The organism is Pelagibius sp. (assembly GCF_965249265.1).
Classification (GTDB): Bacteria; Pseudomonadota; Alphaproteobacteria; order Kiloniellales; family Kiloniellaceae; genus Pelagibius.
The window spans coordinates 4,077,211-4,512,500 of record NZ_OZ252224.1; the positions used below are offsets into that span (position 1 = coordinate 4,077,211).

Annotated in this window: 360 protein-coding genes, 9 pseudogenes and 1 riboswitch (2 of these 370 only partly in view); of the genes and pseudogenes, 157 read left to right on the forward strand and 212 right to left on the reverse strand. The window is 61.5% G+C overall.

All coding sequences use genetic code 11. The features are described from left to right. From ACP146_RS19230 to ACP146_RS19265, 8 genes are all read left to right on the forward strand, one after another. A protein-coding gene (locus ACP146_RS19230; protein ID WP_422368373.1) for a PAS domain S-box protein crosses the window boundary here: on the forward strand, positions 1–2,101 show its 3' portion. Its footprint begins 1,454 nt before the window's first position; 2,101 of the gene's 3,555 nt are visible here — the last part of the coding sequence; the start codon falls outside the window, past its left edge; it ends in the stop codon at positions 2,099–2,101. 71 nt (positions 2,102–2,172) lie between these two features. Beyond that, complete coding sequence (locus ACP146_RS19235; RefSeq protein ID WP_422368374.1) at positions 2,173–2,895, forward strand: response regulator; 723 nt, start codon at positions 2,173–2,175, stop codon at positions 2,893–2,895. A gap of 399 nt (positions 2,896–3,294) precedes the next feature. Then, complete coding sequence (gene phnC, locus ACP146_RS19240; protein ID WP_422368375.1) at positions 3,295–4,158, forward strand: phosphonate ABC transporter ATP-binding protein; 864 nt, start codon at positions 3,295–3,297, stop codon at positions 4,156–4,158. A gap of 65 nt (positions 4,159–4,223) precedes the next feature. Next, complete coding sequence (gene phnD / locus ACP146_RS19245) at positions 4,224–5,153, forward strand: phosphonate ABC transporter substrate-binding protein (RefSeq protein WP_422368376.1); 930 nt, start codon at positions 4,224–4,226, stop codon at positions 5,151–5,153. A gap of 85 nt (positions 5,154–5,238) precedes the next feature. Then, positions 5,239–6,120 carry a phosphonate ABC transporter, permease protein PhnE gene (gene phnE / locus ACP146_RS19250; protein ID WP_422368377.1) on the forward strand — a complete coding sequence of 294 codons (882 nt, stop codon included), beginning with the start codon at positions 5,239–5,241 and terminating at the stop codon, positions 6,118–6,120. Between the two features lie 12 nt (positions 6,121–6,132). After that, positions 6,133–7,002, forward strand: a complete 870-nt coding sequence (gene phnE / locus ACP146_RS19255) for a phosphonate ABC transporter, permease protein PhnE (RefSeq protein ID WP_422368378.1) — start codon at positions 6,133–6,135, stop codon at positions 7,000–7,002. A gap of 14 nt (positions 7,003–7,016) precedes the next feature. Continuing rightward, positions 7,017–7,673, forward strand: a complete 657-nt coding sequence (locus tag ACP146_RS19260; RefSeq protein ID WP_422368379.1) for a chloramphenicol acetyltransferase — start codon at positions 7,017–7,019, stop codon at positions 7,671–7,673. 126 nt (positions 7,674–7,799) lie between these two features. After that, positions 7,800–8,189: a Crp/Fnr family transcriptional regulator gene (locus ACP146_RS19265; protein WP_422368380.1), complete on the forward strand. Its 390-nt coding sequence runs from the start codon at positions 7,800–7,802 to the stop codon at positions 8,187–8,189. Here the strand turns inward: ACP146_RS19265 and ACP146_RS19270 are convergent. Next, positions 8,186–8,665 carry a GNAT family N-acetyltransferase gene (locus tag ACP146_RS19270; protein ID WP_422368381.1) on the reverse strand — a complete coding sequence of 160 codons (480 nt, stop codon included), beginning with the start codon at positions 8,663–8,665 and terminating at the stop codon, positions 8,186–8,188. The two genes, ACP146_RS19265 and ACP146_RS19270, sit on opposite strands and share 4 nt — an antisense overlap. Before the next feature lie 164 nt (positions 8,666–8,829). Between ACP146_RS19270 and ACP146_RS19275 the strand changes: the two genes are divergently transcribed. Further along, positions 8,830–9,528, forward strand: a complete 699-nt coding sequence (locus tag ACP146_RS19275) for a GNAT family N-acetyltransferase (RefSeq protein WP_422368382.1) — start codon at positions 8,830–8,832, stop codon at positions 9,526–9,528. Here ACP146_RS19275 and ACP146_RS19280 read toward each other — a convergent pair. The 8 genes from ACP146_RS19280 to phnG are packed head-to-tail and all read right to left on the reverse strand — an operon-like array spanning position 9,525 to position 16,582. Beyond that, positions 9,525–10,718 carry an alpha-D-ribose 1-methylphosphonate 5-triphosphate diphosphatase gene (locus tag ACP146_RS19280; protein WP_422368383.1) on the reverse strand — a complete coding sequence of 398 codons (1,194 nt, stop codon included), beginning with the start codon at positions 10,716–10,718 and terminating at the stop codon, positions 9,525–9,527. The genes ACP146_RS19275 and ACP146_RS19280 overlap by 4 nt on opposite strands. Further along, on the reverse strand, positions 10,718–11,863 hold the full coding sequence (locus ACP146_RS19285) for an alpha-D-ribose 1-methylphosphonate 5-triphosphate diphosphatase (protein ID WP_422368384.1): 1,146 nt from the start codon (positions 11,861–11,863) through the stop codon (positions 10,718–10,720). Before ACP146_RS19285 ends, ACP146_RS19280 begins: the two co-directional genes overlap by 1 nt. Before the next feature lie 26 nt (positions 11,864–11,889). After that, positions 11,890–12,606, reverse strand: coding sequence for a phosphonate C-P lyase system protein PhnL (gene phnL, locus ACP146_RS19290; protein WP_422368385.1), 717 nt, complete (start codon positions 12,604–12,606; stop codon positions 11,890–11,892). Between the two features lies 1 nt (position 12,607). Further along, positions 12,608–13,387, reverse strand: coding sequence for a phosphonate C-P lyase system protein PhnK (phnK, locus tag ACP146_RS19295; RefSeq protein ID WP_422368386.1), 780 nt, complete (start codon positions 13,385–13,387; stop codon positions 12,608–12,610). Next, the gene (locus ACP146_RS19300; RefSeq protein WP_422368387.1) at positions 13,384–14,346 is read right to left on the reverse strand and encodes an alpha-D-ribose 1-methylphosphonate 5-phosphate C-P-lyase PhnJ; all 963 of its coding nucleotides are present in this window, start codon (positions 14,344–14,346) and stop codon (positions 13,384–13,386) included. Before ACP146_RS19300 ends, phnK begins: the two co-directional genes overlap by 4 nt. Continuing rightward, positions 14,346–15,443 (reverse strand): carbon-phosphorus lyase complex subunit PhnI, encoded by a 1,098-nt coding sequence (locus ACP146_RS19305; RefSeq protein WP_422368388.1) that lies wholly within the window; start codon positions 15,441–15,443, stop codon positions 14,346–14,348. The genes ACP146_RS19300 and ACP146_RS19305 overlap by 1 nt, the downstream gene beginning before the upstream one ends. A gap of 3 nt (positions 15,444–15,446) precedes the next feature. Next, positions 15,447–16,097 carry a phosphonate C-P lyase system protein PhnH gene (gene phnH, locus ACP146_RS19310; protein WP_422368389.1) on the reverse strand — a complete coding sequence of 217 codons (651 nt, stop codon included), beginning with the start codon at positions 16,095–16,097 and terminating at the stop codon, positions 15,447–15,449. Next, entirely contained in the window at positions 16,097–16,582 is a 486-nt protein-coding gene (gene phnG / locus ACP146_RS19315; RefSeq protein WP_422368390.1) for a phosphonate C-P lyase system protein PhnG, read from the reverse strand. Before phnG ends, phnH begins: the two co-directional genes overlap by 1 nt. Positions 16,583–16,688: 106 nt before the next feature. Between phnG and phnF the strand changes: the two genes are divergently transcribed. From phnF to ACP146_RS19340, 5 genes are all read left to right on the forward strand, one after another. Next, on the forward strand, positions 16,689–17,411 hold the full coding sequence (gene phnF, locus ACP146_RS19320; RefSeq protein WP_422369676.1) for a phosphonate metabolism transcriptional regulator PhnF: 723 nt from the start codon (positions 16,689–16,691) through the stop codon (positions 17,409–17,411). Between the two features lie 216 nt (positions 17,412–17,627). After that, positions 17,628–18,512, forward strand: coding sequence for a phosphate/phosphite/phosphonate ABC transporter substrate-binding protein (locus ACP146_RS19325; RefSeq protein WP_422368391.1), 885 nt, complete (start codon positions 17,628–17,630; stop codon positions 18,510–18,512). Continuing rightward, positions 18,512–19,318 (forward strand): phosphonate ABC transporter ATP-binding protein, encoded by an 807-nt coding sequence (locus ACP146_RS19330; RefSeq protein WP_422368392.1) that lies wholly within the window; start codon positions 18,512–18,514, stop codon positions 19,316–19,318. The genes ACP146_RS19325 and ACP146_RS19330 overlap by 1 nt, the downstream gene beginning before the upstream one ends. Before the next feature lie 37 nt (positions 19,319–19,355). Then, entirely contained in the window at positions 19,356–20,183 is an 828-nt protein-coding gene (phnE, locus tag ACP146_RS19335) for a phosphonate ABC transporter, permease protein PhnE (protein WP_422368393.1), read from the forward strand. Positions 20,184–20,235: 52 nt separating this feature from the next. Beyond that, positions 20,236–20,913, forward strand: coding sequence for a class I SAM-dependent methyltransferase (locus tag ACP146_RS19340; RefSeq protein WP_422368394.1), 678 nt, complete (start codon positions 20,236–20,238; stop codon positions 20,911–20,913). Here the strand turns inward: ACP146_RS19340 and ACP146_RS19345 are convergent. Together ACP146_RS19345 and ACP146_RS19350 are read right to left on the reverse strand one after the other, a co-directional pair. Then, the gene (locus ACP146_RS19345; protein ID WP_422368395.1) at positions 20,910–21,887 is read right to left on the reverse strand and encodes a pseudouridine-5'-phosphate glycosidase; all 978 of its coding nucleotides are present in this window, start codon (positions 21,885–21,887) and stop codon (positions 20,910–20,912) included. The genes ACP146_RS19340 and ACP146_RS19345 overlap by 4 nt on opposite strands. Further along, positions 21,884–23,053 (reverse strand): PfkB family carbohydrate kinase, encoded by a 1,170-nt coding sequence (locus tag ACP146_RS19350; RefSeq protein ID WP_422368396.1) that lies wholly within the window; start codon positions 23,051–23,053, stop codon positions 21,884–21,886. The genes ACP146_RS19345 and ACP146_RS19350 overlap by 4 nt, the downstream gene beginning before the upstream one ends. On the opposite strand from ACP146_RS19350, the gene ACP146_RS19355 reads away from it, so the two are divergent. From ACP146_RS19355 to ACP146_RS19380, 6 genes are read left to right on the forward strand one after another with little or no spacing between them, the layout of a single operon-like run. Continuing rightward, the gene (locus tag ACP146_RS19355) at positions 23,041–23,793 is read left to right on the forward strand and encodes a hypothetical protein (RefSeq protein WP_422368397.1); all 753 of its coding nucleotides are present in this window, start codon (positions 23,041–23,043) and stop codon (positions 23,791–23,793) included. The genes ACP146_RS19350 and ACP146_RS19355 overlap by 13 nt on opposite strands. Continuing rightward, positions 23,790–25,163 (forward strand): DUF4350 domain-containing protein, encoded by a 1,374-nt coding sequence (locus ACP146_RS19360; protein WP_422368398.1) that lies wholly within the window; start codon positions 23,790–23,792, stop codon positions 25,161–25,163. The genes ACP146_RS19355 and ACP146_RS19360 overlap by 4 nt, the downstream gene beginning before the upstream one ends. Beyond that, a complete protein-coding gene (locus tag ACP146_RS19365) occupies positions 25,138–26,034 on the forward strand; it encodes an AAA family ATPase (protein ID WP_422368399.1) in 897 nt (298 codons plus the stop codon). The genes ACP146_RS19360 and ACP146_RS19365 overlap by 26 nt, the downstream gene beginning before the upstream one ends. Continuing rightward, on the forward strand, positions 26,031–27,341 hold the full coding sequence (locus ACP146_RS19370) for a DUF58 domain-containing protein (RefSeq protein ID WP_422368400.1): 1,311 nt from the start codon (positions 26,031–26,033) through the stop codon (positions 27,339–27,341). Before ACP146_RS19365 ends, ACP146_RS19370 begins: the two co-directional genes overlap by 4 nt. Beyond that, positions 27,341–28,345 (forward strand): stage II sporulation protein M, encoded by a 1,005-nt coding sequence (locus ACP146_RS19375; protein WP_422368401.1) that lies wholly within the window; start codon positions 27,341–27,343, stop codon positions 28,343–28,345. The genes ACP146_RS19370 and ACP146_RS19375 overlap by 1 nt, the downstream gene beginning before the upstream one ends. Continuing rightward, positions 28,332–29,297 carry an RDD family protein gene (locus tag ACP146_RS19380; protein WP_422368402.1) on the forward strand — a complete coding sequence of 322 codons (966 nt, stop codon included), beginning with the start codon at positions 28,332–28,334 and terminating at the stop codon, positions 29,295–29,297. Before ACP146_RS19375 ends, ACP146_RS19380 begins: the two co-directional genes overlap by 14 nt. On the opposite strand, the gene ACP146_RS19385 is transcribed toward ACP146_RS19380, so the two are convergent. The 6 genes from ACP146_RS19385 to ACP146_RS19410 all read right to left on the reverse strand — a co-directional run bounded on the left by ACP146_RS19385 (position 29,294) and on the right by ACP146_RS19410 (position 36,615). Further along, positions 29,294–30,067 carry a hypothetical protein gene (locus ACP146_RS19385; RefSeq protein WP_422368403.1) on the reverse strand — a complete coding sequence of 258 codons (774 nt, stop codon included), beginning with the start codon at positions 30,065–30,067 and terminating at the stop codon, positions 29,294–29,296. The two genes, ACP146_RS19380 and ACP146_RS19385, sit on opposite strands and share 4 nt — an antisense overlap. A gap of 296 nt (positions 30,068–30,363) precedes the next feature. Next, positions 30,364–31,710, reverse strand: coding sequence for an oxygen-independent coproporphyrinogen III oxidase (gene hemN / locus ACP146_RS19390; protein WP_422368404.1), 1,347 nt, complete (start codon positions 31,708–31,710; stop codon positions 30,364–30,366). 64 nt (positions 31,711–31,774) lie between these two features. After that, the gene (locus ACP146_RS19395; RefSeq protein WP_422368405.1) at positions 31,775–33,406 is read right to left on the reverse strand and encodes a GMC family oxidoreductase; all 1,632 of its coding nucleotides are present in this window, start codon (positions 33,404–33,406) and stop codon (positions 31,775–31,777) included. A gap of 80 nt (positions 33,407–33,486) precedes the next feature. Further along, entirely contained in the window at positions 33,487–35,025 is a 1,539-nt protein-coding gene (locus ACP146_RS19400) for a tripartite tricarboxylate transporter permease (protein WP_422368406.1), read from the reverse strand. Positions 35,026–35,028: 3 nt separating this feature from the next. Next, entirely contained in the window at positions 35,029–35,484 is a 456-nt protein-coding gene (locus tag ACP146_RS19405) for a tripartite tricarboxylate transporter TctB family protein (protein WP_422368407.1), read from the reverse strand. Between the two features lie 138 nt (positions 35,485–35,622). Continuing rightward, positions 35,623–36,615: a tripartite tricarboxylate transporter substrate binding protein gene (locus tag ACP146_RS19410; RefSeq protein ID WP_422368408.1), complete on the reverse strand. Its 993-nt coding sequence runs from the start codon at positions 36,613–36,615 to the stop codon at positions 35,623–35,625. 143 nt (positions 36,616–36,758) lie between these two features. Between ACP146_RS19410 and ACP146_RS19415 the strand changes: the two genes are divergently transcribed. Genes ACP146_RS19415 through ACP146_RS19425 form a run of 3 tightly spaced genes read left to right on the forward strand, consistent with a single transcriptional unit; the run spans position 36,759 to position 39,942 of the window. Then, positions 36,759–37,451 (forward strand): response regulator transcription factor, encoded by a 693-nt coding sequence (locus tag ACP146_RS19415; RefSeq protein ID WP_422368409.1) that lies wholly within the window; start codon positions 36,759–36,761, stop codon positions 37,449–37,451. Next, entirely contained in the window at positions 37,448–38,887 is a 1,440-nt protein-coding gene (locus ACP146_RS19420; protein WP_422368410.1) for a sensor histidine kinase N-terminal domain-containing protein, read from the forward strand. Before ACP146_RS19415 ends, ACP146_RS19420 begins: the two co-directional genes overlap by 4 nt. After that, positions 38,884–39,942: an ABC transporter substrate-binding protein gene (locus ACP146_RS19425; protein WP_422368411.1), complete on the forward strand. Its 1,059-nt coding sequence runs from the start codon at positions 38,884–38,886 to the stop codon at positions 39,940–39,942. Before ACP146_RS19420 ends, ACP146_RS19425 begins: the two co-directional genes overlap by 4 nt. On the opposite strand, the gene ACP146_RS19430 is transcribed toward ACP146_RS19425, so the two are convergent. Continuing rightward, positions 39,939–40,682, reverse strand: coding sequence for a flavodoxin family protein (locus ACP146_RS19430; RefSeq protein ID WP_422368412.1), 744 nt, complete (start codon positions 40,680–40,682; stop codon positions 39,939–39,941). The two genes, ACP146_RS19425 and ACP146_RS19430, sit on opposite strands and share 4 nt — an antisense overlap. 509 nt (positions 40,683–41,191) lie before the next feature. Between ACP146_RS19430 and ACP146_RS19435 the strand changes: the two genes are divergently transcribed. The 3 genes from ACP146_RS19435 to ACP146_RS19445 are packed head-to-tail and all read left to right on the forward strand — an operon-like array spanning position 41,192 to position 43,798. Then, positions 41,192–41,935 (forward strand): acetoacetate decarboxylase, encoded by a 744-nt coding sequence (locus ACP146_RS19435; protein ID WP_422368413.1) that lies wholly within the window; start codon positions 41,192–41,194, stop codon positions 41,933–41,935. Positions 41,936–41,963: 28 nt separating this feature from the next. Further along, a complete protein-coding gene (locus ACP146_RS19440; RefSeq protein ID WP_422368414.1) occupies positions 41,964–42,746 on the forward strand; it encodes a 3-hydroxybutyrate dehydrogenase in 783 nt (260 codons plus the stop codon). Beyond that, positions 42,743–43,798: a patatin-like phospholipase family protein gene (locus tag ACP146_RS19445; RefSeq protein WP_422368415.1), complete on the forward strand. Its 1,056-nt coding sequence runs from the start codon at positions 42,743–42,745 to the stop codon at positions 43,796–43,798. Before ACP146_RS19440 ends, ACP146_RS19445 begins: the two co-directional genes overlap by 4 nt. Positions 43,799–43,899: 101 nt before the next feature. Here ACP146_RS19445 and ACP146_RS19450 read toward each other — a convergent pair whose 3' ends face one another. After that, a complete protein-coding gene (locus ACP146_RS19450) occupies positions 43,900–44,418 on the reverse strand; it encodes an EF-hand domain-containing protein (RefSeq protein ID WP_422368416.1) in 519 nt (172 codons plus the stop codon). Positions 44,419–44,629: 211 nt separating this feature from the next. Between ACP146_RS19450 and ACP146_RS19455 the strand changes: the two genes are divergently transcribed. Both ACP146_RS19455 and ACP146_RS19460 read left to right on the forward strand, forming a co-directional pair. Then, positions 44,630–45,352 carry a response regulator gene (locus tag ACP146_RS19455; protein WP_422368417.1) on the forward strand — a complete coding sequence of 241 codons (723 nt, stop codon included), beginning with the start codon at positions 44,630–44,632 and terminating at the stop codon, positions 45,350–45,352. Continuing rightward, the gene (locus ACP146_RS19460; protein ID WP_422368418.1) at positions 45,352–46,782 is read left to right on the forward strand and encodes an ATP-binding protein; all 1,431 of its coding nucleotides are present in this window, start codon (positions 45,352–45,354) and stop codon (positions 46,780–46,782) included. The genes ACP146_RS19455 and ACP146_RS19460 overlap by 1 nt, the downstream gene beginning before the upstream one ends. Positions 46,783–46,813: 31 nt before the next feature. Here ACP146_RS19460 and ACP146_RS19465 read toward each other — a convergent pair whose 3' ends face one another. The 14 genes from ACP146_RS19465 to ACP146_RS19530 form a co-directional block, all read right to left on the reverse strand. After that, a complete protein-coding gene (locus ACP146_RS19465) occupies positions 46,814–47,416 on the reverse strand; it encodes a carbonic anhydrase (RefSeq protein ID WP_422368419.1) in 603 nt (200 codons plus the stop codon). A 67-nt stretch (positions 47,417–47,483) separates the two neighbouring features. After that, positions 47,484–47,957, reverse strand: coding sequence for a MarR family winged helix-turn-helix transcriptional regulator (locus tag ACP146_RS19470; protein ID WP_422368420.1), 474 nt, complete (start codon positions 47,955–47,957; stop codon positions 47,484–47,486). After that, the gene (locus ACP146_RS19475) at positions 47,957–49,135 is read right to left on the reverse strand and encodes an amidohydrolase family protein (RefSeq protein ID WP_422368421.1); all 1,179 of its coding nucleotides are present in this window, start codon (positions 49,133–49,135) and stop codon (positions 47,957–47,959) included. Before ACP146_RS19475 ends, ACP146_RS19470 begins: the two co-directional genes overlap by 1 nt. Before the next feature lie 36 nt (positions 49,136–49,171). After that, a complete protein-coding gene (locus ACP146_RS19480; protein WP_422368422.1) occupies positions 49,172–49,873 on the reverse strand; it encodes an ABC transporter ATP-binding protein in 702 nt (233 codons plus the stop codon). A gap of 3 nt (positions 49,874–49,876) precedes the next feature. Next, positions 49,877–50,674, reverse strand: coding sequence for an ABC transporter ATP-binding protein (locus tag ACP146_RS19485; RefSeq protein ID WP_422368423.1), 798 nt, complete (start codon positions 50,672–50,674; stop codon positions 49,877–49,879). Then, on the reverse strand, positions 50,671–52,563 hold the full coding sequence (locus tag ACP146_RS19490) for an ABC transporter permease (RefSeq protein WP_422368424.1): 1,893 nt from the start codon (positions 52,561–52,563) through the stop codon (positions 50,671–50,673). Before ACP146_RS19490 ends, ACP146_RS19485 begins: the two co-directional genes overlap by 4 nt. A gap of 78 nt (positions 52,564–52,641) precedes the next feature. Further along, positions 52,642–53,865 (reverse strand): ABC transporter substrate-binding protein, encoded by a 1,224-nt coding sequence (locus ACP146_RS19495; protein ID WP_422368425.1) that lies wholly within the window; start codon positions 53,863–53,865, stop codon positions 52,642–52,644. 58 nt (positions 53,866–53,923) lie between these two features. Further along, positions 53,924–55,012, reverse strand: a complete 1,089-nt coding sequence (locus ACP146_RS19500; protein WP_422368426.1) for a Rieske 2Fe-2S domain-containing protein — start codon at positions 55,010–55,012, stop codon at positions 53,924–53,926. 46 nt (positions 55,013–55,058) lie between these two features. Next, complete coding sequence (locus ACP146_RS19505; RefSeq protein WP_422368427.1) at positions 55,059–55,643, reverse strand: amino acid synthesis family protein; 585 nt, start codon at positions 55,641–55,643, stop codon at positions 55,059–55,061. Next, on the reverse strand, positions 55,640–56,221 hold the full coding sequence (locus ACP146_RS19510; RefSeq protein WP_422368428.1) for an amino acid synthesis family protein: 582 nt from the start codon (positions 56,219–56,221) through the stop codon (positions 55,640–55,642). The genes ACP146_RS19505 and ACP146_RS19510 overlap by 4 nt, the downstream gene beginning before the upstream one ends. Before the next feature lie 15 nt (positions 56,222–56,236). After that, on the reverse strand, positions 56,237–57,112 hold the full coding sequence (locus ACP146_RS19515; protein WP_422368429.1) for a UPF0280 family protein: 876 nt from the start codon (positions 57,110–57,112) through the stop codon (positions 56,237–56,239). Next, positions 57,112–58,650, reverse strand: a complete 1,539-nt coding sequence (locus ACP146_RS19520; RefSeq protein WP_422368430.1) for a 6-hydroxynicotinate reductase — start codon at positions 58,648–58,650, stop codon at positions 57,112–57,114. The genes ACP146_RS19515 and ACP146_RS19520 overlap by 1 nt, the downstream gene beginning before the upstream one ends. A 10-nt stretch (positions 58,651–58,660) precedes the next feature. Continuing rightward, positions 58,661–61,408, reverse strand: a complete 2,748-nt coding sequence (locus ACP146_RS19525; RefSeq protein WP_422368431.1) for a molybdopterin-dependent oxidoreductase — start codon at positions 61,406–61,408, stop codon at positions 58,661–58,663. Continuing rightward, a complete protein-coding gene (locus ACP146_RS19530; RefSeq protein WP_422368432.1) occupies positions 61,405–62,262 on the reverse strand; it encodes an FAD binding domain-containing protein in 858 nt (285 codons plus the stop codon). The genes ACP146_RS19525 and ACP146_RS19530 overlap by 4 nt, the downstream gene beginning before the upstream one ends. Positions 62,263–62,606: 344 nt before the next feature. On the opposite strand from ACP146_RS19530, the gene ACP146_RS19535 reads away from it, so the two are divergent. Continuing rightward, positions 62,607–66,032 (forward strand): acyl-[ACP]--phospholipid O-acyltransferase, encoded by a 3,426-nt coding sequence (locus ACP146_RS19535; protein WP_422368433.1) that lies wholly within the window; start codon positions 62,607–62,609, stop codon positions 66,030–66,032. Here ACP146_RS19535 and ACP146_RS19540 read toward each other — a convergent pair. Beyond that, complete coding sequence (locus ACP146_RS19540) at positions 66,029–66,703, reverse strand: IclR family transcriptional regulator (protein ID WP_422368434.1); 675 nt, start codon at positions 66,701–66,703, stop codon at positions 66,029–66,031. The two genes, ACP146_RS19535 and ACP146_RS19540, sit on opposite strands and share 4 nt — an antisense overlap. 116 nt (positions 66,704–66,819) lie before the next feature. On the opposite strand from ACP146_RS19540, the gene ACP146_RS19545 reads away from it, so the two are divergent. After that, positions 66,820–68,025: a CaiB/BaiF CoA transferase family protein gene (locus tag ACP146_RS19545; RefSeq protein ID WP_422368435.1), complete on the forward strand. Its 1,206-nt coding sequence runs from the start codon at positions 66,820–66,822 to the stop codon at positions 68,023–68,025. Further along, positions 68,022–68,843 (forward strand): citryl-CoA lyase, encoded by an 822-nt coding sequence (locus ACP146_RS19550; protein ID WP_422368436.1) that lies wholly within the window; start codon positions 68,022–68,024, stop codon positions 68,841–68,843. Before ACP146_RS19545 ends, ACP146_RS19550 begins: the two co-directional genes overlap by 4 nt. Here the strand turns inward: ACP146_RS19550 and ACP146_RS19555 are convergent. Further along, entirely contained in the window at positions 68,840–69,724 is an 885-nt protein-coding gene (locus ACP146_RS19555; protein WP_422368437.1) for a dienelactone hydrolase family protein, read from the reverse strand. The genes ACP146_RS19550 and ACP146_RS19555 overlap by 4 nt on opposite strands. A 466-nt stretch (positions 69,725–70,190) precedes the next feature. Between ACP146_RS19555 and ACP146_RS19560 the strand changes: the two genes are divergently transcribed. Continuing rightward, a complete protein-coding gene (locus tag ACP146_RS19560) occupies positions 70,191–71,585 on the forward strand; it encodes a DUF3179 domain-containing protein (RefSeq protein ID WP_422368438.1) in 1,395 nt (464 codons plus the stop codon). A 20-nt stretch (positions 71,586–71,605) separates the two neighbouring features. Here the strand turns inward: ACP146_RS19560 and ACP146_RS19565 are convergent, their stop codons facing one another. The 5 genes from ACP146_RS19565 to znuC all read right to left on the reverse strand — a co-directional run bounded on the left by ACP146_RS19565 (position 71,606) and on the right by znuC (position 75,144). After that, positions 71,606–72,496 carry a WD40 repeat domain-containing protein gene (locus ACP146_RS19565; RefSeq protein ID WP_422368439.1) on the reverse strand — a complete coding sequence of 297 codons (891 nt, stop codon included), beginning with the start codon at positions 72,494–72,496 and terminating at the stop codon, positions 71,606–71,608. Positions 72,497–72,619: 123 nt separating this feature from the next. Beyond that, the gene (locus tag ACP146_RS19570; RefSeq protein ID WP_422368440.1) at positions 72,620–72,916 is read right to left on the reverse strand and encodes a hypothetical protein; all 297 of its coding nucleotides are present in this window, start codon (positions 72,914–72,916) and stop codon (positions 72,620–72,622) included. A 170-nt stretch (positions 72,917–73,086) separates the two neighbouring features. Further along, entirely contained in the window at positions 73,087–73,476 is a 390-nt protein-coding gene (locus ACP146_RS19575; RefSeq protein ID WP_422368441.1) for a Fur family transcriptional regulator, read from the reverse strand. After that, positions 73,473–74,291, reverse strand: coding sequence for a metal ABC transporter permease (locus ACP146_RS19580; RefSeq protein ID WP_422368442.1), 819 nt, complete (start codon positions 74,289–74,291; stop codon positions 73,473–73,475). The genes ACP146_RS19575 and ACP146_RS19580 overlap by 4 nt, the downstream gene beginning before the upstream one ends. After that, entirely contained in the window at positions 74,281–75,144 is an 864-nt protein-coding gene (gene znuC, locus ACP146_RS19585) for a zinc ABC transporter ATP-binding protein ZnuC (protein ID WP_422368443.1), read from the reverse strand. The genes ACP146_RS19580 and znuC overlap by 11 nt, the downstream gene beginning before the upstream one ends. Before the next feature lie 97 nt (positions 75,145–75,241). On the opposite strand from znuC, the gene ACP146_RS19590 reads away from it, so the two are divergent. Together ACP146_RS19590 and ACP146_RS19595 are read left to right on the forward strand one after the other, a co-directional pair. Continuing rightward, positions 75,242–76,324: a zinc ABC transporter substrate-binding protein gene (locus ACP146_RS19590; RefSeq protein ID WP_422368444.1), complete on the forward strand. Its 1,083-nt coding sequence runs from the start codon at positions 75,242–75,244 to the stop codon at positions 76,322–76,324. Between the two features lie 111 nt (positions 76,325–76,435). Continuing rightward, positions 76,436–77,170 (forward strand): DUF1826 domain-containing protein, encoded by a 735-nt coding sequence (locus ACP146_RS19595; protein WP_422368445.1) that lies wholly within the window; start codon positions 76,436–76,438, stop codon positions 77,168–77,170. Between the two features lie 19 nt (positions 77,171–77,189). Here the strand turns inward: ACP146_RS19595 and ACP146_RS19600 are convergent, their stop codons facing one another. Continuing rightward, a complete protein-coding gene (locus ACP146_RS19600; protein ID WP_422368446.1) occupies positions 77,190–78,371 on the reverse strand; it encodes a trans-sulfuration enzyme family protein in 1,182 nt (393 codons plus the stop codon). Between the two features lie 178 nt (positions 78,372–78,549). Between ACP146_RS19600 and pcaD the strand changes: the two genes are divergently transcribed. From pcaD to ACP146_RS19640, 8 genes are all read left to right on the forward strand, one after another. Next, positions 78,550–79,344 (forward strand): 3-oxoadipate enol-lactonase, encoded by a 795-nt coding sequence (pcaD, locus tag ACP146_RS19605; RefSeq protein ID WP_422368447.1) that lies wholly within the window; start codon positions 78,550–78,552, stop codon positions 79,342–79,344. Continuing rightward, on the forward strand, positions 79,337–79,726 hold the full coding sequence (gene pcaC / locus ACP146_RS19610; RefSeq protein ID WP_422368448.1) for a 4-carboxymuconolactone decarboxylase: 390 nt from the start codon (positions 79,337–79,339) through the stop codon (positions 79,724–79,726). The genes pcaD and pcaC overlap by 8 nt, the downstream gene beginning before the upstream one ends. Continuing rightward, the gene (gene pcaH, locus ACP146_RS19615) at positions 79,723–80,436 is read left to right on the forward strand and encodes a protocatechuate 3,4-dioxygenase subunit beta (RefSeq protein ID WP_422368449.1); all 714 of its coding nucleotides are present in this window, start codon (positions 79,723–79,725) and stop codon (positions 80,434–80,436) included. The genes pcaC and pcaH overlap by 4 nt, the downstream gene beginning before the upstream one ends. Continuing rightward, the gene (pcaG, locus tag ACP146_RS19620; RefSeq protein ID WP_422368450.1) at positions 80,433–81,008 is read left to right on the forward strand and encodes a protocatechuate 3,4-dioxygenase subunit alpha; all 576 of its coding nucleotides are present in this window, start codon (positions 80,433–80,435) and stop codon (positions 81,006–81,008) included. The genes pcaH and pcaG overlap by 4 nt, the downstream gene beginning before the upstream one ends. Continuing rightward, entirely contained in the window at positions 81,001–81,855 is an 855-nt protein-coding gene (locus tag ACP146_RS19625) for a 3-keto-5-aminohexanoate cleavage protein (protein WP_422368451.1), read from the forward strand. The genes pcaG and ACP146_RS19625 overlap by 8 nt, the downstream gene beginning before the upstream one ends. Before the next feature lie 18 nt (positions 81,856–81,873). Beyond that, positions 81,874–83,211 (forward strand): 3-carboxy-cis,cis-muconate cycloisomerase, encoded by a 1,338-nt coding sequence (gene pcaB, locus ACP146_RS19630; RefSeq protein WP_422368452.1) that lies wholly within the window; start codon positions 81,874–81,876, stop codon positions 83,209–83,211. Positions 83,212–83,357: 146 nt separating this feature from the next. Next, positions 83,358–84,128 (forward strand): fumarylacetoacetate hydrolase family protein, encoded by a 771-nt coding sequence (locus tag ACP146_RS19635; RefSeq protein ID WP_422368453.1) that lies wholly within the window; start codon positions 83,358–83,360, stop codon positions 84,126–84,128. Positions 84,129–84,150: 22 nt separating this feature from the next. Then, positions 84,151–85,158: a ketopantoate reductase family protein gene (locus ACP146_RS19640; RefSeq protein WP_422368454.1), complete on the forward strand. Its 1,008-nt coding sequence runs from the start codon at positions 84,151–84,153 to the stop codon at positions 85,156–85,158. Between the two features lie 150 nt (positions 85,159–85,308). Here ACP146_RS19640 and ACP146_RS19645 read toward each other — a convergent pair whose 3' ends face one another. The 3 genes from ACP146_RS19645 to hisD are packed head-to-tail and all read right to left on the reverse strand — an operon-like array spanning position 85,309 to position 88,417. Beyond that, positions 85,309–86,295: an alcohol dehydrogenase catalytic domain-containing protein gene (locus ACP146_RS19645; protein ID WP_422368455.1), complete on the reverse strand. Its 987-nt coding sequence runs from the start codon at positions 86,293–86,295 to the stop codon at positions 85,309–85,311. A 53-nt stretch (positions 86,296–86,348) separates the two neighbouring features. After that, positions 86,349–87,113, reverse strand: a complete 765-nt coding sequence (locus ACP146_RS19650; RefSeq protein ID WP_422368456.1) for an SDR family NAD(P)-dependent oxidoreductase — start codon at positions 87,111–87,113, stop codon at positions 86,349–86,351. Then, entirely contained in the window at positions 87,110–88,417 is a 1,308-nt protein-coding gene (gene hisD / locus ACP146_RS19655) for a histidinol dehydrogenase (protein WP_422368457.1), read from the reverse strand. Before hisD ends, ACP146_RS19650 begins: the two co-directional genes overlap by 4 nt. 195 nt (positions 88,418–88,612) lie before the next feature. Here hisD and ACP146_RS19660 point away from each other — a divergent pair, with 195 nt between their 5' ends. Then, entirely contained in the window at positions 88,613–89,641 is a 1,029-nt protein-coding gene (locus ACP146_RS19660; RefSeq protein ID WP_422368458.1) for a LacI family DNA-binding transcriptional regulator, read from the forward strand. A gap of 28 nt (positions 89,642–89,669) precedes the next feature. Here the strand turns inward: ACP146_RS19660 and ACP146_RS19665 are convergent, their stop codons facing one another. Together ACP146_RS19665 and ACP146_RS19670 are read right to left on the reverse strand one after the other, a co-directional pair. Beyond that, on the reverse strand, positions 89,670–90,308 hold the full coding sequence (locus ACP146_RS19665) for a pyridoxamine 5'-phosphate oxidase family protein (protein WP_422368459.1): 639 nt from the start codon (positions 90,306–90,308) through the stop codon (positions 89,670–89,672). Then, positions 90,308–91,279: a bifunctional methionine sulfoxide reductase B/A protein gene (locus ACP146_RS19670; protein WP_422368460.1), complete on the reverse strand. Its 972-nt coding sequence runs from the start codon at positions 91,277–91,279 to the stop codon at positions 90,308–90,310. Before ACP146_RS19670 ends, ACP146_RS19665 begins: the two co-directional genes overlap by 1 nt. Before the next feature lie 132 nt (positions 91,280–91,411). On the opposite strand from ACP146_RS19670, the gene ACP146_RS19675 reads away from it, so the two are divergent. Beyond that, positions 91,412–92,155 carry an SDR family NAD(P)-dependent oxidoreductase gene (locus ACP146_RS19675; protein ID WP_422368461.1) on the forward strand — a complete coding sequence of 248 codons (744 nt, stop codon included), beginning with the start codon at positions 91,412–91,414 and terminating at the stop codon, positions 92,153–92,155. A gap of 14 nt (positions 92,156–92,169) precedes the next feature. On the opposite strand, the gene ACP146_RS19680 is transcribed toward ACP146_RS19675, so the two are convergent. Then, positions 92,170–92,763 (reverse strand): hypothetical protein, encoded by a 594-nt coding sequence (locus ACP146_RS19680; RefSeq protein WP_422368462.1) that lies wholly within the window; start codon positions 92,761–92,763, stop codon positions 92,170–92,172. Positions 92,764–92,804: 41 nt separating this feature from the next. After that, entirely contained in the window at positions 92,805–93,836 is a 1,032-nt protein-coding gene (locus tag ACP146_RS19685; RefSeq protein WP_422368463.1) for an L-idonate 5-dehydrogenase, read from the reverse strand. A 229-nt stretch (positions 93,837–94,065) separates the two neighbouring features. Between ACP146_RS19685 and ACP146_RS19690 the strand changes: the two genes are divergently transcribed. Together ACP146_RS19690 and ACP146_RS19695 are read left to right on the forward strand one after the other, a co-directional pair. Next, entirely contained in the window at positions 94,066–94,836 is a 771-nt protein-coding gene (locus ACP146_RS19690; protein WP_422368464.1) for an SDR family oxidoreductase, read from the forward strand. 51 nt (positions 94,837–94,887) lie between these two features. Beyond that, complete coding sequence (locus ACP146_RS19695) at positions 94,888–95,907, forward strand: LacI family DNA-binding transcriptional regulator (protein ID WP_422368465.1); 1,020 nt, start codon at positions 94,888–94,890, stop codon at positions 95,905–95,907. Positions 95,908–96,040: 133 nt separating this feature from the next. On the opposite strand, the gene ACP146_RS19700 is transcribed toward ACP146_RS19695, so the two are convergent. Further along, entirely contained in the window at positions 96,041–97,006 is a 966-nt protein-coding gene (locus ACP146_RS19700) for a GlxA family transcriptional regulator (RefSeq protein ID WP_422368466.1), read from the reverse strand. A gap of 113 nt (positions 97,007–97,119) precedes the next feature. Between ACP146_RS19700 and ACP146_RS19705 the strand changes: the two genes are divergently transcribed. The 7 genes from ACP146_RS19705 (at position 97,120) to ACP146_RS19735 (ending at position 107,007) form a co-directional block, all read left to right on the forward strand. Next, complete coding sequence (locus ACP146_RS19705) at positions 97,120–98,280, forward strand: acyl-CoA dehydrogenase family protein (RefSeq protein ID WP_422368467.1); 1,161 nt, start codon at positions 97,120–97,122, stop codon at positions 98,278–98,280. Positions 98,281–98,283: 3 nt separating this feature from the next. Continuing rightward, positions 98,284–100,362 carry an acetate--CoA ligase family protein gene (locus tag ACP146_RS19710; RefSeq protein WP_422368468.1) on the forward strand — a complete coding sequence of 693 codons (2,079 nt, stop codon included), beginning with the start codon at positions 98,284–98,286 and terminating at the stop codon, positions 100,360–100,362. Beyond that, on the forward strand, positions 100,343–101,137 hold the full coding sequence (locus tag ACP146_RS19715; RefSeq protein ID WP_422368469.1) for a carnitinyl-CoA dehydratase: 795 nt from the start codon (positions 100,343–100,345) through the stop codon (positions 101,135–101,137). The genes ACP146_RS19710 and ACP146_RS19715 overlap by 20 nt, the downstream gene beginning before the upstream one ends. Positions 101,138–101,267: 130 nt before the next feature. Beyond that, on the forward strand, positions 101,268–102,482 hold the full coding sequence (locus tag ACP146_RS19720; protein WP_422368470.1) for a CaiB/BaiF CoA transferase family protein: 1,215 nt from the start codon (positions 101,268–101,270) through the stop codon (positions 102,480–102,482). Beyond that, positions 102,479–103,180 carry a glutathione S-transferase family protein gene (locus ACP146_RS19725; RefSeq protein ID WP_422368471.1) on the forward strand — a complete coding sequence of 234 codons (702 nt, stop codon included), beginning with the start codon at positions 102,479–102,481 and terminating at the stop codon, positions 103,178–103,180. The genes ACP146_RS19720 and ACP146_RS19725 overlap by 4 nt, the downstream gene beginning before the upstream one ends. A gap of 90 nt (positions 103,181–103,270) precedes the next feature. Continuing rightward, on the forward strand, positions 103,271–105,496 hold the full coding sequence (locus ACP146_RS19730; protein WP_422368472.1) for an esterase-like activity of phytase family protein: 2,226 nt from the start codon (positions 103,271–103,273) through the stop codon (positions 105,494–105,496). Between the two features lie 245 nt (positions 105,497–105,741). Next, positions 105,742–107,007: a S8 family serine peptidase gene (locus ACP146_RS19735; RefSeq protein ID WP_422368473.1), complete on the forward strand. Its 1,266-nt coding sequence runs from the start codon at positions 105,742–105,744 to the stop codon at positions 107,005–107,007. A gap of 15 nt (positions 107,008–107,022) precedes the next feature. Here ACP146_RS19735 and ACP146_RS19740 read toward each other — a convergent pair whose 3' ends face one another. The 4 genes from ACP146_RS19740 to ACP146_RS19755 form a co-directional block, all read right to left on the reverse strand. Next, positions 107,023–108,183 carry a trypsin-like peptidase domain-containing protein gene (locus ACP146_RS19740; protein WP_422368474.1) on the reverse strand — a complete coding sequence of 387 codons (1,161 nt, stop codon included), beginning with the start codon at positions 108,181–108,183 and terminating at the stop codon, positions 107,023–107,025. 5 nt (positions 108,184–108,188) lie between these two features. Next, entirely contained in the window at positions 108,189–108,629 is a 441-nt protein-coding gene (gene gloA / locus ACP146_RS19745; RefSeq protein WP_422368475.1) for a lactoylglutathione lyase, read from the reverse strand. Between the two features lie 158 nt (positions 108,630–108,787). Next, a complete protein-coding gene (locus ACP146_RS19750) occupies positions 108,788–110,935 on the reverse strand; it encodes a DUF294 nucleotidyltransferase-like domain-containing protein (protein WP_422368476.1) in 2,148 nt (715 codons plus the stop codon). Between the two features lie 86 nt (positions 110,936–111,021). Continuing rightward, entirely contained in the window at positions 111,022–111,693 is a 672-nt protein-coding gene (locus tag ACP146_RS19755; protein ID WP_422368477.1) for a hypothetical protein, read from the reverse strand. 229 nt (positions 111,694–111,922) lie between these two features. Between ACP146_RS19755 and ACP146_RS19760 the strand changes: the two genes are divergently transcribed. From ACP146_RS19760 to ACP146_RS19770, 3 genes are all read left to right on the forward strand, one after another. Then, positions 111,923–112,186 (forward strand): DUF4212 domain-containing protein, encoded by a 264-nt coding sequence (locus ACP146_RS19760; RefSeq protein WP_422368478.1) that lies wholly within the window; start codon positions 111,923–111,925, stop codon positions 112,184–112,186. Positions 112,187–112,202: 16 nt separating this feature from the next. Beyond that, positions 112,203–114,020 carry a sodium:solute symporter family protein gene (locus ACP146_RS19765; RefSeq protein ID WP_422368479.1) on the forward strand — a complete coding sequence of 606 codons (1,818 nt, stop codon included), beginning with the start codon at positions 112,203–112,205 and terminating at the stop codon, positions 114,018–114,020. A gap of 115 nt (positions 114,021–114,135) precedes the next feature. Then, positions 114,136–114,489 (forward strand): hypothetical protein, encoded by a 354-nt coding sequence (locus tag ACP146_RS19770; RefSeq protein ID WP_422368480.1) that lies wholly within the window; start codon positions 114,136–114,138, stop codon positions 114,487–114,489. Positions 114,490–114,568: 79 nt separating this feature from the next. Here the strand turns inward: ACP146_RS19770 and ACP146_RS19775 are convergent, their stop codons facing one another. From ACP146_RS19775 to ACP146_RS19800, 6 genes are all read right to left on the reverse strand, one after another. Beyond that, positions 114,569–115,303, reverse strand: a complete 735-nt coding sequence (locus ACP146_RS19775) for a hypothetical protein (RefSeq protein WP_425032963.1) — start codon at positions 115,301–115,303, stop codon at positions 114,569–114,571. A gap of 110 nt (positions 115,304–115,413) precedes the next feature. Continuing rightward, a complete protein-coding gene (locus ACP146_RS19780; RefSeq protein WP_422368482.1) occupies positions 115,414–116,895 on the reverse strand; it encodes a cytochrome-c peroxidase in 1,482 nt (493 codons plus the stop codon). Positions 116,896–117,046: 151 nt separating this feature from the next. Next, a complete protein-coding gene (locus ACP146_RS19785) occupies positions 117,047–117,979 on the reverse strand; it encodes a carbohydrate kinase family protein (RefSeq protein WP_422368483.1) in 933 nt (310 codons plus the stop codon). A gap of 114 nt (positions 117,980–118,093) precedes the next feature. Continuing rightward, a complete protein-coding gene (locus tag ACP146_RS19790) occupies positions 118,094–118,894 on the reverse strand; it encodes an ATP-binding cassette domain-containing protein (RefSeq protein ID WP_422368484.1) in 801 nt (266 codons plus the stop codon). Continuing rightward, a complete protein-coding gene (locus ACP146_RS19795) occupies positions 118,891–120,114 on the reverse strand; it encodes an ABC transporter permease (protein WP_422368485.1) in 1,224 nt (407 codons plus the stop codon). Before ACP146_RS19795 ends, ACP146_RS19790 begins: the two co-directional genes overlap by 4 nt. Positions 120,115–120,212: 98 nt before the next feature. Further along, positions 120,213–121,250, reverse strand: a complete 1,038-nt coding sequence (locus ACP146_RS19800; protein WP_422368486.1) for a sugar ABC transporter substrate-binding protein — start codon at positions 121,248–121,250, stop codon at positions 120,213–120,215. Between the two features lie 281 nt (positions 121,251–121,531). Between ACP146_RS19800 and glgC the strand changes: the two genes are divergently transcribed. The 9 genes from glgC (at position 121,532) to ACP146_RS19845 (ending at position 137,616) form a co-directional block, all read left to right on the forward strand. After that, the gene (glgC, locus tag ACP146_RS19805; RefSeq protein WP_422368487.1) at positions 121,532–122,800 is read left to right on the forward strand and encodes a glucose-1-phosphate adenylyltransferase; all 1,269 of its coding nucleotides are present in this window, start codon (positions 121,532–121,534) and stop codon (positions 122,798–122,800) included. A gap of 81 nt (positions 122,801–122,881) precedes the next feature. Next, positions 122,882–124,327 (forward strand): glycogen synthase GlgA, encoded by a 1,446-nt coding sequence (glgA, locus tag ACP146_RS19810; RefSeq protein WP_422368488.1) that lies wholly within the window; start codon positions 122,882–122,884, stop codon positions 124,325–124,327. Positions 124,328–124,340: 13 nt separating this feature from the next. Next, on the forward strand, positions 124,341–126,440 hold the full coding sequence (glgX, locus tag ACP146_RS19815) for a glycogen debranching protein GlgX (RefSeq protein WP_422368489.1): 2,100 nt from the start codon (positions 124,341–124,343) through the stop codon (positions 126,438–126,440). Then, positions 126,437–128,521, forward strand: coding sequence for a 4-alpha-glucanotransferase (malQ, locus tag ACP146_RS19820; RefSeq protein WP_422368490.1), 2,085 nt, complete (start codon positions 126,437–126,439; stop codon positions 128,519–128,521). The genes glgX and malQ overlap by 4 nt, the downstream gene beginning before the upstream one ends. After that, positions 128,512–130,143 (forward strand): alpha-D-glucose phosphate-specific phosphoglucomutase, encoded by a 1,632-nt coding sequence (locus ACP146_RS19825; protein ID WP_422368491.1) that lies wholly within the window; start codon positions 128,512–128,514, stop codon positions 130,141–130,143. Before malQ ends, ACP146_RS19825 begins: the two co-directional genes overlap by 10 nt. A 57-nt stretch (positions 130,144–130,200) precedes the next feature. Next, positions 130,201–131,472 carry an ROK family transcriptional regulator gene (locus tag ACP146_RS19830; RefSeq protein WP_422368492.1) on the forward strand — a complete coding sequence of 424 codons (1,272 nt, stop codon included), beginning with the start codon at positions 130,201–130,203 and terminating at the stop codon, positions 131,470–131,472. Positions 131,473–131,546: 74 nt separating this feature from the next. Then, a complete protein-coding gene (locus ACP146_RS19835; RefSeq protein WP_422368493.1) occupies positions 131,547–133,961 on the forward strand; it encodes a glycogen/starch/alpha-glucan phosphorylase in 2,415 nt (804 codons plus the stop codon). A gap of 6 nt (positions 133,962–133,967) precedes the next feature. Beyond that, positions 133,968–136,160 carry a 1,4-alpha-glucan branching protein GlgB gene (glgB, locus tag ACP146_RS19840; RefSeq protein WP_422368494.1) on the forward strand — a complete coding sequence of 731 codons (2,193 nt, stop codon included), beginning with the start codon at positions 133,968–133,970 and terminating at the stop codon, positions 136,158–136,160. A gap of 181 nt (positions 136,161–136,341) precedes the next feature. After that, a complete protein-coding gene (locus tag ACP146_RS19845) occupies positions 136,342–137,616 on the forward strand; it encodes a cation:proton antiporter (RefSeq protein WP_422368495.1) in 1,275 nt (424 codons plus the stop codon). Positions 137,617–137,631: 15 nt separating this feature from the next. Here the strand turns inward: ACP146_RS19845 and ACP146_RS19850 are convergent, their stop codons facing one another. From ACP146_RS19850 to ACP146_RS19920, 15 genes are all read right to left on the reverse strand, one after another. After that, positions 137,632–139,038 (reverse strand): FAD-dependent oxidoreductase, encoded by a 1,407-nt coding sequence (locus ACP146_RS19850; protein ID WP_422368496.1) that lies wholly within the window; start codon positions 139,036–139,038, stop codon positions 137,632–137,634. A 6-nt stretch (positions 139,039–139,044) separates the two neighbouring features. Beyond that, entirely contained in the window at positions 139,045–139,659 is a 615-nt protein-coding gene (locus ACP146_RS19855; RefSeq protein ID WP_422368497.1) for a cysteine hydrolase, read from the reverse strand. Between the two features lie 2 nt (positions 139,660–139,661). Then, positions 139,662–141,716 (reverse strand): hydantoinase/oxoprolinase family protein, encoded by a 2,055-nt coding sequence (locus ACP146_RS19860; protein ID WP_422368498.1) that lies wholly within the window; start codon positions 141,714–141,716, stop codon positions 139,662–139,664. Further along, entirely contained in the window at positions 141,713–143,449 is a 1,737-nt protein-coding gene (locus ACP146_RS19865; protein ID WP_422368499.1) for a hydantoinase B/oxoprolinase family protein, read from the reverse strand. The genes ACP146_RS19860 and ACP146_RS19865 overlap by 4 nt, the downstream gene beginning before the upstream one ends. After that, positions 143,449–144,315 (reverse strand): isocitrate lyase/PEP mutase family protein, encoded by an 867-nt coding sequence (locus tag ACP146_RS19870; protein WP_422368500.1) that lies wholly within the window; start codon positions 144,313–144,315, stop codon positions 143,449–143,451. Before ACP146_RS19870 ends, ACP146_RS19865 begins: the two co-directional genes overlap by 1 nt. Then, positions 144,312–144,818 (reverse strand): 3-isopropylmalate dehydratase, encoded by a 507-nt coding sequence (locus tag ACP146_RS19875; RefSeq protein WP_422368501.1) that lies wholly within the window; start codon positions 144,816–144,818, stop codon positions 144,312–144,314. Before ACP146_RS19875 ends, ACP146_RS19870 begins: the two co-directional genes overlap by 4 nt. Continuing rightward, on the reverse strand, positions 144,815–146,095 hold the full coding sequence (locus ACP146_RS19880) for a 3-isopropylmalate dehydratase large subunit (protein ID WP_422368502.1): 1,281 nt from the start codon (positions 146,093–146,095) through the stop codon (positions 144,815–144,817). Before ACP146_RS19880 ends, ACP146_RS19875 begins: the two co-directional genes overlap by 4 nt. Beyond that, complete coding sequence (locus ACP146_RS19885) at positions 146,095–146,799, reverse strand: ABC transporter ATP-binding protein (protein ID WP_422368503.1); 705 nt, start codon at positions 146,797–146,799, stop codon at positions 146,095–146,097. Before ACP146_RS19885 ends, ACP146_RS19880 begins: the two co-directional genes overlap by 1 nt. Continuing rightward, complete coding sequence (locus tag ACP146_RS19890) at positions 146,792–147,532, reverse strand: ABC transporter ATP-binding protein (RefSeq protein ID WP_422368504.1); 741 nt, start codon at positions 147,530–147,532, stop codon at positions 146,792–146,794. The genes ACP146_RS19885 and ACP146_RS19890 overlap by 8 nt, the downstream gene beginning before the upstream one ends. Beyond that, positions 147,532–148,494, reverse strand: coding sequence for a branched-chain amino acid ABC transporter permease (locus ACP146_RS19895; protein WP_422368505.1), 963 nt, complete (start codon positions 148,492–148,494; stop codon positions 147,532–147,534). The genes ACP146_RS19890 and ACP146_RS19895 overlap by 1 nt, the downstream gene beginning before the upstream one ends. Continuing rightward, entirely contained in the window at positions 148,494–149,366 is an 873-nt protein-coding gene (locus ACP146_RS19900; RefSeq protein ID WP_422368506.1) for a branched-chain amino acid ABC transporter permease, read from the reverse strand. The genes ACP146_RS19895 and ACP146_RS19900 overlap by 1 nt, the downstream gene beginning before the upstream one ends. A 66-nt stretch (positions 149,367–149,432) precedes the next feature. After that, positions 149,433–150,683, reverse strand: a complete 1,251-nt coding sequence (locus tag ACP146_RS19905; protein WP_422368507.1) for an ABC transporter substrate-binding protein — start codon at positions 150,681–150,683, stop codon at positions 149,433–149,435. A 26-nt stretch (positions 150,684–150,709) separates the two neighbouring features. After that, entirely contained in the window at positions 150,710–152,134 is a 1,425-nt protein-coding gene (locus ACP146_RS19910; protein ID WP_422368508.1) for an MmgE/PrpD family protein, read from the reverse strand. Continuing rightward, positions 152,127–153,038, reverse strand: coding sequence for a GntR family transcriptional regulator (locus ACP146_RS19915; RefSeq protein ID WP_422368509.1), 912 nt, complete (start codon positions 153,036–153,038; stop codon positions 152,127–152,129). The genes ACP146_RS19910 and ACP146_RS19915 overlap by 8 nt, the downstream gene beginning before the upstream one ends. A 123-nt stretch (positions 153,039–153,161) precedes the next feature. Then, a complete protein-coding gene (locus ACP146_RS19920) occupies positions 153,162–153,950 on the reverse strand; it encodes an SDR family oxidoreductase (protein WP_422368510.1) in 789 nt (262 codons plus the stop codon). 242 nt (positions 153,951–154,192) lie between these two features. Here ACP146_RS19920 and ACP146_RS19925 point away from each other — a divergent pair, with 242 nt between their 5' ends. Genes ACP146_RS19925 through ACP146_RS19940 form a run of 4 tightly spaced genes read left to right on the forward strand, consistent with a single transcriptional unit; the run spans position 154,193 to position 158,485 of the window. After that, positions 154,193–155,026 carry a transketolase gene (locus tag ACP146_RS19925; RefSeq protein WP_422368511.1) on the forward strand — a complete coding sequence of 278 codons (834 nt, stop codon included), beginning with the start codon at positions 154,193–154,195 and terminating at the stop codon, positions 155,024–155,026. Beyond that, the gene (locus ACP146_RS19930; RefSeq protein ID WP_422368512.1) at positions 155,026–155,976 is read left to right on the forward strand and encodes a transketolase family protein; all 951 of its coding nucleotides are present in this window, start codon (positions 155,026–155,028) and stop codon (positions 155,974–155,976) included. Before ACP146_RS19925 ends, ACP146_RS19930 begins: the two co-directional genes overlap by 1 nt. A gap of 5 nt (positions 155,977–155,981) precedes the next feature. Continuing rightward, the gene (locus tag ACP146_RS19935; RefSeq protein WP_422368513.1) at positions 155,982–157,478 is read left to right on the forward strand and encodes an FGGY family carbohydrate kinase; all 1,497 of its coding nucleotides are present in this window, start codon (positions 155,982–155,984) and stop codon (positions 157,476–157,478) included. A 20-nt stretch (positions 157,479–157,498) separates the two neighbouring features. Further along, positions 157,499–158,485 carry a sugar-binding transcriptional regulator gene (locus tag ACP146_RS19940; protein ID WP_422368514.1) on the forward strand — a complete coding sequence of 329 codons (987 nt, stop codon included), beginning with the start codon at positions 157,499–157,501 and terminating at the stop codon, positions 158,483–158,485. 32 nt (positions 158,486–158,517) lie between these two features. Here the strand turns inward: ACP146_RS19940 and ACP146_RS19945 are convergent, their stop codons facing one another. From ACP146_RS19945 to ACP146_RS20005, 13 genes are read right to left on the reverse strand one after another with little or no spacing between them, the layout of a single operon-like run. Further along, the gene (locus ACP146_RS19945) at positions 158,518–159,855 is read right to left on the reverse strand and encodes an amidohydrolase family protein (RefSeq protein ID WP_422368515.1); all 1,338 of its coding nucleotides are present in this window, start codon (positions 159,853–159,855) and stop codon (positions 158,518–158,520) included. 27 nt (positions 159,856–159,882) lie between these two features. Next, positions 159,883–160,671, reverse strand: a complete 789-nt coding sequence (locus ACP146_RS19950; protein ID WP_422368516.1) for an alpha/beta fold hydrolase — start codon at positions 160,669–160,671, stop codon at positions 159,883–159,885. A gap of 3 nt (positions 160,672–160,674) precedes the next feature. After that, positions 160,675–161,541, reverse strand: coding sequence for a fumarylacetoacetate hydrolase family protein (locus ACP146_RS19955; protein WP_422368517.1), 867 nt, complete (start codon positions 161,539–161,541; stop codon positions 160,675–160,677). Further along, positions 161,541–163,025 (reverse strand): SRPBCC family protein, encoded by a 1,485-nt coding sequence (locus ACP146_RS19960; RefSeq protein ID WP_422368518.1) that lies wholly within the window; start codon positions 163,023–163,025, stop codon positions 161,541–161,543. Before ACP146_RS19960 ends, ACP146_RS19955 begins: the two co-directional genes overlap by 1 nt. Before the next feature lie 40 nt (positions 163,026–163,065). Continuing rightward, on the reverse strand, positions 163,066–163,533 hold the full coding sequence (locus tag ACP146_RS19965; RefSeq protein ID WP_422368519.1) for a nuclear transport factor 2 family protein: 468 nt from the start codon (positions 163,531–163,533) through the stop codon (positions 163,066–163,068). Between the two features lie 41 nt (positions 163,534–163,574). Further along, positions 163,575–164,015, reverse strand: coding sequence for an SRPBCC family protein (locus ACP146_RS19970; RefSeq protein WP_422368520.1), 441 nt, complete (start codon positions 164,013–164,015; stop codon positions 163,575–163,577). A gap of 2 nt (positions 164,016–164,017) precedes the next feature. Beyond that, positions 164,018–166,075 (reverse strand): flotillin domain-containing protein, encoded by a 2,058-nt coding sequence (locus tag ACP146_RS19975; RefSeq protein WP_422368521.1) that lies wholly within the window; start codon positions 166,073–166,075, stop codon positions 164,018–164,020. Between the two features lie 4 nt (positions 166,076–166,079). Continuing rightward, positions 166,080–166,925, reverse strand: coding sequence for a phosphoenolpyruvate hydrolase family protein (locus ACP146_RS19980; RefSeq protein ID WP_422368522.1), 846 nt, complete (start codon positions 166,923–166,925; stop codon positions 166,080–166,082). Continuing rightward, positions 166,912–169,206: an ABC transporter permease gene (locus ACP146_RS19985; RefSeq protein WP_422368523.1), complete on the reverse strand. Its 2,295-nt coding sequence runs from the start codon at positions 169,204–169,206 to the stop codon at positions 166,912–166,914. The genes ACP146_RS19980 and ACP146_RS19985 overlap by 14 nt, the downstream gene beginning before the upstream one ends. Beyond that, complete coding sequence (locus ACP146_RS19990) at positions 169,199–170,044, reverse strand: ABC transporter ATP-binding protein (RefSeq protein ID WP_422368524.1); 846 nt, start codon at positions 170,042–170,044, stop codon at positions 169,199–169,201. Before ACP146_RS19990 ends, ACP146_RS19985 begins: the two co-directional genes overlap by 8 nt. 26 nt (positions 170,045–170,070) lie before the next feature. After that, on the reverse strand, positions 170,071–171,318 hold the full coding sequence (locus tag ACP146_RS19995; protein ID WP_422368525.1) for an ABC transporter substrate-binding protein: 1,248 nt from the start codon (positions 171,316–171,318) through the stop codon (positions 170,071–170,073). 44 nt (positions 171,319–171,362) lie between these two features. Further along, positions 171,363–172,433, reverse strand: a complete 1,071-nt coding sequence (locus ACP146_RS20000; protein WP_422368526.1) for a branched-chain amino acid ABC transporter permease — start codon at positions 172,431–172,433, stop codon at positions 171,363–171,365. Between the two features lie 3 nt (positions 172,434–172,436). Next, positions 172,437–173,447 carry a branched-chain amino acid ABC transporter permease gene (locus ACP146_RS20005; protein WP_422368527.1) on the reverse strand — a complete coding sequence of 337 codons (1,011 nt, stop codon included), beginning with the start codon at positions 173,445–173,447 and terminating at the stop codon, positions 172,437–172,439. Positions 173,448–173,798: 351 nt separating this feature from the next. Here ACP146_RS20005 and ACP146_RS20010 point away from each other — a divergent pair, with 351 nt between their 5' ends. Both ACP146_RS20010 and ACP146_RS20015 read left to right on the forward strand, forming a co-directional pair. Beyond that, the gene (locus tag ACP146_RS20010; protein ID WP_422368528.1) at positions 173,799–174,482 is read left to right on the forward strand and encodes a hypothetical protein; all 684 of its coding nucleotides are present in this window, start codon (positions 173,799–173,801) and stop codon (positions 174,480–174,482) included. Positions 174,483–174,562: 80 nt separating this feature from the next. Then, on the forward strand, positions 174,563–175,387 hold the full coding sequence (locus ACP146_RS20015; protein WP_422368529.1) for a FadR/GntR family transcriptional regulator: 825 nt from the start codon (positions 174,563–174,565) through the stop codon (positions 175,385–175,387). 23 nt (positions 175,388–175,410) lie between these two features. On the opposite strand, the gene ACP146_RS20020 is transcribed toward ACP146_RS20015, so the two are convergent. The 5 genes and pseudogenes from ACP146_RS20020 to ACP146_RS20040 form a co-directional block, all read right to left on the reverse strand. Further along, a complete protein-coding gene (locus ACP146_RS20020) occupies positions 175,411–177,207 on the reverse strand; it encodes a phosphoenolpyruvate hydrolase family protein (RefSeq protein ID WP_422368530.1) in 1,797 nt (598 codons plus the stop codon). Positions 177,208–177,349: 142 nt separating this feature from the next. Then, positions 177,350–177,721: a response regulator gene (locus ACP146_RS20025; RefSeq protein ID WP_422368531.1), complete on the reverse strand. Its 372-nt coding sequence runs from the start codon at positions 177,719–177,721 to the stop codon at positions 177,350–177,352. Between the two features lie 18 nt (positions 177,722–177,739). Then, positions 177,740–179,770: a PAS domain-containing protein gene (locus ACP146_RS20030; protein ID WP_422369677.1), complete on the reverse strand. Its 2,031-nt coding sequence runs from the start codon at positions 179,768–179,770 to the stop codon at positions 177,740–177,742. 81 nt (positions 179,771–179,851) lie between these two features. Further along, positions 179,852–180,253: pseudogene (locus tag ACP146_RS20035) on the reverse strand (GAF domain-containing protein); the annotation flags it as partial. A 268-nt stretch (positions 180,254–180,521) separates the two neighbouring features. Next, complete coding sequence (locus tag ACP146_RS20040; RefSeq protein WP_422368532.1) at positions 180,522–182,810, reverse strand: two-component system response regulator; 2,289 nt, start codon at positions 182,808–182,810, stop codon at positions 180,522–180,524. Between the two features lie 549 nt (positions 182,811–183,359). Here ACP146_RS20040 and ACP146_RS20045 point away from each other — a divergent pair. Beyond that, positions 183,360–183,764, forward strand: coding sequence for a MarR family winged helix-turn-helix transcriptional regulator (locus ACP146_RS20045; RefSeq protein WP_425032964.1), 405 nt, complete (start codon positions 183,360–183,362; stop codon positions 183,762–183,764). A 123-nt stretch (positions 183,765–183,887) separates the two neighbouring features. Here the strand turns inward: ACP146_RS20045 and ACP146_RS20050 are convergent, their stop codons facing one another. Further along, positions 183,888–186,155, reverse strand: a complete 2,268-nt coding sequence (locus ACP146_RS20050; protein ID WP_422368534.1) for an SLC26A/SulP transporter family protein — start codon at positions 186,153–186,155, stop codon at positions 183,888–183,890. 42 nt (positions 186,156–186,197) lie between these two features. Further along, complete coding sequence (locus tag ACP146_RS20055; RefSeq protein ID WP_422368535.1) at positions 186,198–200,546, reverse strand: hypothetical protein; 14,349 nt, start codon at positions 200,544–200,546, stop codon at positions 186,198–186,200. Positions 200,547–200,960: 414 nt separating this feature from the next. On the opposite strand from ACP146_RS20055, the gene ACP146_RS20060 reads away from it, so the two are divergent. Next, positions 200,961–202,688, forward strand: a complete 1,728-nt coding sequence (locus tag ACP146_RS20060; protein ID WP_422368536.1) for a helix-turn-helix domain-containing protein — start codon at positions 200,961–200,963, stop codon at positions 202,686–202,688. A gap of 138 nt (positions 202,689–202,826) precedes the next feature. On the opposite strand, the gene arcC is transcribed toward ACP146_RS20060, so the two are convergent. From arcC to ACP146_RS20080, 4 genes are read right to left on the reverse strand one after another with little or no spacing between them, the layout of a single operon-like run. Next, entirely contained in the window at positions 202,827–203,783 is a 957-nt protein-coding gene (gene arcC, locus ACP146_RS20065) for a carbamate kinase (protein WP_422368537.1), read from the reverse strand. A gap of 3 nt (positions 203,784–203,786) precedes the next feature. After that, the gene (argF, locus tag ACP146_RS20070; protein ID WP_422368538.1) at positions 203,787–204,788 is read right to left on the reverse strand and encodes an ornithine carbamoyltransferase; all 1,002 of its coding nucleotides are present in this window, start codon (positions 204,786–204,788) and stop codon (positions 203,787–203,789) included. Between the two features lie 60 nt (positions 204,789–204,848). Further along, positions 204,849–206,108, reverse strand: coding sequence for an arginine deiminase (gene arcA / locus ACP146_RS20075; RefSeq protein WP_422368539.1), 1,260 nt, complete (start codon positions 206,106–206,108; stop codon positions 204,849–204,851). After that, positions 206,105–207,538 carry a YfcC family protein gene (locus ACP146_RS20080; RefSeq protein WP_422368540.1) on the reverse strand — a complete coding sequence of 478 codons (1,434 nt, stop codon included), beginning with the start codon at positions 207,536–207,538 and terminating at the stop codon, positions 206,105–206,107. Before ACP146_RS20080 ends, arcA begins: the two co-directional genes overlap by 4 nt. A 477-nt stretch (positions 207,539–208,015) precedes the next feature. Between ACP146_RS20080 and ACP146_RS20085 the strand changes: the two genes are divergently transcribed. From ACP146_RS20085 to ACP146_RS20095, 3 genes are read left to right on the forward strand one after another with little or no spacing between them, the layout of a single operon-like run. Beyond that, complete coding sequence (locus ACP146_RS20085) at positions 208,016–208,675, forward strand: peroxiredoxin (RefSeq protein ID WP_422368541.1); 660 nt, start codon at positions 208,016–208,018, stop codon at positions 208,673–208,675. Continuing rightward, a complete protein-coding gene (locus tag ACP146_RS20090) occupies positions 208,672–209,310 on the forward strand; it encodes a sulfurtransferase (protein ID WP_422368542.1) in 639 nt (212 codons plus the stop codon). Before ACP146_RS20085 ends, ACP146_RS20090 begins: the two co-directional genes overlap by 4 nt. A 33-nt stretch (positions 209,311–209,343) precedes the next feature. Then, positions 209,344–209,778: a hypothetical protein gene (locus ACP146_RS20095; protein ID WP_422368543.1), complete on the forward strand. Its 435-nt coding sequence runs from the start codon at positions 209,344–209,346 to the stop codon at positions 209,776–209,778. 247 nt (positions 209,779–210,025) lie between these two features. On the opposite strand, the gene ACP146_RS20100 is transcribed toward ACP146_RS20095, so the two are convergent. Next, positions 210,026–211,138, reverse strand: a complete 1,113-nt coding sequence (locus tag ACP146_RS20100) for a YeeE/YedE family protein (RefSeq protein WP_422368544.1) — start codon at positions 211,136–211,138, stop codon at positions 210,026–210,028. Positions 211,139–211,163: 25 nt separating this feature from the next. Next, a complete protein-coding gene (locus tag ACP146_RS20105) occupies positions 211,164–211,781 on the reverse strand; it encodes a thioredoxin family protein (protein ID WP_422368545.1) in 618 nt (205 codons plus the stop codon). A 215-nt stretch (positions 211,782–211,996) separates the two neighbouring features. On the opposite strand from ACP146_RS20105, the gene ACP146_RS20110 reads away from it, so the two are divergent. Next, positions 211,997–212,512 carry a GlcG/HbpS family heme-binding protein gene (locus ACP146_RS20110; protein WP_422368546.1) on the forward strand — a complete coding sequence of 172 codons (516 nt, stop codon included), beginning with the start codon at positions 211,997–211,999 and terminating at the stop codon, positions 212,510–212,512. 38 nt (positions 212,513–212,550) lie between these two features. After that, the gene (locus tag ACP146_RS20115) at positions 212,551–213,501 is read left to right on the forward strand and encodes an MBL fold metallo-hydrolase (RefSeq protein ID WP_422368547.1); all 951 of its coding nucleotides are present in this window, start codon (positions 212,551–212,553) and stop codon (positions 213,499–213,501) included. Between the two features lie 64 nt (positions 213,502–213,565). Here the strand turns inward: ACP146_RS20115 and ACP146_RS20120 are convergent, their stop codons facing one another. From ACP146_RS20120 to ACP146_RS20165, 10 genes are all read right to left on the reverse strand, one after another. Beyond that, positions 213,566–214,831, reverse strand: a complete 1,266-nt coding sequence (locus ACP146_RS20120; protein ID WP_422368548.1) for an FCSD flavin-binding domain-containing protein — start codon at positions 214,829–214,831, stop codon at positions 213,566–213,568. Positions 214,832–214,857: 26 nt separating this feature from the next. Continuing rightward, positions 214,858–215,556, reverse strand: coding sequence for a c-type cytochrome (locus ACP146_RS20125; protein ID WP_422368549.1), 699 nt, complete (start codon positions 215,554–215,556; stop codon positions 214,858–214,860). Positions 215,557–215,559: 3 nt separating this feature from the next. Further along, on the reverse strand, positions 215,560–216,609 hold the full coding sequence (locus tag ACP146_RS20130) for a c-type cytochrome (protein ID WP_422368550.1): 1,050 nt from the start codon (positions 216,607–216,609) through the stop codon (positions 215,560–215,562). Continuing rightward, positions 216,593–217,873: a sulfite dehydrogenase gene (gene soxC, locus ACP146_RS20135; protein WP_422368551.1), complete on the reverse strand. Its 1,281-nt coding sequence runs from the start codon at positions 217,871–217,873 to the stop codon at positions 216,593–216,595. The genes ACP146_RS20130 and soxC overlap by 17 nt, the downstream gene beginning before the upstream one ends. A gap of 69 nt (positions 217,874–217,942) precedes the next feature. Continuing rightward, entirely contained in the window at positions 217,943–219,631 is a 1,689-nt protein-coding gene (gene soxB / locus ACP146_RS20140; protein ID WP_422368552.1) for a thiosulfohydrolase SoxB, read from the reverse strand. 132 nt (positions 219,632–219,763) lie between these two features. Then, entirely contained in the window at positions 219,764–220,594 is an 831-nt protein-coding gene (gene soxA, locus ACP146_RS20145; protein WP_422368553.1) for a sulfur oxidation c-type cytochrome SoxA, read from the reverse strand. Between the two features lie 87 nt (positions 220,595–220,681). Continuing rightward, complete coding sequence (gene soxZ, locus ACP146_RS20150; protein ID WP_422368554.1) at positions 220,682–221,008, reverse strand: thiosulfate oxidation carrier complex protein SoxZ; 327 nt, start codon at positions 221,006–221,008, stop codon at positions 220,682–220,684. 24 nt (positions 221,009–221,032) lie between these two features. Further along, positions 221,033–221,482 (reverse strand): thiosulfate oxidation carrier protein SoxY, encoded by a 450-nt coding sequence (soxY, locus tag ACP146_RS20155; protein WP_422368555.1) that lies wholly within the window; start codon positions 221,480–221,482, stop codon positions 221,033–221,035. Between the two features lie 37 nt (positions 221,483–221,519). Then, positions 221,520–221,990 (reverse strand): sulfur oxidation c-type cytochrome SoxX, encoded by a 471-nt coding sequence (gene soxX, locus ACP146_RS20160; RefSeq protein ID WP_422368556.1) that lies wholly within the window; start codon positions 221,988–221,990, stop codon positions 221,520–221,522. 153 nt (positions 221,991–222,143) lie between these two features. Next, complete coding sequence (locus ACP146_RS20165) at positions 222,144–222,878, reverse strand: cytochrome c biogenesis CcdA family protein (protein WP_422368557.1); 735 nt, start codon at positions 222,876–222,878, stop codon at positions 222,144–222,146. A 51-nt stretch (positions 222,879–222,929) separates the two neighbouring features. Between ACP146_RS20165 and ACP146_RS20170 the strand changes: the two genes are divergently transcribed. After that, positions 222,930–223,343, forward strand: a complete 414-nt coding sequence (locus ACP146_RS20170) for a hypothetical protein (RefSeq protein WP_422368558.1) — start codon at positions 222,930–222,932, stop codon at positions 223,341–223,343. A 60-nt stretch (positions 223,344–223,403) separates the two neighbouring features. Further along, positions 223,404–223,739 (forward strand): ArsR/SmtB family transcription factor, encoded by a 336-nt coding sequence (locus ACP146_RS20175; protein WP_422368559.1) that lies wholly within the window; start codon positions 223,404–223,406, stop codon positions 223,737–223,739. Positions 223,740–223,967: 228 nt separating this feature from the next. Here ACP146_RS20175 and ACP146_RS20180 read toward each other — a convergent pair. Then, positions 223,968–224,090 (reverse strand): annotated as a pseudogene (locus ACP146_RS20180) (zincin-like metallopeptidase domain-containing protein); the annotation flags it as partial. A gap of 265 nt (positions 224,091–224,355) precedes the next feature. On the opposite strand from ACP146_RS20180, the gene ACP146_RS20185 reads away from it, so the two are divergent. Beyond that, positions 224,356–225,336, forward strand: a complete 981-nt coding sequence (locus tag ACP146_RS20185; protein WP_422368560.1) for a LysR substrate-binding domain-containing protein — start codon at positions 224,356–224,358, stop codon at positions 225,334–225,336. Here the strand turns inward: ACP146_RS20185 and ACP146_RS20190 are convergent. The 7 genes from ACP146_RS20190 to ACP146_RS20220 form a co-directional block, all read right to left on the reverse strand. After that, on the reverse strand, positions 225,330–226,586 hold the full coding sequence (locus ACP146_RS20190) for a TRAP transporter large permease (RefSeq protein ID WP_422368561.1): 1,257 nt from the start codon (positions 226,584–226,586) through the stop codon (positions 225,330–225,332). The two genes, ACP146_RS20185 and ACP146_RS20190, sit on opposite strands and share 7 nt — an antisense overlap. Positions 226,587–226,590: 4 nt before the next feature. Further along, positions 226,591–227,139, reverse strand: coding sequence for a TRAP transporter small permease (locus ACP146_RS20195; protein WP_422368562.1), 549 nt, complete (start codon positions 227,137–227,139; stop codon positions 226,591–226,593). After that, entirely contained in the window at positions 227,136–228,092 is a 957-nt protein-coding gene (locus ACP146_RS20200) for a TRAP transporter substrate-binding protein (RefSeq protein ID WP_422368563.1), read from the reverse strand. The genes ACP146_RS20195 and ACP146_RS20200 overlap by 4 nt, the downstream gene beginning before the upstream one ends. A 63-nt stretch (positions 228,093–228,155) precedes the next feature. Beyond that, positions 228,156–229,112, reverse strand: a complete 957-nt coding sequence (locus tag ACP146_RS20205; protein WP_422368564.1) for a D-2-hydroxyacid dehydrogenase — start codon at positions 229,110–229,112, stop codon at positions 228,156–228,158. A gap of 7 nt (positions 229,113–229,119) precedes the next feature. Further along, a complete protein-coding gene (locus ACP146_RS20210; protein WP_422368565.1) occupies positions 229,120–229,875 on the reverse strand; it encodes an SDR family NAD(P)-dependent oxidoreductase in 756 nt (251 codons plus the stop codon). A gap of 17 nt (positions 229,876–229,892) precedes the next feature. Beyond that, positions 229,893–230,921 (reverse strand): transketolase family protein, encoded by a 1,029-nt coding sequence (locus ACP146_RS20215; protein WP_422368566.1) that lies wholly within the window; start codon positions 230,919–230,921, stop codon positions 229,893–229,895. Continuing rightward, entirely contained in the window at positions 230,918–231,772 is an 855-nt protein-coding gene (locus ACP146_RS20220; protein ID WP_422368567.1) for a transketolase, read from the reverse strand. Before ACP146_RS20220 ends, ACP146_RS20215 begins: the two co-directional genes overlap by 4 nt. Positions 231,773–231,922: 150 nt before the next feature. On the opposite strand from ACP146_RS20220, the gene ACP146_RS20225 reads away from it, so the two are divergent. Together ACP146_RS20225 and ACP146_RS20230 are read left to right on the forward strand one after the other, a co-directional pair. Beyond that, positions 231,923–233,878 (forward strand): transketolase family protein, encoded by a 1,956-nt coding sequence (locus ACP146_RS20225; RefSeq protein WP_422368568.1) that lies wholly within the window; start codon positions 231,923–231,925, stop codon positions 233,876–233,878. Between the two features lie 374 nt (positions 233,879–234,252). Next, positions 234,253–235,086 carry a class I SAM-dependent methyltransferase gene (locus tag ACP146_RS20230; RefSeq protein WP_422368569.1) on the forward strand — a complete coding sequence of 278 codons (834 nt, stop codon included), beginning with the start codon at positions 234,253–234,255 and terminating at the stop codon, positions 235,084–235,086. A gap of 569 nt (positions 235,087–235,655) precedes the next feature. Here ACP146_RS20230 and ACP146_RS20235 read toward each other — a convergent pair. The 5 genes from ACP146_RS20235 to ACP146_RS20255 form a co-directional block, all read right to left on the reverse strand. Then, positions 235,656–237,341, reverse strand: a complete 1,686-nt coding sequence (locus tag ACP146_RS20235) for a PepSY-associated TM helix domain-containing protein (RefSeq protein ID WP_422368570.1) — start codon at positions 237,339–237,341, stop codon at positions 235,656–235,658. Between the two features lie 167 nt (positions 237,342–237,508). After that, entirely contained in the window at positions 237,509–239,950 is a 2,442-nt protein-coding gene (locus ACP146_RS20240; RefSeq protein WP_425032965.1) for a TonB-dependent receptor domain-containing protein, read from the reverse strand. Positions 239,951–240,023: 73 nt separating this feature from the next. Next, a complete protein-coding gene (locus tag ACP146_RS20245; RefSeq protein ID WP_422368572.1) occupies positions 240,024–240,908 on the reverse strand; it encodes a FecR family protein in 885 nt (294 codons plus the stop codon). Between the two features lie 59 nt (positions 240,909–240,967). Next, the gene (locus ACP146_RS20250; RefSeq protein WP_422368573.1) at positions 240,968–241,519 is read right to left on the reverse strand and encodes an RNA polymerase sigma factor; all 552 of its coding nucleotides are present in this window, start codon (positions 241,517–241,519) and stop codon (positions 240,968–240,970) included. 206 nt (positions 241,520–241,725) lie between these two features. Then, positions 241,726–242,163, reverse strand: coding sequence for an Rrf2 family transcriptional regulator (locus tag ACP146_RS20255; RefSeq protein WP_422368574.1), 438 nt, complete (start codon positions 242,161–242,163; stop codon positions 241,726–241,728). 85 nt (positions 242,164–242,248) lie between these two features. On the opposite strand from ACP146_RS20255, the gene ACP146_RS20260 reads away from it, so the two are divergent. Then, positions 242,249–242,656, forward strand: coding sequence for a YbaN family protein (locus ACP146_RS20260; protein WP_422368575.1), 408 nt, complete (start codon positions 242,249–242,251; stop codon positions 242,654–242,656). Between the two features lie 64 nt (positions 242,657–242,720). Then, entirely contained in the window at positions 242,721–243,152 is a 432-nt protein-coding gene (locus ACP146_RS20265; RefSeq protein ID WP_422368576.1) for a cupin domain-containing protein, read from the forward strand. Positions 243,153–243,211: 59 nt separating this feature from the next. Here ACP146_RS20265 and ACP146_RS20270 read toward each other — a convergent pair whose 3' ends face one another. The 7 genes from ACP146_RS20270 to ACP146_RS20300 all read right to left on the reverse strand — a co-directional run bounded on the left by ACP146_RS20270 (position 243,212) and on the right by ACP146_RS20300 (position 250,634). After that, entirely contained in the window at positions 243,212–243,544 is a 333-nt protein-coding gene (locus ACP146_RS20270) for a DUF3325 domain-containing protein (protein ID WP_422368577.1), read from the reverse strand. Next, positions 243,541–245,127, reverse strand: coding sequence for a PepSY-associated TM helix domain-containing protein (locus tag ACP146_RS20275; protein ID WP_425032966.1), 1,587 nt, complete (start codon positions 245,125–245,127; stop codon positions 243,541–243,543). The genes ACP146_RS20270 and ACP146_RS20275 overlap by 4 nt, the downstream gene beginning before the upstream one ends. After that, positions 245,124–245,411: a DUF3649 domain-containing protein gene (locus tag ACP146_RS20280; RefSeq protein ID WP_425032967.1), complete on the reverse strand. Its 288-nt coding sequence runs from the start codon at positions 245,409–245,411 to the stop codon at positions 245,124–245,126. The genes ACP146_RS20275 and ACP146_RS20280 overlap by 4 nt, the downstream gene beginning before the upstream one ends. Before the next feature lie 22 nt (positions 245,412–245,433). Continuing rightward, entirely contained in the window at positions 245,434–247,956 is a 2,523-nt protein-coding gene (locus ACP146_RS20285) for a TonB-dependent siderophore receptor (RefSeq protein WP_422368579.1), read from the reverse strand. A gap of 155 nt (positions 247,957–248,111) precedes the next feature. Beyond that, positions 248,112–249,119, reverse strand: coding sequence for a FecR family protein (locus tag ACP146_RS20290; RefSeq protein WP_422368580.1), 1,008 nt, complete (start codon positions 249,117–249,119; stop codon positions 248,112–248,114). Positions 249,120–249,250: 131 nt separating this feature from the next. Then, entirely contained in the window at positions 249,251–249,778 is a 528-nt protein-coding gene (locus ACP146_RS20295) for an RNA polymerase sigma factor (protein WP_422368581.1), read from the reverse strand. A gap of 385 nt (positions 249,779–250,163) precedes the next feature. After that, positions 250,164–250,634 carry a hypothetical protein gene (locus ACP146_RS20300; RefSeq protein ID WP_422368582.1) on the reverse strand — a complete coding sequence of 157 codons (471 nt, stop codon included), beginning with the start codon at positions 250,632–250,634 and terminating at the stop codon, positions 250,164–250,166. Positions 250,635–250,940: 306 nt separating this feature from the next. Here ACP146_RS20300 and bfr point away from each other — a divergent pair, with 306 nt between their 5' ends. Continuing rightward, positions 250,941–251,411, forward strand: coding sequence for a bacterioferritin (gene bfr / locus ACP146_RS20305; protein ID WP_422368583.1), 471 nt, complete (start codon positions 250,941–250,943; stop codon positions 251,409–251,411). 56 nt (positions 251,412–251,467) lie between these two features. Here the strand turns inward: bfr and ACP146_RS20310 are convergent, their stop codons facing one another. The 6 genes from ACP146_RS20310 to ACP146_RS20335 form a co-directional block, all read right to left on the reverse strand. Beyond that, entirely contained in the window at positions 251,468–252,337 is an 870-nt protein-coding gene (locus tag ACP146_RS20310; RefSeq protein ID WP_425032968.1) for a class I SAM-dependent methyltransferase, read from the reverse strand. 7 nt (positions 252,338–252,344) lie between these two features. Then, a complete protein-coding gene (locus tag ACP146_RS20315) occupies positions 252,345–254,108 on the reverse strand; it encodes an ABC transporter ATP-binding protein (RefSeq protein WP_422368585.1) in 1,764 nt (587 codons plus the stop codon). After that, on the reverse strand, positions 254,105–255,907 hold the full coding sequence (locus tag ACP146_RS20320; protein ID WP_422368586.1) for an ABC transporter ATP-binding protein: 1,803 nt from the start codon (positions 255,905–255,907) through the stop codon (positions 254,105–254,107). The genes ACP146_RS20315 and ACP146_RS20320 overlap by 4 nt, the downstream gene beginning before the upstream one ends. Beyond that, a complete protein-coding gene (locus ACP146_RS20325; protein ID WP_422368587.1) occupies positions 255,904–257,097 on the reverse strand; it encodes an MFS transporter in 1,194 nt (397 codons plus the stop codon). Before ACP146_RS20325 ends, ACP146_RS20320 begins: the two co-directional genes overlap by 4 nt. Before the next feature lie 2 nt (positions 257,098–257,099). Continuing rightward, complete coding sequence (locus ACP146_RS20330; RefSeq protein ID WP_422368588.1) at positions 257,100–259,274, reverse strand: TonB-dependent receptor; 2,175 nt, start codon at positions 259,272–259,274, stop codon at positions 257,100–257,102. Between the two features lie 218 nt (positions 259,275–259,492). Continuing rightward, a complete protein-coding gene (locus ACP146_RS20335) occupies positions 259,493–260,452 on the reverse strand; it encodes a helix-turn-helix transcriptional regulator (RefSeq protein WP_422368589.1) in 960 nt (319 codons plus the stop codon). Between the two features lie 86 nt (positions 260,453–260,538). On the opposite strand from ACP146_RS20335, the pseudogene ACP146_RS20340 reads away from it, so the two are divergent. From ACP146_RS20340 to ACP146_RS20350, 3 genes and pseudogenes are all read left to right on the forward strand, one after another. Further along, positions 260,539–261,308, forward strand: a pseudogene (locus ACP146_RS20340) (IS5 family transposase). Between the two features lie 627 nt (positions 261,309–261,935). Then, the gene (locus ACP146_RS20345; protein WP_422368590.1) at positions 261,936–262,511 is read left to right on the forward strand and encodes a CC0125/CC1285 family lipoprotein; all 576 of its coding nucleotides are present in this window, start codon (positions 261,936–261,938) and stop codon (positions 262,509–262,511) included. A 77-nt stretch (positions 262,512–262,588) separates the two neighbouring features. Continuing rightward, positions 262,589–262,771: riboswitch (yybP-ykoY riboswitch) on the forward strand. Positions 262,772–262,790: 19 nt separating this feature from the next. Continuing rightward, the gene (locus tag ACP146_RS20350) at positions 262,791–262,871 is read left to right on the forward strand and encodes a TMEM165/GDT1 family protein (RefSeq protein ID WP_422369678.1); all 81 of its coding nucleotides are present in this window, start codon (positions 262,791–262,793) and stop codon (positions 262,869–262,871) included. 173 nt (positions 262,872–263,044) lie between these two features. Here the strand turns inward: ACP146_RS20350 and ACP146_RS20355 are convergent, their stop codons facing one another. The 12 genes from ACP146_RS20355 to ACP146_RS20410 form a co-directional block, all read right to left on the reverse strand. Further along, positions 263,045–263,380, reverse strand: a complete 336-nt coding sequence (locus ACP146_RS20355; RefSeq protein WP_422368591.1) for a S24/S26 family peptidase — start codon at positions 263,378–263,380, stop codon at positions 263,045–263,047. 11 nt (positions 263,381–263,391) lie between these two features. After that, on the reverse strand, positions 263,392–263,892 hold the full coding sequence (gene sodN, locus ACP146_RS20360) for a superoxide dismutase, Ni (protein WP_422368592.1): 501 nt from the start codon (positions 263,890–263,892) through the stop codon (positions 263,392–263,394). An 11-nt stretch (positions 263,893–263,903) separates the two neighbouring features. Further along, positions 263,904–264,344 carry a hypothetical protein gene (locus ACP146_RS20365; protein ID WP_422368593.1) on the reverse strand — a complete coding sequence of 147 codons (441 nt, stop codon included), beginning with the start codon at positions 264,342–264,344 and terminating at the stop codon, positions 263,904–263,906. 77 nt (positions 264,345–264,421) lie between these two features. Then, on the reverse strand, positions 264,422–264,802 hold the full coding sequence (locus ACP146_RS20370) for a hypothetical protein (RefSeq protein WP_422368594.1): 381 nt from the start codon (positions 264,800–264,802) through the stop codon (positions 264,422–264,424). Between the two features lie 640 nt (positions 264,803–265,442). Then, the gene (locus tag ACP146_RS20375; protein WP_422368595.1) at positions 265,443–265,973 is read right to left on the reverse strand and encodes an AAA family ATPase; all 531 of its coding nucleotides are present in this window, start codon (positions 265,971–265,973) and stop codon (positions 265,443–265,445) included. Between the two features lie 46 nt (positions 265,974–266,019). Beyond that, positions 266,020–281,346, reverse strand: a complete 15,327-nt coding sequence (locus ACP146_RS20380; protein WP_422368596.1) for an Ig-like domain-containing protein — start codon at positions 281,344–281,346, stop codon at positions 266,020–266,022. 290 nt (positions 281,347–281,636) lie between these two features. Further along, positions 281,637–282,434 carry a DUF2927 domain-containing protein gene (locus ACP146_RS20385; RefSeq protein ID WP_422368597.1) on the reverse strand — a complete coding sequence of 266 codons (798 nt, stop codon included), beginning with the start codon at positions 282,432–282,434 and terminating at the stop codon, positions 281,637–281,639. Between the two features lie 40 nt (positions 282,435–282,474). Continuing rightward, positions 282,475–283,914 carry an HlyD family type I secretion periplasmic adaptor subunit gene (locus ACP146_RS20390; RefSeq protein ID WP_422368598.1) on the reverse strand — a complete coding sequence of 480 codons (1,440 nt, stop codon included), beginning with the start codon at positions 283,912–283,914 and terminating at the stop codon, positions 282,475–282,477. A gap of 1 nt (position 283,915) precedes the next feature. Next, positions 283,916–286,099 (reverse strand): type I secretion system permease/ATPase, encoded by a 2,184-nt coding sequence (locus tag ACP146_RS20395; RefSeq protein ID WP_422368599.1) that lies wholly within the window; start codon positions 286,097–286,099, stop codon positions 283,916–283,918. A gap of 347 nt (positions 286,100–286,446) precedes the next feature. Next, the gene (locus ACP146_RS20400) at positions 286,447–287,163 is read right to left on the reverse strand and encodes a M48 family metallopeptidase (RefSeq protein ID WP_422368600.1); all 717 of its coding nucleotides are present in this window, start codon (positions 287,161–287,163) and stop codon (positions 286,447–286,449) included. A gap of 19 nt (positions 287,164–287,182) precedes the next feature. After that, a protein-coding gene (locus ACP146_RS20405) for an IS630 family transposase (protein WP_422366280.1) occupies positions 287,183–288,131 on the reverse strand; the annotation gives its coding sequence in 2 pieces (ribosomal slippage) (positions 287,183–287,794 and positions 287,796–288,131; 948 coding nt in all). Positions 288,132–288,144: 13 nt separating this feature from the next. Continuing rightward, positions 288,145–290,301 carry a type I restriction endonuclease subunit R gene (locus ACP146_RS20410; RefSeq protein WP_422368601.1) on the reverse strand — a complete coding sequence of 719 codons (2,157 nt, stop codon included), beginning with the start codon at positions 290,299–290,301 and terminating at the stop codon, positions 288,145–288,147. A gap of 140 nt (positions 290,302–290,441) precedes the next feature. Between ACP146_RS20410 and ACP146_RS20415 the strand changes: the two genes are divergently transcribed. From ACP146_RS20415 to ACP146_RS20450, 8 genes are all read left to right on the forward strand, one after another. After that, the gene (locus ACP146_RS20415; protein WP_422368602.1) at positions 290,442–291,506 is read left to right on the forward strand and encodes a hypothetical protein; all 1,065 of its coding nucleotides are present in this window, start codon (positions 290,442–290,444) and stop codon (positions 291,504–291,506) included. Between the two features lie 4 nt (positions 291,507–291,510). After that, entirely contained in the window at positions 291,511–293,223 is a 1,713-nt protein-coding gene (locus tag ACP146_RS20420; protein WP_422368603.1) for a recombinase family protein, read from the forward strand. A 386-nt stretch (positions 293,224–293,609) separates the two neighbouring features. Next, a complete protein-coding gene (locus ACP146_RS20425; protein ID WP_422368604.1) occupies positions 293,610–294,416 on the forward strand; it encodes an IclR family transcriptional regulator in 807 nt (268 codons plus the stop codon). Then, a complete protein-coding gene (locus tag ACP146_RS20430; protein WP_422368605.1) occupies positions 294,406–295,593 on the forward strand; it encodes a M24 family metallopeptidase in 1,188 nt (395 codons plus the stop codon). Before ACP146_RS20425 ends, ACP146_RS20430 begins: the two co-directional genes overlap by 11 nt. After that, on the forward strand, positions 295,590–296,414 hold the full coding sequence (locus ACP146_RS20435; RefSeq protein WP_422368606.1) for a putative hydro-lyase: 825 nt from the start codon (positions 295,590–295,592) through the stop codon (positions 296,412–296,414). Before ACP146_RS20430 ends, ACP146_RS20435 begins: the two co-directional genes overlap by 4 nt. Before the next feature lie 21 nt (positions 296,415–296,435). Beyond that, positions 296,436–297,575 carry a TAXI family TRAP transporter solute-binding subunit gene (locus ACP146_RS20440; RefSeq protein ID WP_422368607.1) on the forward strand — a complete coding sequence of 380 codons (1,140 nt, stop codon included), beginning with the start codon at positions 296,436–296,438 and terminating at the stop codon, positions 297,573–297,575. 51 nt (positions 297,576–297,626) lie between these two features. Next, the gene (locus ACP146_RS20445; protein WP_422368608.1) at positions 297,627–299,597 is read left to right on the forward strand and encodes a TRAP transporter permease; all 1,971 of its coding nucleotides are present in this window, start codon (positions 297,627–297,629) and stop codon (positions 299,595–299,597) included. Further along, positions 299,594–300,754 carry a trans-sulfuration enzyme family protein gene (locus ACP146_RS20450; RefSeq protein ID WP_422368609.1) on the forward strand — a complete coding sequence of 387 codons (1,161 nt, stop codon included), beginning with the start codon at positions 299,594–299,596 and terminating at the stop codon, positions 300,752–300,754. The genes ACP146_RS20445 and ACP146_RS20450 overlap by 4 nt, the downstream gene beginning before the upstream one ends. Before the next feature lie 395 nt (positions 300,755–301,149). Here the strand turns inward: ACP146_RS20450 and ACP146_RS20455 are convergent, their stop codons facing one another. The 6 genes from ACP146_RS20455 to ACP146_RS20480 all read right to left on the reverse strand — a co-directional run bounded on the left by ACP146_RS20455 (position 301,150) and on the right by ACP146_RS20480 (position 308,141). Then, positions 301,150–301,416, reverse strand: coding sequence for a hypothetical protein (locus tag ACP146_RS20455; RefSeq protein ID WP_422368610.1), 267 nt, complete (start codon positions 301,414–301,416; stop codon positions 301,150–301,152). Beyond that, on the reverse strand, positions 301,413–302,738 hold the full coding sequence (locus tag ACP146_RS20460) for an enolase C-terminal domain-like protein (protein ID WP_422368611.1): 1,326 nt from the start codon (positions 302,736–302,738) through the stop codon (positions 301,413–301,415). The genes ACP146_RS20455 and ACP146_RS20460 overlap by 4 nt, the downstream gene beginning before the upstream one ends. Beyond that, positions 302,735–304,447, reverse strand: coding sequence for a phytoene desaturase family protein (locus ACP146_RS20465; protein ID WP_422368612.1), 1,713 nt, complete (start codon positions 304,445–304,447; stop codon positions 302,735–302,737). Before ACP146_RS20465 ends, ACP146_RS20460 begins: the two co-directional genes overlap by 4 nt. Before the next feature lie 94 nt (positions 304,448–304,541). Next, positions 304,542–306,230 (reverse strand): FAD-dependent oxidoreductase, encoded by a 1,689-nt coding sequence (locus ACP146_RS20470; protein WP_422368613.1) that lies wholly within the window; start codon positions 306,228–306,230, stop codon positions 304,542–304,544. Between the two features lie 63 nt (positions 306,231–306,293). Beyond that, positions 306,294–307,235: a dihydrodipicolinate synthase family protein gene (locus ACP146_RS20475; protein ID WP_422368614.1), complete on the reverse strand. Its 942-nt coding sequence runs from the start codon at positions 307,233–307,235 to the stop codon at positions 306,294–306,296. Between the two features lie 78 nt (positions 307,236–307,313). Then, entirely contained in the window at positions 307,314–308,141 is an 828-nt protein-coding gene (locus ACP146_RS20480; protein ID WP_422368615.1) for an IclR family transcriptional regulator, read from the reverse strand. 258 nt (positions 308,142–308,399) lie between these two features. Between ACP146_RS20480 and ACP146_RS20485 the strand changes: the two genes are divergently transcribed. The 8 genes from ACP146_RS20485 to ACP146_RS20520 all read left to right on the forward strand — a co-directional run bounded on the left by ACP146_RS20485 (position 308,400) and on the right by ACP146_RS20520 (position 318,341). Further along, the gene (locus tag ACP146_RS20485) at positions 308,400–309,224 is read left to right on the forward strand and encodes a sugar phosphate isomerase/epimerase family protein (RefSeq protein WP_422368616.1); all 825 of its coding nucleotides are present in this window, start codon (positions 308,400–308,402) and stop codon (positions 309,222–309,224) included. A 57-nt stretch (positions 309,225–309,281) separates the two neighbouring features. Beyond that, positions 309,282–310,367 carry an ABC transporter substrate-binding protein gene (locus ACP146_RS20490; RefSeq protein ID WP_422368617.1) on the forward strand — a complete coding sequence of 362 codons (1,086 nt, stop codon included), beginning with the start codon at positions 309,282–309,284 and terminating at the stop codon, positions 310,365–310,367. Between the two features lie 47 nt (positions 310,368–310,414). After that, positions 310,415–311,293, forward strand: a complete 879-nt coding sequence (locus ACP146_RS20495; RefSeq protein ID WP_422368618.1) for an ABC transporter permease — start codon at positions 310,415–310,417, stop codon at positions 311,291–311,293. A 10-nt stretch (positions 311,294–311,303) separates the two neighbouring features. Further along, complete coding sequence (locus ACP146_RS20500; protein ID WP_422368619.1) at positions 311,304–312,119, forward strand: ABC transporter permease; 816 nt, start codon at positions 311,304–311,306, stop codon at positions 312,117–312,119. Between the two features lie 28 nt (positions 312,120–312,147). Beyond that, positions 312,148–313,284 (forward strand): ABC transporter ATP-binding protein, encoded by a 1,137-nt coding sequence (locus tag ACP146_RS20505; RefSeq protein WP_422368620.1) that lies wholly within the window; start codon positions 312,148–312,150, stop codon positions 313,282–313,284. Positions 313,285–313,297: 13 nt separating this feature from the next. After that, complete coding sequence (locus ACP146_RS20510; protein ID WP_422368621.1) at positions 313,298–314,644, forward strand: aspartate aminotransferase family protein; 1,347 nt, start codon at positions 313,298–313,300, stop codon at positions 314,642–314,644. Positions 314,645–316,327: 1,683 nt separating this feature from the next. After that, entirely contained in the window at positions 316,328–317,173 is an 846-nt protein-coding gene (locus ACP146_RS20515) for an EamA family transporter (protein WP_422368622.1), read from the forward strand. Positions 317,174–317,681: 508 nt separating this feature from the next. Next, positions 317,682–318,341: a LysE family translocator gene (locus ACP146_RS20520; protein ID WP_422368623.1), complete on the forward strand. Its 660-nt coding sequence runs from the start codon at positions 317,682–317,684 to the stop codon at positions 318,339–318,341. A 238-nt stretch (positions 318,342–318,579) separates the two neighbouring features. Here ACP146_RS20520 and ACP146_RS20525 read toward each other — a convergent pair. Continuing rightward, positions 318,580–319,342: pseudogene (locus tag ACP146_RS20525) on the reverse strand (IS5 family transposase). A gap of 389 nt (positions 319,343–319,731) precedes the next feature. On the opposite strand from ACP146_RS20525, the gene ACP146_RS20530 reads away from it, so the two are divergent. The 4 genes from ACP146_RS20530 to ACP146_RS20545 all read left to right on the forward strand — a co-directional run bounded on the left by ACP146_RS20530 (position 319,732) and on the right by ACP146_RS20545 (position 321,942). Beyond that, positions 319,732–320,268, forward strand: a complete 537-nt coding sequence (locus ACP146_RS20530) for a hypothetical protein (RefSeq protein WP_422368624.1) — start codon at positions 319,732–319,734, stop codon at positions 320,266–320,268. Positions 320,269–320,438: 170 nt separating this feature from the next. Next, positions 320,439–320,759 carry a hypothetical protein gene (locus ACP146_RS20535; protein ID WP_422368625.1) on the forward strand — a complete coding sequence of 107 codons (321 nt, stop codon included), beginning with the start codon at positions 320,439–320,441 and terminating at the stop codon, positions 320,757–320,759. A gap of 177 nt (positions 320,760–320,936) precedes the next feature. Then, entirely contained in the window at positions 320,937–321,296 is a 360-nt protein-coding gene (locus tag ACP146_RS20540; RefSeq protein ID WP_422368626.1) for a DUF4440 domain-containing protein, read from the forward strand. A 136-nt stretch (positions 321,297–321,432) separates the two neighbouring features. After that, the gene (locus ACP146_RS20545) at positions 321,433–321,942 is read left to right on the forward strand and encodes a GrpB family protein (RefSeq protein ID WP_422368627.1); all 510 of its coding nucleotides are present in this window, start codon (positions 321,433–321,435) and stop codon (positions 321,940–321,942) included. Between the two features lie 21 nt (positions 321,943–321,963). Here ACP146_RS20545 and ACP146_RS20550 read toward each other — a convergent pair whose 3' ends face one another. The 3 genes from ACP146_RS20550 to ACP146_RS20560 form a co-directional block, all read right to left on the reverse strand. After that, entirely contained in the window at positions 321,964–322,344 is a 381-nt protein-coding gene (locus tag ACP146_RS20550; protein ID WP_422368628.1) for a VOC family protein, read from the reverse strand. A gap of 283 nt (positions 322,345–322,627) precedes the next feature. Next, positions 322,628–323,284, reverse strand: a complete 657-nt coding sequence (locus ACP146_RS20555; protein WP_422368629.1) for a DUF523 domain-containing protein — start codon at positions 323,282–323,284, stop codon at positions 322,628–322,630. Positions 323,285–323,507: 223 nt separating this feature from the next. Continuing rightward, entirely contained in the window at positions 323,508–323,828 is a 321-nt protein-coding gene (locus ACP146_RS20560; RefSeq protein ID WP_422369701.1) for a hypothetical protein, read from the reverse strand. On the opposite strand from ACP146_RS20560, the pseudogene ACP146_RS20565 reads away from it, so the two are divergent. Further along, positions 323,754–323,953, forward strand: a pseudogene (locus tag ACP146_RS20565) (transposase); the annotation flags it as partial. The gene ACP146_RS20560 and the pseudogene ACP146_RS20565 sit on opposite strands and share 75 nt — an antisense overlap. Positions 323,954–323,984: 31 nt before the next feature. On the opposite strand, the pseudogene ACP146_RS20570 reads toward ACP146_RS20565, so the two are convergent. Beyond that, a pseudogene (locus ACP146_RS20570) lies at positions 323,985–324,155 on the reverse strand (prolyl aminopeptidase); the annotation flags it as partial. Between the two features lie 119 nt (positions 324,156–324,274). Further along, positions 324,275–324,718 (reverse strand): Lrp/AsnC family transcriptional regulator, encoded by a 444-nt coding sequence (locus ACP146_RS20575; RefSeq protein WP_422368630.1) that lies wholly within the window; start codon positions 324,716–324,718, stop codon positions 324,275–324,277. A gap of 200 nt (positions 324,719–324,918) precedes the next feature. On the opposite strand from ACP146_RS20575, the gene ACP146_RS20580 reads away from it, so the two are divergent. From ACP146_RS20580 to ACP146_RS20665, 18 genes and pseudogenes are all read left to right on the forward strand, one after another. Continuing rightward, positions 324,919–326,496, forward strand: coding sequence for an ABC transporter substrate-binding protein (locus tag ACP146_RS20580; RefSeq protein WP_422368631.1), 1,578 nt, complete (start codon positions 324,919–324,921; stop codon positions 326,494–326,496). A gap of 38 nt (positions 326,497–326,534) precedes the next feature. Beyond that, a complete protein-coding gene (locus ACP146_RS20585; protein WP_422368632.1) occupies positions 326,535–327,473 on the forward strand; it encodes an ABC transporter permease in 939 nt (312 codons plus the stop codon). Between the two features lie 2 nt (positions 327,474–327,475). Beyond that, a complete protein-coding gene (locus tag ACP146_RS20590; protein ID WP_422368633.1) occupies positions 327,476–328,345 on the forward strand; it encodes an ABC transporter permease in 870 nt (289 codons plus the stop codon). Beyond that, positions 328,342–329,349, forward strand: a complete 1,008-nt coding sequence (locus tag ACP146_RS20595) for an ABC transporter ATP-binding protein (protein ID WP_422368634.1) — start codon at positions 328,342–328,344, stop codon at positions 329,347–329,349. Before ACP146_RS20590 ends, ACP146_RS20595 begins: the two co-directional genes overlap by 4 nt. Further along, positions 329,346–330,344, forward strand: a complete 999-nt coding sequence (locus tag ACP146_RS20600) for an ABC transporter ATP-binding protein (RefSeq protein ID WP_422368635.1) — start codon at positions 329,346–329,348, stop codon at positions 330,342–330,344. The genes ACP146_RS20595 and ACP146_RS20600 overlap by 4 nt, the downstream gene beginning before the upstream one ends. Next, a complete protein-coding gene (locus ACP146_RS20605) occupies positions 330,319–331,416 on the forward strand; it encodes an alpha/beta hydrolase family protein (RefSeq protein WP_422368636.1) in 1,098 nt (365 codons plus the stop codon). The genes ACP146_RS20600 and ACP146_RS20605 overlap by 26 nt, the downstream gene beginning before the upstream one ends. Further along, positions 331,407–332,195, forward strand: coding sequence for a creatininase family protein (locus ACP146_RS20610; RefSeq protein ID WP_422368637.1), 789 nt, complete (start codon positions 331,407–331,409; stop codon positions 332,193–332,195). The genes ACP146_RS20605 and ACP146_RS20610 overlap by 10 nt, the downstream gene beginning before the upstream one ends. 2 nt (positions 332,196–332,197) lie before the next feature. After that, positions 332,198–333,700: an FAD-dependent oxidoreductase gene (locus tag ACP146_RS20615; protein ID WP_422368638.1), complete on the forward strand. Its 1,503-nt coding sequence runs from the start codon at positions 332,198–332,200 to the stop codon at positions 333,698–333,700. Next, positions 333,697–334,740: a threonine aldolase family protein gene (locus ACP146_RS20620; protein WP_422368639.1), complete on the forward strand. Its 1,044-nt coding sequence runs from the start codon at positions 333,697–333,699 to the stop codon at positions 334,738–334,740. The genes ACP146_RS20615 and ACP146_RS20620 overlap by 4 nt, the downstream gene beginning before the upstream one ends. Continuing rightward, complete coding sequence (locus ACP146_RS20625) at positions 334,737–335,378, forward strand: VOC family protein (RefSeq protein ID WP_422368640.1); 642 nt, start codon at positions 334,737–334,739, stop codon at positions 335,376–335,378. The genes ACP146_RS20620 and ACP146_RS20625 overlap by 4 nt, the downstream gene beginning before the upstream one ends. After that, positions 335,375–335,788, forward strand: coding sequence for a PaaI family thioesterase (locus ACP146_RS20630; RefSeq protein WP_422368641.1), 414 nt, complete (start codon positions 335,375–335,377; stop codon positions 335,786–335,788). Before ACP146_RS20625 ends, ACP146_RS20630 begins: the two co-directional genes overlap by 4 nt. A 21-nt stretch (positions 335,789–335,809) precedes the next feature. Then, the gene (locus ACP146_RS20635; protein WP_422368642.1) at positions 335,810–336,838 is read left to right on the forward strand and encodes a quinone oxidoreductase family protein; all 1,029 of its coding nucleotides are present in this window, start codon (positions 335,810–335,812) and stop codon (positions 336,836–336,838) included. Further along, positions 336,835–338,328, forward strand: coding sequence for a class I adenylate-forming enzyme family protein (locus tag ACP146_RS20640; RefSeq protein ID WP_422368643.1), 1,494 nt, complete (start codon positions 336,835–336,837; stop codon positions 338,326–338,328). Before ACP146_RS20635 ends, ACP146_RS20640 begins: the two co-directional genes overlap by 4 nt. 387 nt (positions 338,329–338,715) lie before the next feature. Beyond that, a pseudogene (locus tag ACP146_RS20645) lies at positions 338,716–339,843 on the forward strand (IS3 family transposase). A 231-nt stretch (positions 339,844–340,074) separates the two neighbouring features. Next, positions 340,075–340,596: a 3-isopropylmalate dehydratase gene (locus tag ACP146_RS20650; RefSeq protein WP_422368644.1), complete on the forward strand. Its 522-nt coding sequence runs from the start codon at positions 340,075–340,077 to the stop codon at positions 340,594–340,596. A 17-nt stretch (positions 340,597–340,613) separates the two neighbouring features. After that, a complete protein-coding gene (locus ACP146_RS20655) occupies positions 340,614–341,729 on the forward strand; it encodes a pyridoxal-phosphate-dependent aminotransferase family protein (RefSeq protein ID WP_422368645.1) in 1,116 nt (371 codons plus the stop codon). A gap of 29 nt (positions 341,730–341,758) precedes the next feature. Further along, positions 341,759–342,283, forward strand: coding sequence for a phosphonopyruvate decarboxylase (locus tag ACP146_RS20660; protein WP_422368646.1), 525 nt, complete (start codon positions 341,759–341,761; stop codon positions 342,281–342,283). Next, positions 342,283–342,879 carry a thiamine pyrophosphate-dependent enzyme gene (locus tag ACP146_RS20665; protein ID WP_422368647.1) on the forward strand — a complete coding sequence of 199 codons (597 nt, stop codon included), beginning with the start codon at positions 342,283–342,285 and terminating at the stop codon, positions 342,877–342,879. The genes ACP146_RS20660 and ACP146_RS20665 overlap by 1 nt, the downstream gene beginning before the upstream one ends. 655 nt (positions 342,880–343,534) lie before the next feature. Here ACP146_RS20665 and ACP146_RS20670 read toward each other — a convergent pair. Beyond that, positions 343,535–344,371, reverse strand: a complete 837-nt coding sequence (locus ACP146_RS20670; protein WP_422368648.1) for a class II aldolase/adducin family protein — start codon at positions 344,369–344,371, stop codon at positions 343,535–343,537. Positions 344,372–344,503: 132 nt separating this feature from the next. Here ACP146_RS20670 and ACP146_RS20675 point away from each other — a divergent pair, with 132 nt between their 5' ends. After that, entirely contained in the window at positions 344,504–345,073 is a 570-nt protein-coding gene (locus ACP146_RS20675; protein WP_422368649.1) for a helix-turn-helix domain-containing protein, read from the forward strand. Positions 345,074–345,629: 556 nt separating this feature from the next. Beyond that, on the forward strand, positions 345,630–346,304 hold the full coding sequence (locus tag ACP146_RS20680; RefSeq protein ID WP_422368650.1) for a glutathione S-transferase: 675 nt from the start codon (positions 345,630–345,632) through the stop codon (positions 346,302–346,304). Positions 346,305–347,172: 868 nt separating this feature from the next. On the opposite strand, the gene ACP146_RS20685 is transcribed toward ACP146_RS20680, so the two are convergent. From ACP146_RS20685 to ACP146_RS20755, 15 genes are all read right to left on the reverse strand, one after another. Continuing rightward, on the reverse strand, positions 347,173–349,461 hold the full coding sequence (locus tag ACP146_RS20685; protein WP_422368651.1) for a nitric oxide reductase activation protein NorD: 2,289 nt from the start codon (positions 349,459–349,461) through the stop codon (positions 347,173–347,175). 28 nt (positions 349,462–349,489) lie between these two features. Beyond that, the gene (locus tag ACP146_RS20690; RefSeq protein WP_422368652.1) at positions 349,490–350,287 is read right to left on the reverse strand and encodes a CbbQ/NirQ/NorQ/GpvN family protein; all 798 of its coding nucleotides are present in this window, start codon (positions 350,285–350,287) and stop codon (positions 349,490–349,492) included. Between the two features lie 94 nt (positions 350,288–350,381). Next, entirely contained in the window at positions 350,382–351,422 is a 1,041-nt protein-coding gene (locus ACP146_RS20695) for an aliphatic amidase (RefSeq protein WP_422368653.1), read from the reverse strand. Between the two features lie 59 nt (positions 351,423–351,481). Beyond that, positions 351,482–352,177, reverse strand: coding sequence for an urea ABC transporter ATP-binding subunit UrtE (gene urtE / locus ACP146_RS20700; RefSeq protein ID WP_422368654.1), 696 nt, complete (start codon positions 352,175–352,177; stop codon positions 351,482–351,484). Next, complete coding sequence (urtD, locus tag ACP146_RS20705) at positions 352,170–352,934, reverse strand: urea ABC transporter ATP-binding protein UrtD (protein WP_422368655.1); 765 nt, start codon at positions 352,932–352,934, stop codon at positions 352,170–352,172. Before urtD ends, urtE begins: the two co-directional genes overlap by 8 nt. Continuing rightward, the gene (gene urtC / locus ACP146_RS20710; RefSeq protein ID WP_422368656.1) at positions 352,931–354,010 is read right to left on the reverse strand and encodes an urea ABC transporter permease subunit UrtC; all 1,080 of its coding nucleotides are present in this window, start codon (positions 354,008–354,010) and stop codon (positions 352,931–352,933) included. Before urtC ends, urtD begins: the two co-directional genes overlap by 4 nt. Before the next feature lie 46 nt (positions 354,011–354,056). Further along, the gene (urtB, locus tag ACP146_RS20715; protein ID WP_422368657.1) at positions 354,057–354,926 is read right to left on the reverse strand and encodes an urea ABC transporter permease subunit UrtB; all 870 of its coding nucleotides are present in this window, start codon (positions 354,924–354,926) and stop codon (positions 354,057–354,059) included. Between the two features lie 86 nt (positions 354,927–355,012). Further along, positions 355,013–356,260 carry a transporter substrate-binding domain-containing protein gene (locus ACP146_RS20720; protein WP_422368658.1) on the reverse strand — a complete coding sequence of 416 codons (1,248 nt, stop codon included), beginning with the start codon at positions 356,258–356,260 and terminating at the stop codon, positions 355,013–355,015. Positions 356,261–356,517: 257 nt separating this feature from the next. Then, complete coding sequence (locus tag ACP146_RS20725) at positions 356,518–357,174, reverse strand: ANTAR domain-containing response regulator (protein WP_422368659.1); 657 nt, start codon at positions 357,172–357,174, stop codon at positions 356,518–356,520. Between the two features lie 3 nt (positions 357,175–357,177). Continuing rightward, positions 357,178–358,320, reverse strand: a complete 1,143-nt coding sequence (locus ACP146_RS20730) for a transporter substrate-binding domain-containing protein (protein WP_422368660.1) — start codon at positions 358,318–358,320, stop codon at positions 357,178–357,180. A gap of 1,344 nt (positions 358,321–359,664) precedes the next feature. Then, on the reverse strand, positions 359,665–360,765 hold the full coding sequence (locus ACP146_RS20735; RefSeq protein ID WP_422368661.1) for a mandelate racemase/muconate lactonizing enzyme family protein: 1,101 nt from the start codon (positions 360,763–360,765) through the stop codon (positions 359,665–359,667). Continuing rightward, a complete protein-coding gene (locus tag ACP146_RS20740; RefSeq protein WP_422368662.1) occupies positions 360,765–362,255 on the reverse strand; it encodes a tripartite tricarboxylate transporter permease in 1,491 nt (496 codons plus the stop codon). The genes ACP146_RS20735 and ACP146_RS20740 overlap by 1 nt, the downstream gene beginning before the upstream one ends. A gap of 49 nt (positions 362,256–362,304) precedes the next feature. Beyond that, complete coding sequence (locus ACP146_RS20745; protein ID WP_425032969.1) at positions 362,305–362,811, reverse strand: tripartite tricarboxylate transporter TctB family protein; 507 nt, start codon at positions 362,809–362,811, stop codon at positions 362,305–362,307. Beyond that, a complete protein-coding gene (locus ACP146_RS20750; protein ID WP_422368664.1) occupies positions 362,811–363,806 on the reverse strand; it encodes a Bug family tripartite tricarboxylate transporter substrate binding protein in 996 nt (331 codons plus the stop codon). The genes ACP146_RS20745 and ACP146_RS20750 overlap by 1 nt, the downstream gene beginning before the upstream one ends. A gap of 87 nt (positions 363,807–363,893) precedes the next feature. Continuing rightward, positions 363,894–364,574: a GntR family transcriptional regulator gene (locus ACP146_RS20755; protein WP_422368665.1), complete on the reverse strand. Its 681-nt coding sequence runs from the start codon at positions 364,572–364,574 to the stop codon at positions 363,894–363,896. Positions 364,575–364,741: 167 nt separating this feature from the next. Between ACP146_RS20755 and ACP146_RS20760 the strand changes: the two genes are divergently transcribed. The 5 genes from ACP146_RS20760 to ACP146_RS20780 are packed head-to-tail and all read left to right on the forward strand — an operon-like array spanning position 364,742 to position 368,901. Beyond that, positions 364,742–365,992: a CaiB/BaiF CoA transferase family protein gene (locus tag ACP146_RS20760; protein WP_422368666.1), complete on the forward strand. Its 1,251-nt coding sequence runs from the start codon at positions 364,742–364,744 to the stop codon at positions 365,990–365,992. A 15-nt stretch (positions 365,993–366,007) separates the two neighbouring features. Then, complete coding sequence (locus tag ACP146_RS20765) at positions 366,008–366,793, forward strand: enoyl-CoA hydratase (protein ID WP_422368667.1); 786 nt, start codon at positions 366,008–366,010, stop codon at positions 366,791–366,793. Beyond that, the gene (locus ACP146_RS20770) at positions 366,793–367,254 is read left to right on the forward strand and encodes a PaaI family thioesterase (RefSeq protein ID WP_422368668.1); all 462 of its coding nucleotides are present in this window, start codon (positions 366,793–366,795) and stop codon (positions 367,252–367,254) included. The genes ACP146_RS20765 and ACP146_RS20770 overlap by 1 nt, the downstream gene beginning before the upstream one ends. Next, a complete protein-coding gene (locus tag ACP146_RS20775) occupies positions 367,251–368,555 on the forward strand; it encodes an aminotransferase class V-fold PLP-dependent enzyme (RefSeq protein WP_422368669.1) in 1,305 nt (434 codons plus the stop codon). Before ACP146_RS20770 ends, ACP146_RS20775 begins: the two co-directional genes overlap by 4 nt. 16 nt (positions 368,556–368,571) lie before the next feature. Further along, positions 368,572–368,901: a transposase gene (locus tag ACP146_RS20780; RefSeq protein ID WP_422368670.1), complete on the forward strand. Its 330-nt coding sequence runs from the start codon at positions 368,572–368,574 to the stop codon at positions 368,899–368,901. A gap of 203 nt (positions 368,902–369,104) precedes the next feature. Here the strand turns inward: ACP146_RS20780 and ACP146_RS20785 are convergent, their stop codons facing one another. Beyond that, positions 369,105–371,084: a methyl-accepting chemotaxis protein gene (locus ACP146_RS20785; protein ID WP_422368671.1), complete on the reverse strand. Its 1,980-nt coding sequence runs from the start codon at positions 371,082–371,084 to the stop codon at positions 369,105–369,107. 738 nt (positions 371,085–371,822) lie between these two features. Between ACP146_RS20785 and ACP146_RS20790 the strand changes: the two genes are divergently transcribed. After that, the gene (locus ACP146_RS20790; protein ID WP_422368672.1) at positions 371,823–372,440 is read left to right on the forward strand and encodes a DUF3363 domain-containing protein; all 618 of its coding nucleotides are present in this window, start codon (positions 371,823–371,825) and stop codon (positions 372,438–372,440) included. On the opposite strand, the gene ACP146_RS20795 is transcribed toward ACP146_RS20790, so the two are convergent. The 3 genes from ACP146_RS20795 to ACP146_RS20805 form a co-directional block, all read right to left on the reverse strand. Next, complete coding sequence (locus tag ACP146_RS20795; RefSeq protein WP_422368673.1) at positions 372,355–373,587, reverse strand: MFS transporter; 1,233 nt, start codon at positions 373,585–373,587, stop codon at positions 372,355–372,357. The genes ACP146_RS20790 and ACP146_RS20795 overlap by 86 nt on opposite strands. A 189-nt stretch (positions 373,588–373,776) precedes the next feature. Beyond that, on the reverse strand, positions 373,777–375,186 hold the full coding sequence (locus tag ACP146_RS20800; protein ID WP_422368674.1) for an NAD(P)/FAD-dependent oxidoreductase: 1,410 nt from the start codon (positions 375,184–375,186) through the stop codon (positions 373,777–373,779). Then, positions 375,183–375,488, reverse strand: a complete 306-nt coding sequence (locus tag ACP146_RS20805; RefSeq protein ID WP_422368675.1) for a (2Fe-2S)-binding protein — start codon at positions 375,486–375,488, stop codon at positions 375,183–375,185. Before ACP146_RS20805 ends, ACP146_RS20800 begins: the two co-directional genes overlap by 4 nt. Before the next feature lie 86 nt (positions 375,489–375,574). Here ACP146_RS20805 and ACP146_RS20810 point away from each other — a divergent pair, with 86 nt between their 5' ends. Both ACP146_RS20810 and dapA read left to right on the forward strand, forming a co-directional pair. After that, the gene (locus ACP146_RS20810) at positions 375,575–376,795 is read left to right on the forward strand and encodes an NAD(P)/FAD-dependent oxidoreductase (protein ID WP_422368676.1); all 1,221 of its coding nucleotides are present in this window, start codon (positions 375,575–375,577) and stop codon (positions 376,793–376,795) included. Between the two features lie 89 nt (positions 376,796–376,884). Then, the gene (gene dapA, locus ACP146_RS20815; RefSeq protein WP_422368677.1) at positions 376,885–377,802 is read left to right on the forward strand and encodes a 4-hydroxy-tetrahydrodipicolinate synthase; all 918 of its coding nucleotides are present in this window, start codon (positions 376,885–376,887) and stop codon (positions 377,800–377,802) included. 12 nt (positions 377,803–377,814) lie between these two features. On the opposite strand, the gene ACP146_RS20820 is transcribed toward dapA, so the two are convergent. The 6 genes from ACP146_RS20820 to ACP146_RS20845 form a co-directional block, all read right to left on the reverse strand. Next, positions 377,815–378,735, reverse strand: coding sequence for an NAD(P)-dependent oxidoreductase (locus ACP146_RS20820; RefSeq protein WP_422368678.1), 921 nt, complete (start codon positions 378,733–378,735; stop codon positions 377,815–377,817). Between the two features lie 20 nt (positions 378,736–378,755). Then, positions 378,756–380,684, reverse strand: a complete 1,929-nt coding sequence (locus ACP146_RS20825) for a TRAP transporter permease (RefSeq protein ID WP_422368679.1) — start codon at positions 380,682–380,684, stop codon at positions 378,756–378,758. A gap of 159 nt (positions 380,685–380,843) precedes the next feature. Further along, the gene (locus tag ACP146_RS20830) at positions 380,844–381,833 is read right to left on the reverse strand and encodes a TAXI family TRAP transporter solute-binding subunit (RefSeq protein WP_422368680.1); all 990 of its coding nucleotides are present in this window, start codon (positions 381,831–381,833) and stop codon (positions 380,844–380,846) included. Between the two features lie 150 nt (positions 381,834–381,983). Beyond that, positions 381,984–383,111, reverse strand: a complete 1,128-nt coding sequence (locus ACP146_RS20835) for an NAD(P)/FAD-dependent oxidoreductase (protein WP_422368681.1) — start codon at positions 383,109–383,111, stop codon at positions 381,984–381,986. Then, the gene (locus ACP146_RS20840) at positions 383,104–384,585 is read right to left on the reverse strand and encodes an NAD(P)/FAD-dependent oxidoreductase (protein WP_422368682.1); all 1,482 of its coding nucleotides are present in this window, start codon (positions 384,583–384,585) and stop codon (positions 383,104–383,106) included. Before ACP146_RS20840 ends, ACP146_RS20835 begins: the two co-directional genes overlap by 8 nt. After that, positions 384,575–384,865: a 2Fe-2S iron-sulfur cluster-binding protein gene (locus ACP146_RS20845; protein ID WP_422368683.1), complete on the reverse strand. Its 291-nt coding sequence runs from the start codon at positions 384,863–384,865 to the stop codon at positions 384,575–384,577. The genes ACP146_RS20840 and ACP146_RS20845 overlap by 11 nt, the downstream gene beginning before the upstream one ends. 126 nt (positions 384,866–384,991) lie before the next feature. Here ACP146_RS20845 and ACP146_RS20850 point away from each other — a divergent pair, with 126 nt between their 5' ends. The 3 genes from ACP146_RS20850 to ACP146_RS20860 are packed head-to-tail and all read left to right on the forward strand — an operon-like array spanning position 384,992 to position 387,557. After that, complete coding sequence (locus ACP146_RS20850) at positions 384,992–385,945, forward strand: dihydrodipicolinate synthase family protein (protein ID WP_425032970.1); 954 nt, start codon at positions 384,992–384,994, stop codon at positions 385,943–385,945. A gap of 16 nt (positions 385,946–385,961) precedes the next feature. Then, positions 385,962–387,083: a DSD1 family PLP-dependent enzyme gene (locus ACP146_RS20855; protein ID WP_422368685.1), complete on the forward strand. Its 1,122-nt coding sequence runs from the start codon at positions 385,962–385,964 to the stop codon at positions 387,081–387,083. Between the two features lie 3 nt (positions 387,084–387,086). Beyond that, positions 387,087–387,557: a DUF6917 domain-containing protein gene (locus ACP146_RS20860; protein WP_422368686.1), complete on the forward strand. Its 471-nt coding sequence runs from the start codon at positions 387,087–387,089 to the stop codon at positions 387,555–387,557. Here the strand turns inward: ACP146_RS20860 and ACP146_RS20865 are convergent. Beyond that, entirely contained in the window at positions 387,554–388,549 is a 996-nt protein-coding gene (locus ACP146_RS20865; protein WP_422368687.1) for a TrmB family transcriptional regulator, read from the reverse strand. The genes ACP146_RS20860 and ACP146_RS20865 overlap by 4 nt on opposite strands. A gap of 354 nt (positions 388,550–388,903) precedes the next feature. Beyond that, a pseudogene (locus ACP146_RS20870) lies at positions 388,904–389,248 on the reverse strand (DDE-type integrase/transposase/recombinase); the annotation flags it as partial. Between the two features lie 157 nt (positions 389,249–389,405). Between ACP146_RS20870 and ACP146_RS20875 the strand changes: the two are divergent. Further along, positions 389,406–390,389, forward strand: coding sequence for a deacylase (locus tag ACP146_RS20875; RefSeq protein ID WP_422368688.1), 984 nt, complete (start codon positions 389,406–389,408; stop codon positions 390,387–390,389). 384 nt (positions 390,390–390,773) lie between these two features. On the opposite strand, the gene ACP146_RS20880 is transcribed toward ACP146_RS20875, so the two are convergent. The 5 genes from ACP146_RS20880 to ehuB are packed head-to-tail and all read right to left on the reverse strand — an operon-like array spanning position 390,774 to position 394,946. After that, positions 390,774–391,919: a trans-sulfuration enzyme family protein gene (locus tag ACP146_RS20880; RefSeq protein WP_422368689.1), complete on the reverse strand. Its 1,146-nt coding sequence runs from the start codon at positions 391,917–391,919 to the stop codon at positions 390,774–390,776. Between the two features lie 6 nt (positions 391,920–391,925). Continuing rightward, positions 391,926–392,678, reverse strand: a complete 753-nt coding sequence (locus ACP146_RS20885; RefSeq protein ID WP_422368690.1) for an amino acid ABC transporter ATP-binding protein — start codon at positions 392,676–392,678, stop codon at positions 391,926–391,928. 22 nt (positions 392,679–392,700) lie between these two features. Continuing rightward, positions 392,701–393,360 (reverse strand): ectoine/hydroxyectoine ABC transporter permease subunit EhuD, encoded by a 660-nt coding sequence (ehuD, locus tag ACP146_RS20890; RefSeq protein WP_422368691.1) that lies wholly within the window; start codon positions 393,358–393,360, stop codon positions 392,701–392,703. Between the two features lies 1 nt (position 393,361). Further along, positions 393,362–394,009, reverse strand: coding sequence for an amino acid ABC transporter permease (locus ACP146_RS20895; RefSeq protein ID WP_422368692.1), 648 nt, complete (start codon positions 394,007–394,009; stop codon positions 393,362–393,364). Between the two features lie 40 nt (positions 394,010–394,049). Then, on the reverse strand, positions 394,050–394,946 hold the full coding sequence (ehuB, locus tag ACP146_RS20900; RefSeq protein WP_422368693.1) for an ectoine/hydroxyectoine ABC transporter substrate-binding protein EhuB: 897 nt from the start codon (positions 394,944–394,946) through the stop codon (positions 394,050–394,052). Positions 394,947–395,101: 155 nt separating this feature from the next. On the opposite strand from ehuB, the gene ACP146_RS20905 reads away from it, so the two are divergent. Genes ACP146_RS20905 through ACP146_RS20920 form a run of 4 tightly spaced genes read left to right on the forward strand, consistent with a single transcriptional unit; the run spans position 395,102 to position 399,418 of the window. Next, positions 395,102–395,845, forward strand: a complete 744-nt coding sequence (locus tag ACP146_RS20905; RefSeq protein WP_422368694.1) for a GntR family transcriptional regulator — start codon at positions 395,102–395,104, stop codon at positions 395,843–395,845. Between the two features lie 2 nt (positions 395,846–395,847). Then, positions 395,848–397,023 carry a M24 family metallopeptidase gene (locus ACP146_RS20910; protein ID WP_422368695.1) on the forward strand — a complete coding sequence of 392 codons (1,176 nt, stop codon included), beginning with the start codon at positions 395,848–395,850 and terminating at the stop codon, positions 397,021–397,023. 20 nt (positions 397,024–397,043) lie between these two features. Continuing rightward, entirely contained in the window at positions 397,044–398,405 is a 1,362-nt protein-coding gene (locus ACP146_RS20915; RefSeq protein WP_422368696.1) for an MmgE/PrpD family protein, read from the forward strand. After that, positions 398,402–399,418, forward strand: coding sequence for a succinylglutamate desuccinylase/aspartoacylase family protein (locus tag ACP146_RS20920; protein WP_422368697.1), 1,017 nt, complete (start codon positions 398,402–398,404; stop codon positions 399,416–399,418). The genes ACP146_RS20915 and ACP146_RS20920 overlap by 4 nt, the downstream gene beginning before the upstream one ends. Before the next feature lie 543 nt (positions 399,419–399,961). Here ACP146_RS20920 and ACP146_RS20925 read toward each other — a convergent pair. The 14 genes from ACP146_RS20925 to ACP146_RS20990 all read right to left on the reverse strand — a co-directional run bounded on the left by ACP146_RS20925 (position 399,962) and on the right by ACP146_RS20990 (position 417,417). Next, on the reverse strand, positions 399,962–401,359 hold the full coding sequence (locus tag ACP146_RS20925) for an amidohydrolase family protein (protein WP_422368698.1): 1,398 nt from the start codon (positions 401,357–401,359) through the stop codon (positions 399,962–399,964). 6 nt (positions 401,360–401,365) lie between these two features. Next, positions 401,366–404,227 carry an aminotransferase class III-fold pyridoxal phosphate-dependent enzyme gene (locus ACP146_RS20930; protein WP_422368699.1) on the reverse strand — a complete coding sequence of 954 codons (2,862 nt, stop codon included), beginning with the start codon at positions 404,225–404,227 and terminating at the stop codon, positions 401,366–401,368. Beyond that, positions 404,224–404,991 carry an SDR family NAD(P)-dependent oxidoreductase gene (locus ACP146_RS20935; RefSeq protein ID WP_422368700.1) on the reverse strand — a complete coding sequence of 256 codons (768 nt, stop codon included), beginning with the start codon at positions 404,989–404,991 and terminating at the stop codon, positions 404,224–404,226. The genes ACP146_RS20930 and ACP146_RS20935 overlap by 4 nt, the downstream gene beginning before the upstream one ends. Positions 404,992–405,057: 66 nt before the next feature. Then, a complete protein-coding gene (locus ACP146_RS20940; protein WP_422368701.1) occupies positions 405,058–406,014 on the reverse strand; it encodes a Bug family tripartite tricarboxylate transporter substrate binding protein in 957 nt (318 codons plus the stop codon). Positions 406,015–406,084: 70 nt separating this feature from the next. Continuing rightward, positions 406,085–406,546 carry a tripartite tricarboxylate transporter TctB family protein gene (locus tag ACP146_RS20945; protein ID WP_422368702.1) on the reverse strand — a complete coding sequence of 154 codons (462 nt, stop codon included), beginning with the start codon at positions 406,544–406,546 and terminating at the stop codon, positions 406,085–406,087. 16 nt (positions 406,547–406,562) lie between these two features. Beyond that, positions 406,563–408,059, reverse strand: a complete 1,497-nt coding sequence (locus ACP146_RS20950; protein WP_422369679.1) for a tripartite tricarboxylate transporter permease — start codon at positions 408,057–408,059, stop codon at positions 406,563–406,565. Between the two features lie 2 nt (positions 408,060–408,061). Further along, positions 408,062–409,756 (reverse strand): acetolactate synthase catalytic subunit, encoded by a 1,695-nt coding sequence (locus ACP146_RS20955; RefSeq protein WP_422368703.1) that lies wholly within the window; start codon positions 409,754–409,756, stop codon positions 408,062–408,064. 72 nt (positions 409,757–409,828) lie between these two features. Further along, the gene (locus ACP146_RS20960; RefSeq protein ID WP_422368704.1) at positions 409,829–410,512 is read right to left on the reverse strand and encodes a GntR family transcriptional regulator; all 684 of its coding nucleotides are present in this window, start codon (positions 410,510–410,512) and stop codon (positions 409,829–409,831) included. 645 nt (positions 410,513–411,157) lie between these two features. Continuing rightward, on the reverse strand, positions 411,158–412,621 hold the full coding sequence (locus ACP146_RS20965) for an amidase (protein ID WP_422368705.1): 1,464 nt from the start codon (positions 412,619–412,621) through the stop codon (positions 411,158–411,160). Positions 412,622–412,632: 11 nt separating this feature from the next. Then, positions 412,633–413,358 carry a GntR family transcriptional regulator gene (locus tag ACP146_RS20970; RefSeq protein WP_422368706.1) on the reverse strand — a complete coding sequence of 242 codons (726 nt, stop codon included), beginning with the start codon at positions 413,356–413,358 and terminating at the stop codon, positions 412,633–412,635. Between the two features lie 32 nt (positions 413,359–413,390). Continuing rightward, positions 413,391–414,446 (reverse strand): ABC transporter substrate-binding protein, encoded by a 1,056-nt coding sequence (locus ACP146_RS20975; RefSeq protein ID WP_422368707.1) that lies wholly within the window; start codon positions 414,444–414,446, stop codon positions 413,391–413,393. Positions 414,447–414,473: 27 nt separating this feature from the next. Beyond that, positions 414,474–415,325 (reverse strand): ABC transporter permease, encoded by an 852-nt coding sequence (locus ACP146_RS20980; protein WP_422368708.1) that lies wholly within the window; start codon positions 415,323–415,325, stop codon positions 414,474–414,476. After that, positions 415,322–416,224, reverse strand: a complete 903-nt coding sequence (locus ACP146_RS20985) for an ABC transporter permease (RefSeq protein WP_422368709.1) — start codon at positions 416,222–416,224, stop codon at positions 415,322–415,324. Before ACP146_RS20985 ends, ACP146_RS20980 begins: the two co-directional genes overlap by 4 nt. Further along, on the reverse strand, positions 416,221–417,417 hold the full coding sequence (locus tag ACP146_RS20990) for an ABC transporter ATP-binding protein (RefSeq protein WP_422368710.1): 1,197 nt from the start codon (positions 417,415–417,417) through the stop codon (positions 416,221–416,223). The genes ACP146_RS20985 and ACP146_RS20990 overlap by 4 nt, the downstream gene beginning before the upstream one ends. A 355-nt stretch (positions 417,418–417,772) precedes the next feature. Here ACP146_RS20990 and ACP146_RS20995 point away from each other — a divergent pair, with 355 nt between their 5' ends. Together ACP146_RS20995 and ACP146_RS21000 are read left to right on the forward strand one after the other, a co-directional pair. Beyond that, positions 417,773–419,044, forward strand: a complete 1,272-nt coding sequence (locus tag ACP146_RS20995) for a pyridoxal phosphate-dependent decarboxylase family protein (RefSeq protein ID WP_422368711.1) — start codon at positions 417,773–417,775, stop codon at positions 419,042–419,044. Between the two features lie 44 nt (positions 419,045–419,088). Beyond that, the gene (locus ACP146_RS21000) at positions 419,089–420,036 is read left to right on the forward strand and encodes an SMP-30/gluconolactonase/LRE family protein (protein ID WP_422368712.1); all 948 of its coding nucleotides are present in this window, start codon (positions 419,089–419,091) and stop codon (positions 420,034–420,036) included. A 391-nt stretch (positions 420,037–420,427) separates the two neighbouring features. On the opposite strand, the gene ACP146_RS21005 is transcribed toward ACP146_RS21000, so the two are convergent. Further along, the gene (locus ACP146_RS21005; RefSeq protein ID WP_422368713.1) at positions 420,428–421,072 is read right to left on the reverse strand and encodes a glutathione S-transferase family protein; all 645 of its coding nucleotides are present in this window, start codon (positions 421,070–421,072) and stop codon (positions 420,428–420,430) included. Between the two features lie 93 nt (positions 421,073–421,165). After that, positions 421,166–422,242: an NAD(P)H-dependent flavin oxidoreductase gene (locus ACP146_RS21010; RefSeq protein WP_422368714.1), complete on the reverse strand. Its 1,077-nt coding sequence runs from the start codon at positions 422,240–422,242 to the stop codon at positions 421,166–421,168. 146 nt (positions 422,243–422,388) lie between these two features. Here ACP146_RS21010 and ACP146_RS21015 point away from each other — a divergent pair, with 146 nt between their 5' ends. Then, complete coding sequence (locus ACP146_RS21015) at positions 422,389–423,255, forward strand: LysR substrate-binding domain-containing protein (protein WP_422368715.1); 867 nt, start codon at positions 422,389–422,391, stop codon at positions 423,253–423,255. Positions 423,256–424,080: 825 nt separating this feature from the next. Here ACP146_RS21015 and ACP146_RS21020 read toward each other — a convergent pair. The 3 genes from ACP146_RS21020 to ACP146_RS21030 all read right to left on the reverse strand — a co-directional run bounded on the left by ACP146_RS21020 (position 424,081) and on the right by ACP146_RS21030 (position 428,958). Then, positions 424,081–425,010 carry a LysR substrate-binding domain-containing protein gene (locus ACP146_RS21020; RefSeq protein ID WP_422368716.1) on the reverse strand — a complete coding sequence of 310 codons (930 nt, stop codon included), beginning with the start codon at positions 425,008–425,010 and terminating at the stop codon, positions 424,081–424,083. A gap of 211 nt (positions 425,011–425,221) precedes the next feature. After that, complete coding sequence (locus tag ACP146_RS21025) at positions 425,222–426,859, reverse strand: hydantoinase B/oxoprolinase family protein (protein ID WP_422368717.1); 1,638 nt, start codon at positions 426,857–426,859, stop codon at positions 425,222–425,224. Further along, positions 426,856–428,958, reverse strand: coding sequence for a hydantoinase/oxoprolinase family protein (locus tag ACP146_RS21030; RefSeq protein WP_422368718.1), 2,103 nt, complete (start codon positions 428,956–428,958; stop codon positions 426,856–426,858). Before ACP146_RS21030 ends, ACP146_RS21025 begins: the two co-directional genes overlap by 4 nt. A gap of 290 nt (positions 428,959–429,248) precedes the next feature. Between ACP146_RS21030 and ACP146_RS21035 the strand changes: the two genes are divergently transcribed. The 8 genes and pseudogenes from ACP146_RS21035 to ACP146_RS21070 form a co-directional block, all read left to right on the forward strand. Further along, positions 429,249–430,436 carry an aminotransferase class V-fold PLP-dependent enzyme gene (locus tag ACP146_RS21035; protein ID WP_422368719.1) on the forward strand — a complete coding sequence of 396 codons (1,188 nt, stop codon included), beginning with the start codon at positions 429,249–429,251 and terminating at the stop codon, positions 430,434–430,436. A 218-nt stretch (positions 430,437–430,654) separates the two neighbouring features. After that, positions 430,655–431,728 (forward strand): TRAP transporter substrate-binding protein, encoded by a 1,074-nt coding sequence (locus ACP146_RS21040; RefSeq protein ID WP_422368720.1) that lies wholly within the window; start codon positions 430,655–430,657, stop codon positions 431,726–431,728. An 82-nt stretch (positions 431,729–431,810) separates the two neighbouring features. Beyond that, on the forward strand, positions 431,811–432,440 hold the full coding sequence (locus ACP146_RS21045) for a TRAP transporter small permease subunit (RefSeq protein WP_422368721.1): 630 nt from the start codon (positions 431,811–431,813) through the stop codon (positions 432,438–432,440). Between the two features lie 10 nt (positions 432,441–432,450). After that, entirely contained in the window at positions 432,451–433,740 is a 1,290-nt protein-coding gene (locus ACP146_RS21050; protein ID WP_422368722.1) for a TRAP transporter large permease, read from the forward strand. A gap of 48 nt (positions 433,741–433,788) precedes the next feature. Next, positions 433,789–434,562, forward strand: a complete 774-nt coding sequence (locus ACP146_RS21055) for a maleate cis-trans isomerase family protein (RefSeq protein WP_422368723.1) — start codon at positions 433,789–433,791, stop codon at positions 434,560–434,562. After that, positions 434,555–434,722, forward strand: coding sequence for a hypothetical protein (locus ACP146_RS21060; protein ID WP_422368724.1), 168 nt, complete (start codon positions 434,555–434,557; stop codon positions 434,720–434,722). The genes ACP146_RS21055 and ACP146_RS21060 overlap by 8 nt, the downstream gene beginning before the upstream one ends. Before the next feature lie 42 nt (positions 434,723–434,764). Then, complete coding sequence (locus ACP146_RS21065; protein ID WP_422369680.1) at positions 434,765–435,100, forward strand: nuclear transport factor 2 family protein; 336 nt, start codon at positions 434,765–434,767, stop codon at positions 435,098–435,100. 188 nt (positions 435,101–435,288) lie between these two features. Next, positions 435,289–435,290 (forward strand): annotated as a pseudogene (locus tag ACP146_RS21070) (IS5 family transposase) (it continues 768 nt past the right edge of the window).

Sequence of the window (435,290 nt, forward strand, 5' to 3'; positions counted from 1 at the left end):
TGAACTGCTTGCGGCAGGCAGGCTGGACGGGCGGGAAACCCTGTTCCGCAAGGCCGACGGCACGGTCTTCTGGGGCGCCGTCTTTTCGCGGCTCTGCGAACATGACGGCAAGACCATCGCCATCGGCGGCGTGGTCGACCTGACCGAACAACGCGACAAGGAAGCGCAGATACGCCAGGCGCAGGAAACCCTGCAGGATGCCGTCGAGTCACTGTCCGAAGGCTTCGCCCTCTACGATGCCGAAGACCGTCTCGTTACATGCAACCAGCGCTACCGCGACTTCAACAAGCTCAGCAACGACGTGCTGAAACCCGGTGTCGCCTGGACGGATTTCATCCGCACCGGCGCCGAACGCGGCCAATATGTCGGGGCGGAAGGTCGGGTGGACGCCTGGCTGGAAGAACGCAAGGCGCTACGGCTGCAGTTCGGTACCGAGATGGAATTCCAGCAGGCCGACGGACGCTGGTTCCAGTTTGCCAACCAACCGACGCGCCAGGGCGGCATTGTGGTTACCCGCAGCGACATCACCAACCGCAAGGAAATGGAAAGAGCCCTGCGGGAGAGCGAGAACCTTGTACGCAGCATCCTGGAGGCCTCACCGGTACCTGTCGCCATGACCCGCGTCAGCGACGGCCTGATCATTTACGAGAGCCCGGCCTCGCGGGCGTTGTTCGGACAGATGCAGCAGTCGGGGGAGCCTTCATACATCACCGACCTCTATGTCGACCCCCGGGACCGGCAACGCTACCTGAAACTGCTGCGCGAGAGACGGACCCTGCAGGGATTCGAAGTCGAGCTGCGCAAAGCCGACGGCGAACATGTCTGGGCGTCTCTCACCGCCAGCCTGATCGAATACCAGGGCGAGGAAATGATCGTCGCCAGCGCCTATGACCTGACCGAACGGCGCGCGGTCGAAGCTGAAATGGCCCGTCACCGGGAAGCGCTCTATCAAAGCGAAAAACTGAGCGCCCTCGGCTCGCTCCTCGCCGGCGTCGCCCATGAACTGAACAATCCGCTCTCCGTCGTCGTCGGCCATGCTCAGTTGATGAAGGAAACCGCCGTCGACGTGCGCACAATCGAGCGGGCGACGAAAATCGGCAATGCCGCCGACCGTTGCTCGCGGATCGTGAAATCCTTCCTTGCCATGGCGCGGCAGCGCCCGCCGGAACGCCGGGCCGTCGAGCTTCGCGATATCATCCAGGCGACTTTAGACGTTACCGGCTACTCGCTGCGTACCGCCAACGTCGAGGTGACACTCGATATCGACCCCAAGGTCCCTCCGGTCTGGGCCGATCCCGATCAGATGAACCAGGTGGTGACCAACCTGACCGTTAATGCCCAACAGGCCATGATGGAGGTTCAATCTCCCCGCAAGCTGGACATCACCGCGAGCTACGACGATCATCGTGAAGAAGTCGTTCTTGAGATGACGGATACGGGGCCCGGCATTCCCGAAGACATCCGCAACCGGATATTCGAACCCTTCTTCACCACCAAGGATATCGGCGAGGGCACGGGTATCGGCCTGGCGGTCAGTCACCGGATCGTCGAGGCCCACGACGGACGCATCCGCGCTGAAAGCAGGGTCGGCCAAGGCTCGACCTTTATCGTCAATCTGCCGGCCAGCCGCGAAGAAACACAGCAGGCCACCAAAACGAAGCGAAACGCCCGAGACCGTTCCGGCAAAAGCGCGACGATTCTGATTATCGACGACGAGCCCGAGGTTGCACAGATGCTCGGAGACATCCTGGCTGTCCAGGGGCACAGGGTGGAGACTGCGGATTCAGGCGAAAAAGCGCTGCTCATGCTGGACCGCGACGACTTCGATGTGATCCTGAGCGACGTGCGCATGCCCCGCCTGGACGGGCCCAGCCTCTACGCGGCACTGGAGCGGCGCGACCCCGAACTTCTGAAACGGACGGCTTTCGTTTCCGGCGACACGCTGAGTCCTTCGGCCCGCCTGTTCCTGCAGCGCGTCCATCGGCCGTTTATCGAAAAACCTTTTGCACTTGAGGAAGTTCACGATCTTGTCGATCAGATCCTCGGGCGCAATCAGGAAAGCCGCAAGGGTGAGGAAACAGCCGCAACCGAGGCCGATTAGGCCCCGCAAGGCGGAGAACGGAATGAATGCCGGTTAGACCTGTTGAGAGAGCAGTTGAGGGAGCCTTTGAGATGCAGGGGCGAAAGCACATCGTCGTTGTCGACGACGAACCGGGAATCCGGGAAACCATTGAGGAATACCTGGAACTCCACGACTTTCAGGTCACTGCCGTCGGGGGCGGTGAGGGCCTACGCGAGGTCATCGACGACAAGGATGTGGATCTCGTCCTGCTGGATATCCGCATGCCGGGAGAAGACGGCCTCTCCCTGGCGCGCTACCTGCGCGAGAACACGCAGGTCGGCATCATCATGCTGACCGCGGCCGGCGAGGTGGTCGACCGCATTGTCGGCCTGGAAATGGGCGCCGACGACTACTTGGCAAAACCGGTCGATCTGCGCGAGCTGCTGGCACGCATAAAGTCTGTGCTGCGCCGCGCCTCCCAGAAAGAAGAAGCCGCCGCCGGCGGTACGGACAGCGCTGCGCGTGTGGTGCCCTTCGGCGAGTTCACCCTGAACCTGGAATCCCACAAGCTTTTCGAAGCCTCGGGGCTTGAAGTGCCGCTGACCAGCATGGAATTCGACCTGCTGAAAGCCTTTGCGGACAATCCAAACCGTGTGCTTACCCGCGATCAATTGCTAAACCTCGCGCACAACCGTGATTGGGAACCCTTCGACCGCTCGATCGATATCCGTATCGCCCGCATAAGGCGCAAGATCGAAAGCGACCCCGCGAAGCCCCAGGTCATCAAAACAGTGCGCGGCGCCGGCTACATCTTCTCCACCGCCAAGGGCTAGAGAGCTCGTACCTGCGTTTTGCTTTCCCGTCAGGCAAAACCCGCCAAGTAGATGTATTGACTTAAAGGCCTAGGGAATGACGCCGAAGCGTGACTTCGGCGTCACATAGGTGTCATCAGCATCTTGTTAGGCTCTCCCTGTTGATCAAAGAAGATGTCTTTGCGCGAAAGGGCGCCCTGCGGAGAAAACCGCAGCGCCTGCTCAAGGCGGCATAGAAGGTCGCGATCCTAGAGGCATTGCGTGCACACATCTGTCCGGGCGAACTCGGCGATGATATGCACAACAGCCATTAGAATCATCTAGACGACTGGATGTAATTGCCAAGAGCCTTTTTGCCCGCCGCGCGAAAGAGAGGGGCGCCGAGGCGCCAGTTACCTTAGGCGTCACTTGGGGGTTAGGATGCTGGAAATCTCCGCACTTGGTAAGAACTTCGGTAGCGTTGCGGCAGTAGCCGATGTTTCCCTGAAGATACCGGAAGGCCAGATGGTCGGGATCATCGGCCGCTCCGGAGCCGGGAAGTCGACCTTGCTGCGTTTACTCAATCGCCTGCTGGAGCCTTCCGGTGGCGGGATACATTTCAGCGGCACCGATGTCACAAAGCTGAAAGGGCGTGACCTGCTTGCCTGGCGTGCAGACTGCGCGATGATCTTTCAACAGTTCAACCTGGTCAACCGGCTGGACGTCCTGACCAATGTGCTGATCGGCAGGATCAACAGCCACGGCACCCTATCGTCGCTTGTAAAGCGCTTCACCGAAGAAGAGCGCACTCTGGCCATCACAGCGCTCGACCGCCTCGACCTTGCCGACCAGGCCCTGCAGCGCGCCGACACGCTCTCCGGCGGTCAACAGCAGCGCGTCGCCATCGCCCGCGCCATGTTGCAGCAACCGAAGATCATCCTTGCCGATGAACCGATTGCCTCTTTGGATCCCCGCAACGCAACACGCGTCATGGAAGCTTTGCGAAGGATCAACCGGGACAGCGGCATCACGGTCGTCTGCAACCTCCATACACTCGACACTGCCCGTAGCTACTGCCACCGCATTGTCGGGATGAAGGCCGGCCGTGTGGTTTTCGACGGCGCGGCGGAGCAGTTGACCCAGACCGTGGTGCGCAAGATTTATGGTGCTGCCGGCGAAGATGACTCGATTTCGGAGACCATCACCTCCACCGCCTTGCCGAATCTGCCGCTTGATGGAATGCAGCCCGGGAGGCCCGGGACACAGCCTGACACAAATGGCAGGCAGGTCGCGCTCTCGGCGTGAACCGCCGTCGGTCTGTTTTCCGCAGATCCATCTCTTCAACTCACCCGCCGAAGGAGACTTGATCCATGTTTCGCAGCCTTTTTCTGGGCAGTGCCGCCCTCGCCGCCACGCTCGTTGCCAGCGCTTCCATTCAAAATGCCGTTGCTGGCGAATGGAAATCGGACTTCAAGGAACTTCGCTTCGGAATCCTCTCCGGCGAGAATGAAAAGGACCGCATTCAGCGCTATACCAAGTTCAAGCAGTATCTGGAGAAAGAAACCGGCCTGCCGGTGAAGATCTACACTGCGTCTTCCTACGATGGCGTCATTCAGGCCATCGCCGCCGACCAGATCGAATTCGCCTTCTTTGGTTCGTCGTCTTATGCCGCGGCCTACAAGGAAACCGAAGGCGGTGTCGAACCACTGGTATCGCGCAAGCAGGCCGACGGCAGCACCGGCTACTACTCCATCGTCACGGTGCGCTGCGACAGCGGCTATGAGAAGATTGAGGACCTGAAGGGCAAGACCCTGGCCTTCGCCGATCCGGACTCCACCTCAGGTTATGCGGTGCCCTATTACAACCTGCTGAAACAGGGTTACGACCCGGAAACCTACTTCGCTGCAACGCCCTTTGCTGGTGCTCACGAAACCGGCGTTTTGGGTGTGACCAACGGCCAGTTCGATGCGGTCGCGACCTACATGACCAACGAAGAATCGGGCATTCCACAGCGGATGGTGAACAAAGGGATGATCGAGGCTGGTGTCGTCTGCCCGATCTGGAAGTCGCCGGAGATTACCTCCGGCCCCTTCACCGCCCGCAAGAACCTGCCCGGCGAGATGAAAGAGCAGATCGCCACAATGTTGATGGAGATTCCGGAGAAAGATCCGGAGGCCTTCGCCGCCATGACGGCCAACCCCAAACAAGTTGGTTGGATCCGCGTCGATCATGAGCGCTACGAGTGGATCGTCGAAATGCGCGACGAGATTCGCAAGATCCGCCGCAACCGCGGCAGCTGAACCATAGGTGAATGGCCGCCGCCTCTGACGGGTGCCGACGGCCATTCACCTCAAGTTTTGCTCCTTAGACAGCAGCCTCCAAGCCTTGACCGAGCTCACACTCTCCCCCGACAGCGACGCGGTGTCGCGCTTTCGCCGAAGCTACGCAGCAGCACGGCGGCGTAAACGCCGGATGGACCTGATCTACCTCGTCGTGTTCACAATTTGCCTGGGCATCGCCGTGGTCATCGGCGAGTTCGACCCGGTGAGGATCTGGAACGGCCTGCCGCGACTGCATGAATTCATCGTCAAGATCCTGCCGGTCTTGCGCTGGGAGAGCCTCGCCGCGGATCTGGCGGAATGGTTCCTGCCATTCCGGCTGTGGTTCAAGCTCCTGATCGAAACCGTCCTGATCGCCTTCCTGGCGACGGTTTTCGGTGTCTTCGGCGCCTTTCTGTTGAGCTTCCCCGCCTCGCGCAACCTGATGCCGAACCGCGGCATTCTCTTCTTCTGCCGCCGCCTGCTGGAAATCGCCCGCACGGTACCGGAACTGGTTTACGCCCTGATCTTTGTCTTCTGTTTCGGTATCGGCCCCATGGCCGGCGTGCTGGCCATCGCGGTGCACACCATGGGTGCGCTGGGCAAGCTCTATTCGGAAGTGAACGAGAACATCGACATGAAGGCGCCGGAGGGTCTGCGGGCCGCCGGGGCCAACTGGGTGCAGATGGTCCGCTTTGCCGTGGTCCCGCAGGTCCTGCCGAATCATGTCAGCTACACGCTCCTGCGTTTTGAGATCAACGTACGCTCCTCCTCCATCATCGGCTTCGTCGGCGCCGGCGGTTTGGGCCAGGAGATCCGCACCGCGATCTCTTTTCAGTACTACACCGACATCTCCGCGCTCTTTCTCATCATCCTGGTGACGGTCGCCAGCATCGATTTGATCTGTGAGCGTATCCGCCACCGCTTCATCGGCCGCGAGGGGCTTTAGGAAAATCGCAGCATGCGAGACATTCTCGAGATCAGTGCAGAAGAAATCGCGGCCGCCAAGACGCGCCTGCCACGGGCTTTCAGCGAGACGCCACGCCAAAGGCTGACGAAGCTGATCGGCTGGAGCCTCTTTATCGGACTGGTTGCCTACACCCTCATTGCCTTCAATTTCTCGCCAGAGCGCATCTGGACCGGGCTCGGTAAACTGGGATTCGTGCTCTCCTTCATGCTGCCGCCCTATGTCTGGCCCAGCTGGGAGCTGTTCATGGAGCCGGTGACCGCCATTGGCGAGACACTTGCCATGGCCTTCCTCGGCACCCTGCTGGCGGGCATCGTGGCGCTGCCGCTGGGTTTCCTCGGCGCCAAGAACATCCTCAAGGTCGAATGGATGCGCTTTGGCGTCCGCCGCGGCTTCGATACCCTGCGGGCCTTTGAGCAACTGGTCCTGGCGCTGATCTTCATTCGGGCCTTCGGTCTCGGTCCCCTGGCCGGCATTTTCGCCATCATGGTCTCCGATATCGGCTCCCTCTCGAAACTCTTCGCCGAAGCCATCGAGAACGTAGAGAACAAGCAGATCGAAGGCGTCAAGGCAACCGGCGCCGGACCGTTGCAGACTCTGCGTTTAGCGGTTCTGCCCCAGGTGTTGCCGGTCATGCTGTCCAACCTGCTCTACTACCTGGAATCCAATACCCGTAGCGCCACCATCCTGGGCGTGGTGGGCGCGGGTGGCGTCGGCTTTTTACTCTACGACCGGATCAGCGCCAATAACTGGGACGAGGTGATGTCCATCGTCATCCTCATCCTCATTACCGTCTATGCCATCGACAGCCTCTCCGGCTGGCTACGCGGAAAGATCATCGGCAAGAACGAATACAGGCCTTAGGGGAGTTCTGCAAAGTGAGCGAAGCTGCCACACCCTTTGACGTTGCACAGCCGCCGAAGAAGGTACTCGGCGCAACGCCGTATATTCACGAGTCCGCGAAGGTCGTCGGCTGCACCCTGGGCAGATACACCGAAGTCGGCGCCCGCACAGCGATGATCGATACCGTCTTCGGCGACTACAGCTACATCACTTCCGATGGTCATATTGCAGGCAGCACCATCGGTAAGTTCTGCTCCATCGCCAACCAGACGAGGATCAATCCCGGCAATCATCCGGTCTGGCGGGCCAGCCAGCACCATTTCACCTACCGCAGCAGACAGTACGATCTGGCCGAGGACGATGACGCCGAGGTTTTCGCCTGGCGTGAATCTCACGCGGTCACTTTGGGCCATGATATCTGGATCGGCCACGGCGCCACCGTCCTGGCCGGCGTTACGATAGGAAACGGTGCAGTGGTCGGCGCGGGTGCGGTGGTCAGCAAGGATGTTGCACCTTATTGCATCGTCGCCGGCGTTCCCGCCAAGCCCATCCGGCGGCGCTTCGAAGCGGAGATTACCGACCGCCTTCAGGCGCTCGCCTGGTGGGACTGGCCGCACGAGCGGCTGCGCGATGCCCTGCCCGACTTCCGAACACTGAGGATCGAAGCATTTCTGGAGAGGTACGAGGCCTAGGAGAAATCATAAGTGCGCTTTTTCCGCTGTGCTGAGACCGGGTTTCGACGGAAACCACTCTTTGTCATAAAATCGTCATATGAATAATGATCTTGCCGCCAGCAATTCGGGAGAGGGCGAGCAGACATGGACATTGCCGAGAAGCGCGAGATGGACTTCGGTATTCTCACGAATATCGGCCTGGAGCCGGAGAGTTTCGAGGCAAGCCAGACCATCATTGAACAGGATTCAACCGGCCACGAGATGTACCTGGTGCGCAAGGGAAGGGTCGCCATCATCGTCAACGGCGCCCAGGTTGAAGAGGTCGGCGCCGGCGGCGTTTTCGGCGAGATGGGCCTGATCGACGGCTCACCGCGCAGCGCTTCGGTGATGGCCCTGGAAGCCAGCGAAGTAATTCCGGTGACAGAGAAGAGTTTCCTCTACCTCATCCACGAGACGCCGTATTTCGCCCTTGATGTCATGCGCACCTTGGCGGCGCGGGTGCGGCGGATGAATGACAAAGTGCTGACCCTCTAGAGCGGATCCCTATCGCAGCTTTCAAGCTCCAGTGTCATATAAACGCTGAAGGGGTCGAACACGTAGTCGGCAAAGGGCCCGCAGGCTTGGAATCCGAAAGCCTGGTAGAGCGCCCGCGCCGGCGCGAAGGATTCGGGGCTACCGGTTTCCAGGCTGAGATGCCGATAACCGCGGCTCTTGGCTTCTGCGATAATATGCTGCAGCAAACGCCGAGCCACACCTCTGCCGCGGGCGGCGGCGGCGGTGTGCATGGACTTGATCTCTCCGTGACGGCCATCGATCTCCCTCAGAGCACCGCAGCCGAGCAGTTGCCCGTCGTCGTACAGTGTCCAAAAGGTAATCTCCGGCGCCCTGAGGGAGTCGAGATCCAAGGCGTGGACCGATTCCGGCGGCGATGTTGCGCGCATGAGTTCCAGATGCGCACCCAGAAGCGCGGCGATCTCCGGTCCGCGCAGGTCGTCTTCGGCAATGATCATTGAAACACCAACAATCGAAGTAAATTGAAGAGCTTGAAGCGAAATCTGCCCCAGGCGCAGGGGCTTCCGCAAGGCAGTTTGTATGGCAGGCCTAGAGCAGATCCGGGTTGGATGGAATCGCTTTAGCGATCCATCCAACCCGGTGAATCTGCTCTAAGTCTTTGATGGCGATCGAATTCACATGTTTTGGCGCAACCACGAAGTGGTTCCGTCAAAAAATGATCCGATCTAGTGAATCGCCCACTCAGTCGATGGCGAAGGATGACTTGCTCTGCGTATCGTTCCCGCGCCACAATCCTGGCCATGTCCCAATCCTCGATCATGTCCGGGGACCTTTTACCCCGCAGCGCCGACGCATCGTTCTGCGCCGCCTTTCGGTCGATGACCTCACCGATTTCCAGGCCTATCGCTGCGATCCGGATGTCGCCCGCTACCAGGGTTGGGAAGCCACGTCGGACTCCGAAGCGCGAGCTTTCTTGGACGCAACCGGTAAGGGCAGGCTGCTGCAAGCGGGCGAGTGGTGCCAAATCGGCATCGCCGTGCGCCCCGATGCGGCATTGATCGGCGATATCGGTATCTGCCTGTCAAAAGACGAGACGGAGGCTGAAATCGGGTTCTCGTTGAACCGGCAGCACCAGGGAAAAGGTTTGGCTGGCGATGCCGTTCGCGCGGCAATTCAGATGGTTTTCGACGAGACGCCGGCGCACCGGGTCATCGGCATCACCGATACCAGAAACCTGCCTTCCATCCGTCTGCTGGAGCGCCTGGGCTTCCGCAAAATCGACACCCTGCAATCCATCTTTCAGGGTGAGGCCTGCACAGAGTACGTCTTCGCCCTCACCCGTCGGCAAACGGCACCTTAAGCCACCCTTTTTCCTGCTGCATAAACCGTGCGCACCACGGGATGGTCATCCACCATGCGCACACGCAGCAGATCGGCGCGCTTGCCGACAGCGATCTCGCCGCGGTCGGTCAGGCTCGCCGCCTGGGCTGGCGCTAGGCTCGACATCTTCACCGCCCGGGACAATGAGAGACCCACATCATCCTGAGTCAGGCGCAGGGTGGCGGCAAGCATGGCGATCGGCACGTAGTCGGAAGCCAGAATGTCCAGCAGTCCGGCTCGGGCCAGTTCTATCGCGGAGACGTTGCCGGTCTGGGAACCGCCCTTCACCACGTTGGGCGCACCCATGATGGTGACCATGCCGCATTCACGCGCTGCCTCGGCGGCAACAAGCGTGGTGGGAAACTCCGAGATCGCCATTCCCAGGTGGGCGGCTTCCTCGACGTGTTCCAAAGTCTCGTCGTCATGCGCCGCAACGGATATACCCTTTTCATGCGCCATGCGGCAGATCGCCGCCCGATAGGTCGGCGCAAAGGTGCGCGAGGCCTCGGCATCCCGGCGGAAGCGCTCATCGACTTGGTCTTCCGGCACGTGAAACAGCTTCACCAGCACTTCCCGGTACTTTTCAGCGTCGGGAAACTGACGCTGGCCCACCGTGTGCTCCATGATCGACACCAGCCGCAGCAGCGGGTGATCCATATGGGGGCCGACCTGATCCAGCAGCGTCGGGTCCGTCACTTCGCAGCGCAGATGCAGGAAGTGCTGGCTGCGGAACAGGCCCAGCGCCTCGCCCTTCTCCACCGCCGCCATGATCAGGCCCAGCAGGTCCCGGCGCGTCTGGTCCGCGTCGCGCAGGCCGACCACCAGGGAATCGAAAACCGTAGTGATGCCGGCCGAAGCCACCTGGGCGTCGTGGGCGATTGCCGCCTGCAGCGGGTCCCACTGGACGCCGGGCCGCGGCACGGCGTGGCGCTCGCAGTGGTCGGTGTGGAGGTCGACCAGGCCGGGCAGAACCATCTCGCCCCGGCAGTCGACGGCCCCGGTGGGAACCTCACCCCCCTCGCTCACCTCGGCGATGCTGCCGCCGATCACGGTGACGCAGCCGCGGAAATCCGCCTCTGCCGTCACCACCCGGGCATTGGCCAACACCAGGGGTTCCGCCTCGGCAGGCGTTTGAGACGCCTGCTCTTCCACTACCTCTTGCTGCAACATCACATTACCCGCTTTCCATCACGCCACACTGTCAGAAGATGAGGCTTGTCCTCCACCATGGCAACCCGCAGCAGGTCGGCTTTGAGACCGGCCGCGAGGCGGCCGCGGTCGTCAAGGCCCGCCGCACGCGCCGGATTAGCGGTTACCTTGGCCAGGGCCCGCGGCAGAGCCACATCGTGCGGACCCTGGGTCAGCCGAAAGGCGGCCTGCAGCATGGCCGCCGGGATGTAGTCGGAGGCAAGATTGTCGAGCAACCCTTCCTCCGCCAGCTCCGCCGCCGAGACATTGCCGGAGTGGGAGCCGCCGCGGATCAGGTTGGGCGCCCCCATGACGACATGCATGCCGTGCGCCCGTGCCTTGCGCGCCGCCGCAAGGGTCGTCGGGAACTCGGAGACCGTAATCCCCATGGCGGCGGCTTCTTCCACATGGGCCTCGGTCTCGTCGTCATGGCTGGCGATCGCCAACCCCCGCTGCCGACCGCGTTCGGCCAAGACGGCACGGTTTTTCGGTGCCACCTGGTCCAGCGCGCCGGTCAGGCGATCGATGTGGGCATCCGCCTCAGCCTCGCTGAGGCTGAGATTCTTCATGGTGCGCTCGCGGAAGCTTTCGACATCCGGGTATTGCCGGTGGCCCGGCGCGTGATCCATCAGCGACATCATGCCGACCGCGGCGTGGTCGGCAACGGAGTCGAAGAGGTCGACGACCTCTTCGTCGGTCACCTCGCAGCGCAGATGCACGATGTGATCAGCACGCAGCATGTCTTTCGCGCGCGCTTCCCTGACCGCGTCGATCATCGGGCGGAATATCTGCTTACGCTCCGGGTGTTTGATGCTGACCCCGACACAAACGCAATCGTAAGCCGTCGTGACACCACCTGCGGTCATCTGGGCGTCATGCGCCATGACCGCGGCAACCGGACTCCACTGCGTGCCGGGCCGCGGCAGGACGTGTTTCTCGAAGTGATCGGTGTGCAGGTCGATGAGCCCGGGCAGGATATAGTCTCCGGCCATGTCTTCTGCAGCCGGAACGGCGGTGCCACCGGCCGCGACCTCGGTGATCCGACCGTCTCTGATGACCAGGCTGCCCTGCACGACCTCTTCCTCCAAGACCAGTCGGGCGTTGCTGAGAATCCGTTCTGCTGTCATGCCACCCCTACTCATGCTGCCCAAACTCATGCGGCCAGAGCTCCTGCCTCGACATCGAAGATCCTGTCGGCGACGGCCTCGCGCACCTCGTCGTCATGGAAGATTCCGACCAGGGCCGCCCCCCTGGCCTTAGCCTCGCGGATCAGTTCGACCACCACAGCACGGTTACCGGCATCCAAAGAGGCTGTCGGCTCGTCGAGCAGGAGGATCGGATAGTCGACCGCAAAACCCCGGGCGATATTCACGCGCTGCTGCTCGCCGCCGGAGAAAGTGGCCGGCGCCAGATCCCACATCGCCTCGGGGATGTTGAGCCGCTCCAGCAGGACCTCTGCCTTGGCTCGGGCCGCTTCCAGGTCGCGGCCGAGAGCGTGCAGCGGCTCGGCGACGATGTCGCGGGCTGAAACCCGCGGAATGACCCGCAAAAACTGACTCACATAGCCCATGGTCTCCCGGCGCACTTCCAGCACCCGGTGCGGGGCGGCCGTGGCCATGTCCACCCAATCGTCGCCATGACGCACCCAGACGTGACCGCCGCCGGGTTTGTAGTTGGCATAGAGCGAGCGCAGCAGGGTCGACTTCCCGGTGCCCGAGGGCCCGTAGAGCGCCACACATTCGCCAGTCGCCACCTCCAGACTGAGATCGGCAAAGACGGGAATGCGCGCATCGCCCTGGACATGAAGTGTGAAGGTCTTGCTGAGGTTTTCGACCCGGATGAGGAGCTGCTGGTTCTGGTTTTCCGTCATGTCACACCTGCAATACCGAGGAGACCAGAAGCTGCGTATAGGGATGATGGGGATCATCCAGCACCTGATCGGTAAGACCGGTTTCCACCACCTTGCCATCCTTCATCACCATCAGGCGGTCGGCCAGCAGGCGGGCAACCGCCAAGTCGTGGGTAACAATAATCGCAGAGAGTTTCAGTTCGCGGACAAGACCGCGCAAAAGATCGAGCAGACGGGCCTGCACCGAAACGTCGAGACCGCCGGTCGGCTCATCCATGAAAATCAGCCGCGGCTTGGTCACCAGATTGCGGGCAATCTGAAGACGTTGCTGCATACCGCCCGAGAAATGCTTGGGTGCGTCGTCGATGCGGCCAAGATCCATTTCGACCTTTGACAGCCAGCTCTCCGCCTCGCCGCGGATTTCGCCATAGTGCCGCGCCCCTACGGCCATCAGGCGCTCGCCGACGTTGCCGCCGGCGGAAACGCCCATGCGCAGACCGTCGCGCGGGTTCTGCATCACCACACCCCAGTCGGTGCGCAGGAGAAAGCGCCGCTCCGGCTCGGACAGGGCATAGATGTCGGTCAGACCGCGATCGCGCAGATCGTATTCAACAATGCCGTTGGTCGGCATCAGTCGCGCCGAGAGGCAATTCAACAGGGTTGTCTTGCCAGAACCGGATTCGCCGACGACCCCCAGGACTTCGCCGCTGTGCAGTTCGAAGGAAATGTCCGAGCAGGCCAGCAGGTTGCCAAAGGCATGGGAGAGGTTGTTCACCCGCAGCAGGGGAGACGCGCCGTTCATTGCTCACGCTCTCCCCTAACCGCTTGCTCCTGGGCGCCGACAGCCGCGGCGTAGGCAGCGGCCGCCGAGTCTGGCAGGCTGCCACTATGCCCTTCCTCCCGCCGCCGCGCGCAGAAATGAGAGTCGGAACAGACATACATCTTGCCCCCACGGTCATCCAGGATCACCTCGTCCAGGAAGGTATCCTCAGCCCCGCAGAGGGCGCAATTCTGCTCCCACTGCTGGATCTGAAAAGGGTGATCGTCGAAGTCGAGGCTTTTCACCTTCGTGTAAGGCGGGATCGCGTAGATGCGCTTCTCCCGCCCGGCGCCGAAGAGCTGCAAGGCCGGAAAACCGTCCATCTTCGGGTTATCGAACTTGGGGATCGGCGTCGGAGACATGAGATAGCGGTCGTTGACCATCACCGGATAGGAGTAAGACGTCGCGATTTCACCGAAGCGTGCAATGTCTTCATAAAGAGACACCTGCATCAGGCCGTATTCCTTATAGGCATGCATCTTACGGCACTCGATCTCCCGCGGCTCCAGGCTGCGTAGCGGCTCCGGCTGAGGCACCTGGTAGACCAGAATCTGGTCTTCGGTCATGGGATCTTCCGGCACCCGGTGCCGGGTCTGAACGATGCTGGCCTCGTCTGTCACTTCGGTCGTGTCAACCGCGGCGGTGCGGGCAAAGAAACGGCGGATGTTCACCGCGTTTGTGGTGTCGTCGGCGCCCTGGTCGATCACCTTCAGGGTGTCGTCCAGGCCGATGATGCTGGCTGTCACTTGCATGCCGCCCGTGCCCCAGCCGTAAGGCAGCGGCATCTCGCGTCCACCGAAAGGCACCTGGTAGCCCGGCACGGCCACCGCTTTCAGGATGCAGCGGCGGATCATGCGCTTGGTCTGTTCGTCCAGGTAGGCGAAGTTGTAGCCCTCATCCATCTCTGGGGCTGCCGGTATCTGGTTTTCAGACTTTTGCATTACTCTGCAGCCTCCAGGTGATCCTCGTCATGGCGCCGGCGCAGGCTGCGGATCAATTGCAGTTCCGACTGAAAGTCGACGTAGTGCGGCAGCTTCAAGTGCTGGACGAAGCCGGAGGCCTCGACGTTGTCGGAGTGATAGAGCACGAACTCCTCATCCTGGGCGGGATATTCGATCGACTCATCCAGCTCCCGCGCGCGCAGCGCCCGGTCCACCAGGGCCATGGCCATGGTCTTGCGCTCGCAATGGCCGAAGGCGAGCCCGTAGCCGCGGGTGAACTGGGGCGGGCGCTCAGCCGAGCCGGCAAACTGATTGATCATCTGGCATTCGGTGACGGTTACTTCGCCGATCTCAATGGCGAAACCCAGTTCCTCCGGCACAAACTCCACCGCCACCTCGCCGAGGCGGATCTCACCGGCGAAGGGATGATTGCGCCCGTAGCCGCGCTGAGTGGAGTAGCCGAGGGCGAGCAGAAAGCCCTCGTCACCCCGCGCCAAGTTCTGCAGTCGCATATCTCTGTCAGCCGGAAACTCCATCGGATCACGGGTCAGATCGGCGACCGGCCCGTCGTCGTCGCAGGCGATCTCCTCCTCGATCAGGCCTTCGTGGTTCAGAATGTCAGTAACCCGGGGCATGTCTTCATCCACCGTCTGCTCGGCCAGCTCTGCCTGAGGCGCGCCAACCCCTTCTTCAGCCGCCAAGGCAAAATCCAGCAGACGATGGGTGTAGTCGTAGCTCGGCCCCAGAACCTGGCCACCGGGCAGGTCCTTGTAAGCCGCGGAAATGCGCCGCCGCACCGCCATCTTGGCGGTGTCGATGGGTTGGGTTTCCCCGAAGCGGGCGAGCGTGGTGCGGTAGGCCCTGAGAAGAAAAATCGCTTCTACAAGATCGCCTTGAGCCTGCTTGATAGCCAGGGCCGCCAAGTCGCGATCATAAAGCGACCCCTCGGTCATTACCCGATCGACGGCCAGTTGCATCTGCTCTTTGATCTGATCCAGCGACAGTTCAGGCAGCACCGTGTCGCCGCGCCGTTCTTCGGCGATCAGCTTGTGCGCGTTGAGGATCGCTTCCTCGCCACCCTTTACAGCGACATACATAGCTTAAGTCTCCACAACCACGGTTCGCGGCAATCCGACGATCGAACGGCCGGCGGTGAGAAAGAGGTCCACACCCAAAGGAAACTGCGCTGCGTTGAGCCGCCAATCGTTCCAGAACCATTCCGGCAAACCGGCAGCACGCAACGACACCTTTTCGGGAATACCGGGACCGCTCAGCATCACCTGAGGGCCTTCGTTCAGGCTTTCGGTTTGAATCACCAAGGTCGCGGAACGATCGGGGTATTGATCCAGGCCCTGAGCGAAAAGCGCGAAACGCGGCATGCTCGAAGGATCGCTGACCAGGGCGAAGGCAGCATCCTGGCTCCGCTCGACCAAAGGGACACCGCAGTGAAAGGCGAAATACGCCCGCAACGGCGGCGTATCGGCGATCCAGTCGAGCCACAAAGGGGTGTCCTGGTCGCAGAGTGTCAGCAAGGCAGCGGCTGAAGCGACATCCAGAGGCGCCGGCACGTCGAGATCGTGCTCAAGATCGATCACCTTGCCCGGCCGCGCCATGATCTCCAGAAGACTACGGAAAATGCGCTGCGAATCATGAACCGAGTCACCCAGACCGGGTTTAAGGTCCGCGATATCGATGCCAACCGATGTTGTGCCCGTCCTCGTTGTAGCGGTCGTCGCTGCTTGCTCGGCCATCAGTCGTTCTCCCCGCGCACCAGGGTGAAGAAGTTCACTTTTGTCGCGTTGGCTTTCCTGCTGGCCTCCTCACGACGCCCTTTCTGCCGGGCCAGCAGAGGCGCGATCACCTTGGCTTCAAGCTCAACGGTTTTTGCTTCATCCTGAAGAAGCGCATCGAAGATCGCCGCAAGTTCGGCGTGACGCTTTGAGCGGCCTTGTACGTAGCCCAGGCCGGCGTTGCCGTTCTCCAGACGCAGGGCGCAGCGGGTAACGGTCATCTGGCCGAGATTGAACTGGGAGCCGGTCCCGCCGCTGCGGGCGCGTAACATGACCATCCCACTCTGCGGCGCGCGCAGCCAGGCGAAGTCGGGCTTCTCCGGCATCTCGTCCCAGGCGCTTTCCAGTTCCGCAAGACGGGCTTTGGCCAGAACGGACATCCAGCGCCGACGCGCGGCCTGATCCGGGTCCAGCGCCTTTGAACCCTCGCTTGAAGCGGCATCCATTATACAAATTCCATATTTGTCTAGACGTCCATACCTCTTTAAAGTAAGAGAATGGACCAAGAGGTGTAAAGCATAACTTCATGAATTTTGCATGACGGGACGCACCATGACACTGCATCGGCAAGCGGGCGTCGCACTCTGGCGACAGATTGCAGAAACACTGCAAAACGACATAAAGGACCGCGTGTTCAAGCCTGGAGAAAAGATGCCGACCGAGGCAGAGTTGGCAGAGCGCTTCTCGGTCAACCGCCATACTGTACGCCGGGGCATCGCCCATCTGGAGCAGGAAGGGATCCTCCGCGTCGAACAGGGCCGTGGCACCTTCGTGCAGGAGCGGGTTGTCGATTACAAGCTCGGCAAGCGGACGCGATTTTCAGAGAACATCGAAAAACAATCGCGCATTCCCTCCGGCGAGTTGGTCAGAGCCATGGTGATCTCAGCGGATGCCTACATCGCGAAACAACTACACCTTCGCAAAGGCGCACCGGTGGCCCTGATCGAAAGCATCGGCATGGTCGACGGCCGGGCAATTTCGGTCTCCGCTCACCACTTTCCAGCGCGCCGTTTTCCCGACTTCATCGAAACTTACAAGCGGGGAAACTCTGTCACGAAGGCCCTGAGCCATTACGGTATCGACGATTACACCCGCAAAGAAACCCGCATAACCGCGCGGCTTCCAACGACAAGCGAGACCCGGCTGTTGGCCCTGCCGCGCAGTCAGCCGGTGTTGGTGACAGAGTCCATCAACGTCGATGCGGAAGGCCGCGTCATTGAGTACGGCTGGGGCCGCATGGCCGCCGACCGTGCACAGTTGGTGGTGCAGCCCTGAGTCGCGGCTCTGCGGTGGAATTCCGGCAAAGGTTCGGACAGCTGGACAAATAGACCGCCTCATCCAGCTTTTGTCACTTCAGTATAACTTTCACATCATCCACGCGTCATCGCTCTGTCCTTGGATGGCAGAGAGATAGCAAAGATCCTGGGCAGCTCTTCTTTTGCCTGCCCCTTGTTTGCTATCCGGCTTTCACCAACAAAGGGGCGCGCGAACATGTTGAAAAGAATTATCGGGGCCGCCGGTCTGGCAGCAGCCCTTACTGTAACAGCTGCCACCGCTCACGCAGCCGACGTCATACGCTTTGCCGTGACCGATGTGGAGGGCCTGGAAACGCTGCAGCGCGAGTACGGTCCCTTTGCTGACATTCTAAAGGATGCCAGCGGAATGGATGTCGAACTCTTTCCAGTGACCAGCCGCACGGCGGCTGCCGAAGCGCTGCGCGCGGAGAAAATCGACTTCGTGCTCACCGGCCCAGCGGAATACGTTGTCATGCGGAAGCTGACAAAGGCTTACCCGGTTATTGGCTTCAGCCGGCCGGACTATTTCTCGGCAATCGTCGTCATGGCGGACAGCGGCATCAACGGGCCAGCCGACCTCAAGGGCGAGACCGTTGCATTCAGCGACATCGGTTCCACCTCCGGGCATCTCGGACCAATGCAACTCCTGGCGGACTACGGCCTCGATCCACGCAACGACGTGAAGTCCCTGCACGTTCACCGCAACGTTGGCCATGAAGCACTGAAGCGCGGCGACGTCGCCGGGCTGGGCGTCAATTACCGCAGTTGGACCGACAAAGTACGCGCCAAGGATACGGAGTTCGAGCCTGGCGCCTTCAAGGTGATAGCCCGCGGACCGGACCTGCCGAACGATGTGCTCCTCGCCGGCCCGCACGTCGACTCGGCAGTGGTCGAAAAAGTGCGCGACATCTTCGCGGAAAGGTCAGACGAGCTGGTCACCGCTATTCTGAAAGGCGAGGAGAATCAGAAGTACAAAGGGATGAAGTTCCTGCCCGGTGTCGAGGACAGGGACTATCAGTACATCCGCGATGCCTACGCAACGATCGGCTACCCCCAGTATTCCGACTTTGTGGGGAACTGATGGCGGTCGCGTCCCTCGACGCAACCCTTGAAGCGGTCCCGGCGCGCCCCAAAACGGCAGCCGGGGCCTTTCCAGATCTGGCTCTGCGCGGGCTCCGCAAGAGCTTTGGCGGCGTCGAGATTCTCTGTGGCGTGGATCTGGAAATAGCCAAGGGGCGTTCGGTCGCTCTGATAGGCGCCAATGGTTCGGGAAAATCAACGCTGATGCGCTGCTGCCTGCGTTTGCTGGACCCCGACGGGGGCACAATACGCCTGCTTGGCAGCGACATTACAAAACTCAATGGCCGGGCCCTGCGTCGCCTCAGAGCGAGAGTTGGTTTTGTTTTCCAGAAACACAATCTTGTGCCCCGCCTCTCCGTCCTCAGCAACGTGCTCCACGGAGCGCAGGCGCGGCGCGGTGGACCAAGCACATGGTTCCAGGGGCTTGCCAGAACCGAAGACCGGGAAGAGGCCATGCACTGCCTTGACTTGGTCGGCCTGGCCGATCAGGCGGCAAAGCGGGCGGACACACTCTCCGGCGGTCAATCGCAGCGCGTCGCCATCGCCAGGGCGCTGATGCAGCGGCCACATATGGTCTTTGCAGACGAACCCGTCGCCAGCCTCGATCCCGCCGCCGGCGAGGACGTCATGGCCCTCTTCGCCAACTTGATGCAGGACCAGAACGTAACACTCTTCTTCACCTCCCATCATCTGAACCACGCCCTCGACTTCGCTGATCATCTGATCGCGCTGCAGAGCGGACGCAAGGTATTGGACGGCGTTAGCGCGGGTCAGAACTTGGCGACCTTGAAGTCGATCTACCAATGAAGCCGCTTTTGCCCGAAACCTGCTCAGGATCAAGCCTATGGTCAATCAACCTCCTGACCAGGCGTTAGGGCAAAGCCCAAACAAGCCCGCCCTGCCGGCGCGTCTCGAGCGTCCCGGCATTCCCGTCTTCCTGGTCTACCTTCTGGCGTTGGGGTTCTTTATTCTCGCGCTGGAAGGTTCGAAAATCTCGATATCCGGGTTTGTTGAGGGGCTGCCCCAGATGGCCGACCTCTTTGCGCGTATGGTGCCGCCGGACATCAGCCGCATCGTGCCGATCGGCAAGGCGCTCCTTGAAACCTTTCAGATGGCTTTGGTCGGCACCACCTTGGGCGTCGCCTTCAGCCTGCCGCTGGCGGTCTTGGCAACCCGTCGCCTGTCACCGCACCCGGCCATTTACTATCTGTCTAGAGGCCTGATCTCCTGGTTTCGCACTGTCCCCGACCTTGTCTGGGCTCTGTTCTTCGTCGTTACCGTCGGGCTCGGACCCTTTGCCGGCACCTTGGCGTTGATGGTCGATACCATGGGTTTCTGCGGAAAGTTCTTCGCCGAGGCTATGGAAGAAACCGAGCCCGGCCCTCAAGAGGCGCTGACCGCTCTCGGCGCCAGCCCCAGCGGTGTCATCTGCAGCGCCGTCATTCCGGCCGCGATGCCATCCTTTATAAACACCGGGCTGTTCAGTCTCGAGAAGGCGACGCGCTCCTCCGTTGTCCTTGGGCTCGTCGGCGCCGGCGGCATCGGTATTGAGCTGAAAGTGGCCATGGACCTCTTCGAGTACCCGACAGCCGCGACGATCATCGTCTGCATCTTCGTTCTCGTCCTGCTGGTCGAGCGTCTGAGCAGCCGGCTGCGGCACCGCATCATGTGAGCAGGCCGGCGAGAGCGAGCCTTCGCGAAAACCAACCCACGGAGAAGCAGCCATGCAGGAAAACGCCCTCACCAACCAATCGGCCACCGCTCACGAAGCTTGGGAAAACCGCTGGCAGAGCGAGAGCGGTCGGGCGGATTGGCTCAATCCTGATCCCGACGTCGCCGCAATCGTACCTCTGTTGCATTCAAGAAATTGCCACAGCATTCTTGATCTTGGCTGCGGCGTCGGGCGGCACGCCTGTTACCTCGCCAGCGAGGGTTTTGACGTTCACGCGATGGACGCCAGTCCTTCCGGCCTCGAGTTCGCGGCCAATCAGGCAACAGAGCATGGTCTTGAGATCACTTGCCGACAAGGCTTGATGACGGCCCTACCCTACGACGACGCCAGTTTCGACTATGTACTGTCCTTCAATGTCATCTATCACGGCGACGGCGAGGTGGTGGCACGCAGCATTGCGGAGATCCACCGCGTCCTGAAGCCCGGCGGCCTTTTCCAGGGGACCATGCTCTCGAAACGCAATGCCAACTATGGCATCGGTGTAGAAGTCGCGCCGAACACCTTCGTGGTCAGCGATGCGGGCGACGGTGACAAGAACCATCCGCACTATTATTGCAAGGCGGGCGAACTAGTGAATCTGTTCGAAGACTTCGAGCTGCTGTCGCTCGTCGACTGCGAACACGAGCGCCCCGGTTCCTATCACTGGCACCTTGTGGCGGAGCGGCTTTAAGAACCCTCGGCACTGTAAGCACCGGCGATCGCTGCTGCCAGGCGCGCGTTGTTGCGTACCAGAGCGATGTTGGCGGTCAGGCTCGCGCCTTCGGTCAGGGCTTCCAGGCGTCCAAGCAGGAACGGCGTCACGTCCTTCCCTTGAATGCCCTGCGCCGAAGCTTCTTGCAGCGCAGTCTGGATGTTCGCTTCCATCGCCGCGGCCGGAATTTCATCCTCAACCGGGATCGGATTGGCGATCACCAGACCACCGCCCAGACCATTACTGGGACCATCCGTGGGACCATCAGCAGGACCGAGCCCCCACTTGACCGCCATGACCGAAGCCACCTGTTCCGCGCTGTCGCAACGCAGTGGCGCGGCAAGGCCGCTCTCGCGGCTGTAGAAGGCCGGAAAGGCATCGCTGCCGAAGCCGATGACCGGCACCCCCAGGGTCTCCAGCACTTCCAAAGTCTTGGGCAGGTCGAGGATCGCCTTGGCGCCGGCGCAGACCACGGCGACCGGGCTGCGCGACAGTTCCTGAAGGTCGGCGGAAATGTCGAAGCTGAACTCGGCGCCGCGGTGAACACCGCCGATGCCGCCGGTCGCAAAGATACGGATCCCGGCAAGAGCCGCGCAGATCATGGTGGCGGCAACCGTGGTCGAACCCGCCTGACCCGCGGCCAATACCGCCGGAAGGTCGGCACGGCTGACCTTTGCCACCGCCTTCATGTCGGCGAGGCGGCGCAGTTCCGTTTCCTCCAGGCCCACCCGGATGCGGCCGTCGAGGATCGCAATGGTCGCCGGTACCGCGCCGCCTGCGCGGATGTCGCTCTCCACCGCCAGCGCGGTTTCCAGATTGCGGGGAAACGGCATGCCGTGCGTGATGATGGTCGATTCCAGCGCCACGACCGCCCGCCCTTCCGCCAGCGCCTCGCTGACCTCGGGATGAACTGCCAGGCGCTCTGAATCTATTGTCGTGATGGTCCGGCTCATGCGGTCATGCGCTCCAGTTTTTCCAATGACAGGTCAGGGCAAACGCTCTCGGCGCAATCGACGGTCAACCGCGCAGCGGCGAGGGCTCGCGCCGCAGCCGCCTCCGGCGCGAGGTCCCGCAAACGCGCCTCCAGATAGGCCGCGGCCAGGGCATCACCAGCGCCGGTAACATCCCGCAAGGGCCCGGGAAGACTCTCCAGTCGCTGGCAGGTCTGCGCGCCGGCGACCAAGAGACCTTCTGCACCCAGGGTAATCACGACCTCGTCGACTCCGAGTGCCCGCAGGGCAGCGGCAGCGGCCTCCGGCGTGGCGTCGCCTCCGCTCTCCCCGACCAGCGTCATGGCTTCTTGCAGGTTCACAAAGAGAAAGGCCGTCTCGGAAAGCACTGCTTTGCACCGCAGCACCTTGGCCGGCGAAACACCGTTCACGGCCAGCGGGCAGCCTTCACCCGCCTTGGCGGCGATGTAGGCCAGGCTCTCCGGCGGCAGGTTGCAATCGGCGAAGATCGCCTCGGCAGACCAGAGATCATCCGGAAGCTGCTGCAACACAATCGGTTCGATCTCATCATAGATACGCATGTCCGCCACCGCGACCAGCATCTCGCCTTCCGGCTCCAGGGCAATCAAATGGAAAGCCGTCGGCGATGTGGCCGACCGGCTGAGGTGGCCGTGGTCGATGGGCAGGTTGTCCAGGCTCTCAAGGACGGCCAGGCCCTCGGCATCTTCGCCGATGCGGCTGACAAGCACGGCCTGCACACCCAGGCGGCCCAGATTCTCAGCGACGTTGCGGGCGACGCCGCCAAAACAACTCTCAATCGCCACCGGATTGGATGCCGCGGTCACGAAAGGCCGCGCGGCCTGTGCCTTACGGTCAAGATGGCAGGCCCCAAAGCAAACCACCTTCAAAGGCGGCGGTCCGGACGACGAGGAGTGATTAGATACCATAGTATGCAAAACGACTCTGTCTCTTACGACAAAAGAAAGCGCGACTGTTCCCTTACTGGAAGCAGCCCGACGGCGCCAGAGCGGAGCGGAAACGGCGGCGGCAAAACTTCGCGATAGATTGCCCCTTCCCGGCAGGCTATACCCGAGAGGGGATGAACTTTCAGTTGAACGGACATAGCCCCTCCGAATGGAAGGGGCCGGCCCAGGGTATGCCCAAGGCATCGAAGCAGCAGTGCGGCGTCGCTTGGCAGCGGACCAAGGCCGTGCTGCGCCGCTTCTGCCTCTGCGGCATCATGATCGCGGTAGCGGTCTGCGGCGGACTGATGGCACCCGGCACCGGTCAGGCCCAGAGTTTGAGCGATCCGGCGCAGATCCGCGAAAGCCGCGACAGGGTGCTGGATTCTGGCAACTACCAGACCGAAAGACCGGCGCCGCCCGAGGTTGAAGAGCGTGGCGAACCCCTGCGATTGCCGCCCTGGGTGATAGAAGCCTTCCTCTGGACCATCGCCGCGATTCTCGTCGTGATGGTGGCGGTCTTTCTGTTCAATGCCCTGCAGAACCGCACCGGCTTCAAACTGAAACGCAAATCGAAACAGCAGCCCTCCGCGACTCTCGTTGAAACCCCGCTTTTCGATATGCAGAGAGCGGTTGTCGACCGCAGCCTGGAAGAAGCCGACGCTCTGGCTGCCCAGGGCCGTTTCGCGGAAGCCATCCACCTTCTGCTTCTGGTTGCCATGGATCGCTTGAGACGAGAACTGGGCGCGCGAATCGCACCGGCCCTTACCGGCCGCGAGGTGCTGCAACTGGCGCCGGTGCCGCCGGCCGTGGTCGAACCTTTGTCCCGCATGGTCTCGCTTTCGGAAATCAAACACTTCGGCGGACGCGATGCGGCCGGCCCGGACTACGATCAATGCCGGCAGGACTTTCTGCAATTCAGCGGACAAGGTGAAGCGGCGCGATGAGCCAGATTCCCGCAAGCAGCGGCGGTCGGCCCGAAGCACCCGGTGAGACAGGGCCGGGTGGTATTGGACCGGGTGGCTCGGGGCCGGGTGGGGGCGTCTTCTCCTTTCAGGCCGTCGCCATTCTTGTGGTGGTCGGCATTCTCTGCTTTGCAACGGCAACATTGCTTGCCGTTTTTTCCGATCCCCAGAGCGAGCGGACCTTCGGCACCAATGCCTATTCCGATTCGGCCATCGGTCACCGTGCCTGGACCGAAATCCTGAAAGATCTCGAGATTCCCCTTCTCGTCAGCCGCAACGCTTCGGCGGAGAAAGCCGGGGAGTACGGGCTGCTGGTAACCGCACAGCCCCACATCACCAGCGACGCCGTGCAGGCTCTTGAGACCATGCGGGAAGCCTGGACCGTTTTGATCGTCCTGCCGAAGTGGGCCGGACGCCCGGACTTCCCGAACCAGCGCTGGCTTGCGGAGATGCGTCTGCTGAACGATTCAACGCCTGAACAGGTTCTGTCCATGGTCGTGGATGATGCAGAGATCATCCGCAGCGAAACGCTGCAGACCTGGCGCGGCGCCGACTGGGATATCGAACCGAGTATCAGCAAAGCCCAGTTGATGCGGTCCGACGACATCGCCCCAATCGTGGAAGGCGATGAGGGCATTCTGCTCGGTGAAGTGCGCGACCGAGGCACAACCTACTGGATTTTGTCCGACCCCGATGTGATCTCAAACAGCGGCATCGACGAGGGCGACAATGCCCTCTTTGCGGTCGCGCTGATTGAGGCGCTGCTACCGGCCGGCGGCACGGTCGTCTTCGATGAAGCCGTGCACGGCTTCACCACTTCGCCGGATCTATGGCGCAATCTTCTCAGCTTTCCGCTGAACCTCGCCGCCCTGCAGATGCTGGCCGCGGTCGGCATCCTGGTTTGGGCGGCGGCGGGCCGCTTCGGCGCCCCCTTGCCGACCCCGCCACGGCTGGAAGCCGGCAAGCGTGGATTGATCGACAACACCGCCAGCCTCTTCGAATATGCCGGCAACCTGCCGGACATCCTGCGCCGCTATCACGATGCCTGCCTGCGCGATCTCGGACGCCATATGAACATTCCGCGCGATCTGGATGAACACGATCTCACACGCTGGCTTGACCGGGTCGGCGAGGCGCGCGGCACCAGCCTGCGCTACAGCGAGGTCAGCAGCCGCGCCGCGGCAGCAACCCAACAGCTGAACCCGCCTCTGCAACACTACCTGCGCGCCGCGCGGCGCCTTTACCGATGGAAACAGGAGATGATTCATGGACATAGAGCCGATCCAAACGGTTTGCGCTCGGATACGCGAGCAGGTTCGCAAAACCGTGGTCGGACAGGACGCCGCGCTTGACCTGATGATCGTCGCCCTTCTGTCTGAAGGGCATGTTCTGCTGGAGGGTGTTCCGGGCACCGCCAAGACGCTGCTCGCCCAATCCTTTGCCGCGTCGGTTTCCCTGCAGTTCGGACGGATCCAGTTCACCCCGGACCTGATGCCCGGCGACGTTCTGGGCACCAACATCTTCAATTTCCAGACCAGCGGTTTCGTACTCACCAAGGGACCGATCTTCAGCCAGATCCTCCTGGCGGACGAGATCAACCGGACTCCGCCGAAAACCCAGGCAGCGCTGCTCCAGGCCATGCACGAGCGGGCGGTGACCATCGACGGATCGACACATTCCCTGGGTGAGAATTTCATGGTGATCGCCACCCAGAACCCGATCGAACAGCAGGGAACCTATCCCCTGCCCGAAGCGCAACTCGACCGTTTTCTCTTCAAGCATATCCTGGACTATCCCGCACGCGACGAGGAACGCGCCATCGTCGCCCGCCACGGCCACCGCAGCGTCATGCCGGAGGTATCCGACTTCGGCCTGGAGCAGGTCGCCGATCCGGCGGCCCTGGGGGCCATGCGGGGCGCTATCTCAGAGCTGCGGCTTTCAGACGACATCGTCGACTATATCGTCGATGTGGTGCGTGCGACCCGCGAACACGAGTCGCTGGAATTCGGCGCCTCACCCCGCTCGGCAAACATGATCGCGACCGCCGCCCGCGCTTACGCTGCCATAAACGGACGCGACTACGTCATTCCCGATGACGTGAAGTTCATTGCCCTGCCGGCTCTGCGCCACCGCATTGTCCTGGCGCCGGGTGCCGAGATCGAGGGCTTGCAGCCCGACATTCTGATCCGTCAGGTCCTCGACCAGGTGCCCGCCCCACGATGATCCGCCCGACCTTCCGCGCTGTCACCCTCTTTGCCGCCGGTGTTCCGCTGGCCTTTGGTGTGCTGTTGGCGGAAGAATCGTACTGGCCCTTTGTTGTCGCCTTGCTGTTCCTGTCGGGCTTCGCGCTGCTGACCGACAGCGTTTTGATGCTCTCCCCGGGTCGCCTGGATATCGATCTGAAGATCCCGAAAGTTCTCTTCATCGGAGAGACCGAGACCTTGGGGGTACGCCTGCAGGCGATGACGCAACGCCGGGCGACCATCGAAGCGGTCTGCGATGTGAACGGTCTGATCGAACGCCCCTTGCCCCTGCTGGCACCCCTGAACGCCCAGGGAACCGCCATACTGCCCTTCCCCTTGCAACCCAAACAGCGAGGCACGGCGGTGATCGAGCGGCTCTGGCTGCGCTGGTCCGGCCCTCTCGGGCTGGTGCGCGCCGTTCACGTGGTGCCGATCGACGCAGAACTCTCGGTCACCCCGAACATCCGCGGTGTCCGGCAAACCGCCATCCAATTCTCCGATCCCAACGCTTTTTTCGGCATCAAGGCGCAGCGCCAGCAGGGCGAAGGCTCGGAGTTCGAAGCCCTGCGCGACTATGTTCCCGGTCTCGACCAGCGCTCCATCGACTGGAAGCACTCGGCCCGCCACCGCAGCCTGGTCTGCAAGGAGTTCCGAACCGAGCGCAACCATCAGATCGTGCTGGCTTTCGATACCGGTCATCTGATGAGCGAGCCGCTGCAAGGCATCAGCAAGCTGGACCACGCCGTCAATGCCAGCCTGCAGCTTGGCTATGTCTCGCTGCGCGCCGGCGACCGTATCGGCGTCTTCGGTTTCGATTCCCGCGTGCGCCTGTTCAGCCAGCCGACGGGCGGGGTCGGAACCTTCTGGCGTCTGCAGAAAGCCGCGTCCGAGCTGAGCTACAGCCCCGACGAGACCAACTTCACCCTTGGCCTTTCGGCCCTGGCCGGGCGTCTCAACCGGCGATCTCTCGTTATCCTCCAGACCGAGTTCGTGGACACCATCACCGCCGAGTTGATGGTGGAGAACATAGAGCGCCTGGCCGCCCGGCACCTCGTGCTCTTCGTCTGCCTGCAGGACTCCACCCTGGATGAAACCGTGGACGGAGACCCCACAAATGTGAATGCCATGTCCAAGTCGGTCATCGCAGACGAATTCCTGCGGGAACGGCGCATCGTGATGGAGCGCCTGAGGCGCATGGGCGTGCATTGCCTGGACGTAAAGGCCGAACAGATCGGCCCGGAGATCATCAATCGCTACCTTGAAATCAAGCGTCTGGAGTTGATCTGATGAACGCGCCCCTGAAGAGCTTCGAGTTTCGGCGCGAACGTGAGGCAAGCTGGCGGGAGCTGGAGAACCTGATCGGCATTGCCGAGAAAAAAGGCCTGAAATCGCTGCCTGCCGAACAATTGCTCCGGCTGCCGAGCCTTTACCGCGCCGCCCTGTCGTCACTCTCCGTGGCGCGCAGCATCTCCCTCGACCAGAACGTCGTCGGCTACCTGGAAAGTCTTTGCGCCCGCGCCTACTTCCAGGTCTACGGCGCGCGCTCGAACTTCTTCGAGAGCGTCGGCCAGTTCTTCGCCGTGAGTTTCCCGGCGGCTGTCCGCAGCGCTTTCTGGCCCATCATCATCGCCGGGTTCTGGATGACTCTGGGCCTGACCATCGGCTTCCTTCTGGTTCAAGCCTCGCCGGACTGGTATTACAGCTTTGTGCCCGCCGATCTCGCCGGCGACCGCACCCCCGCAAGCTCGACCGAGAGTCTGCGGCGCACACTCTTTGACGGTGCCGACACGGCGGAGCGCCTCTACGTCTTCGCTACCTTTCTCTTCACTCACAACTCCAAGGTTGCCTTGATGGCCTTTGCCCTGGGCTTTGCCCTGGGAGTCCCGACGATTCTGCTGATGTTCTACAACGGCCTGATTCTCGGCGCCTTCCTGGCGCTCTTCGACGGCCACGGACTGCTAGGCGATCTCGGCGGCTGGCTGTCGGTCCACGGCACGACCGAGATACTGGCCATCATTCTCTGTGGCGGCGGCGGTCTGGTGCTGGCACGCGCGATCATCTTTCCCGATCAGAACAGCCGTCTGGACAGCCTGGCGCGACGCGGCCGTGCCGCCGGCACCCTGGCCGTCGGCGCCGTGATGATGCTGCTCGTCGCCGGACTCTTAGAGGGTTTCGTGCGCCAATTGGTCACAGACACCGCCGTCCGCTATACCATCGGCGGTCTGATGCTGGCCTTCTGGCTGACCTACTTCACGTTTTCCGGGCGGGGCCGTAGCGATGGCGACGACTAGTACGCGGGTCACGCCCAATCAACCGGCACCGGCCGCCAGGTCAAAGGGCGAGCGCCGGATCGTAACCCCGGAAGGGGTGCCGCTGACCTTTCAATTGGCCGAGCGGGGAGAGCGGGCCGCCGCGGTCCTCATCGATCTCGTGATCATGCTGGTTGCCCTGGGTGCCGTGGTGCTTTCGTTCGTATTCGTCTCCTGGCAACTCGGGTTCTCCGAGATCATCATCGGCGTCACCCTGCTGCTGTTTTTCCTGATCCGCACCTTCTATTTCGTCTACTTCGAACTGCGCTGGCAGGGTGCAACCCCGGGAAAGCGGGCCCTCGGCCTGCGGGTTATCGACCGCAAGGGCGGCTACCTGCGCCCGGATGCGGTTTTTGCCCGGAACATCCTTCGCGAGGTGGAGCTGTTTTTGCCTCTGACCCTGCTCCTGGCCGGACCCGAGCAGGGCAGCAGCGCCTGGGTAAACCTGCTGACCCTCGGTTGGCTATCGGTCTTCATCCTGCTGCCCTTCTTCAACAAGGACCGTCTACGCGCCGGCGACGTAATCGCCGGTACCTGGGTCGTGTCCGCACCGAAGACCCTGCTGCTCTCCGACGTAGCCGCCGGCGCGAAGGCAAAGCAAGGCCCGAACCAAACGGCCGCCCCGGAGTTCCCCTTTAGCCGCAGTCAGTTGGAGATTTACGGCATCTACGAGCTGCAGACCCTGGAGGATGTGCTACGCCAGAAGGGACCGCAGACCCAGGAAACCCTGCGCGAGGTGACACTGCGCGTACAGCGTAAGATCGGTTGGACCGGTGAGGAGAAAGTCGATTACCGCCGTTTCCTTGAGGCCTTCTACGCCGCCTTGCGGGCCCATCTGGAGTCCCGCCTCCTGTTCGGTGAGCGCCGCGAGAACAAGCACGACCGCAAGGGGCCGCCGGGCTCCGCCGACGGCCCTGGTGCGACCGGAAGTTAGTCGAAAACAGCCGCAATCTGCTCGGTATCGACGCCTTCCTTGGCGATGCGCAGGTCGTGGTAGAGCACGGAGACCGCAACGGCCAGCAGAGCGCTCGAGATGGCCGACACGACATAGTTGACGATCATGATCAGGCTGAGGCCAAAGCCCGTGAAGACGGCGACGCCGGCAACAAGGCCGAAAACCGACCCCAGAATCAGCAAAACCACAAAGAGAATCACCAGCACGCCGAGAACCTGCCAGCGATTGCCCTTAGTCAACTCCATGCTGCGTTTGAAGCTGCCGATGATGCCGGGCTTTTCGACGACATAGGCGGGCACAGTGACGGCAAAGATGACAATCGCGAAAACGCCGGGAACGATGAGCAGAACAAGCCCAACGCCCATGATCAGCGACGCCAGGATGGCGATGATCAAAACGGGGAAGAATGCCGCCAGACCACTCGAAATCAATTGGCCGATGCCCGCCGGTCGTCCGCGCATATAGGCGACGGTGCCGTAGACCAAGGCAGCCATCAGCACATAGGACAGAACGATCGACACCAGCAGAATCACGGTCCCGCCAAGGTCGAAGTCAGGTTCTGCACCAACCATCAGATCGTCGACAGTGGTCAGGTTGTAGAGCAAAGCGGGAATCTGGAGCACCAAAGCCAAGATGCTAAAGGGCACGAGGTTGGCGAGAAAGACGCTGAAGGTGCGCTTGATGACGGCGCCTACAGAAATCGCCGCCGAAGCGGCCGGGCCGCCGCTCATGCTTGTCGAATCGCTCATCAATGAATCTCCGAATGCATTCAATTAAGGAATTGGGAATGGCAATAGAATATGGCGGAAACCAACCTATGGCTCCGCCTTCGGACCGCTTCCGTCCGCGTTGAACGTCATATGCCTTGCACCCCCTGCACGGCAGCGCGGCGCGGCTCCTGCAAAAAAACAGATCCCCACCGCGCATTCGTCTCACTGAGAGTCGACTATACCTTGATCGTCATCCCGGGGCCATGCCCAGCCAGAATATAGCTGTATTGCTTAGATTGTAGTGAGAGGGCTTATCAAAGCCCAAGATGACTGCTCTAAACCGCCTGGCTGTACCGCGTGCTTTCGCCGAGATAAGCGTCGAAACAGGCGGCGATGAGGCGCAAGGCCTGTTTGCCTGCCGGGGTCACCTGCAGGCGCAGGCCGCTGCGCTGGACCAACCCATCCTCGATAAAAGGGTCCAAGCGCGCCAGATCTTCGGAGAAATCGAAGCCCGGCAAACCCTGATCCTTGGCGATGGCAGCCAGATCGACGGCGAAATCGCACATCAGCCGTTCGATGACCTTTCGCCGCAGCCGATCCTCCGCCGTGACCGCGATGCCGCGGCAGACCGGAAGCCGGCCCTCTCGCAGGGCCTTGCTGTAAGCCAGCAGGTCCTTTTCATTCTGGGCATAGCCCTGCGGCAGACTGCCGATGGAAGAAACGCCGAGGCCGAGTAGAGCCTCTGCCGGATCGGTGGTGTAGCCCTGGAAGTTGCGCCGCAAACGCCCTTCCGCAGCGGCCTGAAACAGCGGATCGCCGGGCAACGCGAAGTGGTCGAGGCCGACGGCGCGATAGCCCTTCAACGTGAGGATACGCTCGGCGAGTTCCGCCTGGGTCAGGCGCTGCTCGGCACCCGGCAGGGCCGCCGTATCGATCATCTTCTGGTGCTTCTTCATCCAGGGCACATGGGCATAGCCGAAGACGGAAACCCGGTCCGGCTGCAGGTCGGCGGCCAGGGCGGCGGTCTGCTTCACGTCGTCCAGACCCTGGTGCGGCAGGCCGTACATAAGGTCGAAGTTGAGGGCCTTGATACCGGCGGCCCGCAGAAGCCCGGCAGTCTGGCGGGTGACGGCAAAGGGCTGCACCCGGTTGATCGCCTCCTGAACGTGGGGATTGACGTCCTGCACCCCCAGGCTGGCCCGGTTGACCCCGGCGGCGGCCAGAGCCTCGGCCTTTTCGCGGTCGAGGTGGCGTGGATCGATCTCTATGGCCACTTCGGCCCCGGGCAGCAGATCGAAAACCTGTCGAAGATCGTCCATCACCGCCATGAAGTCGGCGCCGCTGAGGATCGAGGGTGTGCCGCCGCCCCAGTGGATACCGCTGACCGGCCGTTTGCCGCCCAGGGCCTCGCCCAGCAGCGCGATTTCACGGCGCAGCAGCGCCACATAGGCCGCCACCCGCTTGTAGCCGTTGGCCACCGTCATGTGGCAGCCGCAGTACCAGCATAGCTGGCGGCAAAAGGGCACATGCAGGTAGAGCGACAGCGGCATCTCCGCCGGCAGTTCCGCCAGCCATTGGCGGTAAAGCGCCCCCTCCACCCCGTCATGGAAGTGCAGGGCGGTCGGATAGCTGGTGTAGCGCGGGGCCCTGGCTTCGGCCAGGCGGAGCGGCAAGCTTGTCATGATGCGAAGCTAGCCGCCTGGGCCTGCGGCGGCATTGATTTCAGTCAAATGGGAAGTCGGCCCATCAAATCGAGGCCTGGCGGTCCTCACGCATCATGACCGCCGCTTTTTCGGCGATCATGATGGCCGGCGCATTGGTGTTGCCGGAGGTGATGGTCGGCATGATCGAGGCATCGGCCACCCGCAGCCCTTGAAGGCCCTGAACGCGGAGGCGCGGGTCGACCACGGCGCCCGCGTCGCTGCCCATCTTGCAGGTGCCCACGGGGTGGAAGATCGTCGTGCCGATATCCCCGGCGGCCTTGGCCAAGTCGTCCTCTGATTCGATGGCCGCACCCGGCAGAAACTCCTCCGGCTGAAAACGCTGCAGGGCGGGGGCCGCGCAGATGCGCCGGGTCAGGCGCAGGGCCGCTGCGGCGATGGTCCGGTCGTTGGCTGCGGTCAGGTAGTTCGGTTTGATCACCGGCGCCTTGCGGAAATCGGCCGAGCGGATATGGATGGTCCCGCGGCTCTCCGGCCTCAGATTGCAGACCGAGGCGGTGAAAGCGGGGAAGTCATGCAGCGGTTCGCCGAACTTGGGCAGGCTGAGGGGTTGAACGTGGTACTGCAGGTCCGGCGTCTCGCGCGCCGGGTCCGATTTGGCGAAGGCGCCGAGCTGGCTGGGCGCCATCGACAGCGGGCCGCGCCGGAACAAGGCGTATTCCAAGCCCATGAGCGCCTTGCCGAAAAGGCTCTGGACCTGTTTGTTCAGGGTCTTGGTGTTCTGGATCTTGAAGATCATGCGCAGTTGCAGATGGTCCTGCAGGTTCTCACCGACGCCGGGCAGTTCATGGGCCACGTCGATGCCCTGGGCCTGCAGCAGCGCGCCGGGCCCGATGCCGGAAAGCTGCAGCAACTGCGGCGACCCGACGGCCCCGGCGCTCAGCACCACCTCGCCGCGTGCCGCGGCGCGGCGCGGCTGGCCATCCTGTTGGAAGTCGATGCCGGTCACCCGCCTGCCGTCCAGCACCAGTCTTTCCGCCTGGGCCCGGGTCATCACCGTAAGATTGGACCGGCTCTCGACCGGACGCAGGAAGGCCTTGGCCGCACTCCAGCGCACGCCCTTGCGTTGGTTTACCTGAAAGTATCCGCAGCCCTCGTTGTCCCCGCGATTGAAATCCGTCGTCGGGGGAATGCCGCTCTCCGCCGCCGCCTCGCGGAAGGCATCCAGGATCTCCCAGGAAAGGCGCTGTTCCTCGACCCTGAGTTCGCCGTCGCCGCCGTGGAAGTCGTCACCGCCCGCAAAGTGATCTTCCGAGCGTTTGAACAGCGGCAGCACGTCGCTCCAGGCCCAGCCGGGATTGCCGAACTGACGCCAGTTGTCGTAGTCGCGCGCCTGGCCGCGCATGTAGATCATGCCGTTGATGGAAGAAGATCCGCCCAGCACACGCCCGCGCGGATAATTCAGCGCCCGGCCGTTCAGCCCCGCTTCCGCCTCGGTCTTGAAGCACCAGTCGGTGCGCGGCGTGTTCATGGTGTAGAGGTAACCGACGGGGATATGAATCCAGTGCCAGGAGTCCCTGCCGCCGGCCTCCAGCAACAGCACCGAGACATCCGGATCGGCAGACAGACGGTTGGCGAGACAACAGCCGGCCGAGCCCGCGCCAACGATCACATAGTCGTAAGTTCCGGCGTCCTGCCGCTCAGTCCCCGCCGCCATCGGTGTTCCCCGCCTCGATCTGATCTTCTTGTTGCTTGGCGGGAACTATAACACCGCCGACGGGGGGAAAAAGCCTCTCCTCAACCCCCCTCCCCGGCCGACTCGCGGCGGCGGTTGAGGGCGGCGGTGATGCGCGGGCCGATCATCGGAACGAAGAGCACCACGGCGGCGATGATCAGGATCGACAGGGTCAGGTCACGCTCCCAGAGGAAGGACCAGCTGTCGTTGTTGATCATCAGGGCGCGGCGCAGGTTCTCCTCCATCATGCCGCCGAGGATGAAGCCCAACAGCATGGGCGCCATGGGGAAATCCAGGAGGCGCAACACCACCGCGGCGATGGCGAAGAGCACCATCAGGTGAATGTCAAAGGTGTTGAAGGAGACGAAGTAGACGCCGATCAGCGAGAAGAACACGATCAACGGCAGGAGGATGTTGGAGGGAATCGCCAGAACCCGGGCGATATAGGGAATCAGCGGCAGGTTCAGGATCAGCAGGATCACGTTGCCGATGTACATCGAGATGATGACCGACCAGAAGACCTCCGGATTGTCCTGGAACAGCCGCGGCCCGGGCTGGATGCCGTAAGACAGCAGGGCGCCCAGCATGATCGCGGTGGTACCGGAGCCGGGAATGCCCAGGGTCAGCAGGGGCACGAAAGACCCGGAAGCGGCGGCATTGTTGGCGGTTTCCGGCGCCGAAAGGCCGCGGATCGAGCCCTTGCCGAACTCGGCCCCTTTCTTCGGCCCGGCGATACGCTGTTCCATGCCGTAGGCGAGGAAAGACGCGATGGTCGCACCGGCGCCCGGCAGCACGCCGACGAAGAAACCGAGCACGGAGGAACGGCCGATCACCGGGGCCATCTCCTTCACCTCGGACTTCTCGATCTTCATCGAGCCGAGCCGCTTCTGCGCCTCCATCTCTTTCTTGCGGTCCGCATCGGTCTTGGGCCTCAGGATCGACATCAACGCTTCCGACAAGGCGAAGGTCGCCATGGCCAGCAGCAGGAAGGAGATGCCGTCGATCAGCGACTGGCTGCCGAAGGTAAAACGCGGCACGCCGACGCCTTTGTCGGTGCCCACGGTGGACAGCATCAAGCCCAGCGCAGTCATCAGCAGCGCCTTGATGACGTTGCCCTTGCCGGCGAAGGCGGCAACCGCGGTGAGACCCAGCACCATGAGGGCAAAATAGTCCGTCGACTGGAAGGCCAGCGACACCGCCGCCAGCGAGGGCGCGGCGATCAGCAGGAACACGGCGGCGATGGTGCCGCCGGAGAAGGAAGAGTAGGCGGCGATCGCCAGCGCCTTGCCGGCCATGCCCTGGCGCGCCATGGGATAACCGTCGAAGGCGGTCGCCACCGTACCGGCAACGCCGGGGGCGTTGATCAGGATCGAGGAGGTCGAGCCGCCGAAGATGGCGCCATAGTAAACCCCGGCCATGAGGATCAGGCCGGTGGCCGGGTCGAAGCCGTAGGTGATGGGGATCATCAGCGCGATGGCGGAGATGGGCCCGAGGCCCGGCAGCATGCCGATGAAGGTGCCGACAAAGCAGCCGGCGGCGACCATCAGCAGGTTGACCGGCGAAGCCGCCGTGGAGAGTCCCTGTAGAATACCTTCCAGCACGGCCTAACCCTCCAGAAACGCGGGCAGCGCCGCGATGTAGACATCCAGCACCTGGGTCATCAGCAGCCAGAACAGCACCACCAGGGGCACCGAGGCCGCGAGAATGATCACGGGGCGGCGCTCGCCCAGAACCCAGAAACCGAACATGAGGAAAAGGCTGGTGGAAATCAGGAAGCCCGCCGGCCGTACCGTCAAACCGTAAGCCACCATGGCAATACAGATCAGGGCCGCCTTGCCCCAGAGAAACCCGGTCACCTGCATCTTCTCGTTGCTGCCAGGCTTGAGCAGCAGGACGAGGGACAAAACGATGCCCATGATCGCCAGAATCTCGGGAATTGTGCGGGCTGTGAAGGCGGCGTTGGCCTGAAACGGCAGCACACGGATCTCATCGATCTGCAGCCAGTAGAAAAGGCTGAACGCCAGCATCAGCAGCGCGCCGATGCGATCGCGGGTCAACATGACGGGGTCCCCCCAATTTTCGGAACAGTCTGCCAAGCTTCTTCGCCCGGCATCAAGGAAAGAAAGGGGAAGCCGGGGTCCTGGCTTCCCCTTTCGGGAGTTCCTTCAGATCGCTTTCAGGCTACTTGCCTGAGCCAATCACAGGAAGCCCAATTCCTTCATGAGGTCGCCGATCTGCTGTTCCTGGGTTTCCAGGAAACCGACGAACTCCGCATCGGGGTTGTAGATGTTCACCCAGCCGTTACGGGCCCGAACGGTTTCCCATTCCGGGGTGTCGTACATCTTCTGGATCGTCGCGACGTAGGCCGCCTTCTTTTCCTCGGAAAGGCCGGGAGCAGCGAAGAAGCCGCGCCAGTTCACGAACTGGGTGCCTTTGGAGCCGGCTTCGTCGCAGGTCGGAACGTCGGAAGCGGCGTCGAGGCGTGCGGCAGATGTGATGCAGAGAATGCGCACTTCGCCTTGTTTGGCCAGTTCGATGGCTTCACCGAAGCCGGTGGAAAGCGCCTTGATCTCGCCGGAGAGCAGGCCGGCCATGGCCTTGCCGCCCGCGTCGTAGGGAATGTACTTCACCGCGGTGGGCTCGGCGCCCGTGCCCTTCATCACCAGGGCGGCAACCAGATGGTCCATACCGCCGGCAACGGAACCGCCGCCAATGGCAACGTTCGTGGGGTCGGCGTTATAGGCTTCAACCAAACCGCCGAAATCCTGAATCGCCGAGTCCTTATGGACGACCATGGCCGCATAGTCGCCGATGGTCGAAGCGATCGGCGTCAGGTCGCGGAAGGACTGCGGGAACACACCCTGCAGCGAGCGGATGACGATCGGCGTGGAATTCACCATCAGGGTGTCGCCCTGCTTGGCCGCGGTCTCGATCAGGTGGGCGATGGCCTTGCCGCCGCCGCCACCGGACATGTTCTCGTAGGAAGCTGTACCTACCAGACCCGCCTTGGTCAGCGCCTCGCCGGTGCCGCGGGCGGTCCCGTCCCAGCCACCGCCGGCGCCGCCGGGGATCAGAAAGTGGATTTTATCGAGTTCCTGGGCCTGCGCCGAGGCCATACCCAAAGAGGCAGCCAGAGCTGCGCCGGTAGCCGCCGCAACCAAGGCGCGGCGGGACAAGGGAAACTTTCGCATTCTTTCCTCCCAATGCATTATTGACGGGTCAATTGCCCGTTTTGCCCAAATATGATCATAGCGCGGCAACCTGACGCCAACCTGTCGCGCCGAATCCCGTGCTTTGGCCCGCGCTATGAGAAGAAAAACGTAAGGAGCCCGGGTTGCGGCTGCTCTTGGTGGAAGACAACGAAGATCTCGGCGATGCCCTGGAACGCCATTTCCGGAGTGGCGGCCATGCCGTCGACTGGGCCCCCAGCGCCCCGGAAGCCGAGGATTTTCTGCGCGCCGACACCCAGGGCTATGACTTGGTGATCCTCGATATCATGCTACCGGGCGGCGACGGGCGCGAGATCCTGCAGCGGATCCGCAGCAGCGAAAGCGGCCTGCCGGTGCTGGTGCTGACCGCCCGTTCCCAGATCACCGACCGGGTAAACCTGCTGGATCTGGGCGCCGACGACTACATGACCAAGCCTTTCGACGTCGCCGAGTTGGACGCCCGCTGCCGCGCCGTCGTGCGCCGGCGCCACGGACAGGCCCAAAGCCTCATCCAGGTCGGCGCCCTGGAACTGGATGCCGCTTCCTCCAGGGTCATGGCTCAGGGGCGGCCGCTGGACCTGCGCAGCCGTGAACTGCGCCTGCTTGAAGTGCTGATCGCCCAGCCCGGTCAGGTTTTCAGCAAAAGTCAGCTTATGGACAAACTCTTCGGCCTGACCGATGACGCCAGCGAAAACGCCATCGAAGTCTACATCGGCCGCCTGCGCCGCAAGATCCAGGACAGCGGTGTGATCATCGAAACCGTGCGCGGCCTGGGGTATCGGCTGCGCGAGGGCCAACAGGGCGAGAGCCGCGAATGACCGCCGCCCGGTCCTCCTCCGCCCGACCCTCTTCCAACTGGTCGCCGCCGGGCTGGTCTCTGCGCCGCCGCCTGCTCGGCCAGCTGCTGCTGGTCTTCGCCGGTCTGGCGGTGTTGCTTTACCTCTCCGTCCAGGCGGTTGCGGGACGGGCGGCCGATGCGACCCAGGACAACATCCTCGGCGCTTCGGCCATCGCCATTGCCGAACAGGTACGGGTGGTGGAAGGCAGCATCACCGTCGACCTGCCCTATGCGGCGCTGGAGATGCTGGGCCTGGCCGGCGAGGACCGCGTCTTTTATCGCATCGCCGACGGCAAGGGCGCCGTGGTCACCGGCTATGAGGACCTGCCAGCCGGCACGGCACCGGCGAGCGAAGAAGCTCCCCTCTTCTTCACTGCGGTTTACCGCGGCGACACCGTGCGCGTCGCAACCGCGCGCCGCTCCATCCTGGCCAGCGGTGCGCGGCAAACCGTCCTGATTACGGTTGCCCAGACACGCGAAGCCCATGGCGCCCTGACCACCAGTATCGCCCTTTCCGCCGCCGCTGTCGGTGGCGGCTTCCTCGCCCTCGCCGGCCTGCTCGCCTGGATCGCCATCGCCCGCGCCCTGAAACCGGTACAGGAGATCGAACGTGCCATCGCCGCCCGGGCCTCGGACGACTTCTCAACCCTGGAAACCGCCGCCCCGCGGGAGATTCTGCCGCTTGTCGATGCCATCAACGACTTCGTTGAGCGCCTGCGCCTGACCCTCGACACCAGTCAACAGTTCATCGCCGAGGCGGCCCACCGCATCCGCACACCCCTGGCGGCGCTGAAGGCCCAGGCCGAGGTCAGCCTGAAGGCCGGGCCGGAAAAGACGAGCGAGGAGAGCCTGCGCCGCATGCTGCACGCCGCCGACGAGACCTCGCAGTTGACCACCCAGTTGCTGACCCAGGCGATGGTCGCCTACCGCGCCGAGCGCGCCGAGCGTCAGCGCCTCTCCCTCGCCAGCCTGGCGCGCACGGCGGCCCGCGACCTGGAAGTCGCCGCCGAGATGCGCGGCATCGACTTTCGCATGGACCTGGCCGAGGGCTTGGATATCCAGGGCGACGAAATTGCCTTGCTGGAAGCCATCCGCAATCTGCTGGACAATGCCATCAAGTACGGTCCGCCCGACGACTTCGTGCAGATTACGGTCAAAGCCGATCCGGCGCCGGAAATCGCCATCGCCGATCACGGACCGGGCATCCCGCGCAAGGACCGTGACCTGGTCTTCGAAAGGTTCCGCCGTGGCGCCGTCGATCCGCGCTCGCTCGGTTCCGGCCTGGGGCTTTCCATCGTCCGCCAGGTCATGCTGACACACCGCGGCCGGGTGCGCCTGGAGCACAACGAACCGCAGGGCCTCGTCGTACGCCTGATCTTTCCGCCGGTTCGCAAAACAGCAGGACACCGCGAATGAACATCCTTGCTCGATGCTTCGCGCCGATGGCGATCACTTTCGCGCTGGCCGCGAACCCGGCGCAAGCCTTTGAGATCGAAGAAGCGCGCAGCTACCCTGCGCTGCGCGACGCGGGCGCCAGCGCCGTGCTGCATATCATCGGAACCACCGATGCCGACACCATGGACGGATTGATCCGCGCCTATCGGGCTCAACAGCCGGAAATCGCGCTGGTCTATCATCAGGCCAGCAGTCGCGATGTCTTCAGCGCAGTCGAAGGAGGGGAGAGCTTCGACGGCCAATCCTACGATCTGGCGATTTCCTCAGCCATGGACCTTCAGATCAAGTTGGTGAATGACGGCTATGCCCGCCCGCACCGCTCTGTCGCCACCGCGCGGCTGCCGCGTTGGGCAAGCTGGCGCGAGCGCATTTTCGGCTTCACCCGGGAACCGGCGGTGATCGCCTATGATCCGCGCGCCTTCGAGGGGACGCCGCCGCAGTCCCGTTTCGAACTGCTGAGCCTGCTGCGTGGATCGGAGGCCCGTTTTGCGGGACGCGTCGCCACCTACGATCCGAAAGTCAGCGGGCTTGGTTACCTCTTCGCCACCCAGGACAGCCTGCAATCGGACACCTACTGGCGGCTGATGGAGGTCTTCGGCAACCTCTCGGCCAAGCTCTCCTGCTGCTCGGGTGAGATGCTCGACCTGCTCGAAGAGGGGGAAATCGCCGTGGCCTACAACGTCCTCGGCTCCTACGCCCAGGCGCGGCGCGATGCCGGCGCCTCCATCGCCATCGTCTACCCGGAGGACTACACGCTTTTGATGGTCCGCACGGCGCTGATTCCCAAGACAAGCGACAATCCGGGAGTCGCAGGCGGTTTCGTCGACTTCCTGGTTTCGCCGGAGGGCCAGCGCGTGATTGCCGGGGAAGTGAGCCTCGCCCCAGCCCTGCCGGAGGGCGAAACCGGCACCCTGATTCCCGTGCGGCTCGGGCCCGGCCTGCTGGTTTTCCTGGACGGGCTGAAACGCCGCGCTTTCCTCTCGGAATGGGAAGACGCCGTAACGGAGCAGCGTTAGCGGTATTCCGGGTTCGGATGGTCGAAGCGGCAGCCGGCATCCCAGAGGGAACGCTGATTGCCGTGGACCGGAAAGCCGCCGGCGTCCTTCAACAAACGCGCCAGATGCATCAGGTTCCAGGTCAGGAAAGTCGTGTTGCGATTGGTGAAGTCGTTCTCTGGACCGCCGGAGCCGGGATCCAGGTAGGACGGCCCCGGCCCGGCCTCGCCCAACCAGGCGGCATCGGCCTGGGGCGGGATTGAATACCCGAGATGCTGTAGAGAATAGAGAATGTTCATTGAGCAATGCTTGGCACCGTCCTCATTGCCGGTCACAAGACATCCTCCAACCTTGCCGTAATAGGCATACTGCCCTGCTGCGTTCAGGTCGCCGGAGGAGGAATACAGCCGCTCGATCACCTTGGTGCAAACCGATGATTTTTCACCCAGCCAGATCGGCGTGGTGATCACCAGGATGTCCGCGGCTTTCACCTTGTCGTATAGCGTCGGCCAATCGTCCTGCGCCCAGCCGTGCTCGGTCATATCGGGGCTGACACCATAGGCGATCGTGTGATCGACGGGCCGCAGGTCCTCCACCGCCACGCCGTTCTTCTCCATGATAGCCTTTGCGATGTCGATCAGTCCCTGGGTGTGGGATTGCCCGGGGCTGGGTTTCAAGGTGCAGTTCAGGAATAGCGCCTTCAGGTCGCTGAAATCCCACTTGTTCTGTTTACACCAGCTCTCCTGAAGTTCATTCAACATAACCTGCTATCCCTTCCGGTTCGGTTGTGGCGCAAGCCACCCTGGCGCCCGGCGCGGGCCTGCTCCAGATGCCGCACGGCTTGTCGCAGTTACAAGCTGCATCACACCATTATACGCATCGATACGATCGGCAAATGGCATCGATGAGCCAAGACTAAACATCCGCTTCTGTTTCTTATGTCTCTGGGCGACGTTAGGCTGGTGCTGGAAAACTCTGAAAGATGGAGATGCCCTCTCGCCGAGCGACGTCCCGGGAGACCTGAATACCGCGGTGTTGGATGCGAAACAGGGAAAACCGGACTCTCGGGAACCGGAGCCCTAGTTTCTAAGGCAGAAGAGGCCCATGTAACCGCAAAGGTCGCGCTCATCAGAGCCCAACAACACAGCCGGCAAGCAGGCGGTGATACTGACGAGAAGCCAAAAAAGGGGCCAAGTCGGAGGAATGCACCAGACGACCGCCCCGCGGCCCCGCCGCGGGCGGCGATGCATGATGACTTGGAGGATTAGAGATGACCCCTGAAGAGATCCTCGCCCTACCCTCAATGCCGCCGGGCAATCCCAGCTATCCGACCGGGCCCTACCGCTTTGTCGGACGGGAATACTTCGTGATCATCTATGAGAGCGACCCGGAAGCGATCCGCCAGCTGGTGCCGGAACCCCTGGAGCCCGATGGTTCCGGCCAGGTCTACTACGAGTGGATCAACATGCCGGACAGCTCCGGGTTCGGGTCTTATGAGGAATCGGGTGTCGTGATCCCTTGCCGCTTTCACGGAGAGGCGGTGAACTATACGGCAATGATGTTTCTCAACGACGAACCGCCGATCTCAGCCGGGCGGGAAATCTGGGGCTTCCCAAAGCGTTGGGGCGAACCCAGCCTGAGGGTCGAGACCGACACCCTGACGGGTAGTTTGCATTACGCCGGCCAGTTGGTCGCACTGGGCACCATGGGTTACAAGCACGAGAACCTGATCAAGGACCCGAGCAAGCGCAACGAGGCCCTGAAAAAGACGCAGGTGAACCTGAAACTGCTGCCCTGCGTCACCGGCAAACCACTGGTCGCGCAGCTGGTTGCCTATAATCTGGAAGAAATCGATGTGAAGTTCCACTATGGCGGCCCGGCCCGCCTACACCTCGTGCCTCATGTGAACGCCCCGGTCGCCGACCTGCCGGTGCGGCACATGATCGGCGGCCGCCACTACAAAGCGGACCTGACCCTGCCCTTCGGGCGCGTCATACATGACTATCTGGCCTGACGGCACAAGACATCGAGGAGACAACGAAATGACCCAGGGCAAGAACGCCATCATCACCGGCTCGACCAGCGGCATCGGCCTCGGTATCGCAGAAGCCATGGCTGCCGCCGGTATAAATGTGATGTTGAACGGTTTCGGCGACGCAGCGGAAATAGAAGAGACGCGCAAAAAGCTTGCGGCCGATCACGGCGTCAAAGTCGCCTATAACGGCGCGGACATGACGAAGCCGGAGGAGATCGAGGCGCTGGTCGCCCAGACAGAAAGCGATTTCGGCCAGGTGGACGTGGTGGTCAACAACGCAGGGATCCAGAATGTCCAACCGGTGGAGGAATTCCCGGTCGCCAAGTGGGACGCCATCATCGCGATCAATCTGACCAGCTCCTTTCATACCATCCGTTTGACCCTGGGCGGCATGAAGCAGCGCGGCTGGGGCCGGGTGATCAACATCGCCTCCGCCCACGGCCTGGTCGCCTCGCCTTTCAAATCCGCCTATGTCGCGGCCAAGCATGGTGTCCTCGGCCTGACCAAAACGGTCGCTCTGGAGGCCGCCGAGCATGGCGTGACAGTCAATGCGATCTGCCCCGGCTATGTGCTGACACCACTGGTACAGATGCAGATTCCGGACACCGCCAAGGCCCGCGGTATCAGCGAGGAGGAGGTGATCCAGAACGTCATGCTCGGCAACCAGCCGACCAAACAGTTCGTCACCACGGAGCAACTGGGCGGGCTGGCCGTCTTCCTCTGCGGCGATGCCGCGGCCTCCATTACCGGAGCGGCCCTGCCGGTCGACGGCGGTTGGACGGCCCAGTGAGCGCCAAAGCCAAATCGGCGCCGCGCGCCATCAACCTGGCGCTCCAGGGCGGCGGCGCCCACGGCGCCTTCACCTGGGGTGTGCTCGACCGCATCCTGGAAGATGACCGGCTGCATATCGAGGCAATCTCAGGCACCAGCGCCGGGGCGATGAATGCCGCCGTCGTCGCCGACGGGCTGATGCGCGGCGGCAACGACGGCGCCCGGCATTGCCTGCATCGCTTCTGGAAAGCCGTCAGCGATGCAGGCCGAACCAGCCCGATCCAACGCTCGCCCATCGACGTCTTCATGGGCAACTGGAGTCTGGAAACCTCGCCCAGCTATCTCTTCTTCGACCTCTTGGGCCGCCTCACCTCGCCTTACGAACTCAATCCTCTAAACCTGAATCCGCTGCAGAGTCTTTTGGAAGAATTCGTCGACTTCGACCGGGTGCGCAGTTGCGACAAGATGAAGATTTTCGTCTCCGCGACCAACGTGGAAACCGGAAGGGTCAAAGTCTTCGACAGACGCGAACTGACGGCGGACATGGTCATGGCCTCGGCCTGCCTGCCCTTCCTCTTTCAGGCAGTGGAGATCGACGGCGTGCCCTACTGGGATGGCGGTTACATGGGCAACCCGGTGCTGTTTCCGTTCTTCAGCCACTGCAACTCGGATGATGTTGTGATCGTCCAGTTAAATCCGATAACCCGGAAAGGCGCGCCCAAGTCGGCCCGGGAAATCCTCAACCGGGTGAACGAAATCACCTTCAATTCCAGTCTGCTGCGCGATTTTCGCGCCATCCACTTCGTCACCCGGCTGCTCGACGACGGCAAGCTTGACCCGGATGCCTACAAGAAAGTGCTGATCCACCGTATTGAAGCGGAAGACGAAATCAAGCCGCTGGGCGCTTCCAGCAAACTGAACGCTGAGTGGGCGTTTCTGGAGCATCTCTTCGAGATCGGCTATCGGCGCGCCGACGCCTGGCTGGCTGAGAACTTCGAACACCTCGGCGAAAAGGCAACGGTCGACCTCCACGCCATGTATCAGGGCGATCCCGATCACGCCCGCCAGTAAATGAAGTTGCGCCACGACACGAGGGGGCTCGCATCGTGGCGCAGGGCACCGAGGCCGGAGAGATCGGGGGGTGGCCTCCGGGCCCTTAAAGCAGATCGGTTCTAACTGTCGGAGTCCTCGTCGACGTCGCGGTCACGTCCCTTGCCGCGTTTGAAGTCTGAGCGGTCAATCACGCCGTCCTCGTTCCGGTCCATGCGCTGAACCATCTGGCCCAGCGGGCGGTTGACCTCCGCCAAGGTGACCTGACCGTCGCCGTCGGCATCAAGCCGCTGGAACCCATCCACCATGCGCTCGCGCATGAAGTCGAGCCAGAGCCCTTCAAACTCGGCCAGGCTGAGGGATTGGCTCTGGTCGCCGTCAAAGGCGGCAAAGCGTTCGTCGCGGACCTGGTCGATTTCCGCCTGACTCACCGCGCCGTCGCCGTCGCTGTCGAAGTACCGCAACATGGTGGCCATGCGCCCGCCGTGACCACCCATTCCGGGCCCACCACCATAACCTTGGCTGCAGTGGGACGATCCACCATGCCCCCGCCAGCGCCCGTCTGCTTGGGCCGCGACCGCCGCGGCGCCGACACCGAGAACCACAACGGCTGCAATTGCGATCTTGGTTGTCTTGTTCATGGAAAACACCTCGTTCATTTATGATTGCTGTCGATGCTTCCTAGATAGAGAGCCGATGTCGCAAAAGTTCACCAGGATCGGCGGGTCATTGTCTCAAGCTGTCGCCGGACCCAGGGCCTGATACATTTGGTTACACTTTTTCTGGTCGTCGCGACGCAAGCGACCCTATAGATGAGGGGTAGCCGCCCGCCAACAGACGCTCAAAGGCACTATGGATACCAGTCCGCACATTCTGGTCGTCGACGATCACCGCGACATCAGGGACCTGCTTGGCAAATATCTAGCCAAGAACGGGTTGCGGGTCAGCCTCGCCGAGAATGTGGCTGCGGCCCGCCGGCTGATGAAAGCCGCCGCCGTCGATCTTGTCGTCCTGGACATCATGATGCCCGGTGAGGATGGCCTGGCGCTCTGCCGTCAACTCCGCGCTACTTCCGACATTCCGGTCATTCTGGTGACCGCCATGACCGAGGAGACCGATCGCGTGATCGGCCTGGAGGTTGGCGCCGACGACTATGTGACCAAACCGTTCAACCCGCGCGAACTGCTGGCCCGGATCAAGGCGGTCCTCAGGCGCAGCACAGCCGTGCCGCGGCCCCGCGATAGCCTGGAACAGCGGCGTTTGCGTTTCGGCCGCTGGACTTTGGACAGCGAGCGGCGCGAGTTGCTGGACGAAAAGTCCGTTGCCGTCCCGCTGAGCACGGCGGAGTTCAACCTGTTGTCGGCCTTCCTGAAGCGGCCCGGCATCGTGCTCTCCCGCGAGCAGTTGCTGGATCTGACCAGTGGCCGGGCGGCACAGGTCTTCGACCGCAGTATCGACAATCAGGTCAGCCGCCTGCGCAAGAAGATCGAGCGCGATGCCAAGAAGCCGGCGCTCATAAAGACGGTCTGGGGTGGCGGTTATCTCTTTACGCCCGCAGTGGAGGCGGTCGACTGATGCGCCTTCTGCCCCGCAGTCTTGCCGGACAGCTCATCGCGCTGCTGCTCATCGCGCTGGTACTTTCCCAGGCCGCGACGGTACTGATCTTCGCCGACGAGCGCCGTTTTGCCCTGCGCGCGGCAAACCGCGACCAGGTATTGGCGCGCACCGCCACCCTGGTGCGCCTGCTGGAGGAAACACCCGGCGCCCTGCATCAAAGTATTCTGGACTCCGCCCGCTCGCCGCGGCTCGACTTCACCCTTGCCGCGGAAAGCGCGGTGCCCCGGCCCCCGGCGAATGCCCGGGAACAGGCCCTGGCGATGCGTCTGGGCGAGTTGATTGGGGATGCACGGGAAGCCCGTGTCCAATTGCTTCGGCGCGAACCTTGGGGCCTGCGAAACTGGCACGGCCATAAACATGAAAGCGAGGAGGAGGAAGATGATGATGACCACCCTCCGCCCCATCGGCGCCTGCGTCTTCCCGTCAGTTTTCTCGTCTCCGTGCCGCTGACCGACGGCGGCTGGCTGAACGCCGAAACCGCGCTGCCGAAACCTTCGCGCGCCTGGGCCTGGTTCCCGCTGCTCTCCATGGGCCTGATGGCCACCGCGATCCTGGCCATCGTCATCTTCTCGGTTCGCCGCATCACCCGGCCCTTGAGATCGCTGGCCGAAGCCGCCGAGAAGCTGGGACGTGGCGAGAGCCTGGAACTGCTGGCCGAGAGCGGGCCTCGCGAGATACGTCGTACCACCGCCGCCTTCAACGCCATGCAACAGCGGCTAACCCGCTTCGTTCAGGACCGCACCCGGATGCTGGCCGCTATCGGCCACGACCTGCGCACGCCAATCACGGCCTTGAGGCTGCGTGCCGAGTTCGTCGAAGATCCGGAAACCCACCGAAAGATCCTCGAAACCCTGGACGACATGAGCCGCATGACCGAAGCGGCGATCAGTTTCGCCAGAGAAGAAGCTACGGCAGAGCCGACGCGGCGGGTCGATCTCACGGCCCTGATTCAGAGTCTGGTCGATGATCTTGCCGATCAGGGCCGCGAAGCGACTTTTTCCGTCGAAGACGGATTGGAGAAGACCAACTATGACTGCCGCCCGGTCGCCCTGCGGCGGGTCCTGCACAACCTGATCGAAAATGCCCTGCGCTATGCCGGGCAGGCCAGAGTCCGGCTGGCGCAGGAGACCAAGGTTCTGACGATCATCGTCGAAGACGACGGGCCCGGCATTCCCGAGGAACACCTTGAACAGGTTTTTGAGCCTTTTGTGCGCCTGGAGGAGTCGCGCAGCCAGGATACCGGCGGCGTCGGCCTGGGGCTGGCCATCGCCCGCTCCATCGCCCATGCCCATGGCGGCGATCTGCGGCTGGCAAACCGGCCGGAGGGCGGCCTCCGCGCCGTCCTCATGCTGCCGCTGGACGCAGCCTATACCGTCGACGAGAAGTAAAGATGCAAAAGAGAGGCAGAAACAGGCCGTCTCAGGACCCCGAACCCGGCGGAACGCTGCAACCGAGGTTGCGCAGACGGCCATCGGTCAAAGCGTAAACCAGGCCGTGCACCTCAAGGTCTTGGCCTCTGCTGAAGGCCTCCTGCACGATCGGTGTTTCCGAGACGCGCCTGACCTGCGCCATGACATTCAACTCGCAAAGCCGGTCCAGGCGCTTCTTCTCGTCGCTTAGGGCATCGAGCTCATGGGCGCAGAGTGCCGCGGTATCGCGGATCGGCTGCAGCCAATGGTCGATGAGACCGTGGCTCCGGGCTTCCACGGCGGCATTGATGCCGCCGCAGCCGTAGTGCCCGCAGACGATGATCTGGCGCACCTGGAGGGATTCGACCGCGTACTGAAGAACCGAGAGACCGTTCAGATCGCCGGGATGCAGCAGATTGGCGACGTTGCGGTGGACGAAGACCTCGCCCGGCTCCAGGCCGGCGATGACGTTGGCCGGCACCCGGCTGTCCGAACAGCCGATCCAGAGATAGCGCGGATTCTGAATCTCACACAGCCGCTTGAAGTAGTCGGGATCCTGTTTGACCCTTTCCGCCGACCAGACGATGTTCCGCTGTATCAAGGTTTGAACCAAGGAGACCCCCTTTGCCGAAGCCGTTTGGTGGCTGTCTGACGTCTGCCCGTGGGCAGTTGAGGGTAGACTAGCTCTTCTGGCCCAGCCGATCCAGCAGTCGCAGGAGGCTGCGCTGCTCTTCCTCATCGAAACCGGCCAGGATTTCCCCGGAGATTGCCGGACCGATGGCTTCCAGCTCGTGCGCCAATTCGTGGCCGTCGCGGGTCAGTTGCACCAGGCGGCGGCGGCCGTCGGCAGGATCGGTGCGCACGGCGACCAGACCGCGTTGGGCGAGACGCTGCACCACCCCCAGAACCGTGGCCGGGTCCATGGCGGTGATTTCGCCCAGCTTGGTCTGTGCAACCTCGCGGTTCTTCAGCAGCGTCACCAGCACCGAGAACTGCTGCGGCGTCAGGTTTCGGGCGCCGATCCGGTTCTGAAACACGTCGCTGGCGTATTGGTGGGCGCGGCGCAGCAGAAAGCCGATCTGCGCCTCCAGACGGTAATCCTCACCCACCGCTCCGCCGGCCGGGGGCGGCGCGGGCGCCTTGACCTCCGCCATCAAACCAACTCCGCCAGGGTTTCCGCCGGCGGCGTGTTGCGCGAACGCCGGCAACGGATCACACCGTCGATGATCACCATCGAAATGCCGGGGATGTCGCCCAAGCGCACGGACTCCAGCAGTGTTTTGCCCGCCGTGTGCTGGGCGCGGTCCATGATCACCAGATCGGCGGCGCGGCCGACCTCGATCAGGCCACAATCCAGATCGCGCATCCGGGCGGTGTTTCCGGTAGCGAAACAGAAAACGGTTTCCGCCGGCACCTCGCCCACCGCCGAAAGCAGGGCGATCATCCGGAGGATACCCAGCGGCTGCACGCCGGAGCCGGCCGGCGAATCGGTGCCCAGGATAATCCGCTCCGGCTGGCCCAGCTCCATGGACGTCCGCATGGCGAAGAGGCCCGCCAGCTCATTGCCGTTGTGCACGATCTCCACCGCCCGGCTGCAGCTCTCGCAGAGGCAGCGGATCTGATCCAGCGGCAGTGCCGTGTGGCCGCCGTTGATGTGGCCGATCACATCGGCATCGGCCTCCAGCACCACGTCGGCGTCGATGAGGCCCGATCCCGGGATCGACGGGCCGCCGGTGTGGATGGTGCTCTGGATGCCATACTTGCGGGCCCAGGCAACCATCTTCTTCGCCTCGTCTCCCTGCTTCACCCCGCCCAGGCCGACCTCCCCAAGCAGTTTCACCCCGGCCTCGGAAAGCTCCTTGAAGTCCTGTTCCTCCATGCCCTTTTCGATCACCGGGGCGCCGGCATGGACCTTCACGCCGCCGGGCCGGAGGTTGGAAAAAGACCGCTGGGCGGTGACCGCCAGGGCCTTCAGGCCGACGATGTCCTTGGGACGGCCCGGCAGGTGCACCTCTCCTGCCGAGATCATGGTGGTGACACCGCCGTTCAGAAAGCTGTCGATCCAGGAGATCTGGTTCTGCCGCGGCGTCCAGTCCCCGATGACCGGATGCACATGGCTGTCGATCAGGCCGGGTGCGACGGTGGTACCCTTGGCGTCAACGGTCACGGCGGCATTGCCGGTATCGACCTCGGCGGCCTTGCCGACCTCGGCGATCCGCCCGTCGACCACCACCAGGCAGTCAGCCTCCAGGATCGGCTGCTCCAGGTCCCCGGAAAGCAGAAGGCCGATGTTCTTGACGACGAGCTTCTCGCCGCTTTGATTTGCACTCATCGCATCATCCGTTCATTCGCGCGTTCTTTCACGTCCCTAGACCGCCAGATACTGTTGGCGTATCTCGGCGTTTTCCTCCAGTTCATGCATCGTGCCGGAAAAGCGGATACGCCCGGTCTCGATCACATAGGCGCGGTCGCTGACCAGCGAGGCGAAATAGAGGTTCTGCTCCGACAGCAGGATCGGCAGACCCTGCGCCTTGATCTGCTGGATCACCTTGATGATCTGTTCCACCACCACCGGGGCCAAGCCCTCCGAAGGCTCGTCCAACAGGATACAGCCGGGATTGCCCATCAGCGTGCGGGCAATGGTCAGCATCTGCTGTTCGCCGCCGCTTAGGGTGCCGGCCAGGCGGTGGCGCGCCTCAGCCAGGTTGGGAAAGAGATCGAAGAGATCGTCGAAACGCCAGCGCGGCGCCCCCTCCCGGGGCGGTTGCTGACCCGCCTCCAGGTTCTCCTGAACCGTCAGGCGCGTAAAAACCCGACGTTCCTCCGGCACATAGCCGATACCACGGCGGGCGATGCGGTGGGTCGGTTCGCCACGCAGGGCCTCGCCATCAAAGCTGATATCGCCCTCGGTCACCTTCACCATGCCCATGATCGACTTGATGGTGGTCGACTTGCCGGCGCCGTTGCGGCCGATCAGGACGACGACCTCGCCGGTCGAGAGCGTCAGGGAAACGTCTGTGAGAATATGGGCCTGGCCGTAATAGCTGTGGATCTTCTCGACGCTTAACATCGCCTAACCCTCCTTCCGGCCGTAGATCTGACCTTCGCCGAGGTAGGTCTTCAGTACCAGGGGATTGCTGCGTATCTGCTCCGCCGTGCCTTCGGCGATCAGTTCGCCGCGACTGAGCACGATGATGCGGTCGGCATGGCCGAAGACGATATCCATGTCGTGCTCGGTGAACAAAACGGAGAGGCCGAGGTCGCGCACCAGACGCGCCGCCAGCCCCATCAGTTCGATGCGCTCACGCGGCGCCATACCGGCGGTGGGTTCGTCCATCAGCAGGACACTGGGCTCATTACCCAGCGCCACCGCCAACTCGACCCGCTTCAGATCGCCGTAGGAAAGCACGCCGCAGGGCCGGTCGGCCTGCCCGGTCATGCCGACAAGGTCCAGCAGTTCCAGTGCTTTTTTGCGATGCCGCTGCACCGCTGTCTTCAAAAAAGAAAACAGCTCGTGCCGTTGGCTCATCAGCACCATGGCGACATTCTCCGCCACGGTCATCGAAGGAAAAGTCGCGGTGATCTGAAAGGTGCGCCCGACGCCGCGGCGCCAGATGTCGGCGGGGCTGCGGCCGATCAGCTCCGCTCCCGCCAGGCTGACCGAACCGCTGTCGGCGCGGATCTGTCCGTTCAGCATATTGAAGCAGGTGCTCTTGCCCGCCCCGTTGGGTCCGATCAGCGCCAGCAGTTCCCCTTTGCCAAGGTCAAAGCTGACGTCGCGCACTGCCTGCACGCCGCCGAAGGCCTTGCTGAGGTGACGCACCGCAAGACTGGGCGCAGAGGGGTTTGGTTTCACAACAGCCTCGCTCATGCCTCCCGCACCTCCCGCTTGGTCACCGCCGCGCCGGTGGGCTCCGCCTCCAGCTTCAGATAACGCCCGAGATAGTGTTTGGCCGCGCCCGCCAGGCCCTGCGGAAACAGCAGCACCAGGGCGACGATGGTGAGGCCCAGCAAAAGACGCCAGTATTCGAAGGTGATCAGCTCGTCGTGCAGATAGGTAAAGGCGGCGGCACCGACGAAGGGACCTGAGAGCGACTCCACGCCGCCGAGCAGCACCATCAGAAGCGCATCGAATGAGCGCGGAATGGACATCTCGTCGGGAAAGACCGAGCCCTTGGAGAAGACGAAAAGTGCCCCGGCCAGCCCGGCCATGGCCCCGGCGAAGACGAAAGCAACCAGTTGCTGGCGCTTGATGTCGATGCCGATGGCCGCCGCCCGCAAGGTGGAGTCCCGCGTCGCCCGCAAGCCATAGCCGAAGGGGGCAAAGATCACCCGGCGGATCAGGAAGATGCCGCCGACCGCAATAACCAGCGCCAGGAAGTAGAAAGCCAGGGTGCCGGAGGCCCAGGCCGAGGGCCAGATGCCCAGCAGGCCGTCATCCCCGTTGGTGACGTCGGACCACTGGAAGACGATCGACCAGGCGACCTGCGCAAAGGCCAGGGTCAGCATGGCGAAGTAAACGCCGGAGAGGCGCACGCAGAACCAGCCGATCACCAGGGCCAGCAGCCCGGCGCCCAACGGCGCCAACAGCAATGCCAGTTCAAAGGGTGTCGCCGCATAGGTCACCAGCAAGGCCGCCGCATAGGCGCCGCCGCCGTAGAAGGCCGCATGTCCGAAGGATACCAGGCCGCCGGTGCTCATGAGGAAATGCAGGGAGGTCGCGAAGAGCGCCAAGACCAGAATGTCGATGACGAGAATCAGATAGAACTCACCGACCAACACCGGCAGCACCAGAAGCAGTGCCAGAACTGCGGCAATGAAAAGTTTGTAATGCGGGCCGGCGGGGCGCAGCGCTGTCTCGAATCCGGCTTCGGCCTTGTGGCCGGCGGTCTCAGGGCGGCCCAGCAAACCGGTCGGGCGCACCACCAGAATCACCGCCATCAGGATGAACATCAGCACCAACGTACCGTCGGGCCAGACCAGAATGCCGAAGGTGTTCAGCAGCGAGATCAAAACCGCCGCCAGGAAGGCGCCGAGGATCGAACCCATGCCGCCGACCACCACGACCACAAACATCTCGGCGAGGATACCGAAGTCCATCAGCAGGTCCGCCCCGCCCTTGGGCAGTTGGATCGCCCCGCCGAGACCGGCCAGCATGGAACCGAGCACGAAGACACCGGTGAAGAGCAGCGATTGGTTGACGCCCAGCGCCGCGACCATCTCGCGGTCCTCGGTGGCGGCGCGCACCAGAATGCCCCAGCGGGTGCGGTTGAACAGCAGCCAGAGCGCCGCCAGCACCAGGGGCCCGGCGGCGATCAGGGCAAGGTCATAAACCGGCATCGGCGTACCGAAAATCCGCACAATCCCCGTCAGCCCCGGTGCACGCGGCCCCAGCAAATCCTCCGCCCCCCAGGCCCAGAGCGCGACATCCTGGACGATCAGGATCACCCCGAAGGTCGCGATGAGTTGGAACAGCTCCGGCGCCTTATAGAGCCGGCGCAGGATCACCAGTTCGACCACCAGACCGACGAGCCCGACCGCAAAGGCGGCCAGCAGCAGGGCGAACCAGAACCCGATCCCGCCGCCGCCCACTTCGCGCACGAAGGTATAACCGAAGAAGGCACCCAGCATGTAGAAGGAGCCGTGGGCGAAGTTCACCACGCGGGTAACACCGAAGATGATGGAAAGCCCCGAAGCGGCCAGGAAGAGCGCCGAAGCGCTCGCCAGTCCGCTCAGGAACTGTACCAGATAGACAGACATAAAAGACCTATCGCAACTGGTAGGAAAGCGGCCGCCGCCGAAGCCCCCTTCGGTTTCGGCGGCGGCACAGGCTTATCGTCAACTGCCGCCGGCGGGGCGCAGTTTGCGCACCTCTTCGTCGCTCGGCAGATAGGCCGCGCCATCGCGATAGCTCCAATCGACCATCACACCTTTGCCGTCCCGGACATCGGTCACACCGACGAAGGCGCCCATGGTGGACTGATGATCGATGGCCCGATAGGTGATCGGCCCGACCGGAGAATCCAGATTAAGGCCCTTGAAGGCATCCACCAGCGCTTCGGTATCGGTAGAGCCGGCCCGCTCCAGCGCCGCAGCGATGGAGAGCATGGCGTTATAGCCGACCAGGGAGCCGATCCGCGGATAGTCATCGAACTTCGCCTGATAGGCGGAGAGGAAGCTGTCGTGCTCCGGCGTGTCGATTTCATACCAGGGATAGCCGGTTACGATCCAACCCTTGGGCGCCTCGGCGCCGAGCGGATCGAGATACTCCGGTTCGCCGGTCAGCAGACCCAGAACCGTGCGGCCTTCAAAAAGCTCGCGCAGGGTGCCTTCGCGCACGAGCTTGGTGAGGTCACTGCCGAAGGTCACGTTGAAGATGCCGTCGGGCTTGGCTGCTTCCAAAGCCTGGGACTCAGCCGCCGCGTCGATCTTGAAGAGCGCCGGCCACTGCTCGCCGACAAATTCCACGTCCGGCTTGCGGGCTTTCAGGATTTTCTTGAAGGCAGCCACAGCGTCTTTGCCATAGGCATAGTTCGGCGCAATGGTCGCCCAGCGTTTGGCATCGCTTTCCGCCGCTGCCTCGGCCAGCATGGCCACCTGCATGTAGGTGCTGGGCCGCAGGCGGAAGGTATAGCGGTTGCCCTTCTCCCAGACGATGGCATCGGCCAGCGGTTCGGCGGCGAGATAGAGCCGCTTCTTCTGGTCGGCATAGGCGGCCAGTGCCAAGCCAACATGTGAGAAGAGCGAGCCGGAGATCATCACCACGCCTTCCTTGGCGAAGAGCTCCTCGGCATAACGCACGGCTTCGCCGGGTTTGCCCTGGTCGTCACGCGACACCAGTTCAAGCGGCTTGCCGAGCACGCCGCCCGCCGCATTGATCTGCTCGATCGCCAGCTCCGCCCCCTGCTTATAGGGAATGGTGTGGGCCGGCAGACGCTTGTAGCTGTTGATGTCGCCGATGCGAATGGTATCCGCCGCCCCTGCAACACCGCTTACGGCGACACCGCTTACCGCAATGCCGGCGGCAAGTGCCGCAAAGCTAAACAGTTTTCTCAACCCCATCTTGGCCTCCTTGTTTTCCTTCGTTGTTCTTCTCCGGCAAACACTCCCGCCGGTCTTTCTAGTGGGGCACCGCCCGCACGGGCCGCGCCGTCTCCCCGCCGTCCTGACGGTGCGAAACGTCTTCCAAATCAATCTCTTCTTCGACCATGTCCTTGATCACCCGGCGCAGCAGGTTGGCACCGCGGTCGATGGCGATGCGTACCGGCGGCTGCCGACGCGGTCGCGCCTCACGCTGCTGGACCGCCTCCAGAATTTCCTTGTCTTCATCAAAGGCGAGGCGGAACTGCGCGTTCATCTGATCGCCGACAGCCTCATCATCCTGGGCGATGTTGCGCAGATGCATCCAATGGTCGATGGTCCGGGTCTCGCTGACCGGGGTCAGGAAATGCAACGCGAAGAGCCGGACGCCACGGTCGCGCTCGTCCTCTCCGATCTTCAGAGTACTGTCGGCGCTGCCGAAGTCGATCACCGCCACGCAGGGCGCGTGAAAAAGATAGTAGTGCCAGCGGTCGACGTGGCCCTGGAAATTCCCGAAAGCTTTAAAAAAACCGACCGGCGGCGCGTCGCGGATCCAGCGCGAGGTGATCACCGTCTTGTCCTCGCGGTAACTCTCGATCGGCACATCCTCGCTCTCGGGATTGCCCAGGGTGGTCGGGTGAACGAAGCTGACATGGGCGGGGTCGCAGAGATTTTCCGCCACGTTCAAATAGTTGGATTCAATTTCCAGCGCATCGCCGAAGTGCGGCGCCCAGCCCGACTCGTCAAAGGCAGGAAGGTCGAAGATCAAATCCGGATCGGCAGCTTCTGCCTCGCCCATCCAGACCCACAGGATTCCCCGGCGCTCCGCCAGGGGGTAGCTGCGCACGAAGGCGGCCTTGGGAACCGTCGTCTGGCCGGGCACGCGGATACACTTGCCAAGGCAGTCAAAAGTAAGGCCGTGATAGCCGCACTCGACGGCATCGCCCTTCAGCTTCCCTTTGGACAGCGGCAGACGCTTGTGCGGACACTCATCGGCCAGGGCGACAGCCCGTCCGTCCTCGGTGCGATAGATGACGATGGCGTCGTCCATGATGGTGAGCGGCGTCAGGGCGCGGCCGAAATTCTCGGCCCAACCCGCCACATACCAGGCATTACGTACAAAACTCATCGTCAACTCCTCCTTCGGGAGCGCGCCTTGGTCTCCTGGGGAATGATCAGCGCAGGCCGTCTTCCCCCTTAACTTCATCCGTGGTCAGGCCGCCGACCCGCGGCAGGGGGCGGCCGGAATCCGTCACCGCGATGGCGACCACGATCTCGCCGCGGCGCGGCGCATCCGGCACCCGCACCTCCATGGCATCGAAGTGACTGCGCACATAGGCCGCATCTTTGTGGCCCAGCGGCACGTCGATGACGGTGCCGAGCCCGCCCATCTTCTTCGACGAGGGGACCAGGGCTGCGCCCTTTTCCACGGCCTGGCGCAACGGCTTGCCCATGCGCGGGTGCAGGATGGCAGCGGCATGTTCCAACTCCCCGGCTTCGCCGACGATGGCCGCCTTGCCATAACTCTCGATGGCGGAAGGGGCGACACCGAGCGCCGCAACGGCCTTCTCGCCCAAGATCCGGCCCAGGTCTTCTCCGGCCTGCATCAGCACTTCGAGGTCTTCCTGATAGGTTCCGGCGAAGGGGTTCTCGATCACCGCCAGTGCTGCGGCCCGGCGGGTCGGCGGTGTAACGGCCTTGCCGATTTCCTTCTCGGTCTCCTCGACGGTCACGACAAACTTGCGAACCTTGATGGTCATCTGAGGCCGTCCTCCCCTTTTACGTCCTCGGCCCGCAGGCCGCCCATGCGGTCATGAATGCGACCGCCAGTGGTCATCACCAGGATCAGCACCAACTCGTTGGGCCGCGGCCCATCGGGAACCCCGACTTCCAGGGCCGAGAAGTGGCCGCGCACATACGAAGCGTTGATATGGGTGATCGGCACATCGATCCGGGCGCCAACGTCGCCGACTTTCTTCGAAGACGGGACGATGGCCTTGGCGTCGCCCAGCAGTTCGCGCATGGCATAGCCGCCCGGCACGTGCCAGAGCGCACCATGTTCCAATTCCCCCGCCGCGCCGACGATGGTCGCCTTGCCGTAGCCGGAGATCGCCGCGGCGTCGCCGCCCAGGGCATCGATCAGACGCTGCGCCATGGCGAGGCCAAAGGGCTTCAAATCCTCCATGAAGGGCTGCAACTCCTCGACATAACGGCCGGCAAAGGGGTTCTCAATGACAGCCGAAACCGAGCCGACAAGCAAAGGCTTTGCTGGCGGCGGCCCGCCCTCATGGAGGATTTCTTCCACCGTCGTCTGATACTTGCGCACGTCCACGGACATAAAACTTCCTTATTCTCAAGCCGCTTCCAGCAGACCGCTGGAGGCGGCAACCACCTCAACTTCGCCGCGCAGAAAGAGCACTGCCGCTTCGATCAATCTGGCCTCGCGCATTTCCCAGGCCTTCGAGACGCCCTGGCCCAGCGCCTCCTTCAGCGCCGTTCGGTTCAGATCGCCGACTTCCAGGGTCACCATCTTACCGCTCAGATCGCTTTCCGGGTCGATCTCTTCAGCCCGGCAGCGGCAAACAGCGGGATGGTCTGGCAGATCGACCGCATTGGCCAGCAGCGTCGCCGCAACATCGGCCGCGGCCGCGTCCTTAGCAAAAACCGTCACCGCGTCGGCAATGCCGAGAGAGAAGCTGCGCCCGCCCTGGCCCAGGGTTGCACGGCCGGAAGTCGCGATCCCCCGGACCGGCATCCCGGCGGAAACCAGAGCCCGTCCATTCAGGCGCGGCACCTCGACCTCCGCCACCAGGCCGCAGGCCAGACTTTCCCCGGGTGCCAGATGCAGGGCGATGTCGCCGCCGTCGTTCACATAAGCGCGCGACAACGTGGCTGCAGAGGTCATGGCAGCGAGAACATGATCCGCCACCGCCCCGGCGACCGCCGCCATAGGCGTTACAAAGGCTGGGCGATGGACAGCCGAGGCCCGCAACATGCGCCGGGCGATGCTTCCCTCCACGGCCGGTAGGCTCTCACGCAGGGGAGATCTCAACAGCGAAAGCTCACCAACCAACTCCGGCAACACATGCTGGAATGCCTCCGCCGCCGCGGCATAGGCACGACGCACCTCGGTTGCTGCGCCGAAAGCCTCGATGATCAGATCGATCGGCCCCTCCTGCAGATGCAGGCGGCCATCCGGCAGAAACGCGCTTTGGATCGAAGCGCGCATCAGCGGTTTTCTCCGACGCGGCCGGGCTGCAGCGGCCCGGGATTCAAAGGCCAGGGATTCTCAGCCTTCTGCTCAGTCATCTGGATACGTCCACCGCCCCCGTTCTGCGCTAACACGCTCTCCAGGGGTTGCACGAAATCCATATGCCCGCCCAGTTCGGCGTAGGTTTCGTAGGGCATGGTGAACTCGATGGGGCCGACGATGGCGGGTGTCGGCACGTAGCCAAAGGCATTGTCCGGCATGGCGAGCGCGTCGACCATGATGGTGATCCCGCCGCCGGGCCAGACGTAGACCGGCGCGCCGCCGGCGGTCACCCGGGTCAGGGAGTCCTTCACCGAGCGGGTGAGACGCACCGGGTTCTCGGTCGCCCCGGCCCTAAGGCTGCCCCCGGCGCCGGCCATGAAGAGCACGGATGACAGGGCCGGCTCGCAGTTCTCGCCGATGCGGTCGACGACGACCTGGATCGGCGAGGGCATTTCCGCCTCGCGCGGTTTCAGGTCCTCGTCGAGTTCGAACCAGGCGGCATGCTCGCCGGTGGTGCTGACCATCAACAGGCGCAGGCCAGGCCAGGCCGTCTTGGGGTCGATCCGTTCGATGATCGACAGGGGATCGCTGATGTCCGTACCGCCCCAGCCGGTACCCGGCTCGGCAACCTGGAAATAGCGGCCCGGGGTCGAGCGCCGTCCGCCGACGCGGATGCCACTGGCCGGCATGTCGAGAAACTTGCCGGCCTGATGTTCGGTCAGGACGCCGGTGATGTGGTCGTCCACCACGATCACCTCGTCCGCATGGCCAAGCCACTGCTGCGCAAAGATACCGATGGTGGCCGAACCGCAGCCGACGCGCATGCGCTCTTCCGTCACGCCGTTGATGACCGGCGCCTTGCCCGCCTGCACTTCCAGCTTTGCGCCGCCGTCGATCTCCAGCTCCACCGCCTGCTTGTTGCAGAGCGACAGCAGCGCCTGGCAGGTGACGTTGCCTTCCTTCTTGCTGCCACCGGTCAGGTGGCGCACGCCGCCGAGGGCCAGCATCTGAGAGCCGTACTCCGCCGTGGTCACATGACCGACCTGCTCGCCCTTGCAGCGCACCGCCGCCTGTTCTGGGCCCAGGTGACGGTCGGTATCGATCTTCACCTTGACGCCGCAGTAGCTGAAGATGCCCTCGGTCACCACGGTGACCATGTCGACGCCTTCGGCCTTGGAGGAGACGATAAAAGGCGCGGGCTTGTAATCCGGATAGGTGGTGCCGGCGCCGATACCGGTGACAAAGGCCTCGCCCCCCGACACCAGGCTGCCGTCCCATTCCGCCCCCGCCGCCGGGTTGGCCAGGAAAGGCACCATCTCTTCGTCGCGCTCGGCAGCCTGGCGCGCCAGTATGATTGGGTCCATGCGTACCAGGGCGTTATCGAGATTGCCGTAGCGGCCGCAGGCACCGGTTTTGTCCGGCCTGATGCGGCAGAGCACCGGGCAGGCGTCGCAGACCACGATGTCGTCGCGGTCACTGCGCCTTGTTCCCGTCGTGGTTTCGGCGTCGCTCATGACAGCTCTCTCATTGGAATCCGGCCTCGCGCAACGCCGCGCGCACCCGGTCCGGTGTCGCCGGGGTCTCGCGCAGCCGCACGCCGGTTGCCTGGTGGACGCCGCCGAAAATCGCCGGCGCCGTGGCAATGAGGGAATGCTCACCGACGCCCTTGGCGCCGAAGGGGCCCAGCGGTTCCGGATCCTCGATCAGAATCGAGGTGATCTCCGGCATGTCCCCAAAGGTTGGGATCAGATAGTCGTGCAGGTTCTCGGTGCGGCCCGGCAGGTACTCCTCCATGAGCGCCAAACCCAGGCCCTGGGCGATCCCGCCGTGAATCTGGCCCTCGACCAGGGTCGGGTTAATCGCCTTGCCGACATCATGGGCGGCGACCATGCGCAGGACCTTGATGGTGCCCAGTTCGACATCGACTTCGACCTCGGCCATCTGGGCGGCGAAGCCGTAGGTCGCATAGGGATCGCCCTGGCCATCTTCGTCGAGCGGCGCCGTCGGCGGATCGAAGGTGCCGGTTCCGCGGATCACATCGCCGTTCTCACCCTGCGGCAGTTCGGCAAGCGCGATACTGCGGACATCGACATGGTCGTGCACCAGAATGCGGTCGCCTTTCAATTCCAGCCGCGCGTCCTCCCCGGCATTGGCGAGGCGCAGGATCTGCTGGCGCAGATCGGCCCCGGCACGCTCCGAGGCCTTGCCGGAGATAAAGGTCTGGCGCGAGGCAGAGGTCTTGCCGGCATCGGCGGTCAAGGCCGTGTCACCCATGACCACCGTGATCTCTCCGGCGGGCAGACCCGCGGCATCGGCGGCGATCTGGGCCATCACCGTGTTGCTGCCCTGGCCGATATCGACGGCCCCGTTGTAGAGCGTCACCTTGCCCTGCCGGTCGATCCCCAGGGAAATGGTCGAGGGATTGGACATCGAGGTGTTACCGCAGCCGTACCAGATACAGCCGATGCCGACGCCGCGGCGCAGCCGGCTGCCATCCGCGTTGAAGTCATCCGCCGCCCCGCGCCAGGCCTGCCAATACGGGCGCAGGGCGTCGATGCATTGGTCGAGACCGACCGAGGCCTGCAGCACCTGGCCGGTTGCCGTCGCCTGTCCCGCGCGGATGGCATTGAGATAGCGGAACTCCAGCAGATCCATGCCGATCTGCCCGGCCAAGTCATCCATCAGGCCTTCGTTGGCGAGCGCCGATTGCGGCACGCCGAAACCGCGAAAGGCCCCGGACGGCGGTGCGTTGGAGTAGCGCGCTTCTGAGTCCGCCAGCAGGTGCGGCAGGAAGTAAGGCCCGCTGCAATGCACTGGCACCCGGTCGGAAACCGTCGGTCCCCAGGAGGCATAGGCGCCGGTGTCGAAGACGCCGTGGAACTTCAGCGCCGTCAGCTTGCCGTCGCGGCCGCAGCCCAGTTTTGCGGCAATACGTGAAGGATGACGCTTGGTCGAGGACATCATCGACTCCGGGCGGCTGTATTCGCCGCGCACCGGCCGGTCGAGCAGCCAGGCGGCCAGACCGACCAGCGGCTGGATCGAGATATCCAGTTTGCCGCCGAAGCCGCCGCCGCAGGCGGAGGGCACGATCCGCACCTGCTCCTTTTCCAGGCCGAGAACCAGGGCCGTCTCGTCGCGGTCCATGTAGGGCGCCTGGGTGGACACCCAGACCTCCAGCTGATCGCCCCGGCGCAGGGCATAGCCGGCTTCCGGCTCGATGTAGGCGTGTTCGATGAAGGGCGTGGCGAAGCTGCCCTCCACGACCACTTCGGCCGTAGCGAGGGCTGCGTCGGCATCGCCCTTTTTCACATGGCCACGGGCCAGAACATTGTCCTTGTGCTGCGAATGGACCTGACGGCCTTCCGCGACGTCGCGCCAGCAGTCATCCAGAGGCGCCTCAACCTGCCAGGTGATCGGCAGGCCGTCTTCCGCAATTGACCAGAGAGCGTTGCGCTCGCCGACCAAGGCCAGAACCGCCTCGCCCCGGTATCGCACGACGCCATCCGCCAGCACCGGCTGATCCTTCAAGGTCGGATAGACTCCGAAGGCGTTGCCGGGTACATCGGCGGCGGTCAGAACGGCCGTCAAACCGGGGGTATCGTTCACAAGACCTGCGATGTCGCCGAGCGAGAAGGTTGCCCTGGCATGAGGCGAGCGGATGACCCGCAGCCAGAGCGCATCCTCCGGTGCCTTGTCGGCACCATAGAGTTCGCCGCCGCCGACCTTGGCCGCACCGTCGGTCTTCACCATGCGCGCGCCGACCGCATCACCGACCGGCGGGGCGACGGCTTTATTTGAAGCGGCAAGAGAACAAACCGCCTCGACGATCTTCTGATAACCAGTACAGCGGCAAAGAACGCCGCCCAGGGCATCCTGTACCTGTTGCTTGTTCGGCTGCGGTGTCGCCTGCAGCAGTGAAGCCGCCGCCATCAACATGCCGGGCGTACAGATACCGCACTGTGCCGCGCCATGATCGAGGAAGACTTGCTGCAGTTCGGCCATGACCGGCAGATCCGAAAGCCCTTCGACCGTGGTCACCGCTTTGCCGGAAGCCTGACCGCAGGGCATCAGGCAGGCACAGAGCTGTTCGCCATCCACAAGAACCGTGCAGGCGCCACAGTCGCCGGCGTTGCAGCCCACCTTGGTCCCGGTCAGGCCCAGACGGTCGCGCAGAGCCTCACTGAGGCGCGCGCGCGGATCGACCTCCAGGCGGACCGCCTGCCCGTTCACAGAGAATGCGACCGTCGCCGCCGTGATCTCGCCGTCCCTCATGGCGCACCGCCTGGCGACGTTCCGGCAAGGCGTTCCAGGCTGCGCCGCAGGAGCTGCGCCGCCGCCTCCATCCGGTATTCGGCGCTGCCGCGCACATCGTCGATGGGCGACAAGGGTTGCAGGTGCACAGCATCCACCAAACCGGGCAGCGCATTGTCGAGCGGCTTGCCAAGCAAGGCCTGCTCCAAAGCCGGCAGGCGCTGCGCCTGCGCCGCGCAGGAACCGACGGCGAGCCGCACCGCGGTGATCCGACCGTCGGCGTCGCGCTCCAGCAGGCTCGCGACCATAACGATGGAAATCACCAGATACTTCCGGGCGCCGAGCTTCACGAAGTCGCTGCAGACCTCGCCCGCCGGCTTTGGAAGATAGATGGCCGTCACCAGTTCATCAGGCCGCCGCGCGGTCCGGCGATTGCCGAGAACGAAGTCAGCCAGGGGCAGACGCCGGCTGCCACCCTGCGATTGCAGTTCGACCTCCGCCGCCAGGGTCAGCAAGGGCGGCACGCCATCCGCGGCGGGCGAAGCATTGCAAAGATTGCCGCAGAGCGTGCCGGCGTTCTGGATCTGCACGCCGCCCACTTCCCGCGCCGCCAGTTTCAGCCCGTCGAACATCGGCGGCAGCGATGCGGCGATCACCTCGCTCCAGGTCGTCAGCGCGCCGATGCGGTAACTGTCGCCAAGCTCGGCAATGCCGCGCAGATCATCGAGGGCCGTGATATCGAGGACCGCCTCGTCCGGGGCACGGCCCACCCGGGCGGGATAAAAATCGGTGCCACCGGCCAGCACGGTGTAGCCGCCGTCCGCCAAGGCGCCGACCGCTTCTTCAAGCCGCTGCGGGCGAAGGTAACACCCCACCTGCCGAACTCCCCGATCCCAGAACGCTTTTTTTTGTTTAGTATGCAACATAAAATTTCACTGTCAAGAAAGCCCGAATCACTTGTGCAAACACGATCGGTTTTACGCGATCTGAAAATTACTTTGTACACAAAATAGAAAATAACCTCCCTGTAGCTGCGGCTGCGCTAAGCCTGAACACAGCGTCGCGGAATTTTCTTATTGAACAACGTTCAATTAATGCACAGATAAATGAACAACGTTCAATTTTGAACCTGCGTTGTTCAAACAGGGACCCAGACTTGGCCAGCCGCAAGCTGGCCGCCTCTGTGGACAACAGGGCCGTGGAAAATAGGGGAATGATCATGTCTCAGTCGATTTTACGCGGCCGCCGGTTTCTGCCGCTTTTCTGCGTCCAGGCCTTTGGCGCCTTCACCGACAACGTGCTGAAGAGCGCCTTTGCTTTCCTGGTCGCCTTTCAGGGCCTCTCGCTCTTCGGGGCACCGCCGGGCGTTTCGCTGATGATCGGCACGGGGGCCTATGTCGTGCCCCTGCTGCTGTTTTCCGGCAGTGCCGGGCGGCTTGCCGATGCCAGCGACAAGGCAAAGATCGTCCGCATCACCCGGATGATCGAGATTCCCCTCGCCCTGCTCGCCGGTGCCGCGTTGATCACCGGCCAGTCTGCACTGGTCCTGCTGGCGATGTTCGCCTATGCGACCCAGTCCGCCTTCTTCGGCCCGGCGAAGTACGCCATTCTGCCCCAGCACTTGCCGGAAGACCATCTGGTACGGGCCAATGCCCTCATCGAGACCTCAACCTTTGTCGCGATCCTCGCCGGCACGCTTTTCGGCGGCTTTCTGGCGGCCCACGGGATGATCGACGTGGTGATCGGCAGCCTGCTGGCGCTCTCGGTCGCCGGCTATCTGATCGCCCGCCTAGTGCCCGCTGCGCCGGCGGCGGTAGATGCCGCCCCCTATGCCTTCGCGCCCCTGAAAAACGCCCTGAACGCCCTTGGCGTCGTGAGCCAGCGGATGACGCTGCTGCGCTCCGCCGTCGGAATCTCCTGGTTCTGGGCCGTCGGCCTGATCGTCATTTCGATCTTCCCCGACGTCGCCAAGCGCGACCTCAACGTCTCGGCCAATGTCGCCAATGCCCTGATCGGCAGCTTCGTCCTCGGCATCGCCGCCGGCACGGCGGCGGTAACCGCCTTGCTGAAGGACCAGGTCTCGGCGCGCCATGTGCCGCTCGGCGCCCTCGGCATGGCGCTCTGTCTGATCGATCTCTCCTTTGCGGTGACGGCCTACAGCGACCTGGTCGCCACCACCACGGAAACCGGCATGGCCGCCTTCTTCTCCTCCTGGCCCGGGCTGCGCATCACCCTGGACATGATCGGCCTGGCTGCCTTCGGCGGTATCTTCACGGTCCCGCTCTATACGCTGCTGCAGGCCCGCTCCCGCCTGCAGACACGCTCCTCCGCCATTGCCGGCAACAACATCCTGAACGGCCTGGTGATGGTCGCTCTGCTGGGCCTCACCACCCTGCTGCTGGCACTCGGCATCAAGGTGGAAACCCTGATGTTCTGGCTGGGTCTCGCCAACCTGCTGGTTGCCGTCTATGTCGTGAAGCTGATCCCCGACGAGGTGATCAAAGCGATCGGCGCCACCCTGCTGCGCCGCTTCTTCGCCGCCCGCGTGATCAATCCGGATAATTACGGCGACGGGCGCAGCCCCGCCGTGGTGGTGGCCAATCACAGTTCCTACCTGGATGCGGTTCTGCTGGGCTGCCTGCTGCCCGGCAGGCCGGCCTTCGCCATCAACGCCTTCGTCGCCAAGAAATGGTGGATCCGCCCGGCCTTCCTCTTCTTCGACCTGATTCCGGTCGACCCCACCAGTCCCTTGAGCGTGCGCACCATGGTGAAGCTTGTGAAGGAGGAGAAACGCCGCCTGGTGATCTTTCCCGAGGGCCGCCTGACGGTGACCGGCGCGCTGATGAAGATCCACGACGGACCGGCGATGATCGCCGCCCGCGCCGAAGCGCCGATCATCCCGCTGCGTATCGAGGGCGCGCAGCACACGCTGTTCTCCCGTCTGAAAGGCAAACTGCGCCGCCAGCTCCTGCCGAAGATTACGCTGACGGTGCTGCCGGCGCGATCCATCGAGGTGCCGGAACACCTGCGCGGCCGGGCCGGGCGCGCCCATGCCGGCGCCCGCCTGCACGACATCATGACGGAGATGGTGTTCGAAACCAGCCCGCGGGAAAGAACGCTGATCCAGGGCCTCATCGATGCCCGCAGCCTGCACGGCAAACGCCCGGTGCTGGAAGACATCGAGCGCAACCCCATCGGCTACAGCCGGATTCTCACCGGCGCCTTCGCTCTCGGTGCAACGTTCAAGGCGGCCGCCAGCGGCGAGAAACGCCTCGGCCTGCTGTTGCCCAACGCCAACGCCGCAGTGGTCAGCTTCTTCGCCTGCCATGCCTGCGGCAAGACCCCGGCGATGCTGAATTTCACCGCCGGCGCCGCCGCCATCCGCGCAGCCCTGACGGCAGCGGAGATCAAGACCGTCATCACCTCCCGGCGCTTCGTCGAGCTGGGCAAGCTGGAACCGCTGATCGAGGAGATCGGCAAAGAAGCGAAGATCATCTATCTGGAGGACCTGCGCCCCAAGATCGGCCTCTTCGCCAAGCTGTCGGCCATGGTAAAGGCACGCTTCCCGCGCGCCGCCCTGCGCCTGCAGGGTCTGCACAAGGTCGACCCAAAGGACGAGGCGGTGGTGCTGTTCACCTCCGGGTCCGAGGGCCTGCCCAAGGGTGTCGTGCTGAGCCACGTGAATATCCAGGCCAACCGCTATCAGGTTTCCGCCATGGTCGACTTCAGCCACGAGGACACGGTGCTGAACGCCTTGCCGATGTTCCATTCCTTCGGCCTGACGGCAGGTACGCTGCTGCCGCTGCTCTCCGGCGTGAAAACCTTCCTCTATCCCTCGCCGTTGCACTACCGCATCGTGCCGGAGGTTGCCTATGACACCAACGCCACCATCATGTTCGGCACCGACACCTTCCTCAGCGGCTATGCCCGCATGGCCCATGCCTATGACTTCTACAGCCTGCGCATGGTCTTTGCCGGGGCCGAACGGCTACGCCCGGAGACCCGCAGCACCTGGGCCGAGAAATTCGGCGTGCGGGTGCTGGAGGGCTACGGCGTCACCGAAACCGCCCCGGTTCTGGCGGTCAATACGCCGATGAAGAACCGCGCCGGCAGTGTCGGACGCCTGCTGCCAGGGATGACCCTGCGCATCGACCCGGTACCGGGCATTGAGGAGGGCGGCCGCCTGCATGTGCGCGGCCCGAATGTGATGATGGGCTATCTACGCGCCGAGAACCCCGGCGTGCTGGAGCCGCCGGCGGAAGGCTGGCACGACACCGGCGACATCGTGGTGATCGACGAAAACGGCTTCCTCTCCATCCGCGGGCGCGCCAAGCGCTTTGCCAAGGTCGGCGGCGAGATGGTGTCCCTGGCCGCTATCGAAGCCCTGGCCGGCGAGCTCTGGCCCGGCGTCGTCATGGTCGCCCTGGCCACACCGCACCCGCGCAAAGGCGAGCAGGTCATCCTGCTGACCGAGGACGCGGACTGTTCCCTGGAGGCCCTGGTCGCCCATGCCCGCAGCAACGGCTTCAGCGAGATCATGCTGCCCCGGGAAATTCGCCGGGTCGACTGCATCCCGCTTCTCGGCAGCGGCAAGCTTGACTATGCCGCCGCCCAGAAACTGCTGGATGAGCCCGCGGCGGCCTAGACCGTGTTCTGCAACACCGCTGCCGCCTCCAGCAGCAAATCGCGGCAGCGGCGCTGGTGGCCGAGGGTGAACTGCGCCGCCAGCCCGGAAAGACACAGCGCCCCCAACAACCGCCCGGTGCCATCAAGCAACGGGACCGCAACAGCGGCAATGTTGGGGTCGCGCTCCCCCAACGACAAAGCATAGCCGTCGCGCCGCACCCGGCGCAGTGTTTCGTCCGCTTCATCTGCGTAGGCCCTCAGCACCTTGCCGGCGGCGCCCAGCGCCAGCGGCAGGCGGGCGCCTTCCTCCAGGTGATGGCGCAGCTCGCGAACCGAGTTCTCCCGATAGAGGCAGGTCCGGGTCAATCCGCTGCCGACATAGAGCGACGCCGTCTCGCCGCTGTCGTCGCGGAGCCGCCGCAGCGCGGGACGCAGGATCGGCTCCAGATTTCTTTCGTCGCGGTAGAGAACACCGAGCCGGGCGAGACTGGGGCCCAGCCGGTAGCGCCCAGCCGGCGTGCGCAGGATGTAGCCGAAACGCTCCAGCGACGCGATCAGACGCAGAATGGTGCTCTTGTAAAACCCCGTCCGCGCCGCCAGCTCAGCCAGCGATAACTCACCGGCGCCCTCGGCAAAAGCCTCCAGGATGGTCAGGGCCCGCTCGACCGCCGCGACCCGGTCATCCGCCATGTTCTCTCCAAAATTCTGACAGGCAGAATGAATCTGATACTAAATGGATTTTTCGTTGCGTCATAGAGAACATATAGCGCAAACATCTCCTGCGAAAGGCCGAGGAAATCCGACCCATGCAGACTTGCCTCAAAGGAATCCGGGTACTGGACCTGACCAATGTCCTGGCCGGACCGTTCTGTTGTCATCAGCTGGCCCATATGGGGGCGGAGGTGATCAAGGTGGAGGTGCCCGGCAGCGGCGATCTCGCCCGTCAGCTGGGGGCCGATGCCGATCTCAACGCCGGGCTCATGGGCGTCTCTTTTCTGGCGCAGAATGCCGGCAAGCGTTCTCTCACCCTCAACCTAAAAAACAAAAAGGGTAAAGCGCTGTTCCGCCGTCTGGTGGCAAGCGCCGAGGTGGTGGTGGAGAACTTCCGGCCCGGTGTCATGGATCGCCTCGGTCTCGGTTTCGACACGCTGAAACAGGACCGGTCGGATCTCGTCTACTGCGCCATCTCCGGTTTCGGCCAGGAGGGCCCGCTGAGCGACCTGCCGGCCTATGACCAGATCATCCAGGGCATGTCCGGCGTGATGTCGATCACCGGCGACGCGGAAACCGCGCCCTACCGCGTCGGCTATCCCATCGCCGACACCATCGGGGGGATGACGGCCGCCTTCGCCATCGCAGCCACCCTGGCGCGTCGCGGAGGGGCCAAGCGGAAGGCCTGCTTCATTGATGTCTCTATGCTGGAGGCGACCCTGGCCACCATGGGCTGGGTGGTCTCCAACTTCCTCATCGCTGGCCGCCGCCCCACAGCCATGGGCAACGAGAACATGACCGCCAGCCCCTCCGGCACCTTCCGCACCGGCGACGGCCTGCTGAACATTGCCGCCAACAAGCAGGAGCAGTTCGAGGCTGTCTGCCGGGTGGTTGGCCGCGGTGAACTCGCCGCGGACCCGCGCTTTGCGACAAGACAGGAACGCCTCACCCGCCGCGGGGAACTGAAAGTCATCCTGGAAGAAGCGCTGAGTTCCCGAAGCGCCGCCGACTGGCAGCAAGCGCTGAACGATCAGGGCGTCCCGGCAGGGCGCGTCCTGACGGTCCCCGAAGCGTTGACCGAGCCGCAGGTCCGCGACCGCGGCATGGTTGCGGTCTTCGATGATGTGCCGGGGGTGGGGCGGGATATCCGGGTGGTGCGCACCGGCTTCAAGGTGAACGGCGCGGCCCCGTCTGTCCACCAGCCACCGCCGCAGCTTGGCGCGCATACCGCCGAAATCCTTTCCGAGCTCGGCCTTTCCGAGACCGAGATCGAAACGCTGGCCGAGGAGAGCGTTGTATGACCAAGGAAACCGAAGAGCAGGCCGAGGCGGCCTGGTGGTCGACGTCGATCATAGAGATGGAGCCCGGCGTGATCCGTTACCGCGGCTACCCCATCGAGGAGCTGATCGGTCAGGCCAGCTTCGCGCAAACCCTCTGGCTGCTGCTGCGCGGTGAGTTGCCAAGCGAGGACGAAGCGGCCCTGCTGGATACGGCCCTGATGTCCGCCGTCGATCACGGGCCCCAGGCCCCCTCCATCGCCATCGCCCGCATGGCCGCGACCTGCGGCGTCGGCCTCAACAACGCCATGGCATCCGGCGTCAACGCACTGGGCGACGTCCATGGCGGGGCCGGCGAACAGGCCCTTGCCTTCTATCAGGAAATCGCCGGACTGATGGACGACGGCGCTGAGATGGAGAGCGCCACCACAGAGGCGCTCGACCGCTTCACCGCGTCGGGCGGACGCTATCTTCCCGGCTTCGGGCACCGTTTTCACCCGGTCGACCCCCGGGCGCCGCGCCTCTTGGCACTGGTCGACCAATACGCCGAGAAGGATGCGGTGAGTGGCCGTTTCGCCGCTATCGCCCGCTGTGTTGAAGCAACCCTCGCTGCCCGCAAAGGCAAGAACATCCCGATGAACATCGACGGCGCGACGGCGGTGATCTATGGCGAACTGGGGTTCCCGGCACCGCTGGCCCGCGGCCTCTTTTGTCTGTCCCGTTCGGTCGGCATCCTGGCCCACGCCTGGGAGGAGATGCAATCCGGCCAGCGCAACAAAGGCCCCCTGCCCCGCGAACGCCTCTGGCGCTATGACGGAGAGGACAAACGGCCATTGCCCTAGTTCTTCAGGTAGCGATCAAAGAAGGCAGGCACTCGTTCCAGCGCATCACTGCGGGCAATGGGATCGCTGCCGACCATAGGCACGACACCAGTTGACGTTCGGTCTCGCGGTCGCTCACGCCTTGCCAGGTTGGGCACATCGAAGGAATGCAGGGCATCGGGATAGATCTTTATCTTCACCGGCGCGCCGCGGCTCCGGGCACTTTCGATCAAAGCGGCACAGGGTGCAGCGGGGGTCCAGTTATCGGCTTCTCCTTGGAGAACCAACAAAGGAATGTCCGTGAACCATGTCCCTGGTGACACATCGGTGTAAGGAGCCGACTGTCGGGTCTCGCTGCAGGCGCCAGGGTAGAAAGCAACCGCTGCGCGGAAGTCATGTAGTGGTGGCGGTTGGGGCCTGCCGATACTCTCCGTGACCACCGACAAGAGCACGATACCACCGCCCTGGGACCAACCCGCAAGACCAATGCGGTCCGGCCGAACATCGGACCGTGCTTGGAGATAGACAAGAGCACCATAGGCGTCCTTCGGGCGATCCCGATACATGACGCTTCGGTCGGGACTTCGGTTGCAGGTCGCGGTGAAATCCCGAGGACCAGCGCTATCGACCAGCAACACCACGTAGCCGTGCCCGGTCATGGCGCGAGTCCAGGCGGTATAACCGGCAGCAATGCCACCGCCCAGGCCCAGGCCACTGCAGCCATGGAGAAAAACGACCGCCGGAAAAGGTCCTTTACCATTGGGCCTGAAGAGGAAGGCCGTCAGTTCGGTGCTGCCATCGAGAGACGGAAAGCTGACCCGCTGATCGGCCAGCACATCTTTCGACGACAGACAGGAAAACAGCAAGACGGTGAGAATGAGAGCGGCCGCAAAAGGCGGCATAACTACCGGCTTCGCTCCGACGAGCACTAGTTTATGTCTTGGTTTTTCGCAACGCCACGCGGTGATTATAGCACCGCCGCGGCGCTGGTGTCGCGGTGGCGAAACGCCTAGAAGACGGCGACAACCACCATCAGGGCGGCCCAGAAGGCCAGGCCGGCCAGGAAGTGATCCACTGAGACCCGCGTCGCCGTTTCGTTCATCTGTCCAGACATGGCTCTCGTCCGCTGCATTCTGTGTTCCATGACAGGGTATATAGGGACGCGGCGGCGAAACCGTTGTGCACTTTGTCACAGGTTTCGCCTCAAACTGCCCGGATTTTGCCCTTTTTGCCGCCCGGCAATCCCCAAAACCAGCACAAGCCGTTGATTCAAAAGCTCAAGAGACTGTGTTCAAGTGTGAATCGCCCAGAGGCCGCTGAGGCCGCATTTCTCTCTTCGAGACTTTTTTCTTAGAGAAAGGCCCAACAATGCGCCTGCGCCGCCCTGCTTTTCTGGTCCTGTTCCTAGCATTCAGCGTTTTTCTCACCACCGGATTGCCGGGCGAAGCCGAGGCCCAGTCTGGCGAAGCCGGAATCGAACTGGATGAAGATATGCTGCGGCGCAGTCTGGCGCTGTTTTCCGGCAACAAAGACCTACAGCTCGAAGCCATCGAGGAAATCCGTCAAAGCGGCCGCAAAGACGCGATTGCGTCCCTGATTCAGGCCCGCCGTTTCCTGGGCGCCGTGCCGCAGATTGAAAAAGCCCTCATTGAACTGACCGGCGAAGAAAACGCCGATTCCTGGCATGAGTGGATGCTCTGGCAGGAGGCCCATCCAGAGATCGAACCCTTCGAAGGCTTCGATGCTTTCAAATCCATCGTCTTCCAGCGCATCGACCTGAACTTCGGTCTCTTCCTGCAACCCGGCGTCGCGCACGACATCCGTCTGGAAGAGATCGTCTGGGGCGGCGTGATCAAGGACGGCATCCCCGCGCTCACAAATCCGGACCTGGTCGGCACGGAGTCCGCCGGTTATCTGACCGACGACGAACTGGTTTTCGGCGTGAAGATCAATGGCGACACCCGGGCCTATCCATTGCGCATCATGGATTGGCACGAGATGTTCAACGATGTCGTCGGCGGCGTCCCGGTCAGTCTCGCGTACTGCACACTCTGCGGTTCCGGCATTCTCTTCGAGACCGAAATCGAAGGGCGTGCAGCGCCCCTGGTCTTCGGGTCCTCCGGATTCCTCTATCGCTCCAACAAGCTGATGTACGATCACGAGACCCACTCGCTGTGGAATCAGTTCACCGGCAAACCGGTGGTCGGACCGCTGACCGGCTCCGGCATCGAACTGAAGACCCGGCCCGTCGCCATCACCACCTGGCAGGCCTGGCGCGAAGCCAACCCGGACACCAAGGTGTTGTCCATCGAGACCGGGCATTTGCGCGACTACCGCCCCGGCGCGCCTTACGGCAGCTACTTCTCCAGCCCCGACCTGATGTTCCCGGCGCTGGTGAAAAAAGAAGAACTGCAGGCGAAGGACTACGTCTTCGCCCTGCGCTCCAGCGGCACCGAAAAGGCCTGGCCGCTGACCCGCTTCGCCGGGGGTCAGGTGATCAATGACACAGCCGGCATTCTCGATCTGGTTCTGATCGGTGACACCGCAACACGCACGGTGCGCGCTTACCGCCGCAACGGACAAACCTTTCAACAGGGCGAAGACCTGAGTGAACTACGCGCCGGCGAAGCCGTCTGGAAGGTTACCGAAGAGGCCCTCATCGGCCCCGACGGCGCGCAACTGGCCCGTCTGCCCGGCCACATCGCCTATTGGTTCGCCTGGGCCGGCTATCTCGGCGACGAAGGAGAGGTGGCGACGCAGTGACACCACAACTGGTGAAGCTGCTATGGCAACCGCTGCTGATGTCGCCGAAAGGGTGACGCCGCCGCCTCACCCTGATGTGTCCAGAAGCGCAGGGTCTGGTCAAAACTGCCGGAGACCACGAGATCGCCGCCGGGGACGAAGGCGACACTGTTGACCCCAAGCGCGTGGCCCTCGAAAGCCGGAGCGGCGGGGGTGCCGTCAAGCGTCCAGAGACGGATCGTATCGTCCCGGCCGCCGGAAATGACGTGATCGCCGTCAGGACTGAAGGCGACGCTGTTGATTCCTCCTCTATGCCCAAGGAACGGTTCCACCGCAGGTTGGCCCTCAAGCGTCCAGAGGCGGATCGTGGCATCGCTGCCGCCGGAGACGATTCGATCACCGGCGGGGTTGAAGGCGAGACTGTTGACCCCGCCACGGTGCCCCTGAAATGGTTGACCGGCGTGCTCGCCCTCAAGAGTCCAGAGACGGACGGTGCCATCCGTGCCACCCGAGGCGATACGGTTTCCATCCGGGCTGAAGGCGAGGCTGTAGACCCAGCCCTTGTGCCCCCGGAAGGGCGCGGTGGCCGGCGCTCCTTCCAGAGGCCAGAGGCGAACCGTACCGTCTTCACCGCCGGAGGCAACGCGGTCGCCTTTGGGACTGAACGCAACGCTGAAAACCCTGCCTTCGTGGCCGCGAAACGGCGTCGCGACCGGACGGCCTTCAAGTGTCCAAAGGCGAAGGGTTCCGTCCCTCCCGCCTGAGACGATGCGATTGCCGTCCGAGCTGAAGGCGGCGGCGATCGCCTTGGCCTCAAGCGAGCGAAGCACAACGGGGCTTTCAGGGTCGGCGATGTCCAAGATGTCGATGCGGCCGCTTTTATTGACGACCAGGAGTGTTTTGGAATCGCCCGGCCGAAGGGCCAGCGTCACCGGCTCAAACGTCGTCAGCCCATAGGGAGGTTGGGAGCTGCGGTCTTCAGCAAGGACTGCCCCTGCTGCGGAGAGGAGAAATGCGGCCCCGGTGACGGCGCAGAACACACCGCGAAGCACGGTTCACGCGACCCGGCTCAGATAACCCATGTTCGAAAGCGGCAAGAGGACCGCCAAAGTCACCGCACAAACGAGAGCGAAGATCATCGATCGTTTCGCCAGGACCGACTCTCTGTCCTTCCGATAGGCGACCACAGCGATAACCAGGCCGAGAACGGCGGCTGTCAAAGCCAGGGCGTTGGCCAGCGGAAGGGTCAGGGCCGTGGCATAGGTCGGGTCGATCCGGTTGTGAATGACGGCGCCGAGCATCAAGACGACCGAGCCCAGCGACAAAAGCATCGCGATCACAATACCAAGCATAGGATGCCTCTCCAGCAACGTGATGCCTTGGCCCGACTAGCGAACGGCGCCATAACGCGCCGCCGGCTTACCGACAAAGGAACGATACGGCTATCTTCTGGTCGTGATCGACACCGCAAAGGTTCAAAATCCGAGGAAGATCGACGCAGTGATCGCCGACCCGGCCCGCCTCAGCGTGCGGCGCAGGCGGCGCAGCGGCCATGCAGTTCCACCGTCATGTGGCGGGTCTCAAAACCGCTTTCGCCTGCGACCGACTTCAGCCCTTTCTCGCTGGCGGGAAAGGAAAACTCGGCAACCTCGCCACAGTCGTCGCAGATGGCAAAGCCCGCCGCCGCCTGATGATCATGGGCACAGCAGGCGATGAAAGCATTCAGGCTTTCGATGCGATGGATCAACCCTTGCCGCCCGAGAGTCTCCAGCGCACGATAGACCTGAACCGGTGCGCGCAGGCCCTCGTCACGCAACTGATCCAAAAGATCGTAGGCCGTCAGGGCGGCACTGCTGCTGGTCAGGCGATCAAGCACCAACTGCTGGTTGCGGGTTAGTTTGCGGCTGGTCATGGCAACCTCTCGATTTCCCGGCCGCGCCATCTGAAACTCTGGCTCAGGAGCGAGAGCAGAAAGATGACGAGGGCGGCAACGACAACCGATGGGCCGGACGGCGTGTCGAAGTGAAGCGACCCGAAGAGGCCCATTATCACGGCGAGGGCGCCCAAGCCGGCGGCTGTGAGCGCCATGGATTCCGGCGCACCGGCAAAGCGCCGCGCCGTCGCCGCCGGAATGATCAGAAGAGAGGTGATCAGCAGGATGCCGACGATCTTCATCGCGATGGCAATCACCGCCGCCATCAGGATCATGAAGATCAGCCGCGCCCGCTCCGGGTTCAGGGCCTCGGCGGCGGCCAGTTCCTCACTCACCGTGCCGGCCAGCAGCGGCCGCCAGATCATCGCCAACAGGCAGAGCACGGCGAAGCCGCCGCCGTAGATCAGGGCAATGTCGAGAAGCGAAACAGCCAGCAGATCGCCGAAGAGGTAGCTCAGCAGATCAATCCGAAGCCAGGCCATGAAGGAAACCAGCACCAGACCCAGCGCCAGCGTGGAGTGAGACAGAATGCCAAGCAATGCATCGGTCGGCAAAACCGCCTGGCGCTGAAGCAGAACCAGCGCCAGGGCGGCGGCGGCGGCAATGGCGAAGACCCCAAGGATCACGTTGACCTCCAGGAACAACGCCAGAGCAACGCCCAGCAGAGCGGAGTGAGCCATAGTATCCCCGAAGTAGGCCATACGCCGCCACACGATGAAACACCCCAGCGGCCCCGCGACCAGGGCCACCCCGATGCCGCCGACGAGCGCCCGGATGAAGAAATCATCCAGCATCGAACTCTTCCTTGCTCACTTTCCGTTCATTACGGTCGTGACGATGATCATGACCATCGTCATGCCCCACCACGCTGCCGTCGGCAAGATGAACATGATCGTGGTCGTGACGGTAGATCGCAAGCGCCGAAGCCGCCCGCGTCCCGAAGAGGGCGCGGTATTCCGGGCTGGCGGTCACCACCTGCGGCGTGCCCGAACAGCAGACGTGACCGTTCAGGCAGATCACCGTGTCGGTCTGGCCCATGACAATGTGCAGGTCATGGGAGATCATCAAAATGGCGCAGCCCAGGCGCTCGCGAATGTCGTGTATCAGTTCATAGAGTTCGATCTCGCCGGCAAAGTCGACGCCCTGCACCGGCTCGTCGAGCACCAACAGCTGCGGCCGGCGTATCAAAGCCCGCGCCAGCAGCGCACGCTGAAACTCCCCGCCCGAGAGTTGCTGCACCGGTCGGCTGGACAGATGGGCAATACCGACGTCGCTGAGGGCGGTATCGATCTCAGCGCCGCTGTGGCGACCTGTCAGGGTCATCAGGCGCCGCACAGTGAGCGGCATGGTGCGGTCGATGGAGAGTCTCTGCGGTACATAGCCGATGCGGAGATCGTTGCGCCGCTGCAACCGGCCCTCCGCCGTATCCATAATCCCCAAGAGCGCCTTAACGGTCGTGCTTTTGCCGCTGCCGTTGGGACCGATCAGGGTAACGATCTCCCCCGGCCGGATGGTCAGGTCGACACCGCGCACAAGCCAGAGCCCGCCCTGGCGCACACCCAGCCCCTTGGCCTCGACCAGCGGCTCCTCGGCAGCCGCGGAACGGACTTCAGGCCGGCTCGCCCCCTGGTCGTCAAGCTCTATCATGTTCACCATGAGCTCTTGTAAGACTCCGGTTGCGCGGTGAAAAGACTAACGTTATATCATTACATCTTGTAGCCGAGAACAACAAGGACCACCCATCGTGCGCAAATCAGCCCTCACCCTGGCTTTCGCCACCGTGCTCTGGACCCTCAACCCGCCGACGGCCGCTGCCGAGGCTCCCGTTGTGGTGACCAGCATCAAACCGGTCCACTCCCTGGTTGCCAATGTCATGAAGGGCGCCGGAGAGCCGCATTTGATCGTCAAGGCGGGCGGGTCACCGCACAGCTACGCCCTGAAACCCTCCGATGCCGCAGCCCTGGAAAGGGCTAAGCTCGTCTTCTGGGTCGGCGACGAACTGGAAGTCTTTCTGGAAGACTCCATGAGAAGTCTGGCAGGCGGCGCAAAGGTCCTCTCTCTTGCCGAAGTACCCGGCGTTGACCTGCTCCCCTTCCGGGAGGGCGGTCCCTGGGGCGACCATGGGCACGAAGAGCATGCGGAACACAAGCATGAGGAACATGCACATGAAGAGCATGCACATGAAGAACACGACCATGCGGAACACAAGCATGAGGAACATGCGCACGAAGAGCACGCGCATGCGGAGCACGCTCACGAGGAAAATGGGCATGACGAACACGGGCATGAAGGTCACGCCCATGGTGAAAACGACATGCACATCTGGCTCGATCCGGAGAACGCCAAAGCCATGGTCGCCGCAGTGGCAAAAGCGCTGACCGAGATCGATCCGGACAACAGCGGTATCTATCTGGCCAACAGCCAAGCTATGGAGCGGCAGCTCGATCAACTGAGCGCCGAGATGTCGGCCGATCTGGAGAGCGTGAAGGACAAGCCCTTCGTCGTTTTCCATGACGCCTATCAGTACATGGAGCGTCGCTTCGGCCTGAACACGGTCGGCTCCATCACCGTCAGTCCGGAACGCCAGCCTGGCGCCGCCCGGTTGAGCGAGATCCGGAGCAAGATCACGGAGCTGGGCGCGCGCTGTATCTTCAGTGAACCGCAGTTCGAGCCTCGGCTGGTCAGTGTGGTGGCGGAAGGAACCGAAGCCCGAACCGGCAGCCTTGATCCTTTGGGCGCGGCGCTGGAAGACGGCCCGGAACTCTATTTCGAACTGATGCGCGGCAACGCCGAAGCGCTGCGCAACTGCCTCAGCGAAGGCAGCTGAACGCTTTCACCAGGATATGCTCCAGATCGCCTGACCACCCGCTCCCGTAGGTCGATGACGTCAGCTTAAGTATCGTGTGACCTTGCCTGTGGCCTAAGGCGACGCAGGCGCGTGCGACGGGACCAGATTGAGGACGATGGCGTATTGACCTTATTTGACATGGAGCCTCAGGCATCCGGTGAACCCGGCGGCGCCGGGCAACCCACCCCTCTGATGACGGGCATAGACATCTGCAGGACGGAGGACGGCCTCGCCGCCATCAAGAAGCCCAGTACGGAACTCGTAATCTGGCAGCGCGACTTCCCGAAGCGTTTCCAAGACTGGCTCGACCGATTGGATGCCGCGACTCTTCCCGATTTTCGAATCCTCGTTGAGCCTCGCGACCTTCGCCGCGCGATCGATCCGTTGCTCGACGCCTGCGATATGCCCGCTTGTGACATGCGTGACCTGCTCGTCGAAGACATTGATGATCTAGTTCGCAGGTTCGCTGAAACTGCCCGCAGCGAATCCGTCGACCTACGGCTGCAACGGGTCGACCATGATGCCTGCTGGAAGTTCCATTGCGACAATGTCGAAGCCCGGCTGTTGACGACGTATCGCGGGCCGACGACGGAGTGGGTTCAGATGGTGCATGCCGATCGGGCTTTGGCCGAGCAGCAAGACTATGAGGGGCCGCTGGAGCGCCTCGGGCTCCATGACGTGGCGCTGTTCAAAGGAAGCTGTGCCGGTCCCAACAGCGGCATCGTTCATCGCTCGCCGCCAATTGCCGGAACCGGCCAGACACGACTACTGCTATGCCTCAACCAGCATTCGGTCAGTTCTCCGGATCCCTGGACCGAGATCTAGCAGGCTGCTAGACCGTGCTCTATAGGTGCGCCGCGGCTACGGCGGCGGTGAATTCCCGCTTCAGCAGGTCGATGTCTTCGACCCCGACCGAAACCCGGATAAAGCCTTCGCTGATCCCCAGTGCCGCGCGTTCTTCGACCGTGAGGCCGCGATGGGAAGAACTGGTCGGGTGGCTGATGGTGGTGCCGACATCGCCCAGGGTCGGTGCGAAGGCGATGTTCGCCGCCGCCCGCACGAAGGCATTCACCCCCGTCCGTTCCGCATCCAGGGTGAAGCTCACCATATGGCTGTTGTTGCCCTGCAGCAGGTCGCGGGCCAGGTCGCGGTCCGGGTGGTCATCCTCGCCGGGATAAAGCACCTGGAGAACCCCAGGCAGGCCACGCAAATGATCCGCCAGGGCCTTGGCGTTTTCCTGCGCTCTTTGAAACCGCAGATCGAAGGTATTGAGGCCGCGCTCCGCCAGCCAGCAATCAAAGGGACTGCCGTTCAGGCCCCAGGTCGTAACGGCGTCGTAGAGCGCCTCGTGGCGGACGGGGTCTTTTGCGGCCACGTAGCCGAGGGTCACATCGCTGTGCCCGGCCAGCAGCTTGGTCACAGAATGCACGACGATATCGGCGCCGTGGTCGAAGGGCCGAAAGGCGCGGGGCGTGGTGAAGGTGTTGTCGACCACGAAAATCAGGTCGTGCTCCCGGGCGAGCGTCGCCAGCGCCTTGATGTCGGCAACCCTTAGGGTCGGGTTGGCCACCACCTCCACCAGCAGCAGCTTTGTTTCCGGGCGGATCGCCGCGGCAACCGCATCGGCATCGCCGGCATCGACAAGGCTGACATCGAAGCCTATGCGGGGCAGATCCTTGGTCAGCAGTCTGAGACAGCGCCCATAAAGCTGGTTGCCCGCGACGATGTGATCGCCCTTGTCGAGCAAAGCCAGAAAGACAGCGGAGAGCGCCGCCATGCCGGAGGCCGTGATGATGCCGCCCTCGATGCCCTCCATCCAGGAGATCTTGTCCGCCAGCAGACTGGCGTTGGGGTGTCCTTCGCGGGCATAGCTGTAGCCGCTGGCGCGGCCTTCATAAACGGCATCCAGGGCATCAGCATCCTCCGCGCAGTAGACGACGGAGGGGAACAGGGGTGTGACGAGCGGCGTTGTTTCCGATGCCGGCGGCGCCGAGCGGCGCACGACGGAGCGATCCTCAGGCTTCATGACGGAGTCTCTCTGGGGGCTTGCTTTTTCACTATGACGGCAGCCACTAGGCCCCAGCACACCCTACGGGTCAAGAGGGCGCCAAAGCTGGGTATTTTGAATAGCCCGCGAGATATGGAATAAAGGGGCCGTCGATCAAAGCATAAAGAAGAAAAAGGTTGGGACGGCGATGCACTTCATGGCGGTAAACGGCCAGACCCTGCATGTCAGGGACAGCGGAGCCACGGAAAACAGCGGAAAACCGGTGCTGGTGTTCTCCAACTCGCTGGGTACGGATTTCCGGATCTGGGACCAAGTGGTGGTCCGCCTGGCAGACCGCTTTCGCATCCTGCGCTACGACAAGCGCGGGCACGGTCTTTCCGACCTCGGCAAAACACCCTATGCCATGGCCGACCATGTCGGTGACCTCGTGGCGCTGTTGGACGCGCTCGCCATCGACAAGGCGGTCATCTGCGGGCTTTCCGTCGGCGGCCTGATCGCCCAGGGCCTCTACGCCGCGCGGCCTGAACTGGTAAGCGGCCTCATCCTCTGCGACACCGCTCATAAGATCGGCGACGACGCCCTCTGGAACACCCGCATTGCAGCGGTGGAATCCGACGGCATCGACTCGATCGCCGATGCCATCCTGGAACGCTGGTTCAGCACGGCCCTGCGCCGCGACGATCCGACGGCGCTGGCCGGCTGGCGCAACATGCTGACCCGCACCCCCGCGGCCGGCTATGCCGGCACCGCTGCCGCCATCCGCGACACGGACTTTACAGAAGAAGCCAAACGGATCGCCGTGCCGACGCTTTGTCTGGTGGGGGAGGAGGACGGCGCGACGCCACCTGCCCTGATGCAGGAACTGACGGCCCTGGTACCCGGCGCCCGCTGCGAGGTGATCGCCGGGGCCGGCCACCTGCCCTGCATCGAGCAGCCGGCGGTCATGGCCGATCACATCCTGAACTTCACCCGGGAGGCCGGGCTTGCCTGAAGATGACAAAGGAACCGTGGGGCGCACGACCCGCGCGGCGGTGCTCGGCGAAGATCATGTGGCCCGGGCGGAAGCAGCAACCACCGATTTCGATGCCGACTTCCAGCGCTTCATCACCGAAGGCGCCTGGGCATCGGTCTGGTCACGGCCCGGTCTCGACAAACGCGAGCGCAGCCTGATCACAGTCGCCCTGCTCGCGGCGTCCGGCCATGACGAAGAACTGGCCATGCACATCAAGGCCTGCGCCAATACCGGTGCCACGGCGGAAGACATCAAAGAAGCCCTGCTTCACGTCGCCGTTTATGCCGGCGTGCCCGCCGCCAACCGGGCCTTCAAGATCGCCAAGAGAGTCTTAGAAACCGGCGAGGGTCCGGGTCGATGAGCTTTCGCCAGAGAGACTGGGCCAGCCATCCGCCGCTGATCCATCCGGACTACAAGTCGACGGTCCTGCGCGGCCCGACCAAGCCTCTAGTGCCCCTGCCGCAAAGCCTGTCCGAGGTCACCGGGCCGGTCTACGGCGCCGAAAGCCTGGGGCCTGACGACGCTGACCTGACGCGCAACGGCCGCCAGGGCGGCGCCCCTCCCGGCGAACCCCTGGGCGAGCGGATCATCGTTACCGGCCGCGTGCTCGACGAAGACGAGAAGCCGCAGGCCAACATGCTGGTCGAGGTTTGGCAGGCCAATGCCGCCGGGCGCTACGTTCACAAGGCCGATCAGCACGAGGCCCCTCTCGACCCGAATTTCTTCGGCGGCGGACGCTGCGTCACCGACGGCGAGGGCCGCTATCGGTTTATCACCATCAAGCCCGGGGCCTATCCCTGGGGCAATCACGACAATGCCTGGCGACCGGCGCACATTCACTTCTCTCTCTTCGGGCCCGGCCTCGCGACACGCCTCATCACCCAGATGTACTTCCCCGGCGATCCTCTCTTGGATCTCGACCCGATCTTCAATGCTACGCCCTTAAGCGCCCGCAACCGCCTGGTCGCCGGCTTCGACATCGCGACTACGGAAGCAGGCTTCGCCCTCGGTTACCAATTCGACATCGTTCTGCGTGGGCGCCGCGAAACACCCCGGGAAGGTGCGTCGTGAGCCGGGGCCAGACACCCTCCCAGACCATCGGGCCCTTCTTCGCCTATGGCCTGACGCCGGAGCAATACGGCTATCCCCTGCGCAGCATTGCAGGCGCCAACCTGCGCGACCCCGCCACCGAGGGAGATGAAATCACCATCACCGGGCGGGTCTTTGATGGCGAGGGCGCAGCGGTGCCCGATGCCATGATCGAGATCTGGCAGGCGGACCCACAGGGCCGCTACCGGCTGCCGGGCAGCAAAGGCAACCGCGGGTTCTCGGGCTTTGGGCGCTGCGGCACCGGAAGCGGGCCGGAATCCGGCTTCCGCTTCATCACCTACAAACCCGACAGGGTCGACGACCAGCAGGCCCCCCATATCTCGGTCATCGTTTTCATGCGCGGGCTTCTCAGCCATCTTTATACAAGGCTCTACTTCGCCGACGAGACCGAAGCCAACCTGCGCGACCCGCTGTTATCTTCCCTTGATCCGGCGCGACGCGCCACTCTGATCGCAGAGCTTTCGGCGCCCGGCGCGTACCGTTTCGACATCCATATGCAAGGAGACAGGGAGACCGTGTTCTTCGATGTCTGACAGTCCAAAACCGCTGGGAGAAGCCTGCATCATCACCGTCGCGATCACCGGGTCGGTGCCGCGCAAGGAAGACAATCCGGCGGTGCCCGTCACCGTGCCCGAACAGGTTGAGTCGACCCAGGAGGCCTTCGAGGCAGGCGCGACCATCGTTCATGTGCATGTGCGCGACGAGGACCAGCGCGCTTCCTCCGATCCCGACAAGTTCGCCGCCTTTCAGGAGGGTGTCCGCAAACACTGCCCGGGTATGATCGTGCAGTTCTCCACCGGCGGCCGCGGCCGAGCGCCGGAGGAACGCGGCGCCATGCTGCACCACCGCCCGGACATGGCTTCTCTTGCCACCGGCTCGGTCAACTTCCCAAACATGATCTACGAGAATCCGCCCGACCTCGTAGACAGCCTGGCCGCCGCCATGCTGAAGCACGAGATCAAGCCGGAGGTCGAGGTCTTCGATCTGGCCATGCTCTATGCCGCTGCGACGATGGCGGAGGGTGGACAATTAAGGAAACCCCTGCACGTCCAGTTCGTTTTCGGCCTGAAGAACGCCCTGCCGCCGAAGCGTGAGATTCTGGAATTCGAGGTCGCGCAATTGAAGGCCCTGCAACCGGATGCGACCTGGACCGCCGCCGGCATTGGCCGCAGCCAATTGGAAATCAACCACTGGGCGCTGGCGATGGGCGGCCACTGCCGCACCGGCCTTGAGGACAACATCCGCTTCGACAAGTCGCGCCTCGCCAAGAGCAATGCCGAACTGGTGGCGCGGGTCGCGGCGCTCTGCGGCGACTACGGCCGTTATCCCGCCAGCGTGGCCGAGGCAAGGGAGATACTGAAACTCCCGGCCGCAGGCTGAGGCTATGAGAAACCGTTCATGAGCGCGACACCCTTCGACAGCCTGCTCTACGGCGAACTGCTTTCTGATGCGCAAGTCGCTGCAGAGCTTGACGACGCCGCCCAGCTTCGCGCCCTGTTGGAGGTCGAGGCGGCGCTGGCGAAAGCGGAAGGCGACTGCGGCGTCATTCCGGAAGATGCCGCCCGGCAGATCGCCACCGTCGCCGAGAAGCTGACAATCGACCCCGCCAATCTCGCCGCGGCGACGGCGCGCGACGGCATCCCGGTCCCGGCGCTGGTAGCCGCTCTGCGCGCCGCCGTCGGCGGCGAGGCAGCCAGCTTCGTACACTGGGGCGCAACGACACAGGATGTCATGGACAGCGGCTTGGTGCTGCGCCTGCGGAAAATCTTGAATCTTCTGGACCAACGCCTCACCCGGCTTTGCGAAACGCTGAACGAAAAAGCCGTCGCCGGGCGCGACACGGTGATGACCGCGCGCACGCGCGGCCAGCAGGCGACACCGACGACCCTTGGCCTGAAAATGGCGGGTTGGCTGGCGCCCCTGCAGCGTCACCGTGCGCGGCTGGCCGAACTGCGCCCACGCCTCGAAGTCCTGTCCTTCGGCGGGGCTTCCGGCACCCTGGCGGCCCTCTGCGGTCAGGCGGGAAGCGACGATGCCATGGCGGTGGAAGCGGCCTTGGCGCGGCATCTGCACCTCACTGTCGCGCCGCTACCCTGGCACAATCAGCGCGACGGGCTGATCGAGCTGGCCGGCTGGCTTGCCCTCGCCACCGGCAGCCTCGGCAAGATCGCCGGCGATGTTATCCTGCTGGCTCAAAACGAAGTCGGCGAACTGCGTGAAGGCGACGGTGGCAGCTCCTCCACCATGCCGCAAAAAAGCAATCCGGTGCATTCGGAGGCAACCCTCGCTCTGGCGCGCCTGAATGCCGGTCTGGCCGGCCAGATGCAGCTCACCGCCCTGCACAACCACGAACGCGACGGCGCCGCCTGGCAGCAGGAATGGTTGGGCCTGCCGCAGATGCTGTTGGCTTGCGGTGCTGCTTTGAACCACATGAATGCGCTGATGGATGGTCTTCGGATCGATACCGAACGCATGCGTGCCAACCTGGAAGCCTCGAACGGCCTGGTTCTGGCGGAGGCCGCGAGCTTTGCGCTTTCCCGGCACCTCCCGCGCGCGAAGGCGCAGGGTCTGGTGAAGCAGGCCTGCCGCGAAGTGGCCGAGACCGGCCGCCATCTGTTTGACCTGCTGGCCGAAGCCAGCGATGCCCCCATCGATTGGCAAGCCCTGCGCGATCCGGCGCAGCATACGGGGGCGAGCAGGCAGCTCATCGAGCGTGCGCTGAAAAACCCGCACTGAGACGCGCTGCAAGCGCCCATTTCCACCATGTGGAAAAACTTTCTGCCAGCCTTTACGGCAGCGGCGAAGCTACTTCATAGTGACGCCCAACAAAGGACCTGCTGGCTGTTGAGCCAAGCGGGCGCGCTGTCAGGGAGGCAAGGTCTATGCACTGGGTTCGATTCCGGTACAACGGAACCGAGGCTGTCGGAAAACTCGACGAAGGAACCATTCAGGTCTGCAACGGTGACCTTTTCGGCTCGCCGCAGGCCACGGGACAGACGCTGGCTCTGGATGGTGTTGAACTGCTGACACCCTGCGATCCCAGCAAGATGATCTGCCTGTGGAACAACTTTCACGCCCTGGCCGCCAAGCTGGAGGTCCCAGAGCCTGAAGAGCCCCTTTATTTCCTGAAAGCGCCCAATGCCTTCCTGGCCACCGGCCAGACGATCCGCCGACCCAAAAGCTATGACGGGCCGGTGGTCTATGAGGGCGAGCTCGGCATCGTCATCGGCAAGACATGCAGTGCGGTAAGCGAGGCGGAGGCGGCCGAACACATCTTCGGTTACACCTGCATCAACGATGTGACGGCGGCCAAGATCATCTCAAAAGATCCGACGTTTGCACAGTGGGCGCGCGCTAAGAGCTACGACACCTTCGGCGTCTTCGGGCCGACGATCGCGACGGACATCGATCCCCTAGCCTGTTCGGTCGTGACGGTATTGAACGGACAGGAGCGGCAGAACTATCCGCTGTCCGACATGATCTTCCCGCCGCAACGGCTGGTCAGCCTGCTGTCTCACGACATGACCCTGATGCCGGGTGACATTATCGCCTGCGGCACCTCGATCGGGGTCGGTTCGATGAAAGAGCCAAGCAACAGCATTGAAGTATCCATAGAGGGCATCGGCAGCCTGTCGAACACCTTTGTGCAGTGAAATGTGAAGAGAGGAAGTTGCGATGAGGATCTGTGTTGTTGGCGCCGGGGCCATCGGCGGCTTGATGGCGGTGAAGCTGGCCCTGGCAGGCAATGATGTCACGGTGGTCGATCAGGGCGCCCACCTCGCGGCCATTCAAAAAGACGGCCTGAAACTGATCTGGGAGGACGGCGAGGAATCGCTCGCGAAAGTGAAGGCTGTCGGCAGCGCGACCGAAGCCGGCAAGCAGGATCTGGTGATCCTCGCGGTGAAGGCCCACTTCCTCGACCAGGTCGCCCGCGACATCGAAATCTTGCTGGATGACGAGACCATGATCGTCACCGTGCAGAACGGCATGCCCTGGTGGTACTTCCACAGCTTCGGCGGGGAGCTGGACGGCCGCCGCCTGGACACGCTCGATCCCAGTGGGCTGCTCGGCCGCCATATCCCAGGCGAGCGCATCCTCGGCTGCGTCGTCTATCCGGCCGCCGCGGTGACGGAACCCGGCGTCATCAAGCATGTCGAAGGCGACCGCTTTCCGATCGGAGAGCTGGACGGCAGCACCAGCGAGCGGGTCCAGAAACTCCACGACCTGCTGGTCGAGGCCGGTTTCCGCTCGCGCATACTCGACGACATCCGCTCCGAGGTCTGGCTGAAGGCCTGGGGCAACCTGACCTTCAATCCGATCTCTGCCCTCACCCATGCAACCCTGGAAGACATCTGCCGCTTTCCGCAGACCTGCGACCTGGCTGCAACCATGATGGCCGAGGCCCAGGCCATCGGCGAGAAGCTGGGGGTTACTTTCCGCCACACCATCGAAAAGCGCATCGCCGGTGCCGAGTCCGTCGGCCGGCACAAGACCTCCATGCTGCAGGACGTCGAGGCCGGCCGCTCCCTGGAGACCGAGGCGCTGATCGGCGCGATCCTGGAAATGGGCAAGCTGACCGACACCCCGGCCCCGGCCATCGAAGCCGTCTATGCCTGCGTACTGCTGCTGAACAAGACCATGACGGTCGAGGGATCGGGCGTCAGGCTGGTCGGCGCCGCCTAGATCGGATCATGTCTTGGCGGAACCACTTCATGGTCGCGCCAAAACATGTGAATCCGATATCCATCAAAGGGTTAGAGCAGATTCACCGGATTGGATGGATCGCTAACGCGATTCCATCAAACCCGGATCTGCTCCAGATCGATCCGCAGATCAGGGCTTCAGAATCACCTTCGCGGCAGAGGTTCGCCCGGCATCGAGATCCTCGAAAGCCCGGCCGCCGTCCGCCAGGGCCCGCCGGTCGATCCAGTCGAGCGTTCCGAGCCGCCCGTCATGCAGAGCAGCGAGCGAAGCCCGCAGATCGGCCTCCGTATAGGTGTAGACACCGACAAAGGTGATTTCCGACAGGGTGAGCGTCCGGGCGTCGAAGTCGCCGCCGGCCTCCTGCAAGCCGACATGGGCGACGACACCGCCGGGCGTCACCGCCTCGATTGCCGCACGTCGGGTTGCCGTCATGCCGACGGCATCCAGCACCAGATCGAAGCTGGCCGCCTCTGCGGGCGCGGAAAGGGGATCAAAGACAGCCAGACCGGCCGCCGCCGCCGTCTCGCGCCGCAAGGCATTGGTTTCGGCGAGCCGCAACTCGGCCACGCCCCAGGCTTTCAAAATCAAACCGCCGAGCAGGCCGACCGATCCGCCGCCGATCACCAGGGCCCGGGTCTCGGCCAGCGGGCGCCAAGCGCTACGCGCCGCCAGGGCCAGGGCATGCCAGGCGGTGGCGCAAGGTTCGGTGAGGGCCGCGTGAGCCGGATCCATTCCCTCGGGTACCGGAATCAGATTGCGCTCGGGGATGGCAATCCGCTCGCTGAAGGCTCCGGGCCGGCGCATGCCGATCAAGTCCCGCGACGGGCAGAGGTTCGAGCGACCCTCGACGCAGTAGCGGCAAACGCCACAGGTCACCAGGGGATTGAGCACCACCCGCTCTCCCGGATTGCGGCCCTCCAATACGGTGCCGCAGGCCTCGTGACCCAGGATCATGGGCGGCACGCGGCGCGCGTCGTGGCCGTGCCAGGCATGCATATCGGACCCGCAGATGCCAACGGCGTCGATGCGTACCAAAGCTTCGCCATCGGCGCGCTGCGGCTCTGGCTCTTCGCGGAATTCGGTCTGCTGCGTTGCCGTGTAAACAAGCGCCTTCATGAAAACCTCGCTCTGCCCATTGCTGCCTGGGCCGGTTGCTGTTTGGCCCGTTGCTATTTGGCGGTGAAGCCGCCGTCAACGAAAAGCGTCTGCCCGGTCACATAGTCCGAAGCGGGCGACGCCAGAAACACCGCCGGGCCCACCAGATCGTCCAACACACCGTTGCGGCCGATACAGGTCTGCGCGGCGTTACGTTCGGCGCGGGCCGCATCGTCAAAAACGGCGGCGGTCAGTTCGGTCGGGAAAAAGCCCGGCGCCAGCGCATTGCAGGTGATGCCGTCGCGTGACCAGGCCTCCGCCATGGCGCGGGTCATCTGCACGACCCCGCCTTTGGAGGTGCCATAGGCGACCCCTCCGGCAAAAGCCCGCTCCGACTGCAGCGAAGCAAAATTGATGATCCGCCCCCAACCCTTGGTCCGCATGGCCGGAACAAGGGCCTGCGCCAGAAAGAACGGCGCGGAGAGATTCAGATCGAGCGTCCGCTGCCAACCCTCCGCCGTCACCGCATCGGCCGCCTGGCGCGTGTTGATACCAGCGGCATTCACCAGAATGTCGGGCGCCCCGCCAAGCTTCGCAATCCGCGCCGCGGTATCCTCGATTGCGGCGAGATCGGCCAGGTCGGCGACACAGGCGAACCCGCGCGCGCCAGCCGGCTCGGTCTCCGCCAGCCATGCGTCGAGTTGATCCTGCCGGCGCGCCACGCCGACCACCGTCGCCCCGGCTTCAGCCAGGGCAGTGGCAAGTCTTCGCCCAATACCGGAACTGGCGCCGGTTACACAGGCGATGCGCCCGGAAAGATCAAAAAGACTCTCGATCACTCTGCCGCCGCCAAGTCAAACTTCTCTTCAGGAAACCATTTCTCAAGACGCACATCCGCCGTACGGGCATGACCTTCCATACCTTCGAGGCGTGAGATCCGGGCCGTAACCTGGGCGATATCCCGGGTCGATTCCCGGTTCATGCGCTGCCAGGTAACGGTCTTCATGAACTTACCGACAGAAAGGCCGCCGGTATAGCGCGCCGCGCCTTTTGTCGGCAGGATGTGATTGGGACCAGAGGTCTTGTCGCCGAAGGCGACCGTCGTCTCCTCGCCGAGAAACAAGGACCCGTAGTTGCGCAGGCGCTTCAGCCACCAATCCAGATCCGCGCAATGCACCTCCAGATGCTCGGAAGCATAGTCGTCGGAGAGGGCAGCGCCGGCCTCCGGCGAATCGACCAGGGCAATCTCGCCATAGTCGCGCCAGGCCGCCTCGGCATTGCTGCGATTCACCTCCGGCAAGGTTGCGATGATCTGCGGGACCAGTTCGGCGACCCGCTCGGCGAGCTTGCGGTCCAGGGCGATCAGCCAGGCCGGGGAGTTGTAGCCGTGTTCGGCCTGCCCGACGAGATCCCAGGCGACGATCTCCGGGTCCGCTGTGGCATCGGCAATCACCATCACCTCCGATGGCCCGGCAAACATGTCGATGCCCACGCGGCCGTAAAGAATGCGCTTGGCTTCGGCGACGAACTGATTGCCCGGGCCCACCAGGATATCGGCTGGATGGCCGGTGAAGAGACCGAAGGCCATGGCCGCCACACCCTGAACCCCGCCGAGGGCCAGGACAGAGTCAGCGCCGCAAAGATCGAGGGTATAGAGGATCGCCGGGTGAACGCCTTCACCCGCCTTTGCCGGCGAGCAGGCGATGACGTGATCGACACCGGCCGTCTTGGCGGTCGTCACCGACATGATGGCGGAAGCGACATGGGCGTAGCGCCCGCCGGGCACGTAACAACCGGCAGCGGCCATTGGGATGTTGCGATGACCGGCGATCAACCCGGGCCGCAACTCGACCTGCGTATCCTGCATCGCCGCCAACTGAGCCTCGGCGAAGCGGCGCACGTGATCATGGGCGAAACGGATATCGTCTTTCAGCTTCTGCGACACCTTGGTCGAGGCTTCCGCGACTGCCTCCGGCGTCACCAGAATCTCGCCCTCCCATTTGTCGAACTTGGCGGCATAGTCGCGCACCTTGGCCTCTCCGCCCGCTTCGATTTCGTCCAGGATCGCCTGGACCGTCTCGCGGACGTCCTGCTCACCGGTGGCGGCGGTTTTGTCGGCTTTCTTCAGGTATTCGATGGTCACGATCGGAGCCTCCCAATAGCTTGCGATCTGTTTGCAAGCGCTTACATTTTGAAAGACAATGCGCCGCGGGGAGCCGGGAGTCAAGGGAGCGGCCGTCGGGGTGCTTTCCCCAGTGCAATGGGATATGATGCACAAACAGCCGGATCGAGGACCTCTTCGAGACGGCAGGCCACATGAGAAAAGTGAAGCAAGCGCTTGCAACAACAACCGGATCGCCGCCCGACACTTGATGATGTCGCCAGGCACGTCGGGGTTTCGACGGCAACGGTTTCGCGCTGTCTCAGCGCCCCCGAAAAGGTCCGCCCGAAGCTGCGCGAAAAGGTGATGGCGGCCATCACCGAGACCGGTTACCGGCCCCACGGCGCGGCGCGGGCGCTGGCATCGCGGCGCACCAACACCATCGGCGCGGTAATCCCGACGCTGGACAACGCCATCTTCGCCAAGGTTGCGCAGACCCTGCAGGATGCTTTGGACGCCCGGGGCAGAACCCTGCTTCTGGCCTCCTCAGACTATCGGCCCGAGCGTGAGCAGAACCAGATCGAGAATCTCATCGTCCGGGGCGTCGACGGCATCATGCTGACGGGCGAACAGCGCGACCCGGCGATTTACAGCCTGCTGGACAAGCACGGCATTCGCTACGTCAACACCTACGTCCACCATCCGGAATCGCTGCATCCCACCATCGGCTTCGACAATGTCGCCGCTATGGAAAAGGTCGTTGCCTATCTCTACGACCTGGGCCACCGCCGCTTTGCCATGGTCGGCGGTCTCACCGCCGGCAACGACCGGGCGATGGAGCGCATCCGCGGAACCCGCGATGCCTTGCGGCGGCGTTCAGTGGATCTGCCCCCCAGCCGCATTCTGGAGCAGCCCTACACTCTAGCCGCCGGCCGGGCGAGCTGCAGGAAGCTGCTGTCCTTGAACGACCCGCCGACGGTGATCGTTTGCGGCAACGACGTCCTGGCGCTGGGCGCCTTGCTGGAGGCAACGGCGATGGGAATAGCCGTTCCCGAGACCCTCTCGATTACCGGCTTCGATGATCTGGAACTGGCAAGAGAGATCGCACCCGGCCTCACCACCATCCACGCCCCCTTGATCGACATGGGGCGCCTGGCTGCCGACTTTCTGACGGCCCAAGGCAGCGATGCCGATACGCAATCCCGGCACATCGAACTGCCGGCAGAGCTGGTGGTACGCGGTTCGACAGGCCCGATTTCCCGTTAGGACAGATCAGACACAGTCCGGCGCGCGGCTACCAGAGGGTCTTCTGGGCCCGCGCCTCCCAGGCATCGTCGTAAGCCTTGCCGCCGATCCTCTCCTTGCTGAGCGCGGCGAGAATCTCGCCCGCTGTCGGCAATGACTTGGGGTCCACATGGGTCGCGGCGTTCCAGATGTCCGACCGGACGATGGCGCGGGCGCACTGGAAGTAGATGGCCTCCACCGTCATCACCAGCACGGAGCGCGGCGCCTTGCCGTCGACGGAAAAGGACGCCAGCAGTTCGGCATCGATACTCAGATGGGCACGGCCATTGACCCGCAATGTGGTGCCGGCCCCCGGAATGAGAAACAGCAGGGCCACCCGGGGATCGCGCACCACATTGCGCAGGGAATCGATGCGGTTGTTACCCCGGCGATCCGGCAGCATAAGCGTGCGGTCGTCATGGATTCGCACGAAGCCGGGCTTGTCGCCCCTTGGCGAACAGTCGAGACCTTCGGGACCCGCAGTTGCCAGGGCGGCAAAGGGCGAAGCCTCGATGATCCGCCGGTACTCGGGCGTGATATGGTCCACCTCTTTAACCGTCGAGTTTTCATGCGGCACGCCGTAGAGACGCTCTAATTCCTCGACTGTCGTGATGATCGACGACCCCGCCGTCAGTTCCGCTTCGCTCATCAGGCGACCTCACTGCGCGGCAGCCGCCAGTTCGGGCGGATGAAGTGACAGGTATAGCCCTGGGGATAGCGCTGCAGGTAATCCTGATGCTCCGGCTCCGCTTCGTAAAACGGCTGCGCCGGAACCACCTCGGTCACCACCCGGCCGGGCCAGATGCCTGAGGCGTCGATTGCCACGATTACCCGTGCCGCGGTATCCGCTTCCTCCTGGGAATTCACGAAGATCACCGAGCGATACTGGGTGCCCACGTCGTTGCCTTGGCGGTTCGCGGTGGTGGGGTCATGGATCTGAAAGAAGAAACCGAGGAGATCTTCATAGCTTACCCTGGCCGGGTCATAGACAACCTCCAGGGCCTCGGCGTGGCCGGTGGTGCCGGTGGTGATATCCCGGTAACCGGGGTCCTTCATGGCGCCGCCGCTGTAGCCGACCCGCGTCGCGGTCACGCCCGGCAGCTTGCGGAAAAGATCCTGCATGCCCCAGAAGCAACCGCCGGCGAAGACGGCCGTCGCTTCGGACGACTGGTGTTGCGGCGGCTCGATCAGCTCTTTGTAGGCACCGTAACCCTCCCCTTCCAGATCAGCCAGAGGAACGAAACGCAGTGCAGCGGAATTGATGCAGTAGCGCAGCCCCGTCGGCGCAGGGCCGTCGGGGAAGAGATGCCCGAGATGGCTGTCACCGTGTTTCGAGCGCACCTCGGTGCGGACCATGCCGTGACTCTCGTCACGCTTCTCGACCACGTTGTCGGCCTCCGCCGGCCTCACGAAGCTGGGCCAGCCGCTGCCGGAATCGTACTTGTCGCTGGAGGCAAAGAGGGGTTCCCCGCTCACCACATCGACATAGAGGCCGGCTTCCTTGTGATCCCAGAACTCGTTCTGGAAAGGCCGCTCGGTCGCATCCTGCTGGGTCACCGCAAACTGCGCCTCGTTCAGGCGCTCAAGGGATTCCGGTGTTTTCCTGTAGCTCTCGGTCATCGGGCTTCTCCCCTCTCTTGTCGGCAAAAAAGGCGGGCGTGCAGCCCTTTCCTTTGTCTGCTGATAATATAGTTTCCCCCTAGGGTTTTCCCAAGCCCGGCTACCTGCAACTGCAACCGCGATCACATCGAAATGACCAAGCTCGCCAGCTTTGGCAGGCCCTTGAGAGCCGCGGTTATTGGCGCTTCCGGCGGTATCGGCGGCGCCTTCGTCCAGCACCTCTGCGGACTGGAGGGTGTAGATGTCGTCTACGCCTTTTCGCGTCGGGCGGCCCCCAAAACCGGAGACTGCGTCGCTGCCTCCCTGGACTATGACGACGAAGACAGCATCGCCGCGGCGGCGTCCCTGGCAAAGGAAGACGGGCCGCTTGACCTTGTTCTGGTCGCCAGCGGCCTGCTGCACGAGGGACCGGGACTACAGCCGGAGAAAAGCTTCCGCAGCCTCGATGCCGGGAACCTGGCGCGCAGCTTTCACGTCAACGCCATCGGACCGGCGCTGGCGGCCAAGCACTTCCTGCCGATCCTTGCACGCGACCGCAAGGCGGTCTTCGCGGCGCTTTCAGCCCGGGTCGGCAGCATCGGCGACAACCGGCTGGGCGGTTGGTACGGCTATCGGGCAGCGAAGGCCGCCCTTAACATGACCATCCGCTGCCTCGCCATCGAAGTCGCGCGCAACCGCAAGGAAATGATCTGCGTCGGCCTGCACCCGGGCACGGTCGACAGTCAGCTCTCCAAACCGTTCCAGGGCGGCGTCGCCGAAGACAAACTCTTCGCGCCGGCGGTAGCCGCCGGCCATCTGCTGGAAGTGGTCGACGGCCTTGCCGCCGGGGACAGCGGCAAAGTCTTCGCCTGGGACGGCAAGGAAATCCCGTTTTAGGCCGGCAGACCCGGCTACCTGACTTCGATGAAGAACGACGCCCAGGGCCAGCGCTGCTCATCCTCCGCCGTCGGCGCCTTGCCGTCCGGCCGCCGGTAGACGACCCACAAGGGACCGCGCTGGCCGATGCTCAGGTAGCGCCCGTCGCGCTTCACCCCGACAAGCCAATCGAAGGCCGCAATATCCTCTGCTGAAATCTCCGAAGCGAAACCATCAAGGGCGACGATGGCAATGTCTCGGCCCTCGGCACCCGCCGCCGCCAGTACGTCTTTCAGCCAGGGACCTTCGAAGGTGAAATCCGAGGACCAGGCATCCAGGCTGATCTTCACTTTGTGCATGCCGAGGGATTCCAGCATGGCTAGGTCGAACTCCGCCGCCGCCTCGAAGGACTTTTCCTGGTAGTTCAGAAAGCCGTCCTCGAACTCGGAAAACGCCGGCCGGTTGGTCTTCGAGACCGAACCGGCGATGGTCAGGATGACCTGCCCGCTCGCCTTCTCCAAGCCCGCAGCCTGCAAGGCCTGATTGGAAACCAGAAGCGATGCAATGAAAACAAACGCGCCCAACAGCGCGGACAAAACCAAAGGCTTTGGTCGGCAAGTCCCGTACATCGGAATCTCCTCTTTAACGCAAGAGGATCATCGCGAAGGCGTCAGGCGAATGCAATCTGCGTCTTCAACGCTTGAGAGCGGTCGCCGGCCAGTTCGAAAGCGTCGATGGCGTGATCGAAGTCGATGGTGTGGGTAATTAACGGCTTCACGTTGATCAGGCCCTTGGACATCAACTCCACCGCCAGTTCGAATTCCTCGTGAAAGCGGAAGGATCCCCGCAGTTCCAGTTCCTTGCCGGTGATCTGCATCATTGGCAGGGTCATGTCGCCGCCCATGCCGAGTTGCACGACGACACCGCGCGGCCGCATCGCCGCCAGCGCGGAAACCAGCGCCGGCTGCGCGCCGGAAGCCTCGTAGAGAACGTCAAAGTGCCCCTTGCCGGCGGCATAGGCACTCAGGGTCTCCGGCTCCTCGGCCACATTGATGGTGCGGTCGGCCCCGGCTTCGGCGGCATGAGACAGGGCTTTGCTCTCAAGATCGGTGGCAACGATCTCCGCCGCACCCGCCCGTCGTGCGGACAGAACCGCCAGCACCCCGATGGGCCCGCAGCCGGTCACCAGCACCCGCTTACCGAACAGCGCACCGGCCCGCCGCGTTGCATGAAGCGCCACCGAAAGCGGTTCCGCCATGGCCGCTTCACCGGCGCTCAGGCCATCGGCTTTCACGCACTGCGAGACATCGGCAACCATGGCCTGGCGGAAAGCGCCCTGGATGTGCGGAAACGGCATGGCCGAGCCGTAAAAGCGCATGTTGAGGCAGTGGTTGGGGGCGCCTTCCAGGCAATAGGCGCAGGTGCCGCAGGGCCGCGAAGGGTTGATGGCCACCAGATCGCCGGGCGCGAGGCCGGTCACACCGGGCCCGACTTCGGCCACCCGGCCGGAAACCTCATGGCCCAAAACCATCGGTTCCTTGATCCGGACCGGGCCGAAGCCGCCGTGATTATAGTAATGCAGGTCGGAACCGCAGACACCGCCGGCTTCCATGCGGATCATCACCTGACCCTCGCCGGGGGCTTCCTCTTTCCATTCCTCGGTCCGCAGATCCTTCGGAGCGTGAATTACCAGAGCGCGCATGATCCAGCCTTTCTTCCTTACCGGCGAAACCGCCCGGTCCGCCGCTTGCTTGCCGTGCCCAGGCTCAACGGCCCGGCCTCTTCAGCATTGACATCGCAATGTTATCGATAACAAATAGCGATGCAACCCCGTTCCCAAGCTTTACGGTACCCCGCCGACCCAAGTCTTTACGGCGTGCGGCCGATCCCTAAGTTTTTAGGGCGTCCCGCGCCGATCAAGGAAAACCGTTATGTCCGCGCAATCTCTCTTCGATCTTACCGGGCGCCGCTGCCTGATCACCGGCTCCAGCCAGGGCATCGGTTTCGCCTTGGCCAGGGGCCTGTCACAAGCTGGCGCGGCGTTGGTCCTGAACGGCCGCAACCGCGAGCGCCTGGCAAAGGCCGCAGAGACTCTGCGGAACGAAAACGCCACAGTTCACGAACTGGCTTTCGATGCCACCGATCATAGCGCAGTGAAGGCCGCCGTCGATGACTTTGAGCAGAATACCGGGCCGATCGACATCCTGATCAACAACGCCGGGCTGCAGCATCGGCGGCCACTGGAGGAGTTCGACCCCGACGACTTCGCCTTTCTGATGAAGACCAACATCAACTCGGTCTTCAGCGTCGGCCAGGCGGTGGCCAAGCACATGATCGGCCGTGGTCGCGGCAAGATCGTCAACATCTGTTCGGTGCAGAGCGCTCTGGCCCGCCCCGGCATCGCCCCCTACACCGCCTCCAAGGGCGCCGTCACCAACCTGACCAAGGGCATGGCGACGGACTGGGCCAAGCATGGCCTGCAGATCAACGGCCTGGCCCCGGGCTACTTCAATACCGAGTTGACCGAGGCCCTGGTCGCCGACGAGGCCTTTACCGCCTGGCTGACCAACCGTACACCGGCGGGCCGCTGGGGCAACGTCGAAGAACTGGTCGGCGCCGCGGTGTTTCTGAGCGCCGATGCGTCGAGCTTCGTCAACGGACACATTCTCTATGTTGATGGCGGCATCACCGCCTGTTTGTGAACCCGAGAAAGAAGACATGGTAAGAAAGAGGCCAAGAAAAGGAGCCGGACGATGAGCCAGGAGCGCAAGAAAGCGCCAACCATGGCCGACGTTGCCCGCCTTGCCGGCGTTTCTTCCATGACCGTATCGCGGGCCCTGCGGGCCGATGCGCCGGCTTCCGCAGAGACGCGCCGCAAGATCCAAGAGGCCGCCGACGAACTCGGCTATGTCCTGAACAGTACCGCCGCGGGGCTTTCGTCGCGCAAGACCGGGTTCATTGCGGTCACCATTCCCTCGATCAACAACTCCAACTTCGCAGATACGGTGCGCGGGCTGACCGAAGGGTTGAAGGACGTGAACCTGCAGGTGCTGCTCGGCTACACGGACTACGACATGAACGCCGAGGAAAAACTGATCGAGTCCATGCTGCGGCGGCGGCCCGAAGCGCTGGTCGTAACCGGCGGATCGCATACGGGGCGGGCCCGCCGCCTCATGGCCAATGCCGGCATTCCGGTGGTTGAGATGTGGGACCTGCCGGAAAAACCCATCGGCCATGTCGTCGGTTTTTCCAACCGCGAAACCTCTCAAGCGATGTGCCGCCGCCTCTACGAAAAGGGATATCGGCGCATCGGCTACATCGGCGGCGCTTCGAGCCGCGATACCCGGGGCGCCGACCGCCGCCGCGGCTATGAGGAAGCCATGCGCGAGCTCGGCTGCGACCCCAGGGTGACGGCCTTCGGCGACCCGCCGATCACCATGCGCCAGGGTGGCGGCGCCCTGGCCCAGATGCTGGAGCGCTGGCCGGACATCGACGCCGTAATCTGCGTTTCCGATCTTTCCGCCTTTGGGGCGCTCTGCGAGTGTCAGCGGCGCGGCCTGCGTGTCCCTCAGGACATCGCCATCGCCGGCTTCGGCAACTACGACCTGGCGGACTGCGCCGTGCCGTCCCTTACCACCGTCGAGGTCCATGCCGAGCGGATCGGCCGCCGGACCGCCGAACTGGTTCTGGAACGCTTGACCGGCGAAAACCCCGACAGCGCGCCGGTGACCTCGTTGATGGACTTCCAGATCATCGAACGCGAAAGCGCCTGATCAGGAAACCATACCCCAGAGGCGGCCGGGTTTTCGGCTGTGCCCGATCCTCTAACGATCTGATCTCGCTCCTCAAATCGCCGTTATGGAGCGCCCGGCACCTTAGGGTCAGGTCTTGCAATACTCAATTTTGTCATTGGGTTTTCCGGTAACGGCTCGGCGAAACCGAGAAACGCTCCTTGAAACGCCGGGAAAAGGCGGAGAGAGAGCCGAAGCCCACACGCAGCGCCACCTCCTGCATCGGCAGGCGGGTATCCAGGACGAGTCGGCGCGCAGTCTGGAGCCTGAGCCGCAGGTAGAAACGGCCGGGCGAAGAGCCGAGACCACGCTGGAAGAGATAATCCAGCATCCGTACCGATATGCTCAGCCGGTCGGCAATCGCCGCAACGGTCAGCGGCTCGTCCAGATGGTTTTCCATAAGGCGCACCGCCTCCGCCACCCGCGGTTCGTCGCCGCTGAGACGCCCCAGGGAAACTAGGTGCTGGGCGTCCGCCGCCGTCTTCGTCCCCTCGTAGATGAAGACGCTGGCGACTTCCAGGGCAAGGGGATAGCCGTAGCGCGCGCGGATGATGTGGAGCATCAGATCGAAAGTCGGCGAGGCACCGCCGGCAGTCAGAATGTCGCCATCCACGACGAAGCGGTCCGGTTTCACCTCGACGAAGGGAAAGCGGGCCTGGAAATCTTCAAGTTCTTCCCAATGGGTGGTCGCTGCCCTGTCGTCCAGCAGACCGGCGCGGGCCAGCACCCAGCTACCGGTCTCGACGCCGCCCAACGCTCCATAACAACGGGCGCAGCGCCGCAGTTCCGCAATCACACGGCGATCGATATGGCGATCCTGATTGAAGCCACCGACCACGACAAAGAGGTCGCCGCCCCTGGCCTGCGCAAGGGCAAGCCCTGCCGGAATCTCGACGCCGCAGGTGGTCCGGACAGGCCGCCCGTCCAGGCTGGCAAGCTGCCAGGAGAAAAGGTCGCGCTTGGCCATGCGGTTTGCCGCCCGCAGAGGATCGAGCGCCGAGGCCACCGACATCAAAGAGGAGTCCGGCAAAACCAGAAAAGTGACCGAGAGGCCGCGATCCGTGGGTTGAAGCAACGTCATTGCAGAAATAATCAAATTTTATGCGCGACGGGTCAATCATTCTTGGCTCAGACGGCCATCATTCCCGGATCGCACCGCCCCCTTGATCACATCGCCCCGGAGGAAGCGCCGCCATGGATCTCGCGCTATCAGACGAACAGCAGATGATCGTCGATACGGTTCGCCGCTTCGTCGAAACCGAGATCTATCCCCATGAGGCCGAGGTCGAAAAAACCGGCCAGGTGCCGCCGGAACTGGGGGCGGAGATCAAACGCAAATGCCTGGACCTGGGTTTCTATGCCGCCAACCTGCCGGAGGCGGTCGGCGGGGGCGGCCTCGGTCACCTCGACTTTACCCTCTTGGAGCGCGAACTGGGCCGCGGATCGCAAGCCCTGACCGTTTTCTTCGGCCGTCCCTCCGGCATTCTCATGGCCTGCGAAGGCGAACAGCGCGAGCGCTACCTGCTGCCGACGGTGCGCGGCGAGAAGACCGACGCCCTGGCCATGACCGAACCCGACGCCGGCTCCGACGTCAGGGGCATGAAATGCGCGGCCCGCGAAGACCGCGGCGACTGGGTGATCAACGGCTCGAAGCATTTCATCAGCCATGCCGACATCGCCGACTTCGTCATCGCCTTCGTCGCCACGGGTGAGGAAGAAACTTCGCGGGGCCCAAAGAAACGCATCACCTGTTTTTTGGTCGACCGCGGCACGCCGGGTTTTGAGATCCGTCCCGGGTACAACTCGGTAAGCCACCGCGGTTATCACAACTGCATCCTCGATTTCGACAACTGCCGGATACCCAAGACCCAGATTCTGGGCGAAGTGCACCGCGGCTTCGACATCGCCAACACCTGGCTCTACGGCACCCGCCTGACGGTGGCGGCGATGAGTGTCGGGCGGGCGCGCCGTGCCTTTGATCTCGCCCTGCCCTACGCCGCCGAGCGCAAACAGTTCGGCCAGCCGATCGGGCGCTTCCAGGGCGTCTCCTTCAAGCTGGCCGACATGGTAACGGAGATCGACGCCGCCGACTGGCTGACCCTCGCCGCGGCCTGGCGGCTCGACAAAGGCCTGCCGGCCAACCGGGAGATTGCCAGCGCCAAACTCTACGCGACGGAGATGCTGGCCCGCGTCACCGACGAAGCCATCCAGATCTTCGGCGGCATGGGGCTGATGGACGACCTGCCGCTGGAGCGTTTCTGGCGTGACGCCCGGGTCGAACGCATCTGGGACGGCACCTCCGAGATCCAACGCCATATCATCTCCCGCGACCTGCTGCGCCCCCTGGGGTCCTAGGTCTTGCGGTCGCTCGAACGCCTGCTGCATCCGAAGACCATTGCCGTCATCGGCGGTGCGCAGGCCGCCGCCGTCATCGAGCAGTGCCGACGGCTGGGCTATGACGGCGAGATCTGGCCGCTGCACCCGACACGCCATGAAGTCGGCGGCCTTTCGGCGTTTCGCTCCCTCGCCGAGTTGCCCGCCGCCCCCGATGCCGCCTTCATCGGCGTGAACCGCGAGACAACAGTCGACCTCGTCGCCGGTCTCGCCGCCATGGGCGCCGGCGGCGCGGTCTGCTACGCCTCCGGGTTTCGCGAGGCCAGTGACGAAGGTGCCCGGCTGCAATCCGCCCTTGTCGAGGCAGCAGACCGGATGCCGGTGATCGGTCCGAACTGCTATGGGCTGATCAACTACGCAGCAGGCGCGGCCCTCTGGCCGGATCAACAGGGCGGGCAGCGCCTCGCCGCGGGCGAACGGGGCGTCGCCATTATCATGCAGTCGTCCAATATCGCCATCAACCTCACCATGCAGCGCCGCGGCCTGCCGCTCGCCTATATGCTGACCGCCGGCAATCAGGCCCAGACCGGCCTCTCCGACCTTGCATTGGCGGTACTGGACGATCCGGCCGTAACGGCTCTCGGCCTGCATATCGAAGGCATCGATTCCAGCACCGCCATGGAAGCCGTCGCGGCAAAGGCCCGAGACCTCAAAAAGCCCATCGTGGCCATGAAGATGGGGCGCAGCGCAGAAGCGCGGGCCGTCGGCCTTTCGCACTCCGCCTCCCTCGCCGGCAACGACCGCGCCGCCGACGCTTTCTTCCAGCGTCTCGGCATCGCCCGCGTCGACAGCCTGCCGAGCTTTCTGGAGACCCTGAAGCTGCTGCATATGATCGGACCGCTGCCAGGCAGGCGGTTGTCATCCATGAGCTGTTCCGGCGGTGAAGCCTGCCTGATGGCCGACGCCATCTCAGACCGCCGGGTGGCCTTCGGCGACATTGGAACCAGGGCACGGCAGGACCTGCAGCAGGTCCTCGGCCCCAAAGTCACAATCGCCCAACCTCTCGACTATCACACCTATATCTGGGCGGATCAGCCCGCCATGACCGCGGCCTTTCAGGCGATGTTCTCCGATGGCTTCGACCTCAATCTCGTGGTCTTGGATTTTCCCCGCGACGACCGCTGCGACACCGGGCTGTGGTGGCCGACCATCGAAGCGGCAGCCGAGGCCGCGGCGACCTGCAATGCCAGAACCGCCATCCTCGCCAGCCTGCCGGAGAACATGACCGAAGATCAGGCCAAAACCCTGATGCAACGCGACCTGGTGCCGCTCTGCGGCGTGACCGAGGCGCTCGACGCCGCCGAGGCCGCCGCGACGATCGGCGAGGCCTGGGCGCAGCCGGCGCCGATGCCGCTTCATCGAGGACGTGTTGCCTCATGCGAGAAACGGCACGCAGTTGACGAAGCCACAGCCAAGGTGCGGCTCAACCTGCATGGGATTGCTGTTCCGCAAGGCTGCCGGATCGATGATCTGTCTTCCGCTGCAGAGGCCGCCGAGCGCATCGGTTTCCCACTGGCATTGAAAGTCCTCGGCCTCGCCCACAAGAGCGACAGCGGCGGCCTGCGCCTCAACCTGAACAATCAGGCGGCGCTTGCGCAGGCCGTCGAAGATCTGCGCGGACTCGGCCAAGGTCTCTACCTGGAAGCCATGGTTGCGGCGCCGGTTTGCGAGGTTATCGTCGGCCTGACCCGCGATCCGCAGTTCGGCCTTGTGCTGACCCTCGGGATGGGTGGCGTCCTGGTGGAGATCCTGGACGACACGCGATGCCTACTGCTGCCGAGCAGCCGCGCCGAGTTGGCAGCATCCCTGGACAGCCTGCGCGCTGCGCCGCTGCTGAACGGCTACCGTGGCCGGGCGGCCGCAGACAAAGCCGCGCTGCTGGATCTCATCATGGCGGTGCAGGACTTCGCCCTGGCGAAGGAAACATCGCTCCTGGAACTGGACATCAACCCGGTTATCGTCTGTGCCGAAGGCGAGGGCGCTTTTGCCGCCGACGCTTTGATCATAGAAGAGGAAAGACCCCATGGCTCATTCAAAGCCTGACGTCGTCTCAACACAAAGGGAAGGCGGTGTTCTGTCGGTCATTCTGGACCGGCCCAAGGCCAACGCCATCGATCTCGCAACCAGCCGGATGATGGGCGAGACCTTCAAGACATTCCGCGATGATCCGGAGCTGCGGGTTGCGATCCTAAGCACAGCCGGCGACCGCTTCTTCTCCGCCGGCTGGGACCTGAAGGCAGCCGCGGCGGGCGATGCGGTCGACGGAGACTACGGCGTCGGCGGCTTCGGCGGGCTGCAGGAACTGCGCGGTCTCAACAAGCCGGTCATCGCCGCGGTGAACGGCATGGCGGTGGGCGGCGGCTTCGAACTGGCGCTGTCCTGCGATCTGATCCTGGCCTCGGAAGACGCAACTTTCGCTCTGCCGGAGATACGCGCAGGCACCCTCGCCGATGCGGCCACGGTGAAACTGCCCAAGCGGATGCCCTACCACGTTGCCATGGATCTGCTGCTCACCGGCCGCTGGATGGATGCAGCGGAGGCCAAGCACTGGGGCCTGGTGAACGAGGTGCTGCCGAAGGAAAAACTGATGGAGCGGGTCTGGGAATTGGCCCGCCTTCTGGAATCCGGCCCGCCGTTGGTCTTCGCCGCCATCAAGGAGGTTGCGCGGGAAGCCGAAGCGCTCAGTTTTCAGGACGCCATGAACCGGATCACCAAGCGCCAGTTCGCCACCGTCGATACACTCTACGGCAGCGAGGACGGCCTGGAGGGCTTCCGCGCCTTCGCGGAAAAGCGCGATCCGGTCTGGAAAGGCCGCTAGCAGACGGTCGGATCTGCATGCTGCAACGGCGGCGGATTGCTGCCAGAATGCGCCAGAGAACCCAGAATTGGGAGAACCCAGAATTGGGAGAACCCAGAATTGGGAGAACGCAGGATGGGAGCGTGAGGAAATGCCCGGACCGCTTGACGGCTTCAAGGTAATCGATCTGACAACCATGGTCTCCGGCCCCCTGGGAACCATGATCCTGGCCGACCAGGGCGCCGATGTGATCAAGGTGGAAACCCCCAACGGAGGCGACCACACGCGGCAGGTGGCAACTCGGCGCAACGGCTTCTCCGCCTCGTTTCTCAACAACAACCGCAACAAGCGCTCCATCGCCCTCAACCTGAAGACGCCGGAGGGCCTGGAAGCCGTAAAGCGACTGGTGCGCGACGCCGACGTTTTCATCCAGAACTTCCGGCCCGGGGTGATCGAGCGCCTGGGTCTGGGTTACGAAGTCCTGCGCGACCTCAACCCCAAGCTCGTCTATGCCTCCATCAGCGGTTTCGGTTTCGAAGGGCCCTTTGCCCAGAAGCCGGTTTTCGATCCGCTCATCCAGTGCCTCTCGGGGCTCACCACCGTGCAGGCCGGCGCCGATGAAGAGCGCCCGCGCCTGGTGCGCACGATCCTGCCGGACAAGCTGACCGGCTTTGCCATGGCGCAGGCGGTCTGCGCCGCGCTGCTGGCGCGCAGCCGCACGGGCGAGGGGCAGCACATCCGCCTGTCGATGCTCGACGCGGTCTTGTCGTTTCTCTGGGGTTCCGACATGGGCGGTCATACCTTCGTCGGCGACGAGATGGAGAAGGAGACGGCGCAGAGCTTCATCGACCTGATCTATGAAACCAAGGATGGTTTCATCTCCGTTGCCGTCATGCGCCACAAGGAGTGGTGCGGCCTCGCCCGTGCCGCCGGGCGGCCCGAGTGGCTCGATGATCCGCGTTTCCAGGACTCTGAAGGCCTGGACCGGCACAAACACGCCCGCCTGGAACTGACCCAGGAGGCGCTGAGGGAACGCACAGCCGAAGACTGGATCGAACGCCTGGAAGCGGAGGGCGTGCCCTGCGCCCCGGTGCTGACCCGGCGCGAAGCGATCCGCCATCCCCAGGCCGCCGCCAACGGCATCGTTATGGAAAACGACCATCCGGTGGCGGGCCGCCTGCGTCAGGCACGCCCGCCTGCCGTCTTCTCTGCGACCTCGCCGGAGCATCGTTTCGGCGCCCCGCCTCTGGGCGGCCACACGCGGGAGATATTGGCAGCGGCCGGTTACGCGGCAGCAGAGATCGAAGCGATGATCGAAAACGGCAGCGCCGCCGAAAGCAATCCCAGGAACGAGGACGCCGCATGATCGACTTCTACTTCGCCCCGACGCCGAACGGCTGGAAGGTCGCCATCATGCTGGAGGAGTGCGGCCTGCCCTACCGCACCCACCTGATGAAGCTTTCCGAGGGCGATCAGTTCAAACCCGACTATCTGGCGATCAGCCCCAACGCCAAGATGCCGGCCATCGTCGACAACGATACGGGAGGCGACACGGTCAGCGTCTTCGAAAGCGGCGCCATCCTGTTCTACCTTGCGGAAAAAACCGGGCGTTTCATGCCCGACAGCCCGCTGGGCCGCAAAGAGACACTGGAATGGCTGTTCTGGCAGGTCGGTAACCAGGGGCCCATGGCCGGCCAACTCAGCCACTTCAAGAACTACGCGCCCGAGGGAGAGGACTACGGCTTCAAACGCTATCTCGGCGAATACGAACGCAATCTCGCGGTTCTGGAACGGCGGCTGGCGGATCGCGACTACATTCTGGGCGACTACTCCATCGCCGACATGATCGCCTTTCCCTGGGTCTTCATCGCCAAGCCTTTGGGCTCCAAGCTCGACGATTTCCCCCGCGTCGCGGACTGGCGCGGGCGCATCAAAGAGCGTCCGGCGGTACGCCGCGCCATCGATCTGCACAAGGACAAACAGAACCGCGGCAAACACACGGCTGAGAACAACAGCCTGCTGTTCAATCAGACGGCCGCGCACCTGAAAGCCGACACGCGCTGAACGGACAGCAACAAATCTGACGCAAATCCTTCATCGGCAGGACGCATGCTTACGCCAAGTTGGATATTTACCCGCTTTACGGAGAATCCGATGTTCCGCCCTCTTCTCGCCGTCGGCCTGACGGCCGGTGCTGCCTTGCTCGCCCCGGCGGCCCTGGCGCCCGCCAAGGCGACCGAGCCCTTTACCCGCATTGCCTCTTTCCCGATCTTTCAGAACCTGCCCGAAGGGACGGATCCGACGACAGAAACGGTCGCTGAGATCGTTACCTCGGCGATGGACGGCAAGCTGCTGGTCTATACCGACTCCGAACTGGAAGCCATCGGCAAGGTCGATATCAGCGATCCCGCCAATCCCGAGGCCGCCGGCGTCATCATGCTCGGCGGCGAGCCCACCTCGGTCGCGGTTCTGGGCAAGCACGCCTACGTCGGCGTGAATACCTCGGAAAGCTATGAGGAGCCCTCCGGCCACGTCGCGGTCATCGAGATTGAAAGCGGCAAGATCGCAGCCACCTGCGATGTGCAAGGCCAGCCCGACAGCGTGGCGATCAGCCCCGACGGCAGCCAACTGGCCATCGCGATCGAAAACGAGCGCGACGAAGACCTGAACGACGGCGTAATCCCGCAGTTGCCCGCCGGGCATCTCGCCAGCTTCCGGATCGACGGCTCCGGTGCGCTGGCCAACTGTGCGGCGGTGACGGTGACCGACCTGACCGGTCTGGCCGAAGTCGCACCGACCGACCCGGAACCGGAGTTCGTCGCGATCAACGGCCGCAATCAGGCCGTGGTCACCCTGCAGGAAAACAACCACATCGCCGTGGTCGATCTGACCGCCAACAAGGTGATGTCTCACTTCTCCGCCGGCGCCGTCGATCTCGACGGCATCGATGCCACCCGCGACGGCATCATCAGCCTCACCGAAAGCAAGACCGGCCTACGGCGCGAACCCGATGCGGTGGCCTGGCTGGACGACAATCGTTTCGTCACCGCCAACGAGGGGGACTACGAAGGCGGTTCCCGCGGCTTCAGCGTTTTCTCCGCCGATGGCAGCCTTCTGTATGATTCCGGTACGCTGACCGAACGCCTCGCCGCTTCCCTGGGCCACTACCCGGAAAAACGCTCGGGCAAGAAGGGCAGCGAGCCCGAAGGCGTGGCGGTCGGAACTTTTGCCGGCGAGCGCCTCGTCATGGTCGGCCTTGAGCGCGCCAACCTCGTCGTTCTTTTCCGCGACGCCGGCGACGGCGGCATGGAACTGCTGCAGGCCCTGCCCTCCGGCGGTGTCGGTCCCGAGGGGATCACGACAGTTGCATCACGCGGCCTGATCGCCATCTCCAATGAGAAGGACAGCGCCGAAGACAAGCTGCGCTCGACCATTGCGATCTACCAGCAGGGCGGTGAGGGTCCGGTACTGCCGCAGATCGTCTCCGCCGACGGACCAAACGGCGCCCCCATCGGCTGGGGCGCGCTCTCCGGTCTCGCCGCCAATCCGAGCGATCCCTCGATCCTCTATGCGGTGAACGACAGCTTCTACAGCGTCGGCAATGTCTACACCCTGGACGTTTCCGCCGAGCCCGCCCGCATCATCGCAGCGCAAACCATCACCAGGAACGGTGCGCCGGTCGAAAATCTCGATCTCGAAGGCATCGCTGCGGCGCCCGACGGCAGCTTCTACGTCGCCTCCGAAGGCCACCCCAAGAAGGATCGGCCCAGCCTGATCCTTCATGTCCTGCCCGACGGCGAAGTGGCGCGGGAGATCAGGCTGCCGGAGGCGCTGGAGTCAGCCAAAAAGCGCTTCGGCCTGGAAGGCGTGGCATTGGACGACAACAGGCTCTATGTCGCGGTCCAGCGGGAATGGAACGACGACCCCAAGGGCATGACCAAGATCCTGAGCCTGGATCTGGGCAGCGACACCTGGGGCGTCATGCACTATCCGCTCGACAAGCCGGAAAGCGCCGCCGGCGGATGGGTCGGCCTCAGCGAAATCGCCGCCCTGGGCAATGGCCGCTTCGCCATTCTGGAGCGCGACAACCAGGCCGGCACCGAGGCCGCCATCAAGCGGGTCTATGAAATCGACCTCGACGGCGTCACGGCGGCACCGCTTGGCCAGACCCCGCCGGTGCTGACCAAGTCCCTGGCCATCGACCTGCTGCCAGAGCTGCAGGCGGTCAACGGCTGGACTGCGGACAAGGTGGAAGGCCTGACCCTCGCCGCCGACGGCCAACTCTATGCGGTCACCGACAACGACGGCGTCGATGACTCTCCCGGCGAGAGCCTTTTCCTGCGCCTCGGCACCGCCAACGAACGGCAGGCGAGCAAGTAGGCAAAGCGCCTCCCAAGTGGAAAAACAGACCCCGGATCGAAAGGTCCGGGGTTTTCCTTGCCGGGCTGACGCGATGGCGGCTCGTGAGGTAGGCTGACCCGATTCTGTGGACTGTTCACACAAAGGCGGGCAAACGCTTGTTAGGCGGCAACAGACCTTCGTCAGCCGGAATGAACCCCTGGCGATCCTTTTGGCGGCCAAGCAGGGGCAGCCTCGCTGTCCTGCTGCCCGTGTTTCTGATGCCCATGTCGGCTGCGGCCTCGGAGCCTGTCACCGATGATACCCTTCGGCAGGCTGGCGCCCTGCTGCGCGCCACGGCCGACGAGTTGTGCCCGGCAGTCTTCACAGATCCGCAGAACCTCGCGGTCGAGGCTGCGGGCCCGCTGCAGGGCTATGGGGTGGGCTCCGTCAACGACCGCGGTCCGGCGGCTGGATGGGTCAGGCGGGAAGTGCTGTTGGAGAAACCCGGCAGCGATCTGACACTCACCCTCGAAGCGACGCGCGCGGGTGGCACGCTCCGCCGGCTCTCCTTCACCGTGCTCGGCCAAACCGGCGAGCGCCCGCTGATGACCGCCTTGGCCGATGGAAGCTGCAGCATCCATCACGGCCGTGCCTTGCAGTATGACGATGGGAGCAGTGCCGGCACCCTGCTCCACCTCACAGCGGACCTGACGCAGATCGAAACCACCGAAGCGCTGAACCCGCCGGTTCCGGCGGGCAAGGACCCCGGCGGCGTCACCGTCGCCCATATCGACAGCGGCGTGAACTACCTGCTGCCGGAGATAACGGCACGACTGGCCCGCGATGAAAAAGGAAGGGCCCTCGGCCGCGACTTCTGGGACCGCGACGACAGGCCTTTCGACGGCGACACCGGACGCTCCCCCTTTTTTCCGATCCGTCACGGAACGCCGGTCGCGAGCCTGCTGGTGGACGAGGCGCCGGATATCCGCCTCCTCCCCTACCGCTACCCGCGCCCGGACATGACCCGCATGGGTGAGATCGTCTCGGCCGCCGTTGCCGCGAAGGCGCGCGTCGTTGCGCTGCCCATGGGAAGCCGGCAACGCGAAGACTGGGAGAGCTTCGCCGCCGCCGCGGAGCGTCACAGCGATTTGCTTTTCATCGTCTCGGCCGGTAACGACGGGCGCGACATCGACGCCAATCCGCTCTACCCGGCCAGCCTTGCCTTGGAGAACATGATCGTCGTCACCTCCGCCGATGCCTTCGGGCGCTTGGCCGCCGGCTCCAACTGGGGCGCGACATCGGTCGATCTGATGGTGCCGGCCGAACAGCTCGAGGTCATCGACTATCGCGGCGCCCGGGGCCGTGCCTCCGGCTCCAGCTATGCCGTCCCCCGGGTGGCGGCCATGGCGGCACGCCTGTCGGCCGCCCATCCGGATTGGCAGGCGGCGGAGCTGAAGCAAGCTATACTGGCGCGCGCCGTGGCCCCTTTGCAGCGCGGCGCCGCGAAGGTCGCGGCCGGATGGATTCCCAATCCGGCCGAAGACAATTGATCTTAGTTGGTGATCTCAGTTGGCCAGCTTCGGCGGCCTGGGCGGCGGCTCGCGCAGGAAACGCTCCGCCGCCGGGGCGGTCTGCGGATTGATCTGCTTCAGACGCTCGAAAGCCCGTTGCGCCAAGGCTGTATCTCCCGCCCAGGTTCCGGCCTGAATGGCAAAGCGCAGCACCTGCAGATCGTCGCCGGCCCGTTCCATCAACCAATGCAGATGGGGCAGTTCGGCCTCATAGTCGCGCAGCAGGTGATGGGTAATTACCAGGCCCAGGCGTGTGTTGATCGCATTGGGGTCTTCGGCAAGGCCCCGCTCGAAAAGCGCCACCGCCGCTTCGCCCGCACCGCCACGGCCCAAGGTCTGCCCGGCAAGATCGAAAAGCTGGCGGTTCCCGCTGCGCCCGCAGGCAGTGGCGATGGCCTTGGCCTGCTGTGCATCGAGGCGTCCACGGGTTACCTGATGATTCTCGATCAGCGTGGTGCAGATACGGATCGCCGCACCGATCTCGGCACTTTCTTCGGCGAAGTCGGGACCGCTTTTCGCTTCCAGCGCCGCCAGTGCCGTCGCCGGGACGGCCTCGAAGCGGCCCTCGCCACCGGAAGCGACGATACCCACAAGGTAGCCCTCGGCGTTCACCAGCGCACCGCCGCTGTTGCCCGGCTGGCTGTAGGCAGTGTGGTGCAGACGGGCCAGGGAATGGTCCTGCGCCGGCAAAGCCGTCACCGCACCCGCGTCATAGGCACGGATCTGCTGCCGCCCGACATCGGCGCCAACGGTAAAGAGCGCGCTGTCGGGCTGCGCCTCGGACACCGCGAGGCTGGGTCCGGGCGGCAGACCGCCCGCCTCCAGGAAAACCAGATCGGCGCGGTAGCCACTGGGGATCACCTGCGCCGTTATCGGCGTGCCGTCGGCCAGAAAAAGCGTCACGTCCTTTTCGTCCGCCACCACATGGCGGGCCGTCACGAGGCGGTTCGGCCCGATCCGCACGGCTGAGCCAACCGGATCGAAAGCGGAGATCGCAAAGACGGCGCTGCGCGAGTCGCAGACAGCTTCCGGCTGATCGCAGGCGGCAAGCTGCGCAGCGGCCGGTGTTGCGCCGAGCAGCGCCAGAACAACAACGGCAAAGGATAGGAGCCGCCGGGCCGCAACAGCTCTTGAGCTTATGGCGAAAGCCGCCATGGAATCTACCAGCTTCCCGTGTTCTCCATCGAAGACCAGGGTTCGGCCGGTGCCAGGTTGTCGCCTTTCTGGAGCAGTTCCACCGAAATGCCGTCGGGCGAGCGCACAAAGGCCATGTGCCCGTCACGCGGCGGGCGGTTGATCACCACACCGCCGTCCTGCAGTTTCTGGCAGAGCCCGTAGATGTCATCGACGACGTAGGCCAGATGCCCGAAGTTGCGGCCGCCGTCATAGTCTTCGGGATCCCAATTGTAGGTCAGTTCGACCAGGGGCGCCTTTTCCTCCCGGGCCCGGTCCTCATCCTCCGGCGCCGCCAGAAAGACCAGGGTGAAGCGGCCTTTCTCGCTGTCCATGCGGCGGACTTCCTTGAGCCCGAGGAGGTTGCAGTAGAAATTCAACGAGGCATCCAGGTCTTTCACCCGAACCATGGTGTGCAGATAGCGCAAGAGCTCTCCCTTTCAATCGGTTGCGGCGCCACCGGGACCTTATCGGAGCACTTTGCCTTGTCAAAGCACTGGGATGGTATCGCCGCGCGTCTGTCGTCTTGCCCCGCGACCGGGGGCGCAACCTCTAAAATAGGCGCAAGCGGCGAAATCGCAAACCTTCAACCGAGATCCGGCGTTCCCAAGAGGCCAGGAACCGACGGCACCTGATCCAGGGCCCATTTCATCTGCTGCCTTTCAAAGGCAGACAGGTCCCCGGGGACGACTTTGTTGGACAAGGGAATGCCGCTTTCGATGTCGCGAAGCTGCTGATCCAGAATCAGGTCCAACAAGATGCGATGGGCTTCCAGCAGATTGTCGATGGTCTCCTCGGAAGCAAGGCTCAGCGCCCGAAAGGCCTTGAAGCGCTCCGGCGTCGAACGGGCTGTCAGGCTATGCCGCAAGGCAAGCACCCGGGCGGCGGAAAACAGCGGCATGATGCCACCGAGCTTCAGGTCGACGCGGCCGTCGCGGGTCTGCAAGCGGCCGAACCAGCCAACCGGCAAATCGAACCGGCTGGCATTCAGCGCCAGCAGGTTCAGGAAGGTCCGCGACTTTCCGGCGATTTCCAGGGCTTCCCGGCGCAAGCTGTCGGCCAGTGCGACATCACCGTGCACCGGGACCGCATCGAAAAAAATGTCGCAGTTCAAGATATCCTCGGGCCGGGAGCGGGAGATCCACGAGCGGACAGCCTCGCGCCAACCCTCAAGATCCTTGCGCCAATTGGCCTTCGAGGCCATCACGCCGCCCTTACAGTAGACCACCCCGGCATCGTTCAGGATGTCGGCGACGCGCTGCCCCAGTTCCTCGAACCATTGATCGGCGCTACCACCGGCAGCCCCTTCGCTGAAAACGATAGCATTGTCCTGATCCATGGCCAGCAGGCTTTCACCCCGTCCGCCGGAGCCGAGCACAAGCATGGCGTAAGGCACAGGCGGCCCGCCCTTGCCGTCGCCGGCCATATCACGCTCCGCCAGTTCACAGGCCCGCCGCGTCAAAGCCCGCAACTCCCGCGAGATGATGGCCGCAACGTCGCGGGCATCGACATCCTCGTGCACCAGCACCCGGGCAATAGTGGTCAGATCCGACCAGATGCGCCCGAGTTCGGCCGAGCTATCCGCCGCCTCGATCGAATCGCCGAGAGACACCGCATCTTCAGCGCGCTGGCGCAGCAGGTCGCGGGCGGAGAGCGCACCGACCAGCTCTCCCGACGGATCGGCGACACCGAGATGGCGAAAACCCTTGGTGGACATGCGCGAAAGCGCCCGGTAGACGAATTCGTCGCTGCCGATGGTGACCAGGGGAAACTGGCCGAAAGCCGACACCGGCTGCTCAAGCGCCGCGGCCCCCCTGGCATCAAGAGCCCGCAACACGTCCCGCTCTGTGACGATGCCGTAATTCTCGTCTTTCGACCCGGCATCTGCAGCAGTGGGCGCAATGAAGAGCGAGCTGACCTTCTTCCCCGCCATCATCGACAGCGTTTCCCGCAGGCTGGCATCGGCCGCCACGACCAGCGGCGGCGCGGCCATGATGTCCGCAACGCGGTGGCGATAGGGGAAACTGTCGACCTGCGCGAATTCCGCAACACGCGACCGGCCGGGCTCATCATCGCCCCCGACGCCCTGCCAGCCGGCCTTGGCCTCTTCCTCCAGGCGGGCGGTGAGAGAGCGGCAGCCGCGTTCCGCCTCGGCAAGGGTGGAAATGCCCCGCTTGCGCAGCAGAGGGATCAAAGACAGGAAAATCTGCGCCGTCAGCACGGCATCGCCGAGGGCGCGGTGACGGTCCCTGACCTTCAGCCCGAGCCAGGCAGCGATGGTTTCAAGAGAGGGATCGGGCAGGTTGGGACCCAGCAACTGGACCAGATGCCGCACACAAAGGCTGCGCGGCGCCTGCCAGGGCATGGCATTCCTTTCATGTTCGGCCTTGAGGATCGCCAGGTCGAAGCCGATGGAAAACCCGATGACCACCGCCGGTCCGCTCCATTTCACGAAGTCCCCCATGGCTTCGGCAAACCCGGGGGCCGCGGCCACATCGGCATCGCCGATGTGATGGATTTCCGAGGAGCCCGGCGGGATTGCGATCCCGGGATTGACCAGCGCCGAGTAGGTTTCGACCTCCTCTATCCAGCTGCCGCTCAGGCGCACGGCACCGAATTCGATAACCCGGTCCTGGGTCACATTCAGGCCGGTGGTCTCCGTGTCCAGGACCACCGCCGGCAGGGCAGCCAGCGGCAAGGCCGAAATACTCGTCTGTGTGCTTACAAAGCTCATTGGCCAGAACTCATTGGCGCTTCCCCCGCCGCGCAACGCGCCGCTCACTATAGGGCCAAACGGCCTGTTTCAGGATTTGATCCGGATCAATTGCCCGATGGCCGAAAGCTGCTTAGATCCCCCGCAACACGTGAACTGTCGATACGTTTTTCAAACTGGGCGCGCACGTCCCGCCAGGCGAACTTGATGGAGTTTTCGACGATTTCCTTGTCTTCACGCTTCAGGTTCGGCGCAATCGGCGCCCATTTGTAGAGCGCGGCGGGGCTTGCGGTGAAGAGATGCCGCACCGGCAGATCGCTGTACCAATCCACAAAGGCCAGACGCTTTTCGAAATCAGCCAGGGAGTCGGATACCGAGAAAGCTTCGATGTTGCGGGCCTGTTCCGCGTTATCCGCCAGTCCGCGCTTCAGACAGCGAAGCGCCAGGTCACGGTAGACCTTATCGTCCACCGCCTCGGCCTGCAGGGATCGGATTGCTGCATAGACCGAGAGGTCTGAAAGACAGGCCACATAGATGTTGATTTTGGCGATATCAATGGAGGCAATCAGAACGTCATCTTCGAACATACTCGGATAGCGCGTACCCATCCGCGCCTTAAGATAGCCGTAGAGGGACTTTTGAGCGATGAAAGCCGCCCGCGTGGAAACGAAGGAACACACGCCATCGACACTGTCGATGGGCCCCGAGTCGCGCCGGATGGTCAAGCGGGCGACAAGCTCCGGGAGAAAAGCAACCACTTTCTTCAGTAACGGGTTCACGCCGCAAAGTCCCTTTTCCGGCGGGGTTCAGCGTGTTGTTTCGCCGCAGCGATCAAGTTCAACCATAGGATCATCGTAGCCGGTACTACTAAGGTTTTCATTTTCGTACAATCATGATCTACTCCCACTGCTTTGCGTTGAGCGTTCGAGTATTGGGATAGATTCGAGCAAGCACTTGCGAAGTCCTAATGATTTAAGCCATCGAAAGACGGCACTAGGGGGAGTAAACATGTCCGACATAAGCAGTGAAGCCAAAGCGCGCCACTGGTCCAGGACCCGTGGCCTGACGATTTTGGTTCTAGTGATCTGGGCGATCTTCGCCTTCATCCTGCCTTGGAATGCAAAGGCATTGAATGAAATTTCCTTCCTTGGCTTTCCTCTTGGGTACTACCTGATTGTCCAGGGATCGCTGATCGTTTTCGTCCTGCTGATTTTCTTCCAGAATTGGCGCCAGGATGCGATCGACGATGAAGCCGGCGTCGGCGAAGAATAAGGGGGGCTAGATCGCCATGATTAAAGGGAGCTTTATCGAAAACCTCGGCCGGGTGTATGCGATGTACACCGGCGGTTTTCTCGTCTTCGTCGCGTTGATGGCCATCCTTGAACAGATGGGTGTCGGTGCCGACACGATCGGCATTCTCTTCGTTGCCTTCACAGTCGTCATCTACGCCTTGATCGGCTGGCTGTCGCGCACCATGCAGGTCGATGCCTATTACGTCGCCGGGCGCGAAGTGCCCGCCGTCTACAATGGCATGGCGACGGCGGCGGACTGGATGTCCGGCGCGTCCTTCGTCGCCCTGGCCGGCGGCATCTACTTCGGCGGCTACGGCTATCTGGGCTTCATCGTGGGCTGGACCGGCGGCTACGTGCTGGTGAACTCGCTGATGGCGCCATACCTGCGCAAGTTCGGCTGCTACACGGTGCCGGATTTCATCGGTACGCGTTACGGCGGCAATGTCGCCCGCTTCTGCGCCGTTGTTATCCTGGTGGTCGCCTCGTTCACCTATGTGACGGCACAGATCAACGCCTCGGGCACCATCGCCGCCCGCGCCCTGCACATCCCGTTTGAGTTCGGCGTCTGGATTGGCCTGCTTGGTATCCTGCTGTGTTCGATGCTCGGCGGTATGCGGGCGGTGACCTGGACCCAGGTGGCCCAGTACATCGTGCTGATTATCGCCTATCTGGTGCCGGTTTTCTGGATGTCGAACAAACAGGGCTTCGGGATGATCCCGCATTTCTCCTATGGGGATGCGGTCGCCCGGATCCAGGAGTTGGAACCCCTCGTCAGTCTTGGGGTTGCGGCAACGGAAAGTGCGCCCTTTGGCGGTGTCAGGATTCTGACCACGCCGCACAACGACCCGCAGGGCGGCATGGACTCCTGGAAGTTCGTCTCCCTGGCCTTCTGCATGATGGCGGGCACGGCTTCTCTGCCGCACATTCTGATGCGTTACTTCACGACGCCGTCAGTTCGTGCAGCGCGCAAGTCGGTCGCCTATTCGCTGTTCTTCATCTTCCTGCTGTACTTCACGGCGCCGGCCCTGGCCACGCTGACGAAGCTGCAGCTTCTGGATCCAACCCTGCCGACGGCAATCATCGGACAGTCCTTTGAAGCCGTGAAAAGCCTGGCCTGGGTGCAGAACTGGGAGAGCGTGAACATGCTGTGGCTGTCAGACAGCAACGGCGACGGCATCCTGCAGCTGAACGAGTTCTTCATGCGGCCCGATATCGTCGTGCTGGCAACGCCGGAAATCGCCGGACTGCCTTACGTGATCTCCGGTCTGGTCGCCGCTGGTGGCTTGGCGGCCGCCATGTCGACCGCCGACGGCCTGCTGCTGGCCATCGCCAACGCCCTCAGCCATGATCTCTACTACAAGATCATCGACCCGAAGGCGGACACGAAGCATCGTCTCGTCGTTGCCCGCATCCTGTTGGTGGGTATCGGCTGTGCGGCCGCCCTGGTGGCGAGCCTTCAGCTCACCGGTATCCTGGGTGCGGTGGCCTGGGCGTTCTGTTTCGCGGCATCGGGCTTGTTCTTCCCCTTGGTTCTCGGGGTCTGGTGGAAGCGGGCCAATACCCAAGGGGCAATCGCCGGTATGATCTGCGGTTTCGTTGCGGGTTCGGCCTATCTCTACCTGATCCACAACGGCATCATTGAGCCGATCTATGCGATCGACGGCCTGCGGTTTGCCCTCATCGGCATGCCGGTCAGCCTGATCGCCATGGTGGTGGTCAGCCTGATGACCCCGGCACCCGATGCCGAGACCCAGGCGATGGTGGATGAGGTTCGTATCCCCTCCGGCGGAACGATCCTCGACGCAAAACACTAGCGTCAAAGACTGAAATGAGTGAACCTCGGGGGGCGGAGATTTCCGTCCCCCGATCTTTTTGGCCCTGATGTAGTTACACTCGATCCCTTCGATGAGAGCACTTGGATAAGTCCGGATGAGCGACTCGATTGCCTTCCTGCCGCTCTGGGTCCTGGCCCTCGACTACGTCCTGGGTGTGATCATGTGGACGCTGATCGGCCGCGTCGCCATGAACCTCTTCCTGCCGGAAGATTCGAACTTCTTCTTCATGAAGGTCTTCGTGAAGGGGACCAACCCGATCATCCGCGCCTTTCGGCCGATCACGCCGAGTTTTCTGCTCGACCCCCTGGTGCCGCTTTACGTCGCCTGGTTCTTTTTCATGATCCGCTTTTACCTGATGCCCTGGCTTCTCGGCTATTCAGTCATGGGCATGTTGTCGTTTCCTCTGGAAGGGGAAATCGCCGGCGCGATCTGGGAAACCTTCAACTAGCCTGCTTGGCCGCAAAGAGACTGCGCAGGGCTGACGCGCATCCGCCAGCCGTGCACAGCTCTTTCAGTGCCTCTTTTCTTCAGATGCCGCTGCGCTTTGGCAGGGCGGCATAGAGGTGAACATGGGCAACCTCGGCAAAATCGCCGGGAAGAGCGCCATAGGTCTTGCCGTCACTGTGCCAGGCAATGGCCAATCCGGCGAAAAGATGCTCCCCGGTCAACTGCAGGCAAGGCTTGAATGCCGCGTTGAAGGTCGCGTTTCCGTCATCATCGGCCGTGAAAACCGACTGCGTGCCGTCGCGCTTGCCGACCGGCAGGTCGTAGGTTCCGATGAAAGGCGTGGTCGGCGGTGACGCCATGAAGAAGTGCCACATGGTGTAAACGCCGTCAGGCACCAGGCCGGTGAAGTCGACGGACAGATGCCCGGCGCCATCGGCGCAGCTGTATTGGGCCTCACCTTTCGCGTCGAGCCATTCACCCAGGGTGAGGCCAAGCGGCTGGCCCTTTGGCCAGGGCCCGTTCGCTGTTTCGTCGAAGGGTTCGTGCGCAAGAGGTTCTGCCGCCGCGTAGAGGGGCAGGCTCAGATCCCGGTCGCCCTTGGTCGGACGAAAGACCTCTCCAGACCCCGGCTCGCGTTCGATCAGGACATCCTGTTCGGCCAGATCATCGTCAATATGACGCTTGAACCGGAAAGTGAGGCTGACCGGCGCGTCATAGGCGGCCTCGGCCGCAGGCGTGGTAGCCTCTCCCGCCCGAACAACGCCGCCCCCAAAAGCAATTCCCGCGCCTAGGGCAAACAGGGCCGAGGTCGTCATCAATAAATTTCTGGAACTCATCTAAAGATCCTTTGCAAAGATGCGGCGACTTATCCGGTTTTTGACTGCAGGGCGAAGGGGCCGGCAGTCAGGGTCAAATCGCTTGATATTCAGTCCGGCACCGGCAGGCCGCTGGGCACCGTCTCTGGAACCAGGTCGCTCTGGTCGCGGCTGCGCGGATCGGTCAGCGAGCTGAGAAAAGCCAGAAGATCCTCAACCTCGTCGTCATCCAGAGGAACCGCCGGCAGTTCGTTGGCTTGCGCGATTGGCTGGCGAAGTGCCGGGGTCTCTTGCACCCAGGTATCGCGGCGCAGATAGTCGGCCATGCGCTTGGGGTTGACCGCTTCGTAGGTCAATTGCGACCCCTCCGCCGTCGGCTCGACAACGATGCCGAGCGCCGGTAGATCCGCCGCGTCCTGGCGGAAACTCTCAAGGGACGACGTGGGATCAAGATGATGCCGAACGACGTCTTCCAGGCGGTTGAAGCTGCCCGCATGTCCCCAGGGCCCGGTCAGTTCAACGTTGCGCAGGGACGGCGTCCGAAAGCGGTACTTGTCGGCGTTCTTGAACGTCACACGGTAGCGCCCGAAGTCCTCGAGCCGCCCGGCAAACCCGGTGCTCTGCCAATAAGACTGCTCCCATCCATCGTTCTTGCCCGGTCCGATCTGTGGCATGGCGATGGCATGAAACCGCTGATCGGTCTGGAATTTGCCGCTATGGCAGCCGCTGCATCCGGCAGCGCCATAAAACAAGTCCATGCCGCGGCGGGCCGCCGCTGTCAGGTGGGCGGGGTCACGGTCACGGAGATAGCGGTCAAAAGGGCTGTCGTCGGGCCGAAACGCCGTGGCTTCGAAGGCCGCAATGGCGTTGGCGGCATGGACAAAGCGGATGTCTTCGGCAGCGGTGACTTCCGGGAAGGCCGACTTGAAGAGCGTTACATATTCGGGAATCGCCTGAAGGCGCGCCGCCAGAAGCCCCCAGGCCCCCGTCGGCCCCTCAAGATGATCCAGGGCCACGGCCGTGGCAATCGGGTTTTCGCCTTTGTGCCCGGCCATCTCAACCGGCGACAGCACCGGAAACAAGGCCTGGGCAGCCAGCACACTGTCCAGGCCCTGCGGCAGTTTCTCGCGCGCCGGCGTCCAAAAGCCGCTGGGCCAGGTGTGCCGGTGATCGACTTCTACCCGCCCGTCGTGGTTCAGGCGCTCGAACGCCCTTGCACCGAGGAAGTAGAGCGCCGGGGCGTTGCGCGGTACCCGGCCAAGCAACGGCGAAGAGGCGTTGCTGCGGCGATCCTTGCCGAGACCACTGGCGCCTTCGCCAAGGGAAAGAGAAACCGCATCTGATGTGCCCGTTGTCGGATGATGACAGGTCGCGCAGGCTATGTTGCGATTGCCGCTCAGGATCTTGTCGAAAAACAACAGCCGGCCCAGATGGACCTTCGCCTCGGGCGGGCGCCCGTTATCGTAGAAATCCTCATCGGCGACCGGCACGATACCGGCCGCGGGATCCGCCAGGCTTAAGGCGGGCGCCAGGAGCAACAGTGTTATGACGGCAACGGCGGGGAGAAAACGAAAGTCGCAAAATCGGGGCATGGTAAAGGCTCATTCCCGCGGCTGAGCGGCGGCGTCAGGTATCGCCGATGTCTCATCCGGGGGAAATCGGGCAGCTGTCCCATTCACCGCCGAAAGCCGAGGAATTTAATGGTACAGCTGTCCCGGTCAAAGTCGCCGCAGGCAACGGATCTCAGAGATCCGGCAGTTCGTCCCGGCGCGGCAGGTCGGCACCGCGCCGCGCACAGGTGATGCCCGCCGCATCGATCGCGAAAGCGACGACACGGCGGCAGTCTTCAAGTGACAGCGCGCGCAGCCCTGCGCGTGTCGCCCTGTCCAATTCCTGCAGGCCGCAAAGCAACGCCGCCTGGAAGGTGTCTCCGGCCCCCACGGTATCCACGGTCTCGACCTTCCGGCCGGGCGCCTCGAAAACCTCGCCCCGCAGAGAGACCAGGGCCCCCTCGGAGCCCTTGGTTATGACCACGAGTTGGACGCCCTGCCGATGCCAGGCTGTCGCAACGTCGCCAGCTCCAGCCTTGGGAAAGAGTGTCTCCAGATCTTCGTCACTGACCTTGACGAGATCGGCGGTCTCGGCGAAAGCCTCGACCCGTTCACGCCAACACAGGGCATCCGGCTCGACATTCAGACGCACATTGGGATCGAGCGAGATCAAGCGCTGGCCGCTCTGCTGTTGCGCAAGCGTCAGGAAGGTGGAACCGGTCGGCTCGACAACCAGGGAATAGGAACCGAAGTGCAGCCCAGTGATGTCTTCGGCAAGGTTCGGGAGATCAACCAGGTTCAACACCCGGTCCGCCGCCTCATGGCCGTAAAAGCTGTAGTGCGGAACGCCAGCGGGATCGAGCCCGACCAACGCCAAGGTGGTGGGATTGGCTTTGCCGATGACGTGACGGGTATCGACCCCTTCCTCGCGCAACACCCGCTCCAGCCGCCGGCCCAGCGGATCTTCGGATATCCCGCCGAAGAGCGCCGCCTCACGCCCCAGGCGCGAAAGACCGATCGCGACATTGAAAGGCGAGCCGCCGATGCGCGCATCCAGGGTGAAGCCGGTAGCCGTCTCTTCGGCGGGGAAAACGTCGTAGAGAGCCTCGCCGCAAATCAAAAACATGCCGTACAATTCCTAGCTGAAAAAAGTGGGGCGCGAAGTCAGAGATCTATATCGCGCCCCAGGCAAGTCGGCGGTCCGCCATGGCCGAAACGCCGCAGGGAGAGTCCGTTGGTCCTAATTCAAAACCGCCCCTTCGGGCAGCGCCATCTCCGCTGGCGGATCCATCGCGCCGGTCATGATGGCCACGGCATCGGACATGGAGAAGTCCTGGGGGCGGATGACCGCGTGGCGCCTGCTCAGCCGGTGAATGTGGATGCGGTCCGCAACCTCGAAGACATGCGGCATGTTGTGGGAGATCAAGACAATGGGCATGCCGCGCGCCTTCACGTCCTGGATCAGCTCCAACACCCGGCGGCTCTCCTTCACGCCCAGCGCCGCCGTGGGTTCGTCCATGATGACGAACTTGGTGGCGAAGGCAGCAGCACGGGCCACCGCGACGCCCTGGCGCTGTCCGCCCGACAGAGTCTCAACGGCCTGGGTAATAGACTGAACGGTCATCAAGCCGAGTTCGGTCAGCTTGTCGCGCGCAAAGTCGCGCATTTTCTTCTTGTCGAGCATCTTGAAGACGGACCCGGCAATACCTTCCTTATGAATCTCGCGGCCGAGAAACATATTGTCGGCGATCGACAAGGCCGGCGACAGGGCGAGGTTTTGATAGACGGTTTCGATGCCCGCGTCCCGCGCTTCCATCGGCGAGGCAAAGCGGATCTCTTCACCGTCCAAACGGATCTCGCCTTCATCGATCTGAACGGCGCCGCATAGCGCCTTCACTAGGGTTGACTTGCCGGCACCGTTGTCGCCGATGATCGCCAGCACCTCACCGGGAAAGAGGTCGAAGTCGGCGCTATCCATGGCCGTCACACGGCCGTAGCGCTTTGTGAGGCCGCGGCCGGTCATAACAGGTTTCAGGCTCATGCGCTTACCCTCCGGATCCACTGGTCCATGGCTACGGCGACAATGATGAGAAGGCCGACGGCAAAGGTCTGCCATAGGACGTCGACGCCCCCGAGCTTGAGGCCGGAGCGGAACACGCCGACAATCAAGGCGCCGAAAAGGGTGCCGAAGATCGCACCGCGGCCGCCGAACAGGGAGGTGCCGCCGATCACGACCGCCGTAATGGCATCGAGATTGCCTTCGTAGAACGATTGCGGGGAGGCGGAACCGACGCGGCCGATGGCCGCCCAGCCGCCAAGCGCACAGAGAAAGCCGGCGGCCCCGTAAACCGACAGCAGCACCCGGTCGGTGCGGATGCCGGAAAGCTCCGCCGCCTCCCGGTCATCGCCCACGGCGTAGACCGCCCTTCCCCAGGCCGTCCAGTTCAAGGCGTACCAGAGAACGATGAAGATGCCGACCATCAGGAAAGAGCCCAGAGTGAACTGCGCGCCCAGCAGTTCCACCCTGAGGCCGAAGACCTTCAACAGCGGCGCCGTCGCATCGATATCCTGGCTGCGAACCGTTTCGGATTCCGAATACCAGAGATTGAGGGCGAAGAAGATCGACCAGGCCCCCAGGGTAACGATGAAGGGCGGCAGCCGCAGTTCCAGCGCCGGCCCGAAATTCAGCCATCCGATGGCAAGGCCGGCGATCATGCCGATCGGCACGACATAGATGAGCGGCAGATCGAGGCCCAGCAGGAAAACCCAGGAAAGCAACGCGACGGCAATGGGCACCAGGCGCGCCCGGGTTGCCAGGCTGCCGTTGAAGAGGCCACAGGCAAGGCCGACGCTGAGGCCGATGACAACGGCCAGAATCGCGGGCACATCGCCCTGAACCGCGAGGCGGCCCATCACCATGTAGCTCAGCACCATGATCGCGGCGACGCTGAGGTCGATGCCGGCGGTCAGAATGACGAGCGTCTGGGCGGCGCCCAGAATGCCGATAATCGTGACCTGCTGGATGATGAGCGAGAGATTGAACGCCGAGAAGAAGTTGTTGGCGATGACCCCGAAGACAAGGCAAGAGAGAATCAGAACCACCACCGGCGCAGCGGTCGGATTGGCATGCAGGAAGTGATGGAATTTCGCCAACGGTGAGGTGTCCCGCATCTCGAAAGACGCGGCCTCGGTTGAACTCTGATCAAGAACTTTCTCGAAATCCTGAGGTCCGCGCGGCGGCACTGCCCGGTCGTCGGCCATAGCGATTCCTCCCAAGATTTTTGGTTATTGGGGGAGGCGCGGCGAACGCCTCCCCATGCTTTCTCGAGTCCCGGTAGCTTACCCGGTGAGGCGGGTCATCAGCCCCAGCACTTCTTCAGGGCCTCTTCGGAGGTGATCGAAGGAATGCCGTCGACCGGTTCGTCGGTGACCAGCTCGACACCCGTATTATAGAAGCTCAACCCTTCGGAATTCGCCGGCTTCACGCCCGTCTTGGCGTATTCAGCCACCGCTTCCACGCCCAGCGAGGCCATCAGCAGAGGGAACTGCATGGAGGTCGCCCCGATAACCCCGTCCTTCACGTTCTGGACGCCGGGGCAACCGCCGTCGACCGAGACGATCAGCACCTGATCGGCCAGCCCGAAAGACTTCAGGCCCTCATAGGCACCCGCCGCCGCCGGCTCGTTGATGGTGTGGATCACGTTGATGCCCGGATCCTTCTGCAACAGGTTCTCGATGGCGGTGCGCCCGCCTTCTTCCGAGCCCAGCGTCGAATCGCCGCCGACGATCCGCGGATCGTCTTCATCGTACATCCTGTCGATGTTCTTCACATCGACGCCGAAGCCTTTAAGGAAGCCCTGGTTGCGCAGGACATCCACGGTGATCTGCGCCTCGGAGAGGTCGAGCGTGGCAATCTTCGCCTTTGTGGTGTCGCCCATCTTGGCGGCGGCCCATTGACCGATCAGCTCGCCGGCCCTGAAGTTATCGGTTGCGAAGGTGGCGTCCGCGGAGTCCGCGGGATCGAAGGGCGTGTCCAGGGCAATAACCAGAAGCCCGGCTTCGCGCGCCCGCTTCACCGTGTCGGCAAGACCGGCCGGGTCGGAGGGGGTGATCAGGATGCCCTTGGCCCCGGCGGCGACCAGACTCTCGATGGCCTCGATCTGGGCCTCGTTGTCGCCATCGTATTTGCCGGCGAAGGTGCGCAGCTCGACACCCATCTCCTTGGCCTTGGCCTCGGCACCCTGGCGCATTTTCACGAAGAAGGGATTGGTGTTGGTCTTGGTGATCAGGCCGACGATAACGTCCTCGGCCAGAACCGGCGTTGCAAAGCCGCTCATCGCGAGCAGGCCTGCAGCGGTCAGGGTTCCAAAAAGCCCGGCTTTCTTGGCGATTTTCATAGCGGTAGTCCTCCCTTGAGGCGTGACGTGTTTTCCGTTTCGTTTTTTTCGGAGTTTTACCTGCCGACCCGATCCCCGGGCCAACCACTCCCTATGTTCCGATTTAAACGCTGGCCGTGTATCTTGTCAATAAATAAATCAAATTGAGTTTCTTATTGGCAGCAGCACGGAAATGAACCATGATGACCGCGAATAAACAGCACCGCCGAAGGCCGCGGCACTCTATATTGAGCGGCACAGACCCGAAAACGGGCCGGCGGGGTCACCAAGGGAGAAAATCGATGAAGACAATCCAAGGCGGCACCGGGACCCTGACCCGGCAATCGATGGCCTTTGTCCTGGCCGGCGGCCGCGGCAGCCGGCTCGAGGAATTGACGGACCGCCGCGCCAAGCCGGCGGTCTATTTCGGCGGCAAGAGCCGGATCATCGACTTCGCCCTCTCCAATGCGGTGAATTCCGGCATTCGCCGGATCGGTGTGGCGACCCAATACAAGGCCCACAGTCTGATCCGTCATTTGCAGCGCGGTTGGAACTTTTTCCGGGCAGAGCGGAATGAAATGCTCGATATCCTCCCCGCCTCCCAGCGTGTCGACGAAGGGCATTGGTATCTGGGCACCGCCGATGCCGTGACCCAGAACATCGACATCATTGAAAGCTACGGCGTGAAGTACCTCGTCGTGCTGGCCGGCGACCACATCTACAAGATGGATTACGGGGTCATGCTCGCCCAGCACGTCGATTCCGGCGCCGACGTGACCGTCGGCTGCATAGAGGTGCCGCGCATGGAGGCGACGGGCTTCGGCGTCATGCATGTCGACGAAACCTCGCGCATCATCGACTTCGTCGAGAAACCGGCCGATCCGCCGGCGATCCCCGGCAAACCCGACCAGGCTCTGGCATCCATGGGCATCTATGTCTTCGAGACGGCCTTTCTGATCGACCTGCTGCGCAAGGATGCCGCCGACCCGGAGTCAGACCACGACTTCGGCAAGAATCTCATTCCCAGCCTGGTGAAAACCGGCAAGGCCGTCGCCCACAGATTCTCGGATTCCTGCGTCATCACAGGCACCGAGAAACAGCCCTACTGGCGCGATGTCGGCACCGTCGATTCCTTCTGGCAGGCCAACATCGATCTGACGAACTTCGAACCGGAGCTCGATATCTACTCGCAGGACTGGCCGATCTGGACCTACAGCGAGGTGACGCCACCGGCCAAATTCATCCATGACGAGGACGACCGGCGCGGTTCCGCGGTCTCCTCCATGGTCTCCGGCGGCTGCATCATTTCCGGCTCCAACGTCTCCGAAAGCCTGCTCTTCACCGGCGTGCACTGCCATTCCTACAGTAACCTGGACAAGGTGGTCGCCCTGCCCTATTGCACCATCAACCGCAATGCCCGGCTGACCAACGTCGTGCTCGATCGCGGTGTTTCCGTGCCCGAAGGGCTGGTGGTGGGTGACGATCCCGAAGAAGACGCGCGGCATTTTCGGGTCACGGCAAACGGCGTGACCCTTGTCACGCAAAACATGATTGACAGTATGAACCGCTGAGCGGCCCAGTACCAAACAAGGCGCCTTGCCCCAAAAGCTTTTCGACTCTCTTATTCTGACCCCTCCTGGAATTCTTGCTGCATGAAGGTTCTGTTCGTCGCATCGGAATGCGTCCCCTTCATCAAGACCGGCGGCCTCGCCGACGTCGTGGGTGCCCTGCCCGCGGCGCTGGCCTCTGAGGGGGTCGAGGCCCGGGTGCTGCTGCCCGCCTATCCCGCGGTGAAAGCCGCCTTGCCCAAAGCAAAAGTCTTGAGACAGTTTCCGCGTTCTTTCGGCGGGCGCGGACAGTTGATCGCCGGCAAGGCGGCGGACCTGGATGTCATCGCCCTGGAGGCCCCGCATCTCTACGACCGCCCCGGCAATCCCTACCTCGCCGCAAACGGCAAGGACTGGCCGGACAATCACCTGCGCTACGGCGCCCTCTGCCGCGTCGCCGCCCGCATTGCGGTGGAAGGCTGCGACGGCTGGCAGCCGGATGTGGTGCACCTCCACGACTGGCAGGCCGGATTGACCGCGGCCTATCTGAAACTCGGTCGCCGCGCCGCGCCGCCCTGCGTCACGACGATCCACAACATCGCCTTTCAAGGGCTCTTCCCGGAGAAGACCGTGGAGACGCTCGGTCTGCCGGAAAAGGGCTTTCATCCAGAGGGCTTCGAATACTTCGGCAAGCTCGGCTTTCTGAAAGCGGGCCTTGTCTATGCGGAGCGGATTACCACCGTCAGCCCGACCTACGCCCGGGAGCTGACCAGCGCCGAGTTCGGTATGGGCCTGGAAGGAGTCATCGCCGCCCGGCGGGCCCAGGTCAGCGGAATCCTCAATGGCATCGACCTTGATATCTGGAACCCCGCAGCCGATCCGGAAATCGCCAAAACCTACTCCGCCAAAGCCCCGGCCGGAAAAGCCGCCAACCGGAAGGCCCTGGCAGAACGCTTCAAGCTGGACCCGGACAGCCGCGCGCCGCTGTTCTGCGTCGTCAGCCGCCTGACTCGGCAAAAGGGCCTCGACCTGTTGCTCGAAGCCTTGCCGCGTCTCATCGGGCGGGGCGCGAGCCTGGCGGTGCTCGGCTCCGGCGACGCCGATCTGGAAGCCGCCTATACGGCCGCTGCGCGCGAAAACCCGGGCCGGCTGGGCGTGGTGATCGGCTACGACGAGGCCCTGTCCCACCTGATGCAGGCGGGGGCGGACTCGATCCTGGTGCCATCGCGCTTCGAGCCCTGCGGCCTGACCCAGCTCTATGGTTTGCGTTACGGCACCCTGCCGCTGGTCGCGCGCACCGGCGGCCTGGCCGACACCGTGATCGACGCCAACGAGGCCGCGCTTCAGGCCGGCGTTGCCACAGGGTTTCAGTTCGCCCCCGTCGCCACCGCGCCGCTGGCCGATGCCATCGACCGCTGCTGCGATGCTTTTGCCGACTCCAAGGCCTGGGGCGCCATGGTGCGGCGCGCGATGAAGCATCCGGTCGGCTGGGAAACCTCCGCCGCCGCCTATGCGAAGGTCTATCGGGAGATGATCGAGGCCCAACGATGAAGGTGGCGCAGCGATGAAGGGGACAAACGAGTCCATCCTCCGCGCCGGGCAGCCCCATCCCCTGGGACTGCAGTGGGACGGCGAAGGCGTCAACATCGCCGTCTTTTCCGAACATGCCACGAAGATCGAGCTTTGCCTGTTCTCCGACGACGGAGAGAAGGAAACGGCGCGGCTGGCTTTGCCGGAGAAAACCGGTCCGGTCTGGCACGGTTACCTGCCGGGCCTGCTGCCGGGCAGCCTCTATGGGCTGCGTGCCCACGGCCCTTTCGCCCCGGAACAGGGTCATCGCTTCAATCCCAACAAACTGTTGCTCGACCCCTACGCCCGCGCGCTGAGCGGCAGGGTGGTGGCCGGCGATACCACTCTTGGCTACGACCCGGCGGCGGCCGAGGAAGATCTGTCCTTTTCGACCAAAGACAGTGCCGCGGAGATGTCCAAGTGTGTGGTCACCGAGACCCCGGCGGCGGTCTCTCCCGGCGAGCGGCCCAACACCGCCTGGGCGGATACGGTTCTCTATGAAGCCCACCCCAAGGGCCTGACCCAACTTTGGGAGCGGGTGCCGCCGCCCCTGCGCGGCAGTTATGAGGGTCTCGGCGCCGACCCGGTGCTGGAGCACCTCACCGCCCTCGGTGTCACGGCGATCGAACTGATGCCGGTCCAGGCCTTCGTCGACGACCGCTGGCTGGTACAGAAAGGTCTGGTGAACTACTGGGGTTATAACTCCATCGGTTTCTTTACGCCGGAACCACGTTACTTCGGCCCGGGCGGACTCGCCGGCTTCCGCGAGACGGTGCGCCGGCTTCATGGCGCCGGGATCGAGGTCATTCTGGATGTGGTCTATAACCACACGGCCGAGGGCGACCAGACCGGCCCCACCCTGTCGTTTCGCGGCCTCGACAACGCGAGCTACTATCGCCTGCAGCAGGGTCATGCGCGCTACTACGTGAACGAAACCGGCTGCGGCAACACTCTGAACGTCGCCCACCCCTTCGTGTTGCGGCTGGTGATCGACAGCCTGCGCTGGTGGGTCGAAGCGATGGGCATAGACGGCTTTCGCTTCGACCTCGCCACCACCCTGGGACGGGAAGCCCAAGGTTTCGACGCCGCCGGCGGCTTTTTCGATGCCCTGCGTCAGGACCCGGTGCTGGCCGGGGTCAAGCTGATCGCCGAACCCTGGGATCTCGGACCCGGCGGCTATCGCCTCGGCGCATTCCCGCCGGAGTTTGCCGAATGGAACGATGCCTTCCGCGACGGCCTGCGCAAGTTCTGGCGCGGCAATGCACACAGCGCCCAGGAAATAGCGGAGCGATTGCTGGGCTCGGCAAGCACCTTCGACCGCGACGGCCGGCGCAGTTGGGCCTCGGTAAACTTCGCCGCCTGTCATGACGGCTTCAGTCTCGCCGATGTCGCGGCCTATGCGGAAAAGCACAATGAGGCCAACGGCGAGGACAATCGCGACGGCCATCACGAAAACTACAGCGACAACTGCGGCGTCGAGGGAGAGACCGACGACCCGGAAATCCGCCTGCGCCGCGCCCAGCGCCAGCGCAACCTGCTGTCGACGGTTTTCCTCGCCCAGGGTACGCCGATGCTGCTGGCCGGCGATGAAATCGGCGCCAGCCAGCAAGGCAACAACAACGCTTACTGCCAGGACAACAAAATCAGTTGGATCGACTGGTCATCGGTCGACAATACCCTACTCGGCTTCACCCGGCGGCTGATCGCCTTTCGCAAGACTCATCCTTGTCTCAGGCAGAGTTGGTTCCTGCATGGCGGTGAGCGCCGGCAGGACGGCGAATCGGATGTGGCCTGGCTGGGCTTTGACGGCAACCCGGTCAACTGGAGTGACCCGGGCCTCGAAGGCTTTTGCCTCTTGCTGCGGGAGTCGGCGGAAGCACCGGCCTATGCGACCGACGGCGACGTGGTGTTTTTGGTCTTCAACGGCTGCTTCAAGCCGGTGACAGCGCAACTACCGCCTCTGTCCGGCGACAGGGTCTGGGTGCGCGCCCTCGATACGGCGCAGCCGGAATCGAGCCGGGCCGTTTGCAGCGGCAGGACCCAGACGATCCCGGCCCAGGCTGTGGTCGCATTCGAAACCGGAACCGTCCTGTGACCCGAGGAGGTGCAACCGAAGACAGCCTGCAACGCCTGGCCGAAGCCATCGGCATTCTGCCCCGTTGGCACCATCTTTCCGGCGCAGAACAGACCACGGGACCGGAGACCCAACGCGCCCTCCTCGCCGCCATGGGTTTCGCTGCGGCAAGCGACACCGAGGCGGCGGAGACCCTGCAGGCCCTCACAGCCGAAACCGCCGCGCGGCGGATACCCCGGGAAATCGTTGTCGAAGCCGATGCCGAGACGACCTTTCCGCTGACAGACGTCACCGACTGGCGCTTGGAACTGGAGCAAGGCGGAACGCTCTCTGGCACCGCGGCAGAAACCGCAACCATCGCCCTGCCCGCCGGCCTGCACCGCCTCGTCGCCGGGGATCAGAGTTGTCTGGTCATCGCCGCCCCAAAACGCGCGCCCGCGGTCAGCGACTTGCTTTCGACTACAGACGAAGGACCGCGCCCCTGGGGTGTCACCGGGGCCCTTTACGGCTTGCGCTCCGACAAAAACCTGGGCGTCGGTGACTATCGGGATCTCGGCGACGCCTGCAGGGCGCTCGGCACTTGCGGCGCCCAGTTTTTCGGCATCAATCCGATCCACGCCAGCGGCGTGATGAACGACGATGTCAGTCCCTATGCGCCTACCTGCCGCACCGCTTTGGAACCACGCCATATCGCCGTTGACGGCATTCCGGGTTTTGCCGATTGCAAAGAAGCGCAACGACTGCTCCACGACAACACAGCCGACCTTGTCGCCGCGAGGGAGGGCGATGAGGTTGCCTATGCGATCCAGGAAAAGATACAGCCGCAAATCCTGCGGGCGCTGTTCAAGACTTTCAATGACACCGGGCGGACCGCCGACTTCGACGCCTGGCGGCAGGCCCGCGGCCTCGCCCTGGAACGTTTCGCCCGCTTCGAGGCCATCTCGCAACGTCACGGCGCCGATTGGCGGCGCTGGCCACAAGACCTGCAGGCGGCCGGAAGTGCCGCCGTTGAGAACTTCGCCGGGGAACATGCGGCGGAGATCCGCTATCACGCCTGGCTGCAATGGCTGGCGGAGAACCAAGTCGGTAACGCACAGACCGCCGCGCGGCAAGCCGGGATGGGGCTCGGCCTCTACCTCGACCTCGCCGTCGGCGTGCGGCCGGGCAGTGCGGACACCTGGGCCGACCCGGATTGTTTTGCAAAGGGCGTGTCCCTGGGCGCACCGCCCGATGGTTTCAATCCCCAAGGCCAGGTCTGGAATCTCTCGCCCTTCAACATTCCGGCCCTGCGAAAGGCCGCTTACCGGCCTTTCGTCGAGACGCTGCGCGGCGTGATGCGCCATGCCGGCATCATCCGCATCGACCATATTCTGGGTATCAACCGCGGATTCTGGGTGCCGGAGAATGGGGCCCCGGGCGGCTATGTCACCTATCCGATGGAAAGCCTGCTCGCCCTTGTGAAACTGGAGGCGGCCCGGGCCGGTTGTATCGTGGTCGGCGAGGACCTGGGATCGGTCCCCGAGGGCCTGCGCGGCTGGCTGGTCGAAGCCGGTCTGCTGGGCTGCGCTGTCCTGCAGTTCGAAAAAGAGGGCGACCGCTTTCGCGATCCCTGCGCCTATGCGCCTTCAACCCTCGCCAGCTTCGGCACCCATGACATGCCGACCATGCGTGGCTGGTGGCGCGGCAGTGACACCGATCTCCGCCGCGACACCGGCCAGATCAGCGATGAAGCACAGGCGCGTGCGCAGCAAGAACGCAGCGGCGAGCGCGCCGCCCTGCTTCGGCTTCTTGAGGACAAAGGCTTGCTCGCTGAGGGCAGTGCCCTTGAGGAGGCACCGGTCACCGCCCTGCACCGCCTGCTGGCCGGAGCAGGCTCCGACCTCGTCGCCGTACAGCTGGATGACGCCCTGGGCAACCTGGAGCAACAGAACCTGCCCGGTACTGTCAGCGAATATCCCAATTGGCGACGCCGCTATCGGATCAAGGTCGAGAATCTCGGCCAGGAACCGGGGCTCGCCGCCATCGCCGAAATCTTCAACGCCGCAGCCTCCGCCGATGCAACGGATACGGCGGCCGAAAAGGAGAAACAGCCGTGGATGTAATCTCCGTCGCAACTTCCGCCATCGAAGGACAGAAACCCGGCACCTCGGGCCTGCGCAAGCAGACCCGCGTCTTCATGGAGCCGGGCTTCCTTGAAAACTTCGTCCAGTCGATCTTCGATGCGGTCGGCGGCCTGCAGGACAAAACCCTCACCCTGGGCGGCGACGGGCGCTACTTCAACAAGCGGGCGATCCAGACCATCCTGAAGATGGCAGCAGCCAACGGCGCCGTCCGCGTGCTGGTCGGGCAGAACGGTATTCTTTCGACCCCCGCCGCTTCCGCTGTGATCCGCGCACGCAAGACCGACGGCGGCCTGATTCTCTCGGCCAGCCACAATCCCGGTGGCGCGGACGGCGACTTCGGCCTCAAGTACAACATTCCCGCCGGCGGCCCGGCTCCGGAGTCCGTGACCGAGGCAATCCATCGGCGCAGTCTGGAACTCACCGAATACCGGATCATCGAGACCGACGACGTGGATCTCTCCCTCTGCGGCGAGCAGCAGATGGGCGGCATGACCGTTGAGGTGATCGATCCAGTGGCGATCTATGCCGAAGTTATGCGCGGGCTCTTCGACTTCGATGCCATCCGCGCGCTCATTGCTTCCGGATTTGCTCTGCGTTTCGATGCCATGCACGCGGTCACCGGCCCCTATGCCACCGCCATCCTGGAGGGGGAGCTGGGCGCACCTGTCAGCAGCGTGATGAACGGCACGCCGCTGCCGGACTTCGGCGGCGGACATCCCGACCCCAACCCGGTCTACGCCAAGGAACTGGTCGATCTGATGATGGGCCCGGAGGCGCCGGATTTCGGCGCCGCCTCCGACGGCGACGGCGACCGCAACATGATCGTCGGCCGCGGCACCTATGTGACGCCATCGGACAGCCTGGCGGTGCTGGCGGCCAACGCCCACCTCGCACCGGGTTACAAGGGCGGGCTGAGCGGCGTCGCCCGTTCGATGCCGACCAGCCGTGCCGCCGACCGGGTGGCGGCCAAGCTCGGCATCGCCGCTTTCGAGACCCCGACGGGCTGGAAGTTCTTCGGCAACCTGCTGGACGCCGGCAAGGCCACCCTCTGCGGCGAGGAGAGCGCCGGCACCGGATCGGACCACGTCCGGGAAAAGGACGGCCTCTGGGCGGTTCTCCTCTGGCTCAACATCATCGCCGTGCGGCGCGAGTCGGTGGCGGACATCATGAAAGCCCACTGGCGGGAATACGGCCGCGACTACTACTCGCGCCACGACTATGAGGGGATCGACAAGGAGGCCGCCGAGGCGGTGACCGGCGAACTGCGCCGACGCCTGCCGGAGTTGCCCGGCAAGCGCTTCGCCGGACTCACCGTCGCCGCGGCAGACGACTTCGCCTACGAGGACCCGGTCGACGGTTCCATATCGCGGGGTCAGGGCCTGCGCCTTGTCTTTGCGGAGAACGCAAGGGCCGTCCTGCGCCTTTCCGGCACCGGAACCGTCGGCGCCACCCTGCGGGTCTATCTCGAGCGTTTCGAAGACGATCCAGCCCAAATGGCCCTCGATCCCCAGGAAGCCCTTGCCCCCGTCATCGCCGCCGTGGAGGAAATCACCGGACTCCGCACAAGGATCGGGCGCGACGCCCCGGACGTGCGCACTTGACCTGCCGCGAAATAATAAATCACCAAGAATTATTTGCTTGAAATGAGAGAAAACAGCATGCTGGGCCCCGCAGACAAGCCGCCCAGGCTGCTGCAGTCAAGGCAGGCAACAACGGCACTGGCGACCATGCAAGGTGACAATCAGATCCGTGGCGGGGATCAACTGGGCCTGCGGGCCTACAACAAGCGGATGATCCTGAACCTCATCCGCCAGACCGGCGCGCTGCCGAAGGCTGAAATCGCCCGCCTGACCGGGCTTTCGGCCCAGGCCGTCTCGGTGATCGTCAACGCCCTGCTGAAAGAGAAACTCGTCCGCAAGGAAAAGAAGGTGCGCGGCAAGGTCGGACAGCCGCACACGCCGATCGCGCTGAACGCCAACGGCGTGCTTTCCGTCGGTGTGAAAATCGGCCGCCGCAGCCTCGAGTTGATGTTGGTGAACTTTCACGGCGAATCCATCGCATACAAACAGTTTCCCTATGCCGCCCCAAGGCAGCGCGACGTGGCCGCCCTGCTGCGGCGCGAACTGGCAGACCTGTTGGGTGGTGTCGAGTCTGCCCTGCGCGAGCGCATCATCGGTGTGGGCGTCGCCATGCCGGGCCAGCTTTCAGGCTGGACCGATGTGATGGGTCTCGACCCCAGCGAACTGGTCGATTGGGACAAGGTCGACATCGTCGAGTTCATTGCCCGGGAGACCGGGCTGCCGGTAGAGATCCACAACGACGCCACCGCCGCCTGTGCCGCAGAGATGGTGCTGGGCGGGGCTCTGACATTCTCCAACGCGCTCTACCTCTACGTTGGCACTTTCATCGGCGGCGGCGTGGTCATCAACGGACAGTTGTTCGAGGGATCGCAGAGCAACGCCGGCGCCGTCGGCTCCATGCCGGTGGCGACACCGGGCGGCGAACAGCAGCAGTTGATCCGTCAGAGCTCTCTTTTCCAATTGGAGAATACGATCCGGGAAGCCGGCATTCAGGAGCCGGCGACAATTGCCGACCTGGTGCAGGACCCCCGCGCCAGGAAACACTTCGACGCCTGGCGGCAGTCCGCCGCCGGACCGGTCGCCCAGGCCATCGCCGCCGCCCTCAGCGTGATCGATTTCGAAGGCGTCGTCATCGACGCCATGCTCCACCCTGCTGACGTCGAGGCTTTCGTTCAGGATGTACGCGCCGCGCTTCTAAAGATTGACATGACGGGCACAAGCCCCATGGTGCTGCGCCATGGAAGCATCGGCCCGAAGGCCCGCGTTTCCGGCGCGGCGATTCTGCCGTTGATCCGCCAGTTCTCGCCCGACCAGGAACTGCTGGTGAAGAAAGCGGTCGCCGCAGCTTGACCGCCAGTGATCGCGAAAGAAACTCTGCCTCATCCCTGACGGGATGCGGCATATGCTCCCCCCAAGAGGGTTGAATGTTGAGTGAACTGAAGACCCAGGACTTTTCTCCGGAAACCGATGCGGCAGCCTTGCGCCGATCGATCGAGTACCATCTGCGCTACTCCATCGGCAAAGACCCTGCGGCGGCCACATTGACGGACTGGCGCCTTGCCGTTTCGCGTGCCATTCGCGATCTGGTAATCGCGCCCTGGTTTGAAACCACCCAGCGGGTCTACTCAGAAGGACACAAGAGGGTCTACTACCTCTCCATGGAGTTCCTCATCGGGCGGTTGCTCGAAGACGCGATCCTGAATCTCGGCCTCGACGAGATGCTGCGCGACATTGTCAGTGCTTTCGACGTCGACTATGGCGCGATGCTCACCGATGAACCGGACGCCGCTTTGGGCAACGGCGGCCTGGGGCGGCTCGCAGCCTGTTTTATGGACTCGATGTCCACCGTGGGTTTGGCAGCCTACGGCTACGGCATCCGCTACAACCACGGCCTGTTCCGCCAGTCCTTCGAGGACGGCTGGCAGGCGGAGGAAGCCGAAGACTGGCTGCGCCAGGTGCATCCCTGGGAATTCGAGCGCCCGGAATCCAGCTACCCTATCGGTTTCGGCGGGACGGTCTCGAACGAGGGCGCGCGGACAAGCTGGACTCCGGCGGAAACCGTCCTGGCCGTTGGCTACGACACGCCGGTGCCGGGCTGGCGCGGCCGCTGGTCCAACACCCTGCGCCTCTGGTCTGCAAAGCCGGAGCGCGAGTTCGATCTGGAGCCCTTCAACAGGGGTGACTACATGGCGGCGGCCGCACCCTCGGTCCTGGCCGAAACCATCAGCCGGGTGCTCTATCCCGACGACACCACGGCGCAAGGCAAGGAACTGCGGCTGAAGCAGGAGTACTTCTTCACCGCCGCTTCCCTCGCCGACATCCTCAGACGGTTTCTGGCGCACCAAGGCGACATCGCCAAGCTACCCCAGGCGATTGCCATACAGTTGAACGACACCCATCCAGCCATTGCCTGTCCGGAGCTGCTGCGCCTGCTGGTCGACCATCATGGCCAGGACTTCGAAACCGCTTTCGAGATCGCCCGCGGCTGCCTGCACTACACCAACCACACCCTGATGCCGGAAGCGCTGGAACGCTGGCCGAGCGATTTGATGGGACGCGTCCTGCCGCGCCATATGGAACTGATCGAACGCATCGATGCCCATCACGCCAAGACGACGAAGCGGCCGGAAACGGTGAAAATTCTCGACAACGGCGAAGTGCGCATGGGTGATCTCGCCTTCATCGGCGCGCGCCGGGTGAACGGCGTCTCGGCCCTGCATACCGAACTGATGAAGCAGACGGTCTTCAAGGACCTTCACGAACTCCACCCCGAGCGCGTGGTCAATCAGACCAACGGGGTAACGCCGCGGCGTTGGCTCCACAACTGCAACCCCGCTCTGCGCCAGCTGCTGAACGACAGTATCGGTGAATCCTGGGTCACCGATCTGGATGCTTTGCAGAAGCTCGCACCACAGGCCGATGACCCGGCCTTTCGCGCCCGCTTTGCAGAAGCCAAGGACGCCAACAAACGCCACCTCGCGGCCTATCTGAAGCGCAGTCTCGATGTGACGGTCGACCCGACGGCGATGTTCGACATCCAAATCAAACGGATCCACGAATACAAACGCCAGCTCCTGAACATCCTGCAGGCGGCGGCCCTGTGGAACGCCATCCGCCGGAACCCGGAGGACGCCTGGGCGCCGCGGGTGAAGATCTTCGGCGGCAAGGCGGCGCCCGGCTATGCCATGGCCAAGCAGGTGATCAAACTGATCAATGACATCGGCAAGACCATCAATGCCGATCCCGCCATGGACGGCCTTTTGCAGATCGTCTATCCGCCGAACTACAACGTCTCCATGGCCGAACTGCTGATTCCCGCTGCCGACCTTTCCGAACAGATTTCCACCGCCGGCATGGAAGCCTCCGGTACCGGCAACATGAAACTCTCGATGAACGGTGCCCTTACCGTCGGCACCCTGGACGGCGCCAATGTCGAGATCGGCGATGCCGTCGGCGGGGATAACATCTATATCTTCGGCCTGACGGCGGAAGAGGTTTCCGCCACAAGGGCAAACGGCTACGACCCGGCCAGCCACATTGCCGCCGATCCGCGCTTGAGCGAAGTGCTCGACCAGATCGCCTCCGGCGTCTTCTCCCCCGATGACCCGAACCGCTATGCCGACCTTATCGCCAATCTGCGCCACCACGATTGGTTCATGGTGGCGGCGGACTTCGCCAGCTACTGGGATGTTCAGACGAAGGTCGACGCGGCCTGGCACGATCGTGACGCCTGGCTGCGCAGCGCGGTCATCAACACGGCACAGATGGGCTGGTTCTCGTCCGACCGGACCATTCGCGGCTATGCCCGCGATATCTGGAACGCCGAGCCCGCTTTCTGAGCGATCATGGCAAGGCCCCTCACCGACCCGGCCCAGAATGCCGCCCTCGCCGCCGGCGATCACGGGGACGCTTTTTCATACCTTGGCCTGCACCCGGGGGGCGAGAAGCGCTGGGTTCTGCGGGTTTTCCGTCCGGGCGCGGAGACAGCCTCCTTGCTGCCCGGGCAGAAGGGCCGCAAACCGGTCGGGCTCCAGCCGGTCGGAACTGACGGTCTTTTCGCCACCGCGCTGGAAAGCGATCCCGGCGCCTATCGTCTGCGCTTTGCTGCCGCGGGCAATGAATGGGAAGAGGAAGACCCCTTCCGTTTCGGCCCGGTGATCGGCGAGATGGACGAACATTTCCTCAGCGAAGGCTCGCATCTGAACCTCTGGCAGGTGTTGGGTGCGCATCCGATGGAGCACGAGGGCGTCGCCGGCGTTCACTTTGCTGTCTGGGCGCCCAATGCGCGACGCGTCTCCGTCGTCGGCGCGTTCAATCACTGGGACGGGCGGCGCCATCCCCTGCGCAAGCGCGGCGCCACCGGCGTCTGGGAAACCTTCCTGCCGGATGTCCACGAGGGCGCAGCCTATAAGTATGAAATCAAGGACGGCAGCGGCGCTCTGCTGCCACAGAAAGCCGACCCCCTGGGCTTTGGGGCGGAACATCCGCCGGCGACGGCCTCAGTGGTGCGCGATCTGCGTGGCCGGGGCTGGCGCGACCAGGACTGGCTGGCGCGGCGCGGGGCCGCCGGCCGCCGCGACCAGCCGATCTCGATCTACGAAGTTCATCTCGGCTCCTGGAAGCGGACCGATGGCGGCCGCCTGCTCAGCTATCACGAATTGGCCGAGGACCTGGTGTCCTATGTCAGCGACATGGGATTCACCCATATCGAGATGTTGCCGATCACCGAGTATCCCTTTGACGGGTCCTGGGGCTATCAACCCATCGGCCTCTATGCGCCGACGATCCGCCACGGCACGCCGGACGAGTTCCGCGACTTCGTCGAGGCCTGCCACGGCGCCGGTCTCGGCCTGATCCTGGACTGGGTGCCCGGCCACTTTCCCACCGACACCCACGGTCTCGGCCGCTTCGACGGCACGGCGCTCTATGAATACGCCGACCCGCGCGAAGGCTTTCATCAGGACTGGAACACCCTGATCTACAACTATGGCAGACGGGAAGTGCAGAACTATCTCGTCGCCAATGCGCTCTACTGGCTGCAGGAACACCACCTGGACGGCCTGCGCGTCGATGCCGTCGCCTCCATGCTCTACCGCGACTATTCCCGCAAAGCGGGCGAGTGGGTGCCGAACGTGGAAGGCGGCCGTGAGAACCTGGAGGCTATCGCCTTTCTGAAGCGCATGAACGAGGTGGTCTACGGGGAGTGCCCGGGGGTGATGACCCTGGCAGAAGAGTCCACATCATTTCCCGGTGTCTCCCGGCCCAGCGACGCCGGCGGCCTGGGCTTCGGTTACAAGTGGAACATGGGCTGGATGAACGACACGCTGGACTACATGAAGCGCGATCCGGTTCACCGCCGCCATCACCACGATCAGATGACCTTCGGCCTGCACTACGCCTTCTCGGAAAACTTCGTGCTGCCGCTCAGCCATGACGAGGTGGTGCACGGCAAGGGCTCCCTGCTGACCAAGATGCCCGGCGACGAAGAACAGCGCTTTGCCAACCTGCGCGCCTATTACGGCTTCATGTGGGGCCATCCCGGCAAGAAGCTGCTGTTCATGGGCCAGGACTTCGCCCAGCCCGGCGAGTGGGACCACAACCGGTCCCTTGACTGGCACCTGCTGTCGGAGCCGCGCCACGGCGAAGTTCAAAGGCTGATCCGCGATCTCAATGCCGTCTACCGCGCGACCCCGGCGCTGCATCAGTTGGACTGCGAGGGCGAAGGCTTCGAATGGATCGAGGCCAATGCCGCCGAGGAATCCCTCTATGCCTGGGTACGCCGTGGCCGGGGCGACACAACGCCGGCAATCGTTGTCTGCAACTTCACACCGGTCGAGCGCAGCGCCCGGCGCCTCGGCGTGCCCGCCGCCGGGCGCTGGATCGAACGCATCAATACCGATGCCACAGTCTATGGCGGCCAGGGCCGCGGCAACCTGGGCGGCGTCGAAAGTCAGTCCGTGACTGCGAACGACAGGCCGAATTCCATCGAGATCACCCTGCCCCCCCTCTCGACCTTGATCTTCGAGCTGGAACGCTGAGACAGGGGTTTCAAGGCCCGAAGTGAACGCAAGAACGCCGTTTTGGTGAAGAACGGCTCTGTAACCCTTGCACCCAGGATGTCATCGTAGGTGCCAACGGGCTTTTCCGGTCACCCGGCCCGGCCGCAGAGAAAGGTTTCTGTGGCCTGAACCCGGGTAGCGGCAAGCGAAAGGGACAGGGATGGACACATTTGGATTTGCAGTGATCGCCGCCGGCGTCATCCTGTTCAGTCTGGTATCACGACGCCTACAGGCTTCCATCATCACCGGGCCGATGGTCTTTGCCGGTTTCGGCCTGCTGATCGGGACCGGCGGCCTCAACCTGGTCGACCTCCACTTCGGCCACGGCTTCATCCACGGCCTGGCGGAACTCACGCTGATTTTGGTTCTGTTCACCGACGCAACACGGATCGATCTACGGCAAGTGCGGCGGGACCACGACCTGCCACTGCGCCTGCTGCTGACCGGCATGCCGCTGACCATCGTCCTGGGCACTGTCGTCGCTCTAATGCTGCCCCTCGGCCTTGCATTTTGGGAAGCCGCTTTGCTGGCGGCGATTCTGGCGCCGACGGATGCGGCACTCGGCCAGGCAGTCGTTTCAAATGCGCGGGTTCCCGTCCGGATCCGCCAGGCGCTTAACATCGAAAGCGGTCTCAATGATGGCATAGCCCTGCCGTTGGTATTGCTGTTCGCCTGTCTGGCGATTGAATTTCACGCCGGCGGCAACGAGCAGAACTGGGTCCTGTTCGGCGCCAAGCAGATCTTGCTCGGCCCCCTGGCGGGTTTGATCGTCGGTGGCCTCGGTGCCTGGATGATTGATCGTGCTGTCTCGTCGGGATGGATGAGCGAAGTCTTCGAAGGTCCTGCGATCCTCGGCGTCGCCCTGCTCGCCTTTGCCGGCGCCGAACTGATCGAAGGCAACGGTTTCATCGCCGCCTTTACCGCGGGGATTGTTTTCGGCAATCAGGTCCGCGGGCGCTGCGGCTTCCTGTTCGAGTTTGCCGAATCCGAAGGCCAGCTTCTAACCTTGTTGACCTTCATGGTTTTTGGCGCAGCCATCCTGCCTGATGCCTTCGCTGCCATGAACTGGTGGACAGCCTTCTATGCCATCCTCAGCTTGACCGTGATCCGGATGCTGCCAGTGACCGTTTCGTTGTTCGGCAGCGGCGTGAAAGCTTCGACCGTGCTGTTCCTCGGATGGTTCGGACCGCGCGGCCTGGCTTCATTCCTCTTCGCTCTCCTCGTCCTGGAAGAAGCAGCGCCCGCAGCCCAGGGCACGATTCTGACCGTGACCGTCACAACTGTGATTGCCAGTATCGTCCTGCACGGGCTGACCGCCGCCCCCGGCGCGCAGCGCTATGCCACCGCCATGCAGAAGACAGATGCCAGTGCGGAGGCCAAGCCCGTCAGCGAAATGCCCACACGGGCAGGCATCGCCACCGGCAAGCGAACATAGCAATCCGGGGAAGCGTTAAGGCCTTGCGCTGACGCCTGCAGAAGTCCCGGCGATGAAGCCGAAGGCGATGGCCGTCAGCAGCCCGTTGCCTGACAGGTATCCCGAGACCGAAGGGCCGGAAACGCCGCAGGCTGCGCCGCCGCCGGCAAAGAGATTGGGAAAAGACTTGCCCGCGTCGTCGACGACTCTTGCCTGATCATCGATCATCAGGCCGCCCTGGGTATGAAACAGCGCGCCGGTGACCTTCACCGCATGGAACGGCTGCTGCAACGCGGGCTTGGTCGTGAAGTCCCGTCCGAAGCGGTCGACAGCACGGCCCGCCTGCAGGTCGGCAACCTCCCTTAACGTCTTGCCAAGCGCGCCTTCCGGCAAGCCGGTTACGGCGGCAAGCGCAGCGACATCGACCGCCTCGCGGATCGCCCCGACCTCCATCGCTTGCCTGTAATCCGGGAAGGAGAGTGCAAAGTCGTGGATACGCCGGTCGTAGAGGTTCCAGGCGACAGCGCCGGGCTGGGCCAGAATCTCAACCGCCTGTTCCGAGTAGCCACCGTTCTCGTTGGAAAAGCGCTGTCCCTCGGTATTGACCTGGATGCCTCCTTCCATCATCAGCGCCCAGGAAATGAGGATACCCTGAGGATGGGCGAGCGAGCCGTGCCCCTGATACCCCGACAGATGCTCCAAGCGGGCGCCCAGTGCCTCGCCCCAAAGCACGGCGTCGCCCCGGTTGCCGGCATGACCGAAGTAAGGTCCGCCGGCGATCTCGGGAATGTATCGGCGCACGAGATCCGGATTGCCGCCGTAGCCGTTGCAGGCGAGCACCAAGGCGCCACAGCCGATAACCTCATGCGCGCCACCGGGCCGTTCGACCTCCACCGCCTCGATGCGGCGGCCCTCACCTTCGAAAAGCCGGGTAACGCAAGCTGAAGTAACGATCGGCACCTCCGCCGCTTCCGCCGCTCCGAGCAAACGGGCGAGCAGCGCTTCGCCGGTCTTTTCCGGCACGGCGTGCATGCGATGGCGGGAATGGCCGGGATAGAGAAAATCGTCGAGCACGACCCAATCGATTCCAAAGGCATCGCTCAACCACTCCATCGCCGGACCGATGGTTTTGCAGGCAAGCCGTGTGAGGTCCGGGTCCGACTTTCCCTCCGACTTCGCCAGGATGTCGTCCTGGAGGCGTTGCGGGCTGTCGTCATCGATACCGGTTGCACGTTGGAAACGGGTCGCCGGCGCCGGAACGAAACCCGAGGACATGGCGGTCGAACCGGAGGGTGAGGCATCGCGCTCCAGCACGATGACCTCCGCACCCGCGGCCTTGGCACGCAAGGCGGCGACCAGGCCGCAGGCACCCGCCCCGACAACGACAACATCGGCAACCGCATCAGTCGGAACTCCAGTCCGGCGGACTACCTCAGCGGTCACGGTCGCTCAAAGCCCCGATATCAGCGCCGTTGCCTCGGCACAAGTCATCGTCGCGGCAACGGTGGAGAGATCGCCGATCGCCCGTTCATGAACCGCCGGCGAGAAAGCCGCGCAACCATCCGAGAGCACAATCGTCTGGAGATCGCGCAGATGCGCATCGCGCACGGTCGAGGCGACGCCGCCGTTGGTCACGATGCCGCAAATCAGAAGCGTCTCGATGCCCGCCTTTTCCAGGACCCACTCCATACGGGTCATGTAAAAGGCCGAATAGGCCACCTTCTCCACCGTGATGTCGGCCGGCTGCAGTTCATCGACCAGACTGTGCCCCCAACTACCCGGCGCGAAATCGCCTTTGCCGAGAAAGGGCCGCAGCTTCTTCAGATGCGGGGAGATGAAAGGTTCGCCCGCCTTGCCGGGCACCAGGGTGAACTGCGCCGAGACAACCCAGCCGCCCTTGCCGCGCAGAGCCTCGGCAAGCGGTAAAACACGGGCCGGCAGAGCGGCGATGTCAGCGCTTTTCTGACCGCCCCGGGCATAGGCGCCTTCGGCATGCAGGAAGTCGTTCTGCAGATCGACGATCAGAAGCGCTGTTTTCGCAGGGTCGATTATACCGATATCCACGATTAGTTTCCCGATGCCGTAATCACGAGATTGCCGAAGGCATCCACCTCGGCCTGCAAGCCGGGATCGACGAAAATGGTCGTATCCGGCTGCTCGAGCAGAGCCGGCCCCGCCAGCACGGCGCCGACGCCAAGATCGAGACGTTCGAAGACGCCGGCTTCATGATACCGGCCCTCCGCATAAATCTTTCGGGTTCCTGTCCGGCAGGCCTCAGCCGCCCTACCGCCCGATGGCGCGAAGACCGCCATATCGAGCCTGGGTCGCCGCCCCACCACCGCGATGCGATAGTTCATGATCCGCATCGCGATGCCCTCCAACAAACGCCCATAGGCCTCTCTGTAGGCTTCTTCGAAAGCCGCACGGATCACGTCCGCCGTCAAACCGCCGGCAGGAATCTCGATGGCGACACTGACGGTGTGGGTTTGCCCGAGATAGAGCATGTCCAGTTCGAAAACACGGTCCACGCCGGCAAAGTCGACGCCGGCGCCGGCAAGCAGGGCCTCCGTCTGATCGGCGACCGCAGTCATCTCCCGGCCAAGCGCGGGAGCATCGACCTCGTCGAGCAGGCGGTTCACCGTCTGCACCCGGTCATGGCGCATGTCGGCAACGACGCAGCCGAGCGCCGAGGTGACGCCGGGGAAACGCGGCACGAGGGCCGAACCGAGGCCGACTTCCTTGATCAGCGCGCCGGTGTGAAGCGCCCCGCCGCCGCCGAAAGGCATGGCGGCAAAGGTGGCCGGATCGTGACCTTTCTCGATGGAGACAAGGCGAATCGCACCGGCCATCTTGGCGTTGGCGAGACGCAGCACCGCCTCCGCCGCCTCCTCGACGGTCAGGTTCAACGGCCTCGCGATGTGCTTTTCAATCGCCTGCCGCGCGGCCTCAACGTCAAGCCGGTCGAGCTTGCCGCCGATCGGGCGGTCCGGATTGATGCGGCCCAGTACCAGGTTGGCATCGGTTACCGTCGGCCGTTCGCTGCCAAGCCCATAGCAGACCGGGCCGGGGTCGGAGCCGGCGGACTCCGGCCCGACCTGCAGCAGGCCGCTTTTGTCAACCGAGGCGATGGAACCGCCGCCGGCGCCGATGGTGGTGATCTCGATCATCGGCGTGCGCACCACCATGCCGAAGTCGATGGCGGTCTGCGCGGCAAGCGCCGCCTCTCCACCGGCAACCAGGGAGACGTCGAAGGAGGTGCCGCCCATGTCGCAGGTGATGATGTTGTCGAAACCGGCGGCTTTGGCAATGGCGGTAGCGGCGATAACCCCGGCCGCGGGCCCCGACAGCGCCGTGCGCACCGGATAGCGTTTGGCGGTGTCCACCGACATGACCCCGCCGTTCGACTGCACGATCAGGATGTCACCTTGAAAGCCTTTGCCCTGCAGTCCGGTTTCGAGCCGGTCGAGATAGGAGGAAACGACGGGCTGTAGATAGGCGTTCAGGGTCGCCGTCGACAGCCGTTCGAACTCGCGGATCTCCGGCAGGATTTCCGTGGCCGCCGTCACATAGGCATTCGGCCAGACCGAGCGGACCGCCTCCACCGCGCTCATCTCGTTCTGATTGTTGGCATAGCCGTTGATGAAGAAGACGCAGACCGCCTCGCAGCCGCTCTCCGCCAGGGCAACCGCCCTGTCGCGTACGTCCTTCTCCGCGACCGGCTGCAGCACCGATCCGTCGGCCAAAATCCGCTCGGCCACCTCGACCCGGTCGGTCCGCGCGACAACCGGCGCGAAGCTGCCTTTCAGCCCCCAGGTCGTCGGCCGGTCGCGGCGGCGCATCTCCAGCACATCGCGGAACCCCTCGGTAGTGATGATCCCGGTGCGCGCGCCCTTGCGCTCCAGCAGCGCGTTGGTACCGACCGTGGTACCGTGCACCACGGTCTTGATCCGCCCGAAGTCTTCGACCTGGCGGCCGATTCCCTCGACGAAACCGCGCGATTGATCGCCGCGCGTCGAGGGCACCTTTGCGGTCTCCACCCTGCCGCTCGCCTCGTCGAGGATAAAGACGTCGGTAAAGGTACCGCCGACGTCGACACCGATCACATAGGCCGGGCCGGTCATTGCGCCGCCTCCCGCCTGCGCAGGCTGGCGGTCGCTGTCTCATCCAGGCTGCCGTCCTCGGCAATGACGACACCAAAGGCAGTCTCGGCCTGCTGCCGGCTCACATATCCCAATCGGCAATCACACAGCACGCTTTCGGCCGTACGGGACAAGGGGTCGCCATATCCGCCACCGCCCGGGGTTTCGAGGCGCAGCTTTTGGCCCTTGTCGATTTGGATGCCGACCATCTTCGACAGCATCGGCGGCTCGTGCAGGCCGTCGCGCTGTTCAAAGTGGAACCGGTTGGGGGCCGCCGCACCGCCCCCGACGATGCCGGGCGGCGGGTACTTTCCGCGCTCGCCGAAGAGGAAGACATCGGCCTGCTCCTCAAGCAGCGCAATCTCGTAGACGGCGCCGAGGCCGCCGCGGTATTCGCCGGGCCCGCCGGAATCCGGGCGCAGGGCCCATTCGGTGAAGCGTACGGGATAAGCCGCCTCAAGAATTTCTAGCGGCGGGATGGTCGCCGTCGAAATCGGGGCGTTGCCGTGGTTGAGGCCATCGCCGGATGCATGGGCGCCATGGCCGCCGCCGAAGAAGGAGAACATGACCCAGCGCCGCCCGTCGCCGCGATGCCCGGCAAGAGAGAGCGCATTGATGGTGCCATAGGCCGGGGCCATGGCCGCCGCCGGCGCGATCTGCGCGACGGCCTGAAAAACCACGTCGATCAGCCGCAAGATGGTTTCGGTATAGCCGCCGACCGGTTTGGGTGCCTTCACCGCCAACAGCGAAGCCTCGTCGATGCGGAACTCCACGGGCTCCAGCACCCCGGCATTGGCGGGCACGTCACCGAAGATGTGCTTCAACGCCACATAGCAGGCGGCGATGGTGGTGGAGCGGGAGATGTTGACCGGCCCGGCGCAAGCCGGCGAGGAGCGCGAGAAATCCATCACCATGCGGTCGCCGTCGATGGTGAGATCCAGGGCAATCTTCAGCGGCGCGTCGACGATACCGTCGTTGTCGAGGTAGTCCTCAGCCGACACGGTCCCGGAGGGCAGCCCCGCGATCTGCGAGCGCATCATCTGCGCCGCCCGCCGTTTCAACTCGGCCAGACAATCCGCGACAACACCGTCGCCGTAGTCGTCAAGCAGCGAGGCCATGCGCTTCTCGCCCAACTCCAGGGCATTCAGTTGCCCATTGAGGTCGCCGTAAAGCGAATTCGGAAGGCGGGAGTTGGCCGATAGAATGTCAACGATGTCCTGGCGGAACTGACCGCGGTCGAAAAGCTTTACCGGTGGGATCAGCATACCCTCCTGGAAACACTCGGTAGCCGCCGGGTTGTAGTTGCCCGGCACGTTGCCGCCGACGTCGTGCCAGTGCCCGACAGAGGCCAGATAGCAGAACAGCTTGCCGTCGCGGAAGACCGGTTTCACCAGCCTGAAATCGGAGAGATGGGTGCCGCCGTCATAGGGATCGTTGAAAATCCAGACGTCCCCCTCGTGAACCCCGTCGCGCTCAGCCGCCTTGTCGATCACCGCCTTCACCGCGAAAGCCATGACACCGACGAAGACCGGCAGACCGGACTTGCCCTGCACCAGGGTATCTCCCGTCACCGCGTCGTAGATGCCGTGGGAAGCGTCGTGGGCCTCGGCGATAATGGGGTTGAAGGCCGAGCGGAACAGCGTCGCGTCCATCTCGTCGGCAATCTGTTCCAGACGGCCCTTCATAATGGCCAGGGTGACGGCATCGACGGCCATCAGCCGGCCCCTTCGTCGTAGCGCCTGCCCCTGGCGAGCATATCGGCTGTACCGATGACCCGGTTCAAGCCATCGAAATCGAACATCCGATCCCGAAAAGCCTCGTTCGAACCGGCGGCAACCAGGTTGCCGTAATAGTCCCGCGCCGTCGCCGCCAGGGCGCGGACCACGCCGCCGGGGAAGATAACGAAGCGGAAACCAAGCCCCTCGAGACCCGCAGCGTCGACAGCCGGCGTCCTGCCGCCTTCAATCATATTGGCCATCAGGGGAGCCCGCCCCGCGAAGCGCTGCACAATCGTTTCGATCTCCGCCAGCGACTGCGGCGCTTCAACGAACAGCATATCAACACCGGCCTCCAGGTAAGCCTCCCCGCGGTCGAGCGCTGCTTCGAGGCCTTCCACCGCAATGGCATCGGTACGTCCGATGATCAGAGTCTCATCCGAACCCCGCGCATCGCAGGCCGCCCGGACCTTTCCGACCATCTCCGCCGGGCTGACCAGTGTCTTGCCGTCGAGATGCCCGCAGCGCTTCGGTAGCGTCTGGTCCTCCAGTTGCAGTGCATTTGCGCCCATGCGCTCAAACATCCGAACGGTCCGCTGGACGTTGAGAGCGTTGCCGAAGCCGTTATCGGCATCGGCAACGATGGGCACGGCGACGCGGTCCCGCAGCACCGCTATGGTATCCGCAACCTCGGTCATTGAAACGAGCCCAAGATCGGGGCGCCCAAAACGGGTATAGGCAATCGATGCGCCGGACAGATAGACCGCCTCGGCGCCGGCCTGTTCGGCCAGCAGTCCGGTCAAGGCGTCGTAGACCCCCGGCGCGAGCAGGATCCGGTCTTCGGCCAGTCTCTTCTTCAGGCTCATGAGGCGGTCCCTTCCCGACGCGCTGCAGCGAAGCGTTTCTTCAAGTGCGGTACCAAACCGCCATCGGCCAGAAGCTGCTTGAGGTTATCCGGCAGCGGTTCCAAAGGCAGGGCTTTGTCTTTCTGCGTTAGCCGGAGCTGGCCCGCCTCGACATCCAGTTCCACGGCATCACCGTCAGCAACATCCGCCAGATCATCAGCGACCAAAACGGGAAGACCAAGGTTGATGGCATTGCGATAAAAGATACCTGCAAATGACAAGGCGACAACGCCGGCGAGGCCGAGATGTTTCAGCGCCTCGGCCGCCTGCTCGCGGGATGAACCCATGCCGAAGTTCCAGCCCGCCACCAGGACATCACCGGCTTTGACCTGTTCGGCAAAGCCCGGCCGCAGCCCTTCCAGGCAATGAGCCGCCAGAGCCTCGATACCGCCGCTCATAAAGGCGCCCGGCGCCAATTGATCGGTATCGACATCATCGCCAAAAAGGAACGCCCTGCCGCTCATATCGCGCTGATCTCCAAGGTCAGGAAATTACGGGGGTCGGCGATGCGCCCGGCGACTGCCGAGGCCGCGACCGTCAGCGGCGAACCGAGCCAGACCCGCGACGACGGCGCGCCCATGCGGCCCTTGAAGTTCCGTGCGGTCGAAGAGATACAGGTCACCCCGGCGCCCAGGCGGTCGGCGCCGTAGCCGGCACAGATACCGCAGGCATTGGCCAGAATGCGGGCCCCGGCATCCTCGAAAACCTTCATGATTCCCTCGTCCGTCGCCCGCTCCTGGTCGCGCTTTGAGGCCGGTGCGATCAGGAGTTCAACGCCGGCGGCAACGCCACGGCCCCGAAGAATGCCCGCCGCACCCTTCAGGTCTTCGTACTTCGCGCCGGTGCAGGCACCAATGTAAGCCACGTCGATGGATGTTTGCGGCGCATCGCCGATGGCCGTGGCGTTGGCCGGCGAATGGGGGGCCGCCACCTGCGGTTCCAGGGCCGCGCCATCGAAAAGGAGGTGATCGAGCAACGGCGCCCCGATGTCGGTCTTCAAGTCCTGCCAGGTATCGACATCGGCGCCGGCTTTCCGGAGGTAGGCGACGGTCGTTTCGTCCGGCGCGATCAGGCCGGCCTGGGCGCCGAGTTCCGCCGCCATGTTGGAAAGCGTCATCCGTTCCTGCATCGAGAGGGACGATATCGTCGAACCGGCGAACTCAATGGCCTGGTACCGGCCGCCGCCCATGCCGATCCGGGCGCAAAGAGCCAACATCATATCCTTGGCGGTGACGCCCTCGGAGAGGCGGTTGCGCCACTCGATCAGAATCGTTTGCGGTACCTTCAACCAGATTTCGCCGGTCGCCAGCACGCCCGCCATCTCCGTCGCACCGATGCCGAACATATAGGTGCCAAAGGCGCCACCGGTCGGCGAGTGGCTGTCGCCGCCCACCACGAACATTCCGGGCCTCAGATGACCGCGTTCGGGCAGCACCACATGGCAGATTCCCTGACCGTCGTGGAAGGTTACCCGATGCTGGCCTGCCCAGTTGCGGGTGAATTCGAGAATATCGGCGCTTTCGGGTGTATCGCCGGGAACGAAATGATCGGAAATCAGAACCACCTTCGAGGGATCGAAGAGGCCGACTCCGAGATCCCGAAGGATCGGTTCGACCCGGCGCGGACCGCCGGAATCGTGGATCATCGCCAGATCCACCGCGGCGGTGACCACCTCGCCCGGCATGACCGAGCTGCGCCCGGCCGCCCGGGCAATGATCTTCTGGGCCAGCGAGTCAGCCATCATGCCAGCCCCAGGTAGGAACGGCGCAGGCCTTCGTCTTCCATCAGAGCCGAGGCGGCGCCCTGCATCGCGATCGTGCCGTTTTCCAGAACATAGGCGCGGTCGGCAATCTCCAGTGACTGAACGACATTCTGTTCGACCAGCAGGACCGAAAGCCCGTCCTCGTGCAGACGGCGGATCAGTTCGAACATCTCCTCCACCAGAAGCGGAGAGAGACCGAGTGAGGGTTCATCGAGAATGAGCAGGCGGGGTTCGGCCATCAGACCGCGGCCGATAGCGAGCATCTGCTGTTCGCCGCCGGATAGCGTACCCGCCTTTTGATCGAAACGCTCCGCCAGCCGCGGGAACACGGCCACTACATGCTCCAGGTTCTGCGCCCGGCGCTCCCGCGCCCGCCTGTAGGCGCCCAGTTCCAGGTTCTCCCGCACCGTGAGGTTCGGAAACACGCGGCGTCCTTCAGGAACATGGATGATACCCGCAGCGACGATCTGCTCCGGTGTCAGCTTGGAGATCTCGACACCGTCAAAAACGATCGAACCACTGAACACGGGATAGAGGCCGCTGATGTTCACGTTCAAGGTTGTCTTGCCGGCGCCGTTCGAGCCCAGCACCGCCACGATCTCCTCCTTGGAGATGCTCAGGTCGATACCCCGCAGCACCTCCAGGGCGCCGTAGCCGGCCCGCAATGCCCTGATCTCAAGCATCCTCGAGCTTCTCCATGCGCGCCGCCAGGCCATGCCCGAGGTAGGCCTCGATGACATCCGGATTGCGGACGATTTCCTCGGGCGCTCCCTCGGCGATCAGCCGGCCCTGATTCAGCACCCAGGTGTGCTCGGACAGTTTCATGACCGCCTGCATCACATGTTCGATCAGCATGATGGTGACACCGGCCTCACGGATACGCCGGATGACCGGGATGATCTCCTCGATCTCCGTCGGATTGAGACCGGCCATGACCTCGTCCAGCAGCAACAGCTTGGGCGCCGTCGCCAGGGCCTTCGCCAGCTCAAGGCGCTTGCGTCCGGCGACCGTCAGACTGGCAGCCGCGGCGTCGAGGCGATCGCTCATGCCCACCAATTCGGCCACCGCCTCGGCCTTCTCGGCGGCTTCCCTGCGACTGCCGCAGCGCAGATAGGCGCCGACCAGGATGTTCTCGCGCACGCTCTGTTCGGCGAAGGGCTTCACGACCTGGAAGGTACGCACAAGACCCAGCCGGCAAACCTCATGCGGCGGCAGGCCGGTGACGTCCTGGCCGAGAAAGCGGATCGATCCGGAATCCGGCTTCAGGAAGCCGGAGGCGATGGCGAAGAGTGTCGTCTTTCCGGCACCGTTGGGACCGATCAGCGAAACGATGTGACCCTCGGGCACCACGAGGCTGACGTCGTCGGTTGCCCGCAACCCGCCGAAGCTCTTTGAGACCGCCTTCAGTTCCAACATCACGACCGCCGGAACTTGAACAGCCGCCCGGCGGAGACCGTGGCCAGCCCGAAGAGACCTTTGGGAAGAAAGGTCACCATGACCACCAGCAGCGCACCGTAAAGCGCGAGGTTGAGGCCCGGCGTGTTCCCCATGGTCTCGCGCGCAACCTCGCTGATCAGATGCAGCGCCGCGGCACCCAACAGCGGGCCGAAGATGGTTCCCATACCGCCGACGATGGAGACCAGGAGAACCTCCACGGAGACGGCGACACCGAAAGCGATGTGCGGATCGACGTAGAGGAACATCTGCGCGTAGAAGGCCCCACCAAGGCCGGTAAGCGCGCCGACCAGGACGATCGCCTTTAACTTGGTGCGGAAGATATCGACACCGAGGGCACGGGCGGCATCCTCGTCATCGCGGATGGCAATCAGGTAGGCGCCGAAACGCGACCGCCCCATCTGCCAGACCAGCAGAAGCGAGGCGACGGTCAGGGCCAGAATGATCCAGTAAAAGCTCTCCCGCCCGACGAACTGCAGGTTCGCCGGCGCGGGATCGAGCGCCACCTGCAGCCCCGCACCGGCGCCGGTTATGGCGACGGAGTTGGCGACGATGCGGAAGACTTCGGCAAAGGCCAGGGTGACCAGGGCGAAGTAGGACCCTCTCAGGCCATAACGGAAACTGACCCAACCGATGAAGAGACCGACCAGGGCGCCGGCCAGGATCGCCGCCGCCAGGCCGAGCCAGGGGCCAAGGCCGAACTGCACCTGCACGATCACCGTCGCATAAAGGCCAGCGCCGAAAAACACCGTGTTGCCGAAAGAGAACTGTCCCCCGTAACCACCCAGGATGTTCCAACCCTGACCGAGGTAGGCGAAGAGCAGCATCAGGGTTAGGAACGACAGGGTGAAGTCAGTCGGGCCGAAGACCGGCAGCACCGCCATAACCAAACCGAATAGGACGATGATTGCGAGGGTCCGCATCAGACGCGACTCCCCAAAAGACCGCTGGGGCGGAACAGCAGAACCGCGATGAAGACCAGGAAGATACCGATCTGACCGAAGCTCTCACCGAGGAACAGGCCGCCGAAGGATTCACAAAGACCGATCAGGAGTCCACCCAGCAGGGCGCCGGGAAAACTGCCCATGCCGCCGAGGACCACAACGGTAAAGGCGATCAGCACGAAGGCATGGCCGACCGTCGGGTAGACGAGGTAGGTGGGCATCAGGAGGCAGGCCGCCGCCCCGAGACAGGCAATGCCGATGCCGTAGCTGACGGCATAGATGTGATCGACGTTGATGCCGACCAGCCGCGCACCCTGTTTTTCCTTGGCCACCGCACGGATCGCCCGGCCGACGTCGCTGCGCTGGATCATCAGCCACAAGAGAGCAGCGATCAGGAGGGCTGCCCCGAAAGCGATCAGGCGGGGAATGGCAACGAAGACACCGGCGATTTCTATCGAGTCGAATGCATAGGGGACGTCGATGGTTCGCGTGTCTCCCTGGAAAAAGAACAGCGCCAGATTTTCGATCACGATCGAGATGCCGAGGGTCACCAGCAGGATGTTCTCGTCGCGCCCGTGGCTGGCCCGCCCGATCAATACCCGCTGCAGGCCGTAGCCAAGGGCGAACATGCCGATCACCAGGATCGGCAGGGCGGCATAGGGGTCGATCCCGAAATTGGTGAACAGCAGAAAGACGCCGTACATGGCCAGCATCAGAAGACTGCCGTGGGCAAAGTTGATGATGTGCAGAACGCCGTAGATCAGGGTCAGCCCCAGGGCCACCAGGGCATAGATCGATCCTTGCAGCAGCCCGTTGATCAGGCCCGACCAGAGCAGAATAGGGTCTAGCACGGCATCAATCCCAGGGAAGGACGGGCTGGCCGAGAGAACCTTCGGCCGGCCCGCAGCATGCAGGCATCAGCCACGCGCGGGCATCGGGTAGACTGCCTCGGCGGTGGCCAAGTCTTCGGGAAAGATAATCTCGATATCGTCACCGATGATCTGGGTGTTCACCGGCAGCGCATGGATGTTCTGCCCGGTTTCATCGAACTCGACCGCTTGATACGGCATGATCATGCCCTTCCAGTTCGTCGAGGCCAGCGCCGACTTGACCGCCGCACGATCCGCCGAAGCCGCACGCTCCAAGGCATCGGCACAGAGATGCAGGCAATCGTAGTTCATCGGTATCTCGTAAGTGAAGAACTTGCCGGTGGCCTCGACCTTCGCCCGCAGCGCCTTGGTGCCGTCCTTGCGCGGATCGGCCCAATGGTTGCAGTCCATGATGTACTGCGCAGCCTTGGGGTGCTCCTTTACGAAGCGGTAATTCGACGCGGCGCCGCCGAGCACGGAATAGACCGCCTTGGCCTCGACCCTCTGCTGCAACATGGTGCGCGCCAAGAGCACATATTCATTGTAGTAGTTGGCGGGAACGATGAGGTCCGGCTTCGTCGCACGCAGTTTGGTCACCACATTGCCGAAGTCGCGGGTCGGCGTGGCATGGGCGATAGTCTCGATCACTTCGAAACCGAAATCCGGTAGCCGCTTGTTGAGCAGATCGCCCAGACCGGAGCCGAACAGCGAGTCCTCATGGATGATGGTCACCGTCTTGGCGATACCGCCGGCGGCGGAATTGATCTTCACCAGATTGTTCAGCGCATCTTCCGAACACTTGCCGAAGCCGGGGCTGAAACGGAATACATTGTCGAGACCGCGCCCGACGATTTTATCCGACACCGCCACATCGACAATGCAGGGGATGCCGTGCTTGGCAGCAGCCTGGGTCGTCGCCAGGGTATTCGAACTGGCAAAGGAGCCGATCAGCGCAACGATGCCTTCATTCGCCATGCGGTCGACTTCCGTTGCCGCGATCTCGGGCTTGCCCTGGGTATCGCCGAACACCGGCTCGATCATCGCGCCACCCAGCGACTTGATACCGCCGGCCTTGTTGATCTCCTCAATGGCCATCTCCGCGCCGATGCGCGCCTGCGTGCCGGCAAAGGCGATCGCACCGGTCACCGGGTGAAGCACGCCGACCTTCACGGCGGCGCCCTGGGCCCGCAGGACCTGCGGAAAGCCGCCAAGTGCGGTCAAGGCCGCGAGCGATGCCGAGCCTTTGACCAGGCTACGGCGTGAGATCCTTGTGTTTCCCGAACGGGTTGGTTTTTTCATCTGTTGATCCCCCTGTTCCTTCTTGTCTAGTCGTTCGATGTAAAGGGCTGCACGGCTCCGAAGGGGGCCAGCAACTCACCTGCGTTTTCGGTCTCCGCCAGTTTCAGGCAGCTCAGCAGCAGGGCATCCGTCGCGGTCTCGCCCAGAAGCGGCTGCACCACTTCCCGGAACTTCTCGGCCAGATCGCCGGGCCCGTAGGGATCTTCCGTGTCCCCGCGGTTAACGTTGGTGCTGCCCTCCAACACCGTGCCGTCGCGAAGATGAACCTTCACCCGCGCCGGGCGGAAGGCCGGCATCAGAGCGGTCAGGGCCTCGTCCTCACAGATCGTCACGCGCCGGGCCAAGGCCCGGATGGCGGGGTCGTTGATCTTGTCGCTGCGAAAACTCGCCACGCCCGACGACCTGCTTGCAATCGTCGTCGCCACGGCGAAGGGAATGGAGAACTTGCCGGCCAGGGTGTTCTTGGGTTCCCGGTCCGCCAGCTGCGCGGCCAGCGAATAGCTGCGCACATCCACTCTGTCGATCTCATCCGGCACCAGCGGGCGCCCAAGTTCCCGGATAATTTGTTCCAGCGCGTCCAGGGTTCCGTGGGTGTAGCGGCAGCAGGCATGGCGCTTGAAATAGTTGCGGGTGATTTCGTAGCGGATGCCGAGATCGGCCACCATTTCCCCGGGCTGATAGTCCTCGGCAATCACCGAACCGTAGACCGTTGCAAGGCCATCGGCTTCGCCGCTGAAGCCGGCCTGAATCAGATGATGGGCGAGCAGGCCCATGTGGTTCGAGACTCCCGCAAAGGTGTTCCTCACCGTACCGCCCTCCAGCATCGTCTTACGGCTGGTGCTGAGGCCGAGGCTGGTGGAGAGCGAGATGATTTCCCGCAACTGGTCAGGCCTGTAAGCCATGATTTTGCCGACGGCGACCGCGGCCCCCACGGTGCCCCAGGTACCGTGGGGATGCATGGACATGCGCAGCTTCGAAGCGATACCGATCCGCGCCGCCACTTCATAGCCGGCGACCAGCGCTGTCAGCAGATCGCGACCCGTCACCCGGATCTGTTGCGACAGGGCGAGCAGGGCCGGGACCACATGCATGCCCGGATGCCCACGCGCGAATTGGTTGCCCTCATCCAACTCCAGAAAGGTACCGGCGGTACCGTTGAGGAAAGCCGCGGTCAGGGCCGGGGCCGTCAGACCGGCCCCCAGGATGCTGGCGGGGCCGCGACCGGCTTCCCCGGCCAGGCGGCGACTCAGCGCGGCCATCTCCGCTTCCTGGGCGCCCGCGGCAATGGCGCCGAGGCAGTCGGCATAGACCCAGGAAGCACGCTCGACCACTTCGCCGGGAAGATGCTCGAACTGAAGATGCGCCAGAAACTCGGTCAGGACATCAAGGTAAGCCGTATCGGTGATCGGCGACACTGAGGCCTGCCGGGCCGCGGAATCCTGATCAGTCATGCAGACTGCCCTCCATCACCGCTTCGCCATCCGTTTTCCCGGCCAAAGCCTTGGGCCCGCCCGCGCCCGTCGGGGGCGATTCGAGAGTCGCCCAGCGCATCCCTTCGTCCTCGCGCACCCGCTGCATCGACATCTCGAAGCGATAGAGGTCGGGGCGGTAGAGGACCCTGATGTACTCGACCGGCCGTTCCGCGGCGTCGCGGACCACGCGGCGGACCTCGATCAACGGCGCACCGGCATGCACCGAGAGGGCGCCCGCCACCTCCGCGTCGGCCACCGTGGCGGAAATGGTCTGCCGCGCCGAGGTGACATCCACGCCGGCGCGCTCCAGAAGATGCAGCAAAGGTTTGGTGTTCAGGTCATCGCGGTCATAGTGCCGGCCCACATCGGCCGGCACATAGGTAACCAGGAACGACATCGGCTGACCGTCGAGACTACGCACGCGCACGGCACGCTGCACCTCCGCACCGCGGTCCAGTTCCAAGGCGGCGGCGATGTCCTCGTTGGCCGCGACGTAGCCGAAATCAAGCACCTGCGCTTCGGTTGCCAGGCCCATCAGCGAGATGTTTTCAAGCCAGCCTTCGATGGAGGCCGTCACGGCAGGGGCCGGGGGCCGTTTGATCACCCGGGTGCCGCGCCCTCTTTCGCGCACCACCAGACCGGCATCGGCCATTTCATTGAGGGCCCGCTTGGCGGTGATCCGCGAGACGCCGAACTCACGGCAGAGATCCTGCTCTCCGGGCACCAGATCCCCCGGCGCGATCTCGCCGCCGTAGATGCGGTTTCTGAGAATGACGAAGATCTGATGGTAGAGCGGGACACGGGACTCGGCATCCAGAGGGCGGGTGGAGCGCACCGTTCCGCCATTCGTGCCTCTGCCGACTTTGCCGTTGCTTTCGCCCATATCTCAAGCACCCTGTCATCCAATTTCTCATAATGGCATATCATTATACCATTATGTCAAATGAAAGCGCGCCGAGAAAATCGAACTGGCTTGAAAGTGTCGGGGACTATCGGGTCGAGGCCGTCACCAGCAGCAGAAACCGCCGTCGACGAGAAGATCCACGCCGGTGCAGTAAGACGACGCCTTGCTGGCCAGAAAGATTGCCGGCCCGACCATCTCATCGACATCGGCCATGCGGCCCATCGGGGTTTGTTCCTCGAAAAGCTTGGTCTGGTGCACCATCTCCGGACGGGTGTTCATCGGTGTCGCCGTGTAGCCGGGGCTGATGGAGTTTACCCGAATGCCACGGTCCACCCACTCCATGGCCATGCTCTTGGTGAGGTGAATGACCCCGGCTTTCGAGGTGTTGTAGTGAACCTGCTGCAGACCGCGGTTGACGATGACGCCGGACATCGAGGCGATGTTGATGATCGAACCCCCGCCCTGGGCCAGCATCGCCTGGGCCTCGGCCTGGCAGGAAAGAAACAGGCCGGTCAGGTTGATGTCGATCATGTTCTGCCACTGATCCAGAGCCATGGCCTCGGCCGGATTGGCATTGGCAATCCCGGCCGCGTTCACGGCAACCGAAAGCGGCCCCAATTCCGCCTGCGCCCGGGCGACGGCCACGGGCAGACTGTCCTTTTCCGTGACATCCGCAGTGATGGTGAAGGCGCGCTGTCCGGCAGCGGCGATCATCGCCGCCGTGTCCGCCAGGCCGTCGTCTTCGCGCCGGTCGAGGCAGGCAACATCAGCGCCGACCTGGGCCAGACCCAGGGCGATACGCTGGCCGATGCCGCTGCCCGCCCCGGTTACAAAGGCGGTCTGGCCGCTCAGATCGAACAGCTTCGGGGCATTCAGGGTCATCTCGGACATCGACAAAAGGCTCCTGGCAATCGCTTCCCACCATCGCAAACCCTCTCAGAATCCAGAGAGTTTGTATAATTATTCATTATCTAATATTTTTGCTAAAGGACTCTGTGGAGTCAACGGCTAACTCCATCACTGGAAGTCGACTTTCTTTGATGACTTAAGAACTCTCTCAGCCGAGCCGGCTTGACACGATCTTCGATAAGAATGAAAATTGAAGATCGAATAAATATTCAATACCGTCAGCTATGAATCGCGATTCCCTGAACATCAACGCCCTCAAGGAGACGGCGCGGCGCATCCGTGTGCAGGACCTGAAAACGGTATTCGGCGCCGGCGCCGGCCATATCGGCGGTGAGATGTCGGCCATCGACATCCTGACCACGCTCTATTTTCACGTGCTCCGGGTCTACCCGGATGCGCCGGACCATCCGGAACGCGACCGCTTTGTCCTGTCAAAGGGCCACACGGCCTGCGCGCTCTACGTCACCCTGGCGGAGAAGGGCTTCATCGATCCAGCCGAGCTAGAGACTTTTCTGGCGCCGCATTCCCGGCTGAACGGCCATCCGAACTGCACCAAGGTGCCGGGTGTGGAGACGAACACCGGCCCGCTCGGCCATGGCCTGCCGGTGGCCGTGGGCATGGCCAAGGCGGCGCAGTTGGATGGCGCATCCTGGCGCACCTACGTGCTGACCGGCGACGGCGAGCTGCAGGAGGGCAGCAATTGGGAGGCCGCCATGGCCGCCGCCCAGTTCGGCCTCGACAACCTGACGGTGATCGTCGATCACAACCGCCTGCAGCAGGGCGCAAGGCTGGCCGAAACCAACAACCTCGCCCCGCTGGCCGACAAGTTCGAAGCCTTCGGCTGGACCGTGCGGGAAGTCGACGGCCATGACATCGCCGCTCTGGCCGACGTGCTGGACAGCAGCGGCATTGAAAGCGGCAAACCAAGCTGCGTCATCGCCCACACCAACAAGGGCCAGGGCATCTCCTTCATGCAGGACCGTGTCGAATGGCACCACAAGGTGCCGAGCCGCGAACAGTTTGAACAGGCGCTCGCCGAACTGGAGGGCGCTGCGTGATGGACGGCGGCCGCGCGCTTCATGATTGCCGGGACGCCTTTGTCGAAACACTGGAGGCCTTGGCCGCCGAGAACAGAGATATCGTTGCCGTCTGCAACGATTCCGTTGGCTCCAGCAAGCTCGGCAGGTTTCGCGACCGCTGGCCGGAGCGGCTCGTCAATGTCGGCATTGCCGAGCAGAACATGGTCGGCGTCGGCGCCGGCCTTGCCAACGGCGGTAAGATCCCCTTCGTCTGCGCCGCTTCGCCCTTCCTCACCGGCCGCGCTCTGGAGCAGATCAAGGCCGACGTCGCCTACTCCGAGAAGAACGTGAAGCTCTGCGGCATCAGTTCTGGCATGGCCTACGGTGAACTGGGCGCCACCCATCACTCCATCGAGGATTTCGCCTGGATGCGGGTACTGCCCAACATCGCCACCATTGCCCCGGCCGACCGTATCGAAACCGCCGCGGCAGTGCGCTTTGCCACCACACACCAGGGGGCCGTGTTCCTGCGCCTCAGCCGCGTCGGCGTGCCCGACATCCTGCCGGAAGACCACAGTTTCGAACTCGGCAAAGCCAACCTGCTGCGCGATGGCGTCGACGTGACGTTGATTGCCAATGGTGTGTTGTCGCATCGTACGCTGGCCGCAGCCGATCTCTTGGCCGCGCAGGGGATCGACGCCCGTGTTCTCAACATGGCGAGCGTCAGGCCCATCGACCGCGAAGCCATTGTCGCGGCGGCCAGGGATAGCGGCGCGATCCTGACCTGTGAGGAGCATTCGATTCACGGCGGCCTGGGCTCGGCGGTGGCGGAGGTCGTCGTGGAAAGCTGCCCCGTCCCGATGAAGATCCTCGGCGTGCCGGGCATCTTCGCCCCGACCGGCTCGGCGAATTTCCTGCTGGATGAGTTCGGTATGGCGCCGGACGGCATCGCCGAGGCCGCCAAAACCCTTGTGGCGCGAAAGGGCTGACCGCGATGCCGGACAGGGCGATCCTGGCCATCGATCAGGGAACGACGAACACCAAAGCGATTCTTGTCGCCGCCGACGGCGCCATCCTTGCCCGCGGCGCTGCGCCGGTGCCCATCGAACACCCGCAGCCCGGCTGGGTGCAACAGGATGCGGAGGCGATCTGGCAAAGCGTCCTCACCGCCATCGCCGCCTGCCTCGCCGATAATCCGGACGCCGGGCCTGTCGGCCTCGGCATCTCGAACCAGCGCGAGTCCGTGATGATCTGGGACCGGCGCAATGGTGCGCCGCTCGGCCCCGTCGTGACCTGGCAGTGCCGGCGTACCACCGCGGCCTGCGAAGCCCTGAAAGCGCGAAACACGGAAGCCGACGTCCTCGCCCGCACCGGCCTGCCGCTCGACCCGCTGTTCCCCGCCTTGAAACTCAACTGGCTGCTGGAAACGGCGCGGCAGCGTGACGACAGCGTCGCAACGGAGAACCTCTGCGCCGGCACCGTCGACTCCTGGCTTATCTGGCGGCTGACCGACGGCGCAGTCCATGCGACCGACCGTTCAAACGCGGCAAGAACGCAGCTCTTCAATCTGGCCGCCGCAGACTGGGACGACGATCTCTGTGCGCTTTTCGACGTCCCACGCAAGATCCTGCCGAAGGTTCACGACTCGCAGTACAATTTCGGTACGACCAAGGGCCTCGCCGTCCTGCCGGACGGTATCGCTGTCGGCAGCGCCATCGGCGACAGCCATGCCGCGCTCTTCGGCCACTGCGCCTTTCGCCCCGGCGATGCCAAGGCCACTTTCGGGACCGGGGCCTCTGTCATGGCCACGGTGCCGAGCTTCCTGAAGCCCGAGGCAGGCCTTACCACGACCATCGCCTGGTCTTTGGACGGAAACTCGACATTCGCCTTCGAAGGCAACATCCTGGTCAGCGCCTCGATCCTGCCCTGGACCGCGGAGCTGCTGGGCCTTGACGGCGATGTGGATGCGCTGATGGCCCTCGCAGAATCGGTACCCGATACCGAAGAGGTCGCCCTTGTCCCGGCGCTGGTCGGCCTCGGTGCGCCTCATTGGGCGCCGGCGGCGCGGGGACTGATCAGCGGAATCAGCTTTGCGGCCGATCGGCGCCACGTTGCCAGGGCGGCGGCGGAATCCATGGCCTTTCAGGTCGCAGACGTGTTCCGGGCGGTGGCGGACCAATCGCCGGCGCCGCTCGGCCGTCTCTTCGTCGACGGCGGGCCCAGCCGCAACGGCTTCCTGATGGGCATGGTTGCCGACCTGCTGGATCATCCGGTGCAGCCCTGCGACGCGCCGGAGGTCTCGGCCCAGGGCGCTGCCTATCTGGCGGGACTGACGGTGGGATTCTGGGATAGCCTGGAAGAACTGGAGGCCCTGCCGAAGGCCCGAACGCGGATCGATCCATCGCTTTCGGACGATACGCGCAGCCGCCTCCAGGGGCGCTGGCGGGACGCCCTGGCACGCTGCCTGCTGCCCGCCGCCGACAACGCCTGAAACCGGCCGGAGAGCAGAAGGTGTCGCGCATCAACGAGCTCAGGTTCATCGCCCGAATCGCCCACATGTACTACATGGAGGGCAAGCGGCAGTCGGCCATCGCCGCGCAGCTTCACCTCAGCCAGGCCACGGTTTCGCGCATGCTGAAGCGCGCCCACGATGAAAACATCGTGCGTATTTCCCTGGCCTCGCCGGAGGGAACCTATGCCGAGGCCGAAGCGGCGCTGCGCCGCCAGTACGGCCTGACGGAAGCCATCGTCGTCGACTGCGCCGAAGACAGACAGGGGGCGATCATGTCCCGCATCGGCGAGGCCGCCGCGCATTTTCTGGAAACCACGATCCAGCCCGGCGAGGTGATCGGCGTTTCTTCCTGGTCGCAGACCATCCTGAAGATGATCGACAACATCCACCCGATGAAGCAGGGCAAGGCTCGTTCCGTGGTCCAGTTGCTCGGCGGCCTCGGCAATCCGAGCGTCCAGAAGCACGCGACACAGTTGACCACCAGGCTGGCGCAACTAACCGGCGGCGAGCCGCTGATCCTGAGCGCGCCCGGCGTCGCCGCATCGCGCGAAGCAAAGATCGTTCTGCTGGGCGACAGCTACGTCCGCAGCACCATCGAGCAATTCCGCAATATCTCTCTCGCGGTCGTCGGCATCGGCGCCATCGAGCCGTCGCAGATGCTCGCCGACAGCGGCAACGTATTCTCTGAAACGGAGTTGGCTCAGGTGACAGCGGGCGGCGCCGTCTCCGAAATCAGCCTGCGCTTCTTCGACGCCGAGGGCCGCGATGTGAAGACGCCCCTGGACGAAAGGGTGATCGGCATGACCACCGAAGAGCTGCGGGCAGTACCGCGGGTGATCGCCTTGGCTGGCGGTCAATCCAAGACCGCAGCCATCGACGCCGCGCTGAAGTCCGGCGCTCTCGACATCCTGATCACCGACCGTTTCACAGCGGCCCGCCTCGTCGGCTTGCCCGCCGAAACCCAGGGTGCGGTGGCAGGCCTATAGCGCCACCGGCTTTCCCGAGAAGCAGGGTTGCGCTACGCCGTCAAGCGCAGGGCCGAACCCGGATCCTCCGGCGCTTTGTGGAACTTGCCGTCTTTCATGATTGCCACAAGGCGCTTGTGGTCCTGCAGAATACGGACGTCTGACAAGGGGTCGCCATCAACCAGCAGCAGGTCTGCCAGATAACCTTCGCGAATCTGCCCGAGTTCATTGGGCATCCCCATGATCTGGCCGCCGTATTTGGTCCCGGCCTGGATCGCCTCCATCGGCGTGAAGCCGAGCATGTCGACGAAGTACTCCAGGTCTTTGGCGTTGGTGCCGTGCGGCGTCCAGGCGAATCCGTAGTCACCGCCGATGAGCACGCGGATGCCGCGCTTGTGCATCTTCTGCATGGTCTCGATGGCGTTTTCCAACTCGCGCTCGTAGGCGATGGTGATCGGCGTCCCGGGCTTGATGCCGTAGTCGCCGGCATTGCGTGCCGTGTTGATCAGCCAGGCCAGACCGGGCGCAACGAAGTGCTTGTCCTTGTTCGCCTCCAGCATGTCCAAAGCCTCTTCATCGCAGAAGGAAGCGTGGTAGATGATCTCGATACCGAACTCGACGCACTTCTTGATCGATTCCTTGGAGCGCGCATGGGCGGCGACGCGGCGGTGGCGGCGCTTCGCCTCGTTCACCGCCATGGCGATTTCCTCGTCGGAGAACTGATTTTCCTCCGCCCCCATGCCGGTAATCTCTTCGCCGGAGAGGTTGATCTTGATGGTGTCGACGCCCCATTTCATGAGCTGGCGCACCTTCAGGCGCACGTCCTCCGGCCCGGAGACAACGATGCCAAGATTGAGGCCTTCATGAGGAATGTGCGGCAGGGTGGCGTCGCCCAGGCCGCCGACCGCGGTGATCTCCGGCCCTGCCGCGGTATAGCGCGGCCCGACAATCTTGCCCTGGTTGATCGCATCGCGGATCACCACGTCGAGCCGCGGTTTGGCAGCCGCGGCGCCGTAGCCGGCGGTAAAGCCCGCATCGATCAGCAGGCGCGCCATCTGCACGCAGTTGATGACGTGTTCTTCCAGCGGCATCATCTGGATCGGATCAATGCCGGGGGCATTGTTCCAACTGAGATGCAGGTGGGCATCGATGAGACCGGGCATCAGCGTCATGCCGCGCCCGTCGATACGCTGGCCGCCATTGGCGCTCCAGCCATAGCCGCCGCCGGAGCGGGAGATCGACTTTATGCGGTTGCCCGCAACGGTGACCTCGCCGGAAAAAGGCTGTTCGCCGCTGCCGTCGAGCACGCGCACGTTGGTGAAGACGATCTCGCTCTCGCCGTTTCCGGTACTGCGGGCACCACCCCAACCGCCGAAACTGCTCTCTGCCATGTCCTGTCTCCCTCTAGTTCGCGATCATTACGCCGCTTTATCGAGATGTGTTCGTAAAAGATCCGCCGACCGCCGCGGCGCTTCCATCATCATCCAATGCGCAACCGACGGAATGACTTCCAGCGCCGATCCGGCAATCTGCCTGTTCAACTGCTGCGCCATGGCGAGCGGCGCGACAGGATCGTTTTCTCCGGCCACCAGCAGTGTCGGGGCCTGAATGGCCGGATGATCCGCCGCCGCCGCCTCGCTCAAGGCTTCGCAATGGGCAGCGTAGCCGGCCGGATCCTGGCGCATCAGGCTTTCGCGCACAAAAGCCGTCACCACGGGGTTTTCCGCACGCGAGGCCGCGGAAACGCTGCCGCCGGCCACCGCCCCAGCGATACCGGCCATACCATCGCGGCGCGCGGTTTGGGCCCGCTCCTTAAGGGCCGTCTGCGCAGCCGGCGGCGGTTTCAGGATCGGCCCGAACAAGGTCAAGCTTAGCACACGCTCGGGGGCCGCCGTCGCAAGATACTGGCAGATCAGGGTGCCCATGGAGTGACCGACGAGATGCGCCCGTTCGACACCGGCGGATCGCAGGGCGTCGCCGACGGCGCTCGCCAGCCCGCGCAGGCCTGGTTTCCCCGGGCGCAGAGCCGAACGCCCGGCCCCGGGCAGGTCCGGGCGCAGCACGCGGTACCCATCCAGCCGCTCCATCATGGGTTCGAAGCTGTTGGAACTGCCGCCGAGGCCGTGGATCATCACCACCGCCGCCCCCTGCCCCTGGTCTTCCCCCTGGTCTTCCATGACCAGACTGCCGAGATGCCGGTCAGCCATGGCTCAAAAGGCCTCCACCGGATTCTCCAGGCTGCCGATCCCGCCGATTTCCACCTTTACACGGTCACCCGGCACCAGATACTTCGGCGGCTTGAAGCCGATCCCAACACCGGCGGGCGTTCCCGTGGCGATGACATCACCGGGTTGCAGCGTGATGCCGTTGGAGATCGCCGCGATGATCGTCGGCACATCGAAAATCAGCAGGCCGGTGTTGGATTCCTGGCGCAGATCCCCGTTGACCCAGCAGCGCACCGCGGTGTCGGAAAGGTCCAAGGAATCGGCGGTCACCACCCAGGGGCCCATGGGACAGAAACTGTCCTGCGACTTGCCGATCAGCCACTGGCTGTGCAGCCCCTGAAGATCGCGCGCCGTCACATCATTGACGATAGTATAGCCCCAGACGTGGGACAGCGCCTCTGCCGCCGGGATGTTGCGGCCCGCCTTGCCGATGATCACCGTCAGTTCCGCCTCGTAATCGATGGCTGTGCTGACCGCGGGGTCGATCCTGATCGCCTCCCCGGCAGCGACCACGGATTCCGGCAGCTTGGAGAAGACAATGGGTGCGTCCGGCACCGCGCCCTTGGCCGCCGAGCTGTCGAAACCGGAGGAGGCAAACTCCTGCGCATGCTCGTGATAATTCTTGCCGACGCAAAAGACATTGCGCCGTGGCCGTGGGATCGGTGCCTGCAGGCTGACCTCCTCTAAGGGTAAGGCATCGATGACCGAGGGCAGATCCTGGCCGATCAGGGCAGCCACGCCATCGATTTCCAAGTTCTCCGAGGTGAAATCGAAACGCTCGACAACACCCCGGCCCTCATCGACCCGGCCGACATGGAGGCTGTTTTTCCATGCGAACAACGCAAGTTTCATCAGAGGCTTTCCTCGTTTTCGTTCGGGATCAGGATGGTCGACGCCGTGGTTTCGCGGTTCTCCAGCGCGCGCTGCGCCTCCGCCGCTTCCGAGAGCGAGTAGCGGCGGCCGATCTCGACCGTGACCACCCGCCGGTCGATGGCGTGGAACAGACGTTCGGTAATGGCGGCAACCTTCGCCGGCGTGTCGGTGTAGTGAGCAAAGTTCGGGCGGGAAACCGTGGCCGAGCTAGCGGCCAAAGAGCCGATGTCCCAAGAGCCAACCGGCCCGGAAGCCTGCCCGAAACTGATCAGGTGCCCGCAGGGCGCCAGCGCCGCCACGGAGTGGGCGAAACTGTCCCGGCCGACGGCATCATAGATCACGTCGGCGCCACGCCCCTGTGTGAGGTCACGCACCTGGTCTTCAAGGCTCTGCGTGCCGGGCAGAATCACATGCCGCGCGCCGGCAGCACGGGCGATACGCGCCTTTTCCTCGCTCGAGGTCGCACCGATGACCGTCGCGCCGAGATGCGCCGCCCACTGGCAAAGCAAGCGCCCGACCCCGCCCGCCGGCGCATAGACCAGAACCGTTTCGCCCTGCTGAACCTTGTGCACACGATGCAACAGGAACTCGGCACTCATCCCCTTCAGCAGGCCGGCTGCCGCCGCCTCGTCGTCGATGCTGTCCGGCAAAGGCACCACCAGTTCAGCCGCCATGGTTCTGACGCTGACATAGGCGCCAACCGGCGGGCAGGCATAGGCGACGCGCTGTCCGGGTCGCAGATGACGCACACCCGGTCCGACATCGACCACCACCCCCGCGGCCTCCATCCCCGGAGCGCCGGGCGGTTGCAGCAGATCAAAAGCGCCACTGCGGCAATAGATATCAATGAAATTCACGCCGATGGCCGCCTGGCGCAGGCGCACCTCGCCCGGCCCCGGCGGCGGTGCAGCAATGCGCGCGGGATGCAGTTCTTCCGGGCCGCCGTGGCGGTCGATCACCATCGCCAGACCGTCGATGGCGGTTCCGCCGGCGGCCCGTTGCAACGGCGCGGAAGAAGCTGGTGATCGCCGTTCGACACGGGCCCGAACGGCCTCGAAGCCGGCGTCATAGACGCCCTCCGCCACCAGATCTGCCAGTTCCCGTTCACGGCCCTTCGGGGTCTCGAACTTCGAGCTCCAGGACCAGAAGGTCCGGTCGCCGTCGGTCACCGGCTTCAGGGACACCTCAGCCACGTAATTCATCAAAGGCACATCGCTTTCGACGATGGCATAGCGAAGGCGGCGATCCTTGTCGGAGAGGCTAAGCAGACGCTCCCGGATCCGCTCGCCCCCGCCGAGCACGAAGTTGCGCACGGAGCCGACCTGATCGGTCTTCTTTCCCCCTTCCAGTGCGCTGCGGTCGACCGCCGGGTGCCAGCGGTCATGACCGTTGAAGTCGCGCAGGACTTCCCAGACCGCCGCGACCGGGGCGTCCAAGATAGTACTGCGCGAGACCTTGATCATGGGCAATCTTCTCCGGCGAAACGCGAAGCAGAAGCTCCGGCTACTCTTTGAACTTCAGGTCACTGCCGTTGAACGTCGTGACCTGGGCGTACATCAGTCCGTCCTTGGTCACATAGGCGTCCGATCCGCGATAGGGCTCGGCCAGGAAATCAGCCTCCGCCCGCCACTGGACATTCAGGGTGCCGTCGACCGTGAAGGTGTGCTCTGTCGTAAATACAAGCCCGCGAAGGCCGCCGTCGGAACGGCTTTTACAGAAGCCCGTAAAGAGCTTTCCGACTTCTTCCCTACCCTTGATGACAACACCGTCGGGCAGGTGGATTTCCACCTCCGGCGGGTACTGGGCCATCAAACGGTCCCAATCGCATCTGTTCAGCGCATCAAGGTGCTCATCGACCACCAATTGCGCGCCGGGTTGGACCACCAGGGGCGGAAGGTTTGGCTCATCCGCCATAGCTGGCGCTGTGGTGGCAATGGCCAGTATCACAGAAATCGTAAGGGTTCTCGTCATCGTCACTCCTCCCTCTCGCTTAACTGAAATACAGATTCACTCTAGGCGTCCCCAAAACGCGCCTTCAACGCCGCAAAACCACCCTGGAACACATCGTTACCGATGAGGGCGACCAACTCGGCCTCACGTTCCGGCGCGCAGTCGAACTCAGCCGACCACTCGGCAAAGCAGCGCGCACCGTCCGTGACCGGCGTCAGCTTCACGCTGGCGACGTAGTTCTCCACCCCCATGGGGCTTTCCAGGATCGAATAGCTGCAACTGAAGTCATAGTCCGAGAGTGCGAGAAGACGTTCGCGAATGAAGCCACCGTCCTGCAGCCGAAAGGCGCGCACACAACCGACTTGATCGGCGGGCCCACCGCCCTCGATCCGGCTTTCCTTGATCGCCGGATGCCAGTCGGGCAAGGCGTTGAAGTCGCGGATCGCCGCCCAGACCCGCTCCGCCGAGGCGCCGATCACCGAGGAGGTGTAAACCTGCGCCATCCTCAGTCGTCCTTCTTTTTCCGCGCTTCAACGTCCTTGGAGAGACTCTGGGCATCGCGCGCCGAGCGGAAGATGTCCCCCATCCGCGCAACGTTCGGGTTCTCCACACCGATCTCTTTCATCATCTCGTCGATCAGCGGCGCCTGGGCGCGGTAGCGCAGGGCGCTTTCGATCACCTCGTCGGTCGGCGTCCGGCTGCCGCCGCCCCCGCCGCCGGCAAGTCCGTCGACATGCAGGATCTTGATGCCCTCGATCTTTTCCATCGGCCGCACGCTCTCGCGGACGATGCCCTCCAGGCGGTCGATCATCTTGGCGCGCAGCATAGTGGCGCGGGCATCCTCGCTGAGGATGTTTTCCGCCTCGTTGCGCAAGCGCTGGGCCTCGGCGGCCACCGCGGCACTGACCTTCTCGGCCTCGGCGGCGATCTTCGCGGTATCGGCATCCTTGTTCGCCAGCAGCCGGTCGACCGCCGCGATGCGCTCGGCAACCTCGGTCTCGCGCGTGGTGACGACCCTCTCTTCCGCCTCCACCGCCTTGGCGCGGGCCACCTCGGTGGCCACCCGGATCTCGGCTTCGTCGGACTGCTTCTGGAGCACCGCGATCTGGCGCTCAATTTCGGCCAGTTCCAGGGCCTGGGCGCGCTCGACTTCGAGACGCTTCAGGTCCCGATCCTGCAGGATGCGCGCCTCTTCAAGGCCGCGGTTGGAGGCAATGCGCGCCCGCTCGATCTCTTCCTGCGCGGAAATCTCGCTCTCGTCGATGGACTGGCGCTGAGCGATCTGTTGAGAGCGCAGCAGGCGGTCGCGTTCGATGCGCACCTTGTCCAGCATCTGCTCCTGAGCGATGCGTGCGGATTCCACTGCCTTGTGGGCGGCGATCTTGGCCGTCTCGATCTCCTGCCCGCGGGTGATGTCGCGGCTCTCCGTTTCCTCCTCGGCGATGATGCGCGCCTCGCGCAATTGGCGCTCCGAGACAATCTTGGCACGCTCGACGTCCTCCCCGGCGGCGATCTCCGCCGTCTCGACATCATGGCGCTGCTTGATCTGCTGTTGGCGGATCAGGCGCTCCCGCTCGATGCGGGCCTTCTCCAGCGCCTGTTCCTGGGCGATGCGGGCCTGTTCCACCTCTTCCTGTGCCTTTAGCTCGGTCTCCTCAAGACTGCGGCGCCGGGCGATATCGTACTCGCGGGTTTCCTGCTCGCTGGCGATGCGGGCTTTCTCCGCCTCGGCATCGCGCATGACGCGGGTGCGCAGGACCTCGGTGCGCTGTTCGGCGCGCAGCGCCTCCAGTTCCCGTTCCTGGCTCAGGCGCGAACTCTCGCTTTCCTGCTCCAGTTTCAGGGTTTCTTTTTCGGCTTCCAGGTTGCGGCTGCGGATCGCCACCATGGCGGACTGCTCGATGTCGTTCCGCAACTCACGGCGTCCTTCGATGGTCTTGATGAGCTGAGTCAAGCCCTCGGCATCGAAGCGGTTGGAGGGATTGAAGAACTCCAGGTTGGTTTGATCGAGATCGGTGATCGCCAGGGATTCAAGCTCCAGGCCGTTGCGGGCGAGGGCGTCGGCCGCCCGTGCCTCGACCATGGCGACGTAGTCGCCGCGCTTCTCATGCATCTCGTCGAGGGTGAGCTCGGCCGCGACCGAGCGCAGAGCGCCGACAAACTTACCGCTCAGCAGATCGGCAAGCTGGTCCGGCTCCAGCGTGCGCTGGCCCAGGGTCGAAGCGGCGGCAGCCACCGCCGCCTTCTCTTGGATCACGCGCACGAAGAACTCCGCCTCGATATCGACACGCATGCGGTCGCGGGTGATCACCGCCGCTTCGCGGGATCGAGCCACCGGAATGCGCACGACATTCAAGTTAACCGGCGTCACCTCGTGCACGATTGGCAGGACCAGCGCCCCGCCGTTGATGACCACGGTTTCGCCGCCGAAGCCGGTACGCACGAAGGCGACCTCCTTGGTCGAGCGATGATAGAGCCAGTTCAACAGATAGACCCCGACGACGATCACAATGATCGCGACGATGAGCCAGAGAATGATTGATCCGATCAGGCCGCTAGTCATGACCTCATCCTCCCTTCGAACCTAGTGTCAGTGCCTTGAAGGCTTTTGTCTGTTCGGTCAGTGCCTGTTCCGTCGGCAGGCGCTCCATCGAGGACGCGCCGTAGAATCCATGGCAGTGTTTGCTGTTGTCGAGGACGTACTGGGCATCCGCCGGCATGGCGACGGGACCGCCGTGCACCAGAATGATTGCCTCCGAATTGACCTTAAGCGCCGCCTGCGCCCAGGCGTCCACCAGCGCCGGACAGTCGTTCAGGGAAAGCGCCGTCTCGGCCCCGATGGACCCGCCGGTTGTGAGACCGAGGTGACAGACAATGATGTCCGCCCCCGCCTCCGCCATCGCCGTCGCGTCGTCTTCACTGAAGACGTAGGGCGTCGTCAGCATGTCCTTCTGATGGGCCATCCGGATCACGTCCACTTCCTGGCTGTAAGACATGCCCGTTTCCTCCAGGTTCGCCCGAAAGGTCCCGTCGATCAGGCCGACGGTCGGGAAGTTCTGCACCCCGGAGAAGCCGATCGCCCTCACTTGATCCAAGTAGTGATCGAAAATGCAGAAAGGATCGGTGCCGTTCACCCCGGCCAGCACCGGCGTCCTGGCCGTCACCGGCAGAACCTCGTGAGCCATCTCCATGACCACGTCGTTGGCGTTACCGTAAGCCATAAGGCCGGAAAGCGAGCCACGCCCGGCCATGCGGTAGCGCCCGGAGTTATAGATGACGATAAGGTCGATGCCGCCGGCCTCCTCGCACTTCGCGGAAAGGCCGGTGCCGGCGCCGCCGCCGACGATCGGTTCACCGCGCCGCTTCATATCCTGGAAGCGTTCCAGTAAGTCTTCTCTCTCAAAACGCGGCATGTCTGCTCGTCCTCTTGGTAGGGTCTATCTCTTCCAGTGCAGCGACCGCCGCATCGGCAAAGGCGGGATCGTTGATGTTGTGGGCGACGCGGATCAGGCGGCGCGACGCCGTTTCCTGAAAACGCCCGGCCAGGGCATCGAAAAGGGCAAGGTCGGCCTCCGGGTCGTGAAACGGCTGGCCCGGCGCATCGAGGGCGGAAACGCCGCCCTCGGGAATCAGGAAACGGACCGGCCCGCTCATCTGGTTCAGGCGCCCGGCAATCCATTCGCCCATCCGCGCATTCTCATCGGCGGTGGTGCGCATCAGCGTGACCTGGGGATTGTGCTCGACAAAAAACCGGTCGCGGTAGCGCGCCGGCACCGTATCGGGCGCACCGAAGTTCACCATGTCCAGCGCCCCGAGCGAACCGACATAGGGAATGCCGCTGCGGATGAACGCCCCGAAGCGATCTTCATCCGCGGCAAAGACGCCGCCCATCATCATGTCGCAGATCTCTGTGGTGGTCAGATCGACCGCGGCCGCCAGCAGGCCGCTGTCGGCCAGCTTCTCCATCGAACGGCCACCGGTGCCGGTCGCATGAAAGACCAGGCAGTCGTAACGGTCTTCAAGCTGCGCCGTTACCTGCTGCACCGCCGTGGTGGTGACACCGAACATGGTGAGACCCAGGCCGGGCTTCCGGCCCTCACCGCCGCCGTTATCCGTCTTCTCCGGCACGTCCCGCACCATGCCTGCAAGCGCCCTGGCGCCGTTGGCCAGCACGCGGCGGGAGATCTGGTTCAGGCCCTGCACGTCGGTAACGGAGTACATCATCATGATGTCCGTGGGTCCAACGTATTGACCGACATCACCGGAGGCGACGGTGGAGATCATCACCTTGGGAACGCCGACGGGCAGGCTGCGCATGGCCGGCGTCGCCAGCGCCGTGCCACCGGAACCGCCGGCGGATATGATGCCGCCGATGCCGCGTTGGCGCTGAATCCAATTCTGAAAGGCGAGCGCCATGGCGCCCACAGAAGCACCCCGGTCTCCGGTGAAGACCGCGCTGCCGCCCGAAGGATGATAGGCAGCGACCAGATGCGGCGGGACATCCGCCGAGGAAGGCTTGCCGGAGGTCGAGAGATCGACGGTCCGCACCGCCTGCAGGCCGCTCTCCAGCAGGCAGTTACGGATGTAGTTCAGTTCGGCGCCCTTGGTATCGAAAGTGCCGGTGACGTAAATCTCCTGCCCCAACAGGGCGCCGAGGGGCGTCGGCGGCTCCTTGAACAGGGGTTCGGGCTTGCTGTCGAAGGGCCGCGACGGCCGTTGCGCAGCGGGCGGTCGCGGTGCGGACTCCTGCGGTCCCTTGCCCTCCCGCCAGGCGGCGCTCGACCAGCGGGTCGGCGGCACATAGACGAGGTTCGAGGGCTGCCCAGACTCAGGTTGAGGGGCGCTGGTGACTTCGGTCGCCTCTGCAGTCACCCTTTCGACTGCCGTTTCCGGTTCCGCGGTGGGCGCCGTCTCTTCGACCAACGTGTCCAGTTCGGCGTCTTCGTGAGAGTGACGTCCCACTCCCAGCAAGCGTTCCTGCAACGTCCGGTCGCCCGCCAGTTGCTGGGCCGGCATGACCCGGCTGATGCGCCCGTTGACCATGATCGCCACGTCTTCGGAAATCGCGGTGGCGACGGCGATGTTTTGCTCGATCAGCAGGATCGCTACGTCTTCCTCTTCCGCCAGTCGGGCAAGGAGCTGCTCGACCTGCTCCACGACCACCGGTGCCAGGCCCTCGGTCGGTTCGTCGAGTACCAGCAGCCGCGGGTCCTGCAGCAGCGCCCGGGAAATCGCCAGCATCTGCTGTTCGCCGCCGGAAAGTTGGGCGGCACCGTTGCGGCGCCGCTCGGCGAGGCGCGGAAAGCTCTCGTAGATGCGCTCGATGGACCAGTTGCTGCCGCTCTCCGATAAACGAAGATGTTCATCGACGGTCAGGGAGGGCCAAAGCCGCCGCCCCTGGGGCGTGTAGCCGATACCCTTTGCGGCAATGCTGTGTGCTGCGAGACCGGCAATCTCCTTGCCCTCGAAGCGGATCGAACCGCGCTGCGGCTTCAACAGACCCATGATGGTGTTGCAGAGCGTCGTCTTGCCCATGCCATTGCGGCCAACGACGGCATGAACGCCACTCTCAAGCGTGAGGTTCACGCCCTGCAAGGCGTGGGACTGACCGTAGTAAACGTGCAGGTCGCGGACCTGCAGCACGGCCCGGCTCCCGGATTGGCTATCGGCGGCGCGGCGATTGCGATCAGCCATGGCCCGCCCCCTGCTCTTGCCCCTGGCCCTGTACTTGACCCTGGCCCTGTACTTGACCCTGACCCAGATACAGCTCTTGGACCTCAGGGTCGTTTTCGATTTCCTCGGGCGTGCCTTCTTTGAAGATGCGCCCATTGTGCATCATGGTAACGCTCTCGGCGGCCTGCAGCGCCACATCCATGTCATGTTCGATGATGATGAAGCCGATGTGATCCGGCAGTGACTGCAGAATCTCCACCAGCTCGGTCCGCTCCGTCGGCGAAAGGCCGGCTGCCGGTTCGTCGAAAAGAATCAGACGCGGCGCCCCGGCCAGAGCCAACGCAATCTCCAACTGACGCTGCTGTCCGTGACTGAGGGTGGCCACCATCATCTCCCGGGCATCGTCCAGATGAACCGCCGACAACAGGGTTTCGGCACTGTTCATCGCAGAGTCGTCACGACCAGGACGCGTGAGGGAGAAGCGTCGCCGGTTCACGCCGCGGCAAGCCAGATAGATATTGTCGATCACGCTGAGCCCATCGAACAGCAGCGAGATCTGATAGGTCCGCCGCAGGCCGCGGCGGATACGTTCGTGCACCGGCAGGTCGGTCACGTCCTCGCCGAACAAGCGCACGCGCCCGGTGGTCGGCGGATAGTCGCCGGTGATGGCATTGAACAGGGTGGTCTTGCCGGCCCCGTTCGAGCCTAGAACCGCCCGCCTCTCCCCCGCCCTTACGGTGAGATTGATATCCGCCAGGGCCACCAGCGCGCCAAAGTGGCGGCTGACGGCTTCAAGTTCCAGCGCGAAACGGCCGGTCCCTTGAAGGCGGGAGAGAGCGTCGGTTCTGGACGTCGACATCAGGTTACCGTCTTACTTGCAACGACCTACTCGCAGACCGGGTTCTCGCGGCTGACAACGCCGTACTTCAAGAACTCGTCGTAGGAGAGACCCAAGGTCTGGCTGACCTGCGGAATGACCTTAATGGTCTTGTTCAGCAAATTGCCGTCCGGCCCTTCGGTCACTTCCGTGAGGAAGATGTCGGCCACCGCATTGCGCCGCTCGTCGAGTTTGACAACGCCCGTGGGGGTTTCGAACTCCAGGGAAGCGAGTGCCGCGCGGTAGGCTTTACCGCCGTCGGAGAGATCGCCGTTCACCGCATCCAGGGCCAAGAGAGCGGCCTTGGTGTTGATGTAGTAGGCATGGGCGAAGAGCGAGGGAGAGGGGAAGCCGTCCGGGAACTGTGCCTTGTAAGCAGCCACGAAGTCGGCCCAGCGAGAATCCTCCCAGGTGTCGGAGATCGGTCCGGCCGAGGGCGTGCCGATGATGAAATCGCGGGTCCGGCCTTTGGAGCCGAGCACCGTCTGGTCCACCGTGATGGAGCCACCGATCAGCGGCAGATCGCCGCCGGCCTGCTCATACTGGGTGAGGAAGTTGACCGCATCGGCACCACCCAGCGCGACGTAGATCGCATCGACATCATCGGGCAGAGCGGCGATCACCGAGGAATAGTCCTTGTTGCCGATCGGCACCCAGAAGCGGGCATCCGCCGGCGCCTTGCCGCCGAGGCGGCAGAACGGCTCCAGGAAACCGAAGACCTGGGTGTAGGGGAAGGAGTAGTCCTCCGCCAGCACCGCAAGGCTGCGATAACCCTTTTCCTTGTAGACATACTCGCCGAGCCCGGCCATCCACTGCGCCCCTTCGGTGCCGAAGCGGAAGAAGTTGTCGGCCGGATCGCGCAGCGTCGTGTCCTGAGCGGCGGAACTGCCGTTGAGGAAGGTCACGTTGGGCTGGGTCTTGGCGTAGTCTTTCACCGCCAGGCCTTCCGAGCCGGAAAGCGGGCCAACCATGATCTGAACACCGTCCTGTTCGACCAGCTTGCGGGTCGCACGGATCGCACTGTCCGGCGACGCGTCGGACGAACCGGTAATCAGCTCGATCTTCTTGCCGCCGGCGGTGTAGTTGAATTCCTCGAGCGCCAGGGTGACGCCGCGCATGCTGTCTTCGCCGAGCACCGTAAAGGCGCCTTCCAGCGTCGCCAAAGCGCCCATCTTCACCGTCTCCTGCGCAGCGACCGGGCTTGCCAAAGCCAAGACCGTCGCCGCCACCAGCGTCGATTTACCTAGTCTGAACATCCTTGCCTCCCATTCCTTGGTTTCTTTGTGGGTTTCTTACGTCTTCAGGTTTGCTCGAGCGATCCGGCAGGCTGCCGTTCGCCCCCTCGTTCGCGCCTGGCCTCCTGCCGCGCAGATCCTCCTAGTCGAAGTCTTTCCCGCAAGCGGCCCCATATCCCCAGTAATCCGTCTGGGGAGAACAGAACGATCAGCAAAAAGGCCAGGCCGATCACGGTGTTGAAACGCTCCCGATCGATCAGATCGATGGCGAAATTCTCCAACAGTACAAAGGCAATCGCCCCGATGAAGGGACCAATGGGGTGGCGCATGCCACCAACGACGGCGATCACCAGAATATCGATGGCGACATCGATGCCGACCGAGCCCGGCGAGATCCGCCCGTTGAACCAGACCGTCAGAACGCCGGCGGTCCCGGCGATCAGGCCGGCGAGGAAATAGGCGGCGATTCGGTGCAGCGTAACGTCGTAACCCAGGGCGCGCATGCGCCGGGGATTGTCGCGGATCGCCTGCAAACTGAGGCCGAAGGTGGAACGCGATGCGTAGAGTACGGCCAGGAAGAAGCCGCCGGAAACCGCCAGGGTCAGGTAGTAGAAGGGGACGGGATCGCGCCAGTAAAGACCGAAAACTGTCGGCGGCTCGACACCGGCGAAACCGGTGAAGCCGTTGAAGATCACATAGTTCTGCCGCACGAAGTAAAAGAAGGCCACCGCAATGGCCAGGGTGATCATGATGGTGTAGATGCCTTCGGTGCGCACCGAAATGGCACCGATAAAGACGCTGAAAAGCGCAGCGGCCAGAATGGCAACCGGCACCGTCAGCCACCAGGGCCAGCCCAGGCCCATGACCCCGACGCTGTTGTCCCCCAGGATCGCCACCAGATAACCGGCGAAGCCGGCCACCGTCAGTTGCGCCAGACTGACCATGCCGCCGTAGCCCGCCAGCATCATCAGCGACAGCGCGATGGTCCCGAGAAGGAGCGAATAGGCGCCAATCTGGAAAATGAAAAAGTCGCTGGCGAAGGCCGGATAGGCGAGCAGGAAAACCAGGGCGACAAGCGGCCCCGGACGAAGCTCGGCCAGCAGGCTGTTTCCCGAAAAGAGCTGTCTTGTGTCCATCGCCTAGCTCTGCCCCATCAAGCCCTGCGGCCGCACTGCAAGGACGACGACCATGATGAGAAAGGTGAGGACCACGCCGTAGGTGGGGAAATAGGCGAGGCCGAACTGCTCGGCCAGGCCGATCAGCAGGGCGCCGATAGCGGCCCCGGTGACCGAGCCCAGCCCGCCGACGATCACCACGATCAGCGACGCCAGCAGATAACGGATATCCTCGCCGGGCGCGATGGAAAGCGCGGTGCCGCCGATCACCCCGGCGAAGCCGGCCAGTCCGGCGCCAATGGCGAAGACCAGCGCAAAGAGCAGTTGCACGTTGACGCCGCTGGCGGCGAGCATCTGACGGTCGTTCACCCCGGCGCGGATCATCATGCCGATCTTGGTGCGGTTGAGAAACAGCCAGAGCCCGATCCCGACCGCCACCGCAACGCCCAGCACGGCCAGGCGGTAGATCGGATACTTGATGAAGACCGGGTCGCCGTAGGCCCTGATGACCGAGACGACGGGCAGCGTTGTCGCCCCGAACAGCCATTCGGGCGGCGAAAACTGATAGGTCGTCCCGGTCCAGACCGCCAGCATCAGGTCGGCGGCGATGATGGAAATCGCAATGGTCACCAGGGTCTGGCGCAGATCGTCACCCTCCATGCGCCGGAAGATCAGCACCTGCATGAGAACGCCGCTGGCGGCGATCGCCAAAAAGGCGACGGCGAGGCCCAGGAACCAACTGCCGCTGGCTTCGGCGACCTCGTACCCGATGTAGGCGCCGAGGAGATAGAGCGAGCCATGCGCCAGGTTGACGTTGCGCATGAGGCCGAAGACCAGTGTGAAGCCGCTGGCGACCAGGAAGTAGAGGCCGCCGAGGGTGATGCCGTTCAACAGCGTGTTGACGAAGGTTTTCTTGCGACCGATGGCCGAAACCAGCCATTCCGGCCAGACAGCGAAGATCATCCAGAGCAGGATCGCAGCCGCGAGCAGGATCGTGATGGCCCAGAAGGTATGGCGTTCGAGAAACTGCCTCATGCGGCCAACCCGCCTGCCGCCGCGATCCCGGCCGCTAAGGCACCGGCGACCGCGGTATTGGCCGCCACAGCACTGGCCCGTGCTCCGATGATTTGAATCCGGGCCGTTTGATCCCGGACAGGCCTGTCCCAGAAACCCGGCGTCCCCGCCATGACCTTGCTCCTCCCCAGAGCCTGGCGCCCTTTACCGGACGCCTTAAGCTCATGCCCATGCCCCATCCCGGCTTCTGCCGGATTCTCTCGAGGCTGCAACAACCGTTCGGCTGCAAGACAAAGCCTGTCTGGACTCGAAACGCCCCGCAACTGGTTCTGAGTGCTAATCTGGGTAAATTTGGGTAAATTGTTCGGCGATATGTTGAATCTTATGTTCTGGCAGATCACGCTTCGGAGCGGATGTGAGTGGACGGCGCCTCCGTTACCCAAGGCCGTGGCGACGATCACACCGCCTTTCAGAAGCGGTGACCTGCCCGACGAGGTCGGCCTTTTGCTGCCCAACAAGGACAGCCTCGCCGCCACCCTGCGGGCGGTGGAGAGCGACCCGGAAAAACTCCGCGACCATGCGCTTGGCTTGTTCCTGGCAGACCCCTTCCTCAATCTGCGCCTGGAAATCGATCGGCTCAAACGGCTGGGCCTTGGCTGGGTGATCAATCTGCCCAGCACCGAACAACAGGATCCCGAATTCAGCCAACAATTGGCAGATGTCGGACTGGACTGCGGGCTGGAGTACGACAGGCTGGCTGCCTGTCGTGCGGCGGGGCTGGGGGTCATTGCGGTTGTCGCCGATGCCGGAAGTGCCCGGCTGGCCGTGGCCGCCGGCCCATCTGCCCTGGTCGTGATGCCGCGTGTGGCTGATTTTGCCGCCGGGTTCCCGTCATTCCGACAACGCGGCGCGGCTGCCTTGGCGGTTCGCCGTGCGGTCGCCGAGACGCCATGGCGCGGACCGGTCCTCACCTTGGGCGACAAGACGGAAACCGAACATGCAGGCATCTGGCCGGAAGCGCTCGACGGTCTGGTTCGCCGTCCAGAGCCGGCATAGCCCCGGAAAGCCGGGGCGGACACGCAGTTCCGCCAAGCTCTTTCATCGTCCCGCCTCCCCATGGTCAATTTGATCCTTTAATGGACCAATTTGTTACTTATCTTGATCGTAAGATGTGGCCGACGGCACTGTCAAAAAAATTCATGATATTTTTCAAAATACTATATTTTCACCTCAATCCGATCACGCTAATATTGGATCATAACCGGATCAGTAAAGAGTCGAGACCGCCCATAATGCCGAAATTGGTTGCCGATGATGTCGCCCGGCAATTGCGCCAGAGAATCGAGGCCGGTGAGTGGGCGGCCATGGGCCGCATGCCGCCTGAGCGGGAACTGGCGGAGGACTACGGGGTTGCCCGCAACACCATGCGCCGCGCGGTCTCTCTTCTCGAAGAAGACGGAATCGTCTCAAGACAGGTCGGGCGCGGCACCTTTCTGAGCCAACCCGACGCGAACTCCTTTGCGGGCATCATCGGACGCATAAAGGGCACCAGCCCGGCAGACTTGATGGAACTGCGTCTGCTGCTCGAACCCGCCGCCGCAGCGGCGGCCGCAACGACGGCAAGCGACGCACAACTCGAAGCCATCGGGCTGGCGCACCGGAATGCCTGCCAGGCCGGGGACATGCCCGCTTTCGAGGACTGGGACGCGGTGTTTCATCAAAAGATCTTTGACTGCACCCGCAACGAACTGCTGAGAGAAACCCACAATCTGCTACGGCTGCTGCGCAACCAACCTTTGTGGTTCGATATGAAAAAGCGGGCATTCTCGGAAGAGCGGATGAGGCACTACTGTGCGGAGCATGAAGCGCTTCTCGACGCCCTGATGCGCCGCGACCGCGAAGCAGCCAGAAACGCCATGACCGCCCACCTGAAGACCGTTCAACGCAATCTGCTTGGATAGCGCGGCCTTAGACCGGATCTGCTCTAGCCGCCCAGTCCGTATCTGCGGATCTTGTTGTAGAGGGTCTTTCGGGAGATACCCAGGGCCTCTGCCGCGCGGGTCCGGTTGTATCCGTGGCGCCACAGCGCATCGACGATCCGGTCTTTTTCCGTCCGGGTCGCAAGCGATTCGCCGCTGGTCTCAACCCCAGCGTTGTCCTGCCCCAGCGCGGAGACCAGCTCGCCGAGTTGCACCGGGCCGCCTTGCGTGCGCGCCGAGAGCGCTCCCAGCAGCGCGCGCAACTCTCCCTCGTTGCCGGGCCAAAGATGGGCTCGGAGGCGCTGCAGTGCGGCGGAGGTAAAGAAGGAGCGCTTGATCTCCATCCCCAGACTCTGGAGCGCCTGGGCTTCGATGATCGCCAGCAGATCCTCGATGCGTTCGCGCAGCGGCGGAACACGGAGGGTCCAACCGGCGAAAACCGAGGCCAGATCCGGATCCAGCCCGATAGCGGCAAGGCTCTCAAGCCCGCCCCCTTCACCCGCTGCGGGCGTGTTGGAGATCAACACGACACGCGGCACGACCGGCAGGGTGCGGCGCCCTTGCGGGGCACGAAACACGCCGTCCCGAAGGGCGCGGGCGAGCCGTCTTTGGGTCGCCGCCGGCAGCCGTTCGGGTGCATGGATCGCCAACAGCACGACGGAGGCATCGGCCAGGGCCGGCAGGTTGTTGCCGGCAGGGTCCCGCTGCCCGAACAGAAGAGCACCGGCGCGCGCCGGAAAGTCCTCGCCCGCCACATCGATATGGAGAATGTCCTGCCAGGCGGCCCTGTCTTTCCGGTTGCTGAGAGCCTTCAAGGCCGGACGTTCGGCAAGGCCCTTTTCCGCAAGCAGCAACACGGGATCGGCAGCGCCGGCGAGGCTGCGCAGTTTGCGCAGGAATCCAAGGTGCCGGCCTGAACGCCCCACGAAGCCAAACCGCCGCGACCAGGCGACAAGACGCGCACTCTCGCGATCAAGGGCCGCCCGCCGCTGGCTGGCATGACGGAAACGGTCGATCTGGTCGGCTACAGAGTCTTCCAGAGGCATGCGTTCGAACGTCGAGCCGCCGACATAGCCGTCAATCGGCGCTAAGCCGATAACCCGCCCCAGATCCTCGGCGGAGGCAATGGGGCCGCCCTCCAGAAAAAACCGGGTGCGGGGATGAATACGCTTGATCAGCCGTCCGATCTCCCGCGCCACCGTAGCCACTTCTTCAAGAGTGGCGCGGCTCTGGTGACCCAAGACGCCACCTACGTTCCAGCCGAGATTGAGGCATACCATGTCGATTCCGGCGTCTGCAGCCAGACGCGCCTGCGTGCGTGTCGCGCAGTAGAAAATCGACGTCAGCCCGGCATCCTGAACGGCGCGCAGCTGTTCGACTTCCCTTTCGATACCGCGACCGGCGCGCGCCAGTATCTGCTGCATCGGCCGGGAGTAGTGCATGCAACTGGGAAAGTTCACCGCACCGGCAAATCCGGCACTCTTGACCGACTGCGCCACCGCCGCCGGTTCGAAGGAAGCGCCCCAGACATTCACGCCCAGAAGGACCGGGATCTTGCATTGCGCAAGCAGTTCTTCCTGGGCAAACCGCTGGCTCAGCGGTCCGGCATCGAAGATCGGCAGCATGCAGGCAATGGACGGGGCACCCATATTGCGCAGCCGCCCTGCGTTGATCGCGAGAAGGAAATCAGCGCCGCCACGTTCGGCGGCCAAGGCAGTGGTGCCGGAGCCGATGGCGGCCCCGATCAGAAACCTTGAATCAAACGGCAATGGGTGCCGCTCGGCGGTGACAGCTTCACGCATCGTCAGATCCCAACCCAGGCCTGCCGCCGCGTCAAGCCCGATGGACTGCTTTGTCTGCCAAACGCGCAGTCATGGTCCGCCGGCCTCCGGGCCTCGCCCGGACGACAGCGAAAACCGGAAATTCACCGGGAACCGAATACGGTCAGGCGTCGCCGAGAAGGGTCCGAACGGAGGATTCGAAATCCGAGAAACTGAACGGCTTCTGCAGCACCTTGTCCGCACCCTCCGCTTTGGCATGGGCCAGCGACTTGCTGTCATCGTCGGACTGACCACCGGAGATGGCGATGATCGGAATCCCGCCGTAACAGCGGCGTAGCTCGTTAATCGTTTGGATCCCATCCATGTTCGGCATCATGATGTCCGTCACGATGAGATCCGGCTTTTTCCTCGCAGCCAAGCGCATGGCCTCGACGCCGTCCTTGGCTTCGATAACCGAGCAATCCATTTCCTCGAGCATGTCAGAGAGGATCAAACGAAGGGCGCCGTTGTCGTCGATAAGCATTACCTTGGTCATCTCACCCGCTCCAATCGCCTATTGTCCAACCCGGCCCACCTGGGTGGGGATTGATTCCATGTCTTGCGCGGGCCCGTCGCCCTGATCCAATGCCATGCTAAGGGCGCGTGCCAGATCGTCTCTTCCGTAGGGTTTGGTCAGAAGGATCTGCCCGGAATCCGTCAGCGCGTCCTGTATCATCGACGCCTCGGCAAAGCCCGAGGTGTAGAGCAGCTTCAACCGAGGCGCCTTCAGCAAGGCCTGCTTCGCCAGTTCAATACCGGACATGCCGCCGGCCATAACGATGTCGGTGAACAGCAGATCAATGTCCGCGTGGCACTGAAGCAGGTCCAAAGCCTCCGCGCCGCTCTTTGCCTCAACGATCGCACAGCCGAGTTCCAAAAGTTGCGCGGAAGCGACCGCACGAACATCGGCGCGGTCCTCAACCACCAGCACCTTTGCCGCCTTGAAAGATCCTCTGGATGGCGGCAGCTCAAAGACTGCCTTCGCCCGGCAGTCACCCTTGTCGCGCGGAAGGTAGAGCCGCACGGTTGTGCCGGCTCCCACTTCACTGATGACGTCAAGATAACCACCGGACTGCTTTGCAAAACCATAGACCATGCTGAGCCCAAGGCCGGTCCCCTTGCCGACTTCCTTGGTTGTAAAGAAAGGCTCGAAGACCTGCCGGGCCACCTCGGGAGACATACCGCAACCGTTGTCGCTTACCGAGATGACAATGTGTTCACCCGCGACCGCCTCAGGGCTTGAAACCGCGTCGGCCTCGCCGACAACCGTGAGAGCGGATTCTATGGTGAGCTTCCCACCGTCAGGCATCGCATCGCGTGCGTTAACCGCAAGGTTAAGGATGGCAGTTTTAAGCTGGCTCGGATCTATGTTGGTGCGCAGGCATTCTTCCGAAAGCGAGAGCCGAAGCTCAACGACCTCGCCGAGCGTTCTCTTCAACAGTTCTTCCATATCCCGGATCAGATCATTCGCCAGGACCACTTCCGCCTGCAGGACCTGACGGCGCGAGAAGGCCAGCAGCCGCTTGGTAAGTTCAGCACCACTTTGAGCGGCATCGATAGCGGCGGAAACCCTTCTCTGCGCTTTTTCGTTGGCCTCAATCGAGCGTCCCAGGAGCTCCAGGTTGCCAAGAACAACGGCGAGAAGGTTGTTGAAGTCGTGCGCCAGACCGCCGGTCAATTGACCGACGGCTTCCATTTTCTGCGATTGAACGAGCTGGTTTTCGAGAGTCTTTTGCTCGGTAACGTCGACCATCGAGGCGACCGCACCCAGCTTGTTGCCCTCGCTGTCATAGAACGGACATGCGTTGGCGATGATTTGTCGCGGCGGCTGATCACGCGGGGCAATCACCATCTCAGCGCCGCGGACGACATTGCCCTCGATGGCCCGAAAGAGAGGAATCTCCTCTTGCTCAAGAGGCACCTTGCCATCGGCCCGGTAGAGATCATAGTACTCGGCCCAACGGTCCGGCGTAATCGGCCTCTCTGCGATGCCGTGAAAGCGGCGTGCGGCCTGATTGAAAAGCGATAGGCGGCCCTCTGCATCGCAGGCGACAATACCCTCTTGGATGCTATCGAGCACAGCAGCCAAAAAGTCTTTGTTCTGCTTCAGCTGCAGTTCAACCTGCTTCTGCTCGGTAATGTCCTCACTGAACGCGAGCACGCCGCCGAGTTCTCCGGAATCGTCCCACCAGGGATGCAACTCCCAGCGGCGCCAACGGATATCGCCGCCGTGTTTGATCGATTGCTCCGCACAGGTAACGACCTCGCCTGAAAGACAGCGATCGAAAGAGTCCCCGGAACCCATGGCCGCACCGGGGGCCACTTGGTCATAGTGCTGGCCCAGCAGCGACGTATCGGTCAGTTGGTGGTCGCTGCGCCACCGCTCGCTGGCAGAAAGAAAACGGCCGCTGATATCGAGCATGGCGACACCGAAAGGCGCATGCTGGACAAAGCTGTCCAGCTTTTGCGCAGTTGCCTTGAGCTTGCCTTCCGCCTCCAGCCGCGCTTCGATCTCGTCGGCAAAACCGCCCGCCGCCGCACGCATCTCCAACTCGTCGATCGTGATCGCTGCGAAGTCCCTGAGACAAGCCTGGTCTTCGGCATTGAGACCGTCCCGCGGCTTCGTATCGATCACGCAGAGCGTGCCGATCCTGGTTCCGTCCGGTGCCACCAGAGGCGCACCAGCATAGAACCGTATGCCCGGTTCGCCGGTTACCAGAGGATTATCGGCAAACACGGAACTCAGGCGGGTATCGGGAACAACAAGCACGTCGTCGTGCAGAATGGTATGGGCGCAAAATGCGATGTCCCGGTCCGTCTCCTCGGCCGCAAGGCCACACTTCGCCTTGAACCACTGCCGCCTTTCATCAACCAACGATATCAAGGCAATGGGCGTACGGAACTGACGCGCCGCCAGCCTTGCAATACGATCGAAGCAGGGCTCGGCTGGCGTATCCAGAATCGCATAGCGCCGCAGGGTTTCCAGGCGGCGCGCTTCATCGTTCGGCAAAGGGGCAACAGCAGGCATCGACGCTCTCTTGATCACAACAAAAAGCACCTCCCGATCCGAGGCGCTGGGACGCGCAAGCACAGCGACCAAAAGTCGTTGAATCGCCAACCTTTACAACCTTATCGAATCAATACTAACGATTCGCTTATTTCGTCAGTTTCGCCGGCCACTTGCCCGTCAAAAGACCATCGGGAAATTCGCCTCAGAGAAATCGAAGGCTTAGCGAAGCGGGTGGCTGTGATGTCGCGCAGCATCACCACGAAACCGGACGGCGAAACGATCTGCTTCAGGAAACGATCGAAGCTGCCTGGCGCCTGTGGCCTGTGAAACGCCAATCGCCGAAGTCATCCGCCCGCATCGGCCTGCTGAAGAGAAAACCCTGCGCTTCTTCACAGCTTTCCGCCCGCAGGAAGGCCAACTGTTCTTCCGTTTCGACCCCCTCGCCGATCACCCTGAGGCCCAACTTGCGACCCAGGGTGATCGTCGTCGAGACAATCGCCGCACAGTCTTCATCCGTTTCGATGTTTTCGATGAAAGACCGATCGATCTTGATCTGCTCGAACGGAAACTCCTTCAGCAAGGCAAGAGATGCAAATCCGGTTCCGAAGTCGTCGAGCGCGAGACCGATGCCAAGAGCGTTCAAGGCGCCAAGCGTTTCCTTTGCAAGGCTGAGGTTCTGCAGCACCCCGCTTTCAGTCACTTCCATCACCAAGGATTCCGGCTTGACTCCGGTTTCTTCGAGCATGGCCTGAACACTGCCGGCAAAGCCTGCCCGTTTGAGCTGAACCATCGAGACATTGACGGACAGGCGAAGATCGGGAAAGCCGGACTCCTGCCAGACGCACAACTGACGGCAGGCTTCACCGAATACCCAATCGCCAATCGGTACAATCAGACCGGAACTCTCGGCCAGGGGAATGAACTCGCTCGGATCGAGAAAACCTTTGGAAGCGGAGTCCCAACGCAGCAATGCTTCGACGCCGATTGTATCGCCTGTCGCGAGATTAACTTGCGGCTGATACATAAGACGCAACTCGTTGCGCTGCGCGGCCTGACGCAGAGCGGGTTCAAGTTCCCGCCGGCGTTGCAGTCTCTCGAGAATGTTGTGGTCGAAAAACTCATAACCACCGCGGCTGATCTCCTTGCTGCGGTAAAGCGCCATATCGGCTTTTTTCAGAAGATCTTCCGGTGAGTCCGCATCGGCCGGATAGACGGCGATGCCGATGCTCGCGCCGGTAAAAGCGGTTTCGCCGTTGATGGAAAATGGTTCGGCAAGCCGGTCGAGAATTGTCTGTGCGGGCACCGACACCTGGTCGGATGACTCCAGGTGATTCAGGATCACCACAAACTCGTCGCCGCCCAGACGGGCAATGCTGTCCGATGCCCGCACGGCGGACTTGAGGCGCTCGGCAACGATGGTCAGGAGCTTGTCGCCGAAAGGGTGCCCCAAGCTGTCGTTAATGCTCTTGAAGTCGTCCAGGTCAAGGCACAGCAGACCGACGGAACGGCCGATGCGGTTGGCGCTCGCCAGGGCCTGGGTGAGGTGTTCGCTCAGGGAGTTTCGGTTCAACAGGCCGGTCAGGGGATCCTGCCGGGCGAGTTCTCTCGTCGAAGCCTCGATGCGGCGGCGCTCGGTAATATCGACCGCCGTGATGAGGAGGCCGGCGGAGCCGCCGTTATCGACCAAAAGCGGAGAGCCGGAGAGGACCAACTGCTTCACATCTCCGCTCCGGCGCCCGACAACCGCGGCCTCGAAAGCCGTCGCAATGCCCCGAAACCACTTCGCCAGCTCGCCCGCCGCGCTATCGCGGGCCGCCCCGTCAAAGTAAGAGAGGAAATCGGCGGGGCCATCGCTTTCCTCCTGTGAAATCTCCAGCAGACTCGCCATGGCCTGATTCATATGCCGGCTGATGCCCTCAGGCGAGACATGCCAGATACAGACTTGCCCCTGTTCGGTTAGCGCATGCGGTTGAATGTCTCCCTTGGCCGTCTTGTCCGCGTCCGGCACAAGGAAAGCGACCTCTTCGTGCCCTTCAGACTGCGCCAGATGCTCTGCCAACAGGATCATGTTGTTGGTCTGGGCTCCCAACTGCGCTTGAGCGGAGCTTAGCTCATCGTTCCGGCGCACCAGTTCGGCTTCACTGCGACGCAGTTTCAGCGCGACCTTTTGGCGCTCGACCGAGTAGCGGATCGAACGCTCAAGGGGCGCCCTCTGCAGGTCACCCTTCGATATGATGTCCGATGCACCCGCAGCCATGGCCTTCAGGTCGACGGACTCTTCGAGATGTCCGATAAACAAGATGGTGGCGAGGCCGGGCGCTTCGCGGCAGGCAACTTCGATCAGATCGACGCCGGAACCGTCGGGCAGGCAGTAATCGATCAGGGCGACATCGAAATCCTGTGCGCGAATGAGATCAAGAGCCTGCTTGCAGGAGGTCGCTTGAACGAGCGTGTAGTCGTCCCCGTAAACATCGTTGAGCAACCCGATCACAAGAAGCGCATCGCTGCGGTCGTCTTCGACGAGCAGAACCCTCAGTTCCAGACCGCCCAGAGCGTTCTGAAGCCTGCCGCTCATCTTAATGCCCGGAATTGCCAATTCTTGGCACCTCTTCACTCTGTTGCTGAACTCTAGAAGTTCCAGCCGTGAGTCTCGGGAAGCCTGCAGTTCACGCCACAGGGGGCAGCCGATAAAACCATAAAGTGTATTTGTCTCTGTTCCCCCAAACCCAACATGCCACACAAAAATGACCGACAAATTAATCAAAACAGCAAAGCCACTGCCGAGACCATCGCATTGCGGGCCCTGCCTTCGGGACTGGCGAAACCTGGTTTGGCGCCGGGCGCCGGATAGGTGCTTCGGTTGCCTGCAGAAGGCGACGCCAACTGGGCCTCTCGGCGGCAGAACCGGCGATCGTTAAGATCCATCTACCTGCACGGCAGTCTCACATCGCAAAAGGGCATCCTCGGTTTAATTTCCGCTGCCTTTAGCGAAGCTTAACGCAAGCCCGCTAAACTGATCAGATCGCAGGGACACCTGCGCTGCAAAACTTGCGAGGACGTCGTGCAAACGGAATTTCTTGATCTCATCGGCTTGGTCGAGCGGCTGCATCGACAATGCCTTGAGATGATCAAGGCCGATCTGGAAAGCCAGGGCACCCGGGACCTGAGTAATGTTCAGGCCCTGATCCTGTTCAATATCGGCGAAGAAGAGCTGTCGATGGGTGAACTGACGAACCGCGGCTATTACCTCGGCTCGAACGTCTCCTATAACATCAAGAAGATGATCGAGAACGGCTACATGACCCAGCACCGGTCACCACACGACAGGCGATCCTTCTACGTGCGCGCAACCGACAAAGGCCTTGCGGTCTATGCCCGCATCTCCACGCTGTTTGACGAACACACGGCGCAGCTGGAGCAAGGTCAGCTCGACGAAGCGGGGCTGGATGCGGCCAACGAGACCCTGCGCCTGGTTCAAAGTTTCTGGTCCGCCGCCAGCATTCCATCCAGAGCCCTGGCCTCCGCCTAGCCGGATCAAGCCGCCCGGAACCACCACGGCCCGCCCTTTGGCATGAACCGGTATCATCGAGATGCCGGACAGGGAGATGCCGGACAGGTCGTTTTCTCTCCGGAGCCGACAAGGGGTCTTCGCTCAGTCTGCCAGGGATCTGATCAGACCGGTGGTCTGGGTTACCCGGGCCGCCAGCATGCGGACCAGGTGCTCGTGAAAGGCGGAGGCGATATCCGGCGCTTCGGCCTTAAGGCGCGCCAGGGAGTCGCGACTGAGACGCCAGACGACCGCGTCGGTGTCGGCAACCACGGAAGCGGAGCGGCACTGGTCGAGGTAAAAGGCGATCTCGCCGACGATAGTGCCCTTGCCCATGGTTCTGAGACGCACGCTGATGCCCTCCGGCGTCTCGATCTGAACGCTGACCCGGCCGCATTCGACAAAGAACAGATCACTCGACACTTCGCCCTGGTGAATGAGGACGGCTTTGGGATCGAGTTCCATTTTTTCGAGATAGCTTCGCATGGTGGCGGCAGCCGAGGGATACCCGAGGGCACGAGTCAGGAGACCCTCGATGGAATCGTCCTGTGGCGCCGCCTGCCCGCCTGACGCCGCCTCGAGCAGACGCTCCTCGCACCACTCCAGCGCGCGGTCGAACTCCGGGAACGACCGGACCGGCAAACCGCCTTCGGCCCCGAAACCGCCCTCTGTGAGCAGCCTGTCGATGTGTGGCGGAAGGTTGGTGACGACCACCATCGCCCAGTTGCGTTCAGCGCGCTGGCCGATCTTGATGAAGCTGAGCACCGCCGAAGAATCGAGTCCCGTCAAGCTGCGGCAGTCCAGCAGAAGGAAGCGCAGCCGCGGCTCGCTGCGGTCCTGCATACGGGACCTGACGAGTTTTTGCAGCCGGTGCGCCGTGCCGAAGAAAACGTAACCCTGCAGCCTCAGGATCAGGATCTGGCGGCCTTGAGAGACCAGCACCTGGCGCTCCTCCTCGGCACGCTCGACGCTGCTGTGGAAATTATCGCCGGTGGCCGCGTACTTCACGATCTCGACCCGGCTATAGTCGACTGTGAAAAGGACCACCGCCGAAATCAGGCCGACCAGAACGCCCTCCAGGAATCCCACCCAGCCGATCACAAACAGAATCAACAGGATGATCAGGTACTCCTGGCGCGGCATCTTGAAGGAGGCCTCAACTAGCCAGTCGTAAAGCAGGGAGATGCCGATCCACAGCAGGAGGCCGCCGAACAGCGGAATGGGCAGATAGGCCAGCAACGCCGAACCGAAAAACAACGTGGCGACACAGACCGCTGCGACAACGACCCCCACCAGACGGGTGTCGCCCCCGAGCTTGTGCCCCAGAAGAGAGAGCCCGAGGCCCTGAAAGCCCGCCGCGCCGCCGCCGCTGCCGGCAAAGAAGTTCGCCAGCCCCGCGGCCCGCAGTTCACGGTCCAGGTCGATGTCGCGGCGCAGCGACAGCTCGACCCCGCTGGAGGCCAGCAACACCGAAGCCGCGGTCACCACGACCATCGCCATCACCTTGGGCGCCTCCGCCCAGATGACGCCCCAGTCGATGCTGCCCAGCGGGTTGCCGGCGAAGGGCGGCCAGACCGTCCCCTGCATCGGCAGATCGAAAAGCCAGCCCTGGGCCTGTAGCTGCGAGAGCGGCAGGTCCAGCGCCCAGGCCAAGCCGTGAAACAAGGCAAGAGCGGCGGCAATCGCAACGGGCAGGCTGAGGGCGCTGCCGCCGCGCTGAGCGATTGCCGCGAGGATACAGGCGAAGAGGGTCGCCGGCGCCCACTTGGCCACGTTGGCCGGCTCGACCAGCATCCCCAGGTTTTCCAGAGTCGGGATCGTGCCCAGGATAACGCCGAAGGCGCCCTGCACGATCAGCCAGCCCATGCCGGCGAGAAAGCCGCCGATTACCGAATAGGGAATGAAGCGGATGAAGCGGCCCAGCCGAAACACGCCAAGCGCCAACAGGCAGAGCCCCGTGAAGGCGGTCGCCAGGCCAATTGCCACCACGATGGTCACCAGCATCTCGCGCTCGCTGCGGAGGCCCTCCATGGCCGTATGCATGGAGGCGGCGATGACCGCCAGGGTGACCACCGTCACTTCCTGGGACAGCCCGATCATGCCGGGATGGGAGGAACTGCAGGCGATAACGGCAGCCAGAACAGCACTGCTGAAAAGGCAGAGCCCAATGCCGACGGCAACATAACCGCCGAGTTCGCCGTTGAACAGCAATGCGGCATCGGAGATCGAGAAGATCACCACCAGCAGGCCGCAGATAACGCCGGCGGTCAGGCTGGCCAGCAGCGGACGCAAATTCGAAACACCGGACAGCGGACCCGCCGGCTGCCCTACGGTCGCATCACCCGGCACCTGCTGCTGCCCCAAACCGGCCATTCCCCACCCCCAGGAAATCCGAACAATGTCACCGAATACGGCCTAGCTGGCGTCGACGGTAACGAAGATATCGACATCGACCCTGACCGTCGCATTGCTGAGCGTATAGGTGGTCAGACCATTGGATGTTGCACCCTCGGTCCAATTGCCGACGAGATTGACCAAATCCGATGCTCCGCTGTTGCTGTTGCCATCCCCGAGGATGGTCAACTCGCTGCTGGGGCCTGTATCCGTAATATCCAGCACTTCTGCCAAGTTTAGAACGATGGCGTCGTTGGTTTCGCCGTCGGTCACGTCAAGGACTTCGAAACCGCCCCAGTTATCGGCCAGTTGGATGAAGTCCGCCACCCCGTCAATCAACAGGGTGTCCATGTCCCCGAGGTCTCCACCGCCGCTGACTGAGCCGTCCTCGCCATCGAAAACGATCCGGTCGTCACCGGACCCGCCGCTAATCAGATCTCTCCCGGCGCCGCCGTCTATAAAGTCGTTGCCGAAATCGCCAAGTAGGCGGTCATCGCCGAAACCGCCGTAGAGGGAGTCGTCACCGTCGGAAGCACTGAGACCGCCGTAGATGAGATCGTCACCGGCATCGCCAAAGATAAGATCCGCGCCATCACTTCCATTCAGGGTGTCGTCGCCGCCAGCGCCGTAGAGGGTATCATTCCCGGAACCGCCATTGAGGAAGTTCTCGAAACTGTTCCCATCCAGCCTGTTGTCGCTATCGTTGCCAGTGAGGTTAGCGGCACCCGCTGCTTCGACAAGATCCGCGTTCTCGATGTTGTCGAAGCCGGCGCTATTGAAGTTGACGCTAACCGAGGTAAAGACCGTGTCGTTGCCTTCATCGGCCAGTTCGACCAGACTGTCGGAGCCATCGTAGCTGTAACGATCGTCGCCCGTGCCACCATAAAGCGTATCGTTGCCGGCGCCACCGTCCAAGATGTCGTTCCCGGCGCCGCCGTAAAGGGTGTCGTTGCCGCCATTGCCAAGCAGGGTGTTGTCAAAGGTGTTGCCGACCAACCTGTTGTTACCGTCGTCACCTGTCAGGATGCCGGCGTTCGCTGACTGCAACAGCTCCGCGTTCTCGATGTTGGCGAATGCGCTGTCATTGAGATCGACGCTGAAGCTCGCGACCACCGTGTCGTTGCCCTCCCCAGAGAACTCCGTCACGCTGTCAAATTCGTCGATGATCAGGCGGTCGTTGCCCTGGCCGCCGTAGAGCGCGTCGGCGCCCGCGTCGCCGAACAAACTGTCGTCCCCACCGCCGCCATAGAGCGTGTCGTTACCGTCCCGCCCGCCAATCTGGTTGCCGAAGCTGTTGCCGGTCAGAATGTTGGCATTCTCATCACCCTCCAGGCGCTCGGCAACCGCCGCGTTCTGCAACTCCGCGTTCTCGATGTGATCGTATATCGCCTCTCTCAGATCGATGTTGAAATTCGCGACAACCGTGTCGCTGCCTTCCCCGGCAAACTCGAAGATTCTGTCGTCGCCGTCGATAATCAGACGGTCGTCGCCCACCCCGCCATAGAGGGTGTCATCGTCGAAGCTGCCGTCGAGAGTGTCGGACCCCTCACCGCCCAGCAGAGTATCCTCGCCGGACCCACCAATAAGAACATCGTCGTCGGCTTCACCGAGAAGGACGTCGTCACTGCCACCGCCGTCGAGCCTGTCGCCGCCATCACCACCAAGCAAAGTATCGATACCTGCACCGCCATACAGGTGATCGCCATCTTCTCCGCCGATCAGCGTGTCGTCTCCTGCGCTGCCGCGGAGCGTGTCGCTCCCCTCCTCACCAATCAGCCTGTCGTTACCTTGGTCACCATAGAGAACGTCATTGTTCTCTCCGCCGAGTAACAGATCATCGTCATCACTACCGACCAGCGTGTCGTCACCGGCACCGCCCAACAGGGTATCGTCACCGGCATCACCGAACAGAAGATCGTCGCCCTCGTCGCCAAAAAGCGTGTCGCTGCCTTCGCCGCCGTAAAGAGTATCGCCGCCTTCGCCGCCGTAGAGCAGATCGTTACCGTTGCCACCTCTCGCATTGTCGGCTCCATCGCCGCCATACAGCGTGTCGCTGTTATCGTCCCCTGTCATATTATCGTTGCCGCCGCCGCCGTACAGCAGGTCGTCATCATCCCCGCCATTCAGCTGGTCGCCCGCATCGCCGCCGAGCAACGTGTCGTCGCCGCTCTCGCCCTGCAATACCGTAAATGCACCGCCGCCGCCGACTATGTAATCATCACCTGCGTCGCCGGAGAGGACCGCAAAGCCGGGGGCCGCAATAATGATCTCGTCCGGGGCTGAACCGGCAACCCGCGAACCAGCTAGGGATTCAACATCCACCCTGAAGCGACTCTCCTCACCAAGGGCGTTGCGGACAGTGTAGACAAAACTGCCGGTCGTCGGGCCACTGGTATCGGCGACGAAGTTCACCGCATCAAATTCATTATCTTCGTCGGTGTCGACCAGTTCGGCTGTGCCGCCGGCGGCGTCCGAAACGGCGATGATCGATAGGGCCGCCGCGCCGCCCGACAACAGGGCCGCGAAGGGCACCACGATCGGTGAGCCATCCGCGATGTTGCTCAGCACCGGCTTACCCGGGGCCGCCGGGGGCTGGAGCACGCCGTCGACATCGACCAGCCGATTGAAGTTCTTCACAGCGATATCGAATATGCTGTCGCCGTCCAGGTCGAAGAACCCTTCAACATCGTTGTCGCCATTGTCCTGAATGAAACGCTGCAGACGGCGGAGTTCGTCTAGACCTATGGCATTGGGTGCGGGGCCGAAGCTTATCTCCAGGACATCGTTGCCGCTGCCGCCATCAAGCGTGTCAAAAGAACGGTTCGAATTGCCCGCTCCAACCCTATGGACCACGACGTCATCACCTGCGCCGGCGTCGACGGAATCGTTGCCGGCCCCGCCGTCCAGAGTGTCGGCCTCGCCGCCGCCGTTCAGCGTGTCGTCACCATCCAGGCCCAGCAGTTGATTGGCGCCGCTGTTACCAGTCAGCGCATTGTCCAGAGCATTGCCGGTACCATCGACATCGTCGGTGCCGGTCAGCACCAGGTTCTCCATATCGCCGCTGAGTACGGCGGTGGTCTCGCTATAGAGCGTGTCCCTGCCGTCGCCGCCAAGGAGCGTGTCGTCGCCATCGACGCCGTAGAACACGTCGTCGCCCAACCCGCCATAGAGCAGGTTCGCGCCCGCGCCGCCAGTGAGGGTATCGTCGTCGGCGCCGCCGTGGAGCGTGTCGCTGCCCTGGTCGGCGGTCAGGCTGTCATTGCCGCTGTCCCCGTACAACAGGTCATCGCCGTCCCCGCCGATCAGCGTGTCCGCGCCGTCGCCGCCGTAGAGCGTATCGCTATTGGTGCCGCCGTCCAGGTTGTCGGCACCCTCGCCGCCGTAAAGAAGATCAGCGCCTGTGGCACCACCGACCAGCGTGTCATTACCGAGGCCGCCATAGAGCGTGTCGTTGCCGCCGTCGCCGTTGAGGAGATTGTCATTGTCGTTGCCGGTGATCGTGTTGGCACGAAGACCGCCGCGGCCCGAGATCGCCTCTCCAACCAACTCCAGATTCTCGATGTTGCGGCGGTTTGCTTGGTCGGTACGGAAGCTAAAGTTGACCGAACTGATCACCGTGTCGGTGCCGGCACCCTCCTGCTCAACCAGCGTTTCGGCGTTGCTGTCGACAATGTAGACATCGTCGCCGAGGTTGCCGAACAGGGTGTCAGTGCCCAAGCCGCCATATAGCGTATCGTCGCCGTCGCCGCCGAACAGGTCGTCGTCCCCCTCGCCGCCATAGAGCAGGTCGTTGTCCGCGCCGCCGAACAAGCGTTCGCCTTGCGAGCCGCCGTAGAGCGTGTCGTCACCATCGTTGCCCTGCAGCTCGCTTGCCGCACTGGAGCCGACGATGAAATCGTTTCCTCCCGAGCCTTGCTGGCTTGTGGCAGCGCTGGGGCCCGCAATGATGATCTCATCCGCATCAGAAGCGCGGATAAAGCCCGGGCCGCGAAGGCTGATGCCCACGGTTGCGCTGAGGTCGTTGAAGCCGTCGGAGGCAAGGTAGGTGAAGCCGGCTGCGCCACTGCCGGCGTCGGCGATGAAGCGCACGGCATCGAACACACCGTCGCCGTCGGTATCGACCAGCTCCGCCGTGCCGCCGGTGACGCTCTCAACATCGACGACGGTCAGGGTCTCGCTGTCGTCGGACAGCAGGGCGGCAAAAGGAATGTCGATGGCCGAACCGCGGGGGATATTGGTCAGCACCCGGTCGTCGGCGGCCTGCGGATCTTCGATACCGCCGACGACGACCGTCAGCGCCTCGACGTCCTGAACCGTCATATCGGCAATGCCGTCGCCGTTCAGATCGAAGCTATCGGAGAGGCCGTTGTCCCCGCCGGCGGCGGCGTTGTCTTCAATGAAGGCCTGCAGCCGTTGCAGTTCCGCCAGGACCAGACCCTCGGGCCTGCCTTCAAAGGTCAGCGCCAGAGTGTCGAAGCCCTCGCCACCGGAGAGGGTATCGTGGCTGTCGCCGGCCTCGACATCGTGGCGCAGCAGGTCGTCATCGGCGCCGCCGTCCAGGGAATCGCTTCCTGCGCCGCCTTCCAGGGTGTCATCGCCGCCGTTGCCAGCCAGCGTGTCGTCACCCTCCAGGCCGCTGAGCGCATTATCGGCGTCGTTGCCGGTCAGGCTGTTGTTCTCATCATTGCCGGTGCCGTCGATAGCGGCATCTCCGGTCAGTTCAAGGTTTTCGAGGGCCTCGCCCAGGGTATAGGTGATGGAGGCCTTCACCGTGTCGGTGCCTTCGCCCGGGTCTTCGATCACCACGTCGTCGAGGCTGTCGACGATGTAACAATCGTCACCCGCACCGCCGACCAGGGTATCCGCGCCGCCGCCGCCGATCAGGGTGTCGTTGCCGTCCTGGCCGCTCAGCAGGTTGTCGCCGCCGTTGCCGGTCAGGCTGTTGTCCAGGTCGTTGCCGGTACCGTCCACGTTGTCGCCGCCGGTCAGCACCAGGTTTTCGATGCCCGGGCCCAGCACGGTTGCAATGGCACTGAAGATGGTGTCGTTGCCGCCGCTGTCGGTGACGTCGTCATCGCCGTCGACGCCGTAAAAGGCGTCGTCCCCAAGGCCGCCGTAAAGGAGATCGGCCCCCTCGCCGCCATAGAGGCTGTCGTTGCCGCCGCCACCGTAGAGCGTGTCGTCACCATCGGCGCCGTAGAGCAGGTCGTCGTCGCCGGTCGTGGGGTCGGGATCGTCGGGGGCATCGCCGTAGATCAGGTCGCCGTCGGCACCGCCGTAGAGCGTGTCCTGGCTGCCCTCATCGCCGATCAGGGTATCCGCACCGCCGTCCCCATAGAGCGCGTCATTGCCGCTGCCACCGTCGAGGAAATCATCCCCGGCGCCACCATAGAGCGTATCGTCTCCGCCGCCGCCGTAGAGGGTGTCGTCGCCATCGGCGCCATAAAGCAGGTCGTCGCCGCCGGTCGTGGCGTCGGGATCGTCGGGGGCATCGCCATAGATCAGGTCACCGTCGGCGCCGCCATAGAGCGTGTCCTGGCTGCCCTCATCGCCGATCAGGGTGTCCGCACCGCCGTCCCCATAGAGCGCGTCGTTGCCGAGGCCGCCCTCGAGGAAGTCGTCCCCCTCGCCGCCATAGAGCGTATCGTCACCGGCACCGCCGTAGAGGTGATCGTTATCGTCGCCGCCGTCAATGAAGTCGTCACCGCCGATGCCGTCATCGGAATCGCTGCTGTCGCCGTAGATCGTATCGCTGCCGACCCCGCCATAGAGCGTGTCGTCGCCGCCGGCGATGTTCAGTTCCGCCGTGGTGCCGCCCAGTGCCAGCACATCGCCGGCGATCAGGTCATTACCGGCCCCGCCCCGGATCGAATCGTCGCCGCCGCCGTTCACCACCGCGGAACCGACGGGGCCGTCTGCCAGCGCATCGCCGGAAATGGTGTCGTTGCCCGCACCGCCGTCGATGGTATCGCTGCCCGCGACACCGCCGTCACTGGCGGTATTGGTCACCGTGGCCGATACGGTGTCGTCATCTTCGGCCGCCAGGGCGTCGCCGGCCAGTGCATCGCCGGCGATGAGGTCGTTGCCCGCACCGGTGACGATGCTGTCGTTGCCGGCCCGGCTGCCGGCCCCATCGGCTGTGTTCTCGGTCAGGGCAGTAACAAGCTCACTGAAGGAAACAGTGTTAGGCACCCAAACCATAGCGTCGCCAGCGACGACCTTGGCGCCGTCGCCGCCCCGAATGATGTCGTTGCCGGCTTCGGCCCGCGCCGAAGCGGCGTCCTCACCCTCGACGGTTGCTGTATTGATGGCTCCGGCTTCACCGATACCGGCGCCGAAGGCCAGCGCATCACCCGCAACGAAGCCTTCTCCGTTGCCAATGCCAATATCATCGTTGCCCGATCGTGCAACAGAGGAACCTGCTTCACCTCTGCTTGCTACGGCAGTGTTCTCCGCGATGGCCTTGGTATCTGACAAACCAAATATCGACACACTCAAGGCGTCGCCGGCGATGAGCGACTCCTCGCGGCCCGTCTCGGCGTTCAACGGCAGGGCGAGGCGGTCGTTGCCGGCCGACGCTTGGCCGTCGCCGAACACGCCGGCTGTCGCCTCTGTCGAGTTGGTCACGAAAGCCGTGCTGGAGAAGGGGCTCACAGCAGCCAGGGCATCTCCGGCGATCCAGCCGCCGTCCCCAAGACCGATAATGGTGTCGTCGCCGGCTTTGGCCTCGCCGCCGAATCCGCTCACATCCGCAACATTGGTCAGCAATGCGGGACCGCCGACAGCGAAGCTGCCACCAGAGGCGAAAAACCTGTCACTACCGGAGGCACCGAAAAGAATGAGATCGTTGCCGGTACCGGCTGCTGCATAACCATCGCTGGTGTTGGCCGTATTCGTCGCCGCGACACCGCTGCTCTGCCCAAAATCCTCACCGGCGATAACCAGGAACTCTGCATCGTCGCCGTAGATGACGTCATTGCCGGCCCCGCCGACGAGGACATCATCGTTGGGACCGCCGCCGCTGGAGAGCGTGTCGTCACCGCCGCCGCCAAAGAGGCTGTCGTCCCCATCGCCACCGTAGAGCAGGTCGTCGTCGCCGCTCTGCGGGTTGGCATCGTCGGGGGTGTCGCCGTAGATCAGGTCGTTGTCGGCGCCGCCATAGAGCGTGTCCTGGCTGCCCTCGCCACCGATCAGGGTGTCCTCGCCCGCCTCTCCATAGAGCAGGTCGTTGCCGACCCCACCGTCGAGGAAGTCGTTTCCCGCACCGCCGTAGAGATCGTCGTGGCAGAAGCCGCCATAGAGGCTGTCGTTGCCACCGAAGCCAAAGACGGTGTCGTTGCCGGCGCCGCCGTCGAGGTTCTCAGCGGTGTCGTCGCCTTCGATCCGCTCTGCGCCGAGTTCGCAGAGATCCTCGACGACCTCACCGTCGACGATAATCTCGACCTCTTCCCAGTCGGCCACGGTGATGTCGTCGACGCCGTCGCCGTCCAGATCGAAGCTGTTGTCGGCAAAGCCGTTGGTGACGTTCCCCCAGGAGGCACCACCGAAATCGAGCGGGTCACGGTCCGCCGCCGGGTCGCTGAAGAAACCCAGCAGAGCCACCATCTCCAGCAACTCGTTGAGCGCAAGGTCGTTCGGTAGCACGTCGTAGGTGACCACCAGCTTGTCCAGGCCCAGGCCGCCGTCATAGAGGTTGCCCGTGCCTTGCGCCGCCGCATCGGCGACGTAGAGACCGGTATCGTCACCGGCGCCGCCGTCGACGCTGTCATCACCATCGCCGCCGTCGAGAAAATCGTTGTCGAGGCCACCGGAGACGACGTCACTACCGGCATCGCCATAGAGCGTATCGGCGCCGGAATCACCGGACAGCGTGTCGGCCCCGCCGCCGCCATAGAGCGTGTCGTCGCCACCCTCGCCGTGGAGCAGATCGTCATCGCCGCTGGTTGGGTCGAGATCGTCTGGCGTGTCGCCGTAGATCAGGTCACCGTCGGCACCGCCGTAAAGCGTGTCCTGGCTGCCCTCGCCACCGACAAGGGTGTCGATCCCGTCACCGCCATAGAGCGCATCGCTGTTGCCCCCGCCGTCGAGGAAGTCCTCACCGGCGCCGCCATAGAGGACGTCGTCACCAATACCGCCGTATAGATCGTCATCGCCGCCGATGCTGTCGTCGGCATCGTTGCTGTCGCCATAGAGCGTATCGTTGCCGTCGCCGCCGTAGAGCGTGTCGTTGCCGCCGGCGTTGTTGAGTTCCGCCGTGGCTCCGCCCAGGGCCAGCACGTCGCCGGCGATCAGGTCGTCGCCGGCGCCGCCCAGGATCGAATCGTCGCCGCCGCGGTTCACCACCGCAGAACCGGAAACACCGTCCGCCAGCGCATCGCCGGAAATCGTGTCGTTGCCGCCCCCGGCCACGATGGTGTCTCTGCCGGCCACGCCGCCATCGCTGGCGGCGTTGGTTACGGTAGCGAAGGCGCCACCGCCGACGTTGATCGCCAGCGCGTCGCCGGCAAGGATGTCGGCGTCGTCTCCGGCTGAAATGGAGTCGTTACCGGCGTCGCTACGCCCTACGCCCGCCGTATTATCCGCCGTATTATCGGCGATCGCTGTGGCGGTACCGCCGGGCGAGAAACTGATCGCCGCGGCATCGCCGGACACCCGGTTGCTGCCGCCAGCGACAAGAATCTCGTCGTTACCCGCCAAACCCTTCACAGTCGCCGCGTTCGAGACCATGGCCATGGCATTGCCGCCGGCACTTACCGCCAAGGCGTCACCGGCCACGTCATCGTTACCACTACCACCGCCAAGATCGGAGGCTATGGAGTCATTGCCCGCACTTCCAGGGCCGAGATTGGCAGCGCTGACAGTCGCCTCGTTGGTCTGTATCGCCGTGGCGCCGGCAGCGCCGATCGCCAGAGCGCCGCCGGAGATGGTGTCGTTACCCGCGGCCGCTTCAATGGTATCGCGGCCGGCAATACCGACGTCCTCGGCGCTGTTGCTGCCACGGGCATCGGCTGATCCAACGGTGGAAATCGCCTGAGCATCACCGGCCAGCACGTTGTTGCCTCCGCCGGCCTCGATGCTGTCGTTATCGGCATCGCTCCCGAAACCGGTGGCGACGTTGGTCTGCCGGGCGGTGGCCATAGTGGCGCCGATCGCCTGGGCGCCGCCGGAAATGCTGTCGCCGTCATCACCCGCGATGATCGTGTCGCCGCCCGCATTTAGGCGGAAACCAATCTCACCGTTGCTGTCCGCCGTATTGTCGCCATAGGCCGTGGCGACACCGCCGGAGGAAACTGCCTGGGCATCGCCGGCGACCTGGTTGGCCCCGGCGCCGGCATCGATACCGTCTCTACCGGCTTCGCTTCCTTGACCGTCCGCGGCGTTGACCTGCCGGGCTTCAGCGGAGATCCCGCCGATTGCCTGGGCATCGCCGGAAACCCAATCCGCCGCCCCGCCGGTGGTGATGTTGTCGCTGCCGGCCTTGGCATTGACATTCGAGGCGGAACTGTTGCCAACAGCCGAGGCCGTGCCGGCATCGGAAATTGCCTGGACATCGCCCGCCACCCGATTGGCGCCATCGCCGAGATCGATATCGTCGCCAGCGGCGACACCGTTCAGCGCTGTGTTCGTCTGGGTCGCCGTCGCCGAAGTCCCGCCGATTGCCTGAACATCGCCGGAAACCCAGTCTGGCGCCCCGCCAGCGGTGATGCCGTCGTTGCCGGCTCTGTTACCGAGTTCCAAGGCGAAATTGTCGCCAACAGCCGAGGCCGTCCCGGTATCGGAGATCGCCTGGGCATCGCCCGCCACCCGGTTGCCGCCGCCACCGGCCGCGATCACGTCGTTGCCGGCCTTGGGGGCGCGGTTGGGACCCTCCGCATGGTTGGTTTGGCTGGCCACGGCCGCGACCCCGCCGATCGCCTGCGCGCCGCCGGAGATACTGTCCGCACCCTCCGCCGAGGTGATGCTATCGCCACCGACCGCGGCGCTCTGTCCGGCAAAATTGGCGCCGGTCGCCGTGGCCGTACCGGCGGCGATGGCCTGGGCGTCACCCGCCACCCGGTCGCCTGTAAGATCAAACCCAGCGGTAGCGATGACATCGCTGCCTAGGGAGTCACCGCTGAAGATGCTGTCGCCGTTCTCGGCCGTCGCCGTGGCGTTGCCGCCGGTCGAAATCGCCTGGGCGTCGCCGGCCACCACGTCATCGCCGCCTTCGACCTCACCGCCAGCGTCCGCGGTGATGGAATCGTTGCCGGCAGAGCCACGGCCGTCCGGCGTCAGGTTGGCCTGCTTGGCCACAGCCTCGCCTTCCGCGACTGCCTGAGCGCCACCGGAAACGGTATCGTCGCCGCTGCCGGCGATCATCGTGTCGTTGCCCGCCTGGCCGGCGCGGACGTCCACGGTGTTGGTAGCGCTGGCGGTTGCCGTGGCGCCGTCGCCGACACCGATCGCCTGGGCTTCGCCGGCCAGAAGGTTGTCTCCTTCTCCGGCCTGAAGAGAGTCGTTGCCGGCGCGCCCCAGCCCGCCGGCGGCATTGGTCTGCTCGGCTGTCGCGTTCACGCCTTTCGCCAGCGAACCGCCGGAGATGGTGTCGTTACCGGCGCCGGCGAGGATGGTGTCGTTGCCTGCCTCGATATCGCCTTGTCGCCGTCCGTTGTTGCCATTGGCTGTGTTCTTTGCGGAGGCTTTGGCGTCATAACCCCGGGCCAGCGACTCGCCGGCGACCAAGTCGCCCTGCTCGGCGCTACCAGTGAAGATCAAATCGCTGCCGGCGCTCGTCGCCTGCCCGCGCTCATTGCTCACCGTGTTGTCGGTGCTGGCCTCGGCCAGCCCGTTCTCGCTATCGGCGAAGGCTGCCGAATCACCGGCGATGGCATCGTCGCCGTTGCCGCCGTTGGCACCATCGAAACCATCGATACCGACCTGGATTACATAATCGCCGGTCTCTCGGCCATCGTTATCGACCGTACCGCCATCATTGACGTCGTTACCGCTGCTGACGATTCCGAAGTAATAGACGCCGTCGGCAGGCACGACGAAGGTCAGTAAGGAATCGTACTCACTGCCGTCAAAATCCGACGATCCCGGGTCCAGCGCTTCGCCGGAATCTTCGTTATCGGCAATGACGTTGCCGTCGGCATCCAGCAGCCATACCGCCGGATCGAAGCCATCGCCCTGGCCCCAGGCGAAATCGACATCCAGGGTGAGGATCTCGCCGGCCTTCAGCTCGACACGGTAGAAGTCGACATCGTTCTCCTCGTTGATCTTGCCTTCGATCCGCACCCGGGGATCGCTGTCGTCACCGACCGTCGCATCAGGCGCAACGCCGAAGTCGGCGCGCGCGATGACCTGGGCTGTTGCCAGCGTGCCGTTCACATCGACATGATCGCCGTCGGCCGGAAGCTCGACCCCCCCACCGTCGTCGCCGCTGGGCTCAAAACCGGTGTCGCCATCCACAATCGTCGCCGGCCCGCCGGGGTTACCGGCTTCGGCAGGAACCTGATCGGCACGGATCACGTCATTGCCGGCCGAGCCATCATCGCCGGCGATATTGCTGCTGTAGGCCTTGGCGTCGAAGCCCTCGGCAAAAGAATCGCCGGCGACGGCGTCATTGCCGTTCCCGGCCCCGATCGTGTCATCGCCGGCCTTGCTGCCTTCCTCATCGACTTTGTTGAAGGTGTTGGCCTTGGCCTGAGAGACCGAGATCTCCATCGCGTCGCCGGCAGCCCGATTGTCGCCCGCACCGGCATCGATATCGTCGCTGCCCGCGGTACCTTCATCTACAGCGGTATTGTGGGTGTTGGCAGTCTGGATTTCAGCGCCGCCGCCGATGACGGTCTCACCGGGGCCGGTTACGATCACCAGGGAGTCGCCGGAGATGATATCGCTGCCGTCGCCGGCGTCGATGCTGTCATAACCGGCGGAGCCGCTGTCTGCATTGTTGCGGGTTTCGGCGGACGCAGAGCTACCCCATGCCAGAGCATCGCCGGCCACGGTATTCTTGCCGACTCGGGCGTCGATCACATCATTGCCGGCCACGTCCTCCGCGCGGTCGCTGCGGTTCTGGCTGATGGCCGTCGCCGAAGAGGCATCCCCCCCGGCGCTTGCATCCGCCAGCGCATCGCCGGCGATCCAGTCATCGCCGGCTCCGCCGTCGATGGTATCGCTGCCGGTCGCCGCCGTGCTCTCGCCGTCCCGCAAACCAAGATTATAAGCCGTCGCCTCCGCGGTGCCCGACGATCCTTCACCGGTGATGATCGCCGCTGCATCGCCCGCGATCCTGTCGTTGCCCGCGCCACCGTCGAGAACATCGTTGGCGAAACCCCGGTCGGTCGCGCCCGTCCCATCCGGCGGACGGACGACGCTGTTGTCGGAATAGCTCACCGCCCGGGCGCTTTCGGCACCGGTCGCCAGGGCATCGCCGGAAACCGCGTCATGGCCGTTGCCGGCGACGATGGTGTCGTTGCCACCCAGCACCGCGATAGCCGCGCTGCCATCCTGGGCAACCGCCCCTGGAATGGAATCCACGTTGTTCAGCGCATCGCCGGCAATGGCATCGCTGCCGGCGTGATCGGGATCGTCGTCCGGCAAACCACCGATCTCTTCCGAGCCGTCGCCGTAGATCTCATCGTCGCCGCTGCCGCCTTCCAGGGAATCGTTGCCCTGGCCGCCGATCAAATAGTCTCCCCCGGCGCCGCCGTAGAGCGCATCGTCGCCGGCCTCACCGAACAGAAAGTCGTTGTGATCGTTAAACAGCGGTGTGTGGCTGAGATCAGCAGTATCCTCGCCGCCCAGCACCCCGGAATCCAGAACCTGCTGGAACTGGTTCTGTGCCTTGGCGCCCTGCTCCGCGCGCAGCGCTTGCGAGCCGCCGTAGAGCGAATCCCCGCCCTCGGCACCTAAAAGGAAATCCGGGCCGCCGCCGCCTTCAAGGACATCGCCCCCAACATCCGCCGCCTGCAGATAGTCCTGACCGGCCAGGGGGTCCGGGTTGTCCTGGTCCGGATTCAGGTCGTCGTTCAACGGGTCCTTGGCATTGGCGTCGCCCGCCGCCGACTCGTCATCCGCGTTGAGGTCGTTGAGACGCCCGTCGGTGGGAACCGTCCCGGTAGTCCAGTCGCCCTGAGTGTCGCTGTCGTCGCCATCAACCCGTGCGAAGATACGATGGCCGCCGGTCAAGCGGCCGTTGAAGGTCTCGAAGTTCAGGTTCAGCAGTGGAGAGCCGAAGCCGTCAGGCGCGCTGGCAAAGCCCGGATCGGTCAATCCGTCCAAGTCTTCCTGGGCCAGATTGGCGGCAAAGGTATCGAGAGAGCTGGTGGCCCCTTCCGCGTTCGTGAACACCAGGTTCACCGCAATGCCTTCCGTAGTGTCCGCGCCCAGATCCCAGAAAACCTGAGCCGGGATCTCCAGGCCGCCGACGACGCTGCCCTCGGCATCGAAGATCCGCACCACCACGGTCTCAAGCCCATCGCCGAGGCCGTCACCGGCAAGCTGATAGAAAACCGCGAAACCGCCGGCGGGGATCGTGATACCGTCCGGCACCGCAAAGGAGACGACGTCGCCGGCGGGATTGAGAAGCTCGACCACCAGGCTCTCGGTCGAAACCGCTTCGCCGCCGTTGCTCCGCAGTTCGATGAAATTGTAGGCCTCAAGCAACGCGGCGGCCGGGACCGCCGGTTCAGCGTCCGGCAGATCAGGAAGGGCCATCTCGACCGACAGGCCGATCTCGTTGATCAGCAACGACGGCGGCGGCGGCAGGGCTTCCGGATCGGCAAGCAGCTCGATCGCATCGGCGGCAACCTCGAGCACACCGAATTCCAGCTCCGTTCCTTCGAGCACATCCGCCGTAGCCCCCGGCAGATCGATGGTTTCACCCAGATTGTCGTTATAGGCGGTTGCACCGCCGCCCTGAGCCCCTGGGCCGGCGGCGGTCTCAAGACTGGCGTCACCGGTTTCGGCCAGCGCCAGCGCCTGACTAATCAATACGTCCGCATCGATCTCGACGCCGGCAAGCGTAAAACTCGGCGCCTCACCGCTTTCCGCCAAGGTGACCAGATCGAGGAAAACGATCTGGCTGTCGGGTGCGCCGTCGCCATCGTCGTCGAAAGTCAGGATGAAGTCCGCGCCGGCAATCCGAACCTGGGCGGTCTCCGGCGAAAAGGTCAAGTTGTAGGTCTGCCCGGCCCTCGCCTGAATCTCTACAGACTGCCCGGGTCGACTACGTGAAACATCCATTGTCTCCGCCGCCTGGCCAAGACTGGCGATGCTGGCATCACCCCCAGCAATGTCATTGCCTTTGATGGATTTAGAGTCTTCAACAGGTTTGGGCCCGGTGTCTTCCTGACTCTCCTGCGCGCGGATAAGGTCGTCCGTCATCGCCGCTCTCCCACTTGTCCCCACATACCCCTGCGACAGATGCGAAAACCGGACGTTGGAGGCCGCTTTTCATATCCGTTACATGCGTGATTTCTTAATCACCTGAGTTCTTAGATGTTCCCAAACATCCGGAGCCCGAGCCCCCTTGCGCGCAGGGAGTTTCAGACGCCTGTGTTCCTGTACATCCTCGCCAGCCCGCTGAAATTCTGCCCACGCCAGCGATGCCGCACCTGTGAGTAGAAGCAGGTTTAGTAATTGATTTGAATGGGAAATTTGGAGTTTGACCGATCTACAGGCACCTTTGTCCGAAATGAGTCTTTAGCCCATACAGAGATGTGAGGTTACGATCCATCAACCTTCAGTTAGACTCGAATCACGATGGTAAATTTGCGCGCTACACGGTGGCTGTTTTTCTTGGCAGCGCTCTTTCTTCCGACCGAGCCGGCACGTGCCGATACGGCGCGGGGGAGCGCCGAGGCCTGCACGATTCTCGGCGACGGAACGTCGATGGCCAACAGCCTGTCGGAACGGGCCGATGACAAGTTGAGGCCGCTATGGGCCGACTTCTTTCTCGATCCCACAGGTAAGATCGAGCCGGCCGCCATTGCGGCACAGGCATTCGAAGCCGGACGCTGCGCCCTCTCTTTCCGGGCCCCGCTTCCCGATCAGACTCTCTGGTTCCGCTTCAGCGTCGTCAATGACCACGCTGATGATAAGCAGTGGTTCGTCGCCTTTTTGGAATACATCTTCGATGAGGTGGTGCTGTTCGAACAGCAGCCGGAGGGATTGATCGCCGTATCGCAAAACGGCCGCACGATCCCGGTCCCGGAAAGGGTGAACAATGAGGTCAAGACCGGCTTTCCCCTGAATGTCGGGCCAGGCGAAGAGAAAACCTTTTACCTGCGCATTCGGGGTACCTTCGCCCCCACCATAACCCCCGTCATCATGGCGCCGGACCTGTTCTCGGGTTGGGCGACATTGAGCCTTGTCATGACCGCGGTTTTCCTGGGTTACGTGGCCGCGATCGCCTTCATCAGCCTGATCCTGTTCCGCCATGTCGATGTGCGCTTCTATCAATACTACGCGCTCTACATGGTCTGCTTCTTCGTTTTTTCGTTCATCTATGACGGATGGCTCAGTAACTTTGCCGGCGTCACGCTGCCGGTGACCGTGATGTCACCGTTTCGCGAGTTCATGGCCGGGCTCGGCGTCTTCGCCAACATCCAGTATTGCCGGGTACTGTTGCGGATCGACACGGGCACCCCCAGGCTGAGATGGCTGTTCCTGGCCCTCTCGGGCATTGCCGTCGTCACCACGGGGCTTGCGGTTGTCGACCCCTGGGGCCTCTCCATGCCCTTGCATCTCGCCTTCTTCGCCTGCCCCCTGGTCCTTCTCGGCGTGGCCTTCAAGAGGATCTTTGACGGACTGCCGCAAGCAAAGTTCGTCTTCGGATCCCTGCTCGCCCTGACGGCGGGGCTGTCCACGGCCGTCTACGCCTTTGTGTCTCCAACCGAGATCACACAAGCGGCCTTCGCCTACGACCTCGTTGTCATGCGACCGCTCACCTGGGGATATTATCTCGCTGTTATGGGCGAAACGGCGTTCATGATGGTCGCCATCTCCTCCATGACAAAGGCCGTCAAGACCCAGCGGCAGGCCGCTGTCAGAGAAGTAAAGGCCCTTCGGCGCGACGTGGCTACCGCCGAGCAGCGCCACGCCGAAACCCTGAAGTCCACCGGCGCCAGGATTGAAGCGCTTGAAGCAAGCCTGATCGGGAGTCCTCAGAAGAAACTGCTACCGCCCGCCGATCAACGCTTCGTGGAGGCCGCCACGGAATGCATCCTCGAGCGCCTCGACGAGCCGGGCTTTGGCGCCAGGGAACTGGCAGGCGCCTTGGGCACCAGCGAAAAAACCCTTGGCCGGCGTCTGAAGGGAGCCTGTGACCTGACACCGGCCGCCTTTATCCGGTCGGTTCGCCTGAACTTTGCCCGGGACCTGATTTTGCTGCGCCAGCACAGCACCGTGGCCGAGATTGCCCACGCCGCGGGCTTCTCCAACTCCGGCCACTTTGCCAAGCTTTACCGGCAGGAATTCGGCGAGGCGCCGAGTGAGTCGTTCAGATCCCTGAAGGTGGCCGAATAGCGAAGCCGGCAGGGCCGGTGCCGGCGGCACAGCCCATCTGCCCGGAACTGTTCGGCCTCACCCAGGGATAGCCCGGGGCTGCAGTTGACCGCCCTCTCTCCCGGCCCGCGCGCCGTCTCCGGCCACTGCTTTACCGGATCAGCCTGTTCCTGAGCCGCCTGGACGCTGGTGCCAGGCGAGTTCGCCAGCTTCTTGCATCACCGTCGTTCCCGCAGTTCCTTGAATGATCTGCGCCAGATCGGCCAGAGCCCCGATCGCCGCGATCTTTCCTGTGCGCTCGGCGAAGCGGCAGGCGGCCTCGACTTTCGGCCCCATGGAGCCGGCGGGAAAGGTGTAGGCCTGCATCGCCTTGGGCGTCGCCCGTCTGATCGCCCGGGCCTGCGGCTCGCCCCAGTCGACGTAGACGGCGTCCACATCGGTTGCCATAACGAAGAGATCGGCCTCGAGCTCGCGGGCCAGCAGTTCGCTGGCGAGGTCTTTATCGATGACCGCCTCGGTGCCGGTCAGCTTGCGATCCGCATCGTAGACCGTCGGAATCCCGCCGCCGCCGGCGCAGATGACGATGGCGCGCTGCTCCAGCAGCCAGCGGATCGGCCGGATATCGAAGATCCGCTTGGGCTGCGGTGAGGCAACGACACGCCGCCAGCTATCGCCGTCCTGCTTGATTGACCAGTTTTTTTCCTCGGCGAGCCGGCGCGCCTCTGGGGCTTCGTAGACAGGACCGATGAACTTGGTCGGATTGTCGAAGGCAGGGTCTTCAGGGTCCACTTCGATCATCGTCAGCAGGGTTGCAAAGGACATCTCATCGGGCAGCAGATTGGCCATCTCCTGCTCGATCATGTAGCCGATCATGCCCTCGGTCTGTGCGCCGAGGACGTCCAGCGGGTAAGCCTCGTCCGGCTTGTAGGCCGCCCCCTGCAAAGCAAGCAACCCGACCTGCGGGCCGTTGCCGTGAGAGATGACAAGCGCGTGCTCGCGGGCCAGCGGCGCCATGGCCGCGGCCGCTGCGCGGACGTTCACGCGCTGGTTCTCGGCGGTCAGAGCCTGGCCGCGCCGCAACAGCGCGTTGCCACCAAGAGCGATGACGATGCGCAAGGCTCAGGCCCCTATCGTTGCGACCAGAACGGCCTTGATGGTGTGCATGCGGTTCTCCGCCTGATCGAAAACGATGGAGCGCTCCGACTCGAAAACCTCCTCGGTGACTTCCATGGCATCGAGGCCGTATTCCTCCCGGATCTCTTCACCCACGACGGTCTCCGCATTGTGGAAGGCCGGCAGGCAGTGCATGAACTTGGCGTGACGATTGCCGGTCATCTCCATCACGTCCCGGGTGACCTGATAGGGCCTAAGAAGGTCGATCCGCTGACGCCAGAGGTCCGCCGGCTCGCCCATCGACAGCCAGACATCCGTATAGATGTAATCGCAGCCGCTGACGGCCTCTTCGACATCTTCGGTCAGCGTTACCTGCGCTTTGGTCGTCTCCGCCAGGGCGTTGCACCGCTCAACCAGATCGCTGTTCGGCCACAGCTTCTTCGGCGCGGCCATCCGGATATCCATGCCCAGCTTGGCGGCGCCGATCATCAAAGAATCGCCCATGTTGCTGCCGGCATCGCCCAGGAAACAGAAACTGACATCGGAGAGATGCTTGTGCGTGAACTCCCGCATCGTCAGAAAATCGGCGAGAATCTGGGTCGGGTGGAAGCTGTCGGTAAGGCCGTTCCAAACCGGGACACCGGCGAAGTTGGCCAGGTCTTCGGCGATGTCCTGGCCAAAGCCGCGGTATTCGATGCCATCATAGATGCGGCCCAGTACACGGGCGGTGTCCTTCATGGTCTCCTTGTGACCGATATGGCTGCCGCTGGGACCGAGATAGGTCACCTGGGCCCCTTGATCGTAAGCCGCCACTTCGAAACCGGTCCGGGTGCGTGTCGACGCCTTCTCGAAAATGAGGGCGATGTTCTTGCCGGCCAGACGGCGCTGTTCGTAACCGGCGGCCTTCGCAGCCTTCAGGTCCGCGGCCAGGCGGAGCAGATAGCGGATCTCATCCGGCGTAAAGTCGAGCAGAGTGAGAAAACTCCGCCCCCTCAGATTGATCGGCATGGGCTCTCTCCATGAAGCAAACCAAAATGCCCTTCCCATTGAGAAGGTCGAACCATCGTTTCAGGCCGGATCGCGCAGCAGCGGGCAGGTCATACAGTGGCCGCCGCCGCGGCCACGGCCGAGCTCCGACCCACGGATCGTAATGACCTCGACACCGGCCTTGCGCAGCTGCGTATTGGTATAGGTGTTGCGGGCGTAGGCGATGACCACACCGGGTTCCAGGGCGACGACGTTGTTGCCGTCATCCCACTGTTCACGCTCACGCTCATAGGCATCGCCGCCGGTGAAGATAACCCGAAGCTCATCGATGCCCAGACAGTCTGCGGCGACGGTGAAAAGGTGCTTCTTCTCCCGGCGGAAGTCGATCTCGCCTTCCTTGTCGCCCGGCCTCAGGCTGTAACAGACAACCTCGTCGCAGACCGCCTTGTAGGCGGTCGCCAGATCGCGGTCGCAGAGCGAGAAGACGGTGTCCAGATGCATTGCCGCACGGGATCGCGGCATCTGGCAGGCGACAACCCGTTGCGCGGCGCCATGGTTGAACAGCGACCGTGCAACCTGACCGACGGCCTGGGGCGTCGTGCGCTCTCCCATGCCGATGAGAACGGCACCGTTGCCGAGCGGCATGACGTCCCCGCCTTCAAGTGTCGCCAGCCCATGATCGACATCGGGATCGCCCCACCAGACGTTCAACGCCGTTTCCCGGAACGCAGGATGGAATCTGTAGATCGCCGTCGTCAGCAGCGTTTCCTGCCGCCGGGCCGGCCAGAACATCGGGTTAAGCGTGACGCCGCCGTAGATCCAGCAGGTCGTATCCCGCGTAAAGATGGTGTTCGGCAGCGGCGGCAACACGAAGCCATCCGGGCCAAGGTAGCGGCCGAACATGCCCTTCGGATCGAACGGCAGCTCGCCGGCGGCGATGCCGCCGATCAGATAGTCTGCCAAATCCTTGGCCGGCACCTCGCCCAGCCAGCCGCGCAGGTCGGCACAAAGGCCGACCCCGACCTGATTCTCCGTGATCTTGCGATCAAGAACCCAGGCGCGTGCCTCGGGGATGACCATGGTCGCCGCCAGCAGCTCATGCATCTCAAGGACCTCGACACCGCGCTCCGCCATCTTGGAGCGGAAGTCGTAGTGATCGGTCTTGGCCTGCTGGACCCAGAAGACATCATCAAAGAGCAGATCCCGGCAATTCTCAGGGGTCAGGCGCTCGTGAGCCCTGCCCGGCTGACAAACCAGGACTTTGCGCAGTTTCCCCACTTCCGAATGAACGCCATAGCCAGCGATCACGCCGGTATCCCGATGCAAGTTTTCATCTTTCATCCGACGGCAACTCCAAGGCTGAGCGTGATCATGATCATGATCGTGAGAATCCCACAGAGCGGCAATACGAAGCGCAGCCAGCGTTCATAGGGTATGCGGCCGATGGCCAGGGCACCCATGACCACCGCGAAAGTCGGGTTGAAGAAGTTCACCAGGCCGTTGGCCGACTGGTAGGCAGTGACCACGAGATCGCGGCCGACCCCCGCGAAGTCGGCCAGCGGCGCCATGATCGGCATGGTCAAAACCGCAAGGCCGGATGACGAGGGCACGAAGAACGACAGTGCCACCTCAAGCCAGTACATGGTGTTGATGAAGGCAATGGGCGACAGGCCGTCCATGGCCTGGGCGGCGTGGAAGAGGATGGTATCGGTAAGATGGCCGGCGTCCATCACGACAACGATACCGCGGGCGACACCAATGATCAGGGCAACGCCAAGCAGCTCTTTGGCGCCCTCCACAAAAGCGGTGGTGAAGCCTTCCTCACCCAGGCGGTCGATGACCCCGACGACGATCGCCGACGCCAGAAAAAGCGCGGACATTTCAGCCATCCACCAGCCGCCGGCCGCAACGCCCCAGACCATGACCCCGAAAGTACCCGCAAAGATCAACAGGATGATTTTCCGCCGGAGCGTAAACGTGATGGCTTGCGACGTTTTGCCGCCCTTCAGGAAATGCGCCTCATTGGCCTCTCGGCGGTCGGCGACAATCGAATTGGCGGGGTCACGACGGACCTTTTCGGCATAGCGCATGACATAAGCAACACAGATCAACCAACCGACGCCGAGGATGATCAGACGCAGAAAGATCCCATCGGTGAAGGGAATACCGGCCGCGTCGGCGGCGATGACCGTTGCGAAAGCATTCACGGTCGACCCCAGCACGCCCATGGCGGCACCGATCAGAATGATCGCAACGCCGGTCACGGTGTCATAGCCGGCGGCAATCATGATGGGTATGACGATGGTGTAAAAGGCCAGCGTCTCCTCCGCCATGCCGTAGGTCGTGCCACCCGCGGCAAAGAGCGACATCAGGATCGGAATCATCCACTTTTCCCGGCCTTTGAGCGCCCTCATGGTGCCGGTGATCCCGGCATCGATGGCCCCGGTCTTGGCGACCACGCCAATGAAACCGCCGAGCACCAGAACGAAGAGCGCCACGTCGATGGCGTTGGCCTCGTAGCTGGCCGGATCATAGAAGCCGGCAATCGGCGCCAGAATAATGGCGCCGAGGCCCTGCGGATTTGGCTCGACTTCCTGATAGGTACCGGGCACCGGCACCTCCCGGTTCAAGGTTTCATTGAACGCCTGATCGTACTCCCCGGCGGGAACGATCCAGGTGAGTGCAGCGACGACGACAATCAATCCAAAAAGGATTGTGTAGGCGGTCGGGAACTTGAAGCGCGGCGCCGGGCCGGCAGAGTCACTTGCCAACAGAGGGTTCCTCTTCGGTTCGAAACACCGCGGTGCGGCGGTCACACTTTTCTCAAACATCCGTACGACTCGCCTGAACCGAACCAAAACTCGAATCGAATTGGTCGGCCAAGAAGTCGGACAAAGTCCACCTCCGCGTCCCGCTTCGTCACCAAGTGACGCACCAGCGGAACGGTCCTGTATTGGAAGCAACGGACAAAACGGAGTGTACACCGACGCAGCTACTGAACCTTGATCTAGGTCATGCAGCTTACCGCTGAGGCAATGTGACAGCGCCGGCACTGGACGAATACAGCCCAATCAACCCGGCAGTCATAGCGGCGTAACGGTATCGTTGGGATATGCAAGAACGGTGATCTTGTCACCGACATCAAGAGTTCCAGCAGATAGCCTGGCGCTCGTCCAGCCCTGCGTTTGCCCGCCGGACGCATGCATAGGACAGAACAGCTACCCCCCATTTCCGGAAGGACAGCACCGATGGAAACAGAACAGACAGACGTGCGGCCCGTGATGCCGCAGTTGAACAAGCCAGCGCCGAACTTCGAGGCAAAAACCACCGCCGGCCCAAAGAAACTTGACGACTATAAGGGTCGCTGGCTGGTCCTCTTCTCGCATCCGGCAGACTTCACGCCGGTCTGCACCACGGAGTTCATAGCCTTCGCCCAGGCCCACGACAGGTTTCAGGCCCTCAACTGCGACCTGCTCGGGCTGTCGATCGACAGCACCTTCGCGCACATCGCCTGGGTCCGGAACATCAAGGAGATGTTCGGAGTCGAGATTCCCTTCCCCATCATCGAGGATCTTTCGATGAAAGTGGCCGCCGCCTACGGCATGATCCAGCCGGGCGCCAGCGATACTTCAGCGGTTCGCGCGACCTTTCTGATCGACCCGGAGGGCAAGCTCCGCGCCATGGTTTACTACCCCATGAGCAACGGCCGTTCGGTCGACGAGTTCCTCCGTCTGCTCGACGCGCTCCAGACCAGCGACGCACATGGCGTCGCGACGCCGGAAAACTGGCGCCGCGGGGAAAAGGTCATCGTTCCGCCGCCCGCGACTGCGGAAGAGGCCGAAAAGCGGGCCGCTGAGGGTTACGACTGCACCGACTGGTATTTCTGCAAAAAGGACCTTGCCGCGTGACCGCAACGACAACATCACCAGGGACGTCCCTGTACCAGGACTTGGGAAATCTCTCCCTCGCAGTGATCCTGGTACTGATCTTGGCCCTGGCGCTGCCGGTCCCCGCCACGGCGGCCCCTGAACCGCAGGACCCGAAGAAACAGACCCCCTGGCATCTCTACCTCGACGCCCAGGGTGCCTACGAAATGAAGACGCAGCTTGGCGATCAGGTCCTCTTCGTCGACGTGCGCGACCCCATCGAAATCATGTTCACCGGCTTCACCGATGTCGTCGACGTCAATGTGCCGTTTCTTCTCGCCAACCGCGGCCAATGGCACCGGTCCAAGCCGAACTTCGCGATGGAGAAGAACCCGGACTTCGAGCCCCTGATCGCCCGCGCGCTTGCCGCCAGGGGCCTGACGAAGGAGGTCCCGGTGATCCTCATGTGCCGCTCCGGCGGTACGCGGGGCGCCCCTTCTGCCTTGGCGCTTTGGGGCAAGGGATACGAGCAGGTCTATGTCGTTGTCGACGGCTTCGAAGGCGGCACGGTCAAAGAGGGTCCCAGGAAAAACTGGCGCCTGAAAGACGGATGGAAGAACGCCGGGCTGCCGTGGGGCTACGGCCTCAACAAAGAAAAGATGTATCTCGCCGAATAGGCGGAAATTCATCCAAGCAAAGGAGAAAACTGAATGAAACGACTATTCCTGGTTCTCACAGTGGCGGTGGTCACCACTTTCGGGGCCAATATGGCGGCAGCCAGCGAAGACCGGCAAGACCTCTTTGTCGTTGTCACCTCGCCGGAACCGCAAACCCAGGGCATGGCCATGGTGCTTTCCATCCAAGCCCTCAAGCAAGGCGCCAGGGTGGAAATGCTGTTGTGCGGCCCGGGGGGCGATCTGGCGCTGAAGGACGCGGCGCAGACAACCCTGAAACCGCGCGGTGTCACGCCTCAGGGAATGCTCACGACACTCATCGGCATGGGCGTGAAACCTCAGGTCTGCGCCCTCTACCTGCCAAATGAAAACAAGTCTCCCGCGGACCTCATCGAGGGCGTGACAGTCGCGCAACCACCGGCAATCGCTGCCGCGCTCCTGGCGGAAGACACAAAGCTGTTCACTTTCTGAATCTTCAGCGGAAATCGTGAGCCTGGGCGTGGATGCTTTCTACGCCCCGGCCTGCGCCGGCTTGGTCCAAGTTATGCACTTGCCTGACGGCTATGAGATAAGAAACCGGTTCTTCCCTGCGTGGATGCTGACTAACATCTCCTGGATCCGCTTCATAGAGCAGGGAGCCGGGATAGACATCCAGATACACCGGCCGACCATGAAGGAATTTCTTTCCGGTGCCCCACCGCCTGCACCAACGACAAGCTCAGTTCAGATACTGGCGTCCTGCGAAGTGTAAGGCAGAGAGCGCCTCACGGATGCTGCCACTTACCAGATAGTGCAAGCCGAAGGCCGCGCCGAGAATGATTCCACCAAGCGTGATCGGTGCGCTCATCGACAAGGTGGCCATGCCGGAAATCCCCTGGCCGACGGTACAGCCCAGCGCCGTTACGCCGCCAAAGCCCATGAGGAAAGCGCCGAGCAGATGGCGGCGCATCTCCCGCGCGTCATCGAAAGCCTCCAGCCGCAGTTCGCCCTTCGCCGCCGCGGTGAGGAAAGCGCCGACAATGGTTCCCGCTACCAGCCCAACACTGAAGGTAACGGTCGCGCCGGAGAACGTCAGCAAATAGACGATCGTCTCTCCGGGCGGCAAGACATAGCTCAACGACTGAACGCGCTGAGGATCGAAGGGGTCATCGCCCAGGATCCCGGTCACCGCGAAGCCCGCCGCCACGGTGGCACCGATCAGAACGCCGGCCACGATGTCCCGATAGGCGCGGCGAAAGCCTGCATGGCGGAAACACCACCAGCACATCGCCGCCGGCAACAGGATGCCGAGGACCAGGCTGGCGGAGGTACGTTCGATTCCCAAAGCGGCCGCGAGGAGATGGGACAGCCCCTGCCCTCCCAAACCTTCCAGATTCCAGCTCAGGGGTTCGATAACGCTCTCGCGAAGGACACCGGTGAGCCCTCTTGCGGTCATGTATGCCGTCAGACCGAGAACCAGAAAGACAACGACGGCCCGCAGGTCGCCGCCACCGAGGCGCACCAGGGTGCCGTAGCCGCAGGTCCCAACCATGGCCATGCCGAAACCAAAAAGCAGGCCTCCCAGCAGCGCGCCCGCCCATCCAAAGTCGGCAGCGAGGTAGAAGCTCTCGCCGATGCGCGCAAGGCCGGCGGCATCAAGAAGCTGGACCAGAAACACGGCGACCGCAATCGCCAGACCCCAGCTGCGCAGCCGCCTGCTGTCTTCCGCCAGGACCCAGTCCTCGATCGCCCCGAAAGTACAGAACCGCGCGCCTCGGGCGACGGCGCCCACGACGCAACCTGCGGCCAAGCCACCGCTGGCCAGCATCAGCGAGGTGGGAATCTCGTCCATAAGTCAACTCACCTTCAGGGTCCGCTCACCAGACATCCGTTGATTTGCCTTCCGCCTTGAGCTGCGCAAGCTTCTCCTGCAGATAACGCTGGAACGACTGGTCCCGGTACTGGCCGCTCCGGACAAACTCAAACATGCTCGCGAAATGAAACGGCTTGAAGTAGCCGGGCATACGGGCCACCTCGCTCGCCCGACCTGCGCGACCCTCAACGGCTTGCGGGTCGTTCGGAAAGAACACGACGGTCGGGGTGAAATTGATTTGCCACTTTCGCGCCAGGGCCCGCTCCTCAAGCTCTTCGCCATCGAAATCGGTGACGGCGCGGCTGCCCCAGAGGTCCAGTTGGAGCAGCTCGAAGTTCTCCTGCAGATAGGAAACGATCTTCGGACGTGACAGATTAACAGCGTGCAGCTCGCGGCAATAGGGGCAGCCGCGCTGTTCCCACAAGACCGCAAAGTGTTTGCCGCTGGCAGCCGCGTCGCCAAGGTCTTCCTGCAGGTCGAGAAAACTCTCGATGAACCAGTCCTGGACATGCAGCCCGTTGTCGCCAACCTCGGGTTCGGCAGCGCGCAGGCTTGACGGTGAAAGGAGACTGGCGGTGGCTGCCATGCCGGCAAGCAGCACCGTCCTTCGGTTGCTTTCCATGGCTTCTCTCCCTCTTCAGCGCCGCTGCCGGGTGTCGCTCGAAGCCGGTGATCAGCACCGGGGAGAAGGCCAAAAGCAGCGTCGCTGTTTTTTACATTTTTATATTCAAATATTTATATGTATACTCATTCTCTGGCAACAAGAATCGCCCAAAGGCAGGCGCCACAGGCGCTGAAGCCAACCGCCGTCAGTCCACCGCAATCGGGAGAACCGTCATGATCCCCTATCATAGTCTAGGTCGTCGTCTAGCTGTTGCGGCTTTCTTCACTGCGGGCCTTTCCGGCACCGCCGCCGCGCAGGACGCCATTGTGACCTTCAAGTCACTGGCCCCCGATGTGGCGGTGGAGGCGGCTCAGGCTGCCTTGGCAAACTGCCGGGACGAAGGCTTCCAAGTTGCCGTGTCTGTGGTCGACCGCGGCGGCAATCTGCAAGCGACAATCCGCGATCAGTTCGCCGGCCCTCACACGCCGGACACGTCCTACCGCAAGGCCTGGACGGCAGTCAGTTTCCGCACCGATACGTTGGAGCTGGCCGAATTGACTGAAGAAGGCGAAGCCTGGGCGATCCGTAATGTCTCCAAGGCCCTGCCGCTGGGCGGCGGCGTGCAGATCTTCGCCGGCGACGGCAGCATGCTGGGGGCCATCGGTGTTTCCGGCGCCCCCAGCGGCTCTGCCGACAAGCTTTGCGCCGAGGCGGGCCTGGCGGCAATCGACGACAAGATCGCCTTCTAACCGGAGCGGCGAGACTTCCGACATCAGGAGAAAGAGCCGTGCGTCTTCAGATAGCTTTGGCGGTCCTGCTCGCATCTGCGGCATTCCCCTGCGTTGCCAGCGAGCAGATACCCGATCAGTACCCACAGTCGGTGCTCTATGCCAAACCGGTGGAGGTGATTCCCTACGTCTGGTCCGCCATCGGCGCCACCGCCCCGCCGACTTATGAGAACTCGGGGCACAACAACAATCTGTCCTTCATCGTTACTGGCGCGGGTGTTGTCGTGGTCAACGGCGGTGCGGCCTATCAGCTGGCCAAGGCGCTGCATGACGAGATCAGACAGATCACAGACCAGCCGGTGAAGCTGGTGATCAACGAGAACGGCCAGGGTCACGCCATGCTGGGCAACGCCTATTGGGCGGAACAAGGCGTCGCCATCCTGGCGCATGTCGACGCGGCGGAGGAGTTCGAGGACCGCGGCCCACAGATCCTGGCGCGCATGGAGACCTACAACAAGGAGAAGTCGGCTGATACGGTTCTGCAAGGTCCCAGCCAGACCTTCGAGGAGGAGAAACTCATTGAAATGGGCCGTTTCCGGATCGAGGTGAAGAATCTCGGGCCGGCCCACTCACCGGGGGACATCGTGGTCTGGCTGCCGGAGCAAAGCCTGGTCATTTCCGGCGACATGGCCTTTCACGAGCGCCTGCTGCCGATCTTCGACGACACCGACACGGCCGGCTGGCTGGAGAGCTGGGAGGTCTTCGAAGCGCTTGAGGCGACTTACGTGATCCCGGGCCACGGCCATCCGACAAACATGGACCAGGTCAGACGCTATACCAGGGATTATCTGGTCTATCTGCGCGGAATGATCGGCAAGCTGCTCGAAGACGGCGGCAGCCTGGAGCAGGCCTACTATGTCGATCAGTCGCCCTACGCCCATCTCGACACCTTCGAACAACTGGCCACGCGCAATGCCGGCCGGGTCTACGAACAGATGGAGTTCGAGTAAAAAGAAAACCCTGCACCGGCGGATTTCACCGATGCAGGGAGAAAGTCGACAGGGAATCGGACTGTTAGCCGAACATGTCGGCGGTAATGCCGGCGTACCAGCCGAGCGATTCTTCGTAGGTCTGCTTGCGCAGGCCTGCAGCCTCGCCGGTTTGGGAGATGAAGCCGTCCACCTTGGCGATTTTTTCTTCTGTCGCCTTGTAGGTCGCCCCGACCTTTACGCCGTCGTCGGTTTCGATCAGCGACCAGCAAGTGTTGGAGTACTTCGCCGGAAACACCTTCGACCCGGTTAGCGCTCCGCGTATCGACATAGCACAAACCTTGGCCTGGCTGTTGGCCGAGAAACCGGACTTCGGCATGTCGCCCTGATGGCAGGCGTCACCCAGGACATAGACGTTCTCGTCCATACGGCTTTGCATGCTGGCCGGCACCACGGGCGCCCAGCCTGCATCGTTCGTCACACCGGCAAGCGCGGCAATGTGTCCCGCTTTCATCGCGGGGATCGCGTTACAGACATCGACCTTCTCGACGGTACCGTCGATCACGACCTCCATGGTACCGGGACGCACCTGCACCGCGTCACCACCGAAGTCCGGGCCGATCCACTCGATCATGCCACCATAGTAGTTCTGCCAACCTTCCTCGAAGAGCGCCTGCTTCGAGAACTTGGGCTTGGGATCGACGATCAGGATCTTGGCCGTCGGGTTCTCCGCCTTCAGCTTGTGGGCAACCATCGACACACGCTCATAGGGCCCGGGCGGACAGCGAAAGGGATTCGGCGGTGCGACCATGCAGAAGGTGCCGCCGGCGGGCATGGCTTCGATCTGGGCCTTCAAGAGCTCGGTCTGAGAGCCGGCTTTGTAGGCATGGGGCATCGCATTCTGGGCCGACAGATCCCAGCCGGGCAGAGAGCCCTCCTTAAAATCGATCCCCGGCGAAAGCACCAAGCGGTCATAGCCGATCGAACCGCCACCGGCGAGCGTCACCGTCTTGGCATCCCGGTCGACCCCGATGGCATAGTCGTGCACCACGTTGACGCCATAGTCGCTCGCCAATTTGCCGTAGCCATGACCGATGGAGCTCATTTCACGGAAGCCACCGATATAGAGATTGGAAAAGAAGCAGGTGTAATAGCGTCTTGTCGGTTCGATCAGAACGACATCGATCTCCCCTTTGCTGTCCTTGGCGATGTAGCGCGCGGCGGTCGCCCCGCCGGCACCGCCGCCGACAACCACGACCCTTGGCCTGGCCTGGCCAAGCGCCGCCGGCGCCGACAGGCTGGCTGCGGCAACAAGACTGGTTCCCAGGAACGTTCTTCTTTTGATTTGCATGTTGCTCTCCTCCCTTTGACCTTTTTTTAGTCCAGACCACCGAAGTAAGCTGCCAAGGCGGCGATCTCCTCGTCCGACAGCCGCCCGGCGAGCATCTGCATCACCGGGTGCGGCCTCAGTTGCTGTTTGTAGGCATGCATGGCGACGACAAAGTTCTCTGCCGGCCAGCTGGTGATCGATGGAATTCCCTGGTTTGATCCGTCTGCCTGGTGGCAGGTGGTGCACTCGCTGGAGAGATACTCGCCGTAGTCCGGGTCACCCTGCAGGGCCAGGACGGCGGGATCGAGATCGGGGCCGCCGAGGTGCAGCGTCGGCTCGCTTTCGGGAATGTCCGACGGCTTGTCGGAGTACCGGCGCAGATAGGCCAGAATGTCGGCGCGGTCCTGAGCCTTCTTCAGACCCCGAAAACTCATCCGTGTCGCGGAGACCAGAGACTTCGGGTTCTCCAGAAAGGCATCCAGTGTCTCGAAGGTCCAGACCAGACCATCGGCGCTGGCCCGCTTCATATGATCGGAGTAACGGAACCCCGCCACCGACCCGGCCAGCCGGCCGAAGACACCGTTCAGATGAGGACCAACGCGGTTCTTTGCCGCCTCCCCCACCTGATGACAGGAAACACACTGACGAAAGACCTTCGCACCGCGCTCCGCATCGCCGGTCTCCGCGACGGCACCATCGCTCGAAGCCGCAAAAACAAGGACAGCGAGGATGGTCAGGGCGCGCATGACCTACTCCGCAGTGCTTTCAAGATAGGCCAGAATGGCGTCGATCTCTTCTTGCTTCCGCAATCCGGCAAACGACATCTTGGTCTTTGGCATATAGCCCTTGGGGTTGGCAAGAAAGGCGCCAAGGGACTCGTGGTCCCAGATCAGGCCGCCCTCGCCGGCCTGGGCCATCGGCTTTGAGTATTTGAAACCCTCCACGGCGCCCGCCGGTTGGCCGATAATGCCGGTCAGAACCGGCCCGACCCGGTTCTTTGCACCCTCGCCGACCTGGTGGCAGGCCTTGCACTTACGGAAGAGCTTCTCGCCCTCTGCGACCAGGCCGGGGTCAAGCGCTGCCGCCGGTTCGGGCACAGCGGCAAGGGCCGTGCTCTCCGGCGCCGCGACGCCCTGATCCCTTGTCTCGTCGGCGGAGTCACCCGCCGCCTCGTCCGGCGTTACGTCGAGAACGCGGGCGCGCATGGTGATCTCAACGGTTTCCTTGCAGTCGGTCATGCAGACTTCGGTTCTGGTGAAGACCGGGCTCTCCTGGCGATCGTCCATGAAGAAACCGTCTTCGTTGGGCAATCGGGTCTCCGCGAAGTTCCCTTTCGACAGGACGAAGTCCTCATCATCGACCACGTCGTTCATGTAAAGCAGGTAGGCGGTAATGGCGTAGACTTCGTCGGCGCTCAGCGACTGGGCATCGCCGAAGGGCATGGCGCGGTGCACGTAGTCCCAGACCGTCGAGAGATAGGGCCAGTAGGAGCCGATGGTCTTCACCGGGCGTTCGCTGGCCAGCGAATCCTGACCGCCGGCCAGAACCGGCCAGCGGTCGACGCCCTCGCCGAAGTCCCCGTGGCAGACCGCGCACTTCTCGACGAAAACCTCTTCACCCGCAGTCACTGAGCCGGCGCCCTCCGGCAGCCCAAGCCCGTCGGGGCGAACATCGATGTCCCAGGCCGCAATCTCCTCGGGCGTAGCCTCCCGGCCGAGATCGAAGGGCTGGGCCGAGGCGGTTTGGCCGAGCGACACGACAGCGGCAAAGACAAGAAGGAGATCAGGAAACCTCAACATTCTCAGCGACCCCCTTGTCGTTCACATGCCAAGTCTGAATGCCGTTGTTGTGATAGATCGAGTTCTCGCCGCGCACCTTGCGCAGTTCGTCCTTGGTGGGCTGGATGTAACCGGTCGAATCGTGCGCCCGGCTCTGCAACAGCAGCGGTTGTCCGTTCCAGTCAAAGTCAAAGTAGAAGCGATGCAGCGACATCGGCAGGCTCGGCCCGTCGACGCGGGCCGGATACCAGTTCTTGCCGCCGTCCAGGGTGACGTCGACACGGGGAATGGTGCCCCTGCCGGACCAAGCCAGCCCGCTGATTACCGTGTGACCGCGGCCGTGGGTGATGGGGGCCTGGGGGCTGGGATTGGTGATGACCGACTTCGCGTCCATCACCCAGGTGAAACGCCGCGCCCGGCCATCGGCCAGCAGGTCCGTGTATTTCGACGTCTCCTCGCGGTGATGCCACGGCTGATCACCCACCTCCAGCCGGCGCAGCCATTTGACCCACATGTTGCCTTCCCAGCCGGGCACGACGAGCCGGACCGGGTAGCCTTGCTCCGGCCGCAGCGCCTCGCCGTTCATCTTGAAGGCAACAAGGCAGTCGTCGAGCGCTTTATGCATGGGGATCGAACGGGTCATGGCCGAGGCATCGGCGCCCTCGGCAAGCAGCCACTTGCCGTTGGTCTTCACACCCGCCCGCTCCAGCAGGTGGCGCAGCTTCACGCCGGTGTACATTACGTTGTGCACCATGCCGTGGGTGAACTGACAGCCGTTGAGCTGGGCCCCGCGCCATTCCATGCCGGAATTGGCGGCGCACTCCAGAAAATAGAGATGATTCTCGCGCGGGAAGCGCTTGAGATCCTCGACGGTGAAGATCAGCGGTTTCTCCACAAGGCCGTTGATCATCAGGCGGTACTGCGACGGATCGACCTCGGCGATACCGGCATGATGCCGCTCGAAACAAAGCCCGTTCGGCGTGATGATCCCGTCAAGCTCATGCAGAGGCGTGAAGTTGACCGAACTCACCGGATCGGCGGTCAGCCAATCCACGTTGCGGCGCCGGACATGCTCTTCAAAGGGTGAAGGATAACCATAGGGTCGCGCGTCAACCCCATCGCCCAGAGCCTGCGCCCAGGGCTGAACCTCGAGGATCGCCGGGTCGCCGGCCGCCCGGGCGGCAGTGGAGACCGAACCCGAAGCCGCCGCAGCGCCTCCGGCCAACAGTGACGTCTTCAGAAAGTTGCGGCGGGTCGTTCCCGGTCGAACATTCTGGTCTTTCATCTCACTCGACCTCACTTCTGCACATGCTCTGAAAGTGTTGGAGCCCAAGCCCAACGCCAAGCCTCGCCGTTAGAGTCCAGCCACCTTGACCGAGTCATTGGGCGTGATGTTCACGCTTCCCTTGCGCTGGAGATAACCCTCCACGACATCCCAGATCGGCGGTCCTTCCGTCCCTTCGTTGACGCTTGCCCAGCCGGCTACGGTGTAACTCTTGTCCGCTTCGATCGGCTCGCCGCTGGCGAGGAAAGTCATGCCGGTGACCCGCTTGCCGATCACTTCGGTGGGATCGATGGTGTAACCGAGACCGCCGACCCGGACCATGTCGCCGCCCTGTTGATAGTAGGGATCCGGATTGAAGAGATTGTCCGCGACGTCCTCCAGCACGGTCTTCAGGAAGGCACCGGTCATCTCCGTGCGATAGGCCGCCGGATAGGTTATGGATGTCAGGTTGTGGACGTCCTCAACGGTGATGTCCTGACCCGGCAGCAGGGACGCCCCCCAGCGGAAACCGGGCGACAACGAGATCTCCGCATCCCGCTCCTCCAGCAGCGCCTGGCAGATCAGGTCGTCGAAGGTGCCGTTGAAGTTGCCGCGACGGTAGAGCATCGTCTCGGTCGTTCCCAGGACGCGCTCCAGCTCAGCCTTGTGCGGTTGCCGGATCTCCTCAATCAGCGCCGAGACCTCCGGGTCGGGCGCGATCACATCAGAGAAAACGGGCATCAGCTTGTAGCGGTAGCCCTTCACTTCACCGTCACGGACGTCGAGATCCAGGCGCGAAAGGAACTTGCCGTGGGAACCGCTGGCGACCAGCAGCGTCTTGTCGACCTGGACGACATCCGGCAGGGCATCGTGTGTGTGGCCGGTGAGAACGACATCGATGCCCTGCACCCGGGAGGCCAGTTTGCGGTCGACATCGAAACCGTTGTGCGACAGCAGGACGACCAGTTCCGCACCGGCCGAGCGCGCCGCGTCAACCTGTGCCTGAACGGCCTCCTCCCTGATACCGAATGACCAGGTGGGAATCTTGTAACGGGGATTGGCCACCGGCGTATAGGGAAAGGCCTGGCCGATGACGGCGACCTTGACGCCGCCGCGTTCGAAGTAGGCGACCCCGTCGAAGACCGGCTCTTCCCAGTCCGTGTCACGGACATTCTGGGCGAGAAAGGGGAAGGCAAGCTGCTCCAGCAGCTCGTTCACCCGCTCGGTTCCGTAGGTGAACTCCCAATGCGCGGTCATGGCATCGGTGCCCAGCGCGTTCATCACGCGGACCATGTCCGCGCCCTGGGTCTGATAGGAGGTGTAAGAGCCTTGCCAGGTGTCCCCGCCGTCGAGAAAAAGCGTGTTGTCGGGCCGCTCCGCACGGACGGCATTGAGCAGCGTCGCCAGGCGGTCGGCACCGCCGACACGGCCGTAGTCGCGCGCCAGGGTTTCAAAGCCCTGATCGCTCAGGGCATAGGCCTCGGCGCTTCCGGCCTCAAGGCCATACTTCTCCAGAAACGCCTTGCCGGTGACATGCGGCGGCAGGCCGCTGGCCTCGCCCACGCCGATGTTGATGGTCGGTTCCCGAAAATAGAGCGGCACCAGTTGCGCATGCATATCGGTGACGTGCAGCAGGGTGACATTTCCCAGCGGCTCGAAGGACAGCAGGTCGGATTGCGTAAGGTTCGCGCCCGCCGCAAAAGCCCCACGACCCGTCATGCCTCTGGCCAAGACACCCGTCGCAAGCGCCACCTGCAGAAAGTCTCTTCGGGAAAGCACTCCGTTTCTCCTTACTACGGCTGCGCCTGTTCGCGCGCAGGTCTGCTCATGGCGGAATCCGTTCCGCAGAACTCAATCGACAAACTGCAAGGCAGCGGCAGCGGCTGTTCGGTCACCCGCCACTCACTGCGACTATTGGCGAACCGCCGGCGCCTCCACAGGCAACCCCTGCCCCCGCCAATTGACGTAGAGCTCCAAAGCCAGGAATTCGTCAGAGCCTACTTTGTAAGGCTCGGCCCGAACCTGGTCCATGCAGCCCTTGAAGCGCCGATGGAGCGATCCGATCTTCTGCCACTTCAGGCGATAGGTCGGGAAACCGTTGGCCTGACCCTGGCTCAAACGGTCGGCGCGAATGCTCTGACCGTAGTAGTTCTGGTGGCAGTTGACACAGGCGAGATCGAGTTGGCCGACCCGGGTGTGATAGAGCGCCTCGCCCTTTTCGAACCACGGCTTCATCGGCCCATCGATCTGAACATCGACCGGCTTGCCGCGCGATTGGTTGCGCACGAAGGACGTCATCGACAACAGTTCCGATGACTCCCACTTCCAGGGCTCGGCCCCCATGCGCTCGCTGCGGCAGAGGTTGATCTGCTGTTCCAGGTTGACCGGCTTGCCCAACGCCTCGTTCCACTTCGGCATCTGCGCCCCGGCCGTTGCCATGGTGTCGGCCGCATCCTCGTGGCAGGACGCGCAGGATTTCTGCTCGCTGCCGTCGACGGTTTCCCAAAGCTCGGCGCCCTGCTCGACCCAGAGAAAGCCCGGATTCTCAAAGTCGTCCTGCTGCAAGGCCTGGGTTTCAGGAGTCCGGAAGTGCCAGCCCGAGTAGAGCTCTCCGAGCGGATGATCCTTCGCGGTCGCCGTTACCTGGACGGTATCAACCCCTTCGGGAAGAGCGAAGGCATAGCCGCTCATCACGAGGCCGGCCGCGGCCGCACTCAATAGCGCAATTTTCGTTCTTGTCATCGTCATTGCCTTCCCTCCCAGAGGCGTCGTCCGGTTCTTACCGCGCGGTGCCACAGGGGGCAGCACCGTTGCGCGGACCGCCGGCTTTTAGGTGACGTTCAGCTTCTGCTTCTTCGAATAGACCGAGCCGTCATCATCCTCCCAGATGAATTCGAACTCGCCCGGCTCCTCCGCCCGCATCTTGAACAGCAGATAGGGATTGGCGGAAATAGCCGGCTCGATATCGACCTCGAATACCGTTTCGCCGTTAAACTTGGCGGTGAAGTGATGGATGATCTGGCGCGGAATCAGGTTGCCCTGTTTGTCTTTGCGCTGACCCGACTCCATCTTGTGAGAGATCAGCGTCTTGATCGTGATGATCTCTCCCTTGTCGGCCGCCTTGGGCGCCTTTACGCGTGGCTTGGATTTCGCCATTGCCCGGTTCTCCTCTATTCCTGATCAGCCGCCGCAGCCGCCGATCGTCACCTTGACCGTGGCCTTCGCCATGTGAAACGAGCCGTCCGACATCTCCGCAACGGCAATGACGTTCTGCGTCTTGGCAAGCCGCATGCGCGTCGAGGCTTCTGCGACGCCACTTCTCGGTGAGAAATGGAACGTGGCGACACCGGGGCGCGGATTTGCATCCGCGAGCACCATGACCCGCTTCACGTAGTCTTCGCCGCTCATCGGGCTGTCGACAGAGACCGTCAACGGCACGGTATTGCCGTTCTCGGCAATCTCCGGCATCTCGAGGCTGACCCGGCCGCTCTCGGCCGCTTCGCTGCCGCCGGTGAATTGCGTGATCTCCTCCATCGCCGTATCGGCGGCGGAGACCGGCAGCGGGGTCACCGTGACGGCCAAAAGGCCGGCGGTCATCCAAAGCGCGTTGCGGCGCGTCATGTCTTTCATAACATCTCCTTTCAAGCTGGAGCTTTCCATGCTGCGCCTATTCCTCCTTGAGGGTCTTCAGGTAAGCAATGACGTCCTCGACCTGCACGGCTGTCAGGACCGGCTTGCCTTGAAACTCTTCGCGAACACGCTGTCCTTCGAGGATTCGGTAAAAGCCCGGCATGATGGTTTCGGGTCCGAAGACGGACTTCGCATTCACCAGGATTGCGCGCAGCTCCGCTTCCGAGTAGCGGTCGGCAACGCCGTCGAGAGGCGGCCCTATATCCCCATGAAAGGGTTCGCCGATCTGATCCCGGTTACCGTGGCAGGCAAGACAGTTACCGAGCTTGCGGCTCTTGAACCATTTGCTGCCTTCCACCGGATTGCCCGGCGAACCGGTCAGGGATGACGCCACCTCGGCATCGCGGATCACGACGTCCTGAGGCTTAATGGCCGCGGCATTTGCCGCCGCGGCGGCGACCCCCAGAGAGAGCACCAGACAGAATCCGGCTGCGAATTTAGGTCCCACCTTTTCCTCCCGCTTTCGCGTGGTTTGGCCGGCGCATTGGTCATTTTGCGATTCGTTTTTGCGCCGTTCTCTTTTGATTCAATAATGCAGAGGGCGGTCCTCTAAATCAATATATATATTGCAATATTTGAATGCGAATTCGGTAAGGCCTTGCTACCCAATGGTTCCGAGCGCCGGAAAGGTTTCCAGCAGCCAATAAGAGAGGGTGCTCATGGACCCCGTCACGAAAAGAATCCCGGTGGCGACGAGCAATCCGCCCATCGCCTTTTCAACGCTGGCCACGTGTCGGCGAAAGCGCTTCGCGAATCCCAGAAACTGCCCGGCGAATACTGCTGCCAGCAGGAACGGAATGCCGATGCCGAGGCCGTAGGCGGTCAGCAGGCCCGCCCCCTGCCCGACGCTTTCCTCGCTGCCCGCCATGAAGAGGATCGCCGCCAGCACCGGGCCGACACAGGGCGTCCAGCCGAAGGCGAAGGCAAGTCCGACAACATAGGCGCCGAGCATACCCGCCGGGCGCGCAGATGTGTGAAAGCGGGCCTCGCGATAGAGCAGAGGGATGCGCAACGCGCCCAGAAAATGCAGACCCATGACGATGATGATGGCGCCCGCGACATAGCTCAAGAGATCGAGATACTCGGCCACCAGTTGCCCCACCATGCTCGCGCTTGCACCGAGCGCGACGAAGACGGTCATGAAACCGAGAACGAAACTCAGCGCCGCAAAGGCAACTCTTCGGCCCGCCCCCGCCGCCGTGCCTTCCGCGACTTCCTCCATGGAGATGCCGCCGATGAAACAGAGGTAAGGCGGCACCAGAGGCAGAACGCAGGGCGAGAGAAATGACAGCAGACCGGCGATGAAGGCGCCGCCGAGGCTGACGTCAAAAGCCATATCCACCCTCCCGCCTGGATTTCATATTCGATTAATGATATATGTTAAGGCATGACCTCTGCCAGGAAAATGATGCGCCGGATCAGCCTGGGCGCCGCCTTGTGCCTGTTTCTCATCGGCCTGCCCATCCTTGGGAATGCGGCGGAACTCATCATGTTCGAGGAGGCGGGTTGTCCCTGGTGCGCACGCTGGAACGACGACATCGCACCGATCTATCCCAAGACAGCGGAAGGGAAAGTCGCGCCCCTGCGGCGGGTCGACCTGCATGGCGACTGGCCGGACGACCTGCCGGAACTGAAACCCGTTCATTACACGCCGACCTTCGTACTTATTGCAGACGGCAGAGAGGTCGGCCGCATATTGGGTTATCCGGGCGAAGATTTCTTTTGGGGATTACTCGCCGGCCTGATCGCGGAAATCGACGCCCCGGTGGGGCCGCAAACGTCATCCGGTGGTGGACAGTGACGGCCTGCGGCGCTATGTCACAAACAGCAACCCTTTGATTAGACGGATATGAGCAGCATCATGGCGGATGCCAAAGAGCTTTCGGATCTGGGACCTATGGAGGACATGATGACGCGGGCCAGGGCAGCCAGCGACTTCCTCAAAGCGATCGCCCATGAGAACCGTCTTCTCATTCTCTGCATGCTGGTCGACGGGGAAAAGTCGGTCCGCGACCTCGAGGTTCTGCTGGAAATGCGCCAACCGAGCGTCTCCCAGCAACTCGCCCGCCTGAGGGCCGACGACCTTGTCGCCACAAGGCGCGATGGCAAGACGATCTACTACTCCCTCGCCAGCGACAAAGCCCGCGAACTCGTTTCGGTGCTCTACAACATGTTCTGCAAGCCGACAGGCCAATAGAACAGGTTCCTTCAGCCGCGCCGGAGCCGCAGCCCCGAGTCTTGTTGACAGGGATGAAGACCGGCCCCCGAAACCAATAAAAAAGTCTGGTGCCGGGCCGGGTGATCTATTGGTTTCGGTTGCGTGATCTAAGCCTGCGCAGACTGCGCTCCGGCTGTTCGCCGGTGCTCGCCCTTCGGCCTAGAAACACGCCCCCGGAGTGTTTCTTTCACGGCCTGATTCGCTTTATCAGCCGCCGTGAATAGCAGCCTTGCTGTCCGCTTTCAGAGTCTCCAGCCAACTGACTAGATAAGCCGCATGATCCACACGAGGTGTGAGTGTCACGCTCAGGTCAGCACACAGGAAGGCTGTACAAAGCTCGGCGCTTCTCCTGGTTAGCGCTTATTCAACTAAGTTTCTTTTGCGTTTCTTGTCCGCATAAGAATGGGGCAGGATACAGCGGCCATTCGAGCAAGGAGCGGGGACGAACCCCTGCTACCCATGGACAGAACGGCGCAATATGAGAACAAGGGGGACTTTGGCGAATTGCCGCGAGGACGGAGAAAGGCCATTTCAAAAAGGATCTGCGCTTCGTCCACTCGATTGAAAGAGATTCCGATTTGCCTAGGGTCAAGACATGCGTGACATCAATCTAAAGGCGACAGAATACTTTGAGGCAGCAGCCCGTCTTGGAACAGTGACCAAGGCGGCTGCCGAGTTGGGTGTGTCGCCGTCGGCGGTGAGCCAGCAAATCAAACTTCTCGAAACGCAGTTCGGCGTGAAGCTCTTTCGCCGAGAAAAGCAGCGTTTGAAGTTAACCTTGGATGGAGATCGTCTGTTTCAGACCACGACGCAAGCTTTTGCGGCACTGCGAAACTCGCGGAACGCAATTGGCCGGCAGCGGGGGCAGCGTAGCCTGAATATGCGGGTGTCGCCAAGTTATGGCGTGCGTTGGTTGGGTCCCAGGATTGCCGGTTTTGCTTCTGACAACCCTGACTGGAACATCCGAATTGATGCCGCGCCAGAATTCTCGGAATTCGACACGGAGGCGATCGATCTGGATTTGCGCTATGGGCTTGGCGAGTGGGCCGGGCTGACCGTCGAGTGCATTATGCATGATGCCGTGCTACCGCTGTGCAGCCCAGGGTTCCTCGAACGGACAAAGGAAGTGTCAAACGCCGTCGAACGTTTGCAGGCCGCGCAGTTGATCGACAGCGTCAAGTCGCTATACCGCTGGGAGCTTTGGCTGGCCGCCAGCGGTTTCGAGATTCCTGACCTGACCTATCCTTTCCGTTTTGACCGGTCTTCTATGTCCATTGAGATGGCCAAACAGGGGGGCGGCGTGGCACTGGACAGCGCTATGCTCTGCCGGGGAGAGATCGAGCGCGGCGAGCTTGTGCCGTTTCTGCCTGAAACGCCGATTATCGAGTTTGCGGCCTATTGGTTTGTCTGCCCGGCCCGGCACCTGAACCGCCGTGTTGTCAACAGGTTCTTCGAATGGGTCTCGGACGAGGCAAAAGAGCATCAGGGAAAGGTGCGCGGGATGTTGGAGGATCTCGGCTGCACGTTTCGGGTCGCACCGAATGATGAGCTTTTGTCCGGGGAAGCCAGTCAGTAGATCGTCAATGCAGGGATGAATGAGATCAGCGCCAAGACCGCGAGCGCGACGACATAGAAGGGCAAAAGGGCCTTCACCGCCTCGCCGATCCCGACTTTGGCAATCGATGAGGATATGAAAAGCGTGGTGCCAACCGGCGGTGTGTAAAGCCCGATCGACAGGTTGACCACGATCATCAGGCCCAGCTGCACCGGATCAAGCCCAATCGCCTCAGCAATCGTCACAAAAATCGGACCAAGAAGCAGGACAGCCGCAGGCAGGTCGAGGAACGCGCCGACCACGAGCATGACAAGGTTCAGCGCAATAATGACCATCCAGGGCTCGGAGATCGAGACTGCCACCCAGGCAGCAAGATCCTGTGGCACGCGCTCAGCGGTGAGCACCCACTGGACCGTTGACGAGGCCATGATGATGATCATGACGGCACCGGTCATGGCGGCAGTATCCACGCCGGCGCGCCACAAGAGCTTCGGGTTCAGGTCCCGATAGACAAAGCCGCTGACCAAAAGCGCATAGGCAACGGCCATGACGCTGACCTCTGTGGGCGTTGCGATCCCAAAGCGGAGCGTACCAATCACGAAGACAGGCATGAGCATGGCCGGAATCGCGGCGTAGACCTGACTTTTGAATGCGGCAAAGCCCCCCTCAAGCGGCGCACTTGGCAGGTTGCGCAGCCGGGCGATGATCCAGACCATGGCAAACATGCCAAACCCGAGCATCAGGCCCGGAAAAATCCCGGCTACGAACAGATCAATCACCGAAGTATTCGAAATCAGCCCGTAGAGGATCAACGGGATCGAGGGCGGGATCAGCACGGAGATTGTCGACGATGATGAATTGATCGCGGCAGCAAAGCCGCCGGGATAACCCGCCTTCTTCTGCACCGGGATCAGCGCATTTCCCAAGGCGGTCGCGTCAGCCACAGCAGAGCCCGAGACGCCGCCAAACATCACCGATCCAAGGATGGAAACCTGCCCCATCCCGCCTTTGAATCGCCCGACCAGAAGCCGGGCAATGTTGACAAGATACTCGCCAAAGCGGCCCGACATCATGAGGTTGCCCGCCAGAATAAAGAACGGAATGGCAAGCATCGGGAAGCTCTGGGTCGGCGTATAAAGCCGCTGCGCCAAAACGGCCATCGGTTTGCCGTCGAGCCACAGGGCGGCTGCGGCGCCGCCCAGCATCGCATGCGCGACAGGCACCGAGAGCGCGAGAAGCAGGAAGAAGGCCCAGAGAAGCGGCGCGGTCATGGGCTTAGCTCAGGCTCGTGCCGGCGTGTCTGATATCGCCCAGCAAAGCGCGGGTCGCATCCATGAGGGCGATAACGGCCATACCCCCAAAGGCATAGATCAGGCTGGCATAGCCCCAGACCTGCTTCAGCCCCAGGGTCGCGAGGCTTTGGAATTTCGCGGCCCGGAATGTGGGTTGGCCCGTCCAGACCACGGAAACACAGATGACAAAAACCAGGAGACTGACCATCACCATCAGCCACCGCAAAGCGTTGGCACTCATGAGGTTGGGCAAAATCGTGATAGCGATGTTGCGCCCCTGTGCGGCGGCGACCAGTACACCCCCAGCGACGAGCCAAGGCAACAGGATGGCATGGATCTCATAGGCCCAGGGGATCCCGTCTCCGACCGCATAGCGCAGAACGACGTTGATAAACAAGAAAACGAACATCACCGCAAGGCAGGCAACGGCGATAATCCGGCCGCTCCAATCAAGAAGGGTCGTCAGGTCACGGCAGGCGGAAAGGAAAGGGCCCGTAGGCCCTTGTCCCGTGCCTTGTGTCAGATCGCTCACTCCAGACCAGCCGCCGCTTTCAGGGCGGCGACCAACTCTGGATAGTCGGCTGCGTATCGGTCATAGACCGACGCAGTCGCCGCGATATAGGCTGCCTTGTCCGCCTCAGCGAATTGCGCGCCTTCCTCGGTCATGCGAGGACGCAGTGTTGCGTCACCCTTCAAGGACAAACCGCGCTGGATTTCTCCGGCCTCGGCTGTCGCGTTCAAGGCGCATTCCTGCTTTGCCGCATCCAAACCGGACCACCAAGCCATGCTCGCGACCACAGGTGTGGATTCATATTTGTGTCCGGTCATGGTGACGTAGGGCGTGATGTCATGCAGTTTTGCCGAATGGATGTTGACCAGCGGGTTTTCCTGTCCTTCGAACACACCTGAGCGCAAGGCCGACGGCAGTTCGGACCAGGCCAGAGGAGCTGGGTTCGCGCCAAGCGCTTCAAAGATGGCAAGCGTCATCGGATCTGGGGGCGTGCGGATTTTCATACCCGCAACATCCTCGGGCGACGACACATGCTTGCTCGTATGGGTGATGTTGCGAATGCCGTTGTCCCAGAAGCCAAGCACTTTTAGGCCAGCGGCCTGCGCGCGCTCGTCGATCATATCACCGACCTCGCCGTCCACAACTGCCCAGGCCGTCGGCAGGTCGCTGAACAGGAACGGCAACCCTAGAAGGCCAACTTCGGGCACAACCTGGCTCATGGCGCCCTGGCTGTTTGCGGAAACCTGAATGACGCCGGATTGGGCCGAAGTCAGCATTTCAGAATCGTTGCCCATGGTCGCCGCAGGGGCGTGGTTCACCTCTTCACCGGCGCAGGCCGCATAGAGGTCAGCCCATTCTTCAGCAGCGATATAGCGCGGGTTGCCGGGATTGGCCCCATGCGCAAAGATGACCTCGGCCTGAGCGGCCCCGGTCATGGCCAGAACGGCCACGGCTGCGAGAAGTTTCGTCTTCATTTGGTCTTCCTCCCTTGATTATGACCATGTTATGACCGGTCATCCGGCCTTCTTTTAGGGTGTTCACGTTAGTGTGCGCACAGGGGTGCCCGACAAAAACGCATCAATACTCTCAATGACCTGTCGCCAGACTTCGGCCATGGCCTGATCGCTCGCCCAGGCGGTATGGGGCGTCAGTATGACGTCGGGACGCGCTGCCGCCCCGAAAATCGGATTGTCAGAACTGGGCGGCTCTGACGTCAGAACGTCGAAACCCAAACCGGAAATCAGTTCCTCTTCCAGAGCCGTCACGGCATCTGCTTCATTCACAAGGCCACCCCGAGCCGTGTTCACAATGATGGGCCGCCGTTTCATCGCGCGAAACTCAGGCATCGCCAGAACATTTCGGGTTCCAGGGGTCAGCGGGGCGTGGCAGGTGATCACGTCAGCCTCCGCCAGCACCTGCTCGAATGGTGTATATAATGGGCCAAGCCCCTTAACCCCTTTATGGGCGGCGAACATGACCTCCATGCCAAAGGCGTCGGCAATCTTGCCGACCGCCTGACCAATCACGCCTTCGCCGATGATGCCAATCTTGCCGCCTGCCAGATCGCTGACCGGATAGTCAAAGAAACAGAACTGCTGCTCTTCCTGCCAACGCCCTTCGAGTACGGCGTTGCGATAGCCTGGAATCGACCGTTTCAGCGCAAGGATCAGCGCAAAGGTGTGCTCGGGGACGGTGTTCTTCGAATAGCCGCGCACGTTGGAAACAGTGACGCCACACGCGTTGCAGGCGTCAAGGTCTATGCAGTCATATCCCGTCGCAGCCACCGTGACGAACCGAAGGTCAGGCAATTGCGCCAAAGCCTCTGCTGTTATCGGGACCTTGTTGGTAATGGCCACCTTGGCCCCGGCAAGCCGGGGGACAACGTCTTCGGCAGCGCTGCGGTCATGCTCGACCCACTCATGGGCCGCGTTGGGGCGGATCAGGTCCACCCCAGGCCCAATGGTCGCACGATCGAGAAAGACTATCCGCGTCATCAAAACCTCAGTGGATCAATGAGCCGCCGTTCACATCGACCTCGGAGCCCGTGCAATAGGCCGACAGGTCCGATGCGAGGAACAGGGCACAGCCTGCAACGTCTTCGGCAGTCCCGGCCCGGCCCATAGGGATACCCGCCAGCACCTGGGCGCGCATCTCGTCGGTCAGCCTGCCTGCTGTGATGTCGGTGGCGATGAAGCCAGGGCAGATGGCGTTGGAGCGCACATTGTCCGGCGCCAACTCGCGCGCCATCGCCTTGGTCAGCCCAAGCACGCCCGCCTTGGCCGCCGAGTAATGCGGTCCGCCAAAGATACCGCCGCCCCGCTGCGCCGAGACAGAGGACAGGTTGACAATGGAGCCGGATTTCTGCGCCCGCATGGTCGGGATTACGGCCTGGCTCATATAAAGTGTGCCACGCAAACTGACGTCCGTGACCGCGTCGTAGTTCTCCGGCCCAATCTCCATCAGTTTCAGCGGCTGCGTGATCCCGGCGTTGTTGACTAGAATGTCGATGCGACCGAACTGGTCGGCGATATGTGTTGCCACCCGCAGACAATCCGCTTTGTCAACCACATTGCCCGCAAGGCCGATATGACCTTCGCCCGGCAAGTCGGACGCGGCGGCTTCGGACGCGCCAGCGTCAAGGTCGGTGATCACAACCGTTGCCCCGTGCTCTGCAAAGAGCTTCGCCGTTGCTTTACCGAGCCCACGCGGGCTGGCCGCCCCGGTTACGATTGCGATTTTGGCACTTAGAAGCGCCATGTATCCTCCTGCCGGTCTCAGAGCCAGTCTTTGATTTGAGTTGCGACCCCCTGGGTCGAGATGCCGTACATATCGTGAAGCGTCGGCAGCGCGCCGGCCTCAAGAAATTCGTCAGGCAGACCAATCATGCGAAATGTCGGGTGGACACCCGCGCGCATCAATGTCCCGGCGACGGCCTCCCCCAACCCGCCAATGACAGTGTGGTTCTCTGCCGTCACGCAGAGGCGACCTTTGCCCGCCTCGGAGATGATCGTGTCCGTATCCAGCGGCTTGATCGTCGGCACGTGCAGCACAGCGACATCGACGCCTTCCTTCTCCAACTGCTCGGCTGCATCAAGCGCGCGCATGGTCATGATCCCGGAGGAGATCACCAATACGTCCCTGCCGTCACGGATCATCTGCGCCCTGCCAAGTTGGAATTTGTAGTCCGGCTTATGGCGGGTCAGTACCTTCGGCACCTTGCCTCGCAAAAGGCGGGCATAGACCGGGCTGGGCTCAGCAATCATGGCGGGCACCATCCCAGCCACATCGCAGGCATCGCAGGGATCGATCAACACCATATTGGGCAACCCTCGGAAAATCGCGAGATCCTCGAAGGCCTGGTGGCTTGGGCCGTATCCCGTGGTCAGGCCGGGCAGAGCGCAGGCGATTTTCACCGGCAGGTTCTCTTCAGCAATCGCCATGGCAATAAAGTCGTAGGCGCGGCGCGAGGCAAAAACCGCATAGGTGGTGGCAAACGGCAAGAAGCCTTCCCGCGCCATACCCGCGGCGGCGGAAAACAAAAGCTGCTCGGCCATGCCCATCTGGTAGAACCGCTCCGGCATCGCATCCGCAAAGACGTGCAGGTCGGTATACTTCGACAAATCCGCCGACAGTCCGACGATGCGATCATTCGACTTGGCGGCCTCGACGAGTGCATTGCCGAAGGGCGCAAGCACCGTGTCATACCCTTCTGCCGCGAGCGAGGCGATCATCGCACTGGTGGCGACCTTGGTATCCGGCACTGTGCGGGGTTCGTACTTACGGGCCATGGAAGCGGTCGTCATCGCGGCTTCCCCTCGTCCAGTTTGGCCAGGGCTTTGGCCCATTCATCCGGCTCGACCCGGACAAAATGCGTGATTTCCCGCGCCTCCAGAAAATCGACACCCTTACACATCGTCGTGTTGCAAATGATCACGCGGGGCCGCGGATCGTCGAGCGCGCGGGCCGCATCGAAAGCCGCCACGAGCGCGTCCATGTCGTTGCCGTCCACCTCCTGCGCGTACCAGCCGAAGGCTTCCCATTTTTGCGCCTCCGCGCCTACAGCCAGGGCATCCCGCGTCGGCCCGTCCGCCTGCTGGTTATTGAAGTCCACGACACAGATCAGATTATCGAGCCTCCATTGGACGGCCGACATGACAGCTTCCCAAGTTGAGCCCTCGCCAAGCTCACCATCCGACATCAGGTTGTAAACGAACGCCGGGTTACGTTTACGCTTCAGCCCCAAGGCAGCCCCGACCGCGATCCCCAGGCCCTGACCAAGCGAGCCGCCTGTGATCTCCATTCCCGGCGTATAGGACGCCATACCCGACATCGGCATCCGGCTGTCGTCCATGCCATAGGTCGGGATCTCGTCTTCGGGCAGGATCCCGGCCTCGATCAAGGCAGCATACAGCGCAATCGCGTAGTGCCCGATCGATAGGTAGAACCGGTCGCGACCCTCCCACTCCGGGTCTTCCGGCCGATAATCCATCGCATTGAAGTAAGAGACCGCCAGCACGTCGGCAATGCCGAGCGCCTGTCCGATGTAACCCTGCCCCTGCACCTCACCCATCAAAAGCGCTTTGCGGCGGATGTTCCACGCACGCATCTCAAGTGAGACATTGGATAATGGTGCCGTGCGTTTGGCCACGCCCATGCCGTTCCTCCCATCTTCTGGAGGAGAGGCTAACAGCCGGTCCCCCGCTTGAAATTTTAAAAAAACGCAAAACCTGTTTAGAAAAACTACACAACTTCCTCCCGAAAAAGATCGTAAATCTTTGCCTGGACAAGAGTTGGGAGGCACAAGGTGGCGGATGTTCAATCGATGGCCAATGCCATTCGTTTTCTTGCCATCGATTCAATTCTGGCCGCCGGGGAAGGCCACCAGGGGGTGCCACTCGGCATGGCCGAAATCGCGGCAACCCTTTATGCGCGCCATCTGAAAGTCGATCCCGCCGATCCGCTTTGGCCGGACCGCGACCGTGTCATTCTGTCGAACGGCCATGGCTCCATGCTGCTTTACGCGTTGCTTCACCTATCCGGCTACGAGAAGGTCTCGCTCGACGCGCTCAAGACCTTTCGCCAGTTGGGATCGGTCTGCGCAGGACATCCGGAGATCGAACAGGATGCAGGTATAGAATTGACGACCGGCCTGCTGGGCCAAGGGATTTGCTCTGCCGTCGGCATGGCCGTTGCCGAGGCCAAGTTGGCGGCAGAATTTGGCGGTCTCGTGGACCACCGAACCTGGGCCTTTGTCGGAGACGGATGTCTGCAAGAAGGCATGGGACAGGAAGCACTATCGCTCGCCGGGCATCTGAAACTGGGCAAACTCGCCTTCCTTTGGGATGACAATCAGATTACCGACGACGGCGCGACCGATCTGGCGATTTCCGAGGATGTCGCAGCGCGCTTCCAGGCAGCGCATTGGCATGTCCAAAGCGTTGACGGCCATGATATTGAGCAGATCGACGCTGCCATCAAGGCCGCGCAGGCGGACCCGCGCCCGTCTTTGATCGCCTGCCGAACCCGGATCGCCCGCGGCGTCCCGCGGTTGGAAGGACTGCGCGGCGGTCATAGCGCGCCGCTTGTCCCTCAAGATCGGATCGAGGCGCAAGACGCACTGAACTGGCGGCATGCGTCCTTTTCGGTGCCTGAAGGTGTTTACAGGGATTGGCGCGCCTCATTCGCGGTTGCCAGGGAAGAACGCGCCGCCTGGGTTGAACGTTTGGCGCAGCACCCGGACCGGCCAGAATTTGAACGGCGCATGGGCTCGGAGTTGCCCACATCCCTTCAACACATCTTCTCCGATACCGCAGCACAGGCTGGCCGCGAGAACACCCCGCGTGGGACGATTCAGTCTTCCGGCGACGTCTGCGATGCACTCGCCACGCCGATGCCCGAGGGTTTCGTACTCTGTGCCGATCTGGAGGCACCGACCAATCACAAGCGGTCCCGGTCCGCGTTCACTGCAGAGAACAGCGCTGGCAGTTATGTCCATTGCGGTGTACGCGAACACTTGATGGGCGCGATGGCAAACGGGATTGCGGCCCATAATGGGCTGCGCCCGATCGCCGTCACCTATCTTGCTTTCAGTGACTATGAACGGGCGTCCATGCGTATGGCTGCCTTAATGGGGCTACCCGTTGTTCATATCTTCAGCCACGATTCCATTGGCGTCGGCTCGAACGGGCCGACACATCAGCCTGTTGAAATTCTCGCCAGCTTCCGCGCTATGCCGGGCATGACCTTGTTCCGCCCAGCAGATGCGATTGAGACTGCGGAGTGCTGGCAGATCGCGCTGGAACGCCGGGATGGACCGTCCATGCTCGCCCTGTCCCGACAGGATGCAGCGCCGGTGCGCACCGAGGCACGTGAGAATCGCTGTCGTCACGGCGCATATGTGCTGCACGAAACGGATGGGCAGCGCGATGTGACCCTCATCGCCACGGGCACCGAAGTCGCCCTGATCACCGAGGCTGCCAACCGTCTGGACCAGGACGGCATCAAGGCGGCCGTAGTTTCCATGCCAAGTTGGGACCTCTTTGCGGAAGCCAGCACTGACTATCAGCAAAGCGTATTGGGCGAGACCCCAAGGATAGCGGTCGAAGCCGCCGTGGGCTTTGGTTGGGAAAGATGGTTGCGGCCAGAAGATAGATTCATCGGCATGACAGGTTTCGGCGCGTCGGCAAAGTCAGGGGCGCTGTACCAACATTTTGGCCTTACTGTGGACACAATAACCGACGCAGTCAGAGCGAAGATTTAGACTACTCTGCTGAAATCGCTCACTGAGTAAGTATCTGCGCGTTACAGACGCCAAAATACGGCCATTGAAGCTAGCGCCGCCAAAGCTCGCGCCACTGGGCGAACCTCTCTAACGTCGCTCCAAGCTTCGGCTGCAGCAACCGCGGGCCCATCAAGCGCGAACAGCCGTAGGAAAGGATATTGAGCGCGAGCTTAAGAAGCTCCTTGAAGCGCTCAAGGCCGGTAGAGCTCGGTCAGAAACGGTTGTTGGTAAGCGGACTCCGCAGTGACCGGAACGAGCCCGTTGCGGGCGTTCACTTGAGCCCGGTTCCGCAAAGTGACATTCGAACAGGCGATCCTGCTAGGCTGCACCGTATCGAGAGGAGCCAATCTGCCGTGTATTCAGATCTGAATGAATTCAATCGGAAGCCAGAGCCGTTTTCCCGTTACACAACCGATATGCTCTGGACCGATCCCTGGATCGCGCAGCAAATGCTAAAAGTGCATCTGGACGAGAGCACTGACTTGGCCTCGCGCAGGAGTCAGACCATCGACGACATTGTGGGATGGTTTGACCGAAAGATCGGCCTGTCGGGCAAGAAAGTCTGCGATCTGGGTTGTGGGCCAGGTCTCTATGCAAGGCGCATGGCGGCAAGAGGCGCCAAGGTGATTGGCGTCGATTTCTCGGCCGTTTCACTCGACTATGCGCGGTCCGAAGCCGCCGTCCATAATCTGGATATCGAATACCGAAAAGCAGACTATCTGATCGACGACCTGCCAGACGGACAAGATGTCGTCAGCCTGATTTGGTGTGATTTCTGCACACTCCCACCCGAAAAACGACACACCCTGCTGGAGCGGATCAAGGGAATGCTGAACCCCGGCGGAACAGTCGTTTTCGATGTGTCGACCACGCAGCAGTTCGAGAAACGGCGTGAGGTCATGACCTACGGACGCCGTCCCATGGGCGATTTTTGGTCGCCGGATGACCACTTCTGCTTCCAAACCACCTTTCTCTATGGTCAGGACAAGATCGCGCTCGACCGTTATCTGATCGTTGCGCCGGAACGTCGGCTCGAGATTTTCAACTGGATGCAGTATTTTGATCCCGAGACGATCTTGAGCGAAGTGGACGGATCCGGGCTGATCGTAGAGGAACTCGTTGATGTGATGACCGGAGAACCTTGGACGCCGGAAGCAGGAGAGATAGCCGTAATTGCACGGGTATGAACTCTGTTTCCGTCGCGGTTTGAGACGGAGGGCCGCTTCGTTCGCACTCCAGCCTTCAGAACAGACCCGGTCTGTGAACCGCGGTAGGGCAACACCGAGACCAGTGTACAAAGTGCTGCCCTTCGCACCAATGTCGGCACATGTGCCTGTATAATGATCATGACGCTGAGGAAGTCCAGGGTTGGGCGCCGCGAGGCTGTCAAGTCTGTCCGCTTAAGCTCTCTTTTCGCCGGAGCTCGCCCGTCGGCCTAGAAACACTCCCCCGGAGTGTTTCTTTCACGGTCTCAGCCTTCGAGTTATGAGGGGGTCTCGTACCCACAGGAGGTTGCTGGTCCAAAACCCCATCACCGGCGACCAACAAAAAACCCGGCCTTGGGCCGGGTGTTTTGTTGGTTGCGGGGGCACGCAACCAACTTCGTGCACTTTTCTCTGCCTTAGGACTTCATGCGGCCCAACGCTCCGCATAGCCAGTTACAGAGGCACTCAATCGTCGTCAGCAGCAAGGCCTCTTTCAAGCAGTGACGTGAAGCGCCAAGCCGTTCCATGGCCGTACTAAGGTGATGTTTCCGTCACTGGGCTCCCAGAAGCGGCCATTCTGCGCGGTGTTTTCGGCCGTCCCAGCCCTCGATCTCGATCCAGAGGCGGGTGCCCTCCAGCACCGGGGGCAGGTGCAGGTGGCCGTGGGCGATGCCCTCCGCTCCCTCGACGTCCGCGCGGTCGATCTCCTCGCCAGCAGCGTCCGATAGCCCGACCCGGATGAAACGCGCGTCACGGAAGCGCGCCCCGGCGATCTCGGGGAAAACGTTAGTCTCCGCGCCCGGGCGGATGGCCGGCAGGTCTGCCTCTAGGAAGCCGGCGATGGCCACCGCGCCAAACTTGAAAGGCCCGGCCGCCTGGGCGGCAAAGCTTGTGCCCTTGTCGCCGAAGCCCTCGGCGCCCAACGTCAGCACCAGCACAGCGCCGGAAAGGATGCCGCCAAGCCCCAAGACGTTGACGTACTTCAGCGCCCCCATGGGCCCGCCCCAGGGTTTGACCCAGTGCCAGAGTCGCTTGAGGCCGGCCGCCAGCCGGCTGCCGACCAGCAGCTCCGCCGCCGCCCGCCTTGTGCGCTTCAGGTAGATGATGGGGCCGGAGACGGCCAGGAAGCTCGCCACCGCCCCGCCCAGGAACCAGACCAGCTTGACGGCGAGATCGGCCGCACCGCGCTTGGCCCAGGAGCCGTAGTGCAGCGGGTGCATGGCGGCGTCGATGCGCTGCATGGCGGTCCAATCCTCCGAGAGACGCGCGCCCATGATCTCGGCGGTGTAGGGGTTCACGTAGACCGTGTTGGGACCGCCGTTGAGAAGCACCTCGCCGCGGTCGCCGCGAGCGGTGAAGGGCTGGGCGGCGTTGGCCGGCGGGATCAGCAGGGTCACCGTCATGTCGGGATAGGCGGCCTGCACCGCGGCGACGATCTCCGCGCCCGAGCGCGGGGTCGGTGTTTCGGGGCCGAGGGCATCCAACTCGGCAGTGGAGAGGGTCGGCGGGTCCGGCCAGTCCTCGACGATCTCCGGGGCGCCGCCGGGCTCGACCAGAGGGTTCTGATAGAACCACCAGGCGCCGGTCAAACCGATGACCAGCAGGAACCAGGCCGACCACAGCGCCGTCAGCCGGTGCAGGTCGCCCAACCAGGTGCGAGCCCCACGGTGAAACCGCGGGCGGCGCAGGAAGCCGCGCCAGAACTTCTTATAGGTGATCAAACCTGTAAAGATGGAGATCAGCATGAGAATGCCAAAGACGTTCACCACGTAGCGACCGACCACCGGCAGGAATAGCGTCGTGTGCAAAGTGTTGACGAAACGCCCGACGGTGAAGACAGCGGTTTCCCCCGTCACCGCGCCGCTGTAGGGGTCGACCCAGATCGAGCGGAAGCCCCCGCCCGGCACCGCGACCAGGGCCGAGGCAGCGGTTCGCTCGCGCAGGGCGGCGGTGTTCACGCTGTTCACGCCATAGTCCGGATAGGCGGCGAGCACACTGTCGTAGAGCGCGCCGGGATTAACCCGGCTCTCCGCCGGCGCAACGCGCATCTCCGGATAGATCAGCCAGTCGATTTCGGCGAAGAGCACGGTGATGGTACCCGACACCATGACCACGGCAAGCAGGATGGTGAGCCAGAGGCCTGTCGCCGAATGCACCAGAAAAGCGATGCCGTAGACCGTCCGCTTGCGCCTCAATTCGACCGAGGCCGCCGAACGCCCGCTGATTTCAACGGTCATGCATCTCTCTTTCCAAAATGCCTGGAGTCGAACCAATCGTCTCCACTCACTCGTGCTCCTTGATGATATGAGGTGGGATCTCCGAAGCTGAGTCGACTTACGTTCAGACCAGTGTTTTCGCCTGGATCAAGCCTTCCCCCCATCATGTTTCCATCCAGCAACACTCGCTAAAATCTGACTTTACCGACGATTCCGAACGCTAGTGGCTCACCGGGCTCTAGCCGCATGCTGACGCCAGAAAATCGTCGCACCGCATAGTCCCTATCAAGCAGGTTTCGCGCAAAAGCAAAGATCTCGAAATTCTCCGCCTCATAGCCGATGCGCGCATTAACGAGAAGGCGTGAGTCGATCTCCGTCGTATTTGCTGTGTCGTCGAAACTGTTGTCCGTGTAACTCCCGTCCGCCGAAATGAAGACACCGTTGTCAAACCAATAGGTCGCCCCGGCAGCGGCACTGAAGCGCGGCGCGTAGTTGAACTCGTTTCCACTAAAATCCTGTCCCAGGGCCACAAACTCCTGAAACTCGGTGCGGACAAATGCGCCGGATGCGAAGACTTCCAGATTTTCGGTCGCAAGCGCCGTCAGTTCAAACTCTCCACCGAAAAGGCGCGACTTGCCGGCATTGGTCACTTCGACATCAAGGAAGAACGGCGGGCCGGCGGGAACAATCTGGAGGACCTGCTGATCTTTCCAGCTCGTGTAAAAAAAGTTCGCATTCGCCGTCACGCGCTTGTTGAGCCACTGGGACCTTACAGATGCCTCATAGTTCCAAGTGAACTCAGGATCGAACGCATCTGGTTGCCCGGCGAAGTTTGAAACGACCCCGCCGGCACGGTAGCCGCGCTGTACCGTGAAGCCGACACTGAGATCATCGGTCACATCGTAGACGATACCGGCTTTTGGCAGGAAGGCGTCAAATGTGGCCTCCGCATCAAATGCATCGGCGCGGGTCGATGTCTTTTCTCGATCATAGCGGAGACCACCGATCAGCCTTAAGTCCGACAAGACGTCGACTTCAATCTCGCCAAACACGGCGGCGTTCTGCGTCTCTGCCGTACTCTCAAGAAGGGCGGTCAAGCCGGGACTTTCAGACTGAGTAAAACTGGACTCTTCTATATCTGCGTAGAACAGGCCGAGCACACCTCTGACCGGATCCCGATCGTAGGACAGCAGGACTTCCTGCTGGAAGTTTTCACCTTCTCGGTTCCGGAGTATCGAACTCCCAGGAGTGTTGGAAAAGTCACCGTCTTCGAGACTTTCCTTATCCCCCTCAAAATAGTTCGTCTTGGAGGTGATAGCGAAATCGTCGGTCAGTTCGTAGCTCAGATTCAATGTCACACTGTCAACTCTGCTGTCGCTGAAGCCCGGGACATCAACGGTTACAGTGCGGTCGTCTGAAAATAGGGACTCATCGACATTCACCTCGCCGAGTTTAGAGTCAATGTGAAAATACTTCAGCGTTGCCGTGAACTCTTCCGTAGGCTGCAATCGAACGGTCGCGCGAAGCGTCGTGTTTTCCCGGTCACCGGCATCGTCGATCCCAAGTGTCGAGTTTTCGATGAAACCGTCTGTTCGCTCGTAGTCACCGGAGACACGCACCGCCAAAACGTCCTCAACAAGAGGAACGTTAACGGCGAGCGCCCCGCCTTGCGTATTGAGATTTGCGAGCTCGCCACGTGCTTTGGCTTCGTATTCGAATGTCGGATCCTTGGATTGTATGTTCACTGAACCCGCCAGTGCATTGCGGCCGGTCTGGGTCGATTGCGGCCCGCGCAAGATCTCGATCTGCTCTAGATCCCAGGTCGAATGGGGAATGCGGCTGTTTACGGCTGAAACGTTCGATAGCGACGCCCCATCGACGATCGTCGATACCGCTTGACCGTTCCCCCGACCCGCGGCGAAGCCGAAGGAGGGAATGCCGCGAATTGCGATGTCGCTGTTCCCAGCCGCTGCGTTGACGCCCGGCGTGCGTTCAATCACGGTAAAGATATCGGGGTCCGAGCGTTGCTCAAGCTCCTCACCCCGGATGACGACGGCACTGGTCTGGGTGTCTTGAAGCGTCCGCGTCAGCAGTTCGCCCTCTACGATAATCGGATCGAGCCGAATCGGCCCGTTCTCCGCAATAACCCGATTGCGCTCGAGAGCGACCACGTCGCTGCCGCTATAGCGATAAGTCAGGCCGCTGCCTTCGAGAAGACGGCGAAGAGCATCGTCGGCGCTCATGCGACCCGACACGGCGGGCGCTGTGAGTCCCTGCGTTAACTCGCTGCCTGCGAAGAACTGCAGACCCGTCTGCCGGCTTAGCGCACGCAGCGCGTCGCTCAGGGGTTGCGAAGGAATGTCTACCGAGATCGCTTCGGCCTGCGCCAGTTGCGCGGCCGAGACGGCTAGTGATTTACCTGCCGCCTTCACCAGCGAACCGCTTGACCCATCGTCGCTGTTGGCGGCGGCCGCATTTGCAGCGGCAACGATGCAGACGACGCCGGTAAACGCCAGCCTGCCCGTGAACACCAACCCGGCCGTGAACACCGGCGTGATGGACAGCCCTGCCCGGTTCCCTGCATCCCGCATAAACAACTCCCCCCTCACACCGACGGCATCCGTCAGCAATTGCGACCCATTCGCAACACCCTCAAAAGACACGACGGGTGACGGGCGGAAAACCGTAACGATTAATGGAAAATCAGCGGAGAATGACCAGCATCGGCCAATTCGTGAGGAGTTGCAGGCCGCTCGATTCGGCGACAATCTGCAAAGACCGGTCGACATCATCGAGGGAAAGAACACCGTCGAACCGTTTGGCCGCGGCCCTTTCGTTCAAGAGAAGGACACGTCCCGGCCGATAGCGATCAAGCGCCTCGATGACCTCGGCCAGCGGTGCGTTTTTGAAGTCGAGGACGCCCTCGCGCCAGGCCAGCGCCCGCTCGACATCAATGGCCGAAGTCTCCAGCCGCGCGTCCGCGTCATCGACCGAGGCGGCCTCGCCCGGACCGATCAGTGCGCTTGCTCCGGCCCCTGTCCCAGCCGCCGGCAGCGTGACGCGAACCCGCCCCGATTGAACCAGAGCCGACCATCCTGTGCCATCGGCGGAGACCGCAAAGACCGTTCCCACCGGCCGGGCCTCCACTGCCTCGGTGACGACGACAAGGTCGCGCCCCGATCTGCCGGCGGTCTCGAAAACGGCGATGCCGGCATGCAGGCGGATGCGCCGCTCCGACTCGCTCTCCGACCAAGACATCGAAGCGCCGCTGTCCAGTTGCGCGACCGTTCCGTCCGGCAGCGTAATCCGCTCGATACTGCCGACGGGCGCACTGTAATCGGCGGTCAGGCCGGGATCGTACAGGACCCAAAGCAGGGCGAGCCCCGACACACCCAGGACACCGCCGCGCAACGCATGGCGGCGACGGCGGGCGCGGCGCGCGATGGCCCGCGGATCGAAGCCGGGCGGGAAGGCCCGGCCACCCTTGAGCTGACGAAGCTCGGGTCCGAGCGGGTCTGACGGGCGCTCGGTCTTGTGATCCGGGTTTCGTGGGGGGCGGTGGTCGGCCATGGTCAACCGTTGGTCCAACGGTGGTGTTCTGTCAAAGGGTTATGACGTATGAGGGCGCGAAAACCGTAGTCAAATCTTTACCTGCGGATGCGGTCGTCAGCATCTAGCTGCCGTTTGCAGGCGCGCAGCGCCTTGGCCACACGCTTCTCGACGGTGCTTTTCGAAACTCCGAACATGGCGGCGACTTCGTCGTAGCTCAGCCCGTCGATGCGGAGCAGATAAATCATCGCTCGGGTTTCCTCCGGCAGCTTGGCAAGCGCCGCGTCCAGCCGGCGCAGACAATCCCGGGCAATCGCGGTCTGTAGCGCATCGGGCGACGGATCACTGGCGGCCAGGCTATGGACGGTCTGCGGCGGGGTCTCCACCCTGCGGTAGCGGTCGCTACGCGCCGCGTCGATCGCCACGTTGGCGGCGGCGCGGAAAAGGTAGGCCCGCGGATCCTCGATACTCGCCGCGGCGCCGTTTTGGGACATTCTGATGAAGAGATCGTGCAGCAGGTCGCGCGGCTGATCGCGCGGACCCGCCTTGCGCCTGAGAAAGGCCAGCAGTTCGTTCTGGTTGGCCAGGAAGACGTCGAGCCATACCGACCTGCGGCCGCCCGGCGTCCTGGACCAGTCTCCGCTCCCCACCACCGGCTCCTGAATTTGATCTTGGTCGTTTGGATGTCTAAGCGCCGTAGGTTGGCGTCTCCAGGCCCAATTTGCAACTCGTTCTCATTCGCAGAGAGAATCCCGGCTGCGGCAAAGACAAGGATGGCGCCGATCACAGCGCAAGATCCGGAAAAAAAAGCTGGCATTCAGGGAGAACAGCGGCGCCTTCTCTCGCCTCAAGGTCGCTATCTGGCGCCGGCCGACCTGGCTGTTGCCCCCTTCGGCGGCAATGCACAGTCCGCCAGACTGTAGCGATTCAAGTCCGCGATGAAACGCGCCTCTGCTCCGGCCAATATCCCTTTCAAGCGGCAGGTCGGCGTGATGATGCAGGCACCGCCATCCTCAGCGAAGCACTCCACAAGAACCGCGCCGCGCTCCAGCACCGCCACGATATCGCCGAGGCGCAGTCTCTCGGCAGGTCTCCCCAAGACAGCCCCGCCGCCGGTTCCGCGGCGGGTCTCGACGAAACCGGCTGCTGCCAGCGCCGCCATCACTTTCGTCAGATGATTCCGGGAGATCCCGAACTCGGCAGCGATCTCAGCGGTGGAATGGGTCCGGTCAGGCTCCCCCGCCATCCGCATCAGAGCGCGGAGGCCGAAATCCGTGAAACTCGTAAGCCGCATGCTCAGATTTCTTCTACTATGAGAATGAGTTGCATTATCGTTCCAGCGGTGATAATCGGTACTCTAAATACCGATTGAGAAAATAATGCGTCTTTGGCCGGTCATCAATGGATTGTCCAGGCTTAACCCCCGGCGGGCTGCCTGGTTCGCCGTCGGTGTCGCGGCCCTTGCACTGGGCGCGGCAGGTGTTTTTCTGCCCCTGCTGCCGACGACACCCTTTGTACTTGTCGCGGCCTTTGCCTTCGGAAAGAGCGCACCGGTGGTCGCAGACTGGCTTCGGGACAGCCGCATCTTCGGCCCGGTGATCGCAGACTGGCAGGCGCAGGGCGCCATCGCCCCGCGTTTCAAAGCCCTGGCGATCGTGATGATGGCCGCCGTCTTCCTGCTGAGTGTCGCCCTCTCCGTGTCTGCCTTCGTTCTGGTCGTGCAGGCCATCTGCATCACAGGAGCAGCTGCATTCATCCTAAGCCGCCCGAACGGACCGGGCGAGTGATCCGCCGGCAATGGCCGGTGATCTCTATCCGAAAGAAAAAGACTGAGTCAGAAAGGAAACCAAGATGCACAGACTACTGCTGCCGCTCGCCATCGCGGCCTTACCCGCAGCAGCAGCCGCGGAAACGACTCTCATCGACACATCCAAACTGCCGGTACGCCAAGTCCACGACGTGGCGGAACTGACACCCCTGGCCGTCTCGCCGTCCGGTTCTCCGGCCGTGGTTCTTCTCGATCTGGACGCCGGCGATGTGGTGCCGCCCCATGCGGCCAAAAGCGGCCTGCGACTGCTTACCGTACTATCGGGAGAGATGTCCTGGGGCGACGGAAACAGCATCGACGAGAGCCGGGAGACCGTGTATCCGGCGGGAAGTCTCCTTGTCGTACCCGCCGGTCTGGATCACTGGCTCGCCGCACGCGGAGGTGACGTCCGCGTGCAACTGGTGGTGCTCGACGACGAGACACCCGTCCCCGCAATGCTGGAGCAGATGCAGTGAGAACGCCATGCTGGAGGGCTCTTTAGCTCCTGGCAGTATGGGTCGTCCAAGGTGCGAGCCTACAACACTTCAGCGAAGGCAGACAGGACACCGAACAAGAGGGCAATGACCGCGAGAGCGGCCGTGCTGCGCGGTGCATAGGGCAACAGAAAGGCCAAAACAAAACCCGCCACCGAGAGCACGCCAAACCAGGCTACGGCTGCTATTGCGGCACCCCATACCGCGAAGCAAGGGAGTAGGGATAACCCGAGGCAAAGCCAGCCTGCGATGCGAAGGACAGTGTTCGCGGCGGGGCTTGGACCTTGGGCCCAGACCTGCCGGCGATGGCGCTGCATCGACAGGCAAACACCCGTGAAACCTGCATAGGCGAGTGACAACGCCAGCATCGTCATGCTTCGCGCCGTTCTGCATTGATTTCAGCGGGCACCGGCAGACCCCGATTTGGATGTCCAGGACCAACACCGGTTGGCCGTTTTCGACCGACATGCCACGCTATCCAGCCCAACAACAGGCCTGTTGCCAACATGGTCAGGTCGAATCCGGCCAGGACCCAGTTGCCCTCCGGCAACGTCGCGCCGAGATGGCTGCCGGTGGTCGCCGCGTTCACGATCGGCAAGGCGCTGAACAAAAAGGCCGCGAAGGCGAGCTGTTCTATCCAGGCACGCCTGGAGGAGCGCAGTATCGGATGGATGAACGCCAGTATCCAGGCCAGGAAGAAGCAACCGGCTTCCATGTCGGCGCGCGAAGCGCGTTCAACCGGCAGCAAGCGATTGGCCCAGAAGAAGGCCGCCATGGCGATCGGCAGTCCGACGATCGTACCCACGTTGAGGATCTCGACCAGACGCCGGCCGGCACCCGCCTTTTCCGGCGCGTCGCGTTTCACACAGCGCTTGACGACCCAAAGCACCAATCCCGTGGCGATCATCGCGGTTCCGGCAAGACTCGACACAAAGTAAAGAAGCCGGACAAAGGGCTCGGCAAAACGACCGATATGCAGCCCGTACATCACCGCTTGGGTTTCCGCCGCCCAGCGGTTGCGGTCTGTTGCGGCCACTATCCTGCCCGTCGTTCCGTCGAAGGTGACTTTCCTGCGGTGAAAGGCAATCTGCGCTGCGTCCGACGAAGTCAGTTCGATCCGCGCATTGGCATCCCCTGGACGGTAAACATCGATGCGTCCCACGGCAGCGCCGTCCCAGCGGCGAACCGCCTCTTCGATGACCGGGCCGATGGGCACCAGCGGCGCGGCTATATTCGCTGCCGCAGGAATGGTTGTGCTGAGCGAAGCCTCGGAGAGAAAGGCCTGCTGATCTCCCTGATAGGCCACATCCCGGCCCCAGGGCATGTAAAGAAACATCAGTGTGATCAACCCGGTGTAGGTGATCATCAGATGGAAAGGCAGCGCCATTACAGCCAGAACGTTGTGGGCGTCGAGCCAGGAGCGATGGGAAACCTTACCGGGCCGGAAGGTGAAGAAGTCCTTGAAGATGCGCCGATGCGTAATGACACCGCTGATCATGGCAACCAGCATGATGATCGTTGCTGCCCCGACGATCAGGCGGCCCCAGATCGACGGCATGTTCAAGTCGAAGTGAAAATAGAACAGGAAGTCGCCGCCGTATGTCGCGCGGGCCACCACCGGCTCCCTGCTGACGGTGTCCAGCGCTTCACGCTGAAAGGATGGGAATTCGCCCGGATCGCGCCAAACATAGAGGTGGGCGACCGGGTCGCGTTCGTCAGGCAGGTCGACGAGCCAGCGCCGCGCGCCGGGAGCGATTCCGTGCAACCTTTCCAACGCCACGGCCGCCGCATCGGCCGCGGGTGCCATCTGGCGCAATTCGGGCTGCATCCATTGGGTGATCTCGTGACGGTAAAAGCTCGCGGTTCCCGTCAGAAAGATGGCGAAGAGCAACCAGCCGACCACCAGGCCCGACCAGGTATGCAGCCAGGCCATCGACTGGCGAAATCCAGGCTTCATAAAGCCCCCCCAAGCCGGAGGATCAGCAGCGGCACGCAGAGCAGGGCCGTAGACAAGGTCAACCCTGCCCAGACGCGCCCCACGCTGGATGCCGAAAACGCCCATAGAGCAACGCAGACGTAGACGACAAAACTGACCATCGTCGCGGTTAGGACTGCTTCGGAACGCGCCATCGGCAGAACGAGCGAGAGGCATATCGCCGTCGCCGACGACAATGCGTAACCACCGACCGCGGCAGCGGCGATGCGGGAAAGAATGTCTACTCGCGACGCGTCCGACTTCATGGGCACCCAAGCCGTTTCGACATCACCATCTGAACCTAAGCGTTGCGAGAACGCTGCGGCCGACCCCCTGGAAGCAGCGATCAATTCTTGCGCAGGATGCAACGTAGCGTTTGTCGAAGATGTTGGTGGCGCTCAACGCGAATTGCGATCCGGTGAGTGCGGGCGCAATGCCGCCAAGGTCGTAACGGATGGCGGCATCGACCAAGGTGTAGCCGGGGGCTTCGAAGGTGTTTTCGACGTTACCGGCGCTGCTGCCGACATATCTCACGCCGACGCCGGCGCCCAGCCCGGCGAGATCGCCCTCCTGGATGGTATAGTCGCCCCAGATAGACGCCCAATGATCGGCGGCACCGGCCGGTGTGTTGCCGGCATTGCCGTCATTGTCCTCGGTTATCTCAAGATCCTGATAGGTATAGGCCGCCAGTAGGCTGATGCCGTTGTCGAAGCTGGCCGTAGCTTCTATCTCGACACCGCGTGAGCGAATCTCGCCGGTTTGAATACTGTCCCCCGGATTGTCCGGGTCTGAGGTGAGAACGTTTTGCTGCGTCAACTGAAAGGCTGCCAGCGTGGCAAGAGCATTGTAATCGTTCGGCTGAAACTTGATGCCGGCCTCGAACTGGGTACCGGTTGTCGGATCGAAGGCAGACCCTTGGGCGTCGACACCTGGTTGAGGCTGGAACGATTCCGAGTAGCTGATGTAGGGAGCGAGGCCGATGTCAAAGACGTAGCCGACGCCGGCCCGTCCGGAAAATGCACGATCGGACTGCTTCGAACTCGTATTCGCTATCTGGTTTTCGTTCTCGATGCTTGACCAGTCGTAGCGGCCGCCAAGGGTCATGATCCAGTTGTCGAACCGGATCTGATCCTGAACATAGACGCCAATCTGCTCTTCATCGGTTTCCGTTCTTTGAAACGGGGTAAGAGCTGGGATATCCAAGTTGTAGACGGGATTGAAGAGGTCAATGGTCGCAACGGTGCCGAGGCGGCGGTCGGTATGGCGATTGAGCGTCTGGTAATCCAGACCGAGAAGAACCGTGTGACTGATGGGATCGGTCTCGAACCGCGCCTCGACATGGGTATCAATGGTAACGTCGTCCGATGTCTCGTCGGCGCTGAAGCTTGACCGGTTCAAGGTACGAAGATCCGCTTGAAGAGTGCCGAAGATGGCCTGCAGTTCCAGATCGTTGTGCAGGTAGCGGGCGTTTTGGCGCAGCGTCCAGGTTTCGTCGAAGTGATGTTCGAACTGGTAGCCGATGGAGAAGAGTTCCCGGTCCCAACTGTTGAAGTTTGGGTCGCCCTGGAAAAAGTCATCCGCGATCTCCCCGTTGGGATTCGGAAAGATCGTTCCGAAGGCCGGCACGCGGTTGACGAAACCACCTTCGAAGTCATCGTCTTGATAGGTCGTCAGTAAGGTTAGCGTGGTGTCTTCCGTCGGCCGCCAGGTGAAAGCCGGCGCAATGACCTTGCGGTCCCTTCCCGTGAAGTCGGTTTGCGACTCCGTGTCCAGGGCAAGACCGGTCAGCCGAAAAAGGAACTGCCTCTCGTCATCGACCGCGCCGCCGAAATCAAAAGCGCCCTCGAAGCGATTGAAGCTGCCGACCTCACCTTGGATCTCGTAAAAGCTTTCTTCCGTCGGCCGCTTGCTGACATGGTTTATGACCCCTGCAGGCGTGGTCTGGCCATAAAGGACGGAACTGGGTCCTTTGAGGATTTCGACACGCTCGAAAAGATAAGGCTCGAATCCGGCAGCAGCAAAGTCCGTACCCCGCACCCTTAGGCCATCGACGTATTCGTTCCCTGAGGTGCCGGCGGTGCCGTCGCCGCCGAAGCCGCGAACGGTAATATTGCTGCCGGCCAGACCTGACGATTCCGCTTGCAGATTCGATCTGACGCCGGCGTTGTATTGTACCGCTTCACCGACGTTCTGCACCGCCCGTGCATCCATCTGATCGCGTGTAACGACCGAAATCGATTGCGGGGTTTCAATTATTGGAGTGTTGGTTTTCGTACCCGTCGCGCTGCGGTTCGCGACATAGCCGTCGACAGGGCCGTAGGGCGATTCTCTTGTGCCCTCCACTACGACCGCGCCAAGCCGCATCGGTCCACTGCCCTCCTCACTCGCATTGCGTTCCAGCGTTACGGTATTGGCATCGGTGAACTTGAACGAGATGCCGGTACCGGCAAGCAAGACCCGCAGGGCATCGGCGGCTGAGTACGTCCCCGATACGCCACGCGAGCGAAGGCCCGACAGGTCGCCGGTTTTATAGGCAAAGAAGATGCCCGCCTGATCAGAGAACCGATCCAACGCCGTATTCAGAGGTTGCTCTTCGATAGAGAAATCCCGGACCGCATCGGCTTGTGCAATCGACAGGGAAGGATCTTGGTCCCTTGCCGCGGCCGGCGTCGTTGCGCTGAACGTCGCGCCGATGGAGAGCGCCGTGATTGTGGCAGCGGTGAAGCACAGCCGTTTCCCCGTAACCCCTTGGCTGACGTTCCTTCGCTGCTGACTTCGGCCAATTCCCCAAGCGCCGGTTTCCGAACCCATTCTCTGTGCCCCCAACTGTATCGTCTGGTTTTCAAGAATCGGCACGCAAATGAGACGCATTCGCGCGCTGATGTCGTTGTTTAGACGAGTGGCAGCAAAAAGATCGGTGCTCTGTGAGCCATTTTTATTGGGATTTTACTGACGCCAGCCGAGATTCAACGAAGGATTGTTAAGTAATTAGTAATTCGCGTCACTGAAAGCTGGTGCGTATCGGCCAAAGCATTGAGACCGCTGTCCACTGCATCGAGCGAGAGGCGCGCGGTCACCGGCTCAAACCCCGATGTGTCCGTAAGCAGCAGGATCCTGCCGGGCAGGTAGCGGTCAATCTCCTCGATTGCCTGGGTCAGGGGCAGGCTGTCGATGATGATCGCCCTATTGCGCCAGGGCGTCGCCAGGCGCAGGTCGACCTGACCGACCGACCCTGGCTTGCCGCCCTTCACGTAGCTGACCTGCTGACCGGCTTTGACTGCGACCCGCGACCCGGGATCCGAGATCGGCGACACGACGTCGACCGAACCTTCGGTTACCGTGACGGTTGCGGTCGTTCCCCGGTCGTGCACCACGAATGCCGTGCCCGTTGCCGTAGCGCGCCCTTGAAGGGCCAGCACAGCGAAAGGCCGCGCCGGGTCTTTCGCAACTTCGAACAGCGCCTCACCGCTAAGCAGAGACACCTCTCTCCCCGCCTTTGAATAGGTCACAGAGATTGCCGTGTCGGTATTCAGATAAGCGAGCGAACCGTCGGGCAGCGTTACGGTTGACTGCTCCCCCACGCCGGTGCGGTGATCGGCCATCAGCCATATCGGCAGGTCGATGACAAGCACAACAAGTGCTGCCAGCAGGGCGGTTGCCAGGCCGGCGATCGCTGTTGGACGTCTTAAAGGCCCCGTGAACCGTCGATGTCTCGGCGGCAAACTCCGCGCTGCCGGTGTTTTCCCGCGTGACGAAACCGCGTTGGCTGCAGGCATCTCGTCCGAACCCGCGAAAGCCGTTTCCAGATCCCCGATGTCATTCCAAAGATCTCGAATCTCACTAAACGCGCGGCTATGGCGCGGATCTGCCTCGCACCAGGCCCTGAACGCCGCAAGATCGGTTTCGGATACCTCGCCGGAGGCAAGACGGACGAACCAATCCTGCGCAGTGTCTTCGATCTGCCCGGTCGACATGCTTTGATCTCGTACTTCCGTCATCGATCAGACTGGACGCCTTCGAACAGGGGCGGGATGAACGGCCGACAGCAAACTTTCCTGTTTTATATGGGGCCATTTATTCGCTTCTACATAGTAGACGAGTGAGCTCACGTTTTCTCATGCCCCTTGTCCAAAGAAAGAGTCTCCTGAAAACGCCGCCGCGCGTTAATCATGGCGGCGATGGCCTGCTTCAGGTCCTTGTAGACGGTTGTCAGGCCGATTCCGAGCATCTCGGCGATCTCAGCCTGTGTCTTGCTTTCAAACCGATTGAGATAGAACACCCTCCGGCAGCGGGGAGAGAGCTTCCCGATCTCCGTTTGAAGGTGAAGGAATTCCGCGCGCGCCATGGCGTGGCGCTCCGGCGTCAGTTCATCGGTGCCCCGCCAGATGAGGCCATCGACCTCGGCCAGGATCTCTTTGCGGCGCGCTTCAACGCGCAGATGGTCAGTCGCCAGATTGGCGGCCATGCTGAACAGATAAGCTTTGTAATTGCGGATCGGCGGATGCTCGTTGGCGTTCAGCAGCTTGACGTAAAGATCCTGCGCAATATCGGAGGCCAGGCTGGACGAGCCGAGCCGTCCGGCGAGAAACCGCAGGAGCTCCCACTCGCACTCCCGATAGGTCTGCAGCAGCATTGATTCCCGCATAGGTGCCCAAAACCCGGGCAGGCGCTGCCGCCGCCCCCATCCCTCAAATTCTGTGTTCCAACCGGCCGTGGCTTCAATCGCTTGATGTTCCGGCCAGTCTTCGACTTCAATGTCAGAAATTGAGAATCATTCTCATCTACATAACCCTGTTCTACAGCCCTGACCCCTGGATGACAACGCCTGGTGTTGGCTATCTTGACGTTTGAGAGAACCGGTATTTGGGGAAGACTGCAGCCCCTCGCCTTCATCGGCGGCGATTCGCGCCGCCGCATGGGCCTTGTCATGAACAGCCGGTTACATCGGCCTGGCGACCGGAAAGCCGGAAGGGTCGCGGACGGACGCCGGCTGGCCGAGAAACCTTGACCGGCGCCCGTCAGATTGCGCCGTGCGCCCCCAGCACACTGGCGCCCACGGTCAACAGACTTAAGGCCAGCAGGATCCGATGCATTTTGAGCACCAGCGTGAAAGTTTCGTCCGGAGACAGATGTGCCCGCGCGCGAAACCACCGATGCAGGAACAGAGGTTCGGCCAGGAAGAGCACAAACGTGAAAACAGCCCATACGGCGACCATCGCATGCATCCACCAAAATGCCGGGTCGCTGAACCGGTCCCAGGCGTTCAGTTGATGGGTCATGTAGAAACCGGTTGCCCCGGCAATGACTGTCGAGATGCGGGCCTGGAAGGCGAAACGCCCCTCAATCATCTCGAACAGCCGCAGCCGGTCCGCCGCCGGAACCGAGCGCATGATGCCGGGCAGCAGCACGAGTGTCACAAGCGAAACACCGCCGATCCAATGCACGATGGCGATGACATGCAGCGCACGGGCAATCGTGAGATCATCCATGCTTCAACCGATTACCAGGATTGGACCCGTTCACACTCACCATCCGTATTGAGGCTTTGCTTGTTTGAAAATGATTATCATAACTACTATCAGTTTATTGAAATTACTCTACCGAAATCGGTATTTCGTTGTATTCACGCGTAAAAAAGCCTAATTATTCAAAACTGATCTCGTATATCAACATCAACGAAAACGACCGCGGGCGACAGGGACATCCGCCTGAACCGGCAAGAAACGCAGCAGGGTCCGATCGGGGCAATTGGAGGCTCGAGCGACAATCAATCCCGGGCTTGAGGAGAGCAAAACATGCAGGGCAACAAGCCGATAATAGATACCTTGAACAAACTGCTGACCGAGGAGCTGACCGCTGCGGATCAGTATTTCATCCACTCGCGCATGTTTCACGACTGGGGACTGAACGCCCTCTATGAGCGTTTCAAGCATGAGCAGGAAGAAGAACTCGACCATGCGTCCAGGCTGGTCGAACGGATCCTGTTTCTCGAAGGCACGCCGGACGTTGGCTCGCGCAGCGCCCTCAACGTCGGCAAGACCCTGCCCCAGATGTTGAAGAACGATCTCGACTACGAACTGGCGGTCGGCACGGCGCTGAAGTCTGCGATCGCCGAATGTGAGAAAGCAAAGGACTACGTGACCCGCGGCATTCTCGTCGACCTGCTTACAGATACCGAGGAAGATCACACGCACTGGCTGGAAAAGCAGCTTGGGCTGATCGACAAGATGGGTTTGGAGAACTACACCCAGTCCGTGGCTTCCTAACGCTTGAAAAGGCCGCTTCGCTGGGCGCCACCCTTCTTCCGTAAAGTTGCCAGGGGTCAGCCGTCAGGGCCGTGACCGGCACAGCGGAGATGTACCAGGCTGCCTGCGAAGTGGCGGCGTAAGCCGGGGATAAGAGAGAGCGCCCGGTAAAGGCGTGTCCGTTTTGGAAAGGGGTCGGCGTAGCTCTGCACGGAGAGTATCTCCAGCCCCGGGATTTCCCGGATGAAGTCCGGGATTTCATCAATCGTGATTCCCCAAGGCATCGCAGGCGCCCTGTAACTCTTGGTCACGTTGAAACCGCTCATCGTTTTCCGAGAGAAAAACGGCGGAATGGCGTCAAAGAACATCTCCGCTCCGGGAAAGGTCTCGGCGATACGGCGCAGGAGCGCAACCACCTCGGCTTCGTGAAAATACATCAAAAGCCCCGACGCGGTGATGAAAGGAGGCGTTCTGCCCGGAACGTTTTCCATCCAAGAGGGGTCCAGCGCCGAGGCCTCTATCAGGGTGGCGTGAGGATGCGCGGGCAGCAGACGGCGCCGGACCGCGATGGCCTCCGGCAGGTCGACGCTGAACCAGCGCAGACGGTCGTCGCCGAGGCGCCAGAACTGGGTATCCAGACCCTCTCCGAGCGCTACGACCGTCGGGTGCTCCCTGTCAGCCGCGAGGTAGTCGCGGATCAGATCGTCGCTGTGGCGGGCCCTGATCGCATGGAACACGCTGTACCGGCCGAAGTGGCCGGCGAAATTGTAATCGATCCGCGCCACCAGCTCGGCCGCCATGGGGTCCTCGATCAAGCGATCGGCGCGGCGCATTTCGCAGGCGCGGTTCCATAGCGGCCAGAGCATGGTCTCCGGAACGCCCGAGAGGTCTACCTCGAACAACTCTGAAGGTCCCGCCTGGGCGCCCGGTTCTAGTTTTTTGTCCATATCCGCGTCAATTGCTCCCGTCGTTCGGGTTGCCCTCGCGGTCCGCATTCGCCGCCAGGCGCCAGCCGGCGGCGCGCAGACGCTCGTTCCAGAAACTGGCGTAGCGTCCTTCCGCTGCAAGCAGTTCATCGTGGCTGCCTTGCTCTGTGATCCGCCCCTTATCGAGCACGATGATCCGGTCGGCGCCACGCACGGTCTGCAACCGGTGAGCCACCACCACCAGCGTCTTTTCTCGGGTCAGCGCACGCAGGGCCTGCTGGACGGCAGCTTCGTTCATCGGATCCAATGCGGCGGTTGCCTCATCCAAGAGAACAATGGGCGCATCCTTCAGAATAGCGCGGGCAATCGAGACGCGCTGGCGCTCGCCGCCGGAGAGTGCGGTCCCGCCTTCACCCACGCGGCTTGCCATACCGGCCGGCAGCCGGGCGGCGATCTCATCGACGCAGGCAAGGCGCGCCGCCTCGCTCACTTCCTGGTCCGAGGCGCCCTCTCTTCCGAGGCGGATGTTTTCTTCGATGGTCCCGTCGAAGAGATAGACGTCCTGGAACACCACCGAGATACGCGCCATGAGATCTTCGTTGGCGATATCGCGAACATCGGCGCCGCCGATGCCGACCTGTCCCGCATTCACATCCCAGAACCGTGCAATCAGACGCAGTATCGTCGTCTTTCCCGATCCGGATGGCCCGACGATCGCCGTCATCTTGCGTTCAGGGGCCGAGAAGCTGACCCCCTTGAGAACCTCTTCGGCGCCATAGGCGAAATGCACATCATCGAAGACGACGGCGCTGTCACTTGGGCGCAGGGATCGAACCGGTTCGGCAAGTGGCGCTGTCGACAACAAGTCGTCCATACGCTCGAGGCTGTTGCTGCTAATTCTCAAGGCACCGCCCAGATCCGCTGCCGCAATAAGTGGTTCCACGTAACGCACGGCGAGGACCAGAAGGGCAAGCAGTTCAGGTAGGTCGATCTCACCGCCGAGCGCAAGGTTCACCCCGAACAGCAGAATGATGGTGAAGGCAAGCTGCACGACCAATACGAAGGCCGCGAGCGCCGGCGCCACAGTCAGGATCTGTGCCCGCCCGGCATCACGCTGCTCACGCAGTGCGGCATCGAGCTGACGATGTCCCTCCGCAGCACGGCCGAAAGCCCGCAGCACCGGTTGCTTTTGCGCGAACTCGACGATCCGGCCGGCGGCTTCCGCCCCGGCGGCATCGCTGCGCCGATCCGTCCGCTGCACCAACCTGCCCGACCAGCGATAGGTCAGCGCCGCCAGCGGCGCCGTCACGAGCGCGGCGGCGGCCAGGCGCCAGTCGAAGAGGAACATCACGGCGACGACGGTCGCCGGGGTCACGAAGGCGGTGATGACGGGACGGAGAAGGTGCGCGGGAACACCCATGACGTCGATCACACCCTGGCTGGTCAGCCGCCCGACGGGCCCGACACGGTCGGTTGCGAACCAGCCGAGGGGAAGCTTGGCGATATGGTCGCCAAGGCGCGAGAACAGTGTACCCGCCAGACCGACCGCCGCCCGGTAACCGGCCAATTGGGTGCGAAAGCGCAGCACTACGTAAACCGCGAACACACCCGCAATGGCGGCGAGCCAGTTCCAGGCAGCCCCTAGATCGCCGCTTAGGAAAGCATCAAAAAACGGTACGAGCAGAGTAAAGCCAAGCCCCATCAGCACCGCCTCGGCAACGAGGCCGGCAAGGTTCCAGCGCAAGACCCGGACGGTGCCGGGCCCTGCGACCGTGAGCAGCGCCCGAATCATGATGCGGCCTCGGAAGCACTGACAGGAGAGGCTTCACCGGCCGACCACAAGCGCGCGTAAAGGCCCTGGTGCTGCAGCAGGTCCTCATGACGGCCACGCTCTACGATACGGCCTTTTTCCATCACGCAGATCTGGTCCGCGCCGATGATTGTACGCAGCCGATGGCCGATGACTAACAGCGTACGGCCGGCGACAAGGGTGGTCAGCGCATCCTGGATCGCCGCCTCCGACTCCGGGTCGGCAAAGGCCGTCGCTTCGTCGAGCACCAAAACCTGCGGATCAGCGAGGATGGCGCGGGCGATTGAGACCCGTTGCGCCTCGCCGCCGGAAAGCTGAGCATCGACACCGACGATCGAATCATAGCCGCGCGGCAGGCAAACGATCCGGTCGTGGATCTGGGCCGCGCGGGCGGCATCCTCAATTGCCGATTGGGATGCTCCCGGGCGCGCCAGTGCAATGTTCTCTCGCAGACTGGCACGGAGAAGCTGAACGTCCTGGAAGACGAAACTGACGGAGCGATAAAGGTCATCCGCCGTCATCTCCGTGGTCGCTACGCCGCCGATGGTGATGCGCCCGGTATCCGGATCCCAGAATCTCGGCAAAAGTCTAGCCAGGGTGCTCTTGCCGGAGCCCGAGGGACCGACGAGGGCGGTTACCGTGCCCGGCTCCAGTATCATGCCCAGTTCCCGCACTGCAGCCGTATCGCCATCGTAGGAAAAGCTGACAGCCTCAAACGCGATGCGGGAGCCTTGCGGTTTTCGTGCGACAGCGGGCTCGGGCAATACCGGCATCTCAAGCAACGCGACGATCCTGTTCGCCGCCTCTTTGGCGAGCATCATCTCGTTCTGAGCAAAGGCGAGAGTGAGAAAGGGCGCGGTCAGCCCGGGCGCCAGAACGGCAAAAGCCAGAAGATCGGCAGGCGCCGTAGAATCGGCACCAACCAGCAAGAGTCCGGCCACCAGAACAACGACCAGAGAGAACAGCGGAGAAAGCACAATCTCTGTGGTCGCGGACAATCGTAAGAGCCCACGCACCCACTCCCAGAAATAGGCAACAAAGGCCTGGGTCCGTTCGACAAAGCGGCCATAGGCCTTCCTGCCCTGGCCAAAGGTCTTGACGACAGCGATGCCCTGAACGAATTCCACCGAGGCGGCGTTCACGTCCTGAAGGGCTGCCTCATAGGCCGCCATCTTGTCCCCGAAACCCCGAAACTGCAGACCGTAGAGCGCCATGCCGAGACCCAGCGGAACGGCGGCAACCAGCGCCAGCCGCCAGTCGGTCCAGATCAGGTAGCCGAAGGCGATCAACGGCGTGACGACGGCGGCGGTCATATTCGTATAGGCATGCCCGACCATGTGATGCAGCGCCGCCACGTCGTCTTGCAGCGCCTTCTTGACCGCGCCGCTGCTGTTCTCGCCGAACCAACCGAGCGGCACATGGCGCAGCCGGTCCGTCATGCGGCGGCGCAGGTCGAGCTGCAGATCGAGATCGGCCAGATGCGTAAGGCCACCCGCTACCATGAGAAAGACCAGCCGCACGACAAGAGCGGCGGCGCCCAATCCTGCGATCCACCAGACACGGGCCGGGTCGACCGTCTGCTCGGCGAGTAGCGCCCGTCCGACTTCCGCCACTGCTATAAAGGGCATGACCCCCGCCACGGCGCTGACGGCCTGGAACAAGCAGGCAAGCAGCAGGGGAGACTTGACGGGCGCGATCAACTGTCCGACCGGCGATGGCCTTTTGGATTGCTTTGAACGATCACCGGATGACGTCTCGGTTGCGCGATCAGCTTCCTTCATGCCGTGGCCGTCTGTTCCTGCTGCCTGAGCGACAAGCGGCGAATCAGGCTGAGGGAAGCCGACACCGACAGAGCCCCTGAAAGGAACGCTGCCCCATAGCCGAACTGTCCGGCAACCACGCCCGAACAGGCCATACCCGTCATCGAGAGTAGCCAGTAGATGCAGATAAAGACGGTGAAGTCCGTGCCTTCCTGGCCCGCCGCGCTGTGATTCATGAAGATCGTGTTCGTCATCACACTTATGAAGCTGAAACCGAGGTAGAAAAGAACGACGCTAGCCGCCCCATGGACCGCGCTTAAATCCCAGTAGCTGACACAGGCTGCATAGAGCAGAAATGCCACATTGACGATCACACCAAGGGGCAAAACGGCGGAAAGGCCGTAGCGGCGAACGACGAAAGCCGAAAGGGGCCCGCCGGTGAACAGGGCAGCGCAGGTGAACACGCCGTTGATCATGCCGATCTGGTCCAGCGTGAATCCCACATCGACGAGACGGGGTTGGAGCATGCCGAAACCCAGCCCGACACCGAAGGCAAGCGGTGCAAGAAAAGCGATAACCGGTCTGACTTCCTTACGCTTGAAGAACCGTTTGAGCGAGGGCTGCAGACCGGAGGCCGCGTCTGCCGGTCGCGGTTCTGTTTCCCTCGCCCCGAGAGCGGGCAACAGAAAAAGGACAGCGAGACTGGCCATAGCCAGCATGGTGACGGACCAACCGGCGCTGCTGTAGAGGAACAAAAGACCGCTCGCCCCGATCACCGCGCCGAGCGCTCCCCCTGCAGGCAAAAGTGCACTGCCCCAGGGCCGCTGCGATTGGCTGAGGTTCTCCACCGCAAAGCCGAGTAGCGCCGTACGCTGGGTTGCGCCAAAGAGTGAGACAAGCGTGGCGACCGCCAGTATTGCCAGCACACCATCGCCCGGCGACAGCAGCGCGGCAACGGCGATGAGGCCGGCCGCACAGAGCTGCAGGACAATGATCCAGGAACGGCGCCGTCCCCATCGGTTCAGCGCTCGGCCATCGACAATTGGCGCCCAAAGAAAAACCAGCGCATATGGCAGATAAATCAAAGCCGTCAGACCGATGAGAGCCAGAGGCACCCCCGCCTCACGCATAATCGCCGGCAGACCCACGGCAAAGAATGTCATCGGCACGGCCAGAGCGGCACTCATCAGAAAGATGACGGCATAAGTCATGTTCAAAACCGAATCTTGGCACCGATTCCGAAGCGGCGCGGCTGACCCGGCACACCCACCGAAACCCTTTCGCCCGCAAGGCTGGCACCAAAGCTGAAGGCCGTTTCAGCGTATTCCTCGTCAAAGAGATTCGTCACGAAGCCATAGATCGAGACACGTTCCGAGCCCCAGCCCGCGCGAAGATTGACGATATCGAAGGCGCCCAGATCGAAACGGTTTTGAGGATCGACCGTGCGTGTTCCGACGTATTGGTACTCAGCGCGCCCAAAGACATCGCCTTCGAATGAGAACAGATCCAGCGGGCGTTCGTACTGTGCCGCAAGGTCGAAAGAGACCTCAGGCGCAAAGGGAATTTCATTGCCGGCCGCAACCGTAGGATCGTCGGACTCAACAATCTCGGTTTGCAAAAGCGCCAGCCCGCCCGACAGTGTCAGCCCCTCGAGCGGCCTGACCGCGGTGGCCAGTTCGATACCATAGGTCTCCGTATCGATGTTTTCGATGACGGACTCGAAGGTGACGGGGACCGTGACCTGGACGTGTTCACCCTCCGTATCGTTGAAGAAGACTGAGGCACTGACGTCGAGCATGCCGTCGAGCAGTGTCCCGCGCAGGCCGGCTTCGTAGGACCAGGTGTAGGCGGCATCGAACTCATCGGTCGCAGCACCGTTGCGGGCATCAAAATCAGCCAATTGAAATCCGCCTGCCTTGGCGCCGCGGGAGACGGATGCAAAGCCGGTAAGCGTCGGCAGGAAATCGTAGGTTATGGCCGCACGACCTGTAACCAGGTCGAAGGACTCATCCGCGTCTTCGCTCGAGTCCGCGCCCAAGGTGCCGCCGGAGCGATCCGTGAAACGCCCGTCGAAGTCTTTTTGCTCGTGTGTATAGCGCAGACCCGCAATCGCACGCAGGCTCTCCGTTAGAGGTACGGTGACCTCGCCGAATCCCGCGTAGCTCGTTGTGATATGCCGGTTATCAAACTCGCCGAAAATGAATGCGGTGCTGTTGGACGTGAAGTCGATCTCGAAATCGGAGCGAAACAGGTTCACGCCGGCCAGCCAGCGCAGACCGCTCTCCAACTCGCCGTCCAGGCGGAACTCCTGAGAAAGCTGGATGTTCTCGTCGCGGATTTCCCGAAAGTCCGCATCAGGATTATTGAATAAAAAGGGTGAAGCGCCGGTTCTCGCGCTGAACACAAGACCATCAGTGTCATCAGAGAAGAAGTCCGAGGTGTAGTACTGAAGGCCAGTAACCGAGGTCAAGGTCATGGCCTCGAAATCGCGGCGAACCGTGAGACCGCCACCTAGGGTCTCCAGATCATAGCTCGGCGCGCTGTCGAAGAAGACCTGCGGAAAGTCGGGGTCTTCAAACCAGGCACCGGCAGGTTCCTCATTGTAATTCCCATAGCGCAAAGCCAAGGTGGCGTCCGTCGCATCGTCGGGGAACCAAACGAACTTGCCGTGGACATTGAGAAGGTCCTGATCCCTGACCGTTTCCCCGGAGTTGAGATCGCGGATATCACCATCCCTGGTGTCGAGTTGAACCGCAATCCGGCCCGCCAGGTCTTCACTGAGCGGGCCGCTTGCCAGAGCGGTAACCCGGCCAAAGTCAAAGTTGCCGATCTCGCCGCCGATTTCGAATAGAGGCTCGAAAGTCGGATCAGCCGTTGTGATGTTAACGGCGCCGGCCTGTGCGTTGCGCCCATAGAGGGTGTTCTGCGGTCCTCGCAGAATCTCGATCCGCTCGAGATCGAAGAACTCGCGATCCTGGGCCCTCAGCGGTACCGGAACGCCATCAATAAAGACTGGCACCGAGCCGTCGTCGGCAGACTGTGGAAAGAACGAGCCGACGCCGCGGATATTCGGCGTGTTGCTGCCGCGCACCCCTGTGTCAATATAGTTGTAGCCTGGAACGCTGCGGGCAAAGCTTCTGGCATCGCGGATCCCCTGCTGATCGATACTCTTGGAATCAAACACACTGATTCCGAAAGGAATCCGCTGAACCGGTTCCTCAAGCTTACGCGCGGTCACTGTAATCGTATCGAGTTGCAGCGGCTTCTTCTCCTCCTGCCCGAGGGCAGTTCCACAGGAAACCGTAGATGCCACGAAGGCGACTGCTACAGTCACTGCATTGGGTCCGAACGTTTTTCCGGCCGGACAATCAATGCGCGCAAGCTGCATCTGTCTTCGCCCCCCAGCGATTGATTTGCCAGAGGGCGAGCCCCTCTTGCTTCACCGAACCAAGCCGCCTTGCAAATACCGAAGATCAGGACAGCTAAGTGCCTAATCCCTGCATTTGCTGCGTGGTTCCGGGTCTGAAGCAGAGTTAGCCGCGGCTGGCGCCGACACGCCAGATGCCAGGCTTATGCGCGCGGACAATTCACGTATGCGCAAGGAACTCACAGCCGCCGCACTTCGCTTGGCGCTATCCCGAACTTGCGACGGAACGCGCTGGAGAAATTGCTTTGGTGGCGATAGCCCACCGAGTAGGCGGCCTGTGAGATCGTCCAACCCTCGAACGCAATACCGTCGCGCGCACGCTGCAGGCGGGCATCCCGCAGAAACGCGAAAACCGGCTGCCCGAGAACGAGGGGAAACTTGGCCTTCAGCGCACTGACACTCAAGCCAGCTTCCCGCGCCAAGTCAGAGAGCGAATGATCACTCTCCGGCTCGGCCACCAGCCTGTCCCTTATCCGAAGGATCTTCGCGCGATCGCGTTTGGAAACCGGGCCACTTGACTCCTCCTTGCCAGCGTCACCGGCGATCAGGGCCCGTGCCAGGAATTGAAGAGCGCAACTCTCTGACAGCAGACGTCCGATCCCGCCGACCGCCGTTGGCTCGAACAGTTCTCTTGCCAATTGGGCGGTCGCCGGCGTGATAGGCAAAGACAGCATAGCGGTAGACCGGAGAAGGGCCTCCACTCTGTCGGCGACATCATCGTCCATCAAATCCTGCGGCCGGGTTCTGATCAGCAAGCTTCGCGAGCGTTGACCGGTACGAATACGCGCGCCTAGCCGCATGCCGTCCGCGACCGAGACCATCACCGCCGAGCCGGGATTGATTGCCAGCCTGTCTCGGCTTCCAAATGCGCAGTCCGCGGGATCGCCGTCCAACAAGACAGCAATGTTGAGCGAACGCGACACCCTGCCGTCATGCTGACTGTCCTGCAGGCTTGTGAGATCGCTGGCGCAAAGACTGATTCCGCAAGGAAGGCTCTGCAGTCCCACGAGCCCCTCAAAAAGCGGTGGCGCGTAGGTTGCCGACGGCCCGTCAGGCGAAAGCGCGGTGTATTGGTAGCCAAACCTCCGTGCAGCCTCGGCCATGTCCGTCGCGGAAACCGCATCATTTTCGGCAGCCATCGCCTAGGTAGTGCACTCATAAATCTATTTTCAAGATCAGCGGTTTGTGATTCTGTGATGGTCTGGTTTGGCGTTCGGAGGAGAGCATGTCACGCTATGATCTTACGGAGCTGGAATGGCGGTTCATCCAACCGATTCTGCCGAACAAGGTGAGGGGTGTGCAGCGGCGCGATGACCGGCAGGTTCTGAATGGCATCTTCTACGTGTTGCGCACCGGCTGTCCGTGGCGCGACCTGCCCGGGCGCTACGGCCCCTATACCACTGTGTACAACCGCTTCCGCCGCTGGACCCGGGCCGGCGTCTGGGACCGGGTCATGGACGCGGTGGTGGATGCTCACAACGGCGATGTGGTGATGATCGACGGCACGTCGGTGCGCGTGCATCACGCCGGGGCCACGCTCAAAAAAACGATCCCCGACGATGCATGGGTCGTTCACGTGGCGGTCTGACCACAAAAATCCACGTTCTGGTCAATGAATGGGGGCTACCGTTGAAGGTCCACCTGACGCCGGGACAGGCCCATGACGGGCCGGTGGCGCCGCTTCTGCTGGGGGACTTGCAACCCGGACAGGCTGTTCTGGCCGACAAGGCATACGACGCCAACCACATTCGAAACCTGATCTGGGAGAAGGGAGCGGAAGCGGTGATCCCCTCCAAATCCGACCGCAAGATACCGATCCCATTCGACCGGGAACTCTATCGTCAACGCAACAAGGTCGAGCGCTTCATCGGCCGTATCAAGAAATCCTTCCGGCGCATCGCAACCCGATACGACAAGACATCACATGCCTTCCTCGCCTTCATCAAAATCGCCGCTGTCAGAATCTGGTGCGAAGCTTATGAGTCCGCTACCTAGTTCCATCCTGCCCCCGATGATTGCCCCTGGAAGAGCCTGGGGAAAAGACCGGGTCGAGCGTCGCGCCGCAAGCGGCATGCCAGCTCCTGCGCAAGCACCGCCGAACACCTGATTTTTGAACCAGCAGCGCAGACATTGGCATGCAATCGAAAGATCAATTGCTACCTTAGGGAACAAGCGGTTGAAGCAGCTTGAACTTGTACCCTTTCTTTTTTCAGAGTGACCGAAAGTTCGTGGACAGTCAATGCAAATGCGACGCATTCGCGACAATGAATCACTGGTATTCATCACTCCCGCTCCGGCAGGACCGCTTGAGGGCTACTTCGGATACCTTGACGCGGGCGTCGGCAGACCCGAAGTCGCCATCGGGGCTGAAGGTCTCGGCTGGCCAAGCATCCCAAGCAGTGCAGGAGCGCTTAGTAACGCAAATTCGATTTGGACACGGCAGGGTTGTGTGATCGAATGGACTGGCGTGAAAACTCGTGGCTGCCTACTTATCTGCTGTCTACTTAAAAGCATCAAAAAGATGGATCTGAAGCCGCTGCAGCCAACTGCTGCGTATATCTTGATGAACGGCCAGCGGGCCAGAGTGATGAGTTCGACGTTCCCATTTCAGGACGCAAACCCATGCAAAAACGACGCACCTTTTTGACCGTTTCCCTTATGCCGCTTTGCCTGGCGGTCGCCTTGCTGGCCGGCTGCTCGCATCCGACGCCCTATGCACCGGCTATCGACGGTAAGGGCTATGCCGAGCAACAGCTGGAAACCGACCGTTACCGTGTTTCTTTTGCCGGAAACTCGGCAACGCCGCGGGAGACGGTTGAGAACTATCTGCTTTACCGCGCCGCCGAAATCACGGTCGAAGCGGGCCACGAACACTTCCGGGTCATCGCGCAGGAAACCGAAACGGAAACCGTCTATCGAACGACGGCGAGCAACCTCGGCGGCTTCGGCTTTCGCTCTTTCCCCTACTATCACAACTCCGGCTTCAGCAGCTTCGCAACAGCCACCGCCAGGCCCGTCACGAGCTATGAAGCCTTTGCGAATATTGTGATGGTCACCGACAACGCAGCAGCGGAAAGCGATGATAACGCCTACGATGCCCGCGATGTTCTGAACAAGCTTGGCCCCACGGTCGTTCGTCCCGACGTGACCTTGGAAGACCCGCCGAAAGGCCACAGCGCATCGGGCGATGCGGGCTGAGCCTTTACTTTCGCTTCCAAGTCAGAGGCATCCGCCGCTATAGGCTTGACGTTCAACCATATGCCGCGCTACCGAAACAATTGCTCCGTGGGGGAGTAGCCGCTTCCCGAGCGAAAGGCCTGCGTCAACACACTTGGCATCAGCCATGGCACAGGCGGTCTGTTAAAGGCTTGGCGAGACCTACGGCGAGCATCGGCCAGAGGTGGGGAACTGCCTGGCCGTGCCGCCGTTCGTGTTCGCCGGTTCCCCAGGAGAGACTTCATGTAACAGTTCATTGCAATGACTGTCGTCGTCTTCCTCGCTGAACTGGGCAACAAGACCCAGTTGGCGACACTGCTGTTTGCCATCGACGATAGATAACTCCCGTTCTTCTTGATGACGGAGAGGGCAGAAGCAGGCCCAAGGGCGCTCGGCATTCTGGCCAGAAAAGGAGAAATTGGGCCCAACGCAAAGGTAGGGCGACAGTCAAAGACCAGATCTGATCTGCTTGGAACGTCTTTCAGAGCACGCTTTTTGCTGAGATTGTCGACTCCTTAGAGTGAATCGGCAACACCACCTTGGTTATGCAGTCTGAACACGCCGTCCGGCGCCACACGCCAGCGAACGACCCCTGCGATCATCGCGGGCGCGACGCTACCGATCATGTCGCTGGACATGGAGAGCGCATTATCGCCACTCAAGATACAGCAACCGGTTTGGTCGAGCCGTAGAACACGCTTCACAATCAAGCCAAGGGCGGAATGGCGAACCAGGACGACATCGCCCGGCACCGGCATCGAGCGGGACTTGCGAGCAATTACATAATCGCCGGCTTTCAAGCCCGGCGCCATGCTATCGCCGCCAACACGGGCGATCCGCCAACCCAACATCTTCCCGCCACCTAGAGTTCCGGATAGACGACAGGCGCCGAGGGCGGATAGGGGGAAGTCTTTCGCACAGCCTTAACGTCTTTCGTCGCCCAGAAAATCTCCGCGAACTTGTTGACCAGTTCCAACAAGGCTTCGCCGTCGGCGCGCTTGGAATTCTGTTTGCAGGCGCTCGCCTTCATCATGATCTGATGGACGAGGTCGTGAACCTGCGGGTGCGCTTCCAACTGCGGTGCCTTGAAATAGTCGCCCCAGATAATGCGGATCTCGTGCTTGACCTTCTCGGCCTCCTCTTCCTTGCGCAGCACGCAGCGCGCAAGTGTATTGTATACCTCAGGTAAAGCTGCGGCATCCTTGGGCGAGATCTCATCAATGATGTCGATCAGGCGAATGACGGAAAGAGCGGCGATCAGCGCCGGCGCCGGATCGTATATCTTGCAGGGGATATCGCAGTGCGCCAGGGCACGGGGCAGATCAAGCGCTTGGTCGGCCGATTTCAGCAGTCTGTGAAGCATTCGGGAATCCTCTAGTGAAAGGTTTGGATCTGCGTTGCCGAGAGGTCGTCGCTTGCTACGCGCCTGGCGGCATTGATCTCCTGCGCGATCGAGTTAGCATCAGCGCCCGCGCGCCGCATACATCCGATCAGGTCGGCAAGTGCACGATTGAGGTGTTGAAGACAACTTGTGCGCAAAGCCGGCGGCGCTGTCGCGTCACTTATGATGGTGCGCAGGAGCGTGGTCGCGCGTTGAAGGATCTCTTGCGCCTTCGCATGATCACCCCTGTCGCCGTGAACACTCGCGGCGTTCGACGCAGCAACCACCAGCGCCGGCGCGGGCTCGGATTCCGGATGCACCATCCCGGCTGCGGCGCTGTGCAGCAGCCCTTCGGCTTCGGTGAAGCCACTCAGGTAGTAATCAACCGCTTCTTTCAAATCGCCTGCGCGAAAGGCCGCGTTACCGTTCGCCATGAGCTTACGCCAGTGGTCGTCCGGATGCGGCCTGCTTGACGCAGCGGCCAAGGATGGGACCTTGGATACCGAGGCTTTCATCGCCGGTCTGTGGAATGCCGCGAAGTGTAGCGCTGATAGATCAAATGTGTCGCACGCCAGGATCCGAGCGCCAGCGCCGCACCCGCGAGCGCCGTCTCCAGACCGAACAGCGCGCCCCCATGCATCCCATGAAAGACGCCTTGGACCAGGACATAGAGAAGCAGCGCCAGATTGGCGGCAACAACAAACCAAATACGCCGCGTGAGCATAAGAACAGCCGTCGCGACGCCGAACACAAGGAACCCGGCAATATGTTCGAACGACGTCATGACATGAACAATGCCCAGTTCATGCTCATGCCCCGCATGCGCCATCGCAACCGAGGCAATCATCGAGTTTCCCACCAGCGCTGCGATAAACCCTTTCAATAGCTGCATTCTGAGATCCGCCCTTTCATGATCGTAATGGATTGACGGTGGCCTTGCCTGCCGCCGAAGTTGATCCGTCAATGAAAACTGCCATTTATACTCAGGCTCAAATAATATGCGAATGCGAGTCATTTGCATATATGATATATCCCTTTGCAACAAAAACAAAAAGGCCGCTGGATGACAGCGACCTTTCTGTAGAATGCACAAACTTGGTTTCGGGGGCAGGATTTGAACCTGCGCAGTCTGCGCGCGGGCTTTTCGCCCGTGCTCGCCCTTCGGGCTAAAAAAGCTCCACTGGAGCTTTTTCTATACGCTCTCAGCCTTCAAGTTATGAGGGGGTCTCGTACCCACAGGAGGTTGCTGGTCCAAAACCCCATCACCGGCGACCAACAAAACACCCGGCCTTGGGCCGGGTGTTTTGTTGGTTGCGGGAGCCCGCAAACACCTTTATCGAACAACTTTTGCTTGGCTAACGGAATAGACATAGGTGAGGATGAATACCCTTTTTGCAGACTTTAACCTATTGATCAAGAAACTCGAACCGGCAACTTGCGGCAAAAGACAGTTTGCAGACTTTGATAGTTATGCCACATCCGTCGCCCAGAACGCCCAGATCGCCCAGATCGCCCAGATCGCCAGGAAGAGCCTATTCCGATCGGTACCGGAGAATGTCTTCGATACGCAGTCCAGTCCGCCAATGCGCCATACGGTAACGAATTTCACCTGCCGACGTACCGTGGGTCGAGCGGTTCAATCTCGCCAACCGCCTGGCCCACAACTCAAGGGTTGGGCCATTGCTTTCAGGATGCTTGAGCAAAGCGCGAAGTTCCGCCCACCAAGGCGATTCCGGCTCCCTCAAAACCACCCGATAGCCAAACTCGACCGCATGGCGAGCATAGGCCTGGGAGATCAGAGAGAGACCGTTGCCGCGGTCCACGACGATGGGCGAGTGCCCTTCTTGCAACGCCTGTAGGTATCGCGCGAAGTTCCAATCCCGCGCCTCGGGCAAGAGAGCTGCATCGTAGTCATAGCGGGTAGGGTTTTCACCCACTTCGCTGTAGAAATAAGAATCTGTCTCAAGGACGATGCCAGCCACGCCAACAAGGCGCCGTGCTGTATAGCTCTTGCCGCTGCTCGGCAGCCCGCGCATGAGGTAGACGATCTTTGACGGGCTCATGTCAGTTCACCGCCTCGAGACCCACAGCTCTGATAATCCATCTTTGCTATGCCGGTGATTGCCAACTCGACGCCACAACCGTCTGCACAGAAGCCGGCAGGTTGTTGTCATAGAGGTCTGCCGGATCGGTCCCATCCGTTGGATTGAAAGCAGCCATGGCAGAGACCAGTTGATCCACTTCGCTGTTGAGCAGGGTTTCTCCGCTACTGGTTTCCAGCACATCAATTTCCTGCCCGGCATCCAGATACCAGTCTGTGAAGGTTACTTTATCGCTCGTCCCAAGCACGCTGATTCTCAGGTCGTTACCATCCTGCTGGAACCAGAGATCCTCCGGGGCGATCCCGCTGCCGAAGAGCAGGCGGTCATCGGTAGAGACGGCATCCTGGTTGTCGATGACGTCTTGGTCATCGCCGAGGTTGAATCGGTAAAGGTCGTTGCCCGCTCCGCCCGATAGAGTGTCATTCCTGTCACCACCAAAGAGGGTGTCCAGCCCGTCACCACCAAAGAGCTTGTCACTATTGTGATTGCCTTGCAGGTCATCATTTCCTATACCGCCATACAACACGTCCCCGCCATCACCACCGCGCAATATGTCATTACCATCGTCTCCGAAGAGCCGGTCGTTGGATTTTCCGCCACTAAGAGTGTCGTCGCCAAGACCACCATAGAGCGTATCTTCAGTCGTAAAAATAGAGTAGCTATCACCAATCAAGCTATCGTTCCCAACGCCGCCATAGAGCAAATCATCTCCAGAGCCGCCATCAAGGGTGTCGTTTCCTCCAGCACCAAAAAGAACATCGTCCCCCGATGAGCCAGAAAGGCTGTTCGCGTTGCTGTCCCCGGTGAGAGTGTCATTGCGGCTTGAGCCTTTCAGATTCTCTATTCCAATCAGGAAATCGCCTGCCGCATCTCCGCCGTTCCCGGAACCGGTAGATAGATCGACGGTCACAGCAGCCGAGGATCCGCTATAGGACGCGGTATCGGATCCGACGCCACCATCGATCACGTCGGCGCCGGCGCCACCTCTGAGCTCGTCGTCGCCGGCGCCACCGGAAAGACTGTCTACACCACCCAAGCCGTCGAGAGTATTAGCAAACGCATCGCCCGTCAGGGCGTCATCGTGCTGACTGCCCGTCAGATTTTCGAAACCACTGATGATGTCTCCCGTAGCGTCACCCCCACTGACAGTCCCCGTACTCAAGTTCACCGAGACGCCAGCAGTGGAAAGATCATACAACACCACGTCAACACCAGAACCGCCCGCGAGTGAGTCCGCTCCGGCCCCGCCATAGAGAGTGTCATCGCCCGCGCCACCAACAAGGGTGTCTAGTCCATCTTCGCCCATAAGCAAGTCATCGTCATCACTACCGGTAAGAATGTCGTTCCCCTGCCCACCATAAAGCCGAGCGTCATTTGCGCCGGCAGTCAAAGTGTCATCGAATGCCGAGCCAACAAGATTCTCAATGCTGACCAGTGTATCACCGGTGGCATCGCCACCGTTGGCTGAACCGACAAGAAGATCGACGTTTACGGCAGCCGAGGACGTTATGTAGGAAGCGAGATCGTCACTGGAACCCCCGTCAATCAGATCACCACCGCTCCCACCAATGAGCGTGTCGCTCCGGGCACCTCCCTCAAGCGTATCGTCACCTATGCCGCCATAGAGAACGTCATTCTCGTCATTGCCCTTTAGGTAGTCGTTACCATCATCGCCATAAAGAATATCGTTATTCCAACCACCATCTAACGTATCGTCACCTATACCGCCATACAGCGTATCTTGGTGGCGATCACCTTCCAGGCGGTCATCGCCTTCGCCACCGAGGAGTAGGTCGTCTTCATCGCCGCCATAAAGCGTGTCGCCGCCATCCCCGCCATAAAGCGTGTCATCGTCGTCGCCGCCTTTTAGGTAGTCATAGCCATCATCGCCATAAAGAACATCGTTGTCTCTACCACCATCCAGCGTATCGCCACCGTCGCCGCCATACAGCGTATCTTGGTGGCGATCACCTTCCAGGCGGTCATCGCCTTCGCCACCGAGGAGTAGGTCGTCTTCATCGCCACCATCAAGCGTATCGCCACCATCGCCGCCATAAAGCGTATCGTTGTCGTCGCCGCCTTTTAGGTAGTCATAGCCATCATCGCCATAAAGAACATCGTTGTCTCTACCACCATCCAGCGTATCGCCACCGTCGCCGCCATACAGCGTATCTTGGTGGCGATCACCTTCCAGGCGGTCATCGCCTTCGCCACCGAGGAGTAGGTCGTCTTCATCGCCACCATCAAGCGTATCGCCACCATCGCCGCCATAAAGCGTATCGTTGTCGTCGCCGCCATAGATCAAGTCATTCCCCGCGTCGCCGTAGAGAAGATCCTCATGGTAGCCGCCGACAAGTGTGTCGCTATCATCACCGCCAACGAGACTGTCAGAGCCGCTTCCTCCCAAAAGCCGGTCTCTCCCTAGCCCGCCATCCAGAACATCGGCATCGTCACCACCCGAAAGCGTATCATCGCCATTCCCGCCAAGGAGCGAATCCGTACCGCTCCCCCCAGTCAGGGAGTCGGCGCCATCGCCGCCATCGAGACTGTCGGCACCAGCATTCCCTGTAAGTCGGTCGTCACCGCCACCGCCTGCCAGGTTATCGTCCTGCCCCCCCCCAAGCATTGTGTCCGGGCCCATACCACCGACAGCGGTGAGTACATCCGCCGGATCAGCGAGAACCACCGAGACTGTGGCAGTCGTGGAGAGCCCTCGTTCATCTGTGACAATCACCGTAAACGAGTCGGTTCCTGTAGCGTTCGCTGCCGGCGTGTAGCTATAACTGCCGTCCGGACTCACCTCGGCGACTCCCAGCGTCGGTGCGCTGTTCAGCTCGTACGTGAGTGGATCGCCATCGGCATCGAAAGCCTCGAACTGTCCCGTCATAACCTGATCGCTGGCCAGAGCGACGATCGAACTAAGCAAAAGTGGCGCATCGTTACTAGCTTCAAGAGTTACCGTCGCCATGTTGCTGACACCATCCGCATCCATCGCCGTGTAGGTGAAACTGTCGGTTCCGCGGAACCCAGGATTGGGCGTATAGGTAAAGCTGCCATTAGCATTGACGACGACGATCCCATACAAGGGATCACTCACAACCGTGACTGTAACGCTATCACCATCCGCATCCCAGCCATCGACTTCGGAGGTCACACCGCTCAAGGCCTGAAACACCACCGATGTATCGAGCGCTACAGGTGCATTGACCCCGGACGTCAGGTCGATCGTCCGGTCGGCAAAAACCAACCGCTCGATGCCGATGAGGTGATCGTCACCATCCGCGCCGGATACCCGCTGGTCGCTCACCGTGATGGTCCCGTCCGGTCCCGTGGTTACGAGATAATCTGCGGCAGCGCCCGAGAAGACAACGCTATCCGTACCGGCACCACCGTCGATGGTGTTGCTCCCGGCCCCGCCGGAAAGCGTATCGTCATAGGCAGATCCGACAAGGTTTTCGATGCTGAAGTAGGTATCACCCGCAGCGCTGCCGCCAACACCGAGACCCTCGGCAAGGTCAACCCTTACACCTTCCATCGAGTTTTCATAGCTCGCCGTGTCATCGCCAAATCCGCCGTCGAGCGTGTCCGCGCCCAGGCCGCCCCGCAGGAGATCGTCACCAGCGCCGCCGATAAGATCGTTTCCGGCAGCATCGCCGGCCAGAGTGTCATCAAAGGCGCTGCCAATCAGGTGTTCAACACCGCTGATGCTGTCTCCAGCCGCGTGGCCGCCTGCCGCCGTGCCGGCGCCGAGGTCAACAGCGACGCCCGCATCGGAGAGATCGTAGCGCGCAAGATCATGATCGCCCTCGCCACCGGACAGGCTGTCGGCACCGACGCCACCCATTAGGGTGTCGTCGCCCGCGCCGCCGACGAGGCTGTCGGCGCCTTCGTCACCAACCAAGGTATCGTTGCCGGCGCCGCCGTCGAGTGAATCGTTCCCGCTTTGACCAACGAAGAGATTGCCGCTGCCGTCGCCTGTCAGCGTATCGTTGTGGGAAGATCCGAAAACCGCCTCGACAGCGCTGAGGGTATCCCCCTCGGCATCACCGCCGAGGCCGGTACCAAATGCCAGGTCCACCGCGACAGCAGCCGCTGATTCGTCATAACGGACCGTATCGAAGCCATCGCCGCCGTCCAGAGTATCGGCACCGGCACCGCCGATCAGCGTATCGTCACCTGCCGCAGCGGCCATAGCATCCTGACCTTCACCGCCCCGGAACCAGTTTGCCTCGTCATCGCCGGCAAGCGTGTCGTCGAAAGCGGTCGCTGAGATCCCCTCGATCCCCGACAGGCTGTCACCGGCAGCCGTCCCGCCATCCGCCGTACCGCCATAGAGATCGACCGCAATCGCTGCCGCCGAGTCCTCATAACTCGCAATGTCATAGCCGAGGCTGCCTTCAAGTGTGTCAGCACCTAAGCCGCCTACCAGCGTGTCATCGCCGAAGCCGCCGTCAATGACATCGGCGCCTGCGCCGCCAGACAGCGAATTCTCAAGGCCGTCACCGACAAGGGTGTCGTCATCGCCGGAGCCCACGACATCTTCGACACCTGTCAAGACGTCGCCTTCGGCATCGCCACCGGCACCACTCCCCTGTTCAAGATTCACCGACACGCCTGAAGTCGATGATTCGTACGTCACGACGTCGAAGCCATCGCCGCCGTCAATGAAGTCAGCGCCGGCGCCGCCGTCGAGAATGTCAGCACCGCCGTCGCCAAATAGAGCGTCATCGCCCGCTCCGCCCGATAGCGTGTCGTCACCACCAAGACCTTCCAACACGTTCGCGGCAGCGTCTCCGATCAAGGTATCTGCGTAGTCACTGCCAATGACGTTTTCGATCCCAATCAGGCTGTCGCCCTCGGCATCGCCGCCCGCCAGGGTACCGGCGCCGAGATCAACACAGACAGCCGCCGAGGAACCCTGATAAGAAGCGGCATCGCTACCCGCGCCGCCGTCCAGCACGTCAGTTCCGCTTCCACCTTCGAGAACGTCATTCCCTGCGCCACCCAAAAGGCTGTCGTTGCCTTCACGCCCAAACAGGATATCGCCGCCGTCCTGACCTGAAACGACGTTGGCCCCGGCATCGCCGGAAAGCGTGTCGTCATGGTTCGATCCGGAGAGATTTTCGATATCGGCGAAGATGTCACCGGCGGCATCGCCGCTGCCTGCTGTGCCGCCAAGATCGGCGGAGACGCCTTGCAACGCGTCTTCGTAGGAAGCTGTGTCCACATCCGCGCCGCCGCTCAGAACATCGGCACCCGCACCGCCGACCAGCGTATCGCTGCCCGCGCCGCCCGCCAGGCTGTCATCGCCATCCCTGCCGGCCAAGCGGTTTGCAACCGCGTCCCCGGTCAGGCTATCTGCGTGACCGGACCCGGCCAGATTCTCGATTCCGGTCAGGACGTCACCGGTAGCGTCACCGCCACTGGCCGTTCCGGCAGCCAGATCGACGGACACGCCGCCCGTTGATCCCTCATAGGAGGCCAGGTCGCTTCCGCCACCTCCTGCCAAGGTGTCGGCGCCCGCACCACCGACCAGAACGTCATCTTCGCCGCCGCCGGAAAGACTGTCGTCCCCGAGTCCGCCCAAAAGGGTATCAGCACCACCAGCGCCACCCAGGGTATCTGCGCCTACACCGCCGCGAAGCTTGTTTCCGGCCGTGCTCCCCTGGAGACTGTCGGCGAAGTCCGATCCAACAAGCCCCTCGATGTTCGACAAACTGTCGCCAGCCGCGTCTCCCCCGGAAGCGGAGGCGCCGGCCAGATCAATCGATACGGCCGCCGCACTGTTCTCGTATGACGCGGTATCGAAGCCAGTTCCACCATCGAGGACATCCGCGCCGGTACCGCCGATCAGAGTGTCGGTACCGTCCGCGCCGTCGAGCGTGTCGTCGCCGTCGCCACCCTCCAGGAGGTTGCTCAGGCCATCGCCGGTGAGGACGTCACCCTGGCCGGAGCCAACAAGATTCTCGATGTTGGTGAGTACATCACCAGCAGCATCACCGCCGCTTGCTGTGCCGGCAGTCAGATCGATGTTTACGGCCGCGGCTGAAGCTTCATAAGACGCGGTATCCGAACCGTCACCGCCATCAAGGGTGTCCGCACCAGCGGCACCCAGCAGTGTGTCGGCACCACCGGCGCCCATCAGACTATCCGCGCCAGCTCCGCCAACCAACATGTCACCAGCTACCGATCCAACGACCGCCATTTCTGTTCCGAATACCGGCCGGAAGAGCTTAGCAACGACGCCATAGTCATCGCCATCCTGGCCATTAGACTCCCAGGCAATCGCGAAACCGCCATCCAACAACCCTGCGATTGCTGGGTCGTACTGAGCACCCGACGTATAGTCGTTGACCTGGAATTCTTCACCAACGGGTACACTAGCCGCATCGTACCGCTGGGCGCGAATCTCGTAGCTGTTCGAAACCCTGGAAGTCCAAGTTACGATAAAGCCACCGTCATCCAGTAAGCTGATGGCGGGGTTGTTTTGATTGCCCAAACTATAGGTGTTGATCGGGAATACATCGCCTTGCGGGATTCCTTCCGCATCGAATACCTGACCAACGATCTCATTGCTAGACCCAGTCCCGGTCTCCCAAACAACAACGAAGCCACCCGTCGGAAGACCCATGACAGCAGCGGAATCCTGATCGTAGGTGGCGATGCCACTAACGGAAATCTCGTCGCCGACAGCGGCGCCAGATGCATCATAACGTTGCGCCAGGACATAATAATCCTCGGCTGGTTCATCGAAATCCTGCCAAACGACCACAAATCCACCGTCCTCCAGAGACGCTACCGCCGGAGGGTTAGGTGGTTCGCTGTAGTGATGATTAACCTCAGCAACGTCTATTATTCCGCCGACTGACTGGCCAAGAGCATTGAAGCGTCGTGCATGGTATTGCTCCTGTCCACCCTGACCGGCCCAAACCACCAGATAGCCACCATCGGCAAGACCTACGACCTTTGGTTGATGGTGGTCCGAATGGTCATCCGGGCTCACCAAAACCTCAGCGCCAACTGGTGTACCATCGCTCCCATAACGTTGAGCTCGAATTTCGGATTCAGGGAATACATCTGACATCCAAACAACGACAAACCCGCCGTCAGACAAGGCTGTCACCGCAGCGTCCCTCTGATCTTCCCAAGTCTGGCTATTGACGGAGATTTCCGACCCAACTACAGAACCGTATTTATCGTAACGCTGGGCCCTGATCCCGCTATCGCGATAGCCTTCCGCATGCTCGTCCTCCCACACGGCAACGAAACCGCCATCTGCAAGCGCGGCCAATGCTACTTCATGCTGATTACCCCAGGCCTCGGTATTGACGATGACCTCACCCTGGCTAGCATAGGCGTCCGTTCGGTTTCCACCAATCTGGAGCGAAATGGTTGTGGTGGACGTTTGGCCGTCGCTATCGGTCACTGTGTAGGAAAAACTCGCCTCCCCCTCAAACCCGGCATCGGGCGTGAAATCGTAGCGACCGTCGGAATGAATGATTACGGTCCCGCCAATCGCCGTGCCTTCCTCCGCGAACCCCAGCGCACCGCCATCGATATCCCAAGCCGTCAGGCGCCCGCTCACAGCATCGTCCTTCGGGGTGGTTGCCATACTGTCGACGGCAACCGGCGCGTTCCCGCCAGCCGAAAGATTGAACGTGCGATCTGAAAACCGCAGGCGCTCGACATCCCTAAGCGTATCTTGGCCGTCCGTCCCACCAACTCTCAGGTCGGTCACGATCACGCGGTCCGCCAGAACCTCTACGCTGTAGTCGGCGGCATTGCCGTCGAACACCGCTATGTCGATACCAGCACCACCATCGAGAACATTGTCTCCGGAATCCCCGGCCAGCGTGTCGTCGAAACCGGAACCCATCAAGTTCTCGATAGAGGACAACCGATCACCCTCCGCATCGCCACCGGCGCCGAGGCCCGTCTCCAAGTCAATCGACACGCCCAGCCCGGAGCCTTCATAGGAGGCCGTATCGTTGCCGGCACCGCCGTCCAGGTCGTCGCCGGCCGCCCTTCCCTCAAGAAGGTCATCGCCGCTGCCGCCGACGAAGAGGTCCTGTCCCGCCGAACCGGTCAGAATAAGCGACTCGCCGTTGGGGTCGGCAATTACCTCAACGGACACCTCGCTGGTATCCGAAGCCCCGTTTTCGTCGGTGACGGTTACTGTAAAGCTGTCGGTGCCGGTGAAACCGGCCGCCGGTGTATAGCTGTAGCTGCCGTCCTCACCGACCGTCACACTGCCGTGCTGCGGGCCCTCGTCGAGGGCAAAGGTCAGGGCATCACCCTCATAGTCCCAAGCCGTCACCCGGCCGTTGCCCAGCGTATCGACCGGCAGCAAGGCGGCCGCACCCACCCCGACCGGCGCGTTGTTGGTCCCATCGATGTAGAGGGCACGATCACCGCGGAACCAAAGCCGCTCAATGTCAACCAACTGGTCGGTACCATCAGGCGAGCCGTCGCGCAGATCGCGCACCGTCGCCTGATTGCCGTCGATGGTGATTTCATAATCTGCGGCAAAGCCTGAAAGAACCGCGGTGTCGAAACCCTCACCACCGTTCAGAGTGTCGCCGCCGCTGCCACCCTCAAGAACATCGTCGCCGGTCCCGCCCTCCAAGCTGTCAGCACCGGCACCGCCGTGCAGGACATCGTTGCCGAGGCTGCCAACCAGCGTCTCGGCGGCCTCAGCACTGGGACGGACCTCCACGTTGATGATCGCCTGGCTCGTCAGCCCGCCGGAATCCCTGATAAGAACGACGAAGCTGTCATAGCCGACGAAGCCGCTGTCCGGCACGTAGTCGTAAGTTCCGTCGGCGTAGACCTGCACCGACCCGGCGTTCGGCCCGGACTGCAGTTCAAAGCTGTGTGCATCAACGGCGTCCACGTCGGTTACGGTGGCGCGGCCCTGGACCAGACTGCCAGCAGCCACCTTGACAACACTATGAATGCCGACCGGAGCATCGTTTACTGGCGCAACATCGACAACCACCTTGGCGCTGTGACTCGCCCCATGGCTATCCGTCGCGGTGTAGGAGAAACTCGCCTCGCCTTCGAAATCCTGATCCGGTGTGAAGACAACAACGCCGAGGGGGTCGATCTCGACCGAACCGCCCACTGCGTCACCGACGCCGGTCAGGGAGAAGGTGTCACCTTCAAGATCAAAGTCATCCCACAGCAGCAATACCGGCGAAATCCGCAGCGCCGTGTCCTCGGCCGTGGAGTTAAAGTCGTCGACCATGATCGGCGCATTGTTGGTACCGTCCAGGTGGATGACCCGATCGGCGAACTGGGCGCGCTCCACATTGACCAGGCTGTCGATACCATCACCGTCCGTCCGCAGGTCGGTAACCGTGGCTTCGTTTCCGTTGATCTGAATGTCGTAGTCGACGGCCTCTCCGCTGAAGACAGCCGTATCGAGACCATCGCCGCCGGAGAGGTGGTCGTCCCCTTTGCCGCCCGTCAGGGTGTCATCGCCGGCGTCGCCGAAGAGCGAGTCGGCGCCCTCTGCACCGGAGAGGGAGTCTTCGCCGACGCCACCGATTATGGTGTTGTCGCCCTGGTCACCGGAAAGGGAGTCGGCATGGTCGGACCCCAGCAGATGCTCGATGCTGGTCAGGCTGTCGCCCTCGGCGTCGCCACCGGCACCGGCCCCCGACGCAAGGTCGACCGAAACCCCGGCCGCGGATCCGGCAAAGGAGACGAGATCCTGTCCGACGCCGCCATCGATGGTGTCCGCACCGCCCGCACCGGTGATGAAGTCATCACCGCCGCCGCCGGACAATTGGTCACCGTGCTGGGTGCCGACGATCGCATCGTCACCGGGGCCGAAACCGAAGGCGTTGCGATGCGGCGTGCGGGTAAAGATCCTGGTATATACACCATCTTGGCCGCCAGCTTCCGTGCTGACTTCACCGTCCTCGTCAGTTTCGAGGTAAGCGCCATCTTGCCCCCATGAGGTCCAGGAAACTGCGAAGTCGCCATCAGGCAGTGCGGTTACCTTGATACCGGTTTGATCGCCCCGCTGATACTCGTTGACCTGAATTTCCGGACCTTCCTTATTGCCGTCGGGATCAAAGACTTGCAGGTAAACACCTTCCAGAGAGCTACCCTGGCCATCAGACTGCCAGGCCACAACGAAGCTGCCGTCGGAAAGGCCGACGACGGACGGCAGGACCTGGGCGCCAGCCAGGGTCGTGTTCACATCGAACTCCGGGCCGACCCTCTCGCCGGTTTCCGAGAAGCGCTGTCCGTTGATCCCCCAGCTGTGATTGGTACCCCCGCCGTGATCGCTATGCCAGATGACCACAAAGTCACCGCCAGCAAGAGCCGCAACAGCCGGCACTCCCTGACGGCCAGAGAGGTCGTCTTCATTGACAACAATTTCGCTCACCTGGACGGTGTAAGTCTCAGGCGAACCGGAACCACCGCTGTCACTGTCACCGTCGCTATCGCCATCGCTGCTTCCGCCGCCGACGATGGTCTCCTCCCAGGTCAGTGGCACGCCTTCCGAATCGTAGATTCGGGCCATGACGTTTTCGCTCGCGCTCCCAGTCTCCCAGACGACAACGAAGCCGCCGTTGGCCAATCCGATGGCCTGAGAGTGATCCTGGTCGCCATGAGTACGATCCTCATTGACGTGAAACTCGCCGCCGACAGCCTGGGCCGCCGAATCATAGCGCTGGGCATAGACACCCGTGCCGCTGCCGTCCTGCGCCCAGTCCGTCCAAGTCACTACGAAGCCGCCTCCAGCTAAGGCAGCCACCGAGGACTCCCTTTGTGCCTGAGCCGTGGTGGTGTTGACCTGGAACTCGCCGCCCAGCGCAACGCCGTTGGAACTATAGTGACGGGCATAGATCTCATTGCTGCCGGGGTTCTGGTCGAAGGAGGTCCAGGTGACGACGAAGCTGTCGTCGGCCAGGATCGCCACCTGGGGGTCAAACTGATTCGGCGCCGTCGCCTGATTGATGAGGAATTCGCTGCCAGCAGGCGTACCGTCCGAGGCAAAACGCTGACCATAGATTCCATTGTTGCCGCTGACACCATCTTCCTGGCCATTCGAGTACCAGACGGTGACATAGCTTCCGTCGGAAAATCCGGCCACAGCAGACCCATGCTGGTCGCCCGCGGTGAAGGTATTGACCTGCTGCTCGGTTGTTCCGACCGCAGTGTTGTCTCCGGTCACTTCCCTGAAGACCTCTATGGAAACGGTTCCGGTATCGGTATTGCCTTCGCTGTCCATCACCTGGAACTCAAAGGAATCCATCCCCTCAAAACCGGTATTGGGATCGTAGGTGTAGATGAAGGAGCCGTCGGCCTGCACCACTGCCGTGCCGCTGGCGGCATTGTTTTGGATGCTGTAGGTCAGATCGTCGCCGTCCAGATCCCAGGCCTTCAACTTGCCGGTCACCGTGGTGTCGACCGGAAGCTGCGCGAAGCCGTCGACGGCGACCGGGGCGTTGTTCGTCGTCCCGGTCAGATCTATCACACGGTCATCGAACTGTACTGATTCAATACCGGTCAGCAGATTGGTCGAAGCGGATTCCGGCGCCGTCAGATCCACGACGGTCGCGCCTTCTGCCGTCAGCTGGATCGTATGATTGGAAACCAAGCCACTGAAGACTGCCTTATCCTGGCCTTCGCCACCAGACAGCGAGTCGGCGCCGAGGCCAGCCACCAAGGTGTCGTCGCCCGCACCCGCCTCGAGGACATCATTGCCGACGCCGCCATCCAACACGTCATTGCCGTCGCCGCCTTCCAGCGTATCCGCACCGGTCTCACCAACCAGGCTGTCATCCCCTGCCTCGCCGACAAGCAGATCATCTCCGCCGGCGCCATCGAGAGTGTCGGCGAACTGGGTGCCGGTGAAGCGTTCGTCGCCTGTCGTGCCCTGCACGATATAACCGCCTTCCGGCGTTACCGTGACAGCGGTCTGCAGCCAGTTCTCCAGCGCCGCGGCATCCAGGCCGACCTCGGCGATGATGGCGCCAAGGTCCAGCGTGAAGCCGTCCTCGAAATCGAAGATTTCGATACGGCTGATGTCGAGGAACCAATCCTTGATCGTGATCTTGTCGCTAAGCAGTTCGAAGGTCAGCGCCGGATCGTTGCGGTCACCGACCCCGACGATGAGATCATCGCCGACCTGCCGCAGCATGAGGTCATGCACGTGAATGCCAGCACCGAACTGCAGGACGTCGCGGGCACCGCCGTCAACGGCAACATCGGCATAGGTATCAACGATCTCATAGTAGCGGGCGTCGTAGGTCCCTTTCTGGTTCTTCTGCGCCCAGGCGATATTCCATCCGCGTATGCTTTGCGCGTACCAAAGCTTGTAATCGAATGTACCTTTATCGCTAAAGATTTCTACCTTTTCAGTGCCATTGGCTACTTGATCTGTGCCGAAATCATGCAGGGTATCCAGGCCATCACCACGTCCGAATCTGTAGGTGTCGTTTGAACCGCCTCCCTTCAGGGAATCGTCGCCCGCACCACCTGCCAGCGTCTCTTCGAAATTGCCACCTTCCAGGGTATCGTTACCTGCCCCACCACGCAGCTCTGCAGTGCCGCCGGATACGGCCAGAGCGTCGTCACCGGAAGTCGCCAGCAGATCCAGAATGCTCTGTTCATTCAGAGACGACCCATCGTCGAAAGCGAAACTCTCAACCCTGTTATAGGGATTCGCCCAATCGACAATGGTGACCTTGTCGGCCAAGTCTTCAAAGGGTTTGGTGGGATCGTTCGTGTCGTTCAGCGCAACGATTAGGTCGGCGCCAACCAACCTCAGGGTCAGGTCGGTGACCGTGATCCCCGCGCCGAACTTCAGCGTGTCGTCGCCGGCATCGAGTTGCTCAATCTTGTAGCGCGTGATTGTCGTAAACTCGGGCTCGGTCTCGACAGAAGTCTTGGATTTATAGGTAACGGTAGCGCGGTAACGCGTCCTCTCCGACCCGCCATCTCCGCCTACTCCGCCTCCCCCAGTGTCGCGCGTTGATTTTGAATAAGAAACACTCGGCTCAACATACTTGTAGGTGACTTTTCGTTCGACAACACTCTCGTAGCTTTCGCCAACTTCAAAGTGGCTATCATGAACTATGTCCGAACCGTCTCCGCGTCCGAACACATAAGTATCCGCATTGGAACCACCACTCAGTGTGTCATCGCCGGCCCCGGCGACAAGTGTGTCATCACCACCTTCACCAAAAAGGCTGTCTTGCCCGTCACCACCGGAGAGTTGGTCATTGCCCTCGCCACCCGATATCCAGTCATCTCCAAAACCGCCTGAAAGCTGGTCATGTCCTCCAAACCCCATAAGGACTGAAGATCCGGCACCACTAACTGAAAAAACATCATCACCATCGTTTCCGATAGCCGATTCGGCGTTGACCACGCCAAGATCGATAGTCACAGCTCGGTTGTCACTTACGACAATTGTGTCACTACCATCACCGGCATCGATATCAGCCTGATTATCGTCAGCATCAATTCCCAACAGGTCGTCGCCATCGCCCGCATGAATACTATCGCTGCCGATCCCCCCGAATATGATGTCATCGAGGTCCGATCCAGTGAGTGTGTCATTGCCACCGCCGCCATCGACGACCAGCTGCGTTTGACTATCTGAGAAGATGACATCGTTTCCGCTACTACTGTAGACCACTTCAATTCCAGTTGAGACCACGTCAACAACCACACCTTGATCGCCGCTGATGAAGGCTATATCGAATCCTTCACCAGCGCTCACAAAGCTCGTGAAATCGAGGGCATCCAGGAGCAGAGTATCATTCCCTGCGCCGGCAGAAATTGAGTCTGCGCCGTCGCCGCCTACAAGCCAATCATCCCCTCCGCTGCCGACCAGTGTGTCGTTGCCAGCACCGCCATGCAGCAGAACCGAACTGTCATCACCGACCTCCAGAAAGTCATCACCTCCTCCACTAATCACTCCCACAAAGCCAAGAGATGCTAAGTTTACAACCCGGTCAGCATCATCGAAGTACTGCTTTATCTCATCACCACCCGGCGCATTCTGAAAAGTCCAACTACCATCAGCCTCTTCCCTGACGCCAAGAGTGCTGCCAGACAGCGCGGCATCGGCGAAAGCCCCCACTGATCCATCAGAATACGTGTAGAATCCACTGCCATAGATGTAACTATCATCGCGCTCTTCGACCACCGAGTCGCTTTGCAGCTCAATTGACTTGATACCCATGTCCGAGAGGCTACGGAACTCACCAGGATCACTAACACCGTCCTGATCAACATCCTGCCAAACGCCAAAGCTTTCGAACTCCGCGTCATTGGCATCCAAAACACCGTCTGAATTTGTATCGAAATGGGTCAACCCTTCGAGATCGGTTTGCGCCCCGTCCACGTAGTCGACGAACGATATCTCATCCGCGTCGGTAATCTCGCCGTCGCCCTGCTTATCATACGCAAGAATGCCGTCGTCGGCAGCGGCCCAAGCCAGTCTGTTTCGATAACCATCACCAGTAATATCAAAGAACGCACTCGTTTCGTCCAAACCGACAAGCTCTACGCCATCACCATCGAGGTCCAAGATGATCGGGGCCACCTTGATATTGTGAACTCTCAGCCCGCCGGCGACGTAGGTATGAAGGCGTTCAACAGTGAAGTTATAAACAGTGTGCAGGCCATCAACTTCTTTGATAGGGCCCGCAGCGCGAGAACGCCCATTCTGATCCACAAGCAGCGTGTCGGCGTTGAGGTCTTCAACGGCCTTGAACTCTCCATCCGCAGTCAGAAATCGGTGCTTCGGTGTACACTTCAAGCCGGAAATCTCAACAACCTGGGAATTCTCGCGTTGTAGTACGTCTATGACCTTGCATGGCTCAAGCGGTCCCAACTCCTCAAAGGCCATCACCTCGTCGCCAACCTCTATGCTTTCGATGGGAGCGCTTGTGCCATCAGCCCTGAGAATCAGCGTTCCACTTACAAAGCAGTTCGGCGAGGTTTCCACACCATGACCCCGATCCTTCCAGCCATCGTCGGCTGGAGATCCACGGTCATTACCAGCACTGCCGTTCGCCGGGCCCTTGGATAGCTCCGCTTTATGCGGACCTATCTCTGGGTTATTGGCCGCAGTCCCATTCAAGTCTCCAACTTGGCCAAACTCCGCGTCATCAGCCTTGGTCAGATCCTTTAACGACTCACCTAGCAACCCTGTGACTTCAACCGTATTCTTTCTGGGCCCAACCGGCTTTCCGTCTTCGTCGAATGTTTGGCTCCAACTTTCTTGTAGTCCGCCGAGGTTTGCCTCCACTCCTAGGACTTCAGTGACGGCCTTAACCCCTACCGAAGTCGCCTTGGTCACCGTGCCATCTGCATGAACAGTCTCAGATATAGTCGTTTCTGCCTTTATGCCGACATTCGCTAACCCGCCTATACCGGCGTATCCTTTAACGCCAGCTGTTACCGACTTCGTTACTCCATTCGGGCCTACTTCACTTGAATAGTCGAGAGACCCAGTAACGCCACCAAATGCACCCTGCGCAGTAACGGACACACCGAATCCGTTGGGGTTAACATCAAGCCCTATCGGCCCTTTAGCACCGCGAAACCCGTTCGGTTGATTGCTCATTTTTTGAGTCCTCGACGGAAGAGTTAGTTGTTCAGTTCCAGAGCAGTCGCCAGCGCCAATTCTCGAAGCGACTCTTCCATTGTCCGGTCAGACTTTGCGCGCTCGCCGTACAAGGCTTTGAGATAGGCTTCATCAAACGACGGCAACCGTGTACTCGGCTGCAGAGTGTTTACCGCGTTCAGGACTGAAGGACGAATTCGATCGCTGGCACTCGTTTGTGTAAGGCCTTGGACAATCAACCGAAGGAAATGCGCGCCGACCAACTCCTCTTTCCAGCTTGTCGGATCAGTCAATACAGCAAAAAAAGCTATCGATTCCGACGTTCTTTTTATGGTTCTTGATTGACGTCCATACTTATCCAGATCTTCGAGGCGCTCCCTGTATTCGGCATCAGATTCGCCTGCTTCGCCAAAGATTGCCCGTAGCGATTTCACTTCCGCTATCTGAGCCATAGGGCTAGCAAACACGAGAAGGAAGTTTCCGTTCGCCTCAGCTGGATCAGCTTCTTGAATATCCAATCCGGTTAGCTCACTGAGATAGGCGAACTGATCGTCGACAAGCTGCTTTGTCGCCTCACTCTCTAGTCCAGCCACGATATAATAAATCGGTCGCTGCCACCGGAAGAGTGCATCACCATGATACTTGTATATCTCACGAAGGTGGTTTTCGATCTCCGAAACATCATAACTCTCGCTTTTCGCCATCGGCGCCGCTCCAAACATGAAAATCAAAAAACCAAAAAGAAGAGTCGCTGCTGACCTCAAAAAGTTAACAAGATGGTTTCTCTTTTCATCAATGCACATCAACGTATCCTCTTTCACTAAAGAGCCTCACTCATGCACAAGAGTGCAGCATGCGCTATCACCGCTCCCTCAGCGCTTCGTCCTGGTACTTCAGGAAAGGCGAGAGGAAGAATTCGATGATCCTTCGCTCGCCGGTTTTCACTTCCACGGTGACGGCCATGCCGGGGGCGAGCTGCACCCAGCGGTCGTCGACCAGTATCCTGTCACGGCCCATGGTGACGCGGGCGGGGTAAATCAGGCCCTGCTGTTCGTCGGTGACGGCGTCGGCGGAGACCTGGCGCATGCTGCCGTCGATCAGACCGTACTTGGTGAAGGGAAAGGCCTCCACCTTGATCTCGGCGGACTGGCCCTGCTCGACGAAGCCGATGTCCTTGTTCAGTACCATGGCCTCGATCTCCAGGGGGCTGCCGTCGGGCACCACCACCATCAGCTTTTCCGCCGGGGTCACCACGCCGCCCACGGTGTGAATGGCAAGCTGCTGCACCACCCCGGCCACCGGCGCGGTGAGGCGGCGCTGGCGGTGGCGTTCCTCCGCCTTGCGCAGTTCCTGTTCCAGAGCGGCGGCGTGCTGCAGAGAGTCGATCAGTTCCTCGTCGGCGGTGGCACGGAAGGTGGCGGCCAGTTCCGCCCGGCGGCGCTTCAGGGTGTTCACCTCGGCGCGGGTTTCGGTCAGGCGGTGTTTCTCGATGGCCAGCTCGCCCTCGCGCTCGATCAGCTCCTGCTGCATCTCCAGAAAGGCCATGCGGCTGCCGTATTCCTTCTGCGCCAGGGTCCGGCGCGCCTGCACCCGCTCGGCCAGCAGCGGCACCGTGCCCTCCAGCATGGTGATGGAGGCGCCGATCATCCGCGCCTCGGCGGAGCGCTGAACGATCTCCCCCTCCAGCCCCGCCAGCTGGGCCCGGTGTTCGGCCAGGCGGTTGCCCAGCAGGTCGCGGGTTGCCGCCACCAGGGCGGCATCGGCCTCCAGGTTTATGCCCAGCAGGCTATCGGGGTCGAAGGCGGCCTCCGGCAGAGCTTCGCCCTTCTTCAGTTCCTCGCCGGCATAAAGGCCGAGCGCCTTCAGCCGGGCGATGTCGAGACGGCTGGCCAGGAGGTCGCGGCTTAACCGCTCGACATCGGCGCCGGCCTCGGTCGGGTCGAGGGCGACCAGCAGATCGCCTTCGGCCACGTGCTGGCCCTCCTCCACATGGATGGCGCGGATCACCCCGGCCTCCAGCGGCTGGATCACCTTCACCCTGCCGCCGGGGATGATCTTGCCTTGGGCCACGGCCACGGTCTCGACATGGCCGAACCAGCCCCAGGCCAGGGCGGCGACGATGAGGGTTCCGATCAGCAGCGCGATGGCGCGGCCAACGGGCGAGGCCGGGGTCTCCGTCACCTCGATGGCGGCGGGCAGGAACTCCAGCTCGTGGCGCTTGCGCTTCACCTTCGGCGTGGCTCTTTCCTGCTGCTTGGAGGCGCGCCAGACGGCGGCGGTTTCGGCGAGGGCGGCGAACATCTCAGCCCTCCCCCGACTGATGTTTATGCAGCATGGCATAGCGCCCGCCGGCGGCGATCAGCTCCTCGTGGCTGCCGTCCTCGACGATGCGCCCCTCCTCCACCGTCAGGATGCGGTCGGCAGAGCGCACGGTGGACAGCCGGTGCGCGACGATCAGCACCGTGCGGCCCTGACAGATCGAGCGCATGTTGTCCTGCACGATACGCTCAGACTCATAGTCCAGCGCCGAGGTCGCCTCGTCGAAGATCAGGATCCGCGGGTTGGTCACCAGGGCGCGGGCGATAGCGATGCGCTGACGCTGGCCGCCGGAGAGGTTGGCGCCGCGCTCGCCCAGTTCGCTATCATAGCCCTGGGGCAGTTCCAGCACGAAGTCGTGGGCGCCGGCAAGCTTGGCCGCTTCTACCACCTTCTCCATCGGCATGGCGGGATCGGCCAGCGCGATGTTGTCGCGGACCGAGCGGTTGAACAACACGTTTTCCTGCAGCACCACGCCGACCTGGCGGCGCAGCCAGGCGGGATCGACCATGGCCAGATCGACGCCGTCGATCAGCACCCGGCCACGCTCTGGCACATAGAGCCGCTGCACCAGTTTGGTCAGCGTCGACTTGCCGGAGCCCGAGCGCCCGACGATGCCGATCACCTGACCCGCCGCGGCCTCGAAACCGAGGTCCTTCAGCACCTCCGGCCCGTCGGGGCGGTAGCGGAAGGTGACGTGGTCGAAATTGATCTTGCCGTCGATGCGCGGTGGCGTGGCGCGGCCCGGCCCCTGGGCCGGCTCGCCCGGGGCGTTCAGCACATCGCCGAGCTTGGCGAGAGAAATGCGGAACTGCTGAAAGTCCTGCCAGAGCTGGGCGAGCCGCAGGATCGGCTGGTTCACCTGCCCGGCCAACATGTTGAAGGCGACAAGCTGGCCCACCGTCAGGTCACCGGCGATCACCGCATGGGCGCCGAACCAGAGGATCAGGGCGGTCACCACCTTGCTGATGAGCTGCACCCCCTGGCTGCCCACCGTACCCAGGGTGATGGTGCGGAAGGAGGCGCGGACATAAGCCGCCAGCTGTTCTTCCCAGCGCTGGCGCATCTGCGGCTCGACGGCCATGGACTTGAGGGTCTCGACGCCGGAGACGCTCTCCACCAGGAAAGCCTGATTGGCGGCGCCGCGCTGGAACTTTTCCTCGATGCGCTGGCGCAGCGGTCCGGTGATGGCGATTGAAAGCGCGAGATAGAAGGGGATCGAGGCCAGCACCACATAGGTCAGCGTCGGCGAGAAGTGATACATCACCGCGAAGAAGACGATGGTGAACAGCAGATCCAGCACCACGGTGAGGGCCGAGCCGGTGAGGAAGGAGCGGATGTTCTCCAACTCGCGCACCCGGGCCACGGTCTGGCCGACCTGGCGCGCCTCGAAATAGGAAATCGGCAGCGCCAGCAGATGGCGAAAGAGGCGCGCGCCCAGTTCCACATCGATGCGGCTGGAGGTGTGGGAGAAGATATAGGTGCGCAGGCCGCCCAGGATCACCTCGAACAAGGCGATGGAAACGAGTCCGATGATCAGCACGTCCAGAGTGGTGAGACCGCGGTGCACCAGCACCTTGTCGATCACTACCTGAAAGAACAGCGGGCTCGCCAGCCCGAAGAGCTGCAGGAAGAAAGAGGCCGTCAGCACCTCGCCAAAGAGTCTGCGGTACTTGTAGATCGCCGGGATGAACCAGGTGAAGTCGAAGCGCCTCTCCTCCCCCGCCAGCTGCGCACGGCGGGTGAGGAAGATCAGGCGCCGGGTCCAGCGCTGCTCGAGTTCCTCCAGGGAAATGGTCTCCGGCCGCTGGCCGGGACGGTGGATCAGGGCCTGGCCCTGCCCGACCCGGGCGAGCACGAAGTAGCTGCCGTCATTGGCCTCGGCGATGGCCGGCAATGCGGCTTTTTCGAGACGGCGCGGCTTCACTTTCACCGCGCGGGCCTTCACGCCGAGCGACTTGGCGGCGCGGACCAGGGCGATGTTGTCCAGGGGTTGTCCGTCCGGAGCGTGGTCATGGCGGATCTGCGCCGGATCGGCCGGCAGCTTCAGAAACCGCAGCATCATGGCCAGACAGAGAATGCCGCTGTCTGCCACCGCTGCGAGCATTTCCGCCGCCGAAGCGGCAGGGCGTGCACCCGCTGTCGCGACCGCTTCGCCCCCGGCAGCCATTATCGGCCGACCTGCTTCGGGAAAGACCTTCCCCGCTGCAATCCTTGCATCGCCCCAATCTCCCAACAATCGATCTACCCTGATCGATTGCCTCCATTGAATGGAGTTCAACTGTGAATCGTCAATACGAAACCGTGATTAATCTGGGGATAACTCGCGTTAAAGGATTGTGACGGTGGTAGAGCATTGATACGAGGCGACAATCCGGCAGCGCGCGAAAGGGGTAGGGGTTGAGCGCTGGTCGAGCAGGCGGACCTTTGTTGCCGGGCGATCATAACCTTAACCAATGACCCAAATCATATCTCCACCCGCCAGGGAACGACGCGCTGAAGCCCTCCGACCCGAGGTCAGGCCATCACCCGTTCCAGGCGCTCCTTGCGGCGCTGCCAGTCCGGCATGACCTTTCCGAGGAGGTCGAAGAAGGCGGCGCCGTGGTGGGGTTCTTCGATGTGGCAGAGTTCGTGGGTGATGACGTAGTCGATAGCGTCAGTGGGTGCTTGGATGAGGCGGCGGTTCAGCAGGAGACGTGATGAGGGGGACATGGAGCCCCAGCGTTGCTCCAGCTGGCGGACGATCAGGCCCTTGGGGCGAAAGGCTTCCGGATCCGGGAACCTGGCCAGGCTGACCTCCAGGCGTTCCCTAAACTTTATCGAGGCCCTCTCCCGATACCAATCTGCCACCAACTCGCGGGTAACAGCCGGCCGGCGCGGCTTGTGGCTCTGGACCACGATGAAGCCGCGGATAAGCTTCACGTTGGCCTGAACGTGCGGGACCACCTTCAGGCGGTACTGGCGGCCGAGATAGAGATGGGTTTCCCCGGCAACGAAAGAGCGCTCGGGGGTGCGCGGCATGAACTGAATGAAATAGCCCTGCTGGCGCCGCACCCATGCCGCCCGCTTCCGCACCCTCTCGGCGATCACCTCCAAGGACACATCATGAGGAGCCGCCACGACTACGGAGGTGTCAGGCTCTACGGCGATCTCAAGGGTTTTGCGGTCACGCCGCACCACGGAGAATGCGATCACGTGCTCTCCATAGAGGACTTGGCCAGGCTCGCCGGTCATCCGGGAAACCTAGAGCGTTTCACGTTTTGACGGAAGCATATCCAGCGTTTTGGAAGTAGTTGGCGCATTCCTGTGCCTGGATGGTTGCGAGGAGCTGGCCGAGGTGGCGCCAGGTGTCATCGGTGCTTCGGCGTTGGGCAAGGCGCATCCAGTGTTTGATTTTGGCGAAGGCCTGCTCGATGGGGTTGAGGTCGGGCGAGTAGGGTGGCAGGAACCAGAGCCGTGCGCCGGCGGCCTTTATGGCGGCTCGGACGGCCTTGGATTTGTGGCTGCCGAGGTTGTCCATCACGACGATGTCGCCGGGCCTCAAGGTGGGCAGGAGTAGCTGGTCGACGTAGGCGCGAAATGCCTGGCCGTTGATCGGGCCGTCGAAGACGCAAGGAGCGGTCAGGCCATCGCACCTGAGGGCCGCCAGGAAGGTCATGGTGCGCCAACGGCCTTGCGGGGCAAAGCCGCGCAGGCGCTTGCCCTTTGGTCCCCAACCGCGCAGCGGCGCCATATTGGTCTTGATCCAGGTCTCATCGATGAAGACGAGGCGCTGGGGATCGAGCCGGCTCTGCCAGGACTTCCAGCGCCATCGCCGCCGGGCGATGTCGACGCGCGTCTGCTCAAGAGCGAACAGCGTTTTTTTTGAAGCGCAGTCCCTCGCGGCGCAGGAACAGCCAGACCGCATTGTGGGAGACCTTGACCCCGCGCGCGGCCAACTCGTCCTTCAAGCCGTGCAGGGTCAGGTGCGGGGTCTGCTCGATCCGTTCCACGATGAACGCCCGATGCGGCTCCAGAAGCCGACGACGGTGACCGCCAACCTTGCCTGGCGCAACGCTACCCGTCGCCCGATAGCGCTGATGCCACTTCACCACCGAATACACTGCCACACCGAACCTCTTGGCAACCACACGACAGCTCTCGCCTGCTTGCAGGGCCGCTATCGCGCGCTCACGAAGGTCATTCGAATAGGGTCGCGTCATGCATGCTGGCCTCCTACTCCAGTAGAAAGCTTGAATCACAAATCCGCGCCCCTGGGAACCCACATTCCGATTCAATCAATGCGTGAAACGCTCTAGCCCTCGCGAGCCCCATGATCTTCAACTCGAGATCATCCATCACTTCGATCGGCAATTCGATGTCCTTTTCGTCTCTCAGCACGTCGAAGAAGTAGTCGTCGATAGCATTGCGCATTTTGTTTTGCGCGATGTCGTTGGTCCAGACATCCACGATGTGATGTGCTTTGATGATGTCGATGACCTTCAGCGCGATATCCGCCGTCTCCTCAGAACTCGCCGGCTCCCCCTCCCGTGTCACGAGGGCCCCATCAAGGATACCGAAAAACGCCTGACCGTCGTCATTTCCCTTAATCGCCGCCGGCACCGAGCGCCCGTGGTCCCGACGTGCTATCTTGCCGGCCAGCTCGACGATACGGTTGAGGTATTCGCGCTCGGAGATCCGCCGCTCGCGATAACTGCGGATTGTCTCCTCCAGCATCTCCGAAAAGCGGCGATAGAAGGCCGGGTCTTCCTCCATCTTCTCGGTGATGACGCGCCGCGTCGCGCTGGCGATTCGGTCCGCCTTGGAGGCCTCGGATACGCCGGTTTCACCGACCACGGCCTTCAGGGCAGCCGAGTCGTTAACATTGACCAGTTCGATGATCGTCTCGGCCGGCATCGCCGTGACGTGATCATCGAGCAGTTTCTGGATCTTCGGCTCAAACTCCTTGATGTCAACGACTTCCTGATAGCGAAGCTGGACCGACCGGCGCAGCTCTGAGAACTGCTTCCAGGCCTTTTTGAAGGCATCGACCTTAGCCTCGCTATAGACGTCGAAGAGCTTGTCCGACGACAGCGCGATGTGAAGACAGCGGCTGAAAGCTCTGAGACGCTCGTAGAACTCCTGGCGTTTCGCCTCATCCGCCAGGAAGAGCTCGAATTGCTCCATGTCCTTCTTGTTGGCGACCTGTTTGAAGAGGTCCCAGAGCTGGTCATGCAGTTGTGGAAGTTTGCGGATCTCCTCGCGTACGTCGTGCACGGTACCCACCAGATCCTCGACCTCGAAGCCTTCAAAAGCACTGTATGTGGTCAACGCCCGATCCAGCTCCCCCAGCAAGCCCTCGTAGTCCAGGACAAAGCCGAACTGCTTATCCTGCCCCTCCTCCTGGAAGAGCCGATTCACGCGGGCAATCGCTTGGAGCAGGTTGTGCTCCTTCAGCTGCTTACAGATGTAGAACACCGTATTCCGCGGCGCGTCGAAGCCCGTCAGCAGCTTTGAAACCACAATCAGGATCGCCGGATCGCCGGAGCCTTTGAAGGCCTCTGTGATCTGGCGGTTGTACTCGTCCTCTGACTTGTACTGCGCCATCATCCTGGCCCAGAACTGGCGGACGAGGTCTTTGGACTCCTTGTCTACCTCCTCGTTGCCCTCGCGGTCACCCGGCGCCGACATGATAATCTCGCTGCTCACGTGGCCGATCTCGTCGAGCACTTCCTTGAAGCGGATCGCAGAAGCCTTGGACGGCGCGACCAGCTGCGCCTTGAACCCTGTCCCTTGCCAGTGCTGCCGGAAGTGCTCGGAGATGTCGAAGGTCTTGGCGCGGATGGCCTGACTGGTTTTCGCCAGCGCATCCATGCGTGAGAACTTCTGCTTCAGATCCGCCTTTTGCGCCTCGCTTAGGCCGGCACTGATCTTCTCGAACCAGGTGTCGATCGCCTTACCGGTGATCTGCTGCTCGACCAGCCGCCCCTCATAGAGCAACGGCACCACGGCATCATCGGCGATGGCCTCGTCGATTGTGTACTTGTGGATCAGCCCACCGAAGGTAGTCAGCGTGTTCTTTTCTTTTTTGAGGAGCGGCGTTCCCGTGAAGCCGAGATAGCAGGCCATCGGAAGAACCCGCCGCATCTTCAGGGCGAAGGTTCCATAGCCGCCGTGGCGCCCGGTCTGGGTGCGGTGGCTTTCGTCAACCAGAACAAAGATATCGGCGCTCTCGTCTTTAAGGTCACGCCCGCGCAGGGCAACGTCGAACTTGTTGATGATCGTCGTCACCAGCGGCGTCTTGTTCCGGATCAGTTCCGCCGTCTCGCCGCCTATCTCTTCCTGGAGCGCAACCCCGGCCAGTTCGTCGTGGTGCAGCGCCTGCTGGGCCACAAGTCGCTCAAGACCACCATGAGCTCCTATGCCGATTTCTCCGGCCAGGCCGCGGCAGAGCACTATGACGCCTTCCTTACTGGCGAACGCGAGCGGCTTGCCACCCTGCCGGTCAGGGCCAGACGCGAGAGGGCACGCCCATGACCAGAAAGAGCCTTCCCTTCAAAGCCCGGCCCGAGGCGGACCGCGCCGCCTGGACAGCAGCTCTGGCCGAGGGCGACATTTTCGATGGACGGGGGCCGGCGGCCCATTGGTCTGTCGGCAGCCGGCGCAGTATTGCCACCGGCTATGCCCGCTGGCTAGGCCATCTGAGGGACACGACGCCTGAGGCCCTGGTTCTGCCGCCGGCCGAGCGAGCGACGCGCCCACGCCTTCAGGCTTATGTCGACCATTTGCAGGCCTCTCTCGGCAGCGGCGGCGTCTTCAACGACGTCAAGCAGCTCTATGACGCCCTGCGCGTCATGGCGCCGGATCATGATTGGTCCTGGCTCAAAACCCTGGCCTGGCGGCTACACCAAAAGGTGACGCCCAAGGCCAAGCAGCACCGGATAGTAGCTGCAACACGCCTCCTGGACCTCGGCCTTAGGCTGATGGAAAGAGCTGACCTGGACAGCGCCGATCCCCACCACCATCAGGCCTTGCAATACCGCGACGGCCTCCGGATCGCCCTTCTCACCCTGCGGCCCTTGCGGCGGCGCACACTAGCCGCCATCACCCTCGGCGAAACCCTGGTTCCGACCGGAGACGGCTATGCGCTGGTCTTTGGGCCGCAGCACTGCAAGAACAAGCGGCCTCTGGAATTCCCCTGGCCGGAAGGGATCCTGCCGCAGCTTGAACACTACCTCGCGGCCGTGCGTCCCCGGTTCCCCGGTGCCGACAAACACCAAGGCCTCTGGGCCTCCTGCAAGCGCCTGCCGATGCGCGGAAGCGCTCTTTACAAGCAGGCCAGCAAGCGTACCGCTGCCGCCTTCGGCAAGCCGGTGAATCTGCATCTTTTCCGCGACATCGCCGCCACCGACCTCGCCCTGCGTGGCCCCGACGCCCTCGGGACCGCCCGCGACCTCCTCGGCCATGCCGACCTGCGCAGCCTGGACCGCCACTACCTTCAGGCAAGACAGGTCGAGGCCGGCCGGAACTATCATAAGGCGATGCTGGAGCTGCGTTCAGAATCGCCTTCCCGGCCTGCGATCAGAGCAAGGAGTTAGAACCATGCATTCCGTCGTCTATGCCCGCTATTCTTCCGACAACCAGCGCGACGCCTCGATTGAGGATCAGATCCGTCTCTGCCGCGCCTTCATTGCATCCAAGGGCTGGACCGACAGAGAGGTCTACAGCGACCGGGCCCTGAGTGGTACCTCGACCCTGCGCCCGGCCTATCAGCAGCTCCTCACCGACGCCCAGGCCGGGGCTTTCGAGGTCGTGGTGTCTGAGGCTCTGGACCGCCTCTCGCGCGATCAGGCCGATGTCGCCAGTCTGTTCAAGCAGCTTCAGTTTCTCGGCATCAAACTGGTCACCCTGGCCGAGGGTGAGATCAGCGAGCTTCATGTCGGCCTCAAGGGCACCATGAACGCGCTCTTCCTGAAGGATCTGGCTCAGAAAACTCGGCGCGGCCTCGAGGGCCGGGTCCGCCAGGGCAAGTCCGGCGGCAGCCTCTGCTACGGCTATAAGATTGTCCGCGCGGTGAACGCCGATGGTTCGCCTTTGCGGGGCGACCGCACAATCGAGCCGAACGAGGCCGCGATTATCCGGCGCATCTTCCAGGCCTTCGCCGCCGGGCGTTCGCCGGCATCCATTGACAAGGAGCTGAATGCCGAGCAGATCCCCGGGCCCCGCAGCAAAGCCTGGCGCGACACCGCGATCCGCGGTCACGCGACCCGGGGCACCGGTATTCTCAATAACGAGCTCTACATCGGCCGGCTGATCTGGAACCGCCAGCGCTACTTGAAGGACCCGGCGACCGGCAAGCGCCAGGCCCGGCTCAATCCGCCGGAGACCTGGATCGTCGAGGATGTCCCCGAGCTGCGCATCGTCGACGATGACCTTTGGCAACAGGCGAAAGACCGCCAACAGGTCATCGCAGCACAGCCGGCGGTGCAGAAAATCAAGGCGTCGGGCTTCTGGACCCGCCGACGCGCCCGGCACCTGCTGACGGGCCTGGTCTTCTGCGGTTCCTGCGGGGGACGTTTCGCCGCAGTGGGCCGCGACTACCTCGCCTGCTCGGCAGCCCGCAAGCTAGGCCAGTGTGACAACAAACGCGGCATCAAACGTCCTGACATGGAGGCGATCATCCTCGGCAGTTTGAGGGCCCGGCTGATGCAACCTGATCTCGTGAAGGAATTCATAGCCGCCTACCACGCGGAGGTGAACCAGGCACGCCATGGCATCGAGCAAGCCAGACGCGGCAAAGAGCGCGAACTGGCCAAGGTGAGCCAACAACTCGACGGCCTCGTTGCCGCAATTGCCGAGGGCCTGCGTGCGTCCAGCCTGCAGCAAAAGTTGAATGATCTGGAAGCCCGCAAGGAAATGCTGATAGGGGAGATCGCGGAAGTTCCACCGTCGGCGCCACGTCTGCACCCCAAGCTCGCCGAAGTCTATGCCCGCAAGGTTGAGGACCTCCACGCGGCGCTTGCTCAGCCGGAGGAACGCGAGGCGGCACTCAGCTGCCTGCGCAACCTCATCGAGCGGGTGGTAGTGACCTCGAAAGAGGACGGCCTGGAGATCGAGTTGGTGGGCGCGATCGCCCGGATGGTCGAGGTGGCCTTGGCTTCGGGCAACAGAAAAGCCGTCCTCGATGAGAGAACGGCTTGTTCGGTAAAGGTGGTTGCGGGGGCGCGCAACCGCCTCAAATTGACACCCCTGCTTGGTGGCTTGGCCGATTGGGTGGCAAAGCGATCTGCCATGCGCTGGTATGTACTTCCGTAGAAAGTCTTGGACAGGCTACCAACGATCAGCAGGAGCCTTTCCAAGCAGCGGCATTATGGCCCAAATCGATTCAACGGCACTTGGATCTCGGTGACGCTTCAGGTGAAACGGCCTTGTTGCTCACTGTCAGCTAGTATCAATGTCCGCTTTAGCAGGCTGCATCGCGGCATCGCTTTCACGGACGGAACGGTAGCTTTCGGTCGGCCCTGTAATGGAGATGATCGGCCAGCAAGCGGCGTGAAACAGAGCCGCTTGCTCGGCGATCATCGGAGTTTTGCAACAACCCGGCACTCCCCACCTGCGCTGCCTGAAAACCGCAGCTTGACATCTTTCTTTGTGTTTGGAATTATTATAGCAACGCTGTTACTTTAATCGGAACGCTAAAAATGTCATCAAACCAGTCCTTGATGCGCGGCCTTACCATTCTCGAGCTCCTAGATGAGGCAAGTGACCCGCTCGGCATACGCGATATCGCTCGTAAAATGGGAATCAGCGCGACCATCGTACAGCGGCTCGTGCATTCGCTGACCGAAGCGAACTTTGCGCGGAAAGACCCGCGCTCTCAGAAATACGTCATTGGCTATCGGGCCGTTGCGCTCGGCCGGTCCATGCTCACCGAAGAACGTCTGGTCGGGAGCGCCCTACCCGAACTGCGCGCGTTGGCCAGCGATCACCACCTGAACGCCTTCTTGAGCGTAATAGCGGGCGGGGAGTTGTTGTATGTGCTCGCCGAGCAGAGCGCAGGACCGATCGCGATCAAGAGCAAGCCTGGGGCGAAGGCGGCGTTTCACGCAACCGCCATGGGCAAGGCCCTGTTGTCCGGGCGGCCGGTCGATGAGATCGACGCCTTTTTGGGGCGGGAAGCACTTGAGCCGCTCACCGCAAGGACGATCACGGACCGCGATGCGCTCTACGCGGAATTGGCGCGCGCGGATCAGCAGGGTTACGCGCTAGCCTTTGGAGAGAACCTCGATGGCGTGACATCCGTTGCCGCGCGTATCCGAGACGGGGAAGGCGGTGTCATCGCCGCCACTAGCATTGCGTTTGCACCCAGCCTACAACCTACCGCACAGCTCGCCGATGTTGTTCGCCTGGTGACCGACGCGGCGGCGCGCATTTCCACCACGCTCGGCTGTCCCAAAGAAATGCTCGACCGGGTAACGCCCGTTTTGGAGACGCCCGATGTTGCTTAACGCGCCGCGCCTCAGACAGATTGCCCAAGAAGCACGTCTTGATGCGCTTATTGCGACCGCGCCTGAAAACGTCACCTACGCCAGCGGCTACTGGGCACTCTCGCAATGGATCCGGCGCGGCCCACAGACCTACGTCATATTGCCTACGGCCGATTTGTCTCGCGCCCGGGTGATCGCAGCGACCTCCCTGATCGATCTGTTGGCCGACCAGGATGTCTGGGTTGGCGATATTCAACGCTTCGGCTTCTTCCAGGCGGACCGCGCCAACTCGCTCACCGAGCCGCTCGACATCGCCCAAGCCCGCCTCTACGACCTAAAGGCCGATGCCAGTGCAATGGATGCGTTGAAGCGGGCGATAAGCGAGCTGGGGCTGGATACGGCTCGGGTCGGAATGGACGAACTCGGGCTCCTCCCGGGCGCTTGGGAAGACATACAAGAAAGCTTCCCGCAGGCCACCTTTTGCAAGGCCGCCGAGCACTTCCGCCGCATCCGCGCGGTAAAAACCGAGGAAGAGATTTCGCGGCTGAGGCAGGCCGCCCAGATCACTGAAAGGTCGATTGCGGCGGCCCTCGACGTGGCTTGCGACGGTGCAACCGAACGCGACTTGGCACGCGCCTTCCACGCGCAGACGGTGCTGGAGGACGCCACACCAGTGCTCGGCTGCATCGGCTTCGGCCCGCGTGGCGCCATGCCGAACGTACAGCCAAGCGGCCGCCCACTGGCCCGCAATGACGTGATCCGTTTTGACGTCGGCGGGCGGTATCAGCACTACCGCGCCGATATTGCCCGGAACGCCGTGCTCGGAGATCCTTGCACGCGGATGCGGACCTATCACGAGGCACTCCACACGGGCGTTGCTGAGGCGCTGGCGATGATCCGGCCCGGCGTTCGCGCATCAGACGTATTCGACACCGCGGTGCGGGCAGTGCGCGAAGCGGGCCTCACTGGCTACAAGCGTAGTCATGTGGGGCACGGTATAGGGATCGACGGCTACGACCTCCCGAGCCTAGCGCCTGACAGCTCCGACGTCATCGAAGAGGGCATGGTTCTCTGCGTTGAGACACCCTACTACGAGCTCGGCTGGTGCGGACTTCAAGTCGAAGACACGGTCGTTGTGCGCGCCGGCGGCATCGAGACCTTCATGACAACTGACGGTCGCCTGCAGGTACTGGCATGAGCGTGCCTGCTCCTCAGACCTTCGACCGTTCTGCGCTGATCCACGTTCATCCGCGCAAGGTGCGCCAGGCCGCGCGGAGGGGCGATCTGGACTACGTCACTCACGGGCTCGCGCGCGGGCATGTGCAGGCGAATCTCGCCATCCTGCCGCAAGACTATGCCTTTGAGTTTCTGCTCTTCTGCTTGCGCAACCCCAAGACCTGCCCCCTTGTCGAGGTGCTGGAGCCGGGTGAGGTGGAGTTCAAAACGGCCGCACCCGGATCGGACGTACGGACAGATCTGCCGAGTTACCGAATCTACCGCGAGGGCAGACTCGCTGAAGAACGGCCCGATATCACCAATCTCTGGCGCGACGATCATGTGGCGTTCCTCTTAGGCTGCAGCAACTCATTCGACGAGGTGCTGGAACGGCAGGGTATTCCGCAAAGGCATCTCGAAAAGTCCGACGGGCGCATCTCGGTCTATCGCTCGAGTATCCCGTGCGCGCCAGCCGGCCGGTTCCGCGGCCCAATGGTCGTGACCATGCGGCCTATTCCCGAAAGGGATGTGCCGCGGGTGACGGAGCTGTCGTCACGCTTCCCCATCGCCCATGGCGGTCCCGTTCACATTGGTGCACCGAAGAGCATCGGTATCGAGGATCTAAGCCAGGTTGACTGGGGCGCCTACAACCCGCTGCGGGAAAGCGAGGTCCCTGTCTACTGGGCCTGCGGAGTGACGCCTCAGGCTGTAGCGCTGGAAAGCGGCGTGCCCGAGATGATCACGCACGCGCCAGGGCACATGTTCGTCACCGACCTTCACATTGACGATCAGCGCAAAGGCTGACGCCATAACGGGGAGTTAAACATGAGAAGTATCTTGCTGACCATCGCCCTTGCAGGCTTTGCTTCGACTGCGTTGGCGGAGGAAATCAACCTACCCGGAGACCTGTCCTGGACGGCTTTCGGCACGACCTCGTCCGGCTATGCCCAGTCGGTGGGTATCGGTCAGATGCTCGATGCACGGTACGACGTCAGTTTGCGGATCATTCCCGGCAAGAACGATGTCGCGCGTATGATCCCTCTGAAGAACGGTCAGTCGGACATCTGTGCTTGCGGGATCGCCTCCTATTTCGCCCAGGAAGGCGTGATGATGTTTGCCGATCCGGACTGGGGGCCGCAGCGGCTCTATACACTGTTCAACAATGTCGGCACGAACGGTCAGACGGCCGCCATTGCCGCCGATGCCGGGGTCGAGGACATTGCGGACCTGCGCGGCAAGCGCGTGACATGGATCAAGGGTTCGCCCGCCAACAACACCAATATGACCGCGCTTCTGGCCTTCGGCGGCCTAACGTGGGACGATGTGGAGCGCGTCGAGGTGCCCGGCTGGCGGCAATCGATCGAAGCCGTTCTTAACGGACAGTCCGACGCCTCATGGGCCTCGACCATGACCGGCTCGCTCAGCCGCATCGCCGCGTCCCCGCGCGGTCTGATCTTCCCTGAACTGCCGCATGACGATAGCGAAGGCTGGGCGCGCGCTCAGCAAATCGCACCTTGGTTCTCTCCCACCGTCGTTGAAAGTTATGTCGAAGACTCAGGTGTCGATGGGCCCTATGAGGGTATGAACTATCCCTATCCCCTTTTCGTCGCCACGCCGAACATTTCCGAGAACACGGCCTACGGCCTGACCAAGGCCATCATGGAGAACTATGACGCCATCAAGGAAGCAGGCCCGAGCATGAACGGCTACGCCAAAAATCGGCAGATTCTGAGCTACATCTTCCCGGTCCACCCCGCCGCGATAGCCTACTATAAGGAAGCGGGGCTTTGGACCAAAGCCGACGAAGCACACAACGAGATGTTACTGAAGCGTCAGGACGTGTTGGCCAGCGCCTGGGAGCAGATGCGCGATTCCTCGCTGGACGACGACGCCTTCGCAGCCGAATGGTTGAAGGTCCGCGCTGCGGCCCTGTCTGAGGCCGGCCTTCCGATCGTCTTCAACTAGTCGGCTCAGGGGAAGGAAAAGCAACCTTCCCTTCCCTTTGATTGAGAGCGCATGACCCAGGATAGCGATGCCTCCGCCGGCAGTGCGGCGCCCCGCGTGCTGACAATGATTGTCTGCGCGTCGGCTGTGTTGAGCAGCGGCATCGCAATCTGGATCATGTTCAACCTGGGCAACGCGCTTGGCCTCTTCGTCCCGCTCGAGACGCAGTACCTCTACGGCCTGATCGCGCTGCTGCTGCCGGTCGTGTTCATCTGTCACGGGATCACGGGCCACCCCCGGGACGGTCACGTCCCGGTCTATGACTGGCTGCTGGCGTGCGCTGCCTTCGCGATCCCCGCCACCTTTGCGCTCGAGGCTGAGACCATGCTGGTCGAAGGCTGGGAGTTTGCGGCGCCAGAATACGCCCGCTGGCTTTCCTATGCCTTTTGGGCCCTGATCCTCGAGGCACTGCGGCGTTCTTCAGGTTTTGCAATCTTCGCCATATGCCTCGTCTTTTCGCTGTATCCGGTGTTTTCCGAGGCCATGCCTGGCATTCTGCGTGCGCAATCGACGGCTTTAAGTATCACAGCCGGCTTCCATATCTTCGGCAGCGAGAGCATCCTGGGTGTTCCGATGGCTGCGTTCGCAACGCTCGTCATCGGCTTCCTCATTTTCGGTGTGGCGCTGCAGTACACCGGCGGCGGGGCATTCTTCCTCAACTTGGCTTTCGCGCTTCTCGGAACCCGGCGCGGTGGGCCGGCAAAAGTTGCCATCTTCTCTTCTGGCCTTATGGGCTCGATGAGCGGCTCGGTGATCACCAACGTGCTGACGACCGGCGCCATGTCAATTCCGGCGATGAAACGGGTCGGCTTTTCGGGTCGCTATGCCGGCGGTGTAGAAGCCTGCGCCTCTACCGGTGGTGTGCTGATGCCGCCGGTGATGGGTGCCACCGCCTTCATCATGGCAACATTCATCGAAGTCCCCTATTCGGAGATCGTACTCGCGGCCGCGATCCCTTCCATTCTGTATTATGCGGGCCTCTTCCTGCAGATCGATGCTTATGCCGCTCGCAACGGGATCAAGGGGCTGCCGCGGGAAGAACTGCCCAGCGTCCGCGACGTCATCCGCGATGGCTGGTACTTCGTTTTCGTCCTGGCACTGCTCGTGTTCATGCTGCTCTACTTGCAGCGTGAAGCGCAGGCGCCGTTTTACGCAACTGCGCTCCTGATCGCGATCAATCAGATGTCCGGTACGCATCGCTGGGACCGCGTCAAGCTCATGGCTTTCATCATCGCCACGGGCAGGATGCTCGCCGACCTCGCCGCGTTGCTCGCTGGCGTCGGGCTGATTATCGGCGCGCTGACACTGTCCGGCAAGGTCGGCTCGATCGCCTACGAACTGGTCGCGCTCGCCGGCGACAATGTGTTCATCCTGCTCGCTATGGGCGCCATGACGAGTTTCGTCCTCGGCATGGGCATGACGGTTACGGCGGCCTATCTGTTTCTCGCGGTCACGCTGGCACCTGCGCTGACTGCGTCGGGCCTGGACAAAGTCGCCGTGCACCTGTTCATGCTCTATTGGGGCATGGTGTCGTTCATCACCCCGCCTGTGTCGCTCGGCGCGTTCGCCGCAGCTTCAATCGCCAAGTCCAACCCCATGCAGACTGGACTGGAGGCCATGCGGTTGGGCTCGATCATCTATTTTCTGCCGTTCTTCTTCGTCCTGAACCCCGCCCTGATCGGCCGCGGTGACGCGCTCGAGATCCTCCTTGTGACCAGCACGGCATGCGTTGGCATCGTCGTCATCGCCGGTGCGCTGCAGGGTTATGTGCCCGGCATTGGCCGTATTGTGGACAACCTGGCGTGCGCCGTTCCGCTACGGGTCGCTTTGATGCTTGGTGGTATTATGCTCGCCCTGCCCGGTGGTGAATTGACCGGTTTCGGCCACAGCACGTTGATCGTCGCGGGATTGGCGATCGTCGCAACTGCACTCGGCGCGAACGCGCTTCTAAGCCGGCGTACCGTAGGTCGAGCGCTGCAATGACCGCCAAACGGCCAACAGCTGGTGACTTCGTTCACACGCCGTCGCCACCGACCGACGGCTTCAACAGTCTGTCGGTGCCGACCTATCGTGCCTCGACAATTACCTATCCCAACCTCGACAGCTTCGTTGCGCGCGGTTCGCGTGGGCGAGAGGCTTACACTTATGGGCTCGCCGGCACGCCGACCAGCCGGGCACTGGCCGATAAGCTGACAGCCCTTGAAAACGGTACCGATACCTTTCTGACATCATCTGGATTGATGGCCATTACCGTTACGTTCTTGGCGCTCTTATCCGCAGGCGACCGGGTTCTATTGCCGGAGACCGTTTATGCACCGGTGCGGCGTTTTGCGGCGGACACGCTCAGTAAGCTGAATATTGGAGCACAATACTACGATCCAACTGAACAAATCGACCTTAGCGCCTTCGGGCCGGAGCTACGTTTGCTCTGGATCGAATCTCCCGGCTCACTCACCATGGAAATGCAGAATATCATCGCGTTGTCGCGACAAGCCAAAGCCCATGGCGTTTTGGTTGGTTGCGACAATTCTTGGGCTACGCCCCTTTACTGTCAGCCGCTGGATCTCGGCGCCGATATCGTCATCGAAGCGGTCACGAAGTACCTCTCCGGGCACTCGGACATCTTGCTCGGCTCGATCACGGTCCGGACCGAAGAACTCGCTGCTAAGATTCACGCAACGGTGCGCTCGCTTGGCGTGGGCGTCTCACCGGATGACTGCTTTCTCGCGCTGCGCGGCCTGGAGACTGCTCCAATCCGGCTGGAGCATGTTGGCCGCACGGCGCTGTTGCTCGCGGAAAGACTGCGTCAGCACGATAGCGTCGTCGAGGTCCTGATGCCGGCTCTACCGGACGCGGCCGGCCACGCCCTCTGGAGCCGGCAGTACGCCGGCACAAGCGGCGTGTTCAGTTTCATTATGAATTCGGAAGATGAGGATTCTTTCCGCGCCCGGTTCATCAGGCTGAAGCTCATCCAAATCGGCGCTTCCTGGGGTGGCACCCATAGCCTGATCGCGCCATCGCCCATCACGGATGGCCGCTGTGGACGCCGCTACCACGGACAACAGATTGTGCGCATCAGCGTTGGTCTTGAAGATGCGGCAGCGATTGGTGAAGACCTAGACCGGTTTCTTGATGATTGAGGGCGCGCAAACAGCCTACGAGAAATACACCTGCGTCTGAACGACGAAAGCGCTCCGTGATACGTGATCACGATGTTGGAAATGTAAATCCCGGCGCCATTTCTACCGCACAATGCTGCTGTCCAAAAGCGAGACGTAAGCAGGGGTTTTGATTGGTTGCAGGGGCGCGATACCAATGGAAATTGCGATGTCGTTTGGCGCCAGCAAACTAATGGCCCGAATAGAGATGGAAGTGTTTTGCTGGCGGCAGTTTTCGATCATCGATGCGCTCTATCAAGCAATTTCAACAAGATAAAGGGGGTGAAACTGTCAATAAAAGACAGAAACATCATTCATCAGATGCGATTGGATGTATTTGCCAAAGTGTGTAACGAAAATCTCTGCCGCATCAGTGGTCACAGTGAAAAAAAGACCCGGCACGAGGCCGGGTCGGAGGCACAGGGAGAAAGGGGGGCAAAGGGCGCGCGCCACAACGGCGCGACACAGCTGATCCTGACCGTGGTGTGAAACTCGACCGCATAGCGGCCCAGCTCCCACGGGCCGCAGGAGGTGTTATTGCAACCGCAGAAGGGCAAATGATAGCCGACGCTGGCCGTCGGAAGGTTAACGGCAATCATGTTCTCTTTAGCATCGCGTTTGAATTGGCTGACAACAAAGCTCATCTAACCTGCACTCCACGATTCGCCGGACGCCAGGCTGATCCATTTGGATATGCATGCTGATGCAAGCTCTTCGGCTTCATCGTGATGCTGTAGCCGGGCGCAGTGGGCGGCATGTAGCGGCCATCCTTGATCACCACCGGATCAAGGAAGTGCTCATGGAGGTGATCGACATATTCCAACACCCGGTTCTTCAAGGATGCGGAGACCGCTACGTAGTCTAAGATAGCGATGTGCTGGACATACTCGCAGAGCCCGACGCCGCCAGCATGTGGACAGACCGGCACGCGGAACTTCTCCGCCATGAGCAGGACAGCGATGATCTCGTTCAAGCTGGCCAAGCGACAGGAATCGAGCTGGCAGAAGCGGATCGCTCCGGCCTGGAACAGCTGTTTGAACATCACCGCGTTATGGCAGTGCTCGCCGGTCGCGATCGCCACCGGCGCCACGGCCCTGGCAATGGCGGCATGGCCCAGGATGTCGTCTGGACTGGTCGGCTCCTCCATCCACCAGGGGTCATAGGTGGCCAGATGGGCGGTATTGGCAATGGCCTCAGCAACGCCCCAGACTTGGTTGGCGTCCATCATGAGCTTGCGGTCCGGACCGATCTCCTCGCGCAGGAGCGCGGCGCGACGCAGGTCGTCCTCGATGTCGGCGCCGACCTTCATCTTGAAGTGGCTCCAGCCCTGGGCAATAGCCGCACGCGCCAGCTCACGCATCTTGTCGTCGGAGTAGCCGAGCCAGCCGGCCGAGGTCGTGTAGGCCGGGTAGCCGTCCCGTTCCATCTCGGCGATGCGCTCGGTCTTGCCCTGGAGCCGGCGCTCTAGGATCGCTTCCGCGTCCTCAGGTGTCAGCGCATCACGGAGATAGCGCCAATCGACCAGTGTGACGACCTGCTCCGGTGTCATGTCGGCGAGCAAGCGCCAGACCGGCTTTCCCTCAGCCTTGGCGTAGAGGTCCCAGAGGGCGTTCATCAGCGCCGCCGCCGCCAAGTGGACCACTCCTTTCTCCGGCCCGACCCAGCGCAATTGGCTATCGCCGGTCACGCGCCTCCAGATCGCGCCCATGTCGGCAAAGGCAGCGTCCAGCTCCTGGCCATCAAGCAGCGGCGCCAACGACTCGATCGCCGCCACGCAGAGCTCGTTACCGCGCCCGATGGTGAAGGTCATGCCGTGTCCGGCGTGACCCTCTGGATGGTCGGTCTCGAGTATCACGTAAGCCGCCGAGTAGTCCGGAGCCGGGTTCATGGCATCTGACCCGTCGAGTTGCCGCGAGGTCGGGAAGCGAATGTCACGAGCAGTAACCTGGGTGATTCTGGCGGTCATAGGCGCCTTACCTTGCCAAGATCGGACAGGATCTCCCGCGCGGCGTTGTGGCCCGGAATGCCGCTGACGCAGCCGCCCGGATGGCAGGACGACCCGCATTGGTAAAGGCCCTTGATCGGCGTGCGGTAGTCCGCGTAGTGCGGCGCCGGCCGCTGGAAGAAGAGCTGATCAGGTGACATCTCGCCGTGCAGAATATGGCCATTGGGAATGTTGAGGATGCGCTCTATGTCGGGTGGCAGGAGAACCTGCATGTCGATCACGCGGCTTGAAAAGCCTGGCGCAAAGTCATCCATCACGCTCATGACGCTATTGATGAAGTTTTCTCTTTCGCTCGCCCAACTGGCGTTCTTCAGTTCATAGGGCGCATGCCCGCCATAGAGATTGACCACGTGCTTGCCGCTCGGTGCCATGCTTTGATCGACAAGCGTCGGCGTCGCCGCCGTCATCCAGGGCCTTGAGGAATACCAGCCATACTTGGCGTCATCGTAGGCGCGCTCGAGATAGTCGATATCGGGTCCGATGTGGGCGAAGGCGCAATAGTCGGTCCCGCTCTCGCTGCGATCAAACGCAGCGAAATCCGGCGGCGCCTCACAGGCGATGTTGATCTTCCAGGCCGTGGAATGGGTCTTGAAGCGGCGGATGTTGTCGAGAAAATGATCCGGAAGGGCAGCTTCTCCCACCAGATCATCGAATAGCACCTTGCAATGGGCATTGCTGACAATGATCGGCGCGGCATAGTCCAACCCGTCCCGCGTCACGACGCCCACGACCTGTCCATTCCGCGTCTCGACCTTGATCACCTCGTTGTCCGGCTTCACCTCGAGGCCGAAGCTTCGACCGGCGTCCGCGATCGCCTGACTGACTTTCCCCATGCCGCCGATCGAATGGCCGCGCGGCACGCCGCCATGGGTCTCCATGGTGAAAAGATAGTAGAGTGTCGCCCAGGCCGAGCCAGGCGTTTTTGGGCTCATCATATTGCCCACGCCAGCCCAATAGGAGAAATGGGCGCGGATCACGCTGCTCTCGAACCACCGCGACAGGAAGTCGTCGGCGCTCTGGGTAAAGAGATCGGCAATGTTATAGAGACCGTCGCCGATCTTTCGATACTTCCAGAGAAAGGAAAAGCTCTTCCTCAACGAACGCCAGTCCCGCTTGGCCGGATCGATAGGCGTCTCCAAGAGCAGCCGATGCATGAAAGGGCTTAGGGCTGCGAGAAAAGCGAGGAACTCCGGGTAACGTGCCGCATCCTTGTGCGAAAAGCGTGCAATATGGCGCTGAGTCGCGGCCACATCACCGCTGTGGACGAAGAACTGCTTATTCGAAACCGGGACGAAGGTGTCGCCGTAGCTAACCGTCCGAAGGCCGAACTTCTCTAGTTCGAGTTCGCTGTTTACCTTCGGGTGCAGATGACCGACCCCATAGGAAAAAACCGAGAAAGTGAAACCTGGTACGACCTCCTCGGACACCGCGGCGCCGCCGATGACAGGGCGCCGTTCTAGAACCAAGGCCTTGAGCCCCGCTCTGGCGAGGTATGCACCGCAGACGAGACCGTTGTGTCCACCACCGATAACGATCACGTCGAACTTGCTCGCCTTCGTTTGATTCGTTCGTGGCTGGACGGATACTGAAACGGGCATCGTAATCCTCAAACAGCTATGTTGCGCTGGCGCAGCATGCAGAGCGCCGGTCCGACCGCCGTCATCACGCAAAGCATGAGCGTCGCGAACTCAATATCGCCGGGCAAAATCGACCGTGCATCACTCAAAGCAATCAAGGCTTACCACCTTTCATCTCCAGGTCACCTCAGCTACCCAGCGTGAGCCCGACTTCGGCCGCGCTCTCCAGTGCCTGCTGAACGCCGCGCGTTCCCGTATAGTCGCCAACTACGTGGGTCTCTATGCCCGCACGCCGTAGATGCCGGGCAAAGGATCCTTTCGAGGGCAGGCGAACTTTGAGAAACAGCTTTCGGAGAACGGGTAGGCGCGCAAGGCGGCGCGTGGCCGGAATTCGTAGAAGCGTCAACATGCCCGGTAGATAGGGCGCGCCCATGGCGACGACGACCGCGTCGGGACGCTCCCGGACGATGTCCGTCGGCTCGACAGCTCGATCGAGCACAACCTTCACACCCGCTGAACGGGTCGCCCGCGCGAGGTAGTCCGCCAAGCCGAGGAGGCTGTCTCGCGCGCTCTCAACGTTCTGAAAGTACGGCGCCATGAAAGCGAAGCGCAGTCTGCCGCCGAGTTCAGGTGACCGCTCGTAGAGCGTCACCTGGTGACCACGTCGCGCCAGATGAATGGCCGCCTCCATGCCGGCGGGCCCGCCGCCAACGACGGCAACGGCCTTCACAGCATGAGCTGGCCTTGACACCAAGCTATGCTCCCGGGCCGTAATTGGGTTGGCCAGACAGACGACCGTTTTTCCCGAGCGGAGCGAATCGACGCAGGTGTTGCAGGCAACGCATGGGCGGATGTCCTGGGCGCGGCCGTCGCGAAGCTTGTTGACCCATTCCGGATCGGCGAGCAAAGCGCGTCCCAGGGCGATCATGTCGGCCTGACCGGCGCGAAGGGTGGACTCCGCAAGGTCGGGGGCATGAAGGCGGCCAACGGCAATCACCGGCACACGCACGACACGCTTTATGGACTCGGCCAGGGGCACCAGTAAGCCGGCTGGATGCGACATGGACGGCACAGTGCTCTGGCGGATCGGTCGCGAGCGGTGCGAGCCTCCTGAAACGTTGATCAAATCGGCGCCGGCGGCTTCGAGCATGGGCGCAAGGGCAAGCGCGTCGTCCTTGGTGAAGCCCTCCGGTGCGAATTCATCGCCATTCATGCGAAAGGAGACCGGCATGTCGCCAGCAGCTTTGCGGCAGGCAACGAGCACCTCCAGGGCAAAGCGAGCCCGGTTGGTGATGTCGCCACCGTAGCCGTCGTCCCGCTTGTTATCCGCCGGAGACAGGAACTGGGCGATGAGGTAGTCATGGGCGCCTTGGAGTTCGATGAAGTCGAAGCCGACGCGCCTCATCCGGGCCGCCGACTCCGCATACCACCCGACAACATCCTGGATCTCTTCCAACGTGAGCGCACGGGGTCTGACTGTCTTGTGATCGCCTTCCTGGACCGGGTGCGTCACCGTCGACGGCGCAACCGCTTCCGCATCGGTGACATCCGGGTGCGCGTGGCTGCCGGCATGGCCGATCTGGATCGAGACCTTCGCGCCAAACGCCTGGAGCTGCCTGACGAGCCCATACAAGCCCTCTTCAAAACGGTCGGCATAGATCCCGAGCTCGTTGCGGCGATGCCGTCCGGAAGGGTGAGGCGAACTGAGTTCCAGCGTTATGAGCCCGACGCCACCCCTTGCCCGCGCTTCGTAGTAGGCGGACAGCTCGTCGGTCACCCGCCCATCCTCGGTTGCAAGACGCGTCGTCATGGCAGGCATGACAATGCGATTGCGTATTCTGACGCCTCTAATCTCAATGGGATCAAGAAGCATCATGTCGCGTGGCCGTCTTGCGAAGACTGCGGCAGCAATAAGAACGATTGAGCGCAGATCCCTGCGTCATACGCCCACGGGTTCCGCATTCAGTAGCCCAGCCGCCACGGCGAGTCGACACAGCTCGGCGCGCTCACCGTTGCTTACGCCCAATTGCGGTGGACGCGCAGTGGCGTGGGGAATGATCCCCTGCGCGGCTAAAACTTCCTTCATACGGGGGCGATAGTCGCGCAGCGGCGCCCGCCACGCGTAGCGGGCCAAGGGGCCGAAACGCTCCCAGATCGCCTTGGCTTCGGGGTAGCGGCCCTGCTCCACAGCGCGATGCATGGCGACCATCTCGGCCGTTCCAGTCGCTGCAAAACCGATCAGGGCGCCATCGCAGCCCATGACGAAAGCCTCGAATATAAAGGTGTCGCTACCGGTCATAATGCCGATCTTTCGCGGCAAACGTTTGGCGGTCTCGACAGTCTCGGTCGTACGCGCCGCGTCGAAAGAGGCCTCCTTCATGCCGACGACCTGTGGCAGCCCCGCCAACCGCTCCAGCACGTCCGGCGGGAAGTCGGGACCCCAAGCGACGGGAAACTGGAAGACGATCATCGGCAGGTTGACATCTTCTGCGATGCTCGCGTGATAGCGGTAGATCATGTCGCCCGGAACTGGCTTGCCGAGGAAGGTCGGCATGGGCGGAAAGATCGCCAGCCCTTGTGCACCTGCCGCCTTGAGTTCATTGCCCCAAGCGACTGCATCAGCAGTCGAGGTCGCGATGAGCCCTGATACGAGAGGACAACGGTCCGCGATGACATTCCGGCAGATCTCGATGACCTCACGTTGCTCGTCACGGCTCAAGGAGGGCGCCTCGCTCGCGTCCATATTCATGGCGATGCCGGCGGGGTCTTGAGATGCCACCCAGTCGATGTAAGATCGTAGGATCTCCCAATCGATCTCAAAGTCGGGCTTCATCGGCAGAACAGGCGCGGCGAAAATGCCTCTGACGGCCAAATCGCTCATCTGTGATTCCCTTGCGTTCTTGTCAGTCTAACGGTGCATAGGGGTGCGAATCCCGGCATTAAAAGCTGAACTGGCGTTTCACCCTGCTGCAGCTTTTCGTTCGCTGGACGAGACTTCGCCTTTCGCGAGGCTCTCCTGCAGAACCGGCCACAAAGCGGCAAGTTCATCGGCCGCCTTCCTCATGTCGGGAACAAATCCGACCAGGCGTTTCTGGGAGGCGCGAAAGGCGGGCGCTCCCACGCTCAGGGTTCCGAAAACAGAAGCACTTTTCTTATCTGAACGACTGATGGCAACCGCAACCGAGGCGACTCCAGGCTCGGACTCCTCGAGGTTGAGGCCATAGCCGCGCGCACGGGTCTTGGCCATCTCTTCCAAGAAGGCCTGCACGCTGCGAACAGCATTCGGGCCGTAGTCTTCCGCCTTGCCAAAACCCTGATGCGTTACCAACTCGACCGCCCTTTCTTCCGGCAGGGTTGCGAGCCATACCTTGGCGGTCGCCGCCGCGTGGAGCGGGATCGAGTCGGTCATGGTTGCATCGATCACGACGCTTGAGCGAGAGCCTTGAGATTGGGCGATCCAAACCAGATTTTCGCCCTCTACCACGGTCATGCGAACGAACTCCCCCACCTTCCTGGCCAAATCATTGAGGATGGGCTGGCAGATCTCGGCAAACCCTGTTTCGGCAAGGAAAGCAAACCCAAGTCGTACGAGCCGCATAGTCAACCTGTATTGACGCGTGGCGCCCTGCGCCAGGTAGCCTCGTGCAATCAAAATGTTCAGCAGGCGGTGGGCCCCGCTCTTTGGCACATCGAGGTGACCGCTAATCTCCGTGAGGCTCATGCCGTCCGGCCGATCAGCTAACAGTTCAATGACGTCCAGGCAGCGTTCAATCGATGTTGAACTCATTTCAAAATCCGATCAATCTTCAAAACTTGAACTTAGTTCTATTTTTGCTACAGTACGGCAGAAGTCAAGCGCTGATCGTGGCATCCAGGAGCATTTCTTGGCCTCAGCCGAGCGCGAGACGGCGCAATCGATTTGGTCGTCGCTCCGTGGTTTCTCAGGAAGTCGACCAGGGCTGTCGCGGCCCAACTTCGGAGAGAGGAAGTGAGCACCTTGGGGATGGAGAGGCCGAACGGAATGGGCAGGGAGCTCGGCCACTAGATGTTGGATAGCGCCCGCATCGCTATCAATCAGGCAACGACGCGCGCCCAGTGGGATTTCCGCCAGTCGGTCGAGGGCTACGCCCGCCACGGCGTGCGCGGCATCGCCGTCTGGCGTGACAAGCTCGGCGAGATCGGACTCGGCGAGGCGAAACGCATTCTGGCCGACCATGGCATGCAGGTGTCGGGGTTGAACCGGGCGGGACCATTCAACGCCTCTGAAGGCAGGGCACGGGCTGCGGCGCTGACCGATGCGAGGCGCGCCATCGAGGAAGCCGCGGAGCTGGGAGCGACCTGTCTCTTGCTCTTCCCAGGTGGGTTGCCGCCGGGCTCAAAGGACATTGGCCGCACGCGCGAATTGCTGAGCGAGACCATAGCCGAGCTTCTGCCAGCGGCGCGCCAGGCCGGCGTCGTTCTAGCGCTGGAGCCTCTGCACCCCATGCTCGCAGCGGACCGCTCCTGCCTCAACACTCTGTCTGCTGCCAACGATCTCTGTGACACCTTTGGCCGGGGGCTCGGCATCGTCGTCGACATCTATCACGTCTGGTGGGATGCGTTCTTGGACCACGAGATCGCGCGTGCGGGTGCTGACCGTCTGGTAGGCTTCCATGTCAGCGATTGGCTCGTGCCGACCCGGGATCTGGTCTTCGATCGCGGCATGATGGGCGACGGCATTATCGACATCCCGCGCATTCGCCATGCCGTGGAAGCGGCTGGCTACGACGGCCCCATCGAGGTCGAGATCTTCTCGGAACAGAACTGGTGGAAGAGAAACCCGGAGGAGGTCGTGCAGACCTGCATAGAACGATGTCAATCCGCCGTGTGAGCGGATGAGCTGAATGTCTGTTACCGCAATCAATACGTAAAGAACAGGGAGGTAAAGATGATAAGACTGTTTAAGCAGGGCGCGCGCCTCGCAATGCTGGCCGGAACCGCCGCTGTGATGCTCTCAACCACTGCGGCCGCGGCGGGCGATTTGAGCGGGCGCGAGGTCGTGATGTGGAGTCCAGGTGGCAAATACGCCGAAGCGCTTCGAACCGCCTACATCGAACCATTCGAGGAAGCGACCGGCGCCAAGGTCCGGCTCGTCGAGGCCGGCCTGGATGAGGCAGCAGCGGCCACCAAGGCGCAGTTAAATGCAGGCAAGCTGGAATGGGACGCCTGGTCCGGCTTGGATGCCCCGCTACTGCCCAGGTTCATCAAGGAAGGTCTGTTCCAGGAAGTGGACGCTTCGAAGATAGCCGGCGCTGAGAAGCTGCCCGACGACGCGGTGCACCCCTTTGGCGTTGCTGTGTTGAACTCGGCGGTCACCGTTTCCTATCGAGACGTCGACGGTGTTACGCCGCTGACGAGCGTGAAGGATTTCTTCGACCCCAGCATCAAGGGACCACGAGCGGCTGGCGGAACCGCCGGCGACGCACCGCTTATGTGCATTTTGGCGTTGGCAGCCGATAGTGTCACCATGGAAGAGATGACGAACGGCCTCGATCTGGACCGCTGTGGGCGAATTTGGGACGGGATCAAAGACCAGGTCACAAGCTGGTGGACGACGGGCAGCGAAATGGCCCAATGGCAGATCGACGAGGAGGTCGACTACTGCATGTGCTGGGATGGGCGCATCATCCAGGCGGCCCTGGCCAATCCAAAATGGAGAGTCCAGCACAACGGGGGCATCCAGTTCTTCACCTATCTCGCCTACCTCAAGGGCACGCAGAACGAAGATGTTCTCAACGCATTCGCAAGCTACATGTTGGATGCTAGGCAGCAGGCCGAGTTCACCAGGATTGTCGGCTATAGTGCGCCGAATCCCGAGTCGGTGGGGTATCTGCCAGCCGCATACAAGTCGCTGATCAGTGTCACGCCGGAGGCGCAAGAAGGCCTGCTGACGGTTCCGGACGCCTTGAACGAAGCGCTCTCCGGCCAGTCGGAAAAGATCGGCGAGTGGTGGCTCGAGTACATCAGCCAGTGAAGGCTGTGTGGTCGACTAGTTCTATCTTCATCTGATTGGCAGGCAGCATGATGCATGACAGGCAAGGAGCCGAGATCTCGGACGTTTCGAAAGGGATCGTCCTGTCGAAGCTAGTGGGTTTCGGCTTGCTTGCCCCACTGCTTGTGTTGATTGGCGTTTTCTTTGTTGGGGCGCTGCTCAGCTTGGTGGTGGAACTGGCCCAGGACGGTGTTTTGGCTGGCGCTGAGGTATTCGCCACCATTCTCAGTAAGAGCTTGTTCCAGACGGTCGCATTCCGGTCGTTTCGCATCGCCTTCATCGTGACCGTCATCACGGTGGTCTTGGGTTATGCCGCGGCTTATGCGATCTGGCGCAGCTCGCCACGGGTTCGGATTATCTGCCTCGCTCTGGTGCTTTTTCCGCTGTTCACAAGCGTTGTGGTTCGAACCTATGCCTGGACGACATTGTTCAGCCGCAAAGGTATGATCAATACGGTGCTCTTGGACCTCGGTTTGATCGACGCACCGCTACGAATGCTGAACACTGAGCCTGCGGTTTTTGTCGGCTTGGTACAGGTGATGCTGCCTTTCGCTATTCTGCCGATCTACACAATCCTGTTGCGCGTCGATATGGATCTTCTGCGGGCCTCTGCAATCACGGGTGCGCGCGGTTGGCAAACGTTTGTCCACATCCTTCTGCCCCTGACCAAGCAGGGCACAGCCGTGGCCTCTATTCTGGTCTTTGTCGTCTCTCTTGGGTTCTTCATCACGCCAGCCATACTAGGTGGGCCTCGTGTATCGATGATTTCCAACTTGATCAGCACCGAAGTGACAACCTTCCTCGATTTGAAGGACGGCGGTGCGATGTCGCTGTTACTGTTGGGGATCACGATAGGGTTGCTCGCCGTCGCAAGCAGGATCGGTCGCATATCCGATCATTTCAAATAGTGGTGACGGCATGAACGATATGCTTCAACACCGCGTCATCCGAGTTTCGGTGTTGGTATTGGTCAGCGGCTACCTGATCCTGCCGACCTTAATCGTCGTCTGGCTGTCATTCGGCCAGGACGACTTTCTCCGATTCCCGCCAAACCTGTTTAGCTGGCAGTGGTACACCGAATTCCTGACGGATGAACACTGGAACGAAGCCACGCTGAGAACGGCAATCGTCGGCGCGATGGCAACCGGCTTGACGACAATCGTCGGATCTGCTGCCGCTTTCGCCGTAGCTCGGACTCGTTTGCCAGGGAAGCAATTCGTGGAGGCCCTTGCGATCGCGCCACTTGTCGTACCACCCATCGTCTTGGCTGCCGGCGGCTACTCGCTCTACCTGGATCTTGGCTTGATCGGGTCGAGCTTTGGTCTGGCCGTGATGCATGCAGTTCTAGGCGTCCCGTATGTCTTTCTGATCGTCTCCGCGGCCCTGACCAGGACCGACCCCAATGTAGAGCTCGCCGCCCTGAGCCTCGGCGCCGATAGATGGCGCACGATGTGGGATGTGACGATCCCAACCAATATGCCCTCCATTCTGACCGGAGCTCTGTTTGCGTTCCTGGTGTCGTTCGACGAAGTCGTGGTCACAGTGTTCCTTGCCGGAACGCTTGGACCAACATTGCCGGTTCGGGTTTTCGCCAGTCTCTCCTTTGCCGTGTCTCCCGTCGTGGCCGCCGTTTCGGCTCTGCAGATCCTCGTAGCCTTGGTTCTGCTGGCGCAACTCGGCCTGTTGAAACGTTGGCAGGTGAAGCGCACGCAGGCGGTGCCGGCGGTTGGATAGCCAGGATCACCCGGAGAAAGGAAAGACCGTGACGATCGAGTTGGATACTGCGCCTGTCCGGAATGAGGCTTCGACAAGCGAAGCTCCCGATGAAGGTGCTCCGCTGTCGGGCTCGACCGTCACCATGAAACGGCTGAGCAAAACATTTGGGCCTGTGACCGCCGTCGATAACGTGTCGCTGGAGATTGCAGCCGGCGAGTTCGTATCGCTACTCGGTCCGTCCGGCTCTGGCAAGACAACCATCCTGATGATGTTGGCGGGATTTGAAGCTCCCTCGCAGGGGGGCATCAACATCGCGGAGCAAGATGTAACGAACGTCCCGCCCTATGCCCGTGACATCGGGATGGTTTTTCAAAGCTATGCCCTGTTCCCCCACATGACGGTCTTCGAAAACATCGCCTATCCCTTGAAGTTGCGAAAACTTGCGAAGGCCGAGACAGATGAGCGGGTGATCCGGGCCATGGACATGGTCAAGATGCCCGCCGGACACTTCGCCGACCGGTTTCCGCAGCAGCTGTCAGGCGGTCAGCGCCAACGCGTCGCCCTGGTCCGCGCTTTGGTATACGAACCCCGGGTTCTCCTGATGGACGAGCCGATGGGGGCTCTCGACAAGAACCTCCGCGAGGAACTGAAGCTTGAACTGATCGGTCTCCAGGAACGGCTTCGCCTGACCATTGTCTATGTCACGCACGACCAGGGCGAAGCTCTGATGCTCTCGGATCGCGTCGCAGTCATGAAGGAGGGACGAATCGAACAGATCGACCATCCCGAGGTATTGTATCGGCACCCCAGAACTGCGTTCGTGGCCAACTTCCTCGGCGAGGCAAACCTGATCGAACTCAAGCGGCGTTCGCAGTACGAGTTCGCCCTATCAGATGGGCAACTGGTGAGTACTAGCGAAGGCGCAACCCAAGACCCTTCACGCTCTTGCTTGATGATGGTGCGGCCAGAAAACATAGAGCTGTGTGCGGAACCCGACGCGACGGTCGTCGGCCGAGTAGAGAACACTGTGTATCTCGGCAACACGATTCGGGCAGAGATCGCCACCCCGGTCGGTCCTTTGACAGTAATGGCGAATCCTAAAGACTCCCATCGCGTGAAGAAGGGCCAAATCCTTGGATTGCGGTTTTCGACCGTCGATCCAGTGCTTGTGCCGAAATCATAAGGAGAGAAACGAGATGAGCAGCGTTTTCCATCGGGTCCCCGATCGCAACCTGCCAATCGCCGTGCGGGGCGATGGAATGTACGTCATCGACAAGGACGGGAAGCGATATCTCGATAGCTATGCCGGAGGGGCCTGCGTCTCTTGTCTCGGTCACAGCCACACTGCCGCCATCGAGGCGGTGCAGCGCCAGGTGGGCAAGCTTGCCTACATCCACGGGTCGATGTTCACCTCCGAGCCCCTGGAGACACTCGGAGATATCTTGACGACCGACGCACCGGACGGATTGACGAAGGTGTTCTTTGTAAACAGTGGCTCGGAAGCCGTGGAGTCCGCGCTCATGATGGCGCGCCAGTACTTCGATGAGATCGGACAGCCCACCAGACGCAAGGTAATCGCCCGCCGCAGCAGCTATCATGGCGCGACGCTGACCAGCATCGGCGTGGGCCATCAGATGGCGCGCCGCGCGCCCTTCGAGCAGATTCTTCCCGATGTGCTGCATATTGCGCCTTGCTACGAATATCGCGGGCGGCGCGAGACCGAGACCGCCGAGCAATACGGCCGTCGGGTGGCCGACGAGTTGGAGCAGGCGATTCTGAGCCTGGGCCCGGAGACGGTCATGGCCTTCGTGGCCGAAACCGTGACCGGCACCACCTCAGGCGCTGTGCCGCCTGTACCCGGATATTTCAAGCGGATCCGCGAGATCTGCGACAGGTACGGCGTGCTCCTCCTGCTGGACGAGGTTTTTTGCGGGCTGGGCCGAACCGGTACACTGCACGCCTGCCAGCAGGATGGCATTGCGCCGGATTTTCTGACCCTCGCCAAAGGCCTTGCCGCCGGCTATCAGCCAATCGGCGCCACTCTCCTCAACACGAAGATCTATGATGCCATTGTTTCGGGCTCTGGCGTCTTCAGAGGTGGGTTCACCTACTCGGGCCACGCCACGGCCTGCGCCGCCGCTGTCGCAGTGCAGCGGACGCTACGCTCCGAGGGGTTTCTGGAAAACGTCAGAGGGCTTGCGGCGCTGCTACGGTCCGGGCTTGAAGACAGGTTCGGTCAGCATCCCAATGTCGGCGACATACGGGGCCGTGGCATGCTGATGACCCTTGAGTTGGTGGAAAACCGAGAGAGCAAGACCCCATTCCCCGTGCAAAACGGCCTCAGTGCGCGAATCTACCGTAGCGCTATGTCCCGCGGATTGATCGCTCATGCCCTCGGCGGAACGGTCGACGGTGTGAACGGCGATCACGTGGTTGTCTGTCCGCCGCTAATCGCTGCACCGGAAGATCTGGAAGCTATTGTCACCATGCTCGGACAGTCGATCGACACTGCACTATCAGAAATCCGAGTGACAGCTACTTAGCGCAACAAGGCCATGCCTCGGCGTCTTTGCCTTCTATCGCGGTCTCATATCACCATGGGCCAATCCAGAAGGCACCGTCAGCAGCAAACATTTGGCGAGCGCTAACGAAACCAGCTTCTTTTGGATCGAGCTTCATCTCCAGCGGTACCCATACGGTACCCGAGCGTTCGGCAGTGGTGTAGATGAGCAGAACGAAATCACCTGCAATCTTTTTGAGATGGCGAGTATTTTGGCTGTTTATGGGAGTTCCCAACCAACGATACCAGTCGGACCTTTTCCAAGCAGTGGATGATGAGCCAAGGCGATCCTCAAGAGTGCCGAAATGACCGGAGTCGGCCAGGAGCGGTCATTCCTCTTATGCGTACCAACTTCCAACTGCCGAATGACAAAGGCCGTTCGGATAACGCGGATTGCGGCGCGCTCTCATCTTACTCCGAACATCAGACTAGCCGGCTATCATCTCAGGCATGATAGTGCGTCAATCTATTCGATCCGCTTTGCTAGCCGGGTTCCTCTGTGTTCTCTCGACCTGTGCCGCGTTCGCGACGGACTCTGTCCAGTTCAAGTGCACAAATGACGAGACACAGCTGGCGGGTTTTCTTTCTGTACCCATGAACTTGAGCAAGGTACCGACCGTTGTCTTCCTTCACGGTTGCAGCGGGTTGGGGAGTGCAGGCCGAATTTACGCGACGTGTACAGCGTGGGGTAGATTTCTGAACGACGCCGGATATGCCGTCCTAATGATCGACAGTGTCGGTCCACGTGGTTTCCAAGAGACTTGCAGCCCCAGCGGAGCGCGGCGGGTCATGTAACGTGACCGGCCAGGAGACGCCTACGCTGCCCCGGCATTTCTTCAGTCCTTGCCCCGCATTGTTCCTGCCCGTATCTCTCTGATGGGATGGTCGCAAGGTGGCTGCATCACGCTCTTGATCATCATCTCCAAGAGTATTGGCCAACCGAATCCGCCGCCGGCTCACGACTTCCGATCGGCCATTGCCCTCTGTCCGAGTGCTTGCAGCAACCGCCTTCAGCCTCAGCCATTTACGGATGTCGAACCTGGCAGCTGGTCGCCGGTCGCTCTATTGCGCATACTGCAAGGAGGCGACGACAATTGGACGAAACCCAGATCATGCCTTGAATTCATAGAGGCGGCTCGGCATCGAGGCGAACTGGTTGAGATTATTGTCTATCCCGACGCGGAGCATCCGTTCGACGCACCAGACATGCCTCTTCGAAAAAGGCTCGGGGTGACGGCTATGGACGGCGAGGCGCCGCTGGTCGGCACAAACGAGGCTACCCGATCAGACGCCTTTGTGCGGGTGCTGAGGCTCCTGAAAGACAACGTCTCAACGAAGTGATCGAGCGTCTTCACCGGACGGACGGTTTACGATCCGAGAGCCGAAGTTGGATGCGTGCACCCCGAAGGGCCAAGATGGTCGGCTCCCGCGTTTCTTAGCACTTGCGTGACTAATCAAGTTTCGGAGTCAATTCGGGATGGGCCGAGACCGGCCAGGAACGGCCATTTGAGCTACCGTTTTGAGCAGCTCTTCTGCGGTGACCTTCGGCCGTTCGCGAAGATCTATGGGCTCGGCATGGCCGTTGGTCTCGACCGACAGTTAAGCTGGACAGCTTGATCAAACTCTGTTTGTTTGCATCGAATGTTCCTCGGACCGTGCGCGGGCAATGAGCTTTGAGATAACCCTACTTGTTCTGCTGGCGGCAGCGCTTCACGCTGGATGGAATGCGTTGATCAAGATCAGCGGAGATCGCGTAGCTGTCATGGCCGTCGTGACCCTGGCCGGCAGCCTTTTCTCTCTCCCTTTTTTGGCTTTCGTGGAGACCCCAGATCCGGCGAGTTGGCCACTGCTGGCGCTGGCTGTCCTTCTCCACACCGGCTACCACTTCTTCCTGCCGATTGCATACGATCACGGTGATCTGGGCCAAGTCTATCCGATAGCCCGAGGGTCCGCGCCAATTCTGGTGACCGGCGGCGCTCTTGTGTTCGCCGGTGAGGTCCTCGAGCCCCTAGCTGTCGTCGGTGTGATCTGCCTTGCCGTGGGCGTTATGGCGCTAACGTTCGATGGGGCCTCTGGCATAGCTAGAAGGCCGAAAGCTGTTGTTTTTGCTTTGATCACAGGCGTCTGCATTGCATCCTACACCGTCGTGGATGGACTTGGCGCTCGGCAGGCAGGCTCGGTCTTGGGATTCGCCGTCTGGCTTACAATCGGCGACGGACTGCTGACTTTCCTGATTGCCCTGTTTTGGAAAGGAAATGCGATTTGGCGTGTTGCCCGCTCCAACCTCGTAACCGGATTTGCCGGCGGCGTCATGCAAGTCGGTGCTTACTGGATTATCGTCTGGGCCCTAGCCCTGGCCCCGATGGGTATGGTTTCCGCGCTTAGGGAAACGAGCGTCCTGTTCGCGGCGATCATCTCAACCTTCGTCTTGAAAGAAGGCTTCGGCGCTTGGCGCTTTGTATCGGCCGGGCTCGTCAGCCTTGGTCTCCTACTTAGCCGGAGCCAGAAATGAAGCATGGTTAGCTGGGACCGTCTAGGAACGCCCTAGCCGATGGCCGCGACCGGGCGGCAACCTTACGATAAAAATACTGCCGTTGGTAGACGGATAACTTGATCGACCGCCTTGGGTCGGTTTGAACCACTTGTGATCTGCTCTGGCTGATCCCGTTCGGCCGACCACCTTTAGCGGTAAAAATCATCAATTGGTGACGAGCGCCGCAATGACCACAAAGAGCCCACCTCGACCAACGCTGCGTCGACAACGAATGACTGCTTTGCTTAAAGGCTGATAGCACACCAGTCGAGTCTGGACCTGCATCAGTGGTTGTCTCGAAAGCTGGACTTTGGCCCAACTGCGACACCGATACCGTGCAAGGCGTGTTCTATCGAGTGATTCCCGATGGGTGCGCAGCAGCAGCGCTACTCATGCGCCTCAATGACCCTAACAATGGCAACGCGACAGCACCGAACGGCTGTGATACCAAAAAGGGAACTTCACTCCCAGGGACGCAAACGACATCATGGACGCTTGGCTCGGCCCCGATGCCCTTTCAATTCTAAGCGCGATTGCTGCCATCCGCATCGCAGCCTGGCTAACGCCTGGTCCCAACATGCTCGTTGTCATGAACGCCTCGGTCGTGGCAGGCCGCCGGGCCGGCATCCTCACCGGCTGGGGCGTGGCGTTCGGCGGATTGCTCTGGGCCACGCTCGCGGTCGCTGGTGTGTCCGTTCTGTTTGCCGCAGTCCCACAGGTTGCGCTTGCGCTTCGCCTCGCGGGGGCAGCCTACCTGCTGTGGCTCGGGTTCAAGTCCTTCCGGAGCGCTCTTGTCGGGAGCGCACCGTCTCACCCGAATGGAACGGTGGGCGAACGCCCGCTCGGGTGGCGGGCGTTCCGCACGGGCTTCCTCGTTACAGCCACCAATCCCAAAGCCGCGCTGTTCTACGGCTCGATCCTGACGACCTTCGTGCCGGTTGACGCGCCGTCTCTCCTTCTGGTCGCGATCGTTCTCATGAGCGGGACGATCGGAATCGTCACCTACACGATTACCGGCGTTTTCTTCTCTGCCGCCCCAATCGTACGCTTCTTCGAAGCGGCACGGCGACCAATCTTGGCAGCGATGGGTGCGCTGTTCTGCGGGCTGGGAACGAGCGTAGCGTGGAATGCCCTTAGGCGAGCCTGAGAGAAGCTGCAGGGTGTCGCATAGGGTATACTTGCGAAGCCGTTGGCAGATGCGGATATTAGCACTCCATCATCAAATGGCAGCTTTGTCCGCTTGGGCATCATTCACACTCCTAGAGCCGAGCGACCGCGTTGGGTCGATCTCACCTGTTTGCTGCTCTGCATTGTCAGCATGCGTGGTTGAATGTTGGTTGCGAGGTGATTTGAACCCGCGGGCTAGGATGATCTAGGGTCGGGACTCAATTGATGCACCAAGTGATGGCCGCGGCTAGGCAGAAGGCGGCAAGGAAGGTGTCGTCGCGCTTGTCGTATCGGGTGACTATCCTTCTGAAATCCTTGAGCCTGCAGAACATCCGCTCGATGAGCTTGCGGGCTCGGTAGGCGACTTTGTCGTAGGAGTGAGGATGCTTGCGGGTTGGGTTTGGAGGGATGACCGGCTCACATCCGCGTTCTGTCAACCAGTTGCGCAGCTTTGTGGCGTCATAGGCCCGGTCGGCCAGAAACTGTTTGGAGGTCGGGATAAGCTCAAGAAGCAGGCCGCACCGACCAATTCATGCGTCTGTCCTGGCGTGAGCGAGAGGGCTATGGGGCGGGCCAGCGCATCGGTTATGGCATGAACTTTAGTCGTCCGTCCGCCGCGCGATCGACCGATTGCCTGTTCGAAGTCCCCCCTTTTTTTGCCCCCGCCGCCGAGCGGTGCACCTTGATGTGGGTGGAGTCCACCGCCGTGGTCGATACGACAAAGCTTTTGCCCGTCAGGGCGTAGAAAATGTCCTCCCAAACCCTCTGCTTGCTCCATCGATTGAAGCGGTTGTAGATCGTCGTTTAGGGGCCGTACTCCGGCGGACAGTCGCGCCACCGCGCTCCTGTCTTGAGCATATAGGCGATCCCGGAAATCACCCGACGGTCATCCACCCGATGAGCCCCGCGCCGACCGCGCGGCAGATAGGGCTCAATCCGGGCCCACTCCTCCTCGCTCAGGTAAAACAGATTTCTGCTCATCCAAGCCTCCTTTGCTCAGAAGCCTTGAATCACAGTTCCCCGACCTCGGGAAGCCCCTATTGAGTACAGACCCTAGGGCAATGATGCAGGTTGGAAAAGCTGCATCGCACGGTCTCTAGCGCAATTGGATACGTCAAATCGTGCATGCTTGCATCGAGCGCGCACGAAATTGCGTCACCCATCCCATCTCTTTCGATGCTAATGGGTTGGAGCCGGAGAAACCGGGTTCCGCGGCATAGTCCCATCGGAGAATCAAACATTGGAAGCGCGGGCCCAGAACTTCTGGTAAAGGTGATCTTCACCGCCTCTTGGTCGGGGAGCTTGCCGAGCTTGAGGGTCATTGAGCGTGCCTTCACCCGCGATAGGGGCGCAGCGCCAGGTCCTTGTGGATGATTATCGTGAGTCGCCAACCGGGCCGGATTGTGATGGTGGGTTGGATGTTGACGTTGCGATCCGTGATGCATTGGCTGGCCTGGTTCGTCTACGAGAGAGAGATCGACGCGGCCCTCTACGTGCCGAAGCCTGAAGCGCCGAAATGCCACGAGATCGCCGAGACTATCCGGCTGTTCGAGAACCGGGAGCAGTTACCCGATGAAGCGCTTCTCAACAATGCCGCGCTTGCGGGAATCAACCATTACACGACGCTCTGCGCTTTGCTTGGCGCCCGCGGATCCAACCAGCGCAAGGTTATCGGGCTCGTGACTAACGAGGGTGAACCGGACGAGCGGGGCCGCGTTTTGGGAGACCCTCGGGTGTTCAAAGCGACCGTCACGACACCCGGCGCCACGGCAGACCAATACAAAGCGGTCGTTCGTCGAAATGTAGCGGCACAGTCCCGACAACCAGCAGCGCAAGCTTCTACGCACAAAGCTGAGCGCGACCAGCAAATGGCGCAGATAACGAAGAACAAGCAAAGGCACGGATAGATGAAGCGCGACGCTCTGAGATCGTTGAAGTTCGAGCCACCTACGATCCAGCACTTGAGCAAAGCCTGAAGACGGCGAAGCCAGCCGGTATCGTTGGCCGTCTGGTCGGTGGGAATCGTGCCATCCTCGCTCGCGCCTGGTCCGGAAGCGCCGCCCAGTGCGAGAAGAATTTGGTCATCTTCTTCGAGCTTGACGGAACTGGGACCGTCGAGTGGTGGCGCAATGACCGCGACGCCTATGGCCTATTGCCTTGGCGCACCGGCCGCTGGAAACTCCGCGACGATACTGTGATCATGATCTTCGATCATCGGGTCGAGTATTCGAGCCTTCTCGGCAAGGTGCAACCGGGACCCATCAACGAGACCGCACAATTCGACCTCGTTAAGGCGGACAGCGAAGAACTCCGGTTAGCAGCTACCGGCGGAGGACTGTCACCCGGGCTGTTATTCCTCGGTGGCGAGGAGAAACTTTTCGTGCGCTGTAGCGAGTAGCTCAAAATCTGCAAATGGCCATAGCGATCACTCGGTATGGCTATACCAAAGGGCCATACGCGGCCAACTGCAGTCGCTTCAATTGGCTTACTCACTTCTATGTTAGCACATCATATGAACATCAACTTGGCGTTGGTAATGCGCCATGGCCAGATTAATATGTGATAGTCTAGCAAAATGATCGCGGAAACGAAAATCGCCGAAGAGCTGCGCGCCTTGGAAGCCCGCCTGATGGACCCTCTTGTTCGACGCTCGCCACGCGAGGTTGACAGCCTTTTGGCGGATGACTTCATTGAGTTCGGAAGTTCCGGCCGTATATACGACAAGCCGACAATGATCGAGGCGCTGCAGCAGGCTCCGGGATTTGACGGCCCACGTACGATCACGGAGTTCAATGCTCGGGAACTCTCACCTTCGATCATGCTTGTCACCTACCGGATTCGCGAGACGGCTACCCTTCGAAGCTCAATTTGGCGGTCCAATGGGAAGCATTGGAAGATGGCGTTCCATCAGGGAACGCGTTCAGCGCTCGAATAAACGGTGACGGCTCGCGGCCAGAATTAGTCATTCGTTGGATTTGCAGCAAATGACGGCTTCGCGCCAAAATTGCTGACTCGTCAAGATACAGCCAAGACTTCTTTTGATCTGTGCAACATCGCGTTAGGGTCTACGAATGGCTCTCACGAGTACAATCACCGGCTACAACGACCGATGGCCTACGCTCTTCAATCAAGAGGCGGATCGGCTCCGCCCCCTATTCGGCGAGACTCTCGTAGATCTTCACCACGTTGGAAGCACAGCGGTTGTCGGCTTGGCCGCGAAACCAGAAATCGACATTCTGGTTGTCGTGAACGCCACAGAGGATTTGGATCTTTGGGAAGGAGCTCTCAAGCAGTTGGGATACAGGCGGGGTGGAGATTTATCGGCCGGTCACCACTTCTTTAAACGCGACGTCGAGGGGGTGCGAACGCATAAACTGCATGTATGCCTTGTCGGACACCCACAGATTTCCCGAATGTTGAAAGTGCGCGATCACCTGCGCTCCAACGACAAAGATCGCGAGGCCTACAAAGCACTAAAGTTGCAGCTTGAAAAGGAGAGCCAGACCGGCATCGCCGAATACCTGAATGGCAAAGCTCCGTTTCTGGATGAGCTGTATCAGAAGGTTCATTCGACCGAATAGCCGGCGCTCGCTGTTGTTGGGTCAGGAGATTCTGCAACTGACTTCGACGAGGTTGGCATCGGGATCCCGGGAGTAGACCGACATCAGCTTCCCGACTGCGCCTGCTTTCTCTGCAAGCCCCTCGACGACCTCTACGTCATGCGACCGAAGCTGCGTGATCACATCTTCAATCGGCAGATCGGTCAGGACGCAGGACTTGCCGCTGCCCGGCCCCTTTTTGTCTGCGAGGCTGGGCAGAATGTTTGCATCCTGGACGCTGATTTTGTTTGATCCGAAATGAAGCGACCATTTGCCGGCCCGTTCCTCGCGCGCCTCCAGACCAAGAACGCGCTGATAGAACTCAAGCGTGGCCTCCACACTGCTGACGCAAAGGACAGTGTGGTCGAAGCCATAGATATTCATGCCCTAGTTACACTGGAGTGACTGTATTTCGGCAATGCGCCCGACTGCGCGAAGCTCAAAACCATCGCCGGAACAAATGTCCGCTAAGCCCCGCATCTCGGTCATCCACAAGTCAGAGCCGAATGACCGACTTGGGTCAAGGCTGTGTGGAAACGTTGTGATGGTCTAGAATGGTTCTGATCGGCGGAGGCCGGGATGAAGCGTGCTTCCAAAAAGGCGTGTTGTCGCTGAGCTCGCCTCATAGGTTGACCGGATCTAGCCAAAAGAAGTAGTTTCCTGCAACCTACTGAGAGAACCCACCGAAATACGCACGGTACCAGGCTTTTTCGTGATGATCTTGAACGTCGGACTGTGGGGTAAAACTCGGATCTAACTTCTGACGTAGTAAGCCAAGTGTACGAAAGTCACGTTGCGCTACAACCGGAATCCGAGTCCGGAGTAACTGGGCTGCGGCAACACCAACACCTGCACGATATTTTCTCTTTTCTGAGAACCGGCTGCCGTCAGAGATAACCTGACTGCCACAAGCTGCGCTGATGTCAGCAAGAATTGCAATCTCGATCTTGTTCTCCAAAGCAAAGTCCGACATTGCCCGAGCACCCTGAAGCATGGCCTGGGTAACGTCGTTACCGTGCTGGTCTAAGACGCTTGCGATGCCGTCGATAACGTCAAATCCGTCCCCGCCGTGGATATCGGGCGTGGCTCTAGGTGTTCCGAGCGCATGATCCTCCGGGCAGAACGGTATTGATATCATCGTGGGCAACGATGTCAGTGATCCCAGTGATCCGCTCATTCCATAATCCGTGCCATCGACCCCGCATTTCAACCCCGCGAGGCAGCCACTTAACATCACCCGCAGCGGATCAGAGGCATGCGGGTCGCGGATTTGAGCCATCAGATTCGGCGCGTGGGCCAAAAGCAGCTCGTGTCTCGGTTTCAAGGCAGTTCCTTACTCCAGGCAGTGATCCTATACTCGCGAGTAGATGATAAGGCATTGAGTGGTCGATACAAAGATCGCAACTCGAATTGAAAGGGTCATTCCCACGATGACAGTCGAACGACCGTTCCTGGCCGGAAGCGGCCATTTTCACGACCCGAGCGGAGGATAAATCACATCGAGTACTTGAGTTCGCGCGGCGGTGGAAACCGCCGCACGCGGGATTTCAGGTCACTTTGAATAGATTCCTGACCCTGCCCCAGACCTCTTCGATCCCGATGCCGCCGTTCCGGGTGTAGGCCTTGAAGGGGAAGCCTATGTAGTTAGGCAGCCAGCCCTCGACTTGTCTGCGGTCATTGCTGCCAGCGAGGCTGTCGCTAACGGCCTCCTTGGCCGCTTTCTGAGGCTTGGCGTTGACGGTCCAGAGACCGGAGCCGCCGATGGCATGGGCCACCATCAGCCGCAGGGCGACGGCAGGGTAGCCCAGCAGAACTTGAGTGGAGAGAAAGATCGGCTTGGGCGAATCTCGAAAATGGGGGACAGCCACATACGAAGACTACTGGTTGTGGGGGCAACGGCTTTGATCCGATTCTCCGAAACCGGTCGACGCCTCTTGCTGGTTGGGCCGATGCGTTGCTCTCCAGACGACCAGTGCGCTTGGTGTCTGTCGCACAAAGGCACATACTGCGCGGGCATAGGCTTGTGCCAGTATCGCACTCCACGACGATCCATAGACATGCCATCGGTCAACGCCGAGCAGGTTTCGGAGTCGTTCGATATCGTTCAAAAGATACGCCACGGTGTTGGCGTCGAACGCTTCGACGGATGCGCTGGCGTGTGGTCGGAAACGCCCTGCACCTCTCTGGTCCATCATCACAATGTGCTAGCGATCCGGGTCGAACAGGCGTGGCATGCGGGGCGACACACCATCACCCGGTCCGCCGTGCAGGAGAAGGATCACCCGGCAGGATGGCTTCCCTCATCCCGGAAAGGTCAAGACCGATTCTCGAACGCCGCGCCCAGAACGATGGACGATGTCGTACGTTCGACGCCTTCGATCTCTCCGAATTCCTGCAAGACCTGGTTCAGCCGCAACGCGGTTTCCGCGTCAACGATGACGATCAGGTCGAAAGCGCCACTGACCGAATAGCAGGATCTGGCCTCGACGGTGTTACCGATCTTGCGGATGATTTCGGTTGTGTATTTCGGGTCCACGGTGAAACGCACAATCGCCTGCAGCCGTTCCTCCTCCGAATGCTTTCCCAGTCGGATCGTATAGCCGGCAATGACGCCGTCACGCTCCAGGCGGGACATGCGGTCCTGAACCGCCGAACGGGACAGGCCGAGGCGCCGTGCCAGCGAAGCCGTGGCTTCGCGTGCATTCGCCTTGAGGAGCTCGACCAATTTCGAGTCCACACTGTCTAACCTGCGTTTCATCGGCTAATCCGTTATTCTGATGGAAAATTTATCAAAAAATTGTCAATACGAGGGATTGTATCCGGTTTTACGCTTTTTTTACAATAAATCAGACAGGTATTGCATCGTTTCGACGACAATTCGCCGAACCGCTGGCACCAAGCAAAACAAGAAACCAATAACCGGAACACGATTTCGGACCCGCATTCGGAGGCCGCGCCATGGGCGCCGTCAGGCCCAACAGAGGAGTCAGGAAACCAATGAAAAAATATCTTTCTGCGCTGGCAATAGCCGCCGCGCTCAGTTCAACGGCTTTGGCGGCCGATTTGAGAACCAACATCAATGCCGACCCGGCCATGGTCGATCCGATCACCTATTCCGAACTCATTGCCGGCGACGTCATGGTCAATGTCTATGAGGGCTTTGTCGCGCTGGACGGCGATGGCAATGTGGTGCCGGCGCTGGCCGAAAGCTGGACGGCGCATGATGACGGCTTGGGATTCCGCTTCAATCTGCGTCCCGGTGTCAAATTCCACAGCAGGCGTGACTTCGGCGCCAAGGACGTCAAATACACATTCGAACAGTTGCTGATCCCCGGCAATCGCGGTGGTCTCAACGCCAGATATCTAGACAACATCGTCGGATCGAAGGCCGTCAAGGACGGTGAAACCACCGATCTGGAAGGCGTCAAGGTGGTTGACGATCACACACTCGACGTACGTTTTTCTTCACAGGACGTGCTCTTCCCGATCTATCCGTTCTTCTTCATGGACAGCGGGATTGTCGATGAACTGGGTGAAGACTGGGCGACCAAGGCATCGGCCGGAACCGGTCCGTTCAGCTTCAAGGAATGGAATATCGGACGCAACGTTGCGCTGGAGGCATTCCCCGATTACTGGGGCGGCGCACCGGGGATCGATGGCGTACAGTTCTTGATCGTACCGAGCGGTGATACGGCCGTGTCGATGTATGAAGCCGGCGAACTGGACCTGGTCTATGCCGATACGCCGACCATCCGGCGCATCCTAAAGGACCCGCAGTTCGAGTCCGACATCATCAAGTCGCCCGCGGCGCAGATCCGCTATCTTGGCATGAACCAGAACCTCTACGAACCGTTCAAGGACGTCCGCGTGCGTGAGGCTATCTGCATCGGTTTCGACCGCAACGCGATGATCAACGGTCTCTACCAGGGTGCGGCCTTCCCGCTCTACGGCCAGGTCACGCCGGGGGTTGCCGGGTACAACCCGAACCTGAAAGAAATCCCTTACGATCCGGAGCGCGCTAAGGCTCTGCTGGCCGAAGCCGGTTATCCGAATGGCGACGGTATGCCGCCGATTAAGGTGACCAGCACCGAGCCCAACAAGAACGACATCACCTATTTCGCCAGCCAGTTCAAGGAAGTGCTGGGCATTCCGGTCGAGGTCGAGGTCGTCGAACGCGGCACCCATATCAAGCGAATGAATGCCGGCGAAGTGCCGTTCTTCCCGTGGGGCTGGTCGGCCGGCTATCCCGATGCGCTCTACTTCCTCAGCCAGGTCTGGTACGGACCGAGCACCTACAACCGCTCGCGTTGGCAAAATGACGAGTTCGACGCTCTGATTGAAAAAGCACAGGGTACGACGGACGAGCAGGAACGCTACAAGATGTACAACCAGGCCGAGGAAATCCTTATCAACGATTGGGGAACCTGTCCGACCACGGTACGCATGCAGGTGGCGCTGGCCAAGCCCAACGTGAAGGGCGTGGCCTTGACTCCCTTCCGGTTCCTGCCCTTCGGTGACGTGAAGATCACCGAGTAATCCAAAGCCACATCCCCAGCACTGTCGCGAGTTCAACCATGTTAAAATATGCTGCACGGCGAGTGACGGGCCTGCTGGGGGTGTGGTTCCTTGCCGTGGTCATTACCTTCATCGCCGTGCAGTTCGTGCCCGGCGATCCGATCATGGCGCTGCTTTCGGACAATTCCGGCGATGTTGAACTCGAGGCCCGGCTGCGCGCCGATTACGGTCTCGACCGTCCGCTGCCGGTTCAGTTTCTCGACTATCTGGCCAACATCGCCAACGGCAGCTTCGGGCTTTCCTACCGGTATGCCGGTGCCACCGTTTTCGAAGTGATTTCCGGCGGTCTGCTGATCTCACCGGTTCTGGCGGTGCTGGCCATCGTCATCGCCGTTCCGCTGGGCGTCATTCTCGGAGTCTTTGCCGCCCAGCGCGCCAATTCCTGGGCCGACACATCGGTGATCTTGGTTCTGGTGGCCGGTATCTCGATCCCGAATTTCGCCATGGCGTCCTTCATCGTCTATCTACTGTCGATCCAGTGGACGCTGCTTCCGGTGGCCGGTTGGGGTGGTCCCCAACACATGATCATGCCGGTAGCCATTCTGGTCATCCCACCCACCGCCTATATCGCGCGCCTCACGCGGACCTACATGCTAGAAGTGCTGCAGCAGGACTTCGTGCGGACCGCCAAGGCAAAGGGGCTGCGTGATCATCTGGTGATTTACCGCCATGCCTTGCGCAACACCTTCGTGCCGCTGCTGACGACCATCGGCATCATCTTCGGCGGCCTGCTGTCGGGGACCTTCGTCGTCGAAACGATCTTTAACATTCCCGGGCTGGGACGACTGGCGATCGAGTCGATCTTTGCCCGCGACTACCCGGTGACCATGACCATCGTGCTCCTGTTCACGATGTTCTATTCGCTCATCAACCTGGCGGTCGATCTGGCCTATGGCGCACTCGATCCGCGCATACGTCTCGACCAGGGGAAAGACTGACCATGGCTGAGCCCACGGTATCGTCAGCCGCGCGGTCACGATCGGATTTTCTGCTGCGGTTTCGCCGGTCGCGCAATGCGATGATCGGCGCGACCATCGTCACGCTGGTTGTCCTGATGGCGCTGTTCGGCCCCTTTTTTATGAACCACGATCCGGTCCGGGTGAATGTCCTGGCCAGTTGGCAGGCACCCGACCAGACACATTGGATGGGAACCGACGCGCTGGGGCGTGACGTCCTTGCCCGCATCGTCCTGGGCGCGCGCGTCTCCCTGCTGGTGTCGTTTTCGGTACTGGCGATCACGCTGACGATTGGTACAGTGCTTGGAATGTGCGCCGCCTTTTTCGGCGGTTGGATCGATGCGGTCATCATGCGGACCGTTGACATCATCTTTGCCTTTCCAGAACTGATCTTCGCCATTCTGATTGCCGCCATGCTGGGGCCAGGGACTTTAACGGTGATCATCGCCCTTTCGATGGTCTGGTGGCCTGGAATTGCGAGGCTGACCCGCTCGCTCGTGCTCGGGCTCAAACACGAGATGTTCATCGATGCGGCGACCACGTCGGGCACGCCGGTCCACAAGATCATGCGCCGGCATTTTCTGCCCAACATCGTGGCGCCGCTGATCGTGCGCGCCTCGATCGGTGTGGGGTTCATCATCATGGCCGAGGCAACGCTGAGCTTCCTCGGAATTGGCATCCAGGAACCGCAACCCACCTGGGGTGCGATGATCCGTGACGGGCTGTCGCAATTGCGCACCGATCCGCATCTTGCCCTGTTTGCCAGCCTAGCCCTGGCGACCACGATGATCGGCTTCAACCTGCTGGGGGACGGCCTGCGCGACATTCTCGATCCGAAGGTGCGCACCCAGTGAATTCGCAAACCGACCCTTTGCTGGACGTACGTGACCTGTCGGTTTCCTTCACCGGCCTGCGCGGTTCGGTGCAGGTTCTCGACCGGGTGAGCTTTTCCGTCGACCCTGGAGAGATCGTCGGCATCGTCGGCGAAAGCGGATCCGGCAAATCGGTCACTTCGCTTGCGATCATGAGTCTCCTAGGCGCACAGGGAAACGTCGATAGCGGCGTGATCCGTTTCGGTGACGACATGCTGACCGATTTGAGCGCAACCGAAATGCGCAAGAAACGCGGCCGCGATCTGGCGATGATTTTTCAGGAACCGTCGACCAGTTTGAACCCGATCATGACGGTCGGTTTTCAGATTGCGGAGGTGCTGATCGAGCATACCGGCGCGGACCCGGCCGACGCCCATCGACAGGCCGTCGATCTGATGGGCAGGGTCGGCATTCCGGCTGCGGATCGGCGGGCGACAGATTATCCGCATCAGCTCTCTGGCGGCATGAAACAGCGGATCATGATCGCCATGGCCCTGGCTTGCCAGCCCCGCCTGCTAATCGCCGACGAGCCGACCACGGCACTGGACGTGACCATCCAGGCGCAGATTCTCGACCTGATTGTCGAGTTGCGCGACCAGCTAGACATGGCCGTGCTGCTGATCACCCATGATATGGGGGTCATTGCGGAGACGGTCGATCGGGTCGTGGTGATGTATTCCGGCCAGATCGTCGAGCAATCGACCGCCCAGCGCCTGTTCGCCGATCCGCAGCACCCCTATACACGACTGCTTTTGCGGTCGATCCCGTCGGCGCAGCTCAAGCAGGACGTGCTTCCGGTGATCGAGGGCTCGGCCGCCGCACCGTCGGAGGTATTGCCGGGGTGCCGGTTTGCACCTCGCTGCCCACTTGCCGCGCCGGAATGCGAGCGCCCGGACCTGCCGCTGCAACCAATCGCTCCCGACCACGCAGCGCGCTGCGTCCGTCTCGACGCAGCCGGGCGGTTGATAGAGGAGGTGTCGGCATGAGTGGCACGCCGATCCTGCGTCTCGAGAACGTCACCAAGAACTTTGCCATCCAGTCGAGCGGGCTGTGGCAGGCCGAGCAGCACCTGCGCGCCGTCAACGATGTGAGCCTCGACGTGCACGCCGGAGAAACGGTCGGTGTTGTTGGGGAATCCGGTTGCGGTAAGACCACGCTGGGCCGCACGATCTTGCGCCTGACTGATCCCAGTGCCGGACGCATCCTGTTCGACGGGCGCGATATCACGCAACTGTCCCGCGCCGAGGCAAAGACCATGCGGCAGGATATCCAGATCATTTTTCAGGATCCCTATTCCTCGCTCAATCCGCGCATGAAGGTTCGCGACATCATCGCCGAGCCGTTGGAGAATTTCGTCTCCGACCGCACCGAGATCGCGGCGCGGGTTCGGGAGGTGATGGAGATCGTCAAACTGCCGGTCGACTATGCCGACCGGTATCCGCATGAGTTTTCCGGCGGCCAGAGACAACGCATCGGCATTGCCCGGGCCATCGCCATACGCCCGCGTCTCATCGTCTGCGACGAGGCGGTCTCCGCACTCGACGTTTCGGTGCAGGCCCAGATTCTCAACCTGCTGAAGGCGATCCAGCAGCAGACCGGGGTTGCGCTGCTGTTCATTTCCCACAATCTGGGCGTCGTGCGTTTTCTCAGCCACCGGGTAGCGGTAATGTATCTGGGCCGGGTTGTTGAACTGGCGCCGGAGCAGGCTTTGTTCGAGACGCCCCGCCACCCCTATACCGCGGCTTTGCTGCGGGCGATTCCCGAGGCGGATTATGAACGGCGCGGCACGCGCAGCCATCTGACGGGCGACATTCCCAGCCCCATCAACCCGCCACCCGGCTGCCCATTCCACCAGAGATGCCCCAAGGCGCAGGATCGCTGCCGGACCGATGAACCGGCCCTGGTCGAGCTGGAGCCCGACCACTGGTGCGCCTGTCACTTTCCGAACACCGAGAATGAATGGATTCGCGATGCTGTATGAGCGGACGACCTATACTCCCAAATCGGGTTCTTTCGACGCGGTCCTTCAAACCCGACGAGCCGCCTGCGATATTCGACGCAAGCTCGGCCTGCCGGTCGGCGAGATTTTCGTCGAAGCCAGTTCGGACGGCGAGGACCTGGTGCACTGGGAATGTCAGTTTGCAACGGATGAGGACCAACAAACCGACTTGCAGGCCCGCAACGGCAGCGGAGAATTCAGTCGCGTTCGCGACACCATGCGCGAACATATCGAAGACTTTCAGCGCCGCCTGTTCAAGCGCGCCGAGCATCAGTCCAGCCAGTTGCGCCAGACGTCGCTCGAAGGCATGCCCGTCGTTCCCGAGGAGGTCACCTTCCGCAGCGGCGATCTGACACTCAACGGATATCTCTATCTGCCGCCTGGCGACGGCCCGTTTCCCTGTATGGTCACCAATCACGGCAGTTCCATTCATCAGGGGACATCGGATGTCTGTCGGCCGGGGACCGCGGCCGTGCTGATGAGCTGGGGGCTGGCCTCGTTCCTGCCGCACCGGCGGGGCTACGGCAATTCGCCCGGGCGCCCCTGGCGCGAAGACGTCAGCGCTGACTATGGCACCGAGGCCTATGACACGCAGCTCTCCAAACGCCTCGACGACGAGAGCAGTGATGTGGTTGCCGCGCTGGAGATGCTGGAGAAGCGGCCCGAGATCGACGCTGGCCATATCGGCGTCATGGGGAGCTCCTTCGGTGGTACGGTCACCCTGCTTGCAGCTGCCAAATGCGAACGCTTTCGCTGTGCTGTCGAATTTGCCGGGGCAGCGATGAACTGGGAGAGGACGCCGGGGCTGCGCAAGACCATGTTCGATGCCGCCCACCGGCTGACCCAGCCGATCTATTTCATGCAGGCCGCCAACGACTATTCGGCGGCGCCCACGGCGGAACTCTCGGCGGCTCTGGACGGTACGGACAAGATCGTCAAGTCAAGGATCTATGCGGGTTTTGGTTTGACCAAGGATGAGGGGCATTTTCTCTACGGCCAGGGCGCGGCACTGTGGGGCAAAGAGGTACGGGAGTTTCTGGATCAATGGCTGTAACCGAAACGACACCCGGTCGCTGGCTTGAAGACCTGACCTGGCCGGAGGCCGAGGCCTGCATGAAGCGTCAGGCGGTGTTGCTCGTGCCCATCGGCGCCGCTTCGAAGGAACACGGGCATCATCTGCCGCTGTGCACCGATTATCTGCTGGCGCGCGGCATCTGCGACGGCGTGCTGTCCGAGCTGCCGGTGCTGGCGGCGCCGGTGATCAGCTTCGGCTACTATCCGGCCTTCCGTCACTACCCTGGCAGCCAGCACCTGCGGCCGGGGACGTTTACCGCCCTGTTGCGCGATGTGCTGGACGGGTTCATTACCCAGGGGTTCGGACGGTTGCTGGTGGTCAATACCGGCATTTCCACCGAACCCATCGTCAATGTCGTGCTGCGAGAGACCTACGAAGACACTGGTACCCGAGTCCGGGCGGCCCATATCAGTCGCCTCGGTCGCGCCGCCGACGGACTGATGGAGCAGGAACTCGGCGGGCACGGCGACGAGCACGAAACCTCGCTGATCCAGGCACTGGCGCCAGAGCGCATCCGACCCGGCAAGGCCCAGCAGGACTACGGCACCGTGCGCGAGCTGCCCGAAACCGTGTTCTACCAGCCGACGATTTTCAATCCGTCGACTGACAGTGGCCCCGACTACAGCGCCACGGGCGTGCGCGGCGATCCGACACTGGCCATGTCGGAAAAGGGCGAGGCATCGCTCAAAGCGACGGTCGCCGATGTGGTCGACGGGATCCGCGCAGTCTGGCCAGAGGCGCTGACGGGAGAGCGATGACAATGCAGGAGACATACGACGTCATCGTCGTCGGCTACGGTTATGCTGGCGCGTTTACCGCCATTGCCGCGGCCGATGCCGGGGCGCGGGTTCTGCTGCTGGAGAAGGCGGCACTTCCGGGCGGCATCTCCATCTGTTCGGCTGGCGGGCTGCGCACGGCCGATGATGCCGATCAGGCCTTTACCTATCTGCGTGCCAGTGCCGGAGGCAAGACGCCGGACCCCGTGCTGCGCCAGTTGGCCGATGGCATGACGGGGGTGCACGAGGTTCTTTGCCGGCTAGCCGAAGGCACCGGCGCCCACATCGATAACCGCAATTCGCCGGCGAACTATCCCTTCGAAGGCTATGAAACCTTCGGCTTTAGCTATGTCGAGGATTTTCCGGGCTTCGACCCGGCTGCCGCCTGGCCGCATGTGCGTGGTGCAGCGCAGGGAGCGCTGCTGTTCCGACTGCTGCAGGTGAATGTGGAGAAGCGCGACAGGATCACTACGCGGCTTGCAACCCCGGTCGTTGGGCTAGAGCGCTCCGGCGATACGGTGACAGGCGTGCGCCCAATGGACGGAACGAGCATTGCCGCCCCCGGTGGCGTCGTGCTCGCTTGCGGCGGTTTCGAGGCCAACCCCGACATGCAGGCACAATACTGGCCCGGAGGTCCCGCACTGTCGGCCGCCTATGCCGGTAACACCGGCGACGGCATTCGCATGGCGCAGGCGGTCGGTGCCGATCTCTGGCACATGTGGCATTGGCATGGCTGTTACGGCTACCGGCTGCCGGACGGCACTTATCCGTTTGGCGTGCGGGTGAAGCGGTTTCCCGACTGGACGCCGGACGACGGCGGTACTGCGCGAGACGGATTGCCGATCATGCCCTGGATTTTGCTTGACCGGCGAGGGCGGCGGTTCATGAACGAATACGAACCCTACGTCCAGGACACCGCCGGGCGGATGCTGGCGAAATACGATCCGGCGCTGCAGCGCTACGAACGCAATCCGGCCCGCATGGTAACCGACCGGGCCGGACTGTCCATGTACCCGCTGGGCAAGCCGACCCGCAACGATCCGTCCGCACGATATGACTGGAGCGGCGACAACAATCGCGAATGTGAATCGGGCCTGTTTCGTGAGGCGGCCCACATCCAGGAGCTTGCAACGCTGTGTGAAGCGCCCGTCGAGATTGTCGAGGCGACGGTATCGCGGTGGAATGCGGCATGCGACGATGGCACTGATGGCGATTTCGGGCGACCGGCAAGTTCGATGCACCCGCTCACGCCGCCTTACTTCTTAGCGGCGGTTGAGCCGGTGGTCTCCAACACTCAGGGCGGTCCGGTCCACGACGCCGAACAGCGGGTGCTTGCACCGGACGGGTCTCCTGTCGCGGGCCTTTTTGCGGCGGGGGAGTGCGGATCGGCCTTCGGGCATCTTTACATGTCCGGTGGCAACCTTGCGGAATGCTGCATTGGCGGGCGCATTGCCGGGCGAAATGCGACCAAAAGGGCACGCGCATGATTTCTCTGGCCGACGATGCGGCACTTCTGTCGCCCGCCGAGATGGCGCAACGACTGGCCGAACTGACGGCGGATGGGCAGACCGTGTCGGATTACTACGGCAATGGCGGCGCCGTGGAAGCTTTCGAGTCGCAGATCGCGAAACACCTTGGTAAGGAACGGGCGGTGATGTTTCCCACCGGAACCCTTGCCAATCTTTGCGCCATACGGCGGCTTGCCGGACCGGACAATGCGCGCGTTCTGGTGCATCGCGACGGACATTTCTTCAACGACGCGGGTGACAATCTGGCAGCCCTCGGCCGCTTCACCATGGTTCCCGTTGCGGGCGAGGGTGCGGGTTTCGACGCGGATGACGTTCAGCGCGAAATTGATCGGGCGGCAAGCGCGCGCGTTGCTGCCCGCATTGGCTGCATCGCAGTGGAGAGCCCGAGCCGCCGCATCGACGGGCGGCAATTCGGCGCCGGCCGCATTGCGGAAATCGCCGACGTTGCCGAGGCGAACGGCATACCGATGTTTCTGGACGGCGCGCGCATGCTGATCGAATGCGCGGTCACCGGGCAAAGCCCGGCTGACATGGCCGCTCCCTTCGGTCTCGTCTACACGTCGCTCTACAAGTATCTCGATGCGCCGTTCGGTTGCGTGCTCGCTGGGCCGGCCGCCATGCTGGACGACCTCTATCACGAGCGGCGCGGCTATGGTGGCGGGCTTTGGCAGATGTGGCCCTCTGCAGTGATCGCAGCCGACAAGCTTGAGCGCTTCGATACGCTATGGCGTGATGTCATTGCCCATGCAGGTGCCGTGTTCGACCAACTGCAAGACGGCCCGGTGACGGTGACGCCGTTCGAAGATGGCACCAATGCCGTCCGGCTCACTTTGCCGCAGGCGCCCGTGTCCTCTGAAGCGCTGTTGGAAAAAGCCGCGTCGCTGGGCCTGAGGGTGCCGGCTTCGGCAAGTGCGCAAATAACGATCAAATTCAATGAATCCTGGCTGACCGCCTCTCCGGCGGAGCTGGTCGATAAAATACGGGGTCTCGCGACATGACCGATTATGTGAAAGGAGAACTGGGGCTGGATCACGTGCTGTGGGCTGTGCCCGACCTCGATGCCGGTGCGACACAATTCACCGAAGCGACCGGTGTGACGCCCGGCAATGGTGGTAGCCATGCCGGGTTCGGAACCCGCAACTCGCTCGCCTCACTGGGCGACCAGATCTATTTCGAGATCATTTCGGTCGATACCACGCAGGACCGGTATCGCGAACGCGCCCAGCGAATCGGCGAGCTGAAGACGCCGGAGATGCACACATTCGGCGTTCGCGGCGAGGACCTGGAGGCCTATCGCGACGCCGCCCGCGGGCTTGGACTGAACGCCTCCGATCCCGTCGGCATGTCGCGCATGCGCGCCGACGGTGTGAAGATCCAATGGCAGTCCATCTATATCGACGATCCGGTCTGGGGCGACATGATCCCCTTTCTGATCGACTGGATGGGCAGCCAACACCCCTGCGAAACCACGCCGACCGGCCTGGAATTCGTCTCCTTCGCGGTCCTCCATCCCAAGGCCGACGAGCTGACCGAGATATACCGCTCACTGGGCGTGCGCGTGCCCGTGCGCCGCTCGGTGTCGCCCGGTTTCATGCTGGAAATGGACACGCCAAAGGGAAGGATCCTGATGGTATGACCCACGACCAACTTGCAGACATGGTGGAGGGCTGTCCGTTCCACCGCTTCCTCGGGCTGAAGCTTGAGGAATTCGATGAAGTGGCCGGGCGCGTCTCGATTTCAGTCGAGGCGCACGAAGACCTGTCGCGTAGTGACGAGAGGGTCGAGCTGCATGGCGGCGTAATCGCCAGCCTGATCGATCTTGCAGGGGATTACGCAGTGGCCCTGAAAGTCGGCCAGGGCGTGCCGACCATCGGGCTCAATGTTGACTTCCTGCGGTTCGCGCGCAGCGCCAAGGTCACCGCCACAGCCAGTATCGTCAAATGCGGCCGCTCGATTGCGGTCGCCGAAATCCGCGCTACCGACGAAGCCGGTTCACTGATCGCCATCGGTCGTGGCACCTATTCGTCGGTCGCCAGTGCCGGTTGAGTGCCGGGACAGGAGATAACCATGCGCGCCATCCAGTTCGACCAGCACGGTCCGATCGAAAATCTCTATCTGGCCGATATCCCGGTCCCGGCGATCAGCCCGACCGAGTGCCTGGTCAAGGTCAAAGCCGTGACTCTCAACGGCTTCGACCCCATGGTGATGCGCGGCATTCTGGGCTTGCGCACACCGTTGCCAATGATCCCGGGCGCCGACATTGCCGGCGAGATCGTCGAGATGGGCAAGGATGTGGATTCCGCTCAGTTCAGCGTGGGGCAGCGGGTCGGCGTCGATCCAAGCAGCGACAGGGGCATGATGGGGGAGACCGCCCTAGGGGGCCTGTGCGAGTTCGTTGCGGTCGAAGCAAGCCATCTGGTTGCCGCACCCGATGCGGTCGACGATCATGCCGTTGCTTGCCTACCGACAGCCTATGCGACGGCGCATCGGATGCTTTTCACCCGCGGTCAGATCGAACGCGGCGAAAAGATCCTGATCCTTGGCGCGAGCGGTGGCGTCGGAACCTGCTGCATCCAGCTTGCAAAGATGGCCGGCTGCGAGGTGATCGCGGTGACCTCGAGCGCCGACAAGGGCGAAAGGCTGCTCGCCATCGGCGCGGACCATGTCATTGACATCTCCACCACCGACTATGTCGCCTACATCGTCGAAAACTACGGCAAGCCGCGAACCCGCGGCACGTCAGGCGGTGTGGATGTCTGCGTCAACTATTCCGGCGGCGAAGACTGGGCAAAGTGTTTCCGGACCGTGCGCCGCGGCGGCCGGATCCTGACTTGCGGGGCGACCGGCGGTTACGATCCGAAGACCGATATCCGTTACATCTGGTCGTTCGAACACACCATCGTGGGCTCCAATGGATGGGGCCGTGATGACCACGAGAAGATGTTCGAATTGATGGCGAATGGCCGCATCGCGCCGGTGATCGACCGGGTGGTCCCGATGTCCGGCATCCAACAGGCGATGCACGACCTGCAGGACCGCAAGGTGATCGGCAAGGTTGTTCTGGAAGTTGGCGAAGAACAGGGGGAATCGGGTTGATTTCGAAAAACCTGGGTAAGTGTTTTGACGCCGCGCGCTGGGGAGAAAAGACCGCGCTGATCGAACCGGGCGACTTTTCGGCACCGGCACGGCACACCAGCTATGTCGCGCTCGACCGGGAATGTGATGCGATTGCGCGCGGGCTACTCGGGCGCGGCTATAAACCGGGTAACCGTATCGGGCTTCTGGGGCAAAACAGCCGCGAATTCCTATCCGCCTATTTCGGGATTATGCGGGCGGGCATGGTGGCGGTCCCCTTTTCCTACAAGCTGCCGCAGCCGACCATCGACCACATCGTCGCGGATGCGGAGCTCAAGGCGATCTTCCACGACGACGAAAACGCCGGTAAATGTCCCGACACCGTCGCAAGCATCGCGCTGGAAGGCTCTGAATTTCAGGAGCTTCTCGATTTCGGCCCGTTCACCACTCATGAACCAGCGCCGCGCGAAGTCGGCATGATGCTCTACACATCTGGCTCGACCGGCATGCCCAAGGGGGTTCTGCTCAGTCACGATTCCCAGCGATGGTCGCTGGAGCGCGGCGCCCGGCTGTTCGGAGACAGGGAGAGCAATGCCTACATTGTCGCCGCTCCGATGTTTCACATGAACGCCACCATTTCGACCAAGGGCGCGATGGTAGCCGGCGCAACGACGGTGCTGCTGCCAACCTTCGATGCGACGGCCTATGCCCGGTCGATCGACGCGTTCGGCGTCACCTCGCTCACCTCGGTCCCGACCATGCTGGCCCTGGTCGCCAAGCAGGCCGACGCGCTGGACAGTCTGGATTTTTCATCCGTCATCGAGGTGACTATGGGATCAGCTCCGCTGACTCAGGCCCTGATCGACAAGGTTCAGGCCATGTTTCCGGGCGCAACCATCTCCAACAGCTACGGCACGACCGAGGGCGGCCCATCGCCCTTTGGGCCGCATCCCGACGGCGTGAGCCGTCCGGCGCTGGCGCTCGGATATCCGGCCGAGGGTCTGGAGGTCGAATTGCGCGAGGGCGACAGCCCGGACGAGGGCGTGTTCCATATCCGCGGTCCGATGTCGATGGAAGGCTACAACAACCTGCCGGAGAAGACCGCCGCCGTCATGCAGGACGGCTGGTATCGGTCCGGCGACATCATGCGCCGCGACGAACACGGTTTCTTCTACTTTGTTGGCCGTGCCGACGACATGTTCAACGTCGGCGGCGAGAATGTCTGGCCCGGAGAAGTGGAAAAACTGATCGAGACCATGGACGGAGTACACCAGGCTTGCGTCGTGCCGGCGCCGCACGAAACCAAGACGCTTGCACCCTTCGCCTTCGTCGTGCCGCAGTCGGGTGCGGAATTGACGGAGGAGGCGGTGAAACAGTTCACGCTTGCCCACGGACCGGCCTTTGCACATCCTCGCCATGTACGATTTGTCGACAAGATCCCCCTGGCTGGCACCAACAAACCCGACCGCAACCTCCTAACCGAAAGAGCGCGCAAGGAACTGGCGCGGTAACCATTGAGCGGCCGCCTTGAGCGCCAACGTCTATTCGGAATTCATCACCTCACGCAAAGAATGTGCAAACTAATTGCCTTGCTAAGAGCCCGCGGATTCAATCCGAGAAAAAGCGTACACGAGGAACCGCACAGATCACATTAAATGAGCGGGTTTTTGAAACCTGTTTGATCGCTCGTAAATGACGGTTCCAACATTGCCGACAATCATCAGCACACGCTGGCACGAAGCAAGGAACATATGTTTTCAGCGCGATGTTTCACATCACAACCTAGTTTAACGGCGCGTCGAGCGCCGTTTATCGTCTTCCAGGTTCCCCCGCCCCAGCAGGTGATCCTCCCCTACTGAAGAGGTCCTCCGCTATATTTAGGAAAACGGAGGATAGAAATAGCGAACAAGCGACCGAAGCCGGAAGAGATTGTCACGAAGTTACGGCAGGTTGAGGTGCTGACGGGGCAAGGCATGCCCCGTCTGGATGCGATTCGACAGCTCAGTGTGACTGAACAGACGTATTACCGCTGGAAGAAGAAGTACGGTGGAATGGGCACCGATCAACTGAAGGAACTTAAACGACTTCAAAAAGAAAACGAGCGTCTGCAAAAAGCCATTTCCGACTTGACGCTGAACAAGTTGATCTTGGCGGAAGCAGCGAAGGGAAACTTCTAAGCCCCGCTCGTCGCCGTGCTTGCATTGATCGTGTTCGTAACGAGCTGAATGTCTCAGAGCGCCGCGCCCGTCGGGTTCTGAGGCAACACCGATCCACGCAACCCAAGGTGCCTGTTGGGCGTCCTGATGAAGATCGCCTGGTGGCCGATATGATTGAGCTGGCCCGGCAATACGGCAGATACGGGTATCGTCGGATCGCGGCCCTGCTGAGAGATGCGGGGTGGCAGGTAAACGACAATCGGGTCGAAAGGCTTTGGCGGCAAGAAGGGGCTGAAAGTACCAATGAAACAACCAAGGAAAGGACGGCTTTGGCTGAACGACGGATCTTGCGTCAGGCTACGTCCAGAACGACAGAACCATGTTTGGAGCTATGACTTTGTGCATTGCCGCACCGACGATGGAAAGACGTTCCGCAGGCTGAACACAATCGACGAATACAGCCGGGAATGTCTGGCGATCCACGTCGACAGAAAGCTGAATTCAGGCAGTGTCATTGATGCTTTGAGCAACCTGTTCATCCTGCGTGGCGTGCCGTCATTCATTCGGTCTGACAACGGCCCTGAGTTCGTTGCCCAGGCAGTTCAGGACTGGACCAAAGCGGTCGGAGCCAAGACTGCTTACATCGAGCCAGGATCGCCTTGGGAGAACGGGTATTGCGAAAGCTTCAATGCCAGGTTTAGGGACGAGCTCTTGAACGGAGAAACATTCTACGGCCTGCGCGAGGCACAAATCCTGATCAAAGAATGGAGAAAGCACTACAACACCAAGCGACCACAAAGTGCTCTAGGCTACCGCCCGCCAACCCCAGAAACCATCGTGCCGATGGACCAAAGGACAATCATGCACTAACAATCAAATTGGACCACTCGGGTGGGGCTGATCAACTGGACAAACATCAATCCATCAGTGCACGGATTTTGTACGAGCACTCCCCTAACCCACTCGCTTCATTGAAAAACCCGCCCAATCCATCATGGGACGGATGGGAAATCCCGAAGCCTCAATATATCTCGCATCACCCATCACATGTGCCGCGTCGGCACTGAAGGGTCATATCACCAATCCGAGGAAGTTTGCATCGTGAGCCGCCTGGCAATAGAAGGCCGGGCCCGCGTGCTCGGCGATGACATCAACACCGACTACATCATTTCATCGCGCCGCAAGCGCGACAGTCTCGATCCGCAGATCCTGCGTCAGTATCTTCTGGAATCCCTCGATCCGGATTTCGCAGCGACTGTCAAACCCAACGATGTTCTGGTCGCCGGCGAGAATTTCGGCTGCGGATCGGCCATGGAAGTGGCAGCTACGGTGGTGGTCGGAGCCGGCATCAAGGCGGTGCTGGCGAAAAGCTTCTCCCGCACCTACTACCGCAACGCCATCAACAACGGCCTGTTGCCCGTCATTTGTGATACCTCGGCGATCAACGAAGGGGACCGGCTCTCAATTACGCTCGGAGACGGCTTCCATATACGCAATGAGACTACCCAGACCGATTTGACCGCCGAACCCCTCTCCCCTGTCGTCAACGCAATCGTCATGTCCGGAGGACTTGTCGACTGCTTTCAAACTTTAGGCGGCTTTCCCGACCCCGCGCAGATCTAGATTCACGGAGCAAGTCAATGACCAACAAAAATAAACCTTACCGCTTGCGGCTGCCTGGCCCAACCGCTGTCCCCGAACGTATTCGCATGGCACTCGCAAAACCGGTTGTCGCCCATCGCGGTCCGGAGTTTGCCGAAGTCATGGCCGAAACCGGACAACTGATTAAGCCGTTACTCGGAACAGACAACGATGTGATGGCGTTCACGAGCTCCGGTACGGGCATGATGGAGGCGGCTATCGCCAACGTCATGGCTCCCGGCGACAAGGCGCTGGTCCTCGTCAATGGCCACTTCGGCGAGCGCTTTGTCCAGATCATCGAGGCACTGAACCTGAAGGCAGACACTTTGGTCGCACCGTGGGGAGAGGCCGTCGGCGCGGACGAACTCGCGATGAAGCTACGGGATGACGATTATCGCGCCGTGATCGCGGTTCACAATGAAAGTTCTACGGGTGCGGTTGCAGATCTGGAGAAGATCGGCTCGGTCGTGCGCAACAGCGACGCGCTCTTGGTGGTCGACTCCGTTTCCGGCGCCGGCGGCCTGGAATTGCAACAGGATGCCTGGGGTGTCGATGTCGTGGTAACGGCCTCTCAGAAGGCGTTGATGTGTCCTCCGGGATTGGGGCTTGCCAGCGTCAGCGAAAAGGCCTGGAGCATTATTGAGAAAGGCGCCGGGCAGGCGCGATATTGTTGGGATTTCCGCCGTGCCCGCGAAGCGGCCGCAAAAGGACAGACGGCTTTCACCTCTCCCATGCCTCTGATTTACGGTCTGCGTGAATCCCTGCGCATGATACATGCCGAAGGCTGGACGAATACCTTGGAGCGTCACCGCAAGCTGTCGTCGGCACTACGGGCGGGCGTTGGGGCGCTTGGATTGCCCACCTTCACGAAGTGCCCAATGCTATCGAGCACTGTCTGTGTATTCGAAGTTCCCGACGGGCTGGATGGATCGGCCATCGTCCGGCACCTCTATGAAACCCGCGGAACCGTGATCGCCGGTTCTCGCTCCAAACTAAAGGGCAAGGTCATTCGGGTTGGCACCATGGGCTGTATCACGGACGAGGATATCCGCCTGGATCTTGAACAACTCGAAGGCGCGCTCTCTGACCTCGGCTGGGCGGTTGAAGCAGCCTAAGCGCACAATCTAGGAGGATAACCAAACTGATGCCTGATCCCAAACAAAACGACTGGTCCGCCCAGGTCTTCGACAAGCTCGCCGAAGCGGACATCTCGATACTGAGTTACGTCCCCGACGCGGGAAATGCACGACTTGTCGAGCTTGCGGAAAAACACAATGACATGCGGCCTGTCCTTCTGACGACCGAGGAGGAAGGTGTCGCCATTTGCGCAGGAGCCGACCTTGTCGGCAAACGGGCGGTCCTTTGCATGCAATCCTCAGGCGTCGGCAATTGCCCAAACTTCCTTTCGTTTGTCAAAGGCGGACGCTTTCCTGTTCTCATGATCGTCTCGATGCGCGGCGACTATGGCGAGCAGAACCCCTGGCAGTATGCCATGGGCGAGGCAGCTGAACCGATTCTGGAGGCAATGGGCGTGCTGATCTTCCGGGTCGACACTCCGGACGATCTCGCGCCTGCGACCGACGCCGCGCTGTCCGCAACCTTCAAAGGCGGGCACGCATCGGCCCTCGTCCTGTCGCAGAGATTTTTAGGTGCCAAGCAGTTTAAGTGATGAAGGAAAAGTCCAAGATGACAAAACCGACGCTCGATCGACGGAAGGTTCTTCCGCAGCTCTTCCCCACCACCGACGGCTATCTTTTCATTAGCGGACTGGCCGGTCCGGCTCGTGATGCCGCCGCGCTTACTGGAGACAGCGACAAGCTTTTCACGATGGCCGGAACCATGGGTGCCGCCGTATCCATGGGGCTGGGCGTCGCTCTATCAGCTCCGGAATCCCGGGTTGCCGTTATCACCGGCGACGGCGAGTTGCTGATGAACGTCGGCTCGCTTGCGACGGTCGCCAGCCTCCAACCAGAGAACCTGTCGATTGTCGTCATTGACAATGGCTGCCACGGCGAAACTGGAGGTCAGCCCGGGCATACTGCACGCAGAACCGACCTGGCAAAAATGGCGGAAGCTGCTGGCATCGCCTCGGCCAAGACGATCGCAAGTCCCGATGAGCTCGCCGATGGCGCAAGGTTTCTTCAGGAGAGCGCCGGAGCGCGCATCCTCGTTGCGCGCGTCTTGCATGGTCCACCTTCGGACTTCGGCCGCAACCTCGATCCAACCGCCTGCCGACTTCGTTTCAGGAATTCTTATCTTGCTTAAACTTGTCGCAGACGCAGTTCTATGAGCGCACGGACGCATCGTTGGCACTCAACCAATCATCCGCTTCATGTCATTGGCTTGCGTCGGAGTGCCCCACCCAGAACGCCGCATTTGTATAGAGCCGGTTTTCAGTGAGTCCTATTGAGCGCTTCATTTCTTCAGCATGACGCAATAGCTCCAGGCCGAGTCCGGTCCGTTGAGTTCCGGAGCAATCAGCAGTGTTTTCGACCAAAAAGTGAGGTTCAGTTGGAATCGCTTCTCTCAGAGCGATCGGTTGTTCGCCTTTTTCATAAATGTCTGAGTTACATAACTTTTGCGCGCCCCTATCATGGGCGCAGTAGTGAAACGCCTATCCACCGGGGCGTATTTCCGGAGTTTTCGTCCATAGCCGCAGTGCATACGCGTGACCCTGCGGCCATGCCAAAGCTGCTTGCGTTCCAGGTGTGCACACAAAAAGGTACGAAACCTTTGCGGCTATCCTTTGCTCTTTTGGTGTTCACGGCGATCGAAGAAATACATCCTGGCGAATAAGTTTGCCAAATGCATCACGTTCATCTCCGAGCCTGATTTTCACCGAATAGCAGACATCCTCACTCGTCCGGCTTGACATCCGCTATGCGCCAGAGGCGAACATCAATGGTGCTTGCTGATTTGACTAGTCGAACATGTCCGGGTTCGTTTTCACGATGTTCGCATAGACAGGCTGGAAATGAAGCCATCCGATGTACTCACTCCCGGTATGCTTCACGGTATGTTGCGCGCGCTCAGGCGTCACATAAGTTGGCCTTTTGCCGGTTGCTTCAACCAATAGCTGAACGCGACATGCGGCTTCTAGTGCGATAAATGCCCAAGCGGCATCATCAACACTATGGCGACTCGCGGTTATGAGTCCGTGATTTTGGTGTAGGATTGCACGGTTGTCGGCAAAGGCTTCGACAACACCTGCGCCTTGTCCGGCTTCCACTGAAACGGCTCCACCCTCATCATTCACGACAGCATGAGTTCCATAAAAACGGCACGCATCCTGCGTGATCGGATCGAGAGGACGACCCATTGCACACCAAGCGACACCATGTGGTGTGTGGGCATGGCACATAGCCACAATATCAGGATTTCCCCGGTGAACTGCCGCGTGAAGAACGAACCCCGCCCGGTTGATTGCGTAATCACCTTCGACGACTTTCCCTTCATGGTTGGCTAGGACAAGACTGGACATGGTGACTTGCGCGAAGTGTACGGCCATCGGGTTGGTCCAATAGAGGTCGGAGTTTTCCGGATCACGGACGGAGATGTGGCCGGCCGAGCCGTAGCTGAAACCCTGTTCTGCAAATGCCCTGCATGCAGCAACCAGTCTCTCTTTGCGGTGCTGGCGTTCCTCATCAACCATTTCGAATGACGGAATTTGGGGAAACTTCAAACCTTGCTGCTCAGGCTGATAGATCGATTCCCGAACCGGTGTTACGGACCTCGATTGGTTCTCAGACTTCAACATCACTTATTCTCCGATGGTCTGTGATTTGAACTTCGGATTCCGAGCTCTCTGCGTATTGTTCACTTGTCACAAGCGCCGGTGTCGAAAGGATCGCTCACTTGACATCAACGATGTATCCAATAAACTAGACGAATGTCAATTATAAAAGACGACTTGTCTGATCGTATAGCTAAGAAAATTCAGTTTGAGAGAGCGGAACGCGGATGGAGTCTCGCTGATGTTGCGAGTAGATCCGGTGTGTCCAAAGCAATGATCAGCAAGGTTGAGCGATGTGAAACGAGCCCTACTGCAGTCGTACTCTCAAAATTGGCAGGTGCCTTTGGATTGACCCTCTCGGCCTTTTTGGTCGAGGACGATGATCCGGCAAGCCGCGTATCACGAGCAGAACTACAATCTACATGGGTCGATCCGGCCTCAGGTTATACCAGGACGATGCTCTCTCCGACGCTGGGTGGTGCAATAGAACTCGTGAAGATCACACTACCGGCGAAAGCCCGCATCGCCTTTCCGGCGCAGGCCTATGCGCCAGTTTATCAACTCGTATGGGTAATATCGGGATGTCTGCGCGTGCAGGAAGGAGAAGTCGAGCACACTCTTGAAGCCGGCGACTGTTTGGAACTGGGACCGGCAGCGGACTGTGTCTTCGAAAACCCAACAGGAAATACTATCGACTATTTGACAATGGTAACCAAAAGACGATGACAACGCTCAATTACAGCCTCGTGGCCGCTTAGCAGAGAGTCAGTCTGTCGCTCCGGGGGCAACGACGCGCCCAGCTTGGATCTCTGAAGCATGTCCTCCATCCCGCACAATGTTTGTCAATGTCCGCCCCGGGGTCATTAGCAGAAGTCCGGCTGTACTGCCCAGAGTGTACCCTCGCCGCGCGCAAGCGGACCCATTGCGTAAAGACTGTGTCTGCTTCGATTCCAACTAAAGCGTCATATTGCTTTCCGTTTGATGCGCTTGGATCAGCACAGATCCCCGTTGGTCCCTGAGCGCACGCGAAACAGACAGGAACAAGTCCGAAACCTGTGTGGCCATCGGCTGGCCTGCGGGCAGTTGCTGATGTCAATGAGAGTGATGCTTGCTGGAAGACTGTCCGATGCGCATGACATTCACAACGGGATGCCCCAACACGCGGGAATGCATAGTTCGTCCTTCACCAAAGCATCTCACCACTCACAAGTTCTAGAGTGGCTGAGCAAACCACCTCTGCCTCGTTCGTGAAGCACTGAACCACACGAAAAGGTCAACATTCATGCAATACAAATTGGTCATGGGGAACCGGGTCTATTCCGGTTGGTCGCTCAGGGCGTGGCTGGTGCTCAGGCAAACCCGGCACGAGTTCCAACACGAGGTTGTGCCACTCTACACGGAAGAGTTTGACCTGTTTCGGAAAGAATGCTTTCCGGCACGACAACTCCCGGCGTTGATCGCAACCGAAGGTGATACCCGAAGGATCATTTGGGACAGCCTTTCGATCACTGAGTTTCTCAGCGAACGTCACCCCGATGCCGGGCTTTGGCCCGAGGACGCTTCAATGAGAGCAGCGGCTCGCAGTCTTTGCGCTGAGATGCATTCAGGGTTCAAGGCGCTCCGCGCAAAAATGCCTGTCAATCTGAAACGGCACTACAAGTCGTTCTCGCCCGATGATGAAACGCTTGCCGACATTCGACGCATTTGTGATTTGTGGAAGTGGGCATGGGCCGAGTCTGACGGAGAAGGCGCATACCTTTTCGGAGAGCGCTTTACGGCGGCAGACGCCTTCTTTGCGCCGGTTGTGTCGCGTTTCCGAACCTATTCGATCGATTTGGACGACCTCTCCAACGCCTACTGCGATCTGCTTCTCCGACATCCCGCAACTGCTGAGTTCATTGAGGCTGCCCAATCGGAGACTTGGGTGATGGAGCATAACGAGTTCAACTCGGAATAGACGAAAGCCGTCTGGGCTTCCGCCGAAGCTCACTATCGTTTCCGAATTGATCGATATGGATCAGCGCGGACCCTTATCGATCCCTGCGTGCACACATATTGGACACGCGGCGCCGTAACTATCTGAATTATGTGTTTTTTGCGTCCACTCCATCATGGGGCAATTGAGAAAGTATGGTCTACTTCGGTCAAGGTTGTGCCAACGTCATACAACTTTTTGATCCAATGAGACCCAGGGGTGCTCAGCAGGGTATGGTGCTGCGACGAGGCACACAGCAACCATCAGGCATTATTACGAAAAGATAGGCGCAGCGCGCGCAAAAGCTTCCCAGCGTCATTGTTTTAGGCCGATCCAAGCAACCCGTACTTTTCATGCTTCTCGGAAGTCAGACAATGGCTGGGGATCCGGAGCCTCGCTTTTGACAAACTGCAACCTGAAACAACCGGTCGCCCGTGCGAGGCCGGTCTTCCGATGGAGAAGACCTCGCCGATAACCGCCGACAATGATTGAAAGACCTAGCGACGCGATACCCCTCAAATCCGGAAGATCCACACAAAGGTCAATCGGAACCTTAACCGACTATCGGGGCCCACCTCCTCTTCGAGTTACTCCACAGCCTCCGGCTCCATGAGGGGAATTCATCACCCATCGCTGACGTCACCCTGTGTATGGCTCCAGAAAGTATGTTTTCAGGCTTTTCTTGAATACAGCTGGCGATCGCCAAATTTCTCATTATTTGCTCAAGGCCGAATCGCACTGCTGACGACAGCGCCGGAACGAAGCACGGAAATCCCGGATTGGGAGTAACGGTTATCTCGTCACAGCCATCCTGCCCTCCCCATTTACGTTCGTTACCGCTCGGACACGCCTAAGCGGTCAACCTGAAATAGAGCATCGGCAGGCGCTCGGGCAGGCTCTCGAGTCGGTCGATCTGCACGACGTTGCGTCGCCCGAAGATTCGCGTCAGATAGCTGTCACCACCGGAATCGAGGCCGACGCAGAACACATCGATTCCGTCATGCGCAAGGTCATGGATGACGTGGCGGGCGTCCTCCACCAGGTATCGGCGATCAGAAACATCGATGTCAGAAGGTTCGCCGTCGGTGATCACCAGCAACAGCTTGCGATGTGTCTGCTGGCGCTTCAAGTCCGCGGCCGCGTGCCGCATGGCTGCACCGATACGCGTGGAAAAGCCGCTGCTGAGACCCGCCAAACATGACTTCGATCTGGCATTGTAGGGCGCGCCGAAGTCCTTGATCCGGTAATAGCGAACCTCCTCGCGCCGGTTGGAACTGAATGCGGCGATAGCGAAGGGATCGCCTATGCTGAACAGGGCGTGAGCCAGCAACGCAGTTGCCTGACGCTCGAGTTCCAGCACCGTGTTGTCGGATCCGACCACCTTGTCCTTCGTGGATTCGGAGACATCAAGTAGTACGTGTACTGAAAGGTCACGGTGGCGGCGTTCGGCGTGGCTATAAACGTGAGGGTCGGGGTTCTCGCCCATACGGCGGCTAATCACCGCCTCTATGCAGGCGTTCAGGTCCAGGTATTCGCCTTCTTGCTGCCGATTGATCCGTTGCGGGCGGCTGACGCGCGCCGAATCAATCAACACCTTGATGCGATTGACCACGTAGGCATGGCGCTCAAGGATGTCGTCAATGATATGGGCATACCCGGCTGGCGACGCAAATTCGACAATAGTCGTCCAGTCGGGTCGGCTGCTAGCGGTGACGTAATCGTATTCTGGATAGCGCGCGACGGGGATGCCGTCCTGCTTGAGGAATTCCATGTTGACCTGATTGGCCCCTTCGTCCTCAATCTTTTCATGCTCCTCGCGCTCCTGATCGGGCGGCGTGTCGTCGTCATCCTGCTCTTCGATACGGATCGAATCGAACAGCTGCTCGGCTTCTAAGACCTCGGGCGTTTCTTCGTCACCGAAGTCCCAGAGCCCGAGATTGTCATCGCGGTAAGGTGGTTCGACCACATAGGTTCGGGCATTGAACTGAACGCGCATTTGACCGAGGTCATTGCCGATCAGGCCACCGATCTCACGGCTGATCGCGGGGCATTCCCATTCACCGCAGCGGTCGTAGAACATGGTGTGCGCGCGCCGTATCCAGCCATCCTCGTCATCGAAATCGGAATCGAGCAAGGCGCGTGAGAGGCGCGCCATCAGGCTTGGCGCGGTCTTTGAGCCCGTGGCCTGGGCGACATGGAACGGCAGCCACAAGCGGCGCAATCCGGGGAATTCCCGTATTGCCAGCAATTCCACCCGGGCATCCTCGATCAATGAGACCAGCGCGACCTGCACCGGCTTCAGCTTGCCGATGGGGAACCGATCGCCCGAAAACATCATATGGGCTCCGACATGCGCGAGCGCCGCTCGGTAGAGGTCGGCGGCTTGTTCGCCGCGGTAGCCGGGAAACGACGGCGGTATGCGGATCAGGCCCTGGCTGAAACTGGCCCGGCGGCGCGCCTGCTCGGGCGCGTGTGCGGGCGGCTCGCGCAAGGGTATGTGAATGCCCCATAGCGCTGTCAGATAGGCCTTCAGTTCGCGGTCCAGATCGGAATAGACGACCGAGCCGGACTCGTGATCGAGCCATCGCGAGGCCTCGACGTCTTCAAACGTAAAGAAGCTTAGTCGCCGTTCGTGGTCGATCCCGGTCGCACGCACACCGGCCAAAAGCCAGGCCTCCAGCCGAGAGACGTTAAGGCGCGAAAGCAGGATATCCATTTTCAGCAACACGGCCTCGACGGATTCCGGCGCCAAACCGGCGAACCGCTCTATCAACCCCATCCATGAGCGAAAACGCGCCTCTTTGCCCTCCAGGCGCTCGGCCGCCTTGATGGCGGCAGCAGGCAGGCATTCCGCGGCGCGCCGTCCAGCCTTGATGGCCACCGAAGAGACGACATCAGCCAGGGCGATGGCGCAGTCCGTACCGACCCGCCGAGCCAGCGGCGGCGAGTAGCGCTCGTAGGCACCCGTCACGCTGGCGCCGTAACCTGCCTGATCCAGCTTACGGCAGGTACGCAGCCAGCGACCCATTTCAGAGTCATCGACGAAGACTTGTTTTGCCTGCGAGCCACGTTCTGTATCGTCTGTGCCGCTGTCGTCGACGATGGCTTTCAGGAAGTTCCCCTTTTTCGATGAGTTCATGACTTGAACCGTCTCATGGAACGGTCCTTCAGGCACATGCGGAAATTGCCGAACCCAGCGCGCTGCGAATATCAGGGTCATCGGTGATCGGCAGAACCAATGCCACGTCACAGGCCTCGCCCAGAGGTACACCACGATTGATCAACTGGCCCACATGAATGAGCATGCGCGTTGACGCGCCCTCTTCGAGGCCATGCCCGCGCAGATTGCGTGAACGCTCAGCGATCTTGATCAACTTGTCTGCGACTGCTTGCTCCACGCCCGATTCATGACAGATGATCTCTGCCTCAAGTTTGGCTGAAGGGTAGTTAAAGTCGATGGCGCCGAAGCGCTGCTTGGTCGATTCCTTCAAGTCCTTGAGTACGCTCTGGTAGCCGGGGTTATATGAAATGACAAGCTGGAAATCTGGATGAGCGCGCACCACCTCGTTCTTCTTTTCCAGCGGCAGAATGCGCCGATCGTCTGTCAGCGAATGGATGACGACGGTGGTGTCCTGGCGGGCTTCGACAATTTCGTCGAGATAGCAGATCGCGCCGTGCCGTACGGCAAGCGTCAAGGGTCCATCTTGCCAGACGGTCCCATTGGCATCCAGCAGGTAGCGCCCCACAAGGTCGGACGCGGTCATATCCTCATGACACGATACCGTGACTAACGGTTTTCCCAGACAATAGGCTATGTGCTCGACAAAGCGCGTCTTGCCGCAACCGGTCGGCCCCTTCAGCATGATCGGCATGCGGTCAGCGTAGGCGGCCTCGAAATGTACGATCTCCTTCCCTGTGCTCTGATAATAGGGTTTTTCAGTAATCAGGTAGTCTTTTAACGGCATCGCACGGACCAACTCCGGACACTGTTTTGCAGGTGGCTTTTGAGTCGTTGGGAAGCGGCGTGCGTGAACCCCGCCTCCCAGTCAGCTATTGTCTCTAGCGGTGAGAACCGGTTTTCTGGTTGGGGATACCTTCCATCGGACATTCATCGGTACCCACGGTCTCACGGGTGATCGACTCTACAACTTCGCGGGTGCCGTCGGGATCGGTGATCCATTTTTTGTAGAAATCGAACGGGCATTCGGCGACACCGCGGTCGCCATCATCGGAATTAATCATGCCGGTGTAACCACGGTGCAGCAGCTTGAAGAGGTGGTTCTGGGACTGACCGTTTTTGCGTGCATCGCGGATAGCGGAAACGGAGAGTTGGGCGTACTGAATACCCATTTCCTCCTCGGCGCAGGCACCCAACGTGCGACCATCGAAGCCGATGATTGAGGAATAACCAAAGTAGGAATACACACCATCAAAACCGGTGGCGTTCGCAACCGCGACATAGGAATTGTTAGCCCAAGCCATCGCCTTGGCCATGGTGACCTGCTGTTCCTTGGCCGGGTACATGTAACCCTGGCAGCGGACTATCAGTTCAGCGCCCTTCATGGCGCAATCGCGCCAGATTTCAGGATAGTTGCCATCATCGCAGATGATCAGGCTAACTTTCAGGCCCTTGGGGCCCTCGTTCACATAGGTGCAGTTGCCTGGATACCAGCCCTCGATAGGAACCCACGGCATGATCTTGCGATACTTCTGTACGATCTCGCCTTTGTCGTTCATCAGAATTAGCGTGTTGTAGGGCGCTTTGTTGGGATGCTCTTCATGGCGCTCGCCGGTCAGCGAAAATACGCCCCATACCTTGGCCTTGCGGCATGCCTCAGCGAATATCTCCGTCTCCGCACCCGGGCACTCCGAAGCGGTTTCGTACATCTCCTTTTCATCGTACATAATGCCGTGGGTGCTGTACTCCGGGAAGATCACGAGATCCATGCCGGGCAGACCCACTTTCATGCCTTCTAGCATCTCCGCGATCTTGCGGCAGTTGTCCAAGACCTCGGCCTTAGTGTGCAGGCGCGGCATCTTGTAGTTGACGACGGCGACACCGACTGTGTCGTTGCTGCTGCTTATATCTCCGTGATACATGGGTGGTATCTCCTTCTCTACTGCAGGATAGATGTCTTCCGAACTACGTCCTCGTTCTGTCAAACAGCCATGTGGCGGTGAACCAAATCATCTGACAACTCATCGATTGAGCCGTTCGACGCAACGCTGCCTCGGTCGAGGAGAACAAACTTCTGAGAAGCCCGCCGCGCAAACTCGACGTTCTGCTCGACCAGCACTACGGTGATCCCGTGCTCGCGGTTGAGCTTCACCAAAACTTCCTCGATCTGCTCGACGATGTTGGGCTGAATGCCTTCGGTTGGCTCGTCCAGAAGAATGACTTTAGGGTCACTGAGCAGCGCTCGCGCGATGGCCAGTTGCTGCTGTTGGCCACCTGACAGGTTGCCACCGCGTCTTCCCAAAAAATCCTTCAGGATGGGGAACAGTTCGAACACCCATTCGTTGACGGTGCCACTGTTTGACTGGCTGGCGAAGGTGCCCATCATTAGGTTTTCACGCACTGTGAACTTGGGCAGGATGCCCCGCCCCTGCGGCACATAGCCGATCCCGGCCAATGCACGCTGGTCCGTCCGCTTATCGTTGATTTCCTTCCCGTCCAACTCGATGCTGCCTGTGACCTTGTCCATCAGGCCCAGGATGGCGCGCATGAGCGTCGTCTTGCCCCCGCCATTGCGTCCAAGCACGCTCATGAACTCGCCCGATTCCACGTACATGTCGACGTTCTGCAAAGCTGGGCTGTTGCCGTAATAGGCAGTAACGTTTTCTAGCTCAAGCACCAGCGATGCCTCCCGAACCCAGATAGGCTTCTCTGACTTTGGGATGCTGTTCGATTTCGCTTACGCTTCCCTCCGCCAGAAGTTTTCCTTGGTGCATTACGGAAATGACCTCGGCGATTTCCTTGATGAAACCCATGTCGTGTTCCACCACAACCAAGGTATGACTACCTCTGAGCTTGTTGAACAGGTTGGCGGTCTTTTGTGTTTCCACCCTGGTCATGCCTGCGGTCGGTTCATCCATCAAGATGATTTCTGGGTCTTGCGCAAGCAGCAGAGAAATTTCCAACCATTGAGTCTGACCATGGGATAGGTGGCTTGCCTGGGTGTCCAACTGATCCTCGAGTCCCACAAGTTCCGCCAGCTTCTCCAGTCCGTCATTTTCGGCGTTGCGACCAAAGCGAATGACATTCGACCAAACACCGGTGTGTTTGCAGTGCGCCACATCCAGGTTCTGACGAACGGTAAGTTCGCGGAAAACACTTGGGACCTGGAACTTCCGACCTACACCGTTTCGGGCTATTTCATGCTCTTCCAGGTTGTTGAGGATCTTGCCGTCGAGGCTCACCTCACCCGACGTCGGCCTGACCTTGCCGCAAACCAGGTCCAGCGCGGTGGTCTTTCCTGCACCATTTGGACCGATCAAGCAGCGTAGTTCACCCTTGGCGACCGAAAGGTTCAAGTCGCTCAGCGCTTGAAAGCCGTTGAAGTCCATGAAGACATCGCGCATCACAAGGTGCGCCGGGTACGTGCCGCTCATTTCACCCCTTCCTTCGCGTCGACGGGCCCGGCGATGTGGTCGAGAATTCTTTCGGCAGCCCCGGCCAATCCTTTGGGCAAAAACAGCACCACCATCACGAATATGAAGCCCATGATCAGAGTCCAAGTCTCAAGGAAGGTTTCGGATTCCGACAAGGCACCCTGCGTGCCCGTCACGATGATCGCCCCCAATGTGGCGCCCAGCAGACTTCCCCGACCGCCGACCGCAACCCAGATGACCACGCTCAAGCTCAACGGCACGCCAAGAAAGGTTGGCGAGGCGAACTCCATTACTACGGTGTAGAGCATGCCCGCGACACCGGCGATGGCGGCCGACAAGGAAAAGGCGAAGATCTTGAAGTTGGCCACGTCATAGCCGAAGTAACGCACGCGGTCTTCGTGGTCACGGATGCCCTGAAAAATCAGGCCCGCCTTGGATTTTGTCACCGCCAGTGCAAAAAACAGGCACACCGACAGTGTGATGCCGATCAAGTAGAAGGATGAACTTCCGTAAGCGTCGAACTCGAACCCAAAAAGTTCGAGCTGCGCCAAGTCCGTAATTCCGTTGAAACCGCCGGTATATCGCTGCTGATCGATAATCAGCAGGTTCACCACCACCAGCCAAGCCAATGTGATGATGGCGACATACACACCCGAGACCCGTCCCTTGAAGATGAACCACCCCAGGAGCGCCGCCAAGATAACCGGAATGCCGATTCCCGCAGTGATGGCGAAAGTGAGCGAATGGAAGGGCTCCCAAAACCAGGGCAGATCGGTAACGTTGTTCCACACCATGAAATCTGGAAGGCCGGCCTTGCCGGTATGCACTGGAATAGTGCGTAGCTTCAGCGCCATGGCCATGCAGTAGGACCCTAGCCCGAAGCTGACCGCCTGGCCCAGATTAAGGATTCCAGTGTAGCCCCAGGAAAGACTGAGCGATAACGCCAGGATCCCTAGCACCAGATAGCGCGAGTATTTGTTGAGGAGGAACGCATCTTCCACGAAGGTTGGAACTAACAATACGGCGAGACACACCATTGCGTATGTGCCGATCTGTATGGCCGTTCTTCTTGACACAGTAGTTATCCTTACGCCGATGATCTCATGCCTTCCGCACCGCCGGTCAGCCGCGCACTTTGGTGGCGAACAGTCCTTGCGGGCGGTAACGGATCAGAACCACGATGGCCAGAAACACCAGCGCCTTGGCAATGGTGTCGTTGCTATAGAAAGCCAGAAAGCCCGTGAGTTGCCCCAGAATCGCTGAACTGGCAATGGTTCCCACTAAGCTTTCGACGCCGCCAAGCACTACCACCATGAAGGCATCCACCACATAGGAAGTGCCCATCTCTGGCGATACGCTCTTCAAGGGTGACACCAGGGCGCCGGCGAGGCCTGCCAGGCCAGCGCCGTAAGCAAACGTCATGCTGTAAACCCGGTCGCTGTTGATACCGAAGGAACTGGCCATCTCCCGATTCTGGGTGATAGCGCGCAACTTCATCCCGATGCTGGTGCGGTACATCAGATACCAGGTGAAGGCGAACAGCGCGGCGGTGAAAACAAGTACGAAAATACGGAATGCGGAAATCTCCACACCCAACAGAGATATGCTGGCGCTCAGAGTCTCGGGCATCTGTACATAACGCAGCTCCCCACCTGCCATCAGACGAATGGCCTGCTGCGCCATGATACCGATGCCCCAAGTAGCCAGAATGGTATCTAGCGGCCTGTCGTAAAGATGCCGTATGACCACGCGTTCGATGACCCAACCGAAAAGGCCAACGAAAATGAAGATAAGTATTAGGCTTTCGATCAATCCGACACCTGCATAAGTCTGTAGGGCCCAAGCGCTGTAGGCACCCAGCATCACAAACTCACCATGCGCCATGTTGATGACGCCAGTAGTGCCGTAAATGATCGCTAGGCCAAGCGCGACAAGCAGCAGAATCGACGCGATGCTCAGCCCGGTCGCAATCTGAGAAAAGAAAATGTCCATACGTCGAACAACCTTGATACGGGCAGCGCGTGGTGGAAGGGGAGAGCCTTCCACTACACGCCAACGCCAAACCGGACAGTGACCGGTTAAGTTTCCTTGAGGCCCTGCTCTGTGCAGACCTGGTTCTCGTAGGCTTTGTAAGGAACCGGCTTCAGCCAACCCGGAGACTGTTTGATGATTTCGAACTGACCGTCGGATTTGCACTGGCCGATCTTTGGCCACAGGTAAGTGTGCAGCGTGGCTGCGTCCAGTCGGACCTTGCCCTGCGGGGCTGTCAGTTCCACTCCCTTTACCGCTTCGCGGATGTTAGCCGGGTTGATGTCGCTAGGCGCCAGTTTGGACACCGCTTGCTGGAACATCTTAACCTGGAAGTAGCAGGGCTCGGACACGAAGTGCGTCACCTTATCCGCGCCCCAACGCTTCTGATAGGCCTCAACGAACTTCTGGTTTTCAGGGCTGCCCCAGACCATGAAGTAGGGAGCTGACGTGAAGTGTCCGGCCGCCGCATCACCGCCCATGGCCGCCACTTCGTTTTCCGATGTGGTCAGGCTGGCCATTGGCATCTTGGCCGGGTCCAGACCCGCCGCACGATACTGACGGTGCAGCGCCACCACGGAATCGCCGACGACGGTCGAGAAGATGACGTCGGGCTTTTCGCTGCGAAACTTGTTTACCACCGAAGAAAACTCGGAATGGCCCAAGGGCACATATTCTTCGTTCACTACTTCCGCGCCGAGTTCCTCCAGAAGCTTCTTGCAGTAGTTGTTTTCTTCCTTCGGGTAAATGTAGTTCGAACCGATCAGATACCAACGTTTCCCGAAGTTCTTGACCAACCAAGGCACGAACTCATCCTGCTGCTGGTTCGGCACAGCGCCTGTGTAGATCACGTTCTTGGAACACTCGCGACCTTCATAGAGCGTCGGGTACCAGTAAAGGTTTTTGCGCTTCTCAAACACCGGCAGCACTGCCTTGCGGCTAGCAGACGTGTAGGAGCCGAAGACGCTGACGCACTTGTCACTGAGCACCAACTTGCGCGCCTTCTGGGCGAAAGTGGCTGGATCGGAAGCTGGATCCTCCACAACGGCTTCAATTTGCATGCCGTTGATGCCACCTTGGTCATTAATTTCCTCAATGGCCATGATCGTGGCTTTGTTGAGGGATTCCTCAATGATGCCGGTGGTGCCGGTCAGCGAGAACAGCACACCGACTTTGATCTTTCCGCCCGCGGCATATGCCAACGAGGCGTCCTTGACCCAAGTATGCGGAAAGCCGGTGGCTGCAACTGCACCGGCTGCGGCCCCGCCCTTCAGTAGTTTGCGCCGAGTAATTTTCATCTTTCATTCCTCCCAAAAACAAAAAAGCCCCGCCGTCCACCGCTTGTGCGGCCAACAGAGGGGCTACTTCGCCATTCCATTTTTCACGGCTTCTTCGCCGCGTTTCAGGGCCTCGACGCTCCAATTCGCGCCAAAAAAACCCCACCTCACGTCCTAAACGGACGTTGAGCATGGGGCTCCATCGCCATCAATTTTATGGGCAGCGCCGTTGCTGCCGCAGAATCAACGTCGAAACGTCTCTTCCGGTGAAATCGAAACTATCCCAGCAATTCATGCGAGTCAACGACCGCGGTGGCAACCGCTCCAATCGTCGTACGCTTCTCCATGGCCAAGCGGCGGAGATGATGATAGGCCTCGTCTTCGCTCAGACTCTTGCTGTGCATAAGAATTGTCTTCGCACGCTCTACGCTGCGCATGGTTCGCAGATTTTCGTCGAGTTTTTCGACGCGTCCGCGAAGCCGGCGCTCATACATGAAATGTTCGCGTGCGATAATCAGGTTGCACTGCACGGCTTGGATTGTCGCGGGCAGCATCAACACTGCGTGCGGGGCGCAGGAATGAAGCAACTTGAAATCAATGGGTAGATTTCCATGAACGAGAATCACAAGCGCTGCGCCAGGTTCTCCCGGTATCCAGGGCAAGCGTCTGGGAAGGTCGTCGATCAAATCACAGAAAACCACGTCATTCTCGACGGGTATTTGCTCGGGCACCGGCCAAATATGATTGACGCGTGAGCGCAGACTCTGCAATCCCCGAATCAGCCGTTCACCTTCTTCATCACGCTTGGTGACAACGGCAACATCCAGATCCGATAGCCCCCCGTAGGTCCCGCTGTCTGCAGTGGACTTTTTCCGGATCTGTCCGCCCCCCGCGCGCTGGCGCGTAGGAGTTTCAGATTGATCTGGCGTATTCATTGCTTACCCGTACACCAGGGATCGTCCGTATCCGATCAAATACGGATCTGCGTCAACTCTAGAGCTTGATTCGCGGATAACCTCGAACTTGCCCTGACGGTTGGCCTTCCCGATACGCGTCCAGAGATCAGTATGCGCGCACGACAGGTTGATAGATATTTTGCCTTGAGGTGCATCGTATTCAGAGCCAAGCACCACGGGACGTAAGGTCTCGGTTTCCAAAGTGTCCACCTGTTCCAGCGCCCTGGCAAAGACATGAACCTGGAAATAGCTGGCTTCCACGCACATGTTAGTGTGCTGATCCTGGCCGTAGCGTTTCTTGTACAGTTCAACGAAAGAGGAGTTGCGCGCGCCGCTGATGCCTTCGAAATAGGGCGCCGCGGTAAAATGCCCTTCCCCCACATCCGGCCCCATTGCCCCGATCTCGGCTTCGGTTGTGGTCAGGCTTGCGATCGGCATCACTTTGGAATTAAAGCCAGAATCTGCGTATGCCTGGTACAGATAGGTCGTGGAATCTCCGACGACAGTGGAAAAGACAACGTCGGGTGAAACGCGCCCAATTTCGCGCATCACGGGGAGGAAATCTCGGTCCTTGGCCCGCAAGCTGAGGTATTGCTCACCGACAACCTCACCACCATTGTTACGGACAAGTTCGCGCATGATGCGGTTCGACGCCCGAGGGTAAACGTAGTCCGAGCCGACGAAGAAAAACCGCGTTCCGTATGATTCCATTAGGAACCGGCACAACTCTACACTGTTCTGATTCGGTGCCGCGCCGGTGTAAATGACATTGGGCGAGAATTCGAACCCTTCATACAGGGTTGGGTACCACAACAGGCCATTAAGCCGTTCGATGACAGGAAGAACCGCCTTGCGACTGCTCGATGTATAGCAGCCAAACATGGTTGTGACCCCATCTTCGACCATCAGCTTCTTGGCGTATCGACCGAACGCAGAGGACTCAGATCCCGGATCGTAGACGATGGGCTCAATAGGCCGGCCATTGATACCCCCGGCACTGTTGATCTCGTCGATCGCTGTGAGTGTTCCCCGCAACTGAGTGTCTTCGATCACCTTCATAAATCCGGTTCTCGAAAACAAGACGCCGACACGCCACGGCTCGCCAGTACTTCGCGCTCGCGGCATCAAGTGTTCCTCCCAGAAAGTCGATGGCTTACGGTGCCCCACTTCTATATTGGAGGAAGCGCATCAGCGCAGACGCCATGATTTTTGACTTCATATCCATATCGGTGTCTAAGCCAAACCTCCACGCTCCCTCGAAACAAGGATAATCGCTCAAGGATTAGAGTCAAATACGTGTTCAAGAAAAAGCACAGTACCGCTTTTGCCCGAGTGATAGAAACCTGGAAGTGACAAAATTTCAGATTGGCCTACGCCTACTGACCGTATTGTATCGCAGCAGTTGCAGGTCAAATGTTTCTGTCACCTTTCTGTTCTAAGGGCGGCCATTTCTGTTGGCGGCCATTTGACGATATTCGGGGTATGGAAGACGGATCTCGGCGATCTCACTGATGTCCACCGCTCCAGATCACGTGGGTCTGATCAAGTCACTTATGCGACACCGGACAGTGATGTAGTCTACCTTTCAATGCTTTCTCGCCTGAACTGCGTAGCGTTCGACCTTGCCTAGACCCAAAGGACAATTAATCCCGTTCCACCTAACCCTAACGGTCTCAGTTTGAATCACAGAGACGAGAAACGATCTTCGTATGCAATCTAAGATTTTAGGATCAAGCACCGGTTGTGCTGGTTTGGGATGCTGGCGGGAACGGAGCGACCGCATTAGAGTGCGGCCAATTCTTTTCTCCCCTCATGCCTAGCTCTCCCTGAATCAAGAGATCCCGACAGTGGCACAGCCACCCGGCCTTCGTTCGCAAAAAGCTGGAAATTTGCGGCAACCGACCGGATGCTGCCCGACCACAAAGTAAACAATCCGAAGGGCACGGACCCGAAGGCACCCGAAAGACTCTAAGCGATCACCTGGAAGCCGGTGAGCGTCCCGAGGGGCTGGTGCTGCCTGAAGGGCCGATGGCCAATTTTTTTTGGCACCAGTCGCGCACCCGTCCAAAAAGTGCTGCGGATGCTCAACGCGGAGAACCTGATTTTCCGTTTCGAAGGGCGCGGCTACATCGTTGCCCGGCATAGCGGGCACCCCTGCCCCGATCCGCATGAACATCCAACAGTCCGAGTTGACACTGCCCCGGGACATCGACGGGGCGATGAAGTTGCGCTCATCATGGCAGCGTATCTACGGCAGGATCGGATACCCGGCCCGCGATCAGAGCAAGAAGGAACTAGATCCATACGTGCCGTCGTCTATGCCCGCTGTTACCCGTAAGGGGCACTTCTGGCTGCGTGACATAGGTGGCAGCCCAGCGCCAGATGGCTGAACGTTCGATCTCTGAGCAGCCGCGACAACCCGATCACCGCGAGAGCGTCGAAGAAGCGCATCGCCTTTGCTTCCCCGCCTCACAGGGCACAGCCAGCAAGCGCAGCTTCATCCGGCAAAAGGCCCAACCCTACACCACTTGGCGGGACAAGACAGCCATCGGCGATCGGCAGCGACGGCGCGCCTCCTGCTATCAGCCTCGTGATGCGGTTTTGTGCGCGATGCGACTCCACGGGCCCCCGATCGACGGCGCCGCACATCCAATGGATATTCACGATATCCCAACCGCCCGCCGGGCTGACCGTCCGACCGCTCCGCCGGGCTTGTTGAGCGACCGCGATTGCGGCCCCGATCCCACCGGCGAACACCGCGTTCGGCTGCAACACCGACACCCCCGCGGCCTCGAACTGACGAAACCGATCCTCCGACTGCTCCATCTGCCCGGCCCCGATCGGATGGATGTTGTCCCCTGCCAGCGCCGCCAGCGCGCATGGATCGTTACCATGCACAGGCTCCTCGAACCATGCCAGCCCCAGGTCCGCTGTCTGTTCTTGAAAGTCACGTGCAGCAAGCAGATCATAACCACAATTGGCGTCGACGATCAGATCTGCCCGGTCGCCGATCGCCGCCCGCACTGCACGCACCCTGTCCACATCCTCCGCAACACTGCGGTCCTTGGCGGCAACAAGCACCTTCACCCCGGCAGCACCGTCCTCTATCGCCTTCGCACAGGAAGCAGCCAGCGCTTCGGTATCGAGCGCTGGAAACCCGCAGGTCACGTGCACCGGCGCAGCGGCCCTACGCCCTCCGAGCAATGCTGCAAGTGGAATACCCATCGCCTTGGCGCGGAGATCATGCAACGCGATATCGAGCGCCGAAAGTGCCGAGATCACGACACCGGTCATGTGCCGCGGATTGAAGCGCCGCATCAGGATCGACACAAGGTCCGTATCAACCATTGGGTCACATCCGGCCAGCATTTCTGCGATCGAACCGTTCAGAAAGTGTGCTACTTCGGGCGCCAGGAACCTGCCGGTGTAGCCCTCGCCTTCGCACCCGTCCGACAGCCTTAATCGCAGCCGCACAAACACGAAGCTATCCTCACCTGCATAGGGTTCAGGGTCGTCGGCCGCGGCGGGTGGCCGGTGGACCCTAGCCTCGATAGCCGCAATGCCCACCATCAGCTTTCCGGCGCTGATCGCCGCCGGGCACGCATCTCACTTATCAAAGGTAGTGACATGGAGAGTAATGTCAGAGACAGGAAGATCAACACAATCGGCCGCTCAAGAAAACCGAACCAGGAATGATCGAAAATGATCAGCGACTGCTTGAGCGTTCCTTCTACAAGCTTGCCAAGGATCAGCCCCATGATAATCGGGGCCGCCGAAAATCCGAAGCGCTGCATGATGAAGCCCAGGACACCGGCGATGATCATGACCCAGATATCCAGCATCGCTTGTTCAAGAGCATAAGAACCAACACAGGCCAGGATGAACACTGCGGGCCAAAGGTACTCGATCGGGATCAGGGTGATGCGTGCAAAAACCTTGGCGCCGATGAACCCAAAAGCCGCGAAGGCGAAATTGGCGATCAGCATTGCCAGGAAGATTGAGTAAAGCAGTGTCGGCTGCTCGGTGAAGAGATGAGGTCCGGGGCGCAGCCCGTGCACCAAGAGTGCGCCAAGGATGATGGCCGTGGTTGCGCTGCCGGGGATCCCCAGCGCCAGCGTGGGCACCATCGCCGCACCGGTTGCAGCGTTGTTTGCAGCCTCGGGCCCCGCGATTCCCCGCAGATCACCTTTGCCGAACTGCGACTTGTCCTTGGCAAAGCGCTTTGCTTCGTTGTAGCCCATCATCGCTGCCACTGTGCCGCCTTCGGCCGGCAAAAGTCCAATGAACGATCCGATACCGCAAGACCGCGCAATAGTACTTAGACAGGTTTTGATGTCTTGGTATGTGGGTAGCATTACCGCGTCCAACGGCACTCTGAATCGCTTTTGATCCAGTTTGCCGGACTGCTTGATGAACTCCGCCCCTGCAAAGAGCCCGATCATCACCGGGATGAAGTGAATACCTTCCGACAAAGCCCAATTGCCGAAGGTGAAGCGCTCGACCCCGGTGGTGAAATCCATACCGACCGTTGCAATCAGAACACCGATGGCGCCACCGATAAGGTTCTTAAGCGCGCTTTCGCCGCTGATGGTGGCCAGCATCGACAGGCCGAACACCGCCAGCGCGAAGTATTCCGGCGGGCCGAAATTATAGGCGACACGCGATAGCAGCGGCGCGGCGACAATCAACACGATGACCGAAAAAATGCCGCCGATCACGCTTGAAACAGCCGCAAGACCCAAAGCCTTTCCGGCAAAGCCTTTCTGCGCCAGCGGATAGCCGTCGAAGGCCGTGGCCGCCGCCGGCGGTGCACCTGGCGCGTTCACCAGGATCGCTGTGATCGAGCCGCCGAAGGTTCCGGCGCAGTAAAGCGCAGACAGCAGAGCAATTGCGGCGACCGGTTCCATGGTGAGCGTGAACGGCAGCAGCAATGCCGTCGCCATGGTTGAACTCAGCCCAGGCATCGCCCCCACCAGGACGCCGCCAAGGGTTCCAAGGACCACGACACCCAGGAGATAGGGATCGGAGAACCCCGATAGCGCTGTAAGAAAAGCCTCCATCCGCGTTGTCGTCCTTACTCTGCCCGCCCCGTTCGATCAGCGCCGGCTTTCAGATAATTGAATCGATGAGATTTTCGATCACACCAGGTGGAAAATAGACTCCGAGCCCGACATCGAAGATCAGATAAACCGTCAGCGGGAAGGTCAGAGCATAAACGACAAGCTTTGCCGACAGCCTTTCTCCCCAGACAACAGGCATCACCAGGCAAAACAGCATCATCGCCGCCAAAGATCCAAGCGTTCCGAAAGCAGTGACGAAGGCGATCATAAGCGCCACCGTCATCAGCATGACGAGTTTCGGCGTACGCCGCGCCGGCTCGACCCGCCTGAATCCCAAAGCCATCATCAATACCGTCAGTGCAGCAATGATCGCCAGGACGAGCCTTGGAAAGGTTGCAGGCTGTACGTTCTGCGCAAGCGCCGCCGGCGCCTCTGCGATCCCCAGAGACACCCAATAGGTGCCCGCACAAAACGCCAACAGCACGGCACCGACCAGGAAGTCGCGCGGCAGACGGCCTGTTCCCACAGGCCGCCCGCTCTCCGTTTCCGCGCTCATCAGATCAGGCCGAGTTCCTTAAGAGCTGTCTCGCTCTCAACGAATATACGCTCGATATGGGCGTTCCACTCATCCATGCCGACGACCGAAGCCGAGGTCATGCCGCCGCTTTCAAGGTAGCTCTGATAGGCCGAGTGCTTCATTGCGCTGACGAGGCCGTCCTGAAGGATCTTCATACGATCCTCCGGCACCCCCGAAAGCGCGGCAAAGCCACGCACCGTGGAGGCGTAGGCCTCGACCCCCTGCTCGGCCGCTGTCGGCACGTCCGGAATCCCGGCAATGCGCTCTGCAGACAGCGCGACGACTGGTTTCAGATCGCCTGCGTCGAACTGGCTTTCCCCTTCGGCGTAGTTAAGGATCGCTACGTCGACATTGCCGCCCACCAAGCTGGTTACAATATCGCCCCCACCCTGGAACGGCACGATCGTATAGGGAACGTTGTCTGCCTTCTTGCAGAAATTGTGGATGCCGACATGGTCGGCTCCGCCAGCAAAGGTCGTGCCCCACTTGAGGCCACCATCGACCTCGGCGGAGGCACGGATCACGTCTTGCAGCGAACTAATCGGGCTTTTCGTGGGTACTGCAATCACCGTCGGATCGTCGGTCGCGCGGGCGATGCCGACGACCTGGTCGATGGTCAAAGGCACCTTCTTCTGAATAATCTGGAAGATGTGGCTCTGCGTGATGGTCAGAAAAGTGTAGCCATCACGTGCTTGTCCGTTGGCATACATCAACGCCGCTGCGCCGCTGCCCCCACGCTTGCTGACGACAACCATGTCCTGCTTAAAAATGCGGCGTGCGCGCAGCATCATCATCCTTGTCGTGATGTCCGTCCCGCCACCGGGTCCGGCATGGGTGACGACGTTCAGCGTCTTGCTGGGAAACGCCTCCTGAGCGAAAGCGGCATGGGGTAGGGATACACCGCCGACGACGCCGCCAGCTGCGGCGGCAAGGCCAAGGAAATCTCGGCGCGTGGGGTTCGATAAGTCCTTCATGTTTTCCTCCCTTAGTGAACGAACGGCCTTTGTTCTACGGGCCTTGTTTTGATCTGCGCGACATGGGCCGGCGGCTTTATTGCAATCCTAGCTCGACCTCGCGATATCGGTTTCGGGGCGCTCCTCTGCAACGGCGCCGTCAGAAAGCGTCTTCAGGAAGCGCGCGAGACCTGACTCGACGTGATGCGTCGCCGCATCCCGCGCCGCGCCCGGATCGCCCGCCGTGATGGCGGCCACGATGGCGGCATGTTCGTTGATCGACTGGGCGATGTTCATTGAAACGGAAAGCCCGCGGCGGCGGAAAAGGTGCATCTCCTTGACCAGCCCGTCGTAGGCACCCTTGGCCTTCGGATTCTGCGCACCCGCAAGAATCATGTCGTGAAAAGCAATGTTCAAATCGTAGTACGCCGGACGGTCGTCTCGGTCATAGGCCTTGCGCATGTCTTCGAGGTTTTTCTGCAACGCCGCGATCAGCGCTTCGTCACGGGTGCTGTCTCTGGCCATCCACCGCGCCACCGCTGCGCAACCCATGGCAAAGATTGCACCCCGAAGATCGTAGAGATTGCGGATATCGTCCACTGTGAGCCGATGCACGAAGGCGCCCCGGTTGGCGACCAGGACGATAAGACCTGAATCTGCAAGCGAGCGGATCGCCTCGCGCACCGTGCCGCGGCTTACCCCCATCAGGTTTGCCAGCACGACCTCATTGAGCTTCTGGCCGGGTTCGAGCTCGCCAGCGAGAATCCGGCGCTCGATCTCGGAGCGCACCTCTCCGGCAAGCGTCTCGCGCCTTGCGCCGATGGATGTGGGTGACGTTGTCATGACACCATAGAAAGCGCCGTTCCTTCTTTTTTGTCAACATTAACATTTATATTGTCAACATAATTGGCAATGCCTATTAATTGGGGAGCCCATACCGAGGCCGGAGAATGCTGATGACCAATCCGACGGCCGCAAACCAAGCGGAAGATGGCGTAGAGATGAAAGCAGTGCGGGATTCGCCCCGAACGCCACCGTCCAGCACGGCGCTCCAGAACATCCGGGTTCTTGATCTGACCCGCGTGCGCTCGGGACCGACCTGCGTGCGGCAGCTTGCCGATTGGGGTGCCGATGTCATCAAGATCGAAGCGCCGGCCGATAGCGCACAGCTGGGCGGTCCGCGCAGCGGACCCGACTTCCAGAATCTCCACCGCAACAAGCGGAGCCTGACGCTGAACCTGAAATCGCCCGCCGGTAACGCGGCGTTCCGACGGCTTGCCGACACCGCCGATGTGGTGGTCGAGAACTTCCGGCCCGGGGTAAAAAAACGCTTGTGCATCGACTACGACACGCTTGCGGCAAGCAATCCCGGCCTCGTCTACGCCTCGATTTCCGGGTTCGGCCAGGATGGACCCTACGCGGACCGCCCCGGCTTCGACCAGATTGCCCAGGGCATGGGTGGACTGATGTCGATCACCGGAAAGCCCGGCGAGGGACCGATGCGGGTGGGCATCCCAATCGCCGATCTCTGTGCGGGGCTTCTGGCGGCACAAGGTATTCTGCTTGCCCTGCTCGAGCGGGCGGTGTCCCAGCAAGGTCAGTGGGTTCAGACCTCTCTGCTACAGGCACAAGTCTTCATGCTGGACTTCCAGGGTGCGCGCTATCTTGTCGACAACGAGGTGCCGAAACAGGCCGGCAACAATCACCCGACCTCGATCCCGACGGGCGTGTTCCGTACCAGCGACGGCCATATGAACCTTGCGGTCGCAGGCGAAGAAATCTGGAAACGCTTCGCGAAAGCGCTGATGCGCGAAGACTGGACAACCGACGAACGCTTCAGGACCGCCGCCGCCCGGTCGGAAAACCGCGACGCCCTTGGCGCCGACATCGAGGCAATCACAGAGTCGAAGTCCACCGCCGAATGGATAGAGATCATGAACGCAGCAGGCGTTCCTGCGGGCGAAATCAACGACATCGGTCAGGTGTTTCGGGATCCGCAGGTCCACCACCTGGGCCTTGCCCAGCCGGTCACGAGCCATGAACGTGGCAACACCCATTTGATCGGCCAGCCGATCATTATGAGCCGGACGCCAAGCCGAATTACCGCCCCGCCGCCCAAGGCCGGCGACGACAACAACAGGATTCTTGCCGAACTCGGCTACACCGAGGATGACATAAAGAACATGAAGCGCGATGGCGCGATCTAAACGGGACAGACTTCCATGACCGACAAGATACTGACGGAACAAAACGGAGAGATCGCCCGGATCATCTTCAACCAGCCCGAAAAACGTAACGCGGTTTCCCTGGAGATGTGGGAAGCAGTCGAAAAGGCATTGAAAGCCTTCGCCGAGGACCCCGCGGTGCGCATTCTCATTCTCTCCGGCGCGGGCGGCAGGGCATTCGTGTCAGGCGCAGATATCTCAAAATTCGAAAGCGAGCGCGCCAGCGAAGAGGCCGTCACCCATTACAACACGACAACAAAGCGCGTCTACACTGCGGTCGAGGCGTTTCCGAAACCGACAATCGCGCAGATTGACGGATTCTGCGTCGGCGGCGGCGTCGCGCTGGCATTGTGTTGCGATCTTCGGATCTGCGGCGAAGGCTCGCAATTCGCCATTCCGGCAGCAAAGCTTGGCCTCGGCTACGGCTTTCCCGGGATCAACCGCCTGGTCAATGTCGTAGGCCCCGCTTTCGCGAAGGAGATCTTCTTCACCGCCCGTCGCTTCAACGCCGAGGAGGCCCGCATCATGGGCCTCGTCAACCGGATCGTACCGGACAACGCCGTGAAGCAGACTGCCGAGGAGACGGCGGCAATGATCGCTGCGAATGCCCCGATGACCGTCGGTTCGGTGAAGTTCATCGTCGGTGAGACGCTCAAGGACGAGAGTGCCCGCGATCTCGCCGCCTGCGAACAGCGGGTGAAGGGGTGTTTCGACAGCGCCGACTATATCGAGGGTCGCCGCGCTTTCATGGAAAAGCGCACGCCCCAGTTCGTGGGTTCATAATGGAATCCAAATCCCGGCGGATCGACGCCGACGCAGCGCGCGCCCATTTCGAAACCGCACTGGCCGAACACAGCCAGGAATTCGAAACCTTCTTTCTGGCCCGCTATCTGGGCCTGTCGTTCGAATATCTGCCAGAGGACGCAGCAGATGAAGAAAAAGAGGTTTGCCGCGTGACCTTCCCGGTCAGTGAAATGGTGATGAACCCGCAGGGCAGTCTGCACGGCGGCGCGATGGCCAGCGCGATGGATATCTCGATGGGCCATCTCGTCAAAAAAGTGGCCGGCGCCGGGGCGACGATCGAGCTGAAGATTCAATTCATGCGCCCGGTGCCCACCGGTCAGGCCACTTGCGAAGGCCGCTTCACCCGCCGGGGGCGTAGTATCTCCTTCATGGAAAGTCGTCTCTGGAGCGAAGATGGCAAGCTTGCCGCGCTTGCGACGGCAACGTGGAAAATGCCGTGACCGTAGTGCAGCAGGGTAAAGAGACAGTGGAAATCGAACCAGGCCTCATCGATGAGATTCGCAGCCGCTTTGCCCATGTGGACTGTTGCCCGTTCGACGGCCCGCGCGTTTTCTTCGAAAACGCCGGTGGCGCCCTTACCCTCAATGCCGTGGTTTCAAAGTCCGCCGAAATGGCCGCCATCCCGGACAATCAGGGACGGGACAACCCGGCATCCCACGCGCTTCAGTCGATCATCGACGAAGCCAAGCGCGAGACGCGGGTTTTCTTCAACGCGCCCGAGGGTCAGATCTTTGTGGGCGAGAGCGGAACCGAGCTGTTGTTCCGGCTGATCAGGGCCGCTTGCCTCGGCAGCCCTGAGGGTGGCCGGGTCGTCGGCAGCTCGCTGGAGCATCCGGCTACGCGCAGCGCCTGCGACCGCGGGACGCACCAAACCGGCAAGAACTATTTTGTCGCGCCCCATGACCCGGACAGCGGATCTGTAGAGCCGAAGGCTTACCTGCCCTACCTCACCCGCGACACCCGCGTCGCCACGATCCTGCATACCTCGCCCGTCACCGGAATGTCGGTGGACGTTGCCGCGATATCCGAAGCAATCCGGGCTGTCGCACCGGACTGCTTCATCATCGTCGATGGCATTCAGCACGCCGCCCACGGACGGCTGGATATCGACAGCTACGATATCGACAGCTATGTCATCTCCCCCTACAAAGTGTTCTCGCGTCATGGTTACGGGTTGGCCTGGATATCGGACCGGATGGCCGCCCTGCCCCACGACCACCTGCTGGACGCACCGGGCGCACCCTGGGAACTTGGCACGAGAGACACCGGCGCTTATGCGACGTTTTCGGAGGTCGTGCGCTATTTCGAATGGCTCGGTGGGCACTTCACCGCTTCCGCCGACCCGCGGGCGCGTATCCAGGCTGCCGGAGAAGCGATTCATACCCACGAGAAGCGGCTGACAGACGCGATGCTGTACGGCACCGGGAACCTTAAGGGACTGGCTGACATGCCGCGCGTTCAGATCATCGGCGGTGTCGACAATCCACGCCGCGAAGGCCTTGTCTCGATGGTTGTCGACGGAGAAGCTTCAGAAGATGTTGTGGCACGCCTGCGCGAGAACGGTATCCGGGTGCACACGCGCAAGGACGACCACTACTCCGGTAACATCCTGCGCCCACTGGGGCTTGCTTCCTGCATCAGGGTGTCGATGTGCCACTACAACACCGAACACGAGGTAGAGCAGTTCCTGGCCGCTATGCACGATATCGCCGATATGCCCGCCGCCAAGGGACACGATTGAGTCTCACTGGCAGACAATGCCGCACGGCCAGACCGCGGAGGTCGTTGCCGCACTGAAGGCCAAGAAACTCTCCAAGGCGCCCGAACTGGTGGAGAGCTATATCGCCGAGACTTTCCGCTTCAATGCTTTCCCTGACCAGCACTGGATCAAGCTGAAGACCAACAATTCACTCGAGCGCATCGTGAGAGAGATCCAGCGCCGGTCTCGCGTAGTCGGGATCTTCCCCGAGCGCCAATCAGCCCTCAACCTGGCTGCGGCCAAGTTGAGGTACATCGCCGACACCAAATGGTCCCTCAAGCGCTATATAAACATGGATTTACTCAAGCAGCATAGGGGAACCACCTGACCATATCAGCCAACAGCCGAAAAAGTGCGCAAGATTATGGACACTACCAAAACCCGGCACGAGATCGGGTGTTTATATCGGTCGCGGGGCCGTGCGGCGCCCACCCTTGGTGACCTGCCCCCTTTAACCGGTTCCAGATGTTGAGTTAGAGAGTTTTGGCATTGAACATCTCCAACCCCCGCAACACCCTCGGTCAAAACCGCTCATGCGGCTTTGACCGAGCCCAGGAAACCTTCGATCTCGCAGCGAAGCTTGTCGGCTTGGGTGGTGAGTTCCGAAGCCAGGGTCGTTACTTGATTCGCCGCCTGATTAGTTTCATCAGTTGCGGCATCGACGTCCGAGATGTTGTCGGTCACCTCTGAAGTGCCTTTGGAGGCCTCTTGCACATTCTTCGAAATCTCATGCGTGGCGGCGCCCTGTTCCTCCACGGCGCTCGAAATCGCCGTCGCGATTTCGGCTATTTGCTCAATGGTCCCGTTCACGGTCTGGATCGCAGTCACAGCCTGTCCAGTGGAACTTTGCATTGCCGCGATTTGCTGGCTGATCTCTTCGGTCGCCTTGGCGGTTTGGTTCGCCAAGGACTTGACCTCGCCGGCCACCACTGCAAAGCCTTTTCCGGCATCGCCGGCCCGCGCCGCCTCGATAGTGGCGTTGAGGGCCAGCAGGTTGGTCTGCTCGGCAATATCTTGGATCAGATTGACCACGGCGCCGATCTTGTCTGCTGCGTCGGCCAACGCCCCCATTGTCTCGCTGGTCCGGGTCGCCTCTTCTTTGGCTTGAAGAGAAACGTCGGTCGACTGGGTAACCTGGCGCCCAATCTCTGCAATTGCGCTGTGCAATTCCTCCGACGCTGCGGCGACTGTCTGAACATTCGACGATGCGGCGGCGGCAGCTTTCGCGGCAGAACTGGATCGCTGGCTTGTTTTGTCAGCCGTATTGGTCATTGCTTTGGCCGTATCGTCAAGTTGCGATGAAGCCGAAGCCACCGACTCAAGGACTTGGCCAACCACGGTATCGAAGTTGTCGATCATCGTCTGGATAGACCGTGCCCGCTTTTCCTGCGCTGCTCGCTGTTCGCTCTGTTCAGCTTCCAGCCGCTCACGCTCGATACTGTTTTCCTTGAACACGAGAACGGCCCGGGCGATGTCGCCAATCTCGTCCTTGTACTCCATGGAAGGGATTTCTTGGGTGGTGTCGCCCTTTGCGAGCGCCGTCATCACCTGGGTCATGTTCTGCAACGGCTGGCTGATGCTGCGGCCGATTAAAAGACCAAGAGCGACAGCACTTCCCAGAATCGCCAGTCCGAATGCCAAAAAGACAATGCGGACCAGACCGCGCGTCGATTCGAGCGAAGCCTCCGCTGAAGTCAGACCTTCGGCGGCAACGGTAAAGGTACGGTCGAAGTCGCCTTGCATGCGAGCAAAAATCTCGCTCAATACCGGAGCTTCACTTTGTAAGAGCAAATAACCTTCCGCCCAAGCATGAAAGCCCTTTTGATACTCGTCCATCAGGACCGATACTTCTTCCTTGAAGGCACGGGGCAGCGGCGCCGTGACAAGGAGGGCGTCGAACTCCTGGCGCCGTTCGTCGATACGGCCGATGTATTTCTCTGCACCGCGCAGCATGAAATCCTTCTCGTGGCGGCGCATCATCAGCATTTTGATAGTCAGCGCCTGAAGATTGGCTTCTTTGAGCTTGGTCTCGACCGCATGTACGGCCCCCCGAAGGGTGCCTTGAAGCCCACTCTTCTCATCAAGGCCAAGTCGCTCTTGAAGCGCAACAACCTTCCGAAACTGTTCGACATGGGCGGCGATACCATCTTGCAAGCGGGTCAGTTCTTCCTGAATAGGCGCGGCAACGTCCATGTTTGCCATCTCATTCAGCGAATCGAGGACTTTGGCTGTGTCCTGCTCATACTTCTCGGCGTACTTCAGATCGCGCCGGAGAAAGAAGTCTTTCTCGCGCCGCCGCATTTGCAGGGTGCCGTTCTCTAACTGTTGCGCAGACTGCGCCAGCCGCCCGTGCTGAGTTTGGGCGTCAAAGGCTCCCTGCATCGCGAAATCGCCAAACAAATACACGGCAGCCAAGATGGTGACCGAGGCGATGCTCAATATCGAAAGCATCAAAACCCGAAATGAGACTTTAAATTGGTTCAGCGTGTCCTGAAGACGTGAGACGATCATGGTTAAATCCTTGAACTCGAAGCAAAAAGCAGAGACCAGATATCGGTGTAAGCTGCTCTTCCATGTAGACCAGTCACAGACGAATAGACTAAATTTGCTAATGTAATATAAATTTATGCTAGTTAATTAGATTATTTTATTTGGCTATAAACCACCGGTGAGGACCATTTTGGGTTGACGCGCGGACAGCCGAGCAGCCGATGCGGCAAATACAGTCTCACTGCCAGTGCTGGGAGCGTGCGGAGCAGCTCGCGGGGACCTGAGCCACCGGCTCATCGCCCTACGTCAGCATCCAACCGAAGCTATCGAGCCAAATGAGTGATCCGCCCCGGCGCTGACCTTGATACTCATAGTGGCTCGATACATCTTCGCCGCGCAACAACGCTCTTTTGATCTACCAAAGACGATCCCACTCGTGCGGCACCGCGAGCTCACCTATACTCTCAAGAGTAAGAGAATCATCGGGGCTATCGCAGCCGGAGATCTGCGCCAACATTTGATTGGCGAGCTTTGGCTTACCGTTCGCGTGAACATGAGTGCCATAACTTGCGCCTTCGACGAGATTTCGAAAACGTCGATCACCACTTTCCGCATTCGACGCCACCTATTCGTCCTTTCTCCCGCTGGTTGCATGACCAGCATGTCCGGCGGTCGATCACGGCTGGAATACTCCTACCAGCGGACGACCGATCTGCGATCCGAAATTTGACAGTGGGGTTCCAACCACGAAGAACCGAATTGGGTCGACTTGAGCCGCTTGTGGTGGCCGGCGAGCGCGGCGATATCATCAAGACCATGCACCGGGCGATGACCGGACAGGGCCTCGCGCGCGATCCCCAAAGCTATGTGATCCATAGGGGCTTGGATACACAGCCACCGGCCGTCGGCAGGGTGGTGGGCAAGGGGCTGGCGGGCGACGAACTGACCGGCCGGCTGCACCTCGTCATCGACGGTGCGGACGGACGGATCCACTATGCCGAGATGACCGAGGCGGCCGGTGAGGGGATCACGGTCGGCAGCATTGTCGAAGTCGGCCGCGCCGAGGCCCCTCCCCGCCCCGCCGACCGCAACATCGCCGAGCAGGCCCGCGACAATGGCGGCCTCTACGAGAAGGCCAAGACCACGCCCGCGACGGCGCGGCGTGTCCAGCGTCTTCAGTCGCTCAAGCTCCCCTACGGCCATTTTCACAGCGGCGGGCTGCCACCAGCTCGCTGCAATTGCCGCCTGCTCGACCGGCAACGCCACCCGACCTTTCTGGCGGTTTGGCGACTCAGGACTTATCGGAGGGTGTCACAGTCGCCTCCTCGGCCGGAATCCGCAGCTTCATGCAGCCCACCGTCAAGATCAGCCCAATGATCCAGAACGTCCCGGCGACACCGGTGAACAGAACGACACCGCCGAACATGAGTGGTGTAACAACCTGCGTGAGACGGTTGCAGGACAGGCGGAACCCAAGCACCTCGCCCACCTTGTCAGGTGGTGAGAGATTGATCGTAGTCGTGATCGACAGGGGCTGTCCAAGTCCGAGCCCGAGCCCGATCGCCAGCGAGACCAGCGTGAGCGCGACAAGGCTTTCGGAAAACGGAATGGTCAGGAAGAAGATTCCGCTGAAGAGGATCGAGCACACGACGACCTTGTTCTTTCCGAACGTCTTGACCAGCGGAAGCAGAAAGACCCGCATGATCACACCGCCGCCATTTTGGATAGCGATGATAATGCCGACCCAGGACGCCGAGACGCCAAGTGCGTAGGCGTAGAGCGGGAAATAGGCGACATACATGTCCTTCGCCATGAGGATTAGCGAACTGATCAGAAAGGCCCGGCCCATGTAACGATGATAGCCGAATATCTTCAGCGGATTAGAGGACGAGGGAGTCGGGACATGGGTGACTTTTGTGATGCCGACGGGCGGGAGCGGCAGCAGAACGAAGAACGCGATCAGAACGATCAGGCCCAGGGTGAGGAACGCCCAGTCGTAGCCGATATAGTCACCCATGACGCCGCCAATCAGCGGGCCGAAGAAGCTGCCGAGCGCCATGCCCAGACTGAAGACAGCGACATTCTTTTCTCGCGACCAGGCGTCGTTCTCCATCCCGCCGATGTTCTTCTGCGCGGCGAGGATAAACACCGTCCAACCGCTGCCTGTGATGAGCTGCGAGAGATACATGCCTTCGCGGCTGGGAAAGACATGGGGTATTATCAGCCCGGCGCCGCCGATCACGGCACTCGCGAGCAGAATGTTACGCGTTCCGTGGGTGTCCATCCATTTGCCCACCGCCACAGCCATGAGCAGCGGGACGAACGAGTAAACCGCAACCAGCACGCCGATCTCTCCGGGACCGATCTCGAGCGTGATTGAGAAGAGCGGTACCAGCGGCCGCGTCCCCATCGTCCCCATTATGAAGAAGAACCCAGCGATTGCGACTAGCGGCCTTTTCCGGAGCCATTCCAGCGCACCGTTCACGGGTTTGCGGAGTTCGGCCGGGCGGTCTCTTTCCGACACCGGCTTACCGGCTGCCTTTTAAGGCAAAAAGAGTCGCTTCGCGTCTGAACTCTTCTGCAAACGGGTTTCGCCGCCCCATCTTACCAGTCCTGCTTGAGCTGCGTCATCCAGGGTCTTTGGCGGCAGGTTCCGCTGCGAAGAGAACCAGCTTCTCGCCCCCGTTTACGTTGCGTACCTGCTTCGCCCAAATCACGGCGTCTCTTTCCGATAAAGCGCTGCATTCCCGGTAGCGCTCCTGCCGATCAAACTGCCAAGGGCAGTTGGCCGGAGCGGAGGACGACGCGATGGCGGAACAAGATCCTGAGGTGACACACCGCCTGCGCGGGCGATAAGTGCTTGGACCGCAGCCGCACAAGTGCGCCCCTGACAGAGGCCCATGCCCGCACGAGTGGCCATCTTGACAACGTGGGCGGTCGCGCCGCCCCATTCGGCCGCGCGGGTAATCTCACCGGCGGTCACGTCCTCGCAGCGGCAGACGATCGTGTCGGCCTGACACAGCCCGTAGAGCCCCGGTTGCGGATTGGACCATTCTGCCAGGCCCTTGCGGAAACGCTGTAGCCGGGCGCGACGCCGTCGCGCCGCGGCCACTGGTGCCGGATCGCCAGGTACCGCACCGAGCCGGTCGGCAACAGCCTCAGCCGCGATGAGGCCCTGAGCGTCGGCCGATTCGACGCCTTCGATCCCTCCGCCGTCGCCCACCACGAACACGCCCGGCACGGTTGTTTCGAAGTGATCGTCCCGCTCCGGCACCCACCCGCCGTAAAGAGGAAGATAGCGATGCGCGCATCCCGCAAGCAGCGCGAGCTCGAGGTTCGGCCGGACCCCGAAGCCCAGGCCGACCGTCGACGCGGCGATGCGCCGCTCTTCGCCCGCCACCGGAGACCATGCGTTGTCGAGACGCGTGAGCAACACATGCTCGGCCCTGCCGTCGCCTTCAATCCTGCTGATCGCGTGACGGCGGAACAGCGGGATACCGTGCCGCTGGAGAGCACGCTCAAAGCGGATTCCCCGCGCCAACAGTCTCGGCGCTGTCGACATTGCCGCAAGCGTCCGCGGCCCTGGCGGACCGGCTGCGTCAACGACGGCGACCACCTCGGTCCCCGCATCAGCCAGCTGAGCGGCGACGAGACGGATCAGCGGGCCGGCACCGGCGATAACGACCGGACCCTTGGGCACCACCCCGGTGCCCTTGGCAAGCGCCTGAATAGCGCCCACGCCATAGACGCCCGGCAAGGTCCAGCCGGGGACCGGGATATGCACTTCAAGGGCGCCGGGCGCGAGGATCAATACGTCCGGTTCAAGCTCCTGATGGCTGCCGTCATGCGTGACCACCCAGAGCTTCCGGGGCGGGAACAGGGCCACCACTTCATGCACCGCGCGATGGTCGACAAGCGCCGAGCGAGCGTGCAGAGCGGCGCGGGCCTTTGTGCCAGCCGCGTCGGCAAGCGATCCAGGTCCTGCCCGCCAGGTCTGGCCTCCTGCATCCAGGTTATCGTCGACCAGCACAGACCGAACGCCACGCCGGGCAAGCCGCTGCACGGCCGAGAGCCCGGCCGGCCCAGCACCGACGACAACCACCTGCACCTGCGCCTGGGTCATACCCTGTCCTTCATGGCCATAGCGTCGATCTCCACCCGCATCCCGGCGCGCACTGGCGTTCGGCACGTGCGGATATTGCTGCGATCATCCACGGTTGCCACGCATTGGAAGCAGCTCCCCATGAAGCAGAACGGCCCACGAGGCTCGTGCAGACGGGCCGAACAGTGAAACGCGTCGATCCCGGTACTCAGCAAGGCCGCCGCCAGATTTTGCCCTTTATGAACGCTAATAGTAGTGTTATTTACTACTACGTCAATAAGCGGCGTATCGGTCTGCGTGGCCCGAAATCGCGGTTCGGTCATCGTCTGCTCTCCGGCTTTGATTGGATCGCCGTCATTATTTGGATGATAGTGTGGGAAAGCAACATCGCAGATAGGGGAGAAGCGAAGTGCCTGACGGGACGACGGTAAAGGCCGACATTGCCGTCATTGGAGCTGGCGCTGTGGGCTCGGCTTGCGCGCATGCACTTGTAAGGCAGGGCTTCGATGTCATCCTCGTCGATGCCGCCTCTCCAACGGCGGGTACATCGGGCGCCTGTTCGGGTCTCATTGCCGTTTCGACCAAGAAACCGGGCTTGGTGCTCGATCTCGCGGTCGCCAGCAAAGCGCTTTATCCCGAGATTGTTGGCGATCTGCATCAACCGGTGGAGTACCGTCAGAGCCCGACCCTGATCCTGATTGAGCACGAGGCGGAAAAGCCGGCTCTCGAACGCACCCAAAAGGCGGCTGCCGAACTCGGGTTCCGGCTTGACTATCTGAATCGAAACGACGTCCGCAACCGCGAGCCCCATTTGTGCGGCGACCTAGTCGGCGCACTGCGTTGCGAAGACGAACAGGTTGTGAATCCCTACCTGATGAATCTCGCGCTCGCACAACGGGCCATCGCGCTCGGGGTTCGGCCGCTTTTTGGCGTGCGGCCGATCCATGTCGATGTAACAAATGGTCAGATCACGGGCATCGAAACCACGGCGGGGCACATCGACGCTGAACAGTATGTGTTTGCCGTCGGGGCATGGAGTGCTGAACTCGGCGCCCTCGTCGGGCTGGACCTGCGCGTGGTGCCGCGGCGCGGCGAGGTTGCAGTGACAGCGCGGGTGCGACAGCTCGTCGAACATTATGTCATGACCGCCGGCAGCATGATCGCGAAGAACGACCCAAAGGTTGCGGAACGCTCGAGCGACCCACTGATGCAAATGGGCGGAGGCCTGGGCATCCACATGACCGGTGAGGGCCAGGTGGCCCTGGGCACCACGCGCGCCTTCGCCGGGTTCGACCGGACGAGCAGCGAAGCGGGGATCAGCGCGATCCTATCCGCCGCGGCACTTCGGCTTCCGGCGCTCGTCGATGTTCCGATCCTTCGTTGCTTTGTCGGGCTGCGACCGCATGTCCCTGACGGCCGCCCGCTGATCGGCCGCAGCCGACGGCTCAACAATCTGCTGGTGGCCACGGGCCATGATGGCGACGGGATTTCGTTGTCTGTGATCACTGGTGCTTTGATCGCCGACCTGGCGGCCGGGCGTTCGCCGGCGGTTGACCTCACCGCTGCCGACCCCGATCGCTTCACTGAGATACAGGCGGACAATAATGAAGTAGCTTTAGCAACCACTTGATGATTGCAAGCGACTGCCGGGTCCCACATAATTCAGCCCAGGTGCCGGGAAATCAGTCCTGGCAGGCTCTATCGTGGAGGTTCCAATTGATGACTCATTCCGGTCCTGGCTGGCGCGGCAGCTTTCCGGCAATCGTTACACCGTTCACCATCGACGGCGATCTCGATGAGCGGGCGCTGCGTGAAAACGTAAGGCTGACCGTCGATGAGGGCTCGCACGGTCTCGTTATCGCCGGTCACAACGGGGAAGCGCATCTGATGTCCGGGGCGGAACGTGCCCGCGTCATCGAAATCGCCGTCGAGGAGGTTGACGGCCGCATTCCCGTCATCGCGGGAACAGGTGGGATCGCCACCGCCGAGGTCATTGGCCACAGTAAGGCCGCCGCAGCGGCCGGCGTTGACGGGATCATGATCGAGCCACCATACTTCATGAGGCCAATCGAAAGTGACCTTATCGAGCACTTCAAACGTGTCGCCGACGCCGTCGACTTGCCGATGATGGCCTACAACAACCCCGCGCGCGCGCAGGTCGACCTGACGCCGGAGATTGTTCTTGAACTGATGTCCGTTGCGAGAGTCTCAGCCATCAAGGACAGCCTGGGCGACTTCACGCGCATCGTCCATCTGCTCCATACCGCCGGACCGAAGCTGGCCGTGTTCGTCGGTCCGTCGCGCCTGTTCGGATACGCCGGTATCACAATTGGCGCGGCCGGGTTTGTCGATGGGCTGCAGCAGGTCGCAGGACCGGTGGCCGCGCAACTGTTCGAGCTTGCTCAGGCCGGCGACCGTAAGCGCGGTCTAGAGGTGCAGCGGCAACTCTTCCTTCTCGGCGAGGCACTGTTTCACTCGGCCGGAACGTCGCCCGCCACAATAAAGGACGCGATGCGGTTTCTAGGCCGGCCGGGCGGCTTTCCCCGTCCGCCGCTGCGCACCATGAAGGGGGCCGATCTTGATGCTTTCACCGGCCGGCTGCGCGACATCGGCTTCGCGCCAAAGGTGGCCGCTTGAAGCAGGCAAGGGTCACAGAACAGGCGTCAGCAGGCGCTGTCCCGCGAAATGCGCACGCAGGTTGTCACGGATCAGGCTGGCCGAAGCTGTCTTTGCCCGGGCGGTCTTGGACGCCATATGCGGCGTCACGATGACTCGCGGATCACGCCTCAGGACAGCTGGTGCATTCGGTTCGTCGGCCACCACGTCAAGTGCGGCGCCGCCGAGCCTGTCATCGGCCAGAGCTTCGATCAGAGCAGTTTGATCGACCGCGCCGCGCGCAATGCTGACGAGCACCGCTGAGGGGCCGAGTAGGTTCAACACATCTCCATCGATGATTCCCCGGGTTTTGGGGCCGCTTCGGCAGGTGACGGCCAGCACGTCGGATGATCCCGCCAGCCGCGCAAGATCGCCAATGAATGGCCAGGGAGTATTCGGCTTGTGCCTTGGTCCGCTATAAGCGATATCCATGCCGAAGGCGGCGGCGCGTAGCGCCAACTGCCCCCCAATACTTCCCAAACCGAGAATGCCCAGCCGTGTACCGGGAAGACTCCGCCCCAATGGCGGCACCGTGTGGCCCCAGTGCCCCGCACGGACCAGCCTGTCGCCAATGCAAAGGCCCCGGAGGCTGGCCAGTATAAGGGCCATCGCAAAGTCCGCCACATCACCAGCGGACAGGCCCGGCGTAGCACATAAGGGAATGCCACGCGCAGCCAGGCAGGCGCTGTCGATCCGGTCGACATGCCCCCCCGCCACAGCAACAAGTTCAAGTGCCGGGAAAGCGTCGATCAAGGCAGCGTCCGCGCCGGCGTTCGTCGTAGTGACAAGCGCTAGGACGTCTTTTGCAGCCATCGTGGCCGGGCGGTAACGCTCCCGCAACCATACGATCTCGAAGTCTTCTTGAAGCGCGTCTCCAAGGGGAAAGGCCGAGCGCGGGTCATCGACCAACGCCACGACCGGGCGCCGATCATCCCTCAATTGCCTGACGACTGGGACTGCGATTGCACGGGCTGAGCCTCCTGCAGTCGCGAGCGGCGCACAAACTGCGATACCAGGACGAACCCGAACGCAGCAAAACCGAGGAAGTCGGTCGGCCCTTGCGGGTCAATGCTACTGACCACAGAAACGACAAGTATAAGACGTTCCAACAGCGTGGCCCGTATCACCAAGTATCCTTCCCACGCTGCCGCCATGGCGATGAGGCCGGTTGCACCTGTAAGCACCGCCATGACGATGTCGAGGAAAGTACCATCCAGTGTGATCGACGTATAGGCCATCAGGAACGGAATGATGTAGAGACCCTTCGCCATCTTCCAGCCAAAGAGCGCCGTTCGGAATGGCGGCGCCTTGCCGACGCCCGCCGCCACATATGATGTGACACAAACTGGTGGCGTCACCGCCGAATCGACGGCAAACCACAGCACGATCAGGTGCGCGGTCAGCACTGGAAGGCCCAGATCGACCAGCGCCGGAGCGCAGAGGATCGCAACAATAAGGTAGGCGGCGCTGACCGGCAGTTCAATGCCAAGAACGAGAGAAACAAGTCCGACAAGGCAGATTGCGAGGAACAGGCTGCCGCCTGTGCCGTCGAGCATGAAGCTGGAGAACTTGACGCCTATTCCGGTGAGATCGACAACACTGATCACCATGCCGACGCAGGCACAAGCAGCCGCAACCGGAAGCGCAAAGCGGGCCCCCATCTCCAGCGCCTCGATGAAGCCAGCAGGTGTAAGCCGCGTCTCCTTCCTCAGAAACGAAGTCGCGATCATCGCCAAGATGGAGAAAAACCCGGCGTATGTCGCGGAGTATCCGCCGATCAGCATGCCAACCATCAAGCTGAGCGGGACCAGAAACGGCAAGCCGCGCAGCAGAACACGACCGAGATTGACCCAGTAGTCGCCAGGAAGCGGGTTCGGCTTGAGGCCGATCTTGGATGCGTAGAAATGGACGTTGGCGTAGACGCCGACGAAGTAGAGGAGAGCTGGTAGTGCTGCCGCCTTGGCGACCTCGGCATAAGGGATGCCTGTGAGGGAAACCAGCAGGAAGGCCGCCCCGCCCATGATTGGCGGCAGCAAGAGCCCGCCGACGGAAGACGCCGCTTCCGTTCCAGCGGCAGCATGCGCCGGCATCCCCTCCTTCTTCATCAAGGGGATGGTAATTGATCCGGTTGTGACGACGTTGGCCGACGAACTCCCGACGATCGAGCCCATGAAGGCGCTGGCAAGAACCGCTGTCTTCGCGGCGCCGCCGCACATTCTTCCGGTCAGGCTCCGGGCGAGGTCAATGAAAAACTGACCCGCACCAGTCTTCTGCAGGAAGGCGCCGAACAGCACAAAGAGGACCACAAATTCGACGACCACGCCGAGTGGCGAGCCGTATATGCCCTCCGTCGACATGAACATGCGGCTGATCAACTCGTTCGGCCCATAGCCGCGATGCCCCCAGTATCCTGGGATAAGGTTTCCGTAGACGGCATAGAGAACGAAGACACCAACCGTGATGACGAGCGCGGTACCAATGGCCCGACGCACGATCTCGAAAACCAGGAGAATGGCGATGCCGCCAATGACTTTGTCAGCGATATTGGGGATACCAATCCGGCCCAAGAGCGCATCGGACTCGATCTCGAGATAGACGTGCACCGCGACGGCGAGCCCGACCAAGACCAGATCGATGGCAAAGGACCAGTGTCTAGGTGTCCCAGCATGCAGGGGCCGCAGGAGAATGATCAGGACAATTGTGCCCATCAGATTGAGGTGCCGTGCTGCATCCGCCGACATCAGCCCGACCCCACCGAGCCAAAGATGGAACAGCGAGTAGGCAACTGCGATGGATATGATCGCTACGCGCAGCGTCCGACTTGCGAGGTCATTCCGCGATTCCAATTCCGCCGGGATATCCATGCCGATTTCCGTCTCGTGAGGGCTTAACCAAAGGCAGCCAATGCCCGTGTGATGCGCCGCAAGAGGCGATCACCGCAGCGGAGGACGACGAAGAGACGCTATGCCTTTTCTCTTCGTCGTCCGCGATCTTACCGAGTTCTTATCTGAAGACGCGGTGCGTTATTTGATAAGACCGATCTCACGATAATAGCGTTCGGCACCCGGATGGATCGAATGCCCGGTGGCCTGCTCCAGTTCCTTCGCGAGATTGATGTTCAGCTTATTGAAGGCCGGATGAACAGCGATCAGCCGCGCCTTGTTCTCGAAGGTGAATTTGACCATCTGGTAGACGACGTCCTCGGGTACGCGATCGAGGCACATCCACGACCCGGGTATCCCGAAGCCCACAGTCTCGCCGCCCACTCCGGGATAGGTGCCAGCCGGTATCGAGACGGGCACGAAGTAGGGATACCGGCCCCGCAGCATTTCAACCTTCTCGGGTTCGAGTTCCAGCAGTCTGATTTCCTGGACATTGGAAAGCTCCAGGACCGGCGGCGCCGGATGGGAGATGAACTCGATGAAAGCGTCAATTCGGCCGTCGGTCAGCGCCTTGGTGGCTTGCTTCTCGGCAATGTACTCAGTCCGGATATCATCTGGACCGATCCCGTAGAGAGAGAGCATCAGCAGACCGCGCGCATTCGCTGACGAACCCCGTTCGCCGATCGCGACACGCTTGCCTTTAAGATCCCCAATCGACTCGATCCCGCTGTCGGCCAACACGACCCAGTGGCTCTCGCTCGGCGGGAGCATGACCACGCCGCGGAACGCTGACTGGTCCTGGGCTGACTCAAACGGAGGTTCGCCGGCACGCGCCAGATGCATGCCGTCCGTCGACACCCAAGCGCATTCGATGTTGCCCTGGGCCAGCGTAGTATTGTTGATGAATCCCGCGCCACCTTCGAGCGACCAAGTCACGTCTTCCATCTTCTCGTTGAGAATCTCCACGACGCCGGCGGCCATCGGGTACCACGATCCGCCCGGCGCCGACGTCAGAAACGTGTAGCGCTCTTTCGCATCGACGGCGACGCTTCCAGCGGTGACGCCGGCCAGCAGGGCGATAGCCGCTGCTGCGGCCCTGGAGATGGAATCCAAGGTAGGTGAATAGGACATTTCTTCTCCCCTTTTGCTGGACGGTGAAGTCACACCACCCGTTCTTATCAAGCGGCCTCTACCAAAGATCCGCAGAGGACAGCCTCCCATTGCACACGATAACCGACGCCGCAGATCAAAACAAGAAAAACGTAGTAGCTCTAGCTACGTCTATCTACAAATAAGCTCGGGGTGCGGCGAAAGCCAGCGCGTGGGATCGAACAGGGGCAACTCCGGCTCCTGCCCGAGGATGCGGTCGGCAAGCAATCGGCCGAGATAGGGACCGAGGGTATACCCGCTAACACCGCTGGCGATCATGAAGGCGGTGTTGCTAGTATCGAGAGGTCCGATCATGGGCAGGTAATCGGGGTAGTGATCGCGTACGCCGAACCAGGCACGCACCACCCGCGCCTTGCGCAGGGCCGGAACTGCATGGCTAGCAAGACGAAGATTTCCAATGAGATTATCTGGGTCGACACGATAGCTGCCCGGTCTGACGCCGGGCAGGCCCGTCCAGCCGCCACCGATGAGCACTGTGCCATTCGGCTTTTGCTTGAGCGAAAGGCGGCCGCTCACAACGCCGAGCATCCGTCTTACCAATGGCGGTTGCCGTTCGGTCACGATCATCTGGTTGATGCGCTGCCCGACCGGCAGGTCAAAACCCAAGAGGCAGCCGAGGTCCCGGTTCCAGACACCGCCCGCCAGCAAGATCCGGGCCGCCTCGAAGTTTGTTGTCCCGGTAGCTACAACGTATCCATCACCGAGTCGTTCGATCCGGGTTACCTTGCGGCCCTCGCGCACATCAACCCCGGCATCGGACAAGGCTCTCTTAAAGACTCTTGCCGTGATCGTGGAGTCTGCGTAGCCGTCGATGGCGCAGTAGCTCGCCAGCACAACATCCGCTGATAGCCCCGGTTCAAGCGCAAGAGCGGCATTTGCACCGACAAAACTGATCGGCGCGCCCGCATCCCGCCTTGCACCGGCCACCTGCGTCAATCGTTTGGCCTCGGCTTCGGTGAAGGCGAGCACGAGCCCGCCGATCTCGCGATATCCGACATCGCGACCGAGCCACCTCTCTGTGCTGCGCCACATCTCCCACGCGCGCATGGCGTAGGGCGTGAGCTCCGCACGTGGGTACTGGATGGCGAGCGTGCCAGCATTGCGTGACGACGCCCCCATGCACACACCCCCTGCCTCCAAAAGGATTACGCGCATACCCCCTCTGGCGAGATGAAGCGCGGTGCTGCACCCGAGGATACCACCGCCGAGCACGGCGATGTCGTGGCGGCCATCAGTCATTCGGGGCAGTTGCGACAGTGTCACCGATCCCAGAGTCCCAGGGGGCCGGCTCCGGCAGGTCGGCCAGAATGTCATCATATGTGTGCACGCCGGTGAGCGTGGCCGAGTGAACCGGGCGGATCGGCACCTGAATCGTCCAGGGCATCGGTTGGGGCCCAGACGCGCGCTTTGCGATGGCCAGCCTCATCACGGCGTCGCCGCAAATACGTCCCTGGCACGGGCCCATGCCGCAGCGCGTCCAGCTCTTCAACTGGTTAAGGTCAAAGGCGTGATCGGCGAGCGCATCCTCGATCTGGCCGCGCGTCACATCTTCACAGCGGCAGACCACCGTTGACCGGCTGCAGGCTTCGATGAGACCCGAGGGCGGCATCATGAGCCGCGCCATGGCCCGCCCAAAGCGCCCGGCGCGGACAAGCCGCCGTCGCAACGGACGGGCGCGCCGGTCGAAGTCCTCGGGCCGCACTGCCCGAAGTTCATAGGCTGCGGCCAATCCGGCGAGGCGTCCTTCGAGCTCGGCCGCCGCCGCGCCGAGGATGCCCGCGCTGTCGCCCGCCGCGAACACGGAAGGCAGCGAGGTCCGGAGATCGGCGTCGCGCGTAACGACCAGTGACTGGCAATCTTGGTCAAAGCGGTGATCGGCCCCCAAGAGCCGTGTAATTTCACTGTTGGGTAGCAAGCCCTGCCCGATTGCCACGGCATCGGCTTCGAGTTCCAAGGCTTGCGCATCACACCGCGGTCGCCCCAAAGCCCCGAGTGGACGGATGGCGACGCCCGAGACCTGTTCGGCGCCGTAAATAGCTGTAACTGCGTGGTGACGATAAACTTTCACACCCGCTGTGCGAAGTCGGTGCATCCAACCCAAACCGCGCCAGAGGAGGTCGGAGCGCGTGATCATTGACGGGAGAGCCCCCAGCCAGTCGAGGCTGGCGTTGCTGTCGACCACGGCCACCACCCGTCCGCCAAGTTCCAGGATGCCGGCGGCCACCGCGTAGATCAGCGGGCCGCCACCCGTTACCACTGTGGCGACACCCGGCAGCATCTTCTGACTCTTGAGCAGGATTGTCGCGCCGGCTAAGCCAATGACGCCGGGCAGTGTCCAGCCGTCAACCGGGATACTGCGCTCATAAGCGCCGGTGGCAACAACGAGAACCTTGGGCCGGTAACGGACCCAGCGATCAATCGTGGCGGTGCCGATCTCCGGTCCTGGCGCCGCCAGCCAAATGCTCTCGCCGAAAGCAGTCTCGACTGTCGAGGCGGCAAGCTCTGCCCTCAGTGCCTCTCCGCTTGCGTGATCGGTGCCAGGCCGTGCCGGCGTCGCGAATGCCGGAGACCGATAGACCTGGCCGCCCGCTTGCCGCTGCTCATCGGTCACCACGACCGAGAGGCCGGCCTCGGCGGCTGTCACCGCGGCGGCGATACCGGCAGGGCCTGCGCCAAGTACGAGAACATCAGGCGCACGCAGTTCAGCAGTCATCGCCGATACCCAGCTCAACCTTCATTCCGTCCCGAACCGGCTCGAGGCAGGCCCTGACCCGGCGGTCGTCGACAGAGACCACGCATTCCTGGCACATACCCATGAAGCAGAAGGCCCCGCGCGGGGCCTTGGCCACGGGGCTGAGACGCAGCGTTCGAACACCCATGCCTAGCAGCGCGGCTGCAAGATTTAACCCGGCTGGCGCGATGGCCGCCCGCCCATCGACGGCGAAGGTGACGGTTCCCTGTTGCCGAGCGGTCGTTGGCGGATCGGAGGTCATATTGCAACGTTATCATCTGGAGTTGCTCAAGCAACCACTAAATGGTTGCGCGGGATCGCGTCCTCTGAAATAGTCCGATCCGTCGGCCGCGTTCATGCAGGCCATACACACTGACCATGGGACTCGATGATGTTTAACGCCAGCAAACGCCGCAGCACGTGGCAGGGATCGTTCACGGCAATCGTCAATCCGTTCACGACCGATGGAGAACTCGACGAACCGGCGCTCCGCGCGAATATCGATTTGGCGATCGAAGAAGGTGTGCACGGCCTCGTCATCTGCGGTCACAACGGCGAGACACATCTGATGACCGACTCCGAGAGGGAGCGCGCCATCGCGATCTGCGTCGAGCAGATCGCCGGAAGAGTACCGGTGCTTGCTGGGACCGGCGGCATCAGCACGCCCGCGGTGATTGCTCGTACCCGCGCGGCCAAGAACCTCGGCGCCAACGGCGCGATGATCGAGCCGCCCTACTTCATGACACCGAAACCAGCCGACATTCTGGCGCATTTCGTGAGCATCTCGGACGCGGTCGATCTGCCAGTGATGTTCTACAACTGTCCGTCCCGGTCGGGGACGGACGTGAAGCCTGATCTGTTCGGCGAGCTCATCGAGCGATGTAATATCGTCGCCATCAAGGACAGTGCCCATAGCTACGACCGCACGATGGTCATGATACGCGACTTCGGCGCCGAGATCGGCATCTTTATCGGCCCCGCTGGCATCTGGGGCTTTGCGGGCATCATCATGGGCGGCGCCGGCTTCGTCGACGGGCTGCAGCAGGTGATCGGACGCCCAGCCACAACGCTTTTCGACCTCGCCGTTGAGCGCAACGTCGAAGCGGCAGTGCCACTGCAGCACCGGCTGCACGGGTTGCGCACGCTTCTGTTCAATTCGCCCGGGACATCGCCCGCAACCATCAAGGATGCGATGCGCCTGCTCGGCCGCCCGGGCGGTTACCCGCGGTTGCCGCTTCGGCCGATGCAAGGCGCGGATCTTCGCCACTTCGAAGAGGGTCTGCGGGCGCTCGATATCATGCCGGAGAGCGCGGAGAAGACGAAGAGATTGCGGCAGGCTTAGCCAGCGCCGAACCGAGATGACCGTTCCCGCCCCAGCTGCGCCCGGCGAACACATCGAAGATGTCGATACGCCGGCATTGCTAGTCGATCTTGATCGGTTCGAGGCGAACCTCGATACAATGGCGGCCCGCGCCGCCACCGCAGGGGTCGCCCTCCGGCCGCATGCCAAGGCCCACAGGTGCCCGATGGTCGCCCATGCCCAACTTGAGCGGGGAGCGATCGGCCAATGCTGTCAGAAGGTTGCCGAGGCCGAGGCGATGGTTGTTGGCGGCGTCCAGAACGTGCTGATCACGAATGAGATCGTCAACCCGCGCAAGCTTGCCCGTGTGGCCGCGCTCGCCCAGCACGTTGAGATTGGGGTCTGCGTGGACAGCATTCTGGGGGTAGAGCGTCTTGCCGAGGCAGCTACTACATTCGATGTCGAAATCCGTGTTCTGGTCGAGATCGACGCAGGCCAACATCGCTGCGGTGTCCCTCCGGGCGAGGCGGCTGCCGATCTCGCCCGCCTCATCACCGGTCATCGAGGGCTCAAGTTCGATGGCCTTCAGGCCTATCACGGCAGCGCCCAACAGATTCGGGACCACAGCGCGCGCGCGACCGCGATCAATGGTACTCTCGAAGCGGTCGAGGCGACGATCCAGGCCATGCGCGCCGCAGGAATTTCCTGTGCCACCGTCACAGGGGCCGGGACAGGAACCTACCCATTCGAGGCGGCCAGTGGGCTCTACACCGAGATTCAGCCAGGATCATACATCTTCATGGATCACAGCTACATCCGCATCATGGGCCCCGAAGGCGAAACCGTTGTCGATTTCGCACCGGCGCTCTTCGTGCTGACCGAGGTCATGAGCCGCCCCGCGCCAGACCGCGCCATTGTGGACGCTGGAAACAAGAGCGTATCGACCGACGGCGGTCTGCCGGAAATCGCGGATCTGCCTGGCCTGGCAGTTCGCCGCGTCGCTGACGAACATGGGACAATCGAGGTCGAGGAAGGCGACGGCCCAGCGCTCGGGGCACGTCTGTGCCTCCTTCCCGGCCACTGCGACACAACCGTCGGCCTGCACGATTGGCTGGTCGGCGTCAGAGACGGGTGCGTCGAATCTGTCTGGCCGATAACCGGCCGCGGGAGGAGTTATTAGGTTATGACAGACAGTAAAACTCTGGGTGTGGGATCCAACGATCCCTATCTAAGTGGGGTAACACCGGACCGTCCTGATATGGCGCATCGCGCGATTGAGGGGCGGATGGTGGCGGTATCGGCCCGTAGCCATGATGCCCGAGGGCTCTCGCTCATCCCGCAGCGCACGCGCTGCCTGCGCCGCTATGATATCCATGAACTGATCGTCACCGACGAAAGCGGACAAGGCTCAGGCGACACGGTCGATCGCGTCGCTTATCTTGGATTTTTCGAGATTACCTCTGGCGGGTTGCTGATCCAAGGTGACGAGCTTTTGATCGCCGATCAGATGATCGGCAGTGTAATCGGCTTCGACGAAACGCACCTGCCGAACCACCTTAACATCGTGGTTTCGGCCGCGCAGCGCGAAAGCGGCAGAGCCAGCGGCCTAACCCTCAACGATCCCGTTATCTTTCAACCGGTGTGGAACAACTAGCCGGACCTTCCCCGCCCGCCGTTACCCGCACCGGCGGCGGAAGCTCCGGCAAGCGCATTGTCCGGCGCGTCGCCGATGCCAGGCTCCGGTTCGATGGCATCCTCCCGCTCGAAGGTGGCGCGAAACCGATCGTATTCCTGCGGCGCGTAAAACCTCGCCCGCAGTTCCGACAGACGCGGCCCGAAGTTCGCCTCGATCTCGGGGCGCAAAGCCGTAAAGAATTCGGCGAGATACAGGTCGTGGCGGATCACCGTCTCCGCCATGCTGACGACCGGCGGACTCTGTGTGTGAACCCCATAGAAGTCGCCCGAGACATTGGCGGTCAACGCCTGGGTACCGTCGGCGGCGATTGTCAGAAGATTATCAGCGACGCCCCTGCGTTCACCGTCTCCCTCGTGGAGATGGACCGTAACCGACGGTCCAACCCGGTACCGATCGGGATCGTCGCCGAACAACACGATGAAAACCCGCACGCCATGCTCGGCAGCGTCACAAAGTGCTGCTCGATGCGGTTCCAGCACATCCTGCGATGCCTTCAAATAGATCCGATCGCGGGCGCTCGCGATGATTTCGTTGGTCTTGGCCTGGATGTGCTTTCGACCAGCGATGTCCAGAACGTAGTGGTGACTCTCAGTGGTATCGAGCTTCGACAGCTTCGCTGCAACCTCATCACATCGCCCGCTGGTCTCCCGCGCGATACGTCGCATAAGATCTCCGGGGTCGACTGGTATGTAGCGCGCTGGGCGCTGGCCGATCAGTTGAACGGCCATCTTTGTCGACAGGCTGGTCAGCGCACCATAGACGTTCGCGCGCGGGATGTCGGCAACCTTGCTGAGTTCGTATGCCGTCGCCGGATTGGTGTGCAACAACGCCACATAGACCCGCGCCTCGTACGACGAAAACCCGAGCACTTGCAGATCTGCAATGTGGCTCTTGACGGAAGCGGACGCGTGCCTGCTTGGCCTTGCGCTGCTAATCGATCGCTCGTTCATTTTTCACCGTGTGCAATTCAATCGATGAGACCCCAAACCGTCGTGACGGCATGCTTGCCGTCGGGACCGCCCAGAGTGTTTGGGAAGCTACTACACTCGCCCTGGGATAGCGAGGTGAAACCGACTTGGCCCGTCCCGCGACCGCGGAAACAGCCGCCGCGACCGACCCTGCCGCAGTTTGATGGCGTCCGAAGTCCTGGATGGCGCGTCGCCGAAAGATCAAGAAAGCTAACCGCCATGGGCCTGGCGCCTCGATGCGACAACGGGGTTGTCCGAATACACAGGCCCCATTCACACACAGGGGGCATTGACACGTTAACTGCCCTGGTCAGCCGAGATCCACCGTGCTCCGGTTCACACGGCGCGGCAGCTTTGATGCCAGTTTGCCAACGCATTAACTCGAAACATCTTGAAGAAACGGCGTGGCAGAAGATGGCGTTGGACGTAGAAGGCACTGTAGACAGCGGCGTGGATCGACAGGAACCGTTGAGTTGATCCGGGCGACTTGAACCGCTGCTGTTTTCTCTCTCGCCGCCGAACCGGCTGGTGTGAGTTTTCAGCACGATTGTTCGTGCGTAATCCTTGGTCGTAAACCGCCGATAGCCGCTCTTTCCGGATGGCAACAGCATATGATTTGAGCTTATCCGTGGTAAGTTGGTTCGGCGCAAAGCCCTGCTTCTTCAGAAGCTTTCGCAAAAGTCTCTGGGCTGATCAGGAGGACTTTTGCGGCGTCTCGCATCCACGCGATCGTGGATGCGATTAATGATCTCGATGCGGGGGGCCTTGACGATCTGGCCAACCTTCTCGCCGCTGCACCTGACCAGGTCAATACGCCGAACCCGGAACGACTTGCGATATGAGCAGCATCTCGAGAGTCTGGACTGCCTCTGATCTTTGTGCGCCAGGTAAATCAGCCGACGTTCTCCGCATCCCGTATTCGACAACCCGCTCGGCCTATGGATGCTTGCCGATCCCGTTCATCAATGTCAGGGGCGGGGACGGTCCGTGTGCCGTATTCTTTGCGGGAAATCACGGCGACGAATATGAAGGCCAGGTTGTGTTACGGGAGCTTGCGCAAGAACTCGAACCGGAAAAACTTCGCGGTCAAGTTCTGTTGTTTCCGTCGTTGAACTTCTCAGCTGTTCACAATGGTTCCCGGGTATCGCCGTTGGACGGCGGCAATCTGAATCGGCTGTTTCCCGGCAATCCAGATGGAACGCCGGCCGAAATGCTGGCCCATTACATCGCGGCTGAAATTCTACCGATGGCGGATGTAGTCATTGATCTACATTCGGGTGGCCGCTCACTCGACTTCTGGCCCTGCGCAGTCGCCCGGTATGGCGACGGGCACACGGACATCGAAAAGAGGAATGTTGAGTTATTGCGGGCTTTCGGGGCCCCGATCAGTTACCTGACTACGGGTAAGGCCGGTGGTGCTGGGACGACCCTGGCCGCCGCAGCGCAGTCTCTGGGCATTCCCGCAATCATGACCGAGCTGGGCGGTGCAGCCGTTATCCGCCAGGAGGGTCTACGGATTGCGAGGCGCGGGGTGCGCCAAGTGCTGGCGGCTTTCGATATAATTGACCTTCCCGCGGATAACGTCTCTTCATCAACGCAGTTTATCCGCATGGATAGCCGACGGGATACGATCTATGCACCTGTCGCAGGCCTGTTCGAGCCGCTTGTCGAACCCGGTGACGACGTTGCCGCCGGACAAACGATTGGGCGGCTGCATGATATCGATGATTGTCTGCGCACGCCCATGGAAGTGACGGCTCCCTGCCCCGGCTGGCTTGCCTGCCTACGTTCGGACACATCAGCAAATCACTCACTTCATTGAAAAATCCATCCAATCCATCACTGTACGAGTTGCTGTGTGTCCAGTTCGCGCTCGGGCTCGTGTGTCATCTACTGCCTTGCGGGCCAAAGTTGACAATGGTGGCTTGGGTTTGATCCCAGATGGTACCCATGTGGTACCCGGATGCAAGAACGCCCGCCTGAGTTAGGCGGGCGTTTCTGTGTAATGCTTTGTATTCGTTCGATATATTTGGTTGCGGGGCCCGCAACCGCCTCAAATTGACGACTTTACTGGCCAGTTTGTCCGACTGGGTCGAGGAGCGTTTGAATGTGAGATGGTATTTACATCCGTACCCACAAAACAAGAAAGCAAAAAAATCCAAATAGCGTTTACAAGTTGAGGAACTTGGGGAACCATCTTGGCATTTCAGCGCAAAAATCGCCGGAAATCATCCAAGAGAATGTCTAGCGGTTCGAGCCCTGTGCTGAGGCGAATCAGTGGAAGTCTTTCCATTGAATTGCACCCATTTGGATCTGCGAAGTACGCCGCTATAATTGACTTTGTGCCGCCCCATGACGCGCCGATGGGGATGTGCTTCATGCGTTCTAATCTGCGGGCGACGTTTTCCTTCGAGCCGTCATCAAGGACGAAACTGAACAGGCCGCTCGATCCGGTGAAATTACGCTTCCAGGCGTGGTGTCCGGGAAAACTAGGCAATGCCGGATGGCATACCTCCAGAACCAGTGGGTGCTGGCCAAGAAATTCCGCCAAGTGCTGGGCTGTCTCGTTGATCCGGGAAAGACGTACTTCGGCCGACTCCAAGCCCCGCAGCACCAACGAACAATCGTCGGGAGACACACCGACCCCAAGTTCGTGCATGACCCGGTGAACATCCTCTGCGATATCTTTATCGCGGATACTTATACTCCCCATGATCACGTCGGAATGGCCGGACAGGTACTTCGTCAAGGCCTCAATGACAACATCGACACCAAGATCTAGGGGTTTGCAAAAAAATGGAGTCGCCCAAGAATTATCGCAGCCGACCCGTGCGCCCGCGGACCGGGCCAATGCAGTAGTAGCTTTTATATCTTCAACATCCATAGTCAACGATGCAGGTGACTCGATCCAGACAAGGGCCACATTGCCGTTATCGAAGTCGTCGGCTGTCAGGCTGTTGGGTTCATAAAAACGGCACTCGATTCCGAATGATGCAAGCAAGCCGTTCGCAAAGCGGCGCACCGGGCCGTACACATTATGCGGCAATAGAACGATCTGACCGGGTTTAACACAGCCGAGGATCGACACCGTGATCGCCTGTAATCCAGACGGGGTAAGAAAGGTCTCGGTTGCACCATGAAGCGCCGAAACCTGGCGCTCCGTTTCCTGTGTCGTCGGGGTGCCATTCAGACCGTAGGAATATCCTTTTCGCCCCAGGCTGCTGCGCCCTGAAAATGCCTCGAGACCGTCGAAAACCACCGTTGATCCACGCACCGTAGGCGGCGTTAGCGCAGCAAACCCGTGCGTTTTGTACACCCCGGGCCGGCGCCCGCTGAAATCCGCGTCGCTCATGCTGATCTACAGAACCTGACTGAGGAAAAGTTGCGCACGTTCCGTTCTCGGAGAAGAGAAAAACTGTTCCGGTTTGGCGATTTCAACGATTTCACCTGCATCCATGAAGATGATCCTGTCGGCGACTTTTCTTGCAAAACCCATTTCGTGCGTAACGCAGATCATCGTATTTCCCTCGTTCGCGACGCTGACCATGACATCAAGCACTTCATTGATCATCTCAGGATCCAGCGCGGACGTCGGCTCGTCGAACAGCAAAATTTCCGGATGCATGCAGAGCGCCCGCGCGATCGCGGCGCGCTGTTGCTGACCGCCAGACAACTGGCTCGGGTATTTGCGCGCCTGATCCTCAATTCGGACTTTCCTGAGGTATGCCATCGCGGAGGCTTCTAGTTCGGCGGCCGTACCTTTTTTTAGCAGTCGCGGGGCGAGTGTACAGTTCTGAAGCACCGTCATGTGCGGAAACAGATTGAAGCTCTGGAACACCATGCCGGTGCTTTTTCGCGGGTCGTTGGGGCCGGTGTCTGATTGATCGACGGTGCGACCGAATATCGACAACTCACCGCCCTGAAACGTCTCAAGACCATTGATGCATCGGATCAGAGTCGACTTGCCCGAGCCGGACGGGCCGCATACGACAACGCGCTCTCCTTTTTTTATCTCCAACTCGATATCGCGGAGGGCAAGAAAATTCCCGTAGGATTTTTGTATGTTCCGAACCGAAATGGCGGCCTGAGATACATCTGTTATGGCGTTCATGGCATTGCTTTCGGTCTGATTGTCAGCGTTTGAGCGAAGCCTGCATTTTCTTTTCAAGCCGGTGAACCAGTTGAGCGATCACAAGGGCAAGGCACAGGAAGATGATCCCCACGACGAGAACCGGCTCGGCATATCGGAACGTGTCGGACGCGAGATCGAAGGCGACACCAAGCATTTCCGGAACCGCGATAACGGCGAGGTATGGGGTCGCTTTCAGGATCGACACGAAATAGTTCCCCATCGGGGCGGCGATGTTGCGCAGCATCTGCGGGGCGATAACATGAAAAATCGTATTCAACGGCGAGATATGAAGCGCACGCGCCGCATCCCACTGACCGCGCGGAATGGCATCGATCCCCGCTTTGAAAACTTCCGCGAGATATCCGCTGAAATAAATGCTGAGGCCAAGCACCCCCACCACCATGGGAGGCAGGGTGAGGCCGTAGAACGGGAGAACGAAAAACAGAAAATAGAGTTGCGCCAAGACGGGTGTCGAGCGAACGAAATCGATCAAGAACCGCATCGAATAACCGGGCATTTTTCCGGTCCGCCGTACGATCTCCATGGTAAACGCCAGGATGGTCGCGCCGGCACAGCTCAGCACAGTAACGTAAAGGGTCGTCCCGATGGCGCCGAGAATGTGAGGAATGACCTCAATCGCGTAATCGATAGAAAAGCCCATCTCAGGCTCGCTTTGCGCCAGATATCCGGCCTTCAACAAAACGCCCGAATATGGTGATGGGGTAACAGATGATGAAGTAAGCGAGCAGGAGACCGGAATAGATGCCGACCGGGTTGTATTCGATCTGCGCAATCTCTTTGGCTCGCGCGGTCATGTCGACCAGCGTGATCAGGGAGACGAGCGCGGTGCCCTTGATGAGTTGGATCCAAAGGTTGATGAACGTCGGAATCATGGACACGAGTGCCTGCGGCAACTCGATATAGAAAAGAACGTGAACTCGTGATAGCCCCAACGCCTTGCCGGCTTCGGCTTGTCCTGCGTCCAGGCTCTGAAGGGCCCCTCGCACGGCCTGGCTGCCGTATCCGCCGGTATTCAGGCCGAGCACCATGGACCCCACAACGAATGCCGAAAACCGGATATCGAAAGCGGGCAACGAGTAATAAAAAACGAACAACAGGATAACGACCGGTGACGACCGCCAAAACTCGATTACCGCAGTGACGGCCACATAAGCTGCCCCGCGGGCAAAAAACTGAAGTATTCCAAAAAGAAAGGCGAAGGGAACCGCATACAGCAACCCGACGATTACGACGAGTGATGTGATGCGGAACCCTTCGAAGATTCCGAGCATCATGTCTAGAAAGCTCATGGCTTGCTCGGGTCAAGGAGACGTCGGATGTGCTCTGGTGTTATTTTGCATCGCCTGCGCACAAAGCCTGATAACCGATGTCAGCCGGCGCTTTTTCCTGTTTGGAAAAGTCGTTGCGGGCCATGATTTCGTCGAAAGTACCCGCCGCCCGCAGCTTGGTCAGTTGTTCATTGAAAAGATCCCGCAGGTCGGCGTCCTCTTTGCGGAAGGCGACCGCCGCGTACCCGGCTTTTTCCTTGCCGTCCGGCAAGATCAATCCGGTAAAGGGTATCGCACGTTCGATCCCTTTGACGTTTGGGTCCATCGCAACCTTGTTGGCCGTCGCGGCGGAAAACGCGATCGCATCCACCCGACCGGCGACCAACGCTGAAATCGTCGCTTCGGTATTTTGGAACAGCGATATCTGATCCTCGGTTACGCCAGCGGCCATGGCATTCTTCGACTGAACACTGCCGCGCGATGCGCCGAACTTGATCTCCTTGTTCGCGGCGATCATCTCGTATGACGAGATCCTTTCGGGGTTGCCTTCTTTAACAAGCACCGCATCTGTGAGCCGGAGATCGGGGTTCGCAAACGCCACCAGTTCACAACGTTTGGGTGTGATATACAAACCAGAAGCGATGGCGTCGAAACGCGATGCCTGAAGGCCCGGGATCAATGCGCCGAAGTCCGATATAACGAGCTCGACATCCTTGATGCCCAACGAACCGAGCGCGGCAACGACGAGTTCCGGGTGAAAGCCGGCCGCTTTGCCCGATGCGTCGCGGTAACCCCATGGGGCCTTGTTGTGGACGCCGACAACAATCTTACCACTTTTCAGGACACGTTCCTTGGTGGGTTCCGCTGCGGCAGGGCTCATTGCGGGAATCAACACCGCGACGACAATTGCTATTAATTTTCCGAGAAAAGAGCGCCCGTTGACGAATTGAACAGACATGGTCACCTCCTATATTGACATGACTGGTATACCTAATATAAAAAGTATGTCAAGCCTTGGTGTCCGAGCTCGATTGTCGAGTTGATGATGCCGAAACCAGATATCCGTGTCCCCGCGCCCGTGGGGACCGAATTTCATCCAAAGGAGGTCGGGCGATGGCCGATCGAAAGAACCTCAGCGGAATCCGGGTGGAAGGCAGCACGCCGTTGTATGCAGAGGTTAGGGCGGTCATCGCAGAGCGTATCGACGAAGGTGAATACGCACCAAGCGATCCATTGCCCTCAGCTTCGGCGCTGGCGAAAGAATTCGGTGTCAGCCTGATCACAGTCAAACGTGCACTCAAGGAACTCAAGAACGAGGGGCTGTTAACGTCCCGGGCGGGGCTTGGAACATTCGTTAAACGCCCGCGGAAATTTGTTCGCGATTTCAATGTTTCTTTGAATTCCATGGCGGACGTTCAGCGCCTGGGGTTTTCATCTCGGATCGAACTCATTTCCGTCGGCCTGGAAAAACCTAATCTGCCGCCGGCGGAAGGAGACGATTTGCCGGATACGGATATGCTCTGCGTCAAGAAGCTGATCCATGCAGACGATAGCCCGGTCATGTATGACGTTTCGTACGTATCCGAGGACCTCGGCGAGGAATTTCGTGAAACCATACGTAAGAGCCTAATTTACGACGCGCTCGAGAGAATGGACATCCGCGTCAAGAAAGTCGATCTGACGATCGAGGCGGCACCGGCATCTGCGGAAACGCAGCGCTATTGCAATGTCCCGAACGGATATCCCTGCCTTGTGCGGCGATATCGGTATCGAACGTCGCGCGCCGGACTTTATGTCGTCGGCCAGGTCGAATCGCCGTTCGACCGACTTTCATGCACGTTATCGATGGAGCGCTAAAGGTGGCGGTGAGTCTCGCGACCTCCGATGCCCATCAGCCGTTGGCGAACGATTGCGTCGACCGGTTGCGCGCCGCGATGTCGGCGGAAGACATCGACGTCCTCGTCCTCACGGACACAACGAACATCGAGTACTTTTTCGGGTATTCGACGCTGACGTGGCAATACAAGGCTCGCCCGATTTTCGGGATCATCTCGCACGATCGGATGGAGTTGCTGGCTGCGCACACCGAGCAGCGAAACATTGAACAAGTCGCAAGGCCCTTCGGCTCCGCCTATTACGATGGATACTTGGAAGAGGCTTGCGCACTCGCCCATGATCGTATTTCTGCTCAGAATATCCAGGCAAATGGCATTGCCGCCATAGATTACGGACAGGATTTCTTCGGCTTCGGCAGTCTCGAGTTGCTTGACGTACTGCGCAGCCTTTTCCGAGACGGTCGCGTCGTTTCCGGTGGAACAGTGATCTGGCAGGTTCGTCGGGTTAAAAGTGAAGTCGAGGCAGAGCGAAAGCGCGATGCCTTCTCCATCGTCAACCGGGCCTTCGACAATGTCATCGCGAATACCTGCCTCGGCATCTCCGAAACTGATCTCTACCGCCGCCTCCAGTCGGAATTTTTCCTCGAAGGCGCCGAAACGGCACCTCGGATTGCCATGACCTTCGGTCGCGGGGACTTCGTATACAACAGGCCGCCCGGTAGGCGGCGGCTTGCCGAGGGCGATTATCTTTGGACCGACTTCCGCGCCACGGTTGGAGGTTTTCCAGCCGATAGGAACCGCATCGCACGTGGCGGTGAGCCGGAACCTTGGGAGCGCGACACCTACAAAAAGGTCCGCGACGTCACGATAGGCATTGCCTCTGGGATCCGTGCGGGGCAGTTGACGGGAGACGTGTTCGAACGATTTCTCGCGCTTTGGGGTGAGTATGACTTGCCCGCGCCCTACAAAAACCTAAAGCGGATCGGCCACGGTGGCGGGCGGGATGTCACAGAACCCCCGTCACTCTCTCGTGGGGGCACCGAACTGATCGAGGCCGGAATGATCCTGCATATCGAGCCGAAGCTTGAGATGCAGGGCGCCGTTTTCCAGTTCGAAGAAGTGGTATTCGTGACGGATACCGGCGTCGAGTTTCTGAGCGAATTTTCGCCGAAGGAGTTGCCGGTGATCCGCGCAGACTGACGCACATGATCACTTCATACATGACGGAAAGACTGGCGGAATTCGCCCTGGGATTGGACGCGGGCAAGACGACGCCGCAGCGCCGAAACCTGTTGCGGAAAGCCATCCTGGATACGGTGGTCAGTGCCATCGCCGGGACGGCGACTGTAAATGCCCGTCAGTCCGCGGCCGCGTCAGCAGGTTTATTTGGCAAGGGAAATGCAGCGGTTTGGGGCACGGATACGTCCCAATCCGTCGCAGGCGCTATCTTCGCGAACTGCGCAGCCGCCAGCGCGCTGGACGTAGACGACGGGCACCGGGGCGCGAGCGGACATGCCGGGGCCGCCATCGTGCCGGCTGCCCTGACATACGGATCCGAAATCGGCGTCTCAGGGACCGACGTCCTGAATGCAATACTCGCCGGATACGAGGTCGCGCTTCGTGTTGGGGCAGCCCGGCGGCGCCACGACAACATGAGCTTTGCGAGCGGCCGCTGGGCGGGTTATGGCGTCGCAGCGGCGCTCGGCCGCTTGGCAGGATTGTCGCGCAGTCAACTCGCGCATGCGATCGCCATCGCAGGTACGGAGGCGCCTATGAATTTGCCGCAAGGCGACTACGCGACGGTGAGTTCGGTGAAAGGAAGCAGCCCATGGTCGTCAATCACAGCATTTGGCGCCATGCTGCGCGCGCGGGAAGGTGCGACGGGTCCCATCGACATTTTGGATCGGCCGCACGCGTTCGATAAGAATATATTGTCCTCTAACCTTGGAGAGTGTTTCGAGTTCGACCAGATTTATTTCAAGCCTTATGCCTCCTGCCGATACACCCATCCGGCCGTCGACGCCATTCTCGACATTCGCGAAAATCCGACCTTCGACCCGACCAAGATAGAGCACGTCGAAGTCCGAATCTTTCCCGAAGCTCGAAAAATCTCGAATGAGATATCGCCGAAAACGTTGGAGGGGGCGCAGTTCAGCACACCGTTTGTGAGTGCGCTGGCGTTACTATATGGTGCGCCGTCTTTGCGCCCCATGACAGAAAAATCGTTGTCTAATAGCGCTGTCTTGAGACTCGCAGCGTCAATCGATCTGGTCTTTGCGGATGAGTTCCGCGGGGTCTTTCCCGGCAAGACGCCGGCGACTGTGAAGGTGAGCGCAGACGGCCAAGAATTCTCGAGCACGATTATCGATCCGCTGGGTGACCCAGCCAATTCCATGGACGTTGATCATCTCTCCAGGAAGGCGGAGGACCTGCTCCGGAGGACTTTCGCGGCGTCTCGCATCCACGCGATCGTGGATGAGATTAATGATCTCGATGCGGGGGGCGTTGACGATCTGGCCAGCCTTCTCGCCGCTGCACCTGACCAGGTCAATACGCCGAACCCGGAACGGCTCGCGATATGAGCAGCACCTCGAGGATCTGGACTGCCTCTGATTTTTGTGCGCCAGGTAAAACAGCCGACTTTCTCCGCATACCGTACTCGACGACCCGCTCCGCCTATGGATGGTTGCCGACCCCGTTCATCAATGTCAGGGGTGGGGACGGTCCGTGTGCCGTATTCTTCGCGGGAAATCACGGCGACGAATATGAAGGCCAGGTTGTGTTACGGGAGCTTGCGCAAGAACTCGAACCGGAAAAACTTCGCGGTCAAGTTCTGTTGTTTCCGTCGTTGAACTTCTCAGCTGTTCACAATGGTTCCCGGGTATCGCCGTTGGACGGCGGCAATCTGAACCGGCTGTTTCCCGGCAATCCAGATGGAACGCCGGCCGAAATGCTGGCCCATTACATCGCGGCTGAAATTCTACCGATGGCGGATGTAGTCATTGATCTACATTCGGGTGGCCGCTCACTCGACTTCTGGCCCTGCGCAGTCGCCCGGTACGGCGACGGGCACACGGACATCGAAAAGAGGAATGTTGAGTTGTTGCGGGCTTTCGGGGCCCCGATCAGTTACCTGACCACGGGTAAAGCCGGTGGTGCTGGGACGACCCTGGCCGCCGCAGCGCAGTCTCTGGGCATTCCCGCAATCATGACCGAGCTGGGCGGTGCAGCCGTTATCCGCCAAGAGGGTCTACAGATTGCGAGGCGCGGGGTGCGCCAAGTGCTGGCGGCTTTCGATATAATTGACCTTCCCGCGGATAACGTCTCTTCATCAACGCAGTTTATCCGCATGGATAGCCGACGGGATACGATCTATGCACCTGTCGCAGGCCTGTTCGAGCCACTTGTCGAACCCGGTGACGACGTTGCCGCCGGACAAACGATCGGGCGGCTGCATGATATCGACGATTGTCTGCGCACGCCCATGGAAGTGACGGCTCCCTGCCCCGGCTGGATTGCCTGCCTACGTTCGGACGCCTTGACGGCGCGTGGTGATTGTTTGTTTCAAATCTTTACAGAGTCGGTGGAGTTGTAGTCTCGACAACTTTATACAGCGCTATTGAATGCCTATTGATCTAAAGGGATGGAGTTTTGGTTGCCGGGCGCTCGCCGCAGATCCTCTTGCGAACCTTTCAGACGCCTCATATCTTCCGATTTGGCCTGATTTCACCCGATTTTGAGCGATATTATCGGATTTGGTTGCGGGGGCAGGATTTGAGGCTGCACAGTTTCCGTTCACTTCGGCTCACTGCAACCTTTGTCGGGCTTACGCGGCGCCACTGCCGCCACGGTCCCTCCTCAGCCTTCAAGTTATGAGATGGCACAGAACCACAGGGGGACACAGGTTGACAGCCGACCACCTCAAACTGACAGATTTACTGGCACATTTATCGGGGTGCGCAGCGGAGCGATCCGATATGAGATGGTTTGTTCATCCGTAAAATCTTCGGCCCGCAACCAACGATATCAGCAGTGTCTGTTCGGGGCAGCTGCGTAAACGACAGAGCACTTCCAAAAGCTTTCTTGTATGGCTGAGACCAGCTAAACGAGACGACCAAACTCAAAATCCCAGATACTGTCATGCTAGACCCAGGGTAGCTGCAATCCGGCGAACTGATGCAATGGCTTGGGCACGTTTTTCTGACGGTTCGGCAGTTAGTAGCGCTCCTGAGCGGAGGATGGGCCGCCCCCCAACGAACAGATCCTTTACGGCCTCCGATCCTCCGATGACCATTGTTTCCAGGAACAGGTCGAGGCCGAGTTCCGCGGAAACCGACGAGAAGCGAACAGCAAAATCAGCGCGTTTGCCGACTTCAAGGCTGCCGAGTTCGCTCAGCGCCCCCATGGCCGCAGCAGCATGCCGCGTACGCATGAGAAAGACCTGCTCCGCGGTGACGGAATCCCCTGCCGCCTGTCCACATGACCAAGCCAGCTTACCGAGATCACCGAAATCAAAAGCCCTCGGGATGTCGGTTGCGAGCGCAACCGGGATACCACCCCGCTCCGCCGTGGCCATGCGGCCGCGTGCGCACCCCGAGCCGATCATCGCAAGCTGGCCGTAGGGACACCAGATCACCTTGGCGCCGCTTTCCTTAAGGATCGCGATATCTGTATTGCGCAGCAGATTCATGTGGACCAGAGCGACACGCCGAGACAGCAATCCATTCTCCGCCAGCTTCTGCAGGACAGGGCTGCCATAACTCTCTGAAAGGGTTTGAATCGTGTGCGGGGCGTAGCCAAGGTGCTTGTGAAAAGCCGTACCGTTGGTATCGGCGATGCGCAGAGCTTCGGCGTGCAACTCTAGGCTATCGGTTCCCTCGCCATAGATGCCGATGAAACCGCGCACCAGTGCGTCCGGGTTGGCATTGCGATAAAGCTGCCCACCGATCCGGGCGGCGGCTTCCTCAAAGGTCTTCGGCCAAAGCGCCCCGAACGATCCGCCGAAAAATGAAGGGAACCGCTCGGCAAGGAAGTCGGCACGATCACCTACGTAGGGATCGGTCAGCCAGGCGCGTAGCCTCACTTCCTCGACCGCCGCCGCCACCGCATCCGCATCTAGCACCGTTCCGGGATCGACAAATCCCGTATAGCCCGCCCGAGCCATATCGACCGCGGCCAAGGCAGCGCTGGCATTCTCGTCTTCAGGGCGCAGACAGGTTTTCCAGTGGCCCATCGCCGCCGCGCGACCGGCGGCGCTAGCGCGGGCCATCGCGGGTAGCACGGTCCGAGCGGTATACTGCGAAATGTGGATATGGGCATCGATAAACCCGGGATGCACCACGCCACCATCCGCATCGATCACCTTTGCAGCAGCGTAGCGGGACGTGACCGCAGCGCTGCTCCCCACGGCGACGAAGCGGCCATCTGCAACGGCAAGGGCACCGTCAGCCACCACGCTGTTATCTGTATCGGCGGTCAGAAGTCGTGCATGCTTGACGATCCAGTCACAATGACGTGGAGGCTGACCGCCAGCCATTATTGGCTATGCTGCCGCATCGCCGAGGCCGGCAATAGCATCCGCATGAGTTTCAAGAAACCGCTCGAAGGCAGCTATAATTGCATCGGCTTCTGATTCGCCCATCGGCGTCGAAAGGCAGGCGGCGGCACCTTTCGGAAGCAGAATGTCCTGCTCGAGAAAGCTGTCACTGAGCTGTGCCATGACCTGCGCCGCGACCACCGGTGCAAAGGCCTGGCGAAAATCGCAAGGCGGCGTTGCGGCGGGATGGATGCGGAACAGCGATCCAATGCCGGTTACGCAGAACGGCGCTCCTTTCCTTGCGGCAGCTGCGCCGATCTCCTCGCGCACCCGTTCACCGAGCTGCTCTAGTCGGTCGAATACCGCATGATCCAAAGCGGCCATCGATGCGGCCCCCGCGACCATGGAAAGCGGGTTTGCCGAAAAGGTGCCGCCCTGCGGGACGGCCGGCCGCCCCCCGCTGGCATCGAAGACCTGCATCACCTCCGCCCGTCCGCCCACGGCCCCGATCGGCATGCCGCCGCCGATGATCTTGCCCAGCGCAAAGAGGTCTGCAGTAATGCCGTGGCGGTGGGCGGCGCCCTCGTAGGACTGGCGGAAGTTCAGCACTTCGTCGGAAACGATGAGGACACCGTGCTGGCGGCAAGTCCGGGTCAAGACCTCAACGAAATCCGGTGTCGGCGGGATCAGTCCCGCGCGGCTTGGCATCGGATCGATCACCAGGCAGGCCAGGGACGCGGCGTTTTCGGCAATCAGCCTTTCCGCGCCTGCCGCGTCGTTGAAACGCAACACCACCACCTCGTCGAGCACCGATTGCGGAACGCCCCGATAAAAGCCAACTGCCGTCGGCGACTCAGGCATGCCCCAGACGTCCGGGTGGGTGTACTGACTCACTTCGACCCAGTCGTAGCCGCCATGATAGGCACCCTCGATCTTGGCAATCTTCGGCCGCCCCGTCAGGGCGCGTGCCGCCTTGACAGCAAACATCACTGCCTCAGTGCCGGTATTTACGAAGCGGATATGTTCGATCCGCGGCACGCGCTCGCAGAGTATCGCAGCCAGCGCAATCTCGCTCTCGGTCGGATTGGCAAAGCAGGTCCCATCGTGCAACTGACGCTGCATCGCCTCCATGACTGGCGGAAAGGCATGGCCATGGATCAGCGTTGTGAAGTTGTTGTTGAGATCCAGAAAGCGCCTTCCGTCCAAATCCGTCAGATAGGCTCCCTCCCCGCGTTGCATGTAGCGTGGGTAAGGCGACCGCTCGATTGTCGCCCGGCTGGTACCGTCCGGGAAGACCGCCTTCGCTGCAGCGAAGGCAGCCCGTGATCTTGTGTCCTTCTCTGCGCTGACGTCTCGGAACATGCTGTCTCGCTTGCAAGAGCTCGGTGAAAACAGGCGCGGCGCAAGTTCGGCAACCACACCCAACTCTTCCGGATAAACCGGGCGCCGGTGAGCGTAGGCGAAGCGCCCCGGTGCGTAGTTCGTCAGCCCCGGCGTATCCGCAACAACGCATGGGCCGACGTCCTGAAATGACAGGCGGAAATGGAAGCCTGATTTGACTAAGACCACGTCGTAGTCTTCAAACCTCAGTCCGAGATGCAGGAATGCATTGGTGTCCTGGGTCATACCGGGCCGGGAGGTTGCCAGAATCGTGAGCGGGCCGGCGGTCAGAACAGCACTCGGTCCCATCTCCGCCGTCTCCCCGGCGAAGAAGGGGCCCTTCTGAACGAAGCGCCCGTCGCCGAGTTGTGCGACAGTCCAGCGCCGCGTCAGGGCTTGCGCTGACGCCGAATAGAGAGCCCCGACGTCGCCTACGAAAGTGTTGCCAACGCCGAGAGCGCGGGCCCGGCCTACCGCCTTCGGATCGGTGACGGGCGCAAGAACACGCAGCTCCGGCCATTGTGTGGCCAAGGTTGCAATTGCCACAGGATCGTCGCCCGGCGCCCCGGCAAGTACGCGATCGCCCTGATCGCCCACGATCAGTGGCCTGCGCGGTCGCGGATTTACCAGATGGTCCGCAACAACCTCCACCAGCGCCGGTCGATCGGAGGCAAAGGCTTCGCGCCGCTCCCAAAACGCCTTTGCAACCTGGTGCGCGGCCTCCGAAGCGGCAGCGGCGTCCCCGTTGGCGATCGCAGTCACGCATTGGCCTGCGCCCTGGGCATCAAGGTAGGCCGTTGTATTGTAGATTGAGATATCCAGAAGGCCGTACCGCTTCGCAAGCGATCGTCTCAGATCATGCAGCTCCCTCAACGGCCCCGATCCGGTATCCATCTGTGCGCCGATCACCAGCGGCAGCCAGACAGCCGCCGTCACCGGGCGGATGCGATCCTGCAGCATTGCCAGAAGCAGATCCGCCGCATTCGCGCCGGCAACTGGAAAATCAAGATGCGGGTTCTCCTTGCAGGCAAGACAGATGTCGGCCTGCTCCAGCATCAGCGGGGTGAGATGGGCATGCAGGTCGAGAGCCACGGCGATCGGCACCCGAGCGCCGAGAGCACGGCGCAGGGCTGAGAGCAGGTCGCCTTCCGGGTCGGCCAGGCTCTCGGTCAGCATGGCGCCATGGAGGCTGAGGAAGACCGCGTCCGCCTCTGCCTCGCTCGCCATGGCGAGGATCCTCTCCTTCTGCGCGTCATACACTTCGTCACGCACGGCACCGCCTGGCGGAGCCACAGCCGACAAGCCTGGAACGACGGCCGCACCGGCAGCCTCCAGCCGCCGCACTGCGCCGCCAAGAATCGAGCTTGATTCTCTGACCTTCTGGATCAATGCGTTTCCTGAGACCGTGGCGAAGGCCTCGCGATCTGTTTTCAGAGCGCTGAAACTGTGGCCTTCGTGAAACAACTCAGCAGCGAAAATCCGGGTCATGGTGCGACAAACTCCGCGCCTGTGACGTCGATCGTCGCGCCGTTTATGTAGGCGGCTTCCGGCGAACAGAGGAACGCAATCAGGCCGGTCAGATCCTCCGGCAAACCAACCCTGCCCGCGGGAATGTGCTTTGCCGCCTCCTGGTTTTGCGGAGAATCGATATCGCCTGTCATCGCTGTCGCGACGTTACCGGGGGACACCGTATTGGCCGTGATGCCATCGGCGGCGTACTCCGTCGCCAGAGCACGCGTCAGGCCCGCAAGGCCTGCCTTCGAGGCGACGTAAGAGGCCCCGGCAAAACGTGGTGCGGCACGGGCGGCAATGGAGCCGATCATGACAATCCGTCCGTACTTGCGCGCCATCATGCCGGGCAGTGCAGATTGACAGCAATGAAGCGCACCCGTGAGGTTGACGGAGAGGACGTCGAGCCACTCGTCTTGCGCAACACTATGCACAGGAACGCGCCGACCGTCCGTCTTCGGGGAAATCGCGGTTGCATAGACCAGTGCTGAGATGGCGCCAAAACGCTCCGCGGTGCTGTCAAAAAAAGCCGAGATCCGAGCCGGGTCGCACACATCAACCAGCCTGCCGTAGCTGTCGTCGGAAGCCTCCAGCGCCTCTTGCGTCTCGCGCAGATGTTCGAAGGAAACGCCGAAATAGGCGACCCGGAATCCCGCGCGATGAAGGCGCAGGACGGTCGCCCGCCCGATGCCGGAGGTCCCGCCGGCGACAACGGCAACCGATTGATCCTGCGATGGCTGCATACGGTCTGTGCCAATTAAGATACGCGGCGGCGCCGCAGTTTATACCCGCGCCGCCAGTCAGGGAGGCTACTGCTTAAGCCCAATCTTGACCAGATCGGTTGCCATGCGCTCATGTCCGTCTTCCAAGAGCGTACGGTAGGCGTCGCCTGAGAAGTATGCCGGCTCCATGCCAAGGCCACGCATCGTCTTTTGCACCTCGGCATCGTTGACGGCCGCGGCGAAGGCATTCTCCAGGATCTTCAGCCGGTCCGCCGGCACCCCCACCGGCGCAGCAAGACCGGCGTAACTTTCCACGAAAAGGTCAACACCGGCATCCTTCAGCGTCTTCACCTCCGGCATTTCAAACCACGGTACGGAGCTGACCGAGGCGAGCAGCCTGAGGTTCCCGGTCTTGACCTGAGGAACCACGTTTGTCGGCCCTTCCAGATTGAAGTCCACGACCCCGGAAATGGTGGCGGTCACCGATTCCTGGCCGGACTTGTAGCTGACCGGCTTGAATTTTGCGCCGAGCGCCTCTTCTAGGTTTTTGATGAAGACCTTTGAGAGCGTGTCGGTCGCAGCGTAGGTGATCTCCTCGCCGGCCCGCGCGGCTGCCAGGAATTCCTCTATGTCCTGGTACTTCGACTCCTTGGCGACCGAAATACCGGAACGGTAGCGCGCATAGCCCAGAATAAAATCGAAGCTATCCAGCGTGTAAGCGACCGGGGTTAGATGCGGAGAAACGGCCATCGGCGAGAAACTCGCCACGCCGATTGTATAGCCATCGGCCTTGGACGCTGAGATGTTAGTCGGCCCCACTGTGCCGCTGCCGCCGGTCTTGTTCACAACACGGATCGGCTGGCCAAGGGCCTGCTCTGCCGCCTTTGCGAGGACGCGGGCGGAAAGATCGGTCCCGCCGCCAGCACCGTAGTTCACAATCAGGGTGATTTCCTTTTCCGGGAAGCTGTCTGCGGCTGCGGGCGTCGAAGCAATGCCAATCACCGCTGCGCCAACGATCCCAAAAAGGGTCGAACGTCGTTTCATCATAACCTCCCCGATTCTCAATATTATATATCATATATGATAAGCATGCCGCCGTATTGCCGTCAACCGCTCAATCGAGAACCGTAGGCAGGCGCACCTCAAACAGGCTCTCCAGGATCAGGTAGACGGCGATGGGCGTGACGACGGCCGTGACCCAAGCGGCGCGACCGCGCTCTCGCATGATCCAAGTGAAAGAGAGAATGTAGAAGCAGGCGCCAACCAGATAGCCCACAAGGTTCAGCAGGACGTAACCGATGGCGACCACCGCCACGATTGCGGCGCTGCGCAGCGCGGCTTGTCGAGAGATGACGACTAAACCCGGCTTTGCGCGCAGACGGGCCTCGATGATATGGAACACCGAAAGGCCAAACCAAGCCCATGCCAGTGTGTCAGGATAAATGCGGGCGCTGATGTCATCGGCTGCGCTGTCGGGGATCTGGACGTCAAAGATCAGGCCCAGGAGGACCAGCGGCATCGCACCCACAGCGAGCGCGACGATCGTCTCAAACCCTCTGTGCGAAATCGAAGCCATCGCCCGCCCTCTCCCCTCACCGCCGCTCTTGGCGGCGTACCGCGCGCCGCTGGTAGAGCACCCATCCGGCAGAGACGAGGGCGGCAATCCAGAACGCATTGCCGAGGCTGCTTGAAAGGAAGATGCCGTAGTCGCCGCTGGAGAGTTGCAGAGATCGCCGGAAGTTGTCTTCCAGAAGCGGGCCAAGAATAAATCCGATCAGGAAGGTTGTGCGCGGGATGTCGACCTTGACCATGAGATAGCCGACGACACCAAAGAAGAAGGTGACTCCGACATCGAAAAGGCTCTGCTGGAAAGCATAGGTCCCGACGATGGCGAATACGAAAACGACCGGAAACAGCAACCCGGTGCGCAAACCGGCTAGACGCACAAACAGCCCGATTGCCATGAAACCGGCCAGCAGGAGAACGGCGTTGGCGACGATCAGGCCGACGTAGAGGCCATAAACGACGTCCGGCGACTCCTGAAAAATCAGCGGACCGGGGGTCAAGCCCTGAATGAGAAAAGCGCCGATCAGGATGGCGGCTTCGATGTCACCGGGAATGCCCAGCCCCAGAAGCGGGATGAGGTTGGCACCGCTCACCGCGTTGTTGCCGGATTCGGCGCCGGCGATAGCCTCCACCGAGCCTTTGCCGAACTTCTCGGGGCGCTTCGCAAGTCGCCAGGCTGCGTCGTAACCGAGAAAGGCACCGAGCGTCGGCCCGAGCCCCGGAATGACACCGATGATGGTACCGATGATCGACCCGCCGATCACCGGCCGCACCATGAGCCGCGCATCCGCGCCGGTAATCCGCGAGTCGTCACGGTTCCGCGGTGGCGGGATATGTGCCTTGGACGTCTCCCGCCGTGCCTCAATCTGACGCAGCAGTTCAGCGACCGTCATCAGCCCGATCAGCATCGCGATCAAAGAGATGCCGCCGTAGAGGTGGATTTCGCCAAAGGCAAGCCGCGGTATGCCTGTTGTCGGGTCGAGGCCGACCATGGCGAGCGAGAGACCCGCGACCGCGGCGATCAACCCCTTTACCAGAGACCGGCCTGCGGCCGACCCAACCACGGTGAGGGCAAAGACAGTGAGCGCCGTGTATTCGACCGGGCCGAACTCCAAGGCCACCCGGGCAAGTTGGGCGGCACTGATGATCAGAACGATGTCGCTGAAGGTGTCGCCGGCAACGGAGGCGGTCAACGAGACCTTGAGGGCTTTCAGTCCTTTCCCCTCCTTGGCCAGCGCCTGACCATCCTCCACCGTGGCGGCGGCAGCGGAGGTTCCGGGCGCTCTCATCAGGATCGCCGAGATGGAACCGCCGAATATCCCGCCCTTGTAGGCACCGGTCATCATCAGCAGGGAAGCGACAGGGTCGAGAGTCAGCGTGAAGGGGATCATCAGTGCGATGGCCATGGTCGCCGACAGGCCCGGGATCGCGCCAAGCACAACACCGCCGCAGACCCCGACCACCAGGAAGATCAGGTTCTCCGGTGCAAAGACGTGAGCAACGGCGACGAAAACCGCCTCCATGCTCACGCCACCTCCTGCGCTGTCGGCAAGGCATCCAAGAGCGTGACCGGCGGGTAGGCGGCCGGATCGGTACGCGCATCCACCACGACCGGTCCCTTCGCGGCCAGCGCTTCCATAAGCGCCGGCTCTAGGTCTTCAAGACGTTCGACCGACAGGCCGGCGCAGCCAACGGCGCGGGCAATGGCGGCGTGATCGATCTCACCGATCGGGATGGCGCTGGTATGGCGACCGAACTTCACGATCTCGGCGTCCCGCTGATAACCGAGAACACCGTTCTTCAGGACGATGGTGATCACCGGCAAGGCATAGCGTACGGCGGTCTCGAGCTCGCCCCAGACATGGGCGAAGCCGCCATCACCACTCAGTGCGATAACAGGCGCGCCCGGCCGCGCCAGCGCTGCACCCAAGGCGAGCGGCAATCCCCAGCCCAGACCTGCGAGCCCGCGCGGCGTCACGAAGCGCTGTCTGGGCTTGATTGCCAAACCGTAGCTGCAAAGCCAGGCAGAAGCGTAGCTGGCATCGGCTACGAAGGTCGTATCATCGGGCGCAAGGCGGATGATGGCCTCGACGATCCGCTCCGGCCGCATTCCCTGAGGCGGGTCGTTGGGCACACACTTGCCGAAGGGTCGGCGTTCGGGGACGAGGGGGCGCAGGCGCGCCGCGCGTTCGACACCAGTGGCCGGTCCGACAAGATCCGCAAGTTCCGATGCAAGCGCGCGCAGCGTTTCTCTGGCGTCGCCAACAAGCCGCAAGCTGTCATAGTTGCGCCCGATTTCGGTGCCGTCGATATCGATGTGGACGAACTGCGCAGTGGCCGGGAAAAGCCGCCAGCCGTCCGTGCCGTTCTGATTTGTGCGGGCGCCGACGAACATCACCACATCCGCAGTTTGCACATAACGCCGCACCTCGCGGTTTGGCGCGGCGCGGCCGAGCAGGTATCCGATCACACCCGGCGACAGGGGATGGTCCTCGGGCACGATCCCCTTGCCCATCAGCGTCGTGGCGACGGGGAATCCATGGACCGACTGCAGCTTGGCAAGTTCCGCCGCCGCACCGGAGCTATGTGCGCCCCCACCGGCGACGATCAGCGGGCGTTCCGCCGCGGCCAGCAGGCGCGCCGCCTCAGACAAACCGATTGGCGAGGCGACGGGCCGGTCGACCGGATAGCGTGCTTTTGGCGTGATACGCTGCGGGGCCGGTGGCGCCTGCTCCTGCAGCACGCCAGCGGGAACCAAAAGTACGGTCGGCCCCGGGCGCCCGCTGACAGCATGGGTCAGGGCGAGGTTGACGAAATCATAAACCCGCTCCGGAAGATCGAGGCGGCCCACCCATTTGGCACAGGCAGTAAAAAGGCCGTGGTGATCGAATTCCTGAAAGGCGTTCTTTTCGCGATGCGCGGCGTCCACTTCCTGGACAATGGCGACAATCGGAATGGAGGCCTTCAATGCCTCCGCCAATCCGGGAACCAGCAGCGCCGCCGCAGGCCCGTTCTGGGCTGTAATCACACTGACACGCCCGGCCCGTCGCGCGTAGCCGTCGCAGATAGCCGTACCCGCGTTCTCCGTGCGGACATGGATCTGCCGCATATTCGTCGCCTCAGCCGCCAGATGCAGCGCCGAAGGCAGGCTCTGACCCACGATCAACTCTACACCCTGGGCCTCAAGAAACCGGGCCATCGCCTCCGCAACTGACGTCATATCACCTCCATTTTTTATATATCATATATGATTTTTTGACCTGAGCAAGGGCCATGCTGCGGCAGATCTGGGCTAAGACGCGCTGCGGGCCGGCGCCTCCAAGCGATCGAGGTGCGCCGTGATAACCTCGGTTCCAAGCTGAATGTCCCGCTGGATCGCCGCGCGCGCCACTTCCGAGTCTTGCCGCTCGATCGCGTCTACCAGCGCTTCGTGGGGATGATCGCCGAGCGGCGAGCGGTAGTCGTAGTCGTAGTCGTAGAGGACGTTGAGAAGCGGGCCGGAGCGCAGCCAGAGCATCTCCAACACGTCGGTTAGAGTCGACAGCCGGGCCATTTCCGGCAGTGCGAAGTGGAACGCCCGGTTCCGGCGCAGCACATCGGCGTAGCGGCCTTTGGCTCGGGCGGCCTCCAGGTCGTCATTGATTTTTCGAAGCCGCTTGGCTTGAGCTTCGGTGCGCAGGATCGCCGCTTCGGCGGCGGCCATGCCCTCGAGCTCGATCCGAATCCGGGCAATTTCCCGGTATTCGTCGGCAGTGAGGGCCACAACGGTCACAGAATGGTTCGGTTTGAGATCCAACGCTCCCTGCGCCAGAAGCAGACGGATCGCCTCGCGGACCGGTGTCGGGCTTACGCCGAACTCCTTCGACAGCGAGGCGATGGTGATCTTCTTGCCCGGCTGGAAGCGTCCGGCGATGATGTCCTCCCGCAATGCCTCATAGGCCCGGTCACTCAACGACATGTCTTCGAGTTTTTTCACTTTAGTCTCACACTACAGTTCGTCACCCTCGAAAACATATAGGATATATGACTATCGGCCAGTTGATTTATTGACATACTCTGGCGGTGCGCAATTCGGCATCGCCATGATCCTTTGGTGCGGGAGCTGTCGGGTCCAGCCACGCGACTCTGTGGTTGCGCTTCATCGGCAAGCCCGGCGGATGTCGGTTACGGGTTGATATGCACCTGCGGGCTAAGCCGCTGACTCCTGGTCAAACGACAAAGGCAGGCCCTTGGCCCGCCGTGGTTCGTTATTGATCTAACTGAGTTGCCTTGGCGCAGATTGGATCTGGTTGCGGGGGCCCCGCCGCACATCCTCTTGCGGACCTTTCAGGCGCCCCATCTCTTCTGATTTGGCCTGATATCATCCGATTTTGGGCGATATTATCGGATTTGGTTGCGGCGACCCGCAACCACCTCAAATTGATAGCTCTAATCGAGAGTTTGTCCGACTGGACGGATAGGCGCCCAGACATGAGATGGTACGTTTCTCCGTAGAATCCCAGGCCCGCGACCAACGATGTCAGCAGGGCCTTTTTCAAACTGCGGCATGATGGGCCAAGTCGAGCCACTGAGTGGCCTTAGCAATAGCTACCAAGAGAAAGTGGTGCACTTAGAACAGTACCTATGGAAGCTGCGCTGAGTCCCGTGCATTTGCGTTGACGCAGTCCAACTGCGGGGGACCAGGCATCCTGAAGGGAGCGATTGTTTCGAAAGCACGGCTGGCTGCGAGGACGACGTGGTCCGAAAAGCGGGGGCCGATGATCTGGAGTCCGACCGGCAGCCCGTCGTGGGTAAAGCCGCAAGGTAGGCTTGCGGCAGGCTGGTGGGTGTAGTTGACCTGGTAGAGAAAATGGTTGAAGAGGCAATAGAGCCGGTCCTCGGCGCTGCTGACTTCCTCGAGCATTGAGGGGTTGTTGCGCCCTACCTCGAAAGCGGGCACCGACAGCGTTGGCGTGACCAGAAGGTCATGGCGCTGATGAAACTCTGCCATCTTGAAGGCCATGTCGGCCCGCACCTTGCCGGCCTCCAAGAGGTCGAAGGCGGAGAGCGTTTCGCCAATTCGGGCGTTCGCGATCAGGACCGGGTCCATCATGGCGATCTGCTCTGCGGTCTTGCCGTGGATTTTCGGAACCTGGTAGGCGGAGTTCATCACCTTGTAGGCTTCGAATGTGTCGCCCAGGCCGGGATCCGCCTCCTCGACGATGGCGCCCAGATCCTCGAACACTCTGACGGCCTTGCCTACGGTTGCCGCGACCTCGGGATCGACGTTCAGATATCCCAGATCCGCGCTGTAGGCGATGCGCAGCCCCTTGACTCTGCTGTCCAGCCCGGTGCTGTAGTCGCGGCCATCATAGGGCAGCGCAAAGGCATCGCGGTGATCCGGCCCGGTGATGACGGTCATGGCGAGAGCGGCATCGCCTACGGTCCTTGTCAGCGGCCCGAAGTGAGCACAGGCGACGAAGGACTCCGCCGGGAAGCGGGGCACACGGCCATAGGTGGGCTTGATGCCGAAGACGCCGCAAAAGGCGGCCGGCGCCCGGATCGATCCGCCACCGTCGCCGCCCATATTGATCGCCGCCATACCCATGGCCGCGGCAACGGCGGCACCGCCACTGCTGCCCGATGCTGTCTTCTCGTGGTTCCAGGGATTGCGGGTAACGCCGGTGAGTGGGCTGTCGGTCACGCACTTCCAGCCGAACTCGCAAAGAGTGGTCTTGCCGAGGAAGATCGCGCCATGCTCCCGCAAGCGGGCGACATGAGGCGTGTCGCTGCCGGCCGGCTGCGTGTCTTGCATCGTTAGCGAACCGTGGAGCGTGGTCCATCCTTTGACGTCATGACTGTCCTTTATCGAGGTCGGCACGCCATCGAGCAAACCCAGCGGCTCGCCGCGCATCCAGCGCGCTTCCGATTCCCGCGCCGCGGCAAGAGCTTCATCCGGCTCCACGACCCGAAACGCGTTGAGCGTGGCATCGTAGCGCTCGGTCCGGGCCAGACTGGCCTCGACGGCCTCGACGGGCGAAAGGGTCTTGGCGCGATAACGGGCCAGGAGTTCGGTTGCAGGAAGAAGCGCGATTTCGTCCGACATGGGCCGCGGCTCTAGTCCTTTCGCGGTTTGGTCCGGTGACGGTCCGAAGAGGTATCGAGTGCGGTCAGCAAGGGAAGGATCTTTGCCCGACCGACGGTCAGATCGTTCTCGATCGCAGCGCGGACCTTACCCGGACTGCCGCGTCTCAGTGCCGAAATCACATCGCTGTGGGGTTTGATCCCGTCTTCGCTTGACCCGAACTTCGGATAGATCAGGCTGAGCGAAGGGCCGAAGGGGACCCAAAGGCTCTCGATGATACCGACGATCCGGGGTTGCCGCGAGTGGCGGTAAAGCGTGAAATGAAACTTCTCGTTCAGTTCAAGCGCGGCCGCGAAATCCCCCGCCGCCCGGCGTGCAGCAAAAGCCAGGTGAATGGCCTCCAGCTCATCGATGAAGCTGGCATCCGCGCGGGCCGCCGCCATCTCGGCGGCCATACCTTCCAAGGCGAAGCGGACCGAGAATATTTCTTCGTAATCCTCGGGCGACAGTCGCGGTACGACCACTGTTTTGGGGCCGACCATCGACAGACCGCCCTCGGAGACCAAGCGGGCCATCGCTTCGCGAACCGGTGTCAGGCTGACATTCAGCGCGGAAGCGACGGCCCTAGTGGTGATCTTCTCACCTGGCCGGTAGGCACCCGACTTTAGTGCCCGCCGCAGCTGACGGTATACGCGGTCGGACAGCGTTTCGGTTTCAAGAAACGACGGCAGCTCGACGACATTCGAGAGTTTGGGCACGTATCGGCTTTCTTTGGTTGATGGTCCGTATTTTATTGGGCGAGAAAGTTCGCATAGATTCTGGCGATCTCGTTCCTGTGATTGCCGATCCATTCGGCATTGATCGGGACTTGGCCCGCAAGGTTCTCCGGCTTTGCATAGTACAAAGCGAGATCGGCCTCGTTCATAAGGGCCACCACGTCCTTGTGTGCAGTGGCATAGAAGAAGGTCTGGTAGAAAGCCAGATGTGCCTTTGGGTCTTTCATCCAGAAGTCCAGGAACTTATATGCAGCGTCTTCGTTCGGCGCGCCCTCGGCGATCCCCCAGCCGGCGGCGTAGGTAAGCGCTTCATTCCATACGATCTTCAGGGGAAAACCCTCCTTTCGCAAGGAAAGGGCCCGGCCGTTCAGCATCATGGAGAGGACACACTCACCGTCCCTCAGAAACTGCTGGCTCTGGGAGTAACTGGTCCAGTAGGCCGCCACATGGGGCTTTAGCTCATTCAGCTTCTTGAGAGCACGGCCATAGTCGATCGGGTAGAGGTTCTCCGGCGTCACCCGGTCGGCTAGGAGAGCCGCCAGGAACGGCATGTGATTCTCAAGCGAGCCGCCCGGAAGACAGCGCCGGCCCGGAAAGGCCTCGACATCCCAGAACTCCGCCCAGTTCTGCGGCCCGCCGTTCGGGAAGGCCGACTCCTTGTAGGCGATCATAATGGCGCCCACGGTCCGAAGCAGGCTCTTGGCTCCGCAGGTGCCCTCCACGCCGAAGGCCTGCGCATTGGGAATTCTCGCGCAATCCAATTCGGCATAGACATCGCTGTCGGCGATCACCGACATCGCCGTGGTGGTCAAGACGTCATATTCGACATTTTCGGCCTTGCGCATGGCCCGCAGCTTGGCGTTCTGCTCGCTGGCGGCTGCCGGGACCATGATGATCTCGATGCCCGTCGCCGCCGTGAAGGGATCATAGAAGTGCTTCTTCAGTGCATCGCCAAATCCGCCGCCCGTGGCGACGACCACCAACTCTTCAGCCGTCGCAGCCTGCGGCGAAACCCAGGTGGCCGCGCAAGCAATCGCCGCGGCGGTCAATCGCTTTCTCCAACTTTTCATCTTCACCTCCCTTATGGTTCTTCGTTGTTACTTCACTCTTTGTTTCGGGTCTGTCTGCTTTGCCGGGCCCGGAAACAGACTGCCCGCGTCTCGCCGCAGAACCATGCCCAGGACGACGATGCTCGCGGAGACGACGAGCAGGACGGTGGAGACCGCCGCCACGTTCGGCTCAACGCTGGTCTCAATGTTCTGAAAAACGACCCTCGGCAACGTCGCCTGGCGGACGCTGGACACGAAGTAGCTGATCACCGGTTCATCGAAAGAGATCAGGAAGGAGAAGGCCGCGCCGCCGGCAACACCCGGCAGGATGATCGGCAAGGTCACATAGCGGAAAACTGCCAGTCGGCTGGCGCCCAGACCCAGGGCCGCGAGTTCCAGGTCCGTATCGAAGCGCTCGAGCGCGGCGCCCACGGTCAGGACAACAAAGGGGACACAGAGGATCGAATGCGCCAGAACGAAGCCGAGGGTCGTTCCGATGAGTCGCAACTGGACGAAGGCAAAGAAGACAGCGATCGCGACGACGATGTTCGGCGCGATGATGGGGGAAACGATGAACAGGCGAACAACCGACTTACCCCTGAACCTGCCTCGAACGATCGCGAAAGCGGCGGCGGTTCCGATCAAGGTCGAGAAAGCCGCCGTTAGCACGGCTATGCGGATGCTGAGCCAGGCCGGCTTGGTCCATGTGCTTTCCGTGAAGATCTCCTCGTACCACCGCCAGGTGAAACCCTTGGGCGGAAAAGTCAGGTAGTTGGTGTCGGAAAAGCTCATCGGAATGACGATGAGTACCGGCAGGACCAGGAACAGCAGCACCACAACCGCAAAACCATAGACGATGGCTGCCACACGAAACCGCTGAATATTGGGCCACCGCGTCACCGGAGGGCCTCCCGCGAAGCCGTGAAACGGGCTACCACGGCGACGACACAGAGGGCGCAGACGAAAAGGACCGTGGAGAGGGACGAGGCGAGCCCCCAGTTGTCGCCGTAGGTCGCTTCGCGGCTGATGAGCATCGAGGCCATCATGGAGTTGGGGCCGCCGACGAGCTGGGGCGTCACGAAGAAGCCGAGGGAGAGAACGAAGACCAGGACCAACCCCGCGAAGACCCCGGGCATGCTCAACTGCAGGGTGACGCGAAAGAATGCCTCCATGTGGGATGCACCGAGCCCATGCGCCGCCGGTGCCAAGTCCTTCGGAATGGCGTTCAGCGATGCATAGAGCGGGAGGATCATGAACGGCAGCAGGACATGCGACATCGCCAGGATGACGGCGCCATCAGTGAACATCAGCTTCGTCGTCTCGTCGATCAGGCCGAGCTCTCGCAGGAAGGATGTGACGATGCCATTGCGCGCGAGCAGCACGACCCAGGCATAGGAGCGCACCAGGATGCTGAGCCAGAGCGGCACAAGAACGCAGGCACCGATGGCAAAGGCCTTCCAGCCTCTCAGGCGCACCATCAGCGCCGCAACGGGGTAGCCGAGCAGTAGCGTGATGGCAGCGACGGCCGCGCTGATCCAAAGGGTGCGCCAGATGACCCGCAGGAAAAGCGGTTCCGAAAACAGCAGTCTATAGTTTTCGAACGTAAAATCGGGGTCGAAGAGACTGAACCGCGCCATACCCAAGACCGGAACGGCGAAGATGGCAAGAAACAGGACCAGCACCGGTGACAGCAGCAGCCAGCTCATCGCAGCGGTGAGGTGGCGTTCGCCGCTAAAGAGCTGCAACCCCAAAGGCGGTGTGGCGCTCGCGCCGAGGCGGGCTGCAGGCGGGGTCGTCATGGCGATACCATCCCAGGGAGTGCGACGGCTTCCCCGGGCTCCCAAGACAGTCTTACGCGATCGCCGACGCCAACGCCGGGCTCCAACCGGCCCGGAACAACTGGGGAAAGGACCTTTACGACACGGTTGCTGACCCGAACCTGCAGGGAGTGGCGGGCCCCGCTGAAGGTTACAGCCTCGACAGTGCCGCTGATGCCGGTCTTGCCGCCTTTGAGGCTGGGTGCGATCGCCACGCTCTCGGGCCGAACCATGATGCAGGCCGGATCGCCGGGCCTGAAGGCCAAGACGGATGTCTGCCCGGCACCCCCCCGTAGCGAGAGTCCGGCACAGCCGACGGTGATTGTCTGCGTGGCATGATCGACGCTTTCGACACTACCCTCAAAGAGATTCGAGTCGCCCATAAAATCGGCGACAAAGAGAGTCCGGGGTCGCTGATAGAGCGTGTCGGGGCTGCCGATCTGCTCGATGCGCCCCGCATTCATCACCGCGATCCGGTCCGACATTGCGAGAGCCTCATCCTGGTCATGGGTGACAAACAGGACGGTGATCCCCAGGCGTCGCTGCAACGATTTGATTTCGACTTGCAGTTCCTCGCGCAGCTTCTTGTCCAGCGCCCCGAGGGGTTCGTCCATCAGAAGCAGCGGCGGTTCGAAGACAATGGCGCGGGCAAGAGCGACTCTTTGCTGCTGGCCGCCGGACAATTGGCTCGGCATGCGTTCGGCAAGGCCGCCGAGGCGGACCACCGAAAGCGCCTCTGCAACAGCCGCTGCCCTGCGCGCCCTCGGCCAGCGCCGCATCTTGAGCGGAAATGCGATGTTCTCGGCCACCGTCATATGGGGGAACAGCGCGTACCTCTGAAACACCATCCCGATGCCGCGCTTGTTCGCCGGCAGCGGCACGACATCGCGGTCGCCGACGAGAATCTGTCCGGCGCTCGGCTGCTGGAAGCCAGCAATGTTCATCAGCACGGTTGTCTTGCCCGACCCGCTGGGGCCAAGCAGGGCCACGAACTCCCCGGAATGCATTTCGAACGAGACGTCGTCGATTGCCACCACCGAACCGAAGCGCTTGGAGAGGTCGCGCACCTCGACACGGGCACCCGGACTGTCGGATGGTCGGACCTCGCCCGAGCGATCCGTGCCAACGCCCGGATCCTGCGCCTCGATCACTGCCAAAGGCCGAGTCTCCACCATCCCTCTCCTGCACGTCTTTATCGTTTGCCGCCACAGTCGCCGGTCGCCCGGCGCAAAGGCCTCATTCCGTTAGCATCCGCAGCTCCTTCTTGCAATATTTTTGTTATATCAAAAAGAATCGCTTAGAATCGAATTTCAAACGACTGAGCCAGTCAATCCCATTTTATCAGAATAATAGGTTATTAAGACGAAACTAGTGCGCATCGCGCTCTCGGCCGTATGGGGAAGCGAGTTGACAATCTCCTGATGATATATCAAATAGTTCTCACCGCCCACGGACAAGCGTGCATTCCGCCGGAACCACGGGCTCAAGCGCCGGCAAAAACCAACAGGGCGGAAACCAGGAGAGGATGCTTTGGAAGATCCAATCGGAAGCAATCGAAAGTTCGCCCGAACGGGGCGTTCCTGGACGGCCTTGCGGAAGGATCTGCATCGGCGCCGGACCGGCGACCTGGACTGGAACGATCTGCGGAACCTCAAGGCCTCCTACAACGCCGGCGAGGACGTGGCGGACGTCGCCTGGCAGGCCTACTCACTGTTCCAGGGAGACAACCTCCTTTACGGCAACCTACTCTATCCCAGCCTTCCGGCAATGGCCGAGGAGGTCGTCGGAATGGCACTCGAGTTGTTCGACGCACCGGAGGGGGCCTGCGGCACCGTAACGTCAGGCGGAACCGAGAGTATCATTCTGGCGGTCAAAACCGCCCGGGACTGGGCGCAGAGCGAGCGTCCCGTGCCGGGCCGCGGTGAGATCATCGTCGGCCGGACCTGCCATGCCGCCTTCAACAAGGCGGCGGAAATGCTTGGTCTGCACGTCGTGCGCGTGGCCACCGACGCCGGCTTTCGCGCCGACCCCGTGGCCGTGTCCGATGCCATCACCGAAAACACCATCATGATCGTCGGCTCGGCACCGGCCTATCCGATCGGCTGCCTCGATCCGATCGGCGCTCTGGCCGCCCTGGCGCGCGAACACCGCCTTTGGCTGCACGTCGATGCCTGCGTTGGCGGCTTTTTCCTGCCCTTTGCCCGCGACCTCGGTGAAAGGGTGCCCGATTTCGACTTCTCCCTCGCCGACGTCACTTCAATGTCTGCCGACCTGCACAAGTACGGCTACACAAGCCGGGGCGCCTCGCTGCTGCTCCTGCGCGATCAGGAACTCTCGCGCTTCCAGCGATTCTCGTTCAACGATTGGCCAAGTGGCGAGTTCATCACTATGACCATTGCCGGCTCCCGGCCTGGCGGCGCCGTCGCCTCCGCCTGGGCGGTAATGAACTACCTTGGCCACAAAGGTTACTGCGAGCGCGTGGAGGAGATCCTGGATATCAGGCGCCGCCTGGCGGCAATGATCGATGCGTTGGACGGCATTCACATCCTTGGCTCCCCGGTGGCCGGGATCGTCGGCCTCGGCGGCGACGGGAGCTTCGACATGGCGGCACTCCGCGATACCATGGCGGCCAAGGGCTGGCAGTTCGGCCCCCTGGTCGATCCGCCGGGCATCAATCTGCTGCTGAACTTCAGGCACGGCGCCATCATAGATGCCTTCGCCGCAGATCTCGCGGCGACGCTTGAGGAGGCGAAAGCCGGAACACTCGAAAGAAGCTCAGAGCCGGCCCGCTATGGCAATTGACGCGGCCGGCCCCGCGGGCGACACCACGGCATATTGAGCGTTGCGTGGTTGAAGCGTCCGCAGAACAGATCACCGAGCTCGCCTCGGGCCTGCGATTCCCGGAGGGTCCGGTGGCGATGCCGGATGGATCGTTGCTGATTGTGGAGATCGCTCGCGGAACCCTGACCCGGATCGCATCGGACGGAACGACGACTGTGGTCGCCAAGCCCGGCGGCGGCCCCAACGGGCTCGCCATCGGTCCCGACGGCAGAGGCTACATCTGCAACAACGGTGGCTTCGATTGGATCGAAGAGCAGGGCATCCTGCGGCCGGCGCCCGTCGTCAGCGATCAGACCTACAGCGGGGGTCGGATCGAGCGGGTCGATCTGGCAAGCGGTGCCGTCGAGCTGCTCTGCAGCGGCAGCGCGGCCGGGCCCCTCAACGGACCCAACGACATCGTATTCGATAGCGAGGGCGGGTTCTGGTTCACCGATCTCGGCAAGTATCGCGAGCGTAAGATGGACCGTGGCGCGGTCTACTATGCCAAGGCCGACGGCAGCTTCATCCAACGCGTCGTCTTCCCCATGGTCACACCCAATGGGATCGGACTCTCGCCCGACGGCAAGCGCCTATACGTCGCTGAATCCCAGACCGCACGGCTCTGGGCCTTCGACATCATCGCGCCGGGGCAACTCCGGAAGAAGCCATGGCCCTCACCGAACGGTGGCGACCTCGTCATCGGCCTTGCTGGCTACCAGATCTTCGATTCCCTTGCCGTTGAAGCCGACGGCAGAGTCTGCATCGGCACCCTGATCACCGGAGGCATAACCGTCGTTTCCCCAGACGGCTCCCAATGCGAATTCGTTGCTTTGCCGGACCCTCTGCCCACCAACATCTGCTTTGGCGGCGGAGATCTCAAGACTGCCTTCATCACGCTTTCCGGCAGCGGCAAACTGGTTTCTCTGCCCTGGCCAAGGCCCGGATTGCCATTGAACTATGTTGCCTTTGGATAGTCTAAGCGCTGCGAGCAGGTATTTGACGCTTGCCCATATCGTCCATCATGCGGTCTCAAAGCGGCGGCACGCAACCTGGATCGTGAACCGCTTCGTTGAATCGCGCTCAGCCCTTCGGCTTGGCGGCAGGCTTGGAGGCGCACTGATGGTGTGGACGGCCCCGTCGATAGGCGTCCAGGCGCCATAATGGAGCTGTCATCGACTTCATTCTGAGGAGACCATCCATTATGACGATCAGCGCGGTCGGTCTTGACCTGACAAGGAACGTCATTTAACCGCAGCAGACATGGCAAACCTCGCCATCGTTTGCCATGGTCAGTCACAGCGTCTTGTAACCACACAAGTCTTCTACGAGTCCGAAACACTGCAAGATGGCATTAGCTGGTCTCTTTCATCTGTAGCGCTGCAAGCGCTTTCCGGGTAGCAGATCGTAGGGAGGACGCCACCCGGGCAAGGCTGCGACCCGGCCGATCCAGGCGCTCACCGCAGGATGGCTCCCGGCAAGATCATATCCACTTTCATCTGGCGGAAAGCAGAGGTAGCCAATCATCGAGATGTCGGCCACAGTGAATTGGTCACCGACGACGAATGATCGGCTTTGGAAATGCCGCTCGGCAATACTCAGATAGTCGTCGATTCTTTTGCGCATGAACGCAAGAACTGACGGATCGGGCGATGGCGTGAAAGCGCGTAGGAAGCGGTATGTTGCCATGTAGCCGGTAAGTTTGTGATTGTCCCAGAAAAGCCAGCGCAGGATCTCAAATGCTTCGTCCTGGTTCGCCCCGCTGAAGCGTCCAAACCGCTCGGCCAAACGAAGCAGGATCGGTGCGGTCTGCGTGAGCCGCAGGCTCTCCACTTCCAGAACCGGTATCTCACCCATCTCGTTGACGCGCTCGCGCCAAGACGCCATCCGCGTGATGCCGCCGCCGAAGTCGGTCCAGATCGGCTCGAAGTCTTGCCCGCAAAGGGTCAGCATGAGCGCGAGTTTGTAGCTGTTCCCCGACTCCGGAAAATAGTGAAGCCTGTAGGTTGTCATCGGCTGCTCCTGCCGCGGCGACTCAATGCGTACTTCACAATACACCTCCGGCGCTATCACCGGACGATGCACAATGGATTCTCTGGCGAACCCTCATTCAAGTGCGGCGAGGGCCTCCCTTGCGTCGTCGGCGATTGATCGCACAAGGTCGGCCGCGGGACCTCGCTGTGACATTGCTACGCCTTGACCAGCCCACAGCGACAAGCAGTCCGAACGCGCCTGCTTTGCGGCCGCGGCGCGCAAGGGCCTCGTCAGTGCATTTTGGTAAGGAAACGGGAGTACGGCGTCCGGCTCCGGTGCACTCTCGATGGCGACCATGAAGCGGTTCGTGAGCCCGCGAGCCGGCCGCCCCGAAAACGCTCTTGTGATACGGGTCTGAGTTGCCGCCGCGCCGAGGACGGCGTCCTTGTAAGCACTCGGCACGCCCGCTTCGTCCGTGGCCAGAAATGCAGTACCGAGCTGGACCGCCTGCGCCCCGAGAACCAATGCGGCGGCCAATCCCCGGCCATCCATGATACCGCCCGACGCAATGACCGGGACGGAGACGGCGTCGACAACTTGCGGAACCAGCGACATCACTCCAATGAGACCAGCATCGAAATCGCCGGTGAACGTTGCCCGATGGCCGCCCGCCTCTGCACCCTGAGCGACAATAGCGTCTACACCAGCGGCTTCGAGTTCAACGGCTTCTTCTACAGTGGTTGCAGTTCCCACGACAAACATCCCACGCGATTTTGCGGCCTCAATCACGGGCTGCGGCACAATTCCCAGAGTAAAACTGAAAACGCTGGCGCCACTCTCAAGAGCGGTCTCGAACTGCTCGTCAAAGGAGGAGGCGATGGAGGACGGCACGGAGGGTTGGTCGAGGCCTAGCTCCATGAAGAACGGCGAGACTCTCTCGATGGCAACGCTCGGATCCGTCGGCAGAACGGGAACCTCGCCCGGAGCGAACAAATTGATTCCAAAGGGTCGATTGGTTCTTTCTCGGACCTTTCGGGAGGTCTCGGCGATCTGTTGCGGGGTCAGATAAGCGGCACCGATGGACCCAAAACCATCGGCATCGCATACCGCGCCAACCAGCGCAGGGGTGTCACCGCCTCCGGCCATCGGCGCTTGCAGGATCGGCAGCTCGATGCCAAGCCGTCTGGCAAGTGCGGTTTGAAGGCGCACCCTTATCTTCCTTCATAGGGCTTTACAGTTGGACGGCCTCCAAAGACAGGAGGCCTGTGACATCGTATCCCTTGGTGAATTTCAGAAAAGTGAATTAATGTGAATTGTGATTTCTCAAAAAGAGATATCAGAAGGAGAAGCTCGCCGTGAACGGCCTAGACCTGAGATCGCTGGAGATCTTTCGCGCAGTGGCAATCGAGGGAAGTGTTTCCAGGGCCGCGATGAAGCTAAACCGCGTGCAATCGAGCATCAGCACACGAATCAAACAGCTTGAAGAACTCTTCGAGAAGAAACTCTTCCTGCGTCAGAGCAGAGGCCTGACCTTGACGCCCGACGGTGAGCTCTTGCTCACCTATGCTCAACGGCTCTTGCAGTTGTCGGCGGAGACCTCAGAGGCGATGAAAGAGGGCAAGCCGCGCGGAGTCTTTCGCATCGGCACCATGGAAAGCACAGCCGCCGCCCGGTTGCCGGAAATTCTCGCGTGCTACCATCAACTCCATCCACAGGTGGAGATAGAGCTGGAGACGGACACAGCCGGCGGTCTGATGGAACGACTGCTCGACCACGAGATCGAGGTCGCCTTTGTCGCCGAGCCTGTGTCCTTCGAGTCTCTCATCACCGAGGCCGTGTTCGAGGAGGAGTTGATGCTGGTCGTACCGCAGTCCTTTCCGCCACTGGAGAACACGCGTGAGATCAGCGGCAGGACCGTGGTCGCCTTCGAGCCGGGCTGCGCCTATCGGCGCTATCTCGAGGAATGGCTTTTGGGCTCTGAAATCGTTCCCGGAGGTGTCCTCTCCGTCGGATCTTATCTCGCCATGCTCGCCTGCGTTTCGGCTGGCACTGGCTTCGCCGTCGTCCCGCGCTCGGTCCTGGAGATGGTTTCGACAAAAGGGCGTTTTCGCCTCTACCCGCTGCCCGATAACGTCTCGCGCGTAAAGACACTGCTGGCTTGGCGCGTCGATTATCGATCCACAAAGTTGGACGCCCTCAAGGAACTGCTACCTGCGATCTGAATCTGGATCCGCTCTATCGAGGTGCCGACTTAGGCCAAGGCCGCAGCGCCGGTCTCGTCATTAAGGTTGGCTTCCTCCTGCGTTTGCCGGCACTCGCATGGGCGAACGTCAATGGCTGAGTTGTGCCACAAAGAAATATGGCTGCGTCTCCAACGCTCGGGCTTTTGCTCAAGCTTGATTTCTGGCGGTACCCATATGGTACCTGGACGCTTGGCGTCGGCGCGAGCATCCAGAATCGAAACACCTGCCAATTCAAATAGTTGGCGGGTGTTTCGATTGGTTGCGGGGGGCCCGGCGCACATCCTCTTGCGGATCTTTCAGGCACCCCATGTCTTCCGATTTACCCTGATTTCACCCGATTCTGGGCGATATTATCGGTTTCAGTGGTTGCGGGGGCCCGCAACCACCTCAAATTGACAGCACTAGTCGAGAGTTTGTCTGATTGGGCGGAGGGGCATTCAAATATGAGATGGTATGTACATCCCTAAAATCCCAGGCTCGCAACCACCGAGACCGACATTCGCTTACAATACCAATCTGATGATCGCCAAGTGTCCAAAAACCCAGCCAAATTCAGTTTCGTAAGGCATCACCGATTGCCGCTACTTCTCTTAGCCGATGCAAAATATGAACTATAGTCAGAACAAATAGCCATTTCTCGACGCAGAACTAACTATCCCCTTAAACTCAACGGTACCCGGTTTCCTCTCGATTTGACCACTACCGACCAAGTACGGTCTTCCATAGTTAATTCAGGCAGCGTCGGTTTTCAGGTCAGAAAGCATCCTTTCTCTAAGCACGCTGTACGCCGCCTCCTCTCAAGCGTCATCGGTCACATATTCGCAACCAGTCTGGATGAAGTTGGAGATAGGGCGCGCCGAGCTCCATGGCGGTATCGGCAATTGCCTTCATGAAGACTGTAGTTTGGTCTTCGGAAAGTGTTGGCGTGGGTTTGAGAAAACCATAGGTCAACTCAAGCGGCTCCGAGATCGGCCGAACCACAACGCCTCGGTCTGCGAACGAGGTCGCGACGATTGGGTCGGACAACGTGATCCCCAAACCGCGCGAAACCAGTTCGCAAGCTAGGATGCCAGTGCTCACTTCGAAGTTAGGTCTGAGGATCACGCCGGACTTTGCCGCGATCATATCCACTTGCGCACGCAGCAGAGTTGTCGAACGAAACGCGATAAATGCTTCATGGCGCAAATCCGTGAGGTTGATGACACTATTCTTAGCAAGGCGGTGGTCCGCAGGTAGGGCAGCGACCACACGCACCTGCGCAAAGGGAATCCGGACCATGTCCGACTGCGCGAAGGGTAAGGCGACAACGCCTATGTCCGCGCTCTTCTTTGACATCCACAAACCCAGGCCGCGGACACATAGGTCGATCGCGTATTTTGCTGACTCTAGACGGCTTGCTGTTTCAACGGCATGTGGCACCAAAGCATGCATCAAAAACGGTTCAACCGAGACGACCAGAGGGCGCGAGCGCTGTGCCTTAATGTCCGCGGCGGCATTTTGAACGCCATCCAGACTTTGCAGGGTCGGCTCGATATAAGCCAAAAATTCGAGGGCCTGCTCTGTCGGCACTAGCTTACGACCCATGCGATCGAACAACTTTAGGCCAACCGATTTTTCGAGGCTTGTGATCATGCGGCTCACTTGAGGTTGGGTGCGCAGCATGAGCTCCGCGGCACCTGTGACGGTGCCAGTTTGCATGACTGCGCGAAACGCCTGTAACCACATCAACCGCATTCGACTGGGCTCCCTCCGGACTTGGTAGAAATACAATGCTTAAAGCCCGGAGAGACGATCAATCAGGAACAATGCCAGTTTGTCAATGCAATGGAAGTAAAGGCGACTGCTTTAACGGTAAGAGCAATGTTATCCGATAAGTAGTCGACAATGTGGATCGGTAAGGGTGTGCTAAGCGTCGACCTGCAAAGCATAGAAATAACGGCCATAACTATCGATTCGACTTGGCGCCTTCCTTATCTATTTCGCCGGTCGTTACGTAGCCCGCAGACAAGTCACTGGATCGCTCCTCTGCGTGCCGTTCCTCCGGGGGGCCATAGCCACCACCGCCCGGCGTGCGAACCCGAAGCCGATTGTCCGGATCGATTACGTGAGCTCCCTTTCCGGATAGTATTGTGCCGTCGGATACGTGGAGTTCGCCAGGCGCACCTTTGCCCCCTGACGAACGCCCGCGTGCCGGATTCTTGATCCGGTCAAACGCTGCGACAATCGTGAATGGATTGCCATCGAGGGTGCCGATCTCCATCTCCTGGCCGAGCCCGCCGCGGTGACGACCGGTTCCACCGGAGTCCGGGCGCAACTCACGGCGCCAGAAGATGAGCGGCGTCGATGCCTCTACCATTTCCACAGGCGTTCCGCGCACAGCGCTCGGAAAGGAGGTCGCCGACAGACCATCAAGCGTTGGACGGGCACCGGTACCGCCATTGGTGACGATCGATATGGCAAACGGCTCGGCGGTCGATCCTCCTCGGAATGTCAGCGTCCACAGAGCCGAAGCGCTTTCCGCCGGCACTATGCCCGGGATGATCTGATCAATGCAGCCCAGCACAACGTCAGGCAGAAGCCCACCGACAATGTGCCGGCAAGAAACCGGTTGTGGAAATCTGGCGTCGAGGATCGATCCGGCTGGTGCCGTCACTTCGAACACGGACAAGGTGCCGTGGTTGTTCGGAACATCCGGCGCGATCGCGCAAGCGAGAGCATAGCTCGTATAAGCGGCAGCATACCCAAGGGGCACGTTGATTCCTCTCTTGCATGCAGCTGACGAACCTGTCCAGTCAACACGGACTCGGGATCCTGCGACGCTAAGCTCGGCAACCAGTTCGATGGGTTCTTCGAAGCCGTCTACCATCATACGATAACTAACGTTGGTATTTGGCAGGGCAGCAAGCTTCGCCTCTACGGCACGGCGCGAGCTCTCGACGATATGGTCAGCAAGGGCGACAATATTGGATTGTTCGACTTCGCTTAGCAGGTCAGCCAAGCGTTGGACACCTACATCGTTTGAAGCCATCAGGGCGTAAATGTCACCCTCAAGTTCGAACGGCAGGCGCGAGTTCGCCTTGGCGATCTCGATGAGCGTTTCGTTGAGTTTTCCTTGGTCAGCTAATTTAGAAATTGGGATGCGAGTTCCTTCGGCAAACAGGTCTGCGGCTTCGGGGCTCAGTCCGATACCGCCTACATCGGTCATATGACCGGTGCAGGCAAAGAGTGCGACCAGCTTTCCGTCGAAGAAAGCAGGCGTCACGACGACAAAGTCGTTCAAGTGACCTGCTCCTGCCCAAGGATCGTTCGTCACGAAAACGTCGCCAGGCCGGATAGTTTGCGTCGGGAACACTTCGAGGAACTGCCCCACCGAAGCAGCCATTGTATTAATGTGTCCAGGCGTTCCGGTACGCGCTTGGGCCAGCATCCGCCCCTGCGTGTCAAATATGCCAGCCGATAGGTCGCCCGATTCTCGCACAATTGGACTGAAAGCCGTTCGCATGAGCGTGCTGGCCTGGTCTTCGACGAGCGCGATGAGCCGATCCCACATAACTTGAGTCTGAACGATCGACTTCCCGCTCATGACGTCCCCTCAGGCAACGGAACACGCTCGAGAATGAGATGGCCCGACGGATGGAGTGACGCAGAAAATGATGGCGGCACGATCGTTGTCGTTTGCGGCTCGACAATCAATGCAGGCCCTACAATCCGGGATATCGTGGACAGTTGGTCGCGCTCATGAACGGGGTTCTCAATGGAGCGCCCATTGTCTGGGCTGTAAACACATCGTGTTCTTGAAGATATGTTTACTTTCGGTTCGCTCTCGGTGCTGCTTTCTGAATCTTTGACGATACCTTCAATCTGCTTGGAGAGACGAATACGCCAAGAGATCGCTTCGATTGGCGCACCGGGTAGCGTACGTCCGAACAGATCTTTATAAATCCTCTCGAATTCACTTTTTAGAACGTCGGGATCTGGTTTGCCATCGGCGAAGGGTGTCTCAAGTTCGTGACCCTGCCCGATGTAGCGCAAATCAGCTGAATACTGACGTTCAATGCCGTCAATGTTTCCGAGCGATTTGATCACTGCGACGGCAGCGGCGTCGATGTCCATCAAGAGCTCTTCGATCACCTCATGGTCATACGCATCAAGGTGCATGGGGCGGGCCACCGCAATGTCGTAGGCGATCGGCGCGCGCAAGAAGCCAACTGCCGAACCCACGCCAGCACCCTGGGGGACAACAATTCGATTGACGCCAAGTTTTTCCGCTATGCGTGCGGCATGCAATGGTGCCGCTCCACCGAACGCGACCATGGTATGCTTGGAAAGATCGCAGCCGATTTCCGCGCCGTGAGCTCTTGCGGCATTGGCCATTGTTTCATCAACGATTTCGCTCACTCCATAGGCCGCTTCGATCGGATCCATCTTTAGGGAAGTACAGATTTCGGAGCGCATCGCCGCACAACTCGCGGCTAAATCAAGGACGATCTTCCCGCCGGCGAAACGATCGGGGTCGATCCGACCCAGCAGGAGGTCCGCATCGGTGACTGTCGGGCGCTCACCGCCCCTGCCATAACAAGCGGGCCCCGGTTCGGACCCTGCGCTATGAGGCCCGACGGCGATACGCTGTAGCGCGTCGATTGAGGCGATGGAGCCGCCGCCGGCACCGATCTCGACCAATTCAACAACGGGCACACGCAGCGGCAGTCCGCTCCCCTTCATAAAACGAGCAGCGCGGTCGACTTCGAACAGTCTGGAGACCTGTGGCGCCCCATCCTGAATGAAACACACCTTTGCCGTTGTGCCACCCATGTCAAAGGACAACACGCGGTCTTCAGACAGTTCGGAAGCCACAGCGGCAGAGAGGACGGCGCCGCCGGCGGGACCCGATTCGATAAGGCGAATGGGTGCTTCAAGCGCGTAGCTGACCGGAATGACGCCACCGCTAGAGGCCATCAGCAAGAGCGGACAGTGAAAGCCCAGCGCACTCAACTCGTTTTGGAGTCTTGTCAGATAGGCCGAGACAAGCGGTTGGATATAGGCGTTCGTGCAGGTGGTGGATACCCGCTCGAACTCTCGTATCTCAGGGCATATCTCACTCGACAGGCAAATCGGTGCGTCAGGAATGTGCTTCTGGATAACCTCGCGGGCGCGACGTTCATGGCTAGGGGTGACATAGGAATGCAGGAAGGCAATAGCGACACTCTCTACGGCTTTTGCTTTGAGCGTTCGCGCAATATCGCTGAGGCGAGCCTCATCGAGGTCCCGTAATATGTCGCCTTTCGCCGAGAGGCGCTCCTGAACGGTAAAGCGGAATTCGCGTTCGATCAGCGGCCGTTGCTTGACGATGTTGAGATCCATCGGATCGTGGCGGCCCTCGTAGCCAATCTCGAGAATATCGCGGAAACCTTCGGTCGTTATGAGGGCTGTCTCGGCACCTTTTCGCTCGAGCACCGCATTTGTGGCCAACGTCGTGCCATGAACGAAGCGACTGACCTCTGACGCCTCTATCCCGGCTTCATCAAGCACCAGTTTGACGCCAGCCAGCAAGGCCTGTTCAGGGGCGTTGTGAGTGGTCAAGAGCTTGTGCGACCAACGCGATGCATCGCGTTCCAACACAATATCGGTAAAGGTGCCGCCGATGTCGGCCGCCAAGGCCGCTGGGCCCGTTAAAGCGCTCATTGGCAATCTGTTCATTCATCCGTATTCAAAGGCGGGCAGCGCCCGCCGCGCACCGAAAGCTAAAAAACTTCGCAACTGTTCTAAAATGTAAAAATGGATCGTGTATATGCGTAAATCGCATAAATTACGTCTTCCGGCACTCCGAGTTGAATTCATATCCAAGCATGATGACCCTTTATATGTAAAACCGGCATAAAGACCCACGAAAAGCGAATTAGGGAAAACAGCCGTCCACCCCTAAGAATCATGACTGAAATCGCTTTGTAGCGAAAGAGGACGGCTATTCCACGATGAACGGAAATCAACAAACGGCGCTTTCGGGCTCGGATATCCCCGCTACGGCAATGACCATCCGCTCGATCGGCGATTTGTTTCCGATCAAGAAGAAACGCTCATACCTCAACAACGCCTCGATCGGCCCGATGTCGGAGCCGGTCCTTGAAGCAGTTGAAGACTTCCTGCATGACGTCCGCGACAACGGTCGCAACAACTACCCGTATTGGTGTCGCCATGCGGATACGACCATTAAAAACCGTATCGGCCGCTTAATCGGTGCCAGTGGCGACGAGATCGCATTTACGAAGAATACGACCGAGGGACTTGGATTTGTCGCCAACGGCCTCGATTGGCGCGAGGGCGACAATGTGGTTCTGCCCGACATCGAATACCCGTCCAATGTCTATTGCTGGATGAACCTGAAGAAGCGCGGCGTCGAAATTCGTTGGGTGAAGAATCGGGACGGTTATGTGCCGCTAGACGCAATACGCGACGCTATCACCCCACGAACGCGCCTCATTTCGCTCAGTCCTGTCCAGTTCTCGAATGGCTTCCGCCAAGACCTCGCACTTATCTCGCAGCTCTGCGCAGAGCGGGGTGTACTGCTAAACCTCGACGCGATCCAATGGATCGGCGCCTTGAGAATGGACGTCAGTCAGCACCGCATCAATTTCATGTCGGCCGGCGGTCATAAGTGGCTGCTCGCGCCGATCGGGACCGGCTTCTTTTACTGCAACTCCGAATCGCTGAACCAGCTAGCTCCGCCGACCGTCGGCTACCATACGGTTGATAAGGGCGAAGCGCACCTTGACTACGAACTGATCTACCGGCCCGGCGCGGGGCGCTTTGAGGAAGCGTTAGTGAATTTCCCCGGCATCTGGGGACTTGATGCAGCCGTCAAACTCCAGCTCGCCGTTGGTACGATGGAAATCGAGCGGCACATTCTCGATTTAACGGCCTACGCCGCAGATGCCCTGCAGCGGCTTGGCTGTCGGATTGCAAGCCCGATGAGTGAGCAGGCGCGATCTGGCCTGCTGTCCTTCACGGTCCCCAATGCAGACGGCGAGCAGATCGAAGCGCGCCTTCGCGACGAGGCTGTCGATATAGCGGTCCGGGACGGAAGACTCCGGGCCTCACCAAGCTTTTTCAACGATGCCGGCGACATCGATCGTTTGGTCTCGGTCATCGCAGACTCGCTGTAACGGCCGGCAAAGAAGGGCATGGGAGTGTGCTGTGAAGGTAATCAAACGCAAAACACTTGCAGGAATACAGTGGTAACCGCGGTTCGCCGTATGAGAAGTCTTACAACAGTTTCTGGCGAGCAGCTGGATTTGTTAACGAGTTGGCCAGAAGCCAACCGTGTCGAGCCAATGGTTTTGAACGGGTTGGGTCCCTGAGAAACCCAAATGGGAGGATAACTATGAAAACCACCTTGGATCGCGTCCTGTTTTCGATTGCCGCCGTAACAGCAGCAGCGATGACAATCTCTACAAGCGTGGTCGCTGAAGGCATTGCGACCACAAACATTTCCGTGATTGGTTCGTCTGAATCCACCAACATGCATAAGTTTGTCGAACAACCCTTTTGGACTAAGACAGTACCCGAGGGTTCAAGTGGGGCTGTCGTCGTCGACTTCAAAGGGCTTCAGACAAGCGGTTTGAAGGGGCCGGAGATTCTCCGGCTTTTGAGTACCGGTGCTATTACGATTGCGCATGGAACCTTCACCACCGTTGCCGCAGACGACGAAATATTCAATGGAATCGATTTGCCAGGGCTTGCTCCCACAATTCAAACTGCCCGTGCTATCTCAGAGGCATACTCTCCGGTGGTAGCGGATACGCTTCGCAAAAAACACGGACTGAAACTTTTGGCCGTACTTCCATTTACCAGCCAAGTCTTCTTTTGCTCAACGCCTATAAACGGTCTTGATGATCTCGAAGGAAAGAAAATCCGTGTATACGGACGTAGTTTGGCAGAACTCGTAGAAGCGGCCGGCGCAACGCCTGTGACCATTCCATTCAATGAAGTTGTACCCGCTCTTCAAACTGGTGTCGCCGATTGCGCAATTACCGGTATTACGGCAGGTAACACAGCAAAGTGGTATGAGGTAGCGAAGTACCTTTACAACTTACCGACCGGCTGGGCGATCAACTTTTATGCGGCCAATGCTGATGCGTGGAATGCACTAGCTCCAGAGGCGCGCAGGTACCTCGAAACCGCTATTGATCAAATGAAGGACGATGTCTGGGCCTTCACGGCTGAAGAAAATCAGTTCGGAGTGGCTTGCAACACGGGTCAAGATCCTTGCCAGTACGGCGTCAAAGCCGACATGAAACTAACCTCACTGAGTTCGGAAGATAAAGAGGCGCTTGACCGATTGCTTCTAGAAACCGTGATCCCAAACTGGGCTCAAAGGTGTGGTGCCGAATGCACCCGCACTTGGAACGACACTGTCGGAAAAGTCGTCAATATGTCCTTGCCTATCCCTGACTAAGATCTCCAACGGTGCAGAGAAAAAAACCTTGGCTGGGATCAGTCACCCAAACTGACTCTAGTCAAGGTTTGGAATTCCGATAATGAACAAAAACGCGATCCAGAACAGCATCGCATTGGTCGTGAGCCATTTGGAGCGTCTTGTCCATTTTGGTGTTTGGGTCAATGGCGCAGCGCTAATCCTCGTCGCATTTATGATTGGTTTTGACGTCATCGCGCGGAAGATGTTTAACGTCAGTGTAGGGGGAGCTGACGAAATTGGCGGATACTTCCTCGCAATTTCATCAGCATGGGCGGCATCATTCACTCTGTTCAAGCACAACCATATTCGTATGGACGTGGTTCACGCGCGATTGCCAGAGCGGGGGCAACGCCTGCTGGATTTGCTGGCCCTTCTTGCTCTTTTCGCGTTTGTTGGCACTGTTGCGTGGTACGCAAATGAGATGTGGATGAAGTCTTTCTCGTTTGGGTCACGCGCCAATACTCCTCTATTGACACCTCTCTGGATTCCACAAGGTCTGTGGTTGATTGGGCTAGCCATGTTCCTTGTCACGACGACCGCGGCGATAGTGGCAACGATAGGTGTAATGTGCGGCGTGACCTCGCCTGAACTGACTCGTCTTGCCATAAAAAAATCGCCAGAAGACGACGTCCGAGATCAGATCCGAGAACTAGAGGCGCATCCCGCCGATTCGTCTGATCGAACAAGGTAGCGATTCTAAGATGCTGGCAACAACTCTCATTATCCTCTTACTGCTTTTCTGCATCAGCATTCCAGTGGCAGCGGCGCTGGGACTTCTTGGTTTCTCCCTCTCTGCATTGTTCAGTTCATTTCCACTTCATCGGGCTATCGGCGAAGTGTCTTGGTCTGCGTCTCAGGAATTCCTCTTGGTAGCGGTCCCCCTCTATGTATTCATGGGGGAGCTGCTAATGAGAAGCGGCGTTGCCGAACGTATGTACGCCGCAATTATCAGGTGGCTCGGATGGTTACCAGGCGGCCTCATGCATTCAAATGTAGCCGCGAGCGCAATGTTTGCGGCTACCTCCGGCTCAAGTGTTGCTACCGCGGCTACAATCGGAACTCTGGCTTTACCAGAACAAAAGAAATACGGCTATAATGAGCGACTTTTTTTGGGGTCGCTGGCAGCAGGAGGTACACTTGGAATTCTAATTCCGCCTTCGATCAACATGATTGTCTATGGCGTCCTTGCAGGAGTGTCGATACCACAACTCTATCTTGCGGCGTTTATCCCTGGTGCGCTCCTCGCTCTGATATTCATGGTCACAATTGCTTTTGCATGTGTGATTCGGCCAAGTCTAGGAGTTCGATCGGATAGGTTCTCGTGGCGTGAGAGGTGCGCTGCGCTTCCCGATCTGATCCCGCCACTTGGATTATTTGTTCTTGTAATAGGATCAATATATGCAGGCTGGGCTACTGCCTCTGAGTCCGCAGCGTTGGGAGTGCTGGCTGCGCTCGGTCTAACTGCCTATCGAAAGCGACTTTCCTTAGAAGTGCTGAGAGCATCAATTGAGGGCACTTTTCGGATTACGGGAATGACAATGCTGATAGTTGTCGGCGCGTTCTTTCTCAATTTTGTGCTTTCGAGTATTGGCCTGACTGGTCAACTCGTCCAAGTCATCAAGGAACTGGGTTGGTCGCCTCTAGGAACGATGCTGGCTATCTGTCTCTTCTATATCATCCTGGGTTGTTTCATGGACGCGTTTTCCATAATGGTCACGACAGCACCAGTGATTGTGCCGATTGTGATCGCTCTTGGATATGATCCAATCTGGTTCGGTGTAGTCATGATGCTTCTTACCGAAACCGGCATGATCACGCCTCCATTCGGATTCAATCTTTTCGTAATTCAAAGCGTCCGTCATCGTGGGCCAATTAGCGATGTAGCGTACGGAAGCTTCCCCTTTGTCATTGCATTGCTGATAGCTATTGGGCTTCTGATCGCGTTTCCGAACATTGCTCTTTGGCTGCCAGAAACTGTTTGGCTCAGGTGAGGACCGTGTGAACGTGGAAGCCGAATCTGAGCCAAAGCAAGGACCAAAATGCGCCTACATACCCTTAGAGTTGGTTTGGTGCTTCCATCCATTAACACGCTGACAGAGCCCGAGTTCTACAGCGCGGTGGCGTCTGGGCTCACGTTTCATAGCACTAGGGTCTTCATGGCGGAGACCACGCGAGAAGACCTGGAAGCGATGAATCGTCAAGTCGCTAACGCGTGCAGACTGCTCTCTTCAACCACACCAGACATCGTTGTTTATGCTTGCACAAGCGGTACGTTTGTTTCGGGCCGCGAAGAGCTCAACAAGCTAATCAATAAGATGGGGAACATTACTGGTTGTCCAATTGTGGCGACCTCTGAAGCAATGCTTGAAGCTTTTTCTTTTATGAACGCGAAGGAAGTCGCTTTAGTGACCCCATATCCGGATGAGATCACTCGAGATGAGTCGTCATTTATTCAAGATCAGGGGTATGAGGTGGTGTTTGCTGACGGCCTAGGAAGATCGGGCAAGCATGTGAGGGCGTCACCTGGTGTTGAAGTTGATGCGTTGGTCAAAAAAGCAGCGAAAACGTCAGCTGATCTGATTTTCGTGAGTTGCACGGACCTGGAAGCGTTTCATCGTGTACAAGATTGGGAAGGGGAGTATGGAAAGACCGTATTGACAAGCAATCAGGTCACGCTTTGGGCCGCGACAAATAAGTTGGGCACACTCAGTACTCCATCAAAAGCTAACATTGAGCTCGCTGGCTGGGTGAGAGCTCAATCCCTGTTTGCTCAACCGCCTAAGAAAAGATTTAAGGAAGGAAGCAATGAGTGACGACTTCTTGGCGGCTCTGAAGGCCGAACGCAAAATTCAAAGAGTGTTTTCTCGTTACATTCGCGGATGCGATCGGCGCGATTACGATCTCGTTTGGGAAGCCCGTCACGATGACGCCTACGACGATCATGGTCCCTACAAGGGCGAGCCCGAAGGCTAAATCGAATGGATCCTCGAATACAACAACTCGGCCTATCAGATGATGCATCACTGCGGGCCATGTCATATCGAGTTGCACGGAGACGTCGCCGCCGTGGAAACCTGTTGCATTCTGCTGCAGCAGATGACGGCGACCGTTGACGGCGTCCAGGGACACAGACAGATTGTGATTCCACTTCGGTATGTTGATCCCTTCGAGAAACGAGATGGAGCTTGGCGCATAGTCCACCGCATCGTTGTCTATGAGCAACTAAGCGACGAACCGCTGTTGCTTGAAAAGGCGGAAGGGCAACGCCGTCTTGGGCCACAATTTACACAGGCACAGCGATCCAAAGACGACCCCATCTTCAGCATTCTGCATGCGATGAAACCGGCTTGACCCAAGCTTCAAATGACGAGTGTGTAGTCTTCGGGCTCATCACTGCTGAAGCGTCTGCGCTGCGACCTGATGTCTGTGACTTCTACTCCTGGCAAATCCAATGCTTTAGGTAGTGCACTCATAAATCTATTTTCAAGATCAGCGGTTTGTGATTCTGTGATGGTCTGGTTTGGCGTTCGGAGGAGAGCAT

Excerpts from the sequence above, each read along its gene's own strand:
- ACP146_RS19235 (WP_422368374.1), top strand. The coding sequence starts at position 2,173 with ATGCAGGGGCGAAAGCACATCGTCGTTGTCGACGACGAACCGGGAATC.
- phnC (WP_422368375.1), top strand. The coding sequence starts at position 3,295 with ATGCTGGAAATCTCCGCACTTGGTAAGAACTTCGGTAGCGTTGCGGCA.
- phnD (WP_422368376.1), top strand. The coding sequence starts at position 4,224 with ATGTTTCGCAGCCTTTTTCTGGGCAGTGCCGCCCTCGCCGCCACGCTC.
- phnE (WP_422368378.1), top strand. The coding sequence starts at position 6,133 with ATGCGAGACATTCTCGAGATCAGTGCAGAAGAAATCGCGGCCGCCAAG.
- ACP146_RS19265 (WP_422368380.1), top strand. The coding sequence starts at position 7,800 with ATGGACATTGCCGAGAAGCGCGAGATGGACTTCGGTATTCTCACGAAT.
- ACP146_RS19270 (WP_422368381.1), bottom strand. The coding sequence starts at position 8,665 with ATGATCATTGCCGAAGACGACCTGCGCGGACCGGAGATCGCCGCGCTT.
- ACP146_RS19275 (WP_422368382.1), top strand. The coding sequence starts at position 8,830 with ATGGCGATCGAATTCACATGTTTTGGCGCAACCACGAAGTGGTTCCGT.
- ACP146_RS19280 (WP_422368383.1), bottom strand. The coding sequence starts at position 10,718 with ATGTTGCAGCAAGAGGTAGTGGAAGAGCAGGCGTCTCAAACGCCTGCC.
- ACP146_RS19285 (WP_422368384.1), bottom strand. The coding sequence starts at position 11,863 with ATGACAGCAGAACGGATTCTCAGCAACGCCCGACTGGTCTTGGAGGAA.
- phnL (WP_422368385.1), bottom strand. The coding sequence starts at position 12,606 with ATGACGGAAAACCAGAACCAGCAGCTCCTCATCCGGGTCGAAAACCTC.
- phnK (WP_422368386.1), bottom strand. The coding sequence starts at position 13,387 with ATGAACGGCGCGTCTCCCCTGCTGCGGGTGAACAACCTCTCCCATGCC.
- ACP146_RS19300 (WP_422368387.1), bottom strand. The coding sequence starts at position 14,346 with ATGCAAAAGTCTGAAAACCAGATACCGGCAGCCCCAGAGATGGATGAG.
- ACP146_RS19305 (WP_422368388.1), bottom strand. The coding sequence starts at position 15,443 with ATGTATGTCGCTGTAAAGGGTGGCGAGGAAGCGATCCTCAACGCGCAC.
- phnH (WP_422368389.1), bottom strand. The coding sequence starts at position 16,097 with ATGGCCGAGCAAGCAGCGACGACCGCTACAACGAGGACGGGCACAACA.
- phnG (WP_422368390.1), bottom strand. The coding sequence starts at position 16,582 with ATGGATGCCGCTTCAAGCGAGGGTTCAAAGGCGCTGGACCCGGATCAG.
- phnF (WP_422369676.1), top strand. The coding sequence starts at position 16,689 with ATGACACTGCATCGGCAAGCGGGCGTCGCACTCTGGCGACAGATTGCA.
- ACP146_RS19325 (WP_422368391.1), top strand. The coding sequence starts at position 17,628 with ATGTTGAAAAGAATTATCGGGGCCGCCGGTCTGGCAGCAGCCCTTACT.
- ACP146_RS19330 (WP_422368392.1), top strand. The coding sequence starts at position 18,512 with ATGGCGGTCGCGTCCCTCGACGCAACCCTTGAAGCGGTCCCGGCGCGC.
- phnE (WP_422368393.1), top strand. The coding sequence starts at position 19,356 with ATGGTCAATCAACCTCCTGACCAGGCGTTAGGGCAAAGCCCAAACAAG.
- ACP146_RS19340 (WP_422368394.1), top strand. The coding sequence starts at position 20,236 with ATGCAGGAAAACGCCCTCACCAACCAATCGGCCACCGCTCACGAAGCT.
- ACP146_RS19345 (WP_422368395.1), bottom strand. The coding sequence starts at position 21,887 with ATGAGCCGGACCATCACGACAATAGATTCAGAGCGCCTGGCAGTTCAT.
- ACP146_RS19355 (WP_422368397.1), top strand. The coding sequence starts at position 23,041 with ATGCCCAAGGCATCGAAGCAGCAGTGCGGCGTCGCTTGGCAGCGGACC.
- ACP146_RS19350 (WP_422368396.1), bottom strand. The coding sequence starts at position 23,053 with ATGCCTTGGGCATACCCTGGGCCGGCCCCTTCCATTCGGAGGGGCTAT.
- ACP146_RS19360 (WP_422368398.1), top strand. The coding sequence starts at position 23,790 with ATGAGCCAGATTCCCGCAAGCAGCGGCGGTCGGCCCGAAGCACCCGGT.
- ACP146_RS19370 (WP_422368400.1), top strand. The coding sequence starts at position 26,031 with ATGATCCGCCCGACCTTCCGCGCTGTCACCCTCTTTGCCGCCGGTGTT.
- ACP146_RS19375 (WP_422368401.1), top strand. The coding sequence starts at position 27,341 with ATGAACGCGCCCCTGAAGAGCTTCGAGTTTCGGCGCGAACGTGAGGCA.
- ACP146_RS19380 (WP_422368402.1), top strand. The coding sequence starts at position 28,332 with ATGGCGACGACTAGTACGCGGGTCACGCCCAATCAACCGGCACCGGCC.
- ACP146_RS19385 (WP_422368403.1), bottom strand. The coding sequence starts at position 30,067 with ATGAGCGATTCGACAAGCATGAGCGGCGGCCCGGCCGCTTCGGCGGCG.
- hemN (WP_422368404.1), bottom strand. The coding sequence starts at position 31,710 with ATGACAAGCTTGCCGCTCCGCCTGGCCGAAGCCAGGGCCCCGCGCTAC.
- ACP146_RS19395 (WP_422368405.1), bottom strand. The coding sequence starts at position 33,406 with ATGGCGGCGGGGACTGAGCGGCAGGACGCCGGAACTTACGACTATGTG.
- ACP146_RS19405 (WP_422368407.1), bottom strand. The coding sequence starts at position 35,484 with ATGTTGACCCGCGATCGCATCGGCGCGCTGCTGATGCTGGCGTTCAGC.
- ACP146_RS19410 (WP_422368408.1), bottom strand. The coding sequence starts at position 36,615 with ATGCGAAAGTTTCCCTTGTCCCGCCGCGCCTTGGTTGCGGCGGCTACC.
- ACP146_RS19420 (WP_422368410.1), top strand. The coding sequence starts at position 37,448 with ATGACCGCCGCCCGGTCCTCCTCCGCCCGACCCTCTTCCAACTGGTCG.
- ACP146_RS19425 (WP_422368411.1), top strand. The coding sequence starts at position 38,884 with ATGAACATCCTTGCTCGATGCTTCGCGCCGATGGCGATCACTTTCGCG.
- ACP146_RS19430 (WP_422368412.1), bottom strand. The coding sequence starts at position 40,682 with ATGTTGAATGAACTTCAGGAGAGCTGGTGTAAACAGAACAAGTGGGAT.
- ACP146_RS19435 (WP_422368413.1), top strand. The coding sequence starts at position 41,192 with ATGACCCCTGAAGAGATCCTCGCCCTACCCTCAATGCCGCCGGGCAAT.
- ACP146_RS19440 (WP_422368414.1), top strand. The coding sequence starts at position 41,964 with ATGACCCAGGGCAAGAACGCCATCATCACCGGCTCGACCAGCGGCATC.
- ACP146_RS19450 (WP_422368416.1), bottom strand. The coding sequence starts at position 44,418 with ATGAACAAGACAACCAAGATCGCAATTGCAGCCGTTGTGGTTCTCGGT.
- ACP146_RS19455 (WP_422368417.1), top strand. The coding sequence starts at position 44,630 with ATGGATACCAGTCCGCACATTCTGGTCGTCGACGATCACCGCGACATC.
- ACP146_RS19460 (WP_422368418.1), top strand. The coding sequence starts at position 45,352 with ATGCGCCTTCTGCCCCGCAGTCTTGCCGGACAGCTCATCGCGCTGCTG.
- ACP146_RS19470 (WP_422368420.1), bottom strand. The coding sequence starts at position 47,957 with ATGGCGGAGGTCAAGGCGCCCGCGCCGCCCCCGGCCGGCGGAGCGGTG.
- ACP146_RS19475 (WP_422368421.1), bottom strand. The coding sequence starts at position 49,135 with ATGAGTGCAAATCAAAGCGGCGAGAAGCTCGTCGTCAAGAACATCGGC.
- ACP146_RS19480 (WP_422368422.1), bottom strand. The coding sequence starts at position 49,873 with ATGTTAAGCGTCGAGAAGATCCACAGCTATTACGGCCAGGCCCATATT.
- ACP146_RS19485 (WP_422368423.1), bottom strand. The coding sequence starts at position 50,674 with ATGAGCGAGGCTGTTGTGAAACCAAACCCCTCTGCGCCCAGTCTTGCG.
- ACP146_RS19490 (WP_422368424.1), bottom strand. The coding sequence starts at position 52,563 with ATGTCTGTCTATCTGGTACAGTTCCTGAGCGGACTGGCGAGCGCTTCG.
- ACP146_RS19495 (WP_422368425.1), bottom strand. The coding sequence starts at position 53,865 with ATGGGGTTGAGAAAACTGTTTAGCTTTGCGGCACTTGCCGCCGGCATT.
- ACP146_RS19500 (WP_422368426.1), bottom strand. The coding sequence starts at position 55,012 with ATGAGTTTTGTACGTAATGCCTGGTATGTGGCGGGTTGGGCCGAGAAT.
- ACP146_RS19505 (WP_422368427.1), bottom strand. The coding sequence starts at position 55,643 with ATGACCATCAAGGTTCGCAAGTTTGTCGTGACCGTCGAGGAGACCGAG.
- ACP146_RS19510 (WP_422368428.1), bottom strand. The coding sequence starts at position 56,221 with ATGTCCGTGGACGTGCGCAAGTATCAGACGACGGTGGAAGAAATCCTC.
- ACP146_RS19515 (WP_422368429.1), bottom strand. The coding sequence starts at position 57,112 with ATGCGCGCTTCGATCCAAAGCGCGTTTCTGCCGGATGGCCGCCTGCAT.
- ACP146_RS19520 (WP_422368430.1), bottom strand. The coding sequence starts at position 58,650 with ATGAGCGACGCCGAAACCACGACGGGAACAAGGCGCAGTGACCGCGAC.
- ACP146_RS19525 (WP_422368431.1), bottom strand. The coding sequence starts at position 61,408 with ATGAGGGACGGCGAGATCACGGCGGCGACGGTCGCATTCTCTGTGAAC.
- ACP146_RS19535 (WP_422368433.1), top strand. The coding sequence starts at position 62,607 with ATGTCTCAGTCGATTTTACGCGGCCGCCGGTTTCTGCCGCTTTTCTGC.
- ACP146_RS19540 (WP_422368434.1), bottom strand. The coding sequence starts at position 66,703 with ATGGCGGATGACCGGGTCGCGGCGGTCGAGCGGGCCCTGACCATCCTG.
- ACP146_RS19545 (WP_422368435.1), top strand. The coding sequence starts at position 66,820 with ATGCAGACTTGCCTCAAAGGAATCCGGGTACTGGACCTGACCAATGTC.
- ACP146_RS19550 (WP_422368436.1), top strand. The coding sequence starts at position 68,022 with ATGACCAAGGAAACCGAAGAGCAGGCCGAGGCGGCCTGGTGGTCGACG.
- ACP146_RS19555 (WP_422368437.1), bottom strand. The coding sequence starts at position 69,724 with ATGCCGCCTTTTGCGGCCGCTCTCATTCTCACCGTCTTGCTGTTTTCC.
- ACP146_RS19560 (WP_422368438.1), top strand. The coding sequence starts at position 70,191 with ATGCGCCTGCGCCGCCCTGCTTTTCTGGTCCTGTTCCTAGCATTCAGC.
- ACP146_RS19570 (WP_422368440.1), bottom strand. The coding sequence starts at position 72,916 with ATGCTTGGTATTGTGATCGCGATGCTTTTGTCGCTGGGCTCGGTCGTC.
- ACP146_RS19575 (WP_422368441.1), bottom strand. The coding sequence starts at position 73,476 with ATGACCAGCCGCAAACTAACCCGCAACCAGCAGTTGGTGCTTGATCGC.
- ACP146_RS19580 (WP_422368442.1), bottom strand. The coding sequence starts at position 74,291 with ATGCTGGATGATTTCTTCATCCGGGCGCTCGTCGGCGGCATCGGGGTG.
- znuC (WP_422368443.1), bottom strand. The coding sequence starts at position 75,144 with ATGATAGAGCTTGACGACCAGGGGGCGAGCCGGCCTGAAGTCCGTTCC.
- ACP146_RS19600 (WP_422368446.1), bottom strand. The coding sequence starts at position 78,371 with ATGAAGCCTGAGGATCGCTCCGTCGTGCGCCGCTCGGCGCCGCCGGCA.
- pcaD (WP_422368447.1), top strand. The coding sequence starts at position 78,550 with ATGGCGGTAAACGGCCAGACCCTGCATGTCAGGGACAGCGGAGCCACG.
- pcaH (WP_422368449.1), top strand. The coding sequence starts at position 79,723 with ATGAGCTTTCGCCAGAGAGACTGGGCCAGCCATCCGCCGCTGATCCAT.
- ACP146_RS19625 (WP_422368451.1), top strand. The coding sequence starts at position 81,001 with ATGTCTGACAGTCCAAAACCGCTGGGAGAAGCCTGCATCATCACCGTC.
- pcaB (WP_422368452.1), top strand. The coding sequence starts at position 81,874 with ATGAGCGCGACACCCTTCGACAGCCTGCTCTACGGCGAACTGCTTTCT.
- ACP146_RS19635 (WP_422368453.1), top strand. The coding sequence starts at position 83,358 with ATGCACTGGGTTCGATTCCGGTACAACGGAACCGAGGCTGTCGGAAAA.
- ACP146_RS19640 (WP_422368454.1), top strand. The coding sequence starts at position 84,151 with ATGAGGATCTGTGTTGTTGGCGCCGGGGCCATCGGCGGCTTGATGGCG.
- ACP146_RS19645 (WP_422368455.1), bottom strand. The coding sequence starts at position 86,295 with ATGAAGGCGCTTGTTTACACGGCAACGCAGCAGACCGAATTCCGCGAA.
- ACP146_RS19665 (WP_422368459.1), bottom strand. The coding sequence starts at position 90,308 with ATGAGCGAAGCGGAACTGACGGCGGGGTCGTCGATCATCACGACAGTC.
- ACP146_RS19670 (WP_422368460.1), bottom strand. The coding sequence starts at position 91,279 with ATGACCGAGAGCTACAGGAAAACACCGGAATCCCTTGAGCGCCTGAAC.
- ACP146_RS19675 (WP_422368461.1), top strand. The coding sequence starts at position 91,412 with ATGACCAAGCTCGCCAGCTTTGGCAGGCCCTTGAGAGCCGCGGTTATT.
- ACP146_RS19680 (WP_422368462.1), bottom strand. The coding sequence starts at position 92,763 with ATGTACGGGACTTGCCGACCAAAGCCTTTGGTTTTGTCCGCGCTGTTG.
- ACP146_RS19685 (WP_422368463.1), bottom strand. The coding sequence starts at position 93,836 with ATGCGCGCTCTGGTAATTCACGCTCCGAAGGATCTGCGGACCGAGGAA.
- ACP146_RS19690 (WP_422368464.1), top strand. The coding sequence starts at position 94,066 with ATGTCCGCGCAATCTCTCTTCGATCTTACCGGGCGCCGCTGCCTGATC.
- ACP146_RS19695 (WP_422368465.1), top strand. The coding sequence starts at position 94,888 with ATGAGCCAGGAGCGCAAGAAAGCGCCAACCATGGCCGACGTTGCCCGC.
- ACP146_RS19700 (WP_422368466.1), bottom strand. The coding sequence starts at position 97,006 with ATGACGTTGCTTCAACCCACGGATCGCGGCCTCTCGGTCACTTTTCTG.
- ACP146_RS19705 (WP_422368467.1), top strand. The coding sequence starts at position 97,120 with ATGGATCTCGCGCTATCAGACGAACAGCAGATGATCGTCGATACGGTT.
- ACP146_RS19715 (WP_422368469.1), top strand. The coding sequence starts at position 100,343 with ATGGCTCATTCAAAGCCTGACGTCGTCTCAACACAAAGGGAAGGCGGT.
- ACP146_RS19720 (WP_422368470.1), top strand. The coding sequence starts at position 101,268 with ATGCCCGGACCGCTTGACGGCTTCAAGGTAATCGATCTGACAACCATG.
- ACP146_RS19725 (WP_422368471.1), top strand. The coding sequence starts at position 102,479 with ATGATCGACTTCTACTTCGCCCCGACGCCGAACGGCTGGAAGGTCGCC.
- ACP146_RS19730 (WP_422368472.1), top strand. The coding sequence starts at position 103,271 with ATGTTCCGCCCTCTTCTCGCCGTCGGCCTGACGGCCGGTGCTGCCTTG.
- ACP146_RS19735 (WP_422368473.1), top strand. The coding sequence starts at position 105,742 with ATGTCGGCTGCGGCCTCGGAGCCTGTCACCGATGATACCCTTCGGCAG.
- ACP146_RS19740 (WP_422368474.1), bottom strand. The coding sequence starts at position 108,183 with ATGGCGGCTTTCGCCATAAGCTCAAGAGCTGTTGCGGCCCGGCGGCTC.
- ACP146_RS19750 (WP_422368476.1), bottom strand. The coding sequence starts at position 110,935 with ATGAGCTTTGTAAGCACACAGACGAGTATTTCGGCCTTGCCGCTGGCT.
- ACP146_RS19760 (WP_422368478.1), top strand. The coding sequence starts at position 111,923 with ATGTCCGACATAAGCAGTGAAGCCAAAGCGCGCCACTGGTCCAGGACC.
- ACP146_RS19765 (WP_422368479.1), top strand. The coding sequence starts at position 112,203 with ATGATTAAAGGGAGCTTTATCGAAAACCTCGGCCGGGTGTATGCGATG.
- ACP146_RS19770 (WP_422368480.1), top strand. The coding sequence starts at position 114,136 with ATGAGCGACTCGATTGCCTTCCTGCCGCTCTGGGTCCTGGCCCTCGAC.
- ACP146_RS19775 (WP_425032963.1), bottom strand. The coding sequence starts at position 115,303 with ATGACGACCTCGGCCCTGTTTGCCCTAGGCGCGGGAATTGCTTTTGGG.
- ACP146_RS19780 (WP_422368482.1), bottom strand. The coding sequence starts at position 116,895 with ATGCCCCGATTTTGCGACTTTCGTTTTCTCCCCGCCGTTGCCGTCATA.
- ACP146_RS19785 (WP_422368483.1), bottom strand. The coding sequence starts at position 117,979 with ATGTTTTTGATTTGCGGCGAGGCTCTCTACGACGTTTTCCCCGCCGAA.
- ACP146_RS19790 (WP_422368484.1), bottom strand. The coding sequence starts at position 118,894 with ATGAGCCTGAAACCTGTTATGACCGGCCGCGGCCTCACAAAGCGCTAC.
- ACP146_RS19795 (WP_422368485.1), bottom strand. The coding sequence starts at position 120,114 with ATGGCCGACGACCGGGCAGTGCCGCCGCGCGGACCTCAGGATTTCGAG.
- ACP146_RS19800 (WP_422368486.1), bottom strand. The coding sequence starts at position 121,250 with ATGAAAATCGCCAAGAAAGCCGGGCTTTTTGGAACCCTGACCGCTGCA.
- glgC (WP_422368487.1), top strand. The coding sequence starts at position 121,532 with ATGAAGACAATCCAAGGCGGCACCGGGACCCTGACCCGGCAATCGATG.
- glgA (WP_422368488.1), top strand. The coding sequence starts at position 122,882 with ATGAAGGTTCTGTTCGTCGCATCGGAATGCGTCCCCTTCATCAAGACC.
- glgX (WP_422368489.1), top strand. The coding sequence starts at position 124,341 with ATGAAGGGGACAAACGAGTCCATCCTCCGCGCCGGGCAGCCCCATCCC.
- ACP146_RS19830 (WP_422368492.1), top strand. The coding sequence starts at position 130,201 with ATGCTGGGCCCCGCAGACAAGCCGCCCAGGCTGCTGCAGTCAAGGCAG.
- ACP146_RS19835 (WP_422368493.1), top strand. The coding sequence starts at position 131,547 with ATGTTGAGTGAACTGAAGACCCAGGACTTTTCTCCGGAAACCGATGCG.
- glgB (WP_422368494.1), top strand. The coding sequence starts at position 133,968 with ATGGCAAGGCCCCTCACCGACCCGGCCCAGAATGCCGCCCTCGCCGCC.
- ACP146_RS19845 (WP_422368495.1), top strand. The coding sequence starts at position 136,342 with ATGGACACATTTGGATTTGCAGTGATCGCCGCCGGCGTCATCCTGTTC.
- ACP146_RS19860 (WP_422368498.1), bottom strand. The coding sequence starts at position 141,716 with ATGACCGGCCCGGCCTATGTGATCGGTGTCGACGTCGGCGGTACCTTT.
- ACP146_RS19865 (WP_422368499.1), bottom strand. The coding sequence starts at position 143,449 with ATGGCCGTCGATGCCGTCACCCTGGCCATTATGAAGGGCCGTCTGGAA.
- ACP146_RS19870 (WP_422368500.1), bottom strand. The coding sequence starts at position 144,315 with ATGAGCCTGAAGAAGAGACTGGCCGAAGACCGGATCCTGCTCGCGCCG.
- ACP146_RS19875 (WP_422368501.1), bottom strand. The coding sequence starts at position 144,818 with ATGAGCGGCAGGGCGTTCCTTTTTGGCGATGATGTCGATACCGATCAA.
- ACP146_RS19880 (WP_422368502.1), bottom strand. The coding sequence starts at position 146,095 with ATGGCTGACTCGCTGGCCCAGAAGATCATTGCCCGGGCGGCCGGGCGC.
- ACP146_RS19885 (WP_422368503.1), bottom strand. The coding sequence starts at position 146,799 with ATGCTTGAGATCAGGGCATTGCGGGCCGGCTACGGCGCCCTGGAGGTG.
- ACP146_RS19890 (WP_422368504.1), bottom strand. The coding sequence starts at position 147,532 with ATGTTGGAACTGAAGGCGGTCTCAAAGAGCTTCGGCGGGTTGCGGGCA.
- ACP146_RS19895 (WP_422368505.1), bottom strand. The coding sequence starts at position 148,494 with ATGCGGACCCTCGCAATCATCGTCCTATTCGGTTTGGTTATGGCGGTG.
- ACP146_RS19905 (WP_422368507.1), bottom strand. The coding sequence starts at position 150,683 with ATGAAAAAACCAACCCGTTCGGGAAACACAAGGATCTCACGCCGTAGC.
- ACP146_RS19910 (WP_422368508.1), bottom strand. The coding sequence starts at position 152,134 with ATGACTGATCAGGATTCCGCGGCCCGGCAGGCCTCAGTGTCGCCGATC.
- ACP146_RS19915 (WP_422368509.1), bottom strand. The coding sequence starts at position 153,038 with ATGGGCGAAAGCAACGGCAAAGTCGGCAGAGGCACGAATGGCGGAACG.
- ACP146_RS19920 (WP_422368510.1), bottom strand. The coding sequence starts at position 153,950 with ATGTCCGAGATGACCCTGAATGCCCCGAAGCTGTTCGATCTGAGCGGC.
- ACP146_RS19925 (WP_422368511.1), top strand. The coding sequence starts at position 154,193 with ATGAATCGCGATTCCCTGAACATCAACGCCCTCAAGGAGACGGCGCGG.
- ACP146_RS19930 (WP_422368512.1), top strand. The coding sequence starts at position 155,026 with ATGGACGGCGGCCGCGCGCTTCATGATTGCCGGGACGCCTTTGTCGAA.
- ACP146_RS19935 (WP_422368513.1), top strand. The coding sequence starts at position 155,982 with ATGCCGGACAGGGCGATCCTGGCCATCGATCAGGGAACGACGAACACC.
- ACP146_RS19945 (WP_422368515.1), bottom strand. The coding sequence starts at position 159,855 with ATGGCAGAGAGCAGTTTCGGCGGTTGGGGTGGTGCCCGCAGTACCGGA.
- ACP146_RS19950 (WP_422368516.1), bottom strand. The coding sequence starts at position 160,671 with ATGGCTGACCGGCATCTCGGCAGTCTGGTCATGGAAGACCAGGGGGAA.
- ACP146_RS19955 (WP_422368517.1), bottom strand. The coding sequence starts at position 161,541 with ATGAAACTTGCGTTGTTCGCATGGAAAAACAGCCTCCATGTCGGCCGG.
- ACP146_RS19960 (WP_422368518.1), bottom strand. The coding sequence starts at position 163,025 with ATGATCAAGGTCTCGCGCAGTACTATCTTGGACGCCCCGGTCGCGGCG.
- ACP146_RS19965 (WP_422368519.1), bottom strand. The coding sequence starts at position 163,533 with ATGACGAGAACCCTTACGATTTCTGTGATACTGGCCATTGCCACCACA.
- ACP146_RS19970 (WP_422368520.1), bottom strand. The coding sequence starts at position 164,015 with ATGGCGCAGGTTTACACCTCCTCGGTGATCGGCGCCTCGGCGGAGCGG.
- ACP146_RS19975 (WP_422368521.1), bottom strand. The coding sequence starts at position 166,075 with ATGACTAGCGGCCTGATCGGATCAATCATTCTCTGGCTCATCGTCGCG.
- ACP146_RS19980 (WP_422368522.1), bottom strand. The coding sequence starts at position 166,925 with ATGCCGCGTTTTGAGAGAGAAGACTTACTGGAACGCTTCCAGGATATG.
- ACP146_RS19985 (WP_422368523.1), bottom strand. The coding sequence starts at position 169,206 with ATGGCTGATCGCAATCGCCGCGCCGCCGATAGCCAATCCGGGAGCCGG.
- ACP146_RS19990 (WP_422368524.1), bottom strand. The coding sequence starts at position 170,044 with ATGTCGACGTCCAGAACCGACGCTCTCTCCCGCCTTCAAGGGACCGGC.
- ACP146_RS19995 (WP_422368525.1), bottom strand. The coding sequence starts at position 171,318 with ATGTTCAGACTAGGTAAATCGACGCTGGTGGCGGCGACGGTCTTGGCT.
- ACP146_RS20000 (WP_422368526.1), bottom strand. The coding sequence starts at position 172,433 with ATGGACACAAGACAGCTCTTTTCGGGAAACAGCCTGCTGGCCGAGCTT.
- ACP146_RS20005 (WP_422368527.1), bottom strand. The coding sequence starts at position 173,447 with ATGAGGCAGTTTCTCGAACGCCATACCTTCTGGGCCATCACGATCCTG.
- ACP146_RS20010 (WP_422368528.1), top strand. The coding sequence starts at position 173,799 with ATGTTGAATCTTATGTTCTGGCAGATCACGCTTCGGAGCGGATGTGAG.
- ACP146_RS20015 (WP_422368529.1), top strand. The coding sequence starts at position 174,563 with ATGGACCAATTTGTTACTTATCTTGATCGTAAGATGTGGCCGACGGCA.
- ACP146_RS20020 (WP_422368530.1), bottom strand. The coding sequence starts at position 177,207 with ATGCGTGAAGCTGTCACCGCCGAGCGGCACCCATTGCCGTTTGATTCA.
- ACP146_RS20025 (WP_422368531.1), bottom strand. The coding sequence starts at position 177,721 with ATGACCAAGGTAATGCTTATCGACGACAACGGCGCCCTTCGTTTGATC.
- ACP146_RS20030 (WP_422369677.1), bottom strand. The coding sequence starts at position 179,770 with ATGCGTGCGGCGGCGGGCGGTTTTGCCGACGAGATCGAAGCGCGGCTG.
- ACP146_RS20040 (WP_422368532.1), bottom strand. The coding sequence starts at position 182,810 with ATGAGCGGCAGGCTTCAGAACGCTCTGGGCGGTCTGGAACTGAGGGTT.
- ACP146_RS20045 (WP_425032964.1), top strand. The coding sequence starts at position 183,360 with ATGATCAAGGCCGATCTGGAAAGCCAGGGCACCCGGGACCTGAGTAAT.
- ACP146_RS20050 (WP_422368534.1), bottom strand. The coding sequence starts at position 186,155 with ATGGCCGGTTTGGGGCAGCAGCAGGTGCCGGGTGATGCGACCGTAGGG.
- ACP146_RS20055 (WP_422368535.1), bottom strand. The coding sequence starts at position 200,546 with ATGACGGACGACCTTATCCGCGCGCAGGAGAGTCAGGAAGACACCGGG.
- argF (WP_422368538.1), bottom strand. The coding sequence starts at position 204,788 with ATGCCGATCAATCTGAGGGGGCGGAGTTTTCTCACTCTGCTCGACTTT.
- arcA (WP_422368539.1), bottom strand. The coding sequence starts at position 206,108 with ATGAAAGATGAAAACTTGCATCGGGATACCGGCGTGATCGCTGGCTAT.
- ACP146_RS20085 (WP_422368541.1), top strand. The coding sequence starts at position 208,016 with ATGGAAACAGAACAGACAGACGTGCGGCCCGTGATGCCGCAGTTGAAC.
- ACP146_RS20095 (WP_422368543.1), top strand. The coding sequence starts at position 209,344 with ATGAAACGACTATTCCTGGTTCTCACAGTGGCGGTGGTCACCACTTTC.
- ACP146_RS20100 (WP_422368544.1), bottom strand. The coding sequence starts at position 211,138 with ATGGACGAGATTCCCACCTCGCTGATGCTGGCCAGCGGTGGCTTGGCC.
- ACP146_RS20105 (WP_422368545.1), bottom strand. The coding sequence starts at position 211,781 with ATGGAAAGCAACCGAAGGACGGTGCTGCTTGCCGGCATGGCAGCCACC.
- ACP146_RS20110 (WP_422368546.1), top strand. The coding sequence starts at position 211,997 with ATGATCCCCTATCATAGTCTAGGTCGTCGTCTAGCTGTTGCGGCTTTC.
- ACP146_RS20120 (WP_422368548.1), bottom strand. The coding sequence starts at position 214,831 with ATGCAAATCAAAAGAAGAACGTTCCTGGGAACCAGTCTTGTTGCCGCA.
- ACP146_RS20125 (WP_422368549.1), bottom strand. The coding sequence starts at position 215,556 with ATGCGCGCCCTGACCATCCTCGCTGTCCTTGTTTTTGCGGCTTCGAGC.
- ACP146_RS20130 (WP_422368550.1), bottom strand. The coding sequence starts at position 216,609 with ATGTTGAGGTTTCCTGATCTCCTTCTTGTCTTTGCCGCTGTCGTGTCG.
- soxC (WP_422368551.1), bottom strand. The coding sequence starts at position 217,873 with ATGAAAGACCAGAATGTTCGACCGGGAACGACCCGCCGCAACTTTCTG.
- soxA (WP_422368553.1), bottom strand. The coding sequence starts at position 220,594 with ATGACAAGAACGAAAATTGCGCTATTGAGTGCGGCCGCGGCCGGCCTC.
- soxZ (WP_422368554.1), bottom strand. The coding sequence starts at position 221,008 with ATGGCGAAATCCAAGCCACGCGTAAAGGCGCCCAAGGCGGCCGACAAG.
- soxY (WP_422368555.1), bottom strand. The coding sequence starts at position 221,482 with ATGAAAGACATGACGCGCCGCAACGCGCTTTGGATGACCGCCGGCCTT.
- ACP146_RS20165 (WP_422368557.1), bottom strand. The coding sequence starts at position 222,878 with ATGGCTTTTGACGTCAGCCTCGGCGGCGCCTTCATCGCCGGTCTGCTG.
- ACP146_RS20170 (WP_422368558.1), top strand. The coding sequence starts at position 222,930 with ATGACCTCTGCCAGGAAAATGATGCGCCGGATCAGCCTGGGCGCCGCC.
- ACP146_RS20175 (WP_422368559.1), top strand. The coding sequence starts at position 223,404 with ATGGCGGATGCCAAAGAGCTTTCGGATCTGGGACCTATGGAGGACATG.
- ACP146_RS20185 (WP_422368560.1), top strand. The coding sequence starts at position 224,356 with ATGCGTGACATCAATCTAAAGGCGACAGAATACTTTGAGGCAGCAGCC.
- ACP146_RS20190 (WP_422368561.1), bottom strand. The coding sequence starts at position 226,586 with ATGACCGCGCCGCTTCTCTGGGCCTTCTTCCTGCTTCTCGCGCTCTCG.
- ACP146_RS20200 (WP_422368563.1), bottom strand. The coding sequence starts at position 228,092 with ATGAAGACGAAACTTCTCGCAGCCGTGGCCGTTCTGGCCATGACCGGG.
- ACP146_RS20205 (WP_422368564.1), bottom strand. The coding sequence starts at position 229,112 with ATGACGCGGATAGTCTTTCTCGATCGTGCGACCATTGGGCCTGGGGTG.
- ACP146_RS20210 (WP_422368565.1), bottom strand. The coding sequence starts at position 229,875 with ATGGCGCTTCTAAGTGCCAAAATCGCAATCGTAACCGGGGCGGCCAGC.
- ACP146_RS20215 (WP_422368566.1), bottom strand. The coding sequence starts at position 230,921 with ATGACGACCGCTTCCATGGCCCGTAAGTACGAACCCCGCACAGTGCCG.
- ACP146_RS20220 (WP_422368567.1), bottom strand. The coding sequence starts at position 231,772 with ATGGGCGTGGCCAAACGCACGGCACCATTATCCAATGTCTCACTTGAG.
- ACP146_RS20235 (WP_422368570.1), bottom strand. The coding sequence starts at position 237,341 with ATGACCGTTGAAATCAGCGGGCGTTCGGCGGCCTCGGTCGAATTGAGG.
- ACP146_RS20255 (WP_422368574.1), bottom strand. The coding sequence starts at position 242,163 with ATGCGGCTTACGAGTTTCACGGATTTCGGCCTCCGCGCTCTGATGCGG.
- ACP146_RS20260 (WP_422368575.1), top strand. The coding sequence starts at position 242,249 with ATGCGTCTTTGGCCGGTCATCAATGGATTGTCCAGGCTTAACCCCCGG.
- ACP146_RS20265 (WP_422368576.1), top strand. The coding sequence starts at position 242,721 with ATGCACAGACTACTGCTGCCGCTCGCCATCGCGGCCTTACCCGCAGCA.
- ACP146_RS20270 (WP_422368577.1), bottom strand. The coding sequence starts at position 243,544 with ATGACGATGCTGGCGTTGTCACTCGCCTATGCAGGTTTCACGGGTGTT.
- ACP146_RS20275 (WP_425032966.1), bottom strand. The coding sequence starts at position 245,127 with ATGAAGCCTGGATTTCGCCAGTCGATGGCCTGGCTGCATACCTGGTCG.
- ACP146_RS20280 (WP_425032967.1), bottom strand. The coding sequence starts at position 245,411 with ATGAAGTCGGACGCGTCGCGAGTAGACATTCTTTCCCGCATCGCCGCT.
- ACP146_RS20285 (WP_422368579.1), bottom strand. The coding sequence starts at position 247,956 with ATGGGTTCGGAAACCGGCGCTTGGGGAATTGGCCGAAGTCAGCAGCGA.
- ACP146_RS20290 (WP_422368580.1), bottom strand. The coding sequence starts at position 249,119 with ATGTCGACCGGGCAGATCGAAGACACTGCGCAGGATTGGTTCGTCCGT.
- ACP146_RS20295 (WP_422368581.1), bottom strand. The coding sequence starts at position 249,778 with ATGCTGCTGCAGACCTATCGGGAGTGCGAGTGGGAGCTCCTGCGGTTT.
- ACP146_RS20300 (WP_422368582.1), bottom strand. The coding sequence starts at position 250,634 with ATGGATGATCTCACGATTGCCCGTGCGCTGCATGTCATCGCCATCGTG.
- bfr (WP_422368583.1), top strand. The coding sequence starts at position 250,941 with ATGCAGGGCAACAAGCCGATAATAGATACCTTGAACAAACTGCTGACC.
- ACP146_RS20310 (WP_425032968.1), bottom strand. The coding sequence starts at position 252,337 with ATGGACAAAAAACTAGAACCGGGCGCCCAGGCGGGACCTTCAGAGTTG.
- ACP146_RS20315 (WP_422368585.1), bottom strand. The coding sequence starts at position 254,108 with ATGATTCGGGCGCTGCTCACGGTCGCAGGGCCCGGCACCGTCCGGGTC.
- ACP146_RS20320 (WP_422368586.1), bottom strand. The coding sequence starts at position 255,907 with ATGAAGGAAGCTGATCGCGCAACCGAGACGTCATCCGGTGATCGTTCA.
- ACP146_RS20325 (WP_422368587.1), bottom strand. The coding sequence starts at position 257,097 with ATGACTTATGCCGTCATCTTTCTGATGAGTGCCGCTCTGGCCGTGCCG.
- ACP146_RS20330 (WP_422368588.1), bottom strand. The coding sequence starts at position 259,274 with ATGCAGCTTGCGCGCATTGATTGTCCGGCCGGAAAAACGTTCGGACCC.
- ACP146_RS20335 (WP_422368589.1), bottom strand. The coding sequence starts at position 260,452 with ATGGCTGCCGAAAATGATGCGGTTTCCGCGACGGACATGGCCGAGGCT.
- ACP146_RS20345 (WP_422368590.1), top strand. The coding sequence starts at position 261,936 with ATGCAAAAACGACGCACCTTTTTGACCGTTTCCCTTATGCCGCTTTGC.
- ACP146_RS20350 (WP_422369678.1), top strand. The coding sequence starts at position 262,791 with ATGACTGTCGTCGTCTTCCTCGCTGAACTGGGCAACAAGACCCAGTTG.
- ACP146_RS20355 (WP_422368591.1), bottom strand. The coding sequence starts at position 263,380 with ATGTTGGGTTGGCGGATCGCCCGTGTTGGCGGCGATAGCATGGCGCCG.
- sodN (WP_422368592.1), bottom strand. The coding sequence starts at position 263,892 with ATGCTTCACAGACTGCTGAAATCGGCCGACCAAGCGCTTGATCTGCCC.
- ACP146_RS20365 (WP_422368593.1), bottom strand. The coding sequence starts at position 264,344 with ATGGCGAACGGTAACGCGGCCTTTCGCGCAGGCGATTTGAAAGAAGCG.
- ACP146_RS20370 (WP_422368594.1), bottom strand. The coding sequence starts at position 264,802 with ATGCAGCTATTGAAAGGGTTTATCGCAGCGCTGGTGGGAAACTCGATG.
- ACP146_RS20375 (WP_422368595.1), bottom strand. The coding sequence starts at position 265,973 with ATGAGCCCGTCAAAGATCGTCTACCTCATGCGCGGGCTGCCGAGCAGC.
- ACP146_RS20390 (WP_422368598.1), bottom strand. The coding sequence starts at position 283,914 with ATGTTCGCCGCCCTCGCCGAAACCGCCGCCGTCTGGCGCGCCTCCAAG.
- ACP146_RS20395 (WP_422368599.1), bottom strand. The coding sequence starts at position 286,099 with ATGGCTGCCGGGGGCGAAGCGGTCGCGACAGCGGGTGCACGCCCTGCC.
- ACP146_RS20400 (WP_422368600.1), bottom strand. The coding sequence starts at position 287,163 with ATGACCGGCGAGCCTGGCCAAGTCCTCTATGGAGAGCACGTGATCGCA.
- ACP146_RS20415 (WP_422368602.1), top strand. The coding sequence starts at position 290,442 with ATGACCAGAAAGAGCCTTCCCTTCAAAGCCCGGCCCGAGGCGGACCGC.
- ACP146_RS20420 (WP_422368603.1), top strand. The coding sequence starts at position 291,511 with ATGCATTCCGTCGTCTATGCCCGCTATTCTTCCGACAACCAGCGCGAC.
- ACP146_RS20425 (WP_422368604.1), top strand. The coding sequence starts at position 293,610 with ATGTCATCAAACCAGTCCTTGATGCGCGGCCTTACCATTCTCGAGCTC.
- ACP146_RS20430 (WP_422368605.1), top strand. The coding sequence starts at position 294,406 with ATGTTGCTTAACGCGCCGCGCCTCAGACAGATTGCCCAAGAAGCACGT.
- ACP146_RS20435 (WP_422368606.1), top strand. The coding sequence starts at position 295,590 with ATGAGCGTGCCTGCTCCTCAGACCTTCGACCGTTCTGCGCTGATCCAC.
- ACP146_RS20440 (WP_422368607.1), top strand. The coding sequence starts at position 296,436 with ATGAGAAGTATCTTGCTGACCATCGCCCTTGCAGGCTTTGCTTCGACT.
- ACP146_RS20445 (WP_422368608.1), top strand. The coding sequence starts at position 297,627 with ATGACCCAGGATAGCGATGCCTCCGCCGGCAGTGCGGCGCCCCGCGTG.
- ACP146_RS20450 (WP_422368609.1), top strand. The coding sequence starts at position 299,594 with ATGACCGCCAAACGGCCAACAGCTGGTGACTTCGTTCACACGCCGTCG.
- ACP146_RS20455 (WP_422368610.1), bottom strand. The coding sequence starts at position 301,416 with ATGAGCTTTGTTGTCAGCCAATTCAAACGCGATGCTAAAGAGAACATG.
- ACP146_RS20460 (WP_422368611.1), bottom strand. The coding sequence starts at position 302,738 with ATGACCGCCAGAATCACCCAGGTTACTGCTCGTGACATTCGCTTCCCG.
- ACP146_RS20470 (WP_422368613.1), bottom strand. The coding sequence starts at position 306,230 with ATGATGCTTCTTGATCCCATTGAGATTAGAGGCGTCAGAATACGCAAT.
- ACP146_RS20475 (WP_422368614.1), bottom strand. The coding sequence starts at position 307,235 with ATGAGCGATTTGGCCGTCAGAGGCATTTTCGCCGCGCCTGTTCTGCCG.
- ACP146_RS20480 (WP_422368615.1), bottom strand. The coding sequence starts at position 308,141 with ATGAGTTCAACATCGATTGAACGCTGCCTGGACGTCATTGAACTGTTA.
- ACP146_RS20485 (WP_422368616.1), top strand. The coding sequence starts at position 308,400 with ATGTTGGATAGCGCCCGCATCGCTATCAATCAGGCAACGACGCGCGCC.
- ACP146_RS20490 (WP_422368617.1), top strand. The coding sequence starts at position 309,282 with ATGATAAGACTGTTTAAGCAGGGCGCGCGCCTCGCAATGCTGGCCGGA.
- ACP146_RS20495 (WP_422368618.1), top strand. The coding sequence starts at position 310,415 with ATGATGCATGACAGGCAAGGAGCCGAGATCTCGGACGTTTCGAAAGGG.
- ACP146_RS20500 (WP_422368619.1), top strand. The coding sequence starts at position 311,304 with ATGAACGATATGCTTCAACACCGCGTCATCCGAGTTTCGGTGTTGGTA.
- ACP146_RS20510 (WP_422368621.1), top strand. The coding sequence starts at position 313,298 with ATGAGCAGCGTTTTCCATCGGGTCCCCGATCGCAACCTGCCAATCGCC.
- ACP146_RS20515 (WP_422368622.1), top strand. The coding sequence starts at position 316,328 with ATGAGCTTTGAGATAACCCTACTTGTTCTGCTGGCGGCAGCGCTTCAC.
- ACP146_RS20520 (WP_422368623.1), top strand. The coding sequence starts at position 317,682 with ATGGACGCTTGGCTCGGCCCCGATGCCCTTTCAATTCTAAGCGCGATT.
- ACP146_RS20530 (WP_422368624.1), top strand. The coding sequence starts at position 319,732 with ATGATTATCGTGAGTCGCCAACCGGGCCGGATTGTGATGGTGGGTTGG.
- ACP146_RS20540 (WP_422368626.1), top strand. The coding sequence starts at position 320,937 with ATGATCGCGGAAACGAAAATCGCCGAAGAGCTGCGCGCCTTGGAAGCC.
- ACP146_RS20545 (WP_422368627.1), top strand. The coding sequence starts at position 321,433 with ATGGCTCTCACGAGTACAATCACCGGCTACAACGACCGATGGCCTACG.
- ACP146_RS20550 (WP_422368628.1), bottom strand. The coding sequence starts at position 322,344 with ATGAATATCTATGGCTTCGACCACACTGTCCTTTGCGTCAGCAGTGTG.
- ACP146_RS20575 (WP_422368630.1), bottom strand. The coding sequence starts at position 324,718 with ATGAAACGCAGGTTAGACAGTGTGGACTCGAAATTGGTCGAGCTCCTC.
- ACP146_RS20580 (WP_422368631.1), top strand. The coding sequence starts at position 324,919 with ATGGGCGCCGTCAGGCCCAACAGAGGAGTCAGGAAACCAATGAAAAAA.
- ACP146_RS20585 (WP_422368632.1), top strand. The coding sequence starts at position 326,535 with ATGTTAAAATATGCTGCACGGCGAGTGACGGGCCTGCTGGGGGTGTGG.
- ACP146_RS20590 (WP_422368633.1), top strand. The coding sequence starts at position 327,476 with ATGGCTGAGCCCACGGTATCGTCAGCCGCGCGGTCACGATCGGATTTT.
- ACP146_RS20600 (WP_422368635.1), top strand. The coding sequence starts at position 329,346 with ATGAGTGGCACGCCGATCCTGCGTCTCGAGAACGTCACCAAGAACTTT.
- ACP146_RS20605 (WP_422368636.1), top strand. The coding sequence starts at position 330,319 with ATGAATGGATTCGCGATGCTGTATGAGCGGACGACCTATACTCCCAAA.
- ACP146_RS20610 (WP_422368637.1), top strand. The coding sequence starts at position 331,407 with ATGGCTGTAACCGAAACGACACCCGGTCGCTGGCTTGAAGACCTGACC.
- ACP146_RS20615 (WP_422368638.1), top strand. The coding sequence starts at position 332,198 with ATGCAGGAGACATACGACGTCATCGTCGTCGGCTACGGTTATGCTGGC.
- ACP146_RS20620 (WP_422368639.1), top strand. The coding sequence starts at position 333,697 with ATGATTTCTCTGGCCGACGATGCGGCACTTCTGTCGCCCGCCGAGATG.
- ACP146_RS20625 (WP_422368640.1), top strand. The coding sequence starts at position 334,737 with ATGACCGATTATGTGAAAGGAGAACTGGGGCTGGATCACGTGCTGTGG.
- ACP146_RS20630 (WP_422368641.1), top strand. The coding sequence starts at position 335,375 with ATGACCCACGACCAACTTGCAGACATGGTGGAGGGCTGTCCGTTCCAC.
- ACP146_RS20635 (WP_422368642.1), top strand. The coding sequence starts at position 335,810 with ATGCGCGCCATCCAGTTCGACCAGCACGGTCCGATCGAAAATCTCTAT.
- ACP146_RS20655 (WP_422368645.1), top strand. The coding sequence starts at position 340,614 with ATGACCAACAAAAATAAACCTTACCGCTTGCGGCTGCCTGGCCCAACC.
- ACP146_RS20660 (WP_422368646.1), top strand. The coding sequence starts at position 341,759 with ATGCCTGATCCCAAACAAAACGACTGGTCCGCCCAGGTCTTCGACAAG.
- ACP146_RS20665 (WP_422368647.1), top strand. The coding sequence starts at position 342,283 with ATGAAGGAAAAGTCCAAGATGACAAAACCGACGCTCGATCGACGGAAG.
- ACP146_RS20670 (WP_422368648.1), bottom strand. The coding sequence starts at position 344,371 with ATGTTGAAGTCTGAGAACCAATCGAGGTCCGTAACACCGGTTCGGGAA.
- ACP146_RS20675 (WP_422368649.1), top strand. The coding sequence starts at position 344,504 with ATGTCAATTATAAAAGACGACTTGTCTGATCGTATAGCTAAGAAAATT.
- ACP146_RS20680 (WP_422368650.1), top strand. The coding sequence starts at position 345,630 with ATGCAATACAAATTGGTCATGGGGAACCGGGTCTATTCCGGTTGGTCG.
- ACP146_RS20685 (WP_422368651.1), bottom strand. The coding sequence starts at position 349,461 with ATGAACTCATCGAAAAAGGGGAACTTCCTGAAAGCCATCGTCGACGAC.
- ACP146_RS20690 (WP_422368652.1), bottom strand. The coding sequence starts at position 350,287 with ATGCCGTTAAAAGACTACCTGATTACTGAAAAACCCTATTATCAGAGC.
- ACP146_RS20695 (WP_422368653.1), bottom strand. The coding sequence starts at position 351,422 with ATGTATCACGGAGATATAAGCAGCAGCAACGACACAGTCGGTGTCGCC.
- urtD (WP_422368655.1), bottom strand. The coding sequence starts at position 352,934 with ATGAGCGGCACGTACCCGGCGCACCTTGTGATGCGCGATGTCTTCATG.
- urtB (WP_422368657.1), bottom strand. The coding sequence starts at position 354,926 with ATGGACATTTTCTTTTCTCAGATTGCGACCGGGCTGAGCATCGCGTCG.
- ACP146_RS20720 (WP_422368658.1), bottom strand. The coding sequence starts at position 356,260 with ATGAAAATTACTCGGCGCAAACTACTGAAGGGCGGGGCCGCAGCCGGT.
- ACP146_RS20725 (WP_422368659.1), bottom strand. The coding sequence starts at position 357,174 with ATGAATACGCCAGATCAATCTGAAACTCCTACGCGCCAGCGCGCGGGG.
- ACP146_RS20730 (WP_422368660.1), bottom strand. The coding sequence starts at position 358,320 with ATGCCGCGAGCGCGAAGTACTGGCGAGCCGTGGCGTGTCGGCGTCTTG.
- ACP146_RS20735 (WP_422368661.1), bottom strand. The coding sequence starts at position 360,765 with ATGGTGGGCATTGCGGCTATCGAGGCTAGGGTCCACCGGCCACCCGCC.
- ACP146_RS20740 (WP_422368662.1), bottom strand. The coding sequence starts at position 362,255 with ATGGAGGCTTTTCTTACAGCGCTATCGGGGTTCTCCGATCCCTATCTC.
- ACP146_RS20745 (WP_425032969.1), bottom strand. The coding sequence starts at position 362,811 with ATGAGCGCGGAAACGGAGAGCGGGCGGCCTGTGGGAACAGGCCGTCTG.
- ACP146_RS20750 (WP_422368664.1), bottom strand. The coding sequence starts at position 363,806 with ATGAAGGACTTATCGAACCCCACGCGCCGAGATTTCCTTGGCCTTGCC.
- ACP146_RS20760 (WP_422368666.1), top strand. The coding sequence starts at position 364,742 with ATGACCAATCCGACGGCCGCAAACCAAGCGGAAGATGGCGTAGAGATG.
- ACP146_RS20765 (WP_422368667.1), top strand. The coding sequence starts at position 366,008 with ATGACCGACAAGATACTGACGGAACAAAACGGAGAGATCGCCCGGATC.
- ACP146_RS20770 (WP_422368668.1), top strand. The coding sequence starts at position 366,793 with ATGGAATCCAAATCCCGGCGGATCGACGCCGACGCAGCGCGCGCCCAT.
- ACP146_RS20780 (WP_422368670.1), top strand. The coding sequence starts at position 368,572 with ATGCCGCACGGCCAGACCGCGGAGGTCGTTGCCGCACTGAAGGCCAAG.
- ACP146_RS20785 (WP_422368671.1), bottom strand. The coding sequence starts at position 371,084 with ATGATCGTCTCACGTCTTCAGGACACGCTGAACCAATTTAAAGTCTCA.
- ACP146_RS20800 (WP_422368674.1), bottom strand. The coding sequence starts at position 375,186 with ATGACCCAGGCGCAGGTGCAGGTGGTTGTCGTCGGTGCTGGGCCGGCC.
- ACP146_RS20805 (WP_422368675.1), bottom strand. The coding sequence starts at position 375,488 with ATGACCGAACCGCGATTTCGGGCCACGCAGACCGATACGCCGCTTATT.
- dapA (WP_422368677.1), top strand. The coding sequence starts at position 376,885 with ATGACTCATTCCGGTCCTGGCTGGCGCGGCAGCTTTCCGGCAATCGTT.
- ACP146_RS20825 (WP_422368679.1), bottom strand. The coding sequence starts at position 380,684 with ATGGATATCCCGGCGGAATTGGAATCGCGGAATGACCTCGCAAGTCGG.
- ACP146_RS20830 (WP_422368680.1), bottom strand. The coding sequence starts at position 381,833 with ATGTCCTATTCACCTACCTTGGATTCCATCTCCAGGGCCGCAGCAGCG.
- ACP146_RS20835 (WP_422368681.1), bottom strand. The coding sequence starts at position 383,111 with ATGACTGATGGCCGCCACGACATCGCCGTGCTCGGCGGTGGTATCCTC.
- ACP146_RS20840 (WP_422368682.1), bottom strand. The coding sequence starts at position 384,585 with ATGACTGCTGAACTGCGTGCGCCTGATGTTCTCGTACTTGGCGCAGGC.
- ACP146_RS20845 (WP_422368683.1), bottom strand. The coding sequence starts at position 384,865 with ATGACCTCCGATCCGCCAACGACCGCTCGGCAACAGGGAACCGTCACC.
- ACP146_RS20850 (WP_425032970.1), top strand. The coding sequence starts at position 384,992 with ATGATGTTTAACGCCAGCAAACGCCGCAGCACGTGGCAGGGATCGTTC.
- ACP146_RS20855 (WP_422368685.1), top strand. The coding sequence starts at position 385,962 with ATGACCGTTCCCGCCCCAGCTGCGCCCGGCGAACACATCGAAGATGTC.
- ACP146_RS20860 (WP_422368686.1), top strand. The coding sequence starts at position 387,087 with ATGACAGACAGTAAAACTCTGGGTGTGGGATCCAACGATCCCTATCTA.
- ACP146_RS20865 (WP_422368687.1), bottom strand. The coding sequence starts at position 388,549 with ATGAACGAGCGATCGATTAGCAGCGCAAGGCCAAGCAGGCACGCGTCC.
- ACP146_RS20875 (WP_422368688.1), top strand. The coding sequence starts at position 389,406 with ATGAGCAGCATCTCGAGAGTCTGGACTGCCTCTGATCTTTGTGCGCCA.
- ACP146_RS20880 (WP_422368689.1), bottom strand. The coding sequence starts at position 391,919 with ATGAGCGACGCGGATTTCAGCGGGCGCCGGCCCGGGGTGTACAAAACG.
- ACP146_RS20885 (WP_422368690.1), bottom strand. The coding sequence starts at position 392,678 with ATGAACGCCATAACAGATGTATCTCAGGCCGCCATTTCGGTTCGGAAC.
- ehuD (WP_422368691.1), bottom strand. The coding sequence starts at position 393,360 with ATGGGCTTTTCTATCGATTACGCGATTGAGGTCATTCCTCACATTCTC.
- ACP146_RS20895 (WP_422368692.1), bottom strand. The coding sequence starts at position 394,009 with ATGAGCTTTCTAGACATGATGCTCGGAATCTTCGAAGGGTTCCGCATC.
- ehuB (WP_422368693.1), bottom strand. The coding sequence starts at position 394,946 with ATGTCTGTTCAATTCGTCAACGGGCGCTCTTTTCTCGGAAAATTAATA.
- ACP146_RS20905 (WP_422368694.1), top strand. The coding sequence starts at position 395,102 with ATGGCCGATCGAAAGAACCTCAGCGGAATCCGGGTGGAAGGCAGCACG.
- ACP146_RS20915 (WP_422368696.1), top strand. The coding sequence starts at position 397,044 with ATGACGGAAAGACTGGCGGAATTCGCCCTGGGATTGGACGCGGGCAAG.
- ACP146_RS20920 (WP_422368697.1), top strand. The coding sequence starts at position 398,402 with ATGAGCAGCACCTCGAGGATCTGGACTGCCTCTGATTTTTGTGCGCCA.
- ACP146_RS20925 (WP_422368698.1), bottom strand. The coding sequence starts at position 401,359 with ATGGCTGGCGGTCAGCCTCCACGTCATTGTGACTGGATCGTCAAGCAT.
- ACP146_RS20930 (WP_422368699.1), bottom strand. The coding sequence starts at position 404,227 with ATGACCCGGATTTTCGCTGCTGAGTTGTTTCACGAAGGCCACAGTTTC.
- ACP146_RS20935 (WP_422368700.1), bottom strand. The coding sequence starts at position 404,991 with ATGCAGCCATCGCAGGATCAATCGGTTGCCGTTGTCGCCGGCGGGACC.
- ACP146_RS20940 (WP_422368701.1), bottom strand. The coding sequence starts at position 406,014 with ATGAAACGACGTTCGACCCTTTTTGGGATCGTTGGCGCAGCGGTGATT.
- ACP146_RS20945 (WP_422368702.1), bottom strand. The coding sequence starts at position 406,546 with ATGGCTTCGATTTCGCACAGAGGGTTTGAGACGATCGTCGCGCTCGCT.
- ACP146_RS20950 (WP_422369679.1), bottom strand. The coding sequence starts at position 408,059 with ATGGAGGCGGTTTTCGTCGCCGTTGCTCACGTCTTTGCACCGGAGAAC.
- ACP146_RS20955 (WP_422368703.1), bottom strand. The coding sequence starts at position 409,756 with ATGACGTCAGTTGCGGAGGCGATGGCCCGGTTTCTTGAGGCCCAGGGT.
- ACP146_RS20965 (WP_422368705.1), bottom strand. The coding sequence starts at position 412,621 with ATGTCGGACGAAATCGCGCTTCTTCCTGCAACCGAACTCCTGGCCCGT.
- ACP146_RS20975 (WP_422368707.1), bottom strand. The coding sequence starts at position 414,446 with ATGAAAAGTTGGAGAAAGCGATTGACCGCCGCGGCGATTGCTTGCGCG.
- ACP146_RS20985 (WP_422368709.1), bottom strand. The coding sequence starts at position 416,224 with ATGACGACCCCGCCTGCAGCCCGCCTCGGCGCGAGCGCCACACCGCCT.
- ACP146_RS20990 (WP_422368710.1), bottom strand. The coding sequence starts at position 417,417 with ATGGTGGAGACTCGGCCTTTGGCAGTGATCGAGGCGCAGGATCCGGGC.
- ACP146_RS21005 (WP_422368713.1), bottom strand. The coding sequence starts at position 421,072 with ATGACAACCTACAGGCTTCACTATTTTCCGGAGTCGGGGAACAGCTAC.
- ACP146_RS21020 (WP_422368716.1), bottom strand. The coding sequence starts at position 425,010 with ATGCGGTTGATGTGGTTACAGGCGTTTCGCGCAGTCATGCAAACTGGC.
- ACP146_RS21025 (WP_422368717.1), bottom strand. The coding sequence starts at position 426,859 with ATGAGCGGGAAGTCGATCGTTCAGACTCAAGTTATGTGGGATCGGCTC.
- ACP146_RS21030 (WP_422368718.1), bottom strand. The coding sequence starts at position 428,958 with ATGAGCGCTTTAACGGGCCCAGCGGCCTTGGCGGCCGACATCGGCGGC.
- ACP146_RS21035 (WP_422368719.1), top strand. The coding sequence starts at position 429,249 with ATGAACGGAAATCAACAAACGGCGCTTTCGGGCTCGGATATCCCCGCT.
- ACP146_RS21040 (WP_422368720.1), top strand. The coding sequence starts at position 430,655 with ATGAAAACCACCTTGGATCGCGTCCTGTTTTCGATTGCCGCCGTAACA.
- ACP146_RS21045 (WP_422368721.1), top strand. The coding sequence starts at position 431,811 with ATGAACAAAAACGCGATCCAGAACAGCATCGCATTGGTCGTGAGCCAT.
- ACP146_RS21050 (WP_422368722.1), top strand. The coding sequence starts at position 432,451 with ATGCTGGCAACAACTCTCATTATCCTCTTACTGCTTTTCTGCATCAGC.
- ACP146_RS21055 (WP_422368723.1), top strand. The coding sequence starts at position 433,789 with ATGCGCCTACATACCCTTAGAGTTGGTTTGGTGCTTCCATCCATTAAC.
- ACP146_RS21060 (WP_422368724.1), top strand. The coding sequence starts at position 434,555 with ATGAGTGACGACTTCTTGGCGGCTCTGAAGGCCGAACGCAAAATTCAA.
- ACP146_RS21065 (WP_422369680.1), top strand. The coding sequence starts at position 434,765 with ATGCATCACTGCGGGCCATGTCATATCGAGTTGCACGGAGACGTCGCC.